The sequence below is a fragment of the Bradyrhizobium sp. DN3 genome (assembly GCF_041357655.1).
Lineage (GTDB): Bacteria > Pseudomonadota > Alphaproteobacteria > Rhizobiales > Xanthobacteraceae > Bradyrhizobium.
Genome location: NZ_JAULLN010000003.1, coordinates 55,433 through 399,371, shown reverse-complemented (window position 1 = coordinate 399,371; position 343,939 = coordinate 55,433). Strand labels below are relative to the sequence as shown.

Annotated in this window: 323 protein-coding genes, 8 tRNA genes and 1 pseudogene (1 of these 332 only partly in view); 192 read left to right on the top strand and 140 right to left on the bottom strand. The window is 64.2% G+C overall.

Annotated features, from left to right (window positions below):
• The 7 genes from AAE027_RS07260 to AAE027_RS07230 all read left to right on the top strand — a co-directional run.
• The coding region (locus tag AAE027_RS07260) for a SufD family Fe-S cluster assembly protein (protein WP_370987466.1) at window positions 1-275 on the top strand (275 nt) is incomplete at its 5' end.
• Window positions 276-336: 61 nt separating this feature from the next.
• A complete protein-coding gene (sufC, locus tag AAE027_RS07255; RefSeq protein WP_370987465.1) occupies window positions 337-1,089 on the top strand; it encodes a Fe-S cluster assembly ATPase SufC in 753 nt (250 codons plus the stop codon).
• A 12-nt stretch (window positions 1,090-1,101) separates the two neighbouring features.
• On the top strand, window positions 1,102-2,406 hold the full coding sequence (gene sufD / locus AAE027_RS07250) for a Fe-S cluster assembly protein SufD (protein ID WP_370987464.1): 1,305 nt from the start codon (window positions 1,102-1,104) through the stop codon (window positions 2,404-2,406).
• A complete protein-coding gene (locus AAE027_RS07245; RefSeq protein ID WP_370987463.1) occupies window positions 2,403-3,650 on the top strand; it encodes a cysteine desulfurase in 1,248 nt (415 codons plus the stop codon). The genes sufD and AAE027_RS07245 overlap by 4 nt, the downstream gene beginning before the upstream one ends.
• Complete coding sequence (locus AAE027_RS07240; protein ID WP_091887959.1) at window positions 3,647-4,018, top strand: SUF system Fe-S cluster assembly protein; 372 nt, start codon at window positions 3,647-3,649, stop codon at window positions 4,016-4,018. Before AAE027_RS07245 ends, AAE027_RS07240 begins: the two co-directional genes overlap by 4 nt.
• Window positions 4,019-4,061: 43 nt before the next feature.
• Window positions 4,062-4,460 carry a HesB/IscA family protein gene (locus tag AAE027_RS07235; RefSeq protein ID WP_091887957.1) on the top strand — a complete coding sequence of 133 codons (399 nt, stop codon included), beginning with the start codon at window positions 4,062-4,064 and terminating at the stop codon, window positions 4,458-4,460.
• A 181-nt stretch (window positions 4,461-4,641) separates the two neighbouring features.
• The gene (locus AAE027_RS07230; protein ID WP_370987462.1) at window positions 4,642-5,070 is read left to right on the top strand and encodes a TfoX/Sxy family protein; all 429 of its coding nucleotides are present in this window, start codon (window positions 4,642-4,644) and stop codon (window positions 5,068-5,070) included.
• Between the two features lie 66 nt (window positions 5,071-5,136).
• Here the strand turns inward: AAE027_RS07230 and fabA are convergent, their stop codons facing one another.
• The 4 genes from fabA to AAE027_RS07210 all read right to left on the bottom strand — a co-directional run bounded on the left by fabA (window position 5,137) and on the right by AAE027_RS07210 (window position 9,844).
• Window positions 5,137-5,667, bottom strand: coding sequence for a bifunctional 3-hydroxydecanoyl-ACP dehydratase/trans-2-decenoyl-ACP isomerase (gene fabA, locus AAE027_RS07225; RefSeq protein WP_370987461.1), 531 nt, complete (start codon window positions 5,665-5,667; stop codon window positions 5,137-5,139).
• Between the two features lie 203 nt (window positions 5,668-5,870).
• Window positions 5,871-6,938, bottom strand: coding sequence for a GGDEF domain-containing protein (locus tag AAE027_RS07220; protein ID WP_130219627.1), 1,068 nt, complete (start codon window positions 6,936-6,938; stop codon window positions 5,871-5,873).
• Window positions 6,939-7,104: 166 nt separating this feature from the next.
• A complete protein-coding gene (locus AAE027_RS07215) occupies window positions 7,105-8,583 on the bottom strand; it encodes a DEAD/DEAH box helicase (RefSeq protein WP_370987460.1) in 1,479 nt (492 codons plus the stop codon).
• A gap of 298 nt (window positions 8,584-8,881) precedes the next feature.
• Window positions 8,882-9,844 carry an AraC family transcriptional regulator gene (locus AAE027_RS07210; RefSeq protein WP_370987487.1) on the bottom strand — a complete coding sequence of 321 codons (963 nt, stop codon included), beginning with the start codon at window positions 9,842-9,844 and terminating at the stop codon, window positions 8,882-8,884.
• Window positions 9,845-10,042: 198 nt separating this feature from the next.
• On the opposite strand from AAE027_RS07210, the gene AAE027_RS07205 reads away from it, so the two are divergent.
• A complete protein-coding gene (locus AAE027_RS07205; protein WP_370987459.1) occupies window positions 10,043-11,557 on the top strand; it encodes a caspase family protein in 1,515 nt (504 codons plus the stop codon).
• Window positions 11,558-11,647: 90 nt separating this feature from the next.
• Window positions 11,648-12,070 (top strand): hypothetical protein, encoded by a 423-nt coding sequence (locus AAE027_RS07200; protein WP_370987457.1) that lies wholly within the window; start codon window positions 11,648-11,650, stop codon window positions 12,068-12,070.
• Here the strand turns inward: AAE027_RS07200 and AAE027_RS07195 are convergent.
• A complete protein-coding gene (locus AAE027_RS07195; RefSeq protein ID WP_370987490.1) occupies window positions 12,004-12,300 on the bottom strand; it encodes a hypothetical protein in 297 nt (98 codons plus the stop codon). The two genes, AAE027_RS07200 and AAE027_RS07195, sit on opposite strands and share 67 nt — an antisense overlap.
• Here AAE027_RS07195 and AAE027_RS07190 point away from each other — a divergent pair.
• Together AAE027_RS07190 and AAE027_RS07185 are read left to right on the top strand one after the other, a co-directional pair.
• On the top strand, window positions 12,251-13,498 hold the full coding sequence (locus AAE027_RS07190) for an FAD-dependent oxidoreductase (RefSeq protein ID WP_370987456.1): 1,248 nt from the start codon (window positions 12,251-12,253) through the stop codon (window positions 13,496-13,498). The genes AAE027_RS07195 and AAE027_RS07190 overlap by 50 nt on opposite strands.
• A 180-nt stretch (window positions 13,499-13,678) precedes the next feature.
• Window positions 13,679-14,440, top strand: coding sequence for an outer membrane protein (locus AAE027_RS07185; RefSeq protein WP_370987455.1), 762 nt, complete (start codon window positions 13,679-13,681; stop codon window positions 14,438-14,440).
• Window positions 14,441-14,553: 113 nt separating this feature from the next.
• On the opposite strand, the gene AAE027_RS07180 is transcribed toward AAE027_RS07185, so the two are convergent.
• From AAE027_RS07180 to parE, 4 genes are all read right to left on the bottom strand, one after another.
• Complete coding sequence (locus tag AAE027_RS07180) at window positions 14,554-15,324, bottom strand: SDR family NAD(P)-dependent oxidoreductase (RefSeq protein ID WP_370987454.1); 771 nt, start codon at window positions 15,322-15,324, stop codon at window positions 14,554-14,556.
• Between the two features lie 21 nt (window positions 15,325-15,345).
• Window positions 15,346-15,531 (bottom strand): hypothetical protein, encoded by a 186-nt coding sequence (locus AAE027_RS07175; RefSeq protein WP_091888160.1) that lies wholly within the window; start codon window positions 15,529-15,531, stop codon window positions 15,346-15,348.
• 306 nt (window positions 15,532-15,837) lie between these two features.
• The gene (locus AAE027_RS07170; RefSeq protein ID WP_091887940.1) at window positions 15,838-16,614 is read right to left on the bottom strand and encodes an outer membrane protein; all 777 of its coding nucleotides are present in this window, start codon (window positions 16,612-16,614) and stop codon (window positions 15,838-15,840) included.
• Between the two features lie 453 nt (window positions 16,615-17,067).
• On the bottom strand, window positions 17,068-19,116 hold the full coding sequence (gene parE, locus AAE027_RS07165) for a DNA topoisomerase IV subunit B (RefSeq protein WP_370987453.1): 2,049 nt from the start codon (window positions 19,114-19,116) through the stop codon (window positions 17,068-17,070).
• Window positions 19,117-19,389: 273 nt separating this feature from the next.
• Here parE and AAE027_RS07160 point away from each other — a divergent pair, with 273 nt between their 5' ends.
• The 3 genes from AAE027_RS07160 to argC all read left to right on the top strand — a co-directional run bounded on the left by AAE027_RS07160 (window position 19,390) and on the right by argC (window position 21,793).
• Entirely contained in the window at window positions 19,390-19,920 is a 531-nt protein-coding gene (locus AAE027_RS07160) for a DedA family protein (protein ID WP_128934078.1), read from the top strand.
• Between the two features lie 227 nt (window positions 19,921-20,147).
• Window positions 20,148-20,813, top strand: coding sequence for an FMN-binding negative transcriptional regulator (locus tag AAE027_RS07155; RefSeq protein WP_370987452.1), 666 nt, complete (start codon window positions 20,148-20,150; stop codon window positions 20,811-20,813).
• Window positions 20,810-21,793 (top strand): N-acetyl-gamma-glutamyl-phosphate reductase, encoded by a 984-nt coding sequence (argC, locus tag AAE027_RS07150; protein WP_370987451.1) that lies wholly within the window; start codon window positions 20,810-20,812, stop codon window positions 21,791-21,793. The genes AAE027_RS07155 and argC overlap by 4 nt, the downstream gene beginning before the upstream one ends.
• A 145-nt stretch (window positions 21,794-21,938) precedes the next feature.
• Here argC and AAE027_RS07145 read toward each other — a convergent pair whose 3' ends face one another.
• A complete protein-coding gene (locus tag AAE027_RS07145; RefSeq protein WP_370987450.1) occupies window positions 21,939-22,337 on the bottom strand; it encodes an MAPEG family protein in 399 nt (132 codons plus the stop codon).
• A gap of 143 nt (window positions 22,338-22,480) precedes the next feature.
• Window positions 22,481-24,301, bottom strand: a complete 1,821-nt coding sequence (locus AAE027_RS07140) for a PHA/PHB synthase family protein (protein ID WP_370987449.1) — start codon at window positions 24,299-24,301, stop codon at window positions 22,481-22,483.
• 254 nt (window positions 24,302-24,555) lie between these two features.
• Between AAE027_RS07140 and AAE027_RS07135 the strand changes: the two genes are divergently transcribed.
• The 6 genes from AAE027_RS07135 to AAE027_RS07110 all read left to right on the top strand — a co-directional run bounded on the left by AAE027_RS07135 (window position 24,556) and on the right by AAE027_RS07110 (window position 30,150).
• Entirely contained in the window at window positions 24,556-24,831 is a 276-nt protein-coding gene (locus AAE027_RS07135; protein ID WP_091887926.1) for a hypothetical protein, read from the top strand.
• A gap of 234 nt (window positions 24,832-25,065) precedes the next feature.
• Entirely contained in the window at window positions 25,066-26,286 is a 1,221-nt protein-coding gene (locus AAE027_RS07130) for an LL-diaminopimelate aminotransferase (RefSeq protein ID WP_370987448.1), read from the top strand.
• Window positions 26,287-26,314: 28 nt separating this feature from the next.
• Window positions 26,315-27,631 (top strand): homoserine dehydrogenase, encoded by a 1,317-nt coding sequence (locus AAE027_RS07125; RefSeq protein WP_370987447.1) that lies wholly within the window; start codon window positions 26,315-26,317, stop codon window positions 27,629-27,631.
• 161 nt (window positions 27,632-27,792) lie between these two features.
• Complete coding sequence (gene glpX, locus AAE027_RS07120) at window positions 27,793-28,794, top strand: class II fructose-bisphosphatase (protein WP_035703675.1); 1,002 nt, start codon at window positions 27,793-27,795, stop codon at window positions 28,792-28,794.
• 152 nt (window positions 28,795-28,946) lie between these two features.
• Window positions 28,947-29,666: a haloacid dehalogenase type II gene (locus tag AAE027_RS07115; protein WP_370987446.1), complete on the top strand. Its 720-nt coding sequence runs from the start codon at window positions 28,947-28,949 to the stop codon at window positions 29,664-29,666.
• Between the two features lie 67 nt (window positions 29,667-29,733).
• On the top strand, window positions 29,734-30,150 hold the full coding sequence (locus AAE027_RS07110; RefSeq protein ID WP_370987445.1) for an ASCH domain-containing protein: 417 nt from the start codon (window positions 29,734-29,736) through the stop codon (window positions 30,148-30,150).
• 36 nt (window positions 30,151-30,186) lie between these two features.
• On the opposite strand, the gene AAE027_RS07105 is transcribed toward AAE027_RS07110, so the two are convergent.
• Window positions 30,187-30,852, bottom strand: a complete 666-nt coding sequence (locus tag AAE027_RS07105; protein WP_091887917.1) for a GntR family transcriptional regulator — start codon at window positions 30,850-30,852, stop codon at window positions 30,187-30,189.
• Between the two features lie 116 nt (window positions 30,853-30,968).
• On the opposite strand from AAE027_RS07105, the gene AAE027_RS07100 reads away from it, so the two are divergent.
• The 6 genes from AAE027_RS07100 to AAE027_RS07075 all read left to right on the top strand — a co-directional run bounded on the left by AAE027_RS07100 (window position 30,969) and on the right by AAE027_RS07075 (window position 37,342).
• Entirely contained in the window at window positions 30,969-31,763 is a 795-nt protein-coding gene (locus tag AAE027_RS07100) for an enoyl-CoA hydratase/isomerase family protein (RefSeq protein ID WP_370987444.1), read from the top strand.
• 10 nt (window positions 31,764-31,773) lie between these two features.
• Entirely contained in the window at window positions 31,774-33,027 is a 1,254-nt protein-coding gene (locus AAE027_RS07095) for a CaiB/BaiF CoA transferase family protein (protein ID WP_370987443.1), read from the top strand.
• A 50-nt stretch (window positions 33,028-33,077) separates the two neighbouring features.
• Entirely contained in the window at window positions 33,078-34,070 is a 993-nt protein-coding gene (locus tag AAE027_RS07090; protein WP_370987442.1) for a Bug family tripartite tricarboxylate transporter substrate binding protein, read from the top strand.
• 238 nt (window positions 34,071-34,308) lie between these two features.
• Window positions 34,309-34,791 (top strand): tripartite tricarboxylate transporter TctB family protein, encoded by a 483-nt coding sequence (locus AAE027_RS07085; protein WP_370987441.1) that lies wholly within the window; start codon window positions 34,309-34,311, stop codon window positions 34,789-34,791.
• A gap of 11 nt (window positions 34,792-34,802) precedes the next feature.
• On the top strand, window positions 34,803-36,341 hold the full coding sequence (locus AAE027_RS07080) for a tripartite tricarboxylate transporter permease (protein ID WP_370987440.1): 1,539 nt from the start codon (window positions 34,803-34,805) through the stop codon (window positions 36,339-36,341).
• Entirely contained in the window at window positions 36,338-37,342 is a 1,005-nt protein-coding gene (locus AAE027_RS07075; RefSeq protein ID WP_370987439.1) for a 4-hydroxythreonine-4-phosphate dehydrogenase PdxA, read from the top strand. The genes AAE027_RS07080 and AAE027_RS07075 overlap by 4 nt, the downstream gene beginning before the upstream one ends.
• A gap of 88 nt (window positions 37,343-37,430) precedes the next feature.
• On the opposite strand, the gene AAE027_RS07070 is transcribed toward AAE027_RS07075, so the two are convergent.
• The 4 genes from AAE027_RS07070 to AAE027_RS07055 form a co-directional block, all read right to left on the bottom strand.
• Window positions 37,431-38,723, bottom strand: a complete 1,293-nt coding sequence (locus AAE027_RS07070; protein ID WP_370987438.1) for an adenylate/guanylate cyclase domain-containing protein — start codon at window positions 38,721-38,723, stop codon at window positions 37,431-37,433.
• Between the two features lie 262 nt (window positions 38,724-38,985).
• On the bottom strand, window positions 38,986-39,402 hold the full coding sequence (locus AAE027_RS07065) for a cupin domain-containing protein (protein ID WP_370987437.1): 417 nt from the start codon (window positions 39,400-39,402) through the stop codon (window positions 38,986-38,988).
• Window positions 39,403-39,442: 40 nt separating this feature from the next.
• Window positions 39,443-40,186: an SDR family oxidoreductase gene (locus AAE027_RS07060; RefSeq protein ID WP_370987436.1), complete on the bottom strand. Its 744-nt coding sequence runs from the start codon at window positions 40,184-40,186 to the stop codon at window positions 39,443-39,445.
• A gap of 392 nt (window positions 40,187-40,578) precedes the next feature.
• On the bottom strand, window positions 40,579-41,655 hold the full coding sequence (locus AAE027_RS07055; RefSeq protein WP_370987435.1) for a methyl-accepting chemotaxis protein: 1,077 nt from the start codon (window positions 41,653-41,655) through the stop codon (window positions 40,579-40,581).
• A 284-nt stretch (window positions 41,656-41,939) separates the two neighbouring features.
• Here AAE027_RS07055 and recJ point away from each other — a divergent pair, with 284 nt between their 5' ends.
• From recJ to AAE027_RS07040, 3 genes are all read left to right on the top strand, one after another.
• The gene (recJ, locus tag AAE027_RS07050; RefSeq protein ID WP_370987434.1) at window positions 41,940-43,781 is read left to right on the top strand and encodes a single-stranded-DNA-specific exonuclease RecJ; all 1,842 of its coding nucleotides are present in this window, start codon (window positions 41,940-41,942) and stop codon (window positions 43,779-43,781) included.
• A 34-nt stretch (window positions 43,782-43,815) separates the two neighbouring features.
• A complete protein-coding gene (locus AAE027_RS07045; protein WP_370987433.1) occupies window positions 43,816-44,625 on the top strand; it encodes an SDR family NAD(P)-dependent oxidoreductase in 810 nt (269 codons plus the stop codon).
• A 95-nt stretch (window positions 44,626-44,720) separates the two neighbouring features.
• Window positions 44,721-45,512 (top strand): aldolase, encoded by a 792-nt coding sequence (locus AAE027_RS07040; RefSeq protein WP_370987432.1) that lies wholly within the window; start codon window positions 44,721-44,723, stop codon window positions 45,510-45,512.
• 6 nt (window positions 45,513-45,518) lie between these two features.
• Here AAE027_RS07040 and AAE027_RS07035 read toward each other — a convergent pair whose 3' ends face one another.
• Complete coding sequence (locus AAE027_RS07035) at window positions 45,519-46,748, bottom strand: lytic murein transglycosylase (protein WP_370987431.1); 1,230 nt, start codon at window positions 46,746-46,748, stop codon at window positions 45,519-45,521.
• Window positions 46,749-46,920: 172 nt separating this feature from the next.
• Here AAE027_RS07035 and AAE027_RS07030 point away from each other — a divergent pair, with 172 nt between their 5' ends.
• A complete protein-coding gene (locus AAE027_RS07030; RefSeq protein ID WP_091887880.1) occupies window positions 46,921-47,172 on the top strand; it encodes a hypothetical protein in 252 nt (83 codons plus the stop codon).
• Here the strand turns inward: AAE027_RS07030 and AAE027_RS07025 are convergent.
• Entirely contained in the window at window positions 47,169-47,693 is a 525-nt protein-coding gene (locus tag AAE027_RS07025; RefSeq protein ID WP_370987430.1) for a MarR family winged helix-turn-helix transcriptional regulator, read from the bottom strand. The two genes, AAE027_RS07030 and AAE027_RS07025, sit on opposite strands and share 4 nt — an antisense overlap.
• Before the next feature lie 54 nt (window positions 47,694-47,747).
• On the opposite strand from AAE027_RS07025, the gene AAE027_RS07020 reads away from it, so the two are divergent.
• Together AAE027_RS07020 and AAE027_RS07015 are read left to right on the top strand one after the other, a co-directional pair.
• Entirely contained in the window at window positions 47,748-48,227 is a 480-nt protein-coding gene (locus AAE027_RS07020; protein ID WP_091887877.1) for a carboxymuconolactone decarboxylase family protein, read from the top strand.
• Window positions 48,228-48,248: 21 nt separating this feature from the next.
• Window positions 48,249-48,752 carry a cupin domain-containing protein gene (locus AAE027_RS07015; protein ID WP_370987429.1) on the top strand — a complete coding sequence of 168 codons (504 nt, stop codon included), beginning with the start codon at window positions 48,249-48,251 and terminating at the stop codon, window positions 48,750-48,752.
• 95 nt (window positions 48,753-48,847) lie between these two features.
• On the opposite strand, the gene AAE027_RS07010 is transcribed toward AAE027_RS07015, so the two are convergent.
• The gene (locus AAE027_RS07010) at window positions 48,848-50,470 is read right to left on the bottom strand and encodes a M23 family peptidase (RefSeq protein WP_370987428.1); all 1,623 of its coding nucleotides are present in this window, start codon (window positions 50,468-50,470) and stop codon (window positions 48,848-48,850) included.
• Window positions 50,471-50,494: 24 nt separating this feature from the next.
• The gene (gene efp, locus AAE027_RS07005; RefSeq protein WP_028177546.1) at window positions 50,495-51,061 is read right to left on the bottom strand and encodes an elongation factor P; all 567 of its coding nucleotides are present in this window, start codon (window positions 51,059-51,061) and stop codon (window positions 50,495-50,497) included.
• A gap of 162 nt (window positions 51,062-51,223) precedes the next feature.
• Between efp and epmA the strand changes: the two genes are divergently transcribed.
• The 3 genes from epmA to AAE027_RS06990 are packed head-to-tail and all read left to right on the top strand — an operon-like array spanning window position 51,224 to window position 53,676.
• Window positions 51,224-52,288 carry an EF-P lysine aminoacylase EpmA gene (gene epmA / locus AAE027_RS07000; protein ID WP_370987486.1) on the top strand — a complete coding sequence of 355 codons (1,065 nt, stop codon included), beginning with the start codon at window positions 51,224-51,226 and terminating at the stop codon, window positions 52,286-52,288.
• Window positions 52,285-53,379: a lysine-2,3-aminomutase-like protein gene (locus AAE027_RS06995; protein WP_370987427.1), complete on the top strand. Its 1,095-nt coding sequence runs from the start codon at window positions 52,285-52,287 to the stop codon at window positions 53,377-53,379. Before epmA ends, AAE027_RS06995 begins: the two co-directional genes overlap by 4 nt.
• 42 nt (window positions 53,380-53,421) lie before the next feature.
• The gene (locus tag AAE027_RS06990) at window positions 53,422-53,676 is read left to right on the top strand and encodes a hypothetical protein (RefSeq protein WP_370987426.1); all 255 of its coding nucleotides are present in this window, start codon (window positions 53,422-53,424) and stop codon (window positions 53,674-53,676) included.
• Between the two features lie 72 nt (window positions 53,677-53,748).
• On the opposite strand, the gene AAE027_RS06985 is transcribed toward AAE027_RS06990, so the two are convergent.
• The 5 genes from AAE027_RS06985 to AAE027_RS06965 all read right to left on the bottom strand — a co-directional run bounded on the left by AAE027_RS06985 (window position 53,749) and on the right by AAE027_RS06965 (window position 58,050).
• Window positions 53,749-54,834, bottom strand: a complete 1,086-nt coding sequence (locus tag AAE027_RS06985) for a 3-deoxy-7-phosphoheptulonate synthase (RefSeq protein WP_370987425.1) — start codon at window positions 54,832-54,834, stop codon at window positions 53,749-53,751.
• A gap of 237 nt (window positions 54,835-55,071) precedes the next feature.
• Window positions 55,072-55,650 (bottom strand): HdeD family acid-resistance protein, encoded by a 579-nt coding sequence (locus AAE027_RS06980; protein ID WP_370987424.1) that lies wholly within the window; start codon window positions 55,648-55,650, stop codon window positions 55,072-55,074.
• A 70-nt stretch (window positions 55,651-55,720) separates the two neighbouring features.
• Window positions 55,721-56,761, bottom strand: a complete 1,041-nt coding sequence (locus AAE027_RS06975; RefSeq protein ID WP_370987423.1) for a PrsW family glutamic-type intramembrane protease — start codon at window positions 56,759-56,761, stop codon at window positions 55,721-55,723.
• Window positions 56,762-57,067: 306 nt separating this feature from the next.
• Window positions 57,068-57,322, bottom strand: coding sequence for a hypothetical protein (locus tag AAE027_RS06970; protein WP_370987421.1), 255 nt, complete (start codon window positions 57,320-57,322; stop codon window positions 57,068-57,070).
• Between the two features lie 101 nt (window positions 57,323-57,423).
• Complete coding sequence (locus AAE027_RS06965; RefSeq protein WP_370987420.1) at window positions 57,424-58,050, bottom strand: PilZ domain-containing protein; 627 nt, start codon at window positions 58,048-58,050, stop codon at window positions 57,424-57,426.
• Window positions 58,051-58,364: 314 nt separating this feature from the next.
• Here AAE027_RS06965 and AAE027_RS06960 point away from each other — a divergent pair, with 314 nt between their 5' ends.
• Entirely contained in the window at window positions 58,365-59,510 is a 1,146-nt protein-coding gene (locus AAE027_RS06960) for a fructose-1,6-bisphosphatase (protein ID WP_370987419.1), read from the top strand.
• A 51-nt stretch (window positions 59,511-59,561) separates the two neighbouring features.
• Window positions 59,562-60,749: a 6-phosphofructokinase gene (locus AAE027_RS06955; protein WP_370987418.1), complete on the top strand. Its 1,188-nt coding sequence runs from the start codon at window positions 59,562-59,564 to the stop codon at window positions 60,747-60,749.
• 64 nt (window positions 60,750-60,813) lie between these two features.
• Here the strand turns inward: AAE027_RS06955 and AAE027_RS06950 are convergent.
• A tRNA-Glu gene (locus tag AAE027_RS06950) sits at window positions 60,814-60,888 on the bottom strand.
• Between the two features lie 223 nt (window positions 60,889-61,111).
• Here AAE027_RS06950 and AAE027_RS06945 point away from each other — a divergent pair.
• The 3 genes from AAE027_RS06945 to AAE027_RS06935 are packed head-to-tail and all read left to right on the top strand — an operon-like array spanning window position 61,112 to window position 61,854.
• Window positions 61,112-61,366 carry a PilZ domain-containing protein gene (locus AAE027_RS06945; RefSeq protein WP_091887851.1) on the top strand — a complete coding sequence of 85 codons (255 nt, stop codon included), beginning with the start codon at window positions 61,112-61,114 and terminating at the stop codon, window positions 61,364-61,366.
• A 56-nt stretch (window positions 61,367-61,422) separates the two neighbouring features.
• On the top strand, window positions 61,423-61,680 hold the full coding sequence (locus AAE027_RS06940) for a hypothetical protein (protein WP_370987485.1): 258 nt from the start codon (window positions 61,423-61,425) through the stop codon (window positions 61,678-61,680).
• Between the two features lie 6 nt (window positions 61,681-61,686).
• Window positions 61,687-61,854 (top strand): hypothetical protein, encoded by a 168-nt coding sequence (locus AAE027_RS06935; RefSeq protein WP_370987417.1) that lies wholly within the window; start codon window positions 61,687-61,689, stop codon window positions 61,852-61,854.
• A gap of 229 nt (window positions 61,855-62,083) precedes the next feature.
• On the opposite strand, the gene AAE027_RS06930 is transcribed toward AAE027_RS06935, so the two are convergent.
• The 4 genes from AAE027_RS06930 to AAE027_RS06915 all read right to left on the bottom strand — a co-directional run bounded on the left by AAE027_RS06930 (window position 62,084) and on the right by AAE027_RS06915 (window position 65,545).
• The gene (locus tag AAE027_RS06930) at window positions 62,084-62,722 is read right to left on the bottom strand and encodes a glutathione S-transferase family protein (protein WP_370987416.1); all 639 of its coding nucleotides are present in this window, start codon (window positions 62,720-62,722) and stop codon (window positions 62,084-62,086) included.
• A 289-nt stretch (window positions 62,723-63,011) separates the two neighbouring features.
• Window positions 63,012-63,464, bottom strand: a complete 453-nt coding sequence (locus AAE027_RS06925; RefSeq protein ID WP_091887845.1) for a VOC family protein — start codon at window positions 63,462-63,464, stop codon at window positions 63,012-63,014.
• Between the two features lie 260 nt (window positions 63,465-63,724).
• Window positions 63,725-64,093 carry a VOC family protein gene (locus tag AAE027_RS06920; protein ID WP_370987415.1) on the bottom strand — a complete coding sequence of 123 codons (369 nt, stop codon included), beginning with the start codon at window positions 64,091-64,093 and terminating at the stop codon, window positions 63,725-63,727.
• Window positions 64,094-64,633: 540 nt separating this feature from the next.
• Window positions 64,634-65,545 carry a DUF4238 domain-containing protein gene (locus AAE027_RS06915; RefSeq protein WP_370987414.1) on the bottom strand — a complete coding sequence of 304 codons (912 nt, stop codon included), beginning with the start codon at window positions 65,543-65,545 and terminating at the stop codon, window positions 64,634-64,636.
• A gap of 599 nt (window positions 65,546-66,144) precedes the next feature.
• On the opposite strand from AAE027_RS06915, the gene ligD reads away from it, so the two are divergent.
• From ligD to AAE027_RS06900, 3 genes are read left to right on the top strand one after another with little or no spacing between them, the layout of a single operon-like run.
• On the top strand, window positions 66,145-67,035 hold the full coding sequence (gene ligD / locus AAE027_RS06910) for a non-homologous end-joining DNA ligase (RefSeq protein WP_370987413.1): 891 nt from the start codon (window positions 66,145-66,147) through the stop codon (window positions 67,033-67,035).
• A gap of 39 nt (window positions 67,036-67,074) precedes the next feature.
• Complete coding sequence (locus AAE027_RS06905; protein WP_091887829.1) at window positions 67,075-67,257, top strand: hypothetical protein; 183 nt, start codon at window positions 67,075-67,077, stop codon at window positions 67,255-67,257.
• Entirely contained in the window at window positions 67,229-67,360 is a 132-nt protein-coding gene (locus AAE027_RS06900) for a hypothetical protein (RefSeq protein WP_256477664.1), read from the top strand. Before AAE027_RS06905 ends, AAE027_RS06900 begins: the two co-directional genes overlap by 29 nt.
• Window positions 67,361-67,568: 208 nt before the next feature.
• Here the strand turns inward: AAE027_RS06900 and AAE027_RS06895 are convergent, their stop codons facing one another.
• Together AAE027_RS06895 and AAE027_RS06890 are read right to left on the bottom strand one after the other, a co-directional pair.
• Window positions 67,569-67,781: a hypothetical protein gene (locus tag AAE027_RS06895; RefSeq protein ID WP_091887827.1), complete on the bottom strand. Its 213-nt coding sequence runs from the start codon at window positions 67,779-67,781 to the stop codon at window positions 67,569-67,571.
• A gap of 134 nt (window positions 67,782-67,915) precedes the next feature.
• On the bottom strand, window positions 67,916-68,107 hold the full coding sequence (locus AAE027_RS06890) for a DUF3072 domain-containing protein (protein WP_370987412.1): 192 nt from the start codon (window positions 68,105-68,107) through the stop codon (window positions 67,916-67,918).
• An 89-nt stretch (window positions 68,108-68,196) separates the two neighbouring features.
• On the opposite strand from AAE027_RS06890, the gene AAE027_RS06885 reads away from it, so the two are divergent.
• The 3 genes from AAE027_RS06885 (at window position 68,197) to AAE027_RS06875 (ending at window position 68,895) form a co-directional block, all read left to right on the top strand.
• A complete protein-coding gene (locus AAE027_RS06885) occupies window positions 68,197-68,430 on the top strand; it encodes a hypothetical protein (RefSeq protein ID WP_370987411.1) in 234 nt (77 codons plus the stop codon).
• The gene (locus AAE027_RS06880; protein WP_091887823.1) at window positions 68,424-68,651 is read left to right on the top strand and encodes a hypothetical protein; all 228 of its coding nucleotides are present in this window, start codon (window positions 68,424-68,426) and stop codon (window positions 68,649-68,651) included. Before AAE027_RS06885 ends, AAE027_RS06880 begins: the two co-directional genes overlap by 7 nt.
• Window positions 68,652-68,727: 76 nt before the next feature.
• Window positions 68,728-68,895 carry a hypothetical protein gene (locus tag AAE027_RS06875; protein ID WP_370987410.1) on the top strand — a complete coding sequence of 56 codons (168 nt, stop codon included), beginning with the start codon at window positions 68,728-68,730 and terminating at the stop codon, window positions 68,893-68,895.
• Window positions 68,896-69,274: 379 nt separating this feature from the next.
• On the opposite strand, the gene AAE027_RS06870 is transcribed toward AAE027_RS06875, so the two are convergent.
• Window positions 69,275-69,577, bottom strand: a complete 303-nt coding sequence (locus AAE027_RS06870; protein ID WP_370987409.1) for a hypothetical protein — start codon at window positions 69,575-69,577, stop codon at window positions 69,275-69,277.
• 116 nt (window positions 69,578-69,693) lie between these two features.
• Window positions 69,694-70,185 (bottom strand): hypothetical protein, encoded by a 492-nt coding sequence (locus AAE027_RS06865; protein WP_370987408.1) that lies wholly within the window; start codon window positions 70,183-70,185, stop codon window positions 69,694-69,696.
• 354 nt (window positions 70,186-70,539) lie between these two features.
• Between AAE027_RS06865 and AAE027_RS06860 the strand changes: the two genes are divergently transcribed.
• From AAE027_RS06860 to AAE027_RS06845, 4 genes are all read left to right on the top strand, one after another.
• Window positions 70,540-70,836: an HU family DNA-binding protein gene (locus AAE027_RS06860; protein ID WP_370987407.1), complete on the top strand. Its 297-nt coding sequence runs from the start codon at window positions 70,540-70,542 to the stop codon at window positions 70,834-70,836.
• A 62-nt stretch (window positions 70,837-70,898) separates the two neighbouring features.
• Window positions 70,899-71,117, top strand: coding sequence for a hypothetical protein (locus tag AAE027_RS06855; RefSeq protein ID WP_370987406.1), 219 nt, complete (start codon window positions 70,899-70,901; stop codon window positions 71,115-71,117).
• A 177-nt stretch (window positions 71,118-71,294) separates the two neighbouring features.
• Window positions 71,295-71,432, top strand: a complete 138-nt coding sequence (locus tag AAE027_RS06850; RefSeq protein WP_008558897.1) for a hypothetical protein — start codon at window positions 71,295-71,297, stop codon at window positions 71,430-71,432.
• A 771-nt stretch (window positions 71,433-72,203) separates the two neighbouring features.
• Window positions 72,204-72,401 carry a hypothetical protein gene (locus AAE027_RS06845; RefSeq protein ID WP_091887818.1) on the top strand — a complete coding sequence of 66 codons (198 nt, stop codon included), beginning with the start codon at window positions 72,204-72,206 and terminating at the stop codon, window positions 72,399-72,401.
• Here AAE027_RS06845 and AAE027_RS06840 read toward each other — a convergent pair.
• Entirely contained in the window at window positions 72,398-72,673 is a 276-nt protein-coding gene (locus tag AAE027_RS06840) for a hypothetical protein (protein WP_370987405.1), read from the bottom strand. The two genes, AAE027_RS06845 and AAE027_RS06840, sit on opposite strands and share 4 nt — an antisense overlap.
• Window positions 72,674-72,904: 231 nt before the next feature.
• On the opposite strand from AAE027_RS06840, the gene AAE027_RS06835 reads away from it, so the two are divergent.
• Window positions 72,905-73,192 carry a hypothetical protein gene (locus AAE027_RS06835; protein ID WP_370987404.1) on the top strand — a complete coding sequence of 96 codons (288 nt, stop codon included), beginning with the start codon at window positions 72,905-72,907 and terminating at the stop codon, window positions 73,190-73,192.
• A gap of 72 nt (window positions 73,193-73,264) precedes the next feature.
• Here the strand turns inward: AAE027_RS06835 and AAE027_RS06830 are convergent, their stop codons facing one another.
• On the bottom strand, window positions 73,265-73,429 hold the full coding sequence (locus AAE027_RS06830) for a hypothetical protein (protein ID WP_164935006.1): 165 nt from the start codon (window positions 73,427-73,429) through the stop codon (window positions 73,265-73,267).
• 264 nt (window positions 73,430-73,693) lie between these two features.
• On the opposite strand from AAE027_RS06830, the gene AAE027_RS06825 reads away from it, so the two are divergent.
• From AAE027_RS06825 to AAE027_RS06810, 4 genes are all read left to right on the top strand, one after another.
• A complete protein-coding gene (locus AAE027_RS06825) occupies window positions 73,694-74,455 on the top strand; it encodes an SIR2 family NAD-dependent protein deacylase (protein WP_370987403.1) in 762 nt (253 codons plus the stop codon).
• Window positions 74,456-74,653: 198 nt separating this feature from the next.
• Entirely contained in the window at window positions 74,654-75,283 is a 630-nt protein-coding gene (locus AAE027_RS06820) for a cold-shock protein (RefSeq protein WP_164935008.1), read from the top strand.
• Between the two features lie 217 nt (window positions 75,284-75,500).
• Complete coding sequence (locus tag AAE027_RS06815; RefSeq protein ID WP_370987402.1) at window positions 75,501-75,986, top strand: DUF192 domain-containing protein; 486 nt, start codon at window positions 75,501-75,503, stop codon at window positions 75,984-75,986.
• A gap of 74 nt (window positions 75,987-76,060) precedes the next feature.
• Window positions 76,061-76,137: transfer RNA gene (locus tag AAE027_RS06810), tRNA-Pro, on the top strand.
• A gap of 71 nt (window positions 76,138-76,208) precedes the next feature.
• Here AAE027_RS06810 and AAE027_RS06805 read toward each other — a convergent pair.
• Together AAE027_RS06805 and AAE027_RS06800 are read right to left on the bottom strand one after the other, a co-directional pair.
• Entirely contained in the window at window positions 76,209-76,430 is a 222-nt protein-coding gene (locus tag AAE027_RS06805; RefSeq protein WP_370987401.1) for an RNA-binding protein, read from the bottom strand.
• Between the two features lie 369 nt (window positions 76,431-76,799).
• Complete coding sequence (locus AAE027_RS06800) at window positions 76,800-77,027, bottom strand: hypothetical protein (RefSeq protein ID WP_370987400.1); 228 nt, start codon at window positions 77,025-77,027, stop codon at window positions 76,800-76,802.
• A gap of 263 nt (window positions 77,028-77,290) precedes the next feature.
• Between AAE027_RS06800 and AAE027_RS06795 the strand changes: the two genes are divergently transcribed.
• Window positions 77,291-77,485 (top strand): hypothetical protein, encoded by a 195-nt coding sequence (locus AAE027_RS06795; protein ID WP_091894901.1) that lies wholly within the window; start codon window positions 77,291-77,293, stop codon window positions 77,483-77,485.
• Between the two features lie 25 nt (window positions 77,486-77,510).
• On the opposite strand, the gene AAE027_RS06790 is transcribed toward AAE027_RS06795, so the two are convergent.
• Window positions 77,511-78,680: an OpgC domain-containing protein gene (locus tag AAE027_RS06790; protein WP_370987399.1), complete on the bottom strand. Its 1,170-nt coding sequence runs from the start codon at window positions 78,678-78,680 to the stop codon at window positions 77,511-77,513.
• Window positions 78,681-78,936: 256 nt separating this feature from the next.
• Here AAE027_RS06790 and AAE027_RS06785 point away from each other — a divergent pair, with 256 nt between their 5' ends.
• The 3 genes from AAE027_RS06785 to AAE027_RS06775 all read left to right on the top strand — a co-directional run bounded on the left by AAE027_RS06785 (window position 78,937) and on the right by AAE027_RS06775 (window position 80,475).
• Window positions 78,937-79,242 (top strand): ETC complex I subunit, encoded by a 306-nt coding sequence (locus tag AAE027_RS06785; protein WP_249761404.1) that lies wholly within the window; start codon window positions 78,937-78,939, stop codon window positions 79,240-79,242.
• A gap of 205 nt (window positions 79,243-79,447) precedes the next feature.
• Window positions 79,448-79,939 (top strand): Lrp/AsnC family transcriptional regulator, encoded by a 492-nt coding sequence (locus tag AAE027_RS06780; protein WP_091894917.1) that lies wholly within the window; start codon window positions 79,448-79,450, stop codon window positions 79,937-79,939.
• A gap of 236 nt (window positions 79,940-80,175) precedes the next feature.
• Window positions 80,176-80,475 (top strand): DUF3551 domain-containing protein, encoded by a 300-nt coding sequence (locus tag AAE027_RS06775; RefSeq protein ID WP_091894895.1) that lies wholly within the window; start codon window positions 80,176-80,178, stop codon window positions 80,473-80,475.
• A 94-nt stretch (window positions 80,476-80,569) separates the two neighbouring features.
• Here AAE027_RS06775 and AAE027_RS06770 read toward each other — a convergent pair whose 3' ends face one another.
• Entirely contained in the window at window positions 80,570-81,598 is a 1,029-nt protein-coding gene (locus tag AAE027_RS06770; protein ID WP_370987398.1) for an AraC family transcriptional regulator, read from the bottom strand.
• A gap of 87 nt (window positions 81,599-81,685) precedes the next feature.
• Here AAE027_RS06770 and AAE027_RS06765 point away from each other — a divergent pair, with 87 nt between their 5' ends.
• From AAE027_RS06765 to AAE027_RS06750, 4 genes are read left to right on the top strand one after another with little or no spacing between them, the layout of a single operon-like run.
• Window positions 81,686-82,882, top strand: coding sequence for an isovaleryl-CoA dehydrogenase (locus tag AAE027_RS06765; RefSeq protein ID WP_370987397.1), 1,197 nt, complete (start codon window positions 81,686-81,688; stop codon window positions 82,880-82,882).
• 24 nt (window positions 82,883-82,906) lie between these two features.
• Window positions 82,907-84,511: a carboxyl transferase domain-containing protein gene (locus tag AAE027_RS06760; protein ID WP_370987396.1), complete on the top strand. Its 1,605-nt coding sequence runs from the start codon at window positions 82,907-82,909 to the stop codon at window positions 84,509-84,511.
• Window positions 84,512-84,515: 4 nt separating this feature from the next.
• Entirely contained in the window at window positions 84,516-86,519 is a 2,004-nt protein-coding gene (locus tag AAE027_RS06755) for an acetyl/propionyl/methylcrotonyl-CoA carboxylase subunit alpha (protein WP_370987395.1), read from the top strand.
• 1 nt (window position 86,520) lies between these two features.
• Window positions 86,521-87,432 (top strand): hydroxymethylglutaryl-CoA lyase, encoded by a 912-nt coding sequence (locus tag AAE027_RS06750; RefSeq protein ID WP_370987394.1) that lies wholly within the window; start codon window positions 86,521-86,523, stop codon window positions 87,430-87,432.
• Between the two features lie 107 nt (window positions 87,433-87,539).
• Here AAE027_RS06750 and AAE027_RS06745 read toward each other — a convergent pair whose 3' ends face one another.
• The 4 genes from AAE027_RS06745 to AAE027_RS06730 all read right to left on the bottom strand — a co-directional run bounded on the left by AAE027_RS06745 (window position 87,540) and on the right by AAE027_RS06730 (window position 91,434).
• Window positions 87,540-88,466, bottom strand: coding sequence for a dihydrodipicolinate synthase family protein (locus AAE027_RS06745; protein WP_128933973.1), 927 nt, complete (start codon window positions 88,464-88,466; stop codon window positions 87,540-87,542).
• An 87-nt stretch (window positions 88,467-88,553) separates the two neighbouring features.
• Complete coding sequence (locus tag AAE027_RS06740; RefSeq protein WP_370987393.1) at window positions 88,554-89,537, bottom strand: TRAP transporter substrate-binding protein; 984 nt, start codon at window positions 89,535-89,537, stop codon at window positions 88,554-88,556.
• Between the two features lie 23 nt (window positions 89,538-89,560).
• Window positions 89,561-90,826: a TRAP transporter large permease gene (locus AAE027_RS06735; protein ID WP_128933971.1), complete on the bottom strand. Its 1,266-nt coding sequence runs from the start codon at window positions 90,824-90,826 to the stop codon at window positions 89,561-89,563.
• Window positions 90,826-91,434 (bottom strand): TRAP transporter small permease, encoded by a 609-nt coding sequence (locus AAE027_RS06730; RefSeq protein ID WP_370987484.1) that lies wholly within the window; start codon window positions 91,432-91,434, stop codon window positions 90,826-90,828. The genes AAE027_RS06735 and AAE027_RS06730 overlap by 1 nt, the downstream gene beginning before the upstream one ends.
• A 209-nt stretch (window positions 91,435-91,643) precedes the next feature.
• On the opposite strand from AAE027_RS06730, the gene AAE027_RS06725 reads away from it, so the two are divergent.
• A complete protein-coding gene (locus AAE027_RS06725) occupies window positions 91,644-92,327 on the top strand; it encodes a GntR family transcriptional regulator (RefSeq protein WP_370987392.1) in 684 nt (227 codons plus the stop codon).
• A 139-nt stretch (window positions 92,328-92,466) separates the two neighbouring features.
• On the opposite strand, the gene AAE027_RS06720 is transcribed toward AAE027_RS06725, so the two are convergent.
• From AAE027_RS06720 to AAE027_RS06710, 3 genes are read right to left on the bottom strand one after another with little or no spacing between them, the layout of a single operon-like run.
• Window positions 92,467-93,825, bottom strand: a complete 1,359-nt coding sequence (locus AAE027_RS06720) for a TRAP transporter large permease (RefSeq protein ID WP_370987391.1) — start codon at window positions 93,823-93,825, stop codon at window positions 92,467-92,469.
• Window positions 93,822-94,376, bottom strand: a complete 555-nt coding sequence (locus AAE027_RS06715; protein ID WP_370987389.1) for a TRAP transporter small permease — start codon at window positions 94,374-94,376, stop codon at window positions 93,822-93,824. Before AAE027_RS06715 ends, AAE027_RS06720 begins: the two co-directional genes overlap by 4 nt.
• Window positions 94,373-95,395, bottom strand: coding sequence for a TRAP transporter substrate-binding protein (locus tag AAE027_RS06710; RefSeq protein WP_370987388.1), 1,023 nt, complete (start codon window positions 95,393-95,395; stop codon window positions 94,373-94,375). Before AAE027_RS06710 ends, AAE027_RS06715 begins: the two co-directional genes overlap by 4 nt.
• A 311-nt stretch (window positions 95,396-95,706) precedes the next feature.
• On the opposite strand from AAE027_RS06710, the gene AAE027_RS06705 reads away from it, so the two are divergent.
• A complete protein-coding gene (locus AAE027_RS06705) occupies window positions 95,707-95,949 on the top strand; it encodes a pentapeptide MXKDX repeat protein (protein WP_028150975.1) in 243 nt (80 codons plus the stop codon).
• Between the two features lie 126 nt (window positions 95,950-96,075).
• Here the strand turns inward: AAE027_RS06705 and AAE027_RS06700 are convergent, their stop codons facing one another.
• Window positions 96,076-96,423, bottom strand: a complete 348-nt coding sequence (locus tag AAE027_RS06700) for a DUF6481 family protein (RefSeq protein ID WP_370987387.1) — start codon at window positions 96,421-96,423, stop codon at window positions 96,076-96,078.
• A gap of 264 nt (window positions 96,424-96,687) precedes the next feature.
• Between AAE027_RS06700 and AAE027_RS06695 the strand changes: the two genes are divergently transcribed.
• The 3 genes from AAE027_RS06695 to AAE027_RS06685 all read left to right on the top strand — a co-directional run bounded on the left by AAE027_RS06695 (window position 96,688) and on the right by AAE027_RS06685 (window position 98,162).
• Complete coding sequence (locus tag AAE027_RS06695; protein WP_370987386.1) at window positions 96,688-96,924, top strand: hypothetical protein; 237 nt, start codon at window positions 96,688-96,690, stop codon at window positions 96,922-96,924.
• Between the two features lie 76 nt (window positions 96,925-97,000).
• Window positions 97,001-97,213 (top strand): DUF2273 domain-containing protein, encoded by a 213-nt coding sequence (locus tag AAE027_RS06690; RefSeq protein WP_370987385.1) that lies wholly within the window; start codon window positions 97,001-97,003, stop codon window positions 97,211-97,213.
• A gap of 193 nt (window positions 97,214-97,406) precedes the next feature.
• On the top strand, window positions 97,407-98,162 hold the full coding sequence (locus AAE027_RS06685) for a hypothetical protein (protein WP_370987384.1): 756 nt from the start codon (window positions 97,407-97,409) through the stop codon (window positions 98,160-98,162).
• A 297-nt stretch (window positions 98,163-98,459) separates the two neighbouring features.
• On the opposite strand, the gene AAE027_RS06680 is transcribed toward AAE027_RS06685, so the two are convergent.
• Complete coding sequence (locus AAE027_RS06680; RefSeq protein ID WP_164935011.1) at window positions 98,460-98,621, bottom strand: hypothetical protein; 162 nt, start codon at window positions 98,619-98,621, stop codon at window positions 98,460-98,462.
• Window positions 98,622-98,798: 177 nt separating this feature from the next.
• Between AAE027_RS06680 and AAE027_RS06675 the strand changes: the two genes are divergently transcribed.
• Entirely contained in the window at window positions 98,799-98,948 is a 150-nt protein-coding gene (locus AAE027_RS06675; RefSeq protein ID WP_479714207.1) for a hypothetical protein, read from the top strand.
• A gap of 236 nt (window positions 98,949-99,184) precedes the next feature.
• On the opposite strand, the gene AAE027_RS06670 is transcribed toward AAE027_RS06675, so the two are convergent.
• Window positions 99,185-99,454 carry a hypothetical protein gene (locus AAE027_RS06670; protein ID WP_370987383.1) on the bottom strand — a complete coding sequence of 90 codons (270 nt, stop codon included), beginning with the start codon at window positions 99,452-99,454 and terminating at the stop codon, window positions 99,185-99,187.
• Between the two features lie 199 nt (window positions 99,455-99,653).
• Window positions 99,654-99,881: a DUF2171 domain-containing protein gene (locus AAE027_RS06665; protein WP_128933962.1), complete on the bottom strand. Its 228-nt coding sequence runs from the start codon at window positions 99,879-99,881 to the stop codon at window positions 99,654-99,656.
• Window positions 99,882-100,006: 125 nt separating this feature from the next.
• Here AAE027_RS06665 and AAE027_RS06660 point away from each other — a divergent pair, with 125 nt between their 5' ends.
• Window positions 100,007-101,290, top strand: coding sequence for a hypothetical protein (locus tag AAE027_RS06660; RefSeq protein WP_370987382.1), 1,284 nt, complete (start codon window positions 100,007-100,009; stop codon window positions 101,288-101,290).
• 7 nt (window positions 101,291-101,297) lie between these two features.
• Here AAE027_RS06660 and AAE027_RS06655 read toward each other — a convergent pair.
• A tRNA-Arg gene (locus tag AAE027_RS06655) sits at window positions 101,298-101,374 on the bottom strand.
• 403 nt (window positions 101,375-101,777) lie between these two features.
• Here AAE027_RS06655 and AAE027_RS06650 point away from each other — a divergent pair.
• The 7 genes from AAE027_RS06650 to AAE027_RS06620 all read left to right on the top strand — a co-directional run bounded on the left by AAE027_RS06650 (window position 101,778) and on the right by AAE027_RS06620 (window position 113,363).
• Window positions 101,778-106,982 (top strand): alpha-2-macroglobulin family protein, encoded by a 5,205-nt coding sequence (locus AAE027_RS06650; protein WP_370987381.1) that lies wholly within the window; start codon window positions 101,778-101,780, stop codon window positions 106,980-106,982.
• An 11-nt stretch (window positions 106,983-106,993) separates the two neighbouring features.
• On the top strand, window positions 106,994-109,102 hold the full coding sequence (gene pbpC / locus AAE027_RS06645; RefSeq protein WP_370987380.1) for a penicillin-binding protein 1C: 2,109 nt from the start codon (window positions 106,994-106,996) through the stop codon (window positions 109,100-109,102).
• 50 nt (window positions 109,103-109,152) lie between these two features.
• A complete protein-coding gene (locus AAE027_RS06640; protein WP_370987379.1) occupies window positions 109,153-110,895 on the top strand; it encodes an ArnT family glycosyltransferase in 1,743 nt (580 codons plus the stop codon).
• Window position 110,896: 1 nt separating this feature from the next.
• Window positions 110,897-111,742, top strand: coding sequence for a phosphatase PAP2 family protein (locus AAE027_RS06635; RefSeq protein ID WP_370987378.1), 846 nt, complete (start codon window positions 110,897-110,899; stop codon window positions 111,740-111,742).
• Window positions 111,743-111,806: 64 nt separating this feature from the next.
• Window positions 111,807-112,544 carry a glycosyltransferase family 2 protein gene (locus AAE027_RS06630; RefSeq protein ID WP_128933953.1) on the top strand — a complete coding sequence of 246 codons (738 nt, stop codon included), beginning with the start codon at window positions 111,807-111,809 and terminating at the stop codon, window positions 112,542-112,544.
• Window positions 112,541-112,879 carry a lipid-A-disaccharide synthase N-terminal domain-containing protein gene (locus AAE027_RS06625; RefSeq protein ID WP_091894846.1) on the top strand — a complete coding sequence of 113 codons (339 nt, stop codon included), beginning with the start codon at window positions 112,541-112,543 and terminating at the stop codon, window positions 112,877-112,879. Before AAE027_RS06630 ends, AAE027_RS06625 begins: the two co-directional genes overlap by 4 nt.
• Before the next feature lie 52 nt (window positions 112,880-112,931).
• Window positions 112,932-113,363 (top strand): DUF3592 domain-containing protein, encoded by a 432-nt coding sequence (locus AAE027_RS06620; RefSeq protein ID WP_370987377.1) that lies wholly within the window; start codon window positions 112,932-112,934, stop codon window positions 113,361-113,363.
• Here AAE027_RS06620 and AAE027_RS06615 read toward each other — a convergent pair.
• Together AAE027_RS06615 and metC are read right to left on the bottom strand one after the other, a co-directional pair.
• A complete protein-coding gene (locus AAE027_RS06615) occupies window positions 113,334-115,025 on the bottom strand; it encodes a Na/Pi cotransporter family protein (protein WP_370987376.1) in 1,692 nt (563 codons plus the stop codon). The genes AAE027_RS06620 and AAE027_RS06615 overlap by 30 nt on opposite strands.
• A 155-nt stretch (window positions 115,026-115,180) precedes the next feature.
• A complete protein-coding gene (gene metC, locus AAE027_RS06610) occupies window positions 115,181-116,365 on the bottom strand; it encodes a cystathionine beta-lyase (protein WP_370987375.1) in 1,185 nt (394 codons plus the stop codon).
• Between the two features lie 413 nt (window positions 116,366-116,778).
• On the opposite strand from metC, the gene AAE027_RS06605 reads away from it, so the two are divergent.
• The 6 genes from AAE027_RS06605 (at window position 116,779) to AAE027_RS06580 (ending at window position 125,976) form a co-directional block, all read left to right on the top strand.
• A complete protein-coding gene (locus AAE027_RS06605; protein WP_370987374.1) occupies window positions 116,779-117,795 on the top strand; it encodes an amino acid ABC transporter substrate-binding protein in 1,017 nt (338 codons plus the stop codon).
• Window positions 117,796-117,820: 25 nt separating this feature from the next.
• Window positions 117,821-119,026 carry an amino acid ABC transporter permease gene (locus AAE027_RS06600; protein WP_370987373.1) on the top strand — a complete coding sequence of 402 codons (1,206 nt, stop codon included), beginning with the start codon at window positions 117,821-117,823 and terminating at the stop codon, window positions 119,024-119,026.
• Window positions 119,023-120,543 carry an amino acid ABC transporter permease gene (locus AAE027_RS06595; protein WP_370987372.1) on the top strand — a complete coding sequence of 507 codons (1,521 nt, stop codon included), beginning with the start codon at window positions 119,023-119,025 and terminating at the stop codon, window positions 120,541-120,543. Before AAE027_RS06600 ends, AAE027_RS06595 begins: the two co-directional genes overlap by 4 nt.
• Window positions 120,544-120,554: 11 nt before the next feature.
• Window positions 120,555-121,292 (top strand): amino acid ABC transporter ATP-binding protein, encoded by a 738-nt coding sequence (locus tag AAE027_RS06590; RefSeq protein WP_370987371.1) that lies wholly within the window; start codon window positions 120,555-120,557, stop codon window positions 121,290-121,292.
• A gap of 99 nt (window positions 121,293-121,391) precedes the next feature.
• Window positions 121,392-123,632, top strand: coding sequence for an O-linked N-acetylglucosamine transferase, SPINDLY family protein (locus AAE027_RS06585; protein ID WP_370987370.1), 2,241 nt, complete (start codon window positions 121,392-121,394; stop codon window positions 123,630-123,632).
• A gap of 100 nt (window positions 123,633-123,732) precedes the next feature.
• Window positions 123,733-125,976 carry an O-linked N-acetylglucosamine transferase, SPINDLY family protein gene (locus AAE027_RS06580; RefSeq protein ID WP_370987369.1) on the top strand — a complete coding sequence of 748 codons (2,244 nt, stop codon included), beginning with the start codon at window positions 123,733-123,735 and terminating at the stop codon, window positions 125,974-125,976.
• A gap of 61 nt (window positions 125,977-126,037) precedes the next feature.
• Here AAE027_RS06580 and AAE027_RS06575 read toward each other — a convergent pair whose 3' ends face one another.
• Complete coding sequence (locus AAE027_RS06575) at window positions 126,038-127,072, bottom strand: cysteine synthase A (RefSeq protein WP_370987368.1); 1,035 nt, start codon at window positions 127,070-127,072, stop codon at window positions 126,038-126,040.
• A 739-nt stretch (window positions 127,073-127,811) separates the two neighbouring features.
• Between AAE027_RS06575 and AAE027_RS06570 the strand changes: the two genes are divergently transcribed.
• The 8 genes from AAE027_RS06570 to AAE027_RS06535 all read left to right on the top strand — a co-directional run bounded on the left by AAE027_RS06570 (window position 127,812) and on the right by AAE027_RS06535 (window position 138,822).
• A complete protein-coding gene (locus AAE027_RS06570; RefSeq protein WP_370987367.1) occupies window positions 127,812-129,296 on the top strand; it encodes an efflux transporter outer membrane subunit in 1,485 nt (494 codons plus the stop codon).
• A complete protein-coding gene (locus AAE027_RS06565) occupies window positions 129,286-130,677 on the top strand; it encodes an efflux RND transporter periplasmic adaptor subunit (RefSeq protein ID WP_370987366.1) in 1,392 nt (463 codons plus the stop codon). Before AAE027_RS06570 ends, AAE027_RS06565 begins: the two co-directional genes overlap by 11 nt.
• A 37-nt stretch (window positions 130,678-130,714) precedes the next feature.
• Complete coding sequence (locus AAE027_RS06560; RefSeq protein WP_370987365.1) at window positions 130,715-133,864, top strand: efflux RND transporter permease subunit; 3,150 nt, start codon at window positions 130,715-130,717, stop codon at window positions 133,862-133,864.
• Window positions 133,864-136,968 carry an efflux RND transporter permease subunit gene (locus AAE027_RS06555; RefSeq protein WP_370987364.1) on the top strand — a complete coding sequence of 1,035 codons (3,105 nt, stop codon included), beginning with the start codon at window positions 133,864-133,866 and terminating at the stop codon, window positions 136,966-136,968. Before AAE027_RS06560 ends, AAE027_RS06555 begins: the two co-directional genes overlap by 1 nt.
• 36 nt (window positions 136,969-137,004) lie before the next feature.
• Window positions 137,005-137,745 (top strand): tRNA-uridine aminocarboxypropyltransferase, encoded by a 741-nt coding sequence (locus tag AAE027_RS06550; RefSeq protein WP_370987363.1) that lies wholly within the window; start codon window positions 137,005-137,007, stop codon window positions 137,743-137,745.
• 323 nt (window positions 137,746-138,068) lie between these two features.
• Window positions 138,069-138,338, top strand: coding sequence for a hypothetical protein (locus AAE027_RS06545; RefSeq protein ID WP_370987362.1), 270 nt, complete (start codon window positions 138,069-138,071; stop codon window positions 138,336-138,338).
• Between the two features lie 85 nt (window positions 138,339-138,423).
• A tRNA-Cys gene (locus tag AAE027_RS06540) sits at window positions 138,424-138,497 on the top strand.
• Between the two features lie 178 nt (window positions 138,498-138,675).
• Window positions 138,676-138,822: a hypothetical protein gene (locus AAE027_RS06535; protein WP_370987361.1), complete on the top strand. Its 147-nt coding sequence runs from the start codon at window positions 138,676-138,678 to the stop codon at window positions 138,820-138,822.
• Window positions 138,823-138,903: 81 nt separating this feature from the next.
• On the opposite strand, the gene AAE027_RS06530 is transcribed toward AAE027_RS06535, so the two are convergent.
• A complete protein-coding gene (locus AAE027_RS06530) occupies window positions 138,904-139,098 on the bottom strand; it encodes a hypothetical protein (protein ID WP_370987360.1) in 195 nt (64 codons plus the stop codon).
• A gap of 259 nt (window positions 139,099-139,357) precedes the next feature.
• Here AAE027_RS06530 and AAE027_RS06525 point away from each other — a divergent pair, with 259 nt between their 5' ends.
• The 16 genes from AAE027_RS06525 to AAE027_RS06450 all read left to right on the top strand — a co-directional run bounded on the left by AAE027_RS06525 (window position 139,358) and on the right by AAE027_RS06450 (window position 159,088).
• The gene (locus AAE027_RS06525) at window positions 139,358-139,618 is read left to right on the top strand and encodes a hypothetical protein (RefSeq protein ID WP_370987359.1); all 261 of its coding nucleotides are present in this window, start codon (window positions 139,358-139,360) and stop codon (window positions 139,616-139,618) included.
• A 455-nt stretch (window positions 139,619-140,073) separates the two neighbouring features.
• A complete protein-coding gene (locus AAE027_RS06520) occupies window positions 140,074-140,955 on the top strand; it encodes an ABC transporter substrate-binding protein (RefSeq protein ID WP_370987358.1) in 882 nt (293 codons plus the stop codon).
• Window positions 140,955-142,577: an amino acid ABC transporter permease/ATP-binding protein gene (locus AAE027_RS06515; RefSeq protein ID WP_370987357.1), complete on the top strand. Its 1,623-nt coding sequence runs from the start codon at window positions 140,955-140,957 to the stop codon at window positions 142,575-142,577. Before AAE027_RS06520 ends, AAE027_RS06515 begins: the two co-directional genes overlap by 1 nt.
• Before the next feature lie 49 nt (window positions 142,578-142,626).
• Entirely contained in the window at window positions 142,627-143,868 is a 1,242-nt protein-coding gene (locus AAE027_RS06510) for an acetamidase/formamidase family protein (protein WP_370987356.1), read from the top strand.
• Between the two features lie 135 nt (window positions 143,869-144,003).
• Window positions 144,004-146,334, top strand: coding sequence for an acetamidase/formamidase family protein (locus AAE027_RS06505; RefSeq protein ID WP_370987483.1), 2,331 nt, complete (start codon window positions 144,004-144,006; stop codon window positions 146,332-146,334).
• A 13-nt stretch (window positions 146,335-146,347) separates the two neighbouring features.
• Window positions 146,348-146,731, top strand: coding sequence for a RidA family protein (locus AAE027_RS06500; protein ID WP_370987355.1), 384 nt, complete (start codon window positions 146,348-146,350; stop codon window positions 146,729-146,731).
• A 1,155-nt stretch (window positions 146,732-147,886) separates the two neighbouring features.
• Entirely contained in the window at window positions 147,887-149,050 is a 1,164-nt protein-coding gene (locus AAE027_RS06495; protein ID WP_370987354.1) for a PspA/IM30 family protein, read from the top strand.
• A gap of 10 nt (window positions 149,051-149,060) precedes the next feature.
• Window positions 149,061-149,720: an OB-fold-containig protein gene (locus AAE027_RS06490; RefSeq protein ID WP_479714206.1), complete on the top strand. Its 660-nt coding sequence runs from the start codon at window positions 149,061-149,063 to the stop codon at window positions 149,718-149,720.
• Between the two features lie 22 nt (window positions 149,721-149,742).
• Window positions 149,743-151,446: a flotillin family protein gene (locus tag AAE027_RS06485; RefSeq protein ID WP_370987352.1), complete on the top strand. Its 1,704-nt coding sequence runs from the start codon at window positions 149,743-149,745 to the stop codon at window positions 151,444-151,446.
• 212 nt (window positions 151,447-151,658) lie between these two features.
• Window positions 151,659-152,027: a hypothetical protein gene (locus AAE027_RS06480; protein WP_370987351.1), complete on the top strand. Its 369-nt coding sequence runs from the start codon at window positions 151,659-151,661 to the stop codon at window positions 152,025-152,027.
• Window positions 152,028-152,158: 131 nt separating this feature from the next.
• Window positions 152,159-152,233 (top strand) — tRNA-Asn (locus AAE027_RS06475).
• A 212-nt stretch (window positions 152,234-152,445) separates the two neighbouring features.
• Window positions 152,446-152,625, top strand: a complete 180-nt coding sequence (locus AAE027_RS06470) for a hypothetical protein (protein WP_128933926.1) — start codon at window positions 152,446-152,448, stop codon at window positions 152,623-152,625.
• 143 nt (window positions 152,626-152,768) lie between these two features.
• The gene (locus tag AAE027_RS06465) at window positions 152,769-153,431 is read left to right on the top strand and encodes a protein-L-isoaspartate O-methyltransferase family protein (RefSeq protein WP_370987350.1); all 663 of its coding nucleotides are present in this window, start codon (window positions 152,769-152,771) and stop codon (window positions 153,429-153,431) included.
• Window positions 153,432-153,635: 204 nt separating this feature from the next.
• Entirely contained in the window at window positions 153,636-155,021 is a 1,386-nt protein-coding gene (locus AAE027_RS06460; protein WP_091894806.1) for a TolC family outer membrane protein, read from the top strand.
• Between the two features lie 302 nt (window positions 155,022-155,323).
• Window positions 155,324-156,085, top strand: coding sequence for a PopZ family protein (locus tag AAE027_RS06455; protein ID WP_370987349.1), 762 nt, complete (start codon window positions 155,324-155,326; stop codon window positions 156,083-156,085).
• Between the two features lie 126 nt (window positions 156,086-156,211).
• Window positions 156,212-159,088 (top strand): valine--tRNA ligase, encoded by a 2,877-nt coding sequence (locus AAE027_RS06450; protein WP_370987348.1) that lies wholly within the window; start codon window positions 156,212-156,214, stop codon window positions 159,086-159,088.
• Between the two features lie 2 nt (window positions 159,089-159,090).
• Here the strand turns inward: AAE027_RS06450 and AAE027_RS06445 are convergent, their stop codons facing one another.
• A complete protein-coding gene (locus AAE027_RS06445; protein ID WP_128933922.1) occupies window positions 159,091-159,693 on the bottom strand; it encodes a DNA-3-methyladenine glycosylase in 603 nt (200 codons plus the stop codon).
• Window positions 159,694-159,823: 130 nt separating this feature from the next.
• Here AAE027_RS06445 and lipA point away from each other — a divergent pair, with 130 nt between their 5' ends.
• From lipA to AAE027_RS06430, 3 genes are all read left to right on the top strand, one after another.
• The gene (lipA, locus tag AAE027_RS06440; protein WP_370987347.1) at window positions 159,824-160,780 is read left to right on the top strand and encodes a lipoyl synthase; all 957 of its coding nucleotides are present in this window, start codon (window positions 159,824-159,826) and stop codon (window positions 160,778-160,780) included.
• A gap of 6 nt (window positions 160,781-160,786) precedes the next feature.
• Complete coding sequence (locus AAE027_RS06435) at window positions 160,787-161,257, top strand: type II toxin-antitoxin system RatA family toxin (RefSeq protein WP_091894796.1); 471 nt, start codon at window positions 160,787-160,789, stop codon at window positions 161,255-161,257.
• A gap of 946 nt (window positions 161,258-162,203) precedes the next feature.
• The gene (locus tag AAE027_RS06430) at window positions 162,204-162,980 is read left to right on the top strand and encodes a mechanosensitive ion channel family protein (RefSeq protein WP_091895422.1); all 777 of its coding nucleotides are present in this window, start codon (window positions 162,204-162,206) and stop codon (window positions 162,978-162,980) included.
• Window positions 162,981-162,987: 7 nt separating this feature from the next.
• On the opposite strand, the gene AAE027_RS06425 is transcribed toward AAE027_RS06430, so the two are convergent.
• Window positions 162,988-163,596 carry a CinA family protein gene (locus AAE027_RS06425; RefSeq protein WP_128933917.1) on the bottom strand — a complete coding sequence of 203 codons (609 nt, stop codon included), beginning with the start codon at window positions 163,594-163,596 and terminating at the stop codon, window positions 162,988-162,990.
• 4 nt (window positions 163,597-163,600) lie between these two features.
• Entirely contained in the window at window positions 163,601-164,782 is a 1,182-nt protein-coding gene (locus AAE027_RS06420) for a bifunctional 2-C-methyl-D-erythritol 4-phosphate cytidylyltransferase/2-C-methyl-D-erythritol 2,4-cyclodiphosphate synthase (RefSeq protein ID WP_370987345.1), read from the bottom strand.
• Between the two features lie 282 nt (window positions 164,783-165,064).
• On the opposite strand from AAE027_RS06420, the gene dusB reads away from it, so the two are divergent.
• Genes dusB through ntrC form a run of 3 tightly spaced genes read left to right on the top strand, consistent with a single transcriptional unit; the run spans window position 165,065 to window position 168,684 of the window.
• Complete coding sequence (gene dusB / locus AAE027_RS06415) at window positions 165,065-166,066, top strand: tRNA dihydrouridine synthase DusB (protein ID WP_370987482.1); 1,002 nt, start codon at window positions 165,065-165,067, stop codon at window positions 166,064-166,066.
• The gene (locus AAE027_RS06410; protein ID WP_091895573.1) at window positions 166,063-167,232 is read left to right on the top strand and encodes a two-component system sensor histidine kinase NtrB; all 1,170 of its coding nucleotides are present in this window, start codon (window positions 166,063-166,065) and stop codon (window positions 167,230-167,232) included. The genes dusB and AAE027_RS06410 overlap by 4 nt, the downstream gene beginning before the upstream one ends.
• A 9-nt stretch (window positions 167,233-167,241) precedes the next feature.
• Window positions 167,242-168,684 carry a nitrogen regulation protein NR(I) gene (gene ntrC / locus AAE027_RS06405; RefSeq protein WP_091895433.1) on the top strand — a complete coding sequence of 481 codons (1,443 nt, stop codon included), beginning with the start codon at window positions 167,242-167,244 and terminating at the stop codon, window positions 168,682-168,684.
• 168 nt (window positions 168,685-168,852) lie between these two features.
• On the opposite strand, the gene AAE027_RS06400 is transcribed toward ntrC, so the two are convergent.
• Complete coding sequence (locus AAE027_RS06400) at window positions 168,853-168,999, bottom strand: hypothetical protein (protein WP_370987344.1); 147 nt, start codon at window positions 168,997-168,999, stop codon at window positions 168,853-168,855.
• Window positions 169,000-169,173: 174 nt separating this feature from the next.
• Between AAE027_RS06400 and AAE027_RS06395 the strand changes: the two genes are divergently transcribed.
• The 4 genes from AAE027_RS06395 to hflX all read left to right on the top strand — a co-directional run bounded on the left by AAE027_RS06395 (window position 169,174) and on the right by hflX (window position 174,941).
• Entirely contained in the window at window positions 169,174-171,591 is a 2,418-nt protein-coding gene (locus AAE027_RS06395; protein WP_370987343.1) for a sensor histidine kinase, read from the top strand.
• A gap of 17 nt (window positions 171,592-171,608) precedes the next feature.
• On the top strand, window positions 171,609-172,979 hold the full coding sequence (ntrX, locus tag AAE027_RS06390; protein ID WP_370987342.1) for a nitrogen assimilation response regulator NtrX: 1,371 nt from the start codon (window positions 171,609-171,611) through the stop codon (window positions 172,977-172,979).
• 301 nt (window positions 172,980-173,280) lie between these two features.
• The gene (gene hfq / locus AAE027_RS06385; RefSeq protein WP_007591126.1) at window positions 173,281-173,529 is read left to right on the top strand and encodes an RNA chaperone Hfq; all 249 of its coding nucleotides are present in this window, start codon (window positions 173,281-173,283) and stop codon (window positions 173,527-173,529) included.
• An 11-nt stretch (window positions 173,530-173,540) separates the two neighbouring features.
• Window positions 173,541-174,941: a GTPase HflX gene (gene hflX, locus AAE027_RS06380; RefSeq protein ID WP_370987341.1), complete on the top strand. Its 1,401-nt coding sequence runs from the start codon at window positions 173,541-173,543 to the stop codon at window positions 174,939-174,941.
• A gap of 133 nt (window positions 174,942-175,074) precedes the next feature.
• Here the strand turns inward: hflX and mazG are convergent, their stop codons facing one another.
• Complete coding sequence (mazG, locus tag AAE027_RS06375) at window positions 175,075-175,929, bottom strand: nucleoside triphosphate pyrophosphohydrolase (RefSeq protein WP_370987340.1); 855 nt, start codon at window positions 175,927-175,929, stop codon at window positions 175,075-175,077.
• 126 nt (window positions 175,930-176,055) lie between these two features.
• On the opposite strand from mazG, the gene queC reads away from it, so the two are divergent.
• A complete protein-coding gene (queC, locus tag AAE027_RS06370; protein WP_370987339.1) occupies window positions 176,056-176,769 on the top strand; it encodes a 7-cyano-7-deazaguanine synthase QueC in 714 nt (237 codons plus the stop codon).
• 241 nt (window positions 176,770-177,010) lie between these two features.
• Here queC and AAE027_RS06365 read toward each other — a convergent pair whose 3' ends face one another.
• From AAE027_RS06365 to nthA, 3 genes are read right to left on the bottom strand one after another with little or no spacing between them, the layout of a single operon-like run.
• A complete protein-coding gene (locus AAE027_RS06365) occupies window positions 177,011-177,388 on the bottom strand; it encodes a nitrile hydratase accessory protein (protein ID WP_370987338.1) in 378 nt (125 codons plus the stop codon).
• On the bottom strand, window positions 177,388-178,047 hold the full coding sequence (gene nthB, locus AAE027_RS06360; protein WP_370987337.1) for a nitrile hydratase subunit beta: 660 nt from the start codon (window positions 178,045-178,047) through the stop codon (window positions 177,388-177,390). The genes AAE027_RS06365 and nthB overlap by 1 nt, the downstream gene beginning before the upstream one ends.
• The gene (gene nthA / locus AAE027_RS06355) at window positions 178,044-178,673 is read right to left on the bottom strand and encodes a nitrile hydratase subunit alpha (protein WP_370987336.1); all 630 of its coding nucleotides are present in this window, start codon (window positions 178,671-178,673) and stop codon (window positions 178,044-178,046) included. Before nthA ends, nthB begins: the two co-directional genes overlap by 4 nt.
• A 239-nt stretch (window positions 178,674-178,912) precedes the next feature.
• On the opposite strand from nthA, the gene AAE027_RS06350 reads away from it, so the two are divergent.
• The 7 genes from AAE027_RS06350 to AAE027_RS06320 all read left to right on the top strand — a co-directional run bounded on the left by AAE027_RS06350 (window position 178,913) and on the right by AAE027_RS06320 (window position 191,325).
• On the top strand, window positions 178,913-180,385 hold the full coding sequence (locus tag AAE027_RS06350; RefSeq protein ID WP_370987335.1) for a DASS family sodium-coupled anion symporter: 1,473 nt from the start codon (window positions 178,913-178,915) through the stop codon (window positions 180,383-180,385).
• 229 nt (window positions 180,386-180,614) lie between these two features.
• The gene (locus AAE027_RS06345; RefSeq protein WP_370987334.1) at window positions 180,615-181,760 is read left to right on the top strand and encodes a methionine ABC transporter ATP-binding protein; all 1,146 of its coding nucleotides are present in this window, start codon (window positions 180,615-180,617) and stop codon (window positions 181,758-181,760) included.
• Entirely contained in the window at window positions 181,750-182,415 is a 666-nt protein-coding gene (locus tag AAE027_RS06340) for a methionine ABC transporter permease (protein ID WP_370987333.1), read from the top strand. The genes AAE027_RS06345 and AAE027_RS06340 overlap by 11 nt, the downstream gene beginning before the upstream one ends.
• 514 nt (window positions 182,416-182,929) lie before the next feature.
• On the top strand, window positions 182,930-184,918 hold the full coding sequence (locus AAE027_RS06335) for a TonB-dependent siderophore receptor (protein ID WP_370987481.1): 1,989 nt from the start codon (window positions 182,930-182,932) through the stop codon (window positions 184,916-184,918).
• Window positions 184,919-184,977: 59 nt separating this feature from the next.
• Window positions 184,978-186,270: a siderophore utilization protein FsrB gene (gene fsrB, locus AAE027_RS06330; protein ID WP_370987332.1), complete on the top strand. Its 1,293-nt coding sequence runs from the start codon at window positions 184,978-184,980 to the stop codon at window positions 186,268-186,270.
• A gap of 698 nt (window positions 186,271-186,968) precedes the next feature.
• The gene (locus AAE027_RS06325; protein WP_370987331.1) at window positions 186,969-187,796 is read left to right on the top strand and encodes a hypothetical protein; all 828 of its coding nucleotides are present in this window, start codon (window positions 186,969-186,971) and stop codon (window positions 187,794-187,796) included.
• Between the two features lie 424 nt (window positions 187,797-188,220).
• Window positions 188,221-191,325, top strand: a complete 3,105-nt coding sequence (locus AAE027_RS06320) for an ATP-binding protein (RefSeq protein WP_370987330.1) — start codon at window positions 188,221-188,223, stop codon at window positions 191,323-191,325.
• Between the two features lie 87 nt (window positions 191,326-191,412).
• Here AAE027_RS06320 and AAE027_RS06315 read toward each other — a convergent pair whose 3' ends face one another.
• Entirely contained in the window at window positions 191,413-195,216 is a 3,804-nt protein-coding gene (locus AAE027_RS06315; protein ID WP_370987329.1) for a Dyp-type peroxidase, read from the bottom strand.
• Between the two features lie 512 nt (window positions 195,217-195,728).
• Window positions 195,729-196,925, bottom strand: a complete 1,197-nt coding sequence (locus tag AAE027_RS06310) for a M24 family metallopeptidase (RefSeq protein WP_370987328.1) — start codon at window positions 196,923-196,925, stop codon at window positions 195,729-195,731.
• A gap of 471 nt (window positions 196,926-197,396) precedes the next feature.
• Between AAE027_RS06310 and AAE027_RS06305 the strand changes: the two genes are divergently transcribed.
• The 4 genes from AAE027_RS06305 to AAE027_RS06290 all read left to right on the top strand — a co-directional run bounded on the left by AAE027_RS06305 (window position 197,397) and on the right by AAE027_RS06290 (window position 203,595).
• The gene (locus tag AAE027_RS06305; protein ID WP_091895472.1) at window positions 197,397-198,416 is read left to right on the top strand and encodes a TRAP transporter substrate-binding protein; all 1,020 of its coding nucleotides are present in this window, start codon (window positions 197,397-197,399) and stop codon (window positions 198,414-198,416) included.
• Between the two features lie 15 nt (window positions 198,417-198,431).
• Window positions 198,432-200,321 (top strand): TRAP transporter large permease, encoded by a 1,890-nt coding sequence (locus AAE027_RS06300; RefSeq protein WP_370987327.1) that lies wholly within the window; start codon window positions 198,432-198,434, stop codon window positions 200,319-200,321.
• A 20-nt stretch (window positions 200,322-200,341) separates the two neighbouring features.
• On the top strand, window positions 200,342-201,991 hold the full coding sequence (locus AAE027_RS06295; RefSeq protein WP_370987326.1) for an acyl-CoA synthetase: 1,650 nt from the start codon (window positions 200,342-200,344) through the stop codon (window positions 201,989-201,991).
• Between the two features lie 239 nt (window positions 201,992-202,230).
• The gene (locus AAE027_RS06290) at window positions 202,231-203,595 is read left to right on the top strand and encodes an autotransporter outer membrane beta-barrel domain-containing protein (protein ID WP_370987325.1); all 1,365 of its coding nucleotides are present in this window, start codon (window positions 202,231-202,233) and stop codon (window positions 203,593-203,595) included.
• 72 nt (window positions 203,596-203,667) lie between these two features.
• Here the strand turns inward: AAE027_RS06290 and AAE027_RS06285 are convergent, their stop codons facing one another.
• The 9 genes from AAE027_RS06285 to AAE027_RS06245 form a co-directional block, all read right to left on the bottom strand.
• A complete protein-coding gene (locus AAE027_RS06285; RefSeq protein ID WP_370987323.1) occupies window positions 203,668-204,645 on the bottom strand; it encodes a TRAP transporter substrate-binding protein in 978 nt (325 codons plus the stop codon).
• A gap of 37 nt (window positions 204,646-204,682) precedes the next feature.
• Window positions 204,683-205,996 (bottom strand): TRAP transporter large permease, encoded by a 1,314-nt coding sequence (locus AAE027_RS06280; protein ID WP_128941684.1) that lies wholly within the window; start codon window positions 205,994-205,996, stop codon window positions 204,683-204,685.
• Window positions 205,997-205,998: 2 nt separating this feature from the next.
• Window positions 205,999-206,547 (bottom strand): TRAP transporter small permease, encoded by a 549-nt coding sequence (locus AAE027_RS06275; RefSeq protein WP_245473404.1) that lies wholly within the window; start codon window positions 206,545-206,547, stop codon window positions 205,999-206,001.
• A gap of 209 nt (window positions 206,548-206,756) precedes the next feature.
• Window positions 206,757-207,554, bottom strand: a complete 798-nt coding sequence (locus AAE027_RS06270; RefSeq protein WP_370987322.1) for an MBL fold metallo-hydrolase — start codon at window positions 207,552-207,554, stop codon at window positions 206,757-206,759.
• On the bottom strand, window positions 207,551-208,339 hold the full coding sequence (locus AAE027_RS06265) for a TatD family hydrolase (RefSeq protein ID WP_370987321.1): 789 nt from the start codon (window positions 208,337-208,339) through the stop codon (window positions 207,551-207,553). Before AAE027_RS06265 ends, AAE027_RS06270 begins: the two co-directional genes overlap by 4 nt.
• A gap of 13 nt (window positions 208,340-208,352) precedes the next feature.
• Window positions 208,353-210,314: a methionine--tRNA ligase gene (gene metG, locus AAE027_RS06260; RefSeq protein ID WP_370987320.1), complete on the bottom strand. Its 1,962-nt coding sequence runs from the start codon at window positions 210,312-210,314 to the stop codon at window positions 208,353-208,355.
• 110 nt (window positions 210,315-210,424) lie between these two features.
• The gene (locus AAE027_RS06255) at window positions 210,425-211,471 is read right to left on the bottom strand and encodes a DNA polymerase III subunit delta' (RefSeq protein WP_370987319.1); all 1,047 of its coding nucleotides are present in this window, start codon (window positions 211,469-211,471) and stop codon (window positions 210,425-210,427) included.
• The gene (tmk, locus tag AAE027_RS06250) at window positions 211,468-212,154 is read right to left on the bottom strand and encodes a dTMP kinase (RefSeq protein ID WP_128933889.1); all 687 of its coding nucleotides are present in this window, start codon (window positions 212,152-212,154) and stop codon (window positions 211,468-211,470) included. The genes AAE027_RS06255 and tmk overlap by 4 nt, the downstream gene beginning before the upstream one ends.
• Window positions 212,155-212,156: 2 nt before the next feature.
• Window positions 212,157-213,419: a D-alanyl-D-alanine carboxypeptidase family protein gene (locus AAE027_RS06245; RefSeq protein ID WP_370987317.1), complete on the bottom strand. Its 1,263-nt coding sequence runs from the start codon at window positions 213,417-213,419 to the stop codon at window positions 212,157-212,159.
• Window positions 213,420-213,573: 154 nt separating this feature from the next.
• Between AAE027_RS06245 and AAE027_RS06240 the strand changes: the two genes are divergently transcribed.
• The gene (locus tag AAE027_RS06240; RefSeq protein ID WP_370987315.1) at window positions 213,574-214,530 is read left to right on the top strand and encodes an alpha/beta fold hydrolase; all 957 of its coding nucleotides are present in this window, start codon (window positions 213,574-213,576) and stop codon (window positions 214,528-214,530) included.
• Here AAE027_RS06240 and AAE027_RS06235 read toward each other — a convergent pair.
• On the bottom strand, window positions 214,524-215,459 hold the full coding sequence (locus AAE027_RS06235; RefSeq protein WP_370987314.1) for a septal ring lytic transglycosylase RlpA family protein: 936 nt from the start codon (window positions 215,457-215,459) through the stop codon (window positions 214,524-214,526). The two genes, AAE027_RS06240 and AAE027_RS06235, sit on opposite strands and share 7 nt — an antisense overlap.
• A gap of 806 nt (window positions 215,460-216,265) precedes the next feature.
• On the opposite strand from AAE027_RS06235, the gene AAE027_RS06230 reads away from it, so the two are divergent.
• Window positions 216,266-216,394 carry a hypothetical protein gene (locus AAE027_RS06230; protein WP_256465491.1) on the top strand — a complete coding sequence of 43 codons (129 nt, stop codon included), beginning with the start codon at window positions 216,266-216,268 and terminating at the stop codon, window positions 216,392-216,394.
• A 33-nt stretch (window positions 216,395-216,427) separates the two neighbouring features.
• On the opposite strand, the gene AAE027_RS06225 is transcribed toward AAE027_RS06230, so the two are convergent.
• Window positions 216,428-216,661, bottom strand: a complete 234-nt coding sequence (locus tag AAE027_RS06225; protein WP_370987480.1) for a hypothetical protein — start codon at window positions 216,659-216,661, stop codon at window positions 216,428-216,430.
• Window positions 216,662-216,884: 223 nt separating this feature from the next.
• Here AAE027_RS06225 and AAE027_RS06220 point away from each other — a divergent pair.
• A pseudogene (locus tag AAE027_RS06220) lies at window positions 216,885-217,471 on the top strand (TIGR00645 family protein).
• Window positions 217,472-217,490: 19 nt separating this feature from the next.
• Here the strand turns inward: AAE027_RS06220 and AAE027_RS06215 are convergent.
• The 4 genes from AAE027_RS06215 to AAE027_RS06200 all read right to left on the bottom strand — a co-directional run bounded on the left by AAE027_RS06215 (window position 217,491) and on the right by AAE027_RS06200 (window position 221,207).
• Window positions 217,491-217,808: a DUF1476 domain-containing protein gene (locus AAE027_RS06215; RefSeq protein ID WP_370987313.1), complete on the bottom strand. Its 318-nt coding sequence runs from the start codon at window positions 217,806-217,808 to the stop codon at window positions 217,491-217,493.
• A 250-nt stretch (window positions 217,809-218,058) separates the two neighbouring features.
• Entirely contained in the window at window positions 218,059-218,250 is a 192-nt protein-coding gene (locus AAE027_RS06210) for a hypothetical protein (RefSeq protein WP_370987312.1), read from the bottom strand.
• Between the two features lie 249 nt (window positions 218,251-218,499).
• Window positions 218,500-219,174, bottom strand: coding sequence for an endonuclease/exonuclease/phosphatase family protein (locus tag AAE027_RS06205; protein WP_370987311.1), 675 nt, complete (start codon window positions 219,172-219,174; stop codon window positions 218,500-218,502).
• Window positions 219,174-221,207, bottom strand: a complete 2,034-nt coding sequence (locus AAE027_RS06200) for a VTT domain-containing protein (protein WP_370987310.1) — start codon at window positions 221,205-221,207, stop codon at window positions 219,174-219,176. Before AAE027_RS06200 ends, AAE027_RS06205 begins: the two co-directional genes overlap by 1 nt.
• Window positions 221,208-221,669: 462 nt before the next feature.
• Here AAE027_RS06200 and AAE027_RS06195 point away from each other — a divergent pair, with 462 nt between their 5' ends.
• Window positions 221,670-221,876 (top strand): hypothetical protein, encoded by a 207-nt coding sequence (locus AAE027_RS06195; protein WP_130216847.1) that lies wholly within the window; start codon window positions 221,670-221,672, stop codon window positions 221,874-221,876.
• Between the two features lie 853 nt (window positions 221,877-222,729).
• On the opposite strand, the gene AAE027_RS06190 is transcribed toward AAE027_RS06195, so the two are convergent.
• On the bottom strand, window positions 222,730-223,047 hold the full coding sequence (locus AAE027_RS06190; protein WP_370987309.1) for a hypothetical protein: 318 nt from the start codon (window positions 223,045-223,047) through the stop codon (window positions 222,730-222,732).
• Window positions 223,048-223,659: 612 nt separating this feature from the next.
• Window positions 223,660-223,791 (bottom strand): hypothetical protein, encoded by a 132-nt coding sequence (locus AAE027_RS06185; protein WP_370987308.1) that lies wholly within the window; start codon window positions 223,789-223,791, stop codon window positions 223,660-223,662.
• 410 nt (window positions 223,792-224,201) lie between these two features.
• On the opposite strand from AAE027_RS06185, the gene AAE027_RS06180 reads away from it, so the two are divergent.
• From AAE027_RS06180 to AAE027_RS06170, 3 genes are all read left to right on the top strand, one after another.
• Window positions 224,202-224,327, top strand: a complete 126-nt coding sequence (locus AAE027_RS06180; protein ID WP_370987307.1) for a hypothetical protein — start codon at window positions 224,202-224,204, stop codon at window positions 224,325-224,327.
• A 693-nt stretch (window positions 224,328-225,020) separates the two neighbouring features.
• Complete coding sequence (locus AAE027_RS06175) at window positions 225,021-225,275, top strand: hypothetical protein (RefSeq protein WP_370987306.1); 255 nt, start codon at window positions 225,021-225,023, stop codon at window positions 225,273-225,275.
• Between the two features lie 94 nt (window positions 225,276-225,369).
• The gene (locus AAE027_RS06170; RefSeq protein WP_370987305.1) at window positions 225,370-225,714 is read left to right on the top strand and encodes a hypothetical protein; all 345 of its coding nucleotides are present in this window, start codon (window positions 225,370-225,372) and stop codon (window positions 225,712-225,714) included.
• Window positions 225,715-226,856: 1,142 nt separating this feature from the next.
• On the opposite strand, the gene AAE027_RS06165 is transcribed toward AAE027_RS06170, so the two are convergent.
• The 14 genes from AAE027_RS06165 to pncA all read right to left on the bottom strand — a co-directional run bounded on the left by AAE027_RS06165 (window position 226,857) and on the right by pncA (window position 242,002).
• A tRNA-Ser gene (locus tag AAE027_RS06165) sits at window positions 226,857-226,946 on the bottom strand.
• Between the two features lie 316 nt (window positions 226,947-227,262).
• Window positions 227,263-227,586 (bottom strand): hypothetical protein, encoded by a 324-nt coding sequence (locus tag AAE027_RS06160; protein ID WP_091895582.1) that lies wholly within the window; start codon window positions 227,584-227,586, stop codon window positions 227,263-227,265.
• Window positions 227,587-227,928: 342 nt separating this feature from the next.
• A complete protein-coding gene (locus AAE027_RS06155; protein WP_091895569.1) occupies window positions 227,929-228,246 on the bottom strand; it encodes a hypothetical protein in 318 nt (105 codons plus the stop codon).
• A 394-nt stretch (window positions 228,247-228,640) separates the two neighbouring features.
• The gene (gene ilvD / locus AAE027_RS06150; RefSeq protein WP_370987304.1) at window positions 228,641-230,491 is read right to left on the bottom strand and encodes a dihydroxy-acid dehydratase; all 1,851 of its coding nucleotides are present in this window, start codon (window positions 230,489-230,491) and stop codon (window positions 228,641-228,643) included.
• 248 nt (window positions 230,492-230,739) lie between these two features.
• Entirely contained in the window at window positions 230,740-231,702 is a 963-nt protein-coding gene (locus AAE027_RS06145) for an ABC transporter permease (RefSeq protein ID WP_370987303.1), read from the bottom strand.
• Window positions 231,699-232,628: an ABC transporter permease gene (locus AAE027_RS06140; RefSeq protein WP_370987302.1), complete on the bottom strand. Its 930-nt coding sequence runs from the start codon at window positions 232,626-232,628 to the stop codon at window positions 231,699-231,701. The genes AAE027_RS06145 and AAE027_RS06140 overlap by 4 nt, the downstream gene beginning before the upstream one ends.
• Window positions 232,628-233,614, bottom strand: a complete 987-nt coding sequence (locus AAE027_RS06135; RefSeq protein WP_370987301.1) for an ABC transporter ATP-binding protein — start codon at window positions 233,612-233,614, stop codon at window positions 232,628-232,630. The genes AAE027_RS06140 and AAE027_RS06135 overlap by 1 nt, the downstream gene beginning before the upstream one ends.
• Window positions 233,611-234,594 (bottom strand): ABC transporter ATP-binding protein, encoded by a 984-nt coding sequence (locus tag AAE027_RS06130; RefSeq protein ID WP_370987300.1) that lies wholly within the window; start codon window positions 234,592-234,594, stop codon window positions 233,611-233,613. The genes AAE027_RS06135 and AAE027_RS06130 overlap by 4 nt, the downstream gene beginning before the upstream one ends.
• Window position 234,595: 1 nt before the next feature.
• Complete coding sequence (locus tag AAE027_RS06125; protein ID WP_370987298.1) at window positions 234,596-236,233, bottom strand: ABC transporter substrate-binding protein; 1,638 nt, start codon at window positions 236,231-236,233, stop codon at window positions 234,596-234,598.
• A 30-nt stretch (window positions 236,234-236,263) separates the two neighbouring features.
• Window positions 236,264-237,079 carry a sugar phosphate isomerase/epimerase family protein gene (locus AAE027_RS06120; protein WP_370987297.1) on the bottom strand — a complete coding sequence of 272 codons (816 nt, stop codon included), beginning with the start codon at window positions 237,077-237,079 and terminating at the stop codon, window positions 236,264-236,266.
• A 546-nt stretch (window positions 237,080-237,625) separates the two neighbouring features.
• A complete protein-coding gene (locus tag AAE027_RS06115) occupies window positions 237,626-238,009 on the bottom strand; it encodes a GrlR family regulatory protein (RefSeq protein ID WP_176945926.1) in 384 nt (127 codons plus the stop codon).
• Window positions 238,010-238,044: 35 nt separating this feature from the next.
• Window positions 238,045-240,078 carry an NAD(+) synthase gene (locus AAE027_RS06110; RefSeq protein WP_370987479.1) on the bottom strand — a complete coding sequence of 678 codons (2,034 nt, stop codon included), beginning with the start codon at window positions 240,076-240,078 and terminating at the stop codon, window positions 238,045-238,047.
• A 153-nt stretch (window positions 240,079-240,231) separates the two neighbouring features.
• Window positions 240,232-241,347, bottom strand: a complete 1,116-nt coding sequence (locus AAE027_RS06105; protein ID WP_370987296.1) for an alpha/beta fold hydrolase — start codon at window positions 241,345-241,347, stop codon at window positions 240,232-240,234.
• 16 nt (window positions 241,348-241,363) lie between these two features.
• On the bottom strand, window positions 241,364-242,002 hold the full coding sequence (gene pncA / locus AAE027_RS06100) for a bifunctional nicotinamidase/pyrazinamidase (protein ID WP_091894567.1): 639 nt from the start codon (window positions 242,000-242,002) through the stop codon (window positions 241,364-241,366).
• 261 nt (window positions 242,003-242,263) lie between these two features.
• Between pncA and glk the strand changes: the two genes are divergently transcribed.
• From glk to AAE027_RS06085, 3 genes are all read left to right on the top strand, one after another.
• Entirely contained in the window at window positions 242,264-243,250 is a 987-nt protein-coding gene (gene glk, locus AAE027_RS06095) for a glucokinase (RefSeq protein WP_370987478.1), read from the top strand.
• Between the two features lie 144 nt (window positions 243,251-243,394).
• Complete coding sequence (locus AAE027_RS06090; RefSeq protein WP_370987294.1) at window positions 243,395-243,598, top strand: hypothetical protein; 204 nt, start codon at window positions 243,395-243,397, stop codon at window positions 243,596-243,598.
• A 144-nt stretch (window positions 243,599-243,742) separates the two neighbouring features.
• The gene (locus AAE027_RS06085) at window positions 243,743-243,898 is read left to right on the top strand and encodes a hypothetical protein (protein WP_176945925.1); all 156 of its coding nucleotides are present in this window, start codon (window positions 243,743-243,745) and stop codon (window positions 243,896-243,898) included.
• 133 nt (window positions 243,899-244,031) lie between these two features.
• Here AAE027_RS06085 and AAE027_RS06080 read toward each other — a convergent pair whose 3' ends face one another.
• Window positions 244,032-244,409, bottom strand: coding sequence for a response regulator (locus AAE027_RS06080; protein WP_091894533.1), 378 nt, complete (start codon window positions 244,407-244,409; stop codon window positions 244,032-244,034).
• A 112-nt stretch (window positions 244,410-244,521) separates the two neighbouring features.
• A complete protein-coding gene (locus AAE027_RS06075) occupies window positions 244,522-245,322 on the bottom strand; it encodes a Spy/CpxP family protein refolding chaperone (protein ID WP_370987292.1) in 801 nt (266 codons plus the stop codon).
• Between the two features lie 489 nt (window positions 245,323-245,811).
• On the opposite strand from AAE027_RS06075, the gene AAE027_RS06070 reads away from it, so the two are divergent.
• The 6 genes from AAE027_RS06070 (at window position 245,812) to AAE027_RS06045 (ending at window position 251,897) form a co-directional block, all read left to right on the top strand.
• Window positions 245,812-247,155, top strand: coding sequence for an ABC transporter substrate-binding protein (locus tag AAE027_RS06070; RefSeq protein WP_091894529.1), 1,344 nt, complete (start codon window positions 245,812-245,814; stop codon window positions 247,153-247,155).
• A gap of 120 nt (window positions 247,156-247,275) precedes the next feature.
• Window positions 247,276-248,211 carry a carbohydrate ABC transporter permease gene (locus AAE027_RS06065; RefSeq protein WP_091894527.1) on the top strand — a complete coding sequence of 312 codons (936 nt, stop codon included), beginning with the start codon at window positions 247,276-247,278 and terminating at the stop codon, window positions 248,209-248,211.
• Window positions 248,211-249,122 (top strand): carbohydrate ABC transporter permease, encoded by a 912-nt coding sequence (locus AAE027_RS06060; protein ID WP_091894525.1) that lies wholly within the window; start codon window positions 248,211-248,213, stop codon window positions 249,120-249,122. The genes AAE027_RS06065 and AAE027_RS06060 overlap by 1 nt, the downstream gene beginning before the upstream one ends.
• Before the next feature lie 6 nt (window positions 249,123-249,128).
• A complete protein-coding gene (locus tag AAE027_RS06055; protein WP_128933862.1) occupies window positions 249,129-250,229 on the top strand; it encodes an ABC transporter ATP-binding protein in 1,101 nt (366 codons plus the stop codon).
• Between the two features lie 34 nt (window positions 250,230-250,263).
• Window positions 250,264-251,253, top strand: a complete 990-nt coding sequence (locus tag AAE027_RS06050) for a hydroxyacid dehydrogenase (protein WP_370987290.1) — start codon at window positions 250,264-250,266, stop codon at window positions 251,251-251,253.
• Window positions 251,254-251,423: 170 nt separating this feature from the next.
• Window positions 251,424-251,897 (top strand): hypothetical protein, encoded by a 474-nt coding sequence (locus AAE027_RS06045; protein WP_164935029.1) that lies wholly within the window; start codon window positions 251,424-251,426, stop codon window positions 251,895-251,897.
• Between the two features lie 65 nt (window positions 251,898-251,962).
• On the opposite strand, the gene AAE027_RS06040 is transcribed toward AAE027_RS06045, so the two are convergent.
• A complete protein-coding gene (locus AAE027_RS06040) occupies window positions 251,963-252,460 on the bottom strand; it encodes a DUF1993 domain-containing protein (protein WP_370987477.1) in 498 nt (165 codons plus the stop codon).
• Window positions 252,461-252,574: 114 nt separating this feature from the next.
• On the opposite strand from AAE027_RS06040, the gene AAE027_RS06035 reads away from it, so the two are divergent.
• Complete coding sequence (locus AAE027_RS06035; RefSeq protein WP_130219994.1) at window positions 252,575-253,354, top strand: transporter substrate-binding domain-containing protein; 780 nt, start codon at window positions 252,575-252,577, stop codon at window positions 253,352-253,354.
• 13 nt (window positions 253,355-253,367) lie between these two features.
• Here the strand turns inward: AAE027_RS06035 and AAE027_RS06030 are convergent, their stop codons facing one another.
• On the bottom strand, window positions 253,368-254,186 hold the full coding sequence (locus AAE027_RS06030) for an alpha/beta hydrolase family protein (protein WP_479714205.1): 819 nt from the start codon (window positions 254,184-254,186) through the stop codon (window positions 253,368-253,370).
• 91 nt (window positions 254,187-254,277) lie between these two features.
• Between AAE027_RS06030 and AAE027_RS06025 the strand changes: the two genes are divergently transcribed.
• From AAE027_RS06025 to AAE027_RS06015, 3 genes are all read left to right on the top strand, one after another.
• On the top strand, window positions 254,278-254,571 hold the full coding sequence (locus tag AAE027_RS06025) for a hypothetical protein (protein ID WP_370987288.1): 294 nt from the start codon (window positions 254,278-254,280) through the stop codon (window positions 254,569-254,571).
• Window positions 254,572-254,642: 71 nt separating this feature from the next.
• Window positions 254,643-255,509 carry a DUF2147 domain-containing protein gene (locus tag AAE027_RS06020; protein ID WP_370987287.1) on the top strand — a complete coding sequence of 289 codons (867 nt, stop codon included), beginning with the start codon at window positions 254,643-254,645 and terminating at the stop codon, window positions 255,507-255,509.
• Window positions 255,510-255,690: 181 nt separating this feature from the next.
• On the top strand, window positions 255,691-256,047 hold the full coding sequence (locus AAE027_RS06015) for a hypothetical protein (RefSeq protein ID WP_130219951.1): 357 nt from the start codon (window positions 255,691-255,693) through the stop codon (window positions 256,045-256,047).
• A 142-nt stretch (window positions 256,048-256,189) separates the two neighbouring features.
• Here AAE027_RS06015 and AAE027_RS06010 read toward each other — a convergent pair whose 3' ends face one another.
• A complete protein-coding gene (locus AAE027_RS06010; RefSeq protein ID WP_370987286.1) occupies window positions 256,190-256,594 on the bottom strand; it encodes a (R)-mandelonitrile lyase in 405 nt (134 codons plus the stop codon).
• 24 nt (window positions 256,595-256,618) lie between these two features.
• Window positions 256,619-257,317 (bottom strand): ribonuclease activity regulator RraA, encoded by a 699-nt coding sequence (locus AAE027_RS06005; RefSeq protein ID WP_370987285.1) that lies wholly within the window; start codon window positions 257,315-257,317, stop codon window positions 256,619-256,621.
• 248 nt (window positions 257,318-257,565) lie between these two features.
• On the opposite strand from AAE027_RS06005, the gene pxpB reads away from it, so the two are divergent.
• The 3 genes from pxpB to AAE027_RS05990 are packed head-to-tail and all read left to right on the top strand — an operon-like array spanning window position 257,566 to window position 260,134.
• Window positions 257,566-258,297, top strand: coding sequence for a 5-oxoprolinase subunit PxpB (pxpB, locus tag AAE027_RS06000; protein ID WP_370987284.1), 732 nt, complete (start codon window positions 257,566-257,568; stop codon window positions 258,295-258,297).
• Entirely contained in the window at window positions 258,294-259,331 is a 1,038-nt protein-coding gene (locus AAE027_RS05995; protein WP_370987283.1) for a 5-oxoprolinase subunit C family protein, read from the top strand. Before pxpB ends, AAE027_RS05995 begins: the two co-directional genes overlap by 4 nt.
• Window positions 259,332-259,363: 32 nt before the next feature.
• On the top strand, window positions 259,364-260,134 hold the full coding sequence (locus AAE027_RS05990; RefSeq protein ID WP_370987281.1) for a LamB/YcsF family protein: 771 nt from the start codon (window positions 259,364-259,366) through the stop codon (window positions 260,132-260,134).
• Window positions 260,135-260,252: 118 nt separating this feature from the next.
• Here the strand turns inward: AAE027_RS05990 and AAE027_RS05985 are convergent, their stop codons facing one another.
• From AAE027_RS05985 to AAE027_RS05965, 5 genes are all read right to left on the bottom strand, one after another.
• A complete protein-coding gene (locus AAE027_RS05985; protein ID WP_035666020.1) occupies window positions 260,253-260,405 on the bottom strand; it encodes a hypothetical protein in 153 nt (50 codons plus the stop codon).
• 295 nt (window positions 260,406-260,700) lie between these two features.
• On the bottom strand, window positions 260,701-262,311 hold the full coding sequence (locus tag AAE027_RS05980) for a sulfite reductase subunit alpha (RefSeq protein ID WP_370987280.1): 1,611 nt from the start codon (window positions 262,309-262,311) through the stop codon (window positions 260,701-260,703).
• Window positions 262,308-264,092 carry a NirA family protein gene (locus AAE027_RS05975; RefSeq protein WP_370987279.1) on the bottom strand — a complete coding sequence of 595 codons (1,785 nt, stop codon included), beginning with the start codon at window positions 264,090-264,092 and terminating at the stop codon, window positions 262,308-262,310. Before AAE027_RS05975 ends, AAE027_RS05980 begins: the two co-directional genes overlap by 4 nt.
• Window positions 264,093-264,428: 336 nt before the next feature.
• Window positions 264,429-265,592 (bottom strand): CmpA/NrtA family ABC transporter substrate-binding protein, encoded by a 1,164-nt coding sequence (locus AAE027_RS05970; RefSeq protein ID WP_370987278.1) that lies wholly within the window; start codon window positions 265,590-265,592, stop codon window positions 264,429-264,431.
• Entirely contained in the window at window positions 265,589-266,179 is a 591-nt protein-coding gene (locus tag AAE027_RS05965) for an ANTAR domain-containing response regulator (protein ID WP_008564898.1), read from the bottom strand. Before AAE027_RS05965 ends, AAE027_RS05970 begins: the two co-directional genes overlap by 4 nt.
• Before the next feature lie 111 nt (window positions 266,180-266,290).
• Here AAE027_RS05965 and rimO point away from each other — a divergent pair, with 111 nt between their 5' ends.
• Complete coding sequence (rimO, locus tag AAE027_RS05960) at window positions 266,291-267,616, top strand: 30S ribosomal protein S12 methylthiotransferase RimO (protein WP_370987277.1); 1,326 nt, start codon at window positions 266,291-266,293, stop codon at window positions 267,614-267,616.
• Window positions 267,617-267,806: 190 nt separating this feature from the next.
• Here rimO and AAE027_RS05955 read toward each other — a convergent pair whose 3' ends face one another.
• A complete protein-coding gene (locus AAE027_RS05955; RefSeq protein WP_370987476.1) occupies window positions 267,807-268,748 on the bottom strand; it encodes a hypothetical protein in 942 nt (313 codons plus the stop codon).
• Window positions 268,749-269,075: 327 nt separating this feature from the next.
• Between AAE027_RS05955 and AAE027_RS05950 the strand changes: the two genes are divergently transcribed.
• Window positions 269,076-269,717: a hypothetical protein gene (locus AAE027_RS05950; protein ID WP_370987276.1), complete on the top strand. Its 642-nt coding sequence runs from the start codon at window positions 269,076-269,078 to the stop codon at window positions 269,715-269,717.
• Window positions 269,718-269,983: 266 nt separating this feature from the next.
• Window positions 269,984-271,180 (top strand): acetylornithine transaminase, encoded by a 1,197-nt coding sequence (locus AAE027_RS05945; protein ID WP_370987275.1) that lies wholly within the window; start codon window positions 269,984-269,986, stop codon window positions 271,178-271,180.
• A gap of 103 nt (window positions 271,181-271,283) precedes the next feature.
• On the opposite strand, the gene AAE027_RS05940 is transcribed toward AAE027_RS05945, so the two are convergent.
• The 3 genes from AAE027_RS05940 to pcsA all read right to left on the bottom strand — a co-directional run bounded on the left by AAE027_RS05940 (window position 271,284) and on the right by pcsA (window position 273,849).
• Entirely contained in the window at window positions 271,284-272,258 is a 975-nt protein-coding gene (locus AAE027_RS05940) for a quinone oxidoreductase family protein (protein ID WP_130219964.1), read from the bottom strand.
• Between the two features lie 92 nt (window positions 272,259-272,350).
• Entirely contained in the window at window positions 272,351-273,085 is a 735-nt protein-coding gene (locus tag AAE027_RS05935; RefSeq protein ID WP_091894481.1) for a TerC family protein, read from the bottom strand.
• Entirely contained in the window at window positions 273,082-273,849 is a 768-nt protein-coding gene (gene pcsA, locus AAE027_RS05930) for a phosphatidylcholine synthase (RefSeq protein ID WP_370987274.1), read from the bottom strand. The genes AAE027_RS05935 and pcsA overlap by 4 nt, the downstream gene beginning before the upstream one ends.
• Before the next feature lie 86 nt (window positions 273,850-273,935).
• On the opposite strand from pcsA, the gene AAE027_RS05925 reads away from it, so the two are divergent.
• A complete protein-coding gene (locus AAE027_RS05925; RefSeq protein ID WP_370987273.1) occupies window positions 273,936-275,120 on the top strand; it encodes a UbiH/UbiF family hydroxylase in 1,185 nt (394 codons plus the stop codon).
• 249 nt (window positions 275,121-275,369) lie between these two features.
• On the opposite strand, the gene AAE027_RS05920 is transcribed toward AAE027_RS05925, so the two are convergent.
• A complete protein-coding gene (locus AAE027_RS05920; RefSeq protein ID WP_370987272.1) occupies window positions 275,370-276,323 on the bottom strand; it encodes an AEC family transporter in 954 nt (317 codons plus the stop codon).
• A 106-nt stretch (window positions 276,324-276,429) separates the two neighbouring features.
• Between AAE027_RS05920 and hspQ the strand changes: the two genes are divergently transcribed.
• Window positions 276,430-276,762: a heat shock protein HspQ gene (gene hspQ, locus AAE027_RS05915; RefSeq protein WP_091894475.1), complete on the top strand. Its 333-nt coding sequence runs from the start codon at window positions 276,430-276,432 to the stop codon at window positions 276,760-276,762.
• Window positions 276,763-276,839: 77 nt separating this feature from the next.
• Here the strand turns inward: hspQ and AAE027_RS05910 are convergent, their stop codons facing one another.
• A complete protein-coding gene (locus tag AAE027_RS05910; RefSeq protein WP_370987271.1) occupies window positions 276,840-277,658 on the bottom strand; it encodes an invasion associated locus B family protein in 819 nt (272 codons plus the stop codon).
• Between the two features lie 260 nt (window positions 277,659-277,918).
• Between AAE027_RS05910 and AAE027_RS05905 the strand changes: the two genes are divergently transcribed.
• The 3 genes from AAE027_RS05905 to AAE027_RS05895 all read left to right on the top strand — a co-directional run bounded on the left by AAE027_RS05905 (window position 277,919) and on the right by AAE027_RS05895 (window position 282,590).
• Window positions 277,919-279,775, top strand: coding sequence for an extracellular solute-binding protein (locus tag AAE027_RS05905; protein ID WP_370987474.1), 1,857 nt, complete (start codon window positions 277,919-277,921; stop codon window positions 279,773-279,775).
• A 4-nt stretch (window positions 279,776-279,779) separates the two neighbouring features.
• Entirely contained in the window at window positions 279,780-281,282 is a 1,503-nt protein-coding gene (locus AAE027_RS05900) for an AMP-binding protein (protein WP_370987270.1), read from the top strand.
• An 84-nt stretch (window positions 281,283-281,366) separates the two neighbouring features.
• Window positions 281,367-282,590 carry a GGDEF domain-containing protein gene (locus tag AAE027_RS05895; protein ID WP_370987269.1) on the top strand — a complete coding sequence of 408 codons (1,224 nt, stop codon included), beginning with the start codon at window positions 281,367-281,369 and terminating at the stop codon, window positions 282,588-282,590.
• Window positions 282,591-282,704: 114 nt separating this feature from the next.
• On the opposite strand, the gene mfd is transcribed toward AAE027_RS05895, so the two are convergent.
• Together mfd and AAE027_RS05885 are read right to left on the bottom strand one after the other, a co-directional pair.
• On the bottom strand, window positions 282,705-286,223 hold the full coding sequence (gene mfd, locus AAE027_RS05890; RefSeq protein WP_370987268.1) for a transcription-repair coupling factor: 3,519 nt from the start codon (window positions 286,221-286,223) through the stop codon (window positions 282,705-282,707).
• Window positions 286,220-286,510: an FAD assembly factor SdhE gene (locus AAE027_RS05885; protein WP_091894462.1), complete on the bottom strand. Its 291-nt coding sequence runs from the start codon at window positions 286,508-286,510 to the stop codon at window positions 286,220-286,222. The genes mfd and AAE027_RS05885 overlap by 4 nt, the downstream gene beginning before the upstream one ends.
• Before the next feature lie 198 nt (window positions 286,511-286,708).
• Between AAE027_RS05885 and recG the strand changes: the two genes are divergently transcribed.
• Together recG and AAE027_RS05875 are read left to right on the top strand one after the other, a co-directional pair.
• Complete coding sequence (gene recG, locus AAE027_RS05880) at window positions 286,709-288,817, top strand: ATP-dependent DNA helicase RecG (protein ID WP_370987267.1); 2,109 nt, start codon at window positions 286,709-286,711, stop codon at window positions 288,815-288,817.
• A gap of 589 nt (window positions 288,818-289,406) precedes the next feature.
• On the top strand, window positions 289,407-289,829 hold the full coding sequence (locus AAE027_RS05875; RefSeq protein ID WP_370987266.1) for a hypothetical protein: 423 nt from the start codon (window positions 289,407-289,409) through the stop codon (window positions 289,827-289,829).
• Between the two features lie 50 nt (window positions 289,830-289,879).
• On the opposite strand, the gene AAE027_RS05870 is transcribed toward AAE027_RS05875, so the two are convergent.
• The 3 genes from AAE027_RS05870 to glmS all read right to left on the bottom strand — a co-directional run bounded on the left by AAE027_RS05870 (window position 289,880) and on the right by glmS (window position 293,523).
• The gene (locus AAE027_RS05870) at window positions 289,880-290,734 is read right to left on the bottom strand and encodes an NAD(P)-dependent oxidoreductase (RefSeq protein WP_370987472.1); all 855 of its coding nucleotides are present in this window, start codon (window positions 290,732-290,734) and stop codon (window positions 289,880-289,882) included.
• Window positions 290,735-290,838: 104 nt separating this feature from the next.
• Window positions 290,839-291,612 (bottom strand): DUF502 domain-containing protein, encoded by a 774-nt coding sequence (locus AAE027_RS05865; RefSeq protein WP_091894454.1) that lies wholly within the window; start codon window positions 291,610-291,612, stop codon window positions 290,839-290,841.
• An 84-nt stretch (window positions 291,613-291,696) separates the two neighbouring features.
• On the bottom strand, window positions 291,697-293,523 hold the full coding sequence (gene glmS / locus AAE027_RS05860) for a glutamine--fructose-6-phosphate transaminase (isomerizing) (protein WP_370987265.1): 1,827 nt from the start codon (window positions 293,521-293,523) through the stop codon (window positions 291,697-291,699).
• 218 nt (window positions 293,524-293,741) lie between these two features.
• On the opposite strand from glmS, the gene AAE027_RS05855 reads away from it, so the two are divergent.
• Window positions 293,742-293,960: a hypothetical protein gene (locus AAE027_RS05855; protein ID WP_370987264.1), complete on the top strand. Its 219-nt coding sequence runs from the start codon at window positions 293,742-293,744 to the stop codon at window positions 293,958-293,960.
• Between the two features lie 6 nt (window positions 293,961-293,966).
• On the opposite strand, the gene glmU is transcribed toward AAE027_RS05855, so the two are convergent.
• The gene (glmU, locus tag AAE027_RS05850) at window positions 293,967-295,334 is read right to left on the bottom strand and encodes a bifunctional UDP-N-acetylglucosamine diphosphorylase/glucosamine-1-phosphate N-acetyltransferase GlmU (protein WP_370987263.1); all 1,368 of its coding nucleotides are present in this window, start codon (window positions 295,332-295,334) and stop codon (window positions 293,967-293,969) included.
• 172 nt (window positions 295,335-295,506) lie between these two features.
• Between glmU and AAE027_RS05845 the strand changes: the two genes are divergently transcribed.
• Window positions 295,507-296,898 (top strand): hypothetical protein, encoded by a 1,392-nt coding sequence (locus AAE027_RS05845; RefSeq protein ID WP_370987262.1) that lies wholly within the window; start codon window positions 295,507-295,509, stop codon window positions 296,896-296,898.
• Between the two features lie 184 nt (window positions 296,899-297,082).
• The gene (locus AAE027_RS05840; protein ID WP_091894444.1) at window positions 297,083-297,340 is read left to right on the top strand and encodes a hypothetical protein; all 258 of its coding nucleotides are present in this window, start codon (window positions 297,083-297,085) and stop codon (window positions 297,338-297,340) included.
• Between the two features lie 127 nt (window positions 297,341-297,467).
• Here the strand turns inward: AAE027_RS05840 and AAE027_RS05835 are convergent, their stop codons facing one another.
• Window positions 297,468-297,614 carry a hypothetical protein gene (locus tag AAE027_RS05835; protein WP_164934922.1) on the bottom strand — a complete coding sequence of 49 codons (147 nt, stop codon included), beginning with the start codon at window positions 297,612-297,614 and terminating at the stop codon, window positions 297,468-297,470.
• A 154-nt stretch (window positions 297,615-297,768) separates the two neighbouring features.
• Here AAE027_RS05835 and AAE027_RS05830 point away from each other — a divergent pair, with 154 nt between their 5' ends.
• Window positions 297,769-298,149: a hypothetical protein gene (locus AAE027_RS05830; RefSeq protein WP_370987261.1), complete on the top strand. Its 381-nt coding sequence runs from the start codon at window positions 297,769-297,771 to the stop codon at window positions 298,147-298,149.
• On the opposite strand, the gene AAE027_RS05825 is transcribed toward AAE027_RS05830, so the two are convergent.
• Window positions 298,109-299,668, bottom strand: coding sequence for a glycoside hydrolase family 17 protein (locus AAE027_RS05825; protein WP_370987260.1), 1,560 nt, complete (start codon window positions 299,666-299,668; stop codon window positions 298,109-298,111). The two genes, AAE027_RS05830 and AAE027_RS05825, sit on opposite strands and share 41 nt — an antisense overlap.
• 331 nt (window positions 299,669-299,999) lie before the next feature.
• Between AAE027_RS05825 and AAE027_RS05820 the strand changes: the two genes are divergently transcribed.
• The 4 genes from AAE027_RS05820 (at window position 300,000) to AAE027_RS05805 (ending at window position 306,282) form a co-directional block, all read left to right on the top strand.
• Window positions 300,000-300,587 carry a beta-1-3, beta-1-6-glucan biosynthesis protein gene (locus AAE027_RS05820; RefSeq protein WP_370987471.1) on the top strand — a complete coding sequence of 196 codons (588 nt, stop codon included), beginning with the start codon at window positions 300,000-300,002 and terminating at the stop codon, window positions 300,585-300,587.
• Window positions 300,588-300,803: 216 nt separating this feature from the next.
• Window positions 300,804-303,470, top strand: coding sequence for a glycosyltransferase (locus AAE027_RS05815; RefSeq protein ID WP_370987259.1), 2,667 nt, complete (start codon window positions 300,804-300,806; stop codon window positions 303,468-303,470).
• Between the two features lie 315 nt (window positions 303,471-303,785).
• A tRNA-Lys gene (locus AAE027_RS05810) sits at window positions 303,786-303,861 on the top strand.
• A 1,290-nt stretch (window positions 303,862-305,151) separates the two neighbouring features.
• Window positions 305,152-306,282 (top strand): acyltransferase family protein, encoded by a 1,131-nt coding sequence (locus tag AAE027_RS05805; protein WP_370987258.1) that lies wholly within the window; start codon window positions 305,152-305,154, stop codon window positions 306,280-306,282.
• A 156-nt stretch (window positions 306,283-306,438) separates the two neighbouring features.
• Here AAE027_RS05805 and AAE027_RS05800 read toward each other — a convergent pair whose 3' ends face one another.
• A complete protein-coding gene (locus AAE027_RS05800) occupies window positions 306,439-306,714 on the bottom strand; it encodes a hypothetical protein (RefSeq protein WP_370987257.1) in 276 nt (91 codons plus the stop codon).
• A 1,087-nt stretch (window positions 306,715-307,801) separates the two neighbouring features.
• Here AAE027_RS05800 and AAE027_RS05795 point away from each other — a divergent pair.
• Window positions 307,802-307,960 carry a hypothetical protein gene (locus AAE027_RS05795; protein WP_164934919.1) on the top strand — a complete coding sequence of 53 codons (159 nt, stop codon included), beginning with the start codon at window positions 307,802-307,804 and terminating at the stop codon, window positions 307,958-307,960.
• Window positions 307,961-308,508: 548 nt separating this feature from the next.
• Complete coding sequence (locus AAE027_RS05790) at window positions 308,509-308,805, top strand: hypothetical protein (RefSeq protein ID WP_370987489.1); 297 nt, start codon at window positions 308,509-308,511, stop codon at window positions 308,803-308,805.
• A 16-nt stretch (window positions 308,806-308,821) separates the two neighbouring features.
• Here AAE027_RS05790 and AAE027_RS05785 read toward each other — a convergent pair whose 3' ends face one another.
• Window positions 308,822-309,490 carry a hypothetical protein gene (locus tag AAE027_RS05785; protein ID WP_370987256.1) on the bottom strand — a complete coding sequence of 223 codons (669 nt, stop codon included), beginning with the start codon at window positions 309,488-309,490 and terminating at the stop codon, window positions 308,822-308,824.
• A 391-nt stretch (window positions 309,491-309,881) separates the two neighbouring features.
• On the opposite strand from AAE027_RS05785, the gene AAE027_RS05780 reads away from it, so the two are divergent.
• Window positions 309,882-309,954: transfer RNA gene (locus tag AAE027_RS05780), tRNA-Trp, on the top strand.
• 921 nt (window positions 309,955-310,875) lie between these two features.
• Here the strand turns inward: AAE027_RS05780 and AAE027_RS05775 are convergent.
• Window positions 310,876-313,983, bottom strand: a complete 3,108-nt coding sequence (locus AAE027_RS05775; protein WP_370987470.1) for a DEAD/DEAH box helicase — start codon at window positions 313,981-313,983, stop codon at window positions 310,876-310,878.
• Between the two features lie 748 nt (window positions 313,984-314,731).
• Here AAE027_RS05775 and AAE027_RS05770 point away from each other — a divergent pair.
• Entirely contained in the window at window positions 314,732-314,971 is a 240-nt protein-coding gene (locus AAE027_RS05770; protein WP_370987255.1) for a hypothetical protein, read from the top strand.
• A 425-nt stretch (window positions 314,972-315,396) separates the two neighbouring features.
• Here the strand turns inward: AAE027_RS05770 and AAE027_RS05765 are convergent, their stop codons facing one another.
• Entirely contained in the window at window positions 315,397-315,783 is a 387-nt protein-coding gene (locus tag AAE027_RS05765) for an NUDIX hydrolase (protein WP_370987254.1), read from the bottom strand.
• Window positions 315,784-315,929: 146 nt separating this feature from the next.
• On the bottom strand, window positions 315,930-317,009 hold the full coding sequence (locus AAE027_RS05760; RefSeq protein WP_128941147.1) for an AI-2E family transporter: 1,080 nt from the start codon (window positions 317,007-317,009) through the stop codon (window positions 315,930-315,932).
• A gap of 435 nt (window positions 317,010-317,444) precedes the next feature.
• On the opposite strand from AAE027_RS05760, the gene AAE027_RS05755 reads away from it, so the two are divergent.
• A complete protein-coding gene (locus AAE027_RS05755) occupies window positions 317,445-317,672 on the top strand; it encodes a hypothetical protein (protein WP_370987253.1) in 228 nt (75 codons plus the stop codon).
• Between the two features lie 85 nt (window positions 317,673-317,757).
• On the opposite strand, the gene AAE027_RS05750 is transcribed toward AAE027_RS05755, so the two are convergent.
• Window positions 317,758-317,970, bottom strand: a complete 213-nt coding sequence (locus AAE027_RS05750; RefSeq protein ID WP_370987252.1) for a hypothetical protein — start codon at window positions 317,968-317,970, stop codon at window positions 317,758-317,760.
• 189 nt (window positions 317,971-318,159) lie between these two features.
• Between AAE027_RS05750 and AAE027_RS05745 the strand changes: the two genes are divergently transcribed.
• Window positions 318,160-318,462, top strand: a complete 303-nt coding sequence (locus AAE027_RS05745) for a hypothetical protein (RefSeq protein WP_027575377.1) — start codon at window positions 318,160-318,162, stop codon at window positions 318,460-318,462.
• Window positions 318,463-318,467: 5 nt separating this feature from the next.
• On the opposite strand, the gene AAE027_RS05740 is transcribed toward AAE027_RS05745, so the two are convergent.
• Window positions 318,468-318,701, bottom strand: coding sequence for a hypothetical protein (locus tag AAE027_RS05740; protein ID WP_128933659.1), 234 nt, complete (start codon window positions 318,699-318,701; stop codon window positions 318,468-318,470).
• 250 nt (window positions 318,702-318,951) lie between these two features.
• Here AAE027_RS05740 and AAE027_RS05735 point away from each other — a divergent pair, with 250 nt between their 5' ends.
• The 3 genes from AAE027_RS05735 (at window position 318,952) to AAE027_RS05725 (ending at window position 320,553) form a co-directional block, all read left to right on the top strand.
• Window positions 318,952-319,539, top strand: coding sequence for a formyltransferase family protein (locus AAE027_RS05735; RefSeq protein ID WP_370987251.1), 588 nt, complete (start codon window positions 318,952-318,954; stop codon window positions 319,537-319,539).
• Between the two features lie 173 nt (window positions 319,540-319,712).
• Window positions 319,713-320,063, top strand: coding sequence for a hypothetical protein (locus tag AAE027_RS05730; RefSeq protein ID WP_091897812.1), 351 nt, complete (start codon window positions 319,713-319,715; stop codon window positions 320,061-320,063).
• On the top strand, window positions 320,008-320,553 hold the full coding sequence (locus AAE027_RS05725; RefSeq protein WP_165405230.1) for a hypothetical protein: 546 nt from the start codon (window positions 320,008-320,010) through the stop codon (window positions 320,551-320,553). Before AAE027_RS05730 ends, AAE027_RS05725 begins: the two co-directional genes overlap by 56 nt.
• A gap of 49 nt (window positions 320,554-320,602) precedes the next feature.
• Here the strand turns inward: AAE027_RS05725 and AAE027_RS05720 are convergent, their stop codons facing one another.
• Window positions 320,603-321,001: a RidA family protein gene (locus tag AAE027_RS05720; protein WP_370987250.1), complete on the bottom strand. Its 399-nt coding sequence runs from the start codon at window positions 320,999-321,001 to the stop codon at window positions 320,603-320,605.
• 149 nt (window positions 321,002-321,150) lie between these two features.
• Between AAE027_RS05720 and AAE027_RS05715 the strand changes: the two genes are divergently transcribed.
• Together AAE027_RS05715 and AAE027_RS05710 are read left to right on the top strand one after the other, a co-directional pair.
• Complete coding sequence (locus AAE027_RS05715; RefSeq protein WP_370987249.1) at window positions 321,151-322,026, top strand: DMT family transporter; 876 nt, start codon at window positions 321,151-321,153, stop codon at window positions 322,024-322,026.
• A 202-nt stretch (window positions 322,027-322,228) separates the two neighbouring features.
• On the top strand, window positions 322,229-323,659 hold the full coding sequence (locus tag AAE027_RS05710) for a caspase family protein (RefSeq protein ID WP_128933654.1): 1,431 nt from the start codon (window positions 322,229-322,231) through the stop codon (window positions 323,657-323,659).
• Between the two features lie 240 nt (window positions 323,660-323,899).
• On the opposite strand, the gene AAE027_RS05705 is transcribed toward AAE027_RS05710, so the two are convergent.
• Both AAE027_RS05705 and cysK read right to left on the bottom strand, forming a co-directional pair.
• The gene (locus AAE027_RS05705) at window positions 323,900-324,142 is read right to left on the bottom strand and encodes a BrnA antitoxin family protein (RefSeq protein WP_128933653.1); all 243 of its coding nucleotides are present in this window, start codon (window positions 324,140-324,142) and stop codon (window positions 323,900-323,902) included.
• Window positions 324,143-324,145: 3 nt separating this feature from the next.
• The gene (cysK, locus tag AAE027_RS05700) at window positions 324,146-325,123 is read right to left on the bottom strand and encodes a cysteine synthase A (protein ID WP_370987248.1); all 978 of its coding nucleotides are present in this window, start codon (window positions 325,121-325,123) and stop codon (window positions 324,146-324,148) included.
• A 221-nt stretch (window positions 325,124-325,344) separates the two neighbouring features.
• Between cysK and AAE027_RS05695 the strand changes: the two genes are divergently transcribed.
• Complete coding sequence (locus tag AAE027_RS05695) at window positions 325,345-325,563, top strand: hypothetical protein (RefSeq protein WP_370987247.1); 219 nt, start codon at window positions 325,345-325,347, stop codon at window positions 325,561-325,563.
• A 1-nt stretch (window position 325,564) separates the two neighbouring features.
• On the opposite strand, the gene tgt is transcribed toward AAE027_RS05695, so the two are convergent.
• Entirely contained in the window at window positions 325,565-326,710 is a 1,146-nt protein-coding gene (gene tgt / locus AAE027_RS05690) for a tRNA guanosine(34) transglycosylase Tgt (RefSeq protein ID WP_370987246.1), read from the bottom strand.
• 217 nt (window positions 326,711-326,927) lie between these two features.
• Between tgt and AAE027_RS05685 the strand changes: the two genes are divergently transcribed.
• From AAE027_RS05685 to AAE027_RS05670, 4 genes are all read left to right on the top strand, one after another.
• Entirely contained in the window at window positions 326,928-328,112 is a 1,185-nt protein-coding gene (locus AAE027_RS05685) for a patatin-like phospholipase family protein (protein WP_370987245.1), read from the top strand.
• A gap of 135 nt (window positions 328,113-328,247) precedes the next feature.
• Complete coding sequence (locus AAE027_RS05680; protein ID WP_370987469.1) at window positions 328,248-328,991, top strand: TetR/AcrR family transcriptional regulator; 744 nt, start codon at window positions 328,248-328,250, stop codon at window positions 328,989-328,991.
• A 251-nt stretch (window positions 328,992-329,242) separates the two neighbouring features.
• Entirely contained in the window at window positions 329,243-329,845 is a 603-nt protein-coding gene (locus AAE027_RS05675) for a PepSY domain-containing protein (RefSeq protein ID WP_249761516.1), read from the top strand.
• A gap of 228 nt (window positions 329,846-330,073) precedes the next feature.
• Window positions 330,074-331,111: an aspartate-semialdehyde dehydrogenase gene (locus AAE027_RS05670; protein ID WP_370987244.1), complete on the top strand. Its 1,038-nt coding sequence runs from the start codon at window positions 330,074-330,076 to the stop codon at window positions 331,109-331,111.
• Window positions 331,112-331,226: 115 nt separating this feature from the next.
• Here AAE027_RS05670 and AAE027_RS05665 read toward each other — a convergent pair whose 3' ends face one another.
• The 6 genes from AAE027_RS05665 to coaD all read right to left on the bottom strand — a co-directional run bounded on the left by AAE027_RS05665 (window position 331,227) and on the right by coaD (window position 335,916).
• Window positions 331,227-332,558, bottom strand: a complete 1,332-nt coding sequence (locus AAE027_RS05665) for an IS1182 family transposase (protein ID WP_370987243.1) — start codon at window positions 332,556-332,558, stop codon at window positions 331,227-331,229.
• Between the two features lie 162 nt (window positions 332,559-332,720).
• Window positions 332,721-333,794, bottom strand: a complete 1,074-nt coding sequence (queA, locus tag AAE027_RS05660) for a tRNA preQ1(34) S-adenosylmethionine ribosyltransferase-isomerase QueA (protein ID WP_370987468.1) — start codon at window positions 333,792-333,794, stop codon at window positions 332,721-332,723.
• Between the two features lie 144 nt (window positions 333,795-333,938).
• Window positions 333,939-334,403, bottom strand: a complete 465-nt coding sequence (locus tag AAE027_RS05655; RefSeq protein WP_370987242.1) for a peptidylprolyl isomerase — start codon at window positions 334,401-334,403, stop codon at window positions 333,939-333,941.
• Entirely contained in the window at window positions 334,400-334,810 is a 411-nt protein-coding gene (locus AAE027_RS05650) for a hypothetical protein (RefSeq protein WP_370987241.1), read from the bottom strand. The genes AAE027_RS05655 and AAE027_RS05650 overlap by 4 nt, the downstream gene beginning before the upstream one ends.
• A gap of 9 nt (window positions 334,811-334,819) precedes the next feature.
• Window positions 334,820-335,383, bottom strand: a complete 564-nt coding sequence (locus AAE027_RS05645) for a peptidylprolyl isomerase (RefSeq protein ID WP_249761519.1) — start codon at window positions 335,381-335,383, stop codon at window positions 334,820-334,822.
• 38 nt (window positions 335,384-335,421) lie between these two features.
• Window positions 335,422-335,916 (bottom strand): pantetheine-phosphate adenylyltransferase, encoded by a 495-nt coding sequence (gene coaD, locus AAE027_RS05640; protein WP_091897761.1) that lies wholly within the window; start codon window positions 335,914-335,916, stop codon window positions 335,422-335,424.
• 247 nt (window positions 335,917-336,163) lie between these two features.
• Here coaD and AAE027_RS05635 point away from each other — a divergent pair, with 247 nt between their 5' ends.
• The 6 genes from AAE027_RS05635 to AAE027_RS05610 all read left to right on the top strand — a co-directional run bounded on the left by AAE027_RS05635 (window position 336,164) and on the right by AAE027_RS05610 (window position 342,752).
• Window positions 336,164-336,421 (top strand): hypothetical protein, encoded by a 258-nt coding sequence (locus AAE027_RS05635; protein ID WP_370987240.1) that lies wholly within the window; start codon window positions 336,164-336,166, stop codon window positions 336,419-336,421.
• Window positions 336,422-336,620: 199 nt separating this feature from the next.
• A complete protein-coding gene (locus AAE027_RS05630; RefSeq protein WP_370987467.1) occupies window positions 336,621-338,474 on the top strand; it encodes a potassium transporter Kup in 1,854 nt (617 codons plus the stop codon).
• 86 nt (window positions 338,475-338,560) lie between these two features.
• Window positions 338,561-339,910 (top strand): acyltransferase family protein, encoded by a 1,350-nt coding sequence (locus AAE027_RS05625; protein ID WP_370987239.1) that lies wholly within the window; start codon window positions 338,561-338,563, stop codon window positions 339,908-339,910.
• A gap of 10 nt (window positions 339,911-339,920) precedes the next feature.
• Entirely contained in the window at window positions 339,921-341,054 is a 1,134-nt protein-coding gene (locus AAE027_RS05620; protein ID WP_370987238.1) for an ABC transporter permease, read from the top strand.
• A complete protein-coding gene (locus AAE027_RS05615; RefSeq protein WP_370987237.1) occupies window positions 341,051-341,785 on the top strand; it encodes an ABC transporter ATP-binding protein in 735 nt (244 codons plus the stop codon). Before AAE027_RS05620 ends, AAE027_RS05615 begins: the two co-directional genes overlap by 4 nt.
• 31 nt (window positions 341,786-341,816) lie before the next feature.
• On the top strand, window positions 341,817-342,752 hold the full coding sequence (locus tag AAE027_RS05610) for an alpha/beta hydrolase (RefSeq protein ID WP_370987236.1): 936 nt from the start codon (window positions 341,817-341,819) through the stop codon (window positions 342,750-342,752).
• An 81-nt stretch (window positions 342,753-342,833) separates the two neighbouring features.
• Here the strand turns inward: AAE027_RS05610 and gyrA are convergent, their stop codons facing one another.
• A protein-coding gene (gyrA, locus tag AAE027_RS05605; RefSeq protein WP_370987235.1) for a DNA gyrase subunit A crosses the window boundary here: on the bottom strand, window positions 342,834-343,939 show its 3' portion. 1,639 nt of this gene lie beyond the right edge of the window; only the last 1,106 of its 2,745 coding nucleotides appear in the window; its start codon lies off the right edge, out of view; it ends in the stop codon at window positions 342,834-342,836.

Here is a 343,939-nt window from a genome sequence, read left to right as displayed (position 1 = left end):
GCGATTCCTTGTTGATCGGCGACAAATGCGGCGCGCACACCGTGCCGTACATCGAGGCGAAGAACTCGTCGGCGACCTTCGAGCACGAGGCGACGACCTCGAAGATCTCTGAGGATGTGCTGTTCTACTGCATCCAGCGCGGCCTCAGCCAGGAGGAGGCCGTCGGCCTCGTCGTCAACGGCTTCGTCAAGGATGTGCTTCAGCAGCTCCCGATGGAGTTCGCGGTGGAAGCGCAGAAGCTGATCTCGATCTCGCTTGAAGGGTCGGTCGGTTAACACCGACCCTCGCGGTGCGCTTAGGCGCTCCATGCCTCATTTGAATAGACTGGACACCAAAATGGCTTTGCTTGAAGTGAAAGACCTCAAGGTTCGCGTCGAGGAGCGTGAGATCCTCCACGGGCTGACGCTGACCGTGAACGAGGGCGAGGTGCACGCGATCATGGGGCCGAACGGCTCCGGCAAGTCGACGCTCTCTCATGTCATCGCCGGCAAGCCCGGCTATGAGGTCACCGACGGCCAGATCCTGTTTAGGGGCGAGGACCTCCTGGAGATGGATCCCGACGAGCGCGCCGCCAAGGGCGTGTTCCTGGCGTTCCAATATCCGGTCGAGATTCCCGGTGTCACCACCATGAATTTCCTCCGTACCGCACTGAATGCCCAGCGCAAGGCGCGCGGCGAGAGCGAGCTGATGGTGCCGGAGTTTCTGAAGAAGGTCCGCGAAGTCTCGAAGTCGCTGAACGTCCCGCAGGACATGCTCAAGCGCGGCGTCAATGTCGGCTTCTCCGGCGGCGAGAAGAAGCGCAACGAGGTGCTCCAGATGGCGCTGTTCGAGCCCAGCCTGTGCATCCTCGACGAGATGGATTCCGGCCTCGACATCGATGCGCTGCGCATCGCGGCCGACGGCGTCAACGCGCTGCGTTCGCCGGGGCGCGCGATGGTCGTCATCACCCATTATCAGCGGCTACTGAACTACATCGTGCCCGATTTCGTGCACGTGATGTCGAAGGGCCGTGTCGTGAAAAGCGGTGACAAGGAACTGGCGCTGGAGCTGGAAGCGTCCGGCTATACTCAGTTCGAGGATGCCGCGTAAGGAATTTTGGAGATGAACGTTGCTGTGGCAAAGACCGGGAACGGCCGCGCGGTGAGCGATCTCTTCGCCAGCGCTGAAGGCCGCTTGCCGGGTTCGCCCTCTGTGATCGCGGCGCGCCGCGAGGCGTTCGAGACCTATGAGCGTCTCGGCCTGCCGCACCGCCGGATCGAGGAATGGAAGTACACCGATCTGCGTGCGCTGGTCGGTGAGGTGCTGCCGCTGGCAGCGGCGCCTGATTCGGCCGCGTTGAAGCGCGCCACGGAAGCGGTGAAGGCGCATGCGATCGCGGGCGCCCGCAAGCTGGTGCTGGTCGACGGCGTGTTTGCGGCCGATCTCTCCGACGTGAAGGCGCTCGGCTCCGAGGCGAGCCTCAAGACGCTGCGGGAGACGCTGGAGAAGGACGCCAGCCTCCTCAATACCGCGTCCACCGATGCCGTGATCGCGCTGAACGCCGCCATGACAACTGACGGTGTCGTGCTGTCGATTGCTGACGGCGCACAGCTGTCCTCACCGATCCAGATCATCCACATCGCAGCCGCGGCTTCCGCGTCGACCTTCACCCGTTCGCAGGTTGTGATCGGGAAGGGCGTTCGCGCCACCATCGTCGAAAGCTTCGTTGCGGCCGATGCCAAGGCCTACCAGGTCAACGATGCCGTGCTCGTGACGGTTGGCGACGACGCCGATGTTGCTCACATTCGCCTGATGGACGATGCGCCTGACGCGGTGAACGTCACCTCACAGTTCGTCACGGTCGGCGCGAATGTGAAGCTCAACTTCTTCAACATGACGACTGGTGCTGCCGTCAGCCGCTTGCAAGGCTTCATCACGCTGGCGGGCGAGGGCAGCGAGCTCTCGGCTAACGGCGTAAACCTGTTGCAGAAGACCGAGCATGGCGACACCACGTTGTTGGTCGACCACGCCGTGCCGAACTGCGTCAGCCGCGAGACGTTCCGCGCCGTGATCGACGATCGCGGTCATTCGGTGTTCCAGGGCCGCATCATCGTTCGTCCCGACGCGCAGAAGACCGACGGCAAGATGATGACCCGCGCGCTGCTGCTCTCGGATGAAGCCGAGGCCGACAACAAGCCCGAGCTCGAGATCTTTGCCGACGACGTCTCCTGCGGCCACGGCGCCACCGCTGGCGCGCTGGACGAGAGCCTGTTGTTCTATCTGAAGGCGCGCGGGCTGCCGGAGAAGCAGGCCCAGGCGTTGCTGATCCAGGCCTTCGTCGGCGAGGCGATCGAGCAGATCGCCGACGACGGCCTGCGCGACCACGTGATCGGCATCGCCGAGCGTTGGCTGGAGCGGCGGTCATGAGCACGCATCCGGCCGTCAAGAATGGCGCCTACGACGTTGCGCGCGTGCGCCAGGACTTTCCGGCGCTGGCCATGCAGGTCTACGGCAAGCCGCTGGTCTATCTCGACAACGCCGCCTCGGCGCAGAAGCCCAGCGCGGTGCTCGACCGCATGACGCAGGCCTACACGAGCGAATACGCCAACGTGCATCGCGGCCTGCATTATCTCGCCAATGCGGCGACGGAAGCCTATGAGGGCGCGCGGGCAAAAGTCGCGCAGTTCGTCAACGCCCGCCGGACAGAAGAGATCATCTTCACCCGCAACGTCACCGAGGCCATCAACCTCGTGGCGTCGTCCTGGGGCGAGCCGAACATCAAGCAAGGCGACGAGATCGTCCTCTCGATCATGGAGCACCATTCCAACATCGTGCCCTGGCATTTCCTCAGGGAACGCCACGGCGCGGTGATCAAATGGGCGCCCGTCGATGACGAAGGCAATTTCCTGATCGACGAATTCGAGAAGCTGCTGACGCCGAAGACCAAGCTTGTCGCCATCACCCAGATGTCGAACGCGCTCGGAACCTTCGTTCCGATCAAGGAGGTCGTGCGGCTGGCCCACGATCGCGGCATTCCCGTGCTGGTCGACGGTGCGCAGGGCGCGGTGCATCTGCCCGTCGACGTGCAGGATCTCGACTGCGATTTCTACGCGTTCACCGGCCACAAGATTTATGGTCCGACCGGCATCGGCGCGCTCTATGCCAAGCACGAGCACCTTGTCGCGATGCGGCCGTTCAACGGCGGCGGCGAGATGATCCGCGAGGTTGCGAAGGATTGGGTCACCTATGGCGACCCGCCGCACAAGTTCGAAGCCGGCACCCCGCCCATCGTCGAAGCGATCGGCCTCGGTGCCGCCATCGACTACGTCAATTCGATCGGCAAGGAGCGCATCGCCGCGCACGAGCAGGATCTCGTCACCTACGCCCAGGATCGGCTCCGCGAGATCAACGCGCTGCGGCTGATCGGTACTGCGCGCGGCAAGGGGCCAGTGATCTCCTTCGAGCTCAAGGGCGCGCATGCCCACGACGTCGCCACCGTGATCGATCGCCAGGGCATCGCGGTGCGCGCCGGCACCCATTGCGTGATGCCGCTTTTAGAGCGGTTCAACGTCACCGCCACCTGCCGGGCCTCGTTCGGCATGTATAATACACGGGAAGAAGTCGATCATCTGGCACAGGCGCTTCTGAAAGCGCGGGATTTGTTCGCATGAGTGACATGGCCGACGTCAAAGCCAATCCGATGGAGACCCATTCGGCGCTGCCGCCGGAGGAGACCGAGCGCTTGACCACCGAGATCATCGCGGGCCTCAAGACCGTGTTCGATCCGGAAATCCCGGCCGACATTTATGAGCTCGGGCTCATCTACAAGGTCGAGATCAAGGACGACCGCTCGGTCGACGTGCTGATGACGCTGACGACGCCGAACTGTCCGGCCGCCGGCGAGCTGCCGACCATGGTCGAGAATGCGGTTGCCAGCGTCCCCGGCGTCGGCGTGGTCGACGTCAAGGTCGTCTGGGAACCGCCGTGGTCGCCCGAGCGCATGAGCGACGAAGCGCGCCTCGTGCTGAACATGTGGTGACGGCTCGCATTGAATTCGCTTCGCAACGGACCACATAGATAACATGACCCAGGCGACACCAGCTTCGACACCAAAGCCCCGGCGGCCGCGCCCGCAGGTGATGCGGCTGACGGATGCTGCCGCGCAGCGGATCACGGAGCTGACCCAGCGCGCCGATTCCGAGATCGTGGGCCTGCGCGTCGGCGTGAAGAACGGCGGCTGCGCCGGCCAGTCCTACACCGTCGAATACGCCCACGAGATCCGCCCGACCGACGAGGTCGTCGAGGACAAGGGCGTCAAGATCCTGGTCGATCCCAAGGCCGTGCTGTTCCTGCTCGGCACCGAGATGGACTACAAGGCCGACAAGATGCAGGCCCAGTTCGTCTTCAACAACCCCAACCAGGTCTCCGCCTGCGGCTGCGGCGAGTCGGTCGAACTGCGGCCGGCGAAGGTTGAGGGGTAAGTCCGGCTTTCGCAACCCCCACCGCTGTCGTCCTGGCGGAAGCCAGGACCCATACCGCGTGATGCCTCGATCGTGGGAGGTATCCGTACCGCGTGGCGTAACTTTTACTCTTCGCTAAACTACTCCCTGGGGTAATGGGTCCTGGCTTTCGCCAGGACGACGGTGGGGAGAGAGTTGGGCCATGGACCGCGAATTCCTGATCGACCTGTTCGCCGATTTCGGACCCGTCACCATCCGAAAAATGTTCTCCGGCTACGGCATCTCCGCCGACGGCACCAATTTCGCACTGTCGCTGCGTGCCGGCCTGTTCTTGCGCGCCGACGAGGCGACCATTCCTGAGTTTGAGGCCGAAGGCTCAAAACCGTTCCAGTACTCGACCCGCACCAAGACCGTGGTGGTCAACTCCTACTGGGAGCTGCCCGCGCGCCTGTTCGACGATTCCGCAGAGCTTGCACAATGGGCGAGAGCGGCGCTCGCCGCCGCCCAGCGCGCCAAGGTGAAGAAGCGGCCGAAGGGGAAGAAGGTGGTGCCGAAGAAGCCGGTTGCCAAGAAGCGGGCGGCCAAGAAGACGGCACGTAGGGTGGGCAAAGCGAAGCGTGCCCACCGTTGATAATCGTGATGTCGGAGACATGGTGGGCACGGCGCGTACGCGCGCCTTTGCCCACCCTACGGCAGCTCAATCCACGGGCTTGGTCAGGCCAACCCGCATATCCTTCGCCACGAAGACGCAAGTGCCGTCGGCAAGCACACGGCCGTCGGCAATTCCCAGCACCAGCTTTCCGCGCCGGACCATGCGCATGGCGACCTCGTAGCGGACGCGTTGCGCGCTCGGTGTGATGGTGCCCGTGCACTCCACCTCGCCGACGCCGATGGCGCGGCCCTTGCCCGGTGAGCCCGACCAGCCGAGCCAATAGCCGATCATCTGCCACATGGCGTCGAGCCCCAAGGAGGCCGGCATCATCGGGTCGCCGTGATAATGGCAATCGAAGAACCAGTGGCTTGGTGTGATGTCCAGCTCGCCGACGACATGGCCCTTGCCGAACTCGCCGCGGTCCAGGCTGATCTCCGTGATGCGGTCCATCATCAGCATCGGTGGAGCCGGCAACTGCGCATTGCCCGGGCCGAAATAGCCGCCTTCGCTCGATTTCAGCAGTTCGTCCGTGGTGTAGGACGGTTGCGGCGTGTGAAAATCGTGAGGATTGGGCAAGGCGATAAGTCCTTTGCAGGCTCGGGGGCAGGCAGCCGATTTTGCAGCGTCAGATGCTGTTCGCCACGGAAGAATGTCAAGCGGCAGCGCCGTAGGGTGGGCAAAGCGGAGCGTGCCCACCAACCGATATCGCCCCATCGGAAGCACTGCTGGTGGGCACGGCGCGATGCGCCTTTGCCCACCCTACAGCAGCTGCTGAAGACCTACGCCACCCGGTTGTGCGTCTCGACCGCGTATTCCGGATCGACTTCGCAGATCACGCGGTTGCGGCCGTTGCGCTTGGCGGCGTAGAGGCAGGCATCCGCGCGCTCGATCAGCGCGTCGGTGTCGTCGCCCTGCTTGAGCAGGGAGACGCCGACGGAGATGGTGACGCGGCCGAGGATCTCGCCGGTCGACTTCTTCTTCAATTCCTTCGCCATCACCGCGCGGCGGATGTGATCGGCCACCGTGAGCGCCTGGCGCAGCGCGGTGTTGGGCAGCACGACCGCGAATTCCTCGCCGCCATAGCGCGCGGTGATGTCCTGGCCCTTGATGGTCTGCTTCAGCGACAAGCCGACCAGCCGCAGCACCTGGTCGCCGGTGAGATGGCCGTAGGAATCGTTGAACGACTTGAAATGATCGATGTCGAACAGCAGCAGCGACAGCGGCTCGCCGGAGGCGAGCGCGCTCTGCACGGCCATGCCGATCATGCGGTCGAAATATTTGCGGTTGCCGAGGCCGGTGAGCGGATCGGTCAGGCTCTCGGCGCGGATCGCCTCCAGGCTTTGCTGGAGATTGCTGATTTCGTTCTTCGACAGCGTCAGGCGGCCTTCCAGCGCCTTGTTGGCCTCGCGCATCTCGCTGGTCGAACGCAGCAGCGTCTCGACAATCGCCTTGATCTGGTCGCGGCTCTTGGCTGACGACAGTTTCTCGGTCGCACCCGACAGGCTGGCGTCGTAGGCGCCACTCATCCCAAGCGCATCGCCGAGAACCTTCATCACGTCGTCGATCTCGCCGATGACGCGCGCGCCGACCTTGTCGATGCGATCGGTGGTCTTGATGTGGGAGAGATAGGTCTCGTAGATCTGCTCGAGATCGGCTTCGGTCAGCTTGCCGTTACGCGCCAGCGTCTCGTTGATGATCTTGTTGAGCGGTGCGTTGTAGCCGGTGGCGTAGACGTACCAGATCTCGTAGTTGCGGGGGATTGCCGTCTGCCGAAGCGATCGGATCTGACCGAGCGCTACCTCGGCGAACGCCATCGTGCGTTCGTGTTCATCGAGAACCTTGACCACGGAACATACCCCACAGCGGTCGGTGCGCCCGCGACCGCAGCAATGCTTAAATTATGTTCGTAGGCTAACGGACGATCGTGAACGCCCCGTAAATATACGTTCACGAACCGTCTAAAAAAGTGTGGAGCAGTATTTTTGCAACCGAAACCTCGAGCGCGTCGGCGCTTCAGGCGCCGGCGGGGGAGCGGACCGGCCGCAGCAGAAAGGCCGGCAGGTGCGAGTGATCGCCCGGCTCGCTGTCGACCTCGCGCTGGCGGCGCGGCTCGGGACGGCCGATCGAGGGCACATGCGACGCATTGGCCTGCGAACGCGCGCCGTGACGCGACTCGGATCCGCGCTTCTCTTCGGGACGATGCCTTGCTTCGGACGGCTGTCGCGCCTCGCGCGGCTCGTGGCTGCGCTCACGGTCGTGACCGCGCCGCTCGCCGCGCTGCGGCTTGCCGCGTCCGCCGCGTGAACGTTCACGGCCGCGCTGCTCGCGCGGACGCTCGGTCCCGTCGGCGACCTCAGCGTGGACTTCGTAGTCGCCCTCGGCGCGCGGAATGTTCTGGCCGATCAGCTTCTCGATCGCCGCCATCGATTTCTGGTCGAGCGGCGTCACGATCGAGATCGCGGTGCCGGTGCGGCCGGCGCGGCCGGTGCGGCCGATGCGGTGAACGTAGTCGTCGGCGTGATGGGGAACGTCGAAATTGAAGACGTGGCTGACCTCGGGAATGTCGAGGCCGCGGGCGGCGACGTCGGAGGCCACCAGCAGCGGCAGCTCGCCCTTGCGGAACTGATCCAGCGCGGCCATGCGGGCCGGCTGGTCCATGTCGCCGTGCAGGGCGCCGACGCTGAAGCCGTGCTTCTGAAGCGATTTGTGAACGATGGCGACTTCACGCTTGCGATTGCAGAAGATGATCGCGTTCTTGAGGTCCTTGGCCTCGCGCAGCAGACGGCGGAGCAGCTCGCGCTTCTCGTGCGCCTCGCGTCCGGCGGGCACCTGGGCCTGGGTGACGGTCACGGCGGTGGTGGCGGGCCGGGAGACTTCGACCTTCTGCGGATTGTGCAGGAAGGCCTCGGTGATGCGCCGGATCTCCGGCGGCATGGTCGCGGTGAAGAACAGCGTCTGCCGCGTGAAGGGGACGAGCTTGCAGATGCGCTCGATGTCGGGGATGAAGCCCATGTCCAGCATGCGGTCGGCTTCGTCGATGACGAGCAGCTCGACGCCGGTGAGCAGGAGGCCGCCGCGCTCGGTATGGTCGAGCAGGCGGCCCGGCGTTGCGATCAGCACGTCGACGCCGCGCATCAGCTTGGCGTCCTGATCGCCGAAGGAGACGCCGCCGATCAGGAGGGCGACGTTGAGTTTCTGGCCGGCGCCGTAGCGGTCGAAGTTTTCCTTCACCTGCGCGGCTAGCTCGCGGGTCGGCTCGAGGATCAGCGTGCGCGGCATGCGCGCCCGGGCTCGGCCCTTTTCGAGGATGGTGAGCATCGGCAGCACGAAGGCCGCGGTCTTGCCGGTGCCGGTCTGGGCGATGCCGAGCACGTCCTTGCGTGCGAGGACGTGGGGGATCGCCTGTTCCTGAATGGGGGTGGGGTTGGTGTAACCGGTGGCCGCCACTGCGGCGAGGACTTTTTCGGACAGTCCGAGATTTGAAAAGGACATTGAGCCTCTGGTCGAAACCGCCGTTCGGAATCGAGGGTAATAAGGCTGTCGCGTTCCACCCCGAAACGGCGCGCTCTCAAAGAAGCTGGGGGTGCTGACTCACGCGAACAAAGCGCCAGGCTCGGGAATCGGTCTTCGATCTGAGCCGCGTCGCCCCGGAACATAGGCGGGAATCCGCCAAAGTCAATGGAGCGGGCGCGGGAAGACCCTAAAAAGCCTGAGGTTTTTGCCCAAATAGCGGGCGCGGCTGGGGTTTTCCGCCCAACCCCGGGGGCTGGCCGGAGTCGGCAAACGGCGGCTAATGCCCCTCCCAATCCTGGGCCCGGAAGTCGCCGGGGGCCATGCCATAGGCGGCGTTGAAGACGCGGTAGTAGGTTGCCAGGCTCTCGAAGCCGCAGGAGGTCGCGATGTCGGCGATCAGCCGCTCCGGGGCCTCGCGCATCAGGCGGCGGCTCTGTTTCAGGCGCTCGTCGGTCACGGTCTGCGAGAAGCTCTTCTCCGCCGTCTCGAACAGCATATGCAGGTGACGCACGGAAATGCCGAGCAGGTCGGCCACCATCGTCGGCGCGAGTTTGGGGTCTTGCAGATGGCGCGCGATCAGGCGCCGGGCCTGCGAGTGGCGGGCGGTCCGCAGTGCGGCCTGTCCGCGGCGGCTGCCGGGCCGCAGGATGCCGCGCTCGATCAGCGCCAGATGGGCGAGTGCCTGGACGAGGGAGGTCGCATCGGCAGCGCCGCCATCCGCCGCGGCCTCGTCGAGATCGGCGAAGCAGGCGCCGAGCAAGGGCGCCAGGGTGGGATCGTCAAAGGTCCGCGGTGCAAGCTCGCGCATGCGCTTGTCCTGGGCCGGGATGCTGCTCACCGGGATCTTCAGGATCCGCAAATGGAAGCCGCCTGCGCCCAGCGGCGCAGTGCGATAAGGCAGGTCGGTATGGCTGGTGGCGAAGCTGCCGTTCGCGATCGCGAAGTCGCTGCCGCGCATGCCGCCGAACCAGCCGCCGCTGCCAAGCTGCTGGTAGACGCAGATAGCGTCGCCCGGCGCGGAGGCGATGTCGGATGCGCTGCGCTCGACGGTGTAGGGTGAGGCCTTCAGCTCGACGAGGCCGGCGCCGCCGAGCTGGCGCAGCGAGAATTCGCCGAAGAAGTCGGCGCGGCGTTCGCGCGCGAGCTCGGCGGTGACGCCGAACAATCCCTTGGCGCGTACCTCGCGCCAATAGTCGAAGCGGTCGTGCGGCTCGACCTCGTCGGTGCACCAGCGATACACGGCAGCCCCCTTCAACGGAATGCCCAAGAAAAAGCAGATTCCGACGGAATCTGCCATAGGGCCGATGATGGAATCGGGGACCAAGGCCCTTGAACCGTCGATATGGCTGGGCCGACTATCACATCAACGGCCGGGTTTGCCATGAACGACCGTTCGAGGGGACCGGCGTGGGGCCGTTCTGCAACGGGAAATATTGCGATGACGCGTCGGCTTTTCAGAATTCTGGCGGCACTCGGCCTCGCAGCGGGCCTGAGCGGCCTGGCGCTTCCCGCGCATGCCGAGAAGCGCGTCGCGCTCGTCATCGGCAACAACGACTACAGGAACGTACCGAAGCTGCTCAAGGCGGTCAACGACGCCCGCACCATGGGCGATACGCTGAAGCAGCTGGGCTTCTCCGTGATGCTCGCCGAGAACCAGAACCGGCAGCAATTCTCCGAGACGCTGCTTGCCTTCGACAAGGCGATTGAGCCCGGCGACACCGCGTTCTTCTTCTATGCCGGCCACGGTTTCGAGATCGCCGGCCAGAACTATCTGCTGCCGACCGACGTTCCGGCGGCGACGGAGGGGCAGGAAGAGCTGGTGCGCGACGCCTCCATCCTGGCCGACCGCATCGTCGAGCGCCTTCAGAACAAGAAGGCGCGAACCTCGATCCTGGTGTTCGACGCCTGCCGCAACAATCCGTTCGAGCGCAAAGGAACCCGCGCGGTCGCCGGCGGCGGCGGGCTCGCGCCGATGACGCAACTGCCGGAAGGCGTGTTCTCGGTGTTTTCGGCAGGTCCCCGCCAGACCGCGCTCGATCGCCTCTCTAACGACGACGCCAATCCCAATTCGGTGTTCACGCGCACCTTCGCCAGGGAACTGCTCAAGCCTGGCGAAAATCTCGTGCAGGTGGCGCAGCGCACCCGCCGCGCCGTCAGTGAAATGGCCGATACCGTGAAGCACAAGCAGGTGCCGGTCTATTTCGACCAGATGGTCGACGACGTGTTCCTCAGCGGCCTCGCCAAGGATGCCGCCGCGCAACCGGACGATCCGCCGCCGCAGAAGCTCGCGGCGCTGCCGCCGGTGTCGGTGCCGCGCCTGCCGAAGGAGGAGACCACCAACGCGCCGATCGCGAGCTTCTCGCGGCACAATGGCGGCTGGAGCGTGGTGTTTTCCTTCGCCGACCCGACGCTCGGCATTTCCTGGCGCATGGCCGGCAAGGGCGATTTCCGCGAGACCGGCTTCATCGACACGCTCGATCCGCGCACGCGCAAGCGGATGCCGAACCCGTCGATCGAATTGCCGCCGGACGCGCAAGCCGGCACCATCGAGGTCCGCTATGTCGATCAGTCCGGCGACATGCAGGGGCCGTTCCCGATCAGGTTCGATCCCGAGGCCGCGCTGATCCGCGACCAGCGCAAGATCCTCGACATGACCTCGACGAGCTGGCTGTCGTTCCGCGAGTTCAATGGGCTGCTGGTCTACTACACGCATCTCGTGTCCTACCGCTGCGCCATCCGCGAGGTGCGCATCGGCATCGACACCGCCGTGCCCAGCCAGGTGCTGAAGATGCCCGCTTGCGACATGCGCGATCCCAGCGCGATCAGCGCCGGCATGCCGCTCTACATGAAGCTCGCCCCGGCTACGCAGTTTGTCTCGGTGGAGCTGACCTATCGCGACGGCAGCGTCTCGGAGATCAAGAGTTTTCGCAGCGCGAACCGCAGCAATAATTGAGGTCTTCGTCGGCCGCGGCGTGATGAGCAGAAGACGGAACAACTCCTGCTGACCTGACTTGGATTGTCTGTCAAACCAGGGAGACGATTCATGTTCCGCAGATCCATCTTCGTAACGATCGCTTGCGTTGCATTGTCGACGGCGGCCCTCGCTCAAGGGGGAGGTGGTGCTGGCGGCGGAGGTGCAGGCGCAGGTGCAGGCGCAGCGGCAGGTACAGGTACCGGCGGCGCCAGCGCGGGATCTGCGGCCAGCCCGGGTGCCGGAATGGGCACGTCGTCCAGCAGCGCCAACTCCGGGTCGGCTCCCTCCGGGATGGGGACGCATGGCACCACCACGGGGGCCAACGTCAATACCAACATCGGTCAGCCCAATCCGAACGTTCAAGCTCCAACCGCAAACGCTAAGACGCCGGCAGCAGCGCAAGCCGAGCGAAACATGGGGGTCGGTCATGCGACCAATGGGTTGCCGATCGGCAGTCCCGGCACCGGGACCAGCAACGAGGACCAGAAATAGTCTGGTCCCGATTTCAGGCAAGGCCGCGCTCTGCGGGCCTTTTTTATCAGGCGCTTGTTTGCTGATGCAAACCGGGCGCGACGGGCTTTTGCCTGCAAATTGAGACTGCGCTCGGCTTGAATCGCGTTAGTATCGTCCGGCATATCTTGATCGATACTTACATCGCGGATCGCTGCGGCAATGACATCCGACCAACAACCAAACCGGAGCATGAAGGTCCGCTGCTGCATCGTCGGCGGCGGCCCGGCGGGCATGATGCTGGGCTATCTCCTGGGCCGCGCCGGCATCGACGTCGTGGTGCTGGAGAAGCACGCGGATTTCTTCCGCGACTTCCGCGGCGACACCGTGCATCCCTCGACGCTTCAGGTGATGGACGAGCTCGGCCTGATCGACGGCTTCCTGAAGCTGCCGCACCAGCGCTTGCAGAAGATGGACGGCCTGTTCGGTGGCACGCCGGTGCGCGTCGCCGATCTCAGCCGGCTGCACATCAAATACCCTTTCATCGCCTTCATGCCGCAGTGGGACTTCCTGAATTTCCTGCGCGAGGCCGGCCGGCGCTTTACCTCGTTCAAGGTGATGATGAGCACGGAGGCGGTCGATCTGATCCGCCGTGGCGAGACGATCGCCGGCGTGCGGGCGCGGACGCCTGAAGGCATCATCGACATCGAGGCCGATCTCACCATTGCCTGCGACGGCCGGCATTCGACCGTGCGCGAGTGCGCCGGCCTTAAGGTCGAGGAGATCGGCGCGCCAATGGACGTGCTGTGGTTCCGCGCCGGCCGCAGGCCCGACGAGACGGAGAGTGTGTTCGCGCGGATCGAGCCCGGCAAGATGATGATCACCTTCGACCGCGGCGATTATTGGCAATGCGCCTATGTCATCGCCAAGGGGCAATTTGATGCGGTGAAGGCGAGGGGACTGCAGGCGCTGCTCGATGACGTCGTGCGCATGGCGCCGATCCTTCGATCCGGCATCGCGGAGGTGAAGAGCTTTGACGACATGAAGCTGCTCACCGTCGCGATCAACCGCCTGACGCGCTGGACATTGCCAGGCCTGCTTCTCATCGGTGATGCCGCGCACGCGATGTCGCCAGTCGGCGGCGTCGGCGTCAATCTCGCCGTGCAGGACGCGGTCGCGACCGCAAACCTGCTGGCCGACAAGATGGAGCACGGTTGTCCATCGGAGAACGAGCTCGATGCGGTGCGACGCCGGCGCGAGTTCCCGGTGAAGATGATGCAGCGCATGCAGGTCATCATGCAGAACAACATCATCAGCGGCGCCTTGCAGCCGGGCGATCGGCCGCTGAAGGTACCCTTGATCTTGCGCCTCATCACCGCAGTGCCCTGGCTCCAGGGCATTCCGGCGCGCCTGCTTGCGCTCGGCGTTCGGCCCGAGCACGTCCAGTCGAAGGCCGCGCCGCCATCGTAGCGCAAGACATCGCTAGGGATAACGCTGCGTTAAAGCGCGCGCGGCGCGTTGCGCACGTGCAACAGCACAAACGGATTCTCGGGCCACCGCGTGTCGATCTTGTCACGTTAACCGTGTTGATTTCAATTTTAGTAAGAGCCGTCTGTGACCGTGCGCCCATCAAAGGACACGGGGTGTACCATGCGTAACAAATTGATTGCCGCCTTCGCTTGCACGACCGCTCTGGTTTCGACCGGCGCCGCTTCCGCCGCCGATCTTGCTGCGCGCTACACGAAGGCGCCCGCCTATGTCGAGCCGCTGTTCAACTGGACCGGTTTCTATGTCGGCGGCCACATCGGTGGCGCATGGACCAACGAGCAGTTCATCAACAACGGGACCGGCGCGGCGTTCGGCGATTTGCTCCCGGGAGAGGGCTATCGTCAGCGCAACTCGGGCATCATGGGCGGCGCGCAGATCGGCTACAACTGGCAGGCCAACAACTTTGTGTTCGGCATGGAAGGTACGATCTCCGGCCTCGACAACAAGGGTACGGTCGTGAACACCGCGTTCGCGCCGGCGAACGACGTGTTCTCCTGGCGGGCCAATGTGCTGGCGACGGTCGTCGGTCGTGCCGGCTTTGCCGTGCAGAACAACCTCTTCTACATCAAGGGCGGCTATGCGGGGGTCAACAACCGACTCTCGGTCACCGACCCGGTCGTAGCGGGTACGGGCGGACAGACTCACTGGGCCAATGGCTGGACCGTCGGCGCCGGCTGGGAATACGGCATCACCCGCAACTGGATCGTCGGCCTCGAATACAACTACGCGGCCTTCGGCAGCCAGACCTATCAACTCGGCGGCACGGCGGGCAATTACACCTTCGATGCCAAGCCGCGTGACATCCAGTGGGCCGTCGTGCGCGCGAGCTACAAGTTCGACGCGCCGACCATCGCCCGCTACTGAGCACGTCGACGCAACGCGACCAACGATCAAAAAAGAGCACTGCCAAAATTTCAAAAGCCCCGGCTTCCACCGGGGCTTCTTTTTGCGTGCAGTGTTGTGGTGCAGGCCTGGCGTCAGGCCATCACCGAGAAGCCGCCGTCGACGGGGATCGCGGTTCCCGTGACGAAGTTCGACGCGGGCGAGGCGAGGAATACGGCGATGCCGGCGAAGTCGTCGATGTCACCCCAACGCCCCGCGGGCGTGCGCGCGAGCACGCGCTCGTGCAGCCCCGAGACTTGCTGCCGCGCGCCGCGGGTGAGGTCGGTGTCGATCCAGCCCGGCAAGATGGCGTTGACCTGGATGTTGTCGGGCGCCCAGGCGTTGGCGCAGGCGCGCGTGTACTGCACGATGCCGCCCTTGCTCGCCGCATAGGCGGTGGCGAAGCTCGCACCGAAGATCGACATCATCGAGCCGATGTTGATCACCTTGCCGTTGCCGGACGCCTTCAGCGCCGGATAGGCCAGCTTCGAGCACACGAAGGCGCTGGTGAGGTTGGTGTCGATCACCTTGTTCCACTCGTCGAGCTCGAGCTCGTGCGGGGGCTTGCGGATGCTCATGCCGGCATTGTTGATGAGGATGTCGATGCGGCCGAGCTCCCTGATGACGCGGTCGACCATGGCCGCGACGGCGGCCTTGTCAGTCACGTCGGTGGTGATGGCGATTGCCTTTACGCCGCGCTGCCTGAGATCGGCCACGGCGGCGGCGGACTTGGTTTCGTTGCGTCCGATCACGGCGATGTCGGCGCCGGCGTCGGCAAGGCCGCGGGCCATGCCGAGCCCGATGCCGCCATTGCCTCCTGTTACGACAGCGACCTTGCCGCGAAGATCGAACCGGCTGGATGTCATGCTTTTATTCCCTGGTTTCTTCTATTGGTTGCTTTGCCAGATCAGCACCAGCCCGAAGCCGGCCATGGCTGCGCCATAGCCGGCCCATTGCAGCTGGTTGACCATGAAGCTCGATCGGGGCCAGGCAAGCGTGCCCGTGCCCTGTCCGATCCAGAGCAGCCCGACGGCAGTCGCAAACAGGCCTGCGATCAGCAGAAATCTGCGCATGCATTCCTCCCCATCGGTCCGCTTCTGTCGCGACACGGCGATGAAGGATCGCCGCCGCGAAAGCTTGCGCGCACACTAACCGTAGCTTCGGTTCGGATACAATGGCAGTGCGCGGCGCGCGGGGACGAGACTATGCCCCTGGACAAGCACTGAAGCCGAGGCGATCAGGGATGCCGATCGGCGGCGGTGGAAGCGCGGCCTCGTCGATGCATACACCTCACTGAGGCGTGCGTCGGCCGTTGACAGGCCCACAACGAAAAAGCCCCGGACGATGCCGGGGCTTTGACGTCTGAATATAAGATCAGATCAGTACTTCGCGACGACCGGACCGGTCCAGTTGAAGCGGTAGACCAGCGAGGTGCTGATGGTCTGCACCAAGGGCTTGAAGCTGATGGAGTCGGTGGTCACGAGGTTGCCGACGTCGGTGCGGACGGCAATGTCCTTACGATCGTAGTAGGCAGCACGATATTCGGTCTTCATGAACCAGCCCGGCGCCGTGATGCCGAAAATGTTCAGATTGTTCTCGACGCCACCGCCGACGAACCAGCCATTGCGGTTGAACGAGTCGGTGTGGAAGCCCGAAGCCGTCCCGGCGAGATTCGTCAAGCCAGCGCCCGACCAGTGCGATCCAGTGTAACCGCCATTGACGTAGGAGAGAACATTCGGAGCAACCAGATAGCCGAGGCGAACACCCGCAGCCCAAGCGTCCTGCATCTTGATGCGGCCGGTCAGCGCAGCAAACTCATCGTTGATGCTGCCGCGCAGGCTGCCGAACTGACCATCGGCGAACACGCCAGCCACCCAGGTACCGGAGAACTGCCAGTCGTAGCCGGCACCGACCGTTCCAAACCAGCCATCGCCGCCGACACGCTGATCGATCGTCACGGGAACGCCAACGAAGTTGGTGTGGGAGTCCGCATCCCAGACGCCGCCGCCGGCGCCACCGAAGATGTAGAAGCCGGTCCAGTTGGCGACCGGCGCGGGCACCGGAGCCTTCACGTAGGGACGGGCAGCAAGGTCAGCGGCCGAGGCCGAACCGGTCATTGCCGCAACCGCGGTCAGAGCGAGCAAAGTCTTCTTCATGTTAAAATCCCCAACCTTGGTCTGTCGTAGCCGGCGCGAGCGCGCTGTAAGTTCGTGTGATCTGATACCCGGACTATAGACGTTTCCGGCCGAAATGCTGTTGCTGGGCAGGCACACTCGCCGGAAAACGCCGATCGGCAGAGATCTGCTTTGAGAGGACCATTTCATAAAATAACTACATTCTATCAATGGGTTGGATGCCAGTGGTGTAAACTTGGAGTCTGGCAACCTCTCGTTAACGAAATCGGCTTCGTCCGGAATGGAGGCAATCCTGCCTCAGCTTTGGTTCCCGTGAGTCGTTGGCCGAGTCGCAGCGCGAAGGGTGGGAATCAACCGCGTCCTGGCGAACCACCGGCAAGGTTGTCGGGGAGGCAGTGTCGTCCTCACAAACGAAAGAGCCCCGGCGGTCAAACCGGGGCTCTTGATGGGACGCGGCAGCGTGAGGCTGGCGGGTCAGACGTCCAGCAGTTCCTCGCTGGCAAACTCGGCCTTGTCCGAGATGAACGCGAAGCGCGCCTCGGCCTTGGTGCCCATCAGGCGTTCCACCGAATCCGCCGTGGTGTCGCGATCGTCGGCAAGCAGCACCACCTTGAGCAGCGTCCGCTTGCCCGGATCCATGGTGGTTTCCTTGAGCTGCGCCGGCATCATCTCGCCGAGGCCTTTGAAGCGGTTCACCTCGACCTTGGCGTTGGCGTTGAACGCGCTCTTGATCAGCTCTTCCTTGTGCTTGTCGTCGCGGGCATAGACCGATTTGGTGCCGTGGGTCAGCTTGTAGAGCGGCGGCACCGCGAGGAAGAGGTGCCCTTCGTCGATCAGCCGCGGCATCTGCCGGTAGAAGAAAGTGATCAGCAGCGAAGCGATATGCGCGCCGTCGACGTCGGCGTCGGTCATGATGATGATGCGCTGGTAGCGCAAATCCTCTTCGCGATAATGCAAGAGCTGGCCGCAGCCGATCGCCTGCACGAGATCGGAGAGCTGGGCATTCGCCGTCAGCTTGTCCTTGCCGGCGGAGGCGACGTTGAGGATCTTGCCGCGCAATGGCAGCACGGCCTGGGTCTTGCGATCGCGCGCCTGCTTGGCGCTACCGCCGGCCGAGTCGCCCTCGACGATGAAGAGCTCGGAGCCTTCGGTGCCGGCATCGGTGCAGTCGGCGAGCTTGCCAGGCAGACGCAGCTTCTTGCCTGCAGTCTTGCGCGCAGTCTCCTTTTCCTGACGCCGGCGCAACCGCTCCTCGGCGCGGTCGATCACGAAGTCGAGCAGCCTGTTGGCCATGTTCGGATTGCCGGACAGCCAATGGTCGAATGGATCCTTCATCGCCTGTTCGACGATGCGCTGCGCTTCTGCCGTGGCGAGGCGGTCCTTGGTCTGGCCCTGGAATTCCGGCTCGCGCACGAACACCGAGAGCATCACGGCGGCGCCGACCATCACGTCTTCGGAGGTGACGGACGCGGCGCGCTTGCCCTGACCGACGCGCTCGGCGTGATCCTTCAGGCCGCGCAGCAGCGCGCTGCGCAAACCCGATTCATGCGTGCCGCCATCGGGCGTCGGCACGGTGTTGGTGTAGGAGGAGAGAAAACCGTCGGCATCGGCGGTCCACGCCACCGCCCACTCGCAGGCGCCATGGGCACCGTTGCGGCCGGATTTTCCGGAGAAGATGTCGGGATGCACCAGCGTGTCGGCGTGGATCGCCGCGGCGAGATAATCCTTGAGACCACCGGGGAAGTGGAACGTCGCCTCCGCCGGCACGTCCTCGACGCCCTTGAGTAGCTCGGGCGCGCAGTTCCAGCGGATTTCGACGCCGCCGAACAGATACGCCTTCGAGCGTGTCATCTTGAACAGGCGCTGCGGCTTGAACGAGGCCTTGGCGCCGAAAATGTCGGTATCGGGCTTGAAGCGCACGCGCGTGCCGCGGCGGTTGTTGATCTTGCCGAGATCCTCGAGCTTGCCCTTGGGATGCCCGCGCTCGAACGTCATGCGGTAGAGCTTCTGGCTGCGCGCGACCTCGACCTCGAGGCGCGAGGAGAGGGCGTTCACCACGGAGATGCCGACGCCGTGCAGACCGCCCGAGGTCTCGTAGACCTTGGAGTCGAACTTGCCGCCCGAATGCAGCGTGCACATAATGACTTCGAGAGCCGACTTCTTCGGGAATTTCGGATGCGGATCGATCGGGATGCCGCGTCCGTTGTCGGTCACGGTGAGGAACCCGTCCGCGCTCAGATCGACCTCGATGAAGGTCGCGTGCCCAGCCAGCGCCTCGTCCATGGAGTTGTCGATGACTTCGGCGAAGAGGTGATGCAGCGCCTTCTCATCGGTGCCGCCGATATACATGCCGGGTCGGCGCCGCACCGGTTCCAGGCCTTCAAGCACCTCGATGTCGGCCGCCGTGTAGTCGGCTTCCCCGCCGCTGCCGCGCGAGGCCGTCTTGGCGGCGGACGCACGCGACTTTGGCCCGTCGGCGCCGAACAGATCGTCTTTCGCTTTGGTTTTCAACTGCTTGGACATATTTCTTGATACGTTTTGAGGGCCGCAGGAGCGGCGAATCGGTTAGGCCGACTATGCCACTTCTGACTCGGAAAGGTTACAGCTGGGCCTGTCGGGCCGTGTGGTTGGTTGCCAATCTCGGCGATTTTACGCCGCAGACCCGCCAAGTCCCGGCAATTTGACGTCCGGACCCATCCCTAACCGGGCTTTGTGACTTGATGTCACACAAGCCCTTGGCTTACCAGTCCTTTTCATCGAGCAGCACCTTGAGACAGGGCGGAAGGCTAATCTGGAATGGAGCAGTTTGCGCACGCCCTTGCCGACTTCGTGCGCGCTCACCAGGCTTGGGCGGCGCCGATCGTGTTCCTGCTCGCCTTCGGGGAGTCGCTTGCCTTCATCTCGCTGCTGGTTCCGGCCTGGGGCGCGCTGGTGGGGATTGGTGCGCTGATCGGGGTGAGCGGCATCAGCTTCTTTCCGGTCTGGATCGCCGGCGGCCTTGGCGCGGCACTGGGTGACTGGGTCTCCTACTGGTTCGGCTACCGTTACAAGGAGAGCGTCGCCCAGATGTGGCCACTCTCGCGCTATCCGGAACTCCTGCCCAAGGGCGAGGTCTTCGTGCGGAGCTGGGGCGTGCCCAGCATCTTCATCGGCCGCTTTTTCGGCCCCTTGCGCGCCTCGGTGCCGCTCGCAGCCGGCATCTTCGAGATGCCTTATTGGAGCTTCCAGATCGCCAATTTCGTCTCGGCACTGGTCTGGTCCGCGGCACTGCTGCTGTTCGGCGACGTGATCGCGAAGCTGATGGAATGGATCTGGCGTCTCCTCTGAGACCGTGAACCTTGACGGGAACCGGATCTGGCCTTATAGCCGCGCGCCATGATCAACGCCGCGACCATCCTGTTCGCCCGTCGCCGCCGCCGCTCTTTAGCGGTTTGGGCGGTCGATCGCGTTTGAGATCATCGTCTTTGCCGCTGGATCCGGTCCGCGGCATTTTCTCTCCTGTCAGCGCGATCTGATCCGGCGGCTCCCCAAAGGAGGCCCAGCAGGAGACCACGATGTACACGCCACCCTTTTTCAAGCAGGACCGCGCCGCGAGCCTGAAATTCGCCGAGGAGCGCGGCTTCGGCACCATGTGCGCCTTCGACGGCCACAAGCCGGTCGCGTCCCCCTTGCCGTTCTATCTGACCTACGCCGCTGACGGCACGCCGCAGGCCGCCCTTCATGTCGCCCGTCACAATCCGCTGCTAAAGCTTGCGGGCGGTGATACGTCCTGGTTGCTCGCGGTCAATGGCCCCGATGCCTATGTATCGCCGGATTGGTACGTCTCGCCCGATCAGGTGCCGACCTGGCTCTACCAGTCGGTGCATCTGAGCGGGCCGGTGCGGCTGCTAGCGGACGACGAACTGGCGGTGCAGATCGACACGCTCAGCGACAAGTTCGAGACTCGGCTGCTGCCGAAAAAGCCGTGGACATCAGGCAAGATGACGGCGGGCCGGCTCGAGACAATGAAGAAGGCGATCGTGGGTCTGGTGATGACGGTTGAGGAGGTCGAAGGCAGCTTCAAGCTGAACCAGCACAAATCGGACGCCGACTATACGGCGATCGCCAATGCGCTTGGCGCCGGCGATGCCGATGCGAAGCAGATCGCACATTTGATGCGGCAGGCCCGGCCGCAAGCTTTTGCAAACGATACGAACATGCTCGAAGGGAGCGCGCCATGAGCCTCGCTGACACCACCAAAGCCCCGACCACCAGCGCGGCGAAGAAGCCCGCAACCGTCTTCGTCGACGGCGGCTCCGGCACCACCGGGCTCGGCATCAATGAGCGGCTGAAGCTCCAGGGCGACGTCGCGGTGAAGACCATCGCCGACGACAAGCGCAAGGACCCCGCGGCCAAGAAGGCGCTGATGGAGGAGGTGGATCTCGTCATCCTCTGCCTGCCCGACGATGCCGCCAGGGAGACGGTCGCTCTCGTCGACAGCATGGGCACTTCTGCACCGAAGGTGCTGGACGCCTCGACGGCCTACCGGGTCGCGCCGGATTGGGCCTATGGCTTTCCCGAGCTGACGCCGGATCAGGCCGGCAAGATCAAGGCCGCGAAAAAGGTCTCCAATCCCGGCTGCTATCCGACCGGCGCGATCGCGCTATTGCGGCCGATCGTCGATGCCGGCCTGCTGCCGCAGGATTATCCCGTCACCGTCAATGCGGTGAGCGGCTATTCCGGCGGCGGCAAGTCGATGATCGCGAGCTTCGAAGACGGCAGCGCGCCGTCCTTCGAGCTCTACGGTCTCGGCTTCGAGCACAAGCATCTGCCTGAGATGCAGCTCTACTCGAACCTGACGCGGCGGCCGATCTTCATTCCCTCGGTTGGCAATTACCGTCAGGGCATGCTGGTCTCGATACCGCTCCAGCTCGACACGCTGCCGGGCAAGCCCAGCGGATCCGATCTCCAGGCCGCGCTCGCCAAGCGCTACACCGGCTCGAAATACGTCAAGGTGATGCCGCTCCAGAACGAGGCGACCAAGGGCGGCCGGCTCGAGCCGGAGGCGCTCAACGAAACCAACATGCTCGAGCTCTACGTCTTCGCCAGCGACAAATATCACCAGGCCGTGCTGGTCGCCCGGCTCGACAATCTCGGCAAGGGCGCCTCGGGCGCAGCCGTGCAGAACATGCGGCTGATGCTGGGATTGCCGGAGGAGTAGGGCACGCTTGTGCCCCGGACGCGGCGCAACGCCACTTGGCGGTGCGCCGCAGAGCCGGGGCCCATTTCTTACTTGGGTTGTGGCTTTCTGGATCCCGGCTCAGCGGCGCATCACTATCGTGCTGCGCCTTGTCCGGGACACGAGTCTACAACGCCCTAAAGATCGCCAGCGCCAGCACGGCCTGGGCGAGGAAGCCGACGGTGAAGGCGAGCGTGCGGAACACCGGGATCCCGATCGCGTAGACGATCAGATGCGCGACGCGGGACCAGAAATAGACGGCGCAGGCGAGCACGGTCCATTTGGTGGAATAGTCGATCGCATTCAGGATCAGCACCAGTGGCGCGAAGATCACGAGATTCTCGACCGCGTTGTCGTGCGCGAACATCAGCCGGGTGGCCCATTCGGCCTGCGGCTTGTCGCTGCGCGAGGGATTGGCCATGGCCCCGGAAAGACCGCGGACCTGGCAACGGTTGATGATGTAGGGGATCCAGAGGATGCCGGTCAGGATCACCGTCAGTGTTAGCCAGAACAATTCGCGCGTCATAGTCCGGTCCCCTCTGTCGTCACGGTGGTGAGAGCGAGTCTATACGAAAGCGCGCAAGATTGCGCCATGCGCGAGGAAGCTTTGGTTTTGTTTGCGCATGGTCCTTTTTCGGAAAACCGCTTCGCACTTTTCCGGATCATGCGCTATGCGCGGACCGTGACATAGCTGCCGGGCGCGTCTTCGATCGGCGGCAGGGCGTCGCTGCCGACCGCGCGCGCCGGGACTTCCTCCGGATCGAGTGCGCCCAGCCATTGCCGCCAGTCCGGCCACCACGAGCCCTGATGCTCGACGGCGCCCTTCATCCATTGCGCGACGTTGACGTCCTTGATGTTGTCGTTGGTCCAGTACTGATACTTGTTCGAGGCCGGCGGATTGACCACGCCGGCGATGTGGCCCGAGCCCGACAGCACATATTTCACCGGGCCGCCGAAGAACTGCGAGCCGTACAGCACCGATTCCGCCGGCGCGATGTGGTCCTCGCGGGTGGCGAGGTTGTAGACCGGTACCTTGACCTTGGAGAGATCGAGCAGGGTGTTGTCGAGCACCATCGTGCCGGTCGACAGCCGGTTCTCCAGATAGCAGTTGCGCAAATAATAGGAATGGTTCGACGCGGTCATGCGCGTCGCATCGGAATTCCAGTGCAACAGGTCGAACGCGCTCGGCTGCTGGCCCTTCAAATAGTTGCTGACGACATAGGACCAGATCAAATCGTTGGAGCGCAGCATGTTGAAGGCCATCGCCATCTTCGAGCCTTCGAGCACGCCGGCCGTCTTCATGTCATGCTCGAGGGCTGCGATCTGCTCCTCGTCGACGAACACGAGGAGATCGCCGGCATGGGTGAAGTCGACCTGGGCCGCGAAGAACGTCGCCGATGCAACGCGCTGGCGGCGTTTCTCGGCGAGCCAGGCCAGCGTGGTCGCGAGCATCGTGCCGCCGACGCAATAGCCGGCGGTATGCACCTTCATCTCGCCGGTGACCCTCTCGATCACGTCCATCGCCGTGAGCGGGCCTTCCTTCATGTAGTCTTCCCAGCCCTTGTTGCCGAGCCGCTTGTCGGGATTGACCCATGAGATCACGAACACGGTGATGCCCTGATCGACGCACCACTTGATGTAGGATTTCTCCGGCTTGAGATCGAGAATGTAGAACTTGTTGATCCAGGGCGGCACGATCAGGAGCGGGGTGCGCAGCACTTTCTCCGTGGTCGGCGAATATTGGATCAGCTGCATCATCTCGTTCTGGTAGATCACCTTGCCCGGCGTCGTCGCCATGTTGACGCCGACGACGAGATTGTCCGGATTGGATTGGCGGATCTTCAGCATGCCCTTGCCGGCCGCGATGTCCTCGGCGAGCATCTTGAGGCCGCGCGCGAGGTTGTCGCCGCTGCTGGCCACCGTCTCGCGCAACACCTCCGGATTGGTCAGCACGAAGTTCGATGGCGACAGCGCGTTGGTGACCTGCTGGACGTAGAACTCGGCCTTACGGCGTGTGTGCGGATCGAGCCCTTCGGCGTCGCGCACCAGTTCCTGCGCCCATTTGGTCGTGAGCAGATAGAGCTGCATCACGAAATCGAAGAACTGGTTCGACTTCCATTCCGGATCGGCAAAGCGCTTGTCGCGCGGCGAGGGCGCGATCGCGGGCGGGGCGTCCTGGCCAGCCATGCGGCGGACCGCCGAGCCCCAGAGGTCGAGATAATCCTTGGCGAGCTTGGTCTGGAGATCGGAGGAGCGGGACGTGTCCGACAGCCAGTATTCGGCGACCGAGGTGAAGGTCTTGACGACCTCGGCAAGCTCGGCCGGCGGGCGATCCTGCACCTCGCCGCTTTCGCGCGGTTTGAGATAGGCAGCGAGCGCCTTGCCACCACTCTCCATCGCTCGCGCGACATTCATCGCGAAGGCTTCGGCATCGAACTTCGTCTCGAACGTGTTGCCGGATTTGGGCGTGTCGGTTGTGATGGTACTCATGCGCAGAACAGTAACGATTCATTCCGTATTCGTCACCGCGAAGCTCGCATCTTTGGCGTTAAACACTCTCGAAGATGTGCTGCAGTGCGACAAATTTTCTTGGTTTCGTCACAATCGAGCCGCACCGCTCGGCTTGGTAGTGCCGGGCTATTTTCTCGCTCACACCATTTGGGCAGCAATGGTTTGAGCTTGGGCGCGGTCTTGGGTAAGGTTTGCCCGGGGCCGTGCTTTGGGACGAGTAGGGGATTTCCCAAGTGTTGGCGTTATGGGACCTGCAAAAGACGCTGCCGATCCGCGGCGCGCTGTTGATCGCGGCGCTCGCCCTCGGCGGCTGCTCGAGCCAGCTTGCGGATATGACACCTGCGGATGCGCAGGCGCATCCCAAGGAGCCCGGCAGCTATCTGCCGGTGCATGATCTGCCGCCGGATCGCGATCAGGCGACCATCCCGCCGGACCAGCGCGCCAAGATCGAGGCTGAGCTCGCCGCGGCGCGCGATCGTCAGGCCGTGGCCGCCAAGGACGCCAAGTGAGCAGCCAAGTGAGCAAGTGAGACGGTGCAAGGTAATCGCTGGCGCCCCCGTCTTGCCGTGCTAAAAGACCTCAGTTCAGCCGAGAGTCAGGGCGAACGACTTCAGTCGCCATTGTCGATGATTGCTCTAAGTATTTGATTTTGAGTAGTTTTCGCGAGGGGCTGGGCGCGTTTCCGAACGGCCGTTGTGGCCTGTCGATTCTGTCCTGACCGGCTGCCCGGAGCCCAGAGAGCCATGGAAGAATTTTACCGCATCCGCCGCCTGCCGCCTTACGTGTTCGAACAGGTCAACCGGGCCAAGGCGGCCGCGCGGAATGCCGGCGCCGACATCATCGACCTCGGCATGGGCAATCCGGACCTGCCGGCCCCGCCGCATGTGCTCGAGAAGCTCAAGGAGACGCTCGGCAAGCCTCGCACCGATCGCTACTCGGCCTCCCGCGGCATCCCGGGGCTGCGCCGGGCCCAGGCCGCCTATTATGACCGCCGCTTCGGCGTGAAGCTCAACCCGGACACCCAGGTCGTAGCGACGCTGGGCTCGAAGGAGGGCTTTGCCAACGTGGCGCAGGCCATCACCGCGCCGGGCGATGTCATCCTCTGTCCGAACCCGAGCTACCCGATTCACGCGTTCGGCTTTTTGATGGCGGGCGGCGTGATCCGCTCGGTACCTTCGGAGCCGACGCCGCAATTCTTCGAGGCGGCGGAGCGGGCGATCATCCATTCGATCCCCAAGCCGCTGGCGCTCGTCGTCTGCTATCCCTCGAACCCGACCGCCTATGTCGCGAGCCTCGACTTCTACAAGGATCTCGTCGCCTTCGCGAAGAAGCACGAAATCCTGATCCTGTCCGATCTCGCTTATGCCGAGGTTTATTTCGACGAGAATAGCCCGCCGCCCTCGGTGCTCCAGGTGCCCGGCGCGATGGACGTCACCGTCGAGTTCACCTCGATGTCGAAGACCTATTCCATGGCCGGCTGGCGCATGGGCTTTGCGGTGGGCAATGAGCGCCTGATCGCGGCACTCGCCCGCGTCAAATCCTATCTCGACTACGGCGCGTTCACGCCAGTGCAGGTCGCCGCGACCGCGGCGCTGAATGGACCCGACGATTGCATCAAGGAGATGCGCGACACCTACCGCAAGCGCCGCGACGCGCTGGTGGAATCGTTCGGCCGCGCCGGCTGGGAGATTCCGCCACCGGAGGCCTCGATGTTCGCTTGGGTGCCGCTGCCGGAGGCCTTCCGCAGCGTCGGCAGCATGCAGTTCGCGACCCTGATGGTGGAGAAATCCGGCGTCGCGGTGTCGCCCGGCGTCGGCTTCGGCGAGTATGGTGAAGGATATGTCCGCATCGCCATGGTGGAAAACGAGCAACGGATCAGGCAGGCCGCGCGCGGCGTGCGCCGCTTCCTTGAAAGCGGCATCGAAACGTTGCACAACATCGTTCCGCTCGCCAATCGGCGCTAGTTCTCTTCTGCAGGTTTTCTGAAGTATCATGGTCGCACCCCTGAAAGTGGGCATAGCGGGGCTCGGCACCGTGGGTGCCGAAGTTGTCCGTTTGATCGAAACGCAAGCGCGCGTGCTCACGGGGCGCAGCGGCCGCGGCATCCGCGTCGTTGCCGTCACCGCGCGGTCGAAGGCGAAAAAGCGCGGCGTCGACCTGCGCGGCGTCGAATGGGCGAAGGATCCGATGGCCCTTGCCACCCATCCCGAGGTCGATTGCTTCGTCGAGTTGATGGGTGGTGCCGGTGATCCCGCGCTGTCGGCGGTGGAAACCGCGCTCAATGCCGGCAAGTCCGTTGTCACCGCCAACAAGGCGCTGCTCGCCAAGCACGGCCTCAAGCTCGCCAAGGCGGCTGAAAAGCACGGCGGTGCGCTGAATTTCGAGGCAGCGGTCGGCGCCGCGATCCCTGTCATCAAGACGTTACGCGAAGGTCTTGCCGGAACCGGCATCAACCGCGTCTATGGCATCCTCAACGGCACCTGCAATTACATCCTGACCCGGATGGAGCAGGAGGAGCTGTCCTTTGCCGAATGCCTGAAGGACGCGCAGCGGCTCGGCTATGCCGAGGCCGATCCGTCCTTCGACGTCGACGGCCACGACACCGCGCAAAAACTCGCCATTCTCGCCAGCCTCGCTTTCGGCACAAAAGTTGCTCAAAGCGCAGTGTATGTCGAAGGCATCTCATCCATCGCGCCGGAAGATCTTCGTGCGGCGGCCGATCTCGGTTACCGCGTCAAGCTCCTCGGCGTTGCGGTTCGCACCGCCAAGGGCATCGAACAGCGCGTGCATCCGACCATGGTGCCAAAATCCTCCTCGATCGCGCAGGTGATGGGTGTCACCAATGCAGTCACGATCGACGGCGAGGGGATTCCGCCGATCACGCTGGTCGGCCCCGGCGCAGGCGGTGCCGCGACCGCGTCCGCCGTGGTCGCCGACATCGCCGATGTTGCGCGCGGCATCCGCGCCAATCCGTTCGGCCGGCCCATCGCGCAACTGCACGACACCAAGAAAGCGCCGATGGAGCGGCATGAGGGCGGCTATTACATCCGCCTGCTGGCGCGCGATTTCCCGGGTACAGCGGCCGCGATCGCGACCCGGCTTGCAGAACAGAAGATTTCGATCGAGTCGATCGTGCAGCGTCATCCCAATGGCGGCGCTGCGCCCAGCGACGGCAAGGCGGTGCCCGTGCCCGTCATCCTGATCACCTATGCGACCCATGAAGACGCCGTGCGCCGCGCGCTCGCCGCCGTTCAGCACGACAAGGTAATCAGCGGACGGCCGCAGGTGATCCGGATCGAGAAGAACTAGAGCATGATCCGGACCCGGAAGGCCGCGTTAGCGCAACGCATGTGGCGGTTTTCCGGAAAAGAGATCATGCTCAAGCGGAGAGGACGGTTCGAACGAACCGTTGGCGTTGCGAGTTGATGCGGACAGAGGTGTCCGCCGAGCTGTTTTAAAGGAGTGAGCCAATGTCGACCCATATTTCAGTCCCGCCGCAAGCGTTGCTCGAGCGCATTCTCACGCTTGAGATCGTGCGGGTGACGGAGCGGGCGGCGGTGTCGTCGGCGCGACTGCGCGGGCATGGCAACGAGAAGCAGGCTGATCAGGCCGCTGTGGACGCCATGCGCCGCGAGCTCAACAAGCTGCCGATCGAAGGCACTATCGTGATCGGCGAAGGCGAGCGCGACGAGGCGCCGATGCTCTTCATCGGTGAGAAGGTCGGCATGAATGCCGGTCCCCAGGTCGATATCGCGGTCGACCCGCTCGAAGGCACCACGCTTTGCGCCAAGAACATGCCGGGTGCGATCGCGACCATGGCGATGGCCGATGGCGGCACCTTGCTGCACGCCCCCGACGTCTACATGCAGAAGCTCGCGATCGGACCGGGCTACGACAAGGGCGTCGTCGATCTCGATGCGTCGCCCGCCGACAACGTCCGCCGCCTCGCCAAGGCCAAGGGCGTCAAGCCGGAAGGCATCACGGTTCTCGTGCTCGACCGTCCGCGCCATGCCGACATCATCGCGAGCGTGCGCTCAACCGGCGCGGCCGTGCGCCTCATCACTGACGGCGACGTCGCCGGCGTGATCCACTGCGCCGACCCCGACAACACTGGCGTCGACATGTATCTCGGCACCGGCGGCGCGCCGGAAGGCGTGCTCGCCGCCGTGGCGCTGCGCTGCATCGGCGGCCAGATGCAGTGCCGCCTCATCCTCGACTCCGAGGAGAAGCGCGAGCGCGCCGCCAAGATGGGTGTCAACGATCCCAAGATGATCTACGGCATCGAGGACATGGCGCGCGGCGACTGCCTGTTCGCGGCCACCGGCGTCACCACGGGCTCGCTGCTGTCGGGCGTCAAGTTCCGCAAGGATGGCGTGATTGAAACCGAGACGGTGGTGATGCGCTCGGTCACCGGCACCGTGCGCTATATCAAGGCCGAGCACCGCGAGCTGGCGAAGTTCCATTTGGATTGATGCTCCCTGTCATTCCGGGGCGACGGGACCGCGCAACGCGCGGCCCGGAGAGCCCGGAATCCATCGAGCGGCAGAGTTCGAGGTGAAATGGATTCCGGGTTCGCGCTCTGCGCGCCCCGGAATGACAATAAGAATCATCACGGGAAGCGCCCATGTCCGATCTCTCCGCCGTCAAAGCCCTTGTCTTCGACGTGTTCGGCACCGTGGTCGACTGGCGCACTAGCCTCATCACCGACTTCATGTGGTGGGGCAGGCAGCGCGGCATCAGCGCCGATTGGACCGCTTTGGTCGACGGCTGGCGCGGCATGTACATGGCCTCGATGTACGACGTGCGCAAACATCCCGAGCGCGGCTATGTCATGTTGGATGATCTGCACCGCCGCTCGCTGGAAAAGCTGGTCGATCAATTCTCGATCAAGGGCCTCACGGAAGCCGATCTCGACTATCTCACGAAAGGCTGGCATCGTCTCAATCCCTGGCCCGATAGCGTCGCCGGCCTCACGCGGCTCAAATCGAAATTCGTGATCTCGCCGCTGTCGAACGGCAATGTCGCGCTGCTCACCAACATGGCGAAGTTTGGAGGGCTCCCGTGGGACCTCATCATGTCGGCCGAGCTGTTCGAGCACTACAAGCCCGATCCCGAGACCTATCTCGGTGCCGCGCGCCTGCTTTGTCTCAAGCCGGAAGAGGTAATGATGGTCGCCGCCCACAACGGTGATCTCGCGGCCGCCCAGAAGAACGGGCTGAAGACCGCGTTCGTGGCACGGCCGACCGAATATGGTCCGCTGCAGAAGGTCGATTTCGAGGCCACCGGCAACTGGCACATCGTCGCCAAGGATTTTGGCGGGATCGCCGACAGGCTGGGCTGTTAGGCCGTGTCTTCATGACGCAGTAAAGTCTGATTGCGCATGACGAGGGGACGTGAAGGCCTGAAGACCCATGAGCAAACCGATTCCCGAGCGCTATCAGAACCTCCGGACGTTTGCGTTCGGGGACAGCCCCGCACTCGCAGATGAATTGGTCGAACTCGTCATCAAGGGCATCAAGACCGCGACGTGCAGCACCGAAGACGAGCCGAACACGTCCACGCCCGGTGAGCGCTGGGTCGTGCTCGACGGGCGAGGAGAGGCGCGCTGCGTCATCGAATCCATCGACGTAACATATCGGCGCTTCAATGAGGTCGACGCAGCTTTTGCATATGATGAGGGTGAAGGTGACCGGAGCCTGGCCCATTGGCGCCGCGCCCATCAGGCGTATTTCGGTAGGCTTGGACGATATAGCGACGACATGATGCTGATGTGCGAGCGCTTTCGCCTCGTCGAGGTCTTTGGCGACATTCCACGCCAGGATTCATAGCTTCGGCGGTCGACGTTAGAAGTTCAGGGCCGCACCTCACGCGATGCGCAGCGTAAGGTCGTTTCCCTCCCGTTCCGCAAAACCCGCCTGCAAAACCTCTTCGCGCTTGTGGCGCAGATGCGCACGCAGGATGTGGGCGAGGCCGGCGCCGTCGCGCCTTTGCAGCGCGTTCAGGATTGCATCATGCTCCTTCACGGCGAGCGCCCAGCGCTGCGGCGTCATCGGCGTGACGTAGCGCGCGCGGCGGATGCGCGCGGTCACCGACGTGTAAAGCCCCGCGAGCACCGGGTTTCCGGCAGCATTGACGATGGCTTCGTGAATGGCGCGGTTTCCGCGATAGTACTGGATCAGATCGCCGTCGCGATAATGCTGCACCATGGCGGCATGCACCGCGGCGATCTCGTCGATCTCGGCATCGGTGATGCGCTCGCAGGCAAGCTCGCCGGCGAGGGCCTCCAGGCCCTGGCAGACCTCGAACAGGTCGCGCATGTCCTTGTCGGTCAGCTTCGCCGCGCGCGAGCCGCGATGCGGCAGCAGCTGCACGAGGCCTTCGGCGGCCAGCACCTTGAGCGCCTCGCGCAGCGGCGTGCGCGAGATCTCGAGCCGCTCGCACAGCTCGCGCTCGGGAATCCGCGCGCCCGGCGGGATTTCGCCGTCGAGCAGGATGGCGCGGATGCGGCCGACGACTTCTTCATGAAGCATGGGTCTGAACTCAATTTGCATTCAAAAATGAACTCATGTGCGGATATTTGCAAGTTCCTGCTTGAAAATTCCAAATTTTGCATTCAAAAATGTAAAAAACAGAAAGGCATGAGGAAATGGACCTGCAAGTGGAGGCAGAAGACCTCGTCTTCGAACGCCAGGACGGCATTGGGCGGATCACCTTCAACCGTCCGCAGGCCCGCAACGCCTTCACCTTCGCGATGTACGAGCGGCTCGCCGCGATCTGCGAGGAGGTGAACCGCGACCATGCGATCAAGGTGCTGGTGCTGCGCGGGGCCGGCGACAAGGCGTTCGCCTCGGGGACCGACATCAACCAGTTCCGGGAATTCAAGACGCCGCAGGACGCGATCGACTACGAGAACCGCATTGATCGGGTGCTGACCACGCTGGAGCAGTGCCGGGTGCCGACGATCGCGGCGATCAACGGGTTCTGTACCGGAGGCGGGGCGGGCATCGCCGCGGCCTGCGACCTCCGCATCGGCACCAAGAGCGCCAAAATTGGTTTCCCCATTGCTCGCACGCTCGGCAATTGCCTGTCGATGTCCAATGTCAGCCGTCTCACCGCGCTCATCGGCGCCGCGCGCGTCAAGGATCTGATCTTCACTGCACGTCTTGTCGACGCCACCGAGGCCGCAAGTGTCGGACTGCTCGGCGAAGTCGTCGAAGATACTGCCGCGCTCGAGCGGCGCACTGAGGAGGTCGCCCGGCTCGTCGCCAGTCACGCGCCGCTGACGCTGAATGCGACCAAACAGGCTGTGGCGCGCCTGCAACGACGGCTGACGCGGGACGAGGGCGAAGATCTCATCCTGATGTGCTACACGAGCCAGGATTTTCGCGAAGGGCTCGATGCTTTCCTCAACAAGCGCGCGCCTCAATGGCGCGGCCAATAGGACGGGCCCGATGCAAAGTTCGCAATCCACCTCTCGTCGTTCGGGACCGCTCGCCGGTCTCAAGGTCATCGATCTCACCCATGTCATGGCAGGGCCGACCTGCACCCTGATGCTGGCCGACATGGGCGCCGACGTCATCAAGATCGAGAAATGGCCGAACGGCGACGATACCCGCCATTCGGTGCCGCCGAAGATCGGCGACGAGGCGGCCTCCTTCCTGATGATGAACCGCAACAAGCGCGGCATCGTGCTGGATCTGAAAACCGACGGCGGCAAAGAGGTGCTGCGGCGATTGATCGCGAGCGCCGACGTGCTGGTCGAGAATTTTGCGCCCGGCGCGATGGAGCGTCTCGGTTTCGGCTACGAGGCACTGCACGCCGAATTCCCGGCGCTGATCTACTGCTCGCTGTCCGGCTTCGGCCGCACCGGACCCTACAAGCACCGCCGTGGCTTCGATCTGGTCGCGCAGGCCATGAGCGGCATCATGAGCTTCACCGGTGAACGTCCCGACGGTCCGCCCGTCAAATGCGGCCCGCCGCTGTCCGACATCACCGCCGGCCTGCTCGCGAGCATGGGCATCCTCGCCGCGTATACGCATCGCCTCAAGACCGGCGAAGGGCAGTGGGTCGAGACCTCGCTCTATGAGGCCGCCCTGGTGCAGACCTACTGGCAATCGACCATCGCACTGGCCGCGGGCACCGCGCCGCGCGCCATGGGCTCGGCCCATCCGCTCAACGCGCCGTACCAGGCCTTTGAAGCATCGGACGGCTGGATCGTCGTCGGCGGCGCCAACAAGAAGCATTGGCTGTTGATGCTGGAGGCGCTCGGCGCCAGCGAGCTCGCCGCTGATCCGCGCTTCGTTAACGGGGCCGACCGCATGGCCAATCTGAAAGAGCTGGAAGCGGTCCTGAGCGAACGCTTCCGCACCCAATCACGGGCGCACTGGCTCGCGGCGCTGGACGAAAAGGGCGTGCCCTGCGGTCCCGTGCACGACATGCTGGAAGCGCTCAGCGATCCGCAGACGCTGGCGCGCGAGATGGTCGTCGAGGTCGAGCACTCCACGCTCGGCCCCGTCAAGACGATCGGGCTTCCCATCAAGTTTTCGGAGACCCCAGGCAAAGTGCGATCAGGTGCGCCGGTCTATGGTCAGCACACGAGCGAGGTGCTGGCCGAGCACGGGTTCGACCAGTCGCGAATCGAAGCGCTCGAAAAAGAAGGCGCGATCGTGCTGGCCGCAGGAAGACGCGAGGAACGCGTCGCCTGAACGGGCGTCGATACGACAACAACAAAAGACAAGATCAGCTGGAGGAAATCATGGGTCGGACGTCAACATTTCTGCTCTCCGCGGCCGCGACCGTGCTCGCCGGCACGATGCCGGCGCTTGCCGCCTGGCAACCGCAAAAGCCGATCGAGTTCGTGGCCACTGCCGGGCCGGGCGGCGGCACCGACAACCTTGCCCGCGCGGTGCAGAACATCATCGCCAAGCACAAGCTGACGGAGCAGCCGATCGTCGTCGTCAACAAGGGCGGCGGCAGCGGCGCCGAAGGCTATGTCTACGGCAAGGCCTCCGCGGGCGACCCCTACAAGGTGATCTTCGGCACCTCGAACGCCTGGCAGCAGCCGCTCGTCTCCAAGGTCGCCTTCAACTACACCGATCTGACCCCGATCGCGGCGATGGCGCAGGACGAGTTCCTGCTCTGGGTCAAGCAGGACGCGCCGTACAAGACGGCGGGCGACTATCTGAAGGCGGCCGCATCGGGCGAATTCAAGATGGGCGGCGCGCAGTCAAAGGACACCGACGAGGTGCTGACGCGCATGATCGAGAAGGCCGGCAAGGTCAAGCTGACCTACATCCCCTTCAAGAGCGGCGCCGAGACCGCGGTGCAGCTCGCCGGCGGACATCTCGACTCCCACGTCAACAACCCCAGCGAAAGCCTCGGGCAATGGCGCGGCGGCACGCAGCGCCCGCTCTGTGTTTTCAGCCCGAAGCGGCTGCCGCAGGGCGCGAAGGTCACCGCGACCGAAGGCTGGAGCGACGTTCCGACCTGCATCGAGCAGGGCCTCGACATCAAGCAATATGAGCAGCCGCGCACGGTGTGGCTGCCCGGCAAGGTCACGCCGGACCAGGCGGCGTTCTATGTCGACCTCATGAAAAAGGTGCAGGCGACGCCGGAATGGAAGGACTACATCGAGAAGACCTCGCAGGTCGACACCTTCATGACCGGCGCCGAGCTCGACAAATTCATCAAGGAGGACCTCGAGCACGTCAAGCAGGTCGCGGGCGAGCAGGGCTGGCTCGTCAAGTGAGGCGGGGCTGTTGCATCGGCGGTGCCACAAATTCCGGCGTCGTCCCGGCGAAGGCCGGGACCCATAACCACAGGGACGAGTTTGATGAAGACTCGGATCCACATCGGTACGACGACCAACGCCTCTCGAGAGATCACGCGGTATGGGTCCCGGCCTTCGCCGGGACGACGCGGTGGATGGAGAAAACGCGTGCGTCATGCACGGCCGGACGTTGTCCGCCGCTCGAACGGAGCCCCCAATGATCTCCCGCCGCGCGCTTGAACTTGCGACCGCCGTACTCACCGGCAGCTTTGGTGTGGCCGTCGTCGTCTCCAGCCTCGACAACGGCATCGGCTGGTCGAGCGCGGGCGTGGACGCCGGGACGTTTCCGTTCCTGACCGGGATCATCATCGTGCTTGGGAGTCTCTACAATCTGGTGCGCGGCGTATTACCGGTTGCCTCGCTGGCGAATGTCCCCATCGCCATCACGCCGATCGAGCTGCGCCGGCTCGCCGGCCTGTTCGTGCCGGCCGCGATCTTCGTGGCCGCGATTCCGCTGGCCGGGATGTATGTCGCCTCGGCGCTGTATGTCTTCGCAGTGCTGGCGATCCCCCGGCACCAATCGGTGCCGCGTGCGCTCGCCATGGCGGGGGCGACGGCACTCGCACTCTACGTCGTGTTCGAGCGCATGTTCCAGGTCAGTCTGCCGCACGGCGCGCTCGCCGCCGCGCTCGGGTTCTGACGGAGAGGCCGATGGATAATCTCGCAGAACTCCTGCACGGCTTCACTATCGCGGTCACCGTGCCGCATCTGGCGCTGATGGCGATCGGCGTGCTGCTCGGCATTCTCGTCGGCGTGCTGCCGGGGCTGGGCGCGCCGAACGGGGTGTCACTGCTCCTGCCGCTGACCTTCGGCATGCAGCCAGTCTCGGCAATCATCCTGCTCTCCAGCATGTATTGGGGCGCGCTGTTCGGCGGCTCGGTGACCTCGATCCTCTTCAACATTCCCGGCGAGCCGTCGTCGGTCGCGACCACCTTCGACGGCTACCCGATGGCGCGCGACGGCCGGCCGACGACGGCGCTCGCGACAGCCTTCGGTTCGGCGGCGTTCGGCGCACTGATCGGCGTCATCCTGATCACCTTCCTCGCATCCTGGGTGGCGCAAGTTGCGCTCGCGTTCGGGCCGGCCGAGTATTTTGCGGTCTATTTCCTCGCTTTCGCGAGCTTCGTCGGCATGGGCGGCGCGGCGCCGATCAAGACCGTCGTGGCGCTGGCGATCGGCTTTGCGATCGCCGCCATCGGCATCGACACCGTCTCCGGCAGCGTCCGCCTCACCATGGGCGTCGAAGAGCTCGTCAAGGGCGTGAGCTTCGTCGTCGCCGTGATGGGCCTGTTCGGCATCGGCGAGCTGCTGGTTGCCGTCGAAGAGGAGTTTCATGCCCGCGCGGTGTCCTCCAAGATCGACTGGAGCGAAGTGTTCCGCGCGGTCGGCCGCCTGCCGCAGCATGGCGTGGCGCTTCTGCGCAGCGCGGCGATCGGATGCTGGATGGGGATCACGCCGGGCGGCCCGACCGCGGCATCCTTCATGAGCTACGGCATCGCCCGGCGTTTCTCGCGCCGCGGCCGATATTTCGGCACGGGCGAGGTCGAAGGCATCATCTCGCCGGAGACGGCCGATCATGCCGCCGGCACCAGTGCGTTACTGCCGATGCTCTCGCTCGGCATTCCCGGCTCGGCGACCGCGGCGGTCATGATGGGCGGGCTGATGATCTGGGGTCTCAATCCCGGGCCGATGCTGTTCGTCGACAGCAAGGATTTCGTCTGGGGGCTGATCGCCTCGATGTATGTCGGCAACATCGTTGCGGTCGCGCTGGTGCTGCTCACCGTTCCGGTCTTCGCCGCCTTGATGCGGATTCCCTTCGTGGTGATCGCGCCCCTGATCGTGATCATCTGCGTCGTCGGCGCCTATTCGGTGTCGAACTCCTATCTCGACGTCGTCATGATGCTCGGCTTCGGGATCGTCGGCTATCTCTTCAAGAAGCTGTTCTATCCGCTGGCGCCGCTCGTGCTCGCGATCGTCATCGGCGACAAGGCCGAGGATGCGTTCCGGCAGTCGATGCTGATCTCCAAGGGATCACTCGGGATCTTTTTTGCAAACAAGCTGGTGACGTGCCTGATCGTGGCCGGGATCGCGCTGTTGCTGCTTCCGCTGGTGCTGCAGCTCGCGCGGCTCTGGCGCAAACCCGCACCGTCTACCGATCGGACGACAGCTGAGGAAAAGGTGATCATATGACCGCAAAGCCGCTGATTGCATTGGCCATGGGAGACCCCGCCGGCATCAGCCCGGAACTGACGGCGAAGCTCGCCGTGCAGGACGACATTCGCGCGAGCTGCCGGCTCGTCGTCATCGGTGACCGGCGTATCTTCGACGAAGGTGCGCGCGTCGCCGGCGTCAAGCCGAAGCTGGTGATGGTGGAGCAGGGGGCCGACCTTCGCGCGGCGGAGGGCGAGACGCTGTTCGTCGATCTCGGCCATCTCGATCCCAAGGAGGTCGAGCCGAAGACCGCGACCCTTGCCGGCGGAAAATTCGCACTGGCCAATTACCGGCACGCGCTCGAGCTCGGCCGCGACGGACGCGTCGATGCGGTCTGCTTCACCCCTTTCAACAAGCAGGCGATGCGCCTTGCCCGCGCCGAGTACGATGACGAGATCGCGTTCTCCGCCGAGGTGGCCGGTCTCAAGACCGCGGCAAGCGAATTCAACGTGCTGGACCGGCTCTGGAACGCGCGGGTCACCTCCCACATCCCGCTCAAGGACGTCGCTGCAAAGCTATCCAGCGAGCGCATCCATCGCGCGCTCAAGCTGACCGATGCCTGCATGCGCAATGCCGGCTTTGCCCGACCGCGCATCGCGGTCGCGGGTCTCAATCCGCATGCCGGCGACGGCGGCAATTTCGGCAGCGAGGAGATCGAGGTCATCGCGCCAGCAGTCGCAACCGCTCAGCGCGAGGTCATCGCCGCGGAGGGACCGTTTCCCGCCGATACCGTGTTCCTGCGCGCCAAGGCCGGCGCCTTCGACGCGGTGCTGACGATGTATCACGACCAGGGGCAGATCGCGATGAAGCTGATGGGATTTGATCGCGGCGTGACCCTGCTCGGGGGCTTTCCATTCCCGATCTGCACGCCCGCGCACGGCACCGCCTACGACATTGCTGGGCAAGGCATCGCATCGATAGGCGCCAGCCGCGCCGCGCTGCTGCTCGCAGCGGAAATGGCGGCGCGGCGCGCCGCCTGATCGAGCTGACGGCAAATCAGGTGTGCGAGCCAGGCAGTTCGTCTGCAAACCGTTTCCGCGATCATCGGTTGCGGCACTGAAGGCGCTCTCACCGTTGGTGGGCCAGCCGCGAACCACCGATACGGTGATACTCGGAAAGAAAATGATCGTTCGGCAGATTTCCGTCTTCGTTGCGCGAATATTCCCTCTTAAGGCCGTTGAGAAAGAACATTTCATGTGCGCGCGCATGCTTGGCCTCGACAGGGCCGCGCGATTCCAAGTCGAATAGCCCGTGGACGTGCCCGGCCACGGTTTCCGAGACGTTGATCCGGCCAGCGACTCCGAACGCCTCCATGAACCACGCGGTGTTGACTGCATCACCCCAGATGTCGAAGGTCATTCTGCGGTTGCCAACGACACCGGAGATGACCGGTCCGGTATGGATTCCGATGCGCAATTGCAGGGCATGTTCGCCGATCGCTTCGCATTCCGCTCTCAGGTGGTCGAGCTGCGCCCGCATCTCCAACGCCGCGAGGCAGACATCGATCGAGTGCCGCCGGTCGGGCGAAATAACGCCCGCAACCGCCATGTAGGCATCGCCCATGGTCTTGACCTTCTCCAGACCGTGTCGGGCACCGATTTCGTCCAGGGCCGAGAAATATTCGTCGAGGAGATGGATGAGCCTGGCTGGCTCGGTCCGTTCGGCGAGCAGGGTAAAGCCCTGAATATCCGCGAACAGAATGGTGGCCGACCGGGTGTATTTCGGCTGAACTCTGCCGCGTCGCGTCAGCTCGTCGGCGATCGGCGCCGGCAAGACGTTGTGCAACAATTCCTCGGCGCGTGCTCGCTCAGCGGCGGCCTCGAGGCGTGCTTGCTCCAGTTGCTTGATGGTCTGGCGATCCTCGATCAGCTTGCGACGGAGTTCCAGTTGCGCCAGCACCTGATGCGACAGCATTCGAAGAGCTTCCGTCTGCTCGAAAGACAGCTGCCTCGGCTCGAAGTCCATCACGCAAAGCGTTCCGAGCGCATAACCTTCGTTAGTGATGAGCGGCATGCCGCAATAGAATCGGCAGGATGGCTTCAGTGAGACCATCGGGCTGTTTTCGAAACGCGGATCCCGTTTCAGGTCGGGAACGACGAGCAGTTCGGTGCCGCAAATCGTCGTTGTGCAGACAGCGTTCTCGCGCGGAGCGTCAGTGACTTCGGCCGGCAGACCATATCGTGCCTTGAGCCAGCGCCGCTCGTCGTCGATGAAGCTGATGTAGGAGACCGGGCAGCCGCAGAGCTGCGCCGCGAGCTCGGCGATTTCGTCATAAGCAACTTCCGGCGCGCTATCGACGATGTCGAGCGCGCGCAGGGCGGCCAACCTCTCAGCTTCGTTTGTGGGCGCCGGTGACGGCATGCTGGTCTCCGCGGCGGAGAACCTCGGTGGGTCCCGCCTTCCGGAAATCGAGCGGACGACCACCCCGTTCATTTGGGGCGTGCTGGCGCGCGACAAGTGGCACTGACCGGCTCGTCGGCCGGTTCCGTCGCGCAAATGCATGGGCGCGCTTCTTTGCACACGGAACTCTGCGGAGGGTTTCAGTCGAATGGGCAAAGAGTGCCGTACACGATAACCCCGTCGATTGGCACGACGATTGTGGGCCTCACTTGCAGATCCGGCGCTATTTCGCGATCGGCGTCGTCAACTCCTTGTCGGCCGTATCCACCACGAAAACGGCAAGCAGTTTCGCCGGCTCGGTATCGCTGGCGTTGGCGCTGACGGCGTGACGGTCGCCGGGCCGCTCGGAAAAGTTCTCTCCCTTGTGAAAGACCTTGGCGGGACCATCATTGACCTGACTGCGGATCGCGCCTTCCAGGACCGTGGCATAAATGAAGGCAGAGGGAGCATGAATGTGCGCGGGTGAGGAGCCTCCGGGGCCATATTCGACCAGCACGCCTTTCATGCTCTTGCCGGGGACGTTGGGCAGAGTCTGGTCGAACACGACCGTTACCTTTGCCAATGGCGCTGCCGGCTCGGCTGCATGAGCCGTCAGCAACGAGGCAGCATAAACCGCTGTAGCAATCAGCAATCTGCGCATGGGATGTCCTTCACTGCGGTGATGGTCGTGATTACAAGTCTCAGAGGCCGGCGAGCCATGTTGCGAGCGGCGTTTTCCCGAGCCGCGCCTCGCCGAGCGGGTTCAGCGATGTGTCGTCGATGGGGGCGCCGTAATACATCGCCTTCGGGTCTCCGACCACGGGACGTGTGTCGCCGGCCGCCTTCAGGCGGCGCGCGATGAATTCATTGAAGGGGGCCTTCTCAGGTCCTGCGATATCGATCGTACCGTTGAGCGGCCGGCCCGTTGCGACCTCCGCGAGGCGAGCAACGACGTCATCGGCCGCGATCGGCTGAAACTGGGCCGTGGGAACGACAATTTTCCCCTCGATCACGCTTGTTTCGGCAATGGCGGCGAGGAATTCGAAGAACTGAGTGGCGCGCACGATCGAGTAGGGGACCGAAGAGGACTTGATGATGGTCTCCTGGGCGAGCTTGGCACGGAAATAGGTGTTGTCGGGCGACCGTTCGGTGCCGACAATTGAAAGGGCCACGTGATGCTTCACGGCCGCAGCAGCCTCTGCCGCGGCGAGATTTTGGCTCGAACGCTGGAAGAAATCGAGCACGGCGGCCGGCTCCCAGGACGGTGCATTGGCGACGTCAACGACGACATCGGCGCCGGCCAGCGCGGCAGCGAGGCCTTCGCCGGTCACGGCGTTCACGCCTGATTTCGGTGAGGCGGCCACCGCCTCATGGCCCTGCTGTTTGAGCTTCGCCACGAGCTTGGATCCGATCAATCCGGTCCCGCCGATCACGACGATCTTCATGGCATGTCTCCTCGGTATTTTACGAGCGCGAGATGACCAATGCGAACTCGCGCTCTCACGTCGATGAACGTGATGCGAAGCGACTCTACGCGACCATTGGCGCGGGGCTCTTGCCTGTAACGAGCGTGGCTTGCCTGAAAATGCTTCAGAAGCCGGGGTGCGATCTCACAAAACCGCTAAGGGATCATCCCTCGTGCTATGAACACGACCTGCGATGATCGCAGATTGCCAGTGTTTTGCCCGACGTGTCAAAGCGTTGTGACGGTCCCCTAAGAACAGCAAGGAAGCCTCGTCGGAAAACACCAATGAAAGCAACCCCTTGCTACTGTGCATGGGGTTGTTTTCGCGTGTTTTGATAGGGGCGGGCTACCCGTCCGATTTTGCGGGGCGCCTCACGCCCCGCAGACGATCACGCCGTACCAGCCGAGCCCACGATAGGTCTCATAGCCCGGGGTGGCATGGAATGCGACCAGCGCACCGGTGCGGTCGTGATAGAAGCCGGAGCGCTGGCCGTTCAGCGAGATCGAGAGGCGCTCGCTGAGGATGCCCTGGCCGTCGGAGGCGGCAATCACGCGAAGATTCGAGTCGACCAGCAGCACGCGCGCCTTGTCGCTGTCGCCAACTCGCACGCCCTGGACGATGGCGCGGGCCTGCGGCTCCCAGTCGAAATGGATGGCGAGCACGCCGATCGGCGCGCCGTGGGCCTGGCCGCCGGCGCGGACGCTGGCGCAATAGGTCGCGACCTGCGCGTTGCCGAGCAGCGATTGGTTCTCGACGTCGCCGGCGACGTAGTCGTCGCCGGAGCGCAAGGATCGCGCCTCGCGAAACCATTTGGTGTGAGCGACGTTCTGGCCGACGACGCGGAACCGGTCGGCGCGGCCATTGGCGATGACGTTGCCGTCGAGATCGCAGAGCCAGAGGTCGAGATAGACGGTGTAGGCCCCCAGGATCACGCCGAGGCGCTGCGAGACGTGGTTTACAGCCGCCGCGCTCGGCGAAGCCGCGCAATCGACTACGGCGGAGTCGGTCGCCCACCAGCGCACGTCGCAGGTGCGCTCATAGAGATTGCGGTCGATCAGCTCGATGGCATTGAGTGACAGATCGACCATGCGCTCGCCGCGCGAGCGCTGGCTCATGCGGTCGATCGAGGCGACGAGGTCGCCGGTCCGTTTTGTCAGCTGTGTCTCGAGCTCGCGGGCGATGGTCTCGACCTGCTGGCCGACGCCGCGCACCTCCTGCGCCACCACCGCAAAGCCCGCGCCTTGCGCGCCGGCGCGCGAGCTCTCGATCAGCGCGTTCAGGGCCAGCATCTTCATCTGGTTGGTGATCTGCTGGATCGCCTTGGTCTTGTCGACCGCGATCTGGTTGACCTCCGCAGTCAGGCGGTTGATCAGCGCGGAGATGTCGGAATCATCATCAGCGGGTTCGGTGGTGATTGGCTTGGCTTTCAGACCCAGCGCAGCGGACATCGGGGAGCTTCCCTTGGCAATGAGGTCTGATCTGCAATGAACCCAGGACAACAAATTACAGATCGAATACGATTCCTTTTCGAGGATTCCGCCTAACGCCCGCTTAATTTGCTGTTTTGCGGGTTGCCTAAATGATAGTCACCGCGTGCCGCCAGGATCGCTCATCCACCGCTTTGTGCCTGGCGGCCGTTGCAAAATCCGGCGGCTTGCCGGCCAATCCGCCAGTGACCCGGACGCCTTGCGTGTTCGTCCGGCCCCCGAGTTCCCAAGATCGCTCTCGAATCATGACGCCATCCGCCACTGCCTTGCCCGTCGAAGCGCCCCAAGCGTTCCTGGGGGTGACGCGCTCGCTCACCGACAAGCTCTGGCGTGACCGGCTCGACGGGCGCGGGGCGGCGAAGGCGCTTGCGATCGTGCAGCGGCACCAATTGCCGGAGCTGCTGGCGCGGGTGCTGGCCGGCCGTGGCGTCGACATCGACACCGTGCCGGACTTCCTTGACCCAACGATTCGAAAACTGCTGCCGGACCCGTTCACGGTGACGGAGATGGAAGCCGCTGCCCAGCGGATCGCTGATGCCGCGACGAAAGGCGAGAAGGTCGCGATCTTCGGCGATTACGACGTCGACGGCGCGACATCGGCGGCACTGCTCGCCTGGCATCTGCGCCATTGCGGCCTCGATCCGCTGATCCACATTCCCGACCGCATCTTCGAAGGCTACGGCCCGAACACCGAAGCAGTGCGCACGCTCGCTGCGAAGGGCGCAACGCTGCTTGTCACCGTCGATTGCGGCACCACCAGTATCGAGCCGCTGGCCGAGGCGAAGCGCCTCGGCATGTCCGTCGTCGTGATCGACCACCACCAATGCGGCCTCGATCTGCCCGAGGTCGATGCGCTGGTCAATCCGAACCGCTCTGACGATCTCTCGGGCCTTGGCCATCTCGCCGCCGTTGGCCTCGTGCTGGTCACGCTGGTCGCCGTCAATCGCGAGCTGCGCCAGCGCGGTTTCTGGCGCGCCGAGATGCCCGAGCCCGATCTGCTCGGCGTGCTTCATCACGTCGCACTCGGCACCGTCGCCGACGTCGCCCCGCTGATCGGTCTCAACCGCGCCTTCGTCGCAAAAGGGTTGATCGCGATGCGGCGACGCGACCACATCGGCCACACCGCGCTGATGGACGTGGCGCGGCTCAACGGTCCGCCGGAGGCTTGGCATCTCGGCTTCATGCTGGGGCCGCGCGTTAATGCCGGCGGCCGCATCGGCCGTGCCGATCTCGGCGTGCGGCTCTTGCTCGAAGGCGACAGCGTCGAGGCCGCGCGCATCGCCGCCGAGCTCGACCGCCTCAACAACGAGCGCCGCATCATCGAACAGGCGGCGGAAGCGCAGGCCGAAGCTGAGGCGCTCGCCTCGATCGGGCTGGAGGACAAGCTCGGCGTGATCGTCACGGCCTCCGAAGGCTGGCATCCCGGCGTGGTCGGCCTCGTCGCCTCCCGGTTGAAGGAGAAATTTTCGCGGCCTGCTTTTGCCATCGCGCTCGAGCCCGGCGGCATCGGCACCGGCTCGGGCCGCTCGATCGCCGGAGTCGATCTCGGCAAGGCCGTGCGGCAGGCGGTCACTGATGGCATTCTGCTCAAGGGCGGCGGCCACGCGATGGCTGCGGGCGTGACGCTGCGCAAGGAGAAGCTCGCCGAATTCCGCGCCTATCTGGAGAACGCGCTGGCGCGCGACGTCGCGGAGGCGCGGCACGTCAACGAGCTCTATGTCGACGGCGCGGTCTCCGCGCGCGCCGTGACGCCGGAGCTTGCGACCACCCTCAACCGTGCCGGCCCGTTCGGCAGCGGCAATCCGGAGCCGGTGCTGGCCTTGCCGGCGCACCAGCTCGTCTATGCCGACGAGGTCGGGCAGGCGCACTTGAGGCTGCGCTTCAAATCCGGCGACGGCGCCATCGTCAACGGCATCGCGTTCCGTTCGGTCGGCCAGAAGCTCGGCAATGCGCTGCTCGCCAACCGCGGTCAGCAAATGCATGTCGCGGGATCATTGTCGGTCGATCGCTACCAGGGCGTCGAGCGTGTGCAATTCCGCGTCGTCGACGTCGCGCTACCGGACCAGGGGCCATCCGTGATTAGATAGCGGCCGCAAACAACAAAAAAGAAAGGGAGTGAACATGGCAGGGCAGGTTGAGGGCAAGATCGCGCTGGTGACGGGCGGCGCCTCCGGCATCGGTGAGGCCATCGTCGAGCTGTTCGCGCGCGAGGGCGCCACCGTCGTTGCAACCGACATCGACGAGCTGCGCGGCCCCGAGCTCGCCAAGCGCATCACCAAGGCCGGCGGCAAGGCGATTTTCCTGGAGCAGGATGTCACCAGCGAGGAACGCTGGATCAAGGTCGTCGCCGAGGTCGCAAAGCGCTACGGCCGGCTCGACGTCATGGTCTCCAATGCCGGCATCGGCATTTCTGTCCCTTCAATCGTCGACATGACGCTGGCCGATTGGCGCAAGCAGAATGCGATCAACCTCGACGGCGTGTTCCTCTCGGTCAAGCACTGCCTGCCCTTGATGCGCAAGACCGGGGGCGGCTCGATCGTGATGATGTCGTCACTGGCGGGCCTGCGCGGTGCACCCGGGCTGTCGGCCTATTCGGCCACCAAGGGCGGCGTGCGGCTGTTCGCCAAATCGATTGCGATGGAGTGCGCGGCGGCCGGCGACGGCATCCGCGTCAACTCGGTGCATCCCGGCATCATCGACACGCCGATCTGGGGCAAAATCCCGACCGGCGCGACCGGTGCCGGCCAGAACGCGCCGATTGATCCGGAGGAGCGCGCCAAGGTCGTGACGCCGCTGGGCCGTGCCGGCCAGGCGGTGGAGATCGCCTCTGGCGTGCTGTATCTGGCCTCCGATGCCTCGCGTTATGTCACCGGCAGCGAACTCGTGATCGATGGCGGCATGAATGCCGGCGGCGTGCCGCGGCGCGCTTGAGCTGCGCAGGGCAGGGTGGCACTCGCAGGGGCTGACGCGCAGGCGCAGCCCCTGTACAACGCGACCAGCTCCGACCGACAGAGGTGCCCTTCGCCATGGCGCATAGCCTTCACGCTTCCTCATCCGCGCCCCATCGTTCGAACCGGCCGGACCTCGCCACCGATGCGATCCGCGCCGCGCGCGAGGATCTTGCCGCCTGCTTCCGCATGGCCGCGCGCAACGGTTTTGAGGAAGGCATCTGCAATCACTTCTCGGCCGTGGTGCCGGGACATGACGATCTCTTCCTGGTCAACCCTTATGGCTACGCCTTCCGCGAGCTGACCGCGTCGAAGCTGCTGATCTGCGACTTCCACGGCAACGTGCTCGACGGCGAGGGCGTACCCGAGGCGACCGCCTTCTACATCCATGCCGAGATGCACAAGCGCCTGCCGCGCGCCAAGGTCGCCTTCCACACCCACATGCCCTATGCGACGGCGCTGTCGATGACCGAGGGCGAGCCGCTGATCTGGGCCGGCCAGACCGCGCTGAAATTCTACGGCCGCACCGCGGTCGACCGCGACTATAACGGCCTCGCGCTCGACAACCGCGAAGGCGCACGCATCGCGTCTGCCGTCGGCGATGCCGATATCGTCTTCATGAAGCATCACGGCGTGATGGTGCTGGCCCCGACCATCGCTGAAGCCTGGGACGATCTTTATTACCTCGAACGCGCAGCCGAGGTGCAGGTGCTGGCGATGTCGACCGGACGAAAGGTGCTGCCGGTCGATCCCGCGGTTGCGGCCGAAACCTACAGGCAGATGCGCGAAGGCGATACCGAATCCGCGCGACTGCATCTCGCCGCCATCCGCCGCCAGCTCGACGCGGAAGAGCCGCAGTACCGGCACTGAGGTGGCCTACGACCCCTGCCGCAGCTTCGCCAGAACCTTCAGCCCGCCGTATCCGTCCGCCGGCGTGATGCCCGCGCGCTGCTGAAAATCCTTGACCGCTTTCATCGTGTCGTTGCCGACGCGGCCGTCGGTGCCCCCGGTGTCGAAGCCGGCCTTGGTCAGGCGCGTCTGCATCTCCTGCACCTCGGCGAGCGTCAGCGCGCGCTCGGAGCCTGGGAAGGGCTGGATGAAGGGAGGCGCGCCAAGGCAGCGGTCGCCGAGATGGCAGATCGCCAGCGCATAGTTCATCGAGGGATTGTAGCTCTTCACCGAGTAGAAATTCGGTCCGAGCAGGAAGCTCGGCCCGCCCGCAACAGGCGTCCACAGCTGCGCGGTTGCGTTCGGCTGCGGGAATGGCTGGCCGTCGGCACGGGTGACACCGGCCGACGCCCAAGCGGCGTAGGTGCGGCTACCGCTCATGTTGCCGGGCGCGCGCACCTCATAGCCCCAATGCTCGCCGCGATGCCACTTGCCACGATTGACGAGATACTTCGCGGTCGAGCCCAGCGCATCATCGGGCTTGCCGAAGGGCGAGACCTTGCCGTCGCCATCATAGTCGATGCCGACATTGAGCCAGACTTCCGGCATCCATTGCGAATGGCCCATTGCACCGGCCCAGGATCCCTGCATCTGCTCCGGCGTGCTCCAGCCCTTGTCGACGATGCGCAGCGCGTTGATCAGCTCGGTCTCCCAATAGGCCTTGCGCCGCGGTTCGTTCCAGGCGAGCGCGGCGAGCGAGGGAAACACCGGCGTCATATGGTTCTGCTGCACCAGCGGATCGCCATAGGCGGACTCGACGCCCCACAAAGCCAGCAGCGTGCCGCGCTCGACGCCGAAATCGCGCTCGATGCGCGCAAACAGCGCTTCGTTGTTCTTCAGCGCGATCTTGCCGTTGATGATGCGCCAGTCGGAGACGCGGCGGTTGATGTATTGCCAGACCTGCTCGTGGAATTCGGGCTGGTTGCGCATTTGCTTGAACACGCTCATGTCCGGCTCGACCCGCGCCATCGCGCGCTGCCAAGTCGCGGCCGAAATGCCCTTGGCCATCGCCCGTGCGCGAAAGGCTTCGCGCCATTCGTCGAAGCCTGCAGGCGCGGCGAGGGCGCGTTTTGGGACTGCAAGCAGCGCCGCTGCAGTGAACGTCGAGTGGAGCAGGGCGCGGCGCGTTGGATGGGATGAGGAATCAGCGTGCGTCATGTGCACATTCTAGCCCGAAACATGGCGCGTGTGAGTCGGTTCCTGACCCCTGATCTCCGCGCGGCCGGATCAGCCGTTCCGTCGGAACAAACTGTCGCAGTCCTGCATTCCCCCACGACGATGAGGAGGAGAAGATGAGGAAATATCCGGCCGCCATAGCAATCGGGGTGGAATGAAGATTCACGCACATGCGGAAAGCCATGTCGTCGAGCTCGACGACGGATCGCAATGGCAGATCTTTCCCGGCGATCTCGCGACCACGCTGAGCTGGAAGCCCGAAACCGATCTGCACCTGGAGCCTAGCCGCGACCGGGTGAGTTCGCACGTGCTGGTCAATGCCGCGGACCGAACGCGCGTGCGGGTGATTGCCGCAGGCGAGGCCTGGCCCGACGGCGAGGTCAAGAATGCGTTGAAGGGCGGCTAGTCCTCCTGCAACTCGGCCGCGATGCCGGCGAGCCAGCGCCGGATCGTGGTTTCCGCCTTGCCATCCAAACCCAGAGCAAGGCGCTTCTCGAGCGCGATCACCCGCTCGCGGCACGCCTTCAGCAGCGTCGCGCCGCGCGGCGTCAGCGTCCATTGCTGAATGCGGCCGTGGACCGGATGCGGCGTCATCGCGATTGCGCCGTCGCGTTCGAGGTTGCGAATGATGACGCCGACGGTCTGGGGGGTCAGGAAGGTGAGGCGGGCGACGTCGGCGCCGGACAGGCCGGGATAGGCGTTGAGCATGGTCAGCACCGCGAATTGCGGCGAGGTCACGCCGAGATCGGCGAGGGTGCGCTCCATTTTCAGCCGGACCGCGGCGTGAGCCTGGCGCAGCAGATAGCCGAGATAGCCTTGCTCGCCGCGTTTGCCTTCGCCGGGCGCAGGAATACGCACGGCGCCGTCGTCGGCGGGCGCCGTGCGCGCGGTTTTCGATCTTGTGATGGCAGCGGTCTTGCGTGGCATATCAGAGCTCTTATACGATATAAGTACACTTACAATGGTACGAGGTGAACCGCAATGTCACACGCCCGCAGCGAATACGAGGATTTCAAGCGCCTGGCGCCCGACGTCTATGATGTGGTGCTGGCGCTCGGTCAGCTTGCCGCCAAGGCCGGCCTCGACAAGCAACTCATCGAGCTCGTCAAGCTGCGCGCCTCGCAGATCAACGGCTGTGCCTTCTGCTTGCAGCATCACGTCCTGCTGTCGGAACGGATCGGCGTTCCCGTCGACAAGCTCCATCTGGTTGCGGTCTGGCGCGAGGCGCCGATCTTTTCCGCGCGCGAGCGCGCGGCGCTGGCCTGGGCGGAGGCGTTGACGCTGCTACCCGGTGGCGTCAGCGAGGAGATCTATTCGGAGGCAACGCGCGAGTTCTCCGAAACCGAGCTGACCTACCTGACCTCGGCGGTCGCCTCGATCAACGTCTGGAACCGGTTTGGTGCGGCCTATCGCTGGACGCCGGCAAAGCGGCCGGCGGCGGCGAATGCTGCAGCGTCCTGATCAAGCTGAGGGGAGGTCACGATGACAGCGATGAGTTTTTCCGCCGTGCAGCGTCCGACGCCCTCACGTTCGACGGCGCTCGCGATCATGGCGGGGCTTGCCTGCGCGCTTGCGATCGGCAAGGCGCTGCCGGTGACGATCGACAGTGTATCAGGCGCGCTGGCGCCGCTCTGCGCCACCGCTGCGGAGAGTTCGCCGCTCGACAAGGTCGAGCCGATCGGCTCCTACGCGCTACCGAACGTCCCTGGCAAGCGCGTCACCATCGTGCGCGTATCCTACGGTCCGGGCGGTTTCTCGCGGCCACATCGTCACGCAGGCTCGGTGACGGCCTACATCACCAAGGGCGAGATCCGTTCGCAGCTCGGCGGCGGCCCGGTCGAGACGTTTGGTGTCGGCCAGTCCTTCTTCGAGCCGCCCGGTTCGACGCATCTGGTGTCGGCCAATGCCAGTGCGATGGAGCCGGCGGAGTTGATCGCCGTGTTCGTGGCGGATGAGGGTGCGCAGCTGACAACGTATTTGGAGTAGTGCCTCAACGTCGTCCCGGCCCCCCGCACGTAATTGCGCGCTAGGCCGGGACGACACCGAATGTGTGATGAGAGCAATCCGTTTGCACGAGCAGCTCAATTCTCCTCGCCGCTCGATCCCTCGCGCAGGTCCGGCTTGATCACGTCCTCCGGCAGCGCGTGTGCAACGGGCTGCGGAGCGCCCGCGATCTCCGGACCGACCTCGCGGCCGCGGGCGTGGATCAGGCGCTCATAGGCCAAGACCAGCGTGATGTAGGGGCTGACCCAGATCCAGCCGTCGCGGGTGAACACCTGCACATCGAAGTGCAGATGCATCGAGGTGCCAGCGGGATGGTCGAGATAGTTCGAGACCACGCCGATCTTCTCGCCTTCGCTGACGATGCGGCCGTTGACGAGGCCATCGGCGTTCATCGCCTGCGGATTCATGTGCATGTAGCGGAAGCGGATGTGTTCGGTCCGGCTGTTGACTTGCAGCGTCGCGGCCTGGTCCTTGGCGGCGCGGATCACGATCGCGTCGCGCACGGCGACGACACCGCGCTGCTTCGGATCGCAGGGCTCGCGGCCTTCTCCGGGCGGCGGGCAATCGGCGGCGCGAATGTCCTCGCCCTGGTGGCCGTATCCGCCGGCGCACTGCCAGACCTCGAAGCTGCGGGACTCGCAGAAATTGTCGCGCCAGGGATAGACGGTCGGGTCGTCGCTCTTGTCACGCTTGCGGTAGGATTGCGAGCGCACGAAGGCCGGCGTCTTTTCGAGCGGAAAACGGATCTGCGCATATGCCATCACGTCGGGATGGCCGCCTTGCTTGCGATAACCCGTATTCGGGATGATGTCGCCGCTCGGCCGGTAGCTGAAATCCGGCGAACGCGCGGCAGGACGATCCAGGATGTTGGAGGCAACGTCCATCAGAGGCCGCATCCGTTGCCCGCCGGCGACCCGCAGCGCCTTCAGGAAGCGTTCTGCGACCGGATAGGCTTCCTTGCAGGCGAGCCGCCGCGGTCTTGCGACGCTGTCGAGGCACTGGACCGACACCACATAGGCGACACCGAAGCGCGTGAAGGCGTAGCGCACATAGCCTTCCCGTATGAACCTGCGCAGGTCCGGGTAGAGCGCGGCCAGAGGTTTGATCTGCTCGCCCTTGCCCCCTGAGGGATCGGCGATGTCATAGACGAGCGCCGATCCCGTGATCCGCACCTCGACCGGCCTTGCAAACACCCGGCTCGGCATGCCGTCGCCGGCGCCAGGTTCGAACGAGAAGGTCGCGCTGTAGCCGGCGGGACCGGCGTCGAACATGTCGACGGGATTGAAATCAGCCTGGTAGCGCGACAGCGCTGTTGTAGCCGGCGCACCGTTGCGCTGCGCCTCGAGGTACGCGGCGGCGTCGAACGGCAGCAGTACGGGCACGGGGCTGCGGGTGATGCCGGTGAAGAATTGCGAGGAGACAGCGTTGAGCTGCACCAGCGCCGGCATCGCGCGCGGATCGTAGCGCGGCACCGAACGGCGGGGTGCGAAAATGAAATCGTCCGCGATCCGGGGATGAGTGGTGATCTCCGAGCGGAGCTGGTCCAGCGCTGCGCGCCAATCGACGCGCAGGGCCGTGAGCGAGGGGCTGCGAAATTCATCCGCAGCCAGCGGGGTGGAAATGAGGAGCGAAAGCGACGCCAGAAGTTGCGAGACAAAGCGGAAACCGTTCCCAACCACTGTCTCGCCCCCCGGCAGCACCTGTTGCGATCGCTCTGTTCCCCGTTAGTCCTTGGCGCGCTCGGCGTAGGAGCCGTCTTCGGTCATCACCACGACGCGGGTGCCGACCGTGATGTGCGGCGGCACGGTGGTGCGCACGCCGTTGGAGAGGACCGCAGGCTTGTAGGAGGAGGAGGCGGTCTGGCCCTTGGTCACGGGCTCGGTGTCGACCACTTCCAGCGTCACGCGCTGCGGCAGCGCGATCGACACCGGGTTGGTGTCGTGCATGGACAGCTTGACCGTCATGCTCTCCTGAAGATACGCAGCGGCGTCGCCGACGACGTCCTTGGAGACCTGGACCTGGTCGTAGGTCTCCGGGTTCATGAAGTGGTAGCCGTCACCGTCCTCATAGAGGTAGGTGTAGTTGCGCTCTTCGATCGTGGCCTTTTCGACCTGGTCGGTGGTCTTGTAGCGCTCGGAGATCTTTACCCCGTCCGAGATTCGGCGCATTTCGATCTGGCTGACCGGGGTTCCCTTGCCGGGATGGATGTTCTCGGCGCTCACGACGACATAAAGCTTGCCGTCTTGCTCGATCACGTTGCCCTTGCGAATAGAACTGGCGATGACTCTCAAAGCTGTATTTCCTGCTTGCTTGGCCCGGCACCGGCCAGGACGTGGTCAAATCGATGGGGGACTTGGGGCCTCAAATCAGACCTCGGCGCCCGTTTCGGGCCGCAACATACTGATTTTGCCGTTGGATGCCAGCATTTTGCTGTTCCGAGGGGCGATCCGTTAATGGCTGGGGACAAGCCGATCTCGCCGTTCTGGTCGCCCGAGCGGCACCTCGACCGGCGGCCGTTCCTCCAGGCCAGGGGGGCCATTACCGGGGCTCTGCGGGGATTTTTCACCGAGCAGGGCTTCGTCGAGGTCGAAACCTCCGTCCTCCAGGTCTCTCCCGGCAATGAAACTCATCTGCACGCCCCCAGGACCGAGATCATGCGGCCGGACGGCAGCCGTGCGAGCCGCTACTTGCGAACCTCGCCGGAGTTTGCCTGCAAAAAGCTGCTGGCGGCGGGCGAGACGCGGATTTTCGAGTTTGCCCGGGTGTTCCGGGACCGAGAGCGTGGCGACCTGCATCTACCCGAATTCACCATGCTGGAATGGTATCGGGCAGGCGCCCCCTATGACGCGATCATGGCGGATACCGTCGTCATCATCGCCCGCGCGGCGCAGGCGACCGGAATCGGAACCTTCTCGTTCCGGGGCCGGACCGCCGATCCCTTCGTCGAGCCGGAGCTTGTGACGGTCGCCGGCGCCTTTGAGCGCTTCGCCGGCATTGACCTGCTGTCGACAATCTCGGGCGGCGAGGGTAACCGTGCCGCGCTTGCCGTAGCCGCCGGCGGGAAGGTCCGTGTGGCCGAGGATGACACTTGGTCCGACATCTTCAGCAAGGTTCTGGTCGAGCATATCGAGCCGCATCTGGGGCAGGGCCGTTTGACCATTCTGTTCGAATACCCATCTCCAGAGGCGGCCCTGGCACGGGTGAAGGCGGACGATCCCAGGGTCGCCGAGCGGTTCGAGGTGTATGCCTGCGGCGTCGAGCTCGCCAACGGTTTTGGCGAACTCACCGACGCCGAGGAGCAGCGCAAGCGCTTCACGGAATCGATGGCGGAGAAGCAGCGCCGCTACGGCGAGGCCTATCCTCTGGACGAGGACTTTCTAGCCGCAGTCGCCGCAATGCCGGAGGCGAGCGGCGTCGCGCTCGGTTTCGACCGGCTGGTCATGCTGGCGAGCGGCGCATCGCGAATTGACCAGGTGGTCTGGACACCGCCCGCAAATGAAACGCTAAGTGAGACATGAGGACGACAAATCTTGCACGCACCTTGCGCGAGCCGGCCGAGCTCGTCGCCGAAGGCCTGGCGCCCGCAGCGACGCTGCCCGTGCTCGAACGCGTTGCTGCGCGCTATGCGGTGGCCATCACGCCGGCGCTGGTCGAGTTGATCGACACCGCCGATCCCGAAGATCCCATCGCACGGCAGTTCGTTCCGACCGCGGCCGAGCTGGACGCGCAGCCGGGCGAAAACGCCGACCCGATCGGCGATCACCCGCACTCGCCGGTTCCCGGAATCGTGCATCGCTATCCCGATCGCGTGCTGTTCAAGCTCGTTCACGTCTGTGCGGTCTATTGCCGCTTCTGCTTCCGCCGCGAGATGGTCGGGCCCGGCAAGGAGAACGCACTCTCGGACAGCGCCTATCGTGCGGCGATCGACTACATTCGCGCGCATAGCGAAATCTGGGAGGTGATCCTGACCGGTGGCGATCCCCTGATGCTGTCGCCGCGCCGCATGAGCGAGATCATGGCCGATCTGGCCGCGATCGATCACGTCAAGATCATCCGTCTTCACACCCGCGTGCCCGTGGCCGATCCCGCGCGCATCAGCGACGAGATGGTCGCCGCGCTCAAGGTCGACGGAGCGACCACCTGGGTCGCGTTGCACGCCAACCATGCGCGGGAACTGACCGGAACGGCGCGTGCCGCCTGCGCGCGGCTCGTCGACGCCGGCATTCCCATGGTGAGCCAGTCGGTGCTTTTGCGCGGTGTCAACGACAACATCACCGCTCTGTCGGATTTGATGCGAGCTTTCGTCGAATGCCGGATCAAGCCCTATTACCTGCATCACGGCGATCTCGCACCGGGCACTGCGCATCTGCGAACGACGCTGGCGCACGGACAGGAGTTGATGCGGCAGTTGCGCGGGCGGGTGTCAGGGCTGTGTCAGCCCGACTATGTCATCGATATTCCCGGCGGCGCCGGCAAGTCGCCGGTCGGACCGAATTATGTGTCGGTGGCACAAAATACCGCAGGTGATGCGCGTGAAGCGGGAGCCGAAACGCGCTATCGTATCGTGGACTATTGCGGCGACGTTCATCTCTATCCGCCCGAAACCTGAGCGGTGTTGGAGCGTGCGCCGGTTGAGAATGGAGAAGCGGACATGAAAAAGATCATGGTGGCAGCATCGCTTGTGGTCTTGCTCGGGGGCACGGCGGTTGCACAGACCGGCGGCTCCAAGGGATCGACATCGAGCGGCGCGACCTCTGGAACGGTATTGCCGGCACCCGTCGGTCATCGCCAGCCGCGCGCGGCCGACGTGCCGAGCGAGAAGAATCTGAGCAATCCGAACACTCCCGCGAACAAGGAAGACGCTGAGCTCGATCGCAAGATCAAGAGCATCTGCCGCGGCTGCTGATCTCTTTCACCTCTCCCCGCTGGGGAGAGGTGAGGAACTGAGCAAGCGACTGACACTTCGCCTCGTCACGCCTCAGGCCGATCGTTCGTGCAGCCCTGCGCGCTGGGTGTTGCGGCGGATCTCGACCGCATCGGCGAGCTGCTCGAGCACGGCCGCCGTCGTCGCCCAGTCGATACAGCCGTCGGTGATGCTCTGGCCGTAGGTGAGCGGTTTGCCCGGCACCACGTCCTGACGGCCGGCGACGAGATTGCTCTCGATCATCACGCCCATGATGCGGTTCTCGCCGCCTGAGATCTGGCCGGCAATATCGGTCATCACCAGCGGCTGGTTCTCCGGCTTCTTGCTCGAATTGGCGTGGCTCGCATCGACCATCACGAGCGGCACGACGCCCGATTTGGTCAGCTCGTTGCAGGCGGCGGCGACGCTTGCCGCGTCATAGTTCGGCTTGCTGCCGCCGCGCAGGATGATGTGGCAGTCCTCGTTGCCTGCGGTCGAGGCGATCGCCGAACGGCCGAGCTTGGTCACCGCCATGAAATGATGCGGATGCGAGGCCGACTTCACCGCGTCCGCTGCGATCCGCACGTTGCCGTCGGTGCCGTTCTTGAAGCCCACCGGGCAGGACAGTCCCGACGCCAGCTCGCGATGGATCTGGCTCTCGGTCGTACGCGCGCCGATCGCTGCCCATGAGACGAGGTCTGCGATGTATTGCGGCGTCGTCATGTCCAGGAATTCGGTGCCGGCGGGCAGGCCGAGATTGTTCACCGCCGACAGCACGTTGCGCGCCAGCCGCAGGCCCTTGTTGATGTCGAAGCTGCCGTCGAGGTCGGGATCGTTGATCAGGCCCTTCCAGCCGACCGTGGTGCGCGGCTTCTCGAAATAGACCCGCATCACGATCTCGAGCTGGTCGGCGAGGTCCTCGCGCAAATGTGCGAGGCGCTCGGCGTAGTCGAGCGCAGCCTTGGGATCATGCACCGAGCACGGGCCCACCACGACCAGCAGGCGGTCGTCCTGGCCGTTGAGGATCGCATGGATGGCGTTACGCGCCGCCATCACCACACGCGTCGCGGTGAGTGTGCGCGGGACTTCCCGCATCACCTCTTCCGGCGTGTTCAGCTCTTTCAGTTCGCGGATACGAAGATCGTCGGTCGTGCTCAGCACGGCGGGCTCCTGTCTGTGTTTAGAACCTGCCGGCCAATAAAAAAGCCGCCAGGTCTGGCGGCTTGTTCGGACGTTTGCTGCAATGTGTCAGATTGAGCGCGATCCTCCCGCCGCCAGCGAGCTGTCGTAGCTAAAGTACCAAAAATAGCTGGTGGCGACGGTGATCATGGCAGGCCATATAGCGCGCCGCTGGCGGGTTGTCACCCCCCAAAACAGAACACGGGCGCGACGAGCGTCTCAGGTGTTGCTTTTGCGCGCCGCCAGGGCCATGCCGATCAGGGTGGCGCCGCCGAACAGCAGGTTGATACCGACGAGGACGCCGATCGCCCATTCTGCCGAGCTCGGGAGGCCGGCGATCACCATAAAGGAGATCGCGATGTCGACGAAGCCCGCGATCAGGAGCCACGACCAGCGGCTGCTCAGCTCGCGGCGGTGCTCCAGCGCATACATGATGGTGGCGACGCCTTCGGCGAGAAAGTAGGCACCGAGCACGATGGTCAGCGTCAGCACCGCTTGGATCGGCCGGGCCAGCAGAACTCCGCCGGCGAGCACCGCCAACGCGGCGGAGATCAGCGACCACCAGAAGCCCGGCGTGCTGCGCGCCCAGTAAGTCACGACCAATCCGCCGATGCCGCTGATCAGGAACATCCAGCCGAGGAAGATCGCGGTCGCAAGGCTCGCGAGCGGCGGCAGGATCAGCGCGGCAATGCCGAGAACGGCGAGCAGCATTCCTTCGAACAGAAAGGCCTTCCAATGCGCCTTGACTGCCTGGCTCATCGCGGACTGCATCCGTGAAAACTCCTCGGGCGATGTCATCGGCAGGCTCCAGAACGAGAGGGCTGGGCTCAATCTAGTATGCGCGCGGCGCGCTCGCCATCCCGCGAGCTCACCCGCCGCCGGGCGCCGACGAAAAACCTTCGGCGCTGGTGCGGATGCGGTTGCGGCCGAGAATGTAGATTGCGGTCGTGACAACCAGAAGTGCAAGACCGAGCAGGATCGAGACGAAGCCGATCGGAATCAGGGCCAGCGTCAGATTGCGCTCGGGATTAATCAGCCAGTGATGGATCGAGGTCAGCACGAAGGCAAGTCCGAGAAAGCCGATGCCGCCGCCGGCAAGCAGCAGCGCCCACATCCGGCGCAGCTGGCTGAGCCGCTCGCGGGCAATGTCTGTCCGGGGCGCATGGTGGCGCGCGACCCGCCGGACCAGACGGATGGCGAAGGCAATCGAGCTGAAGCCGATCAACAGGCTCGCTGCGCCGAGCCACATCCGAAGTGTCGGGTCCAGATCCGGCATGCGCTGGAGGGTCAGCAGCGGGAAATCGAACGCCGAATGCAACGCGAGCGGGCCCGCGAAGATCAGCAGGCGGCTGGACAGGCGGGCCCAGTCGCGATTGTGGCGGTTGGCGCCCAGCGCCGTGCCGGCCCGGGCGATGGTGAGGTACGCGCCCGCGATGATGCCGAGCGCGCCATGGAAGGGCACCGTCAGCACGCTGCGCAGGGCGGCCAGCGAGCGCCACATCTCGGCATGCTGCACGAGGTAGGCGAGGTTCTCATAAGCGGCAAAGCCGAGGCCGACCGCGGCGCCATAGACCACTGTGTCCATCGGATTGGCGAAAGTCCGCCGCTTGGTCGAGGAGACCACCACGATGGCGATCACCTTGACGGCTTCCTCGGGCAGCGCGACGCCGAAGACCGAATGCATGGCGAGCGCGGCCCAGGGGTCGGCGGGCGCTGCGATCATCCTGGAGAAGGGGGCGCGGACAAGGCCCAGTAGCGAAATACTGGCAGCGCCGAGCAGGAAGGCGGTCCAGACCTGGGCGGGCGGCCCTGGGCGCTCCTCGGCAGCAATAACGAGCCACAGCATCAGCAGCGCCGGGGCAATGGCGGCAGTTCCGATGACGGTGGGTAATGATTCAATCAGGTACATCGGCGCCGAAAATAGGTTCCCTTGATCCGCTAATCTACGTCCACCGATGCGACCATGTGTCATGCGCCTGCTGTCGCTTCGCTTAACAAGCGCGACAGCCAGCGTTCATCGGGGCGGCTGGCGAACGTTAAAGACGAGGGCAATCAATTGCATGACAGAATCTGTTCGTCACCAATGGCAACGGTCGGGCGCCGTCCTCTGGACTGATTGATAAGCCAGATCAAGGGAATGCGGAGGTTTCTTCGATTCACATGCACGTGTGGCCGCGAAGGCGACCATCGCCCCCGGCAACGGCCTTTCCCGCGTTCAGTGGGTGCTGAACGGCAGCGCGCTGGGGGCGATATCGAAGGCTCCGAGATGGAATTCGCCGCCGATGGGGGCGTCCGGCTCCGCCGGTTGCTCCAGCAGCGTGAACGCGGCCTGCGGATATTGCTTCCAGATCTCGAGATCGCCGGCGGTGATGGTGAGCCAGCCGAAGGTATACATGTAGCGTCCGGGCTCGGTGACCCGGCCGACCCTGTCCCAAGTGATCTTATCAACTGTGATCTTGTCGACTGCCATTCGGTCCCCCGATCGCAAGTCTGCAAAAGTGACATCAGGCGCGAGGCGCAGACCCGTAAAGCTGATCCCGCATTGGGGCCGCGATAGGGCAGCGATTTTTCTCAGGCCGACTGCAGCAACGGCGTGCGGACAATCAGCCGGACGAGGTCGTCCCGGGACTGCTTGTCGGCGAATTTGACCGCAAAGCCGTGGCCGAACTTACGGATCACGCGACCGACGCAGGCACCGACCGCAAGCGGGGTTCCGAGCGGCGGGTCGTATTCGCATGAGATCGCGACGCCGGCCGTGGAGACGTCGATGATGAAGCACGGATGGGTGCTGCCGTCGGCGAGCGTCAGGAACGTGTGTGAGACCTGCGGAACGAAACGCGCATCGCGCCGCAGCTCCTGGACGCTGGCGTCCTTCTGCTTCTTCTCGAGCCAGGTCAGCTTTTCAGACATCCAGGCGCGCCGTGCCCGCGTCATGTCGAGCTCCATCAGGAAGCCCGACTTCAGCGTCGCGCTGATCGTGCACTGGAATTCGCCGAAATCCTCGAAGTAGGAGGTGACGCGCTCGCCGACTTTGCCGACGACAGGCACGTCCACGATCATGCGGAAGGGCGAAACGCGCTTGGTCCGGCAGGCGAAGCTGCGGAGCTTGCCCTCGCAATCATACCAGCGCGGCAGCGAGTAGCTGCCGCTCACGGTGACATCCACTGCACGCTGCCTGAGGAACTCTGCGACGGACATGAAGTGCCAATGATGTTGGGGGGATTGCTTCCGTAGTTCCACGGTAGCAGTCAAATTCTAAGCAAATGATACCGGCACTCAGGAGCAGGGGTAAATTTCCGGTAAACGCGCGGATCGCGCCGATACGATAAGTCGCTGCGCAAATTCACAACGAAAAAGGGCGAGGTCGCGCACGCAGTGCGGAGCGCTATTTGACCTAGGGCTGGAACCTAGTCCCGACATTAAACGTTCGTTTCCGCGAATGAGCAGCGCCGTCGCCCCGGCGCAGCAAGCGCCGAGGCCGAGGTGTTGAGCTTGTGCGGGGAGGAACGCTCATGAGACTTACTCTTTCAGTCATCAAGGCTGACATTGGCTCCGTCGGCGGACATACGAAGCCGTCGACACGCATGATGGCGGCCGTCGAGGGCGAGGTCGCCAAGGCGATCTGCAATGGTCTGTTGATCGATGGTTTTGTCTGTCACACCGGCGACGACATTGCGATCATCATGACGCACACACGGGGCGAGGGGAGCGCCGAGATCCATCAATTCGCCTGGAAGGCGTTTCTCGCGGCCACTTCGGTTGCGAAGACTTCCGGTCTCTATGGCGCCGGCCAGGATCTTCTGGCAGATGCACCTTCAGGAAACATTCGCGGTGCCGGGCCGGGCGTCGCCGAGCTCAGCTTCGACCACAGCCTCTCGAGTCCGAGACCCGCAGAATCCTTCATGGTGTTCGCCGCCGACAAGTGCGGCCCCGGCGCCTACAACCTGCCGCTCTACCTCGCCTTCGCCGATCCCATGTATTGCGCTGGCCTGATGCTGCCGCCGATGATCAGGGGCTTCCGCTTCCATGTCATCGACATGGATCACACCGCTGGCGACAGCGTGATCGAACTCGACGCGCCCGCGGACAATTACCACATTGCCGCGCTGCTTCGCGACAACGAGCGCTTTGGCATTGATCGCATCGTTTCTCAAACCTATGGCGAGGTTGCTGCCGCCGTATCGGCGCAGCGTCTTCACGCGATCGCAGGCAAGTACACCGGCAAGGATGATCCGGTCGCGATCATCAGGAACCAGGGAATTTTTCCCGCGCCCGAGGAAATCGTCTCTCCCTTCGCCAAGGCACACTTCGTGGGTGGCGATGCGCGCGGCTCGCACGTGATGCCGCTGATGCCCGTCCCGATCAATACACCGGTGACTGGCATGTACTGCCTGCCGATCGTTTCCTGCGTCGGTTTTTCGATCGACAAGGAAGGCCGCTTTTCCGAGTCCTATACCGATTTCTTCGACAATCCGGCGTGGGACGAGGTACGCCGGCGCGCGCAAAGCAAGGCAATCGAGATGCGCAGCCAAGGCTGGTCCGGCGCTGCAATGCTGCCCTATTCCGAATTGGAGTATGGCGGCTTCCGCGACACCGTATCCGCACTCCTGAAGCGTTTTCGCCTGCGCGAGGAGCGCAAGCCGGAAGCGGCCGCGTAGCGAACGTGTGACGCAGGCGCTATTGCGACATGCCATACTGGGAGGTGGGGCGTGACAAGGAAACGAATCGGCATTCTCACCGGCGGCGGCGACGTCCCCGGTCTCAACGCAATCATCAAGACGGTGACCTATCGCGGGACCGAGGACGATATCGAAGTCATCGGTCTCCGCCGCGGTTGGGAGGCCCTCACGCACCTGAACCTCGACGACCCCGCCAGCAAATCCCACTACCTCATCCCACTCAACCGCGAAAACACGCGCATCATCGATCGACGCGGCGGCACCGTGCTGCACTCGAGCCGCACCAATCCCTCCAGAATGAAAAAGCTGCCCGATCATCTGGCTGGCCAAGATCTTCCAATGTCGGAGAGTACCAAGGGCGGCGTCGCAACCAAGAGCTGGGACGTCACCAGCCGGGTACTGGCGAACCTATCGGGGCTCGGCATCGAACACCTCATCGCCATCGGCGGTGACGACACGCTAAGTTATGCGGACAAGCTCAGCGGGCTCGGCGTGAAGATCATCGCCATCCCGAAGACGATGGACAACGACGTCCGCAACACCGAATATTGCATCGGATTCTCGACCGCGATCACCCGCGCCAGCGATGCCGTCCAGCGCCAGCGCACCACTATCGGCTCACACGAGCGAATTGGCATTTTCCGCATCTTTGGCCGCGATGCCGGATTTACGGCACTCTACACCGCGTACGCGACCTCGATCCGATGCGTGATCCCGGAGTACAAAGTCAATCTCGACAAGCTGATCCGTTTGCTGCTCGAGGAGAAACGCGCCAACCCAAGCAACTACGCGCTGATCGTGTTGAGCGAAGGCGCCCAGTGGGAGGGCTACAAGATGCAGGAATACGGCGAAGCTGACGCCTACGGTCACCGCAAAAGGACGAACGTGGCCGAAGCCCTTGCCGACGAGATCAAGGGGCGCGCCGGCGAGGAGACCATCGTCTCTGATCTCACTTACGATCTGCGATCGGGCGATCCTGACTTCATCGACAAGCTCGTCGCCCTGACTTTCGGCAACATGGCCTATGATGCCATTCTGGAAGGCAAGTCCGGCCTGATGTCAGCGCTGGTCGAGGGCCGCTACGACCTTGTGCCTATCCCTGACGCCAAGCTCGGGCCGCGCAAACTGGACGTCGCCAGTACATACAACACGGAGCGGTACCGTCCTCTCTATTCCAACAAGCGGGGGCTGCCGATCTTCCTCAACCGCGCGTCTTGAGCGGGGGTACTGTTTTGCCAATCGCGCGAAAAAGCGAAACCAAATCAAAGATATCTTGGAAATTTGGCGCTCCCTAGCGGAATCGAACCGCTCTCTCCACCGTGAAAGGGTGGCGTCCTAACCGATAGACGAAGGGAGCAAACGCAGGGCCCCGCCGCTTTCCGCAGCACGGCCGCTGGCCGGCCGAACAGTGCCCGGCGGCTTGCAGCGGGCGAACGTATAGTGGCCTTTGCGCTCCCGGGCAAGCCGTTCGGGAACGGTCTTTTGCCCCGGTGGACAAGCGTCGGCCCCGGAATCATCCGGGGGCGAATTCAACGGTTTCTTAGGGTTCCCTGGGTAGCGCTGGAGCAGGAGATTTTCCGATGCCACCGCCCAAGAAACGCGCAGAGCGCAAGCTGCTGTCGCGGCACGCCTGGATCACGCTCGACGGCGGATTCGCGGCGCGGCATTGCCTGGTCCAGGACATCTCGGCGACGGGCGCGAAGATCACGATGGACGAGGATGCGAGCCAGCTTCCTGGCGTGATCCGGATGGCCTTCGCCCGCGATGCGCGCACCGGGCGGAGCTGCCAGGTGGTCTGGCGCCGCGGCAAATCGGCCGGCATCAAGTTCCTCTGACATCGCGGTGCCCGACCCGGATGGCGCGCGCGGCCGGTCCGGGCTACAAGGCGGCCATGCGCACGCCGCTCCTCATCCTGATCTCGTTGCTGGCCACCTCCGCCACCGCGGCCGAGAGCCTGCGCCTGCCGCCCGCCGAGCGGCCGCAGGCGGGCAAGGAGACCGGCAAGGCGCTGCCGCTGAAGGGCACTGCCGGCGCGGCGAAGGCAGGTTCCTGCGCCTCCTATGGCCCGCGCTTCGTCATGGTCGAGGGCACCGGGACCTGTGTGAAGATCGGCGGCGCGGTCAGCATCGACACCAGCATCCGGCGCTGAGGGCCCATGGCGCCGGACCTGTTGCGGCTCGACATCCTCATCCCCGTACTGATGTATGGCGCGCTGCTGTTGTGGGTCGGGCGTGGCCTGAGCTGGACCGCGCGGCTCGCCACCGCCGCGGTGACGCTGGTGCTGATCATCTGCGTGCTGCTGGTCGAGCGCGGCTGGCTCTAGAGCATTATCGGTTCTGATTGAATCAGAACCGAAGCTCTAGATTCTTGTTTTGACGCGTTTTCTTCACGCGAACCGGTATCCACTTCGCTCGAAAACACTCTAGCGCCACAACAAAATATGCGAAAACAACCCCATGCACAGTAGCCGTCAAGCGCTGCAGTGACGCCGGACGGTTGCGCCACAACGGCGATTCCTCCCGCGATCATCGCAGCTTACGCCGCGCCAGCGGTCACGACATCGGCGGTGCGACGAATTGTGCAAATCCAGGTCGTTTGCCGAGCTCGGCGAGCCAGCGGGTGAGGTGTGGCTGCGCCGGCCGGCTGATGCCTTCGACGCCGAGCCAGCGCCGCGCATAGGACCCGACGGCGATGTCGGCGAGCGTGAACGCATCGCCCTCGATGAAGCGGCGCGACGAGAGCAGGCGGTCGGCGATGGCCCAGACCTCGGCGGCGTCGTCGGCATCGCGCTGCACCTGGATCATGTCGCGCTCGGCGGGCGTGGTGCGCACGATGCCCCAGAACACCGGGCGGTCGACCGGCTGCACCGTCGACAGTGTCCAGTCGAGCCAGCGGTCGACACTGGCGCGCAGCTTCGGCGCCTCGGGGTAGATCGGCGTGTCGCGCCCATGCGCGAGGCAGAGATAGCGCATGATCGAATTGGATTCCCACAGCACGAACTCGCCCTCGACCAGCGTCGGGATCCGCGCGTTGGGATTCATCGCCAGATACTCGGCCTCGCGGGTCTTGCCGTATTGCATGCCAGCATCGATGCGATCGTAGGCCAGGCCGAGCTCGGTGAGGCACCACAGCACCTTCTGCACGTTGACCGAGTTGGCGCGGCCCCAGATCGTCAGCTTGGTGTCAGGCATCAGGCGTCTCCCGCGGCGTTGTCGCTTGCGCGGGTGATAGCGGAATTCGCCTCATCGAGCGATGCGCGATTGCGCCGAGCCCCTCATGCAAAAAGCTCCGCCCGGGGCGGAGCCTTCATTGCAAATTCAACGCGGCACTCAGCGGCCGAAGAACAACCACAACAGAATGATCACCGGGATCGGCACGCCAAGCACCCACAGCAACAGCCCTCTCGCCATCGCATTCTCCTCCAATCGGCTTCGTTGCGAAGAGAACGACGGGCGAGGGGCCTTGTTCCTGCCAAGCGCCTTACCAGTGGCCAGTATTCGGCATCGACGACCAGGGCTCCTGCGGCGGCTTCGGCTCGCCCTTCTGCAACAGCTCGATCGAGTGCAGGTCGGGCGAGCGGACGAAGGCCATGTTGCCGTCGCGCGGCGGCCGGTTGATGGTGACGCCGGCCTTCATCAGCTTCTCGCACGTGGCGTAGATGTCGTCGACCTCATATGCGAGATGGCCGAAGAAGCGATCTTCGCCGTACTTCTCCTCGTCCCAATTATAGGTGAGCTCGACCAGCGGCGCGCCGCGGCTCGATGGCTGCTTCTTCAGCGCTTCGAGATCATCGGCCGAGCAGAGGAATACCAGCGTGAAGCGCCCCTTGTCATTCTCGATCCGCCGCACCTCCTTCAAGCCCAGCGCATCCTGGTAAAACTTCAGCGCGACATCGAGATTGCGCACGCGCAGCATGGTGTGGAGGTATCGCATGTTTCTTGCTCCCTGGAACGGACGGAGGGTTTTTGGGTCGGCGGAGCCGGCGGGAGGGAGAGATAGCAGGAATTGGGGACGAGGGGCAGGGGGCGCGGTACGGTGACAGTCCACTCAATTGACAGGCGCCGCTAGCGTCGATCGAAGGCGCGGGGAGCAGGACATCTGGCGAATGAATTTATGCAATGGCGCCGCAATACCAGATGATCTCATACACGACACAACGACAATTTCCTCGATCGCCTCATCGCTGTAGCGGCTCACTGCGGTACGGTCATGAGTTCTAGCACGTGGCCGTCAGGGTCGCGAAAATAGATGCCGCGGCCGCCATTCCAGTCGTTGAGCTTACCGTCGTCGAGGCTCCACGGTGCGCTGCCATAGGCGAGGTTCGCCTCGCGAATGCGGCCGAAGATGGCATCGAACTCGGCATCGCTGACGTGGAAGGCGTAGTGGTGGCTCTCGAACGCCTCGTCGTCGTCGAAGAGCAGCGTGAGCGTGTCGTTGATACGCACCGGCGCGAAATGGCCGTCTTTCGGATCGGCATGGAGGCCAAAAATGCGCGCAAAAAATTGCGCCGCTGCCCTCTTGTCGCGGGCCGGAACGATGGTGTGGTTGAGGGTGATAGTCATCGAAAGACCTCTCGCTATCTGCTGACCCCTACGCGCTCGGTCGGCCTGAGACGCCTTATTCCTCGGGGGGTTGCAGACCCGACGACGTCAGCCATTCATCTATATGAGAAGCGGTTTCGAGCTGGCGCAGTTTGCTTTCTAGAAGATCACGCTGTGGTCCTGGCTGCGTATGTTCCAGTTCCGCTATGATGCGGGCACGTTCCGCGTTCAGGTTGTCGTCAATGTGGGATTGTGGGTGTCTTCCCATGGCACTCTCCTTTCCCTGCGTGAATTGGGAGGGAGCGCAAACCGGCGTTCTCATCACCGATCAAAGCACAGCGCCGTGCGGTGATAGAACCAGTGTGCACCCGGAACCGGCGCGACGCCAGAACAAAAGTCGACCCAGCGAACGTGGAGACGTCGCGGCCATATTCGTCCTTGGCCCGTTGCGGCGTGCCTCTCTGGCCTGAGATCCGAAGACTCGACCTCTTTTGGCGCCACGCCACGAAGGTAAAACAGGGCAAAGCCGAACGGTGGGTGCTGGCGGGAATCTGTCGGGCTCTAAGCCTCACCACGGGCCTGTTTGCGGCTCAGCTCCTTGGCCTCATCGGAAATGAGTTTGCGATCCGGTAGGGTGCAAATGTACTTCCGGACAAAGCTTAGAGCGCGATCGTCGAGACCCCACACGTATTGTCGAGCTTGGGAGACGACTTGCTGGTTAATCTGCCAAGCCATCGTCGTATGTTCTCCCAGCGCCAGCGCTCGCAATGCGTCATCGTTTTCAGCGGCCGTAAACGCGATGCGTGGCGCGATTGGGAGAACAATCGCGACCGAAGCAATTGGGAAGCGCATGGGTAAGCACAGCGGTCTATCGGAAGTCAGGAGTGTATGACGTGACCTCCATAGATTGAGGCGCCCCCACCGCATTCTTGCGATTCGGTTAGCAATGCCTTCGCTGTTCATTATCTGTTGAAGGAAGTTCGATGCGGCAATATCGCCTGAATTTGGATTTGTCCGTGCGTCGAATTCCTCGAGCGTAAGTGGAAAATCAGAAGGCCGCAGTTCGTCGTAACTATTTCGAAGCCTTTCAAAGCTTTCCCGGTAAAGAGTGAGGACCTGCTCTGTTAGCTCTGCGACTGCCTCGGGATTACGGAAGAGCAGCGAGAGCAAGAACCTTATCCAGGCGTCCCGCTCTTTCACTGGCACATCCATATTTCCGCCGATGAAGTTGCGCATCGCCTCAGCGGCCTCGGTGTCGACCATGTGCATAAACGTGCGCTCGAAATGCTGCGCAAGCTCCGGGGCTACGCCATCGATTTTGTACAAGTCCTTCTGCCAACCAGTGCCGTCCGGAGCTTTGGAGTGAACGACAATTTTTCCCCGGATCTTCCGCATCTCGCAGAGGAAACCGTCAGTCGTCCACTGACGCAGATAGAAGGCCGGAATGTAATGGTGCTTGCTGGGATCGCTCATGGCCGCGCGGAAAGCCCCGCTCGACGGGACTTCGTTCTTTCAGATGGGAAACAATTCAGAGGGGCGACGCGCCTACCTTTTTCGCTTGTGCATGAGGTCCAACACCTTCAAAAATGGTTCGCCCCTGCCAAGATTTAAAAGATAAACGCAGGCCCGATATCGGAAAGCGAGCACTATCGCAAAGGTTCAACCCAAACAAAAGCCCTCCAAAGAGGGCCGTTCTGGCGTCGAGGGCGGTGAGGAGGCGCCGAACCTCTGAAGGCTAGCAAACGTTGGGCGGGTGTACGTAGGATTGACCCTGGTCGAGCGCGCAAGCGGTCGTCGCCGCGTGGCTGGCCGGTGCTGTCTGCCCCGCGCAGACTGGCGAACTGGTCGGCCTTCGGCTCTTGCCCCAATCTGGCGTTCTAGTTGCCCGCAGAGCCCCCCAATCGCAGGCAGAATTTCGGAACGCTGTGATCGCTCTGGCGTTCGCGACTCGTGAGTAGGGCAGGTTTGCCCGCCCGCCGTCAGCGCCCATCGCCAACCGCGGGCTCTCGTGAGTTGCGTCAGTGGCGAAGCGTACCAAGGCACCTCCGGCCAAAGGACCGGAAGCCGCGCCCATGCCGGGCTTCATCAGCCCGCAGCTGGCGATCCCGAAGATGAAGCCGCCTTCGGGGGCTCAGTGGATTCACGAGATCAAATACGACGGCTACCGCATTCAGCTCCGCATTGACGGCGACGACCGGAAAGCCTTGACGCGCAACGGCCTGGACTGGACGAACAAGTTTTCCACCATTGCGGGCGCCTTCGACATCCAGGGACAGGCGATCGTGGATGGCGAGGTGGTGGTCATCCATGAGGGTCGTCCCAGCTTCGCCGAGCTGCAGGCCGATCTCGCAAGGGGCGATCAGGATCGCCTGCTGTACTTCGCCTTCGATCTCCTGTGGCTCGATGGGCGAGACCTTCGGACCTTGTCGCAGATTGCCCGCAAAGAGCTGCTGAAGCAGCTGATCGAGAGCCACAAGCTGGAGAAGCCGATCGTCTACAGCGAGCACCATGTCGGGGACGGGCAGGCGTTGTTCGAGGCCGCAAGCAAGCTCAACTACGAAGGCATCATCTCGAAGCGGGTTGACGCGCCGTACCGGTCGGACCGGGTCGAAGCCTGGCAGAAGATCAAGACGGTCCAGCGCGGGAAGTTTCCCGTGGTAGGGTTCATCAAAGACCCCTCCGGCGTCGCGGCGCTATACCTCGGCAAGCAGGAGGGAAAGGAGCTGCGCTACATGGGCAAGGTCGGGACCGGCTGGTCTCGAACGAAGTCCGCGGAGATCCGCAAGGCACTGGAGACCGTCGTCAGCCCCAAAACCAAGCTCACCAAGCCCATCAGGAAGCCGAAGGCCACCTGGGTCGAGCCGACGTTCTACGCTGACGTGGAGTACCGCGACATCACCTCCGAAGGGTTGTTGCGCGCCAGCTCATTCAAGGGGCTGAGCAAAGGAACGCGCCGTTCCTAGCTGCGTTTTAGCTTCCACAGTGTGCGTGGAGTACCGGCCGTGAAACCGGATCGCGTGAGGGCAGCCGTCAAACAGGCCCAGGCCATTCTGGCGAGCTATGTCGAGCCGGGGTCTCGCGACGGCAACAAGACAATCAATGATCTGCTGGATGTTCTCGATGACGAAGAGCTGATCGAGGCCATGGAGAGGGAAGATGCGCAAGGCACTGGCAGAACTGAGTGAGGACGAACGTGACGTGTTGCTTTATCTGGCCGACCTCGGCACTGCAGCATGTCTCTCGGGCCTGATCGTCAGCATCCTCAAGCTCATAGGCGATCTGTTCTGACAAAGCCCGACTGCCCGATCTGGCTTGGCATCGGCTTTGTGTGCGAGAGCCATCCCGGTCGCGCTCGGAGTCCTTTTCGGAGGCCTCTAATAGTGGTCCCTGGCCAACAAGCGGGAGCCGGCCGGGATTGCACCGTGCTCGTCGACCTCATGGGTTCGAGCAACATGAGTTCGAGCAAGTCGGCGTGGGGCTACCACGGGAAAGTCCGCTAGCGAACAACACCTGCCGCATCGTCGTCCTCGTTCGGCAAGAGCCAATCGATCGCAAGCAGGCCGGCCTCGAGTAGAACGAAGGCGACAATGCCGCCGAGCAGTCCGAAGAACACAATCGAGAAGGTTGCAAGCATAATCGCGCAGAAGACGTCGGCAAGCACCTTGTAAGTGCGCTGCGCCTGATCCTGCTTGGATGTGAAGTACGGCATCCGGGCTCCTCCGGCATTTGGGTCAGCCTAGTCAAAACGAGCGGCGATCGTCTGTTCCCTATGGAAGGTACGGCTACCCGCGCACTCGCACGCGTGCATCCGTTCTGGGCGGGCCGGGCTTCCCCGCATTGGGGTCACTCGTCCAGCCCGGCCTTCTCCCGCATCTTGTCGATCAACTCCGACGCCTCGGCCTTGGTCAGCTTTTGTTCGGGCAGGTTCTGATGCGCCTGCTCGGCGAGGGTCTTAAGGTAGGATTCCTGGGCCCCCGTCATCGGGTCGTCTCCGGATACCCAGTCTTTCGGGTCCTTCTCGGTATTGTCTGCCATCACAATTCTCCTTCTCCGTCCAACGTCGGACTCGACTCGTCGTTCCGTTTTTGTTCTCATGGACCATATTCAAAATCGCGGGGCTGAACATGCCGGACCTGGACGTTGTCAGGCGGGAGATCGAACGGATGCGCATCCGGATGGGAAGGCAGAGGAAGGAGATCCTCCAATTGCAGCGGGCGGGTGTCGGGACGGCCTCGGCCGAAGCGCTGCTGTCGCGGATGGAGGCGAAGATTGAAGGTCTTTGCGCGCAGCGGGACGCGCTGAAGAGCACGCAGCCGCGCCAGACCAAGGGCAGGGTGCTCGGCGGGAGGACATGGTGAGCAGGCGTTGGTTCGACGATGAGAGAGAGCTATCGCCCTTCCTGACCGCGCTCGAGGACGTTCGCCGAAGAGCGACGCGGGAAGGGTGGTGCTATGCCCACGTCCAGGCCATCATCGTGGCCATCGACCAGTACGCGGAAGCTGCGACCGGTAATCGCGAGTATTTCCTCAACAAGCCGGTTTCAATTGGTGAGAGCCGGAAGGCCGGGGACGTTCGGTGAGGGGCGGTTCTAGCGCGGGACAGGCCGAGCGGTTACTGCGGTTGAACCCCGCTGACGACCGACACGACCTATTGCCATGCTTCAAGGCCTGCTCAGCGCGATCGTGGATCTGCTCCTGTCTGCCGCATGGAGCCCCATCGTGAGATTCTTCGGTCTGGAAAACGTCGTCGAAATCGCGACGGCTGTCCTCGGGCTTGGCTGCATCGCGATTGGCTTCACGGTGTTCTTGCTGGGCGGCCAGTGAGTGTGGGAAGGCTCGCTCGCGTCGTCGCAACACCCGCTGAAATATGTGCTGGTTGCAGCCATCGCGATCCTCATGGTGCTGGGATCACGGCTCCCGCTCCGGATCTTCAACCGACTCCGCGGATAACTTCCCGAAGTACCTTCCGGCTCGTGATGAAGCTGGCTTCGCTCGTTCGTTCGAGAGTCACCTCTCCCCAGCGGGGAGAGGTCGGATTGCGCTTGGCGATGCGAAGCATCGTCCGGTGCAATCCGGGTGAGGGGCCGCAGCGATCACTGGGGCTGTAACCCCTCACCCGGATCGCATCTTGCGATGCGATCCGACCTCTCCCTATGGGAGAGGTGCTCACGGCCCGCACCGATTCAATCAAAACGCATCCGCTTCAGGCTGCGATCCGTTGCTCGACCGGCGCCGTCAGGTATTTGAGCACTTCTGCGTGCTCGAGGTCGGGGACCGCGATGGCCGTGTGGCTGTACATCGCATGGCTCCGCGAGTTTGCGATCTTGTCCAGGATCCCTTTGCCTTTGACGACGTGGAGGCCCATGCCGTCACCAGAGGGGAAGATCGCGAGCACGACGTCATAAGCTGCGATGACGGCTCGCAGCGCTTCGGCCTTGTCCTCGGCGATATCGACAAAAACGCGCACATCAGCTGCGAGTTCACGCAGCTCGTTAAAATCCAACACTGTGAGGATACTCCAACGCAACGATACTGATGCGAGATTGGAGACGTTAGGTTACCGAAGTCTCAACAAGGCGTGCCCAGTCACAAGTTTCACGATGAGGTGACTCATCATGCTCCCTAGCGCCTGGCTTCGTCTTTGCGAACCCTGGCCTCCGCGGCTTCGTCCACGAGGTTCAAGGCGAGGCCGTCATAGCTCAGCTTGAGCTCACGGCCGACGATCCATGTCCATCCCGCGCGGTCCTTGATCGGCTGAGCGTTGAACTGGTCGGAGATCGATTTGACGGCGGCGTCCTGCGGCCCCGGATTGTTCAACTCCGCATGGACGCGCCAGATCGGATCCTTGGCGTCAGCGTCGTCATTATGGACCGTGACCTTGGCGCCATTGATCTCGCATTCGAGGACGTACGAGCCCAGGATTTGGTGGCAGAGGTAGCGACGTTGACTGACGAGCTTGCTGGTCTCGTCGAACGTCATCCCGGGCGAGAAACCGAAGATGTCGGATTTTTTCACGAGGGCTAGGGACGCAGGCTTCAAGAAGCTTGGCTGGATGGCGACGAAGGCGGCGATTGCAACAACGATCAAGCCGGCGATGACGATAGCGACCTTCATGAGTCCCCCACGAGAAACCTTTCGACCATATAGCAGCCGCGGCGCTCTACCAGGCCCGGCAAAAGCGAAAACCCCGCCTGGGGGAAGCGGGGCTTTCTGGTGGGGTGAAGCTTAGGGACTTCAAGAGTATGACGCGCCGGGCGGCAAATGGTTCAAAAAGAATCGGCAAATGCTGCAACATCTTTCACAGGAAGTCGGGAACCCTAGAGAACCCCTGCTTGCGTTTTGGGCCTCGATAGGCTCTAAGCCCGGTCACTTCATGACCTCAGGCATGAATTAGAAGCGCGCCTCCGCGGTCCGGCCGCGTCCACAGCAGAGTTTACGCACGCGCATCCCTTCAAAGGAATTCAGAACATGGCGAAGATGACGAAGACCCAATTGATCGATGCAATTGCGGAAGGCACGCAGCTGTCGAAGAACGACGTGAAGTCGGTGATCGAATACATGGCGACGGTCGGCTACAAGGAGCTCAACGAGTCCGGCGAGTTCGTCATTCCCGGCTTCGTCAAGATGTCGGTGGTGAACAAGCCCGCGACCGAAGCCCGGATGGGCATCAATCCCTTCACCAAGGAGCCGATGCAGTTTGCGGCCAAGCCGGCGACCAAGTCGGTCAAGGCCTCGCCGCTGAAGGTGGCCAAGGACGCCGTCTAAGGCGCCGGCGATGCCGGGGCCGCTTCGCGAAGCATCGCAACGGATTAGCGGCTGAAGACGAGGTGGTGCTCGGCGACGACAATGCCGAACATCACTACGACGATCAGGAGAAACCACAGGCCCGCCGGTCGCGGCCTGCGGCGCAGCCGCGGCTGACAAGAAAAACCCCGCGCTTTCGCACGGGGCTCTCTTGGCTGACGGCGTTGGGATTTCAGCGCCTGGCCGCCAACCATGCTTGTAACGTAAGGTTGAAAATCCAAAAAGCAACAGCGCCGCGATGACGGATATGTTCGTCAGGCGGCGCTGCCGTATGACTGGGCCCTGAAATCCCCAGCCTCCATGGGTCCGCGCAGCGCGGAAAAGGTTCAAGCCGCTACGCCCTGTGGAATTTCGGGGGAGGGGCTGGACACGTCGTTCTCATTTTGTTCTAGTCAGTCATCTTCTCTTGGAGGTGATTCATGACCGTCGAGAAACAGCGCGAAGTGATCAGGCTCTGGAACGAGCTCAGGAAGCTCGAGGGCCCGGCTGCAGAGGAGCTGCGCATCCAGATCCTGGAATGCTTTTCGGAGAAGGGCAAAGCGAAGCGGGCGGCGTGAGTGGGTCGGCGAGCGTCGACGCTGATGCCTTTGAAACGAACGTGTGACGGAACGAAGGTGTGACGGAACGCGTTCGCGCAGCATGACGTTGCCCGCAATGCGCCAAGCCGATGACGGCAAACTCAGCCAACAGCTTTCGGTGCGAGCCGTGCCGCGAGATCGTCATCGTGTTCACAGTCGCCTCGAAATCCGTGTCGCCGAAAATTTTGCCGCCGAAAATTTTGCGGTGCGCCGAAGACGTTACGGCGCCCGCTTTCATCGATCGTTAGGATTCGCATTCGTCTGATTTTTCCGACTCCGATTCGTTCTTTGCGAACGAAATGGAGTCGGATGTAGAACAAGCTGTGCCTTCTGTATCGATGCGGGACATGTCGGTCACGGCTGGCTTTCGCAGGCAGTCGTTTGTTGCGACCGCGACTCGCGGCTGCGCCAAGACAAACTGTCGGTGCCGCAGCGATCGACCTCACGTGATCGGGCGCTCGCCGCGCGCGCTCACACCACTTGTTAAGAGTTGCTCCGCGCCGATTTCTTCGATTCCGATTCGTTCCTCGCGAACGAAAGGGAGTCGAAGCTGGAACAAAGGCGGTCGTCGCGCGGCGAGCCGGGGGCGACGCAACGCCTAACGAAACCTTCCGCGAAAGCCGATAACCCTATTCGGTTAGGTTAAAAGCCCAATCGCGTTGCGCTTGCCGCTACTTGGGATAGGTGTCTGGCAACAACAATCAAGAAGCGATTTTGCAAGAAACGATTTTGCCAAGAAGCAATCTTGTCATGACGCCATTTTCAGAGCCGTCCTTTCATCAAGGCGATCGCCACACCTACCGGCGCGTCGCCATCGTCGGCACGCTCTTCTGTCTCGCTTTCGTGGTGATCAGCTTTTCGCTGCGGCCGCAGGCCGAGGACACGCGTGTCGCGGTCAAGGCCGATCGGCTGGTGCGCACGGCAGGGCAAGCCCTGCACGCAAACTAGCGCTTCTCGCCGTAGATCCGATCGTCCGCGGACCTATCCCGGAACGTGCCGCCGCGCGTCGCGAGCGCCACGAAACCGGCATAGCCGGACAGGTTGAGCAGGACTTCGAGCCACGCGGGCATGTCGGGCCTCTTCTGCCTGAAGACGACTTCAACGTGTGCGCGAAAATCTCGTTCCACGCTCACAAAAAGAAACGTCATTCGGTGCCGCGACGAAGGATCGAACTGCCGGCCGAACGCCGCAACACTGGCCGCCGCTATGGTCTGCTGCATCTCTCCCGCGAAACTAAAAAACCCCGCCAGCACCGCGGAGGATGCTGACGAGGTCTTCGTGCTGTCGCCTCAACCCGGATGGCGGAGGCTTCCGCACTTGCAATGTCAATCCGCGCGGCGAGCGTTCGTTCCCGCCGGTTCATTGTTTTTTGACCGTTTTCGGTTCCGCGCTGCGCGCAACCATCGCAGGCCCTCGCCGTTGTCCCGCGAGACGCGCGAAGGAGGATAATCATGAAGAAGATACTGGCAGTTCTGGCCACCGTCGCAGCCGTCGGCGTAACCGCGGTCGCGGCGCCTGCGCCAGCCGAGGCGCGCGGCCGCGGCATCGGTCCGGGCCTCGCATTCGGCCTTGCCGCCGGCGCAATTACGGCGGGCGCAGTCGCAGCATCGCATCCCTATGGCTATTACGGGCCGGGCTACGGCTATTATGACGGCCCGGGCTACTATTACGGACCGGGTCCCTACGCCTATTACGGCGGCGGACCGTACTACCGGCACCACTACTGGCGGCACTGGTAGCGAGTTAGAAGCGAAAAGCCCGGAGCGAGGCTCCGGGCTTTTTTTTCGTTCGTATGCGCGTGACGTCACGCCCTACGGCCAGAGCGAGGGACGTTCGACCTTGCGGGCATTCTCGAGCGTCGACACGAAATATTCCTCGCGCTCCCGCTTGAACTTCTCCTGGGTGGCGCGGAAGGCGGCAACACGGGTGGCGATCTCCTCGCGTTCGCGAGCTTTGCGTTCTTCATCTTCGGTCATATCCATCCCCTCTGTTCGCACCTGTTTCCACTGACCTCGAGCACTGCCGCCGCATCGCGCTGCGAGTCGGATTCGATACATCCATTGGGGCTCCCGAATGGGGCGTCAATGGGGAGGAGGCATTGCAGGATTGTGATATGCGATGGGCGGCAGGAATTGCCGAGTCTGTTTCTCTTCGCTCTTTTCATCACGGTGGATAAGAGCGTCAATAATCTTGCCGCTTGTGCGTCTTGCAGCGAGGGCAACACACATCGGGAGCAGCGCGTGATAGCATCGGATCTTCGCAGCGGCGTTGAACGACTCGGCGACATGATCGCCGAAGCGAAGCGAATCGTGCCGTTCACCGGTGCCGGCATCTCGACCGAATGCGGCATCCCTGACTTCCGCTCGCCGGGCGGAATCTGGACGCGCAACCGTCCAATCCCGTTCGAAGAGTTCGTGGCGAGCCAGGAGGCGCGCGACGAATCCTGGCGCCGGCGCTTTGCGATGGAGGAGGTGTTCGCGGCGGCAAAGCCGGGCCGCGGTCACCGCGCTTTGGCCTCACTCTACCGCGCCGGCAAGGTTCCCGCCGTCATCACCCAGAACATCGACAATCTGCACCAGGCCTCGGGGCTGGCCGCCGAGCACGTGATTGAACTTCACGGAAATACTACCTATGCGCGATGTATCGGATGCGGGCAGGCCTATCAGCTCGACTGGGTGAAGCGCCGTTTCGACGAGGAGGGCGCCGCGCCCAATTGCACCATGTGCGACGAGCCGGTGAAGACCGCCACGATTTCGTTCGGCCAGATGATGCCCGAGGACGAAATGCAGCGCGCAGCTGCGCTGTCGCAGACCTGCGACCTCTTCATCGCGATCGGTTCCTCGCTGGTGGTGTGGCCGGCGGCGGGCTTTCCGATGATGGCCAAGAACGCCGGCGCACGTCTGGTGATCATCAATCGCGAACCGACCGAGCAGGACGACATTGCCGATCTCGTGATCCATCACGACATCGGCGAAGCGCTCGGGCCCTTTGCCGGCAATTGAGGCATCAATTTGATTCGCGGCTGTGCAAGCTGTTCATAGGTTCCGGCGAATCTCTTTTTTGTCTATGCGTCGCAACCGGGAGTGTTATCTTTTGAGTCGAAAGATTCGCGTCGCGTCGAATTGAGAACATTCTCTTAAGACGTGTGATTCGAGCGCCGCCAACGTGGCGGGTTGCATGGCAGTGTGGGGTCCGGGGTTATGGGGTCGTCGGACGGATTTGAGTCCAAGAAGGTCGGAGTTCCCGTGGGCGAGCACGGCAGCGGTCGCGACAGCGCGCTCAGCCCCTTCACCGGACTGGGTGAGGGCAGCGCCAACCTCGTCGAGGTTCACGGCGTCATCAAATGGTTCGACGCCTCAAAGGGCTACGGCTTCATCGTGCCCGACAATGGCTGGCCCGACGTGCTGCTGCACGTCACCGTACTCAGGCGCGACGGCTTCCAGACTGCTTACGAGGGAGCCCGCATCGTCGTTGAGTGCGTCCAGCGCGCCAAGGGCTATCAGGCATTCCGCGTGGTCTCGATGGACGAATCCACCGCGATCCATCCGGCGCAGATGCTGCCGCCGCGCACCCACGTCACGGTCACGCCGACCAGCGGCCTGGAGCGGGCCCAAGTCAAATGGTTCAACCGGCTGCGCGGCTTCGGCTTCCTGACCTGCGGCGAGGGCACGCCCGACATCTTCGTGCACATGGAGACACTGCGCCGCTTCGGCATGACTGAGCTGCGCCCCGGCCAATATGTGCTGGTCCGGTTCGGGCCCGGCTCCAAGGGCATGATGGCGGCTGAGATCCATCCCGAGACCGGGTCGCCGGGCTTGCAGTCGCACTAGAGCATTATCGGTTCTGATTGAATCAGAACCGAAGCTCTAGATTCTTGTTTTGACGCGTTTTCTTCACGCGAACCGGTATCCACTTCGCTCGAAAACGCTCTAAAGCCATCAATTCCCGCAATCGTGAGCAGAGGCGCGCCGGTCAGCCAGCGCGCCTCTGGCTTTTCCGGCGACCGCCACGTAAGGACTGTTCCAGTCCCACGCCTCGAGTGCTCCCATGAATTCTGATCGAAAGGCCGTCTGGTCCGTTGCGAAGGGCTGGCTTGCCGCCGTCCTCGTCCTTGTCGGCATGGCGGCCGCAATCGGATCTGTCCGCGCCGCGAGCTTCCAGCCGCTCGAGATCGTCACCAGAAACGGCGTGCAGGTGTTCTCGGTCGAGATGGCGACGACCGAGCAGGAGAAGCAGACCGGCCTGATGTACCGCAAGGAGCTGGCCGACGGCAAAGGCATGCTGTTCGACTTCAATCCCGAGCAGGAAGTGTCGATGTGGATGAAGAACACCTACGTCTCGCTCGACATGATCTTCATCCGCGCCGACGGCCGCATCCTGCGGATCGCCGAAAACACCGAGCCGATGTCGACCAAGATCATCTCGTCCCAGGGCCCGGCCCGGGCGGTGCTGGAGGTGGTGGCGGGAACGGCGCAGAAATACGGCATCCGTCCTGGCGACCGGGTCGCCCACCCGCTGTTCGGCAGCAAATAGGCGCCCCGGAACGGCTTCACTGGCGCCTTGCTGGCGCGCCGGGAAGCGTGTATCGACGTGGCTCGCCGGACATTCGGGGTATAGCGCAGCCTGGTAGCGCGGCAGTTTTGGGTACTGCAGGTCGTTGGTTCGAATCCAGCTGCCCCGACCAGTTCCGACGTGTCCCCGAAGAATGCCCCAGGCCGATGCCCAAATCTCTTGCCTAGGGATTCGGGGGGCGCCTTAGAACAACAGCCGGTTGACGAGGCGCCAGGCGAACCAGGCGAGGGCGCAAATCCAGCCCAGCATCGCGATTGCCGCGAGGCCGAGCCCGCAGAGCGCGAGCAGCGAGCTTCCGGCCTCCGGCGTCTCGACGAGTTCCTCGGGCGTATCGACCTGGCTCACGGCGCCCGTCGGCCTTGCCTCCTGCCGTTCATTGATCTCTGCTCGTTCGTGGAAATTCAACGGCCGCGCTCCAGCTCACAGGGACGTGAGACGCCGTCCGTGCAGGCGCACGCTGATCGCGGACACTCTCGGATGCCCCGGACAGGCGGGAAATGCTGCAACGCGTGGCGTAGTGATTGGTTGCCGTCGTCTGGCCGAAAGGCGCTGCGAAAGCCTTGGCACTCATTCTCCTTGCCGTGAGACTTCGGCGCGATGTTTCAAGCCATTGCGGCCCTCCGAGGGCGCAGAATTGCCGGACGCTCATCGAACCTTCTGCGCGGAGCCATAGACATATGCGTGTTGGGGATTTCAGCGCCCAATGCCTAAACGGACGCCGCCAAGCGATGATACTCCGCTTGCGCGGCGTTGCGCTTTTCAGGCGTCGCTTTTTCAGATCTGGCCCATCAGCTCGAGGCGTGCCAGCCGGCCGGAAACGGCACGAACGGCCAGACTGTCTCGTTGTCGTTGGCGGCCTTCGGCGGCTGCTGGGACGGTGTCTTTGCGATCGGAACAGGCGTTGTCGATCGCAGCGCCAAGCGCAGACATGCACATTGCAAATTCATTGTGGTCGTCCTGGCCAGTCAATTCTTTTGAAAATACGTGTCGGCTCAAAAACACCGCGCGTCCTCAAAACGGCGCGCTCTCAAATCACGCACGCATTCTAGAAAAGTCGACGGCGGCTTTCAACCAATCTCGCCGTTTGCGCACGAGAAGTAAGGTTGATCGGTTAGGTTAAGGGCGAGCGGTTGTTGCGGGCGCCCTAGTCGCTGTTATCAGATCGAGCACGGCTCGCGATGGGCTGCCTGAAATCCGTGCTCACACAAGATCACAGTTCGTGGCAGCGCGCGTATCAGCCGAGTTCTGCGCCAGTGAGTTCTGCCATGTCTTCCGATCGCAACTCCAAGACCGCCGGTCCGCAGTCGAGCTGGACCGAGATCTGGCATCTCTGGACCGTGATCGTGCCGCGCCGCTCGATCAATGGACAGCTCGTCTACGGCAAGGTCTGGCGCCGCCACGACGGCCGCGATTGGATCTACAAGAAGTTCACCGAGTTCGACGGCGAAGAGGCGGCCTGACGCGGCATCGGCGGCCGCGTCACCATCAGGCGGCCTTCGCCGCAGCCGGCTTTGACGGCGGCGGCTTCAACGGCTTGTCCTGCTTCTTCGACCACGAGATGTAATAGGCCACCGTCGTCATGATCGCCACGCCGGCGATGCTGACGAAGAGCTGCGCGAACAGCGAGCCCGAGCTCATCGACAGCTCGAAATGGCCGACGAAGGACAGGAACACGCCGACGCAGAACACCGCGAGCGACTGCTGACCGCAGACGATCAGCGGATCGAACACCTTCCACTCCAGGCCCGGCCATTCCTTCGGCACGAAGCGGATCACCAGGATCACGATCACGACGAAGTGGATGAAGCGGTAGGGCGCGAGGTTGGTCTTGTCGTTCGGGTTGAAGGCCGAGAACAGCCATTGCGGGAACATGCCGCCCAAGGTCGGGAAGCGGCCGGCCATGGTCATGATCAGCGCGAAGGCGAGATAGGCGAGGCAGAGGTAGAGCGTGATCGGCGCGTTGATCAGCGTCATCGAGCGCCGCGCGCCGCCCATGGCGCACCAGGCGCCGAACACGAACAGCACCTGCCAGCAATACGGGTTGAAATACCACTGGCCGGCCGGATAGGCCGTCAGATTCCAGCCGAAATGGCGCGCGGCCAGCCACAGCACGATGGACAGCGCCATCGTCACGTCGGGCTTGCGCAGCATGAACCACAGCACCGGCGGAAACAGTCCCATCAGCACGATGTAGAGCGGCAGCACGTCGAGATTGAGCGGCTTGAAGCGCAGGAACAGGCCCTGGCGCAGCGTCTCCGTGGCGTTGTCGACGAGGCCGGCGACGTTGAACTCATTGATCATCTCGGAATCGCCGAAGCGCAGCGCGAGATAGCTGATCGAGGCGATGTAGATCACGAACAGGATGATGTGGGCGACATAGAGCTGCCAGACCCGCTTGGTCAGCCTTGTGGCGCCGACGACGAAGCCGCGCTCCAGCATCATCCGCGCATAGACGAAGGACGCGGTGTAGCCGGAGATGAAGACGAACAGGTCGGCGGCGTCGGAAAAGCCGTAATTGCGCGTCGTGACCCAGTTCACGACGTTGTCGGGGATGTGGTCGAGGAAGATCGCCCAGTTCGCAACACCGCGAAACAGGTCGAGTCGGAGGTCGCGCCCCTTTTCGGGAAGCGTTGCGCTGATGTTCAGGAAGGCCATGCGACGGGAGCTTTCGGAAGGAACAAATACGCTGATGTCGGGGAGCCAGTGCCGCCAGGAGGGGTCCCGGCGCGGAAGGCGGGTACGCAATTGTCACGGTGCAGCATAATGACTATACCCGTAGGTAGGGCACCCGGGGAGCCGGAATCACCGAACACTTCCCGAACGGTGTCTCTATACTATCCCTGAGATTTCCACCAACTGCCACCGTGACGCATCCAGTTCGAACGAAAAGACGAAGAGGCCCGGACCACCCATGACCGCACGCATTTTCAAGCCCGCCAAGAACGCGATGCAATCCGGCCGGTCCAAGACGAAGGAATGGCAGCTCGATTACGAGCCGGAGCAGCCGCGTTCGGTCGAGCCGCTGATGGGCTGGACCTCGTCCGGCGACATGAAGCAGCAGATCACGCTGCGCTTCCACAGCAAGGAAGAGGCGGTCGCCTATTGCGAGCGCAAGGGCATCGCCTACCAGGTGATCGAGCCGCAGGAGTCGGTACGCCGGCCGGCCGCCTATGCCGACAATTTCTCGTTCCGCCGCGGCGAGCCCTGGACGCATTGAGGGGCCAACCCGGCGCCAAAGACTTCCGTCATGGCCGGGACAAGGCCTGGCCATGACGGCGGGAAGATATTCCGCCCACACATTATAAACCTCGCATCCGACCATCCCACGCCGCGGATCAGCTACCACGCCGGCTCTGGCCCTTGGCAGCTATTCCGCCGCATGCTTCGCTGCCGCACATGACAAGCTCATGGGCGAGGTGGGTATGGCGGGGCGTGACCAGCTCGACGGCGTCGATCTGAAGATATTGTCCGAACTGCAGCAGGACGGGCGGGTTCGCAACAATGAGCTGGCGCTGCGGGTCGGGGTGTCCGCACCCAACTGCCTGCGGCGGCTGAAATCACTGTTCAGCCGCGGCGTGATCCGGGCGGTGCGCGCGGTCATCGACGAGCGGCGGCTCGGCTATGAGGTGGTGTCGTTCGTCTCGATCCAGCTCGGCAGCCAGGCCCAGCCCGTGCTGGAGGCGTTCGAGAGCTCGATCGCCGCGATCCCGCGCATCCAGCAGTGCTGGCGCATTTCGGGCGACACCGACTATCTCCTCAAATGTGTGGCGCCGAGCGTCGAGAGCATGCGCCAGCAGCTCCTGCATTTCGCCGCGATGCCGAACGTGAAGAACGTCCGCAGCTTTCCAGTGCTGGGTGTCGCGAAGGACGTGCCTCTGCCGTTGCAGGAGGTCGCGACGGTATTTGTGGGATAGGGACGCTGCGTTCCAGGCGCCGTCACCGCCAGGCTCGCGAAAATCCGAAGGAGTGGTGCGTCGCCACTATGATGCTGAGTAAATCACCTAACAGTGACATGTGATTTCGGAAGTCCTGCGATGCGCTAAACCGTGATTGTCGGTTCGGGGCCGCCGCCTAGATCCAAGGTGTGAACCTCGGCCTGCGTCGCGTGCCGAGGACTCTTTTGTGGGACCCTGAGCCAGGAAAAGACACCATGACCTCGACCTCGAAGACGTTTGTCGCATCCGCTGCGACGCTGTTTGCATCCGCGTTTCTCATGATGACCGCACCCGCCGCGCGTGCAGACGATTTCTGCATTACCAACGGTGCCCAGGCCGCTCACGGTTGCGGTTATCCGACCATGGAAGCCTGCCGGGCCGCTGCCGGCGGCATCGGCGGCACCTGCTCGCAGAGCGGCGGTGCGAAGACCTCGAATGACGCGCTGGCCTACCAGCCGAAACAGACGCGGTCGCGTAGCAAGCTTCGCCCGGGCGCGCAGACCAACTCGAACTAACGCCTGAATTCGAACCGGTTTCGAAAACATTCGGCCTCCGGGAGTCATCTCGGGGGCCTTCAATTTATGACAGTGAGGCGACAGCGGGGATGCTTCAGCGATACCGCCCGCGAAACTCGCGCGGGGAGGCGCCGGTCCAGGTCCGGAAGGCACGCGAAAAACTCTTCTCGCTACGGAATCCGGCGATCTCCGCGATCCGCTTGATCGGGGTCCGGCCGCGCATCAGCTCCTGCTTGGCGAGCTCGAACTTTGCCTCTTCCTTGAGATCGCGCAGCGAGGTGGCCTCTTCGCGCAGGCGCCGATGCATGGTGCGGGTGGACAGCGCCAGCTCGCGCGCGACATCCTCGGCGCCGAGACTGCGTCCGCGCGCATTGCGGAGCACCCGGCGCACGCGCTCGACAAGAAGCCGGTCGCGCCGATAGGGCAGCACCGTCAGCCGCAAGGCGCCTTTGAGCATGTTATCGAGGTCGGCGGCGCTGCGCGCGAGCGGCAGCGAGAGATAGTGCTTGTCGAAGATGATCGCGGCGCGGTCCGCGTCGAAGCGGATATTACGGCAGAAGATGGTCGGGTAGACCGAGACGTGGCTGGGCTGGGGATACGGGAATTCCGCCGCGCGCAAGGCGATCGCGGAATCGACCGCCCAGCAGGAGAAGCCGAGCACGTAGCGGAGCAGGGTCACCAGGCAGAATTCGCGTAAGCCGCCGAGATCGCGCAGCTCCCGGATGGAGACGACCGCGGTCTCCTCACTGAGCTCGAGATCGAGCAGCACGTCCTCTGTGAGCAGGCGGTGATGCCGGCACCAGCGCTTGAGCGCGACCTCCAGCGTCGGCGCCGTGATGGAGGCGCGGCATAGCATGCCATAGGTGCCCCATGGCAGCCGGCGCGAGAACCAGCCGAGCGCTTCGTCGTCGAGCTCGCGCATGGCATGGCCTGCCAGGGCCTCGAACTGGGCGGCCGTGATCCGCCCATCCGGAGAATTGACAAGGTCCGGCGCTACCTGACCCCGGCTCAGCGCCTCCGCCGGATCGCGGCCATATCGCTGATACGCGGCGACCACGCCGCGGACGAAGGCGGCAGGGGTCATGGCACGGCGCGGGATCGCGGTGGCGGCTTGAAAAGGCATCGGAATTCCCTCGGAAAATCCTCGCCAAGTTTGGCGGAAAATGCAACCTTTTCGACCGCAAGAGCGCCGGGGCCCCGCTAGGTTCGGATGCCAAAATACGGAGGAATCGCCTTGAACATCCCGAGCATCGACTTCGATTTGGGCGAAGACATCGGCATGCTGCGCGACACGCTTCGCGCCTTCGTGGAGGCGGAGATCACGCCGCGCGCTGCCGACATCGAAAAGGCCAATCTATTTCCGGCGGACCTCTGGAAGCGCTTCGGCGACCTCGGCCTGCTCGGCATGACCGCGCCGGAGCAATATGGCGGCTCCAACATGGGCTATCTCGCCCATATCGTCGCCATGGAGGAGATTTCGCGCGGTTCGGCTGCCGTGGGGCTCTCCTACGGCGCCCATTCCAACCTCTGCGTCAACCAGATCCGCCGCAACGGCAACGACGCGCAGCGCCAGCGCTATCTGCCGAAGCTGATCTCCGGAGAGTATGTCGGCGCGCTCGCGATGTCCGAGCCCGGCGCCGGTTCCGACGTGGTCTCGATGAAGCTGCGCGCCGACAAGCGCGGCGATCGCTACGTGCTCAACGGCTCGAAGATGTGGATCACCAATGGCGGCGATGCCGACGTGCTCGTCGTCTACGCCAAGACCGATCCGGACGCCGGTCCGCGCGGCATGACCGCCTTCCTCATCGAGAAAGGCTTCAAGGGGTTTACCCACGGCCAGCACCTCGACAAGCTAGGCATGCGGGGCTCCAACACCTATCCCTTGTTCTTCGACGAATGCGAGGTGCCGGAGGAGAACGTGCTCGGCAAGGTCGGCGAGGGCGTCAAGGTGCTGATGTCCGGCCTCGACTATGAGCGCGCGGTGCTCTCGGGCGGCCCGCTCGGCATCATGGCGGCGTGCATGGACGCGGTGGTGCCTTACATGCACGAACGCAAGCAGTTCGGCCAGCCGATCGGCGATTTCCAGCTGATGCAGGGCAAGCTCGCCGACATGTATTCGACCTGGCAGGCCACGCGCGCCTATGTCTACGCGGTCGGGCGCGCCTGCGACCGCGCCGACCACGCGCGCAGCTTGCGCAAGGATGCGGCTGCCGCGATCCTCTATTCCGCGGAGAAGGCGACGTGGATGGCGGGCGAGGCGATCCAGGCGCTCGGCGGGGTCGGCTACACCAGCGAATTCCCGGTCGGACGTCTGTGGCGCGACGCCAAACTCTACGAGATCGGCGCCGGCACCTCGGAGGTTCGCCGCATGCTGATCGGCCGCGAGCTGATGGCCGAGACGGCTTAAAGCGTTCACCTCATTGGAATCACCATGCCGCTTCATTCCAGCATCGATCCGTCCTCATCAGACTTTGCGCGCAATTCCGAGGCCATGCGCAGCCTCGTCGCGGACTTGCGTGAAAAGCTCAGCCAGGTCGCCGGCGGCGGCGGTGAGGCCTCGCGCAACCGCCACACCGCACGCGGCAAGATGCTGGCGCGCGAGCGCGTCGACCTGCTGGTCGATCCCGGGACGTCATTCCTGGAGTTATCGCCGCTCGCGGCCTATGGCCTCTATGGCGGCGACGTGCATTCGGCGAGCGTCGTCACGGGAGTGGGGCGCATCTCGGGCCGCGAATGCGTGATTGTCGCCAACGACGCCACCATCAAGGGCGGCACCTATTATCCAATGACCGTGAAGAAGCATCTGCGCGCGCAGGACATCGCGCGGCAGAACAACCTTCCCTGCGTCTACATGGTCGATTCCGGCGGCGCCTTCCTGCCGCTCCAGGACGAGATCTTTCCGGACGAGCGGCATTTCGGCCGCATCTTCTACAACCAGGCCCAGATGTCCTCACAGGGGATTCCGCAGATCGCGATCGTGATGGGCTCCTGCACCGCCGGCGGCGCCTATGTCCCGGCGATGTCGGACGAGAGCATCATCGTCCGCAACCAGGGCACCATCTTCCTCGGCGGCCCGCCGCTGGTAAAGGCCGCAACCGGCGAAGTCGTCAGCGCGGAGGAACTCGGCGGCGCAGACGTGCATTCGCGCCAGTCGGGCGTGACCGATCACTGCGCCCAGAACGATGCGCACGCGATCGGCATCGCCCGGCGCATCGTCGGCACCTTGAAGCCACCGACGCGACCGAACCTCAATATGCATCCGCCGCGCGAGCCGCTGTTTGCGGCGGAAGAAATCTATGGCGTGGTACCCGTCGACGGCCGCAAGCCGTTCGACGTGCGCGACATCATCGCCCGCATCGTCGACGGCTCCGAGTTCGACGAGTTCAAGAAGCTCTACGGCACGACGTTGGTGTGCGGCTTCGCGCACATCTGGGGCTTTCCGGTCGGCATCATCGCCAACAACGGCATTCTCTTCAGCGAGAGCTCGCTCAAGGGCGCGCATTTCATCGAGCTGTGCTGCCAGCGCGGCATTCCGCTGGTGTTCCTGCAGAACATCACGGGCTTCATGGTCGGCAAGAAGTACGAGGCTGGCGGCATCGCGCGCGACGGCGCCAAGCTGGTGACGGCGGTCGCGACCGCCTCGGTGCCGAAATTCACCGTCGTGATCGGTGGCTCCTACGGGGCCGGCAATTACGGCATGTGCGGCCGCGCCTACGCGCCGCGCTTCCTCTGGATGTGGCCGAATGCGCGCATCTCGGTGATGGGCGGCGAACAGGCTTCGATGGTGCTGAGCCAGGTCCGGCGTGACAATATCGAGGCCAAGGGCGATAGCTGGTCGAAGGAAGAGGAAGAGAAATTCCGCAGCCCCATTCGTGCGCAATATGAGAGCCAGGGGCATCCCTATTACGCGACCGCGCGGCTCTGGGATGACGGCGTGATCGATCCGGCCGACACGCGGCTGGTGCTCGGGCTCGGCCTCTCGGCGGCGTCGAATGCGCCGATCGAACCGACGAAATTCGGCCTGTTCAGGATGTGATGCGATGGACCGCTCAAAGCTCTACCGGCGATTTCGCACGCTCCTGATCGCCAACCGCGGCGAGATCGCCTGCCGCGTCATCCGCACTGCGCGGGCCATGGGGCTGCGCACGGTCGCGGTCTATTCCGAGGCCGACCGCGACGCGATGCATGTCGCGCTCGCCGACGAGGCCGTGCTGCTCGGGCCGGCGCGGGCCCGCGACAGTTATCTCAGTGTCGAGCGGCTGATCGAGGCCACGCGCAAGACCGGAGCGGAAGCTGTGCACCCCGGCTACGGTTTCCTGTCGGAGAATGCCGAATTCGCGCGGGCCTGCTTCGATGCGGGTCTCGTCTTCGTCGGTCCGACCGCTGGGATGATGACGGCGATGGGTTCGAAGTCCGGCTCGAAGGAGTTGATGGAAAAGGCCGGCGTGCCGCTGGTGCCCGGCTATCACGGCGAAGCCCAGGACGAGGCGACGCTTTCGAAGGCCGCCGAGAGGATTGGCTTCCCCATTTTGGTGAAGGCGTCGGCCGGCGGCGGCGGCCGCGGCATGCGCATCGTGCGTTCGGCTGCCGAACTTGAGCCCGCGATCGTCAGCGCCAAGCGCGAAGCCAAGGCTGCGTTCGGTGACGATCGCATGCTGATCGAGAAATACGTCGACAATCCCAGGCATATCGAGGTGCAGGTGATCGGCGACAGCCACGGCAATCTGCTCTCGCTGTTCGAGCGCGAATGCACGCTCCAGCGCCGGCATCAGAAGGTGATCGAGGAGGCGCCGTCGCCGACGCTGAACGCCGCGCAGCGCGAGACCGTCTGCGCCGCCGCGCGAAAAGCGGCGGGCGCGGTGAACTATGTCGGCGCCGGCACCATCGAGTTCGTCTCCGACGGCAAGGATGTGTTCTTCATCGAGATGAACACGCGCCTCCAGGTCGAGCATCCCGTGACCGAGCTGATCACCGGCATCGACCTCGTCGAATGGCAGCTGCGCGTCGCCTTCGGCGAGGCGCTGCCTGTGAAGCAGGACGAGATCCGGCTCAACGGCCATGCGGTCGAGGCGCGCGTCTACGCCGAGAACCCGACCAAGAACTTCATGCCATCGGTCGGAAAGATCTCGACATGGCGCCTGCCGGCAGAGACCGGGGGATTGCGCATCGATGCCGGCTATCGCGAGGGTGACAGCGTATCGCCTTATTACGATGCGATGCTCGCAAAAATGATCGCGTGGGCGCCGACGCGGGACGTCGCGATCGAGCGGCTGAACCGGGGACTGGAGGAGTCCGACGTCCGCGGCATCGTCACCAATATTCCATTCCTTTCGGCGCTGATGACGCATCCAAGAGTGCGCACCAATGCGGTCGACACCGGCTTCATCGAGCGCGAGCTGGCGGTCCTGACGCAGGCCGCACCGGCGCCCGGCGAACTCGAGCTGTGCGCCGCCGTGGCCGCTGTTATCAACGAGGAGCAACAGGCCTCACGTGCGCAGGCGAATTCGCCCTGGCAGACCTTCGGCTGGCAGCCGGTCGGCCGCCGCCAGCGCAGTTTTGCCTTCCGCGTCGGCCACGGGGCGGAGCAGAAGATTACGCTGAACTACGGCAGTGGCCCCTCGACGCTGCTGATCGGCGAACGCGAGCTGGCGTTCACGATTGCGCCGCACGACGGCGGATTCGATCTGACGCTTGATGGCTTGAAATCTTCCGTTGCGGCCGTGATCGACGGCCATGAGCTGTATTTGCGCACGCGCAACGGCCGCTTCGACCTGCACTGGGTCGATCCGTTCGGCGGCGAGAGCGAGGAGCATGCCGGCGAGGACAAGATCGCGGCGCCGTTGCCGGGCACCGTCGTCGCCGTGCTGGCCGAGGAGGGCGCCAAGCTCGACAAGGGCGCGCCGATCCTCACGCTCGAAGTGATGAAGATGGAGCAGACGCTGCGGGCGCCCTATGCCGGCGTGCTGAAGTCCATCAAATGCAAGGTCGGCGATATCGTGCAGGAGGGCGTCGAGCTCGCTGTGGTCGAGCCTTCGGGAGAGTGAGATGAGCGATCAAGTCCGCATCATCGAAATGGGACCGCGCGACGGGCTCCAGAACGAGAAGACGCCCGTGAGTGTCGAGGCGCGCATCGCCTTCATCGAGGCGCTGGTAGAGGCCGGCCTCCATACAGTCGAGGTCGGTGCCTTCGTCTCGCCCAAGGCGATCCCGCAAATGGCAAGCTCGGACGCCGTGCTACGCGGCGTCAGCCACCTGACGGATGCCGAATTCCATGTGCTGGTGCCGAACGAGAAGGGCTACGACGCCGCCCGCGCCGCGGGCGCGCAGGTCGTCTCGGTGTTTGCGGCAGCCTCGGAAGGCTTTTCGCGCGCCAACATCAATTGCACGGTCGCGGAGTCCATCGAGCGGTTCAAGCCCGTGCTCGCGCGCGCCAAGGCCGACGGCGTTAGGGTGCGCGGCTATATCTCCTGCGTGCTCGGCTGCCCCTTCGACGGCGAGATCAAGCCGAAGGCAGTCGCCGATCTCGCCACTACGCTTTGGGAGCTCGGCTGCTACGAGATCTCGCTCGGCGACACCATCGGCGTCGGCACGCCTGATAAGGCGAAGCAGATGCTGCGCGCGGTAGCCGCCAATATTCCTCCCGCCAATCTCGCGATGCATTTCCACGACACCTACGGCCAGGCGCTCGCCAACCTCTATGCGGGGATGGAAGAGGGCGTCCGTGTGATCGACGCCGCCGCCGGCGGCCTCGGCGGCTGCCCCTACGCGCCGGGCGCGACCGGCAATGTCGCGACCGAGGACGTCGTCTACATGCTCGAAGGCATGGGCATCAGGACCGGCGTCGATATGGATAAGCTGCTGGCGGCGACCAACGAGATGAGCGGCGTGCTGGCCAAGCCGCCGGTGAGCCGCGTGGCATCCGCGCTGAACGCCAAGCGGAAGCGAGCTGTTTCCTAGTCCTCGTCATTGCGAGCGTAGCGAAGCAATCCAGTGTCCCTCCGCGGAAAAATTCTGGATTGCTTCGTCGCAAGAGCTCCTCGCAATGACGACGGAGAGAGCTTTCGTCAGGCCGCCTTCAAGCCCACATCCGGCAGGCGCGGCCGGTTCTTCAGCGCCTTGGCCATCATGGCCTCGATCTCGGCCTTCTCCTGCGGCAGCAGCGCCAGGCGAGGCGGGCGCGTCAGTGCCGTGCCGCGGCCCATGATGTGCTCGCACAGCTTGATGCACTGGACGAGGTCCGGACGTGCGTCCAGATGCAAGAGCGGCATGAACCATTCGTAGAGCGGCATCGCCTCCGCGAAGCGCCCCGCCTTGGCGAGACGGAACAGCGTCTCGCCCTCACGCGGGAAGGCATTCGACATGCCGGAGACCCAGCCCACGGCGCCCATGGCGACGCTCTCGACGATGACGTCGTCGAGGCCCGCGAACAACACGAAGCGGTCGCCGACCATGTTGCGGGTGTCGATGAAGCGCCGCGTGTCGCCGGAGGAATCCTTGAAGCAGACGACGGTTTCGACGTCGGCGAGCGAGACCAGGATGTCCGGGGTGACGTCGTTCTTGTAGATCGGCGGATTGTTGTAGAGCATCACGGGCAGGTCGGTCGCGGAGGCGACGGCGCGGAAATGCGCGGCGGTCTCGTGCGGCTTGGAGGAATAGACCAGGGCCGGCATCACCATCACGCCGTCGATGCCGACGCGCGCGGCTTCCTTGGCGGTCTCGACCGCAAAGGCCGTGGTGAACTCGGCGATGCCGCACAACACGGGCACGCGGCCGGCCGCGACCGACTTCGCGGCCTCCATGATCGCGACCTTCTCCTTGCGCTCCAGCGAAGTGTTCTCGCCAACCGAGCCGCAGACAATCAGGCCGGAGACGCCGTCGCGGATCAGGCCATCCATGACTTTGGCGGTCGCATCGATATTGAGCGACAGGTCGTCATTGAATTGCGTGGTAACGGCCGGGAAGACGCCTTCCCAGGAAACGCGGCGGCTCATGATTTCACTCCAGGTAAATTTGCAAGGTAGATTGCGCCGGCGGGGGGCTGGATCCGCCGGGTGTTGTGAAGAGGATGGCGGCTAAGATCAGAGCGTCACGCCGACCTTGCGCAGCTCAGCGAGGACGGGGGCTTTGGGCAGCCAGATCTTGTCGAACTCGGCAATGACGGCCTCGGTGTCCTTGGCATCGACTTGGCGGATCGGGATCGGCGCGTTCTTGAAGTTTTCGATCAGCGCTGGCTCATTGCCGGCGAGCTCGTCGATCTGCACGTCCAGCGTCGACCTGATCGTCTTGGTGATCAGCTCGCGGTCGGCTGCGGGGAGCGACTGCCAGACCCGACCCGAGACGACCGCCGCCATCGGCATGAAGACGGCATTCATCTGAAGGATCACCTTCGACACCTTGTCGAAGCGCTGATTCCAGGAGAATTCGAGATCGGCCTCGAGGCCGTCGACCTGGCCGTTGGCCATGGCGTCGAACACCTGGGGCGTCGGAATCGGCGTCGGCGCTGCGCCCAGCGAGGAATAGAAATCGCGATAGACCGGCGTCGGATTGATGCGCAGCTTCATGCCGCGAATGTCGGCCAGCGTGTTCAGGTCCTTGGACGAGAACACCGCGCGCATGCCGGTGATGCCCCAACCGAGCCCGATCGTGCCGGTCTCCTGCGGGAGCACCTCGAACAGCTTCACCGCCGCCGGATGCCGCACGAATTTTGCCACCGCAGGCGTCGAGCGGACGATGTAGGGCGCGTTGATCGCGGCGATGTGCGGCACGCGCGAGCCGAGCTCGGCGGCCTGGATGAAGCCCATGTCGAGCGCGCCGGACTGCAATTGCTGCATCATCGCCGGCTCGTTGCCGAGCTGGCCGGAGTGGAACACGCTCACGGTCAGACGGCCGCTGGTGGCCGCCTTGAGATCGTCGCCGAATTTGAGCGCGGCCTTGTTCCAGGAATGGCCGTTGGGCGTGATCAGGCCGAGGCGGAATTCCTTGGCCTGGGCGAGTGCCAGCGAGGGCGCGAACACCGATGCGGCGGCACTGGCGGCGAGAAAGCGGCGGCGTGAAAGCGGCATGGTCGGGCTCCTTTTGGATGGGCCTATTTGACGAGGATCAGCGAGAGCGACGGGTAGAGCGAGAGCAGCACGAGGAGGACGCAGGCGATGACGAAGAAGGGCAGCGTCACCATGAACATCTTGCCGGGCTTGGCGCCGGTGACGGCGGCTGCGACGAAGAAGCAAAGGCCGACCGGCGGCGACAGCAGGCCGAGCACGAGGTTGATCACCACCACGACGCCGAAATGCCGGGGGTCGATGTGATAAACGTCGGTCGCCACCGGCAGCAGGATCGGCACCGTCATGATCAGGCCGGGAATGCCGTCGATCACCGTGCCGATCACCAGCAGGATGACGTTGCAGATCAGCATGAAGCTGACGGGATCCTTGGCGGCGGTCTGGATCCAGGCGGCGGTTTCCTGCGGCACCTTGCCGAAGATCAGGACCCAGGAGAACACCGCCGCGGCCGCCACCAGGAACAGCACGATCGCCGAATAGATGGCGCTGCGCAGCATCATCTGCGGCAGCTGGGAGAACTCGAACTCCTTGGTCCAGAATTTTCCGACCAGTGCTGCTGCGACGGCCCCAACGGCGGCGGATTCGGTGGCGTTGGCGAGACCGCCGAGAATGGTGCCGACGATGACGATGGGAATCAGCAGTGTCGGAGACGTCCGCAGGATCGTCATGATGCGCTGACGCGGCGTCTGATAATCCGCGCGGGGATAGTTGTAGACGTAGCCCATCAGCGCGATGACGAGGCAGAACATCACCGTGAGGATGACGCCCGGCACGATACCGGCGATCAGCATGTCGCTAACCGAGACCTGCGCCAGCACGCTGTAGACCACGAACATCACCGACGGCGGGATGATCGGCCCGAGCATGCCGCCATAAGCGGTCAGTCCCGCCGCGAAGGTCTTGTCGTAGCCCTTCTTCTCCATCTCCGGCACCATGATCTGGGCCATGATCGCGACCTGCGCGGTCGCAGAGCCCAGGATCGAGGAGATGAACATATTGGCGAGGATGTTGACGTAGGCGAGCCCGCCCTTGAACGAGCCGACGAACGCCATCGCCATGTCGACGATGCGCCTTGTGATGCCGCCGCCATTCATGATCTCGCCGATCAGGATGAAGAGCGGAATGGCGATCAGGCCGTAACTGTCGACGCCGCCGAACAGCTGGAGCGGGTAAGACTGGAACAGCACCGGGTTGCCGGATGCGGCGATGTAGACGAGGCCGGCGAGGCACAGGCAGAGGCCGATCGGCACGCCGACCAGCATGAACGCCATGAAGGCTGCTGACGTGATCATCAGTTGACCCCGTCAAGCTCGGAGAGCTGAAAGCCCTTAGGTGTGACGCGCGGGACCAGCCCGAGATCTTCCAGCAAATTGGCGAGGCCGTGAATGGTCATCGACACCGCGAAGATCGGCAGCGTCAGATAGAGTATCCAGGTCGGCCAGTTCAGCGTCTGGGTGTGCTCGGTGTAGAGGAAGTTGAAGGTTTCGGCCGCGAGCTTGCGGCCGTCGAAGCCGGCGTGGGCGAGACCTACCGGGTCCATCCAGAGCACGCAGGTGACGATCAAGGCGGCGCCAAACACGACGACGAGGCCGGTCGAGATCACCTTGGCGAGCTTCTGGTGCTGCGGCGAAAGCCGCTCCGTCAGCATGGTCACCGCGAAATCGAGCCGCAGCCGCGTCATCGCGGAGGCGCCGATGAAGGTCAGCCAGACCACGCAATAGACCGCGGATTCGTCGATCCAATAGATCGGGAAATGCGAGTAGCGGGTGACGACGTTCACCAGGATCAATCCGGTGAGCAGGTACATCAGGCCCATCAGCGCGAGGCGCTCGACCGCGAGCAGGGCGCCGGACGCGCGGAGGATGATCCGTCGAACGCTGAATGCGCGTGTGGCCGGCATCGTCTGCTCGATCATGGAGGCCCCAACCCCGAGATTTGTCGTGCTATCGCCAAATGTATAATTTATACATTTGGCGTGTCAAACGGAGATTGCGGTCATTTCGGCGGCGGTCCGCGCTCTTGCTGGGCACCGGCTTTTGCTGGGCCCTTCAACATGCAAGAGAGGGACCGCTTCGGCCGGATGAGTCGCGAAGGAAGACAGAAGGTCAGATGAAACAGCCTCTGAAGCATCGCACGCTCTCGGCTGCGATCGTCGACCAGCTCAGGCAGGCGATCCTCGACGGCACATATCCGGCGGGATCGCAGCTGCGGCAGGATGCGCTTGGCGATGCCTATGGCGTCAGCCGTATCCCCGTTCGCGAGGCGCTATTCCAGCTCGAAGCCGAGGGGCTGGTGCGCATCGTGCCGCAAAAGGGCGCCATCGTCTCCGAGCTGTCGCTGGACGAGATCAACGACGTGTTCGACCTGCGACGGATCCTGGAGCCGCGCCTTCTGGCGCAGTCCGCGCCGCGTTTCACCGCCGATGATTTCGACGGGCTCGCCGACATCCACAGGAGATTTGAGAAGGCGATCAAGGCGAGGAACGTCAGTGAATGGGGCCAGCTCAACGCCGACTTCCACATGGCGCTCTACGTTCACGCCCCGCAGCCGCGCACCCGCGCGATCGTGCTGTCACTGCTCCAGACCAGTGATCGCTACACGCGCCTCCAGCTCTCCAACACCAAGGCGATGGGGATCGCCGAGAAGGAGCACGCCGAACTGATCGCGCTGTGCCGTGCCCAGAAGGTCGAGGAGGCCTGCCGCTTCCTGGAGCGGCACATCGAAGCGGTGCGCAAGGATCTGTTGCAGGTGGTGGCGACCGCGCCGAAGCAACGCCGGAAGGAGAATTCGTAGGGTGGGCAAAGGCGCATTTGCGCCGTGCCCACCAGACCCCTTCAACGTCTGCGATAGATGGTGGGCACGCTTCCGCCTTCGCTCTTCGAGCTACGGCGGACAAGCCGCTTTGCCCGCCCTACGGCACCTGTGATTGTCGCTACCTGCTCCCGTCCGGCCCCATCACGAGATCTGGCAGCCAGGTCGATATCGCCGGCACGAAGCAGAGCAGCAGCACCGCGGCCATCATCAAGAGCACGAAGGGGAGGGTGCCCCAGATCACCTCGCTCAGGGGAATGTCGGGTGCGACGTTGCGGATGACGAAGATGTTCAATCCGACCGGTGGATGGATCAGCCCCATCTCCATCACGATGGTCATGACCACGCCGAACCAGATGATGTCGAAATTGGCGGCGCGGAGCGGCGGCAGGATGATCGGCGCCGTCATCAGGATGATCGAGACCGGCGGCAGGAAGAAGCCGAGCACCACGACCATGACGAGGATCGCGAACAGCAGCTCCCAGCGCGGCAGGTGCATCGCGACGATGGATTCGGCGACCGATTGCGAGATGTGCAGATAGCTCATCACGTAGGAATAGAGCAGCGACATGCCGATGATCATCATCAGCATGGTCGATTCCCGGACCGTCGACCGCATGATCGGGGCGAGGTCGCTCGGCCGCCACACGCTGTAGATCGCCGCGATCAGCGCCAGCGCCAGGAGGCCGCCGAGGCCGGCGGTTTCCGACGGCGTGGCGTAGCCGCCATAGAGCGCGATCATGACGCCGGTGAGCAGCAGCACGAAGGGAATGACGCGCGGCAGCACGCTGAAGCGTTCGGCGAGCGTGTACTCGTCGCGCGTGAGGATCGCGGCCTGCGGTCCGCCGTTCTTGTAGATCGCTTCAGCCGCCTTGTATTCCCGGCGGAAGCGGATCACGGCATAGGCGCCGAACAGGGTGACCAGCAAGAGGCCGGGCCCAATGCCGGCGAGGAACAGCCGCCCCAGTGACTTTTCGGCGGCGACCGCGAACAGGATCATGGTGATCGAGGGCGGCAGCAGGATGCCAAGCGTGCCGCCGGCGGCGATGATGCCGGCAGCAAAGCCGCCGGAATAGCCGCGCTTGCGCATCTCGGGGATGCCGGCCGAGCCGATCGCCGAGCAGGTCGCGGGCGAAGAGCCCGCCATCGCCGCAAACAGCGCGCAGGCGAACACGTTGGCGACGCCGAGCCCGCCGGGCACGCGATGCAGCCAGGCATGCAACGCCGAGTAGAGATCCTGGCCGGCGCGCGACTTGCCGATCGCGGCACCCTTGAGGATGAAAAGCGGGATCGACAAGAGCGTGATCGAGGCCATTTCCTCGTAGACGTTCTGCGTCACTGTATCGAGCGAAGCGGCGGGCATGTAGATGCCCATGAACAAGACTGCGACCGCGCCGAGCGCGAACGCAATCGGCATGCCCGAAAACATCACGAGCAGCGTCGCGATACCGTAGGCGAGACCGATACCGAAAACGCTCATGGCCGCTTGGCTCCGGCGAAAGGCAGCGCAAGCTGCACGATGATCTGGACGCAGAGCAGGCTCATGCCGAGCGCCATCAGCGAATAGGGAATGGCGAGCGGCGGCGACCACATCGAGTTCGAGACCTGGCCGTCGACATAGGCTTCATGGGCCAGCGTCCAGGACTTCCAGGTGAAGAAAGCGCAGAACAGGAACGTTGCGGCGTCGACCAGCCAGAGGCGGACCCTGTTCGCGAGCGGCGAGAGCAGGCCGACGAAGGCCTCGATGCCGATGTGGCCGCGGTTCTGCTGCACATAGCCCGCCGTCATGAAGGTCGCGCCGACCAGCAGGAACACGGCCGCCTCGTCCTGCCAGTAATTGGCGGCCTTGAACAGAGCGCGGCTGAGCACGCTGTAGCTCAGGATCGTACAGGCCGCGACCAACGCGATCGCGGCGAACACGACGATGATGCTGTTGAGGACGGCGAGACCGCGATCGATCGCCGCCGCAAGGCCTGTCCCTGCGGCGGCGTTCGGCAGGTCATCACGATCCGGAAGTGGACCGTGGCTCATGCCGCGACGTCGGTGGCGAGCTTGAGCAGGTTCGCGGCGGTCGCGGTCTTGGCGCTGTAGTCCTTCCAGGCGGTGTCGCGGGCGATGTCGCGCCACTTGCCGACGGTCGCGGCGTCGAGCACCGAGACCTTGGCGCCGGCCTTCTCGTAGACCTTGGCGACCTCGATGTCGTCGTCCTGCGCGCCCTTGCGGCCGAAGGCCTCGAGCTCGGTGCCGACCGCGAGCAGGATGTCCTGATGGTTCTTCGGCAGCTTGTCGAAGATCGCCTTCGACATCATCAGCGGCTCGAGCATGAACCAGTAGGAGGTGCCTGCGCCCGAAGTCAGGGACTTCGCCACCTCTTCGAGACGGAACGAGATCAGGCTGGTCGAGGAGGTGATGCCGGCATCGCAGGCGCCGGTCTGCATCGCCGCGTAGATTTCGTTCGAAGGCACCGAGAGGACCGAGGCGCCGGCGGTCTGGAGCACCATGTCCATCTCGCGCGAGCCGCCGCGCACCTTCATGCCCTTGGCGTCTTCCGGCGCGACGATCGGCTTGGAGCGGCTGGCGACGCCGCCGGCCTGCCAGACCCAGGTGAGCAGGATGATGCCCTTGTCGGCGAGGAAGTCGGTCAGCGCCTTGCCGACCGGCTCCTTCTTCCAGCGCAGGCCCTGGTCATAAGTGGTCACGAGGCCCGGCATCAGGCCGATATTGGTTTCCGGCAGCTCGCCGCCGGCATAGGGCATCGGATAGAGGCTGATGTCGAGCGCGCCCTTGCGCATCGCGGAGAACTGCGCGTTGGTCTTGATCAGCGAGGAGTTCGGATAGATTTCGGCGGCGATGTCGCCATTGCTGCGCTTGGCAACTTCGGCGGCGAACATGCGACAGAGCCGGTCGCGGAAATCGCCCTTGTCGATGGTGCCACCCGGGAACTGGTGCGAGATCTTCAGCGTGGTGGCGGCCTGCGCCGTACCGGTACCGAAGCGAAGAATGGCGGGTGCGGCGACCGCGGTCGCGATCAGATGACGGCGCGTGAGCATGGTGTGATCCCCTTGGACGGTTTTCTTGTTCGGGTGATTTGGGTTGGGTCTTTGAGACCGTGCTTTAGGCCCATCCTAGCCGGTCTTTCACCCGTGTTCTCTCATCTGATAGTTCGAGACCGAATGCCGCGGCAAGGCCCGGCCGTGCTGCGCTGCACACTTCCGATCCGCGCGGGACGACGCCAAACGAAGGATTGCGCAGGACCGTAGAAATTTATCGGCGAGCGCGTAACAACGCTGCGTGGCAATCCGTCGAGACAGGATAGCGGCATCCGTCGCTGACAAACACCATCTCGAAGGGAAGACTGCTCATGACCATTCGCACCCGCATCGTGCTCGGCGTTTCGGCTGCCGCTCTGTCGCTTGGCCTCGCGCTGTCGCCGGCCGCCTTTGCTCAGGACAAGATGGGCAAGGACGACGGCATGATGAAGAAGGACACGATGTCCAAAGACGGCATGAAGAAGGATACCATGTCCAAGGACGACGGCATGAAGAAGGATCACATGTCGAAGGACGGAATGAAGAAAGACGACGGGATGATGAAGAAGAATTGATCTCCGTCCTCGTCGCGCAACGCTCGCCTGAGGCGAGCCGCGCGATCTCGAATTCCGGGTGCGGCCCCACGGACCGCCCCGGAGTGGCGCTTCAGTTCAATTTCAATTGAACGTTACGTCTGAGCGTTACTTGCGCTTGGCCTTGCGGGCTGCGTAGCGGGCGTCGCGCTTGGCCTTCTGCTCGGCTTCCAGAGCTGCCTGCCTTTCGGCGGCTTCCTGGGCCTCGCGTGCAATCCGCGCGGCCTCGGAAGCCTTGGCTTCTTCCTCGATGCGCTTCTGCTCAGCCTTTTCGGCTTCGCGCGCAGCCTTGGCCTCGGCGCGCTTGGCCGCGAGGGCCTCGCGCTCGGCGCGGCGTGCCGCAACGGCCGGATCATCGGGACCCGGCTGCGACTTGAACTTGTTCAAAAGATTTTTGCGGGCGTCCTGTGCCGCCTTTTGCCGGTCTGCGAAGCCGGGTTCCCTGAATCCACTCATTACGAGCCTTGTCTTCCTCGCTTTCAATCTTACATCAGTGCCTGTTGGTACGTCGGCTGGGCATAGCAGGCGCCACGCGACGCAGAAGCGTGTACATCGGCACGCGTCGCGAAGCCACCCATAATCGCAGCCGACCAGGTCAACGAAAAATCGCCAGCCCCGACGATCTCGTAGCCCGGAAAAACTGCCGAATTGTGATGTCCCTCATAGGGGAGCATGCGGAGCGGCGCCTAGCGTCTGCCCCCAACGAGACGGAGCACGGGCATGACGATCTTCCGACTGAGCCTGAAGGCGGTCGCGGCCGCCTTCGTGGTGGCGGCGCTGGCCGGCGTTGCGTTGCTGCTAGCCCGTCCGCAGCCGATCGAGAGCGCCGTTCTCGGTGCGGACTGGGAATGCACCCAAACAGCGTTCGTGCTTACAACCTGTGCACCGCGGGTCCAACAGGCAACTCCGGCCGTCGAGACCTCGCGCAAGGACGCGATCCGGCAGACCCGGGGCTGAGCGCGCGAGGCTGACCGGGATGTGACGGGCTGCCGCAGAGGTGATAAAGCCAGTCCGGTTGCGCAATCAGGTAGCCATGTCCAAGCCTGAACCGGGCCAGAAGCCCAAATCCCCTAGAAGACCCCAACCCCCTGACAGCCGCCGCGGCGCGATTGCCGGCTTGATCATCGCGCTTCTGATCCTCAGCGTCGGCTGGTGGCTTGCCCGCGACCTCACTTCGGCCAGCAAGATGCAGGACTGCCTGATGTCGGGGCGGACCAATTGCAATCTGATCGAGCCGGCGCGCTAGGAGCAAGCGGTCCGGCGCGCCCCTCTGCATGCAGCCCGTTGGGGTCGAAAAATTGCTCTGATCTTAATCATTTGTAACGGGACTTAGCCGATCAAGCAGGTCAGTTATGTCGGCCGGCATCAGCCCGGCGTGAGGCGAATCGTCTATCGCGCCAGGGACCACGACAATCGAGAGAGTAGGGGGTCAAGCACGCATGAGTGCGTCCAGCCGCATGAAGATCATCATTCCCTTGGTTTCGGCCATGTCGTTGCTCGCGCTGTCGGCCCAGGCGCAGGAGGCCAGACCGCCGAAGGAGGCCGGCCAACTGCCGGCAAGGCCGGGCGCAGGTGCGCCGCCCCAGACCAATGAGAACATGCGCAAGGGTCCTCCGCCGCAGCAGGCGGCCCGGCCCGCACCGCAGCCCCATGCCGGTCCCGGCCCGCACAATGCCGGCGGTCCGCCGCCGGGACGTTATGCGCGCGGTCCCGCTCCGGCACGCGACTGGGGCGGACACGCCTATCGCGGCAATCTCGCCTGGGACGGCGGGCGCTGGCGTCACGACGTCCGCAACGGTCGGTCCGGCTGGTGGTGGGACGTTGGCGGCGTCTGGTATTATTATCCGCAGCGGATGGCGGGCCCACCGGCCTACATTTCTGAGGACTACATCGACGACGTGCCGGTGGCCTATGCCCCACCTCCGGTCGCCTATGCGCCGCCACCTCCGCCTCCGCCGCCGGCCGATCCCGGCGCGAGCGCACTGGGCGGCGCCATCGTCGGCGGCGTGCTAGGCGGCCTGCTCTCGGGCAACGCAACGGGTGCTGCCGCAGGCGCGGTTCTCGGCGGGGCGACGGGCGCAATTGCCGGCGCTACGGCGGCATCTCAGCCCGGCTATTACTGGGCGCAGGACACTTGCTATTACCGCTATCCGAACGGCCAGTATGTGCAGGCCGATCCCCGCGCGTGCTATTGAGTTTTCCGAGCTGGATCTGAAGCAGCAGAGGCGGGCCGAGGCCCGCCTCTTTTTTGCGCGCCGGCGATTGCTTCAAATTAGCGCTGGCGCTCGTTGCCGCCTCGCGCAAGTCTCAAAAGAAAAATGTCGGGATGATTCGCGGGGATGTGGGACATGCTGGATGCCATCCAGATCAGCGTGGCGTTGTGGGCCATCATCGTTTGCGGCGGGATCAAACTCTCGCAGATGCTGCCCCATTTGTTCTAGCGCACGACCCGCGTCGCGCGCTCGCTCGCGGCAGGCTCGTCGCCTTGCGCGTCAGGACACCAGCCAGTTGAAGAACGCCATCGCGGCCCAGACCAGGCCGCCGATCCAGGCCAGCATCACGATGGTGATGGTCCCGAGATAGGCGATGCCGAGCAAATCGGACCTTTGTCGTTGCGTCGGGACGACCACTTCGGCTGCTGCTTTGTGTGTCATGACCTGAACACCACCGTGAAGCGTTGAAGCGCTGTTTAGCGGAGATACGGGGTGCAGGCTGTGACGCAGTTCACAGACCCTCAAACGAGGCTTGGACGACGAGGGAAGCGACCCCGCAATCATACGGGCGAAATTGCCATGCGCTTGTCCAGATCGGCCGGTTATAGGGTCAGCCTCATGTGCAGCAAGTACGATCCACAGCACGAGGCCGAGGCCGCGATGAGGCGGGCCGCAGCGTCCGAAGGCGCCGATCGGCAACGCCTGATCCAGCTGGCCCTGGCCTGGCACCAGCTCGCCCGCGATCGGCGTGAGGAACGGACGGACTAGCCGCATTGCGGCCGACAGCCTCATTCGCGACGAGAAAAACCCCGTGCTCGGGGGACAAGCACGGGGTCCTTCAAAGCCGACCGGGGCTGGTAGGTCGGCACCACCTTATTTCGCCACATCCAACGTGCCGGTTGTGGTCTCGTTCCACGACGCCAGAATTTTTCACAAGGATTAAGGCCGCCTCATCCTGAACAGGATCGACCGCATGATGCTGCGCGCGGAGTAGACTGCTGCTGTCAAACGCCGCGATCCATGCCTAGCGACTGCGGCCTGTGCTCGTGACGCTCGATGCATGATTGATAGGCGGCCGGACGATGCGTCTGGTCGCTTCCACGCGCCCAGGCCCGAACGGCGAAGGCCAGTTGATGGTGACCGACCGCGGCGTCCGTAAGAGAAGCTTGCACCACTTCAAGGCGCTTGGCGATGCCGCCCGGGCTCACATCCACGGCAGCATCAATCGCTAAAAACGCCATGGCGGTGGCGGCAACCCCGGATGCGATGGCCATTCTTGTCCAATCAGATGGCGGCATCACAATATCGTTCGACAGCTCTTTTGCATGCCCGGATAGGTAGGGCTCTCCGGGCCGCTGGACAGGCCTGCGCACGCTTTCTTGAAGTGCGACCAGATCGGAATGCCCCCTCGAATCGGCGAGGCTCGAAGAAGCTCCATGAACTAAGAAAAAGCCCCCGAAGGGGCTTATTGTCTTATGCCGCTTCCGTCTTCGGCACGGCGTCGGCATTCACCGACAGTTTGACGACGTCGCCCTCGACGGCGCCAACATATTTCATGTCGATATAGTGATGATGGTCCTTGTGACCCTCGGGGCTGTCCTTCCGGGTCAGCTTGATGCGGTTACCCTCGACGCGATCGACGGTGCCGACATGGGCACCGTCCTTGCCGATGATTTTCATGTGCTCTCTGATATTAGCCATGATGACCTCCTTGCAGAGTCTTTAACTGCGAAGAGGGGCCTTCGTTGCAGACCGCGCGGGCAGATGCTGGACCCAACGCAGGGCCCGGACGTTGACGTTGCAGATGGCACCTGTCCAAGATCCGCATGGAGACGCTTGCAGCCTATTTAGAACGAAAGCATCAGGAACTCAGGCTGTTGAATGATTGTCTGAGGAACCGGCTCGATTTGGCACGTCCACTATCCGTCGACGAGGTCGTCAGGTCCAAATTCCAGATCACTGCGGCGCTGAGGGCGGAGCATGAGCTGCATGAGTGGAAGGCGACGGAGACGGCCTGGTCGCATACGGCCGATCCTTCCAGCGGGCCGTTCGAGTTCAGTTACGACTACCAGCGCGCCGATCTCAGGGTACGCGGTCCTTCGTTTTATGAGCTCGAGTGCGGCTGCATGAGCACGGCGATCTACACCGCGTCAGGCATGGCCGCGCTCTCCGCCGTGCTCCTTGCCACTGCGCAGATCGTCGACAAGGCTGACATTATCGTGCTCCCAGGCTCCTACGGCGAGACGCTGGAGCTGATCCGGAGCTTTATCTCTCATCTGCAGCTCGTAGACTTGAAGCTTCCGCTGGGCGATGCCTTCGCCCGGGCAAATTCGCCGAGAATATTGTTGCTCGATTCCTGCTCATTCTCCGGCGCTTTCGAGGCCGCACTGCATAGTGATGGCTCGGGGCTCGATCTCCTGATTTTCGACACGACCTGTTTCGCCGGCAGATCGGGTCGCATCAGGCGTGTCTTGCGGTGGACCCGGCGATACGGAATTCCGCTGGTGCTGGTGCGAAGCCACAACAAGCTCGATTCGCTCGGAGCGGAATATGGCCGGCTCGGCTCTGCGGTTTTCGTGCACGGCAATGAGCACGAGCAGCGGGCGGGGCGCCTTGACTGCAAAGGGCTCGCCGCCGAAACGCGTAACGCGGTGCGGCTTCTCGGCGGCGCGGCGTTGCCGGCACACTTCCCGCCCTTTGCGGGCAGTGCGACCTACTGGGCTCTGACCAAAAGGCGCGTTGCGGCGATCTTGCGCAACGGACGAAGCACGGCCCGATATTTTGCCGCGAAGCTCCCGGCGCTGTCGGCCGAGCTCCATTTCACCCACGGCCTCTACGTGACGCTTCGGAGCAGACGCCCGCTCGACGAGGCGAGCGCGCGACAGGCCGCCGAAGACATGAGCAACGAACTGCGCGGCGAGGGCTTCCCCATCCGTCACGCCGGCAGCTTCGGTTTCGACTTCGCCGCGACCGAGTGGTTTCACGATGCGACCACGGACCAGTATAGCGTCCGGGTGGCCGTGCCGGATTTGCCGACGGAGCTGTGGAATAATCTGGCCGCGGCCATCGCCCGGTGGTGGACGATGCATCAGGCTGAGGTTGGAAGATGAACAAGGCTGGCGATCCCGGCAGGACTCGAACCTGCAACCCGCGGAGTAGAAATCCGCTACTCTATCCAGTTGAGCTACGGGACCGTTTTCAGCCGCCCCAGTCGGGGGCTGGCTGTTCATCTACCATGCCAATATGAAAAATCTGGCGTTTCGCCAAGTCTGAACCGAACCGTTTTCCTCAGAGCCGCGACAAAGCGGAACGGTGGGGTGTCAGGGTGCCGGGTTGAGCGGCAGTGTACTGGACGATGGATCACATCGCCGGGAGCGCTGGCTAGCTTCCGGGACACGGCCACCGGTCGACCCGTCTGGTATTGCTGCGCCATCAGGACGGCGTGCGCGGCGGTATCTTGATCGGTCTCCTCTGGGCTTGCCTTATCATGGCGAATGCGACGATTTGCACCTTTGGTTCCATCGCCTTGAGTCCGTCACCATTCCGCGCATTTCATTTACCGCCGCGGCGTTCGTCCGCGATTTCCGGGAGTCCATCATGATCGGTCTGATCCGCGCCGTCACACTCTGCGCCACGCTGGCGCTCGGCCTTAGCGCAGCACAGGCCGCCGACAAGGCGTTCAAGCGCGACGATCTCGCCGATTCCGCGATCAAGCTGGAGGCCCAGATCAAGAGCGAAGCGGGCCCGGTCGCAAAGACCAGCGCCACGCTGCGTACCGATGCCGACGCCGCCTTCCGGCGCAACGACTATCGCACCGGCCTCTCGGTGCTCGGGCAGATCGCGGCGACCACGCCGGAGGATGCCGGCAACTGGCTGCGGCTCGCCAAGGTCATCTTCCAGATCTCGCCGAAGACGTCGAGCGAGCAGACGTTCCTCTGGGAGCGTGCCTCGACTGCCGCCTATATCGCTTACCAGCGCGCCGGCAATCCGGGCGAGGAGGCCGACGCGCTCGCCGTGCTCGGCGAGTCGATGGCCGAACGCAAGCTGTGGCGGCCGGCGCTGGATGCGATGCGGCTGTCGCTGGACATGCGCGAGGTCGCCGACGTCCGCGGGCAGTATGAGAAGCTGCGCGACGAGCACGGTTTTCGGCTGTTCGACTATACCGTGGACTCGGATTCGGCGAGCCCGCGCGCCTGCTTCCAGTTCTCGGAAGAGCTCGCCAAGCGCACCGACTTCGCGCCGTACCTGGCGCTGGCTGGTACCGACAAGCCGGCGCTGTCGGCCGAAGGCAAGCAGCTCTGCGTCGACGGGCTGAAGCACGGCGAGCGCTACAACATCAATCTGCGCGCCGGCCTGCCGTCGGCCGTGAAGGAGGGCCTGCCGAAATCGGCCGAGTTCAACGTCTATGTGCGCGACCGAAAACCCTTCGTGCGCTTCACCAGCCGCGCCTATGTGCTGCCCAGGACCGGCCAGCGCGGCATTCCCGTGGTCAGCGTCAACACGCCCGCGGTGAGCATCAACGTGTTCCGCATCGGCGACCGCAACCTGATCAACACGGTCGTCGACAGCGACTTCCAGAAGACGCTGTCGAAATATCAGCTCTCAGATCTCGGCGACGAGCGCGGCGTCAAGGTCTGGTCCGGCGAGCTTGCGACCGCGATGACGCTGAACCAGGACGTCACCACGGCTTTCCCGGTCGACCAGGCGCTCGGCGAGCTCCAGCCCGGTGTGTACGTCATGACCGCTGCGGCCAAGGGGCCGGGCTCCAACGACGAGTACCAGCTCGCCACGCAATGGTTCATCGTCTCCGACCTCGGCGTGTCGGCCTATTCCGGCAATGACGGCATCCACGTCTTCGTCAACTCGCTGGCCTCGACCGATCCGGTCGGCAAGGCCGAGGTGCGCCTGGTTGCCCGCAACAATGAGATTTTGGCCACCCGCAAGACCGACGACAGCGGCCATGTGCTGTTCGAGGCGGGGCTCGCGCGCGGCGAGGGTGGGCTGTCGCCGGCGCTGCTGACGGTCACGGGCGAGAAGGCCGATTATGCCTTCCTCAGCCTGAAGACGAGCGCCTTCGACTTGTCCGACCGCGGCGTCTCGGGTCGCGCGGTGCCGGCCGGCGCCGATGCCTTCGTCTATGCCGAGCGTGGCGTCTACCGTTCCAGCGAGACCGTCTATCTCACCGCGCTGCTGCGTGACGGGCAGGGCAATGCCGTCACCGGGGGGCCACTGACGCTGGTGATCGAGCGTCCCGACGGCGTCGAATTCCGCCGCGCCGTGCTGTCCGACCAGGGCGCCGGTGGCCGCACGCTCGCCGTGCCGCTCAACTCGGCCGTCCCGACCGGGACCTGGCGGGTGCGCGCCTTTACCGATCCGAAGGGCACATCGGTCGGCGAGACCACTTTCATGGTCGAGGACTACGTTCCTGATCGGATCGAATTCGACTTGTCCGCCAAGGACAAACTGATCAAAGCCAATGCTCCAGTGGAGCTGAAGGCGGACGGTCATTTCCTCTATGGCGCGCCGGCCTCGGGCCTCCAGCTCGAAGGCGACATGCTGGTGGCGCCTGCGAGCCAGCGCCCGGGCTTTGCCGGCTACCGGTTCGGCGTCGACGACGAGGAGACCACCTCGAACGAGCGCACGCCGCTGGAGAACTTGCCGGAAGCTGACGCCAACGGCGTTGCGACCTTTCCGGTGACGCTGGACAAGCAGCCGGCCTCCACCCGCCCGCAGGAGGCACAGATCTTCGTCCGCATGGTCGAGACCGGCGGCCGGGCCGTCGAACGCAAGCTCGTGCTGCCAATCGCGCCGGCGACCGCCATGATCGGCGTCAAGCCGCTGTTCGGCGACAAGAACGTCGCCGAGGGCGACAAGGCCGAGTTCGACGTCGTGTTCGTCTCGCCCGAGGGTAAGACACTCGCCCGCGATGGCCTGCGCTACGAGCTCCTGAAGATGGAGTCGCGCTACCAGTGGTATCGCCAGAACAATTACTGGGAGTACGAGCCGGTCAAGTCCACCTCGCGCGTTGCGGACGGTGATGTCGTGATCGCCGCCGACAAACCGTCGCGGATTTCGCTGACCGCCCAGCCCGGCCGCTATCGGCTCGATGTGAAGTCGAACGACGCCGACGGCCCGGTGACCTCGGTGCAGTTCGACGTCGGCTGGTATTCCGATGGCAGCGCCGACACGCCGGACCTGTTGGAGACCTCGATCGACAAGCCGCAATACGCCTCCGGCGACACCATGACGGTGTCCGTGAATGTGCGCAGCGCCGGCAAGCTGACCATCAACGTGCTCGGCGATCGCCTGCTGACGACGCAGACCATCGACGTCAAGGAAGGCACGGCGCAGGTGAAGCTTCCAATCGGCAAGGACTGGGGCACCGGCGCCTATGTGGTGGCGACGCTGCGCCGTCCGCTCGATGCGGCCGCGCAGCGCATGCCGGGCCGGGCGATCGGCCTGAAATGGTTCGGCATCGACAAGCAGACCCGCACACTCCAGGTGAAGCTGACGCCACCGGCGCTGATCCGGCCGAACTCGACCCTGAAGATCCCGGTTAGGCTTGACGGTCTCAATCCGGGCGAGGACGCCAAAATCGTCATCGCCGCGGTCGATGTCGGCATTCTCAACCTCACCAACTACAAGCCGCCGGCGCCGGATGATTACTATCTCGGCCAGCGCCGCCTCAGCGCCGAGATCCGCGATCTCTACGGGCAGCTCATCGACGGCATGTCGGGCACGCGTGGCCAGATCAAGTCCGGCGGCGATGCCGGAGCGGGCGAGCTCCAGGGCTCGCCGCCCACGCAGAAGCCGCTCGCGCTCTACTCGGGCATCGTCACGGTCGCAGCTGACGGCACCGCGGAAGTGAGCTTCGACATTCCGGAGTTCGCCGGCACCGCGCGCGTGATGGCGGTGGCGTGGACCGCCACGAAACTCGGTCGCGCCAATACGGATGTCGTGATCCGCGATCCCGTGGTGCTGACGACGACCCTGCCGCGCTTCCTGCTCAATGGCGATCGCGGCACGGTCAATCTCGAGATCGACAATGTCGAGGGCCAGGTCGGCGACTACGTCATCAACGTGAAGACGGGCGGGCCGGTGAAGATGACCGGCAATCCCGCGACCACAGTCAAGCTCGCCGCCAAGCAGCGCAACGCGTTCTCGCTCGCGATCGACGCAACCGCGGCGGGGCAGGCGACGCTCGACGTCGACATCAAGGGGCCGAACGGCCTTACGCTCGCGCGTCACTATGCGCTCGACGTCAAGGCGGCGACGCAGGTGCTGGCGCGGCGCTCGATCCGTACGCTGGCGAAGGGCGAGAGCCTGACGCTGACGCCGGACATGTTCTCCGACCTTGTGCCGGGCACCGGCAGCGTCTCGGTGTCGGCGAGCCTGTCAACCGCGCTCGATGCCGCGACGATCCTGAAAGCGCTCGACCGCTATCCCTATGGTTGCTCGGAGCAGATCACGAGCCGCGCGATGCCGCTGCTCTACGTCAACGATCTCGCCGCCGGCGCGCATCTCGCCATGGACACCGAGGTTGACCAGCGCATCCGCGACGCGATCGAGCGGCTCTTGGCGCGGCAAGGCTCCAACGGCTCGTTCGGCCTGTGGTTGGCGGGCGGTGACGATGCCTGGTTGGATGCCTATGTGACGGACTTCCTGACCCGCGCCCGCGAAAAGGGCTTTGCGGTGCCGGACGTGCTGTTCAAGAACGCGCTCGACCGCATCCGCAACTCCGTCGTCAATGCCAACGAGCCGGAGAAGGACGGTGGCCGCGAGCTCGCCTATGGCCTCTACGTGCTCGCACGCAATGGCGCGGCTCCCATCGGCGACCTCCGCTATCTCGCCGATACTAAGCTCAGCAACCTCGCAACCCCAATCGCGAAGTCGCAGCTTGCGGCGGCGCTGGCGCTGGTCGGCGACCGCAATCGCGCCGAGCGGGTCTATGGTGCCGCGCTCGACAGCCTCGCGCCGAAACCGGTGCTGGAGTTTGGCCGCACCGACTATGGCTCGCAGCTTCGCGATGCCGCGGCGCTGGTTTCGCTCGCGAGTGAAGGCAACGCGCCGAAGGCAACGCTGACGCAGGCGGTATCGCGGGTCGAGACCGCGCGCGGGCTGACGCCCTACACCTCCACGCAGGAGAATGCTTGGCTGGTGCTGGCGGCGCGGGCGCTGGCCAAGGAGAACTTGTCCATGGAAGTGGACGGCCAGCCGGTCAAGACCGCGCTCTATCGCAGTTACAAGGCCGCGACGCTGGAGGGCAAGCCGCTGAAGATCACCAACACCGGTGATGCGCCAGTGCAGGCGGTGGTCTCGGTGTCGGGCTCGCCGGTCACGCCGGAGCCGGCGGCGTCGAACGGCTTCAAGATCGAGCGCAATTATTTCACGCTCGACGGCAAGCCCGCCGACATCAGCAAGGTCAAGCAGAACCAGCGCTTTGCGGTGGTGCTGAAGATTACCGAGGCGAAGCCCGAATACGGCCACATCATGGTGTCCGACTATCTGCCGGCGGGCCTCGAGATCGACAATCCGAAGCTGGTCTCGTCCGGCGACAGCGGCACGCTGGACTGGATCGAGGATGGCGAGGAGCCTGAAGACACCGAATTCCGCGACGACCGCTTCACCGCGGCGGTCGACCGGGCCTCGGATTCCAAATCGGTCTTCACCGTCGCCTATGTCGTGCGCGCGGTCTCGCCCGGCAAATACGTGCTGCCGCAGGCCTATGTCGAGGACATGTATAATCCCTCGCGCTACGGCCGCACTGGGACGGGGACCGTCGAGGTGCGGGCGGCGAAGTGAGTGAGAATGGGATGAACGAAGTCAGCAAGGGCGGCGGTAGAGCAGGGCGAGGCGGCGTCATGCGTGCCCTGTCGGCCGTCGCCTTTGCCTTCATCCTCACCATCGTCGGGTTCGTCGCCTGGGTCTATTCCCTCGGTCCTTTGCCGCTCGACGAGGCGCGGCAGGGCTCCACCACCATCGTCGACCGCAATGGCAAGCTGCTGCGCGCCTATGCCATGGCGGACGGGCGGTGGCGGCTGCCGGTCGATGCCAGGACGAACGTCGATCCGACCTATCTAAAACTGCTGCTCGCCTATGAGGACCAGCGCTTCTACGCCCATGACGGCATCGACCCGCTGGCGTTGGGCCGGGCCGCGTTGCAGCTTGCAACGCGCGGCCACATCGTGTCGGGCGGCTCGACCATCAGCATGCAGCTTGCGCGGCTGATGGAGCCGCGGCGACAGCGTTCGCTTTATGCCAAGCTGCGGCAGATGGTGCGGGCCATCGAGATCGAGCGAAGCTTGAGCAAGGAGCAGATCCTCGACCTCTATCTCGCGCTCGCCCCTTACGGCGGCAATCTCGAAGGCATCCGGGCCGCCTCGATCGCCTATCTCGGCAAGGAGCCGAAGCGGCTGTCATTGGCGGAGGCCGCGCTGCTGGTGGCTCTGCCGCAATCGCCGGAGACGCGGCGGCTTGACCGCCATCCCGAGGCAGCCCGCATCGCGCGCGACCGCGTGCTCGACCGCATGGTCTCCGAGCATCAGGTCAGCGCGGAAGATGCGAAGCAGGCCAAGGCCGTTGCCATTCAGAAGCTGCGCAAACCGATGCCGATCCTGGCGCCGCATGCCTCCGACACCGCGCTTTCGATCGTGAAGGACACGCCGGTCATCAAGCTGACGCTGGATGCGAACTTGCAAAAGGTGCTGGAGCCGCTGGCGCGTGATCGTGCCATCGCGCTCGGGCCAAATATCTCGGTCGGCATCATCGTGGTCGACAATGAGAGCGGCGACGTGCTCGCCCGCGTCGGCTCGGCCGATTATTTCGACGAGAGCCGGGCAGGGCAGGTCGACATGACCCGCGCCATCCGCTCGCCGGGCTCGACGCTGAAACCCTTCATCTACGGGCTCGCCTTCGAGGATGGCTTCGTCCATCCGGAGAGCCTGATCGACGACCGGCCGGTCCGCTTCGGCTCCTACGCGCCGGAAAATTTCGACATGACGTTCCAGGGTACGGTGCCGGTGAGGAAGGCGCTGCAATTGTCGCTGAACGTGCCTGCCATCGTGCTCCTCGATCGCGTCGGCTCCAGCCGGCTGGCCTCGCGGTTGCGGCAGGCCGGCGGCAATCTCGTGTTGCCCAAGGACGAGGCGCCCGGGCTCGCCATGGGTCTCGGCGGCGTCGGCGTCACGCTCCAGGACCTCGTCCAGCTCTATACGGGTTTCGCACGTCTCGGCACCACCAAGCCGCTGCGTGAGATCATAGCTGATAGGGATGACCGCGAGCCGTTGCGGCTGCTGGACCAGGTTGCGGCCTGGCAGGTCGGCAATGTGCTCTTGGGCACGCCGCCCCCGGAGAACGCCGCTCATAACCGGATCGCCTTCAAGACCGGCACCTCGTACGGCTATCGCGATGCCTGGTCGGTGGGCTTCGATGGCCGCATGACCGTCGGCGTCTGGGTCGGCCGGCCCGACGGAGCCCCGGTTCCCGGCCTGATCGGGCGCGTCGCTGCCGCGCCGATCCCGTTCGACGCCTTCGCCCGGACCGGCAAGACGCTGGCTCCATTGCCGAAGCCCCCGAGGGGAACCCTGGTGGCCAGCAACAGCAAGTTGCCGCTGCCGCTGAAGAGGTTCCGTCCGGTCGGGGAACTGGTGCGCACCGGCGGCGAGCAGGCGCTGCACATTCAGTTTCCGCTCAACGGCTCGCGGATCGAAGTCGATCGATCGAGTGGTCGGGAGAGCGCAGCCATGCCGGTCAAAGTCGCCGGCGGCGTTCTGCCCATGACCGTCATGGTTAATGGAACCGCGCTCGGCGAGATCGACGGACGTCGCCAGCGGCTGATCGATCCGCCCGGCCCGGGCTTTGCGCGGCTCACCGTGATCGATGCCACGGGCGCGGCGGACACAGTTGTCATTCGAATTCAATGAGCCCGGCTTAAGCGGTTGTGGCGATGGCGGTTTCAGCGTAAGCGGAACCAATGGCCGAGACCTACCCAACTCCCCGTTTTGGAGCCCCCCGCGAGCCGAAATCGCCCGTCAATCCAGGCAGCGGGCTCGTGCGAATGCTCGATATCGTCACGGCCAGCCACGCCCATGCGGTTGGCTTCCTGGTGCTGTGCGCGCTGCTGCTATTCCTGCCGGGCTTCTTCACCATCCCGCCGATCGACCGCGACGAAGCGCGCTTTGCCCAGGCCACCAAGCAGATGGTCGAGAGCGGCGACTATGTCGACATCCGCTTCCAGGAGGACGTCCGCTACAAGAAGCCGGTCGGCATCTACTGGCTGCAATCGGCCGCGGTCGAAACCGCCGCGGCGCTCAAGCTGCCGAAGGCCGAATTGCGCATCTGGGTCTACCGGCTGCCGTCGCTGTTAGGAGCCATCGGCGCCGTGCTCATGACCTATTGGGCCGCGCTTGGCTTCGTCACGCGGCGCGCCGCGGTGCTGGCGGCGCTGATGATGTGCGCCTCGGTGCTGCTCGGTGTCGAGGCGCGTCTCGCCAAGACCGATGCGATGCTGCTGTTCTGCGTGGTCGCCGCGATGGGCGCGATGGCGCGGGCCTATCTGTCCTGGCAGCGAGCGGAAGATGAGACCCATCCGCCCTGGAGCTGGCCGGCGATCTTCTGGAGCGCGCTCGCCATCGGTATCCTGATCAAAGGTCCGCTGATCCTGATGTTTGCGGGCCTGACCATCGTCGCGCTCGCGATCCAGGACCGCGATGCCTCCTGGCTATGGCGGCTGCGTCCGGTCTGGGGCCTGATGTGGATGCTGGTGCTGGTGCTGCCCTGGTTCGTCGCGATCTTCTGGCGCGCGGGCGATGCCTTCTTCGCCGATTCCGTCGGCGGCGACATGCTGAGCAAGATCGGCGCCCAGGAATCCCACGGCGCGCCGCCCGGGCTTTATCTCGCGCTGTTCTGGATCACCTTCTGGCCGGGCGCGCCGCTCGCGGCGATGGCGGCGCCCGCAGTCTGGCGAGCGCGGCGCGAGCCCGGCGCGCAGTTCCTGCTGGCCTGGCTGGTCCCGTCGTGGATCGTGTTCGAGGCCGTGCTGACCAAGCTGCCGCACTATGTGCTGCCGCTGTATCCCGCGATCGCGATCCTCACCGCGGGGGCGGTGGAGCGGCGTGTGCTGTCGCGGTCCTGGCTGATGCGCGGCTCGGCCTGGTGGTTCGCGATCCCCGCGGCCGCCTCGATCATCGCCGTGGTCGGCGCGGTGATGCTGACGCGCCAGCCGGCCTTCGTGGCCTGGCCGTTCATCGCGGCATCGCTGATCTTCGGCCTGTTCGCCTGGTGGCTCTACGACAACAATCGCGCCGAGCGCTCGCTGCTCAACGCGCTGGTCGCCGCGCTGATGCTGGCGGTGACGGTCTACGGCATCGTGCTGCCGTCGCTGATCCCGCTGTTTCCGAGCATCGAGATTGCGCGCGCACTTCGCAACGTCACCTGCGTCGGACCGAAGGCGGCTGCTGCCGGCTATCACGAACCGAGCCTCGTCTTCCTGACGGGCACGCAGACGCTGCTCACCGACGGCTCGGGCGCGGCCGACTTCCTGCGGCAGGGCAGCTGTCGCTTCGCGCTGATCGAGCAACGCTCGGAGCGTAGCTTCGTGCAGCGCGCCGAGGCGATCGGGCTGCGCTACAAGGTCGGTACGCGCATCGAGGGCTATAATTTCTCGCAAGGGCGCGCGATCGCGATCTCGATCTTCCGCTCGGAAGGCACCGAATAGGATGCGGGCCCCGAACGACATTGGGCCGCGCGCAGGCTATCCCGCGCAATTGCTCGCCGTGTCCTGGCATGCGCTGGCGCAACTCGTGCGCACGCCCTCGCATTCGCGCCGCGCCGAGGCCGCACGGAGGCTGGCGCGGCATTCGCTCTGGATCAGTGCAGCGGGCGCAGCCCTGGTCATCGTGCTGATGGTCGCGTTCGATCTGACCGAGATCCAGCTGATGCCGGCGCGGGGCACGCCAAGCCTGTGGCCAATCCGCATCCTCACCGATTTCGGCAAGGACGAGTATGTGCTGTCGGTGCTGGGGGCTGCGCTTGTGGCTGTGGCGTTCGTTGCGGCAGGGCTGCACGGGACTCGCCGTGCGCTGCTGCTTGGCCTCGGCACGCGGCTGCAATTCATGTTTCTGTCGGTTGCCGTATCAGCGTTGGTCGCCGAGATCCTGAAATATCTCATCGGACGCGGACGTCCATTCGTCGGCGGACAAGCCAACCCGTTCAACTTCATCCCGTTCGAGGGGACGGGGGCTTATGCCAGCCTGCCGTCGGGCCATGCAGTGGCAGCGTTCGCCTTGGCGTTTGCGGTGTCAGCATTGTGGCCGCGCCTGCGCGTGTTCATGTTCACATACGCAATCGTGATCCTCTTGACGCGCTTGGTGCTGCTCGCGCATCACCCCAGCGACGTCGTGGCCGGCGCCATGGTCGGTACGGTCGGCGCCTTGGCCGTCCGCTATTGGTTCGCAGCTCGAAGGCTGGGCTTTGCCATCCGCGCGGACGGCACGATCGTACCCCTTCCAAGGGCGGTATCGAGCCGTCTCAAAAGGGTTGCCCACGGGGCATCCGCCCCATAAAAGCGGCTGCCTGCCGGGGCGCCGGTTCCTTGGAGGCAGGCCAATTCCAACCACGAGCCTTGATTTGTCGACGTCCCAGCCATCGGTTTCCATCGTCGTTCCCGTGCGCAACGAAGCCGACAACATCGCGCCCTTGATCGAGGAGATCACGGCGGCGCTCGATGGCCGCTGGGCCTATGAGATCATTTACGTCAACGACGGCTCGACGGATGCGACCGGCGAACGGCTTGCCGGCATCATGAAGCAGCGGGGCAATCTGCGTCAGCTCCGCCATGCGAGATCGGGCGGCCAATCGGCAGCCGTGCGCAGTGGTGTGCGTGCGGCGCGCGGGGTGATCGTTGCCACGCTCGACGGCGACGGACAGAACAATCCGGCATTCCTGCCGGACCTGATCGCGGCGGTCGAGAAGGGGGCGGGGCGCGTCGGGCTCGCCGCCGGCCAGCGGATCGGCCGCAAGGACACCGGCTTCAAGAAGTTACAGTCGCGCGTGGCGAACGGCGTTCGCAACGCGATCCTGAAGGATGGCACGCGCGACACCGGCTGCGGTCTGAAGGCGTTCCGGCGCGACGTGTTCCTGATGCTGCCCTATTTCGACGGGCTGCATCGCTTCCTGCCGGCGCTGGTCCGCCGCGAAGGCTACGACATTGCCTATGTCGACGTGATCGACCGGCCGCGCCGTTCCGGCGTGTCGAATTATGGCTTCTTCGACCGGCTGTGGATCGGCATCATGGATCTCGCCGGCGTGTGGTGGCTGATCCGCCGCAAGAAGACGACGCCAGATGTGACCGAGGTGAACGCATGATCATCCAATACGGTCAGGCGCTGAGCAACTATCTCTACGACGTCTTCGTCGCCAAGTTCGATTTCTGGCTCGCGTTCGGCCTCGTCGCGCAATTGTTCTTCACTGCGCGCTTCCTGGTGCAGTGGATCGCGAGCGAACGGGCCGGCAACAGCGTGGTGCCGATGGCGTTCTGGTTCTGCTCGATGGGCGGTGGGCTGATGACGCTGGTCTACGGCGTCGTGAAGCGCGAGCCGGTCATCATCCTCGGACAGGCGCTCGCGACCATCATCTATATCCGCAACATCATGCTGATCGTGAAGAACCGCGGCAGCGCCTCGAAGACGCTGGACCGCTGAGCGGGGGGGGCAGCGCCCCGGGCCCTCCAACTCCCCGATCGGCATGCGCAAATTGTCGACTGTTCTGTTCGTGTCAGTCGTTGCTGCCGGCCTGCTGCTGCTCTCGCTCGGCGTTCTCGAACTCGGCAGCACGATCGCATTCCTCGCGCGGGCCGAGCAGACGGACGCGCGTTTTGTGGGGGCGGTCGCGCGACGCGGCGGAAATCACGGAGGAACGTTCCTCTATCCGACGTTTCGATTCCAGACAGCCGACGGCCGCTCGATGACGTTCACCTCCTCGTCAGGATCGACCGATCAGCCCTATTCCGATGGCGAGCGGGTCAATATCGCCTACGATCCCCGGCGGCCGGAACATGCGCGGCTCGTATCGTTCCTGACGCTATGGATCAGTCCGACCCTGCTGTGCGCCGCCGGCCTGCTGCTTTCGGGAGGCGCGATTCTCGTTCGCGCTGGATTAGCGCGGCAACGCCGACGCCGCGCCTGACGCGGGCACGGCGGCTTGATCGGCCTCGTGCCGGCGATAGGGTTCGCCGGCCGCGTCCAGCACGGGGTAGGCGACCGAGCAGATATGCGAGTGGATGCGGCGCAGATCACGCAGCACGTCCAGATGCAGCGACGTGGTCTCGATGGTCTCGGGGCGGCCCTCGCGCAGCCGATCCAGATGGCGCTCGACGGCGGCAAGCTCGGTATTGCGCAGCGCCGTCTTCTCCACCAGCAGCTTGCGCGCCTCATTTGCGTCACCCGACATGAAGACGCCGAAGGCGATCCGCAGCGAATCCATCGTGCGCTTGTGGAAGGCGGCGAGCTCCTCGGCCCCCTCGGCCGAGAACTGGAAGCGCCGTTTGATCTTCTTGGTGGCGAGCTCGCTCAGGCTCTTGTCGATGATGTCGCCGATATGCTCGAGGTTGATGGCGAAGGAGATGATCTCCATCGCGCGCCGTCCTTCGCTCTCGTCGAGGCTGCCCCGCATGAGTTTCGTCACGTAGAGCTTGATGGCCTCGTCGAGACCGTCGACGAGATTGTCCGTCTTCGAGACCTGGTCGACCAGCGCGCGGTCGCCGGTCATCATCGCGGCCATCACCTTGCGCAGCATGACCTCGACGAGGTCGCCCATGCGCAAGGTCTCGCGGGCGGCGTCGGCGAGCGCCAGTGACGGCGTCTCCAGCGCGGTCTCGTCGAGATAGCGCGGGCGGGCCGGATCGGCCTCCTTGACGCGATCGGGCAGCAGCCGGGTCAACAGGCGCGACATGATATCGAGCAGGCCGATAAAGAGGACGGCGGTGCCGACGTTAAAGGCGATGTGGAAGGCGGCTGTCATCCGGGCGAGGTCGGGCTGCCAGGCCTGCATGTGCTCGGCGATCACGCCCAGGAAAGGCAGGACCAGGGCAATCCCGATCACGCGGTTGACGAGATTGCCGACCGGCAGGCGGTAGCTCGCGGGATCGTCGCGCCTGGCGCCCTCGAACACGGGATTGATGGCGCTGCCGAGATTGGCTCCGAGCACCAGTGCGAGGGCCGCATAAGGCGTCACGAACTGCGAATAGGCCAGCGACATGATCAGCAGGACGCTGGCGACGCTCGAATGCACCGCCCAGGTGATGAGAGCCGCGATGACGATGCACAGAATGGGATCGCCTGTTATGGCCGACATCACGACGCGGACGCCGGGCGCGTTCTCCGCCGGCGCCAGCGTGTCGAGCAGAATGTGCAGCGAGAGCAGCATCAGGCCGAGGCCGATGCAGACACGGCCGATGTCCTTGATCCGCGATCGCGGGCCTGAGCGGAAGGCGACGAGGCCGAGCACGAACAGCACCGGCGCAACGGCTGCGATGTTGAACGACAGCACCTGCACGATCAGCGTCGTGCCGACGTTGGCCCCGAGCATGATGGCGAGCGCGGCGGCGAGGCTGACGAGGCCCTCGGCGGCGAACGAGCTGGTGATCAGGGCGGTCGCCGTGCTGCTCTGGAGCAGGGCGGTGAGCCCGAGGCCGGCGGCGAAGGCGCTGACGCGGTTGCTCAGCGCCTTGCTGAGCAGGCGCCGCAGGTCGGGACCGAAGGCGCGCAAGATCCCGCTGTGGACCATGTGCAGGCCCCACAACAACAGCGCAACGCCGCCCATGAGATCAAGCAGAACCAACGTTCCCATGCTCCGTGTCCGGATTGGAGTCGATTGGTGAGGCTAGCGCCAAACGTCGGCGGATCAAATCATTTGTTGGCGCGTCGCCGTTAACGTTTACGGCGCGTGCACGTTCCCGCGGCGCGCGATGCCGCGTCCTCGCGCACGATGCCCTGTGAGCAGGCTCACGTTGCCGCCTTGAGAGCAGCGAAGCCGCGGTCGAGATCGGCCTTGAGGTCGTCGACGCTCTCGAGCCCGATGTGCAGGCGCAGAGTCGGGCCGCCCGGCGCCCATTTGGTCGCGGTGCGATAGCTGTCGCAGTCGAAGGGAATCACGAGGCTCTCGAAGCCGCCCCAGGAGAAGCCCATGCCGAACAGCTTGAGCGTGTCGAGCATGGTGTCGACCGCCTTCTGCGGCGCCGGCTTCAGCACGATGCTGAACAGGCCGGACGCGCCGGTGAAGTCACGCTTCCAGATCGCATGGCCGGGATCGGTTTCGAGTGCCGGATGCAATACGCGCGCAACCTCGGGTCTGGCGGCGAGCCAGCGCGCCATGTCGAGCCCCGAACGATGATGCTGCGCCAGCCGCACCGACAGCGTGCGCAGACCGCGCAGCGCCAGGAAGACGTCGTCGGGGCCGGCACAGACGCCGAGCAGGCGGATGCCTTCGGCGACCATCGGCCAAGCCTTGGCGTTGGCCGAGATGGTGCCGAACATGATGTCGGAATGGCCGCCGATATATTTGGTGGCCGCCTGCATGCTGATGTCGACGCCCTGTTCGAGCGAGCGGTGATAGAGCGGCGTCGCCCAGGTGTTGTCGTCGATGACGATCGCGCCGCGACCATGGGCGACCTCGGCGATGGCGCGGATGTCGGGCATCTCGAACGACTGCGAGCCTGGCGCCTCCACCAGGACGGCACGGGTGTTGGGCTTGAACAGCTTATCGATGCCGGCGCCGATCAGCGGATCGAAATAGGTGGTCTCGATGCCATAGCGGGTCAGCATGCCGTTGCAGAAATTGCGCGAGGGCCGATAGACGTTGTCGCAGACCAGGAGATGGTCGCCGGCCTTCAGCACCGAGAGCAGGGTGGTCGAGATCGCCGACAGTCCCGACGGCACGATGCCGACGCCGGCGCATTGCGGCCCCTCCAGCGCCATCAGCGTCTCCTGGAAGGCCTTCGTGGTGGGGGAACCGTGGCGGCCATACGTGAACTCGCCGCGATGGGCATGCAGGTCCTCGGCGGTCGGATAGAGCACGGTCGAGCCGTGAAATACCGGCGGATTGACGAACCCCTTCTGCGCCTTGGTGTCGCGGCCGGAGGTGACCAGCCGGGTCTCGGCCTGCTGCTGGGAGGGGTGCGAGGAATCCATGCGTCTGCTTTCAAAACCGCGTTTCCAGCGGGCGCGTCGCGCCCGCGGGCTGGCCGAAAGGCCGCTGTCGTTAATAACAGAACACATTAATAACAGAACACAGAAGAGTCCCGTCAACCCCTTGACCCGGCACGCCAGTCGTTCTGTGATGCGCAGGTGCTATTCAGTCGCCGCATGTTGAGGGGCCTGCCGCGACCTTCGATCCATCGCCTGACCGGACTTTGCGCTACAGCCATAATGGCGGGCGCCTTTCGGCGGGGATGAAGGTATGGCCTCCCGGGATCGGCGGGTGTTCGGCTAGGTTTGCCAGCATGAGTCTTGCAAGGCTAGCCTTGGTACGATTGACCCTGGCAGAGATGACCCCAAAGACAACGTTCCCGACACTTGAGACGATTTTGAAAGGCCCAAAGCCCATGAAACGCGTAACCCTGGCTCTCACTCTGGCTCTCGCCACGGGCCTCACCGCGCAGGCCGCCGATGCGCAAACGCTCAAGACCGTCAAGGACCGGGGCATGCTGTCCTGCGGCGTCAGCCAGGGCCTGCCGGGCTTCTCATCGCCCGACGACAAGGGCAACTGGACCGGGCTCGACGTCGACGTCTGCCGCGCCATCGCCGGGGCGATCTTCAACGATCCGACCAAGGTCAAATACGTGCCGCTGTCCGCTAAGGACCGCTTCACGGCCCTGCAATCCGGCGAGATCGACGTGCTCTCGCGCAACACCACCTGGACCATCTCGCGCGACACCTCGCTCGGTGCCAACTTCACCGGCGTGACCTATTATGACGGGCAGGGCTTCATGGTGAAGAAGTCCCTCAAGGTGAATTCCGCGCTCGAGCTCAATAGCGCATCGGTCTGCGTGCAGACCGGCACCACCACCGAGCAAAATCTCGCCGACTACTTCAAGGCCAACAACATGAAGTACGAGGTGATCGCGTTCGGCACCAACGACGAAACGGTCAAGGCCTATGAAGCCGGCCGCTGCGACGTCTTCACCACCGACCAGTCGGGCCTGTACGCCAACCGCCTCAAGCTCGCCAATCCCAACGACCATATGGTGCTCCCCGAAATCATCTCGAAGGAGCCGCTCGGGCCGATGGTGCGCCACGGCGACGACCAGTGGTTCGACATCGTGAAATGGACGCTGTTTGCGATGATCACGGCTGAAGAGCTCGGCGTGACCTCGAAGAACGTCGACGAGAAGGCGAAGCTGGAAAGCCCGGAGCTGAAGCGCGTGCTCGGCAGCGACGGTAATTTCGGCGAACAGCTCGGCCTGACCAAGGACTGGGTGGTGCGGATCGTGAAGGCGGTCGGCAATTACGGCGAGGTGTTCGACCGCAACGTCGGCTCGGGCTCGCCGCTGGCCATCAATCGCGGGCTCAACAATCTCTGGAACAAGGGTGGTCTCCAGTACGCGCCGCCGATCCGCTGATCACCCTGATCCGCAGCTCGCGGCGATGAGCACCGAGGCCCGTAAACCGCCGCCCCAGATCGCGCTGAAGATCAGGCGTGTGCTGGGCGGCAAGGCAGGCTGGAACGGCATTGCCGTCCAGTTTGCCTTCGCGGCGATCCTGGGCTGGATCGGCTATGAGATCGTCTCCAACGCCCGCGCCAACCTCGAAAACCAGCACATCGCCGCCGGCTTCGGCTTCCTCCGCAACAATGCCGGCTTCGACGTCAATCAGACCCTGATTCCCTACACCGGCTCGGACACGTTCCTGCGCGTGTTCGTGGTCGGGCTCCTGAACACGCTCGTGGTCTCGGTGGTCGGCATCGTCTTCGCGACCGTGATCGGCTTCATCGTCGCGCTGTGCCGGCTGTCGCCGAACTGGCTCTTGTCGCGCGTCGGCGAGATCTATGTCGAGCTCATCCGCAACCTGCCGCTGCTGTTCCAGATCCTGTTCTGGTACCTCGCGGTGCTGGCGGCGTTGCCCAATCCGCGGCAGAGCATTTCGCTGCTCGGCATTGCCTTCCTTAGCAATCGCGGCCTCGTCGTTCCCAGCCCGATCGGCGAGAGCGGTCTCGAGCCGTTCCTGGCGATGCTGGCGCTCGGCATCGTCGCGGCGCTGGCCTTGCGCATCTATGCGCGGCGCGCGCTGTTTCAGGAAGGGCGGATGATCCGGATCTGGCCGTATGTGCTGGGTCTGCTGTTCGGGCTGCCGCTCGCCACCATCTTGGTGTTCGGTTTACCTTTCACCGTCGAGTTGCCGCAGCTCAAAGGGTTCAATTTCGCCGGCGGCTCGCGCATCATCCCGGAGTTCGTGGCGCTGACCTTGGCGCTATCGACCTATACCGCCGCCTTCATCGCCGAGATCGTGCGCGCCGGCATCCTGTCCGTCCACAAGGGGCAGATGGAGGCGGGGTCCTCGCTGGGTCTCAGCCGCGGCACCACGCTCCGGCTGATCGTCGTGCCGCAGGCTATGCGCGTCATCGTGCCGCCGCTGACCAACCAATACCTCAACCTCACGAAAAATTCCTCGCTGGCGGTCGCGATCGGCTATCCTGATCTGGTGTCGGTATTCGCCGGCACCTCGCTGAGCCAGACCGGCCAGGCGATCGAGATCATCGCCATGACGATGGGCGTCTACCTCCTGATCTCCCTCGTCACCAGCGCGATCATGAGCGTCTACGGTTGGCGCGTCAGCCGGAGCCTCGGCGCATGAGCGATATTGCGACGTCCGCCTTCGTCCGTCGGGACCTGGTCGCCGAGCGTCCCGCGCCGGTCAAGACCACGGGCTTCATCGGCGTGCTGCGCACCCGCCTGTTCAACTCGCCGACCAACATCCTGCTCACGATCGTGGGCGCGCTGCTGCTCTGGTTCACCATCGTTCCCTCGGTCAAGTTCCTGATGGTCGATGCGGTCTGGACCGGCAAGGATCGCACGGCTTGCCTCGCCGAGAACGCCGGCTTTGCGGTCGGGGCCTGCTGGCCCTACATCCAGGCCAAGCTGCCGCAACTGATCTATGGCTTCTATCCCGAGGCCGAGCGCTGGCGGGTCAATCTCACGTTCGTCTTGGCGGTGGTCCTGCTGGCGCCGATGCTCATTCCCAGGCTGCCCGCGAAGGGGCTGAATGCCAGCCTGTTCTTCATCGCCCTTCCCGTGGTGGCATTCTTCCTGTTGCACGGCGGCGGCCTCAGGGGATTGGGCCTGAGCTGGACGGCCGGCCTGCTGCAATTGTTCGACGAAAGCCTCATCGGCGCCGGGCAGGCGCTGCTCAATCTCAGCAAGACGTCCGCCATCGCACCGCTGCTGTGGGCCGTCGGAAGCCTCATCCTGCTGGTCGGCACGGCGATCTCCTGGCTGATCTTTCCGCTCACCTGGCTGCGCGACCAGATCCAGGAGACGGGGCAGCCGGTCTGGGCCGATTTCGCCATCACGGCCGCGATTGTCTGCCTGATCGCCTTCGTGCTTGGTGGTGGCATTCGCACCGGGGGGCGGGCTCTGGCATCCAGCATCGCCGCCTTCATCGGCATCGCGATCGTCATCAAGCTGATGGGCCTCGACCGTGGGGGATTGCCGGTTGTCGCAACCAATCTCTGGGGTGGCCTTCTGGTGACGCTGGTGGTCTCCGTCACCGGCATCGTCACCTCGCTACCGATCGGTGTCGCGCTGGCGCTCGGCCGCCGCTCCACCATTCCGCTGATCCGGATCTTCTCGATCGCCTTCATCGAATTCTGGCGCGGCGTGCCGCTGATCACCGTGCTGTTCTTCGCAACTTATATGCTGCCTTTGTTCCTGCCCGGCAATTTCACCGTCGACGGGCTCGTGCGCGCCCTGATCGGGATTGCGCTGTTCACGGGCGCCTATCAGGCCGAGAACGTCCGCGGCGGCTTAGCCGCGATTCCGCGCGGGCAGGGCGAGGCGGCCGCGGCCCTGGGGCTATCCTGGTGGAAGACGACCTCGCTGATCGTGCTGCCGCAGGCGCTGCGCCACGTCATTCCGAACCTCGTCAACAGCTTCATCTCGCTGTTCAAGGACACCTCGCTGGTCTCGATCGTGGCGCTGTTCGATCTTCTCGGCTCGCTCCGCGCCTCGTTCTCGGATCCGAAATGGTCGACGCCGTCGACCGCGTTCACCGGCTTTGCCTTTGCCGGCGTCATCTATTTCATCTTCTGCTTTGGAATGTCGCGCTACTCGCTGTTCGTCGAGCACCGCCTCAACGCTCACCGCCGCAACTGATGGAGCTCACCATGTCCGACCCCATCGTCAAGATTTCCGGCCTCAACAAATGGTACGGCGACTTTCACGTCCTGCGCGACATCGACCTCGAGGTTCACAAGGGCGAGCGCATCGTGATCTGCGGGCCCTCGGGTTCGGGCAAGTCGACGCTGATCCGCTGCATCAACGCGCTCGAGGAATTCCAGGAGGGCGAGATCGTCGTCGACGGCATCGAGCTCGGTCCGAACCTCAAGCGTATCGATGCGGTGCGACGCGAAGTCGGCATGGTGTTTCAGAGTTTCAATCTGTTCCCGCATCTCACGGTCCTCGATAATTGCACGCTGGCGCCGATCTGGGTGCGCAACATCCCCAAGAAGGATGCCGAGGAGGCCGCCATGAAATTCCTGGAGCGGGTCAAGATCCCGCACCAGGCCAACAAGTTTCCCGGCCAGATGTCCGGCGGCCAGCAGCAGCGCGTCGCGATCGCCCGTGCGCTGACCATGAACCCGAAGGTGATGCTGTTCGACGAGCCGACCTCGGCGCTCGACCCCGAAATGGTCAAGGAGGTGCTCGACACCATGGTCGATCTCGCCGAGGAGGGTATGACCATGCTGGTCGTCACCCACGAGATGGGCTTTGCCCGCGAGGTCGCCAACCGCGTCGTGTTCATGGACGCCGGCCAGATCATCGAGGCCAACACGCCGAAAGAATTCTTCGCCGCCCCGCAGCACGCCCGCACCAAGCTTTTCCTGAGCCAGATCCTGCGCTGAGCCCCGGGAAATCCCGGGGGCGTCCCCGCTCCAGCTGATCAGCCGGCCCCAGTCGCGAATCAGTTAGACTCTTTCCGGGCAATCCTCCGGAGAGACACCTTGCAGGGCAGTGGCGGCGCGCGCGCATTCCAGAACGCGCGATTGCAGAAAAAATTGATGAAGCAGGCGGACGCCATCCTCGCCGCCGCGGCCGCCGCGTATGGCCAGGGCAGATTTGCCGAGACCGAGGCGCTCTGCCGTGAGATCCTGAAAGCGATTCCGGATCATGTCGACGCCATGCACTTGTTCGGTATGTGCGCGCATGACGGCCGGCGCCTGGAGGAGGCGCAACAATTGCTTGAGCGCGTGATCGAGCTCGATCCACGCCTGCACGATGCCCATAACAATCTCGCCACCGTGCATTTCGACCTTGGCAACTACGAACAGGCGCGCCGGTGTCAGGAGAGGGCCATCGCGCTGAAGCCGAATTTCGCGGTCGCGCTGACCAACCTCGGCAACACGCTGATGCATTTAGGGCTGTACGGACAGGCGCTCGAGCTGCACGAACGCGCCATCAAGTTGAAGCCGGATTATGCCGATGCGTTCTGCAATCGCGGCATGGTCGAGATCTTGCTTGGACAGGTCACTCGCGCCAAGGAAAGTTTCGATCGCGCCCTGCTGTTTCAGCCGCGTCACGCCGAGGCCATCGTCGGCAGCGGCATGGTCAGCATGGAGCTGCGGCACCACGAGGAAGCAGCAGCCAAGTTTGCCATGGCGCTCGCGATCAAGCCCGGCGCGCCGAGGATCCTGGCCCAGCGCGGGCGCCTCAGTTACGAGCTGCAGCGCCTGGAGCCCGCGCTTGCGGATTTCGAGGCGGCGCTTGCGATTTCGCCCAAGCTCGAACTGGCGCTCCGGGGGAAGGCGCAGGCCTGCCTCGTCATGGGAAAGACCGCGCAGGCGATGGCGGCCGCTACGACCTTGATCGAGCGAAATCCGCGCTCCGAGATGGGGTTGGCGCTGATGGGCTTCGCTTATTCGAACCAGGGGGACATGGACGCCGCGATCGAATATCTCGATCGTGCGCTGGCGATCCGACCGGACTATGGCGATGCGATCAGGGGCAAGATCTTCTTGCAGGACTACCGTGCCGAGGCCGATTTCGTGGTCCAGCAGGCGGTCCGACGAGACTGGTGGGACTTGATCGGCTCCAAGCTGCCGCGAAGGGAGCTGCCGAAGCGGCCGCTTAATCCGGAAAAGCGGATCGTGGTCGGCTATGTCGCTGCCGAATTCCGGCAGCACTCGGCGGGGCTCACTTTGCTGCCGGTGCTGCGCCATCATGATCACGCCAGATTTGAAATCATCTGCTACTACTCTTGGCCGGGAGAGGACGAGTACACCGCCAAGTTCAAGCAAATGGCGGACGTCTGGGTCGACGCCTGGCAGCTATCGGACGACGAACTCGCCGATCGCATTCAGGCCGACAATGTCGACATCCTCATCGACGTTTCGGGCCACACGACCGGTAACAGGCTGCAGGTCTTCGCGCGGAAGCCGGCCCCGATCCAGGCCACCGGCTTCGGACACGCGACGGGCACGGGCATGCAGACCATGGACTATGTGCTCGCGGATCCCATTTTCATTCCGCCATCGGTTCGGCATTTGTTTGCCGAAAAGATCCACGATCTGCCGTGCCTGATCACGATGGAGCCCGTCTCGGATCTGGCGCCTTCCGAGCTGCCGATGCTCCGCAACGGCTACGTCACCTTCGGCGTGTTCAACCGCATCTACAAGATATCGGACGATGCGATCCGGGTGTGGTCGCGTTTGATGCGAGAGCTGCCGGGATCGAAAATCATCCTCAAGCATGGTCTGCTCGATGACCAATTGCTGCGCGATAGCCTGGTCGCGCGCTTCGTGGCGCAGGGCGTTGCCGAGGAGAACATCACCTGCCTGGGCACCACCTCGCGCAACGACCACCTGGCGGCTTTTGCCCAGGTCGATATTTCCCTCGATACGTTCCCGCAAAATGGCGGCATCAGCACCTGGGAATCGCTCTACAAGGGTGTTCCCGTGGTGGCCAAGCTCGGCAACGGGGCGTCGTCGCGCGCCGGCGCCTCCATCGTGGCCGCCGTCGGTCTCGGCGACTGGGTCGCCGAGGATGACGAGGGCTATATCGAGATCGCGCGCAAATTTGCGACGCAGCCCGATCATCTCGCGAAGTTGCGCGCGCAGTTGCCGGCTCAGATTGCAGCCTCGCCCGCCGGCAATGTCGAGATCTACACGCGTGAGCTCGAGGCGGGTTACCGCCAGTTCTGGCGCGATTATTGTGCCGCCGCCTCGGACGGCGGCGACCTGGCATAAGCAGGTCGGTTGCCCCCGGGGCGTTACTGGTCCAGCTGACGGGGCGGCGCCGGCCGCGAATCAGTTAGACTCTCTCCGGGCCATCCTCCGGAGAGATACCTTGCAGAGCAGCGGCGCCGGCGCGCGCGCGTTCCAGAACGCGCGATTGCAGAAGAAATTGAAGAAGCAGGCGGACGCCATCATCTCCGCCGCGGCAAGTGCTCATGGCCAGGGACGATATGCAGAGAGCGAGGCGCTGTGCCGTCAGATCCTGCAAGCCGTTCCCGATCATTTCGACGCCACGCACCTGCTCGGCCTGTGCGCGCATCAAGGCGGCCGCCTGGAGGAGGCGCAACAGCTGCTCGCGCGCGCGATCGCGCTCGAGCCGCGTTCGCATGAGGCCTATAACAATCTCGCGACCGTACACTCCGGTCTCGGGCAATTTGAGGCCGCCCGCGCATGTCAGGAGAAGGCGATCGCGCTGAAGCCGAATTTTCCGCAGGCCCTGACCAGCCTCGGTAATACGCTGCTCCACCTGAACCTGCCCGAACAGGCGATCGAATCGTACGACCGCGCCATTCGGCTGAAGCCGGACCATGCCGATGCGCTTTGCAATCGAGGCTTGGCGGAGCTGACGCTGCGCCAGTTTGATCGCGCCAAGCAAAGTTTCGAGCGCGCATTGGTGTTTCAGTCGCGGCACGTGGAAGCGCTCGTCGGCAAAGCCGTGGTCAGTATCGAGCTCAAGCACTACGATGAGGCGGAAGCCGCGCTCGGCGCGGCGCTGACGATCAGGCCCAATTCGGCCAAGGCCCTGGCACACCGCGGACGGCTCCATCTCGAGCTGTCGCGGTCGGAGCGGGCGGCAGCGGATTTTGATGCAGCGCTGGCGCTTTCGCCCAGGCTCGAGGTGGCCTTGCAGGGAAAGGCGCAGGTCGCGCTTGCCATGGGCAACACGGCGCAGGCGATTGCGGCCGTCAAGACCTTGCTCGAGGAAAATCCGCGCTCCGCGATCGCGATGACGCTGCTCAGCGCCTGTTTTGCAAACCAGGGAGAGATCGCATCCGCGATCGAGCATCTCGACGCCGCGCTGGCACTCGCGCCGGACCATGCGGACTTGATCGCGCGGAAGATCCACTTTCTGGATTTTCTTTCCGACGCCGATTTCGCGGTCCAGCAGGCCGCGCGAAAATATTGGTGGGACGCGATCGGCGCCAGGTTGCCGCAACGGAAGCTCTCACCCCGGCAACTCGATCCTGACAGGCGGATCGTGATCGGTTATGTCGCTGCCGAGTTCTGGTACCATTCGGCGGCGTTCGGCCTGCTGCCGGTGCTGCGCCATCATGATCACGCGGAATTCGAAATCGTCTGCTATTCGTGCTCGCCGTTGCGAGACGAGATGACTGCCGAATTCAAGTCGTTGGCGGACGTCTGGGTGGACGCCTGGCAGCTTACGGACGACGAGCTGGCCGATCGTATCCAGGCCGACAATGTCGATATCCTGATCGACGTGTCCGGGCATTCGACCGGCAACAGGCTACCCGTATTCGCCCGCAAGCCGGCTCCCATCCAGGTCACGGGCTTCGGCCACGCGACCGGTACGGGCCTTCAGACCATGGACTACGTGCTCGCCGATCCGGTCTTCATTCCGCAATCGGCGCGCCATCTGCTCGCCGAAAAGGTTCACGATCTGCCGTGCCTGATCACGACCGATCCGATCCTGGATGTGCCGCCTTCGGAGCTTCCCATGCTCCGCAACGGCCATGTCACCTTCGGCGTGTTCAACCGCATCTACAAGATCTCGGACCAGGCAATCCGCGTGTGGGCGAAAGTGATGCGCGAGGTGACCGGATCGAAGATCATCATCAAGCATACTTTGCTCGATGATTCCTTGCTGCGCGACAGTCTGATCGCGCGGTTCGTGGCGCAGGGGATCGCCGAAGAGAACGTCATCTGCATGGGCTCGACCCCACGCCACGAGCACCTGTTGGCCTTCGCGCAGGTTGACATCTCCCTCGACACGTTCCCGCAAAATGGCGGCGTCAGCACCTGGGAATCCCTCTATGCGGGCGTTCCAGTCGTCGCCAAGCTCGGCAACGGTGCCTCGTCGCGCGCCGGTGGCGCCATCGTGGCTGCCGTCGGGCTCGACGACTGGGTCGCCGAGGACGACGAGGGCTACGCCGCAATCGCGTGCAAATATGCGGCGCAGCCTGCGCAGCTGGCGAAGTTGCGCGCGGAGTTGCCGGCTCGGATCGCAGCTTCCCCGGCCGGCAATGTCGAGATCTATACGCGCGGGGTCGAGGCGGGCTATCGCCAGTTCTGGCGCGACCATTGTGCCGCGGCCTCCGAGCGCGGCGACGTCGCGTAAACAGCCGGCCGCGCGGGCCCCTTGGGCGCGCGCTTTCCGGATGTGAGGAAGCCTACGGCAGTCAGACGAATGGCGGCTTGATGTTGCTGCGCTTCTCCAGCCACTCCGGCACGGGAAGGTTCTTGGCGCGCATGAAGTCCGCGTTGAACAGCTTCGACTGATAGCGGCTGCCGGAATCGCAGAGCACGGTGACGATTGTCTTGCCGGGTCCGAGCTGCTTCGCAAGGCGTATCGCGCCGACGATATTGATGCCGGTGGAGCCGCCGAGGCACAGGCCTTCGTGCTGGAGCAGCTCATAGATCGCGCTGACGGCTTCAGCGTCGGGAATGAGATAGGCGTCATCGACCTTGGCCGTCTCGACGATCGCGGTCGCGCGGTTGAGGCCGATGCCCTCGGTGATCGAGCCGCCGGGCGTAGCCTTGGGATCGCCGGTCCTGAAATATTCGTACATGCCGGCGCCGTGCGGATCGGCGCAGGCGATGCGGATGTTCTTGTTCTTCTCTTTGAGATAGCGGCTGACGCCGGCGAGCGTGCCGCCGCTGCCGACCGAGCAGACGAAGCCGTCGACCTTGCCGTCGGTCTGCTCCCAGATCTCGGGTCCTGTGGATTCGTAATGCGCCTTGGCGTTGTCGAGGTTGTTCCACTGATCGGCGAAGAGCACGCCATTGGGTTCGGTCTTGCGCAGCTCGTCGGCAAGGCGCCGGCCGACATGCTGGTAGCTGTTGGGGTTGGCATAGGGCAGGGCCGGCACCTCGATCAGCTCGGCGCCGCACAGCTTCAAGAAATCCTTCTTCTCCTGGCTCTGCGTCTCCGGGATCACGATCAGGGTGCGATAGCCGCGCGCGCTCGCAACGACCGCAAGCCCGATGCCGGTATTGCCGGCCGTCGCTTCGACCACGAGACCACCCGGCTTCAGCTCGCCGCGCTTTTCGGCCTCCAGGATCATCCATTTGCCGGCCCGGTCCTTCACCGACTGGCCGGGATTCATGAACTCGGCCTTGCCCAGGATGGTGCAACCGGTCAATTCCGAGGCGCGCTTGAGCTTGATGAGCGGGGTGTTGCCGATGGCTTCGACAACGTCATTCTTGATGGTCATATCGGGGGAAATCACTGGCAAAGGGGTTGATCAGCTTGGCCAGAACCTAGTGCTTGCAAGACAAAAGGGGAAGGCTTTTGCGCTGCGGCGAAACCGGTCGAAGCCCCCGCCGCAGCAGGGATATTTTTGAGAGCACAGACCCGGCGATGATGTGCTGGCCGCGAGGCGGGATATCGGTAGGAGAATATGGGCGATCTTCGTCCGAGCACGGAAGATAACGATCGTCGTGGGCGGTCCTCGCGACAATCTTCGCCTTCGGCGGCATGTCTCGATGTCGAGCTGGGTGAAAGGCGCCTGGAAGTTTGAAGGCATATCTGAGCGAGGCGCGTTCGTGTTCGGCAATTGACGATCTCGTGAGAGTGGTCCGGCCGGACCTCGAGATCGAGCTGAAGCCGCGTGGGTGCTGATAAGCCGTGCGATAGGATCTAGCCGCCCCGGTGTTGCGGCAATATCACATGAAATCTTAGTAAGCTTGAGCACGTGTCAGTGCGGCGCTGAAATGCAAGAAGCCGCTGCAAGACAAGGACATCTTGCATTTGCGCGGTCCTCATGTCGGTCCGTTCCGGCGCGCCTCTCGCACCTGCGGGACTGTCCCGCAGTTCCGCGCCCGGCTAATATGGGTCTCAGGTTCCGCAGAAAGCATCACAGCTGTGAACGAGTCGTCCAACGCCCCCCGACTGCGCCGCCGCGAATCGGTTAATCCGGCTTCGCGGTGGCGGCTCGATCTGCCCGGCGGGGGGTGGATGTGACACAAGTTGTTCCTGCGATCGCCATGCGGCGGTCTCCGGGGTCTGCGTCCAGGACGCGGCACGCGGCGCGCTGGCTTGCGGCGCTGTGCCTCGCGGCCAGTTCGGGCGCTTGCGTGCTGACGCAGGATCTTCCCGATCCCGCGCTCGATGTTCCCACGCAGTACAAATACGCCGGCAAAGGGGATGCGCCGCCGCCGCTGGATTGGTGGCGCGGTTTCCGCTCCGCGGAGCTGACGCAGCTGATGCAGGAGGCGCAGACCGTCAACCTCGACATCGCCGCTGCGGTGGCGCGCATCGTCCAGGCCGACGCCCAGGCGCGGCAGGCGGGCGCGGCGCTGCTGCCGAGCCTGTCCACGGCCGGATCGGAAACCTATTCACGTACCTCGGGCTCGAGCGCCTCGGGCCTGTCCATCGGCGGACGCGAGGTCGTCAACTATTCGGCCTCGCTGAGCGCGAGCTACCAGCTCGACTTCTGGGGCCAGAACCGCGATGCGCTGCAAACGGCCGAGGAGACGGCGAACGCCAACCGCTTCGATCGCGACACGGTCGCGCTGACGACGCTGGCGGCCGTCGCCAATGCCTATTTCCAGGTACTGGCCTCGCAGGACCGCATCAGGACCTCTCAGCGCAACATCGCGAGCGCGCAACGCATCCTCGATGCGGTCAAGGAGCGGCGTAAGGCCGGCACCGGAAGCGATCTTGACGTCGCCCAGCAGGAGAGCCTGGTCGCGAACCAGAAGGCCTTGGTGCCGCCACTGCGCCAGACGCTCGACCAGAACATCAACGCGCTGGCTGTGTTGGTATCGCGCCCGCCGGAGAGTGTGCGCGTGCTCGGCGGCTCGCTGGACCGGATCGCGATCCCGCGCGTCACGCCCGGCCTGCCGTCCGAGATCCTGACGCAGCGGCCGGACATCCGCCGGCAGGAGGCGCAGCTCGCCTCGGCCACCGCAAACATCGGGAATGCCCGCGCTCAATTCTTTCCGACGATCCAGCTGACCGGCAATGGCGGCTATCAGAGCTCAGCGCTGGTCTCGCTGTTCCAGCCGCATGCCGCCTTCTTCCAGCTCGTCGGCAGTGCCACGCAGCCGATCTTCGACGGCGGCAGGATCCTCGGCAATTTCGAACTTGCCAAGGCGCGTCAGGACGAGCTGCTCCAGACCTACCGCAAGACCATCGTCCAGGCCTTTGCCGACGTCGACAATGCGCTGTTCTCGATCAAGCAGACCACGATCAAGCTGCAATTGCAGCGCGATGTCGTCGCCGCCTCGCGCCGCGCCTTCGATCTCTCCGAGCAGCAATTGCGCGCCGGCACTGCCGACATCGTGACCGTGCTCAACACCCAACTGACCCTGTTCCAGGCGGAAGACGCGCTGTCGCAGGCCCAACTCGCGCGGCTTCTCGCCATCGTCAGCCTGTACCAGGCGCTCGGCGGCGGTTGGGAGCCGAGGATGGAGAAACCGGTCAATGCTCTTTAAGCCGGAGACGAAGCAAGGCGCGAAGGAGGGGACGGCGAAAAAATCGCGCGGCCGCGGCCTGGTCATGACCCTGATCACGCTCGCGATCCTCGGCGGCCTTGGTTATCTCGGCTGGACCGTCACGCATCAGCAGCAGGCGAACAACCGCAACCAGCGGCCCGATCTGCCGGTGCCCGTGCTGGCGGCGAGCCCGCGCGTCCAGGACGTGCCGGTTTATCTCGACGGCGTCGGTGCGATCCGCGCGCTCAATACCGTGACCGTGCGCTCGCAGGTGGACGGCAAGCTGATCGCGGTCAATTTCACCGAAGGTCAGGACGTCAAGAAGGGCGACGTGCTCGGCGAGATCGATCCGGCGATTTATCAGGCGCAGTACGATCAGGCGGTGGCCAAGAAGGCGCAGGATCAGGCCCAACTCGCCAACCAGCGCATTGACCTTACGCGCTACGAGCAGCTCGCCGCCACCAATGCCGGCTCCAAGCAGCAGGCCGACACGCAGCGGGCCCTGGTGGCGCAGACCGAGGCGCTGGTGAAGGCGGATCAGGCCGCGATCGACAATGCCGCGGCGACGCTGAGCTACACCAAGATCGTGGCGCCGCTCTCGGGCCGCGTCGGCCTGCGCCAGGTCGACCAGGGCAACATCATCCACGCCTCCGACACAACGGGCCTTGTCGTCATCACGCAGTTGCAGCCGATCGCAGTGTGGTTCAGCCTGCCGCAGCAGCAGATCATGCGCGTCAATGCCGCGGCGGCGAAGGGTGCGCTCGCTGTCGACGTGTTCGGCAATGACGGCATCACGGTGATCGATACCGGCAAGCTCACCGGCATCGACAACCAGGTCGACCAGACCACCGGCACGCTCAGGCTCAAGGCGGAATTCCCCAACGCCAACTACCAGCTCTGGCCGGGCCAGTTCGTCAATGTCCGCCTCAAGGTCGAGACCTTGACGCAGGCGCTGGTGGTGCCGACCTCTGCGGTGCAGCGTGGTCCGATCGGGACCTTCAGCTATGTCATCGGCGAGGACAACATCGTCTCGGCCAAGCCCGTGACGGTGACGCAGCAGAACGAGCATGACGCCGTCATCGCCAGCGGCCTGTCGCCGAACGACCAGGTCGTCACCACGGGCTTTGCCAATTTGTCCGACGGCTCCAAGGTGACGGTCGGCCGCGACGACCAGACCCCCTCGGCCGATCTTGCCCCGCGCAAGCGCTCACGCGGGCCGGACGCTCAGAAGAAGGATGGTGCCAAGGAAGGCCAGAAGGACGGACAGGGCAAGGACGGCGAGTTCCGCGCCAAGCGCAAGAGCAGCGAAGGCGACCAGAAGGGACAGACCGGGCCAGCACCGGGGCCGGGGGCAACGGGAAGTGGAGCCAAGCAGCCATGATCCCGACAACAGCCGCCTGACGCGGCAGGCGTAACCCATGGGTGTCTCCGAACCCTTCATCCGACGACCGATCGCAACCTCGCTGCTCGGCATCGCGCTGCTGATCGGCGGCGCGCTCGGCTACTTCGCGCTGCCGGTCTCGGCGCTGCCGCAGGTCGATTTCCCGACCGTGCAGGTGACGACCCAGCTTCCGGGTGCGAGCCCCGACGTGATCGCCTCGCTGATCACCGCACCGCTGGAGCGGCAGCTCGGCCAGATCCCGTCGCTGTCGGCGATGAACTCGACGAGCTCGTTCGGCGTCAGCCAGATCTCGCTCCAGTTCGACCTCAACCGCGACATCGACGGCGCGACCCAGGACGTGCAGGCCGCGATCAATGCGGCGGCCGGCGTGCTGCCCAAGACGCTGCCTTATCCGCCAACCTACGCCAAGGTGAACCCGGCGGACGCGCCGGTGATGACGCTGGCGCTGCGCTCGGACACCATCTCGCTGCGGGTGATGAGCGATATCGCCGACACCATTCTGGCGCAACGCTTGAGCCAGATCTCCGGTGTCGGACGCGTCTCGGTGCTCGGCGGGCTGAAGCCGGCCGTGCGTATCCAGGCCGATCTGGCACGGCTCGCGGCCTATGGCATCGCCATGGAGGACCTGCGCACCGCGATCGCCAATGCCAACGTCTCGGGGCCGAAAGGTTCGCTCGACGGCGCGCAGCAATCCTACATCATCGCGGCCAATGACCAGATCGCCGCGGCGGACGCCTACAAGCCCGTTATCATTGCCTACCGCAACGGCTCGCCCGTCACTATTGCCGACGTCGCGCAGATCGTCGACGGTCTCGAGAACGACCGCACCGGCGGCTGGTACCAGGGCACGCCGGCCGTCATCATCGACATCCAGCGCCAGCCCGGTGCCAACGTCATCGATGTCGTCAGCCAGATCCGCGCCGAGATCCCCAAGGTGCAGCGCGCGATTCCCGCCGGCGTGAACCTCACCATCGTCTCCGACCGCACCGTCACCATTCGTGCCTCGGTCCATGACGTCCAGTTCACGCTGATCCTGAGCGTCGTGCTGGTGACCCTGGTGGTGCTGTTGTTCCTGCGTTCGCTGCGCGCCACGCTGATCGCGGGCGTGGCACTGCCGCTGTCGCTGATCACGAGCTTCGGCATCATGTATTTTGCCGGCTTCAGCCTCGACAATCTGTCGCTGATGGCGCTCACGATCGGCACAGGCTTCGTCGTCGACGACGCCATCGTCATGATCGAGAACATCGTCCGCCACATGGAGAATGGCGAGAGTGCGATGGAAGCCTCGCTCAAGGGCGCGAGCGAAATCGGCTTCACCGTGATCTCGCTGACGGTGTCGCTGATCGCGGTCTTCATCCCGCTTCTGTTCATGTCGGGCCTCGTCGGGCGCATGTTCCGCGAATTCGCGCTGACGCTGACCATCGCGGTCGTCACCTCGGCGGTGGTCTCGCTGACGCTGACGCCCATGATGTGCTCGCGGCTGCTCAAGCACGCCCATGAGGAGCTGGTGGTTCCTGGACTCGCTGCGATCAGCCGCTTCATCGACCGCACCGTCGAGTTCTATCACCGCACGCTTTTGTGGGTGCTGGAGCGTCAGCGCGCCACACTGCTCGTGACCTTCGCCACGCTGGCTGCGACCCTCGTCCTCTATGTCGTCGCGCCAAAAGGCTTCCTGCCGCTTCAGGACACCGCCTCGATCACGGCAGTGACGGAAGCCGGGCCCGACGTGTCGTTCGCGGAGATGCAGAAGCGGCAGGCCGAGGCCGCCGCTGCCATCAAGGCCGATCCCGATGTGGTCGGCGTGGTCTCAGTCATCGGCGCCGGCTCGGTCAACCCGACCACCAATGTCGGGCGCCTCGTCATGACCTTGAAACCGCGCGGCGAACGGCGTGACGATGTCGCGGCGGTCGTGATCCGCCTGAAGGAGAGGGTGTCAGGCATCCCCGGCATGACCGTCTATTTCCAGCCGGTGCAGGACGTGCAGATCTCGACCCAGTCGAGCCGCTCGCAATACCAGTACACGCTGACCGGCACCGATGCGACGCTGGTCTCGGAATGGGCCGGCAAGCTGGTGGCGGAGATGCGGCGCGACCCGCTGTTCCGCGACGTCTCCTCGGAGGCGCAGGAAGGCGGCCTGCGCGCACAGCTCGATGTCGACCGTACCCGCGCCGGACAGCTCGGCGTGAGTTTGCAAGGAATTACCGACACGCTGAACGACGCCTTCGCGCAGCGGCAGATCTCGACCATCTACGGCCAGGCCAACCAGTACCGCGTCGTGCTGGAGGCCCTGCCGATGTACCAGCGCGACCCCTCGATCCTGTCAAAGCTCTATCTGCCGGGTGCCGCGAGCTCCACCGTCGGCGCGCCGAGCGCCCAGGTGCCGTTGTCGGCCGTGGCGACGCTGAAGCGCACCACGGCGCCGCTCGCGATCTCGCACCAGGCGCAATTCCCCTCCGTGTCCCTCAGCTTCAACCTCGCGCCCGGCGCGGCGCTCGGCGATGCCGTCGAGGCGGTCAAGACGATCGAAACCCGGATCGGCATGCCCAACAGCATTGTCGGGGTCTATGCCGGTGACGCCGCCGAGTTCGCCAAGGCGCTGGCCGGCCAGCCCTGGCTACTGCTCGCCGCCGTCATCACGATCTACATCGTGCTGGGTGTGCTCTATGAGAGCTACATCCACCCGATCACGATCCTGTCGACGCTGCCCTCGGCCGGCGTCGGCGCCATCGTGGCCCTGGTGCTGTGCGGGCAGGATCTCTCGGTGATCGGCCTGATCGGCATCATCCTCTTAATGGGCATCGTCAAGAAGAACGCGATCATGATGATCGACTTCGCGCTGGAGGCCGAACGCGGGCAGGGCATGTCGCCGAACGAGGCGATCGTGCAGGCCTGCCTGTTGCGCTTCCGTCCGATCATGATGACGACGCTGGCGGCCCTGTTCGGCGCGCTGCCGCTCGCGATCGAGAGCGGTACCGGCGCCGAGCTGCGCTTCCCGCTTGGCATCTCCATCATCGGCGGCCTGCTGCTGAGCCAATTGCTTACTCTCTACACCACCCCCGTGATCTACCTCGCACTGGACCGCATCAACCGCCGCCTCGAACAGGCGCTGCCGCCGGCCGAATCCGGCGGCCCGCCGGTCGCGGGCGCGACCGAGGGGATGCAGTGATGGCGTCGATCTCGGAGCCCTTCATCCGCCGCCCGGTTGCGACCACGCTGCTGTCGATCGGGTTGTTCCTGCTGGGTGTCGTTGCCTACGAGTTCCTTCCCGTCGCCTCGGTCCCGAATGTCGACTTCCCCGCCATCTTCGTCTCGGCCAGCCGGCCCGGCGCCGATCCGTCCGTGATGGCCGCGACGGTGGCCTCGCCATTAGAGCGGCGGCTAGGCGAGATCGCCGGCATCAACCAGATCACGTCCACGAGTTCGCTTGGCACGACCAACATCCAGCTCCAGTTCGACATCGGCCGCAACATCGACAAGGCCGCCCGCGACGTGCAGGCGGCCATCAACGCCTCGCTCATCGATCTGCCGAGCGACCTGCCGACACTGCCACGCTTTCGCAAAGCCAACACGGCCGGCGCGCCCGTCTTCGTGCTGGCGCTGACCTCGAAGACGCTGTCGGCCAGCGCGATCTACGACGTCGCAGATACGGTCATCGCGCAGCGCATCTCGCAAGTGCCTGGCGTCGGCGACGTCACGGTCTCCGGCGCCGATCAGCCGGCCGTGCGAGTGCAGCTCAATCCAGTCGCGCTGTCGAACGCAGGCATCGCCACCGACGACGTCCGGACCGCGATCATCAACGCCAATCCGCTCGGTCCCGTCGGCATCTTCAACGGCGAGCGCCAGAGCGAGACGCTGGCGCTCAATCGGCAGATGCGCACTGCGAAAGAGTTCCGCGACATCGTCATCAAGAGCTCGAGCGGCAATTTCGTCCGGCTCTCCGACGTCGCCGATATCGAGGATTCCGTCCGCAACGCCCGCTCGATCGCCTGGTTCAACAAGCAGCCGGCCGTGCTGATCCAGATCACCAAGCAGGGCGATGCCAACGTCATCGACACCGTCAACAGGGTCAAGGCGCTGATCCCGGCATTGAAGCAGTGGATCCCAGCCGGCGTTGAGATATCCACCCTGGTCGATCGCACCGGCACAATCCGCGCCAGCGTCCTGGACATGCAATGGACCCTGCTGGCGACCGCGTTCCTCGTCATGATCGTGGTGTTCGTGTTCCTGCGGCGGCTGACGCCGACGATCGCGGCGGGCATCTCGGTGCCGCTGGCGCTGGCTGGCACCTGTGCCGGCATGTGGATCGCGGGCTTCTCGATCGACAATCTATCGCTGATGGCGCTGGCGATCTCCGTCGGCTTCGTGGTCGACGACGCCATCGTCATGATCGAGAACATGTTCCGCAATCTCGAGCACGGCATGCGGCCGTTCCGGGCGGCGCAGGAGGGCGCGAAGCAGATCGGCTTCACCGTGGTCTCGATCAGCCTGTCGCTGATCGCGGCGTTCACGCCGCTGATCTTCATGGACGGCATCGTCGGCCGGCTGCTCCGCGAATTCTCGCTGACGCTGACCTTCGCGATCCTGGTCTCGACGCTGGTGTCGCTCACGGTGACGCCGATGATCTGCGCCCATTACATCCGGCAGACCACGTCCGGCACCGCGACCTTGTTTGATCGCCTGATCGAGGGCTCACTGTCGCGCATCGTCGCCTTCTATACCCGCACCCTGCGCACCGCGCTGGAATTCCCGCTGCTGACGTTGCTGGTGTTCTTCGCCACCATCGCTCTTACGGTGACGCTCTACATCAAGGTCCCCAAAGGCTATTTCCCGACCGACGATTCCGGCTTCGTGATCGGGGCGACGCGCGCCTCGGCCGACATCTCGTTTCAGTCGATGCTCGGCCTGCAGCAACGCCTCGCCGACATCGTGATGCAGGATCCGGCCGTGGCCGGCATCGGCTCGACCGTCGGCAGCGGCGTGGGCCCCGGCGGCGCCACCTCGAACCGCGGCACCATGTTCATCAGCCTGAAGCCGCCGGAGGAGCGCGACCACGTCTCGACGCAGGTCGTCATCGACCGTCTCAGGCGCGCATTGTACCCCGTGCCCGGCATCCGCCTCTTCATGTTCGCCGCCCAGGACGTGCGCGCCGGCGGACGGCAAAGCGATTCCGACTACCAGTACACGCTGACCAGCACCGATCTCGGCCTGCTGCAGAAATGGGCGCCGATCGTGGCCAAACGCATGGAGAGCGTCGAAGGCATCACCGACATTTCCAGCGATCGCGATCCCGGCGGGCTTCAGCTGACCTTGTCGATCGACCGCCAGAAGGCCTCGGCGCTCGGCGTCAAGGTGCAGGACATCGACAATGCGCTGAACAACGCCTTCGCGCAGCGGCAGATCGGAATCATCTACACCCAGCGCAACCAGTACATGACCGTGCTGGAGATCGACCCGAAATTCCAGGTCGATCCCTCCAACCTCGAACGCATCTATGTCGCCGGCGCGGGCGACGCGCAGGTACCGCTGTCCGCCGTGGTCCATGCGACGCGAGGGCTCGCCGCACTCGCCGTCTATCACTCGCAGTCGTTCCCCTCGACCACGGTGTCGTTCAACCTCTTGCCCGACGTGCCGCTCCAGGCCGCGACGCAGAACATCCAGCGTGCGGTCGAGGAATTGCACATGCCGGAAGGCATCCGCGGCAGCTTTGATGGCAATGCCGGCGATTTCGCCAAGACCAGCGGCCGTCAGCCGCTCTTGATCCTCGGCGCGCTGGTCGCGATGTATATCGTGCTCGGCGTGCTCTACGAGAGCCTTGCCCATCCGCTCACGATCATCTCGACGCTGCCCTCGGCCGGCCTCGGCGCGCTGCTTGCGCTTCAATTGACCAACACGCCGCTGACGGTGATCGCCTTCGTCGGCATCATCCTGCTGATCGGCATCGTCAAGAAGAACGGCATCATGATGGTGGACTTCGCGCTCGATGCCGAGCGCCAGCGCGGGCTGTCCTCGGCGGAGGCGATCTTCGAGGCCTGCCAGGCGCGCTTCCGCCCGATCCTGATGACGACGATGGCGGCGTTGTTCGCCGGCATTCCGCTGGTGGTCGCGACCGGCCCCGGCACGGAACTGCGGCGTCCGCTCGGCATCACCATCATCGGCGGTCTGTTCGTCTCGCAGATCCTGACGCTCTACACGACGCCGGTGATCTACCTCCTGATCGACCGTCTGCGGCGGCGAACCGCGCCGCGCCCGCTGGCCGCGCCGGCGGAATAGGTTGTTGAGGCGTCGCTTGAAGCGTATAGCGGCGCCATGTCCAACGCGCCCGATACCGCCGCCGCGCCGGCCGATCCGATCCCCGAATGTCCGCACTGCCAGAAGCCGATGCCGCTGTGCATCTGCGACAGTGTCACGCCCATTGAAAATCGGCTGTCGCTCCTGATCCTCCAGCATCCGCAGGAGCAGGACAGGGCGCTCGGCACCGCCAGGCTGCTCGCAAAGCATTTCGAAGATGCCACGGTGCGGGTCGGCCTGTCCTGGCCGAGCTTGTCCAAGGCGCTGGGGCGGCCGGTCGAGAATGCCTCGCACTGGGCCGTGCTCTATCTCGGCTCGGCGCGCGCCGCCGATCTCGAGGCCGAAGGTGAGATCGTCGCGCTCAACCGGAAGGGCGAGGTCGCGGAGAACCAGCGCGCGATCCTCGGCAAGCTCGAAGGCGTCGTGCTGCTTGACGGCACCTGGAGCCAGGCCAAAGCGCTGTGGTGGCGCAATCCCTGGATGCTGAAATGCCAGCGCGTGATCCTCAATCCGGCGCATCCCTCGCGCTACGGGCGCCTGCGCAAGGAGCCGCGCCGCGACGGCCTCTCGACTATCGAGGCGGCCGCGACGATCCTCGCGGGCCTCGAGCGGCGTCCTGATATCGCCGACACCCTGCACGCCAGTTTTGAGCGACTGTTGACCCGCTATCGCGAGGTCCAGGCCGAGATGCCGGAGTTGGCGCCCAGACCTGCCCCGAAGCGCGGCCGCCGCGACTTCCGGCGTCGCAAGCGAGCCTGACAGGCTGGAGCAAAAGCATAGCGCTCGGGGTCTCCATCAAGGCGTTGGAAGTCGCCTGGAAAGTGGGACGAAGGCGGTTGCCTAAACCCTTCATCCCCTATATTGCTCCGCCCTTATGGGGCCACGTGGCGGAGTGGTTACGCAACGGTCCGCAAGAGCGAGCTGGTTTTCCGCTACCGACAAGGACGCAGCCTTCGCGCGGCCCTACAAAAATAGGTATTTCCGCGCTTTTTCCCTTGATCGTCTTTAGTAGCAGTTCCACTTGTGCAGTCAACTCACTCGCGTAAGCAACTGCCTCGTGCAGCATCACACCGAGGCAGGTCTTGAACATCATGACTGAAAACCTCGATTATCTGGATGCCCTGAAGGGGCTGACCTTGTGGTGGTCAACTTGGACCCGGCCAAAGCCAGAATGGGACCACGATCATTGTGCCGCTTGCTGGGCCAAATTCTCTGACGAAATTCCAGGGACACTGCACGAGGGCTACACGACGGGACCGGATTATCGGCTCGGTGCTCGTTATGATTGGGTCTGCCAGGAGTGCTTTTCCAAGTTTAAGGACCGAATGGGCTGGTCCATCGGGAAACGCTAGGATGTCACGTGACGAAAGTCCATTCGCTTCCGCAACCGTTGCACTTGCGACAAGCGACGGAAATGTCTAAGGCATTCAGCCGTGGGGCCACGTGGCGGAGTGGTTACGCAACGGTCTGCAAAACCGTGTACACCAGTTCAATTCTGGTCGTGGCCTCCATCAAGCCTCTGATTCTTCAGCATAAACTCACCTCGGCTCAGGTTCCGCAAGTATTGCTTTCGCGCGGCTCGCTACCGGCTTTGCCCGGGGCCGGCTGGGAACCCGCGATTCAGGCCCGTTGGCATAGAGTTCGCATTGGTTGGGCGGGATATCCGATCAACCGAGCGTTGGAGAAGCCGTGGGCGACATCGTCCGATTTGTCCCGAAATCCGAGCTGGAGCGGGATCGCCTCATTCGCGAGGCGCGCGCAATCTATGACAGCATTTTTCCGCCAGTCGCATCCGACCGAGTGCCGCAGGACGGTGAGGAGCGCGTCAAGACTTGATCGTCGCTGTGCCGGGTTTGCTGCGCATGCCTATAGCAAAACGCCAGCAAGGCGGGCGCTTCCACTCTCAGCGAAGGTGGCTCAGCAGGCTGCGTACCAGCCGTCCGGAAAGGGCAGGAGGGGCCAAGCGCCCTCATTGTCATTGGCGGCTTTGGGCATTGCAGCGTACGACCACGAGCGGGGCACGAATTCCTCCTCCGGCGCGGGCGCAAAATCTTCGTGAATCATGACGTCCCGGACGGCATCCAGCAGCAAGTTGAATTCGGCTTCGCTCATCACACCCTCCGGAACGTGGATGGCGCAATGTCGCAAAGCCGGTTTGTTTCCCGATTGACCCGATCGTTCGCATTTTAACGATCCGGCGATCAGGTCCCGATTGGTTAGCGATTCCTGAAAATCTTCTTTGGGAACTCTAGGTTCCTCCGCTTGCGAGCACTGTGAATAAAATCACATCCCCGCAGGTTTATTTCTCGCACCGTCTGTCGCGACACCGGCCAACGCAGCCGGGCGGGCAGGGCAGAACGGGAGAGCAGTCATGAAGGCGAGGTTCTTGCAGTTTACAGGTGTGAAGAACCGGGCGCGCCGCGCCTCGACCGTCGGGCTGTTTCTGACGCTATTTGCCTCCGCCGCCCATGCGCAGGGAACGCCAGAGCAGCGCCGAGCCTGCACGCCCGACGTCTATCGTCTCTGCGCCGGCGAAATCCCCAACGTCCGTGCCATCACCGCGTGCCTGCGGCGCAACCGGGCCAGCCTGAGCGAAGCCTGCCGCAGCATGTTCGACCAGGCCGGCGGGTAGTCCTGTGGATTTGTGCGCAGCAAGTGGCTTGCACAGGCTCACGAATCCGGCACGGTCAACTTGTGAATATGCTGCGGACAGACTGTGGAGGTCCGGTTGATTTGCTGGGGAAGGCGGCCCTAGATGCTCCACTCTGGCGTCACATTTCCATCGGCGGGCCGTCATATCTCTGTCAAACGGCTTTACCGAATGATTCTCTGGTCGGCAGATTGCTGCGTTCTCCCGAATTCGGAATTGGCGCCTGCGTCGGTTGGCGACCGGGCGAACAGTTTTTGTGCAACCGCTTGCCCAAATGCCGGGCGCCTCCATCCAATTTTTTGTACGCCTGCAGACAAGCTTTTCTCGGCGCACTCCCTCACGTTTCCTCCCCGATCACTGGACCATGGCAGGCGCCATGACATTTCGGAGGAACTGGCGAGATGGAGAAATCGGTTTGGCCCCAGGCGCGGCAAGGAATGGCGCGCGCATCATTGCCGTGGCGCAAGCTCATGCTTGGCGCAGCGATCGCATTCGGCATGGTTGCCGCCGCACCGCTGAGTGCGCAGGCCGCAGCGCCCGCCTGCACCGCGCTCCAGGAAAAGTACCCGGACTGGAAGGGCAAGACACTCGTCAATGCCATCAACCCGCACACGCCGGGTTATGAGACCATCGATCCCAAGGACCCCAGCAAATATATCGGTTTCGACATCGATCTCGGCGAAGCCATCGGCGAATGCCTCGGCTTCAAGCTGACTTACAAGCCGGTCGTGTTCGCAGCGCTCCTCACCACGCTCGCCGCGGGGCAAGCGGACATCGTCATCTCCGACATCTACGCCACCAAGGAGCGCGCCAAGGCCGCCGACTTCATCACCTACTCGAAAGTGTTCGACGGCGTGCTGGTCGCCAAGGGCAATCCGAAGGGCATCAACGGCATCAACCTGTCGATGTGCGGCGCCGCCGCCGCCGAAAACACCGGCTATGTCGAGGTGCCCCTGATCCAGGCACTGATCCCGGAGTGCAAGAAGGCCGGCAAGCCGGAGCCGACCATCCAGCTCTACGACAACAACGCCAACTGCATCCAGGCGATCCTCGCCGGCCGCGCCGACACCTATGTCAACGACGTCAACACCGTCGACAGCGCGGTGAAGGCCTATCCGGACAAGCTGGAGAAGGCGATCGCAGTGACCATCCCGTACTCCGTCGGCATCGCCGTGCCCAAGGACAAGCCGAAATTCCGTGACGCGGTGCTAGCCGCGCTGATCGAGGTGCAGAAGGCCGGCACGCATATGGAGCTTCTGAAGAAGTGGGGGCTCGACGTGAACAATTTCAAGGAGCCGGACATCCTGACGGCTGACTGATGTCGCTGTTCCTCCAATATCTGAGCATGCCGTATCTGCTCGAGGGCATCGAGCTCACCCTGGAGGTGACAGCCCTCGGGCTCGGCGGCGGATTGATCCTCGGATTGATCCTCGCCGGCATGCAGCTCTCCCGCTTCTGGCCGCTGGCGGCGATCGCCAGGGCCTACACCGTGATCTTCCGCGGCACGCCGCTAATCCTGCAGATGGTGTTCGCCTACGACGCGCTGCCCCATATCGGTATCAAGCTTCCGGCCGTGCTCGCCGCCGGCCTCGCGCTCGCCTGCAACGAGGCGCCATTCATCGCGGAGATGCTGCGCGCCGGCGTGCTCGGCGTCGACCGCGGGCAGCTGACGGCGGGGCAGGCGCTCGGCATGACGCCGTCGGTGCTGATGCACCGGGTCATCGCGCCGCAGGCCATCCGCACCATGATCCCGGCCTTCGGCAACGAGGCAGTGAGTGCGCTGAAAAATTCCTCGCTCGCCTCCGTCGTCGCGGTCCAGGAGCTGACCTTGCGCTCGACCCAGCTCGCGTCCTCGACCTTCGACTTCTTCTCGATCTTCTTTGCCTCAGGTCTTCTGTATCTCGTGCTGAGCGCAACCATCAGCGCCATCCAGCTCTTCGTCGAATGGCTGCTCGATCTCGACCGTACGACGCGCCGCGAGCGCAAGCTCGCCGATTACCTGCCCTGGCGCCGCGTGGATCTCGCCACCAAGCTCGAGCTTGCCGCTGCGGCCGTCACCGATCGAGAGCCCGCACAGCCCTCGCTCACCGACACGGCGCCCCTGGCGTTGACGCGCGAGGAACGCGCCCGCCGCGCCGCGACGATCGCGCGCAACAATGTCGCGGTCGATGCCAACGATCTCACCAAGAGCTACGGCCCGCAGAAGGTGCTCGACAGCCTCGACCTCACGGTGCGCGTGGGTGAGGTCGTCGCGCTGCTCGGTCCCAGCGGCTCCGGCAAGAGCACGCTGCTCCGCTGCATCAACCATCTCGAAAACTGGGACGCCGGCACCGTGCGCGTCGGCGGCCGCCGCCTCGGCTTTGGCGAGAACGGCAAGCCGCTGTCGCCGCGGGCGATTGCCAATGAACGCGCCAGCGTCGGCGTCGGCATGGTGTTCCAGCAGTTCAATCTGTTCGCGCATCTGTCGGCAAAGGAGAACATCGCCGGCCCGTTGCGCTGGGTCCACGGGATGAGCCGGATCGATGCCGATCGTCGGGCCGCCGAGCTGCTCGACCGCGTTGGGCTCTCGCATCGCGCCGACGCGTTGCCGCGGCATCTCTCCGGCGGCCAGCAGCAGCGCGTTGCCATCGCCCGCGCGCTCGCGCCGAATCCGAGCGTGCTGCTGCTGGACGAGCCGACCTCGGCGCTCGATCCCGAGCTCGTCAATGAGGTGCTGGAGGTGATCCGCCGTCTCGCCATCGACGACGGCCTCACCATGATCATCTCGACGCACCAGATCCGTTTCGCTGACGAGGTCGCCGATCGTGTCGCTTTCCTGAGCGGCGGGGCGATCATCGAGGACGGACCGGCGCACGAGGTGCTCTCCAATCCCCGCAATCCGCTGACGGCGCGTTTCCTCAGCGTGATGGAAGCCGAGAAGACTCCGGAGACCGTGCGATGAGCACTGTCTCCACAAGGTTCACGACCGCGTTCCCCGAAGAGGCCACCTCATGAAGCATGTCACGCTGCCGGTTTCGCCGAAGACCGTCCACTGGGGCTATTTCTCCAAGACCGTCGCGCCGGCCCTGACGCTACGTTCCGGAGACCGCGCCACCATCGAAACGCTGACCCATCATGCCAATGATGATTACGAGCGCATGATCCAGGGCGATCCCGGCGCCGAGAGCGTGTTCCAGTGGACGCGCGAGCACAAGGCCGTGGCGCGCCGCGGCTCCGGCCCCGTCGAGGGCCCCTTCATCCGCGGCGCAGGCGAGGGGATCGGAGTGCATCTTCTCACCGGTCCCGTCGCGATCGAAGGCGCCGAGCCCGGCGACATTCTGGAGGTTCGCATTCTCGACGTCCGACCGCGGCCGAGCTGCAGCGCCTGCCATGCCGGCCGCTGCTTCGGCTCCAACGTCGCGGCCAACTGGGGCTTTCACTACCACGATCTGGTCGAGGAGCCGAAGCCGCGCGAGGTCGTCACCATCTTCGAGCTCGACACCTCGGGTGAGCCTTACGCGAAGGCCGTCTACAATTACGTGTGGACGCCGCAGATCGACCCGGACGGTATCGTGCATCCGACCATCGATTATCCCGGCGTGCGCGTGGACCACGCCACGATCAGGAAGCGCGAGAACATCCTCTCCAGCGTGAAGGTGCCGGCGCGGCTGCATTTCGGCACCATGGGCCTCGCACCGTCGGAAGCCGATTTCGTCAGCTCGATACCGCCGAGCTATACCGGCGGCAACATCGACGACTGGCGCATCGGCAAGGGGGCGCGGATGTTCTATCCGGTCGCGGTCCCCGGCGCCTATTTCTCGGTCGGCGACCCCCATGCCGCGCAAGGCGACAGCGAGCTCGGCGGCACCGCGATCGAGACCTCGCTGACCGGCGATTTCGAATTCATCCTGCACAAGAAGGTCGACCTTGGCGGCACCAGCCTCGAAGGCCTCGACCATCCCATGCTCGAGACTGACCACTCCTGGTCGTTCTACGGCTTCACCTATCCGAACTACCTCGCAGCCCTCGGCACTGACGCGCAAACCGAGATTGCCAATCACTCCAGTCTCGACCGTGCAATGCGCGACGCATTCAGAAAACTCCGCCGGTTCCTGATGACCGTGCATCGCCTCAGCGAGGACGAGGCGATCTCGCTGATGTCGGTCGGCGCCGATTTCGGCGTCACCCAGGTGGTCGATGCCAATTGGGGCGTTCACGGCACGATCCGCAAGAACATCTTCCGGTGCGACTAATGCATTGAAGTGCATTCCATATTTCCGGATGAACGCGTGAAGGACAAACCTCATTTGCGGCCCGTCGCTGCGACGGAGGACCGCGTACGTCTGGCACAGAGGTTGCTTCGATCGACTGCAATCTGGGTCGATCCGATGAGCTTCCGCCCGTTCACGAGCGAGTCCTACGCGCAAGACGACCGCCCCGAAGCCTGGCGGGACGTGCTGGCTGCGGTCGGCCTGCAACCAGCGGGCGGTCACGGCATTTTCGACGGACACGCGACCGCATCCCATCGCCACGCCGCAGGTGTTGCACTAACCCGCATGGCCGCAGGCACGCAGAGTGTCGGGCCTCTCGCGCAAGCGAGTGAAGATCTTCCGATCGCGCTGTTGCCGGTCGAGGACGGTATGGTGCTGAAAAGCGCCGGCGGTCATCGCATCGTTCCCGTCGGCCACCTCGTGCTGCTGCCGCGAGCCGGCGACTGGAGCGTCGTATTTCAGCGCGACATGCGCGCCATCGCGCTGTCGGTGACCTCAGAGGCGCTGCACGGACGCCTCTCGGTCAAGCCACGGCTCGGTGGGCCCCGCATCGTTCCACCCGGCGGCTTCGCCGATGTATTCTCCCGTCTGCTCGACACGACCGCACGGATCCTCGACACCCTGAGCGATGCCGAATGGAATTCGGTCGCGCAGTCTCTGGTCGATCTTCTCCTGACGCTCGCGCATCGGCTGGCATCATCGGCCTCCGATGCCGGATCGAGCGCGACGCAGGCCGCGCTGCTCCACAGAATCTGTCAGACCATCGAGCGCCGCCTCGACGATCCCGATCTGGTGCCGGCGCGCGTCGCGCAGGCCGAGGGCATCTCCGAACGTTATTTGCAGAAGCTTTTCGAAACCGTCGGCGACAATTTTACCCATTACGTTCGCGAGCGCCGACTCCAGCGCGCCTTTGCCGATCTCTCCAATCCGGCCGAGGCGCATCGCTCGATCTCGGAGATCGCCTACGCCTATGGCTTCGGCGACTCCGCGCATTTCAGCCGCGTCTTCCGTCATCGCTTCGGATTGCCGCCGCGCGAGTTTCGCCAGCAGGAGGCGGAGCGGGCGACCTCGCAGCATGGCGTCGCCGGCCAGCGCGGCTGGCCACAGGAGGCGCTGGCACAGCTCCGCATGCATCAGAGCGTGGAGGTCCGCAGCCGCGTCACTTGTGCCGGCAGCGAGGAGCGAACCACGTCGGAGCGGAGGCATCATCACCTCCCGGTCGAGGCCCGCCGCGTCCATTGGGGTTATTTCAGCCGCTCGCTGTCGCCGCAGATCGAGATTGCCTCCGGCGATACCATCACCATCGAAACGCTGACCCAGCATGCCTCCGACGCGCCGGAGATGATGATCGCGGGCGATGCCGGCGCCGAAAGCGTGTTCGGCTGGACGGCCGACAAGAAGAACGTCGATCGCCGCGGTGCCGGTCCCATGGATGCCAGCGTGTTCGGCCGCGGCGCGGGCGAGGGATTCGGCGTCCACATCTGCACTGGGCCGGTCGCGGTCAAGGACGCCCAGCCCGGCGACGTGCTGGAGGTGCGCATCCTCGACATCGTCCCGCGCGCAAGCCGCAGCCCGAACCATGCGGGCCGCGTGTTCGGCTCTTCGGTCGCGGCGTGGTGGGGCTATCACTATAGCGAGTTTCTCGGCGGTCCCCAGCCGCGCGAGGTCGTTACCATCTACGAGATCTTCGACGATCCCGTGCAGCCACACGCCCGCGCGCTTTATTCCTACCGCTGGGAGCCGCAGACCGATCCCTCCGGCGTGGTGCACGCCACCTACGACTATCCCGGCGTTCCCGTCACGCCCGGTACGATCAAGCGCCGCCACGCCGTGCTCGACGGGATCCGCATTCCCCTGCGGCCGCATTTCGGCGTGATCGCGGTGGCGCCGCGCGAGGTCGATTTCGTCGATTCCGTGCCGCCGTCCTATTTCGGAGGCAATCTCGACAACTGGCGGCTCGGGAAGGGGGCGACCGTCTATCTTCCGGTCTCCGTGCCCGGAGCACTGTTGTCGGTCGGCGATCCCCATGCCACACAGGGCGACGGCGAGCTCAGCGGCACCGCGATCGAATGCTCGATGACCGGCACCTTCGAGGTGATCCTGCACAAGAAGGCCGATCTCGCCGGCCGGCCCTTCGCCGATCTCTCTTATCCCCTCATCGAGACCGAGACCGACTGGGTGCTGACCGGCTTCAGCCACCCGAATTACCTCGCCGAGTTCGGCGCGCAGGGCCAAAGCGAGGTCTACGCAAAATCCTCGCTCGATCTCGCCATGAAGGACGCGTTCCGCAAGATGCGGCGCTTCCTGATGAACACCAAAGGTCTCAGCGAGGACGAGGCGATCGCGCTGATGTCGGCCGCCGTCGATTTCGGCGTCACGCAGGTGGTCGACGGCAATTGGGGCGTGCACGCCATTCTCAGCAAGCGCCTGTTTCAGGACGCACCTTGACAAGGACACCCAAGTGAAATTCCACATGATCAGCGGCGGACCGAAGCCGGTCGCGCCCTTCAGCCACGCGGTGGAGACCGACGGCTTTGTCTTCGTAACCGGCCAGATGCCGGATACACCGCAAGCGCCCGGCGTCCTGCCCGAGGGCATCGTCGCGCAGACCCGCGCGGTGATAGAGAATTTGAAGGTGGTTTTGGCCGGACTTGGTCTCGGCCTCGATCATGTCGTGATGGCGCGCGTGTATCTCACGCGGTTCAAGGAGGACTACGCGGCGATGAACGAGACGTATCGCAGCTACTTTGCACCGGATCGCCTGCCGGCCCGCACCTGCGTCGGCGTCACTGGCCTTGCTTATGGCGCGCTGATCGAGATCGACCTGGTGTGCCGGCGGCCGTGAGATGTTGCTGTAGCCAGGATGGAGCGGCAGCGAAATCCGGGCTACAAGCCGTTGCGTTGTCCGTCGGGCAAAACACACAAATCGCGGGTCAATCGTAACAAGCGAAAATATTCGTCTTTACAGAAATTCTGATTTGTCGCATTCTCTCGCCACCTCATCCCCAGTCAGAGGGGCGTATCGCGATCGTCACGAAACGCGGGGTGGGCCGTGGTGGACGCTGGCAGCACCGGCGCGATGAGGCAATCGCAGGGCGGGAGACCGTGAGTGATCGCCACGCGCAAACGACAGGTGCAACCAGCGTACGGCAAAACCGTGTCGTCCTGACGCCCGGGGCCTGTGCGTCAAGTCTTGCGGTGATGCGTTTCGTCCGACCGGGCGCGCGCATCAGCCATCCGCAAGGCGATGGGGGCAATAGTGCATCGCTCCCCGGGAGAGCTCGGCATAAGCCGTCAAACCACTGCGCAGGGAAGGCCGGGTTGTTTCCGGCTCCACCTGTATGCCGCTGTGCAGCTTCTTGTAAGCACACGCTTTCGCACAGTGGACCGCGGGTGCCCAGCCGGCCCCCGGTCTTCCCTGCGCCCTCTGACAAAAGAGGGTGTCGAGATGGAGCATGACTCGGGCGAGAAGAGCCGCGAGGACGCGAGGCTGCGTCTGCGGGAGCCTCTTGCTCGGTCATTGCGAGCGCAGCGAAGCAATCCAGACTGCCGCCGCGGACACACTCTGGATTGCTTCGTCGCAAGAGCTCCTCGCAATGACGACGTGGAGAGAGTCTGCACTTCAATCTCCATCTTGCGCCAAGGACGCAGCTCAGCGCTCTCAAGGCGATGCGAAGCATCGTCCGGGAGCGGTGCGCTGCAGAGCCGGGGCCCAGCGATCGCCGTGGCCGACTGGGTCCCGGCTCTGCGCCGCAACGCCTTTGGCGTTGCGGCTTGTCCGGGACACGAGGGTGGGGGTCACGGGATGCCGAACGTTCCCCGCATTTCGTCTTCTCAAATGGCAACCCTCGCGTGCAGGAAGTCTTGATCGGCTGTGATCTAGAGGTAATCGCCCGGCTTGAACGCGGGCCCGGACCACGGCGACTAACCGATAGAGTGCATAAGGATCAGCGGACCGTGATTGCGACTCCTCTTCCTAAAGTACCAAAATGGTGCTTTAGTGCTTTCCATGAGCCCGTCGCCCCGAAACGCTCCATCTGCGCTGCGTTACAGGCTTGCCCCTGATCCGGCTGCCAAGGCCGCGCTGGAGGCGACGTTTAGGGCTTATGACCGCATGATGGAGATTCTCGACGAGGTCGCGCGGAGCCATAACATCGGTTCCAACGTGGTCCTGCTCCATGCCCATGCCTATGAGCCGATCCGCAAGCAGACCGCGCTGCCCTCACGCCTGGTGACGCTGGGCCTGCGCGACCGTGCCGACTATCGCGCGGCGCAGGGCCGCCGGCTGCCGCTGGACGACAAGCTCGCCAAGATCAAGGGCCCGGCCACCATCTCGATTGCAACCGTGCAGGGCCGCTTCAGCGTGCCCTTCGACTATGCCGGCTACGCCGAAGGCTGGGGGCAGAGCGTGCCGGCGCACCTGATCCGCACCGACGACGGTTTCGAAGTTCACTACGGCGTCACGCCGAACATTCTGCCAGAGGAGGAGAACGCTATGGATACCATCGCTGCCGCCCCCGACAATTTCCTGTCCCGGGTCGGGCGTCTGATCGCGGGGATTGCCTATGACGCGATCGAGCAGGCGGAAGGCAAGAACAAGCTCAAAGTGGTTGGCCAAGCCATCCGCGAGATCGAGCGCGCCGAGAGCGAGGCGCGCGATGCGCTCGCGGCCGCGCGCGCCGAGGAATACCGCCTCAACGCGCGCCGCACCGAGATCGAGCGCGAGATGGCCGAGCTCGCTCCCAAGATCGAAGGGGCGATCGCGGACGGGCGCGACGATCTCGCGCGCGCCGGCATCGCACGGCAGATGGATCTGGAGGCGCAGTTCGAGGTGCTCTCGCGCGCCATCGACGAGAACAACGAGAAGATCGGGCAATGCGTGACGTCGCTGCGCGCCGTGCTGTCGGCGCTTCAGGATGCCGAGCAACGCCGCGCCGATCTCGAAAAGAGCGAGGCCGTCGCAAGCCAGCAGGCGTCGACGTCACCCCGCAAGCAGGGCGGCGGTTCTGCAGCCGCGAAGGCGCTGCGCGCGGGCAGGGCGGTGGCACGCGTCACCGGCGTGCCGCCGGGCATCCCGTATTCGAGCGACATCGACGAGCTCAGCACGTTGCATCGCGACAAGGAAATTGCAGCGAGGCTGGCCCGGTTGAAGTCGAGCTCCTGAGTGCCGTGTCATGAGCGCTCTGCTCGAACACGTCATGTCGCCGGAGGTCAGGCCGTTCGCGATCGCGGCGGCCATGATCGTCATCGTCGGCTCGATCGAGGTGGTCTCGATGCTGGTCGGGGCTTCGCTCAGCGAAATGCTCGGCACCAACATCGATTTCGGCCACCCCAGCGACAATGGCGTGATCAACGCGATCTCATGGATCAATGTCGGTGGCGTGCCGTTGCTGATCTTCCTGCTGCTGTTGCTCGGCGCCTTCTCCATCACGGGCTTCCTGATCCAGGACGTCGCGCGGATGGTGGCCGGTCCGTTGCCGGCGACGGTCGCCTCGATCGGGGCGATCGCCGTATCGGTTCCGCTGGTCCGCGGCGCAAGCCGTGCCATCGCGCGGGGCATTCCCAAGGACGAGAGCTACGCCGTCGGCCTCGGCGATCTCGTCGGCCGGGTCGGTGAGGTCGTCGTCGGTCCGCTCGACCAGGGGCCGCCTGGCCGCGTCAGTGTCGCCGATGTCCACGGCAATCGTCACTTCGTCTGGGCCGTCGCAGCACCTTCATCATTGCCCCTCCCGCAGGGAACCATGGTTCTCCTGGTCGATCGCGATGGCACCCGCTTCGTGGCGGTCAAGGCCGACGATGAACTCAAACCCTCCAAGCCCACTCTAAGCAGCTAGCACGTCATTATCGGAGAAAGTTATGTTCGACATCGCAGTCCCGGCCATGATTGGCGTCGCGCTGATCGTCGTCCTGGGGATCGTCTTCACCATTCTCTACAAGCGCGCCACCCGCGACGAGGCCTTCGTGCGCACCGGCCTCGGCGGCAAGAAGGTCGTGCTCGACGGCGGCGCCATGATCCTGCCGATCTTCCACTCCTATGCTAGCGTCAATCTGAAGACGCTGCGGCTCACCGTCGAGCGCAAGGAGCGGGAATCCCTCATCACCAAGGACCGCCTGCGCGTCGATATCGTCGCCGAGTTCTACGTACGCGTCCGTCCCGACGAGGAGAGCATCGCGCTCGCAAGCCAGACACTGGGCGCGCTGACCAACGATGCCGAGGCGCTGCGCAACCAGGTCGAGGCGAAATTCGTCGACGGCCTGCGCTCGGTGGCCGCGACCATGACCATCCTGGAGCTCCAGGAGAAGCGCTCGGACTTCGTCAAGCACGTGCAGTCCACCGTGGAGTCCGACGTGAAATCGAACGGCCTCGAGCTTGAGTCCGTGTCGCTGACCAAGCTGGACCAGACCGACGTCAAGTTCTTCAATCCGGAAAACTTCTTCGACGCCGAAGGCCTGACCCAACTCAAGACCATTACCGAGACCCGCCGCCGCGACCGCAATGCCATCGTCCGCGACAACGAGGTGGCGATCGCGCAGAAGGATCTCGAAGCACGGCAGCAGACCCTGACCATCGAACGCACCAAGAAGGAGGCCGAACTCTCGCAGGAGCGTGACATCGCCAACAAGACCGCGAGCACTCGCGCCGAGGTCGCGACCGCGACACAGACCGCGCGCCTGACCGAGGAGAACGCCCGCATCGACACCGACAGGGCAGTCGCGGAAAAGGAGGCCGGCGCCAAGCAGGTCAAGGAAACCGCGGTGATCGAGTCGGATCTGGCGATCAACAAGCGCAGGACCGACGCGCAGCGCGAAATCCAGATCGCGACCCAGGAGAACGAGATCCAGATCGCCGCCAAGAGCAAGCAGACCTCGGAGGCCGTCGCCGAAGCCAAGACGGCCGAAGCGCTCGCCGTCTCCGCCGAGGAAAAGGTCGTGACCGCGCGCGCCGTTGAGGTTGCCGATCGCGCCCGTCTGACCCAGGTGCTTGCCGCGCGTACCGAGGCCGAGCGCAAATCGACTGAGGTGATCGTCGCGGCCGAGGCAGACAAGAAGGCGGCGCTCGACCGAGCCGAGGCCATCACGACGCTGGCCACCGCCGAAGCCGAGTCCAACAAGATCAAGGCGGTCGGCGTCCGCAACATCGGTGAGGCCGAGGCCGCCGTCATCACCATGAAGAACGAGGCGCAGAACAAGCTCGGCAGCAACGTCATCGATTTCGAGATCGCCAAGAAACGGATCGAGACCATGCCGGAAGCGCTCGCCGAGATGGTGAAGCCGATCGCCAATCTCAAGGACGTTCGCATCCTGCATACCGGCGGCTCCTTCGGCGGCAATGGTAACGGCGCCGGCGGCAATGTCGGCTTCGGCGAAGGGCTCGCCGGCGAACTGCTCAAGGTGCATGCGCTGCGTCCGATGATCGACGAGATCTTGCGTCAGAGCGGCTTTGCGCCGGGCGAAGATCCCGTGAAGGCGCTGGTCGGCGCCGTGACGGGGAAGGGCAACGGCGCTGCGGTGCCGGCGGTTGCGCCCGCACCGGAGAAAACAAACTCTGCCGATCTATGAATGCCCGTTCATTGCTGCGGAGAATTCGAAACGATAAAAACAGGCCATGCGCGCCTCGCGTCGCGCACATCTTCCGGAGTGCTGGTCGATCGGTGTCTTGAATCTGTCGATCGCGCTCCGGACGGATCTTTCGAGGCAACGCCATGTGTTGCCGCGGCGCCTGCGCCGATCGACGCCAGGCGTCGAAGCCTGTTTCGATCGGGAGATTTTCAATGAAGTATTTTCTGTCTGGATTGGTCGCGATCGGACTTGCGATCGCCGCCGCGCCGTCGCTCGCGGCTGACGCCCGCAACGTCACCGTCGTCAACGAGACCGGCTATGCCATCAAATTCCTCGGCTTCAACGCGCCTGACGACGGCCTGGACGAATGGGACAACGAGATCGATAGGGTCTTGCAGAACCAGGCGAGCACCTATGTCGAGTTCGATGAGGACGACGAGGGATGTGTCTGGAACATTCGCGTCGACTGGCAGAACTATGACGAGGCGGTGCTGTGGAAGAACGTCAACCTCTGCAGGATCACCGCGCTTCGGCTGCGTTACGACTCCGGCACCAAGACCACCTCGTTCCTCGCCGAGTAAACCCTGACTTAGCCGGAGGAGGGGCCGCTCCTAGCCTCCCTCAGGCTCCTTGCGGAAGATGACGAATTCGTCTTTGCAAGCGCAACCGGCTTTGTTATACGCAGCCGCGCGCGAACGACTGGTTCGCCTTTTCCTCGGTAGCTCAGCGGTAGAGCATCCGACTGTTAATCGGATGGTCGCTGGTTCGAATCCAGCCCGGGGAGCCAACTTTCGTTTATATTTCAATACGTTGAAGCTGCACCCTGATGTGGCGCGCGATCTCGTTCGCGCGATCTGCGAGCACCGTCAGGTGCCGAACCCCGCGGAATCGGTTCAAGCAGACGTGTCCGGCAGCGCCGTCGCGCCATGAGGACGGCGCCAAATCGACTCAATTCAAATCGAGCCTGGCCAGTGCCGGATCCTTACGGAGCTGATTCCCATGCCAGACATCCAGGTCGACCGTACTCATATGGCCCCCTCGATTCTGCCGGCCGACGTTCCCGAGCTCAGCGACGATGAATGCCTCGCTTGCCTTGCACGTGCGGTCGAGGCGCCCGACTCGGCGAGGCTGGACGAGGTCGCCGCTCTGATCGGCCGCCTCGCGGTGGCGATCGAATGAGCCGTTCCGCACCCCTGATGCGGTGAGCTGCGCCAAGCCACAGGGCTCTCGCGGCCAACGGCTATGTTGCGTTTTGGCCGGGCATGTTCCAAAGATGCCGCCAACTCATCTCCGCGGCATCGTCCGCATTTCAGGGTCCGCAAATGTCCGGTTTCTCGACCGCGCGCCAAAAAATGGTCGATGGCCAGGTGCGCACCAATGACGTCACCGACCGTCGTATTCTCGATGCCATGTTCACGGTTCCGCGTGAGGCCTTCGTGCCGGCCAGCCGGCAGGCATTGGCTTATCTCGACCTCGATCTCGATGTGAGCGAGGGCGGCGCCAAGCGGTTCCTGATCAAGCCGCAGCTGACCGGCAAGCTGCTGCAGGCTGCCGAAATCGGCGAGGTCGACAATGTGCTGGTCGTTGGCTGCGCCACGGGCTATCTCGCCGCGCTGGCCGCCAAGCTCGCCGGCCAGGTCACCGCGACCGAATGTGATTCGGCTCTGGCCGCCAAGGCCAAGGACGCCTTCGCCGCCCTTGGGCTCGCCAATGTCACCTGCAAGGTCGCTTCCTGCAGCGAGGGTGATCCCTCCACCGCTCCTTATGACGTGATCGTCCTCAACGGCGCGGCCGAAGCAACGCCGGAGGCGTTGCTCGGGCAGCTGAAGGAAGGCGGGCGCCTGGTGGGAGTGTCGGCCGAATCCAAGCCGCCGCGGGCCGTGATCGTGACCCATAGCCACGGTGAATTTGGCTATCGGGCGCTGTTTGATGCCGCCGCCCCGGTCCTTCCCGGGCTGGAACGGGCCGCTGCCTTCGTGTTCTGAGGTCCGAAAGCCTAAAAATCCCGTTCTGAATCAGAAGTGTGGCCGGGATGCTGCACGTGAAGAGTTTCCACCGTGAACCACCTTGAGGTGGTTCCGTCGCGACAATCCCCGTCCTATGTTGCGGCGGGGCAACGACTCCACTCGGTAGACGGTAACCCAGCTCGCGGGCACGAGCCGGGCGTTAGAATGAACGGAATTTCAGGGATGCATGGGGTGAAGCTCTTCACCGGAGCTGCGGTTTCGGTCCTGCTGCTGTCGCTAGCCGGGCCGATGCCTGCCTTAGCGGATACGATCGAGTCCGCGCTGGTGCGCGCCTATCAGAACAATCCGCAACTCAACGCACAGCGCGCCCAGGTGCGCTCGACCGACGAGAACGTGCCTCAAGCCTTGTCTGGCTATCGCCCCAAGGTCTCGCTGACGGCGAACGGTGGCTATCAATATCAGGATTTGCAGAGTGGCGTGGGGAGTAACTCAATCCATGGAACCACCGTACCTCGCAGCGCTGGAATAACCGCTTCGCAGACGCTCTACAATGGCAACCAGACCGCCAACAGAACGCGGGCGGCGGAGAGTCAGGTGTCCGGTGCCCGCGAAGCGCTGCGCAGCCTCGATCAGAGCGTGTTGCTCCAGGGTGCAACGACCTACATGGACTATCTGCGCGACGCCGCGACGCTCGAAGTCCAGCGCAGCAACGTGCGCGTGCTCGAGCAGACGCTGAAGCAGACCCGTGATCGTTTCAACGTCGGCGAAGTGACGCGCACCGACGTTGCGCAATCGGAAGCGCAACTGGCTGCCGGCAAGACGCAGGCGCTCACCGCCGAAGCGAATCTCACCACGACGCGGGCGAACTTCCGCCGCATCATCGGCAACGAGCCGACGAACCTCGCTCCGGGCTCGCCGGTCGACCGGTTCCTGCCGTCAACGCTCGCTTCGGCCGTCGAGCTCAGCCTGGTCGAGCATCCCAACGTCACGGCCGCAATGTACGGCATCGACGTCAATTTCTTGCAGGTCAAAGTCGCCGAAGGTGCGTTGCTGCCGACGGTTACGATCCAGGCATCGGCCACGCAGTCCAACGAACAGTCCTTGATTCAGTTGCGCTCGTTCAACGCATCCGCGATCGCGCAGGTCTCGGTGCCGATTTATCAGGGCGGTGGTGAATATTCGCTGATCCGCCAATCCAAGGAAAACTTGGCGCAGCAGCGTCTCAACCTCGAAACCACGCGCGACCAGACTCGCGCGACCGTCGTGCAGTGGTGGGGTTCGTTGCAGGCCGGCAAGGCGCAGGTGCAGTCCGCACAGGCGCAGGTCGCCGCGTCCGAGATCGCGCTGAACGGCGTGCGCGAGGAAGCCAAGGCCGGTCAGCGCACCACCCTCGACGTCCTCAACGCGCAACAGGCCCTGGTCAATGCGCGCGTTGCGCTGGTGACCGCGCAGCACGATCGCGTGGTTGCGTCCTATAACGTCCTCGCGGCCGTTGGCCGCCTGTCGCCGCAGGTGCTCGGTCTTGCGACCACTGTCTATGATCCCAGCGTCCACTACCATCAGGTCCGCGACAGCTGGGCCGGCGTGCGCACGCCCGACGGACGCTGATTTCCGTAAGTGTCCGGTCGGCCTCGCCAATAGCCGAGGCCGACCGGCGCTTTGCTTGCAATCATCAAAATCCCTGACATAGCCTTGCCAAGAAGATGCGGGTCGATTCGCCCGTATCGATGCCGTGTACGTAAAGCTTGAGTGCCGCGGGCAGGGGCGCACCGCCGCACGTTGAGCCGTGATCTGGGGACAAGTCGGGCTGCCGCGACGAAAATGTCGGGCCGTCGTTCCGGAACCGGCCAATCCTGTCGTGCTTGGTGTAAAACAACGCATGCGAGGGCGTTGATGATGTGGAGTCGGAGATGACGCAGCCTGCAAAGGTCACAGAACCCTCGATGGAGGAGATTCTGGCCTCGATCCGGCGCATCATTGCCGACGATGAGGCCAAGCCGCCGCCGACAGAGGCCGCCAAACCCGAGAAGGCTGCGCCGCCTGCCGCGCCGCCAAAGCCGCAGGCGATGAACGACATTCCGCCATCCAAGGTCGCTCCGCCCAAACCCGCCGCCGAGAAGCCCGCACCACCGCCGGCCGCAAAGCCGGCGCCGCCGCCGCCCGCACCTGCGGCGGACGCATCCAACAGCCAGGACGACATCGACGCGCTGCTGGCCGGGCTCGACGCGGCCACGCCTGCGCCGGAGGTCCGCGCTCCCGAGCCCGAGCCGGAGCCCGACGTGCTCGAATTGACCGACGAGATGGCGATGGACCCGACACCGCCTCCGCCGCCACCCAGCTTCCACAAGGTCGAGCCGCGCGACGATCTCGAATTCGCCGAATCGCCGCCGCCGCGCACCGCGCCGCCGCCGTCTTACGCACCGGTGGACTTCGATGCACCGCCGCTGCCGCCGCAGCAGCCAATCCTCGCGCAATCCACGGTCTCCGCGGTCGAATCCGCCTTCAACTCGCTGGCCCACACGGTTCTGAGCAGCAATGCGCGGACGCTGGAGGATCTGGTCAAGGAGATGCTGCGTCCGATGCTGAAGTCCTGGCTCGATGACAACCTGCCGGGCCTGGTTGAACGCATTGTGAAGGCCGAAATCGAGCGGGTCTCGCGCGGCGGCCGCTGAGACGGGCCGTGCGGCCCCGATAAAGCCCTGCTCCTGCGTCATATTCGGCCTGCGGTCCGGGCCGAAAACGCTCGCCGTTGAGCTTCCCGTTGACTTGAACCGCGCGCGCGGCTTTCTAGCAGCCCCATGATCGAGAAAAATTACCAGCCCGCCGATATCGAAACCCGTATGTCCGTGGTGTGGGAGGACAGCCTTGCTTTCAAGGCCGGCCGCCCTGACCGCCGCGACGCGGTGCCGTTTACCATCGTGATCCCGCCGCCGAACGTGACGGGCTCGCTGCACATGGGCCACGCCCTGAACAATACGCTTCAGGACATCCTGTGCCGTTTCGAGCGCATGCGCGGCCGCGACGTGCTGTGGCAGCCCGGCACCGACCACGCCGGCATCGCGACGCAGATGGTGGTCGAGCGCCAGTTGATGGAGCGCCAACAGCCCAGCCGCCGCGAGATGGGCCGCGAGAAATTTCTGGAGCGGGTCTGGCAGTGGAAGGCCGAGAGCGGCGACACCATCATCAACCAGCTCAAGCGCCTGGGCGCCTCCTGCGACTGGTCGCGTGAGCGCTTCACCATGGACGAGGGCTTGTCGAAGGCCGTCGTCAAGGTGTTCGTCGAACTGCACCGCGACGGGCTCATCTACAAGGACAAGCGGCTGGTGAACTGGGACACCAAGCTGCTGACCGCGATCTCCGATCTCGAAGTGCAGCAGACCGAGGTCAAGGGCAGCCTCTGGTATCTGCGCTATCCGATCGAGGGCAAGATTTTCAGCCCCGATGATCCCTCGAGCTTCATCGTCGTCGCCACCACGCGCCCCGAGACCATGCTCGGCGACACCGGCGTTGCCGTGCATCCCGATGACGAGCGTTATCAGAAGCTGATCGGCAAGAACGTCATCCTGCCGCTGGTCGGCCGCAAGATCCAGATCGTCGCCGACGAGTATTCCGATCCGGACAAGGGCTCGGGCGCGGTGAAGGTGACGCCGGCCCACGACTTCAACGATTTCGAGGTCGGCAATCGTCACGGCCTGCGCCGGATCAGCGTGCTCGACAGGGAAGGCTGCCTCGATCTGCTCGGCAACGAGGATTATCTGCGCGACCTGCCCGAAGGCGCCTCGCAGTTCGCCGAGGAGTTCCACAAGGTCGATCGCTTCGTCGCGCGCAAGCGCATCGTCGAGCGGCTGGAATCGTTCGGCTTCGTCGAGCGGATCGAGCCGCACACGCACATGGTCCCGCATGGCGATCGTTCGAACAGCGTGATCGAGCCGTATCTGACGGACCAGTGGTACGTCGACGCCAAGACGCTGGCCAAGCCGGCGATCGCGTCGGTGCGGTCGGGCGAAACCAATTTCGTGCCGAAGAACTGGGAAAAGACCTATTTCGAGTGGATGGAGAACATCCAGCCCTGGTGCATCTCGCGTCAGCTCTGGTGGGGCCACCAGATCCCGGCTTGGTACGGTCCGGATGGCAAGGTGTTCGTCGCCGAGACCGAGGAGGAGGCGATCAGCCACGCGCTCGGCTATTACGTCGAGCAGGAAGTCATCACGCCGGAGCAGGGGCGCGAGATGGCGCTCGACCGCAACAAGCGCGAAGGCTTCATCACCCGCGACGAGGACGTGCTCGACACCTGGTTCTCCTCGGCGCTGTGGCCGTTCTCGACGCTCGGCTGGCCCGAAGATGCGCCCGAGGTGCAGCGCTACTATCCGACCAATGCGCTGGTGACCGGCTTCGACATCATCTTCTTCTGGGTCGCCCGCATGATGATGATGGGTCTGCACTTCATGAAGGAGGTGCCGTTCTCGACCATCTACATCCACGCCCTCGTCCGCGACGAGAAGGGCGCCAAGATGTCGAAGTCGAAGGGCAACGTCATCGATCCCCTGAATCTGATCGACGAATACGGCGCGGACGCGCTGCGCTTCACGCTGGCCGCGATGGCGGCGCAGGGGCGCGACATCAAGCTCGCCACCAGCCGCGTCGAGGGCTACCGCAATTTCGCGACAAAGCTCTGGAACGCCTGTCGCTTCGCGGAGATGAACCATTGCGCCGTGCCCGAAGGTTTCGAGCCGGCGAAGACGAAGGAGACGCTGAACCGCTGGATCGCGCATGAGAGCGCGCACACGACGCGCGAGGTGACCGAGGCGATCGAAGCCTATCGCTTCAATGACGCCGCAGGCAGCATCTACCGCTTCGTCTGGAACGTCTATTGCGACTGGTATGTCGAGCTCGCAAAGCCCGTGCTGCTCGGTCCCGACAGTCCCGCCAAGGACGAGACCCGCGCCATGGTGGCCTGGGCGCGCGACGAGATCCTGAAGCTGTTGCATCCCTTCATGCCCTTCATCACCGAAGAGCTGTGGGAGGTGACGGCGAAGCGCGACGGCCTGCTCGCATTGGCGCCGTGGCCGCTGAAGCCGTCTCAGCCTTCCCCGGAGCAGCTCGCGATGCTCGCCGCGGCCGCCGGGCCGACCGATCCGCTGATCTCGCCGGCCCTGGTCATGCCGATCTTCGACCATGCCGACTTTACCGATCCCAAGGCGGAAGCCGAGATCGGCTGGGTGATCGACCTCGTCACGCAGATCCGCTCGGTCCGCGCCGAGATGAACATCCCGCCGGCAACACTGACGGCGCTGGTGCTCGCCGGCGCCTCGGCCGAGACCAGGGAGCGCGCGCCGCGCTGGACTGATGTCATCAAGCGCATGGCGCGGCTGTCGGACATCTCCTTCGCCGACCGCGCGCCTGACGGTGCGGTTCAGCTGCTGGTGCGCGGCGAGGTGGCTGCGCTGCCGCTGAAGGGCGTGATCGACGTCGCCGCCGAGCGCACGCGCCTCGACAAGGAGATCGGCAAGGCGGACGCCGACATCAAGCGCGCCGAGTCCAAGCTGGCAAACGAGAAATTCGTTGCCAACGCGGCCGAGGAGGTCGTCGAGGAGGAGCGCGAAAAGCGCGAGGCGGCACTGGCGCGCAAGGCCAAGCTGCTCGAAGCGCTGGAGCGGCTGAAGCAGGCATCGTAGCCCTATTTCGGAAACGGCTTGCTCAGAAACTTCGAGCCCTTGATGCCGTAGCGCCAGGGCAGCTCCACCGCCTTGGTGATACCGATCCGGATGCCGGCAGCGACCTCGACATCCTCCGTCCGCGCATGCAGTGCGATCGGTGGCCGGTCGAGGGGCACGGCGTTGTGCGCGATGGTGATACCGAGCGCCTCGGTCAGTTTGCCCGGGCCCGAGCACAGCGCGTGCATGTCCTGAAGATGGCGGCGGCGCCGCATCGCAGCCAAGCCATGGGTCGGCTCCAGCGCGCGGATCAGCACGGCGCTGGCCGAGCCTTCCTCCTCGCAGACGAAGTTCACGCACCAGTGGATGCCGTAGGAACGGTAGACATAGGCATAGCCGGGCGGACCGAACATCACCTGGTTCCGCTGCGTCGGCCCGCGATAGGAATGCGCGGCCGGGTCGGTATGATGATAGGCCTCGACCTCGACGATGATCCCGCCGACGCCATCGACCAGCATGGTGGCACCGATCAAATCGGGCGCGACCTCGTGGACGCTGCGGCCGAAAAAGGTCCGCTTCAGCGGCTTGCCAAGCCGCAATGGAAAGGCATTCGATCTTGGAGCCATTCGAGGTGAGAATCGCCTGAGAACAGAGCAGGATATTGCCCATATCTGCCATGTTCTCTGAAGCGGGGCGAGCCGGGTTGCGATGCTTGGCCAGACCGACTAGGTAGGACCAGAACAGACCGGACACCCCATGGTCGTTATTGTCGATACCATCTCGAACCCGCTGCGCCCGCGCCACCCCGAAAAGGTGAACCGGCCCGATTCCGTTTCGCCGCCGAAGCCGGACTGGATCCGCGTGCGCGCGCCCAATACCCGCGGCTATGCCGACACCCGCAACATCGTACGGGCCAACGGCCTGCACACGGTGTGCGAGGAGGCGGGCTGCCCAAATATCGGCGAGTGCTGGGACAAGAAGCACGCGACCTTCATGATCATGGGTGACACCTGCACCCGCGCCTGTGCCTTCTGCAACGTCAAGACCGGCCTGCCCAACACGCTCGATGCGTCCGAGCCGCAGCACGTCGCGGAGGCAACCGCCAAGCTGGGGCTGGCACACGTCGTCATCACTTCGGTCGACCGCGATGACCTCGCCGACGGCGGCGCCGAGCATTTCGCTCAGACCATCCGCGCGATCCGTGCCGCGTGTCCCTCGACCACGATCGAGATCCTGACGCCGGACTTCCTGCGCAAGGAGGGGGCACTCGAGGTCGTCGTCGCGGCGAAGCCGGACGTGTTCAACCACAATCTCGAGACCGTGCCGTCGCGCTATCTCACGGTGCGGCCCGGCGCGCGCTATTTCCACTCGATCCGGCTGCTGCAGCGGGTCAGGGAGCTCGATCCCACCATCTTCACCAAGTCCGGCATCATGGTCGGGCTCGGCGAGGAGCGCCACGAGGTGCTCCAGGTGATGGACGATCTGCGCTCGGCCGAGGTCGATTTCCTCACCATCGGCCAGTATCTCCAACCCACCCGCAAGCATCACGCCGTGATGCGCTTCGTGCCGCCCGACGAGTTCGCCTCCTACGAGAAGGTCGCTTATACCAAGGGTTTTCTGATGGTATCGGCGAGCCCGCTGACCCGCTCGTCGCATCATGCCGGCGAGGATTTTGCGAGACTGAAGGCCGCGCGGGCAGCTAACGCCCGCTGACCCGTTATGCCCAAATTTTCGAGCAAGCACCGTGTCAATCACAGCGCATCCGAGATGTTTCATCTGGTCGCCGACGTCGAGCGCTACCCGGAATTCGTGCCGCTGTGCAGCGCGCTGAAGGTGCGTCAGCGCATGGCGAAGCCTGACGGCACCGAGGTGCTGGTCGCGGACATGACGGTGTCGTTCAAGCTGGTCAAGGAATCCTTCACCAGCCGGGTGACGCTCGACCGCGCCAATTTGAAGATTCTCGTCGAATATCTGCAAGGTCCGTTCAGCAATCTCGAAAACCGTTGGACGTTCGAGCCCAAAGGCGAGCGCGTCTGCGACGTCGGGTTCTTCCTCTCCTACGAGTTCAAGAGCCGCATGCTGGCGATGCTGATGGGCTCGATGTTCGACGCTGCATTCGCGCGATTCTCCACTGCGTTCGAAAAGCGGGCGGATGCGATCTACGGCCGGCCGAAGCTGGCGTCGTCCTAGTCTTCCCGGCGGGCACCGCTCTCTCCGCCGTCATTGCGAGGAGCTCTTGCGACGAAGCAATCCAGAATCTTTCCGCGGAGAGACTCTGGATTGCTTCGCTTTCGCTCGCAATGACCGAGCAAGAGGCTCCCGCGTTCTGCACTAACTCCCAACTCAACTCGCAGACACACCTACGCGTCCTCGCGGCTCTTCTCACCCGAGTCATGCTCCTTCTCGACACCCTCTTTTGTCAGAGGGCGCAGGGAAGACCGGGTGCCGACTGGGCACCCGCGGTCCACTGTGCGAGAGCGTGTGCTTACAAGAAGCTGCACAGCGGCATACAGGTGGAGCCGGAAACAACCCGGCCTTCCCTGCGCAGTGGTTTGACGGCTTATGCCGAGCTCTCCCGGGGAGCGATGCACTATTGCCCCCATCGCCTTGCGGATGGCTGATGCGCGCGCCCGGTCGGACGAAACGCATCACCGCAAGACTTGACGCACAGGCCCCGGGCGTCAGGACGACACGGTTTTGTCGTACGCCGGTCGCACCTGTCGTCTGCACGAAGGCCTCGCTCACGGTCTCCCGCCCTGCGATTGCCTCATCGCGCCGGTGCTGCCAGCGCCCACCACGGCCCATCCCGCGTTTCGTGACGATCGCGATACGCCCCTCTGACTGGGGATGAGGTGGCGGGAGAATGCGACAAATCAGAATTTCTGTAAAGGCGAATATTTTCACTTGTTACGATTGCCCCGTCGGTTGTGTGTTTTGCCCGACGGGCAACGCAACGGATTGTAGCCCGGATGGAGCGAAAGCGTAATCCGGGACCCCTGTGTCCGCAGAGCGAATCCCGGATTGCGCTGCGCTCCATCCGGGCTACACGACTACGGCACCCGTGTTCCCCCGACATCTGCCGGGATCATTTCGCGCCGTCGCGGGTTCTCAACGGATTGTCCGGGTTGGAGCCGCCATGACCATCAATTTTGACACGCTGAAAGCATCGCTCGTCCTGTATGGCTTGAACGCGATTTACGCGATGATTCTGCTCGCGGTCGGCTGGTATCTGTCCGGCGCATTGCAGCGTTTCGTCACGCGCCTATTGAGCGTCACGCACCGCGTCGATCCGCTGGTGACCTTGTTCGTTGCCAGCGTCGCTCGCTATGCCGTGCTCGCGGTCGTCGGCATCGCCGTGCTTCAGCTCTTCGGCATCCAGACCGCGAGCCTCGTTGCCGTGCTGGGCGCGACTTCACTCGCCATCGGCCTTGCGCTTCAAGGCACGCTCTCCAATCTCGCCGCCGGCGTCATGCTGCTGCTGTTCCGTCCCTTCCATATCGGCGATGACGTCGAGGTCGCCGGCAAGGCGGGGAAGGTGAAGTCGTTGTCGCTGTTCATGACCGAGCTGGTCGCGCCCGACAATACGCAGATCCTCTTGCCGAACGGGCAGGTGTGGGGCGCGGCCATCATCAACCACAGCGCCTATCCCGGTACGGGCGAGATCAAGGTGGCGTTTCCGGTCAGGGCAGGGGCGGCCAATGCGTTGGCCGACCAGATCCTGAAGGAGCTGCGCGACGATCCTCGCATCGACGACAGGACCGCGCCCTCGGTCAATGTAACAAAGGTGATCGCTGCCGATCCCGCAGCGCCCGTCGTGGAATTGACGGTGAGTGCGAAAGTGAAGCCGTCCGATGCCGATGCCATCAAGCAGCGGGTGCTCGATCATGCGAGTGCGCTGCTGGCGGCAGCGTGAGAGCGCCTCAGCCCCGCGGCGAGCGCGGCGGCCTGCGCTTCACCGCATGCCGGCGCGGCGAGCGGGTGACGCGGGGACGAAGGCGGCTTGCGGCTGCGGGACGCGGCTTGGCCTGGGCTTGTGGGCCGCGGGCGAGGTCCATCAGCATGCGCAGTGCCTCGACCACGGAGCGGGCACGCACGGCGCTGCGGCCGATCGCGCCGAAGCGGTGCTCGCGATGGATGATGCGGCCGTCGCGCGCCGCAGCGGCAAAGTGCACGAGGCCGACCGGCTTGCCGGGCGTGGCGCCCCCGGGGCCGGCAATGCCGGTGATGGCGACCGCGAGATCGACATCGGCGCGCTCGAGGGCGCCGATCGCCATCGCGGTTGCGGTCTCCTTGCTGACCGCGCCGAAATTAGTGAGCGTGCTCGCCTCGACCCCTAACATCGCGCGCTTGGCGTCGTTGGAATAGGTGACGAAGCCGCGATCGATGACATCAGAGGAGCCGGGAATATCGGTCAGCGCGCCGGCAACCAGGCCGCCGGTGCAGGATTCGGCCGTCGCGATCGTCAGCTTGCGCATCCGGCACAGATCGAGCAGCGAGCGGGAGAGGGCGCGTGCGTCGCTGCCGCCCATGATCTTACACGCTCCAGGGAAGACGGATGGTGGCGCTCGCGGTGGCCGCGATGCCTTCCTCACGGCCGGTGAAGCCGAGCCGCTCGCTGGTGGTCGCCTTCACCGCGACGCGCGAGATGTCGACGCCGGAGATTTCGGCGATGCGGGCGCGCATGGTGTCGCGCAACGGGCCGATCTTCGGCCGCTCGCAAATCAACGTCACCTCGAGATTGGCGATGCGGCCGCCCCGCGCCGTGACGCGCTCGATGGCGTATTTCAGGAACTGGTCGGAGGAAGCCCCCTTCCACTTCGCATCGCTCGGCGGGAAGTGCGAGCCGATGTCGCCGTCGGCGAGCGCGCCGAGAATGGCGTCGACCAGCGCATGCAGGCCGACATCGCCGTCGGAATGGGCGAGGAAGCCCTTGGTGTGAGGCACGCGCACCCCGCAGATCATGACGTGGTCGCCGTCGCCGAAGGCGTGCACGTCATAGCCCGTGCCGGTCCTGATGTCGCCGAGCTGGGCGGCCAGGCGCGCTTCCTCGCGCACGAAATCCTCGGGAGTGGTGAGCTTCATATTGGCAACATCGCCTTCAAAGGTTGCAACCGTCAATCCTGCCCATTCGGCAATGGCGGCATCGTCGGTGAAATCCGAGCGTCCGTCCTTCGCCGCGCGACGATGCGCCTCGAGGATGACGTCGAAACGAAAGGATTGCGGCGTCTGCGCGATTCGCAGCCGTGCGCGGTCCGGCGTGTCCTCGATATGACCGCTCTCGCCGGTGAGCTTGATGGTGTCGGTGACGGGGACGACGGGGATCGCAGCGCCGGTGCGGTTCGCCGCCTCGATCGCGCGTGAGATCACGCCTGCCGAGACGAAGGGGCGGGCGGCGTCGTGGATTAGGACGATATCGGGCTTGTGCTTTACGAGCGCTTCGAGGCCGGCGAGCACGGAGGCCTGACGGGTGGCGCCGCCATTGGCCGGCGGCTCGTGCTTGAGCCCCGCGACCGCGGCCGTGAACATGTCGCTGTCGTCGGGATTCACCACCGGTTGCACCGCCGACACGTCGGGGTGACGGCTGAAGGCTTCCATGGCGCGATAGATCACGGGCACACCGCCGATCTCGCGATATTGCTTCGGCCCGCCGGCGCCGGCGCGCAAGCCCCGACCGGCTGCGACGAGGACGACCGCGGTGCGTTGTGATTTCGCCATAGGACTCAAATACTCAGTTGGTGATGAAGAGTCGGGGAGTGGGGTGATTTAACGGCATGCCTCTAGCACGGCAGGCCCGCAAAAAAAGGGGGTTTCCCCGCTTTGTGGGAAACAGCATTTTGCTGCACTGCACTTGAAAGATCTGCAGAACTGTCTAAACTGTAGGCATGACGCTTGACTGCACAAGAATTGTGCGCAAGATAGATCATGGCAGGCGCGATGAGGCCCTGTCCAGTCAACGAGACCCCTGTGACCGGCTCGGCAGTATCCGGCTCTAAGCCGTTGAAAATCGGCGATATTGATGTCGCCACCCCGGTCTTCCTGGCGCCGATGTCGGGGGTGACTGACTCGCCCGTCCGGCGGCTGGCCGCCGAGCTGGGGGCAGGTCTCGTCGTGTCGGAAATGACCGCCAGCGATGAGCTCGCCAACGGCCACCGGATGTCGCGGTTGCGCTGCGAAGCCACGGGAATCGGCCCACACGTGGTCCAGCTCGCCGGCTGCGAGGCGCATTGGATGGCCGAAGGGGCCCGGATCGCCGAAGCCGAAGGCGCCGACATCATCGACATTAACATGGGCTGCCCGGCCCGCCACGTCACCGGCGGCCAGTCCGGCTCGGCCCTGATGCGCGATCTCGACCACGCAGTCAGCCTGATCGATGCGACGATTGCGGCGGTGAAGGTGCCGGTGACGCTGAAGATGCGGCTCGGCTGGGACGACCGCAGCCGCAACGCGCCGGAACTGGCGCGGCGCGCGGAAGCATCAGGCATCAAGCTCGTCACCGTGCATGGCCGCACCCGCTGCCAGTTCTACAAGGGCGAGGCCGATTGGGATGCGATCCGCACCGTGCGCGAGGCCATCTCCATTCCGCTCGTCGTCAATGGCGACATCACCACGTATGACAAGGCGCTCGCGGCACTGGACGCCTCCGGCGCCGATGCCGTGATGGTCGGCCGCGGCGCGCAGGGCCAGCCCTGGCTGCCCGGCCAGATCGGCCGCCGCCTGAAGGGCGGGGCAGAGGAAGCAACGCCGGCGCTCGGGACGCAGCTGCATTATGTCCGCACGCTCTATGAGGGCGTCTGCGCGCTGTACGGTCTGCGCATCGGGCTCAGGCACGCGCGCAAGCATCTCGGGTGGGCGCTCGATATCGCGGCGGATGCGAGCGGCGCTTCAGTCGAGAAGCTGAAGGGGTGGCGTCAGAAGATCCTGACCTCGGAGGATCCGCGCCTCGTCCACCGATCGCTGCAAGACGCCTTCGACGACTTCGCATGGAGCGCTGCTGCATGAACTCAGCCGCCGAACAGCGCCGGCCGTCCGACAGCGACGCGATCCTGGATGCGCTCCCCAATCCCGTGCTGATGATCGGGCCGGACGGCAAGATCGTCGCCGCCAACATCGCGACCGAAGCCTTCTTCGAAATCTCGACGCAGTTCCTGAAGCGGCAGTCGCTGAAGGAATTGGTGCCGTTCGGCAGCCCCTTGCTGGCACTGATCGACCAGGTGCGCTCGTCGAACTCGCCGGTCAACGAATACAAGGTCGATCTCGGCACGCCGCGCATGGGCGGCGATCGCCAGGTCGATCTGCATGTCGCCCCGCTCACGGAGCGGCCCGGCCACATCGTGGTGATGCTCCAAGAGCGCACCATCGCCGACAAGATGGATCGCCAGCTCACCCATCGCAGCGCCGCGCGCTCGGTGATCGCGCTCGCCGCGATGCTGGCGCACGAGATCAAGAACCCGCTCTCCGGCATCCGCGGCGCGGCGCAGCTCCTCGAGCAGCAGGCTTCCTCCGAGGACCGCATGCTGACGCGCCTGATCTGCGACGAAGCCGACCGCATCGTGACGCTGGTCGATCGCATGGAGGTGTTCGGCGACGAGCGCCCCGTGGTGCGCGGCCCCGTCAACATCCACTCGGTGCTCGATCACGTGAAACGGCTGGCGCAGTCCGGCTTTGCCCGCAACATCCGCTTCATCGAGGATTACGATCCCTCACTGCCGCCGGTGCTGGCGAACCAGGACCAGCTGATCCAGGTGTTCCTCAATCTCGTGAAGAACGCCGCCGAAGCCCTGATCGACGTGCCCGACGCCGAGATCCAGCTCACCACCGCGTTTCGCCCGGGCGTGCGCCTGTCAGTCCCTGGTCAAAAATCCCGGGTATCTCTGCCGCTCGAATTCTGCGTCAGAGACAACGGACCAGGCGTGCCGGACGACCTTCTGCCCAACCTGTTCGATCCCTTCGTGACCACCAAGCAGACCGGCTCGGGTCTGGGCCTCGCGCTGGTCGCAAAGATCGTCGGCGATCACGGGGGCATCATCGAATGCGAATCTCAGCCGCGCAAGACCACCTTCCGCGTGCTGATGCCGATGTATTCCACATCGGTGAAACATGCCGATCAAAGCAGTCGCGCCGACTCTGCCGGGAAGCCGTCGCCTGCATCACAGGGGGCAAAATGAGGATTAGCGATGCCCGCAGGTAGCATTCTCGTAGCTGATGACGATACCGCCATCCGCACCGTTCTCAATCAGGCACTGTCCCGCGCCGGCTACGAAGTGCGGCTGACCGGCAATGCCGCAACGCTGTGGCGTTGGGTCAGCCAGGGGGAGGGCGATCTCGTCATCACCGACGTGGTGATGCCCGACGAGAACGCTTTCGACCTGCTGCCGCGGATCAAGAAGATGCGGCCGAATCTGCCCGTCATCGTCATGAGCGCGCAGAACACGTTCATGACGGCAATCCGCGCCTCCGAGCGCGGCGCCTATGAATATCTGCCAAAGCCCTTCGACCTGAAGGAGCTGATCGCCATCGTCGGCCGCGCGCTCGCCGAGCCGAAGGAGCGGGTCTCGACGCCGGACGAGGACGCCGAGATGGAGGCGATCCCGCTGGTCGGCCGCTCGCCTGCCATGCAGGAAATCTATCGCGTGCTGGCGCGTCTGATGCAGACCGACCTCACCGTGATGATCACGGGCGAGTCCGGCACCGGCAAGGAGCTGGTGGCGCGCGCGCTGCACGATTACGGCAAGCGCCGCAACGGCCCGTTCGTCGCCGTCAACATGGCCGCGATCCCGCGCGACCTCATTGAATCGGAATTGTTCGGCCATGAGCGCGGCGCCTTCACCGGCGCCAACACCCGCGCCTCCGGCCGGTTCGAGCAGGCCGAGGGCGGCACGTTGTTCCTGGACGAAATCGGCGACATGCCGATGGAGGCGCAGACCCGTCTCTTACGCGTGCTGCAGCAGGGCGAATACACCACCGTCGGCGGCCGCACCCCGATCAAGACCGACGTGCGCATCGTCGCGGCCTCCAACAAGGATCTGCGCGTCCTGATCCAGCAGGGCCTGTTCCGCGAAGACCTGTTCTTCCGTCTCAACGTCGTGCCGTTGCGGCTGCCGCCGCTGCGCGAGCGCATCGAGGACCTGCCGGATCTGGTGCGGCACTTCTTCACGCTGGCCGAGAAGGATGGCTTGCCGCCGAAGAAGCTGGACGCGCTGGCGCTGGAACGGATGAAGCAACACCGCTGGCCCGGCAACGTGCGCGAGCTCGAAAACCTCGCCCGACGCCTCGCCGCGCTCTATCCGCAGGACGTGATCACGTCGTCGGTCATCGACGGCGAGCTCGCGCCGCCTTCGGTCAGCCCGGGCGCCGCGGTCCAGCAGGGTGTCGACAATCTCGGCGGCGCGGTGGAAGCCTATCTGTCCTCGCACTTCCAGGGATTTCCGAACGGCATGCCGCCGCCGGGCCTCTATCACCGCATCCTCAAGGAGATCGAGGTGCCGCTGCTCACGGCTGCACTCGCAGCCACCCGCGGCAACCAGATCCGCGCCGCGGACCTGCTCGGCCTCAACCGCAACACGCTGCGCAAGAAGATCCGGGACCTGGATATCCAGGTGTATCGGAGCGGGGGCTAGGCTTTCAGAACGGACGGTGGCTCAGCTCCCCCACCCAAGGCGGAGCTGAGCCTGTCCGGATCGCGTTGGCCGTTGCGGCTGACGCGGTGAGCAGAAGTCCGGATCGGACCGAAATGTTCCGCTCGCACATTCAAATTGGTCATTCGGCGGCAACGCGCGGCATCACATCTATCTGACACGCTGGCCGGATGCCGGCGTCACGCTGGCGACATTGACCGGCGGCTGCTGGAGGCCCAGGCCGTTGACCAGGAGGTCGGCGGCCACGATCAGCAGAAGAACGGCCGAGACCATCGTCGCGAGAAAAAATCTATCCATCCCCGTCAAGCCGGGATGGCGGGAATCCGTTCCCGTCCACCCGCCATGTCTTGTGGATGGGCGCGGCGGTCGCGGCTGAGACGCCGCGGAATTGTCGCAATTCGGCAACAATGTGGTACGAATACATCAGTATCCGCGCGCCCGCGGACCCGTTTTTCAGCACCCATTGCCGGAATGATCAGCGCAGATACCTCGGCCGCATCCTTTGACACGGCCCCAGCCGAAGAGCCCAAGCGCTGGTCGCTGCGGCGCTGGCTGGCACCCTTTGCCGTGGCTCTGGCGCTGCTGTCTGCCTTCCTCACGTTCCTGGTTCTGACCGGCCTCACCAAGATCGAGCCGACGCCGGAGGTGGTCCGCTCATTTTATCTGATCAATGCGGCCACGATCCTGCTCCTGGTCGGGATCATCATCCGGGAACTCTGGCAGCTGATCCTGGCCCGACGGCGGGGCCGGGCGGCCGCGCGCCTCCATGTCCAGATTGTCAGCCTGTTCTCAATCGTGGCGGTGCTGCCGGCGGTGCTGGTCGCCGTCGTCGCCAACGTCACCATCGAGCGCGGCCTCGACCGGCTGTTCTCGGGGCCGACCAAGGAGGTGATCCAGAATTCGCTGACGATCGCGCGGGCCTACATGCAGGACCATGCGCAGCTGATCCGCGGCGACATTCTCGGCATGGCCAACGACATCGCGCACGCCCGGCCGCTCTACGACCAGGACCGCCGCTCGTTCCGGGAGATGCTGACCGCCAGCGCCGGCTCCCGCAATCTGCCGGGCGCGATGATCATCGACAAGAACACCAACATCCTGGAATCCGCCGACACCGGCATGCGGCTGGCCTACTCGCCGCCAGCGCCGGACTTCCTCAGCAACGTCAACGAGAACGAACCCGAAATCGCGGTGCTACCGGATGCGAGCTTCGTTGCGGCGGTGATCCGCCTGCGTGCCTTCAACGACACCTTCCTCTACGTCGCCCGGCCACTCGATCCGAACGTCGTCAACCAGCTCAAGCAGACCGAGGTCAGCGTCGCTGAATACGCTCAGATCGAGTCGCGCCGGCTCGGCATCCAGGTCGCCTTCGCGCTGATGTTCGCGGTGATCGCGCTGACCATCCTGATGGCTTCGGTGCTGATTGGCCTCAACTTCGCCAATTCGCTGGTCTCGCCGATCCGGCGGCTGATGAATGCGGCCCACACGGTCTCGACCGGCGATCTGCATGTCCAGGTGGCCGTGCATCAGTCGGAAGGCGACCTTGCCCAGCTTGGTGAGACCTTCAACAAGATGACGCAGGAATTGCGCAGCCAGCGCGACGAGCTCGTCAACGCCAGCGACCTCATCGACAGCCGCCGCCGCTTCATCGAGGCCGTGCTGTCCTCCGCGAGCGCCGGCATCATCGGCGTCGACGCGTCCGGCAGCGTCGGCATCCTCAACCGCTCCGCCGAGAAGCTGATCGGGCACTCCGAAGCGGAGACGCTCGGCCACCCGCTTTCCGACGTGCTGCCTGAGCTCGACGAGATGATGAAGGCGGCGCGGGAAGGGACCCAGCGCCTGGTGCAGGGCCAGATCACGATCACCCGCGACGGCACCGAGCGCAATCTCTCGGTCCGCGTCAGCGCCGAGAAGACCAGCCAACCGCGCGACAGCTACATCATCACGCTCGACGACATCACCGAACTGGTCTCCGCGCAGCGCACCTCGGCATGGGGCGACGTGGCGCGCCGCATCGCCCATGAGATCAAGAATCCGCTGACGCCGATCCAGCTCTCGGCCGAGCGCATCCGCCGCAAGTTCGGCAAGACCATCACCGAGGACAAGGACAAGCAGATCTTCGACCAGTGCACCGACACCATCGTGCGCCAGGTCGACGACATCAGGCGCATGGTCGATGAGTTCTCCCGTTTCGCGCGCATGCCGAAACCGGTGATGGAGGGCGAGGACGTCGCGGACACCGTGCGGCAGGCGGTGTTCCTGATGAAAGTCGCCCATCCCGAGATCGACATCGAGGCCGAGTTCAAAGAGGATCCGCTGCGCGCCCAGTTCGACCGGCGACTGATCTCCCAGGCCGTCACCAACATCGTCAAGAACGCCACCGAGGCGATCGAGCAGGTCCCGCCGGAGGAGCTCGGCCAGGAAAACGGAAAAGGCCGCATCGACGTCGTGGTGTCGCGCGAAGGTGAGGACGTGCTGATCGACGTCATCGACAACGGCATCGGCCTGCCCAAGGTCGCGCGCTCGCGGCTGCTCGAGCCCTACGTCACAACGCGCGCCAAGGGCACCGGCTTGGGGCTGGCGATCGTCGGCCGCGTGCTGGAAGACCATGGCGGACGCATCGAGCTGAAGGACGCCTCCGACTTCCGCGAAGGCCAGCGCGGCGCCTGGATGCGGATGCGCTTTGCGATCTCCGGGCAACCCGCGAAGTCCGAGGGAGCCGAGCCGGCGCCCCCGGAAGCAACCAAGCCGGGCAACAAGGAAACGGTTGCGGATTCCGTCAAGGAATCCAGGCCGGACTCGGAAACAAAAGAGCCGGCCGCCGAAACCAAAGAGCCGACTGAAAAGACCAATGATTCAACGAAAATCGAAGCCTCAACAGGTAACTGACAAGGCAGGCGCGACCCATGGCTAGTGAAATTCTGATTGTCGATGATGAGGCCGATATTCGGGATCTCGTTGCGGGCATTCTCGAAGACGAGGGGTTCGTCACAAGGACCGCACGCGACAGCGATACGGCCCTGGCCGAGATCGCCAACCGCAGGCCGCATCTGGTGTTCCTCGACATCTGGCTCCAGGGCTCCAAGCTCGACGGCTTGCAGCTCCTGGAGCAGGTCAAGAAGGACAACGCCGACCTGCCGGTCGTGATGATCTCGGGCCACGGCAACATCGAGACCGCGGTCGCCGCGATCAAGCGCGGCGCCTACGACTTCATCGAGAAGCCGTTCAAGGCCGACCGGCTGATCCTGGTCGCGACCCGAGCGCTGGAGAACTCGCGGCTCAAGCGCGAGGTCAAGGAGTTGAAGCAGCTCGCGCCGAGCGCCAGCCAGCTCGTCGGGCGCTCGCCGAGCATGAACCAGCTGCGCCAGACCATCGAGCGCGCGGCCAAGGCCAACAGCCGCATCCTGATCGTCGGCCCCGCCGGCGCCGGCAAGGAGCTGACGGCGCGCACGCTGCACACGGCATCGGGCCGCGCCGATGGACCCTTCGTCGTCATCAATGCAGCCGCCATCACGCCCGAGCGGATGGAGCATGAGCTGTTCGGCGTCGAGCAGTCCAACGGCGAACAGCCGCGCAAGGCCGGTGCACTCGAGGAAGCCCATGGCGGCACGCTGTTCATCGACGAGATCGCGGACATGCCGCGTGAGACCCAGAACAAGATTCTGCGCGTGCTGGTCGAGCAATCGTTCCAGCGTGTCGGCGGCACCGCCAAGGTGCAGGTCGACGTCCGCATCATCTCCTCCACCGCGCGCAATCTCGAGGAGGAGATCGCGGCCGGGCATTTCCGCGAGGACCTCTATCATCGGCTCTCGGTGGTGCCGATCCGCGTGCCTGCGCTGTCGGAGCGGCGCGAGGACATTCCGGAATTGATCGACTACTTCATGGAGCAGATCTCGGCCGGCAGCGGCCTGCCCAAGCGGCAGATCGGGCAGGACGCGATGGCGGTGCTGCAATCGCACGTCTGGCCGGGCAATGTGCGCCAGCTCCGCAACAACGTTGAGAGAGTCATGATTCTGGCTGCGGGCGGGCCCGAGGTCATCATCACGGCCGACATGTTGCCGCAGGACGTCGGCTCCATGGTGCCGGCGATGCCGACCAGCAACAATGGCGAGCACATCATGGGCCTGCCGCTGCGCGAAGCGCGCGAAGTATTCGAGCGCGACTATTTGATTGCACAGATCAGCCGTTTCTCAGGAAATATTTCTCGCACGGCCGAGTTTGTTGGCATGGAACGTTCGGCGCTGCATCGGAAGCTGAAGGCGCTCGGTGTCGGCTAAAGCGTTTTCGAGCGAAGTGGGTACCGGTTCGCGTAAAGAAAACGCGTCAAAACAAGATGTCGCGCCGCGACGTTGCGGTGGGATAAGCGAGGAAAATCATCGATTTCCGTAGTTTTTCGGGGCAAGACGGCGAGGGCTGGCGCGTGAAGCGGCTTGCCTAATAACTCCACCTGTCCTCTAATCGCACAGCTGTTCCTTCCGAGGGGGATCTCATGAGGGACGGCGACCGGGAAAGGCCCCGCATCAACCAAAACAGGGGCGCAACCGGCGCAATAAAAAGAAACTCAAAGCGAGAAAAAAAATGGCGGCAGACCGCGCACAAAACCTACAGGACACCTTCCTTAATCACGTTCGCAAAACCAAGACGCCACTAACGATCTTTCTGGTCAACGGAGTGAAGCTCCAGGGCATCGTGACCTGGTTCGACAATTTCTGCTTGCTGCTTCGGCGCGACGGTCATTCGCAGCTCGTCTACAAGCATGCGATCTCGACCATCATGCCGGGCGCTCCGATCCAGTTGTTCGAAGGCGGCGAGGATCAGCCGGCTTGAGAGTGCTCTGATTGGAACCCCGGAATTTTGACGGGGACGCCGACCGTCCGCGGTCGGCAGGGGCTAAGCAGACGGGGCGGGTGCTGGTCATCGGCCCCTACTTGCGAGTGCGTGCGGGCAGTGCCGACGCGCAATCGGAAGGCCATGCCTTGTCCAACCAAGTCCAGCGCGACGCCGAGGCCCGGCTCGATGAAGCCGTGGGCCTCGCGCGCGCGATCGATCTCGTCATTGCCGATGCCATCATCGCGCCGGTCAGCCAGATCCGCCCTGCCACTTACATCGGCAAGGGCAAGGTCGAGGAGATCGCCGCGCTGGCCAAGAGCCTCGACGTCGAGCTGGTGGTGATGGATTGCGCGCTGGCGCCGATCCAGCAGCGCAATCTCGAGAAGCAGTTGCACGCCAAGGTGCTCGACCGCACCGGGCTCATTCTGGAAATCTTCGGCCGCCGCGCCAAGACCAGGGAAGGCTCGCTTCAGGTCGAGCTCGCCCATCTCAATTACCAGCGCTCGCGCCTGGTGCGCTCATGGACCCATCTGGAGCGCCAGCGCGGCGGTTTCGGATTCATGGGCGGTCCCGGCGAGACGCAGATCGAAGCCGACCGCCGCCTGATCCAGGAGCGCATCTCCAAGCTCGAGGGTGAGCTGAAGAAGGTGCAGGCGACGCGACGATTGCATCGCGCCGGCCGCCAGCGCGTGCCGTATCGCGTCGTCGCGCTGGTCGGCTACACCAATGCCGGCAAGTCGACGCTGTTCAACCGCCTGACCCGCGCCGACGTGCAGGCCGCCGACATGTTGTTCGCGACGCTCGATCCGACCTTGCGCGCGCTCAACCTGCCGCATGGCGGCAAGGCGATGCTGTCCGACACGGTCGGATTCATCTCCAATCTGCCGACACAGCTCGTCGCAGCCTTCCGCGCCACGCTGGAGGAAGTGCTGGAGGCGGACGTCATCCTGCACGTCCGCGACATCTCGCATGACGATGCCGAAGCGCAGCAGAGCGACGTCGACGCGGTGCTGCGCCAGCTCGGCATCAACCCCGACGACCCCGGCCGCATCATTGAGGTCTGGAACAAGATCGACCGTTACGACGCCGAGCAGCGCGAAGAGCTTTTGAACATCGCCGCGCGCCGGCCGGAAGATCATCCGGCGATGCTGGTTTCAGCCGTGTCAGGCGAGGGGGTCGACGCGCTGCTCGCCGCGATCGAGCAGCGGCTCGCAGCAAAACGCACCACGCTCGATCTCTCCATCGACGCTGCCGACGGCGCCGGCATCAGCTGGCTGCACCGGAATGCAGAGGTGCTGGCCAAGGAGCTGCACGACGGCCGCTTCGACATGACCGTGCGGGTCGACGAGACCAAGCGGGATATCGTGGTGTCGCGGTTCGACGCGGTGCCGCATCTGTCCGCCACATAGCAGCCGTCGTCCTGGCGAAAGCCAGGACCCATAACCACAGGCCAATGCAATTGGCAACCCTGCTTGCTCCAGCGGGCCTCAACAACTTGCATTTGGGGTAATGGGTCCTGGCTTTCGCCAGGACGACACTGAGTTACCGGCGGGCTTCCTTGCGTCCCTCCGACGCCGGCTTCTCCTCGCCCTTAGCCGCATTCCATAGCGCATCCATCTCCGCCAGCGAGGCCTGCTCCAGGGTGCGGCCCTGCGCCTCCAGCGTCCGTTCGATATAGGCAAAGCGCCGCTCGAATTTTGCATTCGTCGCACGCAGCGCGGCCTCCGGGTCAGCGTCGACATGGCGGGCGAGGTTGACGAGTGCGAAAATCAGGTCCCCGGTTTCTTCTGCCAGCTCCTGCTTGTCATTTCGATCCAGCGCGGCCTCGATCTCGTCGGCTTCCTCGCGGATCTTTTGCAAGACCGCGCGCGGGTCGTTCCAGTCGAATCCGACGGTGGAGGCCTTGCGCTGCAGCTCCATGGCGCGGGTCAAGGCGGGCTGGCCGGCCTTCACGCCCGACAGCAGCGATTTGTGCGCCGGCACTTGCTCCGGCGGCCGGCGCGCGGCGCGTTCGGCTTTCTCCTCGGCCTTGATGCGGTCCCAGACTTCCTTGACGTGAGAGGAGGCGAGATTGCCGTCCTTGTCGGCAAAGACATGAGGATGGCGGCGGATCATCTTGCGGGTGATGGCCTCGACGACATCGCCAAAAGCGAACGCGTTCTGCTCCTCAGCCATCCGGGCATGGAACACGACCTGCAACAGGAGGTCGCCGAGTTCCTCGCGCAGATCGTCGAGATCGCCGCGTGTGATCGCATCGACCACCTCATAGGCTTCCTCGATCGTGTAGGGCGCGATGGTCGCAAAATTCTGCTCGAGATCCCAAGGACAGCCGGTGACTGGCGTGCGCAGCGCCGCCATGATCTCGATGAGGCGGGAAATGTCGCGGGAAGGGGTCATTGCGGGGCGGTCTCCTGGCTCCAAAGCCTTATGCCAAAAGCGGGCTGCCGTTCCCAGCGGGGCGCGGCGGAACAGGTCGATTTCCACCGATTGGCGGGCGGTCTGCGCAGTGCTAAAGCGCGGGCCATGAGCGACGCATTTTCATCACAGACCGCCTTGGTGCTGTTTTCCGGCGGTCAGGATTCCACCACCTGCCTCGCCTGGGCGCTCAGCCGTTTCGCCCGCGTGGAGACGCTGGGGTTCGACTACGGCCAACGCCATGCCATTGAGCTGGCCTGCCGTGACCGCTTGCTCGAGGGCATCAAGGGCCTGCGCGCGGATTGGGCCGCAAAGCTCGGCGACAGCCACACGCTGTCGATCCCGACGCTGGCGGCCGTGTCCGAGACGGCGCTGACCCGCGATGTCGCAATCGCGATGGGTGCCGACGGCCTGCCCAACACCTTCGTGCCCGGCCGCAATCTGGTGTTTCTGACCTTCGCCGCGGCGCTGGCCTACCGGCGCGGCATCACCCATATTGTCGGCGGCATGTGCGAGACCGACTATTCCGGCTATCCCGATTGCCGCGACGAGACCATCCGCGCCATGCAGGCCGCGCTCTCGCTCGGCATGGCGAGATCCTTCGAGTTGCATACGCCGCTGATGTGGATCGATAAGGCGGCGACGTGGCAGCTCGCGCACGACCTCGGGGGCAACGGGCTTGTCGATCTCATCCGCGAGCAGTCGCACACCTGCTATCTCGGCGAACGCGGCGCGCAGCACGAGTGGGGCTATGGATGCGGCGAGTGCCCGGCGTGCAGCCTGCGGGCGAAGGGGTGGCGGGAGTTCGTGGCGGGTCGCTGAGGCTACAAATTCGGGTCATCACCCGCGAAAGCGGGTGATCCAGTGTCCCACAGACCGTGCTTGAGCCGAGAGGCCGCGGCGTACTGGGTCGCCCGGTCAAGCCGGGCGACGACAGGTGGAGAGAAGCCGCGCTCTCTCCGCCGTCATTGCGAGGAGCTCTTGCGACGAAGCAATCCAGGATCCCTCCGCGGAAAGACTCTGGATTGCTTCGCTGCGCTCGCAATGACGGACGTGGCGAGACCTACCGAAAATCCTCAGGCCTGAGCTCGATCGGCTTGCCATGCGGCGTGCGGTCGGCGGCGTGGTCCCAGGCGTCGCGGTAGCGGTGCAGCGTCTGCGTCGAGGCGACGCCCTTGCGTGCGACGAGGCCTTCCAGCGTGGCGAGCCAATGCAGGTAGTAGGTCTCGCCCGTATCCGGATCGCCGGCGGCCTGTGCACGCTTGATCTCCTCGGCGAGCGCGGCGGCCCATTCGGGCCAGGTGAACACGCCGCGTTCGTGCAGGCTCAACGCCATCGCAAACGCGTGGGCCTCCCAGGGCGCGCGGAACACCGGGCCGTCGTCGTCACGGGGAATGCTCGGAATGGCCGCAGTGGCAGCGGCCGCAAGCGGGCTGCTCATCACGCCGGGTCCAGATAGGGCTCGAATGCGTCGATGGAGACCTTCGAGGTCGGATCGCCATCCGCGCCCCAGAGATCGCGCCCCTCGAACACGACCGTGTAGAGCCATTGCGGATTTTCGCCTTGCTCCATCGCGGCCGTGTCAGGAAACACCTGGCAGCCGTGGTTCAGCTCGACGACGCCGACATGGCCGCGCACATAGCGCGGCAGCCGCGTGTGCGTCGCAGGATGAATGTTCTTGGCGCGTACACGGTCGCCGATCGCAAATTTCGCCGGGGCCGGGGCAGGGCGAGCGAACTTGCCGCGCACCATCACGCGCTCGACATTGGCGAGATCGAACTTGCCGTGCTTGAGCGCCTTTGCGGGCTGCATCGCGTGGCCGGCGGCGACCTCCTCCCGTGTGAGGTAGCCCTTCTCGATCAGCATCTCCTCGAGCCCGAGGAACCATTTCTTGTAATAGGAACTCGCGAGATAGACATGGGGCGGGAGCGTCTCGCGATAGAAGCGGGAAGTGTCGATGTTGAAGGCACCGGCCGCACCCATCGCACGTACCATGGCGAGGACACGCGCTTCCCAATCGGCGTGGAACATCGGCTCGTTCGACTCGGGCTCGACCTTGCCGAACCCGTCCATGCCGCCCATGTCATGCACGCCGTTCACGACGGCGCTCCCGGCGTCTTGGGAAAGCCGGTGCCGATCATGGAGTCGCGGGTGACGAGGTCGGCGAGCTGGTCCTCGCTCCAGCCCTCGGTGCCTTCGGGCCGCATCGGCAGCACCAGAAAGCGCGTCTCCGCGGTGGAATCCCACACTCTTATTTCCATGTCCTTGGGCAGCGTGACGCCGAAATCGGCGAGCACGCCGCGTGGATCCTTCACCGCACGCGAGCGGTAGGGCGCGGCCTTGTACCAGACCGGCGGCAGCCCGAGCATTTCCCAGGGGTAGCAGGAGCACAGCGTGCACACGACCATGTTGTGGCGCTCAGGCGTGTTCTCGACCACGACGAGATGGTCACCGACGCGGCTGACATGGCCGAGCGTGCCGATGGCCTTGCTGCCGTCCTCCAGCAGCGCCTTCTTGAACGCCGGATCGGTCCAGGCCTTGGCGACGACGCGCGCGCCATTGTGCGGGCCGATCTTGGTCTCATAGGCCTGAATGATGGCATCGAGCGCAGCCGGCTCGACATAGCCTTTTTCGGTCAGGATCGTTTCGAGCGCGCGCACGCGCAGCTCGGTCTCCGACAGCTCGGAATGGTCGTGATCGTGGTGGTGGTCATGATCGTGGCTCATAGGACAAAGGATAGGCGCAATGGTCCGTTTCTGTCGAGCGTTCGTTGCAGTGCAATCCGGCCATGTGTTCGTGACGCCTTTGCGCGCTGGCATAGCCGGTGACATGGCGAAAACTGCTTTCAAACCGGCTCTGGACAGCCATTGATATCGTCGTGGACAGTCCGTATACGCCGCGCTGGGACAAAAGCGGGTCCGGTCAACGGGCCGCACGGCGCGACGTCAATCGAGGGGGAAGGCCCATGACCGCTAGCTCGCAGGCGTCTGAGGCGAACGGGTTTCGCTGGAAGCTGATCGCGCCCCTCGTGGTGTGGCTGGCGATCTATCTGTGGCCGGTGCCGTCGGGGCTCAATGTCAATCAGTGGCACTATTTTGCCGTGTTCGCGGCGGTCATCACCGGGCTCATCCTGGAATCGATGCCTGTCGGTGCAGTCGGGTTCATCGGCCTCACGGTCGCCGGCGTCGCCGGCTATATCGATGCCGATCCCACGAAATCGCTGCGCTGGATGCTGGCGGGATTTGCCGAGAGCACGGTGTGGCTGATCGTCGGCGCCTTCGTGTTCTCGATCGGCTACCGCAAGAGCCAGCTCGGCCGGCGCATTGCGCTGGTGCTGGTGCAGCGACTCGGCCGCAACACGCTTGGTCTCGGCTATGCGGTCGCGATGTCGGACTTCCTGCTCGCGCCGGCGACCCCCTCGAACACCGCGCGCAGCGGCGGCATCGTCTATCCCATCATCAGCAACATCCCGCGCATCTATGGCTCCGAGCCGGGACCGACCGCCGGCAGGATCGGCACCTATGTGATGTGGACCGCCTTTGCGGCGACCGCGATCACGAGCTCGCTGTTCTTCACCGCGCTCGCACCCAACGCGGCGGCGCTTGCGATCGCCAAGAAGACAGTCGGGATCGAGGTGAGCTGGGGCCAGTGGTTCGTCGGCTTTGCGCCGCTCGGAATCCTGCTGATGGTGCTCGTTCCGCTGCTGAGCTATCTGGTGTGCCGTCCCGAGGTGAAGCGCAGCCCGGAAATCTCGGAATGGGCGGCGAAGGAGCTCAGCGCGATGGGCCCGATGTCGCGCAACGAATGGATCATGCTCGGCCTGATCGTGCTCGCGATGTTCCTGTGGATCGCGGGCTCGAGCCCGGACATCCGCGTCCCCGTGCTCGGCTCGAACTTCGTCAACGCCACTACCGTGGTGTTCATCGTGATCTCCTTGATGCTGGTGACCGGCGTGATCGAGTTTGCCGACATCGTCGGCGAGAAGAGCGCCTGGGAAGTGTTCTTCTATTTCACCTCGCTGCTGACGCTGGCCTCGGGCCTCAACGAAATCGGCTTCATCAAATGGTTCGCGGCCGAATACGCCAAGCCGCTCGCGGGGCTGTCGCCATCGACCGCGATGCTGCTGCTGGTCGCGCTGTTCTTCTGGATCCACTATTTCTTCTCGAGCATCACCTCGCATGCGGCCGCGGTGCTGCCGGTGGTGCTGGCGGTCGGATCCGGCATCACTGATCTGCCAGTCACGACGCTCGCCATGCTCTGCATGTATTCGCTCGGCCTGATGGGCGTGATCTCGCCTTACGCGACGGGACCTGCGCCGATGTATTTCGGCAGCGGTTACATCGGCAAAGGCCAGTTCTGGGGCTTTGGCCTGATCTTTGGGCTGCTCTATTTCGCCGGCCTCCTGCTGATTGTGCTGCCCTGGTTGCAGGTCCACTGAGCCGCGCCGGAGGCTCTTGGCCTGGCAGATGAATTTTCTCCCCGAGGGGCGGGATTTGGAAAACTTCATCCAACTCCCGCAGATATCTGACATTGCAAGACGGACCTGAAAGGGCGATGGTGCGTGCTGCGGTGCAGCGCGCTTACTCGAGCCCTCATCGCGGTTCCAATCCCGTCGCATGATGCGACCAGGCTTCCCGCGGATTTTGCGGGCAAGCGAACCATTGTGCATGAAGGCCACCACCATGAACGCCCACCAATCGCTTGCGATCGGACAGCCGATCCAGACGCCTGAAGCGATTTCGCCCGCCGAGCCGGACGCGATGGTCCGTTTCGCCGGCATCTCGAAAACCTATCCGGCCTATCGCGGCAAGCCCGGCGTCAAAGCGCTGCAAGGCATCGACTTCGGAATTCCACGCGGTTCCATCACCGGCGTGATCGGTCGCTCCGGCGCCGGCAAGTCGAGCCTGGTCCGGCTGATCAACGGGCTGGAGAAGCCAACCACGGGCCGCGTCATCGTCGGCAACAAAGACATCTCGGCGCTCGCAGGGCGCGAATTGCGACTGGCGCAGCGCTCAATCGGCATGATCTTCCAGCACTTCAACCTGCTGTCGTCGCGCACGGCGGCCGACAACATCGCGCTGCCGCTCGAGATCGCCGGCTGGGCCAAGGCCGACATCAAGGCCCGTGTCGCCGAGCTGCTCGCGCTGGTCGGCATCGCCGACAAGCACGACCGCTATCCTTCCGAACTCTCCGGCGGCCAGAAGCAGCGCGTCGGCATCGCGCGGGCCCTCGCCACGCGGCCGAGCGTGCTGCTGTCGGACGAGGCGACCTCGGCGCTCGATCCACAGACCACGCGCGCGATCCTCGATCTGCTTGCGAGCATCAACCGCGAGCTCGGGGTGACCATCGTGCTGATCACCCACGAAATGTCGGTGGTGCGTCAGCTCGCGAAGGAGGTCGTGGTGCTCGATGCCGGCCGCGTGGTCGAGAGCGGCCATGTCGCCGACATCTTCACCCATCCCAGGCACCCGATCACGCAGTCCTTCCTGGCGGAGGTGATCGGCGACAGCCTGCCGGTATCGCTGGCGAGCCGCATTGTTTCGGAGCCGGTCGCGGGTGGACAGGCCGTAATCCGCGTCCAGGTCCGCGGCGCCGGCGCCGGCGATACGCTGGTGGCGCGTCTTGCCCGTGAGCTCGGCCTCGACGTTGCACTGCTCTCGGCGCGCATCGACGAGATCAGCGGCCAGCACGTCGGCTCGCTCGTTCTCGGCATTCCTTTTGGCATGTCTGGCGGAGAGGACGCGGCGACGCGGACGCTCGCCTGGTTGTCTCAATATCAATTCCCGGCGGAGCGTCTCGGCCATGTCGCCTGAACTCATCAACCTGATCGCCCAGGCCACGGGCGAAACCCTGTTCATGGTCAGCATCGCGGCGCTGCTCGGCACCGTCTTCGGTCTGCCGCTCGGCGTCTTTCTTGCGACCAGCCGGAAGGGGGAGCTGTTCGCGGCACCTGCCATCAACGGCGTGCTCGGCGTCATCGTCAACGCGACGCGGTCCACGCCCTTCATCATCCTGGTCGTCGCCATCATCCCGTTCACGCGCCTCGTCGCCGGCACCTCGATCGGATCGACGGCGGCGATCGTCCCTCTGACGATTGCGTCGACGCCGTTTATCGCACGCCTCGTCGAAGCTGCGATCCGCGAGGTCGATGGTGGCCTGATCGAGACGGCGTCCTCGTTCGGAGCCTCGCCGATCCAGATCGTGCTCAAGGTGCTGATCCCCGAGGCGCTGCCGGGCCTGGTGCTGGCACTGACGCTCGCGGTGGTCAGCCTGCTCGGCTATTCCGCCATGGTCGGCGCCGTCGGCGGCGGAGGCCTCGGTGATCTCGGCATCCGCTACGGCTATCAGCGCTTCATGCCGGAGATGATGCTGGCCGTCGTCGTCGTGCTGATCGCGCTGGTGCAGCTCGTGCAGAGCGCGGGCGATTATCTGGCGCGTCGCGTCAACCGCCGGCTGCGGCATCGCTGATACCGTTTCCAGATGTTGCGGACGGGCGGATTCTCGTCCGTCTGGAAGCATTCCAAAATCGAAACGTGACTGGGCGCTTTCGCCGCACTTGCTGCGCACACGTCTGGAGAAATTCTAACGCTGTTCCTATCGCACTCCGAAACCGCCTGAGTTAGGGCGGGGCATCAAAAATGATACCGGCAAAGCCGGTAGTGCGTGGGGCTTCCAAGACGTGACCGACTTCCAACTTTCTTCGCGTGATGACACGCGTCGCCGCCAGATTCATCTTCTCTTCTTCGGTGCCGTCAGCACATTTGCACTCTCCGTGCCGTTCGGTGACGTGCAAGCCCAGACGCAAATTCCCGCTGTCACCGTCGACGCGCCAGCCCAACGCGCTCGCCCCGCGGCGATTGCATCGTCACGAAGGTCGGCGGCGACACGTGCCGCGCGCGCCAATCGTCGCGCTCCGGCGCAGCAGGCTGCGCCAACCCAGTCGGCATCGAACGGCGCCACCTTCGAACGCGCCAATGGTCCGGTGCGCGGTTTCGTCGCCACGAGGAGCGGCACCGCCACCAAGACGGATACACCGCTGATCGAAACGCCGCAGTCGGTGTCCGTGGTCACCACCGACCAGGTCAGGAACCAGGGCGCGGTCTCGATCGGCGAGGCGCTGCGCTACACGGCCGGCGTCAGCGGCGACGTCAATGGCGGCTCGGACACCCGCTTCGGCGCCCTTCAGATCCGCGGCTTCGACACGACCATGTCCGGCCTCTACGTCGACGGCTTGCGGATTCCGTCCAGCAACTACGTGCACTTCAACGGCCTCGATCCTTACGGGGCCGAGCGTATCGAGATTCTCAAGGGCCCGTCCTCGGCGATGTATGGCGGCAGCGGCACCGGCGGCATCCTCAACTACGTGACAAAACTGCCGACGGCGCAGCAGTTCGGCGAGGTCTCGATCTCCGGCGGCAGCTTCAACCGCTATCAGGGCCAGTTCGACATGGGCGGGCCCGCCAACAAGGAAGGCACGGTACTGTGGCGCCTCACCGGCGTGGTGCGCGACGGCGAGACTCAGGTCGACTTCACCAAGGACAACCGCGTCTTCATCGCGCCCGCCGTCACCTTCAAGCCGAACGAGGACACCACCATCACCTTGCTCGCCAACTACCAGCGCGACCGGGCAGGGTGGGGCCTCCAGTTCCTGCCGGCCTCGGGCACGGTGTGGCCGAACAACGGTCGCACCATCCCGGTTTCGTTCTTCGCGGGCGTGCCGAGCTTCAACGCGTTCAACACCGAGATCGCGACCGCCGGCTACCAGCTCTCGCACGATTTCACCGACAACATCACGCTCCGGCAGAACCTGCGTTACGCCTATCAGCACAACGAGGAAAAGACCTTCTACGGCACGGGATATACCGACGAGGCGGCGGGGCAGCTGGGGCGTTTCGGCAGCTACAGCAACTCGTACATCAACTCCTTCGCAGTGGACAACCAGCTCCAGGGCAAGTTCACCACGGGCATCCTTGGCCATACCACGCTGGTCGGGATCGACTATCGCAACACCGCGTTTCGCGACACCGCGTTTAGCGTCACGACGTCGTCGCCGGAGATCAACGTGTTCAATCCGGTCTACAGCTACGACTGGACCATCGGCGCGATGAACGACAACACCGGCGTGAAGCAGTCTCAGCTCGGCCTCTACGCGCAGGATCAGATCAAGCTCGGCCGGCTGTCGTTCCAGCTCGGCGGCCGCCAGGATTTCGTGACGACGCAGCTCGACAGCGGAATCACCAACACATCGATCTCGAAGGATGCTTCGGCCTTCACCGGCCGCGCCGCCATGATGTACAATTTCGACAACGGCATCGCGCCCTATTTCAGCTACTCGGAATCATTCCTGCCGGTGCTTGCCACGGGGCCGGGCGGCCAGATGCTCAATCCCGAGACCGGCGTGCAGTACGAGGTCGGCGTCAAGTACCAGCCGCTCGGCGGGAACGCGCTGTTCACTTTCGCAGCCTTCGACCTGACGCGCGCCAACGTCGCTGTGTACGTACCTGCAATGACCTTTTACGAACAGATCGGGCAGGTGAAGTCGCGCGGCATCGAGCTCGAAGGCACGATGTCGCTCGCCGACGGCTGGAATCTGCGCGCAGCCTATGCCTATGTCGATGCCATGGTCACGCAGGATCCGGTGAATGTCGGCAAAGCGCCGGTCACCGTGCCGCTCAACCGCGCCTCGCTGTGGAGCGACTACACGCTCCAGAACGGACCGCTCGCAGGCTTGCAGTTCGGCGGCGGCATCCGTTATGTCGGCGCGACCTGGGGTGATGATGCCAACACCTTCAAGGTGGGATCCTCGACCGTGCTGGATGCGCTTTTGGCCTACACCAGGGACAATTGGCGGCTGTCGCTGAACGTCACCAACCTCGCCGACACACGCTACGTCGCTGCCTGCTACGGCCTGTCGGGGTGCATGTATGCCGAGGGGCGCAAGGCGATCGGCAAGTTGACCTACCGCTGGTGAGTTCACTTCAAGACGGCTCGGCAATCGCGGCCGGGTCTGCGGGATGAGAGTGGAAGACCATGAGAGAACTATTCGGCAGGCTGCATCGCTGGGCGGGACTGCTGACCGCCGGCTTCCTGTTCTTCTCCGGCATCACCGGGGCGATCATCTCTTGGGATCACGAGATCGACGACGTCCTGAACAGCCATTTGTTCGACGTCAGCACCAAGAGTCCGGCGATTCCCTCGATCGAGCTCGCGAAGACGATCGAGCAACGCGATCCCCGCGCACGCGTCGTCTATCTCTTCATGACGCCGGAGGAAGGCCACTCGCTGTGGTTCTTCGTCATGCCGCGGATCGATCCAGCGACCGGAAGGCGTTACCCGCTCGACTACAATCAAGTCTTCCTCGATCCCAACACCGGCGCGGAGCTCGGCCGGCGCTATTGGGGCGCGGTGTGGCCGGTGACGAGAGAAAACTTCGTCTCGTTCCTCTACAAGCTGCACTACACCATGCACATCCCGGAATTCTGGGGCAGCGACCGCTGGGGCATGCGCGTGCTCGGCGTGATCGCCATCATCTGGACCATCGATTGCTTCGTCGGCTTCTATCTGACACTGCCATCGCGGAGGCGCGCCAAGACGGCGCGGGCGCCTGAAGTCACGCGCCGGCTCCAGCGCGGCTTCTGGGCGCGGTGGGCGCCGGCTTGGACCATCAAGACCTCGGGCAGCTCCTACCGCATCAATTTCGACATCCACCGGGCCTTCAGCCTGTGGACCTGGGGCGTGCTGTTCGTCATCGCCTTCACGGCGTTCTCGCTGAACCTCTATTTCGAGGTGTTCTCGCCGCTGATGAAGATGGTCTCGAACTACACCCCGACGCCCTATGAGCAGCGGCCCTATCGCGATCTCGACAACCCCATCGAGCCCAAGGTCAGCTTTGCCGACATCGCGGCGCGCGCGGCGGCCGACGGCAAGGGGCGAGGGTGGACCACTCCGGTCGGCGCGATCAGCTACGGCCCGGCCCATGGCGTCTATGCCGCCGCCTTCTTTCATCCCGGCGACGACCACGGCGCCGGCGGCGTCGGCCCGGCGCAGCTCTATTACGACAGCGAGGACGGCCGTCCCATCGGCGAGCGCCTGCCCTGGGTCGGCACCGCCGCCGACATCTTCGTGCAGGCGCAATTCCCGCTGCATTCGGGCCGCATCGTCGGGCTGTTCGGCCGCATCCTGATCTCGATGATGGGCCTCGTCGTGGCGGCTCTGTCGGTCACCGGCGTCGTGATCTGGTGGCGCAAGCGCCGCGCCCGTGTCCGCGTGCGCGAGACCACGGCGATGCGCCTCGGTCGGCAGCAACTCACGCCGGCAGAGTAGGGCGCTCGTCCGGGCTTCGGATGAACGTTGCCGCGAAACCGAGCCTCGGTGCGAATCCGTAGCGCATATCCGTGGTGACGCGCAGCGCTGCGATTGCGGTCACCTGAGGATATTTAGGAACCAGGAATATTCCGGCACGGTTTGTGAGTTGCAGGGAAATCCCACTTGCCCAAGGCGGTACCGCCAGGAGGCGACTGATGAGTGATCAATCCAAGCCGGTAGGTGCAAGCTCTTCCTCCAGCAACAAGCCCGATAAGGGTCTTTCTCGCCGCGGCTTCATCGCAAAATCGCTCTGCGGCGCAGCGCTGGCGGGCACGGCTGCGGCTCCGGCGTGGGCCCATGGCACCGCAGGATCTGCCACGGGTGCCTATGCCCGCGCACGCAAGCCCATCCCGAAAGAGGTTGCGCAGTACCAGTATCAGCCAAACGGAGCCCAGCGCTGCGGGGTTTGTGCGCATTTCCGGTCCCCCGGCAGCTGCGAGATCGTTGCCGGACCTATCAGCCCGGACGGGTGGTGCCGTTACTTCCGCGGCGCGCGAGGTTCGCGCGGCTCGTCTGGCCCGGGCCGAAGCTATTGAGGGAGACCGCATCGCTTGCCGTGCGTCGCGCGCGAAGAGCACAGCGCGGCATCGCGGATGAACCTCCTCGCCCGGCACCGGCACAAAGACTGGAGATAGCTCCCAGTTGCGGACATTGCCATGAGATTACCCGCCTTGCTCTGCCTGCTCGCCTTGGCAACGCCCGCCTGTGCCGCCGCGCCCGAGGAGCATTATCTCGACCTGCGCGATCGCTACATCGCAAAGTTCTCGGCGACCAAGGAGAGCGACGAGATCTATAAGCAGCACGATGCCGCACTCAAGGAGCTGGCAGGCGTGCTGGGCGGCCTGGTGGGACCAGTTACGATCAAGGGGCTGCCGGCCGAGGGCAAGTCGAACGTCGATACGCTGTTCAAGAACGACATCGGTTTCGGCCATCTCGACGGACTCAGCTTCGCCTCGGAAGGTCACAAGACGCAAGCGGTGGTGACCACGACCACGCTGCTCAGGCATTGGCTGGGCGAGCATCGCGAGGATGGCATGCCGCAGGAGAGCGGCGCAGCGTTGAAATCCGACCGCTTCTACTACTACGCGATCCAGGACGCCGCCTTCGCCATCTATGCGGAGCTGCCGATCACCAAGCCTGCAGCGGCGAGTGCCGCGGTCGCCATGCTCGGCGTGCGCGGCAATGGCGGTGTCAAGGCGCCGCCGCATGAGATCGACGTCGTCGCGATCCAGGACGATAAGGTGTTCTTCATCGCGACATCGGACGCCGTAAAGACGGCCCCGATCACGGCCTGCGAGAAGATCTGGAAACAAATGATGGCCAGAGCGGTCGACAAGAAGGACCCGCGCGGCGACATGACCCGCGAAGACAATGCGATGGCGGCCTTCACAGCCTGCTTCGCCAAGGAAGCGCCGAGCCAGAGCTGGTTCGCAGCAGTCGTCAAGAAGGCGCAGAGCCGGCTCGATCTGCTGCCGCTACGCTAGAGCAGCAGCTCGAGCATCTTGCGCTGTCCTTCCACCGGGACCTTCATAGCCAAAGCCGTCGGCTCAGCGATCATGTGCACCTTCGATTTCCTCCTGCGTGCTGAAATCGCTGTGGGCGCACCGGGGACTGGCCCCCTGGGCATTTGAGTTGCCGGATAGGTGGGCTGGCCCGGCTTTCGCAAGTGCCGCGAACCGCATCCGCTATCCATTAAGGGAAATGAATCAAACTTTTGAATGGGTTAGATTTGGTCGAGGCGGCCGCGCCGAGAACCATGTTCGGCGAATGCGACCCCACGAGCTTTCACCTTGTGCTCGCGAAGGGTAGGCGGGATACTACCGGTGTGTATCCTGCCTTGCGGCATCCGATCTGGCACCAGCCGGAGACCGTGCTTGCCGTTCGGCAACGAGTTGGCTGCGATCGACGATGAATACGCAGACCCGTGACCGGAAAGGCGAACGTCATCGATTGACGGTGCTTTTCTCTGACCTCGTGGGGTCCACCGCCTTAGGGCGAGATATCGAGTCCGAGCACCTTTCCGAACTCCTGAGCCAACTGCGGGAAATCTGGCATCGCGCGGTGGCCAGGCACGGCGGTCGCATCATCAGAACGCAGGGAGACGGTGCCCTCGCTGTGTTCGGCTACCCCCAATCGGGCGAGGATGACGGTCGTCGTGCCGCGGAAGCGGCACTCGATATTCACCAGTGGGTCGGGCAATTACGCCACGATGGCGTGTCGCCGGCTCTGATGCCGCTTCAAATGCATTCCGGTATCCACGCCGGCACCTTGCTCCTGACGGAGGGAGATATCGAGTCCGGCCGGTACGACCTGATCGGCGATGTCGTGAACACGGCGGCGCACCTGTCGCGCTACGCTGCCCCGGGTCAGATCCTGGCTAGCATCGATGCCCTTGGTCCGCATGCAAATTTTTTCGAGCTCGGCGACCGTCTTCAGACATCGGGTGCAGCGACCCGAATGCCGCAGGCGCGCGTGGTGCTGAGACGAAGCACGGCGACCCGCCGCTTCGAGGCAACTTCTCGTCGCGGCCTGACGCCCTTTATTGGTCGCAACGAGATTTTCAACGTTCTGACCGGCTTTCTCGTCCAGGCCCACCCGGCCAGGCAACGTTGCGTGGTCGTCGTCGGCGGTCCCGGGCTCGGGAAGACGCGCCTCCTGGAAGAAGTGTTGCGACACTGTGGTACTGAACAGTTCAAGCTGCTGCGGGGCAGCTGCGAAAGTTATGTCGGTGCCGAGGTCCTGCAACCATTCCTGCAAATGCTGCGCGCCTACCTGGGAATCCGACTGGACGCATCTGTCGTCGAGGCCGACGAGATTGCCCGCGCAGGCCTGCAGCCATGGGCCGCCCAGCTCGGTCCGCGTGCTGAATCGATCCTCGCGCTGGCGTCGACCGGCGCCGATGCGCGCGGCGGCCGGATGACCGTCGACGGCGTGGTCGGTGACCTGCTCGGATTCTTTACCGTCTTGTCGGCGCAGGGGCCGTTGGTGCTGGTGATCGACGACTGGCAATGGTCCGACGACGCGAGCCGGCAGCTGCTGGAGGCCCTCCTGCAATTGCCCAATGGACCGCGCGTCATCCTCGCCAGCCGGCCGCGCGACGACGGCACCGAATGGATTTCCAGCGCGCCTCACCTGCAGCTGGAGCCGTTCCAAGGCCCGGAAACTGATCTGGCTGTCCGACGCTGGGTGCCACAGGCCGATCCGTTCCTGGTGGCCCGCGTTCACGCTTATGCTGGCGGGGTGCCGCTGTTCATCGAAGAGCTGTGCCACTCCATAGCGGCCAACGATCCTCTTTCGTTCGAAATACGCAGCAAGCAGGGATGGATCGCAACGCTGGTCGCCTCGCGATTGGCGCGCCTGCCGCCGGATGAGGTGAACGTAGTGCGCGCCGCGGCGGTCATTGGAAACACGGTGCCGCACGGGTTGCTGGTTTCGGCCTGCGGCAGCGAACCAGACCCGGCAAAGGTGCGGGCATTGGCCGACGCAGATTTTCTCTATGCCGATCCAGCGGGCGGCGTCCTACGCTTCAAACATGGCATCACGCGGGACGCAGTGTACGACACGATCGGCCTGCACGAGCGTCAGGCATTGCACAAGCGCATCCAGGGCGAATTGCTGGCACGATCCGAGCAGGCCGATCGCGAAGACACGCTGGAAGGGCTGGCCTACCACTCGCGCGGCGCAGGTCATTGGGAGAGCGCGGCCCATTATGCCGAGCGCGCCGGCGACAAGGCCATGGCGGCATTCGCGCTGGACCGTGCCCGTGCGCAATATCAGGTCGCCATGCAATCGCTGGATCGCGTGCCGGATCGCTCGCGCGAGCAGTCGCTGCGCTGGTGCTTGCTGGCCAATAAATTAGGTTTGGTCAACATTTTCGACCCGATGTCGTTGACCGACGACACCACCGTCTTTGAGCAGGCGGTCGCGATCGCGACCTCGCTCGGCGACATCGGCGCGATGGCCAGTGCCTATGAATGGCTCGGTTACATGTGCTACGGGTTCGGCCGCTTTCGGGAGGGCGTGACACACACACGGACAGCACTGGAATTGGCGCGCAAGCTCGGCGACCACCGCATGATCGCCCAGATCGAAGCTTCACTGGGCCAGATTCTCGCAGCAGGCTGCCAATACGACGAAGCCATCACCTTGATCGACGCTGCCATCTCAGCCAAGCAGCAACGAAGCCGCCGGCATGGCGCGATCGCCATCGGCACGGCCTACGCGTTGTCGTGCAAAGGTAGTGTGCTGGCCGATCGCGGAGATTTCGACGGCGCTCACGACTGCTTCAGAGAGGCGATGGCCCTGGTCGAAGGCTCGACCCACCCGGTCGTCAATTCGGTGCGCAATTGGGTTTCGGTCGTACTGGTTTGGCAAGGTCGCTGGCAGGAGGCGGAGCGGCTCGCCGTCGAGGGAGCGCGTGTTGCCGAGAATATGCGCAGCCTGCTGCTGCTGGCGGCCTGCCGCGCCGCGTCCGGATTTGCCCGCTGGTCGGCGACCGGCGATGCCGACGGTTTGCAGCAGTTGCGGAACGCCGCGCAATGGATGGAAAGGCGAAACTTCCACTTCTACACGTCGGTTCAATATAGCTGGCTGGTCGAGGCAGCAGCAGCCGAAGGTGATGTCGATACGGCACGGCGGTACGCCGCCCATGTCCTGCGCCGCGCGCGTGAAGGCGAGCGGCTGGGCGAGGCGGCAGCATGCCGCTCGCTCGCGAAACTCGCAGCCCAACGCCAAGATTTTGCACTAAGCCAGCGCTGGTTGCGGCGCGCGGAGATCTCCGCAGGCAGGCGCGGGTCACTGCGCGATGCGGCCCTGAACCTCGTCCTGCGCGGCGAGCTTCTCGCGGGGCAGGGGCAGGACGGGGCGGCCCGCCAGACCATTACGGAAGCCGCCGAGAAACTGCAGCCGCTCGGCATGCACTGGCATGCGGAGCAGGCGATCCGGTTCGTCATCGGCACACCCGTCATCTACGCCAGCGATCAGCTCGGAAGCGATCAGCATTATGCTGTCTAGCCAAAGCGCAGTGCGATCAGGATGAAACGTCATCGCGCTTTGTATGATTGTCTGGGCATGTGCAAACCCATTCCGCCTTATACGCCTCTAGGGTTGAGGTGGGCTCGGCGGCGCGGCAACCCTTCCGTCCATCGTCAGGCTCATGGGAATGGGGCCGGCGCGCAGGGGTAGCGGCGTCTCCACCAGTGCGCTGAAGAAACCCAGCATCACTGCCAGTGCCGGGTCTGCTCCGGGACATGAATGCGTGGGATGCCCCACGACCCTGCGGTTGCCGCCGAAGGCGTGATAGATGTCCTGACGACCTTCGGCGAGATTTTGCTGGGTGGCGGAAACCGCGCCGGCGACGATGACGTCTCCCGGCCTGATCTCGACATCTCCGATGGTGTGCGAAACGATGGCTGTCCGCCAGATCAGTTCGGGCACCGCACGCAGTTGCATGGTTGGGATGAAGTCGTCTCTCAGCCGGTTGAGGGCGTCGGTGTAGTTCTCCGCCACGGTGCCGGCATAGCGAGCGCGCAACGCCCACAGCGTGCCTTCGCGCAGCCATTCGTTCAATATCCTGCGCAGGTTTCCGTCGACAGTCGGAATGAAACCCATCATGGCGCCGGCGATCGTGCGCGCCACGAAGGGTATGTCGCCCGTTCCGCGCGGCGAGTTATAAACCGCCTTCGTGACTGGTCCGTTTGTCGGCCCGAACTGCTTCAGGAAACTTTCCATGGCACGGCGCGCAGCCTCGCCATGAGCCGCACCGACCGCCTCCACTGTCTTGTTCGGATGCGGCTGGAAGATGTAGCGCGAAGGGGAGAGGAAATGGCCGGGATAACCGGGCGGCTCGCCCGGCTTCCAATCCCAGCGATAGCCGACGCGGCGAAAATGGCCCCCCTCTTCGCTCAATCCGAACCATGCTTCGCAGAAGGTGGCGAGCAGCGGATCCACCAATTCGTGCACGTCGACGGTCAGTTCCCAGCTCGCTTCGCCGTCCTCGGCGGCATAACCAATCGTCTGCTTGACCATGAAGCCCAGCACCTTCTGTGTGACCGCGCGCGCCAGCTCGAATGCGGCGGGTTGGTCGAGGGCCATGATCGCAGCGTTGCAGGCTGCGGATTCATGCTCGTAGACTTCGTCTGGCTGCCCGGCGTCGCGGCCAAGATAGAGGATGCCGAACGACCGCAGCATGCGGGGAAGGTAGCCGGTGATGGTCAGCTTGGTGTCGGAATCGGCAAAGACCTGGGAGACCATGTCGCGGTCGGCCACCAAGACCCCGAAGGGCGTGCGGAGCGCGCCGCTGTGGCGCTCGCGGATCGCAGCCCAAATTGACGCGTTGACGAAATGCGAGGCGGAATCCGGATCTTCGAGCGCCGTCTTCCACGCGGCCATCCCCGCGGCTTCGCCCTGCCGGCTCTCGATCAGGCGCAGACGCGCGATCTCCTTTTCCCCCTGCTCCACGCTCCACACCACTGCCGGTTTGCGCCCCTGGCTGGCCGCCCATTGCTGCAGATCGGCAAGCGCCTTCTTCGATGGCGCAAAGAAATACGCTCCCCATTCCAGACGTACGAACGGACGGGGTTCGTCGTGGAGCCGGTCCGAGCCGTCCAGCGCCACGCGGACCGTCTGGCCTCTATGCTCGAAACGAAAATGTCGGAGCCGACCAGGCTCGGCGAGGCCGAGGAAAGGATCGCTTACCCCCGAGGACGAACCCGAGCTGTTGCCGCGAGCGAGCCAGCTCTGCACTACCTCGAACTGCTCGCCGAGGCTGGCATTGTAGGCCATGAAAACCAGGCCGCGCTCCTGTTGCAGGGCGGATTTGGCGGGTTGCGGGTCGTCACGCTTGACAGGCGGACCGTAAGACATGCCGCGCCTGACGATCCGTGGGGGCCGGGCGCCGGCATCCGCCTTGGTGATCGAGGCGCGCGGATTGGCGCGCCGTATGTGCGCGTGATACGGGCACAGTTGGGCCTGCGGATCGGCGTCGTAGTTGAAGTCGTTGCACTGCTCGTCGGGGGGCGGAGTAGGGGTCAGCGGTTGGCCGGCCTGGGGATGGCCGGTCGGCCAGCGTCCCATCATCTTGGCCATCAGCGTCTCGCGCGTCAGGGCAGGTGCGTCCGGTCCGGCCGTCTCGGTTGCCTGTCGCGTAGCGCGGGACAGGACATCCTCGAGCTGCTCGACATCTTGTCGCAGTTTACGCAGCGCCATGAAGCTGCCGTCGCGGAGCATCGCGTGAGCACGATTGGTCGCGTCGCCGAGCGGCGCCGTCTCGTCGGCGAGGTTCGGGTAGCCGCACAGAATCTCACCGAGATGCACCTGATTGGAATAGCGCCTGCCGGCCTGGTCCTCGCGCAGCACCGGGTTCGAACTACCGTCGGCGAAACCAAAATGGTCCTGCATGATGCCGGAGGACTCATCGCGCTGCCGCTGCATCCACTGAATCGAGAGCGGCCTGACACCCGCATCCACGTCGACCAGGCGGTTCATTTCGGCCATCAACGCATTTCTCGCATCCGCCGTCGTCTGCGTATCCTTGGACAGCAACAGGCGGAGCTGAAGGACGGCATGGACCGAGCTCATGCTGATGCGCGGCGCCGGATCGTCTTCGCGCAGGTCCGGCGCGTTGATCCCGAGCGCCCAGTTGCTTGCCGGAAGTCGCCATCGCTGGGGATGATTCCAGCGCACGTCGCCGAGCAGGCCGGCGCGTCTTTCCATGCCCTGCACGAATTCTTCCGGCAGTGAGCGCACCTCTTCGTCGGACAGGCCGGCGTGACGCAGCCCCTCGATCGTGAATGCGATGTTGGTGACGATCTGCCCTGGCGTCAGAACGTCGGCTTCGGATGTCACCGTCGCCTGCAGGACGCCGAGAAATGCCGCCAGTGCGGCCGGATTGGCGAACTGCAACAGCAGCAGGCAGCCGTGATCTGAATTGTAGGCGGTCAGAATCCCGCCTTGCACGTTGCCGGGATCCTGCAACAGCGGTTTGTTCGGCAGGGCGAGCGGCAGGTTGCGCCGTACCGGCGCGACGTCGGGCGGCGTCATCAACCAGCGCAGGGCCTCTTCATAGCGCCGGCGGGCGCGCTTGACGCCTTCCGCGTAGGTAGGGTTGTTGATCATGGTGACGAATTCCGGCAGCAGCTCGTGGGCGGCCCGATGCAGAACCACCCCGTCATGCGTCCCCGGCGGATAGAAGTCGGCCAGATGGTAGAGCCCCGCCAGCGCGCGTATGCCGTGGTGAAACGGAGGCCGGCCGGCGGCTTCGATGGTGAGCGGTTTGCTGAAGCCGGCATTGGTCGGATCGACACCGATCTGGCCGTCGACCTCGAATATCGAGCGTCGCGCAATGTCTTCCGGCGACGGAATCCTGGCCCGCGTGACGATCCGATCGGCGCCGTCGCCCGAGGCGCGCCGATAGACCCGCTCCTCCATCCGCAGGAAACGTGTGTCATCCACGGTCAGGTCGGGGGTGGCATAGAGGAAATAGGCTTCGGTCTGCATGCTCTTGAGCCAGATGCCCCAGTTCTCGTAAGTGTTCTCGTGACCGAGCCAATAGCCCTCGGTATTGCAGAAGATGAGGTCGAGCAGCCGCGCGGCCTTCTGCCAGATGACGCGGACATAGGCTTCCCAGGAGCCGTCGAACGTCGCGGTCAGCAGCACATAGTCCACGGCATCCACGGAGTCGTCCTCGGGTTCGAGCACGGCGATGCCCACCGAGTGTATGCGTCCGACGCGGTCCACGGAGTCGGACAGGACGCGGGCGAGCTCGTATTCATACGCGCTGGCACGTCCGCCATTCAGCGCCCGCAACACGTATTTGACACGCGTCTTGTACGTGGTCGCATCCAGGGACGGCACGAACCCCTTCTTGATCGGAGCCATCACCCTGAAATCCGACGTCCCGGCCATGCTGCCGGTCTTGATTGTCAAATCCCGACGCATGTCTCTGCCTCCCCGGGTGCGAGCGGCCCTTCGTTGCGCCCGCGCTAAAATACAACGATTACGCTTTTTCCTTCGCAAACATGCAATTTGGCTATTTCCGGTGCGGTCATGGAATTTGACGCGGGCCTTTCGGTCGCACCGTCACTTCGAGCAATAGAGCGATCCAACTCTGCGGCTCCGGGCGCCCTTGCTTCTATGAACTGGCTCACAATCTCCGAACTTTCCTTCGCGGTTCGCAGACCGAAAGTTGCCCGACTCGAATCGAAACGGCATCCTGGTCGCGCGCAGAAGTGGTCGAGGGTGGGGCACCGCCGTCGGCCATTCAGGCCAGCGGAGGCGGTGAGCATCGACGATCCGCTCGCCCTGTCCCTCAGCGAGTTGTCCTAACCCGCATGCTTCGCCAAGAAAGCACCGAGGCAGAGCTGGCTCGCAGCCGTCGTCAAGAAGACGCAGAGCCAGCTCGATCAGCTGCCGCTACGCTAAAGCGCGTTGCCGCCGAGATTCCACCCGCGGCCGCCTTCGCCAAAAATCTCGTATCCCGTCGGCGTCACCGCGACCGTGTCCTCGAGCTTGATGAAGCCGCGCGTCGGATGCTTCATCGTGGTCTCGATCGACACCACCATGCCGGCTTCGAGCGGTTGGCGGGCGTCGGTGTCGTCGTAGGGAACAGGGCCCTTGGCGGTCAGGCGAGGGGCCTCGTGGCTGACGAGGCCCATGCCGTGGGCCAGGAAATCGGTGCAGTCGCGCTGGGTGATCTGGGCGAGCTGCCGCTCGGCCGCGACGTAGATGTCGCCGCCCATGGCGCCCGGCCGGACCGCGGCAAAGGCGGCGCGCTGGACCGCCTCGATTTCGGCCAGATAGTCCTTCAACTCGGCATCCGGCTTGCCCAATACGGCCATGCGCGCGAGATCGCCGATATAGCCGTGATAATTGCCGCCGGAGTCCAACGACAGCACCTCGCCTTGCTCCCAGTGCTGCGACGATGGCGCCCGGTTGTGGCTGCTGCCGCAGGCGAGCAGGCAATATTCGAAGGTCAGTCCGCGGTTGGCTTCGGCGAGGCGCAACGCATCCGCCAATTGCTGCTTGGTCGTGCCCCGACCGTGGCCGGCGATCACCGCCAGCATGGATGCGACGACGAGCTCGGACGCGGTCTTGAGCTTCGCCAATTCCTCCGCCGACTTGACCGCCCGCAGCCGCTCCAGCACCACGACGGCGTCCTTGAGCTCGGCACCGGGCAGGGCGTCGGCCAGTGCCCGGCCAGCATCCATCGGCAGGAACGCCATCTCGACTCCGACGCGCCGCAAGGACACGCCAGCATCCCGGATCAGATCTGCGGCCCGCGTGATCGCATCGACTGACCCATTGGATTCGGCCCGGAGCTGCGGAACCCATGGCGGCGCGACCGTGCGCTGATGGGCCTCCAGCCGGTGGCCGACATAGATCGCTTTCTCGGGTGCGCCCTTGGGATAGACCAGGACCGGCAAATAGCGGCTGACGCCGAGCGCATCCATGTAGTCGAAGAAGATCGCCCGCTCAGCGCCTAACAGGTACTGCACATTGTGCTTGGAGGTCGCAACCAACACGTCGAGGCCGGCGTCCTCCATGAGACGGTCGAGCTTGGCAGCATCGAACGGAATGACACGCGAGGCAGTGGCGCGGGCAGCGGTCTCCTGCATGACGACTCTCCCATGGCTGCGGCGATTTGATCTCCTGCAATTCCTGTCCGCGAGCATCCGACTAACAGCCGAATGGTCAGTTGGCTCCCGATGCTAGGCCCGGAAGTAGGGTTCGCACCAGCTTGGGGAACTGCTTGCCATGTTCATACCCATAATTCGCATAAGGTATATTATGGAATATTTTTATATACAATTAGATCAGATATTTAGATGCAATTCCTCTCACTGCACCTTCGCTCCAGGCCAGTTACGGGCTGGCGCTGGGTGGCTCTCCCAGCTCTTTGACGGCTACTGTGCATGGGGTTGTTTTCGCATTTTTTGTCGGCCCCATCTCTCCGAAAGCCGATATTGCCGTGACCTTGTCCGGCTGCAATAAGCGAGGCCTCGCGAGATCGCAGATGACCTTCTGACCTGACGTCCGTATAGGTTTGCATCTCAGAACAACAACAAACCTTCCGAGGAAGCAGACCCATGAGCTTTTCCCGACGCACGCTTCTCAAGGCCTCCGCCGCGACCGCGGTTCTGGGCGGCCTCGGTGCGCCCCATGTGGCCCGCGCCCAGAGCGCCGAGTTCACCTACAAATACGCCAACAACCTGCCGGACACTCATCCGCTGAACGTGCGCGCCAAGGAGATGGCGGCCGCGATCAAGAGCGAGACCAACGGCAAGTTCGACCTCCAGATCTTCCCGAACAACCAGCTCGGCTCCGACACCGACATGCTGAGCCAGATCCGCTCCGGCGGCGTCGAGTTCTTCACGCTGTCGGGCCTGATCCTGTCGACCTTGGTGCCGGCGGCGTCGATCAACGGCATCGGCTTCGCGTTCCCGGACTACGACACGGTCTGGAAGGCCATGGACGGCGATCTCGGCGCCCATGTCCGCGGCGAGATCAAGAAGGCCGGCCTCGAGGTCATGGACAAGATCTGGGACAACGGCTTCCGCCAGACCACGTCGTCGACCAAGCCGATCACCGGTCCGGACGATCTCAAGGGCTTCAAGATCCGCGTGCCGGTGTCGCCGCTGTGGACCTCGATGTTCAAGGCGTTCGATGCGGCGCCCGCCTCGATCAATTTCAGCGAGGTCTATTCAGCGCTCCAGACCAAGATCGTCGAGGGCCAGGAGAACCCGCTGGCGATCATCTCGACCGCAAAGCTCTACGAGGTGCAGAAGTACTGCTCGCTGACAAACCACATGTGGGACGGTTTCTGGTTCCTGGCCAACCGCAGAGCCTGGGAAAAGCTGCCGCAGGACGTGCGCACCATCGTCGCCAAGAACATCAACGCCGCCGCGGTCAACGAGCGCGCGGACACCGCCAAGCTCAACGCCAACCTCCAGCAGGAGCTCGCGACCAAGGGCCTGACCTTCAACCAGCCGGCCGTGGCGCCGTTCCGCGACAAGCTGCGGTCCGCCGGCTTCTATGCCGAGTGGAAGGGCAAATACGGCGATCAGGCCTGGGACCTCCTGGAAAAGGCGGTGGGCAAGCTGTCGTAACGCGCAGGCCGCGTCATGGCTCATGTCGAGGTCGAGGTGATCGAAGTGGCGGGCGAGGCGACTGTTCAGTCCCCTCGCCGACCTTCGCTGCTGGCCTCAACGGAGCGCGCACTCGGCCTTCTCGTGGAGCTCCCGGCGGCGATCCTGGTCGTCGCCGAGATCGTGATCCTGTTTGCCGGCGTGGTTGCGCGCTACGGCTTGCACCGGCCGCTGATCTGGTCGGACGAACTCGCCTCGATCCTGTTCCTGTGGCTCGCCATGCTGGGTGCGGCGGTCGCGTTCCGCCGCTCCGAGCACATGCGCATGACCGCGGTCGTGGCCAGCGCCAGGCCGGCGATGCGGGCCTATCTCGATCTGGTCGCAACCTGCGCGGCGCTGGCGTTCCTGGCGCTGATCGTCTGGCCGTCCTGCGACTATGCTTACGAAGAGAGCTACATCACCACACCGGCGCTGCAGATCTCGAATATGTGGCGCGCTACCGCACTGCCGGCCGGCATCAGCCTGATGGCGGCGTTCGCCTTGCTGCGGCTGCTGCGCGCCGCCGATTACCGGATCGTCGCGGCCGCGGTGCTGTCGGTTGCGGTCCTGATCGGCGCATTCTGGCTGGCGGAGCCGTCGCTGCGGCCGCTCGGCAATCTCAACCTCGTCATCTTCTTCGTCGGCGTCGCCGGCTTCTGTGTGTTTGCCGGCGTTCCCATTGCGTTCGGTTTCGGCCTCGCGATCTTCGGCTATCTGGCGCTGACAACGCGGACGCCGGTGATGGTGCTGGTCGGGCGGATGGACGAGGGCATGAGCCATCTCATCCTGCTCTCGGTGCCGCTGTTCGTGTTCCTGGGGCTCCTGATCGAGATGACCGGCATGGCGCGGGCCATGGTGGCGTTCCTGGCGAGCCTGCTCGGGCATGTCCGCGGCGGGCTGCATTACGTGCTGGTCGGCGCCATGTACCTGGTGTCCGGCATCTCCGGCGCCAAGGCGGCCGACATGGCGGCGGTCGCGCCCGTGCTGTTCCCGGAGATGAAGCAGCGCGGCGCCAAGCCCGGCGATCTCGTCGCGCTTCTTGCCGCGACGGGCGCTCAAACCGAGACCATTCCGCCGAGCCTCGTGCTGATCACGATCGGCTCGGTCACGGGCGTGTCGATCGCCGCCCTCTTCACCGGCGGCCTATTGCCCGGCGTGGTGCTCGCAATCACGCTCTGCATGCTGGTGTGGTGGCGCTACCGCCACGAGGACATGAGCCACGTCCGCCGCGCCACGGCATCCGAGATCGGCAAGACCTTCATCGTCGCCCTGCCCGCGCTCGCGCTGCCCTTCGTGATCCGCTACGCCGTCGTCGAGGGCATCGCGACCGCCACCGAAGTGTCCACCATCGGCATCGTCTATGGCGCCCTGGTCGGCCTTCTGGTGTACCGCCGCTTCGACTGGCGGCGGCTGTTTCCGATGCTGGTCGAGACCGCAGCGCTGTCGGGCGCGATCCTGCTGATCATCGGCACGGCGACCGGCATGGCCTGGGGCCTGACCCAATCAGGCTTCTCGCGCTCGCTGGCGGCGGCCATGACGGGGTTGCCCGGGGGAGCCGCAACCTTCATCGCCGTCTCGATCCTGGCCTTCACCATTCTCGGCAGCGTGCTCGAGGGCATCCCGGCGATCGTGCTGTTCGGGCCGCTGCTGTTCCCGATCGCCCGCGCCGTCGGCGTGCACGAGGTGCACTACGCCATGGTGATCATTCTCGCCATGGGTATCGGGCTATTCGCCCCACCCTTCGGCGTCGGCTATTATGCCGCCTGCGCCATCGGACGCGTCGATCCGGCCGAAGGCATCAGGCCGATCTGGGGCTATCTGCTGGCGCTGCTGGTGGGATTGATCATCGTCGCGATCTTCCCCTGGATTTCGATCGGATTCCTTTGAGGCGTTTTCAGGAGGTGTCGATGAGTGAGCGGCAGAACCAGTACAATATCGGCCTCGACAAGACCCCCGCCAACTATGTGCCGCTGAGCCCGCTGAGCTTCCTCGCGCGCAGCGCTGCGGTGTATCCCGATCTCGTCAGCACGGTCTATGAGGGCCGCAGCTTCACCTGGGCGCAGACTCATGAGCGCTGCCGCCGCTTTGCCTCTTATCTCGCCGGCAAGGGCATTGGCGTCGGCGACACCGTGGCGGCGATGCTGCCGAACATCCCAGCGATGAACGAGGCGCATTTCGCCGTCCCCATGACGGGTGCCGTGCTCAACGCGCTCAACATCCGTCTCGATGCGCCCTCGATCGCGTTCCAGCTCGACCATGGCGGGGCCAAGATCATCCTGGTCGATCCGGAATTCTCCGGCGTCATCACCGACGCACTCGCACAGATGACCGGGCCAAAGCCGTTCGTGATCGACGTCGACGATGCCGCCTTCAAGGGCGGCAAGCGCATCGGCGAGATCGAATATGAGGCGGCGCTCGCGCTCGGAGACCCGAGTTTCATCGCGGTCCTGCCGACCGACGAATGGGACGCGATCGCGCTGAGCTACACCTCGGGCACCACGGGAAATCCCAAGGGCGTCGTCACTCATCATCGCGGCGCCTATCTCAATGCCGTCAGCAACATCCTCGCCGGCAATCTCGGTCAGCATCCGGTCTATCTCTGGACGCTGCCGATGTTCCACTGCAACGGCTGGTGCTTCCCCTGGACCGTTGCGGCGGCCGCCGGCGTCAATGTCTGTCTGCGCAAGGTCGAGCCGACCAAAATCTTCGAGCTGATCAGACAGCACGGCGTCACCCACATGTGCGGCGCTCCGATCGTCTACAACACGCTGATCAACGCGCCCGATGCGCCCAAAGGCAACGCTGCCCGTCGCGTCGTCGGCCTGATCGCAGGCGCCGCGCCGCCGGTCGCCGTGCTCGAAGGCGCCGAAAGCATCGGCATCAAGCTGACGCATGTCTACGGGCTGACCGAGGTCTACGGCCCCGCCTCCGTCTGCGCCGAGCAACCCGGCTGGGACGAGCTTCCGCCCGCCGAACGCGCGCGCATGAAGCGCCGGCAGGGCGTGCCCTACCCGCTCGAGGAAGACGTCACCGTCATCAATCCGCAGACGATGCAAGAGGTGCCGCGCGACGGCGAGACCATCGGCGAGGTCATGTTCCGCGGCAACATCGTGATGAAGGGCTATCTCAGAAACGAGAAGGCGACCAAGGAAGCCTTCGAGGGCGGCTGGTTTCACACCGGTGACCTCGGCGTGCTCGACGAGCACGGCTACGTCATCATCAAGGACCGCTCCAAGGACATCATCATTTCCGGCGGCGAGAACATCTCCTCCGTCGAGGTCGAGGACATCCTCTACAAGCATCCGGCCGTGCTGTTCGCCGCCGTGGTCGCCAAGCCCGATCCGAAATGGGGCGAGGTGCCCTGCGCCTTCGTCGAGCTGAAGGACGGCGCCAGCGCGAGCGAAGCCGAGATCATCGCGTTCTGCCGATCGCAGATGAGCGGCTTCAAGACGCCCAAGGCGGTCGTGTTCGGGCCGATCCCGAAGACCTCGACCGGCAAGATCCAGAAATTCCTGCTGCGCAGCGAAGTCGGATCAGCGAAGGCGATCTCGGCCTGAGCCGATCGAGGCTTCAGAAATATCGGGAAACATAAGCTGCGTCTGCGCGGCGATTGTGCGTTGTCGGAAACCGAGCGCGCAGCCTCGACGACATCGAGACACGACAGGAAAAGATTGGAAAACGTTAGAGACGCATTTACGATTCCGCGTCGTCGGATTCGCCGCTTCCAGATGATTCGCCGCGCAGGGCTGCGCGGCCGGCGACCGGTGCGGTTGGGGCGCTTCATGCGGTTGGTGTCGTGAGTGCGGACGCGCCTGCGCGTCTGACGCTGCTGCTATTGACGGCTGGACTGTTGCTGCCCAACGCGGCCGCCGCGCAGGCCATGCGCGAGTTCGGCGCCTTCGCGGGCGCGCTGGGACCTGGGCCTGGCGGGCCGAATGCTCCGGGTGGCTTCAATAATCCCGCAGGCGTTGCATTTGGCGGCTCGCAGCCGCCGGGTTTCTCGGGGGCCGGATTTGGCAATGGCGGCGGCATTCCGCCAGCCTACGGCTGGAACGCCGAACCGCCGGGCCTGACCGATCCGGCGCGGTTCGGCATGCGGCGGGTCTTCGGCGGCGGCGCCGATCGCGCCGTGCAGCCCGAGACGGCACAGGCCACGTTCCTCGCGATGACGCAGTTCACGCAGACCCTGCTCAATCCTGCCGTCGAGGGCCGCGGTATCGGCCCGGCTGAGTTCGATGCAGAGCTTGCAGCCTACGCCGAGATCGGAAACGACCTGACGCATGGCGGCATCGGACGCGAGGCCTATGGGGCGATCTACGGCAGGCCTTCGCTCGCCGCCTCGCAATGGAGCGTCTGGGCTGCCAGCTTCGGTGGCTCGCAGGTCTCGACCGGCGGCAGCGGCTCGGCCAGCCGCAGTTTCGGCACCGTAGCCGGTGCCGACTACTCTCTCTCGCCGCAGACACGGATGGGCTTTGCGCTCGCCGGCGGCGGCACCGGCTTTGCCAACAATTTTTCCAGCGGCCGCTCCGATCTGTTCCAGGCCGGCGCCTTCGTCAGACACATGACCGGTTCGGCTTATGTCGCGACCGCACTCGCCTATGGCTGGCAGGCCATCACCGGCGACTATCAGGTGACGCCGGCCGGCACGGGGCAGCTCAATGCCGCGATCAACGCCAACACCTATTCCGGCCGCCTCGAAGGCGGCTATCGTTTTGCCACGCCCTGGCTCGGCATCACGCCCTATGCGGCGGCGCAAATCACCACCTTCCGCCTCCCATCCAATATCGCGCAGCCGCCCTCCACGGCCAATGCGTTGCAGAGCACGTCCGGCAGCGACGGCTTCACGGACAGCCGCACCGAGCTCGGCCTGCGCACGAGCACGTCCTTTGTCTTGTTGGGAAGTGTGCTGAGCCTGCGCGGTCGGCTCGCCTGGGCGCATGATTTCAGCGCGGGACAATCGATCCCAGCTGCGTTCCAGTCCCTGCCCGGCCAAGGCGTCATCGTCGGCGGTACGGCTTTGGCGCCGAACGCGGCGCTCACGGGCGTTGCGATCGAGCTGCGCGACCTCAACGGCTGGTCCGCCACGGCGAACTTCGACAGCGAGGTGTCGAGCCTCGTGCAGTCCTATACCGGCAAGGCCATGCTGCGTTACGCATGGTGAGGTTGCCGCGAGATCGAGGAGAAGACTTCCGCCCACGCGCCGGAAAGCGGTGAGCGGAAGGCCTCGCCAGTCTCACATCTTCTTGTAGGCGTCGATCAGCGCCTGGCCGTCGGGCCCGGCCTTCTTGAGCCAGTCGGCGGTGAGCTGCTCACCGATCTTCTGGAAGCCGGCCTTCAGCGCGGGGCTCGGCGGCTCCACCGTCATGCCCTTGGCCTTGAGCTGTTCGATGTACCAGGTGCTCTTGTCCTGCCAGGCCTTCCAGCCGCGGGTTTCCGCCGTCGCGGCTGCCTTGAGGATGGCTTCCTGGGTCGGCTTGTCGAGTGCCTCGAACGCGGCCTTGTTGACGAAGGTGTAGTCCTTCGGAATCCAGGCCTGCACGTCATAGAAGTATTTGAGCGACTCCCAAGCCTTCGCGTCATAGCCCGTGCCGCCCGACGACATGAAGGAGTTCACGACGCCGGTCGCAAGCGCCTGCGGCAGTTCGGCAGCCTGGATCGTGACCGATTGCGCGCCGACCAGTTCGCCGATGCGCGCGGTACCGACATTGTAGGCGCGCCACTTCAAGCCCTTCATGTCCTCGATCGTCGTCAGCGGCTTGTTGACGTAGACGCCCTGCGGCGCCCAGGGCACGACGAACAGCAGCTTGAGACCCTGCGCATCGAGCTTCTTGGCGATCGCAGGCTTGGAGGCCTGATACAGCTTCATCGCGTCGGGGAAGCTGGTCGCGAGGAACGGCACGACGTCGACGCCGAAGAGCGGGTCCTCGTTCTCGTGGATCGACAGCAGCACCTCGCCCATCTGCGCCTGCCCGGTCACCACGGCGCGCTTGATGTCGGGCGCCTTGAACAGCGAGGCGCCCGGATGAACCGTGATCTGGAGCTTACCGGACGTGGCGGCCTCGACGTCCTTGGCGAAGGCGACCAGATTTTCGGAGTGCGGATTGTCGGCAGGATACGCTGCCGGCAAATTCCATTTGGTCTGGGCCAAAGCAGGTGTCGCGGCCATCACGACGCCGGCGATCAAGGATGCGCGGACTAAACGAGAGATCATCGGGCTTCTCCTCACAGTCAATTTGAAAAGCGGTATGTCAGTCTGGGAAAGCAAGCTTGGGCAAGAACATCACGATCTGCGGATACTCCGTGATGATGAACACGGCGGCTAGCAGCAGAATGAAGAATGGAAATGCCGCCCGCGCGACGGTGAACGTATCGCGGCCGCTCATGTTCTGGAGCACGAACAGGTTGAAACCGACCGGCGGCGTGATCTGCGCCATCTCGACGTGGATGATGAGATAGACGCCGAACCAGACCAGATCGAGGCCAGCCTGCTTGACCATGGGCAGCACGATGACGGCGGTCAGGACGATCATCGAGATGCCGTCGATCAGGCATCCCAGGATGATGTACATGATGCTGAGATAGAGGGCGAGCATGCTTGGTGTGAGCTGCTGCCCCTGGACCCAGGTGGCGAGCGCCGCCGGAATACCCGTATAGGCCATCGCAGCCGTGGTGTAGGCCGCGCCTGCCAGGATCAGCATGATCATGCAGGTCAGGCGCGTCGCGCTCATGATGCTCTCGAGGAAATTCTTGCGCGTGAGCGTGCCGCTCCACCACGCCAGCAGCAGCGCGCCCGAGACACCCCATGCGGCGCATTCGGTCGCTGTCGCAAAGCCGAGAACGAGCGAAAGGAAGACCGCCAGGATCAATAGCAGGCAGGGCGCGAGCTTGCCCGACTCGCGGAGCTTCTGCCGGAATGGCATCGGCGGATCGCGCGGGGGAATCTTCTTCGGGTTGAGCAGCGACCAGATGATGATGTAGCCGGAATAGAGCACAATCACGAGCACGCCCGGCAGGAAGCCGCCGAGAAACACTTGAAGCACGGAGACGTTCGCCGTGACCGCATAGACCACCATCGGGATCGACGGCGGAATCAAGAGGCCGAGCGTGCCGGAGCCCGCGAGCGAGCCGAGGCTCAGGCCCTTGTCGTAGCCACGCTTGTCGAGTTCCGGCAGCGCGATCTTGCCGATGGTCGCACAGGTCGCGGCCGACGAGCCCGACACCGCCGCAAAGATGCCGCAGCCGATCACATTCACATGCGTCAACCGCCCCGGCAGCCACTGCACCCAGGGCGACAGACCGCGGAACATTTCCTCCGACAATTTGGTGCGGAAAAGAATCTCTCCCATCCAGATGAACAACGGCAGCGCGGCCAGCGTCCAGGACGAGCTTGCGCTCCAGGTGGTGGTTGCAAGCACCGAGCCGAGTGGCAGGCTCGTGGTCAGCGCCATCGCCACGAAGCCGACCAGCCCGAGCGAGACCGCGATCCAGACGCCGCTGCCCAGCAGCAGGATCATGACGCCGAGCAGGACGAACGACAGCTCGATCATGCCGAGATTGGCCATGGTCAACCTCCGCCGCCCTGCGAGATGCGCTCGATGAACTCGTCGGGCGTCTCGTCCGGCGAGCCCTTCTCGTAGCTCGGCCGGTTGCCGCCGACGACATTGACCATTTCATCGATCAGCGCGATCGACAGGATCGCAAGGCCGCCGGCAAAGCCAAGCTGCGGAATCCAGAGCGGAAGCGCGACGACGCCCTGCGCCACGTCGTTGAAGCGCCAGGAATCGTAGGTCATCTGCACGGCATGCCGGGTGAAATAGAGGATGAACGCGGTGGCAATGCCCAGCGCGACGATCTCCGCGACCTGCTTGGTCCGGCCGTGCAGATGCTCCAGCAGCAGGCCGACGCGGATCATCTCTCCGCGCTTGAAGGTGTGCGCGAGGCCGAGGAAAGCCATTGCAGCCATGCACCAGGACGCGAAATCGTCGCCTGCGGGAATGTTGATCGCAAACTGACGCCCGACCGACATGACCATCATGATTGCAAAGATCGCAACAAGGAAGACGCCCGCGGCGTAGCCCGCGCCGAGATAAAGGAGATCCAGAGCACGTCGCACCAGTCCCCGAGCCGCTACATCGTCGCCTGCCAAACGCAATCCCCATCCTCGCACGAGGCGATTCAACCGACCCGGCGACTGCACATCCGGTCCCGGTCCTGCTTGAATATCGCCCTGTCAAACGCCTGTCTTTCAGACGTTAGATCAACATGATGGGGCCGGCGCAAGCAAGGCGTATGCCGCCTGGCAAGAGAATTTCCACCGCGGGTTTAGTGCGTCTCCAGCCGCAGCCCGTCATAGGCCGGTACCACGCCCGTAGGCAGCGACTGCCTGATGACCTCGTAATCGACGTCGGCGGTCATGTTGGTAATGACCGCACGCTTCGGCTTGAAACGCTCGATCCACGACAGCGCATCGTTGATGCTGAAATGGCTGACATGATTGGTGTAGCGCAGGCCGTCGACGATCCAGAGGTCCAGATTTTCCAATGCGCCCCAGCTCTCGCGCGGGATGTCGTTGAGGTCCGGTGTGTAGGCGGCATCCCCGATGCGGTAGCCGAGCGCGGGAATGTTGCCGTGCTGCACCAGGAAGGCGGTCATGGTCACCGCGCCGCCCTTCCCCAGGATGGTCTGGCTTTCGCCCGCCTCGATCGAATGCCGCGTCAGGATCGGCGGATAGTCGCTGCCCTCCGGCGAGATGAAGCAGTAGGAGAACCGCGCCATGATGTCCTTGGCGGTCGACAGGTTGAAGTAGGTCGGGATGCGGCGTCGCATATGCATGACGACCGAGCGCAGGTCGTCCATGCCATGGGTCTGATCGGCGTGCTCGTGGGTCAGGAACACCGCGTCGATGTGGTCGACATTGGTCGAAAGCAACTGCTCGCGCAGGTCCGGCGACGTGTCGATCACGATGCGTGTGGTGCCGTGCTCGGATTTTCGTTCGACCAGCAGGGAGCAGCGGCGACGGCGATTCTTGGGATTGTTGGGATCGCAGGCGCCCCAGCCGAGCGCCGGGCGCGGCACGCCGGCGGAGGAGCCGCAGCCCAGGATCGTCAGCGTCAGCGTCATGCGTCTCCTGAAGCCTTCACCTTTGAGAACAGACGGAAGAAGTTTTCGGTGGTCTGGCGCGAGATCTCATCCAACGACACGCCGCGCGCCTCAGCGAGCACCTTTGCAACCTCGACCACATAGGCCGGCTCGTTGCGTTTGCCGCGGAATTTTCCGGGCGCAAGATAGGGCGAGTCTGTTTCAACCAGAATACGATCTGGCGGCAGTTCGGCCGCAAGCGCGCGCAGGGACTCCGACTTCTTGAAGGTCAGGATACCCGTGAAGCCGATATAGAGCCCAAGCGAAACCGCCTTCAGCGCCAGCTCACGCCCGCCGGTGTAACAATGCAGCACCGCGCGAAACGATCCGCGTCCGGCCTCCTCCTCTAGGATGCGGGCACAATCCTCGTCCGCTTCGCGGGTGTGGATCACCAGCGGCAGGCCGGTGGCGCGGGCGGCAGCGATGTGGGCGCGAAAGCCCCTCGCCTGCGCCTCCGGCGAGCCGTTGTCGTAGAAATAATCGAGCCCGGCTTCGCCGAGCGCGACGACCTTGGGATGCTGAGTCAGCGCGATCAGCTCATCCGGCGCGATGCCGTCCTCCTCATCCGCGTTGTGCGGATGAGTGCCTACCGAACAATAGACATCGTCATAGCGCTCGGCGATGTTGACGAGATCTTGCAGCTTCCGCACCCGCGTCGAGATCGTGACCATGCGCTTGACGCCGGCCGCACGCGCACGCGACACGATCCCGTCGAGATCTTCCGCGAAGTCCGGAAAATCCAGGTGGCAGTGACTGTCGACCAACATCGCGCGACCGCCTTCAGGCCGCCGGCTCGATGTAGCGCGGGAACGCCGGTTTCGGCGCAGGCAGCGTCGAGCCCGGAGCGATGCGCGAGGTGCCACCGAGCGCCGCGAAGTTGCGCTCGGCTGCGGGGATGCCGAGGCTGTCGAGCAGCAATCCCGAGGCGGTCGGCATCGCCGGCTGGGCCAGGATCGCGATCTGGCGCACGACTTCGGCGGTGACATAGAGCACCGTCTTCTGCCTGACAGGATCGGTCTTGGCGAGCGCCCACGGCGCTTCGCCCGCGAAATAGCGGTTGGCCTCCGCAACCACGGCCCACACGGAGTTGAGCCAGTGATGGATCTGCTGCGTCGCCATTGCTTCGCGTGACGTGGCGATCATGCCGTCGGCCATCGCAAGGATCACCTTGTCGTTGTCGCTGAACTCGCCGGGCTCCGGCAGCACGCCGCCGAGCTGCTTGGCGATCATCGACAACGAGCGTTGCGCAAGGTTGCCGAGATCGTTGGCGAGATCGGCGTTGATGCGCGCGACAATGGCCTCGTGGTTGTAGTTGCCGTCCTGGCCGAACGGCACCTCGCGCAGGAAGAAATAGCGCATCTGGTCGACGCCGTACTGGTCGGCGAGATTGAAGGGATCGACGACGTTGCCGACCGACTTCGACATCTTCTCGCCCCTGTTGAACAGAAAGCCATGGGCATAGACCCGCTTTGGCAGCGGAATGCCTGCCGACATCAGGAACGCCGGCCAATACACCGCATGGAAACGGATGATATCCTTGCCGATGATGTGCACGTCGGCCGGCCAATAGCGCCAGCTGTTGTCGCTCTCGTCGGGGAAGCCGACGCCGGTGATGTAGTTGGTCAGCGCGTCGACCCAGACATACATCACGTGCTCTTCGTCGCCGGGCACCTTCACGCCCCAATCGAAGGTGGTGCGCGAGATCGAGAGATCGCGCAGCCCCCCTCTGACGAAGCTCACCACCTCGTTCTTGCGGGAGTCCGGCCCGATGAAATCGGGATGATCCGCATAAAGTTTGAGCAGCTTGTCCTGGTACGCCGACAGGCGGAAGAAATAGCTCTTCTCCTCGACCCACTCGACCGGCGTGCCCTGCGGTCCGAGCCGTACGCCGTCATCGTTCAGGCGCGTCTCGTCCTCGGCGTAATACGCCTCGTCACGGACCGAGTACCAGCCCGAATAGATGTCGGCATAGATGTCGCCGTTCGCTTCCATGCGTCGCCAGATCTCCTGGCTGGAGCGATGATGCTGCTCTTCGGTGGTGCGGATGAAGCGGTCGAACGACACGTTCAGACGCTCGTCCATCTCCTTGAAGCGGCCGGCATTGCGCGCCGCGAGCGCGGAGACGGACATGTTCTCACCGGCGGCCGTCTGAACCATTTTTTGACCGTGCTCGTCGGTGCCGGTCAGGAAGAACACGTCCTTGCCGTCGAGCCGCGCAAAGCGCGCCAGCACGTCGGTCGCGATCGCTTCGTAGGCGTGGCCGATATGCGGGCTGCCATTGGGATAAGCGATCGCCGTCGTGATGTAGAAGACGTTGTCGCGCGCGGGCGCGGCAACGTGAGCAGTGGCCTGCGGAGCTGCGACCGTGGCGGGCTTCGGCGCACGCGGCGCCTTTTTCGATTCCTTGGGCTTCGATACCCTGGGCTTCACAGCCTTCGTCGGCGCGACGACAGGAGCCGACGCTGCGATCGCAGCAGGCGCAGTCACCTTCGCCTTCTTGGCCACCTTCTTCGCTGGAGCCTTGGCTGGCTTTTTGGCCGCTTTCTTCACCGCCTTCTTGGCGACGACCTGCTTCTTGGTAGCCTTCTTGCCAGCCCGTTTTGCCGTCTTCGCAGCGTTCTTCTTCACGCTCTTCTTAGCGGCTGCCTTCTTGGTCTTTTTGGCAGCTTTGCGCGCAAGCACCTTTGCAGCCTTCTTCTTGCTGCTCTTGCCCTTGGCGGTTTTCTTAGCTCGCGTTGCCACGACGAATTCCTTTACCGGCTTCTCAAAAATTTGGAAACGAACCTGCGTCAGGTTGTTGTTTTGCGCATGATCTTTTCGGAAAACCGCTCCGCGCTTTTCCGGATCATGCTCTAGCGCGTTGCGTCCGCCAGCCAGCCGAACACCGAGAAAACCAAGGGCTTGCGCTCCAGATTGTAGGTTTCGGTGTCGCGCGCGGCGCGGACGATCTTTTCCCATACCTCAGCTAGCCGCGCAAGGCGCGGCAGGTTCTGGTTGGCATTGGCTTCATCCGCATGCAGGCGCTCGGCGATCCAGCGGTCGATGCCGTCGATGAAGGCGGCAAGTGCGACGCGGTCGCTGGTGCCGAGCGAATCGCCGAGCGTGTGCAGTTCGCGCGGATCGACCTGCGGCAGACGCGCGAGCAGTGCTGCCGTGCGCTGCTGGAGCTTGAGCGCATCACCGCCGAGCAGCGTCAGCGCCCGCGCGACACTGCCCTCGGAGGCCTCCGCCGCCTCGCGCAGCGCGGGATCGTTCGGGTCGAGGTCGGCCGCCGCAGCCGCAGCACCGATCACGTCGTCCGTGGCGAGCGGGCGCAGGCGCAGCTTGCGGCAGCGCGACTGGATCGTGGCGAGCACGCGTGCGGGCGCGTGGCTCACGAGCAGGAACAGCGATTGCTGCGGCGGCTCTTCGAGGATTTTCAGCAGTGCGTTGGCCGCGTTTGGATTGAGCTCGTCGACGGTATCGACGATGCAGACGCGCCAGCCTTCGGCCGCGGCCGTCGAGCCGAAGAAGCCGATCGTCTCGCGCGTCTCGTCGACGGTGATCACGGTGCGCATCACGCCGCGGTCGTTCGCGGTGCGCTCCAGCGTCAACAGGCCGCCATGCGAGCTCGCCGCAACCTGCCGCGCCACGGCGTCATCGGGATCGATCGCAAGGTCTGGGGCGTGCTGCACGGACGGCGCCAACGGCTGGCCATGGGCGAGCACGAAGCGCGCCATGCGGTAGGCCAGCGTTGCCTTGCCGATCCCTTGCGGCCCGCCGATCAGCCAGGCATGCGGGATGCGCCCGCTGCGGTAGGCGGTCAGCAGCGCCGTCTCGGCGTCGCGATGCCCGAACAGCCTCGACGTCTCACGCGGATGCGCAATGGCGGTTTCGCGCTCAATCTGACGCCGGCTCATGCGGAAATCACCGAAGAGGGCGTGGGAAGAAGACGTTCGCGCAGCGCCGTCCAGACACGCCCGGCAACCGTATCGGGATCGGAATTGGCGTCGATCAGCGCGCAACGCGCGGGATCTTCCGCGGCGATCTTGAGATAGGCGTCGCGCAGGTCCTGGTGGAACTTGAGATCCTCGCCCTCGAACCTGTCCGGCGTGGCGCTGCCGCGGCGCGCGGCCGCGCGCTGCAGGCCGATCTCGACCGGCAGGTCGAGGATGATGGTGAGATCCGGCTTGAGATCGCCGATCGTGACGCGCTGCATCGCGTTGATCAGGCCATCTGGCACGCGGCCGAGGCTGCCCTGATAGGCCCGCGTCGAGTCGGCGAAGCGGTCGCACAGCACCCAGATGCCTTGGCTGAGCGCGGGCTGGATCACGGTGCGGACGTGATCGTCGCGGGCAGCGGCGAACAGCAGCGTCTCGGCTTCGGGTCCGAGCAGCTTGCCCATGCCCGACAGCACCAGATGACGCATGATCTCGGCGCCCGGCGAGCCGCCTGGCTCGCGCGTGACGAGGATGCGCATCCTTGCCGCCTTGAGACGGTCGGCGAGCTTCTTGATCTGGGTCGACTTGCCGGCCCCCTCGCCACCTTCAAAGGTGATGAAGCGTCCGCGTCCAGACGGCCACCGTACCGGGCTTTTACTCATGGTCAGAGCTTCTCGGCGCCCGCGCGGAACATGCCGATCACGAGCTCGCTGGCGCCGTCGATCGCGCGGCGCATAGTCGAGCCGGTGCCGATCGCTTCGGCAGCATAGACCGGCGTTTCCACCGCGATGGCGCCGCTGCGCCAGACCTTGACCACGCCGACCCTCTGGCCGGCCTCGACCGGCGCGCGCACCGGGCCGCTATAGACGATGCGGGCGATCAGCTTGTCGCTGCCGTTCTTGTGCACCATCACCTTCACGGGCGTCTTGGCCACGAGCTTGACCGAGCGGCTCTCGCCGCCGAACACCTTGGCGTAGCCGACGGGTTGCTCGGCCGCGATCAGCACGCGGGTCTCGAAATTGCGGAAGCCCCATTCCAGCATCTTCTTGGCTTCCGTGGCGCGGTCTTCGGGATCGTCGAGCCCGTTGACCACGACGATCAGGCGCGTGCCGTTTTGCACGGCCGAGCCCACCATGCCGTAGCCGCCTTCCTTGGTGTAGCCGGTCTTGAGACCGTCAGCGCCTTCCATCGAATTGAGCAGCGGATTGCGGTTGGGCTGGCGGATCTTATTCCAGGTAAACTCCTTTTCGCCGAACAGTTTGTAGAATTCGGGGAAGTCCAGGATGATGTGGCGGGCGAGGATGCCGAGCTCGCGCACCGTCATCTTGTTGCCGGGATCCGGCAAGCCGTTGGAGTTGGCGAAGGTCGATCGGGTGAGGCCGAGCTCGCGCGCGCGCTTGGTCATGAAGTCGGCCGCGAAAATCCGCTCGTTGCCCGCCATGGCTTCGGCGAGCGCGATGCAGGCATCGTTGCCGCTCTGGATGATCGCCCCATGCAGGAGATCGTCGACCGAGACCTTGCTGTTGATGGCGGCGAACATGGTCGAGCCGCCCGAGGGCGCGCCGCCCCTGCGCCAGGCGTTCTCGCTGATCCGGTACTCATCGGTCAGCTTGATGTCGCCCTTCTTGACGGCGTTGAAGACGACCTCCGCGGTCATCAGCTTCATCATGCTGGAGGGCGCGCGCAGCTCGTCGGCGTTCTTCTCGAACAGCACGCTGCCTGAGGAGGCCTCGATCAGGATCGCAGTCGGGGCGTCGCCGTCGAAGCCCGTGTCTTCCGCCTTCTTGGCGCCCTGCACGCTCTGGTTGGCGGCGTAGAGCGCCCCGCCCGAGCCGATAGCCGCGGCCAGAACCGCCGCGATCAGCCCGCGCGCCAGCGCACCGGCGGTGAACCGGGAGCGACGAAGCAAAGAAGGACGAAATGCCATGGCCAAGCCCTGAGAGCGGCGTTCTAGCAGTTGGAACAGATGCGAACAACACGGAGCTGGACGCTTGTCCCTGAGATTGCACGATTCTCCTCGCGCCCCTATCGTGGCATCTTATATTTCCCGACCAAACCCCTGAAACAAGGCGGAAAAGCGAATGTCCTCAACCCGGATGATCAAGGCCAACGGGGTCGAGCTCTTCATCCGCGAAGCCGGCCAGGGGCCGCTGGTGGTGCTGTGCCATGGCTGGCCGGAACTGTCCTATTCCTGGCGCCACCAGATCCCGGCGTTGGCAGAGGCCGGGTTTCACGTCGTCGCCCCCGACATGCGCGGCTACGGCCAGAGCACGGCGCCGGCTGATGTTGCCGCCTACTCCATCTTCGACACGGTCGGCGATGTCGTCGGCCTCGTGCAGGCGCTGGGCGAGAGCAAGGCGATGGTGGTCGGCCACGATTGGGGCGCACCGGTCGCCTGGCACGCGGCGCTGTTCCGCCCCGATATCTTCACGGCGGTCGCGGGCCTGAGCGTGCCGCCGCCGTTCCGCGGCCGCGGCAAGCCGCTCGATTTGCTGCGCCAGGGCGGCATCACCAATTTCTACTGGCAGTATTTCCAGACGCCCGGCGTCGCCGAAGCCGAGCTGGAGCGCGACGTCGCCCGCACCATGCGCATCGTGCTTGGCGGCCGCGGCCTCGCCGACCCCTCGGCAGCCATGTTCGTGCAGGAGGGCAAGGGCTTTCTCGGCCATGCAGGCGCCGAGGGGCCGCTGCCCGGCTGGCTGAACGACGCTGATCTCGCCTATTTCACCGAGTGCTTCCGCAAGTCCGGCTTCCGCGGCGGGCTGAACTGGTACCGCAACATCGACCGCAATTGGGAGCTGACGGCCCCCTGGCAGGATGCGCAGATCCACCAGCCCTCGCTGTTCATCGCCGGCTCCAAAGACGCCGTCATCACCGGCCTGATCGGGGCCAAGCGCGTCAACGAGCTCGAGCGCGTGCTGCCCAAGCTGAAGCGCAAGCTGATCCTCGAGGGCGCCGGCCATTGGGTGCAGCAGGAGCGGCCCGAGGAGGTGAACGCGGCGCTGGTGACGTTCTTGAAGGAAAGCGCGGCTCAGTAGAGGCCGCGACCGCTCAGGATGCTGCGGGCCTCGGCCGCGCCGTCCGAGGTGTAGGCGGCGGACGGAGCGCTCTCCGTCGCGTAGCGGCCGTCCTCGTCATAGGACACGGCACGCGCGTTCTGAAGCGCCCGGCCCCGGCTGCGGCTCGAGGCCGACATTTCCGAGGTCGCATAGAGCGAAGCCATATCCGCCGAGCTGTTGCCGAGATTGTAGGGCCGCCCCTCCGGCATCGGAACCTCGCCGCGAATGGCACCGCGGCTCGATGCCGGCAATTCCGGCACGAAAGGCTTGGCCGAAGCGACCCGGACCATCGAGGGCGTCGGCGCCGGAATGCCGGTGCGCAAGGTCGCCATCAGCTGGCGGTCGTCGGAGCCTTCGAGCGGCGCCCGGCCGACATATTCGACCCGGACCTTGGCGACGCCATTGCCTTTGAATTCAAGGAGTTCGGCGGCCTTGTTCGAGACGTCGATGAGCCGGTTGCCGTGATAGGGCCCGCGGTCATTGACGCGGACGATCAGCGACTTGCCGTTCGAGATATTGGTCACCCGCGCGTAGGACGGCATCGGCAGGGTCGGATGCGCCGCGGTCAACGAGGCCATGTCGAACACCTCGCCGTTGGCCGTCAAGCGGCCGTGGAAATCATCGCCGTACCAGGACGCCATGCCCTCGGCGCGATAGTTGACATCCTCCTCCGGCACATAGGTCCGGCCCGCCACGACGTAGGGCTTGCCGACGCGGTAGGTGCCGCCACCCTTCGGGACCGGGTCGCCCCAGGCCACGACCCTTGGGCTCGAGGACACGCCGTATTTCGGATCGACGCGGCTGGCGAACTTGTTCGAGGAGGCGCAATTGGCGAGCGCAAGGCAGGTCGCGACCGCCGCAACACCGCGCGCGGCCCGCAAAACCGAATCTGACCGTCGGATCCCCATTCGCCCCAAATACCATTTCGCCGGGCGCGTACCCATCCCGCTTTAGCCGCGGAGAGCGCCGTCCGGTCCCTGTAATCCGAGGCAGCCCACCACCGCATCGGAAGCGGTAACGATAACGCAACCCGAACACGGCGGAAATGGGGAGCCCACAGCGATCACGCCGGGATGGTAAACGGGACGTTCGCTTGCCTCCGTTGATCTACGGAGCGCGGGCGCCCTGCTCTGTGCCAAGGCTGGACATTCTGTTGCGCCAAATCCTCACTCCACCCCCATTGTCACGCCGCTCACCGAAATTCTTTTGACTGTGCAAGGCCGCACGCGTTCTCTCGAATGCAAGGGCGGGATGTGGAATTTAACGATGATCGAGACGGTTTCGGCACTGATGGGTCTGGTAAGCGCGGGGATCTTCCTGGCCCATGCGTTTGAAGGTTACCGCACGAGGGCCTGAAGGCACTCGCGCGGGGCGGCAGCATCACCTCTTTCAAGGCGGCCCGTTCGGACAATTTTAATCGATCCGATCGAGCATCGAGGACGAGAGCGGCAGGTGTCCCATGCGCAACCATGACCTCGTATCCGATGGCTTCCTGGCATTGACCGCAGGCGGCTTGGTCCTGCTCTGCTCGGGCCTTGTGGCCCTGGCCTTCGGCTGATCTCGGACGAGATCGTCGCACTTTCCCGACGACGACCGTGCCGTGCTGCAAACAGGTGTTTGCCCGGATTGTCCCGCTCCCGTTTAGTTGATTGAATTTCCGCGTTCGGCGCCTCGACTTATTTTCAAGAGGCCATCACCGACGAGGGTGACTCACATGCTTGCCGAGAAGTTTTTCCTGGTCCTTGAATCCCTGATCCGCGGCGATCGCACCTATCCCGACGGAAGTCCCCGGGTCATCAGCACCTCCCCGCACGTGCCGGTGAAGCTGCCGAGCCGGAAATAACCGGCTCGCCGTCGAGCCCCGGTCACGCGCCGCTCAGCGCAGGCCCAACAGCGAGCGGCGATAGCGGCCGTCGCGGGCCTCGCCCAGACAGACGAAGCTCCCGTCAAAACCCTGGCGATATCGCTTCTGCCCCCTGGTGTAGTAGACACCCTTCCTGAAATCGAGCCAGACCACCTGATCGTGCGGACAATGGCGCTGCGCCTGCGCCTCGTAGCGGAACGGGGTCAGCGGAGTTGCCGAGACTTCTGTGCCGCCGGAGCCGGCCATGATCGCGGCAACGAGCGCGATCCCGCCCGGCCATTTTCCGCTGCGAAGCACGCCCCGCCTCCCGATCTTGATCCCGGTCCTGGCCGCCCGCGCGACGGCCGACCGGCACCGTAGCACGAAATGGCGCGATCCCTGGATAGCGAGTAGCGCGCCCCGTCTTCCGCCGGCCATCTTGCCGGGCTACATGGCAGCGAGATCATCTCGATGCGAGGATCCTGCCTGAATGTCGGTTGAGACTGGATTCCAATCCGAACTCCGCACCGAAGCCCGTCCGCCCTCGCCGCGCCTGGGCCTGCTGCCGATGATCATCTTCGGCTCGCGCTGGCTGCAGCTGCCGCTCTATCTCGGACTGATCGTGGCGCAGTGCGTCTACATCGCGCTGTTCCTCAAGGAGCTTTGGCACCTGTCCTGGCACGCGCTCGACCTCACCGAGCAGCAGATCATGATGAGCGTGCTGGCGCTGATCGACGTCGTGATGATCTCCAACCTGCTCGTGATGGTGATCGTCGGCGGCTACGAGACCTTCGTCTCGCGGCTCGACCTCCAGGGTCATCCCGACGAGCCGGAATGGCTCGGCCACGTCAATGCCAGCGTGCTGAAGATCAAGCTCGCCATGGCCATCATCGGCATCTCCTCGATCGCGCTGCTGCGCACCTTCATCGAGGCCGGCAATCTCGGCTCGAACCGGGCCAGCTACACTACGGCGTGATGTGGCAGGTGCTGATCCACATCACCTTCATTGTCTCGGCGCTCGGCATCGCCTATGTCGACAAGCTCGGTGATTCCGACGTGCGCAAGCACGACGAATGAGGCGCAACGACCGAACTTGCTATTTGTCGGCTTCGAGCTGTTGCATGACCTGGCGCAGGTACTCCAGAAGCTTCTGCGCGACCTGCTCGCGCGCCACACCCTTGGCGGCGAGATCGTCCGACACCTTGCTCACGACGTCGTCGATCGTCTGCCTCTCCAGATTGTCCGTGACCAGCGCCGTTGCGTAGTTTGCCGCCTCCTCGGCGCTGAGGCCGAGCTGGCTTGCGGCCCAGAGCCCGAGCAGCCTGTTGGACCGGGCCGTCGCCTTGAACATCAGCTCCTCGTCGTGGACGAACTTTGCTTCAAAGCCCTGCTCGCGCTTGTCGAACGTGGTCATGGTCAGCTCCATTCTCGCTTTCGCTGAAGGGGTCGGACTGGCTGGGAGCGAACGTCTCCGTCATTCACGTCAGTTGAGGATCATTCGAAGCTTCCTCCCGAAACGCAAACGCCGTCAAGCCCGCCGATAGGTGGGCGACCGGGCGCACTCAAGCTGGTTCTTGAGCGCGACGGGAACACCCAATCGGCATGACGTGCCGGCGTCAGTCGAAAGATCGATCTAGGAGATTGTCAGCGCCGACCGCGTTTGGTCAGCCCTTCGCCGCGGCCGCCTCACGCGCGAGGCGTTCGGCTTTCAGCCGCTCCTTGTTGGCGTAAAACGCCTTCTGCGCCTCTTCATGATCGCGCATGGCCTTTTCGGCCTCGATCCGGCGCGCCGCATCGCGCGCCTGGCGCTGCTCGGGGGTCAGGGGTTTGCGTCGGAAGGAAAGCTCTTCAGTCATGGCGACACAACGTGGCGGCGAGGAAAAAGTTCCGCATGGTCGAGCTGAAGCATAGGCGCTGACCACCAAAGTTGGCGAAAACAACCCCATGCACAGTAGCTAAGTCTTGTTGGCACAACGACTTTTGCATTCGCGCAAAAGCCGGTTGACCCGTCGGGCAAAACAGTGGCATGGCATTCTGCCATCTTCGGAAAATCGTTAGTGAGGTGATGGGCCTCCACGAAGATCATCTCGCGTCGGCAGACAATCCTAGATCTCGATTTCCGCAATCACGGGCAAATGGTCTGAATAGGCCGTTGCCTCTCCGTCGGTCCAAATTCTCCCAAACCGGCTATCGGGCGTGGCATAGATCCTATCAAGGCGGAGAACGGGCAAACGCGCCGGGAAAGTCCGCAAGCGCGTACGGTTGGGGCAGACCTGCGCGAGCACGCGCCGCACAGATTTCACCCAAAACCAGTCATTGAAATCGCCGAGGACGACGGTCCTTCCAGCTCGCACCAGGCTTACCAGGGCCTGAGCTTGCGCATAGCGCTCGTGGATACTCAAGCCGAGATGAGTGGCCACCACGCGCACATCGCCGACCGGTGTCAGCAGTCCCGTGGCAATCGCCCTGCGTGGCTCCCGCTCTCGATAGGACACATCGAGGATCTCGGGCACGCCAGAGAACGGAAAGCGGCTCAGGAGCATCTGACCATAGTCGCCATCCTCGGCGACAATCGACTTGGCGTGAACCCCGTGATCGCCGACAACACTCGCCAACTTCGCAAATGGATCGTCTGACCGCGATCGCGAATCCACCTCCTGAAGCGCGACGACATCAGGGGCCCACTTGCGAACGATCGAGCAAACACCCTCCAAATCGAACTTCGGATTGAGATTGAACGTGCCATGCACATTCCATGTCATGAAGCGCATCGCCGCCATCAGCGCCTCCCGGCGAGCCAGGTCGCGACGAATTGTGCGCCCGCGCAGATCCCCAGCCAGCCCAAGAACGCCAGAGCCAACAGCAATATGTTGCTCCAGGACGCATTCCTGGCGAAGTCTGCGATCTGAGCCCCCAGAACTGCCATGGCGAGAATACCGGGCATCATGCCCAGCAGAGTTCCAACCATGAAGTCACGTAGAGGCAGCGTGCTCGCACCAGCCACGACATTCACCACCGAGAACGGTGCGATCGGAATCATCCGGATGACGACGACGGCTAGAATCCCCTTGCCCACAACGCGTTCCTGGATGCGCGCTGCACGTCGGCCGAGCAACTGCTGGAGGCGTTGTCGGCCGAGTCCCCGCCCGATCGCAAAAAGGATGAAGGCGCTGAGCAAGACGCCCGCCATTGCGGTGATGAAGCCTAGCCAGGGCCCAAGTGCGGCAGCAGTTGCTGCAATGAGCACGAGAACCGGAAACACGACCAGCCCGCCAGCGACGAAAGCTGCGATAGCGAATAGTGGCCCCCATATGGACTGCGAGTAGGCAGACAGATACGCCGAAATATGAGGCGCGTCGGTAAAATCGCTCAAAGGCGTGTACGACCAAGCCATCGTCAGCCCAAATAGCGCCACCGTTATCGACGCGATCCCCATTAGGGTCTTCGTGCTCCACATGCGAGATGCCGCCCGCTCCAGATGAAGCGGCCGCTCCGGGTCTGCCACCGGCTGAACCATTGTGGCCAGCGTACTGGTCAGGACCGAGGACTCCACTTCCCGCAGCGTCTTCGCCCCATCAGCTCTCGACACGTCGTCCAGGAGCGCAAACAGACGATCCTCGTTTTGCGTTATGGTCAGTTCGTCGAGACCGCAGAAATGCGCGATCAGGCGACGGCGGACCGAAGCGATGAAATTCCGATGCTGACCGGATGCCGCTTCAAAGATCAGGTCACATTCGCTATCGGCGCCCATCGAGCGATTGTTCAGGTTAGCCGAGCCGACCCTCAAGATCCTGTTATCGACGATCATGAGCTTGCTGTGCACCATCACGGCAGCTTCGGTATCCCCGCTGCGTGAGATCGGGTAGACGAAGCGGGCGCGATCTGCGACTCCAGCCTCACTGAAGCAGTCGATGAACGCACCACGGCCATTTTGCATGGCTTGGGATTCCAACCACGATGAATGCAGTTTGGGAGTGACGACCAGAACCCGAAGCGAAGGCACGCGAAGCATCTGCAGCGCCAATTCACGCGCGATCTTGGTCGCGCTGGTAAACTGGTTTTCGATATAAACGAAGCTGGTCGCCGACCGGATCGCTGCAGTCAATGAGCGCTCGACCTCCTTGATGGTCGAGCCTGCAGGACAGACGACCTCGGTCCTGGCGATACCAACCGGCAAGTGCTCGGCCTCCACCGGCACATTGGCCGGCCACCGCATCTTCCCTAGCCGGCGCCGGTGATGGGTCTGTTGACCTGAAGCACGCCAGCGTTCCTCCGCGAGGTCGAACAGCCACGCCGCGGCATCCCCGTCGACCATGCATTGAACATCATGAAAGGGAGGGTATGGCTTGCCCTCAGGGTCGCAGCGCAATGGATGCGCGGCCCGATGATCACTGGTGTCCCAGCGCCTGATCGTCAGATCGAGCCCGCCAACGAACGCCAGTGAACCGTCGATACAGACCATCTTCTGGTGTTGGGCCGAACCAAACGGAAGCGTGCAATCGAGACAAAACCGGACGCGGCCAGATGTTTCGGCAGTAAATTTTGCCGCGGAATTCCATTCTCTTTCCGAGGCGTAAAAGGAGACAAAGTCCCAGACAAGGATGTCGATCCGCAAGGTCGGGCGGCGTTGAACGAGCGCGCGTAGCAATGGGCCAAGCTGTTCCGGCAAGCCATCATCCGCTCGTCCGGAAGCTCCGACCAGCCTGGTTGCACTATGGATGTCCCATCCGATGATGTAGACCTGTTCTTGCGCCTCCAGCAGCGCTTCCCGCAGCGCCGCGAAAAACGCGGCAGCATCGTTCAGAACCGTCACGCGCCGCGCTTCGCACCGCCTCCAGACGGTGTCTCCGGGGATCAGGGTCGATGAACTCTGAAGCAGATGGACCTCGCCAATCGCATTCGCGGCTCAACGTCCTGAATGCTTAGGGGGTTCCACGTCCTCTGGGCACAGGGTTACAAAGACGCAGGTGATCTGTTGGCATCACGCGCCTGGGGTCAGAACCGGAGTATCCCGAACACGAAGAGCAGCGCGACAGTGACAAAGCCGGAGATCAGCAGCGAGCCGAGACACCCCAGCCGGTTCGAGAAAAAGAAGAACATGCGTGCTCGCCGTGAAGCTTCCTGCCGGGCTAATTTTTCAAATTCGATAGCGTTCCGGATGCGCTCTCGTTTGTCCTGACCGTCGAGCGGTCTGACTCTACAGACAGCTTGGTTGACTGGTGTTCCTGGAAACGAGGGGTAAGAACCAATCTCTGGGCGAGACGTTGAATTTTTGATGTCCGATGCTTTTGACTATTTCCGAGCGCACGCGGTCCGAGCCCTTTGCAAGGCCCGGGCGATGCCCCGCGGACGAATGAAACATCTCCAATTGGTGGTGGCCCGGATCTACCACCTGCTCACCAAGGAGGCCGCGTACGGCCCGAACCTGCAGCACCTGGACGACTTCCGGGCAGCCCAGAAGCTGGAGAGGTCGATTGACTGATGTCTTTGCGGATCAAGCAGCCCGGTCGACTGCGAAGTTGGTGCAAATGCGCCTAAGTAGACAACGCGATACAAGCCGGAGCGAGTGAGTGGCGGCCGCTGACACCACAACCGTGGCTGAACTCCGCGGGGGTACGCGCAGCGGACTGCGGTGAGTGGAGGCACCCCCTATCCCAGGAACGCTCGCGGGGCTTTCGCGTCTTCTGAAAGAAGAGACGTGCCTATGCTTCCAGCCACGCCCCCGAACCCCACCCTATTCCGCTGCCCCAAATGCGGCGAACCACTCAGTCTGGCGGAGAAGCTGTGGGACATGAAGGCAGCCCGCTTCATCCGGGTGTACAAATGCCGGTGCGGTGAACTGCTCTGGGATGATCAATCGTCCGCGGAACGCAGCTAAGGCACGCCGAGCCGCCTCGCTTGGAGTTGCCACCGATCACGAGCATCGCGGCGCCCTCGACAGGTCAACAGTCACTTCAGCTAGTCGGCGATTGCGCCCTCAATATCGAGCTCAGCTGACCGCGGCAACGAAGCCGCATTGTGTACTGAATTGGACGCACACCCCATCCGAAATCGCATCTAAGTAATTGATTTTGTTGAATTCTGGCGGAAGAGGTGTCTTGTCAACCCTCTTGATATCACATGGCTTTTCGCCCTGCGTCGCGAGCAATCTACGGTCTTAGCCACGGTGAGGGCCTGAAACCGTAGCTTGGACAAACCTGCGAATGCGTGATTCTTATCCTGCCCTCAGCGCAAGGGGGGCGGATCATGGATGCAGTGTCGGCGGTCGGCTGGATCGTGCTGATAGTCGTGTTTCTGGGAGTTGTGGCCGGCGCCGGCCGGCGAAGGTGAGCAGCTTAAAAGTAGGGCCAGACCACTGAGCGGCCCGTTTTGGTGTCGAGCACCTTCACGCACTCATCGGCGCTCCCGGTATCGTCCCAAACCCACCTGAAGCGTCCAGGAGGATATTTCGACATCTTGGAGAGTCCGCCCTCGTACGGAAGATCATGGGCTTCGTACGCCTGTTCGGCGAGTTCCAGTGCCCGATAGATCCCCCCACTGTCGATCGTGTTCGTTCTTCCCGCGGTCCAAGGCGCATCATGTATAGCCCTGTTGCACGCCTCCACGTAGAGCTTGGCCTTTGCCCGCCTGATCTCCGGCTCGTGCTTGACCATGAGTCCGACTCCTTGAGCGGAGCCTATCACGAAAGAAAACGCGGGACCGAAGCGAGACCCTAGTTCATCTTCTGACGTAGCTTTCTGATGAGCTCTCGGAGGTTGGTGGCGTATTCCTCGACGATCCGGCGCGCCTCGTCCAGGCGCGACGGCTTGGCTTCCTTACCCTGGGGTTGTTTTTCGGATTCGGGCTTGTCCCTATATGGAGCGCCGTACAGGCGGGTACCGCTTGAGCTAGATCAAGGGAGCGGTGCTAACTGAGGCGGCCTTAAGCAAAGCGGGCCCGGTGTGCCTAGGAGGCCGGGCCCATAGCCTCAGCAACGGTTGCACCGTCGTTCGGCTATCAGCCCCTTAAGTGCCAGAGAAAACATTCGTTCCTTCCAGAAATTAGGACACTTCTGGACAGCACAGAACAAACGACCGCAGGAGCCGCTCTGGAACAGCCCCAGCGGCCGGTGCCGCGACGTTCCGCACGATCGGCAGGGCACGCCAATTGCTAGCACAGAGGCCCGCCAGCGCGAACCGGCGGGCCTCGTGTTCACCGCCTCAGCCGACGGGCGTGCGCAGCCAGCCGCTGCCGGTTGCGCTTCCTGTGCGATCGGCGCTGGCGCTTCATTCCGGCCCCTCCTGACCGCGATAAGCAGCCTCGTAGTGCTTGCGGAAGGCCTTCGTCATGATGGTCAGCTGAGCTACGGCGAACACAGCGAGCTCGAGCCCGCGAGACCCCTGCTCGTCATCCGGCAAAGAACACTCCTGGATTGCATGTTGCTGGCGTCTTCCTGATGGAAGATCGGACGCCGGCGGGACCTCGCGGTCCTGGAAGATCTTGACGATCGTGCAGATCTGGAGGCCCGCCGGCGCTCTGGGTCCGGGCACGAACGGTAGAGAGGGCTAATCGCCCGCTTGCAATCCAGTGCTCGCTCCGGACCCGACTAGGATGAGGGAGGTCGGTATGAGCGGCAAGCGTGTCATTGGAATTGATGTCGGCAAATCCTGTTTGGATGTGGCAGCAAGGGACCGCTTCGGGAGTTTCCTAGGCTCCGCGATCATCCCATCATGATTTGGTTAAGATTGTCCATTCCCTTGCAGGGGAAAATTTGCGTGTGTGCGCCTTGATGTGGCTCGGCGTCAGCGTGCCATGGAGGCGTATAGCGATGGGACAAACGACCCGAGTTTTGAAGCGGGCGCACCTTCTGCCCGATCTCCTGAAAATGCTTCAGGAGCTCGAGGAGCTCCGAGAGAAGGTCCGGCTCGCCGAGACCGGCCGCGTGCTGCATTAGCTATATCCCCTGCGCTCGCCCCCTGCTGAATTTGCGTCGATTCCATCCGGGCGCTTCGGCGCGCTTGCGTCACTCGCCCACCCGTAAATTTCCCAATATCGCGCGCGTCGAGCTCATTCGATCATTTCGAAATGAGATCGTCGAAGCCAAAGGAATGGACTGAGGCTGAGCGGAAGCGGCTTGCGTGGCTGGTACGTCGTCGTGTCGTGTCGGAGATAGCGGCGGCGCTTGGTCGGCACACCGGATCCGTGAGGCGAATGGCGCGCGCAATGGGGCTTATTCTGAAAAAATAATCTTACCCGCCTTCCAGCCTCATCCCTTGCCCTCCCGCTGCGGTTGCCGTTGGATGACTGTAAGATTTGGGGGAGGCTTATGCATATTTTTCTGATTGCAGCGCTGTGCGTTGAGCTAGGCGGCTGGTCGATAGCGTCCGCGACAGTGCAGGTGGTAAAGTGAGCGTCACCCCAGTTGCGCTTCATAGAGCTTGGGCCATCGGTGCCTTCCGATGGACCGTGTTTTTCTTTGTGGCTATTGCCGCCTTCGCTCAGCGGGATGAGAAGACTGGCACTATCCTGGCAACGCTGGTTTTTTTTAATCGATGTGGTATCCTGGAATATAGCAGAGGTGGTCATTGCGACTACTTCGGCCGCCGCAAACCAACAGTGGCACAGCACACTCTCTGACAGGTTTATCATGGAGAAACTGTTGAACCGCGTTCGCGATCGACAGCCCATTGAGTTTGAACAGATCTCGCAAGAAGGCACTCGCGCAGCAACGGAAGACGTTAACACATTCCTGAAAGACAATACGCTTTGGTCAGAGTGGGGCGGCTTCCGCAAAGGGCTTCTCGGCCTCGGTTACTACCTGTGGTTTTGGCTTCAATACGGTTTGTTCTACGGCGCGGCTGGGTGGATCGGCTCGAGTTTGCGCGGGCCTTACGGCTACTGATTTTCGACCAACCTCTATTGACTGCCCCTGCTCTTGCCTCAGGTTGTCCGAGGTTGAGACGAACCAGATTTTCGAGAGGCTGCGACCGAACGACATGACAAACAAGGAACACTCCATTGTCGCCGAGCCGGAAGACGGCGGCCATCAACAATGGAGCATGGAAATCGACCAAAGCACGCTCAAAGCGCTGGAGACACCACTGGCGAAAGAGTACGCGGAGAACTTGTTACTCCAAAACGACATGCAACGCGCCCTTGCCACAATGGAGTGTTGGCAGCGTCGGTTTGCGTCTTCATCAGATCCCGAGGAACGCCTAATTGCGGCAAGCCTGTTCCGTGATGCGATCATCCAGTTCGTTGGTTGCTTTGACAAAACGACTTTCGGCCGACGAAATATATGGCGGCGACCCAAACGGCCTGTCCTCTTTTCAGTGGTTTAAGGACACGCGCGACGCCTATGCTGGTCATAAGTTCGGCGCGCAGCGGCAATGCGTCGTCGGCGTGGTCTTGAAGGATGGACAGCGGGGAGTCGGCCACCTAATGGCGATTTACCGCGGTCAGAATAAATCCGACGACGACGTCCTCCGAGCTTTTATGCAGACCGCAGCAAACCACCTTGATACTCGAGTAGCCGAGCTACGAAAGAAGGTTGAGGACGAAGTAGCAAAGCTCTCGATCGACGAGATAAGCAAGCTCAAGGACGCGTCCGCGCGAACTTTGCGAATGGATGAGGCGAGGTTCACCAGGGCTGATCTCAATCGAGAGAAGCCAGCCCCAAAGCGCTAAAACCGTGCGGTGCGCCATCGCTGGCGCCGTAGATGAATAGACGATGAATGCCGCGCGCGGCCGGTTATGAAATTCATTTTCTTCCGGGGAAACCGCGGGGGCTTGTGGCGTTTAGTTCCTACAAACCCAATGGGAGGAACTGAAAATGCCATTGACCAGCGCAGCAGCTGCTGCAGTCCTTGCGCTCCAGCTCGGGACACCCGCAGTAGCCCAGACCGAAACGCCCAACTTGGTTCAGGTCCGTGAAGGGCCATGCAGCTACGGGTACGATACCGACATCTACGGACGATGTTATCCGAACGGCGTCATTCCGCCGGAGTATCAAGCCGCACGCCAACCCCGCGCCTACTACGAGCCGCGCCGATACTACAGGGAAGAGTACCGCCCACGGTGGCGACACCGCTATTACCGCGACGACTATTGAGCGGTAGCCGTCGCCGCGCAGGTCCACATTACTGCGTGCCGAAACATGCGACTTCCACAGTGGCAGGATCGTAGGCCGTGCCGGCCAGGTTCACCGCGAACATCGGGTTCGCACTTCCTGAACGCCAACGACACGATCCTTATTACCCATCGTGTAGTCGGTACTGCCAACCTTGGTCAGCCTGCAGAGATTAAGAATTTTCTCCAGAAGCTGAGCGCGTGGCTGGGATTGGTTTGGCTCGAGCTGTTCGCGGCAAGGCTATTTGGCGGTAACGTCTGATATTGCTGCGCCAGCGCCTCCCAGCTTTTTCGAAGTAATCCTTTGATTTTACTGTGAATTCCGAACGCTCGCGAACAGTGGCGAACAATGTACTGGCGGAAGGGGTGGGATTCGAACCCACGGTACCCTTGCGGGCACGCCGGTTTTCAAGACCGGTGCCTTAAACCACTCGGCCACCCTTCCAAGCCCGGAATGGGTGTCGCTTAACGCAGTCGACCGCGCAAGGCAACGCGAAGTTGGCGCCCTGCCCCACACTCTTCTGCTGCCCTGATCTGTCAGGCGAGCGTCAGCCTGTTCCTCTAGCTTGGACAACACCGCTCGGCCGCCCACCGCCGCCGAACCCTCAGCAATCCCGGATACTGGCGACATCTCCCAGGGCGTCGCTGGTTGCGAGGCCCGGTTGGATTCGTCTCCATGTCCGGGCCTCGTTTGCTGGCGCGCAAAAGAAAGCGGCGCCCCGTAAAGGAGCGCCGCGCCAAATTGTTCTTACTGCGTCGGCTCAATACCCGCAGGATGCGCAGCCCATCTGCACCGGCGCGTAATAGGAATAGCCCGGCGAGACCATCTCGACACGCTGGCGCGTGGCGTATTGCGGGGGGATGCGCTCGTACTGGACGCTGGGCGGGGCCACCATCACGGTCTGCGGCACCATCACGGTGCGGTACTGCGCCGGCGTGCGGTGCGCGACCACGGAGCCGGGAGACACCATCACGGTCTCGTCGACGGTGCGGTACTGCGGCGCGACGTATTGCTGCTGATAGCAGGTCGTGCACGGCGGCGGCGCGTAGCAATTGTAGCAGCCGGCGGAGGCTGCCCCCGTCATGGCAATCGCGGCGACGGCGGTGGAGAAAACGACGGCGAGAGTACGAGACATTGCGGTGGTTGCCCCAGTTGCCCGAAATGGATCTTGCTAAGGTCGAACGCAGTATACGCGGCAAAATCCTGGGGTGCCGAACTTCGTCGGCGCATCCTTAATGCGAACGGCCGATCACGGCCGAGCAGTAAGAACTCGTTGACCACGCGCATTAACGCGCGATGCGCATTGGCTCCGGAGTCCGCATGACATGCGAGAGCGTGATCGCTGCGCCGGCGATAGGACACCGCCGCGGGTGCTCCGTTCGAGCGCCGTTCCGAAAGCGTTCAACCGCCTCCGACGGGTTGAGCTTTAGCGCCTCACTGCTCTTTCCAAAAACTCCAGCAGCGAGGGATCGGTCTCCTCGAATTCGACAAAGCGGCGGCGCAGCTCGTCGGCGATTTCCGCGGTGGCATCGCGCGACCATCCCTCCGCGGTATTGAAGGCCACGATACGTGCGGGATGGAGATATTGCCCTTCGACGAGATGTCTGAGCAGGGTCGCGCGATTGGCGTCCTCCTCGGCCGTCTCACACCAAGCGCGGCCCAGTCGCCGGCCGAAGTCATCGAGCACGAGATAAACGTCCCGGTCGGTCGTAATGTGCGGCACGAGCGATGGAGAAGGACTCATGGCTTACTCCGCTACTGGCAATCCGAACAGTTGCGGACAGATCGGGATAAGGCGATTTGCCCCTGACCGGATTCGGAAAAATGGATTCCAGGTATTTTGCCTAGGACCACTTTCTGATTAAATCACAAAAAACGGAAATAAATAAAATTAAATAGCAAAGCGCGGTGAAATCCACTAAATTGATTGCGCCTGGCGGGCGAGCCCGCACGTCGGGCAACCACCTCGCAAACGGCTCCCGCGTCCACCCCCAATAGCCCACACCCCAGGACGCGGGGGCCGTTTCTTTACGGACCTCTGCCCGGGCTCCACGGTTCTGTCATGCGACGGCGCTCGCGCGGAGACCGCGAGCCGTCCCGGAGGGATCGATTTAGCCTGTGGCGCGCCGATCAGGCGCCTATCTCGGGCGACGCTTCACCTCGCGCACCGCGCCGCGCGCCGCGCTGGTGGTGAGCGCGGCGTAAGCCTGCAGCGCGGTCGAGACGTTGCGCTTGCGGCTCTGCGGCTGCCAGGCGGCATCGCCCTTCGCCTCCTCCGCGGCGCGGCGCTTGGCGAGCTCCTCGTCGGAGACCTCGAGGCTGATGCTGCGGTTCGGGATGTCGATGGCGATGCGGTCGCCGGTGCGCACGAGACCAATGTTGCCGCCTTCGGCCGCTTCGGGCGACAGATGGCCGATCGATAGGCCGGACGAGCCGCCGGAAAAACGGCCGTCGGTGACGAGCGCGCAGGCTTTGCCGAGGCCCATCGATTTCAGATAGCTGGTCGGATACAGCATCTCCTGCATGCCGGGGCCGCCGCGCGGACCTTCGTAGATGATGACCACGATCTCGCCGGCAACGACCTTGCCGCCCAGAATGCCTTCGACCGCCGCGTCCTGGCTTTCGAACACGCGCGCGGGGCCGGAGAATTTCAGGATCGAAGCATCGACGCCCGCGGTCTTCACGATGCAGCCGTCCTGCGCGAGGTTGCCGTAGAGCACGGCGAGACCGCCGTCCTTGCTGAAGGCATGCTCGAGATCGCGCACGACGCCTTTCTCGCGATCGGCATCGAGCTCGTCATAACGGCGCTCCTGGCTGAAGGCGACCTGGGTCGGGATGCCGCCGGGCGAGGCGCGATAGAAGGTGCGCACTGTCTCGCTCTTGGAGCGCTTGATGTCCCAGCGCTCCAGCGCATCGCCCATAGTCGGCGCATGCACGGTCGAGACCGAGGTGTCGATCAGGCCGGCGCGGTCGAGCTCGCCCAAAATGCCCATGATGCCGCCGGCGCGGTGCACATCCTCGACATGCACGTCGGCGACGGATGGTGCGACCTTGCACAGCACGGGCACACGGCGCGAGAGCCGGTCGATGTCGCGCATGGTGAACTCGACCTGCCCTTCATGGGCGGCGGCCAGCAGATGCAGCACGGTATTGGTCGAGCCGCCCATGGCGATGTCGAGCGTCATGGCGTTCTCGAACGCCTTGACGTTGGCGATGTTGCGCGGCAGCACGCTGGCGTCGTCCTGCTCGTAATAGCGGCGGACGAGATCGACGATGGTGTGGCCGGACTCGACGAACAGGCGCTTGCGGTCGGCATGGGTCGCCACCACCGAGCCGTTGCCGGGCAGCGCCAGGCCAAGCGCCTCGGTGAGGCAGTTCATGGAGTTGGCGGTGAACATGCCCGAGCAGGAGCCGCAGGTCGGGCACGCCGAGCGCTCGATCACCTTGACGTCGTCGTCGCTGACCTTGGAGTCGGCCGCGGCCACCATGGCGTCGATGAGGTCGACGGCCTTGGTCTTGCCCTCGAGCTTGACCTTGCCGGCCTCCATCGGTCCGCCCGAGATGAACACGGCGGGGATGTTGAGCCGCAACGCCGCCATCAGCATGCCGGGCGTGATCTTGTCGCAGTTGGAGATGCAGACGAGGCCGTCGGCGCAGTGCGCGTTGGCCATGTACTCGACGCTGTCGGCGATCAGCTCGCGCGACGGCAAGCTGTAGAGCATGCCGTCATGGCCCATGGCGATGCCGTCATCGACCGCGATGGTGTTGAACTCCTTGGCGACGCCGCCGGCCTGCTCGATCTCGCGGGCCACGAGTTGGCCGAGATCCTTCAGATGGACGTGGCCGGGCACGAACTGGGTGAAGGAGTTGACGACCGCGATGATCGGCTTGCCGAAATCGGCGTCCTTCATGCCCGTCGCGCGCCAGAGGCCGCGGGCACCCGCCATGTTGCGGCCGTGGGTGGTGGTGCGGGAGCGATAGGCTGGCATGGCGGTTTCCGTCCTCGGGTTGGCTTGGGCCGGGCGGAAAAATGGAAGCCGCCTCAGGCCTTTCCGGCCGGATAGCGCACGGGCTGGCGAGGTGCAACGGGAACTTGGTCCGGACAGGGCTCCCCTGCTCCGGACGCGGCCTCTTCGTAGCCCGGATGGAGCGCAGCGCAATCCGGGGCAGGTGTCTACCGCGGTTAGGGCTGTCCCGGATTTCGCTGCGCTCCATCCGGGCTACGGGAGCCCTCCCCCTATTGCAGGGTCGGATCGAGCCGGTCGCGCAGCCAGTCGCCGATCACGGAGACCGCCAGCGTCGTGACCACGATCGTGGTGGCCGGCGCCAGCATGATCCAGGGCGCCCGGGTCAGGTATTCCCGGCCGTAGCCGACCATGTTGCCGAGGCTGGTCATCGGCGGCTGCACGCCGAGGCCAAGGAACGACAGGCCGGACTCCATCAGGATCACCTCGGGGAAAACCAGCGTGGTCGAGACGATCAGGGTCGAGGCGATGTTGGGCAGGATATGCCGAAGGTAGATCCGCGACGGCGTCGCACCCAACTGGCGGACCGCGGCGGCATAGCCTTGCGCATTGGCCGAGATGGCCAATCCCCGCGCGATGCGGGCGTAACGCTCCCAGCCGAACAAGCCCATCAAGCCGATGAGCAGAGGCAGCGAGTTGCCGAAGAAGGCGAGCACTGCGAGCGCCATGATCAGGAAGGGCATGCTGGCCTGGAAGTCGGTCAGCATCAGCACGAGCTGTTCGACGGCCCCGCGGAAATGCGCGGCCAGGAAGCCGAGCGTGGTGCCGACCACGGCCGAGATCGCGGTCGCGCCGAACGCGATCAGCAGCGAAATGCGGATCGAGACGAGCAGGCGCGACAGCACGTCGCGGCCGAGCTCGTCGGTGCCGAGCCAATGCGCGGCATTGCCGGGCGCGGCCAGGCGATTGCGCAGATCAAGCTGGGTGAAGCCGTAGGGTGCGATCTTCTCGGCGAAGGCGGCGATCACCAGCATGGCGATGATCCAGATGATCGCGAGCGCAACCGAGACCGGGATCGCCGGCAGGCTGATGCGGCGGCGGACGCTAGAGCCCTTTCCGTTCCGATGAAATCGGAACGGGGCTCTAGATTCTGGTTTTGACGCGTTTTCTTCACGCGAACCGGTATCCACTTCGCTTGAAAACGCTTCGGTGTCCTTCAGCGTCGCGTCGGTCATGCATGCGCTCCTTTGGCGCGCAGCCGCGGGTCGAGGAAGCCGTAGAGGAAGTCGACGATCAGGTTGGACGTGACCATGGTCACGGCGACCAGCAGCAGGATGCATTGCACGACGGCGAGGTCGCGGTTGGCGACGGCGACGACGAGCAGGCGCCCTACTCCCGGCCAGGCAAACACGCTCTCCACCACGACCGCACCGGCGATCAGCGTGCCCACCATGAAGCCCAAAATGGTCACGGTCGGAATCGCCGCGTTCGGCAGTGCATGCGACGTCACCACCTTGCGCCATGGCACGCCCTTGGCCGAGGCGGTGCGGATATAGGGCTGGCCCAGCACCTCCAGCATGGCGCTGCGGGTGAAGCGCGCCAGCACGGCGGCGCCGCCAAGGCCGAGCGTCGCAATGGGCAGGATCGCGTGGCGCCAGCTGTCCTGCCCGCCCGACGGCAGCCAGCCAAGCTGCACGGCGAAGACCAGAACCAGCACCAGCGCGAGCACGAAACTCGGGACGGTGAAGCCCGCGACCGCCGTCATCATCACGGCGCGGTCGATCGCCGAGCCCCGATGCAGCGCGGCGTAGATGCCGGCGGGAATGCCGAGCGCCACCTTGAAGGCAAAGGCCGGCAGCGTCAGCGCCAGCGTCGCCGGGATCCGCTCCAGCACCAGCTCGATCGCCGGCCGCCCGTCGCGCATCGAGCGGCCGAGCTCGCCCTTGGCGATGGCGCCGAAATAATCGAGATATTGAAACCAGATGGGATCATCGAGGCCCCAGGCCTTGCGGAACGCCGCGAGCACCTCCGGCGGTGCCTCAGGTCCCAAGATCATCAGCCCGGGATCGCCCGAGAGACGCAGCACGACGAAGGCGAAGGTGACGACGAGCACAATGGTGAGCGCCGCGCGTCCAATGCGAATGGCGAAATAGCGTCCCATCACGCCGCGTCCCGCGTCTCGGCGCCCGTGACCAGATGACAGGCGACCTGCCTGTTGCCGCCGATGGCTGAGAGCACCGGCACCTCGCTCGCACAGCGCGCGATCGCGCGCGGGCAGCGCGGGTGGAAGGCGCAGCCTTGAGGACGCGCAGCCGGATTGGGTGGATCGCCTGCCAGCACGATGCGGCTGGCACTGCGGCGGCCCGGTGCGGGCGAGGCCGAGACCAGGGCCTGCGTATACGGATGCTCGGGCCGCGCAAACAGATCATCGGCGCTGCCGATCTCGACGATGCGGCCGAGATACATCACGGCGACGACATTGCTGATCTGCCTGACGACGCGCAGATCGTGGCTGATGAACAGCAGCGTCAGCGACAGCTGCGCCTGGAGATCGGCGAGCAGGTTCACCACCTGCGCCTGGATCGAGACGTCGAGCGCGCTGACCGGCTCGTCGCAGACCAGGAAATCAGGCTTCGTCGCCAGCGCCCGTGCCAGCACGATGCGCTGGCGCTGGCCGCCGGACAGCGCGCCGGGATAGCGCGCGCCGTGGGCCGGCGTCAGCTCGACCGCGCCCAGCAGCTCGCGGACGCGATCTTCGCGCTCGGCGGGCGTGCCGAGATCGTGGATGTCCAGGGGCTCGCGGATTTGGGTGGCGACCGGCAGCCGCCTGTCCAACGCGCCCAGCGGATCCTGGAAGATCATCTGCATGCGTGCCCGCTGCGCGCGCCATGCGGCCGTTCCCGGCGCGGCCATCGGCTTGCCGTCGAACCGCACCTCGCCGCTGTCGGGCGGCTCGAGGCCGAGCACGATGCGGCCCGTGGTCGATTTGCCCGAGCCGGACTCGCCGACGAGGCCCAACGTCTCGCCCTTGGGAATGGTCAGCGACACGCCATCGACCGCATGCACGGCCGTAGCTCGGCCGAACATCCCGGAGCGCATCGCGTAGCTGCGCGCGATCGCGGACACCTCGACGAGCGGCGCGCTCATTCGGCCGCGATCCCGAGCAACGCGCGGCGCGAAGCCTCGGCGCGGATGCAGGCGACAGCGCGATCATCCGCGATCGGCGCCAAGCTCGGCGAAGCAAGCCCGCAGGGCTCGGCCGCCAGCGTGCAGCGTGGCGCGAAGGCGCAACCGTCAGGCATCCGCGCGGGATCCGGCACGGTGCCAGGAATGGCCGTCAGGCGCCGCCGCGGCCCATCGAGCGGCGGCAGCGCGCCGATCAGGCCCTGCGCGTAAGGATGCACGGGATCGGCGAAGAGCTGATTGCTGGGTGCCTCCTCGACGATGCGGCCGGCATACATCACCGCGACGCGGTCGCAATTCTCGGCGACGACACCGAGATCGTGGCTGATCAGGACCATCGCCATGCCGATCTCGCGGCGGACCGTAGAGAGCAGCTCCAGAATCTGGGCCTGGATGGTGGCATCGAGCGCGGTGGTCGGCTCGTCCGCGATCAGCAGGTCGGGATTTCCGGCGAGCGCCATCGCGATCATGATGCGCTGAACTTGGCCGCCGGAGAATTCGTGCGGATAGGCCGACAGCCGCCGCGCCGCATCGGGAATGCCGACGAGATCGAGCAGCCGCCGCGCTTCCGCCTTCACCGCCTCGCCGGAGAGATCGCGATGCAGCGCCAGCGCTTCGCAGAGCTGCCTGCGGATGGTCAGCACCGGATTGAGCGCACTCGCCGGATCCTGGAAGATCATGGCGACCCGCCCGCCTCTGACATGGTCGAGCTCGACGGCGGGCGCGCCAAGGATCTCACGGCCGTCGAGCAGCACCGAGCCCGTGACCTGCGCGTGGCGCGGCAGCAGGCCCAGGGCGGCAAGCCATGTCACCGACTTGCCCGATCCGGACTCGCCGACGAGGCCGAGCGCCTCGCCCTTCTGCAAGCTGACGTCGACGCCGCGCAGGACCTGCACGCCGTTGAAGGCGACGCGCAGGCCCCGGATGCTGACCAGCGGCGCCACCTCAAGCCTCGAAATTGCCGGCGCGGAAATCCATCGCGAAGGCGGGCGCTGCCTTCCACTTGATCGATTTCGGCTTGGCCGTGAAGGTCGCATTCTGGTGCAGCACCGTATAGGCGGGGTCCTCGCGCTCGGCGATCTCCAGCATGCGGCGGAACGCCTTCTTGCGGGCGGCGCGATCGGTCGACGTTTCCAGGAATTCCGAGAGCTTGTTCAGCTCGGTGTTGGTCCATTCGCCGATCTGCTGCTGCTGGCCGTTCGGCCCGTGCTGGGCGACCAGCGACGACACTGGATCGTTGAAGGCGGCCGAGTTCGACCAGTCGCGCACGGCGCGGGTCGGCGCGCGCTCCATGATCTGCGACCAGTTCTCCTTGGTCTCGATCTGCACGTTGAGGCCGACCGACTTCCACATCTCGACCAGCACCTGCGCGGTCGCGACCTGGTTGGTGTAGTAATTGTTGAGCAGGCGGTACGGGATCGGATCGCCCTTGTAATTGGCCTGCTTCAACAGATCCTGCGCGAGCTTGGGATCATAGGCCGGCACGCTCCAGTCGGCGTTGAACATGTCGCCGTAGAATTCCCATTGCAGGCCCTTCGGCACGCGGGTGCGGCCCGCCCAAAGACTGTCGACGATCGCCTGACGATCGATCGCATGGGTGAAGGCGCGCCTGACGAGCGGATTGGCGAGCTGGGCGTGGTTCTTGTCGAACACGGTGAGGCGGTGATTGAGAATGGTGCCGCCCTGCACCTCGAACGCCGCATTCTTCTCGATGCCGGCGATCTGGTCCGGCGGAATGTCGCAGGCGAACTGGTATTCGCCCGAGAGCAGGCCGTTGATGCGGCTCGCGACTTCAGGCACCTCGAGGAAGCGGATGCGCTTGAGCGGCGGACGGCCGCCCCAATATTCGTCATGGGCTTCGAGCGTCAGCGACACGTCGGGCTTGAGCTCGACGACCTTGTAGGGACCTGTGGTGACGGGTTTGCGCGCCCAGTCGAGATAGCTCGCGGACTCTTCCCACGCGCGGCGGTTCATGATGTCGGAGCCGTAGCGCGACAGCCGGCCCTCGATCGTGACGTCGGGCGTCGCGTTGTAGAAGCGCACCGTGTACTTGTCGACGGCATCGACGCGCACGAGGTCCGGCCAGATGCGGCGGGCAACGGCGGGCACATCAGGCGGCAGCTCCTTGCCGGGACGCGGCGTCGGGATCTTTTCGAACGCCTGGATGGTGGTGCGGCTCTTGGCCTCGGTCTCGCCGAACATGCGCTCACGGCTGAAGGAGAAGAGGACATCTTCGGCAGTGAGCTCGTCGCCATTGTGGAACTTGACGCCCTGGCGCAGCTTCACCTCGACGGTCTGGTCGTCGATGCGGCGCCATTCGGTGGCAAGTCCCGGCACGGCCTCGAGATTGCCGCGCCAGTTCTTGGAGATCAGACCTTCCCAGATCGAGGAGAAGAACACGCGCTCGCCGACATTGGATTGCTCGCGCAGCACGTCGAGCACGTTCGCATTCGTCACCTTCTGCACGGCGATCGTCACCGACGGACGGTTGTCGCCTTGCGCGATCGCAAACCGCGGCAAAATGAGTGCGCTTGCGGCAGCGCCGCCGGATTTCAGGATGGTGCGACGGGTGAGCTTGCTCATGACTGTGATCCCTGCCCCTTGTGATGTCGGTTATTCGGCAAGCCCGAGCGCCGCGAGATGGGCTGCGCCAGCGCGGACGTCGTCGTGGTTACGAAGTTCGAGGATCAGCCGCGGGTTGGACGTCAGCCGTCCCAGTGCGCGGAACACGGCGACCCACGGGATATTGCCTTCGCCCGGCGCCCAGTGCCGGTCGGCAAAGCCGTCGGTGTCCTGGAGATGCACATGCGTCAGCATGTCGCCGGCGGTCTCGACGTAGTAATCGACCGGCGGCGCGCCGGTGGAGATGTGGGCATAGTTGGCGTGCCCGGTGTCGAGGGAGACGCGGACCTTGCTGCTTTCGAGCGCCTTGGCAAGGCGCACACGGTCGCGCGGATCCTTGTCCTCGATGTTCTCGATCGCGATCTCGCAGCCGATGGTCTCGGCACGCGCGATCACTTCGGCCAGCGTCGCCTTGACGCGCTCGACCAGATTGTCGCGATTGTCCGGATAGAGATCGAGATTGTTGTGGTCCCAAGTCGTGAACGGCGAATGGATCACCATCTGGGTCGCGCCGAGGAACTCGGCGGCATCGAGACCCTGAAGCAGACGCTTGGTCACGGCCTGACGGATCATGGGATCGTGGCTGTCGATCTTGAAGCCCCAGAACGGGCCGTGAATGCCGAGCCGGCCGGTATGGCCCGCAAGCATCTGCTTGATCTCGCCGGCGGTCGTGCGCCAGTCACTATCGAGCAGATCGGCGCGGAAAAAATCCTGGATCTCGAGATCGCGCTGCCGTTCCAAAAGCCAGTCGCGATGCGCAGGGATCGATTTGATGGACAATGCGGCGCCCAGCACCGGCTTCGACATGGCTTGCTCCTTGGCCGTCAGCGATGACGGAAGCAGCGCTAGACCAGTTCAATGACAGGCCGGTGAAACGCAGGTTCTTCAACGTGAGGAGATGTGGACATCCTGCCGCCGCCCGCTGCGGATTCAGGAAACAAGATCGCAGCACCGATGCCGAACGAACACACGGCAAGCGTATTCATGTCCGTAGTGATCCGGAATGGAGTCCTAACCATAGTTCGCGTACATCGCCGGACATCGATCGGCGGCCACTTCCACGGGCATCACCTCTGATCGCGCAACATGGGGTTGGGGGACCACATGGGCGGGAGATTGAAGGCTGGGGCAAGGTGACGAGGTCCGGACTCCTAGGCACTCCGGACCTCGAAACTTTTCAGATTGAACACGATTTCGCGCCGTCCGGCTGTTCAACCGGGCGGCGCGTTGTCGTTTCAGCGTCGTCTTCCGGTCTGGCGATTAGCAGGTCTACGGCTCGATCGTCAGCGAACATTCTGTCCATGCTCCTGAGTGGGGACGAGGAGCAAGCCCATCGGGCAGATCACGCCGGGCTCACATCGCCTCCTTGAGCGTGAGGCGGGCCGTGAATGTCACGGTGGTCTTCCCAACCAGCGCCATGCCTTCGACCTCGGCGCCACCGGCCGAGTAGCCGCCCGAGAAACCGCAAGTGACCTCCCTGCCGCCGAACGCGAGCGTCTTGCCGACGGCTTCGGTGTGCTGATTGACGATCATGTCGCCCCGCCACTTGCCGTTCCGGTACGTGTAGCTGCCGGTGTAGTAGAAATAACTGTCGCCGCCCATGATGCGTCCGTCGCAGAGCACGACCACGCCCCTGGCCTGGCCGCGCTTGCCGTCGCGCATCTCGATGTCGAAGATGTAGAGGCCGTTGATGACCCTGGCCTCCTCACCCGCTTTTGCCCCATCTCCGGCCGACATCCAATCGTCTCCCCTATGTCGATCCGCTACACTGATCAGTTCGGCACGTTCCTTTCGAGATCCTCGAGCCATGCCGCCGCGCTCGCGTCCGACGGCGCGCGCCAGTCGCCGCGCGGCGACAATGAGCCGCCGGCCGAGACCTTCGGTCCGTTCGGCATGGCCGAGCGCTTGAACTGGCTGAAAGCGAAGAAGCGGCGCAGGAACACCTCGAGCCAGCGCCGGATCTCAGGAAGTTCGTAGGCCTTGCGCCGGTCGCTTGGGAATGCCGGCGGCCATTCACCCTTGGCGACGTCCTTCCAGGCGTGCTGCGCCATGAAGGCGATCTTGGAGGGACGCATCCCGAAGCGCAGCGTGTAGAACAGGTTGAAATCCTGCAGCTCGTAGGGGCCGACGGACGCTTCCGTGCTCTGCGGCTTCTCGCCAGGCTGCACCGGCACGAGCTCAGGGGAGATTTCGGCAGCCAGGATCGCGCCAAGCGTCCGATTGACGTCGTCGCTGAACTGCTTCGAGGAGATCACCCAGCGGATCAGGTGCTGGATCAGCGTCTTCGGCACGCCGGCATTGACGTTGTAATGCGCCATCTGGTCGCCGACGCCATAGGTGCACCAGCCGAGCGCGAGCTCGGAGAGATCGCCGGTGCCGATGACGATGCCGCCGTGATGGTTGGCGAGCCGGAACAGATAGTCGGTGCGCAGCCCCGCCTGCACGTTCTCGAAGGTGACGTCGTAGACCTTCTCGCCCTTGCCAAAGGGGTGGCCGATATCCTTCAGCATCTGCGTCGCCGTGGTGCGGATGTCGAGCTCCTGCCAGGTCGTCTGCAACGCTTGCATCAACGCCAGCGCATTGGTCTTGCTCTCGCTGCCGGTGGCAAAGCCCGGCATGGTGAAGGCGAGGATGTTTTGGCGCGGCAGGCCGAGCAGATCGACCGCCTTGGCGGCGACGATCAATGCATGGGTGGAATCGAGCCCGCCCGAGACGCCGATCACGACGCGCTTGGTGCCGGTGGCGCGCATCCGCTGCACGAGGCCGGCGACCTGGATGTTGTAGGCCTCATAGCAATCCTGCTCGAGCAGGCTCTCGTCGCTCGGCACGAAGGGAAAGCGCTCGACCTTGCGCAGGAAGCCGATGTCGGCGGCCGGCGGCTTCAGCGCGAATGTCACCTTGCGGAAAAACGCCTCGCGCTGCCGGCGGTTGTCGTCGAACGTGCCCATCAGCGTGCGCTCCTGCCTGAGCAGGTCGAGATCGATGTCGGCATACGTGATCTGGCCGCCCTGGCGGAACCGCTCGCCCTCGGCCAGCCGCACGCCGTTCTCGTGGATCGAGGTCTGGCCGTCCCAGGCGAGATCGGTGGTCGATTCCCCTGTTCCGGCGGCGGAATAGACATAGGCTGCGAGGCAGCGCGCCGATGTCGATTGGCACAGCAGCGCGCGCGAGCGCGCCCGGCCGATCGTGATCGGGCTGCCCGAGAGATTGATCAGCACGCTGGCGCCCGCGAGCGCGAGCTCGGAAGCCGGCGTCACCGGGATCCACATGTCCTCGCAGATCTCGACGCCGATGGTGAGGCCCGGGACGTCCTCGGCCGAGAACAACAGGTCGACACCGAACGGAGCATGCAACCCGCCAAAGGAGATCGTCTCGCCGGCGATGCCGGCGCCGGAGGCGAAATGCCGTCCCTCGTAGAATTCGCGGTAGGTCGGCAGGTAGCTCTTGGGCACGACGCCGAGGACGTTGCCGCGATGAACGACGACGGCGCAATTGTAGATGCGATTGCCAAAGCGCAGCGGCGCGCCAACGATCAGGACCGTCATCAGCGCTGAGGAGGCCTTGACGATCGTCACAAGCCCGCGCTCGACCGCATCGAGCAGCGGGTCCTGCTTGACCAGATCCTCGATCGCATAGCCGGACAGGCACAGCTCGGGAAACACGGCAACCGCCACCGACTGTTCGTGGCAGGCATTCGCCGCGGCCAGAATGGCCTTCGCATTGGTCGAGGGATCGGCCACGTGGGAGGTGGTGACGCAGGCCGCCACGCGCGCAAATCCGTGGGCGTAGATCGAGTGGAACGTCATCGAGCGCTGTACCTTCAATCCCTTGCAATCTCTTGCGCCGCCGGCCGCAGCCGTCAGCTCCACATCATATGTAGCCCATCGACCGGGGCCGGTGCAGGCCATCCGCCGTCATGCATAACGGATTTGCATATCGGCCGGCCGGCGCCCGCGACGTCAGGCGCTGCGGGCCAAGACCCCGGACAGATCGTTGCGCAGCCACTCGGCGATCCGGGGCCAGGCATGGGCGTGGGTCCGCGCCCCCATGAACAGGCCGAGATGATTGCTCGGCTCGGAGGCTGCCGCAATGAACGCCGGCGGCGTGCCGACGAGACCCGCGGTGGCGAGTGCCTGCACAGCCGGCACGACATCGTCGTCCAGCCCGGCCAGCAAGAAGACCGGCACCTTGACGTCCTTCAGATCAACCGGGCGGCCGAGCGCGACGAATTGTCCGCCGGCAATCCGGTTCTCCCGGAAAATCCAGTTGACGATCTCAAGGTAATAGGTGCCCGGCAAATCGAGCGTCTCGGTATTCCAGCGATCGAAGCGCGCGAGCAGGCTCGCGCCTTCCTCGTCCGAAAGCCCCCTCTGCAACGCCACTTCGATACCGTCGCTGTCAGGCGATTTGGACCAGAAGCGCAGCATCTCCTCGCCGCTGACATTGCCGCCGCCGCGTGCGACGAGCTGGTCGTAAACCAGCTCGGGCGCGTTGCGGGCGAGCCGCGACAGCGCCGAGTCGATCGATAGATCGACGGGAGCGCCGACCAGGACCAGCCGCCGCACCTTGGCCGGAAAGCGTGCCGCATAGAGCAGCGACAGCCAACCGCCCTGGCACAGCCCGACGAGATCGACCGGCGCGCCGATCTCGTCAATGGCGACGTTGAGATCGGTAAGATAGCTGTCGATCGAGAGATAGCGCATCTCCGGCGTGGCTGACCGCCAGTCGGTGAGATAGACGCGGTCGATGCCGCCATTTTGTAGCGACTGCACCACGCTGTGGCCGGGCGCAAAGTCGGCGATCAAGGCCCGATGTAGCGCATAGGGCGCGCAGACCAGCGCCGGCTGGCCGGACCGCGTCTGCGTGAAATCGCGCAGGCGCATCGTCACAAGCTCCAACGCGACCGTGCTGGGCGTCGTCCACGGCAGGCTGCTCTCGCCCTGCTCCGCAGCTCCGCGCTCCAGCCACCAGAAACAGGCGTCCATGGCGAGCCGCGCCGCCGTAAACGGCCACAGCAGCGGATCATCCGGCGCATGCCCTGGTCCGCGTGGCTGTTTGCCGGTCTTCTCCACCATGGCTATCTCAATATCCTCACAGGAACGCCTCGAGGCTCACGACCGAAATGCCGCGATCCCTAAAACTCCGATGCGTCGCGGCCAGGGAGCCGTCGAGATCGATGCCGCGACAGGCATCCTCGACGACGGCAACCTCGAAACCTGCCTGGCGGGCATCCTCCGCCGAGAAGCGAACACAGAAGTCCAGCGCGAGACCAGCGACGAAAACGGTCTTCAGCTTGCGCTCGCGCAAGTAACCGAGCAGTCCGGTCGGCGTCTTATGGTCGTTCTCGAACAGCGCCGAATAGGAATCGATGCCGCGGCGGAAGCCCTTGCGTACCACCAGGCTCGCCCTGACAACGTCGAGCTCGCGGTGGAATTCAGCCCCCGCCGTCCCCTGCACGCAATGAGAGGGCCAGAGCACCTGGGTGCCGTAGTCGAGCTCGATGGTCTCAAACGGCTGCTTGCCGGCATGGTTCGTCGCGAATGACACGTGATCACGCGGATGCCAGTCCTGGGTCAGCACTACATTGGCGAATTTTTGGGCGACTCGGTTGATGGCGGGGACGACCTTTTCACCGCCGGGAACGGCGAGCGCTCCGCCGGTGCAGAAGTCATTCTGCACGTCAATCGCCAGCAGCACGTCACGGTCGGAGATCTTCATGCAAGGCCTCATTCCAGCCGTCCGGGGACTGTAGGCACCGAGACGCTCGTCTCCAATGTCGATCTTCCCGCGCGGCTTCGCAACCATCGTACGCGCGGTGCGGCTTGTAAGAAATGGACCGATCGTTCCTGAAATGAAACGGTTTGGCCTGGTCCGTGTTGACTAGCGGCACCCAAGGGCGGATTCTCGGGCATCCGCACCCATGCGGGCTGCGTCGACAGAGTGGAGGAGAAGGGTTCCCGTAGCCGGCAGGGCCGCGGCAGCCATATGGTCATGACGATCGGCAAGACAGGACAGATTCTTCTCGCCGATATCGGCGGCACCAATGCGCGCTTCGCGCTGAGCCAGGCCGAATCCAGCGACGGCGATCCGGCCGGACCGATCGACTACGTGAAGGTCGCCGACTTCCCAACCGTCCGGGAGGCCATCGTCGATGTTCTCGGACGCCAGTCCGGCGCCGAGCAGCCCCGAAGAGCCGTGCTGGCGGTGGCGGGCCCCGTGACCAACAATCGCTGCGTCATGACCAACAGTCCGTGGGTCATCGATGGCAACGAGCTGCAACCTGCGCTCGGCTTTGACAGCGTGCACGTGCTCAACGATTTCGAAGTGATGGCCTGGTCCCTACCCGCCTTGCAGCCTGCCGACCTGATTCCGCTTGGCGGACAGGACGGTCTGCCCGGAGAGCCGTTGCTGGTGATCGGGCCCGGAACCGGTTTTGGCGTGTCCTGTCTGGTCGAGCGCCACGGCGCACGGCTGGCGGTCGTGACCGAGGCCGGTCACGCCACCCTGCCGGCCGAGAACGAGCGCGAGGAACGCGTGATCGCTTGTCTGCGCAAGCGCCTTGGCCATGTCTCCATCGAGCGTGGCGCGCTCTCGGGTTCCGGCCTGCAAAGCCTCTACGAGGCCCTGGCGGAGGTCGACGGCGCCCAGGTGCCGCATCGCGATCCTGCCGCCATCACCAAAGCCGCGCTGGAGGGCCATTGCTCCGTCAGCCGCGCGACGCTCGACATGTTTTGCGCCATCCTCGGCTCGGTCGCGGGCAATCTCGCAGTGACCTTTGGCGCCCGCGGCGGCGTCTATATCGCCGGCGGAATCGTGCCGCGTTTTCCGGAATTTCTCGCGGCGTCCGCATTCCGGGCACGCTTCGAGGCCAAGGGACGCTTTCAGGATTACTTGCGCAACATCCCGACCAGGCTGGTGATCAAGCCTGACGCGAGCTTCGTCGGCCTCAAGATGTTCGCCGAGCACAATCCAAATTGAGGGACAAAGCGCCCTTCTCGCGGGTTCCAGTAATTCACAGCTGATTGCAGCGGTCACGCAATTCTACGCAGGATCGTGCTTGCCTGCGCGTGTCCGATGCGAAACAATCCTGTCCTGTGTGTGGCGTAGTTGCGGGGGCGTGGCATGCGTAAACAGGATTTGGGTTTCGACTATCACCGCTACCACCGCCTGCTGCGCGAGGCGGATAACGAAAACAAGCGGCTGGCCTTGATCGAGCTCTTGATCGAGGAAAAGGCCAGAGACCGGCTGGCTGCCCAGCGCGCCTCGGATCGCGCCGCCATGACGGCCCGCACCATTGCCACGGTACTGAGGAACGGCCGCAACTGAGACTTGCGAGCTCCTCCCGACGCGGGAGAACTCGGCGTGATTGCGACTTCGTTAACGATGCCTCGCAATCTGACGTCAAACTTTTTGCTCTAAGAGTTCCCCCACCTGAGGCAAATCAGGGCCAACAAAAGGGGGGAAGTGAACATGAGCATGATTTCGCTCGCCGTGATGCCGGCCGCCGTCGAGGCGCGGTTCGCCGATTCTTCGTTCAAGACCATCTTGCTATTCTGCTGCACGGGCCTGGCCGTCTCGTTCGGCCTGATCGCCCGTGGCATCGATCTCAGCGCCGGTCTGATCTGACAGCGCACCGAGCTCTTTCGCCAATGGCCGCCCTGACGGGCGGCCATTTTCGTTGGCGTTCCCGGTGCGGCGTCTTCGCCGTCACCCAGTGCGGCATCTTCGCCGTCACCCAGTGCGGCATCTTCGCCGTCACTCAGTGCGGCGTCTTCTCTGTGGCTTCCGGAAACATCGAATCGATCATCGCCTTGAGCTGATCCATTGCGATCGGCTTGCGCAGGATCGGCCTACGCCGGAGCAAGGACGGCAGCAGCTCCGGCCCGTAGCCCGTCGCGAACAGGAACGGTTTTCCACGGCGCTCGATCAGGTCGGCGACGGGATCGACGTAAACGCCCATGAGATTGATGTCGAGGATGGCCAGATCGTATTGCGCGGTCATGGCAAAGGCGCTGGCGTCGCGGACATTGTCCGCTTCCGCGACGACGTGGTGGCCGAGTTCCTCCACCATGTCCGCGATCATCATCCGGATCAACGCCTCGTCTTCGACCAGGAAAACGGAGAGTCCGTCCGCCATATCAACCCCGCAGTCAGCCTTACGAAGCTAACCATAACCGAATTGCGGAGAGGATTCACGAATTCGTGGCAGGCGCCGTTAATTCAGGCGCGCCCGATCCGATTCAACTTGATCAATCCAATCCCCGCTCGTGGCTCAGGCGCACCATCTCCTGAATGAAGACCTGCTTCTGCTTGTCATCGAGGCTCGAATAGAGCGGCTCGGCGGCGTCGGCGACGTTGCGCTGGTCGGCGGCCCGGTCGATCAGGAACTGCGCCTCGTTGCGCATCTGCTCGATGATGTCGTCGGGCGGATCGCGCTTGGCGCGGGCAACCCGAAGGTTGAGCCGCTCTGCACCATTATGCCCCAGGTAGTGCATGGCGCTCGAGAAACCGTACCAGTGCTTCTCCTGATCAGGCGTGAGGTTCAGTTCGGTCTTGATCCGCTCGATGTAGGAATCGCTGTTGGCGACGATCTGCTCCGCGGTCTGCTGCGGTGCGCCGCTCTGGGTCAGAACCGTAACATCCTTATTATCCTTGTTGTCCGTGCCATTCGGCGCGGCGTTCTTCGCCTCCTTGCTCGCTTTGGCGCCCTTGCCCGCCTTGGCGGTCTTGGCATCCTTGTCCTTGCCGCCCGGCTGCCTGGAATCCTTGCTGGCGTCCTTGCTGGTGTCCTTGGGCGGCGGCGCCTGATTGCCATTGTTGCCGACGCCGAGCACGCCGGTGAAGACGCCCACCACGCCGCCGATGGCGCCGCCGAGCACGCCGCCGACCGGACCTGCCGCCTTGTTTCCGGCCGCGGCTCCCTCCTGAACGCCTTTGACCAGACCTTGAGCATTCGCCACCGCGGCTGCGCCGAGCAGCAGCGCGAGCACGGACCCCAGCGCAAACCATCGTCGCAGGTGAAGCCGCGCTGGCAGCGCCGGTTTGATCATTCTCGTCTCCATCGTCGATCTGCTGGCCTGTCGGGCGAGAGCCCCATGGCAATTGCAACTCTATCGTTTCCTCCGCGCCGAGGTCCAGACGCGGACATTTGCTGTCCACGTCCGAAAAGTCTTTCGCGCGAAGCGGTTATGCAGGCTTATTCGAAACTGCGGCGTAATTGCGCACGGATCGTTCGAGCCCGGTTGGTCAGAGTGTGCGTCGCAAAATGAACGCCCGCGGTTCGCCTGCAACGCATCGTCCTGAATGCGGCCACGACGGTACCGGACACGCCCTTAGTTCTAGACGAGCAGCCGTTCGGCTTTCTCGACAGACGCGATCAATCATGATCTGATCGCGCTACCAATTTGCTGCGACCTGCGTGAATTGCCGACGCGGGCCGGCGGCACCAAGACGGCACTAATAAGAAAATCCAACAAGAACTCGAAGAAAGAAGTCTCTCAGAGGAAACTCCAACAACAACACCCAGGCGAGGAAACGAGATGTCACGCAAGACACTGACGCGACGTCAATTTGTGGCTGCTACTGCAATGTCCTCCGCGGCGCTGATCACGGCGCCCTATGTCCGGGGCGCTTACGCCGCCGGCAAGCTCTCGATCGGCTTCTGGGACCATTGGGTGCCGGGCGCCAACAAGGCCTCGACCGATCTCGTCAACGAATGGGCCGCGAAGGAGAAGGTCGAAGTCTCCATCGACTACATCACCAGTCAGGGCAACAAGCTCCTTCTGACCATGACCGCCGAAGCGCAAGCGAAGTCCGGTCACGACATTCTCGCGTCCGGCAATGGCTGGCAGCCGCATGCCTATGCTGAATTGCTTGAGCCGGTCAACGACGTCATGGAGCCGATCATCAAACAGAATGGCGAAGTGAACGGCACGGTCAAATATCTCGGCCAGGCTGGCGGCAAATGGCTGGCCGTGCCCGCGACGGTCGGCAGCCAGATCAAAGGCCCCTGCTCGCGTATCGATCTGATGAAAAAACACGCCAATATCGATGTGCAGGAGATGTATCCGGCGGGTTCACAGCCGAAGGCCGACAACTGGACGATGGAGACCTTCCTCAAGGCGGCCGAAGCCTGCCAGAAAGCCGGCTTCCCCTTCGGCATTGGTCTTGGCGAGACTACTGACAGCGTCGACACCGCAGGCGCAATTTTTCAGTCCTTCGGTGCTGAGCTGGTCAATGCCAAAGGCGATCTCACAGTCAAAACGGATGCAGTTCGCCAAGCGCTCGAGTACTATAAGAAGCTGATCGCGGTCCTGCCGCCGGACGCCCCGTCGTGGGATGACGCTTCGAACAACAAATGGCTGATTTCCGGCAGGGGTGCGCTAATTATGAATCCGCCGAGCGCCTGGGCGGTTGCCAAGCGTGACGCACCGCAAGTCGCCGAGCAGTGCTGGACGCACGGTTTCCCCGCCGGTCCGAAGGGACGTTTCGCGCCCTTCCTGCCGTTCTTCTGGAGCATCTGGAGCTTCTCCAAGAACAAGGAAGCGGCCAAGAGCCTCCTCACCCATTTGTCGCAGCCGTCGTCGATCGAGAAATTCGTGGCGGCAAGCGGCGGTTACGATTTGCCGGCGTACGCGAAGATGACGACACTGAAGACCTGGGCTGAGGAAGGGCCGCCGAAGGGCACGCTCTATCATTACCCGAACCCCTACAATCATCAGACGTTGTCGATCGCGGCCTCGCCGGCTCCGCCAAAAATTGCGCAGCAGATCTATACACAGGCGACGCTGACCAAGATGGCGCTCCGCTACGCGCAAGGTGAGAAAATGGAAAACACACTCGCTTGGGCAGAGGGCGAGTGCGAAGGCTTCATGCGAAGCTGATGCGAGAATTGACGCGGCGGCTCATGCTGAAGCGTGAGCCGCCACTGTCGACCCATTCACGCGATCCTGGGCCGGCATATGCCGGCTTCGCCGCCTACGATTCTGCAAGGAAGCTGCACCATGGCTGAAGTCGCCGTTCAGCAAGCAAGCGCCCGCCCTTCGAGAGCGCGCAAACGCTCGGGCCTGCGCTATGCGATGAAGCACAAATCGACAGTGGCGTTCTTGATGACGCTGCCGCTGATCCTCCTGATTGCGCTGCTGGTGCTCTACCCCGCGCTCTATTCGGTTCATCTCGCCACGCTGAACAAGTCGATGCAGAAGTTCGTTGGCTTCGGCAACTTCACCTTCCTGTTCAAGCGCGACACGTTCTGGATGGTCGTGGAGCAGTCCTGCATCTTCGCGATTACCGCCGTGGTCTTCAAAGCGCTTATCGGTTTCATCGTCGCGCATTTCGTCCACAACATTCCGGCCAAGGGCCAGCGCAAATGGCGCGGCATGCTGCTCGTACCCTGGGTCATTCCGCCGGCGATGAGCACGCTCGCGTGGCTCTGGCTGTTCGATCCGTCCTACAGCGCCTTCAATTACACGCTGTCCTTCTTCGGCATTGGGCCGATCCCCTGGACGGGCGATGCCGTGTGGGCGCGCTTCTCGGTCATCCTGGTCAATGTCTGGTACGGCGCGCCGTTCTTCATGATCATGTACTTGGCGGCGCTCAAATCGGTGCCTGATCAGCTCTATGAGGCAGCCGCCATCGACGGCGCCAATTGGTGGCAGCGGATCTGGTACGTCACCTTGCCGATGATGCGCAACATCATCGCTATCACTACGCTGTTCTCGCTGATCGTCACCTTCGCCAACTTCGACATCGTGCGTATCCTCACCTCGGGCGGTCCGCTCGACCACACCCACATCTTCGCGACCTGGGCGTTCCGCGTCGGCATCGAGGGCAGCGACATCCCGCTCGGCGCCAGCGTCTCGCTGTTCATGGTGCCGATCCTTGCTGTCGCCGCGATTTTCATCCTGCGAGATGTCTCTAAACGTGGGAACGAAGCCTGATGAGCACTGTCGCTATCGACAAGGCCGGTCCGCGGCGCAAGATCAAATACGGCAGCATGAGCCGCGACCGTGCCTGGGCGCTGCGCTGGTCCTATTTCTTCCTCGTGATCTTTGCGATCTTCTCACTGACACCGCCGCTCTACATGCTGATCACGTCGTTGAAAAGCAGCGCGGAGATCTCGGCGGCGACCAACCCGTGGTGGGTGTTCCATCCGACACTCTCGAACTACGTCGAGCTTTTGACCTCGAACCAGTTCCTGCGTTTCTTCTGGAACTCTGCCATTGTGTCGATCGTGGTGGTGATCGTCACCATGCTGATCAGCATACCTGCTGCCTTTGCGCTGGCGCGCATGAAGTTCTGGGGCTCGGCCACGCTCGCCACCGGCGTGTTCCTGACGTATCTGATCCCTGACAGCCTCCTGTTCATTCCACTGTTCAAGATGTTCGCGACGGTCCAGAACTGGACTGGCATCCCCCTGCTCAACACATGGTATGTGCTGATATTCATCTATCCGACGCTGACCGTGCCGTTCTGCACCTGGATCATGATCGGCTATTTTGCTTCGATCCCGAAGGAACTAGACGAGGCCGCCATCATCGACGGTGCGAGCTGGTTTCAGACCTTGACGCGGATTTTCATCCCGGTCGCGCTCCCCGGCCTGATCGCGGCCACGATCTTCGCCTTCACGGTATCCTGGGCGCAATTCCTCTATCCGATGGTGTTTACAACATCGACGGATCAGCTCGTGCTTCCGGTTGGCATCATCACCACGCTGATCAAGGGCGACGTGTTCAACTGGGGGCAGATCATGACCGGCGCGCTGCTTGGCGCGGCGCCGCCGCTGATCATCTACGCATTCCTGATGGACTACTACATTGCCGGCCTGACCGCCGGTGCGACAAAGGGTTGATGACTCATGGCTGACGTTGCTTTGCGGAAGGTAGTCAAACGTTACGACGATGTCGAAGCCGTGCGCGGCATCGACCTCGATATTGCCGACCACGAGTTTATCGTCCTGGTCGGCCCCTCCGGCTGCGGCAAGTCGACCACGCTGCGGATGATCGCGGGGCTCGAGGACATCAGCGACGGCGACATCATGATCGGCGGCGACGTCGTCAACGACGTGCCGCCGAAGGACCGCGACATCGCCATGGTGTTCCAGAATTACGCGCTCTACCCGCACATGACGGTCGCGGAGAACATGTCGTTCGGCCTGCGCCTCAAGCACTATCCCAAGGCCGAGATCAAGGCGCGGGTGACGGAAGCCGCCCGGCTCCTCGACATCACCGACCTGATCGACCGCAAGCCGAAGCAGCTCTCCGGCGGCCAGCGCCAGCGCGTCGCGATGGGCCGGGCCATCGTGCGCAACCCGAAAGTCTTCCTGTTCGACGAGCCGCTGTCCAATCTCGATGCCAAGCTGCGCGTGCAGATGCGGATCGAGATCAAGAAGGTGCACCAGAAGGTGCGCACCACCACGGTCTACGTCACCCACGACCAGGTCGAGGCGATGACGCTGGCCGACCGCGTCGTGGTGATGAACAAGGGCCGCATCGAGCAGATCGGCACGCCGAACGAGCTCTATCACAAGCCGGCGACACGCTTCGTCGCGGGCTTCATTGGCTCGCCCGCGATGAACTTCATCCCGTGCCGGCTCGAGGACGTCGGCGGCACGCTTCAGATCCGTCTCACCGACCGCATCGCTTTCCCGCTGCCGCCGGCCCGCGCCGCACGCTACAACGCTCTGCCGCGCACCGAGAAGCTGCTGCTGGGCCTTCGCCCCGAGCACCTCACCGAGTCGCATGCGCATCTGGAGCCCGGCGTCGAAACCTTCGAGACCGTCCTCGACGTGACCGAACCGATGGGGATGGAGACGCTGGTCTATTTCGGGCTCGACGGCACTCCGGTCTGCGGCCGCGTCAATCCCAATGCCGGCGCCAAGGACGGGGCACCTATGCGTTTGGCGATGGACCTCAACAACATGCACCTGCTAAACGAGGCCTCCGGCGTCGTGTTGTGACGGCCGGACAAGAAACTCGCGCAGGCAGGGGACGATGGCGACCAACAAGAAGAAGATTTTCGTTACACAAACTTTGTCGCAAGGGGCACGCGCCCTCCTCACCCAGCGGGACGATATCGAGCTCGTCGAGTTTTCGAACCTGATCTCGGCGAAGGACTTCGAAGCCTTGCTCAAGAGCCATGCACCGGTCCACGGCGTCGCGCTTGGCGCCACCGCCTTCGGCGAGACCGAGCTGGAGGCGTCCGGCGACATGAAGGTGGTGACCCGCATCGGCGTCGGCTACGACGCCGTCGACGTGCCCGCCCTCTCCCGCCGCAAGGTGCCGTTGATGGTGGCGGGCAGCGCGAACTCGCCCTCGGTCGCGGAAGCGGCGCTGTTCATGATGCTGACGCTGGCCAAGCGCGCGCAGGAGATGCACGCCTGCGTCAAGGACGGCAAATGGGCCGACCGGCTCGGCATGCTGCCGTTCGATCTCTACGGCAAGACCGTGCTGATCATCGGCTTCGGCCGGATCGGCAGTCGCACCGCCAAGCGCTGCCTGGCGATGGAAATGAAGGTCCAAGTCTACGATCCCTACAAGGGAGCCGCCGAGATCAAGGCCGCGGGCTGCGAGCCGGTCGCCGATCTCGATGCCGCGCTGCCTCACGCCGATTTCGTCACCATCCACTGCCCGAAGACGCCCGAAACCACCGGCCTGTTCGATGCGGCGCGGATCGGCCGGATGAAGCCGAGATCCTATCTCATCAACACCGCGCGCGGCGGAATCGTGAAAGAGGCCGCGCTCTATGACGCGCTCACTTCTGGAAAGATCGCCGGGGCCGGCATCGACGTGTTCGAGGTGGAGCCGCCGCCGCTCAGCAACGCACTGTTCGCGCTGCCCAACGTCATCATGGCCCCGCATGTCGCCGGCGTCACCGTCGAGGCCGTTCAGCGCATGAGCGAGCAGACCGCGCGCAACATCCTGAGTGCGCTGGACGGCGATCCCATCCGGCAGAACGTCATCAATCAGGACGTGCTGGGCTGAGTGAGCCAATGGTCGGGCGGCCCGTCCGCCCCGCCTTCGGAAGGCCAGAAAGCGTCCCATTTTGGTGCAGATCAAGCCCCAACTCAGCCTTAATCAAACGCGCGTAATGAGAGGGAAGCGCGGCGGTGGCGGGACAGACTGGCCGGCGCGTCGAGCTGGAGGATGGACCCTTGGCAGAGATCGACCCGACTGACCACGCGCTGGCGACCATCGCCAGCATTCTGGAGCACCCCGAGCACGTTCTGGTCGTTCGCGAGACCGAGACCGAAATGGTCGTCGCCGGAGAGCGTGAGCACATGGCCAACGACGAGCAGCCAGCTGTCGACGAGCATCCGGTGGTCGAGGAGCAGCCGCTGGTGCCGGAGCACACCGATGCCGACGGCTACAGCAAGATCGGCCCCGGCCCGATGGTCGCGATCCGCCTGAAATGGACGGTCCATCGCGGCGATGACGGCCAGTACTACGTCCACGAGACCATCGGCGAGCAGTCCGCCCCCGTGGTCAGCGGCCCGATGACGAGCGAAGCCGCCGTGCATTTCGTCGATGCGCAGGAGCACGAAGCGCATCGGCGCTTCGAAGAGCTGCGCAGCGAGATCGCCGGCCGCAGCTCGCTTGCCGACTATGAGCGCAAGGGCGAAGCTTAAGGCAGCTTGCAGACCGGATGTCTCTGCACCTCTCCCCGTCGGGGAGAGGCGAACATCGAGCCTACCTACTTGCGCCCGAGATAATCCTTCTTCACGAGCTCGACGCCGGCGTGCCGCAACAGGTCGTAGGCCGTCGTCACGTGAAAGAAGAACTGAGGGACGCTGAACGTCAGCAGCAGCGCCCGCCCGGTGAAGGGCAGCTCGGTGCCGTTCTTCAGCTTGAAGAAGACATTGCGTTCCGCCGCGGCGTCGATCGCAGCGCGCGGCAGGCTCTCGACGAATTCGATCGACGTCGCGATGCGCGCCTGAAGCCCGGCCATGTCGTGCTCCAGCACCGGCAGCGTGACCGGCTCGCGCTCGGCCAGCAAGGCCGGGGCGACCACGGCATGGCGACAAGCCTCACCGACCTGCTGCGCCAGATCGTACATGTTCGGCGCAAGGCGCATACCGAGCAGAACCGCCGGATTGAACTTGCGAGTCTCGGCATAGGCGACGCCCTTGTCGAGCAATCCGGACAGGTTGCGCAAGTTAGGCACGAAGAGGCCAACCGAGGCCTCGTACATCGAGATCGTCACCTCTGAATTCCCTTCAATTCTGCCTCGCCAGCGACGGGCATCTGGTCTAAATCCACGCCTCAAGAGCTGCACAATGACAGCTCGGGCATGGGCGGAAAAGAGATGATCGTTCGAATCTGGGCGGCTTTAGCCGTGGCGTTGCTGGTAAATGTCTCGGCGCATGCGCAGCAGGCGCCCTCGCGCCTCGACGAGATCGTCAAGCGCGGCACATTGCGCGTCGGCATGACCGGCGACTACAAGCCCTTCACCTATCTGGACAAGACCACGCAGCAGTTCAGCGGCTTCGACGTCGACATGGCGCAGGCCCTTGGCAAGGCGCTCGGCGTCAAGGTCGAATTCGTACCGACGGCCTGGCCGAAGTTGATGAAGGATTTCGAGGCCGACCAGTTCGACATCGCCATGGGCGGTGTCTCGGTCACGCTCGACCGGCAGAGGAAGGGCTTCTTCTCCACGCCGATCATGCGCGAGGGCAAGACGCCGATCGCGCGCTGCGCCGACGTCGGCAAGTACCAGAGCATCGCCGACATCGACAAGAAGGGCACCCGCGTCATCGTCAATCCCGGCGGCACCAACGAGCGCTTCGCCCGCGCTAACATCAAGGATGCCGAGATCACTGTCTTCGCCGACAACACCGTGATCTTCGACGAGATCGCCAAGGGCAATGCCGACCTGATGATGACCGACGCCTCCGAGACGCGCTACCAGCAGAAGCAGCATGCCGGCGTGCTCTGCGCGGTGCATCCGGAAAAGCCGTTCGACTTCTCCGAGAAGGCCTACTGGCTCCAGCGCGACATGGCGCTGAAGGCCTTCGTCGACCAATGGCTGCATATTTCCATGGAGGACGGCAGCTACAGGAAGATCTACGCCGCATGGTTCGATTAAGACGGGCCGGCAATCAATCGTGCCCGTCTTCGCTCTTTCTCAGCTGCATGCTGAAAAAGGCGATGGCCGCGTCATCGAACTCGCGGTGAAACGCCCGCCGATCGAATCCCGGCGGATCGGTGCACAGGATCGGAGCGGTTTCGGCGAGTTTCGGCGGGCACGGAATGACAAAGGAGAAGTGCGAGGAGTTCGGCACGATGCGGTAGTCAGGGCGTGCCGGAAGAAGCTGCGCCAGCGCATCGATGCCGTCAGGCACGACGCCGTCGCCGCCGAGCTCGGACCGCCAAAGGAGGATCGGTATCGTTACGCCGGCAAGACGTTCGCGGGTGAAGAGGCCGTCAAAGAGCGGGGGATCCGCCAATATGGCGGCGCGGACTCTGGGATCGTGAACGGGTGGATCGGTTGGCACTCGGCCCGCGCGAACATCCAGGCATTTTTGCGTCGAGGCTGCCGCTTTCTCGCACAAGGCCGCCAAAGCTCCGAAATCGGGATTGCCGCCGATCACCACGAGGCCTGTATAGGCGCCGCGGGAGAATCCGAACAGGCCGACCCGCCTGGTGTCAATGACCGCTGCATGCTCCCAGCCACTGAGCATGAAATCCGTGAGCCGCTTGATGTCGGCGGGGCGCTCGACCAACACTGAGAACTCATCGGTCCGGCTGCTGTCCTTGGCCGTGTCGCCAGGATGATTGACGGCGGCGACCACGAAGCCGGCATCGGCCAGCGCGGCCGCAGTGTCGGTGTGCGCCAGGAACGAACCGCGTCGCCCGTGCGAGACGACGACCAAGGGCAGTCGATCGCCCTCGATCTGACACCTCACGATGCCCGGCAAAGCGGCCCCCTCGTTTGCCACGACCTTGGCTGCGCACGGCGTCCACACGACGCCTGCGAGTGAGAGCCCGCCAGCGTCCGCGGGCACATCGATGAAGCGGATCCCGGCCGCCTGCGCCGCAGCCGCGCCGAGACAGCAGGCCGCGGTCACAATCGTCTGGCAAAGCCGTCGTCCAAACATGATTCACGCGTCGGTGTTGCAGCCGCCGTTCGGCGTGCGTGTCCCGATGGATTTCATCAACCAGAACGATTTTACGGGCGCCCCCTGCGCTCGTCCAGGCAGGGATTTCTGCGTCATCCCTGTGCCGGCCACGTCCAACTCTGGACCGAGTTCGGCGTTATTGAACCAAGATCAGAGCGAGCACGACTCATACCGAGAACAGTGATCTAGATCACTTTTTGCGATCGAGCCGGGGCGTAAGCGTCGGTCCGGGGACCATCTGCTCAGGAGACGGAAATGAGGAAGCTGTTGGCCACGGCCGCATTCCTATTGGCGAGCACGGCTGCTCAGGCACAGTACACCTTCGAATATGGGGGACGCACCATCCGCATCGATCCCGACCGCGGCACGGTGCAGATTCCCGGCGTGTACGACAACACCGGCCAGGGCAAGGCCAAGAAGGCCAAGAAGAACGAGCAGGCGCCGCAGCAAGCCACGGTCGATCCGCAAGCGCCGGCTGCTGCTCCGGCACCGGCTCCCGCCGCCGCGCCGCCCGCGGCCGTGCAGGCGCCTGCACCCGCAGCTGCTGCGCCGCCTCCCGCTCCGCCACCACCGGCCCCGCCGCCGGCCGCCACTGCCAACAACACGCCGGCCGCAACGGCCGTGGTGCCGCCGCCTGCGCCGCCTCCGGCCCCTGCTCCCGTCGAGCAGCAGGCAGCGCCCGCTGTGACCCCGCCGCCCGCCCCGACCGTGGCTGCCGCACCACCGGCGCCGCCTCCGCCACCCGTCCCGGCGCCTGCGCCCGCTCCCGTTCAGGCGGCCGCAGCCACGCCTGCTCCGGCAACCGCGCCCACGCGCGATCAGAATTCGCCGCTCGGCGTCTGGCTCACCGAGGAGAAGGAGGGCAAGGTCCGCATCGAGCAATGCGGCACCAATCTCTGCGGCTATTCGGTCGACTCCAAATCGAACCAGAACGGCGAGCAGGTCCTGATCAACATGAAGCCCGGCAAGGACCAGAAATGGTCAGGCCGCATCCTCGATCCCAATTCCGGTTCGACCTACGATTCGACGATCGCGATGAAGGGCACCGACCGATTGCGCGTGCAGGGCTGCGCCTTCGGCGGCATGTTCTGCGGCGGCCAAACCTGGACGCGCGTGAACTGAGTTTGGCTTCGATGCTCTGATCAGAACGAGGGGCCCGTGATCCGGGCCCCTTTGCGTTGTCCGCGGTGTGATGGCGAGGTGAGCCACCTCACAGAGCCTGCTGCAGGCGTGAGCCCCCTCACATCGCCGGTTCTGCGAGCCGTGCCACGGTCCCCTGCATGGTCAACCACAGGGGCGTGCCATGAACGGCATTCGCACAGGACTCTTCGTTACGCTTGTCGCCATTGCCTTTCCGCTGACACAGGCCGGTGCCACGACAAGCACTTTCGACGGCACATGGAATGTCCGCATCTCGTCATCGAGCGAGACCTGCGGCAACGGCGCGACCGTCGCGATCGGAATCAACAATGGTCAGATCGCATCAAGCAGCGCTGCGGTGACGGCGTCGGGCCGCGTCGCCGATGCCGGCAACATCAACGTCACTTTAAGCACCGGCATCAAGCGCGCCGTCGGCTTCGGCCGGCTCAGCGGCACGTCAGGCTCCGGCACCTGGCGCGGCGCCATGTGCACGGGCACGTGGACGGCGGAGCGGATGTAGGTCTTGTGTCCCGGACGCGGCGCGGCGCGAAGTGCCGTGACGCTGAGCCGGGACCCAGCAGTGTCAATCGCTCGGAAGAGTCTGGGCCCCGGCCCGGCGACGCATCGCCTTAGGGCGATGCGTCTTGTCCAGGGCACGAGGATCAGCCCAGCGCCGCCCCATACTCCGCGTCGGTGACCGGCTCCAGCCAGGTCGAGTAGACGCCGTCGAGTGCTTCCTGCATGGCGATGTGGCACATCCCGTTGCCCGGCGACGCGCCGTGCCAATGCAATTCGCCCGGCGGAATCCAGACGGTGTCGCCCGGGCGGATCTCGCGGATCGGGCCGCCCTTGGACTGGACGCGGCCGACGCCGGAGATGACGTAGAGCGTCTGGCCGAGCGGATGGTGATGCCAGTTGGTGCGCGCGCCCGGTTCGAACGCGACGCGCGAGCAGTTCAGCCGTGCCGGCGCGGGCGCCATGATGACGGGGTCCTGCCACACGGTGCCGGTGAAGTGTTCATTGGGCGCGCGGCGGGTCGGCCGCGTGCCTGCAACAGTGATTTCCATTGGGATTACCTCGCTGCTTCCCGATTACTTCTTGCTGGCGGCGTAGCGCGCCTTGGTCTCGGCGTTCATGGGATAGAGGCCCGGCAGCACGGCGCCGTTGTTCACCTCGTTGACGATCCAGGCTTCCATCCGCTCCTGCTCGACGCCCTCGGCGAGCACGTGATCGAGCATCGCCTGCGGGATCAGCACGCAGCCGTCCTGGTCGGCGACCACGATGTCGTTCGGGAAAACGGCGACGCCGCCGCAGCCGATCGGCTCGCCCCAGCCGACGAAGGTCAGGCCCGCGACGGAAGGCGGCGCGGCATAGCCGTCGCACCAGACCGGAAGATTGGTGCCGAGCACGCCCTCGACGTCACGCACGACGCCGTCGGTGACGAGCGCGGTCACGCCGCGCTTGACCATGCGCGCGCAGAGGATGTCGCCGAAGATACCGGCATCGGTGATGCCCATGGCATCGACCACGGCGATGCAGCCTTCGGGCATCGCCTCGATCGCGGTGCGGGTCGAGATCGGCGACGACCAGGTTTCCGGCGTCGCCAGATCCTCGCGCGCGGGCACGAAGCGCAGGGTGAAGGCCGGTCCCACCAGACGCGGCAGGCCCGGACGCAGCGGCCGCGCGCCGCGCATCCACACATTGCGCAGGCCCTTCTTCAGCAGGACCGTGGTGATGGTGGCGGTGGTGATGCCGGCGAGGGTCTTGCGGGCTTCGGGGGACAGCGACATGGAAACAGACGAGCTCCGGATGGGCGGGAAAGAACGCGCGCATCTTGCGAGCCGCAGCCCTTGCGTCAAGGGCCAAGAGGCTAGCAATAACGCAGGGCCGCTGGGCTATTATGCGACGCGATAACAAGGCCTTATCGCTTCCCCCAGCATTAATTTATTGGACTTGCGGACGCATTTACGCGAAGCAGGAAGAAGCGGAACTCGAACGCCGGGGGCCGCATTCTTCAGAAGCCCGATTTCGACAGCTCATGGCCGCGACGCTTCCCCCGCCCCGCCTTCTGCCCAGTGGCGACAGCGCCGTCACGGTCGAGTTCAGCCGCACCATCGATGACGATGCCAACCAGCGCGTGCTGGCGCTCGACAAGGCGCTTTCAGCAAGCCCGATCGACGGCATCACTGAAGCCGTGCCGACCTATCGCTCGCTGCTGGTGCACTACGATCCCGGCAAAATCGGTTTCGATACGCTCGGCGACAAGCTGATCGCGCTCGCCAGCCAGAAGTTGCCGCGGGCGACCAAGGCGCGCCGCTGGCGCATTCCCGTCGCCTATGGCGGCGAGCACGGCATCGATCTCGAGGACGTCGCCAAGGCGCTGAGCACCACGCCCGACGACATCGTCGCCCGCCACGTTGCCGGCGACTACAAGGTTGCCATGATCGGCTTCACGCCGGGCTGGTCCTATCTCAGCGGCCTCGACAAATCCCTCCACATGTCGCGCCGGCAGAATCCGCGCGTGCTGACGCCGGCCGGCACGATCTCGATCGGCGGCGTCCAGGCCGGGATCCAATGCCTGGCTGCCCCGAGCGGCTGGCACCTTTTGGGCCGCACGCCTGTCAGAACCTATCAGCTCCACCGCAATCCGACCTTCCTGACCGAACCCGGTGATCGCGTGACGTTTTTCGCCATCGACCACAAGACGTTCGAGGAATTGGACCGCGCTGCGGAAGCCGGCGAGATCGTCGCCGAGCAGGTGGTCGCATGAGCCGGCTCGTCGTCGCCAGCATCGGCCCTGCAAGCTCGGTTCAGGATGGCGGCCGTTACGGCGCGCAGCGCTATGGCCTGACGGTGAGCGGGGCGATGGACCGGCTGTCGCTTGCTGCGGCGAACACGCTTGTCGGCAACGGGCCGTTTGCGGCCGCAGTCGAGATCGGTCCATTCGGCGCCTCCTTCACCGCCCGTGATGGTGCCGTGCGCGTCGCGATTTCAGGCGCGCCGCGCAATGCGGATATCGCCGGAAATCCGATCGCGATGGACACATCGGTGACCTTGAAGGATGGCGAGACGCTGACGCTGGGCTTTGCCCGCGGCGGCGCCTTCACCTATCTCGCCATCGAAGGCGCCATCAAGGGCGAGGCGGTGTTCGGCAGCCTCGCCGTGAATGCGCGCGCGGGCCTCGGCAGCCCCTACCCGCGCCCGCTGCAGGCCGGCGACGAGTTCAGCGTCGATGCCGCCAGCGGCGCGAGCGAATTGCGGATCGAGTTGCCGAAGCCCGTGAGCGGCCCGATCCGTGTTCTGCTGGGTCCGCAGGACGACGAGTTCGACGACGCCAACAAGGCGCTGTTCCTGGACAGCGAGTGGAAGATCTCGGCGACCTCCGACCGCATGGGCTACCGGCTCGAGGGCCCCGTGATCAAGCATCTACACGGCCACAACATCGTCTCCGACGGCACCGTCAACGGCAGCATCCAGGTGCCCGGCAACGGTGCGCCGATCGTGCTGATGATGGATCGCGGCACCTCCGGCGGCTATCCGAAGATCGCAACGGTGATCACGGCCGATGTCGGCCGCCTCGCGCAGACCTCGGCGGGAACCGCATTCCGCTTCAAGGCCGTCAGCATGGCCGAGGCGCAGGACGAGGCGCGCAAATTCGCGCAACTGATCCGCAGCCTGCCCGATCGCCTGCGCTCTGCCGACACCGTCGCGCTCAACATCGAGGCGCTCAGCGATGCTAACGTTGCGGGCTATGCCGTGAGCGCCGTCGACGCCGGGACGTGGCAGGTCGCGGCGGAACCGTAAACGGCAACAAAGACCAGAGGCGGAGAGCACCCATGAAGACGATCGACCTCAATTGCGACCTCGGCGAAGGTTTTGGCGCGTGGGAAATGGGCAATGACGCCGCCATGATCGAGCTGGCGAGCTCGGTCAACGTCGCCTGCGGCTTCCACGCCGGCGATCCTGATATCATGCGCCGGACGGTGGAGCTCGCGAAGGCGCGCGGCGTCTCGGTCGGCGCGCATCCGGGCTACCGCGACCTGCACGGCTTCGGCCGGCATCCGATCGCGGGCCTGAAGGCCTCCGAGATCGAAAACCTCGTCGCCTACCAGATCGGCGCGTTGCAGGCGATCGCGACCGCGGCCGGCCACAAGGTCACCCATGTGAAGGCGCATGGCGCGCTCTCCAACGTCGCCTGCGAGGACGACATGACGGCGAAGGCGATCGCCGCCGGCATCAAGGCGGTCGATCCCAGCCTGATCTTCGTCGTGCTCGCCAATTCGAAGCTGGTGAAGGCCGGCGAAGCGGCTAATCTGCCGATGGTGCACGAGGTGTTCGCCGACCGCGCCTATGAGGACGACGGCAACCTCGTCTCGCGCAAGAAGCCCGGCGCGGTATTGCACGATGCGAAAGTGATCGCCGATCGCGTCGTGCGTATGGTGCAGGACGGTGCGGTGGTGTCGGTGACAGGCAAGGTGATCAAGATGCGCACCGACACGGTCTGCATCCACGGCGATACGCACGGCGCGGTCGAGATCGCGCGCAGTGTGCGTCAGGCGTTGAAGAATGCCGGGATCGAGGTCGCGCCGTTCAAGCGCGGGGCGTGAGGCACGGCGGTGCCGTAGGGTGGGCAAAGCGGAGCGTGCCCACCTTGTCGATCTCGTGTGTTGAAAGATGGTGGGCACGGCGCGCGAAGGGCGCGCCTTTGCCCACCCTACTGGAGCATCAGAACGGATGCACCGAGAGCGTGCCGAACACGATCGCCGCGATGACGGCAAACGCGCTATAGAGCGCCAGATGATGGGCGCTCGCCCCGGTCCGCCGCGAGAGCGAGCGCGCGTAGAAATGCAGCCTGGCTTCCGCCGATAGTTCGCGCATGGTCGATCTCCAACGCCCCATTTGTGGGATTATGAAGGATCAACCCTGGCGGGAGGCAAGGTGGCTGCGGAAATAGCGATGACGGTTCTCTGAAAGGTCGGCATCGCAGGCGCAAATTCTTCCGCCACCCCGGTTCCGAGAATCTTATTCGTTAGAATCCGATCCAGCTGGAACCGAGTCGGGCCCGACGGGGTCAACATGGGTCACTGTATGGTGGGTTACGCCATGCGGACCGCGCTTTGCGCAGCCGCAAGGCTAACCCACCCTACAAGGCTCATCCCGATGTTCTCGCGCCTTAGTAGACGTCAGCTTGGAAGCGGCCGGTCTTCTTGAGCTCGGCGACAAAGCTGACGGCCTCGTCGGTCGAACGCGCGCCGAACTGGGCGACGATGTCGACCAGCGCACGCTCGACGTCCTTGGCCATGCGCTTGGCATCGCCGCAGATGTAGAGATGCGCGCCTTCGGCAAGCCACGTCCACACCTCACGTCCGACCTCGCGCATGCGGTCCTGCACATAAAACTTCTTCTCGCCATCGCGCGACCAGGCCAGCGACAGGCGCGTGAGCAGACCCGACGTCTTCATCGCGTTGAGCTCCTCCTGGTAGAAGAAGTCGCAATCGCTGCGCTGGTGCCCGAAGAACAGCCAGTTCTTGCCGGGCGCGCCGGTGGCCTTGCGATCGAGCAGAAAAGCGCGGAACGGCGCGATGCCGGTGCCGGGGCCGATCATGATAACTGGCGTCTTCGGATCCCGCGGCAGGCCGAAGGCGTGTGCCTTCTGCACATAGACGTTGAGCTGCTCGCCTTCGGCAATGCGTTCGCCGAGGAAGGTCGAGGCGACGCCGAGGCGCTTGCGCTTGCCAATGACGTAGCGGACGGAGTCTACCGTCAGCGACAGCTTTCCAGGCGTCGCGTTGTGCGAGGACGAGATCGAGTAGAGCCGCGGCTGGAGCGGCTCCAGCGCCTCGACGAAGGCCTCCGGGTGCGGCCGCGTGCCCGAGAACTTCTGGAGTGCCGCCATGACGTCGAGGGTGGCGGCATCGCCATCGGGATCCTCGCCCTGCGCCAGCGCTCGCGCCTTCTCGCGCTGCGCGCCGCCGGTGATGAAGGAGATCAGCTCGAACAGCGTATCGGGCGCCGGCGACAGCGAGACGTCGTCGATCAGCACCTCGCGCAGCGTCTTGCCGTTGACTTTCGTGGTGTGGGAGGCACCGAGCAGCGCGATGATCTGGTCGACGAGGCCGACATCGTTGCGCGCGAACACACCAAAACTGTCGCCGACGACGTAGTCGAGCTTGCTCTCGGAGAGATCGAACTCGATGTGATAGGTTTCCTTCTCCGATTTCCCCTTGTTGAGCAGGCGGCGCGACAGGAAGGTCGCGGCAACTGGGTTGTCGCGTGAGCGGCCCGGCTCCGCGATCGTCACGGTCACGGCCGGCGCCGGAGCGTCCGCTTTGTCCGCCGCTTTGGCCACTGCGGCCTTGTCGAGCTCCTCGTACAGCGACTTAAGCATCCGCGCGGTTTCCTTGCCGCCGGGGACGCAGAGGTTGAGCCGTGCTTCGCTGCGGCTCGCGATCGCCTCCGAATAGTCGTGGCAATTGTAGCCGCACTGGCCGCAATCCTGCTGTGCCATTGCCGCCATCATCTTGCGGCGCACGGGACGACCCTCGGCGAGCTTCATCCGGTCCGCGATCGGCATGGTCTGGTCGTGCCATGGCGCTTCGCCGTCGTCGCCGTCACCGGCGGCGCCTTGCATGACGGCAGCGCCCTGCTCGGCCGACAGCGGCGCGGCCGCGTCAGGCGACAATAGCCCGGCGAAGAATCCGTTCAGCCAGGAACGCTGCGCATCGGAGAACGGCGCGCTGGCGGGAATGATGTCGAGTTTCGGCGGAGGCGTGATCTGGTTCATGCGGACACCTGTGCATCGGCAAGCTTGCGCAGCGTTTCGCCGTCATGGCGGCGCGCAAAGGACAGGAAGGTTTCTTCGGGAGACGAGCGATGGGCGATATAGGCCTTGAGCAGTGCTTCGACCGTCTTCGGCGCGTCTTCGGCCTTGAGGTCGTGATAGACCTCCTGCCCGACGTCGGCGTCGGGGCCGAACCCGCCGCCGGTGAAGAGGTGATAGCCCTCGACCGTGTCCTCCTCGCCGACTGGCACGCGCGCGCCGATCAGCCCGATGTCGCTGATGTAGTGCTGCGCGCAGGAATGGTGACAGCCGGTGACGTGGATGTTGACCGGCTTGTCCATCGCGACGCGTGGCTCGCACCAGTCGCCGATCTCGGCGGCGTGGCGCTTGGTGTTCGCAGCGGCGAAGCGGCAGCCGGCATTGCCGGTGCAGGCGATCAGGCCGGCGCGGATGTGTGAAGCCTCGACCGCGAGCCCGATCTGCTTGATCGCGGCAACGGCGAGCTCGACATTCTCATCGCGCACGCCCGAGACCAGCAGGTTCTGCCAAACCGTCAGGCGGATCTCGCCGTCGCCGAGGTCACGCGCGACCTTGGCGAGACCGCGCATCTGATCAGAGGTGAGCTTGCCGAGCGTCAGCGATACGCCGATCCAGTTGAGGCCGTCCTGCTTCTGCTTGTGCACGCCGACATGCGCCATGCGGTCGGCGGCCGGCCGCGGCGCAAACGCCTCTTCAGGCACGCGCGTGAACGGCGTCTTCAACCGCTCCTCGACCAGCTTGAGGAAGCCGTCATGGCCCATGCTGTCGAGCACGTATTTCAGCCGCGCCTTGTTGCGGTTGGTGCGGTCGCCATGGTCGATGAACACGCGCACGATGGCGTCCGCGACGGCAGTCGCCTGCCCCGGCTTGACGATGATGCCGGAATATTTGGCGAAGTCCTTGTGGCCTGTGATGCCGCCGAGGCCGAGCCGGAACCAGACCCCGGGCTCGACGCCGAAGCCGTCTTTCACCTCGTAAGCCGTGAACGCAATATCGTTGGTCTCCTCGAGCACCGCGATCCTGCCGGCGCCGTCGAAGGCGACGTTGAACTTGCGCGGCAAGCCGTAGAGCGAGCGATCATTGAGGATGTGATAGTGCCACTCGCGCGCATAGGGCCGCGTGTCGATCAATTCCTGCGGATCGATGCCGGCGGTCGGCGTCCCCGTGACGTTGCGGATGTTATCGGCGCCGGAGCCGCGCGAGCATAGGCCGAGATCCTGGATGCCCTCGATCAGCTTCACCGCATGCTTCGGTGGGATCTCGCGGAGCTGGAGATTGGCGCGCGTCGTGACGTGGCTGTACGGGCCGCAGAGCTCGTCGGCGAGATCGGCAAGGCCGGACAGCTGCCAGTGCTTCATGATGCCGTTGGGGATCCGCAGGCGGCTCATGTAGGAGTCCTGCGTCGGCGCGACATAGAAGATGCCGTAATAGCGCCAGCGGAAATTGTCCGCCGGGCTCGGCGGCGCGTTGTTGAGCGCCTGCTGGCGCAGCCGCGGATAGGCATCGAAGGGATGCTCGTCGCGCTTGAACTTCTCCTGGTCGGCGAGCTTCTTGCCGGCGGCGATGACCTTGTCCTGCGCCTTGATGTGCACAGCATCGGGGCCGGTGGGCTCGGCGTTCGCCTTGCCGGCACCGCTGCCGCCGAGACCGCGACCGACCCGGCTGATCTGCAGACCGGTCGTGAAGCCTTCGAGATAGCGTTTCTGCTCGTCGGTAAAGTCGACTGCGAGCGTATCGATTTTCATGGTCGGTAACGAAGCTCCTGCGGCCACCGAGGTGGCATCGACGGAAATTGGCGCGACCCGAAGGGCACCTTGCTGGCTCGAGAGCCGGCCTAGCCACCCAACGGTCCGATCAGCTTCGTTGCTGCGGGACTTGGCTCAGCAGTCACCTGTGACAAGCTGGCCGCAGTGCAACATTCAAGTTGCGTGCCAGCTTCGGCGAAATGAAAGACGTCGTGATTTCAAGAAATTAGCGGAGATCCCGGAACCTTCCGGTCCCGCAGCGCCTCATGAAATTCGAGCACTCGGCTCAAAATTTAGCCGATGCGCCAAATTGCACAATAATTATGCAACGACGAATCAGGCCTTCCAACGCCCCACTTCGAAGGCCTCGAGGTGCCCCAAAATGTTGTCGGCATCGAATACGGGCCCGGCGAAGGCCCCAAATGCCGCCGGGGCTTCCTCGGGCGGGCGGCGGCCGAGGGCCGCGTCGTAAAGGTCGGGCCTGAACACCGCCATGGCGGTCTTGGCGCCGTCCGAGCTCAAGGCCGCCTGCCCCCACCGCACCATCTGCGCATAGAGCCAGGCGGCCTGGACCGGATCGGGGCGCCCTGCCTCCTCGCGTCCGACCAGGAGATAGCGGCCGCTCTCGCGGAAGGTACCGTCCGGCGAAATCTTCAGGCGTCCCGTGAGGGTGCGCTGGATGACTTCGGCATCGACGCCGATCCGCTCGGGTTGCGCCAGAATCCGCGCCGCTTCGATCCGGTTTTCCGGATGCTCGATGAACTCGGCCGCCTTCACTGCCGCGCGCACCAGGCTAGCGACCACGTCCGGATGCTTGTCGGCCCAGACCTGGCGGACGGCCAGGACCTTCTCCGCTGCGCGCGCCAGGATGTCGGAAACGAAATGCAGGATGTGGCCGATGCCAAGATCGACCGCGATCGAGTTCCAGGGCGCACCGACGCAGAATGCGTCGACATGGCCGCTCTTGAGACTGTCGACCATGTAGGGCGGCGGCAGCACGACGAGGCGCACGTCCTCATCGGGATCGACACCGGCCGCCGCCATCCAGAACCGCAATTGGTAATTGTGGGTCGAGAACGGGAAGGTCATGCCGAAGGTCAGCGGATCCGCGCCGGCCTTGCGGCGTTTGGCGACCACTCGCGCCAGCGCCTTGGCGGTGGCGAGCGGATCGAAGCGGTCGCCATCGATCTCCTCCATCAGCGCCGTATGCAGCGCCGGCGACACCGTGATCGCGTTGCCGTTGATGCCGAGATTGAAGGGCGCGGCGATCGGCACCTTGACGTGGCCGAGCCCGAGCGAGGACGCGATCGCCACCGGCGCGAGCAGATGCGCGGCGTCGAACAGGCCGATATTGAGCTTGTCGCGGACGTTGGACCATGACACCTCGCGCACCAGCTCGACGTCGAGCCCTTCGGCGGCGGTGAACCCCTTGTCGACGGCAACGATCAGGGCTGCGGCATCGACCAGCGGGATGAACCCGATGCGGAGGGGAGCAGTCATTTCAGCATCTCCGACGCGGTGATGATCGACTGCGCGATCTCGCCGATTTTCTTCTTCTCGCGCATCGCCGTGGAGCGCAGCAGCACATAGGCCTCGTCCTCGGTCAGACCCTTCACCTTCATCAGGATGCCCTTGGCGCGTTCGATGATCTTGCGGTCCTCGAGCTGCGACTTGGTGCGTTCCAGCTCCTCCTGGAGCTTGGCGAAGGCGTTGAAGCGGGACACGCAGAGGTCGAGGATTGGCTTGATGCGCTCCTTCTTCAGCCCATCGACGATGTAGGCGGATACCCCCGCCTCGACCGAGGCCTGGATCGAGGCGGAATCGCTCTGGTCGACGAACATCGCGATCGGCCGCTTCACGGCGCGGCTGACCTGGAACATCGCCTCCAGCACGTCGCGGCTGGGGTTCTCCAGATCGATCAGGATGATGTCGGGGTCGACCGCATAAATACGGGCAAGCAGGCTCTGCATCTCGCGGATATGGACGACCTGCGTGAATCCGGCCTCCCGCAATCCTTCCTCCAGGATTGCAGCCCGGATCGGGCTTTCGTCGACGATCACGATTTTGGGCGACTGTTCGGCGCTCATAGCTCACTCACCACCAGTGATTCATCCATAGCACGCCGGAACGCCCTGCAAAGGGTTGTAATTGTGGGCAATTGGGACTAGCTCAGGCCCGTCAATCAGGCAGTTTTAGATATGGATCAGACGGCTGCGCCCAAGGTCAGCTTCGTATCGCTCGGGTGTCCCAAGGCATTGGTGGATTCCGAGCGCATCATCACGCGCCTGCGCGCCGAGGGCTATGAGCTCGCCCGCAAGCATGATGGGGCCGACATCGTCATCGTCAACACCTGCGGCTTCCTCGACAGCGCCAAGCAGGAATCGCTCTCGGCGATCGGCGAAGCCATGGCCGAGAACGGCAAGGTGATCGTAACAGGTTGCATGGGCGCGGAACCCGAGCCGATCGAGCAGGCCTATCCCGGCGTGCTCTCCATCACCGGCCCGCAGCAATATGAGAGCGTCCTGGATGCCGTGCACCGCGCCCTGCCGCCGGCCCACAATCCGCATCTCGACCTAGTGCCGCCGCAGGGCATCAAGCTGACGCCGCGCCACTACGCGTACTTGAAAATCTCCGAGGGCTGCAACAATCGCTGCACCTTCTGCATCATCCCGAAGCTGCGCGGCGACCTCGTCTCGCGCCCAGCCAATGACGTGCTGCGCGAGGCCGAACGTCTGGTCGGTGCCGGCGTCAAGGAATTGCTGGTGATCTCGCAGGACACCTCGGCCTATGGCGTCGATCTCAAATACGCCGAGAGCCCGTGGAAGGATCGCCAGGTCCGCGCCAAATTCCTCGACCTCGCGCGCGAGCTCGGCGAGCTCGGGGCCTGGGTCCGACTGCAATATGTCTACCCCTACCCGCATGTCGACGAAGCCATCGCGCTGATGAATGAGGGCAAGGTATTGCCCTATCTCGACATCCCGTTCCAGCATGCGAGCCCCGAGGTGCTGAAGGCGATGAAGCGCCCGGCGGCGCAGGACAAGACGCTCGCGCGCATCAAGCGCTGGCGCGAGGAATGTCCCGATCTCGCCTTGCGCTCCACCTTCATCGTCGGCTTCCCCGGCGAGACCGATGCCGACTTCGCCTATCTGCTCGACTGGCTGGATGAAGCCGAGATCGACCGCGTCGGCTGCTTCAAATACGAGCCGGTTGCGGGTGCGACGTCGAATGCGATCGAGAACCCCGTGCCGGAAGAGGTCAAGCAGGAGCGCTACAACGCGCTGATGGCCCGCCAGCAGAAGATTTCCGCGCGCAGGCTGAAGCGCAAGGTCGGCACGCGCCAGCAGATCATCATCGACGAGGTCGGCCCGACGGTGGCCAAGGGCCGCTCCAAGGCCGATGCACCCGAGATCGACGGCGCAGTCTATCTCTCCAGCCGCCGCCCCTTGCGCGTAGGCGAGATCGTCACCGCGAAGATCGAGCGTGCCGACGCATACGATCTGCACGGCAGCGTCGCGGGGTTCTGACGGCGTTTCGCTGTTGCGATCGGTCTAGCCGCGGGCTCGCTGCAACCTCTCCCGCTTGCGGGAGAGGTCGGCGCGAAGCGCCGGGTGAGGGCTTTCTCCTCGTTGGGAGTCCCTCTGCAGATGCACCCTCTCCCCAGCCCTCTCCCGCAAGCGGGAGAGGGAGCGGACCGTCGCCGGGGCTGCAGCCCCATCAAACGAGCCATTTCGGCACCCAGCGCTCCGGACGCGGTGCCCGCGCAAGATCAGCCTGTGCCTCGGATAATTTTGCCGGCTCGCCCTCGATCGTCGGGCGCACATCGTATTCGAAATTCGGCATGATCCGGCCATCGGCATAGAGCCCGAAATGCATCGCGTACCATAGTCCGAGCTCGGGCTGGGCACGGCGCATCTGCTCGCGCAAATCGCGCAGCAGGGATTCGATTGAGGCCGCTTCCTCGAACGGCTGCGGCCCGCGCGAAAGGACGCGCGCCTCGTACTGCTTGCCGACGATTGCGATCTCGAAGCGCGTCTGGTCCCAGGGCTTTTTGCCCTTCGGAAGATGCGCCGCCAGCCGCCAGCCGAGCTCGACCATCAGGCGGTGATTGGCCCAATAATCCTCGCGATCGCGGCTCCACTTCTCCACGAAGCCGCGAAAGTCGGGCAGCTCCGACGATGTATCCTCGGGCGCCGCTATTTCGCTTGTCGGCCGGCCAGCGAGCCACTGCGCGAGTTCGGCCGTCTGGCACTCGACTTCGTCATTCGGCTTCAGATCGCTCCAGGCGTTGTCGAATTGCTGCGACGTCAGTTTTGCGAGCAGCCCGTCGAGGCTCGGCGCGAGCAGCTCGTAGTCGCCCTCCGACCCCAGCCCCACGATCGGCGGATTGTCGCGGTCGAGACCGGCGCCATACCAGCCGCCGACTGCCGAGCCATCCGGCAACCGCATGAACAGCGAGAACCTGTCGCGCAAGGGACTGCCGTCGACGATCGGCGCATGATCGGAGAATTGGCCCTGCAGCGAGAAGCAGCCGACGCTGCCCCAGGGCCGCCCCTTCAGCCATCCGGCGAAGTCGAGCAGCAGGGATGGCGCCTCGATGCCCGGCGGAAATGCGCCGCGAATGCTGTCGAGGTCGATTGGATAAGGCGTGTCGGACAAGGCTGAAACTGTCTGGTTGGTCCCGCCCCTCTTGGTCTGAGCCGCCATGCGTCCGGTTCGAACCAATTCGCGTGCCTCGATCACAAACGCGCCAGCGGCGCGATGGTTTCTGCAGGTCGAGCGATGAAATGGGATAAAACGGCCGGTATTGGGAGCGGACTGCATGTGCCGGCGCTCTGATCCCATCCGCATCTTCGTGGTTTCCGCTGCCGCGATGCAAAGCGCGCGACGGCACGCGCGAGCAATGTGACACTATAGTGCATTCACGCAGGGGTCACGGACTCGGCCTAACTCTGCCCGCGCTTTCAACGCGAGCGAGGAATGAGGATGAGCCGTCTCTCGGACATGCTGCGCACGCAGCGCTTCGACGATTATCGCTTCTACCACCAGAGCACCGTCAACCAGACGCTGCACCTGATTAGCGCCGTGATTTTCCTCGGCTGCTACGCGCTCCTTTTTAAGGATCCGGCGCTCGCGGGCCTGATCGGTTGGCTCGCGATGCTAACACGGCAAACCGGGCACTTCTTCTTCGAGCCGAACGGCTATGACGCCGTCAACGACGTCAGCAACGAATACAAGGAAGCGGTCAAGGTCGGATACAACCAGACCCGCAAGATCATCCTGCTCTTGGTCTGGGGCAGCGCGCCGATCGCGCTGTACGTCTATCCGACGCTGTTCGGTCTGTTCGTTCCGCCGGCCGATCGGTTGGACTTCATCCGCCACGTCGGTGCGCTCTGGCTCGCCATCGGCATCGGTGGAGGGCTTGCCCGCATGATCCAGCTCTTCGCAAGGCGCGACGTCACGACCGGACTGGTGTGGGTGTTCAAGGTGCTGACCGATCCCTTCCACAACATCGCGCTGTACTGGTCATCGCCGCTCAAGCTGATGCGCGGCGAGCTCATCGACCCTGCGATTGCGGACGCGGATTGGGGTGACGACGGCGCCGAAAAGGCTGCGCATCCGACCTGACCGATGCACGCCGGGCGAGTGTTTTTCAAAACCTCCGCTTGACAAGCCATGCCGTTCGGCTGTAGGGACGCGCCCCATGATCAACTCTCGGACCCACCGCCGCGCAGCTTTCCGTCGTCGCACCCGCGACGATGATGGGTTGCGCCATGTCCGACGACGCCGCTGATCGCCTGAGTTCAGCAGAGTTTTCGAGAAGGCCGCACCCGCAAAGTGCGGCCTTCTTGCTTTTCGCGCGTCTTTTCCACCCGCCTCCAGAGGAGTTCGACATGATCACCGCCACCCATCCGTATGATGCGCTGATGGACATCACTGCACGGCCCAAGGCCGTGTTCGTCCGCGGCGCCGGCTCCTACCTCTGGGACGACAGCCGCAAGCGCTATCTCGATTTCGTGCAGGGCTGGGCCGTGAACTGCCTTGGCCATTCGCCACCTGCGATCGCCGATGCGCTGGCCGCGCAGGCCAAGCGGCTGCTGACGCCGAGCCCTGCGTTCTACAACGAGCCGAGCCTGAAGCTTGCCGAGGCGCTGGTCGATGGCAGCGCGTTCGATCAGGTGTTCTTTGCCAACTCGGGCGCGGAAGCCAATGAGGGCGCGATCAAGCTGGCGCGCAAATACGGCAGCCTACACAGGAACGGCGCGTTCGAGATCATAAGCTTCGAAGGCGGCTTCCACGGAAGGACGCTTGCGACGATGTCGGCGTCTGGCAAGAAGGCGTTCGAACCGCTGTTCGAGCCCAAGGTCGCCGGCTTCAAGAAGGCCAAGCTCAACGACATCGCCTCGGTGGAGAAGCTGATCAACGACAACACCGTCGCTGTGATGCTCGAGCCGATCCAGGGTGAATCAGGCGTGTGGCCGGCGAGCGATCAGTTCCTGCAAGAGCTGCGCGCGCTCACCGAGGCGCACGGTCTGCTCTTGATCTTCGACGAGATTCAGACCGGCATGGGCCGGACCGGAAAGCTCTTTCACTGCGAGCACACGGGGATTTCGCCCGACATCATGACGCTCGGCAAGGGCATCGGCGGCGGCGTGCCGCTCGCTGCTCTGCTTGCGACCGAACGCGCCTCCTGCTTCGCGCACGGCGATCAGGGCGGCACGTTCAACGGCAACCCGATCATGTGCGCGGCGGGGCTTGCGGTGCTTCAGGAGGTCAGCAAGCCCGACTTTCTGAAGAGGGTCACCGAGACCGGCCTCCTGCTCGAAAGCGAGTTGCAAAAGGTCTCGGCCCGGCATGGTCTCGGCGGCGTGCGGGGACGCGGGCTCTTGCTCGCGCTCGACCTCAAGCTGCCGATCGCGCCCGGCATCGTCGCGCAAGCGTTCGAAGCCGGCGTGCTCCTCAACGCGCCACAGGTCGACACGCTGCGGTTCATGCCGTCGCTGAACGTCACGAAGGGAGAGATCGCCGAGATGATCGATTGTCTCGACGGGATTTTGACCAAGGCCGGCGCGGCACGGCGGGTGGCGTGAGGTTCGTCATTGCGAGGAGCTCGCGACAAAATTGCGAAGCAATCCGGTCTGCCTCCGTGGAAAGATTCTGGATTGCTTCGCTTCGCTCGCAATGACGGAAGAACTACGGCTTCAAGATCGACGCGCCCGTCGTCTTGCGGCTTTCCAGATCGATATGCGCCTTCGCGGCGTCCTTCAGCGCGTAGGCGTGGTTGATCGGCACGTGCAGCTTGCCGTTGATGACGGCGGCGAACAGCGTGTCGGCGCCTTCCAGCAATTCGGAGCGCTTGCCGACATAGTCGTTGAGCTTCGGCCGCGTCGCAAACAACGAGCCGTGATTGTTGAGCTCGGCGATCGAGAACGGCGGCACGGGACCGGAGGCATTGCCAAAAGAAACAAACATGCCGCGCGGCTTCAGGCAGGACAGCGAGCCCGGGAAGGTCGCCTTGCCGACGCCATCATAGACGACGTCGCAACCCTCGTTGCGGCTGATCTGCTTGACGCGCGCGACGAAGTCTTCCTCGTTGTAGAGGATGACGTGGTCGCAGCCATTGGCCTCCGCAAGCTCGGCCTTCTCGCGCGAGCCGACGGTGCCGATGACGTGGGCCCCGAGCGCGCTCGCCCATTGGCAGGCCAAGAGGCCGATGCCGCCGGCAGCGGCGTGGATCAGCACGCGATGATGCGGCTCGACCTTGAAGGTCTTGTGCAGGAGATACCAGACCGTGAGCCCCTTCAGCATCAGCACGGCGCCCTGCTCGTGGGTGATGTGGTCGGGGAGCTTGACCAGCTTCTCCCAGGGAATGTTGCGCTCGCCGGTATAGGCACCGAGATTGTGGTAGTAGGCGACGCGGTCGCCGGGATGGAAATGCGTCACGCCGGGCCCGACAGCTGTGACCTCGCCCGAGGCCTCATTGCCGGCGATGAAGGGCAGTCCCGGCGCCTTGTAGAGGCCGGTGCGGTAGTAGACGTCGATGAAGTTCAGACCGACCGCGTGCTGGCGGATGCGCACTTCGCCCGGGCCCGGCGCCGGCACGTCGACGCTCTCATAGACCAGGGCTTCAGGGCCTCCGACCTGGTGCACACGGACGGCTTTGGTCATCACCTGACCTCCTCGTTGTCTTGCTCTCGGCCTTCTCGCGAACAAGCGAAAGACATCGCGCCCGCCTTGTCAACTCGACGCAATTGGAACGGCTAGACCGACGGCGCGCCGGCTTTCCTGCGGTTGCGCTTGGCCAGCACGTTGAAGAATTCGACTGCCGCCGAGAACGCAATCGCGAAATAGATATAGCCGCGCGGAATGTGGAATTGGAATCCGTCCGCGACCAGCGCGACGCCGATCAGCACCAGGAACGCCAGCGCCAGCATCTTGGTGGTCGGATGCTCCGCGACGAATCGCGACACCGGGCCCGACGAAATGTACATGATCAGGCAGGCGATCACGACGGCCGCGATCATGATCTCGATGTCCTGCGCCATGCCGATCGCGGTGATGATCGAGTCAAGCGAGAACACGATGTCGATGATCACGATCTGGACGATCACCCAGAAGAAGGCGTTGCCGGCGGACTTCTCGTCGCCCTCGCCGTCATCGGCTTCGACCTCGCCGTGGATCTCGTGCGTTGCCTTGGCGATCAGGAACAGGCCACCGCCGATCAGGATGAGGTCGCGCCAGGAGAAGTCGTAGCCGGCGAACGAGAACACCGGCGCGGTCAGGCCGATCAGCCAGACCAGGAGGCTGAGCAGGATGATGCGGAACACCAGCGCCAGCGCGAGCCCGATCTGGCGGGCACGGTGCGCCTGCTTCTCCGGAATGCGAGAGACGATCACCGACAGGAAGATGACGTTGTCGATGCCGAGCACGATCTCGAGCGACGTCAACGTCAGCAGCGCGGCCCAGGCTTCGGGGCTGGTGAGGAGATGCATCATGCGAAGGATTTTACCAGTCGTATCAGGGCATCGCTGAAGGTGATCCAGAGCGCGATGGCGCAGAGCACCACGGTCACGCCGGTGCCGACGCGGAAATCCATCTGCAGCACGTAGAGGCCGAGCAGCGCCCAGATCGCGATCAGCGACATCGTCAGCCAGCGCAGCCGCACGACGCGGACCGGATGCAGCACGTGGAACGGCACGAAGGTCAGCACGACGAGCGCGGCGACCAGCAGCGTCGACCAGAGCGGCGGCCAGTGCAGCAGGAACAAATAGAACGCTGCCGCATTCCACAGCGCCGGGAAGCCCCGGAAATGATTGTCGTCCGCCTTCATGCGCAGATCGGCGAAATATAATGCGCTTGTGACGATGATGGCGACGCCAAGCAAGGGCGCGGCGACCGGCAGCAACAGCCCGCTGGCCACGATCGCATAGGCTGGCACGAAAACGTAGGTGACGAAGTCGACCACGAGATCGAGCACGTCACCCGACCAGTTCGGCTGCACGTTCTTGACGTCGAGCCGACGCGCGATCGGACCATCGATCGCGTCGATGATCAGAGCGATGCCCAGCCACTGAAACATCGCCGCCCAGTGCTCGCGCACGGCCTCCAGCATCGCCAGCAACGCGACCGCCGCACCGAACGCGGTGAAGATGTGCACCGAGAACGCCGCAGCGCGGATCGCGGGGGTGGGCTTCAGGGAATCCTCTTGGCTGTCCATGGCTTCTGCTACCAGAACGAGACCGATTTGCACATCCGCCATTGCGACGCGCGGCCGCGCAATTCGTCATAAAATCAAGCAAAATCAGCGGGCTTGAATTTGCCGCGGGCCATGTCAAATGTCGTTCCATGACAGACGCATCGACACTCCATGACACCGCCGTGATCGGCGGCGGACCGGCGGGACTTGCAGCAGCGATCGCATTGGCGCAGGCGGGTGCGCGGACCGCGCTGGTGGCGCGGCGCGTGCCCTATGCCGACAACCGCACCACCGCGCTGCTCGGTGCCTCCGTCGATCTCCTGGAGCGCCTCGACGTCTGGTCGCGCTGCAAGGACAAGGCGGCCGCGCTCGAGGTCATGCGGCTCGTCGATGACACCGGCCGGCTGTTCCGTGCCCCGGAGGTCCGGTTCTCCTGTCACGAAATCGGTCTCGACACGTTCGGCTACAACATCGACAACCGTTCGCTGATGCTGGCGCTCGAAGAACGCGCGGCCGAACTCCCCCAGCTCGTCCGTTTCGACGACGAGGCGGAAAGCATCTTGATCGAAGCCGACGACGTCGCCATCCGCACAGCCTCGGCACAATTCCTCTCGGCGCGGCTCGTGGTCGGCGCCGACGGCCGGCACTCGCTGTGCCGCGAGGCTGCCGGCATCGCGGTAACGCGGCGCGAGCTGACGCAGACGGCGCTGACCTTCAACGTCGCCCATGCGCGGCCGCACCGCAATGTCTCGACCGAGTTCCACACGCCGCATGGTCCCTGCGTGTTCGTCCCCCTGCCCGGCGACCGCTCCAGCATCGTCTGGGTCGCCGCGCCCGCGGAGGCCGAACGGCTGCGCGGCCTGAGCGACGAGGAGCTGTCCGCCGCGATCGAGAAGCAGTCGCATTCGATTCTGGGACGCATGACGGTCGAGCCCGGGCGCAACCTGTTCCCGCTGGCGATCGAACGGCCAAAATCCTTCGGCCGCGACCGTATCGCGCTGGTCGGCGAGGCGGCACATGTGGTTCCCCCGATCGGCGCCCAGGGCCTCAATCTCGGCCTGCGCGATGCCGCCGACATCGCCCGGCTCGCGGGCGAAGCCGTCGCAGCGGGCCAGGATCCCGGCATGGACGAGGTGCTGAAGCGCTACGACCGGGCGCGGCGTCCGGACATTTTGAGCCGCACCTTTGCGATCGACATCGCCAATCGCTCGCTGCTCAACGATTTCCTGCCGCTCCAGCCGGTCCGCGCCGTCGGCATGCACCTGCTCGGCGCCATCGGCCCGCTCCGGCGCTTTGCGATGCGCGAGGGCCTGACGCCGACGTGGCGGCGATAGGGAGTCTACCAAGCCTGAATGGCGTGAGGATGGATTCGCGGCGGGCTCGGTGCACCTCTCCCGCTTGCGGGAGAGGTCGGCGCGTAGCGCCGGGTGAGGGCTTTCTCCGCGTCGGGATTTTCTCTGCACTATCTAGACAATCCCAACGCGGAGACACCCCCTCCCCAACCTCCCCCCGCAAGCGGGAGAGGGAGCGCACCTACCTTGCGGCAGGCGGCGAAGCTCTATTCTATTGCGCTCCAAACCCGCTCATGGAAACGTCAGCCGCCCGCTCTGGATCGCCCACATCACGCTGGTCAGCGTGATCACGGATGCGAAGGTGCCGAGCAGCACCGCGACGGAGGCGGATTCGATCCAGGCATCGTTCTGGCGGGCGATCACGAACACATTCAGCGCTGGCGGCAATGAGGCCATCAGCATCGCAGTCGCGGCCCAAGGCTGCGCGAACGGGCCGAACGCCAGCATCAGGCCGAACGCCGTGAGCGGATGGATCAGCAGCTTGACCGCGATCACGCCCGGCACCTCCCACGGCACCCGGTCGAACGGGCGCAGCGCCACGGTCACGCCGAGCACGAACAGCGCAGTCGGAGCAGCAGCGTTCTGGAGGAAGGTGATGGTGCGGTCGAGCGCGACCGGCAGCTCGATATGCAGTGCCGCCACCGCCGCCCCAAAACAGGCCGACATGATCAGCGGGTTGAGCACGATCTGCTTCAGCACCACGCCGAAGGCGTGCACGAGCGAGGGATGGTCGCGATCGGACAGCTCGATCAGCAGCGGCACGATCGTGAACAGGAAGATGCTGTCGCAGCAGAAGATCAGCGCGGTCGGCGCCGACGCCTTCGGCCCGAGCACCGCGAGCGCCAGGCCCGGCCCCATATAGCCGATATTGCCGTAGCCGCCGGAGAGGCCCGCGAGCGTCGCCTCGCGCAGCGACAGCCGGCCGAGCATCTTGCCGACCACCAGCGCCAGCGTGAACGCCGCAACCGTCGACAGCGTGGTCGCGACCAGGAACGGAGGATTGTTCAATTCCGCAAACGGCGTCTTCGACATGATCGCGAACAACAGCGCCGGGAGCGAGACGTAGAGCAGGAAGAAGTTCATCCAGGCGAGGCCCGATTCCGGCAGGGATTTGGTCTTTCCGCAGGCGAATCCGACGAAGATCAAGCCGAAATAGGGTAGAGCCAGATTGAGGATATCGACCATTATTGAAGTGTTTTCTGAAGACTTGGGGGCTATGCGCCCCTGACGCGAAGGTTAATTCCGGATAAGGCCACTAGCATCGGCCACAATCCTGGTCTATCGACGGGGGATGATTAAAGCGCGGACAGCCAAATTCCAGATCGGACAGGTCGTGCGCCACCGGATCTTCTCGTTCCGGGGCGTGATCTTCGACATCGATCCGGAATTCAACAACACCGAGGAGTGGTGGCTGTCGATTCCCGAGGAGGCGCGGCCCCACAAGGACCAGCCGTTCTACCATCTGCTCGCGGAGAACGCGGAGTCGGAATACGTCGCCTATGTCTCGGAGCAGAATCTGTTGCCCGACGATTCCGGCGAGCCGGTCCGGCATTCACAGGTCGCCGAGATCTTCATCAAGGACAAGGCCGGCGGCTATCGCCCGCGCAATCCGTCGCTGAACTGAAATTCGCCGTCAGCAAGCGGCCAGTAAAAAAGGCGCTCGAACCGAGCGCCTTTTTCATGTTTGGGATGTGGTCCCGATTACTTCTGACCGGCCGCAGCTGTGCCGGGAGGCGTGCCCTGCTGCTCGAGCTTCTTGCGCTGCTCCTCGGCCTTCTTCTGAAGCTCTTCCTGGAGCTTCTTCTGGGTTTCCTCGAACACCTTCGGATCGGTCGGCGGACCGTCATAGGCCTTCTGGAATTCGCCGGCGAGCGGCAGCGGCAGCGTCAGCGGCGCACCGTTGGCGTTGATCGCCTGGACAACGAGATTCTGGCCCTTCTTCATGCTGTTGATGAGCTCGGGCGTGGCCTCGTAGTCCGACATGCAGCCGTTCTGGAAGCAGATCACATACGGTTGCTGCAGCGGCGCGTTGCTGTCGACGATGATGCGGGTGCCGTGCACGAGTTGCATGCCGAGCGGCAGCGTCACGCGCAGGATCTTCTTGGGCTCGCCTTCCGGCTCGATGATCACGGCGGCGATGACCGGCTGACCCGACTCGATGCGACCGTCCTTGCCGGTGAAGCAGACCTGCTTGGCATTGGCGTCCTGGCCCTTCAGGCAGAACTTGGTCCAGGGGGCATAGATCAGCTGGATCTGCTGATCAGCCGGCTGGGCTGCGCCCTGCTGCGCCGGAGCACCCTGAGCGGGAGGCTGCTGGGCCTGCGGAGACGCTGCGGGCGCCGGAGCCTTGGGGGCAGCCTTCGGAGCGGCTTTTGGGGCCGGAGCCGCCTTGGGAGCACCTGGGGCCGGCGCCGGGGTCTGGGCCTCGGCGGCAACCGGAACGGCCAACGCCGTCGCCGTCAACAAGGCGAGAAGTCGCCCGCGCGGCCGGACGGACGCGGCCAAGTAACGAAAATTCATTGCGGAAAACCCTTTCTGAACGGGAAGTGCCCGAACCGCTCCGAAGCGCCGAACCTGGCCGCCTTGGGCGCGGCTCTCTCCCCGTCAATTGAGGCGGATAAGTGACGGGCTCGGCGCTCTTGCGCGATTGACCGCCTTCTTAACGTGGCCGACGAAAAGATCAATGCCGACAAGCGTCTTTGGCCACATCCACAGCCGCGCCCAGTGAAATTCCCTGTGATAGGATTCAGGCCCGCCGGTCCTCGAATCAACGTGTGCCGATGTTCATGTTCCAGCGCCTCTTCGAGGGCCCCGGACGCCGCCTTTGCCGTCTCGCCCCGGCCCTCGTTTTGGCTCTCTCCGTCGGGCTGTCGGCGGGCGGCGCGCGTGCCGAGGAAGCCCATGCCATCGCCATGCACGGCAAGCCGGCGATGCCTGCCGATTTCACTCACATGCCCTACGCCAATCCGGACGCCCCGAAAGGCGGACGCATGACGTGGGGCGTTCTCGGCACCTTCGACAGCCTCAATCCCTTCATCGTGAGAGGGTTGGCCGTGCAGCAGGTGCGGAGCTATGTGGTCGAGAGCCTGCTCGCGCGCGGCCAGGACGAGGCGTTCACACTTTATGGTCTGCTCGCCAGGACCGTCGAAACCAACGACGACCGGACCTTTGTCACGTTCCACCTCGATCCGCGCGCCCGCTTCTCCGACGGCAAACCCGTGCTCGCCGAAGACGTGCTGTTCTCCTGGCAGCTCTTGCGCGACCACGGCCGCCCCAATCACCGCCAGTATTACGCCAAGGTCACGAAGGCCGAGGCGCCCGATCCCCTCACCGTCCGCTTCGACCTCACCGACGCCAATGACCGCGAGCTGCCGCTGATCCTCGGCCTGATGCCGATCCTGCCGAAGCATGCAGTGGACGTCGCCAGTTTCGAGGAGACGACACTGACGGGCCCGGTCGGCTCCGGCCCCTATCGTGTCACGGCGGTGAAGCCCGGCGCCAGCGTGACGCTGACCCGCAATCCCGACTATTGGGGCCGTGATTTGCCGATCAATCGCGGGCTCTACAATTTCGACGAGATCAGGCTCGACTATTTTCGCGAGGCCAACGGCCAGTTCGAAGCCTTCAAGCGCGGCCTCTATGATTTTCGTGTCGAGCACGAGCCCCTGCGCTGGCACGACGGCTATGACTTTCCGGCCGCCAGAAGCGGCGAAGTGATCCGCGACACCATCAAGCCGGGGGTGCCGCAGCCTTCCGAATTCCTGGTGTTCAACACCCGCCGACCGATCTTCGCCGACATCCGCGTGCGCAAGGCGCTGACGCTGCTGTTCGATTTCGAGCTGGTCAACCGCAACTATTTCTTCGGGCTCTATTCGCGCGTCGCCGGCTATTTCGCCGGCTCGGAACTATCGGCCTACGGCCGCCCTGCGAATGCGCGCGAGCGTGAGCTGCTGCAACCCTTCGCCGCGCAGATCCCGCCCGACATCATGGACGGCAGCTACCGCTTGCCGGTCACCGACGGCTCGGGTCGCGACCGCACGACGCTCCGCGCCGCGCTGAAACTATTGTCAGAGGCCGGCTACGATCTCGACGGCGGCGTGATGCGCAACCGCGCGACCAAGGCGCCCTTCACCTTCGAGATCATGGTCACGACCCGCGACCAGGAGCGCGTCGCGCTCGCCTTCCAGCGCGACCTCAAGCGCGCCGGCATCGAGACGACCGTACGCTCGGTCGATCCCGTACAGTTCGATCAGCGCCGGCTCGCTTACGAGTTCGACATGATCCAGAACCGCTGGGACCAGTCGCTGTCGCCCGGCAATGAACAGTATTTCTATTGGGGCAGCGCAGCCGCCGACAATCCGGGGACCCGCAACTACATGGGCGCCAGGGATCCCGCCGTCGATGCCATGATCGCCGCCCTGCTGGAGGCCCGTGAACATACGGATTTCGTCTCGGCGGTGCGCGCGCTCGACCGCGCTTTGATCGCGGGCTTCTACACAATCCCCCTGTTTAACGTATCCGAGCAATGGATCGCCCGCTGGAATCGGATAGAACGGCCCAAGGCCACTTCGCTGTCCGGCTATTTGCCGGAGACCTGGTGGTCGAAGGGGCAGCCGCAAGCTCATCAAGCAAAGTGACGCCGTGAACCAGCCAACAACATCGCCGACGCTCGACACGCTGTTTCAGCGCACGCTGACCCGGCAGCCGCACGCGCCCGCTTTGCTCGATCCCCTCAACAAGGCGCGGGTGACCGGGCACCAGCCGCGGCGGATGACCTACGCCGAGGCCGATACGGCGATCGAGGCGCTGTCGGCGTATTTCGTCGAATCCGGCCTGCCGGCCAATTCCGTCATCGCGATCCAGCTGCCCAACACGGTCGAGTTCGTGCTGACGGTGCTCGCCGCCCATCGCGCCGGCCTCGTCGTCGCCGTGCTACCGCTGCTGTGGCGGCATGCGGAGCTGACCGCCGCGCTCAACCGCACCGCCGCGCGCGCCATCGTCACCATGAGCACGGTCGACGGCGTCAGCTATGCTGACCTGGCGATGCATGCGGCGGCCGAAGCCTTCTCGATCCGTCACGTCTGCGGCTTCGGCACCGATCTGCCCGAGGGCATGGCTTCGCTCGACGACGTGCTGGCTCGCCCGCCCGGCACCACGCGCACCGTGATCCAGGACGGCCGCAAGGCGGCGATGATCTCTTTCGACGTCACCGCGGAAGGTTTTCGCCCGGTGCCGCGGCCGCATTTCAGCCTGATCGCCGGTGGTCTCGCGATGTCGCTCGAAGCCGACGTCAAGCAGGGCGCGACCGTGATGGCGGCGTTCGCGCCGATGTCGTTCGCGGGGCTGGCCTCTTCGCTCGCAGTGTGGCTGCTCTCGGGCGGCACGCTGGCGCTGCATCATCCCTTCGAGAGCGAAGTGCTGGAGCAGCAGATCAACCAGCACGAATGCGAGGTGCTGATCGCGCCTGCCCAGCTCGCGCTGCGCCTCGGCGATTCCGATCTCGCGGCGCGGATGCCCACCTTACGCAACGTCATCGGCCTCTGGCGCGCGCCCGAGCAGGTCGCCGCAAGCGATGCCTGGATCGCGCCGCATGCCCCGCTCACGGATGTCTATCTGTTCGGCGAGGCCGGCCTGTTCGGCGCCCGCCGCGGCGAGGACGGCATGCCTGTCGCGGTGATGCCGGGGCCGCATGGCGCCCCGCGCGAGCAGTCCGGCTCCTCCATCGCCGGCGAGATCCTGCTGACCCCGAAAGGGACGCTCGGCCTGCGCGGGCCGATGGTGCCGATCGCGGCCTACGCGCCGCCGCAGCCGGTCGGCGAGACGTTGATCGCGCAGCCGCCGCGCGACTATGTCGATACCGGCTATGCCGCCCGGCTCGACCGTCCGAGCGGCGCGATCTGCATCACCGCGCCGCCCTCCGGCATCATGGCCGTCGGCGGCTACCGGTTCCTCTCCAACGACCTCCAGGAATGGGCCCGCCGGCTCGGCCAGGGTGCCCTGCTCACCGCGCTGCCCGACCGCCTCTCCGGCCACCGGCTGGCCGGCCGGGCCCAGGACAATGCCCGCGCCCGCGAGGCGCTCAGCGAGCTCGGGCTTAACCCCCTGATGGTCGAGGCCTTTCGCGACCGCTCGGGGCCGGTCTAGGCCCAGTTTCACCCGTTGCGTTGACGCTGCATTAAGGCGGTCAATCTAGATTGCGCGGCACCTGTTGCGTGATCAGAGTTTGCAATGTCCCAGGCGGGCCCGATCCTGTTTGTGTCGAATGTCGAACGGCCGCCCTTCATTGCGGCGCTGGACGAGGCCAGGCTCTTTCCCGTGGTCGACACCGACTGGGCCAGCGCCGCACGCGCGGTCGAGCAGGTGCAGCCGGCCGCGGTTCTCGCGGCGATGCATGCCGGACACGAGCCGCACATCGGTCCGCTCGCGAAGAAGATCGCCAGCCAATCGCCCTACCTTCCCTTCGTGGCCATGGACGCCGCGGGCACGCTGCCTCCCAACGCCCTGCCCTTCGCCTCACGCAGCGGCAATCCCGACCGCCTGATCGCGCGGCTCCGCGCCGCGCTGCGAGTGCGCACCCTTCATGCCACCGTGCTGCGCCGGCTGCCGGAGGCGACGGTCTCGCTACCTGAGGCCGATCCCGCACGCGATGCCACCGTGCTCCTGATCGGCCGTGGCGCGGCCTATCCTGCGCTCTCGGTCGCGCTCGGCGAACGCGTCGGCGTCATCGGCGCGCTCTCGATCGAAGCCGCTGCCAAGCATCTCAACACCCGGGACCTCGACGGCGTCGTGCTCGCCGAAGGCTTTACGGCGCGCGTCGCCGATGCCTTCCTGACGGTGCTCGCCGAGGACACCCGCTTCCGCAACCTGCCCGTCGTCGTCACCGCACACCAGCTCGCGCAGAGCTACGATCTGCCCAATCTCGAGCTGATCTCCGGCGAGCCGGTGAAGGTCGCCGCCAATGCACTGCCGCTGATCCGCCAGCATGCGATGGAAGCGCAGCTGAGCCGCACGCTGCGCTCGATCGACGCCGGCGGTTGGCTCGATCCGCGCAGCGGCCTGCTCACGGTGGAAGCCTTCGCCCGCGATTTCGCCAAGGCGGTCGAGCAGACGCTGGCCCGCGGCGGCGGCCTCTCAGTCGCCCGCTTCGCCTTCGATCCCAATAATCCCCGCGCCCAGTTAGATGCCGCGCGCATCCTGAGCCGCCTGATGCGGCAGATGGATTTTGGCGTGGCGCAAAAGGACGGCTCGGTGATCGTGATGTTCGCGGAGACCGACTTCCGCACCGCCCACATGATCGCCCGCCGGCTGTCCGCGGTGATGCGGCACACCTCCAACGGCAAGCACGAGATGCGCAGCGATCCCGTGGTCAGCGTGGACTCGCTGTCGCCGTCGGATACGGCACGATCGCTGCTGGCGCGGCTGTCGGCCGATGCGTCGCGCGCGGCGTCGTAGTTACAACCTCAATGCCGTAGGGTGGGCAAAGGCGCAAAGCGCCGTGCCCACCATCTTTCCGTGACGTTGACAATTGGTGGGCACGCTTCGCTTTGCCCACCCTACGGCACCTCGCTACGCCGCCTTCTTGCTCTCGGCGAGATGCGCCAGTTGCCGCATGATCTCCGTGGTGCCGGCGAGACGCTCTTCCGGGGTCTCCCAGTCCTGCAGGAACACCACCTTCATGTCGGGGCGCACCTTGGCGGCCTGGCCGTGGCTGCGGATGAAGGTCACCAGGCGCTCGGGATAAGCGAAGGAATTGTCGCGGAAGACGATGACGGCGCCCTTCGGGCCCGCGTCGATCTTCTCGACATTGGCCCTGCGACAGAACGCCTTGATCGCGGCGACCTTGAACAAATAGCGGACCTCGTCCGGCAGCACGCCGAAGCGGTCGCGCATCTCGGCGCCAAAGTTCTCGATCTCCTCCTCGGTGTCGAGATCGGCGAGACGCCGGTACAGCGACAGCCGCACCGAGAGATCGCCGACATAGTCCTCGGGAATGAGCACGGGCATGCCGATCGTGATCGACGGCGACCAGCGGTCGGCGGCAGGCTCGGAGACGCCGGCCTTGAGATTGACGATCGCCTCCTCCAGCATCGATTGATAAAGCTCGAAGCCGACCTCCTTGATGTGACCGGACTGCTCCTCGCCGAGCAGATTGCCGGCGCCGCGGATGTCGAGGTCGTGCGAGGCGAGCTGGAAGCCCGCGCCGAGCGTCTCCAGCGATTGCAGCACGGTGAGCCGGCGCTCGGCCTGCGCGGTGATCTTCTGCTGCGCCGGCAGCGTGAACAGCGCGTACGCCCGCAGCTTGGAGCGGCCGACGCGGCCGCGGAGCTGATAGAGCTGGGCGAGGCCGAACATGTCGGCGCGGTGCACGATCAGGGTGTTGGCGTTGGGGATGTCGAGGCCGGATTCCACGATCGTGGTCGACAGCAGGATGTCGAACTTGCCGTCGTAGAAGGCCGTCATGATGTCCTCGATCACGGCGGGCGGCATCTGACCGTGCGCAACCGCGACCTTCATCTCCGGCACGTTCTTGTCGAGGAAATCCTTGACCTCGGCGAGGTCGTCGATGCGCGGCACCACGTAGAATGCCTGGCCACCGCGATAGCGCTCGCGCAACAGCGCCTCGCGGATCATCAGCGGATCGTGCGGGGCAACGAAGGTGCGAACCGCGAGGCGGTCGACCGGGGGCGAGGCAATGATCGAGAGTTCGCGCACGCCGGTGAGCGCAAGCTGGAGCGTGCGCGGGATCGGGGTTGCCGATAGCGTCAGCACGTGCACCTCGGAGCGCAACGCCTTCAGCCGCTCCTTGTGCGTGACACCAAAATGTTGCTCCTCATCGACGATGACGAGGCCGAGCTCGCGGAACTTGATCGCCTTGCCGAGCAGCGCGTGGGTGCCGACGACGATGTCGACCGAACCGTCGGCGATGCCCTTCTTGACCAGGTTGAGCTCCTTGGTCGCGACCAGGCGCGAGGCCTGCGCCACGTTGACCGGAAAGCCCTTGAAACGCTCGGTGAAGGTCCTTGCGTGCTGGCGCGCGAGCAGCGTGGTCGGCACCACGACAGCGACCTGCTTGCCTTCGAGCGCAACGGCAAAGGCCGCGCGCAACGCCACCTCGGTCTTGCCGAAGCCGACGTCGCCGCAGATCAACCGGTCCATCGGACGGCCGAGTTCGAGGTCCTTCAGGGTGGACTCGATCGCGCCCAGCTGGTCCTCCGTCTCGTCATAGGGGAAACGCGCACAGAACTCGTCGTAGAGGCCCGGTTGCACCGGCAGCTTGGGCGCCTCGTGCAGATGGCGCGCGGCGGCGATCTTGATCAATTCGCCCGCGATCTCGCGAATGCGGTTCTTGAGTTTTGCCTTCCGGGTCTGCCAGCCGCCTCCACCGAGGCGGTCGAGTTCGACCGTGGTCTGGTCGGAGCCGTAGCGGGATAACAGCTCGATGTTTTCGACGGGAAGGAACAGCTTGGTTTCGGCGGCATAATGCAGTTCGAGGCAGTCGTGCGGCGCGCCGGCGACATCGAGGGTCTGCAGGCCGATGAAGCGGCCGATGCCGTGGTCGACGTGAACAACGATGTCGCCGGCAGTGAGGCTCGTCACCTCCGAGATGAAATTGTCGAGCTTGCGGCTCGCCTTGCGCGGCCGCACCAGGCGGTCGCCGAGGATGTCCTGCTCGCTGATCAGTGCGATCTCGTCGGTCTCGAAGCCGCTTTCGAGGCCGAGCACGGCGAGCATGGTCTCGTTGCGCGGGGTCGCCTGCACCGTCCGCCAGCTGTTGACGCTGGTGGTGTGGGCCAGCTTGTGGTCGCGCAGCATCGAAGTCATGCGGTCGCGCGAGCCTTCGGTCCAGAGCGCGATCACGACCTTCTTGCGCTGCGCCTGCAAGGCCATCACATGCGCGACGACGGATTCGAACACGTTGACGGTGGTGTCGTTGCGCTCCGGCGCGAAGTCGCGGCCCTTGCGCGCACCGGCATCGATGACACTCGTGCCATCGGCCGGCACCGAGAACTGCGTCAACCGCGCCAGCGGGATATCACCGAGGCGCCTGCCCCACTCCTCCTCGGTCAAATAAAGCCTGTCAGGCGGCAACGGCTTGTAGATGGCACCGCCGCCGGGATGCTCCATCGCCTCGCGCCGGGCCTCGTAATAGTCGAGGATCTGCTTGAAGCGCTCGCGCACGGCGTCCTCGGCCTGCGGCTCGATCGCGACTGCTGCCCCTTGCAGATAGTCGAACAGCGTGTCCATCCGGTCCTGGAACAGCGGCAGCCAGTGCTCCATGCCGGGATGGCGGCGCCCTTCGCTGACGACCTCGTACAGCGCATCGTCGCGCTCGGGCGCGCCGAATTCGGCGACATAGCCCATGCGGAAACGGCGGATGGTGTCGGTGACGAGCTGAAATTCCGAGATCGGAACGAGGTCGAGCGCACGCATGTCGAGCAGCGTGCGCTGGGTCTCGGCGTCGAAGGAGCGGATCGACTCCAGGCTGTCGCCGAAGAAGTCGAAGCGCACGGGCTGGTCGAGACCGGCCGGAAACAGGTCCAGGATGCCGCCGCGCACGGCGTATTCGCCGGGCTCGCGCACAGTCGAGGAGCGGTTGTAGCCGTTATGCTCCAGCCAGGCGACGATGGTGTCCATCGGCACCACGTTGCCCGGTGCAACCGACAGCGCCTGCGCCGCGACGAGCTCGCGCGCAGGCACGCGCTGAACCACGGCATTCACCGTGGTCAGCACGATCAGCGGCTTGTCGCTGCCAGTCAGGGACGCAAGCCGCGCCAACGTCGTCAGGCGTTGCGCCAAAATGCCGCCATGCGGCGAGACGCGGTCATAGGGCTGGCAGTCCCAGGCCGGGAAGATCAACACCGGCAGATCGGGCGCGAAGAATTGCAGCGCCCGTTCGAGCTGCTGCATCCGCGGACCGTCGCGGCAGACCACCGCAAGACTGACCGCCGGCTTCTTCGGCCGCGCCGCGATGGCCCGGGCGAGATCGGAGACGACGAGGCCTTCGGCGCCCTCGGCGACATTGGCGAGCGTCAAGGCGCGGCCGGGCGTCAGCAGCTCGGCCGGTGATTTCATACCCTGCTTCATGCGTCGCGGTCCGCGATGGGATACGCCTTGATGCGGGCTAACAGCGCGCCGGTGACGTCGGCCGGAAGCACCTTGTCGCCGGTGATGGCGGCATAGAGATCGGGATCGTTGACCTCGAGCAGGCGCTCGAGCTCGATCAATTCAGGCTCGGACAAATTGCCGATCTCGGCATCCGCAAAGCGGCCGAGGATCAGGTCCATCTCGCGCGTGCCGCGGTGCCAGCAGCGGAACAGAAGCCGCTTGCGGCGGTCGTCCAGCCCGCTGCTCGATCGTGTCGTTCCCGTCATGTCTCAAATCCAGTCAAACGCAGAAAGCCCGGACGTGCCGGGCGGGGTGGATATAGCCACTCGGACCGGCCGTGTCAGCCCTTTGTTGTGACAGTTCGCCCATCCGGTGCGTCATGGTCAGCCGGGCTTCGAAAAAAAGACGTGGATGCCCGGTATAAAGCCGGGCATGACGGCGAGGAACGATCTTAGATTCCACGAATGCGCCCCAGCCTGCTCAACCCGCTGTTTGCTCCCGTGACCAGCCTGTCCGGCGTCGGTCCGAAGCAGGACAAGCTGTTGCAATACCTGCTCAGCCGCAGCGAGACGCCGCGGCTGGTCGATCTGCTGCTGCATCTGCCGAGTCAGGTCATCGACCGCCGGGCCCGGCCAAAAATCCGCGACGCCGTCCAGGGAACCATGGTGACACTGGAGGTCACCGTCGATCGCCACCGTCCGCCCCCGCCGCGCAACGCGCGCGCGCCATACCTCGTCTACGCCAGCGACGACACCGGGGACGTCGTGCTGACGTTCTTCCGCGCCAAGCCCGGCTATGTCGAGAAGCTGCTGCCGATGGGCGCGAAGCGTTACGTCTCCGGCACGCTGCAGATGTATGACGGCATCCCGCAGATCGTGCATCCCGATCGCGTGCTCGACGAGGAGACGATTGCAAAGCTCTCCGGCATCGATCCGGTCTATCCCTTGACCGAGGGCCTCGCGCTCGGCTCACTTCGCCGCGCGATCGCGCAGGCACTTCAGAAGCTGCCAGCCCTGCCGGAATGGATCAGCCCGGAGGTGATGCGCCGCTGCCACTTCCCGCCAATTGCCGAAGCGCTCAATCGCGTGCACCAGCCGGTCGAGCTCACGGACATTCTGCCGGACCAACCGTTCTGGTCGCGCCTCGCTTTCGATGAACTCTTGGCCGGCCAGCTCGCGCTCGCCCTGATCCGTGCGCAATTGCGCCGCCCCGCCGGCGTGCGCAACGCCGGCGACGGACACCTGCGCAACAAGATCATCGATGCCCTGCCCTACGCGCTCACGCCCTCGCAACGCAGCGCTGCCTCGGCCATCGCCGAGGACCTGAAACAGCCCGTGCGCATGCTGCGCCTGCTCCAGGGCGACGTCGGCTCCGGCAAGACCGTGGTGGCGCTGCTCGCGGCCGCGGCGGTTGCCGAGGTCGGCAAGCAGGCCGCGCTGATGGCGCCGACCGAAATCCTGGCGCGCCAGCACATCAAGACCATCGCCCCACTCGCCGAGCGCGCTGGCATGCGCGTCGCGATCCTCACCGGCCGCGAAAAGGGCAAAGAGCGGCGCGAGCTGTTGGCGCAGCTTGAAGCCGGCGAGATCGACCTGCTCGTCGGCACCCATGCGCTGATCCAGGATGACGTGATCTTCCATGATCTCGCGCTTGCCATCGTCGACGAGCAGCACCGTTTTGGCGTGCGCGAGCGCCTGGCACTGACGTCCAAGGGCGAGGCTGTCGACGTGCTGGTGCTGAGCGCGACCCCGATCCCGCGCACGCTGGTGCTGACCTATTTCGGCGACATGGACATCTCCGAGCTGCGCGAAAAGCCCGCCGGCCGCCAGCCGATCGACACCCGCGCGGTGCCGATGAGCCGCATCAGCGAGGTCATAGAGGGCGTCGGCCGCGCGCTGCAATCGGGTAAGCTGGTGTACTGGATCTGCCCGCTGGTCGAGGAATCCGAGGCCGAAGGCACCGAGCATCTGACCAATGCGACCAAACGTTTCGAGAGCCTGCAAAAGCGCTTCGGCGAGCGCGTCGGCCTCGTCCACGGCCAGATGAAAGGCGCCGAGAAAGACCATGTGATGGGCCAGTTCGCCGCCCACGAGATCGGGCTTCTGGTCGCAACCACCGTGGTCGAGGTCGGCGTCGACGTGCCCGCCGCAACCATCATGGTGATCGAGAATGCCGAGCGTTTTGGTCTTGCCCAGCTGCACCAGCTGCGCGGCCGCATCGGACGTGGCTCGGAAGCCTCGACCTGCCTGCTGCTGTATTCGGAACCGCTCGGCGAGATGTCGAAGGCGCGGCTGAAGGTGATCCGCGAAACCACTGACGGTTTTCGTATCGCCGAGGAAGACCTGAAGCTGCGCGGCGAAGGCGACGTGCTCGGTGTGCGCCAGAGCGGCCTGCCCGGCTACCGCATCGCGCGCCCGGAGGTGCACAGCCAGCTCATCGCCCAGGCCCGCGACGAGGCGCTGCGCATCCTGAAGGACGATCCGAAGCTGAAGGGCGAGCGCGGCGAAGCGCTGCGGTGCCTCTTGTATCTCTACGAGCGGGACGAGGCGATCCCGTTGATCGGTGCGGGCTGATGCGTTCTCGTGCGCCCGAGGCAAGGACAATGCAATTGCCCCAATGAAGGGTAAGGTTTTCCTTGTTTCATTGCGAACTTGCTCACATTCAGGGACGGATCACTCGTGCTAAAGGTATATTGGAACTGTCCCCACATCCCTGCTGGAGGTAGATCATGCAGTTCATCTCGACCGAATGGCAGTCCACTTCGACGGCTCCCTTAGACGGGGATCTCGAAATCTGCGCGCTGGACTTTGATGGTATCGTCCACTCGCTTCCCTTTCCCTGTCACAAGGATGGATCCAATTGGGTCGATCGATCGGGCAAAACGCACGCCGATATTCAGCCTACCCATTGGCGCATATGGGGTCATCCACGCTGATCCGTCGCCGGCGCAATGCCTCCGGGAAAGCGATGCTCGGGCAAGACGGTACATTCCCGTCATTGCCTGCCTTGAGCGCACGCACGGAACTCTTGCCGTAGCCTGATCCCGGGGCATGATTTCCCGTAGGACAGGCAAAGGCGCGCTTGTCGGGCCCCGCCGCGGAACGGAACGCACGATCGGCCCGTTAATTGCTCAAGGGCGGCGCAGACAGGAAGGAGCAGACCATGAGGGCTCCCACCACCATCGCCGCGCTCGCGATCTTACTCGGCGCGCCCGCAGTATCGCTCGCGGGTGGGCAAGGTGCGGTTGAATTGAGCGACGGCACAACGATATCGCAACATCCATCCCTGCCGAAACTCAGCCTCACCAACGCGCAGCGCGAGCAGATCCGCAAGACCGTGCTGACCGAGCATAACGAGATCCAATTCCGGCTGAAGACCACCCAGCCAGCCAAGGACTTTACCCCTGCCGTTGGCGCAACACTTCCAAAAGGCGTAAAGGCTCAAGGACTGCCAACGCAGGTGCTCGCGCAATTGCCAGAGCTGCGCGATTATATGTACTTCAAGATGAAGGATCAGGTGCTGATCGTGGACGGCATGACCAACAAGATTGTCGATATGTTCTCGGAGACGCAACCACTGTCTTAGCCCAAGGTCTTGGCGCAAGACATTCGACAGATCGGGCATGCAGGTAGATTCTAGTCCTTCTTCGGGACCTTCGCCGCGAACGCCTTCATCAGCGCGGCATCCATCGCCTTCCCCTTGGCATCCTCGGCGAGATGCTCGAACCACTTCGCAAAGCCTTCATAGATCTGGCTGGCTGGATGATCCGGACCCAAGAATCCCGAAATCTCCCGCATCTCGGCGACCCAGCGATACGCCTTCGGGACCATGTCCGGCAGCGCCACTTCGAGGCGCGCCAGAATTGCAGGCTGGCTGAGCGCGAGCTCGTCGCGCAGCGCGTCGGCCGCGCCCGCTTTCGTTGCGGCGATGACCATGGCCGAGCCGATGCCGGCGAGGCCCTTGACGATGCCGGCGTAGGACATCTTGAGCGCAGAGGCTGCGCCGACCGGGCCTTCGACGATCCGCACGTCGAGGCCGAGGTCCTTTAGCACGGCGACATCCTTGGCGTGCTCGCCGGACATGTAGAAGGCCGGGCTCTTGCCACCACGCTGCGGCGGAAAGCCGATGATGCCGGCATCGACGAACGGCGCCTGCGCCGAGCCGATGATCTCCTCGATCCTTTGCACGGTGTCGACATTGACGGCGTTGCAGTCGACCACGACCGGCTTCTTCTCGCGCCGGACGATCAGCGCGGCCAGCCGTTCAGCCAGCGCCACGGCTTCGCCCGGCGGCACGATCGAGAGGATGATGTCGGCTTCGGCGAGCGCGTCGTCCTCGGCGCCGATCATGCCGGCGTCCGCCGCCCGTTTCAGCGTCGCCTCGCTCCGCCCCTTCAGTGACGTCAGCACCCGTGCGCCATTCTCGCTGAGGCGGCGAGCCACGGCGCTGCCCATGGCACCGGGCGCGAGGATCGCAATGGTTTTGGACATCATGCACTCCAGGTCGAATTCCGAACGATACGATCAGTTCAACCGGAGACTAGCAGAGGACGCGAACGCCTGCGTGAACGCGGCCATCCCGCGCGGGAATGGCCCTACTCCACTTTCGCAGGCTGCTGGGGTTGGAGCGCAGACGCGTTGGCGATGCGTGCGGCGTTCGCCACGCCCGCGAGCGCAGCGGCCTTCTTCGGATCTGGTGCCGAGCCAGGCTGCACCACGCCGGCCGACATGATCAACGTCGCTGCATCCTCGGCACTGAGGTCGACCTCGATGATCTTGCTCTTCGGGACGTAGAAGAAGAATCCGGTGGTCGGGTTCGGCGAGCACGGCAGGAACACCGAGACGTGCTCCTCCTGTCCCGGCAGGTTGCGCGCGATGTCCTCGTTCGGCGATTGCGAGATCAGCACGATCGACCACATGCCGGGCGAGGGAAACTCGACCAGGCCCACTTTCCGGAAGCTCGAGCCCTTGCCCGAGAACAGCGTCTCGAACACCTGTTTGAGGCCGCGGTAGATGGCGCGTACCGCGGGAATCCGGCCGAGAAAGGTCTCGCCGACGTCGACCAGCGTCCGGCCGATCAGGTTGGCCGCGAGGAAGCCGACCAGCGTCAGCGTGAAGAATGCGACAATCAGTCCCCAGCCGGGAACACCATAGGGCAGATAGGTTTCGGGCCGATAGGCCAGCGGCACGAACGGTCGCACCACGCCGTCGACCCAGGTGACGAACCACCAGACCAGATAAAGCGTGATCGCGATCGGCCCCGTCACGACGAGGCCAGTCAGGAAATAATTGCGAAAACGGCCCATTAGGCCGGTATGCGGTTCCGGGACGGGATCAAGAGGCGCAGGCGCGTCGTCGCGGGGGGTCATTCGGGTTCCAGATCGGTCGCAGCACACAAGCTAGGGTCTTCTAGCAGGTTTTGGAAGACTGCGACCAACCGATATCCCTTGTGCCTATTCCACGGTCACCGATTTCGCGAGGTTGCGCGGCTGGTCCACGTCGGTGCCCATCACCACGGCCGTGTGATAGGCGAGCAGCTGCACGGGAACGGCATAGACCATCGGCGTGAACGCCCCCGCCATGTCGGGCATCACGATGGTGACGAGAGAATCGACGGTCGCCTCCTCCGCGCCCTTGGCATCGGTCATCAGAATGATTTTGCCGCCGCGGGCGGCGACCTCCTGCATGTTCGAGACGGTCTTTTCGAACACCCGGTCATAGGGCGCGATGACGACGACTGGCATGGTCTCGTCGATCAGCGCGATGGGTCCGTGCTTCAGCTCGCCAGCAGCGTAGCCTTCGGCGTGGATGTAGGATATCTCCTTCAGCTTCAGCGCGCCTTCGAGCGCCAGCGGAAAACTGGTGCCGCGGCCGAGATAGAGCACGTCGCGCGATTTCGCGATCTCGCGTGCCAGACGCTCGATCTCAACCTCGGTGGTGAGCGCATCCGACATCAAGCGCGGGATCTCGACGAGGCCATGGACGAGCCTGGTCTCATCCTCGTCTGACAATTCGCCGCGGGCCTTGCCGGCCGCAATTGCAAGATTTGCGAGCACCATCAGCTGGCAGGTGAAGGCCTTGGTCGAGGCGACACCGATCTCGGGTCCCGCCAGCGTTTGCAGCACGGTCTCGCTTTCGCGCGCGATCGTCGAGGTCGCCACGTTGACGACGGCGACCGTGTGCACGCCCCCGGCTTTGGCATAGCGCAGCGCCGCCAGCGTGTCGGCGGTCTCGCCGGACTGCGAGATGAAGATGGCGAGATCACCCTTGCGCAGGGGCGCTTCGCGGTAGCGGAATTCGGAGGCGACGTCGACCTCGACCGGCACACGCGCAAAACGCTCGAACCAGTACTTTGCAACGAAGCCGGCATAGCTCGCCGTGCCGCAGGCCGTGATGTTGATGCGCTGGATGGTCTTGAAATCGAATGGCAGCTTGACCGGCAGCGAGACGCGCTCGGTCGCCATGTCGACATAGCGCGCGAGCGTGTGACCGACCACTTCCGGCTGCTCGTGGATCTCCTTCGCCATGAAGTGGCGGTAGTTGGCCTTGTCGACCAGCGAGGTCGAGGCCGCATGCCTGATCTTGTCGCGGTGGACGGCGTGGCCGTCCTTGTCGAAGATCGTTGCGCTGTTGCGGGTGAGCACGACCCAGTCGCCGTCCTCGAGATAGCTGATCGTCTCAGTGAAGGGGCCGAGCGCGATGGCGTCGGAGCCGAGATACATCTCGCCGTCGCCATAGCCGATCGCGAGCGGCGGGCCGTTGCGGGCACCGATCATGAGGTCGTCGTCGCCGGCGAAGATGAAGCCGAGGGCGAAGGCGCCGCGTAAGCGCGCCAGCGTCAGCTTGACCGCCTCGACCGGCTTGTTGCCGCGCGCGAGCAGATCGTCGACGAGGTGCACCACGATCTCGGTGTCGGTCTCGGTGTGGAACACCGTGCCGTTCGTCTCGAGTTCCTCGCGCAGCTCGCGGAAATTCTCGATGATGCCGTTGTGGACCACGGCGACGCGCTCGGTCGCATGCGGATGGGCGTTGTTGACGGTCGGCTTGCCGTGGGTGGCCCAGCGGGTGTGCCCGATGCCGGTGGTGCCCTTCAACGGCTCCGCCTCGAGCCGCTTCTCCAGGTTCTTCAGCTTGCCCTCGGCGCGGCGGCGCTCCAGGTGCTTGCCTTCGAGTGTGGCGACGCCCGCGGAATCATAGCCGCGATATTCGAGACGTTTGAGCGAATCCACCAATTGCTCTGCAACCGGTTCGCGCCCGAGAATGCCAACAATCCCGCACATGCGGATCACTATCCCCCAAATCGCCGAAAAATCGCCTAAACGACGCGGTCGGTTTTAGCGAAACTCCTACGGAACCAGATACTCAATAATTATTGCTGATTGAGACAGCGCCAAATCACACCGAGCCTCGCCTGCGTCGATTGGGCCGGCCTTTAATCTCGCACATTAACTCACTGTCAACATGTTTGGCCAACGATTCTCGCCCAGGAGAGACGGCCATGAGAAGCTCATCCGACCGCAAAGGCCTGTCGTCGAGGTATCTGCGCGCCAGCGAGACCTCGGGCACGCACCTTGCGCATTGGCCGCCGCCCATGCGCGGCAAGGAAAACAAGCCCGTCTTCATCAAGCATCCCGAAGGCGAGCCGGCCAAGCGCGCCAAGCCGCGCGGCTGGCGCCTGACCCGCGCGATCTTCTCCGAGTTCGCGGACGACGAATAGCCTCGCTCACTTCTCCGGCTTCTTTTCGAGAGCCTTGCCGCCCGTCTTCATCTCGCGATAGCGCGCAGCACCACCTTCCCGGATGGTCTGCTGGTTGCGCTCCAGCGCCATCGCATCGTCGGGCACATCGCGGGTGATCACCGAGCCGGAGCCGATATAAGCGCCGTTGCCGATTTTGACGGGGGCGACCAGCGAGGAGTTGGTGCCGACGAACGCACCCTGCCCGATCACCGTCTTGTGCTTCCCGAAGCCGTCGTAATTGCAGGTGATGGTGCCTGCACCGATGTTGGATTTGGCGCCGACGATCGCATCACCAATGTAGGCGAGATGATTGGCTTTGGCTCCCGCCTCGAGTGTCGCGGCCTTGGTCTCCACGAAGTTGCCGATCTTGGCACCTTCGCCGAGCGAGCTGCCCGGCCTCATGCGCGCGAACGGACCGACAGAGGCGTTCTTCCCGATCGAACTCTGCACCATGTGCGAGAAGGAATGGATCACCGCGCCGTCGGCGATCGAGACGCCCGGGCCGATCACCACGAACGGCTCGATGATCACGTCGTTGCCGAACACGGTGTCGGCGGATAGATACACCGTTTCCGGCGCGACCAGCGTGACGCCGGCCTCCATCGCCGCTTTGCGTAAGCGCGCCTGCATCACGCTTTCCGCTTCGGCGAGCTGCGCCTTGGTGTTGATGCCACGCACTTCATCTTCACTGGTCTCGATCACGACCGACTCCCATCCTTTTTCGCGGACGATGCCGACTGCGTCCGTCAGATAATATTCGCCCTTGGAATTGGCATTGCCGATCTGCCCGAGAATTTCGAGCGCGCGGCGACCGTCGATCGCCATCAGGCCGGCGTTGCACAGATCGATCTTGCGCTCCTCTTCACTTGCATCGGCCTCTTCGCGGATCGCGACCAGGCGGTCGCCCTCGACGATGAAGCGGCCATAGCCGGAAGGATAGGCGGCGCGAAAACCGAGCGCGGCGATCGCGGCGCCCCTGGCGAGCGGCTCGCGCAGCCGCGCGAAGGTTTCGGCCGAGATCAGCGGCGTGTCGCCGAACGCGATCAAGAGATCATCGACGCCCCGCGCGATCGCCTCGCGCGCCGCCAGCACCGCATGCGCGGTGCCGAGCCGCTCGGCTTGCACGAAGGTGAGCGCATCGGAGCGGCTGCGCCTCGCCTCCTGCGCAACTGCCTGATGATGGGGACCGATCACGACTGCGAGCGACGTGCCGGTTCCCTTGGGTGCGGCTGCGAGCACATGGGCGAGCAGCGTCTGATGTGCGACGGGATGCAGCACTTTCGGCAGGCTCGATCGCATGCGCGTGCCTTCGCCGGCGGCGAGCACGATCGTGAGGCTGGAACGGGCGGTCATCGAAATCCTGTCAGATACGGCCGAATCAATTGGTGCGGCGGACGGCAGGCCGCCCTGATGCCATCGCCTTGCTACCCCCGCAAACGCCCGGAATTCAAGTGCGGGGCGTATTTCCTGTTAATGTTCCCTGATTGATTCGGGGAAGCCGGACAGGGCTGGGCACTTAACGTTCATGGCAAAGGATTCCGACCCACTGGCGGACGCCTTCGGCACCAAGGAGACCGGCGGGCTGTTCTCCGGACTTTTGGCCGAGGAAAGCGCATTCGACCGGCGCATGATGTGGCGGCTGGGCTCGTGGGGCGTCGCAGCCGTGGGGGCCGTCGTCATCGCCGTGATGGCCAATCAGGCCCAGCTCAACTGGCGGCGCGACCAGGTCGCCTCCGCCGATCTCGCGCGCCAGGCCGACCGGCTCCAGATGCTGACCAAGGAGAGCCAGAACGAGGCCCGCCGGCTCGCCGCCGCCATCGAGACGCTGAACAGCGATCGCGATCGGCTCTATTCACGCGTCACGATGCTGGAGCAGGGTCTCGATTCCGTCACCGGTGCCATCGCCAAGCAGAGCGCCGCGCCGCCGCAAGGCGCCAAGCCGCAGGATGTCGCGCCAGCGACCGCAGCTCCCAGCGTGGCGCCGGTCGCCTCGACGCCAGCTCCGGCGAGCGAGAAGCCGCGCACTGAAGCCCCGAAGGATAATCAGAAGGATACTCACAAGGAGCCTGTGAAGGAGCCCTCGAACCCGCCGCCGCAGACCGCGGCTGCCGCCTCGCTCGTGCAGCAGTCGCCGGCCACGACATCGGCGCTGCCGACCCTTCCGCTGGTGCCGTCCAAGTCGATCACGGCGCCGCCGGATCCGGCCGCTTCCAAACTGATTCAGCCCGAGGCAGCTGAGAAGGCCGCCGAGAAGAAGGCCGAGCCGGCTCCTGCTCCAACCGAGGTCGTCGCGGCAGCAACGAAGCCGCCGGAAGCCGCCGAGACCGAAGCCCCCGCGATCGCAGTCCAGCAGACGCGCTTTGCTATCGACCTCGGCGGCGCCAACTCGATCGACGGCCTGCGCGCGCTCTGGCGCGGCGTGACCAAATCCAATCCGGAAGTCGGCGCACTGCGGCCGATCATCATGATCAAGGAGGGCGCCACCGGCCTCGGCATGCAGCTTCGCTTGGGTGCCGGTCCTCTGATCAACGCCGCCGCCGCCGCAAAACTCTGCGCCGGCCTTACCGAGAACGACCGCCATTGCGAGACCACCGTATTCGACGGTCAGCGCCTGTCGATGCGCGGCGGCCAAGAAAAGGCGCAAGAGAAGGCGCAAGACAAGAGACAAGAAAAGACTCAGGACAGGGTTCAGGAGAAGAGCTCCGAGAAGAACCAGGACGCGGCACCGCAAGCCGAAACCGCGCCCGCGCCCAGCGCAAAGCCCGAGAAGCCGCAGCGCCGCCACAACTACTCCTCGAAGCGCTCGTCAAAGCGTGAGGAGCCCGCGCCTGCACCCGCGGCCCAGCCGGCGCCGGCGAAGCCGGAGACGGCATCAGCGTCTGCGGGATCGACGCTGTCGTCGTTCTTCCGGCGGTAGGTCAGAATCTGCTTCCACCTGAACGCGCGGTGAATGCCGCCATGTTCCTGCGCGCGGAGATGGACTTAAATTTCGGTCCACCACCGAAACCAGCCACCGGCTGCCAAGTTATCCCGGTCCTGAACCGGAGCGGCCGACGCGCGACATCGCTCGTGCCCGCGTCCATGACCAAGGAGAAGTACACGTGAAGAAATTGATCATCGCGACGGCCGTCGTTCTGGCGGCATCCTCGGCGCTCGCGCAAACGACGAAATCGCCGGGCGCTTCGAGCAACGCGCCCGGTCAGCAGATGCAGAACACGACGAAGCCTTCGACAGCTCCCGGCGCTTCCGAATACGCGCCTGGCCACCAGACCAATACCACCGCGGGACCGGGTCACTCGGAAAGCGCGCCCGGACAGAAGATGCAGAACACGACGGGCTCGAGCACCAAGAAGAAGTGAGGCTGCGCCTCGCCTTTGTAATTTCGATAACCGGCGCCTGATCAAAGGATCAGGCGCCGGTCTGCATTTGGAAACAGAGCCGGAAGACGCAAGGTCGAATTTGATGGCTCTTTGCGCACGCGATGATTTACTCGATGCGCGCCTTTTCCTTCAGATCCCGGATGCGCATCTCCGCTTCATCCCTGGACTGGACGATTTCCGACCAATCCTCCACCCGCGCCTCCTTGCTCAACCTCTTGAGCTCGTTCAGCTGCTCCTGAGTTGGCTTGTCCATGCTCACTCCTTCAAGGCAACATGCGTTCGACGTCATAACATTCAGAACTCAGCCCGCCCCTCGCGTGTTCCCAAAGGCTGCCCGGGCGAGCCAAACCAACAGAAACATGGCCTGGCCTGTTGCCTGCCCGCGCCATCCCGACCATATTGCCCCCATGAGAAAAAAGCCCTTCCGCCTCACGCCCTACCAGGTGCAGTTCCTGATCGTCGTCGGCTTCGTTTCCGTCGGCTATGCGCTCTATCTGCGCTACCTCGCGATCGAGCTGTCGCCAGTCGCGCTCGCCTGCGATGCCGGCCTGCAGACGCTGATCTGCAAGGCGCGCTCGGTCTCGACCGTGCTGTTCAAGAATTCGGTGTTCGGCATCGTCGCGCTGGTGGTTGCGACGCTGAACCTGATGCGGCCGTCGATCGTGCTGCTTACCGTCGGCGTCATCGCCGCCGGCCTCGGCATCGTGCTCTACAATGTCGTGCTGTCGGGCCTTGCGATCGGCCTGTTCATTCTTGGATTTGCTCGGCCCGCGCCCGCCACAGCGTGAGCGCAAACAAAAGGTAGATCGCGCAGGTCCACAGCGACTGCCAATTCTCGCGGCCCTCGTTGAAGAGCACAAAGACGGCCGACAGCGCCAGCACGCCTGCGAACACCGCCTCCGCGATCGGACGCTGGCCGATCTGCGGCCGGTTCAACATCAAGAGCGCGAACGGCACCACCGCCATCGTCAGCGCGGCGTAGGGAAAATCCTTGTAGCGCGGGTCGAACACGAAACCGAGCGCGGTCTGCGCCGCGATCACCGCGGTCACGGCCAGCGTCAGGCCGAGCACGGCGGTGAGCTTCGACCATTTCCGGCCCTCGCGCGGGCCGAGCAGATCGAGGAAGGTCGGGAGGCTGCGGCCGATCACCATCGCCTGCGCGCAGAAGATCGGCGACAGGATGCCGGCGAGTAGCAGCGCGCCCCAGAGCAGCCAGCCGCCGATGCCGTAGCTCTCGTAATACATCTTGTCGGCGCCGATCCCGAGCAGGATGCCCGCCGTCGTCGCCGAGATGCCGACGCCGAGCCAGGCCGAGAAGCGCGGCGTCCAGGGCCGCCGGCGCAGCGTGAGGCCGGCAACCGCGAACACCAGCACGCTGAGGCCCATGCCGGCGCCCATGTACCATTTCCAATACGGGAAATTGCTGATCGGCTCGCCCGGCGGATATTTCAGGCTCCGGCGCACCGAGTCATACAGGCCCCAATAGCCGCCGACGGTGCCTTCCAGCTTGCGCTTCCACGGCTGGTCGTAGGACTCGATCAGGTTGACCCGGAACTTCTGTGCCTTCGCAAGGCTCAGGATTTCCGAGACGACGCGCGCCTGGTTGGTGCGCGACGGCAGCGCGCCGTCGCGCATGCGCCCCTCGCTCGGCCAGCCAGTTTCGCCGATCAGGATCTCCTTGCCCGGAAACGCCACCGCCATGCGCTCGCGGATCGCCTCGACATGGCTTGCTGCGAATTTCGCGCGCACCGGGAAATCCTCCCAATAGGGCAGGATATGGATCGTGACGAAGTCGATGGCGTCATAGACCTCGCGGTTCTTCAGCCAGTACTCCCAGACGTCGGCATAGGTGACGGGCACACTGACCTGCGCCTTGACCGAGCGGATGATGGAGACGAGGTCGGCCGTGGTCATCTCGCCGCGGAGCAGCACCTCGTTGCCGACGATCAACGCGGTGATGATGGACGGGAATTCCTTGGTGAGGCGAACCGCGAGCGCGGCCTGCTCGAAATTCTTGCTGCGGTTGCTGGAGAGCCAGATGCCCTGGAGCACTTTCAGCCCGCCGACCTTGGCGGCGATCGCCGGCACCTGGTCGAGCCCGTTCTCCATCGAATAGGTGCGGACGCAGTCGGTGATCTGCTTGAGCTGGCGCAGGTCCTGCTCGATCTGGTCGGCGTCGATATGCGTCCACGCATCCAGCGGCGACTGCTCGCCGCGGAACGGTGCGTAGGAGACGCATTGGACCTTCTCGGCGGGATCGATCGGGGCACGTGCGAGCGTGATCGGCGTCGCCAACCACCACCACACGGCAGCAATCGCACCCAGTGAAACGAGCAGAAGCGCCAGTGGCGTACGAAGAGAAATCGGTTCCGTCCTCCGCGAAGGGCCCGTCGATTACCTGCTTGCACGCCGTCTGCCAAGGGGGTGTCCAGGTGCGGATCAGTTCCTCCCCCCAACGGATTTTTTGCTGCGGCCGTTCGACCGGGGCCTAGCATCGTGACTTTGCTGGACAAAATTCCAAATACAGGTCATGGACTCCCAAGGACTTTTCCGCCGCATTGGAGACCCATTTGGACGCCATCACCGGCGCGTCCGCGAGGTCGGGATGCGGACGGTCAGCGGACATATTGGGGAATTCATGCGGCAACGGGTGTTCGAGTTACGAAATGCGGTCCTGCGGCAGTTCGCCGCCACCTTGGCCGTCTCCTGCCTTCTCGTTCTCGCCGGTCTCGGTGGCGCCTACGCCCAGAGCGGCTCGCCCGCCCCCGACCAGAGCAAGGCCGCCGCCCAACCCGCCGACGCCGCCAAGGACGCCGCCCAGAACCAGCGCCGCACCGACGAATTCGCGGAAGCGGCCCAGGTCATCAACGGCCCCGCCGGCAATCCCGAATGCGTCTGGCTCGGCCGGCGCGTGGTGCGGCTGATGTGGCGGGATGATCTCGATACCGCGTTCCGCCATCTCGACCTCTACGACCGTTTCGGCTGCCCCGGCGGCCACATCCAGGCCGCCTTCCGCTGCCTGACCCGCTTCGGCGGGCAGATCGACCCCAAGGTCGCCGAGACCCTGGACAGCCGCGTGCACGCCTGCTGGATCAACCCGGCCTCCCAGCCGCAGCAGGCGAGCGCCTCGCAAACTGCAGCGCCGGCTTCAGGCAATTCGCAAGCTCCCCAGCCGGCCGCCAGCCCCTCGCCTGCGCCAAGCCCGACGCCCGCGCCCCAGAAATAGCCGCGATCGTTTCAGCTGTCGTTCAGGAACGATCGGCCATAGACACGGTTGGCACTGCCACGCATCGTTCGAAAAGGCCATGCCCTCATAAGGACATGAGGCCATGACAGTTGTGAAACCGCGCGGCAGAGGTATGCTCCCTTTGCCGCGGACTCGGTCGGATCTCGGGGTCGGATCCGCTGCCCTGCCACCTCAGCCCCTATTGGTTTAGCCGCGATGCGCGTTGTCGCCGCCGTTCTGTTGCTTGTGTCCGCGCTCCACGCCGGCCTCTGGGGAGTCCTGCGCGACAAGGAACCCGCGCCTGATTTCAAGGGCCTCTTGCCCAGCGTCTCCTACGCACCGTTCGAGGGCTCGGCCCACCCCGACATCGACAACATCCCGACGATCGAGAAAATCCGCGCCGACCTGAAAACGCTGTCGACCATGACGCGCGCGATCCGCCTCTATTCGTCCACCGGCGGTGTGGAGCTGGTGCCGCCGATCGCCGCCGAATTCGGCCTCAAGGTCACGGTCGGCGCCTGGATCGACAAGGACAAGGATCGCAACGAGCGCGAGATCAAGGCTGCGATCGAGCTCGCCCGCAAGAACAGCAACGTCGTCGGCGTCGTGGTCGGCAACGAGGTGATCTACCGCGGCGAGCAGAAGGTCGAAGACCTCATCAACATGATCAAGAAGGTCAAGGGATCGGTCCGCGTGCCGGTCACGACCGGCGAGATCTGGAACATCTGGCGCGACAATCCCGACCTCGGCTCCAGCGTCGATTTCATTGCCGCCCACGTGCTGCCCTATTGGGAAAACTTCCGCTCGGACCAGGCGGTCGACCAGGCCGTCGACCGCTATAACCTGTTGCGCAACCTGTTCCCCGGCAAGCGCATCGTGATCGCCGAGTTCGGCTGGCCGAGCCAGGGTTACAATTTGCGCAACGCCGATCCGGGCCCGTTCCAGCAGGCGCTGATCCTGCGCAACTTCGTCAGCCGTGCCGAAGCCATCGGCATGGAATACAACATCGTCGAGGCGATCGATCAACCCTGGAAATTCTTCGAAGGCGGCGTCGGTCCGTACTGGGGCATCCTCAACGCCAGCCGCGAGCCGAAATTCGCCTGGACCGGCCCGGTGGAGAACCCCGACTATTGGAAGCTGATGGGCATCGCGCTGCTGGTCGGCATCCTGCTGTCACTGCCGATTCTGCGGCTTGAGAAACCAACCGCGAAGCAGGCCTTCCTGCTGTCGGCGACTGCCAACGGCGTCGGCGCCTGGGCCGCAACCGTGTTCGCGTTCTGGAACAGCCATTATTTCATCTTCGGCTCGGCCTTCGCGCTGACCCTGGGCATGATCCTGCTCGTTCCGCTCGTGCTCATCGCGATGGCGCGCATCGACGAGATCGCCGCGGTCGCCTTCGGCCGGCCACCGCAGCGGCTGATCACGAAGGGCAAGCCGGTCGAGAACGTGCCGGAGAATTACTACCCGAAGGTCTCGATCCACATCCCGGCGTACTTCGAGCCGGTCGAGATGCTCAAGCAGACGCTCGATGCGCTGTCGCGGCTGAACTATCCGAACTACGAATGCGTGGTCATCATCAACAACACGCCGGATCCCGCCTTCTGGCAACCGATCCAGGACCATTGCCGTGCGCTCGGTGAACGCTTCAAGTTCATCAACGCCGAGAAGGTGCAGGGTTTCAAGGCCGGCGCGCTGCGCATCGCCATGGACCGCACCGCGGCGGATGCCGAGATCATCGGCATCCTCGATGCCGACTATGTCGTCGATCCCGACTGGCTGAAGGACCTCGTGCCGGCGTTCGCCGATCCGCGCGTCGGCCTGGTGCAGGCGCCGCAGGAGCATCGCGACGGCGGCCTGTCGATTATGCACTACATCATGAACGGCGAATATGCCGGCTTCTTCGACATCGGCATGGTCCAGCGCAACGAGCTCAACGCCGTGATCGTGCACGGCACAATGTGCCTGATCCGCCGCGCCGCGATGGACATGGCCGGCGGCTGGTCGTCGGATACGATCTGCGAGGACTCCGATCTCGGCCTTGCGATCCAGGAGCTCGGCTGGACCACCCACTACACCAACCATCGCTACGGCCAGGGCCTGCTCCCCGACACCTACGAGGCCTTCAAGAAGCAGCGTCACCGCTGGGCCTATGGCGGCCTCCAGATCGTCAAGAAGCACTGGCGACAGTTCCTGCCCGGCAAGAGCCGGCTGACGCCCGACCAGAAGCGCGAATATGGCCTCGGCTGGCTGAACTGGCTGGGCGCCGAAAGCCTCGGCGTAGTCGTGGCGCTGCTCAACCTCGTCTGGGTGCCGATCGTCGCCTTCGCCGACATCGCCATCCCCGACAAGATCCTGACGCTGCCGATCATCGGCGCCTTCATCGTGTCGCTGGTGCACTTCCTGTCGATGTATCGCGCCCGCGTCGCGATCAAGCCCGGCCAGATGCTGGGCGCCATGATCGCGGCGATGAGCGTGCAATGGACGGTGTCGCGCGCGGTCGCGCAGGGCCTCATCACCGAGCACATCGCCTTCGCCCGCACCTCCAAGGGCGGCCTTAGCAGGATGTCGATCGAGTTCCAGGCGTTCTGGGAGGCCGTGATCGGCACCCTGCTGGTGATCGGCGCCGGCGTCCTGATCGCCAGCAACAGCTTCCGGCAGATCACCGAGATCTACGTCTTCGCCGACGTCCTGGTGCTGCAAAGCCTGCCGTTCCTGGCCGCGGTCGCCATCGCCATCCTCGAGCTTAGCCGGATCAACTCGTTCCAGTTCTGGCGCGACAGCGCGATCCGCTCCGCCGAGCTGATCGGCCTCCGCCCGGTCGCCCTGCCGACCCCCGGTACGCCGCAGCCGGTGCCGAACGAGGTCCGGCGCGAGGCGAAGTGACGGGCGCCCGAAACTCGGGCGCCTGGACCCCGTGATTAAAAGTCACGTGCTCTTCAGCGTGGATGACCGCCCGCCAATCAGGTTGAAAATCCCAAGCTAAGCCGCGGGGATGCCGATGGAATCCCCGCCCCTGCCAAGAACTTCGGCAGCCACCCGCACTATTGACCTCCGCAGCCACTCCCCCTACACAGCGCGGAAGCATGATCCGGAAACAGCCGGTTTTCCCCGCAACGCAAGTCGAGCGCGGCGGCAAGACATGCTTCTCGAAATGACCGAACACGATGGCGATCCTCTTCAAGCCATCAGCGGCCATGGGAGCGCGTAGCTCAGCCGGTAGAGCACGTGACTTTTAATCACGGGGTCCTGGGTTCGAGCCCCAGCGCGCTCACCAAGCCAAATCAAATATTTAGCCCGGAATACGAGCCGACCTAAAAAGTGCTTTGTGGGCACTGTGTTGGCAAATCGACTGCTGCGCTCAGCGCGGGTGAGTCAATTTGACTCAACCACACCGCGGGCCCGCCAATTCCATCCTGCCCTGGGTTGGCAGAGGGGCTGGTTATGGATGCGGTGTCGACGGTGGGCTGGGTCGTTCTGGTCGTCGTGTTTGGACACGGCGCCGATCTGACCACCACCCGCGAGGCCTTCACGCGATGGATTTTGTGTTTTTGATCGGCCGCCACCGCTCAGTATGATGCCCGAGTAGCCAGTCACAGTTTACCGTGGAGTGGCACAATGACGCATAACCTCGTAGCCGTGTGTGTCGTCGTGGCCTTAATTATCATGGCCTCGATTGGCTTCGCCCAAAAGCACCATCAATGTTGGAACGGGCACGTGCTCAAAAATTGGCGGCACGGGCACGTGCTCATAACCCGTGAGCCCTGCGGATCCGTTGGCCCCTCCATATAGAACCGCCGCCCCTCGGAGCTTTTCCCCACCCACGACGCGCAGTAGCTCGCGCGACGGATGAGCCCCAAGGGATTGATAATTTGCGAGGTACTTACAATGCCGCTTTGATCGCGGCATGCCTCGCCCTGCACGCCGCCACACTCCTACGCACGCCGCCGGCCGGCCGCAGTAGACCAGGACTCCGCGCAAGCCCATCTCGCGCATCTGGCCGAAGGTGATCTTGAGCCGCCATTGCAGCCATCACGTGGCTCTGAACGCCGATCGCTGGCCTGACGATGTTCACTTGTCTGATATCGAGCCGCGTTTCGTCTGCGGCGAATGCGGCAGCCGCAGAGCTGAGGTCAGGCCCATTACGACCATTGCGGTGACAATGCACTTAATGTGCCACGGAACGGGTGCCCATTGTTAAGTGCATTGTCACCGTAATTCCCTGGGTTCGAGCCCCAGCGCGCTCACCAATCAGCTCCAATAACGTCGCGAATAGCCGACCAGCAAAGCTCGTGGGCATTGTGCTGGCAAATCGACCATCGGCTGCGGCGATCTCGGGCTCGCCCGACGATTCTGTTCGTGACGGAGACCAAGCCATCACGATTGAACTGGGGCAGCGTGCTCACTTGCCAGTTCCAATCATTCTGCTGCCCAGGCCGACTGCGCCGTCGCAGAACTTGGAAACACACAGACACACATTGCAATAGTTCAACTAATCGTCGAGATTGACGCCATATGCATCTGAACTGATCGCGAGAGACAAGAATTGAGCTGTAGTCAGTTTACGTTGGATGGATCAAAGAACGACACGTCGTTAGCCCTGGATGCACTGCGCGCCATCGCAGCCCAGATGGTCTGCATCGGTCATGGCATCTCGTTCTTCCTGCCAGAACTCCGCCAGTCCGGGCTCCCTCTGCCCCAGAATGTCGGCGTGTTACTGTTCTTCGTGCTTTCTGGATTCCTGATTAGTTATACGCTGCTCGAGAAATCGAGAAACCCCAGCTACACTTTCTTGCAGTTCTTCATTGATAGAGCCGCCCGCATCTACTCTGCCCTTGTGCCATGCCTTCTGCTTGTGGTCCTCGTCGACACGGGGACCATTTGGCTCATTGGCGATCGCGTCCTGGAGGGTAGTCGAAGTCCGACGATCTTTCTCGCCAATTTGCTGATGATCGAAACCTACCGCGGTCCGCTTGAGCACCTGAGCCTGCTACGATGGCCGATCATTGGTTCTGCCAGCCCGCTCTGGACACTGGTGATCGAGTGGCACATCTATCTGTTCGTTGGCGCGCTGTTTTTCATTGGGGCGACGCCTGCCCGGGCGGCTGTCCTGATACCGATAGCCATCATTTTCGGTCAGATCCCCCTCCACTACATGTTTGGGGCTCTCCAAGAGGACAACGGTCTCGGTCGATCGCTTTTTACCCTGTGGCTGGCAGGCGCTTACAGTTATGTCGTCCTGAGGTCCGTTGCCTTGCAAAGCAGGACGCTGGGCGCCCTGCTCGCCGTCGGCTCGATCGTCGCCTATGTGGCGACGACCCGCGCATATCTCGAATACAAGCCCATAACCTACCCCTTCCTCGTGCTCTTTGTTCTAGGAGTCGTCGTGGCGACGCAGCCAGGACGGATCGTCGCCTCTCCGTGGCCTGCAAAGATCGTCCGGTTTTTCGCCGGGTATTCCTTCACCCTCTATCTCATTCATCACACCCTGATGTATCCGGCCTTCCTGCTCTGGAAAGATGGCGGATGGCTGATCTTTATCCCAGCCGTCTTGGTAGCGAACGTTGTCGCTGCAGTCGTTGCCACGTACACCGAAAGCCGGCACAAGCAGCTTGCGCAATGGCTCCAGCGTAGGATCTCGCGTATTCAGTTCTATGTCCGCGGCGAGCCAGGCATCCGGATCCGCGATGCCCAATGAGCGCGATGCCGTGGAAGCACGTGCGACCATATTACGGTGAGCACCCGTCACCGTAATTTGGAGCGGTTCGCATGTTCAAGTGCGACTGCGGCGAACAGACTTGGACCGAGGATCTTGGACCGAGGATAAAGAGTGAGGCCGCCAACTGAGGCGGCCTTAATTCATCTTGCGGCGGAGCTTCTTGGCTAGCTTCCTTTGGTCGTCGCCGTACTCTTTGGCAGCTTGCCGCGCTTGCTTGGTGCGATCTCGGAAAGTGTTTGGAGGAGGCATCTTTGCTATCGCTTGTTCCAGTTCGACCGCGATAGCCCTGTAGCGCGCGAGCAGCCTTGCGAACACATTGCGCTGGAGCTGACTCTTTGCGGCCTTCTGCATGCGCTCGCATTCTGCGATTTGCCCGCGAAGTAGTTCTAAGTGGGCTTGCATGCCTTTCATGACATCATCGGGGGCGAAGGGTCACGGTCCTGGAGCGCCCCTCCCCAATCGTCGTGCGTGAACAGAGCTTGTTGAATGTTGTCAGTACTGAGAATGAATTAGGACACTCCCAAAATCAAGTTAGGACACTGAGGGTTAGATACGGACGGCAGCCGACCGCGCATGAGAACTATACGATGGACCAGAACAAAGGCCCGCCCGTAGCTGGCGGGCCGTGTCACACACCTGTGGCATGGCCGTTGCACAGTCGAAACCAACTGGGATTTCAGTGCTCAGTTTGAGAAGGAAACGCTGCCGGGACATGTATTTCGAGCCCGGCAGCGTCTTGTTTTAGGACGAGTGGGACAGCCGCCAGCGTGAACCGGCGAGCTGTCCGAAGATGTCCCGTTCGACTTGCCTAGATTTGCTTTCCGCGCATGCAATTGATCACAAACTCTCGCTTTGCGCGACCTTGTCCTTTCATAATCCCACCCGCACTTGAGAAACCACGTTCGCTAGCGAGCTGCTTGCATCTTTCCAAACTTTGGGGGGAGCCTCCGCGAGGCGTGCTCTGCTGCGCCTGTCCAGCGCCGGTGGTCAGAGCCAGAGTGAGGGAAGCAATTGAAATCAGCCTAGTCATTAAACAACTCCCTACATGAAGGATGATCTAATCATTGCAAGGAAAAGATCGGGATGCTTCGCGCCGGAGCCAGTAATGCAAAAGTGGCGGACGCTCGGCACCACGGCGCCAGGGTACTTACGTTTGTCGATAGCCAGCTCAATTGTCGGCGATCGACGCGATGGTGGCGGCTCCCGATCGCTCGTGGATCGTAGCACAGGGGCCCGCCGGCGTGAACCAGCGAGCCTCCAGTGCCCTTAGCGCAGCTCTTCCGGCATCGGTACGCCATAGAGCTTGGCCAGCAGAAGGCTTCCCTTAATCGCCCAACGGGCGAGCCGAATTCTTCACGTCGACCCGCTCGTCCGTGATGCTCCGTCGCAGAGACAGGAGCACCATTGAATCCTGCTGCGGTAGCGCTGCATAGGAACGTTTCGACCGACAGGGAATCCTACAGGCGCAATCCATCCAGTGTTCCCTGTAGATCAAACGATGGAAAAAGCGCTCGCATACGCCATCTCGGTGGCCCTCGTCGGCTTCGGTGTCTTGATCTTTTTCGCCGGCCTGTCCTCCAGTTCGCCTGCCTTATGGACAATCGTTGCGCTGGTCCCGATCACCATCGGGCTCGTGAGCGCCTTTGGCCCCATGTGACTGGACGTGGAAATCAGGCCTCAGATCAGTCATTGCTCGCTGGGCGGCCGCGCCAAGTGCTTTTTTGGGCGATCGGGTTTTGCCGATGATGATTTGGGCTTAGCAGTCCGGCGAGTTGCTGCGGCCGGTTTGCGGTCGACGCTATGCCCCTGTTGCATGTGCTCGGCTGCGATGACGCGGGATCGCAAATTTTCTAACTCGGAAAGCCCGGAAACAAGCTCGTCGACACGCTGCTTCAGAACAGCGGTGCGATCACAAGCGCCCATTAAACGCCCCCACGACACCCAAGGACCCGGGCGGACAGCCGGGAAAACCATGCAATCAAGAAATGCGGTGGCGAGGCGATGGTTCCCGTTGAAAGTGCTGCGCCGTGGTGACGGCCCCGGCCGTGGGGGCTTTTGGGTGGGTCGAGGCCGGGGCCGCTGGAGGTGCTTGGACCTTTGGGGAAGGCCAAAGCCCACCGAAGACTAGGAAAAAGCGGCAATCCCGTCTGTTCGCTTTCGTACATTGCCTGTACCGTTCCATTACGGGGAACGGGGTCATTGCAAATGAAGGACTATCCGGCCCAGCTTGAGAAACTCCGGAAAGATGCGGCCGAATGCGCCCTGATCCGCGATCTGGCAACCGAACCCGCCAAGCGCGAACTGTTCGACCGGCTTGCGAATCACCTCACGGTCCTGGCTGACCAAGTTGAAACGGCGATGCTCGAGCGGAAGACCGGGACCCGTCCTCCTGACTCCATGAGGCATGCGGTCATGGACTTGATGCCGGCGGCGATCAGTCGCCAGCGCACGAGCATAGGCCCGTTCGCTTACTGGGTCGCGCGGATATATGGCCCCAAGTGATCCGCTTGAGGTGCCTTCAGCTTTCCGGAGCTGAAACTGTAGCGGGTATGCTCAGCGGCGCTCCTCCAACCGAAACGGGCCCCACAGGTTTCGATTCCCGAGCGATCCGTTTGCGCATCGCTGCGGACAGTCCATAGCGAGCATGCGCCCTTCGAATGGAGGACGTGACGTCCGACATCAATGCACTTTGCAGCGTGTCGACCTTGGCGATCAGCGTCGACAGCTGCGAAGATATCTTCCTCACATCGACCCGTTCGTCCGTAATGCTCTGTCGCAGGGAAAGCAGCACCAATGAATCCTGCTGCAGCAGAGCTGCATTCTGCTGCGCTGAATCATTGTTCTCCTTCAGCAAGGCAGTCTGTCGCTGTTGGGCCGACTGAATGTCCTTCAAGGCAGCGACGACCGGATCCGGTTTTGCCGCGGAAGCCTTTTGGCGCGGAAGAAGTTCAGCCAGGCTGCTGACATTCAACGACGGAAAACCAGACGGCAACGTATAGATCGCCGCCAAGCCATTGATGGCCAAGGCACACACCGACAGGGCCAGGACCGATTTCCGGCTGGACCGCTTGATCGGCACTGGAGCTTCCGCGGCTGCGGGTTCGTGTGTTGCTGCGGCGGCTGCAAGTGCTGCAGGGTCGAGCTCTTCGGCGAAGCCTTCCGTTTCGAAAGTCGTGGTCACGTGCATTGACCCCAATGAGCGAGCAAAAGGAAGCCGCCCCCTGGAGCGTCCTCACGACGACTCCTTTACGCAGCACCCATACACAACTGTCTAAAATTGTGGGCTTTTTGGATTAATTCCACGTTAGCGGCCTGGCCGGCTGACGGGCTCGGCGACTCCGGCCAATTACGGGGTTAAGCCCCTCACCCCATTGCCAGCAGCAGATTTCTTCGCAGCTGATTTTCCGAAGAGTGTCAGAATGCCACTGTTTTGCCCGACGCGTCAACCGGATTTCGCGACGAATGCAGAAGGCATTGTACCAGCAGCACTTAGCTACTGTGCATGGGGTTGTTTTTACGTTTTTGACTAGTCGCTCAATCGAGAGATGAGCTCGGGTACCAACTCCTTCACCAATCAATGCGCAGTGGCCGATCGGTTAGGCGGCGGATTCCAGACTCCGCTCAGACAGGTTCAACTCTTATGCGCAGCCAATTTGGTCCCACGGTAAAATGGGAACGGGGCGCGATGATCCATTGCGCCCATCCTGTCTCTTCGCCCCTTCGCTCGCAGACTACAAACCTGGCCCTGTCGGGCTGGGAACGCGTCTGGGCGACACAGTTGTTCGTCGCTCGACCTGCGCGTTGGCGTCCAGCACCTTGTCGCCAGCTCGTGCGGCTCGCGGCCGGCTGATCTGGTCCGAAATGCTCGTGCCCCTCCCTGGCTGACCTTCTGAACCACCTTGAGCCTGTGTTGCCGACCTGTTTCGGGAGGACGCCAGGCCAGTGGTCATTTGATCCTCATTGCTCGTGCCGCTCCCAATCGCGCCGATCGGCAGACCGTTTTGGGCATGACCAACCCCGGCATTTCTCGCGGCCTGGGCTGCCGAGCGCGACTTCGCAGGCGTGGCGGGCTGAATGTTCGGATTCGTCGGTTGGCGGTTGGCGCCCAGATTTCCGCCGGTGGCGGTGTCTTTCGTCCCCAGCCCTGGGGGCGCTGAGGCAGCCGCATTGCCTGCACTCGTCCCCATTCCAGAAGGTGCCGACCCGCCAGCGCTGGCGCTACCCGCCCCCGTCCCCATGCCCGCTCCGGCGGACCCTGCATTTCCGCCGCCTGCTTGTGCCAGGACCAACAGACATGAGCTTACGACAATCGCGACAATGACCGGAGGGATGGCATGGGACATCGGACAATCTCCATCGCCAAGCCAATTAACTATAATTGTGGCACAGGGTTCCCGCTCCGAATTCGCAGTTGAAGAAGCGGTCGCTGAGATAGTTCTAGTTCTGCCAACCGAAGCAGGCGAAAGCCGTGCCGTCCGGCCCGACTGGACCACGAAATCAAATACGACAGCGACGCGGACGCGTGATCCGCGCTGGAGATGACGTCAAGCTGCTGACGAAGGCGCGAGCGCCCTACCCCTCATCCAGCAGCTCGAACAACTCCTCCACCCGCTCGAACGGCGCATCCCGCATCGGGCTGTGATAGACGACGCGATCGCCGTCGCGTTGCAGTGACTTGCCCCGCGACTTCCGCAAGCGCCCCGGCAGGAACGTCGCGGCGACCGCTCCGGGACCGACGTCGAGGCGGATGATGCCTCTGCGTTTGCATTCGATCCTGAGCCAGGCTGCGTTGAAGAAGTCGCGCGCCACTTTCGGCAGCGGGCCGAAGCGGCGGGAGGTTTCTTCCTCGAGGTCGTCGAGGTCGTCCTCGTCATTGCATCGCGCGGCACGCGCATAGAGTTCCAGCCGCACGGGCTCGGACTGCACATAGGTGTCGGGCAGCATGTCCCCGACCGGCAGATTGAGGTCTGGCACCCACACTGCGGCCCGGCCCTCATCGACCTTCTCCGAGGCCATTTTCAAGAGGTGGCTGTAGAGCACGGGCCCGAACACCTGGACATGGCCGGATTGCTGCTCCGAGAACAGGTCTCCCGCACCTCTGAGATCGAGGTCGCGCTCGCTGATGGCAAAGCCGGCGCCGGGTCGGCTGAACTCCTCGAGCACTGCCAGCCGCTTCTCGGACTGCCCGGACTCCGTCTCGGTCAGCAGATGGGCGAAGGAGCGGATGCCGCCACGGCCGACGCGGCCACGGAGCTGGTGCAGCTGGGCAAGGCCGAACTTTTCGGGCCAGCACACCACGATGGTGTTGGCGCGGGGAATGTCGAGGCCGCTCTCCACGATGTTGGTCGCGAGCAGGACATCGGCCCTGCCCTCGACGAAGCTCATCATGCGGTCGTCGATCTCGTCGGCCGCCAGTCTGCCGTGCAGACAAACGATGCGCAGGTCGGGAGCCACCGCCTGCACCCGCGCCAGCATAGGATCGAGATCCTGGATGCGCGGACAGATCAGAAAACTCTGGCCGTGACGCCGCTGCTCGCGCAGCAGCGCGGAAGCGATTGCAGCATCCGAGAGCGGTGCGATCCGGGTTGCGACCGGAAGCCGGTGCACCGGCGGCGAAGCGATCACGCTGAGGTCGCGGAAGCCGGCAAGGCCGGCGGCGAGCGTCCGCGGGATCGGCGTCGCGCTCATCATGAGCACGTGAACGTTCTTGGCGAGCCCGGAGAGCTTGGCCTTTTCGGCCGCTCCAAAATGCTGCTCCTCGTCGATGATGACGAGGCCGATATCATCGAACTTGACGTCCTTGCCGGTGAGCGCCTGCGTGCCGATCACGACCTTGATCCGGCCGCTGCGCAGTCCCTCCTTGGTCTCGCGCAGCTCCGCGCCTGATGTCGCCCGCGACAGGTTGCCGACCTCGATGCCGAACGGAGCGAAGCGCTTCTGGAACGTTGCGACATGCTGCCGTGCCAAGACCGTCGTCGGCACCACGACCGCCACCTGCTTGCCGGACAGCACCACGGCGGCGGCCGCCCGCAGCGCCACCTCGGTCTTGCCAAAGCCGACGTCGCCGCAAATCACCCGGTCCATGGGGTGACCGGAGGCAAGATCATCCAGCACGTCGGCGATCGCCTTGGCCTGGTCGCTCGTCGTGAAATAAGGGAAGCGCGCCACGAACTTCTCGTAGGCCGATCCCGGCGGAACCAGCTTTTCGGCGCGCCGCCGCCGGCGCTGGCTGATGTGCTTGGCCAGAACCTTGCCCGCGATCTGGATTTCGCGTTCGGCTGAGGTGCGGCGTGCCCACCATGTGCTGCCGTCCGCCTTGTCGAGCGCGAGCTTGCCGAGCTCGGCTGAGTAAGGCCACATCAAAGCGAGATCGGGCGGCGGCACCAGCACCGCATTGTCGCCTGCGAACTTCAGGCGGATCATCTCCCGCAGCGCGCCGCCGCCAGTGTTCACGGTCTGCAAGCCGTCGAGAACGCCAAGGCCGCGCTGGAGATGGACGACCACCGTGCCCTGCTCGGGCACATCGGCATGATCGAAAGCCGCACTCCAGGCGCGCGCCATCGGCTGGGGATGATGCGCCCGGCTGCCGAGCACGTCGGACGCCGTCACGATGGCAAGAGGCTTTTTCCCCGGCAGGACGAAGCCCGCATCGAGATCGGCCAGCAGCGCCGTCTCGCCGTTCCGCCCGCTCGTCACCTCGTCCCAGTCTTCGCAGCGCTGCGCCTTGACGCCGCTCATCCGCTCCATCACGCGCAGATCATCCTCCTGCGCCGCGACGAGGACCAGGCGCGAACCCGCCCGCCGCATCTCCTCGACGAACGTCCGCAGCGCCTTCCTTGCAGATGTCAGCTTCGAAAATTCCGGCGTGGTCTGGAACGGCGCCGTCCGCGGCAACGCCTTCATGCCCTTGGCGAGCTGTTTCCAGTCAGCCCGCCCGAGATATTCGCGCTCCCGCTCCGCACGGGGCGCGGCTTCCTCGATCGTGCTCAGCCACGCGTCGGCGTGCAACGGCACGCCTGCATCGGCGATCCATTTGGCGCGCCCGCAATAATCGAACAGGCTCGCGCGCTTGCCGCGTTTGCCGGCAAAGGCAAGCCGCTCGGACATGGGATCGACCAGAAGCTCGCTGGTCTCGAAGATGATGTCGTGCTCTTTCGGATCGAACGCCACGATCCGTCTTATCGCGCGATCCGAATGCTCGATCCGGAACGGCCCCAGCGCGCCTGCGGGAAATATCTCGAAGGTCTGGCCATGAAACAGCGCCCCGCCCGGATAGTCCGGCTCGTCGTCGAGATCATATCCGAGAGCTTCGAGGCGTGCCTCAAGGTCACGCTCGGAGAACGCGCCGCCCACCTTCAAGCTCACGCTCAGGCGCGACAGGCTCGCAGGCGGCGGCAGGCGCTCCATCACGGCTTCCGCCGTCGAAACGAGAAAGAGCGGCTTCTTGGATCTTGCGAGGCGTCTCAGGACCGAGGCTCGGCGCCCCGCGAGTTCGTGGGATGGCTCCAACTGATCGAACGGCAAGGTGTTCAAACGCGGAAACACCAGAACCTCGCAGGAAGGGTCGAGCGCGTGAATGACACTGCCCAGCCGCTCGGCCCTGTTCTCGCTCTCGGCAAGAAAAACGAGACCGCTGCGTCCGGACTGCTTCCATTGTGCAAGCAGATGGAGGGCCATCATCCCGAGGGGCGACGAAGACGAGATCGTTGCGCGCTGCGACCCCTTGCTCTTCTTGGGCGACTTCTTGGTCGCCCGCGCGTTTTTGGAAAGCCTCACTTGAATCCGTCTCTGGTCGTAAACCGCCGGCAACTGAACGCGAGCCGCTCTCATCCTGATTCGGCTGCTCGGCGCCATGCATATGGGATTTGCCCGGCGAACGCACGCTCGTGGGCAACGTCCGGGACGTCATCCGCGATCCCGGCAGCTTGGCCGTTGATCGTCCAGCAGATCGGAACTGGCTCCGTTCCGACGCGTGAAATGCGGTCCATGCTCTCGACGCGAAAGTCAATACAATCGAGACGCTCTACTCACCGGCAGGCACGAAAAAGCCCCAGCGCTTGGAGCCACGCTGGGGCGTTCGTTCAAAATGAAGCGGTTAAGCAATGACGTCTTCATAGCAGCGATCTTGCCGAGCGTTTGTGAACTGGTTCACACGATTTGCGCCAAAACGACCTCAGTGCGAAGGCGCTGAGGTCGCCAACCTTTGTGGGGAAGGTTTTCTCGCGGCCCGGGGGCTTTTGGGGTTGGGGATGGGCCGTGAGCCTAGAATCTACGCGCGCCGAGCGAAGTCGTTCCAAGAAAGTGGGCCAGATGTCTGCCGGCGCGGTCGGCGCACTGATGATCCGACCTGCCGGAACCGGGTACCGCATCCTTCCGGTTTGAGCATGCACACGCCGCGCGCTAGGATCTCTCTTTTACGGAGGCTCATTTGAAACCATTCATTTTCATCGCGGCCATCGCACTGCTTGCAATGGCTCCCGCACGCTCACAGGCGCTGGTCGACCCAAGCAAGGTTGCCCCCGAATATCGGGAGGCGGCCGAGAAGCGCCGGGCCGAGCAGCTGCGGCAGCGCGAATGCGCGATGAAGGCGGATCTCGAGAAGGTGCTGCCCAGGGATCGCACCACCTATCTCAACCACTGTCTGGACACCATGGCCGCCAAGCAATAGCGGCTGCGCGCATTCTGCGAACAGCGGCCCACTTACCCGCATCGGCTGTCACCAAGCCTGTTCGACAAGCCGGGAAGGCATTCAGGCTTTCTTCCATTTGGGATCACCTGAACACCCCACTTCAACAGTCATTGTCGATCGCGCATGAGTTTCGTCCAGATTCAGTGCACGCGCTGCAAGGGCGTGTTTCGCGATCGCGCCGGCCGGTTGCAGGACGGCTATTCCAGGCAATGTCCGGGCTGCGAGGTGGTGCTGTTCTTCGGATTCCCAACACCTCTTCATCAAGCGCGCGATGCGCAATGCGCGGAAGGCCCGCAAGGAGCAGCGCGAGGCCGAGGTCGTCAGGCCCGCTGCGCCGGAACCGCGCACGGCCCGGTCGAGGTCATTTGCCGGGCGGACGCGATCGGCGGGGCGAGAGGATTAGCTCACCGCCGCTTTCGTGGAAACAGGCGGTCGCGGATGTAGCGTGAGGTCGGCGTCAGGCGGATGCCGCGGGGCTTCTGCCAGGCGGCGCGGTCGATCTCCTTCTTGTCGCCGATCGCTAGCCTGCCCTTGGCGCCCTTGGCGATGAAGATCGCATCGCTCATCTTGCGGCCGGAGCGCTTGTTTCTCGCCTTCACTTCCTTCCAAAGACTGATCCGGCCGAGCTTCAGCTCGGGCAGCTCTTCCTTGATCTCCCGCCGCAGGCAGTCCTTCGCGGACTCACGCGCACGCTTGCGGCCGCCTGGGAACATCCAAAGGCCGTCCGACCGGCGTCTGACCAACAACACCTTGCCGCGCCTTGCGGCAACCAGCTTGGAAGACTTCGCCATTACTGCCGTAGATCGAAACCAGAATCGTCCAGATCGTAACTTGTCTAGTCGAACAGACAAGTTCAGGACGCATTTTGATCACAGACCGCGGAGCCGTGCGCTCCTGGTGCGACATGGCGGACCGAGCGCGCCGTCGCGGCGCGAGATCAGCCCTCGCTCACCTTCGGACGGTCCTCCGTCCTGATCCAGGCCATCATCATCTCCCAGGCCACCGACAGGATGATCGGCCCGATGAAAAGGCCGACGATGCCATGGGCGAGCGTGCCGCCGATCACGCCGACGAAGATCACGATGGTCGGCGTGGTCAGGCCGCGCCCCATGACGAGCGGCTTCAGCATGGTGTCGATGAAGCCGACCAGGACGAGAAACACGGTGAGCAACAGCGCCGTGGTGACGTCCTTGGCGGTCCAGATCCAGATGATCACTGGCAGCAGCACGAGGAAGGCGCCGATCTGCACGATCGAGAGCAGCAGCACGATGAAGGCGAGAAGGCCGGCGCTCGGCACGGCCGCGAGCTTGAAGCCGAAGCCAGCGAGCAGCGCCTGCACCACCGCGACGCCGATCACGCCCTGCGCCACGGCGCGGATGGTCGCGCCTGCAAGCTCCAGGAAATGCTCGCTCTGCTCAGGCACGATCCGGAACAGGAAACTGCGGCCGGCGGCAACCAGCCGCGGCCCGTGCGGAAACAGGAAGCCGGCGACGAACACGGACAGCAGGAACTGGACCGTTCCGAGACCGGCATCGCCCGCGAGCGAGAGCAGCGGTCCCGCCAGCGGCTGAAGATACGGCGCCACCTCGCGCAGCACCGCGCGGATATTGGTGTAGGCCTGGTCCCAGAGATCATAGAGCCAGGGGCCGACCACTGGCCACGATTTGAGCTGCTCCGGCGCCGACTGCAGCGCGAGGTCGCCGGTGCTAAGCTGGTGCGCCAGCTCCCGCACACCGTCGACGGCGCTGAGTCCGAGCCAGGTCGCAGGGCCGATGACGATGCCAAGCGTGATCAGGGTCAGGATCGCTGCCGCGGTCTTCGGCCGGCCGCCGAGGATTTTGGCGACCCAGCTGAAGGCCGGATAGAACGCGACCGCGAGCACGCCGCTCCAGGCCAGGATCGGCACGAACGGGCGGATGATCAGGAAGGTCCAGATGATCAGCAGGCCGAGCAGGCCGAGCCGGATCACGAGCTGGATGATATCCTCACCCGTCAGGAGCTGACGGAGACTTTTCACGGCTACTGCTTTCCCTGCGACATGAACGCAACTTCCGGCGCTTGCGAGGCCTAGCCGTTATTGCCAGCAACAAGCCGGGCGTCAAGGCGACCGGTTCCCGCAAGATCCGCCGACTAGGAACGCATCGGACCAATCGGCATTTTGAGGACGATGACGGCCGAACCCAGATTCACCGCGGCGTCCACTATTCGCTGAAGCGGAATGCCGCGCCGGGCTACTGGCGCTATGCCTATGCGATCGGCGACAGGGTCCGCTCCGGGCGGGTGCAAGGCAAGCTCCCGCTGCTCGCCATCAGGCGCGTGCAGATGCGCATTGACCGGGACTTGCGGCCTGGCTTGGCTAACGCCCGTTAAGTGGATTTCTCCGGGCCGGTTTACGCGGCTGCAAAGGCCCGTGGCTACCGTGGGTTGAGGTCCCCAAAAAACATTCTGTGCAATGGCCAACAGCATCTGGACGATCGAAGAATTCACCTGTGCGGGTTGCAGCATGAGCTACACCGCGACAAGGGAAGAACATGCCGAAGCGCATTCCGGCAGCTTCAAGTGCAGCATCTGTAGCAGTGTGGTGCATAGCTGGTCCGGCAAGCATCACTTCTTCGGCTGGGAAGCGGTGAAGACCAAGCCGCCCGTGTTCGGACGGCGCTGGGCGGGCGTTGGATGGTAGGGCCGAGGCATCGGTTCGCGCTCGCCGTCGTTGCCCAGCGAAAGCCGGGTATCCCCTCGCCCATCGACCGCATTGTGAGCCGCGATCAGCCGCCGCCGAAATTGGAGGGATCGAGATTCCTGTTCTCCGACGGCGGGATCGGCGGATGACCGGGAAACCTGTACCAGCCGGGCGGCACGACCGCGCGCGTGTCGGGGCGGACCACGACATGGTGCCGCGGATGCGCGTAATGCCTCGGCGCTGCGGCAGCCGAGGTGCACGCTGACATCAGAACAAGCAAAGCCAAGACAGAGCGCATCGCACGGGCTCCTGACGTCCCCGCCCATCATGTGGTCAGCAGAACCTGCTCGCACCATTCATCTGCGCGTCACAACCGGTCACATCGGCGAGATCGCCGGAAAATCTGCCCAATTGCGCCGTAGACGTTTGGACTCCGTTCACTGATCGCCGCTAGATCAGGGCGGATCCTCCGCGCCGAACATCAGCCATGGCCGACCTCAACGCCGTCCTCACCAGGCTCAACGACCGTCTGCTCCGTCTCGAGGGCGAGCTGTTCGTGCTGCGCTCGCTGGCACGCGCGACGCTGACGGCAGGCGATGATCACGCGGCGCGCATGCGCAAGCTGGTCGAGGCCGCGAAAGTCGCGCTTGACGACGAGGCCAAGCGTCCGCTCGACAAGCCGACGCGCAAATATGTCGATGCGGCAACCGCACTGGTGGAAGAGCTCCTGGTCGAGCCGACCCCGGCGCGGCCGCTGTTCACGGTCATCGACGGTGGCCGGCGCGACTGAACGGTTCAGACAGGAGATGATGGACCGAGACCCGCGCTTTCGGCCTTCAGCCGGCTGAGGCCTGCCTCGATGATTGCGATCTCCTCGTCGATCTGGCCGATTGGCAGGCTGAAATCATAGCCCGACCTGCTCTTCAGATCGACGGCGAGCCGCTGCCGGTGCATCATCAGCTCGTCGAGGCCACGCCGGTTCTTCAGTCGGACATAGGTGTCGACGATCTGCTCAATCGCGCTGGGCATGAAATCGGTCCCGGCCAAAAGGCCCGCGCGGCGCACCCACGCCGGCGAGACATTCTCAGGTCGCGGTACGCAATACAAATCCGCGACGGATTCGTCGATACGCCAGGCTGGTTGAGAACGTATTACCATCAGATGATTTCGTGATGCGCTGTGCATTGTTGATAACCCGCGCAAACGCAGCGCGGGTGGTGACAGGACGTCCGGACGTGTTATCGGGGGATGACGCAGCTGCGAGACAGATCGGACACCCATGCGCATTACCCTCGTCGGCTCCCGCCATTTCGGCGTGACCACCCTGAACATGCTCCGGGAGCACAGTGTCTCGATCGTGCGGGTCGTGGTGGCCGATGCAGAGGATCGCCTCGCCGCTGCCGCCAGGGCGGCCGGCATCGAGGTGGCGGTCCAGGCCAATCCGAAGCTGGTGGTGGCCTCCGAGATTGGCCCCGATACGGATCTGATCATCACGGCGCACAGCCACGCCCGGATCGGCAAGGACGCGCTCGCCGCCGCCACGTATGGCGGGATCGGCTATCACCCTTCGCTATTGCCGCGCCACCGCGGCAAGGCGGCCGTGGAATGGACCATCAAGGAAGGCGATCCGGTCGCCGGCGGCACGATCTATCACCTCGCCGACCGCATGGACGCGGGCGCCATCGCCGCCCAGGACTGGTGCTTCGTCAAGAAGGGCGAGACGGCGCGGGACCTCTGGGAGCGCGCGCTGGCGCCTCTCGGCCTCAAGCTGCTGGCCGACGTGATCGACTACATCAAGGTTCACAAGGCGCTGCCGGCCAAAGTTCAGGACGAGCAGTTCGCGACCTCGGCGCCGAGTCTCTACTGACGTTTTACCCTTAACGTGAACCCGCGTTGATTCTGCTTCGAAAATCGGAGCCAAGAACCCAAATAAACCATTGTTCCCACAGGAACAATTTTCGATTTGGCATCGCAACAAATTTCCGTCACATTTCGTCCGAATAAACGTCAGCATATCAGACAAGTTCAAGGACGGAATTCATGCGTTTTGGTCGCATTGCGGTGTTCTGTGCCGCCTCAGTTTTCGCCGGCACCCTCGCCGCTCCCGCCTTCGCCCAGGGTCCCTATGACGGCAATTGGCAGGTCACGATCGTGACCAAGAGCGGCTCCTGCGAACCGACCGCAAGCTCCATGCTGACGGTTGCCGACGGCAAGATCACCGCGCCCGGCGCTAACGTTTCCGGCACCATCGGCCGTGAGGGACTTGTGAAAGTTTCGATCAATGGTGCATATGCCAACGGTCAACTCAACGGCAACGCCGGATCGGGGAAGTGGAATGGAGCATCTGCAGGCATACCATGCAGCGGGCGGTGGGAAGCATCGCGCCAATAAACCAACTGAGGCTCGCGCTAGAGGCCGGCGGCTGCTGATCGCGGCCGCCGTTTTGTTTGCGGCAGGTATCGCTCACACTGAAAGCAAAGCCCAGGCCGGCCCGTTTGCCCCGATGGCAGGCAGTTGGAGCGGCGGCGGTACTGTCATCCTCGATGACGGCTCGACCGAGCGGATTCGCTGCCGGGCCAAATACGCCCCGATCGGTCCGACCATGGAAATGTCGCTGACCTGCGCCAGCGACGCCTACAAGTTCAACCTCGGGGCCAGCGTCAAGGCAGAGGGCAGCGCCATCACCGGCAACTGGTCCGAGGCCAGCCGCAATATCAGCGGCTCGCTCCAGGGCCGCGGCGGCGGCGGAAACTTCGAGGTGGTCGCCTCCGCCGCCGGCTTCAACGCCAATATCGCGTTGAGGACGAGCGGCAACAAGCAGACCGTCACGCTGCGCGCCGACAGCCAATTCCGCGGCGCCAATATCTCGATGACGCGCTGAGCCAGATCACATTCAAGACCATCGACCCGGCGACCTCGCCGGGTCTTTTTTATGCATTCGGCACGAACGCCGTGACCTCGATCTCGACCTTGGCCCGCTCGTCCACGAGACCGCCGATGTAGAGCAGCGTCGAGGGCGGGAAATTGCGTCCCAGCGTTTCCTTCCAGGCCGCGCCGATGCCGGCCCCGGCGGCCTCATACTCGCTGCGGCTGGCCAGGTACCAAGTCAGGCGAACGATGTGCTCCGGGCCCGCGCCGGCCTCGCCCAGAAGCTTGATGATCCGCTTCAGCGCGGTCGCAACTTGCGCCGCCATGTCGGGCGCGTAGTTGCCGCTCTCGTCGCCGCCGGTCTGCCCGGCCAGCACCACCCAACGCCCCGGCCCGTCGACCACCACGCCATGGGAAAAGCCGCGCGGTTTTTTCCAATCGGCCGGCTGCAAGATGCGCATGAGCGAAGATCTCCCGATTTTCTCGTTGTTCGCTGACGCCTTAGCACACCGAGCTGCATCGCTGCATCCGCAGATTTGACCGTTGCAAACCGCAGCGATGTCGCTGATACCGGCTTTCCCCTCAGGCACGATTTCCCGCACTCACACCTATGACCGCGACAGCGTCCAAATCGATGGCTGCACTTTGGATGGCCGGCTGGCTCGCGCTGATGCTGGTCATGGCGGTTGCCGGCCGCGAGACCACGAGCGAGCTCAACGTCTTCCAAATCATGGAAGTGCGATCTGTGATCGGGTTGTTCCTGCTTCTGCCCATCATCTACCGCGCCGGGGGCTTCAAGGCGGTCGCGACCAAACGCCTGCCGCAGCACCTCGCGCGCAACGGGGTCCACTATTTCGCGCAGCTCGGCTGGTTCTACGCACTGGCGCTGATCGGGATCGGCCAGGTCGTCGCGATCGAATTCACCATGCCGATCTGGACGGCACTGCTGGCCGCAACTTTCCTGTCCGAGCGCATGACCGTCTGGAAGATCGCCGCCGTCGTACTCGGCATCGTCGGCGTCGTCATGATCGTGCGGCCCGCCACCGGCGAGATCAATCCGGGCCAGCTGATCGCGCTTGGGGCCGCGATTGGCTTCAGCATCTCCATGATATTGGCGAAGTCGCTGACCCGGACCGAAAGCGCATTGTCGATCCTGTTCTGGATGATCGTCGTACAGATGGTCGTCGGCCTGCTACCTACGCTCTACGTCTGGACTTGGCCGTCGGCCTCCATGTGGGGTTGGCTCTTCGTCATCGGGGTCTGCGGCACATTCTCGCACTACTGCCTCGCCAGCGCGCTCCGGTACGCGGATGCGACCATCGTGGTGCCGATGGACTTCCTGCGGGTTCCGCTCACGGCAACCGTCGGCTGGCTGTTGTATTCGGAGCGCCTCGACACCTTGACCGTACTGGGCGCTGCGCTGATCCTGTGCGGCAATCTCCTCAATTTAAGGCCCCCATCGGCGGTTCCGGCCCGCGCGCAGTGAACCTCGCGCCACCTCGCGCGACAAAACGAAGTGGCCGTGTGATTTGGATCACGTTGGGGAAGCATTCCATCGTGCACATTCGGCCACACAGCAGCGGGTTGAAGGCAGCGGACCGCCGTTTTGGTGGCGCGAAGTCGGGCACTTCGTGTAGGTTCGTTGCCAATTTGTTGCTGCCTGCAATTCGATTCTGGGGGATTTCAGAATGCGCTATCTCACCCTCCTCGCTTCGCTGATGTGCATGGCACTGTCGATCAGTGCTGCGAAGGCTGACCGCCGCGTCGCCTTCGTCGTCGGCAACGGCTCCTACAAGAACGTCGCGCAATTGCCGAACCCGCCGATCGACGCCAAGGCGATGGCGGCGACGCTGCGCAATGTCGGCTTCGAGGTGATCGAAGGGTCCAATCTCAGCCGCGACCAGATGACGGAGAAGCTGCTCGATTTCGGCCGCAAGGCGCAGGGCTCCGACATCGCGCTGTTCTATTATGCCGGCCACGGCATTGCCGTCAGCGGCACCAACTATCTCCTGCCTGTCGACGCCGACATCAAGTCGGAGATGGACGTCAAGCTAGGGGCCGCCATCAACATCGACCTGACGCTCGAGCAGACCATGGGCGACGCCAAGGTCAAGCTCGTCTTCCTCGATGCCTGCCGCGACAATCCGTTCGCCGCCAAGATCAAGTCGAACTCGGCAACCCGCAGCGTCAACGTCCAGAGTGGTCTCGCCGAGATGAAGTCCGGCGAAGGCACGCTGATCGCGTTCGCCACCGGCCCTGGCCAGACCGCGCTCGACGGCCAGGAGGGCAACAACAGCCCGTTCACCCGTGCGCTGATCGACAACATCACCAAGCCCGGCGTCGAGATTCAGCAGGCGATGACGTCGGTGCGCGCCCAGGTCAATGAAGAGACCCGCAAGGGCCAACTGCCCTGGGGCCACACCAACCTGACCGGCTCCGTCTATCTCAACCAGGCCCCGGCAACGCAAGTCGCCAACGCGGCGCCGACCGCGGCCGGCACCGTGCCGGCGGCAACCGGCGGCGGCTCGGACGGTGTCGAGCTCGAATATTGGCGCTCGGTGAAGGAGTCCAACAAGCCGGAAGAGCTCAACGCCTATCTCGCCGCCTATCCGAACGGTCAGTTCAAGGCGCTGGCGCTGGCACGCCTTGCCGCGATCAAGAGCGGCCCCTCGACCGCGACCCGCACGCTCAACGCTGGTATCGATCCCGCGACCTTTACCGACGAGGCCACCCAGCTCACCGAAGACCAGATCGGCCTCGACAAGAACCAGCGCCGCGACGTGCAGCGTCGCCTCACCGGCCTCGGCTTCGACACCAAGCAGACCGGCGTGTTCAGCGACGAGACCCGCGCCGTGCTCAAGCGCTGGCAAGCAGCGCGCGGCTATCCTTCGTCCGGCTACCTCAATAAGCACCAGCACAAGGCCCTGCTCTCGGAGATCGTGGCCGCACCGCCGACCGCCAGCGATAACAGCCAGAAAGCGGCTCGGCGCGCCAGTGCCCCGCCACCCAGCAGCGCGCCGGCACCGGCTCCCCAGCGCAGCAGCCCCGGCGATGCTGCCGGCGCGGCCTTCGTGGGTGGCGTCGTCGGCGGTATGATGGGCGGCATGTTCCGCCGCTGAGGCAGGACGCCGATCTCCGAACCAAAAAGCCCGGCTCGCGCCGGGCTTTTTCTTTGGTACGACGGTGTCGCAGCATGCTCCGTCATTGCGAGGAGCTCGCGACAAAATTGCAGAGCAATTTTGCGCTGATGCGACGAAGCAATCCAGGCTGTCACCGTGGAAAAATTCTGGATTGCTTCGCGGAGCCTGTCATCGGGCCGCGCTTCGCGCGGACCCGTTGGCTCGCAATGACGACGTTGACTACGACTTCCCCGCGGCCTTCCGCAGCGCCTCGTTGATGCGGTCCTGCCAACCCGGCCCGCCCTCCTGGAAGAACTCCAGCACGTCCTGGTCGATCCGCAGCGTGACCTGCTCCTTGACGCCGGGAACGGCGGTTTGCTTGGGCGGCGCCACGGCGACCTTGGCCGTCACCTTCTTGAATGCCGCCTCGGCCTCCGTCCTGGCATCGCCCAGCGTACGCGGCCGCCTCGGTTGATCCGCCATGTCCTAGATCCCCTCAAATAGAGCCGTGGAAAGATACCGCTCGGAGAAGGACGGCACCACCGCCAGGATGGTTTTACCCGCAGCTTCGGGGCGCTTGCCGATCTGAAGCGCGGCCGCGATCGCGGCGCCCGAAGAGATGCCGCCCGGAATGCCCTCATGCCGCGCCAGCGCGCGCGAGGCCTCGATTGCCGTCGTCGAATTAATCTTCACGATCTCGTCGATCACGGAGCGATCGAGGATGTCGGGAACGAAGCCGGCACCGATGCCCTGGATCTTGTGCGGGGTGTGCTGGCCGCCTGACAGCACCGGGCTCTCCTCCGGCTCGACCGCCACCACCCGCAAGGAAGGTTTGCGCGGCTTCAGCACCTGGCCGACGCCTGTGATGGTGCCTCCGGTGCCGACACCGGCGACGAAGATATCCATGCTACCGGCCGTGTCGTTCCAGATCTCTTCCGCCGTGGTGCGGCGGTGCACTTCGGGGTTGGCGAGATTCTTGAACTGCTGCGGCATCACCGAGTTCGGCGTCGTCTTCAACAGTTCTTCCGCGGCGGCAATGGCGCCGTTCATGCCTTGGGCTGCCGGCGTCAGCACCAGTTCCGCACCGAGAAAGGCCAACATCTTGCGCCGCTCGATCGACATCGACTCCGGCATCACCAGTTTGAGCCGGTAGCCGCGCGAGGCCGCAACGAAGGCAAGCGCGATTCCGGTATTGCCGGAGGTCGGCTCGATCAGCACGGTGTCGGGCTTGATGATGCCCGCGTTCTCCATGGCGATGATCATGGCCGCACCGATGCGGTCCTTCACGCTCGCGGCCGGATTGAAATATTCAAGTTTTGCCAAAATGGTCGCGTTCACGCCGTGCATGCCGGGCAGTCGTTGCAACCGCACGATCGGCGTGTCGCCAAAAGCATCGACGATCGAGTCATAGATCCGGCCGCGGCCGGGTTGGTGCGCTGCACCCGTCTTGGACGACGCGTCCATGATGAACTCCCTGTGGCAACAATCTGCGCTTTCACGGCTCTCGCGCAGTTACGGACAGCTTGCAGCGACACGCAAGCGACAATGCGGCACATGTTAAATACGCTGCATCGCAAAATCACGTGAGCTGCAAATATTCAGAAAAGCAACGCATTTGTGTTGCGACCTCGTCAACTGATTCTGCTTATGTTAGACTTAGGTCTCAAAGCAGGGAGGTCACCACGATGTCAGCAGCTGCTGAAGTGTTGTCGACCGTCGCGCTGAACCGCTATCCGCGTTGCAGCGAGTTGCCTACCTGTCCGGTCTGCGCCGACTCCATGGTCGCCGCCGAAGCATCTGCCTACGTCTCCGACCACGTGATCAGCTATCTCTGGACCTGTGACAATTGCGGCTATGGCTTCGTGACCAAGCATGCCGTCAAGCAGCGCTTCGTCTGCAATTAATCTAGCGCGGGGCTATGTCGCCCCTCGTCCAGTCCTCGCGCGTACGCTGATAGAACTCCTCGAACTTTCCCTTTGCGATCGCGTCCCTGATGCCCTGCATCAGGGACTGGTAGTAAGCGACATTGATCTCGGACAGCAGCATCGCCCCCAGCGTCTCGCCCGCCTTGACGAGATGATGCAGATAGGCGCGCGCGCAGCTCCGCGTCGACGGCCATGAGCTCTCTTCATCGAGCGGACGCGGATCGTCGGCGTGGCGCGCGTTGCGCAAATTGACCTGGCCGAAGCGCGTGAAGGCGACGCCGTGACGGCCATTGCGGGTTGGCATCACGCAATCGAACATGTCGACGCCGCGCTTGACTGCCTCGAGGATGTCGTCGGGCGTGCCGACACCCATGAGGTAACGCGGCCGCTCTCTCGGCAGCAATGGTGCGGTCTCGTCAATCATCGCCAGCATCACCGCCTGCGGCTCGCCGACGGCAAGGCCGCCGATCGCATAGCCGTGGAAGCCGATCTCGACCAGGCCTTGCGCGCTGGCATGGCGAAGCTGCGGCACGTCGCCACCCTGCACGATGCCGAACAGCATGTAACCGGCGGGCGCGCTCTCGAAGGCCCGCTTGCTGCGCTCGGCCCAGCGCAGCGACAGGTGCATCGCCCGCTCGATGTCGTCGCGCTCAGCCGGCAGCCGGACGCATTCGTCCATCTGCATGGCGATATCGGAGCCGAGGAAGCGCTGCACCTCGATCGAGCGCTCCGGCGACAGCTCGACCTTGGCGCCGTCGATATGCGAGCGGAAGGTGACGGCGTGCTCGCTGACCTTGCGCAGATCCGCCAGCGACATCACCTGGAAGCCGCCGGAATCCGTCAGCATCGGCCCGTTCCAACCGGTGAATGTCTGCAAGCCGCCAAGCGCCGCAATCCGCTCGGCGCCGGGCCGCAGCATCAGATGATAGGTGTTGCCGAGCACGATGTCGGCGCCAGCGTCGCGCACCTCACGCCAGTTCATGCCCTTCATGGCGCCCGCGGTGCCGACCGGCATGAAGGCCGGCGTTCTGACCGTGCCGTGTGGCGTGGTCAGACGCCCGGTGCGCGCGGCGCCATCGGTGGCGAGCAATTCAAAGTGATTGGGAAGATCATTGTCGGGATTCATGGCGGTGCTTATTGCGTGTCGGAGAAGGCCGATCAACCCGCGCGAACCACGCCAAGGCTGGCTTGTGCCTCAGACTGGGACACAATTGGAGCGGATATTGGTGCCCGTTGCTCTTGTTAAACAAAACGATACAGTGTAGTTTTATCTTGGGGGCTGGACGAGATTGCCGCGGCGAATTTGCCGGCGGCGGTATAAGCGTGATCGCCAGCCACCGACGATGCCCCTCCCTTCAAGTTCGACCGATATTCCCGGCCTCTCGCAGGGCTGGATAAGGCGGATAGGCGTCCGCCTGGCCGGAGTCCTGGTCCTGACGTGCAGCCTGGCGCTCGGTGCCTGCACGTCCCTGCCCCGCACGCCCTATACGGCCGCCGAAGCCAGCACATCGCGTGTGCTCGATATCGATGGCCTCCGGCGCTACGCCGACGAGCCCGTCACGAAATTCAGCTTCGAGAAGGACAACAGCACCGCGACCAAAACCTATCTGGCACTATCCGGCGGCGGCGCTGACGGGGCCTACGGCGTCGGCGTGCTGAACGGCTGGACCGCGGCCAGAACCCGTCCCACCTTCTCGGTCGTCTCGGGTGTCAGCACCGGCGGCCTGATCGCGCCGTTTGCGTTCCTCGGCTCGCAATATGACGACACGCTGAAGGAGGTCTACACCAGCGGTATCGCCGAGAGCCTGCTGAACGATCCCAGCATCATGCGGGTGCTGTTCGGATCCGGCCTGTTCGGCAACACGCGGCTGCGCGAGCTCGTCGCCCGCTATGTCGGGCCCGAGATCATGGCGCAAGTCGCGCGCGAGAATGCCAGGGGCCGGAAGCTGCTGATCGTGACGACCGATCTCGACACTCAGCGGACCGCGATCTGGGACATGGGCAAGATCGCCGCGGTCGGAACGCCCGAGGCGCTAAACCTGTTTCGCGACCTGATGGCGGCTTCCGCCAGCATTCCCCTGGTGTTTCCGCCGATCATGATCGACGCCGAAGGCCAGGGCCGCAGGTTTCAGGAGATGCACGTCGATGGCGGCGTGACGGCGCCGGTGCTGACGCTGCCGGAAGCCCTGCTCTTCCAGGGCAGCCGCCTGCCGGGCAACGCGAAGATGGACATCTACATTCTCGTCAACAAGAAAATCGAACGCAATTTCGAGCTCGTCTCCAACAGCACCATCGACGTCGCCTCGCGCAGCCTGTCGTCGATCACCCAGTCGCAGACGCGTTCGATCATCTTCTCGACCTATGATTTCGCCAAGCGCAACCGCCTGGGCTTCCATCTCTCCTACATCGCGCGCGACTATCCGGCGGCTCCCTCGGAAGGGTTCGACACTGCCTATATGCGGGCGCTGTATCAGTACGGATATGACAAGGCGGCTTCCGGCCAGGCCTGGACATCGACGCTTCCGTGATCCCGCGTGACGGAACGAGGCCATACGGAAACCGTTGAGGATACGGCCAATTCGGCCAGATTCGCGATGACGCCCCCGCTCCTGCGCGATATAGAGCGAATGACTGATATCACGACCGCGCAGGAATCATTGGGCATGGGATTGACTGCGACCAAGACAAGAACCGCCGCGCCACGACGCGAGGTGCCGAAATCGCGCGGCGGCCGGCCGACGAAAACCGCCGCCATCGAGCGCGATCAGCGGCTGATCGAGGTCGCCACGCGCCTGTTCCTGGATCGCGGCTTCGACGCAACCTCGCTCGACGCGGTTGCGGAAGCGGCCCGCGTCAGCAAGCCCACCGTCTATTCCCGCTATGGCGACAAGCGCGGCCTGTTTGCCGCCGTGCTGAGGCGCGAGATCGCGCGCTGGCTTGCGCCACTGTCGGCTGCGGCAGAGACGCAGCTCTCCAGCGCCGCGAACATCTCGGTCGAGCAGCGGCTGGTCGAAATCGGGCGCGAGATGCTGACGTTCACCTGCGGTCCCGACGCCGTCGCCTTCAGCCGCATGATGACGTCACAGGCCATCAACTTCCCTGACGTCGCCAAGCTCGGCAAGGAGGAAGGCTGGCTCAAGGCCGTCGCCACCACGGCGCGCTTCTTCGACCATTTGGTGGCACAAGGCGCACTCGATGTCGAAGACACCACCATTGCCGCCGAGGTGTTTCTCGACGTCGTCGTCGGTCACACCCACCGCATGGCGACGTTCGGAACGGCGCTGGAGATGAAGGCTGCGGAAAAGCGGATGCGGGCGGCGATCAAGCTGTTCCTGGCTGGCGCGCTGGGACCCGCCGACCGCATCCAGAGCGCCGCAAAGAGCCCGCAGCGGCGCCCGTCCCGCTGACAATTCCGTGAGCGCGCGATCTATCCCCCAGGGAACCATGGCCTTGCCATTGACCAAAATAAAACGATACGGTATGGTTTAGTTACAAGGCGAGGCGGACCGCTTTTTCACCAGCCCCAAAGAGGTCCGTCCCGCTTCGATCGTCGTGCCGGGTACAGCCCGATGCGGCGTTCCGCGGCCGACCGATGCCCAAGGTCGGCCGCGAATTCTTTACGATCATCCGGCACACTCGCTGGCCGAGGGTTTCGAGCATGACGACAGCCAAACGATGGACCTCGCAACTGCTTGCGATCGCCTTGCCCGCGCTGCTCCTCGCCGCACCGGCACAGGCGATTGTGACGGCGGGCACGCCGACCGCGCTTCACAGCGACACAGATAGTGATGCAGAAGCGGACCGCCAGGCGGTCAGCCGCGAGATCGAGCGCTTTCGCAGTTCGTCGATCTCGATCAGCCAGGCCATGGCGATCGCGGAAGGCCGGCACGCCGGCGCCACGACGGCGGATGTGAGTTTTGACGGAGCCTCCGGTGTGCCGGTCTACCGCGTGAAGACCCTGCACAACGACCGGATCTGGCGCCACACCATCAATGCTTCGACCGGCGAGCTCGTCGGCGGCGAAGCCGCCCTTCCGCTCGCCGAGCTCGACCTTGAGGACCGCAGCAACCTCGCAGCGCTCGGCGCGATCAGGCATCGCCTCGCGGATGCCGTGCGCGTCGCCGAACGCGCGGCCTCGGGCAAGGCGATCAGCGGCGGGCTGGTGCGCGAACGCGGCCGGCTCAATTTCGCGATCGTCGTGATCAGCGGCGACGACCTCAAGGAGGTCATCCTGGAGCCGCCGGGCGCACGGGCCAAATAGCGGCAGCCCCGGCATCGACCGGAGGCGAAAAGCCATTGACGGCTGCAAGACTCTCCCGCATAAGTCGCCGCCATGTTCACGACCACCAAACGCACGACCAAAACCACCACGGCCTCAGGGGCCCGGGGAGGCGTGCGCGCGTAGGTCGTCGACTTAAACGCATCAGCTCTACCGAAGCCCCGCCCTCGATGGTCCGGGGCTTTTTTGTTGTCTAAATTCTCAATGCAAATGGAGGACAAAGTGAGTAACGATCCCGTCGTCGCGATTGTCGGCGTCACCGGTGCGGTGGGCGCCGAATTCATCGCCACCATGGACAAACGCGGCTTTCGCGCCGGTAAGCTCAGGGCGCTGGCCAGTGCCCGCTCGGCCGGCAAGACGGTGTCGTTCCGCGGGCAAGAAGTCGTCATCGAGGAATTGACCGAGCGTTCCTTCGAGGGCGTCGACATCGCCCTGTTCTCCGCCGGCGGCAGCATCTCCAAGAAGTTCGCACCGATCGCGGTCAAGGCCGGCGCGGTCGTGGTCGACAACTCCTCCGCCTTCCGCATGGACCCGAACGTGCCGCTGGTGATCCCCGAGATCAACGCGAACCGCATCCGCGATCACAAGGGCATCATCGCCAACCCGAACTGCGCCGCGATCACCGCGCTGGTGCCGCTGTGGCCGATCCACCAGAAGAATCGCATCAAGCGCGTGATCATCGCGACCTATCAGGCGGCTTCCGGCGCCGGCGCCGCGGCGATGGAGGAGCTCGTCGAATCCACTCGCGCCAATCTCAACGGGCAGGTCTATACGCCCAAGGTGATGCCGCACCCCTACGCCTTCAACCTCTTCAACCACAACACGGCGGTCGACCCTGACACCGGCTACAACGACGAAGAGACCAAGGTCATCCACGAGACCCGCAAGATCTTCGAGGACGAAACCATTGCAGTCGGCGTCACCTGCGTGCGCGTGCCGGTGCTGCGCGCCCATTGCGAGGCCATCACCTTCGAATGCGAGAAGCCGATCACCGAGGACCAGGTCCGCGCTATCATGGCGCAGGCGCCCGGCGTCAAGGTGGTCGACGACCGCGCCAAGAACTACTTCCCGATGCCGATCGATGCCTCAGGCCAGGACGACGTCCTGGTCGGCCGCATCCGCAAGGATCTCAGCGACGCCAGCGGCCATTCGATCTCGATGTTCGTGGCGGCGGATCAGCTGCTCAAGGGCGCGGCGCTCAACGCGGTGCAGATCGCCGAGCTCTTGCCGCAGCGGGTGATGGCGTAATCGGAATCGTAGAGCCTGTGAGCCAATTCGTTTGTTTCGGCATGAACCTCAAGGGGCGTTAGCGTCCCTTGAGGTCGAAGCCGGCGGCGTCAGGCCGTCGGTATGCTGCTGCGGTCTATGCCTTTACGAGACGGTGTCCCTGCAGGATGTTGTTGGTGAGGGCGTACCAGAGCACAACGGCACGGACCTTCGCGATACCGCGCACGGTTAATTGCCTGAGGTCCCAGTTCCGCCATCGGGCATGGATGCATTCGCAGATTGTGCGGGCTTGGTACTGTGCCTTGCCGGCTTCGCTGGCCATGCGAGCACGCCAGGCCGCTACGCCAGGACCGTCGTTGCTCCGGGGTAAAAAGGGATCGACACCGCTCCTGGATTTGGGAGGAGGACAGTAAACCTCGATACCTTCGCCATGCGCCCATTCGATGTCCTCGCCACTGCAAAACCCGCCATCGGCGAGGTAGCGGCGTGGCAAGCGCTTCAGCCGAGCGCGCGTTCGCTCCAGCATCGGTCGCATCAAGCCGCGATCTGAGCCGCTGTTGTCGACATCGATCGCGACCACGATCAGTTCGCCGGCCGCGCTAGCCACCTGCACATTGTAGGCCGGACGGAAGCCGGCATCCGCCATCTTCATCACCCGTGCCTGCGGGTCGGTGGTAGAGGCCCGTGGCTCTTTTGGCTTTTTGCCGTTGCCGCCCTTGTCATCGAGCTGTTTTCGCTTGCGCTTGATCTCAGCCAGCGCCGCTTGCGCGGCCTGCACCCGCTCGCTGCGTTCCCGCGCCGCGCGCTCCTTAGCGGCCCGGATACGCCGATTGCTGGCTTCCGGATCCGCATCGACCTCGCGCTTGAGCTCTTCCACCACGGCCCCGGCCTGTGCCATCTGCCGATCCAGCGTCGCCTCCCGCCGGAACGATCCGGTTCCCGCACTCGCCCGTATCCGCACCCCGTCCTGGATCAGCTTCTCCAGATCAACCAACCCTGCCTCGTTCAGGGCCACCAGATGTTCGACCAGCAAACGGTCGAGCAAGTCGGCACAGCCGACCCGGAAGTCCGACAGCGTATGATGGTTCAAAGACACGCCGCCGCAGAGCCAGCGGTAGACGTCGTGACTGTCGCAGAGCCGGTCCAGCGCCCGCGCGCTGCCAACGCCATCGCTCGTGGCGTACAGCCAAAGCGCCAGCAGCAACCGTGGCGATGGCGCCGGATAACCCGGCCTGTTCTCCCGCGCCTTGACGCGATCTTCCAACTCGCTCAAGTCGAGCCCTTCGACATAAGCCCAGATCACCCGCACCGGATGATCCTGCCCGATCAGGCTATCGATATCGACCGCTCGCAATTCGACCTGATCGCGCACAGGCTCGCGCAGCCGAGGTGCGCCCCGCGGCACCACTTCGGTGCATGGCGCCGACTGTTCCGGCAATTCGCCAAAAAGTCCGTCGTCCGCCATCATTCTCTCCAGCAAATCAATCTGCTTAGAGAATCATATCCGCCTGACGCTCGATACGGAAAAGAGTCACAGCCTCGTAGGGTGGGCAAAGGCGCGCAAGCGCCGTGCCCACCACTTCCCTCGCGCAATCAGGAAGGATGGTGGGCACGCTTCGCTTCGCCCACCCTACGGCCCTGCTCGAAACAACAAGCACGCATCCCCGTACGAATAAAACCGATAACCAGCCGCGATGGCGTGCGCATACGCTCGCTTCATCGTCTCCAGGCCAGAGAATGCCGACACCAGCATGAACAGCGTCGACTTCGGCAAATGGAAATTGGTCAGCAGGATATCGACGGCGCGGAAGCGATAGCCGGGGGTGATGAAGATCGACGTCTCCGCGGCGAACGGCTGGATGCTGCCGTCCTCCGCGGCGGCGCTTTCCAGCAGCCGCAGTGACGTGGTGCCGACGGCGATGATGCGGCCGCCATTCTTGCGCGCGGTGTTGAGCCGCTCTGCGGCCTCGGCCGAGATCGTGCCCCACTCGGGGTGCATCTTGTGGCCTTCGGTGTCGTCCACCTTGACCGGCAGGAAGGTCCCCGCCCCGACATGCAGCGTGAGGCGGTTGATGCCGACGCCGCGGTCGCGCAGCGCCTGCTCCAGCGCCGGGGTGAAATGCAGCCCGGCCGTCGGCGCGGCGACGGCGCCTTCGTTCGCCGCAAACATGGTCTGGTAGTCGGCGAGATCCTGGTCGTCAGGCGTGCGCTTGGAGGCGATGTAGGGCGGCAGTGGCGGGCTGCCGAGATCGGCGATGGCCTGGTCGAGCGCGGGCCCGTGGAACGAGAACGACAGCGTCACCTCGCCTTCACTGCCCTTGGCTTCGACTTCGGCGTCGAGATGGCCGAGCAGGCAGACCTTGCCTTCATTGCCGAAGCGGATGCGGTCGCCGGCTGTGAGCTTCTTCGCCGGCTTCACCAGCGCCTGCCAGCGCGAGCCGTCGAGGCGCTTGATCAGGGTCGCCTCGATCCTCGGCTCGGTCTCACGCCCGATGCGACGGCCCCTCAGCTGCGCCGCGATCACCTTGGTGTCGTTGACGACGAGCTGGTCGCCTGGCTTCAACCATTGCGGCAGGTCGACGACGGTCTGGTCGCGCAACGCGCCATTCTCGACGACCAGCATCTTCGCGGAGTCGCGCGGGCTCGCCGGGCGCAACGCGATGCGCTCGGCAGGCAGGTCAAAATCAAAGAGGTCGGTGCGCATGTCGGGCCGGGCGCGGCAAAGCCAAACCCTCATGGTGAGGAAGCGCGTTAGCGCCGTCGCGAACCATGAAGGCCGAGCTGCAGCAGCGGGGCCTTCATCCTTCGAGACGCGCGTTCCGCGCTCCTCAGGATGAGGGTCGAAGGCTTATTCCTTATCCGCCGCCATCCGCGCCTTGACGATCTTGTCGGGGTTCTGCACGGGCTCGCCGCGCTTGATCTTGTCGACGTTCTCCATGCCCTCGGTGACCTTGCCCCACACCGTGTACTGGTTGTCGAGGAAGCGGGCGTCGTCGAAGCAGATGAAGAACTGGCTGTCGCCGGAGTCGGGGTTGGCGGCGCGCGCCATCGACGCGGTGCCGCGCACATGCGGCTCCTTGTTGAACTCGGCCTTCAGCTTCTTGCCGGAGCCGCCGGTGCCGGTGCCCTGCGGGCAGCCGGTCTGCGCCATGAAGCCGTCGATCACGCGATGGAATACGATGCCGTCGTAAAAGCCCTCGCGGACCAGCGCCTTGATGCGCGCGACATGACCGGGCGCCAGATCAGGCCGCATCTCGATGGTGACGGGGCCCTGCGTGGTCTCGAGGATCAGGGTGTTTTCGGTGACGCTCATGCTCGTCTCTCTTGCGTTGGGGGTGAAGTCTTCCGGGTGCGGAACTGGATCGCGAATGGACGCCCCGCAGCAGCGCCAGCCATTGTATCGGTAAATGGCACCGGCGTGCAGCGTTGCAACGTTTCCATCACCGCGATCCGGTATTGCAGCCGGTCATTGTCGGAAGCCTCCGCGGATTCGTAGGTAATCCGCGGATGGCCCAGAATGTTTCCGGCCCGGTTAAAGCTCACGACGACGGTAATGTCGAGTGGGCGCGCCTTGGCCGGCGGCGGCGGCTTCCAGCAGGTGCGCAGATGCCGGAAAATGTCCTGGATGGTGTTGACCTGCGCGTTTTCGGCGGTCGCAGTGGGGATGCCGAGCAGCAGCATCGCGGCAACCAGCAGGAGCTTGCCACCGCGGCGCGCCATCGTCCTCTCCTACTTGATGTCGGATGCGACTTGCACCTTCACCATCTTGTCGGGATCGGTGACGGTGCCGCCGGCCGAGCCGGGCGGTGCCTTCTTCAGCTTGTCGACGACGTCCATGCCCTGCACGACCTCGCCGATCACCGTGTACTGGTTATCGAGGCTGCCGCCGTCGGCGAACATGATGAAGAACTGCGAGTTGGCACTGTCGACGCTGTCACCGCGCCGCGCCATCCCGACGATGCCGCGTGCAAAGTGCACCTTGGAGAATTCCTGCTTCAGGTTCGGATATTTCGAGCCGCCGGTGCCGTTGCCGTTCTGGCCATCGCCGGTCTGCGCCATGAAGCCGTCCATCACGCGGTGAAACGGCACGTTGTTGTAGAAGCCCTCACGCGCAAGCTGCTTGATGCGCTCGGCGTGCTGGGGCGCGATGTCCGTCCGGAGCTTGATGACGATGCGGCCCTTGGTGCTGTCGATGACGATGGCGTTGGCCTTGTCGAGGTTCGCCGGCAATTGCTGCGCCACCGCCGGCACCGCGAACACAAGCGCGGCAAGAACTGCGAGAATTCGGATCATGACAACTCCGGTCAGATGAGAGAGGAAGCGCGCCGGTATCAGGCGAATTTTGCTTTGAGCTGTGCCGCAACCAGCGGCGGGACGAAGGCCGAGACGTCTCCGCCCATGCCGGCGATCTGGCGCACCAAAGTGGCGGTGATCGGGCGAACCATGGGAGAGGCCGGCAGGAAGACCGTATGCACCTCCGGCGCCATGGCCTCGTTCATGCCGGCAAGCTGCATCTCGTAATCGAGGTCGCTGCCGTCGCGCAGGCCCCGGATCATGATGGTCGCACCGTGCTTGCGCGCCGAGGTGACCGACAGATCGTCAAAGGTCACCGCTTCGAACACGCAGCCGGCCTGGGCCGCCACCGGCCCGCAGACGTCGTGCAGCATCTTCAGCCGCTCCTCGGTCGAGAACAGCGGCTTCTTGCCGGGGTGGACCCCGATCGCGACAACCAGCCTGTCGCACAGCGACACGCTGTGCCGGACCACGTCCAGATGGCCGTTGGTGATGGGGTCGAAGGAACCGGGATAGAAGGCGATGCGCGGCATGGTCTCCTCCTACCGCGCCCGGCCCGGCCCGGCAAGCCGGGCGGGTTCCCTGGCGGTTTTTCCGCAAAACCATGTCGGAATCGCCCGAATTGTTTCGTCCTGAGGGCGGCCACGAAACAAAGGGCGCAGCAACGAAACCATTTCCCGCTCCGGCGAAGACGTCTGGAAACTGGCCATGGTTACTTATCCAGCCAACGAATGACGGGCCGCACACAAGGCGCAGCGGCCGCATCACAGGGGACTGTCAATGATCAAGGCTCTTTCGGCGATCGCCATCTCTGCATGTGTTGCTGCCGCCCTCACCCTCCTGCCCGGCTTCGCCCCGACGGTCGAAGCCAGCGTGCCGCAGCCGCTGGCGAAGAGCGACCGGCTCGACATCCGCAGCATCGGCAAGGACTGCTCGCAGCAGGCCTGGCCGAACTTCGAAACCTCGTGCCTGCGCCGCGCCGGCACCAAGGCCAATGTCCGTGAGGCACGCCTCGTGACCGCTGATCGGACCCCGTAGTCGGATCTGTCAGCTTCGCGTCAGCTAGTCCGCTATCAACCCAACACAACCCCATGGATATTTGCGACGTCTCGTCGCAGACTGCGTGATGCTCGCGCCCGTCGGAATGGCCCGCCGGGCGCGTTTCCATCGGGGGTCGCCATTGTCCAGTACGCCCGCAGTCGCTTCCGGCCACCATCCCGATCCGCTGCCGCTTGCCATGACCATGGGCGCCCTCGGGGTGGTCTATGGCGATATCGGCACCAGCCCCCTCTATGCCCTGAAGGAAGCCGCCAAGGCGGCTGCCCATGGCGGCACATTAAGTCACGATGCTGTCCTGGGGGTTGCCTCGCTGATCCTCTGGGCGCTGCTGCTGATCATCTCGCTGAAATACGCGCTGCTGATCCTGCGCGCGGACAACCGCGGCGAAGGCGGCATCGTCGCGCTGCTGGCGCTGCTGCATGCCCGCAACGCCCAGCCCGGCACCTGGCGGGCGCATCTGCTGGTCGTCGGGCTCGTCGGCGCCGCCTTGCTCTACGGCGACGGCGCGATCACACCCGCGATCTCCGTGCTCAGCGCCATCGAAGGCCTCAAGGTCGACGCCCCCTCGCTTGCGCCCGTGGTCGTGCCCGTCACCATCGCCATCCTGATCGGCCTGTTCATGATGCAGAAGCAGGGCACCGGCTTCATCGGCCGCATCTTCGGCCCGGTGATGCTGACCTGGTTCGTCGTGCTGGCCGCGCTTGGCATCCACGGCATCGTCAAGGCTCCGGCGGTGCTGGCGGCGCTGAGCCCGTTCTATGCCTTCGACTTCCTGATCCACCAGGATTTCCATGTCTCCTTCGGAATTCTCGGCGCGGCCTTCCTGGCGGTGACCGGGGGCGAAGCCATGTATGCCGACATGGGGCATTTCGGCCGTTTCCCGATCCGGCTCGCCTGGTTCGCGGTGTGCCTGCCCGCGCTGGTGCTGAACTATTTCGGCCAGGCCGCGCTCCTGATCACCGATCCCGCCATGATCGAGAACCCGTTCTTCCAGCTCTGCCCCGACGCCCTGCACTATCCGCTGGTCGCCTTCTCGGCGGTTGCCACCGTGATCGCCTCGCAGGCGATCATCTCCGGCGTGTTCTCGCTGACCCAGCAATCGATCCAGCTCGGCTTCCTGCCGCGCATGCTGATCCGTCACACCACGAGCGCTGCGATCGGACAGATCTATGTGCCGCTGGTGAATTGGCTGCTCGCCGCCGCGACGCTGGGAGCGGTCCTGAGCTTCGGCACGTCCGACGCGCTCGCCGGCGCCTACGGCATCGCGGTGTCGCTGCTGATGGCGATCACCACGCTGCTCGCAGCTCTGGTGGCGATCCAATGGGGCTATTCGCCCTGGCTCGTGGTGGCCGTGAACGGCGCCTTCTTCGTGATCGACGTGATCTTCTTCTCGGCCAATTCGATCAAGTTGTTCGAGGGCGGCTGGTTTCCGCTACTGCTCGCCGGCCTCGTCGCGTTCCTGATGCTGACGTGGCGCGCCGGCGTGAAGCTGGTCGAGGCGGCCCGCGCGCGGCTGCGCCAGCCCGAGGAGGACCTGATCGAGACGGCCATCAACAAATGCCGCGCCAGGCTGCCCGGGACCGCCGTGTTCCTGGCCTCCGCGCAGCGCGGCGTGCCGCTGGCGCTGACCCAGTTCGTCAAGCACAACCGCGTGCTGCACGAACGCGTGCTGCTGGTCACCGTGCTGATCGAGGAGTCTCCGCACATTCCCGACGACGAACGCGCCGAGATCATCGACATCATCCCCGGCATCACCCGCGTGATCCTGCATTATGGCTTCATGCAGAACCCCACGATCTATGAGGGACTGAAGCTTACTTGCTGCCAGGGCAAGCTGCCCGGCATCGACCTCTCCGACATCACCTACTACGTCGGCCGCGAGACCATTATCCCGAGCGAGGACGTCCCGGGCATGTGGGTCTGGCGCGAAGGCGTGTTCGCCTTCCTCCAGCGCAACGCCGAACGCTCCGCCGCGTTCTTCGGCGTGCCGACCAAGCAAGTGGTGGAGTTCGGCACGGAGCTCGAGATTTAGCCGACGCGCTGCGCGCATCGCGTGGCGAGAATGCGCGCAGCGATGCCCCACCGGCACCGGCTGCGACAAGACCCGCGCTGACGAGCATGCCGGCGCGCCGGGCGCTGGAGGCGTTGGCTTCAGCAAAACAGCGTCCGCTGCCCGGCGAATTGGAACCAGGTGGATCGCCTTCGGTTGGTTCCGGCGAGATCAATCCTGGGCCGGTGCTCCCCATGAACCCTGGCGCCAACGTCACATTCAGCAACTTGCGCGCTGTCGTCATCCTGATCGTGGTCGCCTTCCATTCGGCCCTTCCCTACCTCGCCTCTCAGCCGCCGCATCCGTTCGCCTTCGACGCGCCGCCCTATCGGTGGATCGCGTTTCCGATCATCGACCGCGAGCGCTGGTTCGGGCTGGACCTGTTCTGCGCATGGCAGGACGTCAGCTTGATGTCCCTGATGTTCCTTTTGGCGGGCCTGTTCACCCCGCACGGACTCATCCGCAAGGGTGGCCCCGCCTATCTCGCGGAGCGCTGGTGGCGAATTGGATTGCCCTTCGTCCTGGCGGTCACGTTTCTCAGTCCGGTGGCGTACTACGCCTCATATCTGACGACCGCGACCGACCCATCGCCTGCGGCGTTTTGGCAGCACTGGCGCGCTCTACCGATGTGGCCCGCGGGCCCGCAATGGTTCTTGTGGCAGCTTCTGTTGCTCAGCGGCCTGGCTGCTGCACTGCATGAACTCATGCCATCATGGCCACGAGCCGCGAGCCTCATCGTCGCCAAGTGCGACGATCGTCCCCTGCTCTTCTTCGCAGGTCTGACCAGTCTGTCGGCACTGGCCTATGTCCCCCTCGCAATGATCTTCACGCCCTGGGAATGGACCTTTCTCGGCCCATTGTCTTTCCAGCTAAGCCGCCCGCTGCACTATCTCCTCTATTTCTCTGCGGGACTCGCCATCGGCGGCTACGGCTGCGATCGAAGTATCTTCCGCATCGACGGCCCAATCGCGCGCCACTGGCCCACCTGGGTTGCCGCAGCATGTGCCTGCTTTGCACTATGGGGCGGGCTGACCTCGCTGACGATGCCGGATTGGAATGCCAGCCCGCCCGCATACCGTCTCGCCGCGGCTTTCGCCTTTCCCCCTGCATGCGCAACAGGCGTGATCGCTTTCGTGGCCAGTTCGCTGGCATTGTTGCGTCGCCGCTCGGCGCTCGCCGATAGTCTTTCGACCAATGCCTACGGCATCTACCTCACGCATTACCCGTTCGTGCTGTGGCTGCAATATGCGCTGCTCGGCACGAGACTGAATGCCGTCGCCAAAGCCGCATTCGTCCTCATCGTGGCACTGGCTCTGAGCTGGGCCGCGAGCGGATTCCTCGCCGCAGGCGTCAGACTGCTGGCGCACCGGCATTCCGGACTCCCGGGCAAGGGCGCTATCTCAGATCAACCTCGATGACGGAACGTCCATGTCACTGGTCCCGACGCTCGCGTCCCGCAATCTCTTCCACGATCGCCTGCGTTTTGTCGCGACACTCGTAGGCATCGTATTTTCGGTCGTCCTGGTGATGATCCAGATGGGCCTGTTCCTGGGCTTCGGTCGCATGGTGACAACGATGATCGACCATGCGTCAGCCGATCTCTGGGTGCTACCGAAGGGAGCGAAATGCTTTGAGGATCCTTCGTTGCTGGATGCGAAGCTGCGCGACAAGGTCGCATCCGTCGATGGCGTCGCCTCCGTGGTCCCGCTGGTCATCGGCTTCTCGGACTGGCGCCTCGAGAGCGGCGAGATGACACCCATCTTTGTTGTCGGCGCCGATTTGCGTGATGGAAGCCTGAGGCCATGGAACGTGGTCGAGGGTGACGTTCGCGCGCTCTCGCAAAATGGAGCCGTGGTCGTCGACCGCTCCTACTACGAACGCCTCGGCGTCTCAAAAATCGGATCAACGGCCGAGATCCGCGGCCGCCGCGTGAAGGTCGTGGCCTTGACCGACGGCATCCGCTCCTTCACCACGACGCCCTATGTCTTCGTCGACCTGAAAAACGCTCGCACCTACACCGGAGCCTTTCCCGATCGCGCCAGCAACCTCCTGGTTCGCCTCAAGCCGGACGCCGACCGCGACACAGTTCTTAAGGCCGTTCGAGCTCAGGTTGGTGAGCACGAGGTGCTTACGACGGATGAATTCCGAAGCCGTAGCCGCTCGTTCTGGCTGTTCGGGACGGGCGCCGGCGCTGCGCTGTTTGCCGGCGCATTGCTGGGGGTGATCGTCGGCACCGTCATCGTCGCGCAAACACTCTATTCGAGCACCAAGGATCACCTCAGTGAATTCGCCACCCTGCGGGCAATGGGTTCGTCGAATGCATATATCTACAGGGTCATCATCTATCAGGCGCTCCTCAACGCGATCATCGGCTTCATCATTGCGACCGCGATCGGCGCTGTCGTTGTGGAGATGACTGCCAAGAGCGCGTTGCCCATCGTCATCACGCCGTGGCTAATTGCAGCCCTGTTCGTGCTGACGGTCGTGATGTGCGTAGCGTCGGCGATCGGCGCAATCGTGCGTGTGGTGCGGATCGATCCAGCAACGGTATTCATGCGATGAACGAAATCATCATTGAGGCCACCGCGATCAAGAAAACGCTTGGGCGTGGCGCTGGCGAGGTGAAGGCGCTGCGCGGGATCGACCTCACGCTGCGACGCGGCGAGTTCACACTGCTGATGGGACCGTCGGGCAGCGGCAAGACGACGCTGCTGCTCGTGCTCGGATGCATGCTGGCACCAAGTTCGGGCACGCTCACCGTGTGCGGTACGCCCACGTCGGGCGTCGACAAGGAGGGACTGGCCAGAATCAGGCGCGACCATATCGGCTTTGTGTTCCAGTCCTATCATCTGTTTCCGACGCTCACCGCTGCACAGAACGTGCAACTCGCCCTCGACATCCGTCATGAGAGTGGACGCAAGGCCAGGAAACGGGCGCGGGAAGCACTGAACCTGGTTGGTCTGGAGCAGAAGGCCGATACCTTGCCGGGCGAGCTCAGCGGCGGTGAGCAGCAGAGGGTCGCGATCGCGCGAGCCTTTGTCGCCAATCCCTCGGTCATTCTCGCCGACGAGCCAACTGCCGCGCTCGACGGCAATAACGGGCGAAGCATCATGCGGATTCTCGCCGATGCAGCCCATCAGCGCGAGCGCGCCGTGCTCGTCGTGACGCATGATCCGCGGGTCATTCCCTTTGCGGATCGCATCGTCGAGATCGAGGATGGCCTGCTGGTCGACACCGGATCCGGCGAACCCGAGCGGCTGCACCTGCCAAAGGCGGCCGCATTCAGGCCGTAAGACCCAAGCGAATGAAGCAAGAGGACGCACCATGAGCTTGCGCGCGGAAATGCTGCGTCTCGGTATCCGCATGTTCCTGAAACGGCACCGTCAGCCATTCGATGTCGGGACGTGGCGGGCCAACATGCATCGCATGGAGCGATGGGTGCCTCGTCCGCCACGCAGCACAAAGACAAGCGTCGTGCAGGCGAGTCACCTCAGACTACACCGGATCGCCACCCCGGCGTCGCACCCGGGACGCAACGTGCTATATCTTCATGGCGGCGCCTATGTCTCGGGCGCGCCGATCTACTACCGGCATTTTACCTGGCGCATTGCCAATGTGACCAAATCGACGGTCTGGGCCCTTGAATATCGCCTCGCACCCGAACATCCGTTTCCGGCCGCACTGGACGACGCCGTAGCGGGTTTTCTCTGGCTCGCCGGCGAGACGGGCGATCCAGGCGAACTCTTCGTGATGGGTGATTCAGCCGGTGGAGGATTGGCCCTGTGCCTTCTCATGAGGCTGCGTGACGAACGCAAGCCGCTTCCTGTCGCCGTAGTTGCCATGTCACCCTGGACCGATCTCGCGCTCACCGCGCCCTCGTTGATCGAGAATGCCGCATCAGATCCGATGTTGAACGTGCACGATGTTCCGGAATTCGTGCGTTGCTATCTGGCAGGCGCCGACCCGTATAACCCCCATGCCTCGCCGCTCTATGGCGATGCGTTCGGCCTTCCGCCGGTGCTGATCCATGTCGGCAGCGACGAGATCCTGCGGGATGACGCGGTCCGCATGGCCGACAAGCTGAAACAAGGTAATCCGCGGAGCCGCCTGGAGGTCTGGCCGCGCATGCCGCACGTCTTCCAGCTCTTCGTTCCGGTGCTGCCGGAAGCCCATGCGGCCATCGCTCAGATCGGAGAATTCATCTCCAACCTGCGTTGCGATACAGCTTCGTCGGCGCCCGGGCCAGCCGAAGCGCGATGAGATCAGGATGAATCGTCATCGCGCTTATTGTTTGAGCATGATCTTTTCGGAAAACCGCTGCGCGCTTTTCCGGATCATGCGCTAGGCTCCACCGCCGTTGCCGTTCTCTCCATTCCCGCTCTCGGCCTCTTCCGTGATGTGCTCGACCGAGACGACGTGCTCGTCCTCGGCCGTGTCGAACACGATCACGCCCTGCGTCGAGCGGCCGGCGATGCGGATGCCTTCGACCGGGCAGCGGATCAGCTGGCCCTTGTCGGTGACCAGCATGATCTGGTCGGCGTCTTCCACCGGGAATGAGGCCACGAGGTTGCCGTTGCGGTTGTTGACGCTCATGGCGACGATACCTTTGCCGCCGCGGCCCGTGGTGCGGTACTCGTAGGACGAGGTGCGCTTGCCGTAACCGTTGACCGACACGGTGAGCACGACCTGCTCCTGCGCCGACATCTCGGCGTAACGCTCCTGGGCCAGCTGGAAGCTGCCGGAGGCCTCCTCGGCCTCGCCGTCCACGGCGGTCTCCTCAGTCGCAGCTTCGCCGGCGACCGCACGGCGCATCTTCAGATAGGCCGAGCGCTCGTCCGAGGTGGTCTCGACATGGCGCAGGATCGCCAGCGAAATCACCTTGTCGCCCTCGCCAAGCGCGACGCCGCGCACGCCCATCGAGGTGCGCCCGGTGAACACGCGCACGTCGGTGACGGGGAAGCGGATGCACTGGCCGCCGGCCGCCGTCAGCAGCACGTCATCGCGCTCGGTGCAGATCTGCACGTCGACGATCGCCTCGTTGTCGTCGAGCTTCATCGCGATGATGCCGGAACGGCGGACATCGACGAAGTCGGACAGCTTGTTGCGCCGCACGTTACCGCCTGTGGTGGCGAACATCACGTCGAGGTTGGCCCAGGTCGATTCATCCTCGGGCAGCGGCATGATGGTGGTGATGCGCTCGCCCTGCTCCAGCGGCAGGATGTTGATCAGCGCCTTGCCGCGCGCGTTCGGCGCGGCCATCGGCAGGCGCCAGACCTTTTCCTTGTAGACCTGGCCGCGCGAGGAGAAGAACAGCACCGGCGTGTGCGTGGAGGCCACGAACAAGCGGCTGACGAAATCCTCGTCGCGGGTCTGCATGCCGGCGCGGCCCTTGCCGCCGCGGCGCTGCGCCCGGTAGGCCGACAGCGGCACGCGCTTGACGTAGCCGG

Bases quoted from the DNA above. Each gene is read 5' to 3' on its own strand.
- sufC (WP_370987465.1), top strand. From the start codon at position 337: ATGGCTTTGCTTGAAGTGAAAGACCTCAAGGTTCGCGTCGAGGAGCGT.
- sufD (WP_370987464.1), top strand. From the start codon at position 1,102: ATGAACGTTGCTGTGGCAAAGACCGGGAACGGCCGCGCGGTGAGCGAT.
- AAE027_RS07245 (WP_370987463.1), top strand. From the start codon at position 2,403: ATGAGCACGCATCCGGCCGTCAAGAATGGCGCCTACGACGTTGCGCGC.
- AAE027_RS07240 (WP_091887959.1), top strand. From the start codon at position 3,647: ATGAGTGACATGGCCGACGTCAAAGCCAATCCGATGGAGACCCATTCG.
- AAE027_RS07235 (WP_091887957.1), top strand. From the start codon at position 4,062: ATGACCCAGGCGACACCAGCTTCGACACCAAAGCCCCGGCGGCCGCGC.
- AAE027_RS07230 (WP_370987462.1), top strand. From the start codon at position 4,642: ATGGACCGCGAATTCCTGATCGACCTGTTCGCCGATTTCGGACCCGTC.
- AAE027_RS07215 (WP_370987460.1), bottom strand. From the start codon at position 8,583: ATGTCCTTTTCAAATCTCGGACTGTCCGAAAAAGTCCTCGCCGCAGTG.
- AAE027_RS07205 (WP_370987459.1), top strand. From the start codon at position 10,043: ATGACGCGTCGGCTTTTCAGAATTCTGGCGGCACTCGGCCTCGCAGCG.
- AAE027_RS07200 (WP_370987457.1), top strand. From the start codon at position 11,648: ATGTTCCGCAGATCCATCTTCGTAACGATCGCTTGCGTTGCATTGTCG.
- AAE027_RS07190 (WP_370987456.1), top strand. From the start codon at position 12,251: ATGACATCCGACCAACAACCAAACCGGAGCATGAAGGTCCGCTGCTGC.
- AAE027_RS07195 (WP_370987490.1), bottom strand. From the start codon at position 12,300: ATGCAGCAGCGGACCTTCATGCTCCGGTTTGGTTGTTGGTCGGATGTC.
- AAE027_RS07185 (WP_370987455.1), top strand. From the start codon at position 13,679: ATGCGTAACAAATTGATTGCCGCCTTCGCTTGCACGACCGCTCTGGTT.
- AAE027_RS07180 (WP_370987454.1), bottom strand. From the start codon at position 15,324: ATGACATCCAGCCGGTTCGATCTTCGCGGCAAGGTCGCTGTCGTAACA.
- AAE027_RS07175 (WP_091888160.1), bottom strand. From the start codon at position 15,531: ATGCGCAGATTTCTGCTGATCGCAGGCCTGTTTGCGACTGCCGTCGGG.
- AAE027_RS07170 (WP_091887940.1), bottom strand. From the start codon at position 16,614: ATGAAGAAGACTTTGCTCGCTCTGACCGCGGTTGCGGCAATGACCGGT.
- parE (WP_370987453.1), bottom strand. From the start codon at position 19,116: ATGTCCAAGCAGTTGAAAACCAAAGCGAAAGACGATCTGTTCGGCGCC.
- AAE027_RS07160 (WP_128934078.1), top strand. From the start codon at position 19,390: ATGGAGCAGTTTGCGCACGCCCTTGCCGACTTCGTGCGCGCTCACCAG.
- AAE027_RS07155 (WP_370987452.1), top strand. From the start codon at position 20,148: ATGTACACGCCACCCTTTTTCAAGCAGGACCGCGCCGCGAGCCTGAAA.
- argC (WP_370987451.1), top strand. From the start codon at position 20,810: ATGAGCCTCGCTGACACCACCAAAGCCCCGACCACCAGCGCGGCGAAG.
- AAE027_RS07145 (WP_370987450.1), bottom strand. From the start codon at position 22,337: ATGACGCGCGAATTGTTCTGGCTAACACTGACGGTGATCCTGACCGGC.
- AAE027_RS07140 (WP_370987449.1), bottom strand. From the start codon at position 24,301: ATGAGTACCATCACAACCGACACGCCCAAATCCGGCAACACGTTCGAG.
- AAE027_RS07130 (WP_370987448.1), top strand. From the start codon at position 25,066: ATGGAAGAATTTTACCGCATCCGCCGCCTGCCGCCTTACGTGTTCGAA.
- AAE027_RS07125 (WP_370987447.1), top strand. From the start codon at position 26,315: ATGGTCGCACCCCTGAAAGTGGGCATAGCGGGGCTCGGCACCGTGGGT.
- glpX (WP_035703675.1), top strand. From the start codon at position 27,793: ATGTCGACCCATATTTCAGTCCCGCCGCAAGCGTTGCTCGAGCGCATT.
- AAE027_RS07115 (WP_370987446.1), top strand. From the start codon at position 28,947: ATGTCCGATCTCTCCGCCGTCAAAGCCCTTGTCTTCGACGTGTTCGGC.
- AAE027_RS07110 (WP_370987445.1), top strand. From the start codon at position 29,734: ATGAGCAAACCGATTCCCGAGCGCTATCAGAACCTCCGGACGTTTGCG.
- AAE027_RS07105 (WP_091887917.1), bottom strand. From the start codon at position 30,852: ATGCTTCATGAAGAAGTCGTCGGCCGCATCCGCGCCATCCTGCTCGAC.
- AAE027_RS07100 (WP_370987444.1), top strand. From the start codon at position 30,969: ATGGACCTGCAAGTGGAGGCAGAAGACCTCGTCTTCGAACGCCAGGAC.
- AAE027_RS07095 (WP_370987443.1), top strand. From the start codon at position 31,774: ATGCAAAGTTCGCAATCCACCTCTCGTCGTTCGGGACCGCTCGCCGGT.
- AAE027_RS07090 (WP_370987442.1), top strand. From the start codon at position 33,078: ATGGGTCGGACGTCAACATTTCTGCTCTCCGCGGCCGCGACCGTGCTC.
- AAE027_RS07085 (WP_370987441.1), top strand. From the start codon at position 34,309: ATGATCTCCCGCCGCGCGCTTGAACTTGCGACCGCCGTACTCACCGGC.
- AAE027_RS07080 (WP_370987440.1), top strand. From the start codon at position 34,803: ATGGATAATCTCGCAGAACTCCTGCACGGCTTCACTATCGCGGTCACC.
- AAE027_RS07075 (WP_370987439.1), top strand. From the start codon at position 36,338: ATGACCGCAAAGCCGCTGATTGCATTGGCCATGGGAGACCCCGCCGGC.
- AAE027_RS07070 (WP_370987438.1), bottom strand. From the start codon at position 38,723: ATGCCGTCACCGGCGCCCACAAACGAAGCTGAGAGGTTGGCCGCCCTG.
- AAE027_RS07065 (WP_370987437.1), bottom strand. From the start codon at position 39,402: ATGCGCAGATTGCTGATTGCTACAGCGGTTTATGCTGCCTCGTTGCTG.
- AAE027_RS07060 (WP_370987436.1), bottom strand. From the start codon at position 40,186: ATGAAGATCGTCGTGATCGGCGGGACCGGATTGATCGGATCCAAGCTC.
- AAE027_RS07055 (WP_370987435.1), bottom strand. From the start codon at position 41,655: ATGTCCGCTGCGCTGGGTCTGAAAGCCAAGCCAATCACCACCGAACCC.
- recJ (WP_370987434.1), top strand. From the start codon at position 41,940: ATGACGCCATCCGCCACTGCCTTGCCCGTCGAAGCGCCCCAAGCGTTC.
- AAE027_RS07045 (WP_370987433.1), top strand. From the start codon at position 43,816: ATGGCAGGGCAGGTTGAGGGCAAGATCGCGCTGGTGACGGGCGGCGCC.
- AAE027_RS07040 (WP_370987432.1), top strand. From the start codon at position 44,721: ATGGCGCATAGCCTTCACGCTTCCTCATCCGCGCCCCATCGTTCGAAC.
- AAE027_RS07035 (WP_370987431.1), bottom strand. From the start codon at position 46,748: ATGACGCACGCTGATTCCTCATCCCATCCAACGCGCCGCGCCCTGCTC.
- AAE027_RS07030 (WP_091887880.1), top strand. From the start codon at position 46,921: ATGAAGATTCACGCACATGCGGAAAGCCATGTCGTCGAGCTCGACGAC.
- AAE027_RS07025 (WP_370987430.1), bottom strand. From the start codon at position 47,693: ATGCCACGCAAGACCGCTGCCATCACAAGATCGAAAACCGCGCGCACG.
- AAE027_RS07020 (WP_091887877.1), top strand. From the start codon at position 47,748: ATGTCACACGCCCGCAGCGAATACGAGGATTTCAAGCGCCTGGCGCCC.
- AAE027_RS07015 (WP_370987429.1), top strand. From the start codon at position 48,249: ATGACAGCGATGAGTTTTTCCGCCGTGCAGCGTCCGACGCCCTCACGT.
- epmA (WP_370987486.1), top strand. From the start codon at position 51,224: ATGGCTGGGGACAAGCCGATCTCGCCGTTCTGGTCGCCCGAGCGGCAC.
- AAE027_RS06995 (WP_370987427.1), top strand. From the start codon at position 52,285: ATGAGGACGACAAATCTTGCACGCACCTTGCGCGAGCCGGCCGAGCTC.
- AAE027_RS06990 (WP_370987426.1), top strand. From the start codon at position 53,422: ATGAAAAAGATCATGGTGGCAGCATCGCTTGTGGTCTTGCTCGGGGGC.
- AAE027_RS06980 (WP_370987424.1), bottom strand. From the start codon at position 55,650: ATGACATCGCCCGAGGAGTTTTCACGGATGCAGTCCGCGATGAGCCAG.
- AAE027_RS06975 (WP_370987423.1), bottom strand. From the start codon at position 56,761: ATGTACCTGATTGAATCATTACCCACCGTCATCGGAACTGCCGCCATT.
- AAE027_RS06970 (WP_370987421.1), bottom strand. From the start codon at position 57,322: ATGGCAGTCGACAAGATCACAGTTGATAAGATCACTTGGGACAGGGTC.
- AAE027_RS06965 (WP_370987420.1), bottom strand. From the start codon at position 58,050: ATGTCCGTCGCAGAGTTCCTCAGGCAGCGTGCAGTGGATGTCACCGTG.
- AAE027_RS06960 (WP_370987419.1), top strand. From the start codon at position 58,365: ATGAGACTTACTCTTTCAGTCATCAAGGCTGACATTGGCTCCGTCGGC.
- AAE027_RS06945 (WP_091887851.1), top strand. From the start codon at position 61,112: ATGCCACCGCCCAAGAAACGCGCAGAGCGCAAGCTGCTGTCGCGGCAC.
- AAE027_RS06940 (WP_370987485.1), top strand. From the start codon at position 61,423: ATGCGCACGCCGCTCCTCATCCTGATCTCGTTGCTGGCCACCTCCGCC.
- AAE027_RS06935 (WP_370987417.1), top strand. From the start codon at position 61,687: ATGGCGCCGGACCTGTTGCGGCTCGACATCCTCATCCCCGTACTGATG.
- AAE027_RS06930 (WP_370987416.1), bottom strand. From the start codon at position 62,722: ATGCCTGACACCAAGCTGACGATCTGGGGCCGCGCCAACTCGGTCAAC.
- AAE027_RS06925 (WP_091887845.1), bottom strand. From the start codon at position 63,464: ATGCGATACCTCCACACCATGCTGCGCGTGCGCAATCTCGATGTCGCG.
- AAE027_RS06920 (WP_370987415.1), bottom strand. From the start codon at position 64,093: ATGACTATCACCCTCAACCACACCATCGTTCCGGCCCGCGACAAGAGG.
- AAE027_RS06915 (WP_370987414.1), bottom strand. From the start codon at position 65,545: ATGAGCGATCCCAGCAAGCACCATTACATTCCGGCCTTCTATCTGCGT.
- ligD (WP_370987413.1), top strand. From the start codon at position 66,145: ATGCCGGGCTTCATCAGCCCGCAGCTGGCGATCCCGAAGATGAAGCCG.
- AAE027_RS06900 (WP_256477664.1), top strand. From the start codon at position 67,229: ATGCGCAAGGCACTGGCAGAACTGAGTGAGGACGAACGTGACGTGTTG.
- AAE027_RS06895 (WP_091887827.1), bottom strand. From the start codon at position 67,781: ATGCCGTACTTCACATCCAAGCAGGATCAGGCGCAGCGCACTTACAAG.
- AAE027_RS06890 (WP_370987412.1), bottom strand. From the start codon at position 68,107: ATGGCAGACAATACCGAGAAGGACCCGAAAGACTGGGTATCCGGAGAC.
- AAE027_RS06885 (WP_370987411.1), top strand. From the start codon at position 68,197: ATGCCGGACCTGGACGTTGTCAGGCGGGAGATCGAACGGATGCGCATC.
- AAE027_RS06880 (WP_091887823.1), top strand. From the start codon at position 68,424: ATGGTGAGCAGGCGTTGGTTCGACGATGAGAGAGAGCTATCGCCCTTC.
- AAE027_RS06875 (WP_370987410.1), top strand. From the start codon at position 68,728: ATGCTTCAAGGCCTGCTCAGCGCGATCGTGGATCTGCTCCTGTCTGCC.
- AAE027_RS06865 (WP_370987408.1), bottom strand. From the start codon at position 70,185: ATGAAGGTCGCTATCGTCATCGCCGGCTTGATCGTTGTTGCAATCGCC.
- AAE027_RS06860 (WP_370987407.1), top strand. From the start codon at position 70,540: ATGGCGAAGATGACGAAGACCCAATTGATCGATGCAATTGCGGAAGGC.
- AAE027_RS06850 (WP_008558897.1), top strand. From the start codon at position 71,295: ATGACCGTCGAGAAACAGCGCGAAGTGATCAGGCTCTGGAACGAGCTC.
- AAE027_RS06845 (WP_091887818.1), top strand. From the start codon at position 72,204: ATGACGCCATTTTCAGAGCCGTCCTTTCATCAAGGCGATCGCCACACC.
- AAE027_RS06840 (WP_370987405.1), bottom strand. From the start codon at position 72,673: ATGCAGCAGACCATAGCGGCGGCCAGTGTTGCGGCGTTCGGCCGGCAG.
- AAE027_RS06835 (WP_370987404.1), top strand. From the start codon at position 72,905: ATGAAGAAGATACTGGCAGTTCTGGCCACCGTCGCAGCCGTCGGCGTA.
- AAE027_RS06830 (WP_164935006.1), bottom strand. From the start codon at position 73,429: ATGACCGAAGATGAAGAACGCAAAGCTCGCGAACGCGAGGAGATCGCC.
- AAE027_RS06820 (WP_164935008.1), top strand. From the start codon at position 74,654: ATGGGGTCGTCGGACGGATTTGAGTCCAAGAAGGTCGGAGTTCCCGTG.
- AAE027_RS06815 (WP_370987402.1), top strand. From the start codon at position 75,501: ATGAATTCTGATCGAAAGGCCGTCTGGTCCGTTGCGAAGGGCTGGCTT.
- AAE027_RS06795 (WP_091894901.1), top strand. From the start codon at position 77,291: ATGTCTTCCGATCGCAACTCCAAGACCGCCGGTCCGCAGTCGAGCTGG.
- AAE027_RS06790 (WP_370987399.1), bottom strand. From the start codon at position 78,680: ATGGCCTTCCTGAACATCAGCGCAACGCTTCCCGAAAAGGGGCGCGAC.
- AAE027_RS06785 (WP_249761404.1), top strand. From the start codon at position 78,937: ATGACCGCACGCATTTTCAAGCCCGCCAAGAACGCGATGCAATCCGGC.
- AAE027_RS06780 (WP_091894917.1), top strand. From the start codon at position 79,448: ATGGCGGGGCGTGACCAGCTCGACGGCGTCGATCTGAAGATATTGTCC.
- AAE027_RS06775 (WP_091894895.1), top strand. From the start codon at position 80,176: ATGACCTCGACCTCGAAGACGTTTGTCGCATCCGCTGCGACGCTGTTT.
- AAE027_RS06770 (WP_370987398.1), bottom strand. From the start codon at position 81,598: ATGCCTTTTCAAGCCGCCACCGCGATCCCGCGCCGTGCCATGACCCCT.
- AAE027_RS06765 (WP_370987397.1), top strand. From the start codon at position 81,686: ATGCCAAAATACGGAGGAATCGCCTTGAACATCCCGAGCATCGACTTC.
- AAE027_RS06760 (WP_370987396.1), top strand. From the start codon at position 82,907: ATGCCGCTTCATTCCAGCATCGATCCGTCCTCATCAGACTTTGCGCGC.
- AAE027_RS06755 (WP_370987395.1), top strand. From the start codon at position 84,516: ATGGACCGCTCAAAGCTCTACCGGCGATTTCGCACGCTCCTGATCGCC.
- AAE027_RS06750 (WP_370987394.1), top strand. From the start codon at position 86,521: ATGAGCGATCAAGTCCGCATCATCGAAATGGGACCGCGCGACGGGCTC.
- AAE027_RS06745 (WP_128933973.1), bottom strand. From the start codon at position 88,466: ATGAGCCGCCGCGTTTCCTGGGAAGGCGTCTTCCCGGCCGTTACCACG.
- AAE027_RS06740 (WP_370987393.1), bottom strand. From the start codon at position 89,537: ATGCCGCTTTCACGCCGCCGCTTTCTCGCCGCCAGTGCCGCCGCATCG.
- AAE027_RS06735 (WP_128933971.1), bottom strand. From the start codon at position 90,826: ATGATCACGTCAGCAGCCTTCATGGCGTTCATGCTGGTCGGCGTGCCG.
- AAE027_RS06730 (WP_370987484.1), bottom strand. From the start codon at position 91,434: ATGCCGGCCACACGCGCATTCAGCGTTCGACGGATCATCCTCCGCGCG.
- AAE027_RS06725 (WP_370987392.1), top strand. From the start codon at position 91,644: ATGAAACAGCCTCTGAAGCATCGCACGCTCTCGGCTGCGATCGTCGAC.
- AAE027_RS06720 (WP_370987391.1), bottom strand. From the start codon at position 93,825: ATGAGCGTTTTCGGTATCGGTCTCGCCTACGGTATCGCGACGCTGCTC.
- AAE027_RS06715 (WP_370987389.1), bottom strand. From the start codon at position 94,376: ATGAGCCACGGTCCACTTCCGGATCGTGATGACCTGCCGAACGCCGCC.
- AAE027_RS06710 (WP_370987388.1), bottom strand. From the start codon at position 95,395: ATGCTCACGCGCCGTCATCTGATCGCGACCGCGGTCGCCGCACCCGCC.
- AAE027_RS06705 (WP_028150975.1), top strand. From the start codon at position 95,707: ATGACCATTCGCACCCGCATCGTGCTCGGCGTTTCGGCTGCCGCTCTG.
- AAE027_RS06700 (WP_370987387.1), bottom strand. From the start codon at position 96,423: ATGAGTGGATTCAGGGAACCCGGCTTCGCAGACCGGCAAAAGGCGGCA.
- AAE027_RS06695 (WP_370987386.1), top strand. From the start codon at position 96,688: ATGACGATCTTCCGACTGAGCCTGAAGGCGGTCGCGGCCGCCTTCGTG.
- AAE027_RS06690 (WP_370987385.1), top strand. From the start codon at position 97,001: ATGTCCAAGCCTGAACCGGGCCAGAAGCCCAAATCCCCTAGAAGACCC.
- AAE027_RS06685 (WP_370987384.1), top strand. From the start codon at position 97,407: ATGAGTGCGTCCAGCCGCATGAAGATCATCATTCCCTTGGTTTCGGCC.
- AAE027_RS06680 (WP_164935011.1), bottom strand. From the start codon at position 98,621: ATGACACACAAAGCAGCAGCCGAAGTGGTCGTCCCGACGCAACGACAA.
- AAE027_RS06675 (WP_479714207.1), top strand. From the start codon at position 98,799: ATGTGCAGCAAGTACGATCCACAGCACGAGGCCGAGGCCGCGATGAGG.
- AAE027_RS06670 (WP_370987383.1), bottom strand. From the start codon at position 99,454: ATGGCCATCGCATCCGGGGTTGCCGCCACCGCCATGGCGTTTTTAGCG.
- AAE027_RS06665 (WP_128933962.1), bottom strand. From the start codon at position 99,881: ATGGCTAATATCAGAGAGCACATGAAAATCATCGGCAAGGACGGTGCC.
- AAE027_RS06660 (WP_370987382.1), top strand. From the start codon at position 100,007: ATGGAGACGCTTGCAGCCTATTTAGAACGAAAGCATCAGGAACTCAGG.
- AAE027_RS06650 (WP_370987381.1), top strand. From the start codon at position 101,778: ATGATCGGTCTGATCCGCGCCGTCACACTCTGCGCCACGCTGGCGCTC.
- pbpC (WP_370987380.1), top strand. From the start codon at position 106,994: ATGAACGAAGTCAGCAAGGGCGGCGGTAGAGCAGGGCGAGGCGGCGTC.
- AAE027_RS06640 (WP_370987379.1), top strand. From the start codon at position 109,153: ATGGCCGAGACCTACCCAACTCCCCGTTTTGGAGCCCCCCGCGAGCCG.
- AAE027_RS06635 (WP_370987378.1), top strand. From the start codon at position 110,897: ATGCGGGCCCCGAACGACATTGGGCCGCGCGCAGGCTATCCCGCGCAA.
- AAE027_RS06625 (WP_091894846.1), top strand. From the start codon at position 112,541: ATGATCATCCAATACGGTCAGGCGCTGAGCAACTATCTCTACGACGTC.
- AAE027_RS06615 (WP_370987376.1), bottom strand. From the start codon at position 115,025: ATGGGAACGTTGGTTCTGCTTGATCTCATGGGCGGCGTTGCGCTGTTG.
- metC (WP_370987375.1), bottom strand. From the start codon at position 116,365: ATGGATTCCTCGCACCCCTCCCAGCAGCAGGCCGAGACCCGGCTGGTC.
- AAE027_RS06605 (WP_370987374.1), top strand. From the start codon at position 116,779: ATGAAACGCGTAACCCTGGCTCTCACTCTGGCTCTCGCCACGGGCCTC.
- AAE027_RS06600 (WP_370987373.1), top strand. From the start codon at position 117,821: ATGAGCACCGAGGCCCGTAAACCGCCGCCCCAGATCGCGCTGAAGATC.
- AAE027_RS06595 (WP_370987372.1), top strand. From the start codon at position 119,023: ATGAGCGATATTGCGACGTCCGCCTTCGTCCGTCGGGACCTGGTCGCC.
- AAE027_RS06590 (WP_370987371.1), top strand. From the start codon at position 120,555: ATGTCCGACCCCATCGTCAAGATTTCCGGCCTCAACAAATGGTACGGC.
- AAE027_RS06575 (WP_370987368.1), bottom strand. From the start codon at position 127,072: ATGACCATCAAGAATGACGTTGTCGAAGCCATCGGCAACACCCCGCTC.
- AAE027_RS06565 (WP_370987366.1), top strand. From the start codon at position 129,286: ATGCTCTTTAAGCCGGAGACGAAGCAAGGCGCGAAGGAGGGGACGGCG.
- AAE027_RS06560 (WP_370987365.1), top strand. From the start codon at position 130,715: ATGGGTGTCTCCGAACCCTTCATCCGACGACCGATCGCAACCTCGCTG.
- AAE027_RS06555 (WP_370987364.1), top strand. From the start codon at position 133,864: ATGGCGTCGATCTCGGAGCCCTTCATCCGCCGCCCGGTTGCGACCACG.
- AAE027_RS06550 (WP_370987363.1), top strand. From the start codon at position 137,005: ATGTCCAACGCGCCCGATACCGCCGCCGCGCCGGCCGATCCGATCCCC.
- AAE027_RS06530 (WP_370987360.1), bottom strand. From the start codon at position 139,098: ATGAGCGAAGCCGAATTCAACTTGCTGCTGGATGCCGTCCGGGACGTC.
- AAE027_RS06525 (WP_370987359.1), top strand. From the start codon at position 139,358: ATGAAGGCGAGGTTCTTGCAGTTTACAGGTGTGAAGAACCGGGCGCGC.
- AAE027_RS06520 (WP_370987358.1), top strand. From the start codon at position 140,074: ATGGCGCGCGCATCATTGCCGTGGCGCAAGCTCATGCTTGGCGCAGCG.
- AAE027_RS06515 (WP_370987357.1), top strand. From the start codon at position 140,955: ATGTCGCTGTTCCTCCAATATCTGAGCATGCCGTATCTGCTCGAGGGC.
- AAE027_RS06510 (WP_370987356.1), top strand. From the start codon at position 142,627: ATGAAGCATGTCACGCTGCCGGTTTCGCCGAAGACCGTCCACTGGGGC.
- AAE027_RS06505 (WP_370987483.1), top strand. From the start codon at position 144,004: ATGAGCTTCCGCCCGTTCACGAGCGAGTCCTACGCGCAAGACGACCGC.
- AAE027_RS06490 (WP_479714206.1), top strand. From the start codon at position 149,061: ATGAGCGCTCTGCTCGAACACGTCATGTCGCCGGAGGTCAGGCCGTTC.
- AAE027_RS06485 (WP_370987352.1), top strand. From the start codon at position 149,743: ATGTTCGACATCGCAGTCCCGGCCATGATTGGCGTCGCGCTGATCGTC.
- AAE027_RS06480 (WP_370987351.1), top strand. From the start codon at position 151,659: ATGAAGTATTTTCTGTCTGGATTGGTCGCGATCGGACTTGCGATCGCC.
- AAE027_RS06470 (WP_128933926.1), top strand. From the start codon at position 152,446: ATGCCAGACATCCAGGTCGACCGTACTCATATGGCCCCCTCGATTCTG.
- AAE027_RS06465 (WP_370987350.1), top strand. From the start codon at position 152,769: ATGTCCGGTTTCTCGACCGCGCGCCAAAAAATGGTCGATGGCCAGGTG.
- AAE027_RS06460 (WP_091894806.1), top strand. From the start codon at position 153,636: ATGCATGGGGTGAAGCTCTTCACCGGAGCTGCGGTTTCGGTCCTGCTG.
- AAE027_RS06455 (WP_370987349.1), top strand. From the start codon at position 155,324: ATGACGCAGCCTGCAAAGGTCACAGAACCCTCGATGGAGGAGATTCTG.
- AAE027_RS06450 (WP_370987348.1), top strand. From the start codon at position 156,212: ATGATCGAGAAAAATTACCAGCCCGCCGATATCGAAACCCGTATGTCC.
- AAE027_RS06445 (WP_128933922.1), bottom strand. From the start codon at position 159,693: ATGGCTCCAAGATCGAATGCCTTTCCATTGCGGCTTGGCAAGCCGCTG.
- lipA (WP_370987347.1), top strand. From the start codon at position 159,824: ATGGTCGTTATTGTCGATACCATCTCGAACCCGCTGCGCCCGCGCCAC.
- AAE027_RS06435 (WP_091894796.1), top strand. From the start codon at position 160,787: ATGCCCAAATTTTCGAGCAAGCACCGTGTCAATCACAGCGCATCCGAG.
- AAE027_RS06430 (WP_091895422.1), top strand. From the start codon at position 162,204: ATGACCATCAATTTTGACACGCTGAAAGCATCGCTCGTCCTGTATGGC.
- AAE027_RS06425 (WP_128933917.1), bottom strand. From the start codon at position 163,596: ATGGGCGGCAGCGACGCACGCGCCCTCTCCCGCTCGCTGCTCGATCTG.
- AAE027_RS06420 (WP_370987345.1), bottom strand. From the start codon at position 164,782: ATGGCGAAATCACAACGCACCGCGGTCGTCCTCGTCGCAGCCGGTCGG.
- AAE027_RS06410 (WP_091895573.1), top strand. From the start codon at position 166,063: ATGAACTCAGCCGCCGAACAGCGCCGGCCGTCCGACAGCGACGCGATC.
- ntrC (WP_091895433.1), top strand. From the start codon at position 167,242: ATGCCCGCAGGTAGCATTCTCGTAGCTGATGACGATACCGCCATCCGC.
- AAE027_RS06400 (WP_370987344.1), bottom strand. From the start codon at position 168,999: ATGGATAGATTTTTTCTCGCGACGATGGTCTCGGCCGTTCTTCTGCTG.
- AAE027_RS06395 (WP_370987343.1), top strand. From the start codon at position 169,174: ATGATCAGCGCAGATACCTCGGCCGCATCCTTTGACACGGCCCCAGCC.
- ntrX (WP_370987342.1), top strand. From the start codon at position 171,609: ATGGCTAGTGAAATTCTGATTGTCGATGATGAGGCCGATATTCGGGAT.
- hfq (WP_007591126.1), top strand. From the start codon at position 173,281: ATGGCGGCAGACCGCGCACAAAACCTACAGGACACCTTCCTTAATCAC.
- mazG (WP_370987340.1), bottom strand. From the start codon at position 175,929: ATGACCCCTTCCCGCGACATTTCCCGCCTCATCGAGATCATGGCGGCG.
- queC (WP_370987339.1), top strand. From the start codon at position 176,056: ATGAGCGACGCATTTTCATCACAGACCGCCTTGGTGCTGTTTTCCGGC.
- AAE027_RS06365 (WP_370987338.1), bottom strand. From the start codon at position 177,388: ATGAGCAGCCCGCTTGCGGCCGCTGCCACTGCGGCCATTCCGAGCATT.
- nthA (WP_370987336.1), bottom strand. From the start codon at position 178,673: ATGAGCCACGATCATGACCACCACCACGATCACGACCATTCCGAGCTG.
- AAE027_RS06350 (WP_370987335.1), top strand. From the start codon at position 178,913: ATGACCGCTAGCTCGCAGGCGTCTGAGGCGAACGGGTTTCGCTGGAAG.
- AAE027_RS06345 (WP_370987334.1), top strand. From the start codon at position 180,615: ATGAAGGCCACCACCATGAACGCCCACCAATCGCTTGCGATCGGACAG.
- AAE027_RS06340 (WP_370987333.1), top strand. From the start codon at position 181,750: ATGTCGCCTGAACTCATCAACCTGATCGCCCAGGCCACGGGCGAAACC.
- fsrB (WP_370987332.1), top strand. From the start codon at position 184,978: ATGAGAGAACTATTCGGCAGGCTGCATCGCTGGGCGGGACTGCTGACC.
- AAE027_RS06325 (WP_370987331.1), top strand. From the start codon at position 186,969: ATGAGATTACCCGCCTTGCTCTGCCTGCTCGCCTTGGCAACGCCCGCC.
- AAE027_RS06320 (WP_370987330.1), top strand. From the start codon at position 188,221: ATGAATACGCAGACCCGTGACCGGAAAGGCGAACGTCATCGATTGACG.
- AAE027_RS06315 (WP_370987329.1), bottom strand. From the start codon at position 195,216: ATGGCCGGGACGTCGGATTTCAGGGTGATGGCTCCGATCAAGAAGGGG.
- AAE027_RS06310 (WP_370987328.1), bottom strand. From the start codon at position 196,925: ATGCAGGAGACCGCTGCCCGCGCCACTGCCTCGCGTGTCATTCCGTTC.
- AAE027_RS06305 (WP_091895472.1), top strand. From the start codon at position 197,397: ATGAGCTTTTCCCGACGCACGCTTCTCAAGGCCTCCGCCGCGACCGCG.
- AAE027_RS06300 (WP_370987327.1), top strand. From the start codon at position 198,432: ATGGCTCATGTCGAGGTCGAGGTGATCGAAGTGGCGGGCGAGGCGACT.
- AAE027_RS06295 (WP_370987326.1), top strand. From the start codon at position 200,342: ATGAGTGAGCGGCAGAACCAGTACAATATCGGCCTCGACAAGACCCCC.
- AAE027_RS06285 (WP_370987323.1), bottom strand. From the start codon at position 204,645: ATGATCTCTCGTTTAGTCCGCGCATCCTTGATCGCCGGCGTCGTGATG.
- AAE027_RS06280 (WP_128941684.1), bottom strand. From the start codon at position 205,996: ATGGCCAATCTCGGCATGATCGAGCTGTCGTTCGTCCTGCTCGGCGTC.
- AAE027_RS06270 (WP_370987322.1), bottom strand. From the start codon at position 207,554: ATGACGCTGACGCTGACGATCCTGGGCTGCGGCTCCTCCGCCGGCGTG.
- AAE027_RS06265 (WP_370987321.1), bottom strand. From the start codon at position 208,339: ATGTTGGTCGACAGTCACTGCCACCTGGATTTTCCGGACTTCGCGGAA.
- AAE027_RS06255 (WP_370987319.1), bottom strand. From the start codon at position 211,471: ATGAGCCGGCGTCAGATTGAGCGCGAAACCGCCATTGCGCATCCGCGT.
- tmk (WP_128933889.1), bottom strand. From the start codon at position 212,154: ATGAGTAAAAGCCCGGTACGGTGGCCGTCTGGACGCGGACGCTTCATC.
- AAE027_RS06245 (WP_370987317.1), bottom strand. From the start codon at position 213,419: ATGGCATTTCGTCCTTCTTTGCTTCGTCGCTCCCGGTTCACCGCCGGT.
- AAE027_RS06240 (WP_370987315.1), top strand. From the start codon at position 213,574: ATGTCCTCAACCCGGATGATCAAGGCCAACGGGGTCGAGCTCTTCATC.
- AAE027_RS06235 (WP_370987314.1), bottom strand. From the start codon at position 215,459: ATGGGGATCCGACGGTCAGATTCGGTTTTGCGGGCCGCGCGCGGTGTT.
- AAE027_RS06230 (WP_256465491.1), top strand. From the start codon at position 216,266: ATGCTTGCCGAGAAGTTTTTCCTGGTCCTTGAATCCCTGATCCGCGGC.
- AAE027_RS06225 (WP_370987480.1), bottom strand. From the start codon at position 216,661: ATGGCCGGCTCCGGCGGCACAGAAGTCTCGGCAACTCCGCTGACCCCG.
- AAE027_RS06215 (WP_370987313.1), bottom strand. From the start codon at position 217,808: ATGACCACGTTCGACAAGCGCGAGCAGGGCTTTGAAGCAAAGTTCGTC.
- AAE027_RS06210 (WP_370987312.1), bottom strand. From the start codon at position 218,250: ATGACTGAAGAGCTTTCCTTCCGACGCAAACCCCTGACCCCCGAGCAG.
- AAE027_RS06205 (WP_370987311.1), bottom strand. From the start codon at position 219,174: ATGGCGGCGATGCGCTTCATGACATGGAATGTGCATGGCACGTTCAAT.
- AAE027_RS06195 (WP_130216847.1), top strand. From the start codon at position 221,670: ATGTCCGATGCTTTTGACTATTTCCGAGCGCACGCGGTCCGAGCCCTT.
- AAE027_RS06190 (WP_370987309.1), bottom strand. From the start codon at position 223,047: ATGGTCAAGCACGAGCCGGAGATCAGGCGGGCAAAGGCCAAGCTCTAC.
- AAE027_RS06180 (WP_370987307.1), top strand. From the start codon at position 224,202: ATGGGACAAACGACCCGAGTTTTGAAGCGGGCGCACCTTCTGCCCGAT.
- AAE027_RS06175 (WP_370987306.1), top strand. From the start codon at position 225,021: ATGGAGAAACTGTTGAACCGCGTTCGCGATCGACAGCCCATTGAGTTT.
- AAE027_RS06170 (WP_370987305.1), top strand. From the start codon at position 225,370: ATGACAAACAAGGAACACTCCATTGTCGCCGAGCCGGAAGACGGCGGC.
- AAE027_RS06160 (WP_091895582.1), bottom strand. From the start codon at position 227,586: ATGACGGGGGCAGCCTCCGCCGGCTGCTACAATTGCTACGCGCCGCCG.
- AAE027_RS06155 (WP_091895569.1), bottom strand. From the start codon at position 228,246: ATGAGTCCTTCTCCATCGCTCGTGCCGCACATTACGACCGACCGGGAC.
- ilvD (WP_370987304.1), bottom strand. From the start codon at position 230,491: ATGCCAGCCTATCGCTCCCGCACCACCACCCACGGCCGCAACATGGCG.
- AAE027_RS06145 (WP_370987303.1), bottom strand. From the start codon at position 231,702: ATGACCGACGCGACGCTGAAGGACACCGAAGCGTTTTCAAGCGAAGTG.
- AAE027_RS06140 (WP_370987302.1), bottom strand. From the start codon at position 232,628: ATGGGACGCTATTTCGCCATTCGCATTGGACGCGCGGCGCTCACCATT.
- AAE027_RS06135 (WP_370987301.1), bottom strand. From the start codon at position 233,614: ATGAGCGCGCCGCTCGTCGAGGTGTCCGCGATCGCGCGCAGCTACGCG.
- AAE027_RS06125 (WP_370987298.1), bottom strand. From the start codon at position 236,233: ATGAGCAAGCTCACCCGTCGCACCATCCTGAAATCCGGCGGCGCTGCC.
- AAE027_RS06120 (WP_370987297.1), bottom strand. From the start codon at position 237,079: ATGTCGAAGCCGGTGCTGGGCGCCGCATTGTCCATCAAATCGATCCCT.
- AAE027_RS06115 (WP_176945926.1), bottom strand. From the start codon at position 238,009: ATGTCGGCCGGAGATGGGGCAAAAGCGGGTGAGGAGGCCAGGGTCATC.
- AAE027_RS06110 (WP_370987479.1), bottom strand. From the start codon at position 240,078: ATGACGTTCCACTCGATCTACGCCCACGGATTTGCGCGCGTGGCGGCC.
- AAE027_RS06105 (WP_370987296.1), bottom strand. From the start codon at position 241,347: ATGGTGGAGAAGACCGGCAAACAGCCACGCGGACCAGGGCATGCGCCG.
- pncA (WP_091894567.1), bottom strand. From the start codon at position 242,002: ATGAGGCCTTGCATGAAGATCTCCGACCGTGACGTGCTGCTGGCGATT.
- glk (WP_370987478.1), top strand. From the start codon at position 242,264: ATGACGATCGGCAAGACAGGACAGATTCTTCTCGCCGATATCGGCGGC.
- AAE027_RS06090 (WP_370987294.1), top strand. From the start codon at position 243,395: ATGCGTAAACAGGATTTGGGTTTCGACTATCACCGCTACCACCGCCTG.
- AAE027_RS06085 (WP_176945925.1), top strand. From the start codon at position 243,743: ATGAGCATGATTTCGCTCGCCGTGATGCCGGCCGCCGTCGAGGCGCGG.
- AAE027_RS06080 (WP_091894533.1), bottom strand. From the start codon at position 244,409: ATGGCGGACGGACTCTCCGTTTTCCTGGTCGAAGACGAGGCGTTGATC.
- AAE027_RS06075 (WP_370987292.1), bottom strand. From the start codon at position 245,322: ATGATCAAACCGGCGCTGCCAGCGCGGCTTCACCTGCGACGATGGTTT.
- AAE027_RS06070 (WP_091894529.1), top strand. From the start codon at position 245,812: ATGTCACGCAAGACACTGACGCGACGTCAATTTGTGGCTGCTACTGCA.
- AAE027_RS06065 (WP_091894527.1), top strand. From the start codon at position 247,276: ATGGCTGAAGTCGCCGTTCAGCAAGCAAGCGCCCGCCCTTCGAGAGCG.
- AAE027_RS06060 (WP_091894525.1), top strand. From the start codon at position 248,211: ATGAGCACTGTCGCTATCGACAAGGCCGGTCCGCGGCGCAAGATCAAA.
- AAE027_RS06055 (WP_128933862.1), top strand. From the start codon at position 249,129: ATGGCTGACGTTGCTTTGCGGAAGGTAGTCAAACGTTACGACGATGTC.
- AAE027_RS06050 (WP_370987290.1), top strand. From the start codon at position 250,264: ATGGCGACCAACAAGAAGAAGATTTTCGTTACACAAACTTTGTCGCAA.
- AAE027_RS06040 (WP_370987477.1), bottom strand. From the start codon at position 252,460: ATGTACGAGGCCTCGGTTGGCCTCTTCGTGCCTAACTTGCGCAACCTG.
- AAE027_RS06035 (WP_130219994.1), top strand. From the start codon at position 252,575: ATGATCGTTCGAATCTGGGCGGCTTTAGCCGTGGCGTTGCTGGTAAAT.
- AAE027_RS06025 (WP_370987288.1), top strand. From the start codon at position 254,278: ATGAAGCGGATCCCGGCCGCCTGCGCCGCAGCCGCGCCGAGACAGCAG.
- AAE027_RS06020 (WP_370987287.1), top strand. From the start codon at position 254,643: ATGAGGAAGCTGTTGGCCACGGCCGCATTCCTATTGGCGAGCACGGCT.
- AAE027_RS06015 (WP_130219951.1), top strand. From the start codon at position 255,691: ATGAACGGCATTCGCACAGGACTCTTCGTTACGCTTGTCGCCATTGCC.
- AAE027_RS06010 (WP_370987286.1), bottom strand. From the start codon at position 256,594: ATGGAAATCACTGTTGCAGGCACGCGGCCGACCCGCCGCGCGCCCAAT.
- AAE027_RS06005 (WP_370987285.1), bottom strand. From the start codon at position 257,317: ATGTCGCTGTCCCCCGAAGCCCGCAAGACCCTCGCCGGCATCACCACC.
- pxpB (WP_370987284.1), top strand. From the start codon at position 257,566: ATGGCCGCGACGCTTCCCCCGCCCCGCCTTCTGCCCAGTGGCGACAGC.
- AAE027_RS05995 (WP_370987283.1), top strand. From the start codon at position 258,294: ATGAGCCGGCTCGTCGTCGCCAGCATCGGCCCTGCAAGCTCGGTTCAG.
- AAE027_RS05990 (WP_370987281.1), top strand. From the start codon at position 259,364: ATGAAGACGATCGACCTCAATTGCGACCTCGGCGAAGGTTTTGGCGCG.
- AAE027_RS05985 (WP_035666020.1), bottom strand. From the start codon at position 260,405: ATGCGCGAACTATCGGCGGAAGCCAGGCTGCATTTCTACGCGCGCTCG.
- AAE027_RS05980 (WP_370987280.1), bottom strand. From the start codon at position 262,311: ATGAACCAGATCACGCCTCCGCCGAAACTCGACATCATTCCCGCCAGC.
- AAE027_RS05975 (WP_370987279.1), bottom strand. From the start codon at position 264,092: ATGAAAATCGATACGCTCGCAGTCGACTTTACCGACGAGCAGAAACGC.
- AAE027_RS05970 (WP_370987278.1), bottom strand. From the start codon at position 265,592: ATGACTGCTCCCCTCCGCATCGGGTTCATCCCGCTGGTCGATGCCGCA.
- AAE027_RS05965 (WP_008564898.1), bottom strand. From the start codon at position 266,179: ATGAGCGCCGAACAGTCGCCCAAAATCGTGATCGTCGACGAAAGCCCG.
- rimO (WP_370987277.1), top strand. From the start codon at position 266,291: ATGGATCAGACGGCTGCGCCCAAGGTCAGCTTCGTATCGCTCGGGTGT.
- AAE027_RS05950 (WP_370987276.1), top strand. From the start codon at position 269,076: ATGAGCCGTCTCTCGGACATGCTGCGCACGCAGCGCTTCGACGATTAT.
- AAE027_RS05945 (WP_370987275.1), top strand. From the start codon at position 269,984: ATGATCACCGCCACCCATCCGTATGATGCGCTGATGGACATCACTGCA.
- AAE027_RS05940 (WP_130219964.1), bottom strand. From the start codon at position 272,258: ATGACCAAAGCCGTCCGTGTGCACCAGGTCGGAGGCCCTGAAGCCCTG.
- AAE027_RS05935 (WP_091894481.1), bottom strand. From the start codon at position 273,085: ATGATGCATCTCCTCACCAGCCCCGAAGCCTGGGCCGCGCTGCTGACG.
- pcsA (WP_370987274.1), bottom strand. From the start codon at position 273,849: ATGGCGGATGTGCAAATCGGTCTCGTTCTGGTAGCAGAAGCCATGGAC.
- AAE027_RS05925 (WP_370987273.1), top strand. From the start codon at position 273,936: ATGACAGACGCATCGACACTCCATGACACCGCCGTGATCGGCGGCGGA.
- AAE027_RS05920 (WP_370987272.1), bottom strand. From the start codon at position 276,323: ATGGTCGATATCCTCAATCTGGCTCTACCCTATTTCGGCTTGATCTTC.
- hspQ (WP_091894475.1), top strand. From the start codon at position 276,430: ATGATTAAAGCGCGGACAGCCAAATTCCAGATCGGACAGGTCGTGCGC.
- AAE027_RS05910 (WP_370987271.1), bottom strand. From the start codon at position 277,658: ATGAATTTTCGTTACTTGGCCGCGTCCGTCCGGCCGCGCGGGCGACTT.
- AAE027_RS05905 (WP_370987474.1), top strand. From the start codon at position 277,919: ATGTTCATGTTCCAGCGCCTCTTCGAGGGCCCCGGACGCCGCCTTTGC.
- AAE027_RS05895 (WP_370987269.1), top strand. From the start codon at position 281,367: ATGTCCCAGGCGGGCCCGATCCTGTTTGTGTCGAATGTCGAACGGCCG.
- mfd (WP_370987268.1), bottom strand. From the start codon at position 286,223: ATGAAGCAGGGTATGAAATCACCGGCCGAGCTGCTGACGCCCGGCCGC.
- AAE027_RS05885 (WP_091894462.1), bottom strand. From the start codon at position 286,510: ATGACGGGAACGACACGATCGAGCAGCGGGCTGGACGACCGCCGCAAG.
- recG (WP_370987267.1), top strand. From the start codon at position 286,709: ATGCGCCCCAGCCTGCTCAACCCGCTGTTTGCTCCCGTGACCAGCCTG.
- AAE027_RS05875 (WP_370987266.1), top strand. From the start codon at position 289,407: ATGAGGGCTCCCACCACCATCGCCGCGCTCGCGATCTTACTCGGCGCG.
- AAE027_RS05870 (WP_370987472.1), bottom strand. From the start codon at position 290,734: ATGTCCAAAACCATTGCGATCCTCGCGCCCGGTGCCATGGGCAGCGCC.
- AAE027_RS05865 (WP_091894454.1), bottom strand. From the start codon at position 291,612: ATGACCCCCCGCGACGACGCGCCTGCGCCTCTTGATCCCGTCCCGGAA.
- glmS (WP_370987265.1), bottom strand. From the start codon at position 293,523: ATGTGCGGGATTGTTGGCATTCTCGGGCGCGAACCGGTTGCAGAGCAA.
- AAE027_RS05855 (WP_370987264.1), top strand. From the start codon at position 293,742: ATGAGAAGCTCATCCGACCGCAAAGGCCTGTCGTCGAGGTATCTGCGC.
- glmU (WP_370987263.1), bottom strand. From the start codon at position 295,334: ATGACCGCCCGTTCCAGCCTCACGATCGTGCTCGCCGCCGGCGAAGGC.
- AAE027_RS05845 (WP_370987262.1), top strand. From the start codon at position 295,507: ATGGCAAAGGATTCCGACCCACTGGCGGACGCCTTCGGCACCAAGGAG.
- AAE027_RS05835 (WP_164934922.1), bottom strand. From the start codon at position 297,614: ATGGACAAGCCAACTCAGGAGCAGCTGAACGAGCTCAAGAGGTTGAGC.
- AAE027_RS05830 (WP_370987261.1), top strand. From the start codon at position 297,769: ATGAGAAAAAAGCCCTTCCGCCTCACGCCCTACCAGGTGCAGTTCCTG.
- AAE027_RS05820 (WP_370987471.1), top strand. From the start codon at position 300,000: ATGCGGCAACGGGTGTTCGAGTTACGAAATGCGGTCCTGCGGCAGTTC.
- AAE027_RS05815 (WP_370987259.1), top strand. From the start codon at position 300,804: ATGCGCGTTGTCGCCGCCGTTCTGTTGCTTGTGTCCGCGCTCCACGCC.
- AAE027_RS05800 (WP_370987257.1), bottom strand. From the start codon at position 306,714: ATGAAAGGCATGCAAGCCCACTTAGAACTACTTCGCGGGCAAATCGCA.
- AAE027_RS05795 (WP_164934919.1), top strand. From the start codon at position 307,802: ATGGAAAAAGCGCTCGCATACGCCATCTCGGTGGCCCTCGTCGGCTTC.
- AAE027_RS05790 (WP_370987489.1), top strand. From the start codon at position 308,509: ATGAAGGACTATCCGGCCCAGCTTGAGAAACTCCGGAAAGATGCGGCC.
- AAE027_RS05785 (WP_370987256.1), bottom strand. From the start codon at position 309,490: ATGCACGTGACCACGACTTTCGAAACGGAAGGCTTCGCCGAAGAGCTC.
- AAE027_RS05775 (WP_370987470.1), bottom strand. From the start codon at position 313,983: ATGATGGCCCTCCATCTGCTTGCACAATGGAAGCAGTCCGGACGCAGC.
- AAE027_RS05765 (WP_370987254.1), bottom strand. From the start codon at position 315,783: ATGGCGAAGTCTTCCAAGCTGGTTGCCGCAAGGCGCGGCAAGGTGTTG.
- AAE027_RS05755 (WP_370987253.1), top strand. From the start codon at position 317,445: ATGGCCAACAGCATCTGGACGATCGAAGAATTCACCTGTGCGGGTTGC.
- AAE027_RS05750 (WP_370987252.1), bottom strand. From the start codon at position 317,970: ATGCGCTCTGTCTTGGCTTTGCTTGTTCTGATGTCAGCGTGCACCTCG.
- AAE027_RS05745 (WP_027575377.1), top strand. From the start codon at position 318,160: ATGGCCGACCTCAACGCCGTCCTCACCAGGCTCAACGACCGTCTGCTC.
- AAE027_RS05740 (WP_128933659.1), bottom strand. From the start codon at position 318,701: ATGCCCAGCGCGATTGAGCAGATCGTCGACACCTATGTCCGACTGAAG.
- AAE027_RS05735 (WP_370987251.1), top strand. From the start codon at position 318,952: ATGCGCATTACCCTCGTCGGCTCCCGCCATTTCGGCGTGACCACCCTG.
- AAE027_RS05730 (WP_091897812.1), top strand. From the start codon at position 319,713: ATGCGTTTTGGTCGCATTGCGGTGTTCTGTGCCGCCTCAGTTTTCGCC.
- AAE027_RS05725 (WP_165405230.1), top strand. From the start codon at position 320,008: ATGGAGCATCTGCAGGCATACCATGCAGCGGGCGGTGGGAAGCATCGC.
- AAE027_RS05720 (WP_370987250.1), bottom strand. From the start codon at position 321,001: ATGCGCATCTTGCAGCCGGCCGATTGGAAAAAACCGCGCGGCTTTTCC.
- AAE027_RS05715 (WP_370987249.1), top strand. From the start codon at position 321,151: ATGACCGCGACAGCGTCCAAATCGATGGCTGCACTTTGGATGGCCGGC.
- AAE027_RS05710 (WP_128933654.1), top strand. From the start codon at position 322,229: ATGCGCTATCTCACCCTCCTCGCTTCGCTGATGTGCATGGCACTGTCG.
- AAE027_RS05705 (WP_128933653.1), bottom strand. From the start codon at position 324,142: ATGGCGGATCAACCGAGGCGGCCGCGTACGCTGGGCGATGCCAGGACG.
- cysK (WP_370987248.1), bottom strand. From the start codon at position 325,123: ATGGACGCGTCGTCCAAGACGGGTGCAGCGCACCAACCCGGCCGCGGC.
- AAE027_RS05695 (WP_370987247.1), top strand. From the start codon at position 325,345: ATGTCAGCAGCTGCTGAAGTGTTGTCGACCGTCGCGCTGAACCGCTAT.
- tgt (WP_370987246.1), bottom strand. From the start codon at position 326,710: ATGAATCCCGACAATGATCTTCCCAATCACTTTGAATTGCTCGCCACC.
- AAE027_RS05685 (WP_370987245.1), top strand. From the start codon at position 326,928: ATGCCCCTCCCTTCAAGTTCGACCGATATTCCCGGCCTCTCGCAGGGC.
- AAE027_RS05680 (WP_370987469.1), top strand. From the start codon at position 328,248: ATGGGATTGACTGCGACCAAGACAAGAACCGCCGCGCCACGACGCGAG.
- AAE027_RS05675 (WP_249761516.1), top strand. From the start codon at position 329,243: ATGACGACAGCCAAACGATGGACCTCGCAACTGCTTGCGATCGCCTTG.
- AAE027_RS05670 (WP_370987244.1), top strand. From the start codon at position 330,074: ATGGAGGACAAAGTGAGTAACGATCCCGTCGTCGCGATTGTCGGCGTC.
- AAE027_RS05665 (WP_370987243.1), bottom strand. From the start codon at position 332,558: ATGATGGCGGACGACGGACTTTTTGGCGAATTGCCGGAACAGTCGGCG.
- queA (WP_370987468.1), bottom strand. From the start codon at position 333,794: ATGCGCACCGACCTCTTTGATTTTGACCTGCCTGCCGAGCGCATCGCG.
- AAE027_RS05655 (WP_370987242.1), bottom strand. From the start codon at position 334,403: ATGAGCGTCACCGAAAACACCCTGATCCTCGAGACCACGCAGGGCCCC.
- AAE027_RS05650 (WP_370987241.1), bottom strand. From the start codon at position 334,810: ATGGCGCGCCGCGGTGGCAAGCTCCTGCTGGTTGCCGCGATGCTGCTG.
- AAE027_RS05645 (WP_249761519.1), bottom strand. From the start codon at position 335,383: ATGATCCGAATTCTCGCAGTTCTTGCCGCGCTTGTGTTCGCGGTGCCG.
- coaD (WP_091897761.1), bottom strand. From the start codon at position 335,916: ATGCCGCGCATCGCCTTCTATCCCGGTTCCTTCGACCCCATCACCAAC.
- AAE027_RS05635 (WP_370987240.1), top strand. From the start codon at position 336,164: ATGATCAAGGCTCTTTCGGCGATCGCCATCTCTGCATGTGTTGCTGCC.
- AAE027_RS05630 (WP_370987467.1), top strand. From the start codon at position 336,621: ATGACCATGGGCGCCCTCGGGGTGGTCTATGGCGATATCGGCACCAGC.
- AAE027_RS05625 (WP_370987239.1), top strand. From the start codon at position 338,561: ATGCCGGCGCGCCGGGCGCTGGAGGCGTTGGCTTCAGCAAAACAGCGT.
- AAE027_RS05620 (WP_370987238.1), top strand. From the start codon at position 339,921: ATGTCACTGGTCCCGACGCTCGCGTCCCGCAATCTCTTCCACGATCGC.
- AAE027_RS05615 (WP_370987237.1), top strand. From the start codon at position 341,051: ATGAACGAAATCATCATTGAGGCCACCGCGATCAAGAAAACGCTTGGG.
- AAE027_RS05610 (WP_370987236.1), top strand. From the start codon at position 341,817: ATGAGCTTGCGCGCGGAAATGCTGCGTCTCGGTATCCGCATGTTCCTG.